The organism is Streptomyces sp. NPDC051976, assembly GCF_040680795.1.
Classification (GTDB): domain Bacteria; phylum Actinomycetota; class Actinomycetes; order Streptomycetales; family Streptomycetaceae; genus Actinacidiphila.
This window is the reverse complement of sequence record NZ_JBFAXL010000001.1, coordinates 1-450,928: the sequence shown is the minus strand read 5'-3', so window position 1 is coordinate 450,928 and position 450,928 is coordinate 1. Positions and strand designations below refer to the sequence as shown.

General features: G+C 72.0%; 425 protein-coding genes, 4 tRNA genes, 3 pseudogenes and 1 riboswitch (1 of these 433 cut by a window edge). Of the genes and pseudogenes, 257 read left to right on the top strand and 175 right to left on the bottom strand.

Annotated features, from left to right (window positions below):
• From egtC to egtA, 3 genes and pseudogenes are all read right to left on the bottom strand, one after another.
• Positions 1-510 (bottom strand): annotated as a pseudogene (gene egtC, locus AB0M29_RS02160) (ergothioneine biosynthesis protein EgtC); its annotated part reaches 216 nt to the left of the window's first position; the annotation flags it as partial.
• Complete coding sequence (gene egtB, locus AB0M29_RS02155; RefSeq protein ID WP_365377664.1) at positions 510-1,811, bottom strand: ergothioneine biosynthesis protein EgtB; 1,302 nt, start codon at positions 1,809-1,811, stop codon at positions 510-512. The pseudogene egtC and the gene egtB, both read right to left, overlap by 1 nt.
• 195 nt (positions 1,812-2,006) lie before the next feature.
• Complete coding sequence (gene egtA, locus AB0M29_RS02150) at positions 2,007-3,299, bottom strand: ergothioneine biosynthesis glutamate--cysteine ligase EgtA (RefSeq protein WP_365377563.1); 1,293 nt, start codon at positions 3,297-3,299, stop codon at positions 2,007-2,009.
• 418 nt (positions 3,300-3,717) lie between these two features.
• Between egtA and AB0M29_RS02145 the strand changes: the two genes are divergently transcribed.
• The 4 genes from AB0M29_RS02145 (at position 3,718) to AB0M29_RS02130 (ending at position 8,214) form a co-directional block, all read left to right on the top strand.
• Positions 3,718-4,746, top strand: coding sequence for a polyprenyl synthetase family protein (locus AB0M29_RS02145; protein ID WP_365377560.1), 1,029 nt, complete (start codon positions 3,718-3,720; stop codon positions 4,744-4,746).
• A 344-nt stretch (positions 4,747-5,090) separates the two neighbouring features.
• The gene (locus tag AB0M29_RS02140; protein WP_365377557.1) at positions 5,091-6,257 is read left to right on the top strand and encodes a DUF2092 domain-containing protein; all 1,167 of its coding nucleotides are present in this window, start codon (positions 5,091-5,093) and stop codon (positions 6,255-6,257) included.
• A 78-nt stretch (positions 6,258-6,335) separates the two neighbouring features.
• Positions 6,336-7,292 (top strand): ABC transporter ATP-binding protein, encoded by a 957-nt coding sequence (locus AB0M29_RS02135; RefSeq protein WP_365377554.1) that lies wholly within the window; start codon positions 6,336-6,338, stop codon positions 7,290-7,292.
• Positions 7,279-8,214 (top strand): ABC transporter permease, encoded by a 936-nt coding sequence (locus AB0M29_RS02130; protein ID WP_365377552.1) that lies wholly within the window; start codon positions 7,279-7,281, stop codon positions 8,212-8,214. Before AB0M29_RS02135 ends, AB0M29_RS02130 begins: the two co-directional genes overlap by 14 nt.
• Before the next feature lies 1 nt (position 8,215).
• On the opposite strand, the gene AB0M29_RS02125 is transcribed toward AB0M29_RS02130, so the two are convergent.
• From AB0M29_RS02125 to AB0M29_RS02115, 3 genes are all read right to left on the bottom strand, one after another.
• Positions 8,216-8,827 (bottom strand): NAD(P)H-dependent oxidoreductase, encoded by a 612-nt coding sequence (locus tag AB0M29_RS02125; protein WP_365377549.1) that lies wholly within the window; start codon positions 8,825-8,827, stop codon positions 8,216-8,218.
• A 32-nt stretch (positions 8,828-8,859) separates the two neighbouring features.
• Complete coding sequence (gene rarD, locus AB0M29_RS02120; RefSeq protein ID WP_365377547.1) at positions 8,860-9,810, bottom strand: EamA family transporter RarD; 951 nt, start codon at positions 9,808-9,810, stop codon at positions 8,860-8,862.
• 153 nt (positions 9,811-9,963) lie between these two features.
• Complete coding sequence (locus AB0M29_RS02115) at positions 9,964-10,824, bottom strand: NAD(P)H-binding protein (protein ID WP_365377544.1); 861 nt, start codon at positions 10,822-10,824, stop codon at positions 9,964-9,966.
• A gap of 113 nt (positions 10,825-10,937) precedes the next feature.
• On the opposite strand from AB0M29_RS02115, the gene AB0M29_RS02110 reads away from it, so the two are divergent.
• Complete coding sequence (locus AB0M29_RS02110; RefSeq protein WP_365377541.1) at positions 10,938-11,333, top strand: helix-turn-helix domain-containing protein; 396 nt, start codon at positions 10,938-10,940, stop codon at positions 11,331-11,333.
• Here the strand turns inward: AB0M29_RS02110 and AB0M29_RS02105 are convergent.
• The 4 genes from AB0M29_RS02105 to AB0M29_RS02090 all read right to left on the bottom strand — a co-directional run bounded on the left by AB0M29_RS02105 (position 11,297) and on the right by AB0M29_RS02090 (position 17,161).
• Positions 11,297-13,297, bottom strand: a complete 2,001-nt coding sequence (locus AB0M29_RS02105; RefSeq protein WP_365377539.1) for an APC family permease — start codon at positions 13,295-13,297, stop codon at positions 11,297-11,299. The genes AB0M29_RS02110 and AB0M29_RS02105 overlap by 37 nt on opposite strands.
• A gap of 83 nt (positions 13,298-13,380) precedes the next feature.
• Entirely contained in the window at positions 13,381-14,445 is a 1,065-nt protein-coding gene (locus AB0M29_RS02100; protein WP_365377536.1) for a 2-oxoacid:ferredoxin oxidoreductase subunit beta, read from the bottom strand.
• Positions 14,438-16,378 (bottom strand): 2-oxoacid:acceptor oxidoreductase subunit alpha, encoded by a 1,941-nt coding sequence (locus AB0M29_RS02095; RefSeq protein WP_365377533.1) that lies wholly within the window; start codon positions 16,376-16,378, stop codon positions 14,438-14,440. Before AB0M29_RS02095 ends, AB0M29_RS02100 begins: the two co-directional genes overlap by 8 nt.
• A 123-nt stretch (positions 16,379-16,501) precedes the next feature.
• Positions 16,502-17,161 (bottom strand): response regulator transcription factor, encoded by a 660-nt coding sequence (locus AB0M29_RS02090; protein ID WP_355340363.1) that lies wholly within the window; start codon positions 17,159-17,161, stop codon positions 16,502-16,504.
• 157 nt (positions 17,162-17,318) lie between these two features.
• Between AB0M29_RS02090 and AB0M29_RS02085 the strand changes: the two genes are divergently transcribed.
• Positions 17,319-18,278 carry a zinc-binding dehydrogenase gene (locus AB0M29_RS02085; protein ID WP_365377530.1) on the top strand — a complete coding sequence of 320 codons (960 nt, stop codon included), beginning with the start codon at positions 17,319-17,321 and terminating at the stop codon, positions 18,276-18,278.
• A gap of 31 nt (positions 18,279-18,309) precedes the next feature.
• On the opposite strand, the gene AB0M29_RS02080 is transcribed toward AB0M29_RS02085, so the two are convergent.
• Entirely contained in the window at positions 18,310-19,623 is a 1,314-nt protein-coding gene (locus tag AB0M29_RS02080; protein WP_365377528.1) for a sensor domain-containing protein, read from the bottom strand.
• A gap of 126 nt (positions 19,624-19,749) precedes the next feature.
• Positions 19,750-21,015 (bottom strand): sensor domain-containing protein, encoded by a 1,266-nt coding sequence (locus AB0M29_RS02075; protein ID WP_365377525.1) that lies wholly within the window; start codon positions 21,013-21,015, stop codon positions 19,750-19,752.
• Between the two features lie 196 nt (positions 21,016-21,211).
• On the opposite strand from AB0M29_RS02075, the gene AB0M29_RS02070 reads away from it, so the two are divergent.
• The 12 genes from AB0M29_RS02070 (at position 21,212) to AB0M29_RS02015 (ending at position 32,054) form a co-directional block, all read left to right on the top strand.
• On the top strand, positions 21,212-21,580 hold the full coding sequence (locus AB0M29_RS02070) for an NADH-quinone oxidoreductase subunit A (protein ID WP_365377522.1): 369 nt from the start codon (positions 21,212-21,214) through the stop codon (positions 21,578-21,580).
• Positions 21,571-22,236, top strand: a complete 666-nt coding sequence (locus AB0M29_RS02065) for an NADH-quinone oxidoreductase subunit B family protein (protein WP_365377519.1) — start codon at positions 21,571-21,573, stop codon at positions 22,234-22,236. Before AB0M29_RS02070 ends, AB0M29_RS02065 begins: the two co-directional genes overlap by 10 nt.
• On the top strand, positions 22,233-23,069 hold the full coding sequence (locus AB0M29_RS02060) for an NADH-quinone oxidoreductase subunit C (protein WP_365377516.1): 837 nt from the start codon (positions 22,233-22,235) through the stop codon (positions 23,067-23,069). The genes AB0M29_RS02065 and AB0M29_RS02060 overlap by 4 nt, the downstream gene beginning before the upstream one ends.
• The gene (locus tag AB0M29_RS02055) at positions 23,066-24,028 is read left to right on the top strand and encodes a complex I subunit 1 family protein (RefSeq protein ID WP_365377514.1); all 963 of its coding nucleotides are present in this window, start codon (positions 23,066-23,068) and stop codon (positions 24,026-24,028) included. The genes AB0M29_RS02060 and AB0M29_RS02055 overlap by 4 nt, the downstream gene beginning before the upstream one ends.
• A 3-nt stretch (positions 24,029-24,031) precedes the next feature.
• Positions 24,032-24,568, top strand: coding sequence for an NADH-quinone oxidoreductase subunit I (locus AB0M29_RS02050; RefSeq protein ID WP_365377512.1), 537 nt, complete (start codon positions 24,032-24,034; stop codon positions 24,566-24,568).
• Positions 24,565-25,140: an NADH-quinone oxidoreductase subunit J gene (locus AB0M29_RS02045; protein WP_365377509.1), complete on the top strand. Its 576-nt coding sequence runs from the start codon at positions 24,565-24,567 to the stop codon at positions 25,138-25,140. Before AB0M29_RS02050 ends, AB0M29_RS02045 begins: the two co-directional genes overlap by 4 nt.
• Positions 25,140-25,517, top strand: coding sequence for an NADH-quinone oxidoreductase subunit NuoK (gene nuoK / locus AB0M29_RS02040; RefSeq protein WP_365377507.1), 378 nt, complete (start codon positions 25,140-25,142; stop codon positions 25,515-25,517). The genes AB0M29_RS02045 and nuoK overlap by 1 nt, the downstream gene beginning before the upstream one ends.
• On the top strand, positions 25,514-27,529 hold the full coding sequence (locus tag AB0M29_RS02035) for an NADH-quinone oxidoreductase subunit L (protein ID WP_365377504.1): 2,016 nt from the start codon (positions 25,514-25,516) through the stop codon (positions 27,527-27,529). The genes nuoK and AB0M29_RS02035 overlap by 4 nt, the downstream gene beginning before the upstream one ends.
• Positions 27,530-27,535: 6 nt before the next feature.
• Positions 27,536-29,110, top strand: coding sequence for an NADH-quinone oxidoreductase subunit M (locus AB0M29_RS02030; protein WP_365377501.1), 1,575 nt, complete (start codon positions 27,536-27,538; stop codon positions 29,108-29,110).
• A complete protein-coding gene (locus AB0M29_RS02025; protein WP_365377498.1) occupies positions 29,110-30,666 on the top strand; it encodes an NADH-quinone oxidoreductase subunit N in 1,557 nt (518 codons plus the stop codon). Before AB0M29_RS02030 ends, AB0M29_RS02025 begins: the two co-directional genes overlap by 1 nt.
• Before the next feature lie 138 nt (positions 30,667-30,804).
• Positions 30,805-31,662: a zinc metalloprotease HtpX gene (gene htpX / locus AB0M29_RS02020; protein WP_365377496.1), complete on the top strand. Its 858-nt coding sequence runs from the start codon at positions 30,805-30,807 to the stop codon at positions 31,660-31,662.
• Positions 31,662-32,054: a YccF domain-containing protein gene (locus AB0M29_RS02015; protein WP_365377494.1), complete on the top strand. Its 393-nt coding sequence runs from the start codon at positions 31,662-31,664 to the stop codon at positions 32,052-32,054. Before htpX ends, AB0M29_RS02015 begins: the two co-directional genes overlap by 1 nt.
• A gap of 44 nt (positions 32,055-32,098) precedes the next feature.
• Here the strand turns inward: AB0M29_RS02015 and AB0M29_RS02010 are convergent, their stop codons facing one another.
• Positions 32,099-32,530 carry a hypothetical protein gene (locus tag AB0M29_RS02010; protein ID WP_365377491.1) on the bottom strand — a complete coding sequence of 144 codons (432 nt, stop codon included), beginning with the start codon at positions 32,528-32,530 and terminating at the stop codon, positions 32,099-32,101.
• A 107-nt stretch (positions 32,531-32,637) separates the two neighbouring features.
• Here AB0M29_RS02010 and AB0M29_RS02005 point away from each other — a divergent pair, with 107 nt between their 5' ends.
• From AB0M29_RS02005 to AB0M29_RS01995, 3 genes are all read left to right on the top strand, one after another.
• On the top strand, positions 32,638-33,540 hold the full coding sequence (locus AB0M29_RS02005; RefSeq protein ID WP_365377488.1) for a MarR family transcriptional regulator: 903 nt from the start codon (positions 32,638-32,640) through the stop codon (positions 33,538-33,540).
• Positions 33,541-33,673: 133 nt separating this feature from the next.
• Positions 33,674-34,132 (top strand): peroxiredoxin, encoded by a 459-nt coding sequence (locus AB0M29_RS02000; RefSeq protein ID WP_365377485.1) that lies wholly within the window; start codon positions 33,674-33,676, stop codon positions 34,130-34,132.
• A 143-nt stretch (positions 34,133-34,275) separates the two neighbouring features.
• Entirely contained in the window at positions 34,276-34,944 is a 669-nt protein-coding gene (locus tag AB0M29_RS01995; RefSeq protein WP_365377482.1) for a hemerythrin domain-containing protein, read from the top strand.
• A gap of 90 nt (positions 34,945-35,034) precedes the next feature.
• Here AB0M29_RS01995 and AB0M29_RS01990 read toward each other — a convergent pair whose 3' ends face one another.
• Positions 35,035-36,375, bottom strand: a complete 1,341-nt coding sequence (locus AB0M29_RS01990) for a helix-turn-helix domain-containing protein (protein WP_365377479.1) — start codon at positions 36,373-36,375, stop codon at positions 35,035-35,037.
• Between the two features lie 177 nt (positions 36,376-36,552).
• Here AB0M29_RS01990 and AB0M29_RS01985 point away from each other — a divergent pair, with 177 nt between their 5' ends.
• Positions 36,553-37,293, top strand: a complete 741-nt coding sequence (locus AB0M29_RS01985) for a hypothetical protein (protein WP_365377476.1) — start codon at positions 36,553-36,555, stop codon at positions 37,291-37,293.
• Positions 37,294-37,363: 70 nt separating this feature from the next.
• Here the strand turns inward: AB0M29_RS01985 and AB0M29_RS01980 are convergent, their stop codons facing one another.
• Positions 37,364-37,852: a YajQ family cyclic di-GMP-binding protein gene (locus tag AB0M29_RS01980; RefSeq protein WP_365377473.1), complete on the bottom strand. Its 489-nt coding sequence runs from the start codon at positions 37,850-37,852 to the stop codon at positions 37,364-37,366.
• A 201-nt stretch (positions 37,853-38,053) separates the two neighbouring features.
• Here AB0M29_RS01980 and AB0M29_RS01975 point away from each other — a divergent pair.
• Positions 38,054-38,135, top strand: a tRNA-Tyr gene (locus AB0M29_RS01975).
• 632 nt (positions 38,136-38,767) lie between these two features.
• On the opposite strand, the gene AB0M29_RS01970 is transcribed toward AB0M29_RS01975, so the two are convergent.
• From AB0M29_RS01970 to AB0M29_RS01960, 3 genes are read right to left on the bottom strand one after another with little or no spacing between them, the layout of a single operon-like run.
• Complete coding sequence (locus tag AB0M29_RS01970; protein WP_365377472.1) at positions 38,768-39,514, bottom strand: hypothetical protein; 747 nt, start codon at positions 39,512-39,514, stop codon at positions 38,768-38,770.
• Complete coding sequence (locus AB0M29_RS01965) at positions 39,511-40,212, bottom strand: sigma-70 family RNA polymerase sigma factor (protein ID WP_365377470.1); 702 nt, start codon at positions 40,210-40,212, stop codon at positions 39,511-39,513. Before AB0M29_RS01965 ends, AB0M29_RS01970 begins: the two co-directional genes overlap by 4 nt.
• Complete coding sequence (locus AB0M29_RS01960; RefSeq protein ID WP_365377467.1) at positions 40,209-40,391, bottom strand: hypothetical protein; 183 nt, start codon at positions 40,389-40,391, stop codon at positions 40,209-40,211. The genes AB0M29_RS01965 and AB0M29_RS01960 overlap by 4 nt, the downstream gene beginning before the upstream one ends.
• Before the next feature lie 340 nt (positions 40,392-40,731).
• Between AB0M29_RS01960 and AB0M29_RS01955 the strand changes: the two genes are divergently transcribed.
• Both AB0M29_RS01955 and AB0M29_RS01950 read left to right on the top strand, forming a co-directional pair.
• Positions 40,732-41,811 (top strand): sigma-70 family RNA polymerase sigma factor, encoded by a 1,080-nt coding sequence (locus AB0M29_RS01955; RefSeq protein ID WP_365377465.1) that lies wholly within the window; start codon positions 40,732-40,734, stop codon positions 41,809-41,811.
• Between the two features lie 87 nt (positions 41,812-41,898).
• Entirely contained in the window at positions 41,899-42,504 is a 606-nt protein-coding gene (locus tag AB0M29_RS01950) for a dihydrofolate reductase family protein (protein ID WP_365377463.1), read from the top strand.
• A gap of 28 nt (positions 42,505-42,532) precedes the next feature.
• Here AB0M29_RS01950 and AB0M29_RS01945 read toward each other — a convergent pair whose 3' ends face one another.
• Positions 42,533-43,192, bottom strand: coding sequence for an NAD(P)H-binding protein (locus tag AB0M29_RS01945; RefSeq protein ID WP_365377461.1), 660 nt, complete (start codon positions 43,190-43,192; stop codon positions 42,533-42,535).
• A gap of 9 nt (positions 43,193-43,201) precedes the next feature.
• The gene (locus AB0M29_RS01940) at positions 43,202-44,476 is read right to left on the bottom strand and encodes an amidohydrolase family protein (RefSeq protein ID WP_365377459.1); all 1,275 of its coding nucleotides are present in this window, start codon (positions 44,474-44,476) and stop codon (positions 43,202-43,204) included.
• Between the two features lie 285 nt (positions 44,477-44,761).
• Between AB0M29_RS01940 and AB0M29_RS01935 the strand changes: the two genes are divergently transcribed.
• The 8 genes from AB0M29_RS01935 (at position 44,762) to AB0M29_RS01900 (ending at position 49,976) form a co-directional block, all read left to right on the top strand.
• A tRNA-Thr gene (locus tag AB0M29_RS01935) sits at positions 44,762-44,834 on the top strand.
• Positions 44,835-44,879: 45 nt separating this feature from the next.
• Positions 44,880-44,952: transfer RNA gene (locus AB0M29_RS01930), tRNA-Met, on the top strand.
• 86 nt (positions 44,953-45,038) lie between these two features.
• Positions 45,039-45,203 carry a 50S ribosomal protein L33 gene (gene rpmG, locus AB0M29_RS01925; protein WP_004571794.1) on the top strand — a complete coding sequence of 55 codons (165 nt, stop codon included), beginning with the start codon at positions 45,039-45,041 and terminating at the stop codon, positions 45,201-45,203.
• A gap of 148 nt (positions 45,204-45,351) precedes the next feature.
• Positions 45,352-45,813 carry a MaoC family dehydratase N-terminal domain-containing protein gene (locus tag AB0M29_RS01920; RefSeq protein ID WP_365377457.1) on the top strand — a complete coding sequence of 154 codons (462 nt, stop codon included), beginning with the start codon at positions 45,352-45,354 and terminating at the stop codon, positions 45,811-45,813.
• Complete coding sequence (locus AB0M29_RS01915; RefSeq protein WP_365377455.1) at positions 45,813-46,241, top strand: MaoC family dehydratase; 429 nt, start codon at positions 45,813-45,815, stop codon at positions 46,239-46,241. The genes AB0M29_RS01920 and AB0M29_RS01915 overlap by 1 nt, the downstream gene beginning before the upstream one ends.
• A gap of 83 nt (positions 46,242-46,324) precedes the next feature.
• Positions 46,325-46,879, top strand: a complete 555-nt coding sequence (locus tag AB0M29_RS01910; protein ID WP_365377453.1) for a helix-turn-helix domain-containing protein — start codon at positions 46,325-46,327, stop codon at positions 46,877-46,879.
• A gap of 93 nt (positions 46,880-46,972) precedes the next feature.
• Positions 46,973-48,406 (top strand): MFS transporter, encoded by a 1,434-nt coding sequence (locus AB0M29_RS01905; RefSeq protein WP_365377451.1) that lies wholly within the window; start codon positions 46,973-46,975, stop codon positions 48,404-48,406.
• Between the two features lie 493 nt (positions 48,407-48,899).
• A complete protein-coding gene (locus AB0M29_RS01900) occupies positions 48,900-49,976 on the top strand; it encodes a UDP-N-acetylmuramate dehydrogenase (protein WP_365377448.1) in 1,077 nt (358 codons plus the stop codon).
• A gap of 34 nt (positions 49,977-50,010) precedes the next feature.
• Here AB0M29_RS01900 and AB0M29_RS01895 read toward each other — a convergent pair whose 3' ends face one another.
• The 3 genes from AB0M29_RS01895 to AB0M29_RS01885 form a co-directional block, all read right to left on the bottom strand.
• Positions 50,011-51,186 carry a low temperature requirement protein A gene (locus tag AB0M29_RS01895; RefSeq protein ID WP_365377445.1) on the bottom strand — a complete coding sequence of 392 codons (1,176 nt, stop codon included), beginning with the start codon at positions 51,184-51,186 and terminating at the stop codon, positions 50,011-50,013.
• Positions 51,174-52,202 carry an adenosine deaminase gene (locus AB0M29_RS01890; protein WP_365377443.1) on the bottom strand — a complete coding sequence of 343 codons (1,029 nt, stop codon included), beginning with the start codon at positions 52,200-52,202 and terminating at the stop codon, positions 51,174-51,176. The genes AB0M29_RS01895 and AB0M29_RS01890 overlap by 13 nt, the downstream gene beginning before the upstream one ends.
• Positions 52,203-52,303: 101 nt before the next feature.
• Complete coding sequence (locus AB0M29_RS01885; RefSeq protein ID WP_365377441.1) at positions 52,304-53,542, bottom strand: pyridoxal phosphate-dependent aminotransferase; 1,239 nt, start codon at positions 53,540-53,542, stop codon at positions 52,304-52,306.
• A gap of 218 nt (positions 53,543-53,760) precedes the next feature.
• Between AB0M29_RS01885 and AB0M29_RS01880 the strand changes: the two genes are divergently transcribed.
• The 14 genes from AB0M29_RS01880 (at position 53,761) to tuf (ending at position 71,231) form a co-directional block, all read left to right on the top strand.
• A tRNA-Trp gene (locus AB0M29_RS01880) sits at positions 53,761-53,833 on the top strand.
• 97 nt (positions 53,834-53,930) lie between these two features.
• Complete coding sequence (gene secE / locus AB0M29_RS01875) at positions 53,931-54,218, top strand: preprotein translocase subunit SecE (protein WP_365377438.1); 288 nt, start codon at positions 53,931-53,933, stop codon at positions 54,216-54,218.
• 71 nt (positions 54,219-54,289) lie between these two features.
• Positions 54,290-55,180: a transcription termination/antitermination protein NusG gene (gene nusG, locus AB0M29_RS01870; protein WP_365377436.1), complete on the top strand. Its 891-nt coding sequence runs from the start codon at positions 54,290-54,292 to the stop codon at positions 55,178-55,180.
• 161 nt (positions 55,181-55,341) lie between these two features.
• The gene (gene rplK / locus AB0M29_RS01865) at positions 55,342-55,776 is read left to right on the top strand and encodes a 50S ribosomal protein L11 (RefSeq protein ID WP_365377433.1); all 435 of its coding nucleotides are present in this window, start codon (positions 55,342-55,344) and stop codon (positions 55,774-55,776) included.
• Positions 55,777-55,854: 78 nt separating this feature from the next.
• Entirely contained in the window at positions 55,855-56,580 is a 726-nt protein-coding gene (gene rplA, locus AB0M29_RS01860) for a 50S ribosomal protein L1 (RefSeq protein ID WP_365377430.1), read from the top strand.
• 367 nt (positions 56,581-56,947) lie between these two features.
• Complete coding sequence (gene rplJ, locus AB0M29_RS01855; RefSeq protein ID WP_365377427.1) at positions 56,948-57,514, top strand: 50S ribosomal protein L10; 567 nt, start codon at positions 56,948-56,950, stop codon at positions 57,512-57,514.
• Between the two features lie 93 nt (positions 57,515-57,607).
• On the top strand, positions 57,608-57,991 hold the full coding sequence (rplL, locus tag AB0M29_RS01850) for a 50S ribosomal protein L7/L12 (protein ID WP_365377424.1): 384 nt from the start codon (positions 57,608-57,610) through the stop codon (positions 57,989-57,991).
• Between the two features lie 606 nt (positions 57,992-58,597).
• Complete coding sequence (gene rpoB / locus AB0M29_RS01845) at positions 58,598-62,083, top strand: DNA-directed RNA polymerase subunit beta (protein ID WP_365377422.1); 3,486 nt, start codon at positions 58,598-58,600, stop codon at positions 62,081-62,083.
• 97 nt (positions 62,084-62,180) lie between these two features.
• On the top strand, positions 62,181-66,080 hold the full coding sequence (locus AB0M29_RS01840; protein WP_365377419.1) for a DNA-directed RNA polymerase subunit beta': 3,900 nt from the start codon (positions 62,181-62,183) through the stop codon (positions 66,078-66,080).
• An 85-nt stretch (positions 66,081-66,165) separates the two neighbouring features.
• Positions 66,166-66,594, top strand: a complete 429-nt coding sequence (locus tag AB0M29_RS01835; RefSeq protein WP_365377416.1) for a DUF1707 and DUF4190 domain-containing protein — start codon at positions 66,166-66,168, stop codon at positions 66,592-66,594.
• 271 nt (positions 66,595-66,865) lie between these two features.
• Complete coding sequence (gene rpsL / locus AB0M29_RS01830; protein ID WP_014144289.1) at positions 66,866-67,237, top strand: 30S ribosomal protein S12; 372 nt, start codon at positions 66,866-66,868, stop codon at positions 67,235-67,237.
• Between the two features lie 2 nt (positions 67,238-67,239).
• Positions 67,240-67,710: a 30S ribosomal protein S7 gene (gene rpsG, locus AB0M29_RS01825; RefSeq protein ID WP_037912356.1), complete on the top strand. Its 471-nt coding sequence runs from the start codon at positions 67,240-67,242 to the stop codon at positions 67,708-67,710.
• Between the two features lie 38 nt (positions 67,711-67,748).
• Positions 67,749-69,878 carry an elongation factor G gene (fusA, locus tag AB0M29_RS01820; RefSeq protein ID WP_365377411.1) on the top strand — a complete coding sequence of 710 codons (2,130 nt, stop codon included), beginning with the start codon at positions 67,749-67,751 and terminating at the stop codon, positions 69,876-69,878.
• 159 nt (positions 69,879-70,037) lie between these two features.
• A complete protein-coding gene (gene tuf, locus AB0M29_RS01815; RefSeq protein ID WP_365377408.1) occupies positions 70,038-71,231 on the top strand; it encodes an elongation factor Tu in 1,194 nt (397 codons plus the stop codon).
• Between the two features lie 230 nt (positions 71,232-71,461).
• On the opposite strand, the gene AB0M29_RS01810 is transcribed toward tuf, so the two are convergent.
• From AB0M29_RS01810 to AB0M29_RS01800, 3 genes are all read right to left on the bottom strand, one after another.
• Entirely contained in the window at positions 71,462-73,279 is a 1,818-nt protein-coding gene (locus AB0M29_RS01810) for a PIG-L family deacetylase (protein ID WP_365377406.1), read from the bottom strand.
• Between the two features lie 216 nt (positions 73,280-73,495).
• A complete protein-coding gene (locus AB0M29_RS01805; protein ID WP_365377403.1) occupies positions 73,496-75,187 on the bottom strand; it encodes a hypothetical protein in 1,692 nt (563 codons plus the stop codon).
• Positions 75,184-75,888 (bottom strand): ABC transporter ATP-binding protein, encoded by a 705-nt coding sequence (locus AB0M29_RS01800; RefSeq protein ID WP_365377400.1) that lies wholly within the window; start codon positions 75,886-75,888, stop codon positions 75,184-75,186. The genes AB0M29_RS01805 and AB0M29_RS01800 overlap by 4 nt, the downstream gene beginning before the upstream one ends.
• 464 nt (positions 75,889-76,352) lie before the next feature.
• Here AB0M29_RS01800 and rpsJ point away from each other — a divergent pair, with 464 nt between their 5' ends.
• The 32 genes from rpsJ to truA all read left to right on the top strand — a co-directional run bounded on the left by rpsJ (position 76,353) and on the right by truA (position 94,506).
• On the top strand, positions 76,353-76,661 hold the full coding sequence (gene rpsJ, locus AB0M29_RS01795) for a 30S ribosomal protein S10 (RefSeq protein WP_014144312.1): 309 nt from the start codon (positions 76,353-76,355) through the stop codon (positions 76,659-76,661).
• A gap of 14 nt (positions 76,662-76,675) precedes the next feature.
• On the top strand, positions 76,676-77,320 hold the full coding sequence (gene rplC, locus AB0M29_RS01790; protein WP_365377397.1) for a 50S ribosomal protein L3: 645 nt from the start codon (positions 76,676-76,678) through the stop codon (positions 77,318-77,320).
• Positions 77,321-77,324: 4 nt separating this feature from the next.
• Positions 77,325-78,002 carry a 50S ribosomal protein L4 gene (rplD, locus tag AB0M29_RS01785; RefSeq protein ID WP_365377395.1) on the top strand — a complete coding sequence of 226 codons (678 nt, stop codon included), beginning with the start codon at positions 77,325-77,327 and terminating at the stop codon, positions 78,000-78,002.
• Positions 78,002-78,343: a 50S ribosomal protein L23 gene (rplW, locus tag AB0M29_RS01780; protein WP_365377393.1), complete on the top strand. Its 342-nt coding sequence runs from the start codon at positions 78,002-78,004 to the stop codon at positions 78,341-78,343. Before rplD ends, rplW begins: the two co-directional genes overlap by 1 nt.
• Positions 78,344-78,390: 47 nt before the next feature.
• Positions 78,391-79,227 (top strand): 50S ribosomal protein L2, encoded by an 837-nt coding sequence (gene rplB / locus AB0M29_RS01775; protein WP_365377390.1) that lies wholly within the window; start codon positions 78,391-78,393, stop codon positions 79,225-79,227.
• A 12-nt stretch (positions 79,228-79,239) separates the two neighbouring features.
• Positions 79,240-79,521 carry a 30S ribosomal protein S19 gene (rpsS, locus tag AB0M29_RS01770; protein WP_365377388.1) on the top strand — a complete coding sequence of 94 codons (282 nt, stop codon included), beginning with the start codon at positions 79,240-79,242 and terminating at the stop codon, positions 79,519-79,521.
• Between the two features lie 45 nt (positions 79,522-79,566).
• Positions 79,567-79,914 carry a 50S ribosomal protein L22 gene (rplV, locus tag AB0M29_RS01765; protein ID WP_266401786.1) on the top strand — a complete coding sequence of 116 codons (348 nt, stop codon included), beginning with the start codon at positions 79,567-79,569 and terminating at the stop codon, positions 79,912-79,914.
• Entirely contained in the window at positions 79,914-80,747 is an 834-nt protein-coding gene (gene rpsC, locus AB0M29_RS01760) for a 30S ribosomal protein S3 (RefSeq protein WP_365377385.1), read from the top strand. The genes rplV and rpsC overlap by 1 nt, the downstream gene beginning before the upstream one ends.
• A gap of 5 nt (positions 80,748-80,752) precedes the next feature.
• The gene (gene rplP, locus AB0M29_RS01755) at positions 80,753-81,172 is read left to right on the top strand and encodes a 50S ribosomal protein L16 (RefSeq protein WP_365377383.1); all 420 of its coding nucleotides are present in this window, start codon (positions 80,753-80,755) and stop codon (positions 81,170-81,172) included.
• A complete protein-coding gene (rpmC, locus tag AB0M29_RS01750) occupies positions 81,172-81,396 on the top strand; it encodes a 50S ribosomal protein L29 (protein ID WP_365377380.1) in 225 nt (74 codons plus the stop codon). Before rplP ends, rpmC begins: the two co-directional genes overlap by 1 nt.
• Entirely contained in the window at positions 81,396-81,683 is a 288-nt protein-coding gene (gene rpsQ / locus AB0M29_RS01745; RefSeq protein ID WP_033177803.1) for a 30S ribosomal protein S17, read from the top strand. Before rpmC ends, rpsQ begins: the two co-directional genes overlap by 1 nt.
• Positions 81,684-81,790: 107 nt before the next feature.
• On the top strand, positions 81,791-82,159 hold the full coding sequence (gene rplN, locus AB0M29_RS01740; RefSeq protein WP_031524788.1) for a 50S ribosomal protein L14: 369 nt from the start codon (positions 81,791-81,793) through the stop codon (positions 82,157-82,159).
• 3 nt (positions 82,160-82,162) lie between these two features.
• Positions 82,163-82,486 (top strand): 50S ribosomal protein L24, encoded by a 324-nt coding sequence (gene rplX / locus AB0M29_RS01735; protein ID WP_365377377.1) that lies wholly within the window; start codon positions 82,163-82,165, stop codon positions 82,484-82,486.
• Positions 82,486-83,043, top strand: a complete 558-nt coding sequence (rplE, locus tag AB0M29_RS01730; protein ID WP_365377374.1) for a 50S ribosomal protein L5 — start codon at positions 82,486-82,488, stop codon at positions 83,041-83,043. Before rplX ends, rplE begins: the two co-directional genes overlap by 1 nt.
• Before the next feature lie 3 nt (positions 83,044-83,046).
• Positions 83,047-83,232, top strand: coding sequence for a type Z 30S ribosomal protein S14 (locus AB0M29_RS01725; RefSeq protein WP_073492416.1), 186 nt, complete (start codon positions 83,047-83,049; stop codon positions 83,230-83,232).
• Between the two features lie 210 nt (positions 83,233-83,442).
• Entirely contained in the window at positions 83,443-83,841 is a 399-nt protein-coding gene (gene rpsH / locus AB0M29_RS01720) for a 30S ribosomal protein S8 (RefSeq protein ID WP_365377370.1), read from the top strand.
• 21 nt (positions 83,842-83,862) lie between these two features.
• Positions 83,863-84,402: a 50S ribosomal protein L6 gene (gene rplF, locus AB0M29_RS01715; RefSeq protein WP_365377367.1), complete on the top strand. Its 540-nt coding sequence runs from the start codon at positions 83,863-83,865 to the stop codon at positions 84,400-84,402.
• Between the two features lie 2 nt (positions 84,403-84,404).
• A complete protein-coding gene (rplR, locus tag AB0M29_RS01710; RefSeq protein WP_365377364.1) occupies positions 84,405-84,788 on the top strand; it encodes a 50S ribosomal protein L18 in 384 nt (127 codons plus the stop codon).
• 49 nt (positions 84,789-84,837) lie between these two features.
• Entirely contained in the window at positions 84,838-85,443 is a 606-nt protein-coding gene (gene rpsE, locus AB0M29_RS01705) for a 30S ribosomal protein S5 (RefSeq protein WP_093713222.1), read from the top strand.
• Positions 85,443-85,625, top strand: a complete 183-nt coding sequence (gene rpmD / locus AB0M29_RS01700) for a 50S ribosomal protein L30 (protein WP_030890715.1) — start codon at positions 85,443-85,445, stop codon at positions 85,623-85,625. Before rpsE ends, rpmD begins: the two co-directional genes overlap by 1 nt.
• Positions 85,626-85,627: 2 nt before the next feature.
• The gene (gene rplO, locus AB0M29_RS01695; protein WP_365377359.1) at positions 85,628-86,083 is read left to right on the top strand and encodes a 50S ribosomal protein L15; all 456 of its coding nucleotides are present in this window, start codon (positions 85,628-85,630) and stop codon (positions 86,081-86,083) included.
• 221 nt (positions 86,084-86,304) lie between these two features.
• On the top strand, positions 86,305-87,621 hold the full coding sequence (gene secY / locus AB0M29_RS01690; RefSeq protein ID WP_365377357.1) for a preprotein translocase subunit SecY: 1,317 nt from the start codon (positions 86,305-86,307) through the stop codon (positions 87,619-87,621).
• Complete coding sequence (locus AB0M29_RS01685) at positions 87,621-88,280, top strand: adenylate kinase (RefSeq protein ID WP_365377354.1); 660 nt, start codon at positions 87,621-87,623, stop codon at positions 88,278-88,280. Before secY ends, AB0M29_RS01685 begins: the two co-directional genes overlap by 1 nt.
• 144 nt (positions 88,281-88,424) lie before the next feature.
• Positions 88,425-89,261 (top strand): type I methionyl aminopeptidase, encoded by an 837-nt coding sequence (map, locus tag AB0M29_RS01680; RefSeq protein WP_365377351.1) that lies wholly within the window; start codon positions 88,425-88,427, stop codon positions 89,259-89,261.
• A gap of 447 nt (positions 89,262-89,708) precedes the next feature.
• The gene (infA, locus tag AB0M29_RS01675) at positions 89,709-89,930 is read left to right on the top strand and encodes a translation initiation factor IF-1 (protein WP_003956442.1); all 222 of its coding nucleotides are present in this window, start codon (positions 89,709-89,711) and stop codon (positions 89,928-89,930) included.
• 29 nt (positions 89,931-89,959) lie between these two features.
• Entirely contained in the window at positions 89,960-90,073 is a 114-nt protein-coding gene (rpmJ, locus tag AB0M29_RS01670; RefSeq protein WP_003956441.1) for a 50S ribosomal protein L36, read from the top strand.
• Between the two features lie 182 nt (positions 90,074-90,255).
• Positions 90,256-90,636 carry a 30S ribosomal protein S13 gene (gene rpsM / locus AB0M29_RS01665; RefSeq protein WP_365377348.1) on the top strand — a complete coding sequence of 127 codons (381 nt, stop codon included), beginning with the start codon at positions 90,256-90,258 and terminating at the stop codon, positions 90,634-90,636.
• A gap of 70 nt (positions 90,637-90,706) precedes the next feature.
• The gene (gene rpsK, locus AB0M29_RS01660) at positions 90,707-91,111 is read left to right on the top strand and encodes a 30S ribosomal protein S11 (protein ID WP_003956432.1); all 405 of its coding nucleotides are present in this window, start codon (positions 90,707-90,709) and stop codon (positions 91,109-91,111) included.
• A 25-nt stretch (positions 91,112-91,136) separates the two neighbouring features.
• Complete coding sequence (gene rpsD, locus AB0M29_RS01655; RefSeq protein WP_365377345.1) at positions 91,137-91,763, top strand: 30S ribosomal protein S4; 627 nt, start codon at positions 91,137-91,139, stop codon at positions 91,761-91,763.
• 129 nt (positions 91,764-91,892) lie between these two features.
• Positions 91,893-92,915 carry a DNA-directed RNA polymerase subunit alpha gene (locus tag AB0M29_RS01650; RefSeq protein WP_033177813.1) on the top strand — a complete coding sequence of 341 codons (1,023 nt, stop codon included), beginning with the start codon at positions 91,893-91,895 and terminating at the stop codon, positions 92,913-92,915.
• A 122-nt stretch (positions 92,916-93,037) separates the two neighbouring features.
• The gene (gene rplQ / locus AB0M29_RS01645) at positions 93,038-93,574 is read left to right on the top strand and encodes a 50S ribosomal protein L17 (RefSeq protein WP_365377343.1); all 537 of its coding nucleotides are present in this window, start codon (positions 93,038-93,040) and stop codon (positions 93,572-93,574) included.
• A gap of 83 nt (positions 93,575-93,657) precedes the next feature.
• Positions 93,658-94,506 (top strand): tRNA pseudouridine(38-40) synthase TruA, encoded by an 849-nt coding sequence (gene truA, locus AB0M29_RS01640; protein WP_365377341.1) that lies wholly within the window; start codon positions 93,658-93,660, stop codon positions 94,504-94,506.
• Between the two features lie 42 nt (positions 94,507-94,548).
• On the opposite strand, the gene AB0M29_RS01635 is transcribed toward truA, so the two are convergent.
• Positions 94,549-95,796 carry a hypothetical protein gene (locus AB0M29_RS01635; RefSeq protein WP_365377339.1) on the bottom strand — a complete coding sequence of 416 codons (1,248 nt, stop codon included), beginning with the start codon at positions 95,794-95,796 and terminating at the stop codon, positions 94,549-94,551.
• Positions 95,797-95,885: 89 nt separating this feature from the next.
• Between AB0M29_RS01635 and AB0M29_RS01630 the strand changes: the two genes are divergently transcribed.
• The 4 genes from AB0M29_RS01630 to glmM all read left to right on the top strand — a co-directional run bounded on the left by AB0M29_RS01630 (position 95,886) and on the right by glmM (position 100,287).
• Positions 95,886-97,508 carry an ATP-binding cassette domain-containing protein gene (locus AB0M29_RS01630; RefSeq protein WP_365377335.1) on the top strand — a complete coding sequence of 541 codons (1,623 nt, stop codon included), beginning with the start codon at positions 95,886-95,888 and terminating at the stop codon, positions 97,506-97,508.
• A 243-nt stretch (positions 97,509-97,751) separates the two neighbouring features.
• On the top strand, positions 97,752-98,195 hold the full coding sequence (rplM, locus tag AB0M29_RS01625) for a 50S ribosomal protein L13 (RefSeq protein ID WP_365377332.1): 444 nt from the start codon (positions 97,752-97,754) through the stop codon (positions 98,193-98,195).
• Between the two features lie 39 nt (positions 98,196-98,234).
• On the top strand, positions 98,235-98,750 hold the full coding sequence (gene rpsI, locus AB0M29_RS01620) for a 30S ribosomal protein S9 (RefSeq protein WP_365377329.1): 516 nt from the start codon (positions 98,235-98,237) through the stop codon (positions 98,748-98,750).
• 178 nt (positions 98,751-98,928) lie between these two features.
• On the top strand, positions 98,929-100,287 hold the full coding sequence (gene glmM, locus AB0M29_RS01615) for a phosphoglucosamine mutase (protein WP_365377326.1): 1,359 nt from the start codon (positions 98,929-98,931) through the stop codon (positions 100,285-100,287).
• A 72-nt stretch (positions 100,288-100,359) separates the two neighbouring features.
• Here glmM and AB0M29_RS01610 read toward each other — a convergent pair whose 3' ends face one another.
• Together AB0M29_RS01610 and coaA are read right to left on the bottom strand one after the other, a co-directional pair.
• On the bottom strand, positions 100,360-101,292 hold the full coding sequence (locus tag AB0M29_RS01610; protein ID WP_365377323.1) for a DUF389 domain-containing protein: 933 nt from the start codon (positions 101,290-101,292) through the stop codon (positions 100,360-100,362).
• A 41-nt stretch (positions 101,293-101,333) separates the two neighbouring features.
• A complete protein-coding gene (gene coaA, locus AB0M29_RS01605; protein WP_365377320.1) occupies positions 101,334-102,302 on the bottom strand; it encodes a type I pantothenate kinase in 969 nt (322 codons plus the stop codon).
• Between the two features lie 122 nt (positions 102,303-102,424).
• Here coaA and glmS point away from each other — a divergent pair, with 122 nt between their 5' ends.
• From glmS to AB0M29_RS01570, 7 genes are all read left to right on the top strand, one after another.
• A complete protein-coding gene (glmS, locus tag AB0M29_RS01600) occupies positions 102,425-104,272 on the top strand; it encodes a glutamine--fructose-6-phosphate transaminase (isomerizing) (RefSeq protein WP_365377317.1) in 1,848 nt (615 codons plus the stop codon).
• Entirely contained in the window at positions 104,269-104,637 is a 369-nt protein-coding gene (locus tag AB0M29_RS01595; protein WP_365377314.1) for a holo-ACP synthase, read from the top strand. Before glmS ends, AB0M29_RS01595 begins: the two co-directional genes overlap by 4 nt.
• Before the next feature lie 41 nt (positions 104,638-104,678).
• On the top strand, positions 104,679-106,133 hold the full coding sequence (locus tag AB0M29_RS01590) for an NAD(P)H-hydrate dehydratase (RefSeq protein WP_365377311.1): 1,455 nt from the start codon (positions 104,679-104,681) through the stop codon (positions 106,131-106,133).
• A 237-nt stretch (positions 106,134-106,370) separates the two neighbouring features.
• Positions 106,371-107,519, top strand: a complete 1,149-nt coding sequence (alr, locus tag AB0M29_RS01585) for an alanine racemase (RefSeq protein ID WP_365377308.1) — start codon at positions 106,371-106,373, stop codon at positions 107,517-107,519.
• A 5-nt stretch (positions 107,520-107,524) separates the two neighbouring features.
• A complete protein-coding gene (locus tag AB0M29_RS01580) occupies positions 107,525-108,712 on the top strand; it encodes an alpha/beta hydrolase (RefSeq protein WP_365377305.1) in 1,188 nt (395 codons plus the stop codon).
• Positions 108,713-108,807: 95 nt separating this feature from the next.
• Positions 108,808-109,323: a tRNA (adenosine(37)-N6)-threonylcarbamoyltransferase complex ATPase subunit type 1 TsaE gene (gene tsaE / locus AB0M29_RS01575; protein ID WP_365377660.1), complete on the top strand. Its 516-nt coding sequence runs from the start codon at positions 108,808-108,810 to the stop codon at positions 109,321-109,323.
• A gap of 112 nt (positions 109,324-109,435) precedes the next feature.
• On the top strand, positions 109,436-109,615 hold the full coding sequence (locus AB0M29_RS01570; RefSeq protein ID WP_365377302.1) for a hypothetical protein: 180 nt from the start codon (positions 109,436-109,438) through the stop codon (positions 109,613-109,615).
• A gap of 103 nt (positions 109,616-109,718) precedes the next feature.
• Here the strand turns inward: AB0M29_RS01570 and AB0M29_RS01565 are convergent, their stop codons facing one another.
• Positions 109,719-110,279 (bottom strand): L,D-transpeptidase, encoded by a 561-nt coding sequence (locus AB0M29_RS01565; protein WP_365377299.1) that lies wholly within the window; start codon positions 110,277-110,279, stop codon positions 109,719-109,721.
• A gap of 100 nt (positions 110,280-110,379) precedes the next feature.
• Here AB0M29_RS01565 and tsaB point away from each other — a divergent pair, with 100 nt between their 5' ends.
• The 5 genes from tsaB (at position 110,380) to AB0M29_RS01540 (ending at position 113,927) form a co-directional block, all read left to right on the top strand.
• Positions 110,380-111,045 carry a tRNA (adenosine(37)-N6)-threonylcarbamoyltransferase complex dimerization subunit type 1 TsaB gene (tsaB, locus tag AB0M29_RS01560; protein ID WP_365377296.1) on the top strand — a complete coding sequence of 222 codons (666 nt, stop codon included), beginning with the start codon at positions 110,380-110,382 and terminating at the stop codon, positions 111,043-111,045.
• Positions 111,042-111,551, top strand: coding sequence for a ribosomal protein S18-alanine N-acetyltransferase (gene rimI, locus AB0M29_RS01555; RefSeq protein ID WP_365377293.1), 510 nt, complete (start codon positions 111,042-111,044; stop codon positions 111,549-111,551). Before tsaB ends, rimI begins: the two co-directional genes overlap by 4 nt.
• The gene (tsaD, locus tag AB0M29_RS01550) at positions 111,544-112,683 is read left to right on the top strand and encodes a tRNA (adenosine(37)-N6)-threonylcarbamoyltransferase complex transferase subunit TsaD (RefSeq protein ID WP_365377290.1); all 1,140 of its coding nucleotides are present in this window, start codon (positions 111,544-111,546) and stop codon (positions 112,681-112,683) included. The genes rimI and tsaD overlap by 8 nt, the downstream gene beginning before the upstream one ends.
• The gene (locus AB0M29_RS01545) at positions 112,680-112,961 is read left to right on the top strand and encodes a hypothetical protein (protein ID WP_365377287.1); all 282 of its coding nucleotides are present in this window, start codon (positions 112,680-112,682) and stop codon (positions 112,959-112,961) included. Before tsaD ends, AB0M29_RS01545 begins: the two co-directional genes overlap by 4 nt.
• Positions 112,962-113,060: 99 nt before the next feature.
• On the top strand, positions 113,061-113,927 hold the full coding sequence (locus tag AB0M29_RS01540) for a polysaccharide deacetylase family protein (RefSeq protein WP_365377284.1): 867 nt from the start codon (positions 113,061-113,063) through the stop codon (positions 113,925-113,927).
• A 7-nt stretch (positions 113,928-113,934) separates the two neighbouring features.
• On the opposite strand, the gene AB0M29_RS01535 is transcribed toward AB0M29_RS01540, so the two are convergent.
• The gene (locus AB0M29_RS01535; protein WP_365377281.1) at positions 113,935-115,119 is read right to left on the bottom strand and encodes a class I SAM-dependent methyltransferase; all 1,185 of its coding nucleotides are present in this window, start codon (positions 115,117-115,119) and stop codon (positions 113,935-113,937) included.
• Between the two features lie 228 nt (positions 115,120-115,347).
• Between AB0M29_RS01535 and groES the strand changes: the two genes are divergently transcribed.
• Both groES and groL read left to right on the top strand, forming a co-directional pair.
• Positions 115,348-115,656 (top strand): co-chaperone GroES, encoded by a 309-nt coding sequence (gene groES, locus AB0M29_RS01530; protein WP_075017238.1) that lies wholly within the window; start codon positions 115,348-115,350, stop codon positions 115,654-115,656.
• A 124-nt stretch (positions 115,657-115,780) separates the two neighbouring features.
• Entirely contained in the window at positions 115,781-117,406 is a 1,626-nt protein-coding gene (groL, locus tag AB0M29_RS01525; RefSeq protein ID WP_365377278.1) for a chaperonin GroEL, read from the top strand.
• 77 nt (positions 117,407-117,483) lie between these two features.
• Here the strand turns inward: groL and AB0M29_RS01520 are convergent, their stop codons facing one another.
• The 5 genes from AB0M29_RS01520 to AB0M29_RS01500 form a co-directional block, all read right to left on the bottom strand.
• Positions 117,484-118,188 (bottom strand): ester cyclase, encoded by a 705-nt coding sequence (locus AB0M29_RS01520; RefSeq protein WP_365377275.1) that lies wholly within the window; start codon positions 118,186-118,188, stop codon positions 117,484-117,486.
• A 38-nt stretch (positions 118,189-118,226) separates the two neighbouring features.
• Positions 118,227-119,030: an SDR family oxidoreductase gene (locus AB0M29_RS01515; protein WP_365377272.1), complete on the bottom strand. Its 804-nt coding sequence runs from the start codon at positions 119,028-119,030 to the stop codon at positions 118,227-118,229.
• Between the two features lie 183 nt (positions 119,031-119,213).
• A complete protein-coding gene (locus tag AB0M29_RS01510; protein ID WP_365377270.1) occupies positions 119,214-119,867 on the bottom strand; it encodes an MOSC domain-containing protein in 654 nt (217 codons plus the stop codon).
• A gap of 45 nt (positions 119,868-119,912) precedes the next feature.
• Positions 119,913-120,701 carry a GNAT family N-acetyltransferase gene (locus tag AB0M29_RS01505; protein WP_365377268.1) on the bottom strand — a complete coding sequence of 263 codons (789 nt, stop codon included), beginning with the start codon at positions 120,699-120,701 and terminating at the stop codon, positions 119,913-119,915.
• Between the two features lie 49 nt (positions 120,702-120,750).
• Positions 120,751-121,827: an aminotransferase class V-fold PLP-dependent enzyme gene (locus AB0M29_RS01500; RefSeq protein ID WP_365377266.1), complete on the bottom strand. Its 1,077-nt coding sequence runs from the start codon at positions 121,825-121,827 to the stop codon at positions 120,751-120,753.
• A gap of 83 nt (positions 121,828-121,910) precedes the next feature.
• Between AB0M29_RS01500 and AB0M29_RS01495 the strand changes: the two genes are divergently transcribed.
• Complete coding sequence (locus AB0M29_RS01495; RefSeq protein ID WP_365377263.1) at positions 121,911-122,816, top strand: LysR family transcriptional regulator; 906 nt, start codon at positions 121,911-121,913, stop codon at positions 122,814-122,816.
• 64 nt (positions 122,817-122,880) lie between these two features.
• On the opposite strand, the gene AB0M29_RS01490 is transcribed toward AB0M29_RS01495, so the two are convergent.
• Positions 122,881-123,186: a WhiB family transcriptional regulator gene (locus tag AB0M29_RS01490; RefSeq protein WP_365377260.1), complete on the bottom strand. Its 306-nt coding sequence runs from the start codon at positions 123,184-123,186 to the stop codon at positions 122,881-122,883.
• A gap of 458 nt (positions 123,187-123,644) precedes the next feature.
• On the opposite strand from AB0M29_RS01490, the gene AB0M29_RS01485 reads away from it, so the two are divergent.
• The 4 genes from AB0M29_RS01485 (at position 123,645) to AB0M29_RS01470 (ending at position 128,136) form a co-directional block, all read left to right on the top strand.
• Positions 123,645-124,256, top strand: a complete 612-nt coding sequence (locus AB0M29_RS01485; protein WP_003948568.1) for a response regulator transcription factor — start codon at positions 123,645-123,647, stop codon at positions 124,254-124,256.
• 238 nt (positions 124,257-124,494) lie between these two features.
• Complete coding sequence (locus AB0M29_RS01480) at positions 124,495-125,115, top strand: sigma-70 family RNA polymerase sigma factor (RefSeq protein ID WP_365377258.1); 621 nt, start codon at positions 124,495-124,497, stop codon at positions 125,113-125,115.
• 145 nt (positions 125,116-125,260) lie between these two features.
• Positions 125,261-126,760, top strand: coding sequence for an IMP dehydrogenase (gene guaB / locus AB0M29_RS01475; protein ID WP_365377256.1), 1,500 nt, complete (start codon positions 125,261-125,263; stop codon positions 126,758-126,760).
• A 254-nt stretch (positions 126,761-127,014) separates the two neighbouring features.
• Positions 127,015-128,136 (top strand): GuaB3 family IMP dehydrogenase-related protein, encoded by a 1,122-nt coding sequence (locus tag AB0M29_RS01470; RefSeq protein ID WP_365377254.1) that lies wholly within the window; start codon positions 127,015-127,017, stop codon positions 128,134-128,136.
• A gap of 78 nt (positions 128,137-128,214) precedes the next feature.
• Here AB0M29_RS01470 and AB0M29_RS01465 read toward each other — a convergent pair whose 3' ends face one another.
• Together AB0M29_RS01465 and AB0M29_RS01460 are read right to left on the bottom strand one after the other, a co-directional pair.
• Positions 128,215-128,796, bottom strand: coding sequence for a hypothetical protein (locus AB0M29_RS01465; RefSeq protein WP_365377252.1), 582 nt, complete (start codon positions 128,794-128,796; stop codon positions 128,215-128,217).
• A 190-nt stretch (positions 128,797-128,986) separates the two neighbouring features.
• On the bottom strand, positions 128,987-130,273 hold the full coding sequence (locus AB0M29_RS01460; RefSeq protein WP_365377249.1) for a nucleotide sugar dehydrogenase: 1,287 nt from the start codon (positions 130,271-130,273) through the stop codon (positions 128,987-128,989).
• Between the two features lie 248 nt (positions 130,274-130,521).
• On the opposite strand from AB0M29_RS01460, the gene AB0M29_RS01455 reads away from it, so the two are divergent.
• The 7 genes from AB0M29_RS01455 (at position 130,522) to AB0M29_RS01425 (ending at position 143,372) form a co-directional block, all read left to right on the top strand.
• Entirely contained in the window at positions 130,522-132,228 is a 1,707-nt protein-coding gene (locus tag AB0M29_RS01455; protein ID WP_365377247.1) for a glycerol-3-phosphate dehydrogenase/oxidase, read from the top strand.
• Between the two features lie 58 nt (positions 132,229-132,286).
• Entirely contained in the window at positions 132,287-134,068 is a 1,782-nt protein-coding gene (locus tag AB0M29_RS01450) for a protein kinase (protein ID WP_365377244.1), read from the top strand.
• A gap of 72 nt (positions 134,069-134,140) precedes the next feature.
• Complete coding sequence (locus AB0M29_RS01445) at positions 134,141-136,009, top strand: protein kinase (protein WP_365377241.1); 1,869 nt, start codon at positions 134,141-134,143, stop codon at positions 136,007-136,009.
• Between the two features lie 108 nt (positions 136,010-136,117).
• Complete coding sequence (locus AB0M29_RS01440) at positions 136,118-138,121, top strand: protein tyrosine kinase (protein ID WP_365377239.1); 2,004 nt, start codon at positions 136,118-136,120, stop codon at positions 138,119-138,121.
• A gap of 69 nt (positions 138,122-138,190) precedes the next feature.
• Positions 138,191-139,762, top strand: a complete 1,572-nt coding sequence (locus AB0M29_RS01435; RefSeq protein WP_365377236.1) for a serine/threonine-protein kinase — start codon at positions 138,191-138,193, stop codon at positions 139,760-139,762.
• A 155-nt stretch (positions 139,763-139,917) separates the two neighbouring features.
• Positions 139,918-141,558, top strand: coding sequence for a succinic semialdehyde dehydrogenase (locus AB0M29_RS01430; RefSeq protein WP_365377233.1), 1,641 nt, complete (start codon positions 139,918-139,920; stop codon positions 141,556-141,558).
• A gap of 29 nt (positions 141,559-141,587) precedes the next feature.
• Positions 141,588-143,372 carry a GMC family oxidoreductase gene (locus AB0M29_RS01425; protein ID WP_365377230.1) on the top strand — a complete coding sequence of 595 codons (1,785 nt, stop codon included), beginning with the start codon at positions 141,588-141,590 and terminating at the stop codon, positions 143,370-143,372.
• A 303-nt stretch (positions 143,373-143,675) separates the two neighbouring features.
• Here AB0M29_RS01425 and AB0M29_RS01420 read toward each other — a convergent pair whose 3' ends face one another.
• Complete coding sequence (locus AB0M29_RS01420; protein ID WP_365377228.1) at positions 143,676-143,942, bottom strand: chorismate mutase; 267 nt, start codon at positions 143,940-143,942, stop codon at positions 143,676-143,678.
• Between the two features lie 300 nt (positions 143,943-144,242).
• Here AB0M29_RS01420 and guaA point away from each other — a divergent pair, with 300 nt between their 5' ends.
• Positions 144,243-145,823, top strand: coding sequence for a glutamine-hydrolyzing GMP synthase (gene guaA / locus AB0M29_RS01415; RefSeq protein ID WP_365377226.1), 1,581 nt, complete (start codon positions 144,243-144,245; stop codon positions 145,821-145,823).
• 15 nt (positions 145,824-145,838) lie between these two features.
• On the opposite strand, the gene AB0M29_RS01410 is transcribed toward guaA, so the two are convergent.
• Positions 145,839-146,198, bottom strand: a complete 360-nt coding sequence (locus AB0M29_RS01410; protein ID WP_365377224.1) for a hypothetical protein — start codon at positions 146,196-146,198, stop codon at positions 145,839-145,841.
• A 185-nt stretch (positions 146,199-146,383) separates the two neighbouring features.
• Between AB0M29_RS01410 and AB0M29_RS01405 the strand changes: the two genes are divergently transcribed.
• The gene (locus AB0M29_RS01405; protein WP_365377222.1) at positions 146,384-146,947 is read left to right on the top strand and encodes a DoxX family membrane protein; all 564 of its coding nucleotides are present in this window, start codon (positions 146,384-146,386) and stop codon (positions 146,945-146,947) included.
• On the opposite strand, the gene AB0M29_RS01400 is transcribed toward AB0M29_RS01405, so the two are convergent.
• Positions 146,889-147,113, bottom strand: a complete 225-nt coding sequence (locus AB0M29_RS01400; protein WP_365377220.1) for a hypothetical protein — start codon at positions 147,111-147,113, stop codon at positions 146,889-146,891. The two genes, AB0M29_RS01405 and AB0M29_RS01400, sit on opposite strands and share 59 nt — an antisense overlap.
• Positions 147,110-148,399 (bottom strand): PspC domain-containing protein, encoded by a 1,290-nt coding sequence (locus tag AB0M29_RS01395; RefSeq protein WP_365377217.1) that lies wholly within the window; start codon positions 148,397-148,399, stop codon positions 147,110-147,112. Before AB0M29_RS01395 ends, AB0M29_RS01400 begins: the two co-directional genes overlap by 4 nt.
• A gap of 135 nt (positions 148,400-148,534) precedes the next feature.
• On the opposite strand from AB0M29_RS01395, the gene AB0M29_RS01390 reads away from it, so the two are divergent.
• The 4 genes from AB0M29_RS01390 to AB0M29_RS01375 all read left to right on the top strand — a co-directional run bounded on the left by AB0M29_RS01390 (position 148,535) and on the right by AB0M29_RS01375 (position 152,895).
• On the top strand, positions 148,535-149,818 hold the full coding sequence (locus tag AB0M29_RS01390) for a PspC domain-containing protein (RefSeq protein WP_365377215.1): 1,284 nt from the start codon (positions 148,535-148,537) through the stop codon (positions 149,816-149,818).
• A complete protein-coding gene (locus AB0M29_RS01385) occupies positions 149,815-150,519 on the top strand; it encodes a response regulator transcription factor (protein ID WP_365377213.1) in 705 nt (234 codons plus the stop codon). The genes AB0M29_RS01390 and AB0M29_RS01385 overlap by 4 nt, the downstream gene beginning before the upstream one ends.
• Positions 150,520-150,822: 303 nt before the next feature.
• Positions 150,823-152,364 (top strand): carboxylesterase family protein, encoded by a 1,542-nt coding sequence (locus AB0M29_RS01380; RefSeq protein WP_365377211.1) that lies wholly within the window; start codon positions 150,823-150,825, stop codon positions 152,362-152,364.
• Positions 152,365-152,385: 21 nt separating this feature from the next.
• The gene (locus tag AB0M29_RS01375; protein ID WP_365377210.1) at positions 152,386-152,895 is read left to right on the top strand and encodes an NUDIX hydrolase; all 510 of its coding nucleotides are present in this window, start codon (positions 152,386-152,388) and stop codon (positions 152,893-152,895) included.
• Between the two features lie 12 nt (positions 152,896-152,907).
• On the opposite strand, the gene AB0M29_RS01370 is transcribed toward AB0M29_RS01375, so the two are convergent.
• Together AB0M29_RS01370 and AB0M29_RS01365 are read right to left on the bottom strand one after the other, a co-directional pair.
• Positions 152,908-153,441, bottom strand: a complete 534-nt coding sequence (locus AB0M29_RS01370) for a GNAT family N-acetyltransferase (protein WP_365377208.1) — start codon at positions 153,439-153,441, stop codon at positions 152,908-152,910.
• A 9-nt stretch (positions 153,442-153,450) separates the two neighbouring features.
• Positions 153,451-153,891 carry an ATP-binding protein gene (locus tag AB0M29_RS01365; protein ID WP_365377205.1) on the bottom strand — a complete coding sequence of 147 codons (441 nt, stop codon included), beginning with the start codon at positions 153,889-153,891 and terminating at the stop codon, positions 153,451-153,453.
• A 145-nt stretch (positions 153,892-154,036) separates the two neighbouring features.
• On the opposite strand from AB0M29_RS01365, the gene AB0M29_RS01360 reads away from it, so the two are divergent.
• The 5 genes from AB0M29_RS01360 (at position 154,037) to AB0M29_RS01340 (ending at position 160,194) form a co-directional block, all read left to right on the top strand.
• On the top strand, positions 154,037-154,849 hold the full coding sequence (locus tag AB0M29_RS01360) for a helix-turn-helix transcriptional regulator (protein ID WP_365377203.1): 813 nt from the start codon (positions 154,037-154,039) through the stop codon (positions 154,847-154,849).
• Positions 154,846-155,088 (top strand): DUF397 domain-containing protein, encoded by a 243-nt coding sequence (locus tag AB0M29_RS01355; protein WP_365377200.1) that lies wholly within the window; start codon positions 154,846-154,848, stop codon positions 155,086-155,088. The genes AB0M29_RS01360 and AB0M29_RS01355 overlap by 4 nt, the downstream gene beginning before the upstream one ends.
• A 41-nt stretch (positions 155,089-155,129) precedes the next feature.
• The gene (locus AB0M29_RS01350) at positions 155,130-156,497 is read left to right on the top strand and encodes a hypothetical protein (protein ID WP_365377197.1); all 1,368 of its coding nucleotides are present in this window, start codon (positions 155,130-155,132) and stop codon (positions 156,495-156,497) included.
• 500 nt (positions 156,498-156,997) lie between these two features.
• Positions 156,998-158,716: a VCBS repeat-containing protein gene (locus AB0M29_RS01345; RefSeq protein WP_365377195.1), complete on the top strand. Its 1,719-nt coding sequence runs from the start codon at positions 156,998-157,000 to the stop codon at positions 158,714-158,716.
• A 221-nt stretch (positions 158,717-158,937) separates the two neighbouring features.
• Positions 158,938-160,194: a ThuA domain-containing protein gene (locus tag AB0M29_RS01340; protein WP_365377192.1), complete on the top strand. Its 1,257-nt coding sequence runs from the start codon at positions 158,938-158,940 to the stop codon at positions 160,192-160,194.
• Between the two features lie 66 nt (positions 160,195-160,260).
• Here AB0M29_RS01340 and AB0M29_RS01335 read toward each other — a convergent pair whose 3' ends face one another.
• The 3 genes from AB0M29_RS01335 to AB0M29_RS01325 form a co-directional block, all read right to left on the bottom strand.
• Entirely contained in the window at positions 160,261-161,355 is a 1,095-nt protein-coding gene (locus tag AB0M29_RS01335; protein WP_365377189.1) for a C40 family peptidase, read from the bottom strand.
• A gap of 342 nt (positions 161,356-161,697) precedes the next feature.
• On the bottom strand, positions 161,698-162,738 hold the full coding sequence (locus AB0M29_RS01330) for an NlpC/P60 family protein (RefSeq protein WP_365377186.1): 1,041 nt from the start codon (positions 162,736-162,738) through the stop codon (positions 161,698-161,700).
• Positions 162,739-162,745: 7 nt separating this feature from the next.
• A riboswitch (cyclic di-AMP (ydaO/yuaA leader) is annotated at positions 162,746-162,900 on the bottom strand.
• Positions 162,901-163,074: 174 nt separating this feature from the next.
• Entirely contained in the window at positions 163,075-164,205 is a 1,131-nt protein-coding gene (locus AB0M29_RS01325) for an NlpC/P60 family protein (protein ID WP_365377183.1), read from the bottom strand.
• 245 nt (positions 164,206-164,450) lie between these two features.
• On the opposite strand from AB0M29_RS01325, the gene pcrA reads away from it, so the two are divergent.
• The gene (pcrA, locus tag AB0M29_RS01320) at positions 164,451-166,916 is read left to right on the top strand and encodes a DNA helicase PcrA (protein ID WP_365377181.1); all 2,466 of its coding nucleotides are present in this window, start codon (positions 164,451-164,453) and stop codon (positions 166,914-166,916) included.
• A gap of 113 nt (positions 166,917-167,029) precedes the next feature.
• Here the strand turns inward: pcrA and AB0M29_RS01315 are convergent, their stop codons facing one another.
• Together AB0M29_RS01315 and AB0M29_RS01310 are read right to left on the bottom strand one after the other, a co-directional pair.
• Positions 167,030-168,493 carry a M23 family metallopeptidase gene (locus AB0M29_RS01315; protein WP_365377179.1) on the bottom strand — a complete coding sequence of 488 codons (1,464 nt, stop codon included), beginning with the start codon at positions 168,491-168,493 and terminating at the stop codon, positions 167,030-167,032.
• Positions 168,494-168,632: 139 nt separating this feature from the next.
• The gene (locus AB0M29_RS01310; protein WP_365377177.1) at positions 168,633-169,529 is read right to left on the bottom strand and encodes an alpha/beta fold hydrolase; all 897 of its coding nucleotides are present in this window, start codon (positions 169,527-169,529) and stop codon (positions 168,633-168,635) included.
• A gap of 364 nt (positions 169,530-169,893) precedes the next feature.
• On the opposite strand from AB0M29_RS01310, the gene AB0M29_RS01305 reads away from it, so the two are divergent.
• Positions 169,894-170,307, top strand: coding sequence for a cobalamin B12-binding domain-containing protein (locus AB0M29_RS01305; protein ID WP_365377174.1), 414 nt, complete (start codon positions 169,894-169,896; stop codon positions 170,305-170,307).
• Between the two features lie 134 nt (positions 170,308-170,441).
• Here the strand turns inward: AB0M29_RS01305 and AB0M29_RS01300 are convergent, their stop codons facing one another.
• Together AB0M29_RS01300 and AB0M29_RS01295 are read right to left on the bottom strand one after the other, a co-directional pair.
• The gene (locus tag AB0M29_RS01300; RefSeq protein WP_365377171.1) at positions 170,442-172,136 is read right to left on the bottom strand and encodes a DUF5691 domain-containing protein; all 1,695 of its coding nucleotides are present in this window, start codon (positions 172,134-172,136) and stop codon (positions 170,442-170,444) included.
• Positions 172,137-172,452: 316 nt separating this feature from the next.
• The gene (locus AB0M29_RS01295; RefSeq protein WP_365377169.1) at positions 172,453-173,913 is read right to left on the bottom strand and encodes an SWIM zinc finger family protein; all 1,461 of its coding nucleotides are present in this window, start codon (positions 173,911-173,913) and stop codon (positions 172,453-172,455) included.
• A 139-nt stretch (positions 173,914-174,052) separates the two neighbouring features.
• On the opposite strand from AB0M29_RS01295, the gene AB0M29_RS01290 reads away from it, so the two are divergent.
• From AB0M29_RS01290 to sucD, 5 genes are all read left to right on the top strand, one after another.
• A complete protein-coding gene (locus AB0M29_RS01290; protein WP_365377167.1) occupies positions 174,053-175,165 on the top strand; it encodes an AAA family ATPase in 1,113 nt (370 codons plus the stop codon).
• Complete coding sequence (locus AB0M29_RS01285) at positions 175,162-177,987, top strand: DUF5682 family protein (RefSeq protein WP_365377164.1); 2,826 nt, start codon at positions 175,162-175,164, stop codon at positions 177,985-177,987. Before AB0M29_RS01290 ends, AB0M29_RS01285 begins: the two co-directional genes overlap by 4 nt.
• Positions 177,980-179,155 carry a VWA domain-containing protein gene (locus AB0M29_RS01280; RefSeq protein ID WP_365377162.1) on the top strand — a complete coding sequence of 392 codons (1,176 nt, stop codon included), beginning with the start codon at positions 177,980-177,982 and terminating at the stop codon, positions 179,153-179,155. The genes AB0M29_RS01285 and AB0M29_RS01280 overlap by 8 nt, the downstream gene beginning before the upstream one ends.
• Before the next feature lie 225 nt (positions 179,156-179,380).
• Positions 179,381-180,553 carry an ADP-forming succinate--CoA ligase subunit beta gene (sucC, locus tag AB0M29_RS01275; protein WP_365377159.1) on the top strand — a complete coding sequence of 391 codons (1,173 nt, stop codon included), beginning with the start codon at positions 179,381-179,383 and terminating at the stop codon, positions 180,551-180,553.
• A 21-nt stretch (positions 180,554-180,574) separates the two neighbouring features.
• Entirely contained in the window at positions 180,575-181,462 is an 888-nt protein-coding gene (gene sucD / locus AB0M29_RS01270; protein ID WP_365377156.1) for a succinate--CoA ligase subunit alpha, read from the top strand.
• A gap of 24 nt (positions 181,463-181,486) precedes the next feature.
• Here the strand turns inward: sucD and AB0M29_RS01265 are convergent, their stop codons facing one another.
• A complete protein-coding gene (locus AB0M29_RS01265; RefSeq protein WP_365377153.1) occupies positions 181,487-182,836 on the bottom strand; it encodes a DNA-directed RNA polymerase sigma-70 factor in 1,350 nt (449 codons plus the stop codon).
• 128 nt (positions 182,837-182,964) lie between these two features.
• On the opposite strand from AB0M29_RS01265, the gene AB0M29_RS01260 reads away from it, so the two are divergent.
• The 3 genes from AB0M29_RS01260 to AB0M29_RS01250 all read left to right on the top strand — a co-directional run bounded on the left by AB0M29_RS01260 (position 182,965) and on the right by AB0M29_RS01250 (position 188,816).
• Positions 182,965-185,100 carry a DUF6350 family protein gene (locus tag AB0M29_RS01260; protein WP_365377657.1) on the top strand — a complete coding sequence of 712 codons (2,136 nt, stop codon included), beginning with the start codon at positions 182,965-182,967 and terminating at the stop codon, positions 185,098-185,100.
• An 80-nt stretch (positions 185,101-185,180) separates the two neighbouring features.
• A complete protein-coding gene (locus tag AB0M29_RS01255; protein WP_365377151.1) occupies positions 185,181-185,510 on the top strand; it encodes a trypco2 family protein in 330 nt (109 codons plus the stop codon).
• 33 nt (positions 185,511-185,543) lie between these two features.
• Positions 185,544-188,816 (top strand): tetratricopeptide repeat-containing serine protease family protein, encoded by a 3,273-nt coding sequence (locus tag AB0M29_RS01250; RefSeq protein ID WP_365377149.1) that lies wholly within the window; start codon positions 185,544-185,546, stop codon positions 188,814-188,816.
• Between the two features lie 47 nt (positions 188,817-188,863).
• On the opposite strand, the gene AB0M29_RS01245 is transcribed toward AB0M29_RS01250, so the two are convergent.
• Entirely contained in the window at positions 188,864-189,673 is an 810-nt protein-coding gene (locus tag AB0M29_RS01245; RefSeq protein WP_365377147.1) for a hypothetical protein, read from the bottom strand.
• A gap of 325 nt (positions 189,674-189,998) precedes the next feature.
• Here AB0M29_RS01245 and purN point away from each other — a divergent pair, with 325 nt between their 5' ends.
• Positions 189,999-190,655 (top strand): phosphoribosylglycinamide formyltransferase, encoded by a 657-nt coding sequence (gene purN / locus AB0M29_RS01240; protein WP_365377145.1) that lies wholly within the window; start codon positions 189,999-190,001, stop codon positions 190,653-190,655.
• Entirely contained in the window at positions 190,642-192,198 is a 1,557-nt protein-coding gene (gene purH, locus AB0M29_RS01235) for a bifunctional phosphoribosylaminoimidazolecarboxamide formyltransferase/IMP cyclohydrolase (RefSeq protein WP_365377142.1), read from the top strand. Before purN ends, purH begins: the two co-directional genes overlap by 14 nt.
• A gap of 76 nt (positions 192,199-192,274) precedes the next feature.
• On the opposite strand, the gene AB0M29_RS01230 is transcribed toward purH, so the two are convergent.
• Positions 192,275-192,973: an RDD family protein gene (locus tag AB0M29_RS01230; protein ID WP_365377139.1), complete on the bottom strand. Its 699-nt coding sequence runs from the start codon at positions 192,971-192,973 to the stop codon at positions 192,275-192,277.
• A gap of 158 nt (positions 192,974-193,131) precedes the next feature.
• Between AB0M29_RS01230 and AB0M29_RS01225 the strand changes: the two genes are divergently transcribed.
• The 4 genes from AB0M29_RS01225 (at position 193,132) to AB0M29_RS01210 (ending at position 196,742) form a co-directional block, all read left to right on the top strand.
• Positions 193,132-194,010 (top strand): bifunctional methylenetetrahydrofolate dehydrogenase/methenyltetrahydrofolate cyclohydrolase, encoded by an 879-nt coding sequence (locus tag AB0M29_RS01225; RefSeq protein ID WP_365377136.1) that lies wholly within the window; start codon positions 193,132-193,134, stop codon positions 194,008-194,010.
• A 10-nt stretch (positions 194,011-194,020) separates the two neighbouring features.
• Complete coding sequence (locus AB0M29_RS01220) at positions 194,021-194,452, top strand: DUF3017 domain-containing protein (RefSeq protein ID WP_365377133.1); 432 nt, start codon at positions 194,021-194,023, stop codon at positions 194,450-194,452.
• A gap of 248 nt (positions 194,453-194,700) precedes the next feature.
• The gene (locus AB0M29_RS01215; protein WP_365377130.1) at positions 194,701-195,558 is read left to right on the top strand and encodes a helix-turn-helix transcriptional regulator; all 858 of its coding nucleotides are present in this window, start codon (positions 194,701-194,703) and stop codon (positions 195,556-195,558) included.
• 194 nt (positions 195,559-195,752) lie between these two features.
• A complete protein-coding gene (locus AB0M29_RS01210) occupies positions 195,753-196,742 on the top strand; it encodes a malate dehydrogenase (RefSeq protein ID WP_365377128.1) in 990 nt (329 codons plus the stop codon).
• Positions 196,743-196,802: 60 nt separating this feature from the next.
• Here AB0M29_RS01210 and AB0M29_RS01205 read toward each other — a convergent pair whose 3' ends face one another.
• Positions 196,803-198,299 carry a PLP-dependent aminotransferase family protein gene (locus tag AB0M29_RS01205; RefSeq protein WP_365377125.1) on the bottom strand — a complete coding sequence of 499 codons (1,497 nt, stop codon included), beginning with the start codon at positions 198,297-198,299 and terminating at the stop codon, positions 196,803-196,805.
• Between the two features lie 50 nt (positions 198,300-198,349).
• Between AB0M29_RS01205 and AB0M29_RS01200 the strand changes: the two genes are divergently transcribed.
• Positions 198,350-198,835 (top strand): carboxymuconolactone decarboxylase family protein, encoded by a 486-nt coding sequence (locus AB0M29_RS01200; protein WP_365377123.1) that lies wholly within the window; start codon positions 198,350-198,352, stop codon positions 198,833-198,835.
• Here the strand turns inward: AB0M29_RS01200 and AB0M29_RS01195 are convergent.
• Positions 198,801-199,682: a hypothetical protein gene (locus AB0M29_RS01195; protein ID WP_365377121.1), complete on the bottom strand. Its 882-nt coding sequence runs from the start codon at positions 199,680-199,682 to the stop codon at positions 198,801-198,803. The genes AB0M29_RS01200 and AB0M29_RS01195 overlap by 35 nt on opposite strands.
• Positions 199,683-199,802: 120 nt before the next feature.
• Complete coding sequence (gene rocD / locus AB0M29_RS01190; RefSeq protein WP_365377655.1) at positions 199,803-201,047, bottom strand: ornithine--oxo-acid transaminase; 1,245 nt, start codon at positions 201,045-201,047, stop codon at positions 199,803-199,805.
• Between the two features lie 189 nt (positions 201,048-201,236).
• Here rocD and trpS point away from each other — a divergent pair, with 189 nt between their 5' ends.
• Together trpS and AB0M29_RS01180 are read left to right on the top strand one after the other, a co-directional pair.
• Positions 201,237-202,250, top strand: a complete 1,014-nt coding sequence (trpS, locus tag AB0M29_RS01185) for a tryptophan--tRNA ligase (RefSeq protein WP_365377119.1) — start codon at positions 201,237-201,239, stop codon at positions 202,248-202,250.
• A gap of 182 nt (positions 202,251-202,432) precedes the next feature.
• Positions 202,433-203,011, top strand: a complete 579-nt coding sequence (locus tag AB0M29_RS01180) for a 2'-5' RNA ligase family protein (protein WP_365377652.1) — start codon at positions 202,433-202,435, stop codon at positions 203,009-203,011.
• A 22-nt stretch (positions 203,012-203,033) separates the two neighbouring features.
• Here the strand turns inward: AB0M29_RS01180 and AB0M29_RS01175 are convergent, their stop codons facing one another.
• Entirely contained in the window at positions 203,034-203,789 is a 756-nt protein-coding gene (locus AB0M29_RS01175; protein ID WP_365377116.1) for a decaprenylphospho-beta-D-erythro-pentofuranosid-2-ulose 2-reductase, read from the bottom strand.
• Between the two features lie 58 nt (positions 203,790-203,847).
• The gene (locus AB0M29_RS01170) at positions 203,848-205,218 is read right to left on the bottom strand and encodes an FAD-binding oxidoreductase (RefSeq protein ID WP_365377113.1); all 1,371 of its coding nucleotides are present in this window, start codon (positions 205,216-205,218) and stop codon (positions 203,848-203,850) included.
• Positions 205,219-205,445: 227 nt separating this feature from the next.
• On the opposite strand from AB0M29_RS01170, the gene AB0M29_RS01165 reads away from it, so the two are divergent.
• From AB0M29_RS01165 to AB0M29_RS01150, 4 genes are read left to right on the top strand one after another with little or no spacing between them, the layout of a single operon-like run.
• Positions 205,446-206,015, top strand: coding sequence for a phosphatase PAP2 family protein (locus tag AB0M29_RS01165; RefSeq protein ID WP_365377110.1), 570 nt, complete (start codon positions 205,446-205,448; stop codon positions 206,013-206,015).
• Complete coding sequence (locus tag AB0M29_RS01160; RefSeq protein ID WP_365377107.1) at positions 206,008-206,982, top strand: decaprenyl-phosphate phosphoribosyltransferase; 975 nt, start codon at positions 206,008-206,010, stop codon at positions 206,980-206,982. The genes AB0M29_RS01165 and AB0M29_RS01160 overlap by 8 nt, the downstream gene beginning before the upstream one ends.
• On the top strand, positions 206,979-207,434 hold the full coding sequence (locus tag AB0M29_RS01155; protein ID WP_365377105.1) for a GtrA family protein: 456 nt from the start codon (positions 206,979-206,981) through the stop codon (positions 207,432-207,434). Before AB0M29_RS01160 ends, AB0M29_RS01155 begins: the two co-directional genes overlap by 4 nt.
• Positions 207,435-207,443: 9 nt before the next feature.
• A complete protein-coding gene (locus AB0M29_RS01150) occupies positions 207,444-208,523 on the top strand; it encodes a YihY/virulence factor BrkB family protein (protein ID WP_365377103.1) in 1,080 nt (359 codons plus the stop codon).
• On the opposite strand, the gene AB0M29_RS01145 is transcribed toward AB0M29_RS01150, so the two are convergent.
• Complete coding sequence (locus AB0M29_RS01145; RefSeq protein WP_365377650.1) at positions 208,420-209,643, bottom strand: D-alanyl-D-alanine carboxypeptidase; 1,224 nt, start codon at positions 209,641-209,643, stop codon at positions 208,420-208,422. The genes AB0M29_RS01150 and AB0M29_RS01145 overlap by 104 nt on opposite strands.
• A gap of 544 nt (positions 209,644-210,187) precedes the next feature.
• Between AB0M29_RS01145 and AB0M29_RS01140 the strand changes: the two genes are divergently transcribed.
• The 8 genes from AB0M29_RS01140 (at position 210,188) to AB0M29_RS01105 (ending at position 216,320) form a co-directional block, all read left to right on the top strand.
• Positions 210,188-210,739 carry a hypothetical protein gene (locus AB0M29_RS01140; protein ID WP_365377100.1) on the top strand — a complete coding sequence of 184 codons (552 nt, stop codon included), beginning with the start codon at positions 210,188-210,190 and terminating at the stop codon, positions 210,737-210,739.
• The gene (locus AB0M29_RS01135) at positions 210,732-211,580 is read left to right on the top strand and encodes an AAA family ATPase (protein ID WP_365377097.1); all 849 of its coding nucleotides are present in this window, start codon (positions 210,732-210,734) and stop codon (positions 211,578-211,580) included. Before AB0M29_RS01140 ends, AB0M29_RS01135 begins: the two co-directional genes overlap by 8 nt.
• Positions 211,577-212,116 (top strand): hypothetical protein, encoded by a 540-nt coding sequence (locus AB0M29_RS01130; RefSeq protein WP_365377095.1) that lies wholly within the window; start codon positions 211,577-211,579, stop codon positions 212,114-212,116. The genes AB0M29_RS01135 and AB0M29_RS01130 overlap by 4 nt, the downstream gene beginning before the upstream one ends.
• Complete coding sequence (locus tag AB0M29_RS01125; RefSeq protein WP_365377092.1) at positions 212,113-212,433, top strand: hypothetical protein; 321 nt, start codon at positions 212,113-212,115, stop codon at positions 212,431-212,433. The genes AB0M29_RS01130 and AB0M29_RS01125 overlap by 4 nt, the downstream gene beginning before the upstream one ends.
• A complete protein-coding gene (locus AB0M29_RS01120; protein ID WP_365377090.1) occupies positions 212,426-214,336 on the top strand; it encodes a caspase family protein in 1,911 nt (636 codons plus the stop codon). The genes AB0M29_RS01125 and AB0M29_RS01120 overlap by 8 nt, the downstream gene beginning before the upstream one ends.
• Before the next feature lie 31 nt (positions 214,337-214,367).
• Positions 214,368-214,685 carry a hypothetical protein gene (locus AB0M29_RS01115; RefSeq protein WP_365377088.1) on the top strand — a complete coding sequence of 106 codons (318 nt, stop codon included), beginning with the start codon at positions 214,368-214,370 and terminating at the stop codon, positions 214,683-214,685.
• Between the two features lie 175 nt (positions 214,686-214,860).
• Positions 214,861-215,379 carry a hypothetical protein gene (locus AB0M29_RS01110; protein WP_365377086.1) on the top strand — a complete coding sequence of 173 codons (519 nt, stop codon included), beginning with the start codon at positions 214,861-214,863 and terminating at the stop codon, positions 215,377-215,379.
• A gap of 98 nt (positions 215,380-215,477) precedes the next feature.
• Entirely contained in the window at positions 215,478-216,320 is an 843-nt protein-coding gene (locus AB0M29_RS01105) for a DUF4097 family beta strand repeat-containing protein (protein ID WP_365377083.1), read from the top strand.
• Positions 216,321-216,463: 143 nt separating this feature from the next.
• Here AB0M29_RS01105 and AB0M29_RS01100 read toward each other — a convergent pair whose 3' ends face one another.
• The 5 genes from AB0M29_RS01100 to AB0M29_RS01080 all read right to left on the bottom strand — a co-directional run bounded on the left by AB0M29_RS01100 (position 216,464) and on the right by AB0M29_RS01080 (position 220,480).
• A complete protein-coding gene (locus AB0M29_RS01100) occupies positions 216,464-217,201 on the bottom strand; it encodes a TetR family transcriptional regulator (protein WP_365377647.1) in 738 nt (245 codons plus the stop codon).
• A gap of 177 nt (positions 217,202-217,378) precedes the next feature.
• Entirely contained in the window at positions 217,379-218,047 is a 669-nt protein-coding gene (locus AB0M29_RS01095; RefSeq protein WP_365377081.1) for a DCC1-like thiol-disulfide oxidoreductase family protein, read from the bottom strand.
• Position 218,048: 1 nt separating this feature from the next.
• Positions 218,049-218,465, bottom strand: coding sequence for a hypothetical protein (locus tag AB0M29_RS01090; protein WP_365377079.1), 417 nt, complete (start codon positions 218,463-218,465; stop codon positions 218,049-218,051).
• Positions 218,466-218,573: 108 nt separating this feature from the next.
• Positions 218,574-219,515 carry an MOSC N-terminal beta barrel domain-containing protein gene (locus AB0M29_RS01085; protein WP_365377076.1) on the bottom strand — a complete coding sequence of 314 codons (942 nt, stop codon included), beginning with the start codon at positions 219,513-219,515 and terminating at the stop codon, positions 218,574-218,576.
• Complete coding sequence (locus AB0M29_RS01080) at positions 219,512-220,480, bottom strand: oxidoreductase (RefSeq protein WP_365377074.1); 969 nt, start codon at positions 220,478-220,480, stop codon at positions 219,512-219,514. The genes AB0M29_RS01085 and AB0M29_RS01080 overlap by 4 nt, the downstream gene beginning before the upstream one ends.
• A 69-nt stretch (positions 220,481-220,549) precedes the next feature.
• Between AB0M29_RS01080 and AB0M29_RS01075 the strand changes: the two genes are divergently transcribed.
• Positions 220,550-221,542 (top strand): DUF5937 family protein, encoded by a 993-nt coding sequence (locus AB0M29_RS01075; RefSeq protein ID WP_365377071.1) that lies wholly within the window; start codon positions 220,550-220,552, stop codon positions 221,540-221,542.
• Positions 221,543-221,647: 105 nt separating this feature from the next.
• On the opposite strand, the gene AB0M29_RS01070 is transcribed toward AB0M29_RS01075, so the two are convergent.
• Complete coding sequence (locus AB0M29_RS01070) at positions 221,648-223,864, bottom strand: MMPL family transporter (RefSeq protein ID WP_365377068.1); 2,217 nt, start codon at positions 223,862-223,864, stop codon at positions 221,648-221,650.
• 159 nt (positions 223,865-224,023) lie between these two features.
• Here AB0M29_RS01070 and AB0M29_RS01065 point away from each other — a divergent pair, with 159 nt between their 5' ends.
• Positions 224,024-224,785, top strand: a complete 762-nt coding sequence (locus AB0M29_RS01065; protein ID WP_365377065.1) for a response regulator transcription factor — start codon at positions 224,024-224,026, stop codon at positions 224,783-224,785.
• Entirely contained in the window at positions 224,782-226,290 is a 1,509-nt protein-coding gene (locus AB0M29_RS01060; RefSeq protein WP_365377063.1) for a HAMP domain-containing sensor histidine kinase, read from the top strand. The genes AB0M29_RS01065 and AB0M29_RS01060 overlap by 4 nt, the downstream gene beginning before the upstream one ends.
• Before the next feature lie 45 nt (positions 226,291-226,335).
• On the opposite strand, the gene AB0M29_RS01055 is transcribed toward AB0M29_RS01060, so the two are convergent.
• Positions 226,336-227,616 (bottom strand): MFS transporter, encoded by a 1,281-nt coding sequence (locus tag AB0M29_RS01055; RefSeq protein ID WP_365377060.1) that lies wholly within the window; start codon positions 227,614-227,616, stop codon positions 226,336-226,338.
• 87 nt (positions 227,617-227,703) lie between these two features.
• Here AB0M29_RS01055 and AB0M29_RS01050 point away from each other — a divergent pair, with 87 nt between their 5' ends.
• Positions 227,704-228,213 carry a MarR family transcriptional regulator gene (locus AB0M29_RS01050; RefSeq protein WP_365377058.1) on the top strand — a complete coding sequence of 170 codons (510 nt, stop codon included), beginning with the start codon at positions 227,704-227,706 and terminating at the stop codon, positions 228,211-228,213.
• Positions 228,214-228,277: 64 nt separating this feature from the next.
• On the opposite strand, the gene AB0M29_RS01045 is transcribed toward AB0M29_RS01050, so the two are convergent.
• Positions 228,278-230,308: a DUF4132 domain-containing protein gene (locus AB0M29_RS01045; RefSeq protein ID WP_365377055.1), complete on the bottom strand. Its 2,031-nt coding sequence runs from the start codon at positions 230,306-230,308 to the stop codon at positions 228,278-228,280.
• 108 nt (positions 230,309-230,416) lie between these two features.
• On the opposite strand from AB0M29_RS01045, the gene AB0M29_RS01040 reads away from it, so the two are divergent.
• The 3 genes from AB0M29_RS01040 (at position 230,417) to AB0M29_RS01030 (ending at position 234,456) form a co-directional block, all read left to right on the top strand.
• Positions 230,417-231,247 (top strand): carboxymuconolactone decarboxylase family protein, encoded by an 831-nt coding sequence (locus AB0M29_RS01040; RefSeq protein ID WP_365377053.1) that lies wholly within the window; start codon positions 230,417-230,419, stop codon positions 231,245-231,247.
• 348 nt (positions 231,248-231,595) lie between these two features.
• A complete protein-coding gene (locus AB0M29_RS01035; protein WP_365377051.1) occupies positions 231,596-231,988 on the top strand; it encodes a hypothetical protein in 393 nt (130 codons plus the stop codon).
• Complete coding sequence (locus AB0M29_RS01030; RefSeq protein ID WP_365377049.1) at positions 231,988-234,456, top strand: DUF4132 domain-containing protein; 2,469 nt, start codon at positions 231,988-231,990, stop codon at positions 234,454-234,456. Before AB0M29_RS01035 ends, AB0M29_RS01030 begins: the two co-directional genes overlap by 1 nt.
• A 24-nt stretch (positions 234,457-234,480) precedes the next feature.
• Here the strand turns inward: AB0M29_RS01030 and AB0M29_RS01025 are convergent, their stop codons facing one another.
• From AB0M29_RS01025 to AB0M29_RS01000, 6 genes are all read right to left on the bottom strand, one after another.
• Entirely contained in the window at positions 234,481-235,254 is a 774-nt protein-coding gene (locus AB0M29_RS01025) for a succinate dehydrogenase iron-sulfur subunit (RefSeq protein WP_365377046.1), read from the bottom strand.
• The gene (gene sdhA / locus AB0M29_RS01020; RefSeq protein ID WP_365377043.1) at positions 235,254-237,008 is read right to left on the bottom strand and encodes a succinate dehydrogenase flavoprotein subunit; all 1,755 of its coding nucleotides are present in this window, start codon (positions 237,006-237,008) and stop codon (positions 235,254-235,256) included. Before sdhA ends, AB0M29_RS01025 begins: the two co-directional genes overlap by 1 nt.
• Positions 237,009-237,036: 28 nt before the next feature.
• Positions 237,037-237,519: a succinate dehydrogenase hydrophobic membrane anchor subunit gene (locus AB0M29_RS01015; protein WP_365377040.1), complete on the bottom strand. Its 483-nt coding sequence runs from the start codon at positions 237,517-237,519 to the stop codon at positions 237,037-237,039.
• Between the two features lie 5 nt (positions 237,520-237,524).
• Positions 237,525-237,905, bottom strand: a complete 381-nt coding sequence (gene sdhC, locus AB0M29_RS01010) for a succinate dehydrogenase, cytochrome b556 subunit (RefSeq protein WP_188279402.1) — start codon at positions 237,903-237,905, stop codon at positions 237,525-237,527.
• A gap of 154 nt (positions 237,906-238,059) precedes the next feature.
• Positions 238,060-238,521, bottom strand: a complete 462-nt coding sequence (locus AB0M29_RS01005; RefSeq protein WP_365377038.1) for a 2-oxo-4-hydroxy-4-carboxy-5-ureidoimidazoline decarboxylase — start codon at positions 238,519-238,521, stop codon at positions 238,060-238,062.
• A 231-nt stretch (positions 238,522-238,752) separates the two neighbouring features.
• Positions 238,753-239,553 (bottom strand): DUF4253 domain-containing protein, encoded by an 801-nt coding sequence (locus AB0M29_RS01000; RefSeq protein WP_365377035.1) that lies wholly within the window; start codon positions 239,551-239,553, stop codon positions 238,753-238,755.
• Positions 239,554-239,685: 132 nt separating this feature from the next.
• Here AB0M29_RS01000 and AB0M29_RS00995 point away from each other — a divergent pair, with 132 nt between their 5' ends.
• A complete protein-coding gene (locus tag AB0M29_RS00995) occupies positions 239,686-240,297 on the top strand; it encodes an RNA polymerase sigma factor (RefSeq protein WP_365377032.1) in 612 nt (203 codons plus the stop codon).
• A gap of 9 nt (positions 240,298-240,306) precedes the next feature.
• Positions 240,307-241,224 carry a hypothetical protein gene (locus AB0M29_RS00990; protein WP_365377029.1) on the top strand — a complete coding sequence of 306 codons (918 nt, stop codon included), beginning with the start codon at positions 240,307-240,309 and terminating at the stop codon, positions 241,222-241,224.
• 168 nt (positions 241,225-241,392) lie between these two features.
• On the opposite strand, the gene AB0M29_RS00985 is transcribed toward AB0M29_RS00990, so the two are convergent.
• Positions 241,393-242,292: a L,D-transpeptidase family protein gene (locus tag AB0M29_RS00985; RefSeq protein WP_365377027.1), complete on the bottom strand. Its 900-nt coding sequence runs from the start codon at positions 242,290-242,292 to the stop codon at positions 241,393-241,395.
• A gap of 236 nt (positions 242,293-242,528) precedes the next feature.
• Between AB0M29_RS00985 and AB0M29_RS00980 the strand changes: the two genes are divergently transcribed.
• Positions 242,529-244,109: a methylmalonyl-CoA mutase family protein gene (locus AB0M29_RS00980; protein WP_365377024.1), complete on the top strand. Its 1,581-nt coding sequence runs from the start codon at positions 242,529-242,531 to the stop codon at positions 244,107-244,109.
• 55 nt (positions 244,110-244,164) lie between these two features.
• On the opposite strand, the gene AB0M29_RS00975 is transcribed toward AB0M29_RS00980, so the two are convergent.
• From AB0M29_RS00975 to AB0M29_RS00965, 3 genes are all read right to left on the bottom strand, one after another.
• Positions 244,165-244,308, bottom strand: a complete 144-nt coding sequence (locus AB0M29_RS00975; protein WP_365377022.1) for an SCO1431 family membrane protein — start codon at positions 244,306-244,308, stop codon at positions 244,165-244,167.
• 122 nt (positions 244,309-244,430) lie between these two features.
• Positions 244,431-245,795, bottom strand: coding sequence for a polysialyltransferase family glycosyltransferase (locus AB0M29_RS00970; protein WP_365377019.1), 1,365 nt, complete (start codon positions 245,793-245,795; stop codon positions 244,431-244,433).
• The gene (locus AB0M29_RS00965) at positions 245,795-246,901 is read right to left on the bottom strand and encodes a glycosyltransferase family 2 protein (RefSeq protein WP_365377016.1); all 1,107 of its coding nucleotides are present in this window, start codon (positions 246,899-246,901) and stop codon (positions 245,795-245,797) included. The genes AB0M29_RS00970 and AB0M29_RS00965 overlap by 1 nt, the downstream gene beginning before the upstream one ends.
• Positions 246,902-247,132: 231 nt before the next feature.
• Between AB0M29_RS00965 and AB0M29_RS00960 the strand changes: the two genes are divergently transcribed.
• The 5 genes from AB0M29_RS00960 (at position 247,133) to AB0M29_RS00940 (ending at position 253,926) form a co-directional block, all read left to right on the top strand.
• Positions 247,133-248,431, top strand: coding sequence for a DUF6716 putative glycosyltransferase (locus tag AB0M29_RS00960; protein WP_365377014.1), 1,299 nt, complete (start codon positions 247,133-247,135; stop codon positions 248,429-248,431).
• 343 nt (positions 248,432-248,774) lie between these two features.
• Entirely contained in the window at positions 248,775-249,971 is a 1,197-nt protein-coding gene (locus AB0M29_RS00955; RefSeq protein WP_365377011.1) for an acylneuraminate cytidylyltransferase, read from the top strand.
• Between the two features lie 77 nt (positions 249,972-250,048).
• Positions 250,049-250,990: an N-acetylneuraminate synthase family protein gene (locus AB0M29_RS00950; RefSeq protein ID WP_365377009.1), complete on the top strand. Its 942-nt coding sequence runs from the start codon at positions 250,049-250,051 to the stop codon at positions 250,988-250,990.
• A gap of 108 nt (positions 250,991-251,098) precedes the next feature.
• Complete coding sequence (locus AB0M29_RS00945) at positions 251,099-252,253, top strand: hypothetical protein (RefSeq protein ID WP_365377006.1); 1,155 nt, start codon at positions 251,099-251,101, stop codon at positions 252,251-252,253.
• A gap of 200 nt (positions 252,254-252,453) precedes the next feature.
• Positions 252,454-253,926 carry a glycosyltransferase gene (locus AB0M29_RS00940; RefSeq protein ID WP_365377004.1) on the top strand — a complete coding sequence of 491 codons (1,473 nt, stop codon included), beginning with the start codon at positions 252,454-252,456 and terminating at the stop codon, positions 253,924-253,926.
• Here the strand turns inward: AB0M29_RS00940 and AB0M29_RS00935 are convergent.
• Positions 253,923-254,492, bottom strand: a complete 570-nt coding sequence (locus AB0M29_RS00935; protein ID WP_365377002.1) for a Uma2 family endonuclease — start codon at positions 254,490-254,492, stop codon at positions 253,923-253,925. The two genes, AB0M29_RS00940 and AB0M29_RS00935, sit on opposite strands and share 4 nt — an antisense overlap.
• 214 nt (positions 254,493-254,706) lie before the next feature.
• Between AB0M29_RS00935 and AB0M29_RS00930 the strand changes: the two genes are divergently transcribed.
• The 7 genes from AB0M29_RS00930 (at position 254,707) to AB0M29_RS00900 (ending at position 263,037) form a co-directional block, all read left to right on the top strand.
• Positions 254,707-255,930, top strand: coding sequence for an amidohydrolase (locus AB0M29_RS00930; protein WP_365377000.1), 1,224 nt, complete (start codon positions 254,707-254,709; stop codon positions 255,928-255,930).
• Positions 255,931-256,083: 153 nt separating this feature from the next.
• Complete coding sequence (locus AB0M29_RS00925) at positions 256,084-257,109, top strand: BMP family ABC transporter substrate-binding protein (RefSeq protein WP_365376997.1); 1,026 nt, start codon at positions 256,084-256,086, stop codon at positions 257,107-257,109.
• Positions 257,110-257,299: 190 nt separating this feature from the next.
• Positions 257,300-258,880, top strand: a complete 1,581-nt coding sequence (locus AB0M29_RS00920) for an ABC transporter ATP-binding protein (RefSeq protein ID WP_365377644.1) — start codon at positions 257,300-257,302, stop codon at positions 258,878-258,880.
• On the top strand, positions 258,877-260,022 hold the full coding sequence (locus AB0M29_RS00915) for an ABC transporter permease (protein WP_365376995.1): 1,146 nt from the start codon (positions 258,877-258,879) through the stop codon (positions 260,020-260,022). The genes AB0M29_RS00920 and AB0M29_RS00915 overlap by 4 nt, the downstream gene beginning before the upstream one ends.
• Positions 260,019-261,305 carry an ABC transporter permease gene (locus AB0M29_RS00910; RefSeq protein WP_365376992.1) on the top strand — a complete coding sequence of 429 codons (1,287 nt, stop codon included), beginning with the start codon at positions 260,019-260,021 and terminating at the stop codon, positions 261,303-261,305. The genes AB0M29_RS00915 and AB0M29_RS00910 overlap by 4 nt, the downstream gene beginning before the upstream one ends.
• A complete protein-coding gene (locus AB0M29_RS00905; RefSeq protein WP_365376989.1) occupies positions 261,302-261,709 on the top strand; it encodes a cytidine deaminase in 408 nt (135 codons plus the stop codon). The genes AB0M29_RS00910 and AB0M29_RS00905 overlap by 4 nt, the downstream gene beginning before the upstream one ends.
• Before the next feature lie 50 nt (positions 261,710-261,759).
• Complete coding sequence (locus AB0M29_RS00900; RefSeq protein ID WP_365376986.1) at positions 261,760-263,037, top strand: thymidine phosphorylase; 1,278 nt, start codon at positions 261,760-261,762, stop codon at positions 263,035-263,037.
• 314 nt (positions 263,038-263,351) lie between these two features.
• Here the strand turns inward: AB0M29_RS00900 and AB0M29_RS00895 are convergent, their stop codons facing one another.
• On the bottom strand, positions 263,352-265,037 hold the full coding sequence (locus AB0M29_RS00895) for an NAD-dependent malic enzyme (protein WP_365376983.1): 1,686 nt from the start codon (positions 265,035-265,037) through the stop codon (positions 263,352-263,354).
• 57 nt (positions 265,038-265,094) lie between these two features.
• A complete protein-coding gene (locus AB0M29_RS00890; RefSeq protein WP_365376980.1) occupies positions 265,095-266,366 on the bottom strand; it encodes an MFS transporter in 1,272 nt (423 codons plus the stop codon).
• Positions 266,367-266,455: 89 nt separating this feature from the next.
• Between AB0M29_RS00890 and AB0M29_RS00885 the strand changes: the two genes are divergently transcribed.
• A complete protein-coding gene (locus AB0M29_RS00885; protein ID WP_365376978.1) occupies positions 266,456-267,412 on the top strand; it encodes a LysR substrate-binding domain-containing protein in 957 nt (318 codons plus the stop codon).
• 275 nt (positions 267,413-267,687) lie between these two features.
• On the opposite strand, the gene AB0M29_RS00880 is transcribed toward AB0M29_RS00885, so the two are convergent.
• Positions 267,688-268,479: an alpha/beta hydrolase gene (locus tag AB0M29_RS00880; protein WP_365376976.1), complete on the bottom strand. Its 792-nt coding sequence runs from the start codon at positions 268,477-268,479 to the stop codon at positions 267,688-267,690.
• Positions 268,480-268,579: 100 nt separating this feature from the next.
• On the opposite strand from AB0M29_RS00880, the gene AB0M29_RS00875 reads away from it, so the two are divergent.
• Positions 268,580-269,749, top strand: coding sequence for an adenosine deaminase (locus AB0M29_RS00875; RefSeq protein ID WP_365376974.1), 1,170 nt, complete (start codon positions 268,580-268,582; stop codon positions 269,747-269,749).
• 101 nt (positions 269,750-269,850) lie between these two features.
• Positions 269,851-270,168 carry a hypothetical protein gene (locus AB0M29_RS00870; protein ID WP_365376971.1) on the top strand — a complete coding sequence of 106 codons (318 nt, stop codon included), beginning with the start codon at positions 269,851-269,853 and terminating at the stop codon, positions 270,166-270,168.
• An 80-nt stretch (positions 270,169-270,248) separates the two neighbouring features.
• On the opposite strand, the gene AB0M29_RS00865 is transcribed toward AB0M29_RS00870, so the two are convergent.
• The 5 genes from AB0M29_RS00865 to AB0M29_RS00845 form a co-directional block, all read right to left on the bottom strand.
• Complete coding sequence (locus AB0M29_RS00865) at positions 270,249-270,449, bottom strand: PspC domain-containing protein (protein ID WP_365376969.1); 201 nt, start codon at positions 270,447-270,449, stop codon at positions 270,249-270,251.
• Between the two features lie 75 nt (positions 270,450-270,524).
• Positions 270,525-271,037 (bottom strand): VanZ family protein, encoded by a 513-nt coding sequence (locus AB0M29_RS00860; RefSeq protein WP_365376966.1) that lies wholly within the window; start codon positions 271,035-271,037, stop codon positions 270,525-270,527.
• Between the two features lie 38 nt (positions 271,038-271,075).
• Positions 271,076-271,681, bottom strand: a complete 606-nt coding sequence (locus tag AB0M29_RS00855; RefSeq protein ID WP_365376964.1) for a hypothetical protein — start codon at positions 271,679-271,681, stop codon at positions 271,076-271,078.
• Positions 271,678-273,216, bottom strand: coding sequence for a HAMP domain-containing sensor histidine kinase (locus tag AB0M29_RS00850; protein ID WP_365376962.1), 1,539 nt, complete (start codon positions 273,214-273,216; stop codon positions 271,678-271,680). The genes AB0M29_RS00855 and AB0M29_RS00850 overlap by 4 nt, the downstream gene beginning before the upstream one ends.
• Positions 273,213-273,890 carry a response regulator transcription factor gene (locus tag AB0M29_RS00845; protein ID WP_365376959.1) on the bottom strand — a complete coding sequence of 226 codons (678 nt, stop codon included), beginning with the start codon at positions 273,888-273,890 and terminating at the stop codon, positions 273,213-273,215. Before AB0M29_RS00845 ends, AB0M29_RS00850 begins: the two co-directional genes overlap by 4 nt.
• A 238-nt stretch (positions 273,891-274,128) precedes the next feature.
• Between AB0M29_RS00845 and AB0M29_RS00840 the strand changes: the two genes are divergently transcribed.
• Positions 274,129-274,914 (top strand): SigE family RNA polymerase sigma factor, encoded by a 786-nt coding sequence (locus AB0M29_RS00840; protein WP_365376956.1) that lies wholly within the window; start codon positions 274,129-274,131, stop codon positions 274,912-274,914.
• Positions 274,915-275,063: 149 nt separating this feature from the next.
• Here the strand turns inward: AB0M29_RS00840 and AB0M29_RS00835 are convergent, their stop codons facing one another.
• Positions 275,064-275,684: an ATP-binding protein gene (locus AB0M29_RS00835; protein WP_365376953.1), complete on the bottom strand. Its 621-nt coding sequence runs from the start codon at positions 275,682-275,684 to the stop codon at positions 275,064-275,066.
• A gap of 153 nt (positions 275,685-275,837) precedes the next feature.
• Here AB0M29_RS00835 and AB0M29_RS00830 point away from each other — a divergent pair, with 153 nt between their 5' ends.
• Complete coding sequence (locus AB0M29_RS00830) at positions 275,838-276,206, top strand: hypothetical protein (RefSeq protein WP_365376951.1); 369 nt, start codon at positions 275,838-275,840, stop codon at positions 276,204-276,206.
• 12 nt (positions 276,207-276,218) lie between these two features.
• Here AB0M29_RS00830 and AB0M29_RS00825 read toward each other — a convergent pair whose 3' ends face one another.
• Genes AB0M29_RS00825 through deoC form a run of 3 tightly spaced genes read right to left on the bottom strand, consistent with a single transcriptional unit; the run spans position 276,219 to position 279,554 of the window.
• Positions 276,219-277,094, bottom strand: a complete 876-nt coding sequence (locus AB0M29_RS00825; protein ID WP_365376948.1) for an aldehyde dehydrogenase family protein — start codon at positions 277,092-277,094, stop codon at positions 276,219-276,221.
• On the bottom strand, positions 277,087-278,526 hold the full coding sequence (locus AB0M29_RS00820) for an aldehyde dehydrogenase family protein (RefSeq protein ID WP_365376945.1): 1,440 nt from the start codon (positions 278,524-278,526) through the stop codon (positions 277,087-277,089). The genes AB0M29_RS00825 and AB0M29_RS00820 overlap by 8 nt, the downstream gene beginning before the upstream one ends.
• A 5-nt stretch (positions 278,527-278,531) precedes the next feature.
• The gene (gene deoC, locus AB0M29_RS00815; protein WP_365377642.1) at positions 278,532-279,554 is read right to left on the bottom strand and encodes a deoxyribose-phosphate aldolase; all 1,023 of its coding nucleotides are present in this window, start codon (positions 279,552-279,554) and stop codon (positions 278,532-278,534) included.
• A 737-nt stretch (positions 279,555-280,291) separates the two neighbouring features.
• On the opposite strand from deoC, the gene AB0M29_RS00810 reads away from it, so the two are divergent.
• Positions 280,292-281,005: a PH domain-containing protein gene (locus AB0M29_RS00810; RefSeq protein WP_365376943.1), complete on the top strand. Its 714-nt coding sequence runs from the start codon at positions 280,292-280,294 to the stop codon at positions 281,003-281,005.
• 467 nt (positions 281,006-281,472) lie between these two features.
• Here AB0M29_RS00810 and AB0M29_RS00805 read toward each other — a convergent pair whose 3' ends face one another.
• Both AB0M29_RS00805 and AB0M29_RS00800 read right to left on the bottom strand, forming a co-directional pair.
• Positions 281,473-281,760 (bottom strand): DUF3817 domain-containing protein, encoded by a 288-nt coding sequence (locus AB0M29_RS00805; protein WP_365377639.1) that lies wholly within the window; start codon positions 281,758-281,760, stop codon positions 281,473-281,475.
• Positions 281,757-282,293, bottom strand: a complete 537-nt coding sequence (locus tag AB0M29_RS00800) for a hypothetical protein (protein WP_365376941.1) — start codon at positions 282,291-282,293, stop codon at positions 281,757-281,759. The genes AB0M29_RS00805 and AB0M29_RS00800 overlap by 4 nt, the downstream gene beginning before the upstream one ends.
• Before the next feature lie 245 nt (positions 282,294-282,538).
• On the opposite strand from AB0M29_RS00800, the gene AB0M29_RS00795 reads away from it, so the two are divergent.
• A complete protein-coding gene (locus AB0M29_RS00795; protein WP_365376937.1) occupies positions 282,539-283,477 on the top strand; it encodes a helix-turn-helix domain-containing protein in 939 nt (312 codons plus the stop codon).
• A 3-nt stretch (positions 283,478-283,480) separates the two neighbouring features.
• Here the strand turns inward: AB0M29_RS00795 and AB0M29_RS00790 are convergent, their stop codons facing one another.
• The 3 genes from AB0M29_RS00790 to AB0M29_RS00780 all read right to left on the bottom strand — a co-directional run bounded on the left by AB0M29_RS00790 (position 283,481) and on the right by AB0M29_RS00780 (position 287,023).
• Entirely contained in the window at positions 283,481-285,187 is a 1,707-nt protein-coding gene (locus AB0M29_RS00790; protein ID WP_365376934.1) for a phospho-sugar mutase, read from the bottom strand.
• Between the two features lie 117 nt (positions 285,188-285,304).
• Complete coding sequence (locus AB0M29_RS00785) at positions 285,305-286,114, bottom strand: purine-nucleoside phosphorylase (protein ID WP_365376932.1); 810 nt, start codon at positions 286,112-286,114, stop codon at positions 285,305-285,307.
• 471 nt (positions 286,115-286,585) lie between these two features.
• Complete coding sequence (locus AB0M29_RS00780; RefSeq protein ID WP_365376930.1) at positions 286,586-287,023, bottom strand: gamma-glutamylcyclotransferase; 438 nt, start codon at positions 287,021-287,023, stop codon at positions 286,586-286,588.
• A gap of 95 nt (positions 287,024-287,118) precedes the next feature.
• Here AB0M29_RS00780 and AB0M29_RS00775 point away from each other — a divergent pair, with 95 nt between their 5' ends.
• A complete protein-coding gene (locus AB0M29_RS00775) occupies positions 287,119-288,567 on the top strand; it encodes an NAD(P)H-quinone dehydrogenase (protein ID WP_365376927.1) in 1,449 nt (482 codons plus the stop codon).
• A 128-nt stretch (positions 288,568-288,695) separates the two neighbouring features.
• The gene (locus AB0M29_RS00770) at positions 288,696-289,628 is read left to right on the top strand and encodes a DeoR/GlpR family DNA-binding transcription regulator (RefSeq protein ID WP_365376924.1); all 933 of its coding nucleotides are present in this window, start codon (positions 288,696-288,698) and stop codon (positions 289,626-289,628) included.
• 136 nt (positions 289,629-289,764) lie between these two features.
• On the opposite strand, the gene AB0M29_RS00765 is transcribed toward AB0M29_RS00770, so the two are convergent.
• Positions 289,765-290,355 (bottom strand): TetR family transcriptional regulator, encoded by a 591-nt coding sequence (locus AB0M29_RS00765; RefSeq protein WP_365376922.1) that lies wholly within the window; start codon positions 290,353-290,355, stop codon positions 289,765-289,767.
• Positions 290,356-290,486: 131 nt separating this feature from the next.
• Between AB0M29_RS00765 and AB0M29_RS00760 the strand changes: the two genes are divergently transcribed.
• A complete protein-coding gene (locus AB0M29_RS00760; RefSeq protein WP_365376919.1) occupies positions 290,487-291,953 on the top strand; it encodes an MFS transporter in 1,467 nt (488 codons plus the stop codon).
• A gap of 93 nt (positions 291,954-292,046) precedes the next feature.
• Here AB0M29_RS00760 and AB0M29_RS00755 read toward each other — a convergent pair whose 3' ends face one another.
• Positions 292,047-293,804, bottom strand: coding sequence for a biotin carboxylase N-terminal domain-containing protein (locus tag AB0M29_RS00755; protein WP_365376917.1), 1,758 nt, complete (start codon positions 293,802-293,804; stop codon positions 292,047-292,049).
• 370 nt (positions 293,805-294,174) lie between these two features.
• Between AB0M29_RS00755 and AB0M29_RS00750 the strand changes: the two genes are divergently transcribed.
• A complete protein-coding gene (locus AB0M29_RS00750) occupies positions 294,175-294,660 on the top strand; it encodes a hypothetical protein (RefSeq protein ID WP_365376914.1) in 486 nt (161 codons plus the stop codon).
• 17 nt (positions 294,661-294,677) lie between these two features.
• Here the strand turns inward: AB0M29_RS00750 and AB0M29_RS00745 are convergent, their stop codons facing one another.
• The 4 genes from AB0M29_RS00745 to AB0M29_RS00730 all read right to left on the bottom strand — a co-directional run bounded on the left by AB0M29_RS00745 (position 294,678) and on the right by AB0M29_RS00730 (position 297,462).
• A complete protein-coding gene (locus AB0M29_RS00745; protein ID WP_365376912.1) occupies positions 294,678-295,340 on the bottom strand; it encodes a nucleoside triphosphate pyrophosphatase in 663 nt (220 codons plus the stop codon).
• 44 nt (positions 295,341-295,384) lie between these two features.
• The gene (locus AB0M29_RS00740; RefSeq protein ID WP_365376909.1) at positions 295,385-295,516 is read right to left on the bottom strand and encodes a hypothetical protein; all 132 of its coding nucleotides are present in this window, start codon (positions 295,514-295,516) and stop codon (positions 295,385-295,387) included.
• Positions 295,517-295,619: 103 nt separating this feature from the next.
• Positions 295,620-295,826 (bottom strand): acyl-CoA carboxylase subunit epsilon, encoded by a 207-nt coding sequence (locus AB0M29_RS00735; protein ID WP_365376906.1) that lies wholly within the window; start codon positions 295,824-295,826, stop codon positions 295,620-295,622.
• Between the two features lie 46 nt (positions 295,827-295,872).
• Positions 295,873-297,462 (bottom strand): acyl-CoA carboxylase subunit beta, encoded by a 1,590-nt coding sequence (locus AB0M29_RS00730; protein ID WP_365376904.1) that lies wholly within the window; start codon positions 297,460-297,462, stop codon positions 295,873-295,875.
• A 134-nt stretch (positions 297,463-297,596) separates the two neighbouring features.
• Here AB0M29_RS00730 and AB0M29_RS00725 point away from each other — a divergent pair, with 134 nt between their 5' ends.
• From AB0M29_RS00725 to AB0M29_RS00705, 5 genes are all read left to right on the top strand, one after another.
• Positions 297,597-298,460 carry a biotin--[acetyl-CoA-carboxylase] ligase gene (locus tag AB0M29_RS00725; protein WP_365376902.1) on the top strand — a complete coding sequence of 288 codons (864 nt, stop codon included), beginning with the start codon at positions 297,597-297,599 and terminating at the stop codon, positions 298,458-298,460.
• Positions 298,461-298,653: 193 nt separating this feature from the next.
• Entirely contained in the window at positions 298,654-299,829 is a 1,176-nt protein-coding gene (locus AB0M29_RS00720) for an adenylate/guanylate cyclase domain-containing protein (protein ID WP_365376899.1), read from the top strand.
• Positions 299,830-300,356: 527 nt separating this feature from the next.
• Entirely contained in the window at positions 300,357-301,154 is a 798-nt protein-coding gene (locus AB0M29_RS00715) for an enoyl-CoA hydratase-related protein (RefSeq protein ID WP_365376897.1), read from the top strand.
• Positions 301,155-301,230: 76 nt separating this feature from the next.
• Entirely contained in the window at positions 301,231-302,385 is a 1,155-nt protein-coding gene (locus AB0M29_RS00710) for a diguanylate cyclase (protein ID WP_365376894.1), read from the top strand.
• 61 nt (positions 302,386-302,446) lie between these two features.
• Positions 302,447-302,989, top strand: a complete 543-nt coding sequence (locus AB0M29_RS00705) for a hypothetical protein (protein WP_365376891.1) — start codon at positions 302,447-302,449, stop codon at positions 302,987-302,989.
• A 36-nt stretch (positions 302,990-303,025) separates the two neighbouring features.
• Here AB0M29_RS00705 and AB0M29_RS00700 read toward each other — a convergent pair whose 3' ends face one another.
• Positions 303,026-303,295, bottom strand: coding sequence for a hypothetical protein (locus AB0M29_RS00700; protein ID WP_365376889.1), 270 nt, complete (start codon positions 303,293-303,295; stop codon positions 303,026-303,028).
• A gap of 108 nt (positions 303,296-303,403) precedes the next feature.
• Here AB0M29_RS00700 and AB0M29_RS00695 point away from each other — a divergent pair, with 108 nt between their 5' ends.
• The 3 genes from AB0M29_RS00695 to hutH all read left to right on the top strand — a co-directional run bounded on the left by AB0M29_RS00695 (position 303,404) and on the right by hutH (position 307,858).
• On the top strand, positions 303,404-305,401 hold the full coding sequence (locus AB0M29_RS00695) for an alpha/beta hydrolase (RefSeq protein WP_365376887.1): 1,998 nt from the start codon (positions 303,404-303,406) through the stop codon (positions 305,399-305,401).
• Between the two features lie 25 nt (positions 305,402-305,426).
• Complete coding sequence (locus AB0M29_RS00690) at positions 305,427-306,122, top strand: hypothetical protein (protein ID WP_365376885.1); 696 nt, start codon at positions 305,427-305,429, stop codon at positions 306,120-306,122.
• Positions 306,123-306,295: 173 nt separating this feature from the next.
• The gene (hutH, locus tag AB0M29_RS00685) at positions 306,296-307,858 is read left to right on the top strand and encodes a histidine ammonia-lyase (RefSeq protein ID WP_365376883.1); all 1,563 of its coding nucleotides are present in this window, start codon (positions 306,296-306,298) and stop codon (positions 307,856-307,858) included.
• 78 nt (positions 307,859-307,936) lie between these two features.
• Here hutH and AB0M29_RS00680 read toward each other — a convergent pair whose 3' ends face one another.
• Complete coding sequence (locus tag AB0M29_RS00680) at positions 307,937-308,233, bottom strand: hypothetical protein (RefSeq protein WP_365376881.1); 297 nt, start codon at positions 308,231-308,233, stop codon at positions 307,937-307,939.
• A gap of 101 nt (positions 308,234-308,334) precedes the next feature.
• Between AB0M29_RS00680 and AB0M29_RS00675 the strand changes: the two genes are divergently transcribed.
• Both AB0M29_RS00675 and AB0M29_RS00670 read left to right on the top strand, forming a co-directional pair.
• Entirely contained in the window at positions 308,335-308,709 is a 375-nt protein-coding gene (locus AB0M29_RS00675; protein ID WP_365376879.1) for a hypothetical protein, read from the top strand.
• A 289-nt stretch (positions 308,710-308,998) separates the two neighbouring features.
• A complete protein-coding gene (locus AB0M29_RS00670) occupies positions 308,999-310,261 on the top strand; it encodes an Ig-like domain-containing protein (protein ID WP_365377637.1) in 1,263 nt (420 codons plus the stop codon).
• A 43-nt stretch (positions 310,262-310,304) separates the two neighbouring features.
• Here AB0M29_RS00670 and AB0M29_RS00665 read toward each other — a convergent pair whose 3' ends face one another.
• Positions 310,305-311,435, bottom strand: a complete 1,131-nt coding sequence (locus AB0M29_RS00665; RefSeq protein ID WP_365377635.1) for an ROK family transcriptional regulator — start codon at positions 311,433-311,435, stop codon at positions 310,305-310,307.
• A gap of 216 nt (positions 311,436-311,651) precedes the next feature.
• Complete coding sequence (gene xylB, locus AB0M29_RS00660) at positions 311,652-313,082, bottom strand: xylulokinase (RefSeq protein WP_365376876.1); 1,431 nt, start codon at positions 313,080-313,082, stop codon at positions 311,652-311,654.
• A 91-nt stretch (positions 313,083-313,173) separates the two neighbouring features.
• Between xylB and xylA the strand changes: the two genes are divergently transcribed.
• Entirely contained in the window at positions 313,174-314,388 is a 1,215-nt protein-coding gene (gene xylA, locus AB0M29_RS00655) for a xylose isomerase (protein WP_365376874.1), read from the top strand.
• A gap of 46 nt (positions 314,389-314,434) precedes the next feature.
• Here the strand turns inward: xylA and AB0M29_RS00650 are convergent, their stop codons facing one another.
• The 3 genes from AB0M29_RS00650 to AB0M29_RS00640 form a co-directional block, all read right to left on the bottom strand.
• Positions 314,435-315,178 carry a hypothetical protein gene (locus tag AB0M29_RS00650; protein WP_365376872.1) on the bottom strand — a complete coding sequence of 248 codons (744 nt, stop codon included), beginning with the start codon at positions 315,176-315,178 and terminating at the stop codon, positions 314,435-314,437.
• A gap of 148 nt (positions 315,179-315,326) precedes the next feature.
• On the bottom strand, positions 315,327-315,662 hold the full coding sequence (locus tag AB0M29_RS00645) for a hypothetical protein (protein ID WP_365376870.1): 336 nt from the start codon (positions 315,660-315,662) through the stop codon (positions 315,327-315,329).
• A 3-nt stretch (positions 315,663-315,665) separates the two neighbouring features.
• The gene (locus AB0M29_RS00640) at positions 315,666-316,130 is read right to left on the bottom strand and encodes a GNAT family N-acetyltransferase (RefSeq protein ID WP_365376867.1); all 465 of its coding nucleotides are present in this window, start codon (positions 316,128-316,130) and stop codon (positions 315,666-315,668) included.
• Between the two features lie 98 nt (positions 316,131-316,228).
• Here AB0M29_RS00640 and AB0M29_RS00635 point away from each other — a divergent pair, with 98 nt between their 5' ends.
• Positions 316,229-316,678, top strand: coding sequence for a GNAT family N-acetyltransferase (locus tag AB0M29_RS00635; protein ID WP_365376864.1), 450 nt, complete (start codon positions 316,229-316,231; stop codon positions 316,676-316,678).
• Positions 316,679-316,702: 24 nt separating this feature from the next.
• Here AB0M29_RS00635 and AB0M29_RS00630 read toward each other — a convergent pair whose 3' ends face one another.
• On the bottom strand, positions 316,703-317,329 hold the full coding sequence (locus AB0M29_RS00630) for an RraA family protein (protein ID WP_365376862.1): 627 nt from the start codon (positions 317,327-317,329) through the stop codon (positions 316,703-316,705).
• 119 nt (positions 317,330-317,448) lie between these two features.
• Between AB0M29_RS00630 and AB0M29_RS00625 the strand changes: the two genes are divergently transcribed.
• On the top strand, positions 317,449-318,381 hold the full coding sequence (locus AB0M29_RS00625) for an aminoglycoside phosphotransferase family protein (RefSeq protein WP_365376860.1): 933 nt from the start codon (positions 317,449-317,451) through the stop codon (positions 318,379-318,381).
• Positions 318,382-318,426: 45 nt separating this feature from the next.
• On the opposite strand, the gene AB0M29_RS00620 is transcribed toward AB0M29_RS00625, so the two are convergent.
• A complete protein-coding gene (locus tag AB0M29_RS00620) occupies positions 318,427-319,074 on the bottom strand; it encodes an LUD domain-containing protein (protein ID WP_365376857.1) in 648 nt (215 codons plus the stop codon).
• Between the two features lie 67 nt (positions 319,075-319,141).
• Positions 319,142-319,594, bottom strand: coding sequence for a nuclear transport factor 2 family protein (locus AB0M29_RS00615; RefSeq protein ID WP_365376854.1), 453 nt, complete (start codon positions 319,592-319,594; stop codon positions 319,142-319,144).
• A 140-nt stretch (positions 319,595-319,734) separates the two neighbouring features.
• Between AB0M29_RS00615 and sigJ the strand changes: the two genes are divergently transcribed.
• On the top strand, positions 319,735-320,661 hold the full coding sequence (gene sigJ / locus AB0M29_RS00610) for an RNA polymerase sigma factor SigJ (protein ID WP_365376851.1): 927 nt from the start codon (positions 319,735-319,737) through the stop codon (positions 320,659-320,661).
• A gap of 21 nt (positions 320,662-320,682) precedes the next feature.
• Here the strand turns inward: sigJ and AB0M29_RS00605 are convergent, their stop codons facing one another.
• A complete protein-coding gene (locus tag AB0M29_RS00605) occupies positions 320,683-321,366 on the bottom strand; it encodes a TetR/AcrR family transcriptional regulator (RefSeq protein WP_365376848.1) in 684 nt (227 codons plus the stop codon).
• Positions 321,367-321,427: 61 nt separating this feature from the next.
• On the opposite strand from AB0M29_RS00605, the gene AB0M29_RS00600 reads away from it, so the two are divergent.
• Complete coding sequence (locus AB0M29_RS00600) at positions 321,428-323,050, top strand: FAD-binding oxidoreductase (RefSeq protein WP_365376846.1); 1,623 nt, start codon at positions 321,428-321,430, stop codon at positions 323,048-323,050.
• 24 nt (positions 323,051-323,074) lie between these two features.
• On the opposite strand, the gene AB0M29_RS00595 is transcribed toward AB0M29_RS00600, so the two are convergent.
• The 5 genes from AB0M29_RS00595 to AB0M29_RS00575 all read right to left on the bottom strand — a co-directional run bounded on the left by AB0M29_RS00595 (position 323,075) and on the right by AB0M29_RS00575 (position 330,068).
• Positions 323,075-324,907 carry a glycoside hydrolase family 15 protein gene (locus AB0M29_RS00595; protein WP_365376844.1) on the bottom strand — a complete coding sequence of 611 codons (1,833 nt, stop codon included), beginning with the start codon at positions 324,905-324,907 and terminating at the stop codon, positions 323,075-323,077.
• Positions 324,908-324,986: 79 nt separating this feature from the next.
• Positions 324,987-326,414, bottom strand: coding sequence for an MFS transporter (locus tag AB0M29_RS00590; RefSeq protein ID WP_365376841.1), 1,428 nt, complete (start codon positions 326,412-326,414; stop codon positions 324,987-324,989).
• 118 nt (positions 326,415-326,532) lie between these two features.
• Positions 326,533-327,315, bottom strand: coding sequence for an SDR family NAD(P)-dependent oxidoreductase (locus AB0M29_RS00585; protein ID WP_365376838.1), 783 nt, complete (start codon positions 327,313-327,315; stop codon positions 326,533-326,535).
• Between the two features lie 40 nt (positions 327,316-327,355).
• Entirely contained in the window at positions 327,356-328,375 is a 1,020-nt protein-coding gene (locus AB0M29_RS00580; RefSeq protein WP_365376836.1) for a hypothetical protein, read from the bottom strand.
• 1 nt (position 328,376) lies between these two features.
• On the bottom strand, positions 328,377-330,068 hold the full coding sequence (locus tag AB0M29_RS00575; RefSeq protein WP_365376834.1) for a M48 family metallopeptidase: 1,692 nt from the start codon (positions 330,066-330,068) through the stop codon (positions 328,377-328,379).
• A gap of 180 nt (positions 330,069-330,248) precedes the next feature.
• Here AB0M29_RS00575 and AB0M29_RS00570 point away from each other — a divergent pair, with 180 nt between their 5' ends.
• Entirely contained in the window at positions 330,249-331,430 is a 1,182-nt protein-coding gene (locus AB0M29_RS00570) for a cystathionine gamma-synthase (protein WP_365376831.1), read from the top strand.
• A 143-nt stretch (positions 331,431-331,573) separates the two neighbouring features.
• On the opposite strand, the pseudogene AB0M29_RS00565 reads toward AB0M29_RS00570, so the two are convergent.
• Both AB0M29_RS00565 and AB0M29_RS00560 read right to left on the bottom strand, forming a co-directional pair.
• Positions 331,574-331,966: pseudogene (locus AB0M29_RS00565) on the bottom strand (sigma factor-like helix-turn-helix DNA-binding protein); the annotation flags it as partial.
• A gap of 50 nt (positions 331,967-332,016) precedes the next feature.
• Positions 332,017-332,586 carry a MarR family transcriptional regulator gene (locus tag AB0M29_RS00560; RefSeq protein ID WP_365376829.1) on the bottom strand — a complete coding sequence of 190 codons (570 nt, stop codon included), beginning with the start codon at positions 332,584-332,586 and terminating at the stop codon, positions 332,017-332,019.
• A 140-nt stretch (positions 332,587-332,726) separates the two neighbouring features.
• Here AB0M29_RS00560 and ilvA point away from each other — a divergent pair, with 140 nt between their 5' ends.
• The 3 genes from ilvA to AB0M29_RS00545 all read left to right on the top strand — a co-directional run bounded on the left by ilvA (position 332,727) and on the right by AB0M29_RS00545 (position 335,991).
• Positions 332,727-333,956: a threonine ammonia-lyase gene (gene ilvA / locus AB0M29_RS00555; RefSeq protein ID WP_365376826.1), complete on the top strand. Its 1,230-nt coding sequence runs from the start codon at positions 332,727-332,729 to the stop codon at positions 333,954-333,956.
• A 146-nt stretch (positions 333,957-334,102) separates the two neighbouring features.
• Positions 334,103-335,143 carry an ATP-binding cassette domain-containing protein gene (locus tag AB0M29_RS00550; RefSeq protein WP_365376823.1) on the top strand — a complete coding sequence of 347 codons (1,041 nt, stop codon included), beginning with the start codon at positions 334,103-334,105 and terminating at the stop codon, positions 335,141-335,143.
• Complete coding sequence (locus AB0M29_RS00545; protein ID WP_365376821.1) at positions 335,140-335,991, top strand: ABC transporter permease; 852 nt, start codon at positions 335,140-335,142, stop codon at positions 335,989-335,991. Before AB0M29_RS00550 ends, AB0M29_RS00545 begins: the two co-directional genes overlap by 4 nt.
• 94 nt (positions 335,992-336,085) lie before the next feature.
• Here the strand turns inward: AB0M29_RS00545 and greA are convergent, their stop codons facing one another.
• A complete protein-coding gene (gene greA / locus AB0M29_RS00540; protein ID WP_365376818.1) occupies positions 336,086-336,583 on the bottom strand; it encodes a transcription elongation factor GreA in 498 nt (165 codons plus the stop codon).
• Between the two features lie 261 nt (positions 336,584-336,844).
• On the bottom strand, positions 336,845-337,246 hold the full coding sequence (locus AB0M29_RS00535) for a DUF4307 domain-containing protein (protein WP_365376816.1): 402 nt from the start codon (positions 337,244-337,246) through the stop codon (positions 336,845-336,847).
• Positions 337,247-337,380: 134 nt separating this feature from the next.
• Here AB0M29_RS00535 and mca point away from each other — a divergent pair, with 134 nt between their 5' ends.
• Together mca and AB0M29_RS00525 are read left to right on the top strand one after the other, a co-directional pair.
• Entirely contained in the window at positions 337,381-338,253 is an 873-nt protein-coding gene (mca, locus tag AB0M29_RS00530) for a mycothiol conjugate amidase Mca (protein ID WP_365376814.1), read from the top strand.
• Positions 338,254-338,259: 6 nt separating this feature from the next.
• The gene (locus AB0M29_RS00525) at positions 338,260-338,505 is read left to right on the top strand and encodes a hypothetical protein (protein WP_365377633.1); all 246 of its coding nucleotides are present in this window, start codon (positions 338,260-338,262) and stop codon (positions 338,503-338,505) included.
• Between the two features lie 174 nt (positions 338,506-338,679).
• On the opposite strand, the gene AB0M29_RS00520 is transcribed toward AB0M29_RS00525, so the two are convergent.
• The 3 genes from AB0M29_RS00520 to AB0M29_RS00510 all read right to left on the bottom strand — a co-directional run bounded on the left by AB0M29_RS00520 (position 338,680) and on the right by AB0M29_RS00510 (position 343,908).
• Complete coding sequence (locus tag AB0M29_RS00520; RefSeq protein ID WP_365376811.1) at positions 338,680-341,904, bottom strand: tetratricopeptide repeat protein; 3,225 nt, start codon at positions 341,902-341,904, stop codon at positions 338,680-338,682.
• Between the two features lie 271 nt (positions 341,905-342,175).
• The gene (locus tag AB0M29_RS00515) at positions 342,176-343,426 is read right to left on the bottom strand and encodes an RNA polymerase sigma factor (RefSeq protein WP_365377631.1); all 1,251 of its coding nucleotides are present in this window, start codon (positions 343,424-343,426) and stop codon (positions 342,176-342,178) included.
• A gap of 128 nt (positions 343,427-343,554) precedes the next feature.
• Positions 343,555-343,908, bottom strand: a complete 354-nt coding sequence (locus tag AB0M29_RS00510; RefSeq protein WP_365376808.1) for a YciI family protein — start codon at positions 343,906-343,908, stop codon at positions 343,555-343,557.
• A gap of 248 nt (positions 343,909-344,156) precedes the next feature.
• Between AB0M29_RS00510 and AB0M29_RS00505 the strand changes: the two genes are divergently transcribed.
• Together AB0M29_RS00505 and AB0M29_RS00500 are read left to right on the top strand one after the other, a co-directional pair.
• Positions 344,157-345,584, top strand: a complete 1,428-nt coding sequence (locus AB0M29_RS00505; RefSeq protein ID WP_365376806.1) for a family 2B encapsulin nanocompartment shell protein — start codon at positions 344,157-344,159, stop codon at positions 345,582-345,584.
• A gap of 76 nt (positions 345,585-345,660) precedes the next feature.
• Positions 345,661-347,709, top strand: a complete 2,049-nt coding sequence (locus AB0M29_RS00500) for a thioredoxin domain-containing protein (protein ID WP_365376804.1) — start codon at positions 345,661-345,663, stop codon at positions 347,707-347,709.
• A 62-nt stretch (positions 347,710-347,771) separates the two neighbouring features.
• Here AB0M29_RS00500 and AB0M29_RS00495 read toward each other — a convergent pair whose 3' ends face one another.
• The 3 genes from AB0M29_RS00495 to AB0M29_RS00485 all read right to left on the bottom strand — a co-directional run bounded on the left by AB0M29_RS00495 (position 347,772) and on the right by AB0M29_RS00485 (position 350,875).
• A complete protein-coding gene (locus AB0M29_RS00495) occupies positions 347,772-348,386 on the bottom strand; it encodes a TetR/AcrR family transcriptional regulator (protein WP_365376802.1) in 615 nt (204 codons plus the stop codon).
• An 11-nt stretch (positions 348,387-348,397) separates the two neighbouring features.
• Positions 348,398-349,993, bottom strand: a complete 1,596-nt coding sequence (locus AB0M29_RS00490; protein WP_365376799.1) for an MFS transporter — start codon at positions 349,991-349,993, stop codon at positions 348,398-348,400.
• A 183-nt stretch (positions 349,994-350,176) separates the two neighbouring features.
• A complete protein-coding gene (locus tag AB0M29_RS00485; protein ID WP_365376797.1) occupies positions 350,177-350,875 on the bottom strand; it encodes a hemolysin III family protein in 699 nt (232 codons plus the stop codon).
• Positions 350,876-351,113: 238 nt separating this feature from the next.
• On the opposite strand from AB0M29_RS00485, the gene AB0M29_RS00480 reads away from it, so the two are divergent.
• Positions 351,114-352,943, top strand: coding sequence for a phosphoenolpyruvate carboxykinase (GTP) (locus AB0M29_RS00480; RefSeq protein WP_365376794.1), 1,830 nt, complete (start codon positions 351,114-351,116; stop codon positions 352,941-352,943).
• Between the two features lie 139 nt (positions 352,944-353,082).
• Here AB0M29_RS00480 and AB0M29_RS00475 read toward each other — a convergent pair whose 3' ends face one another.
• The 3 genes from AB0M29_RS00475 to AB0M29_RS00465 all read right to left on the bottom strand — a co-directional run bounded on the left by AB0M29_RS00475 (position 353,083) and on the right by AB0M29_RS00465 (position 357,600).
• Positions 353,083-354,294 carry a pyridoxal phosphate-dependent aminotransferase gene (locus AB0M29_RS00475; RefSeq protein ID WP_365377628.1) on the bottom strand — a complete coding sequence of 404 codons (1,212 nt, stop codon included), beginning with the start codon at positions 354,292-354,294 and terminating at the stop codon, positions 353,083-353,085.
• A 78-nt stretch (positions 354,295-354,372) separates the two neighbouring features.
• The gene (locus tag AB0M29_RS00470; protein ID WP_365376792.1) at positions 354,373-355,959 is read right to left on the bottom strand and encodes a D-aminoacylase; all 1,587 of its coding nucleotides are present in this window, start codon (positions 355,957-355,959) and stop codon (positions 354,373-354,375) included.
• Between the two features lie 363 nt (positions 355,960-356,322).
• Positions 356,323-357,600 (bottom strand): alanine racemase, encoded by a 1,278-nt coding sequence (locus AB0M29_RS00465; protein ID WP_365376790.1) that lies wholly within the window; start codon positions 357,598-357,600, stop codon positions 356,323-356,325.
• 115 nt (positions 357,601-357,715) lie between these two features.
• Here AB0M29_RS00465 and AB0M29_RS00460 point away from each other — a divergent pair, with 115 nt between their 5' ends.
• The 4 genes from AB0M29_RS00460 to AB0M29_RS00445 all read left to right on the top strand — a co-directional run bounded on the left by AB0M29_RS00460 (position 357,716) and on the right by AB0M29_RS00445 (position 361,564).
• A complete protein-coding gene (locus AB0M29_RS00460; protein WP_365376787.1) occupies positions 357,716-358,795 on the top strand; it encodes a sugar kinase in 1,080 nt (359 codons plus the stop codon).
• Positions 358,792-359,556 (top strand): IclR family transcriptional regulator, encoded by a 765-nt coding sequence (locus AB0M29_RS00455; RefSeq protein WP_365376785.1) that lies wholly within the window; start codon positions 358,792-358,794, stop codon positions 359,554-359,556. Before AB0M29_RS00460 ends, AB0M29_RS00455 begins: the two co-directional genes overlap by 4 nt.
• Positions 359,553-359,966, top strand: coding sequence for a RidA family protein (locus AB0M29_RS00450; protein ID WP_365376783.1), 414 nt, complete (start codon positions 359,553-359,555; stop codon positions 359,964-359,966). Before AB0M29_RS00455 ends, AB0M29_RS00450 begins: the two co-directional genes overlap by 4 nt.
• 128 nt (positions 359,967-360,094) lie before the next feature.
• Complete coding sequence (locus AB0M29_RS00445; RefSeq protein ID WP_365376780.1) at positions 360,095-361,564, top strand: gluconate:H+ symporter; 1,470 nt, start codon at positions 360,095-360,097, stop codon at positions 361,562-361,564.
• A 116-nt stretch (positions 361,565-361,680) separates the two neighbouring features.
• Here AB0M29_RS00445 and AB0M29_RS00440 read toward each other — a convergent pair whose 3' ends face one another.
• Positions 361,681-363,159: a glycosyl hydrolase family 18 protein gene (locus AB0M29_RS00440; RefSeq protein ID WP_365377625.1), complete on the bottom strand. Its 1,479-nt coding sequence runs from the start codon at positions 363,157-363,159 to the stop codon at positions 361,681-361,683.
• 329 nt (positions 363,160-363,488) lie between these two features.
• On the opposite strand from AB0M29_RS00440, the gene AB0M29_RS00435 reads away from it, so the two are divergent.
• From AB0M29_RS00435 to AB0M29_RS00380, 12 genes are all read left to right on the top strand, one after another.
• Positions 363,489-364,334, top strand: a complete 846-nt coding sequence (locus AB0M29_RS00435) for a hypothetical protein (protein WP_365376777.1) — start codon at positions 363,489-363,491, stop codon at positions 364,332-364,334.
• A gap of 12 nt (positions 364,335-364,346) precedes the next feature.
• Complete coding sequence (gene cpaB / locus AB0M29_RS00430; RefSeq protein ID WP_365376775.1) at positions 364,347-365,069, top strand: Flp pilus assembly protein CpaB; 723 nt, start codon at positions 364,347-364,349, stop codon at positions 365,067-365,069.
• Positions 365,066-366,637, top strand: coding sequence for a P-loop NTPase (locus AB0M29_RS00425; RefSeq protein ID WP_365376773.1), 1,572 nt, complete (start codon positions 365,066-365,068; stop codon positions 366,635-366,637). The genes cpaB and AB0M29_RS00425 overlap by 4 nt, the downstream gene beginning before the upstream one ends.
• Positions 366,634-367,209: a TadE/TadG family type IV pilus assembly protein gene (locus AB0M29_RS00420; RefSeq protein WP_365376771.1), complete on the top strand. Its 576-nt coding sequence runs from the start codon at positions 366,634-366,636 to the stop codon at positions 367,207-367,209. The genes AB0M29_RS00425 and AB0M29_RS00420 overlap by 4 nt, the downstream gene beginning before the upstream one ends.
• On the top strand, positions 367,206-368,540 hold the full coding sequence (locus AB0M29_RS00415) for a CpaF family protein (protein ID WP_365376768.1): 1,335 nt from the start codon (positions 367,206-367,208) through the stop codon (positions 368,538-368,540). The genes AB0M29_RS00420 and AB0M29_RS00415 overlap by 4 nt, the downstream gene beginning before the upstream one ends.
• Positions 368,541-368,659: 119 nt before the next feature.
• Complete coding sequence (locus AB0M29_RS00410; RefSeq protein ID WP_365377623.1) at positions 368,660-369,538, top strand: type II secretion system F family protein; 879 nt, start codon at positions 368,660-368,662, stop codon at positions 369,536-369,538.
• Between the two features lie 40 nt (positions 369,539-369,578).
• Positions 369,579-370,478 carry a DUF5936 domain-containing protein gene (locus AB0M29_RS00405; protein WP_365376766.1) on the top strand — a complete coding sequence of 300 codons (900 nt, stop codon included), beginning with the start codon at positions 369,579-369,581 and terminating at the stop codon, positions 370,476-370,478.
• 285 nt (positions 370,479-370,763) lie between these two features.
• Positions 370,764-370,976 carry a hypothetical protein gene (locus AB0M29_RS00400; RefSeq protein ID WP_365377620.1) on the top strand — a complete coding sequence of 71 codons (213 nt, stop codon included), beginning with the start codon at positions 370,764-370,766 and terminating at the stop codon, positions 370,974-370,976.
• Between the two features lie 44 nt (positions 370,977-371,020).
• Entirely contained in the window at positions 371,021-371,605 is a 585-nt protein-coding gene (locus AB0M29_RS00395; protein WP_365377618.1) for a pilus assembly protein TadG-related protein, read from the top strand.
• Between the two features lie 66 nt (positions 371,606-371,671).
• A complete protein-coding gene (locus AB0M29_RS00390) occupies positions 371,672-372,229 on the top strand; it encodes a hypothetical protein (protein ID WP_365376763.1) in 558 nt (185 codons plus the stop codon).
• Between the two features lie 7 nt (positions 372,230-372,236).
• Positions 372,237-372,950, top strand: a complete 714-nt coding sequence (locus tag AB0M29_RS00385) for an OmpA family protein (RefSeq protein ID WP_365376761.1) — start codon at positions 372,237-372,239, stop codon at positions 372,948-372,950.
• Between the two features lie 154 nt (positions 372,951-373,104).
• A complete protein-coding gene (locus AB0M29_RS00380; RefSeq protein WP_365376758.1) occupies positions 373,105-373,605 on the top strand; it encodes a hypothetical protein in 501 nt (166 codons plus the stop codon).
• Here AB0M29_RS00380 and AB0M29_RS00375 read toward each other — a convergent pair.
• The gene (locus AB0M29_RS00375) at positions 373,598-373,996 is read right to left on the bottom strand and encodes a DUF192 domain-containing protein (RefSeq protein WP_365376756.1); all 399 of its coding nucleotides are present in this window, start codon (positions 373,994-373,996) and stop codon (positions 373,598-373,600) included. The genes AB0M29_RS00380 and AB0M29_RS00375 overlap by 8 nt on opposite strands.
• A 56-nt stretch (positions 373,997-374,052) precedes the next feature.
• Between AB0M29_RS00375 and AB0M29_RS00370 the strand changes: the two genes are divergently transcribed.
• Entirely contained in the window at positions 374,053-374,778 is a 726-nt protein-coding gene (locus tag AB0M29_RS00370) for an A24 family peptidase (protein ID WP_365376753.1), read from the top strand.
• 79 nt (positions 374,779-374,857) lie between these two features.
• Here the strand turns inward: AB0M29_RS00370 and mgrA are convergent, their stop codons facing one another.
• Positions 374,858-375,901 carry an L-glyceraldehyde 3-phosphate reductase gene (mgrA, locus tag AB0M29_RS00365; RefSeq protein WP_365376750.1) on the bottom strand — a complete coding sequence of 348 codons (1,044 nt, stop codon included), beginning with the start codon at positions 375,899-375,901 and terminating at the stop codon, positions 374,858-374,860.
• Positions 375,902-376,011: 110 nt separating this feature from the next.
• Between mgrA and AB0M29_RS00360 the strand changes: the two genes are divergently transcribed.
• From AB0M29_RS00360 to AB0M29_RS00345, 4 genes are all read left to right on the top strand, one after another.
• On the top strand, positions 376,012-376,773 hold the full coding sequence (locus AB0M29_RS00360; RefSeq protein ID WP_365376748.1) for an isoprenyl transferase: 762 nt from the start codon (positions 376,012-376,014) through the stop codon (positions 376,771-376,773).
• Between the two features lie 238 nt (positions 376,774-377,011).
• Complete coding sequence (locus AB0M29_RS00355; protein ID WP_365376745.1) at positions 377,012-378,331, top strand: PhoH family protein; 1,320 nt, start codon at positions 377,012-377,014, stop codon at positions 378,329-378,331.
• A gap of 439 nt (positions 378,332-378,770) precedes the next feature.
• Positions 378,771-379,451 carry a transglycosylase SLT domain-containing protein gene (locus AB0M29_RS00350; RefSeq protein WP_365376743.1) on the top strand — a complete coding sequence of 227 codons (681 nt, stop codon included), beginning with the start codon at positions 378,771-378,773 and terminating at the stop codon, positions 379,449-379,451.
• 185 nt (positions 379,452-379,636) lie between these two features.
• A complete protein-coding gene (locus AB0M29_RS00345) occupies positions 379,637-381,187 on the top strand; it encodes an AI-2E family transporter (protein ID WP_365376741.1) in 1,551 nt (516 codons plus the stop codon).
• Here the strand turns inward: AB0M29_RS00345 and AB0M29_RS00340 are convergent.
• The 11 genes from AB0M29_RS00340 to AB0M29_RS00290 form a co-directional block, all read right to left on the bottom strand.
• Positions 381,167-381,751, bottom strand: a complete 585-nt coding sequence (locus AB0M29_RS00340) for a carboxymuconolactone decarboxylase family protein (protein WP_365376738.1) — start codon at positions 381,749-381,751, stop codon at positions 381,167-381,169. The genes AB0M29_RS00345 and AB0M29_RS00340 overlap by 21 nt on opposite strands.
• A gap of 140 nt (positions 381,752-381,891) precedes the next feature.
• Positions 381,892-384,294 (bottom strand): ABC transporter permease, encoded by a 2,403-nt coding sequence (locus tag AB0M29_RS00335; RefSeq protein ID WP_365376736.1) that lies wholly within the window; start codon positions 384,292-384,294, stop codon positions 381,892-381,894.
• The gene (locus AB0M29_RS00330; protein ID WP_365376733.1) at positions 384,291-384,992 is read right to left on the bottom strand and encodes an ABC transporter ATP-binding protein; all 702 of its coding nucleotides are present in this window, start codon (positions 384,990-384,992) and stop codon (positions 384,291-384,293) included. Before AB0M29_RS00330 ends, AB0M29_RS00335 begins: the two co-directional genes overlap by 4 nt.
• Entirely contained in the window at positions 384,989-385,513 is a 525-nt protein-coding gene (locus tag AB0M29_RS00325) for a PadR family transcriptional regulator (protein WP_365376730.1), read from the bottom strand. Before AB0M29_RS00325 ends, AB0M29_RS00330 begins: the two co-directional genes overlap by 4 nt.
• A gap of 67 nt (positions 385,514-385,580) precedes the next feature.
• Positions 385,581-385,820, bottom strand: a complete 240-nt coding sequence (locus tag AB0M29_RS00320; RefSeq protein WP_365376728.1) for a hypothetical protein — start codon at positions 385,818-385,820, stop codon at positions 385,581-385,583.
• A 41-nt stretch (positions 385,821-385,861) separates the two neighbouring features.
• Positions 385,862-386,824 carry an SPFH domain-containing protein gene (locus AB0M29_RS00315; RefSeq protein ID WP_365376725.1) on the bottom strand — a complete coding sequence of 321 codons (963 nt, stop codon included), beginning with the start codon at positions 386,822-386,824 and terminating at the stop codon, positions 385,862-385,864.
• A 302-nt stretch (positions 386,825-387,126) separates the two neighbouring features.
• Positions 387,127-389,313 carry a SpoIIE family protein phosphatase gene (locus AB0M29_RS00310; protein WP_365376722.1) on the bottom strand — a complete coding sequence of 729 codons (2,187 nt, stop codon included), beginning with the start codon at positions 389,311-389,313 and terminating at the stop codon, positions 387,127-387,129.
• A 56-nt stretch (positions 389,314-389,369) separates the two neighbouring features.
• A complete protein-coding gene (locus AB0M29_RS00305; protein WP_365376720.1) occupies positions 389,370-390,035 on the bottom strand; it encodes a class I SAM-dependent methyltransferase in 666 nt (221 codons plus the stop codon).
• Between the two features lie 172 nt (positions 390,036-390,207).
• A complete protein-coding gene (locus tag AB0M29_RS00300; RefSeq protein ID WP_365376718.1) occupies positions 390,208-390,882 on the bottom strand; it encodes a DUF402 domain-containing protein in 675 nt (224 codons plus the stop codon).
• Positions 390,883-390,905: 23 nt separating this feature from the next.
• Positions 390,906-392,291, bottom strand: a complete 1,386-nt coding sequence (locus tag AB0M29_RS00295) for a class II fumarate hydratase (protein ID WP_365376715.1) — start codon at positions 392,289-392,291, stop codon at positions 390,906-390,908.
• Positions 392,292-392,376: 85 nt separating this feature from the next.
• A complete protein-coding gene (locus tag AB0M29_RS00290) occupies positions 392,377-394,035 on the bottom strand; it encodes a fumarate hydratase (RefSeq protein ID WP_365376713.1) in 1,659 nt (552 codons plus the stop codon).
• Positions 394,036-394,246: 211 nt separating this feature from the next.
• Here AB0M29_RS00290 and AB0M29_RS00285 point away from each other — a divergent pair, with 211 nt between their 5' ends.
• Positions 394,247-394,927: a DUF1707 domain-containing protein gene (locus AB0M29_RS00285; RefSeq protein WP_365376711.1), complete on the top strand. Its 681-nt coding sequence runs from the start codon at positions 394,247-394,249 to the stop codon at positions 394,925-394,927.
• A gap of 271 nt (positions 394,928-395,198) precedes the next feature.
• On the top strand, positions 395,199-395,540 hold the full coding sequence (locus tag AB0M29_RS00280; protein ID WP_365377616.1) for a WhiB family transcriptional regulator: 342 nt from the start codon (positions 395,199-395,201) through the stop codon (positions 395,538-395,540).
• 165 nt (positions 395,541-395,705) lie between these two features.
• On the opposite strand, the gene glpX is transcribed toward AB0M29_RS00280, so the two are convergent.
• The gene (gene glpX / locus AB0M29_RS00275; protein ID WP_365376708.1) at positions 395,706-396,737 is read right to left on the bottom strand and encodes a class II fructose-bisphosphatase; all 1,032 of its coding nucleotides are present in this window, start codon (positions 396,735-396,737) and stop codon (positions 395,706-395,708) included.
• A 140-nt stretch (positions 396,738-396,877) separates the two neighbouring features.
• Between glpX and AB0M29_RS00270 the strand changes: the two genes are divergently transcribed.
• Entirely contained in the window at positions 396,878-397,426 is a 549-nt protein-coding gene (locus tag AB0M29_RS00270; RefSeq protein WP_365376705.1) for a DUF4245 domain-containing protein, read from the top strand.
• A gap of 39 nt (positions 397,427-397,465) precedes the next feature.
• Here AB0M29_RS00270 and AB0M29_RS00265 read toward each other — a convergent pair whose 3' ends face one another.
• From AB0M29_RS00265 to xseA, 4 genes and pseudogenes are all read right to left on the bottom strand, one after another.
• Positions 397,466-398,059, bottom strand: a complete 594-nt coding sequence (locus AB0M29_RS00265) for a malonic semialdehyde reductase (protein WP_365376702.1) — start codon at positions 398,057-398,059, stop codon at positions 397,466-397,468.
• Between the two features lie 295 nt (positions 398,060-398,354).
• Positions 398,355-398,489: pseudogene (locus tag AB0M29_RS00260) on the bottom strand (exodeoxyribonuclease VII small subunit); the annotation flags it as partial.
• 99 nt (positions 398,490-398,588) lie between these two features.
• Positions 398,589-398,888 (bottom strand): exodeoxyribonuclease VII small subunit, encoded by a 300-nt coding sequence (locus AB0M29_RS00255; protein ID WP_365376700.1) that lies wholly within the window; start codon positions 398,886-398,888, stop codon positions 398,589-398,591.
• 48 nt (positions 398,889-398,936) lie between these two features.
• The gene (gene xseA / locus AB0M29_RS00250; RefSeq protein WP_365376697.1) at positions 398,937-400,145 is read right to left on the bottom strand and encodes an exodeoxyribonuclease VII large subunit; all 1,209 of its coding nucleotides are present in this window, start codon (positions 400,143-400,145) and stop codon (positions 398,937-398,939) included.
• An 86-nt stretch (positions 400,146-400,231) separates the two neighbouring features.
• Between xseA and AB0M29_RS00245 the strand changes: the two genes are divergently transcribed.
• Positions 400,232-401,233, top strand: a complete 1,002-nt coding sequence (locus tag AB0M29_RS00245) for a 4-hydroxy-3-methylbut-2-enyl diphosphate reductase (protein ID WP_365376694.1) — start codon at positions 400,232-400,234, stop codon at positions 401,231-401,233.
• 30 nt (positions 401,234-401,263) lie between these two features.
• Entirely contained in the window at positions 401,264-402,001 is a 738-nt protein-coding gene (gene ppgK / locus AB0M29_RS00240; protein ID WP_365376691.1) for a polyphosphate--glucose phosphotransferase, read from the top strand.
• On the opposite strand, the gene AB0M29_RS00235 is transcribed toward ppgK, so the two are convergent.
• Positions 401,922-402,479, bottom strand: a complete 558-nt coding sequence (locus AB0M29_RS00235; protein ID WP_365376689.1) for a DUF6542 domain-containing protein — start codon at positions 402,477-402,479, stop codon at positions 401,922-401,924. The genes ppgK and AB0M29_RS00235 overlap by 80 nt on opposite strands.
• A gap of 165 nt (positions 402,480-402,644) precedes the next feature.
• On the opposite strand from AB0M29_RS00235, the gene ychF reads away from it, so the two are divergent.
• Positions 402,645-403,733 carry a redox-regulated ATPase YchF gene (gene ychF, locus AB0M29_RS00230; RefSeq protein WP_365376686.1) on the top strand — a complete coding sequence of 363 codons (1,089 nt, stop codon included), beginning with the start codon at positions 402,645-402,647 and terminating at the stop codon, positions 403,731-403,733.
• Between the two features lie 151 nt (positions 403,734-403,884).
• The gene (locus AB0M29_RS00225) at positions 403,885-404,487 is read left to right on the top strand and encodes a hypothetical protein (RefSeq protein WP_365376683.1); all 603 of its coding nucleotides are present in this window, start codon (positions 403,885-403,887) and stop codon (positions 404,485-404,487) included.
• 79 nt (positions 404,488-404,566) lie between these two features.
• Here AB0M29_RS00225 and AB0M29_RS00220 read toward each other — a convergent pair whose 3' ends face one another.
• Positions 404,567-405,097 (bottom strand): hypothetical protein, encoded by a 531-nt coding sequence (locus AB0M29_RS00220; protein WP_365376681.1) that lies wholly within the window; start codon positions 405,095-405,097, stop codon positions 404,567-404,569.
• A gap of 111 nt (positions 405,098-405,208) precedes the next feature.
• Between AB0M29_RS00220 and AB0M29_RS00215 the strand changes: the two genes are divergently transcribed.
• Positions 405,209-407,419: a DEAD/DEAH box helicase gene (locus tag AB0M29_RS00215; RefSeq protein WP_365376679.1), complete on the top strand. Its 2,211-nt coding sequence runs from the start codon at positions 405,209-405,211 to the stop codon at positions 407,417-407,419.
• A 27-nt stretch (positions 407,420-407,446) separates the two neighbouring features.
• Here AB0M29_RS00215 and AB0M29_RS00210 read toward each other — a convergent pair whose 3' ends face one another.
• Genes AB0M29_RS00210 through AB0M29_RS00200 form a run of 3 tightly spaced genes read right to left on the bottom strand, consistent with a single transcriptional unit; the run spans position 407,447 to position 409,042 of the window.
• Positions 407,447-408,124, bottom strand: a complete 678-nt coding sequence (locus AB0M29_RS00210; RefSeq protein WP_365376676.1) for a hypothetical protein — start codon at positions 408,122-408,124, stop codon at positions 407,447-407,449.
• A 44-nt stretch (positions 408,125-408,168) separates the two neighbouring features.
• Positions 408,169-408,780 (bottom strand): DUF6879 family protein, encoded by a 612-nt coding sequence (locus AB0M29_RS00205; protein ID WP_365376673.1) that lies wholly within the window; start codon positions 408,778-408,780, stop codon positions 408,169-408,171.
• Entirely contained in the window at positions 408,773-409,042 is a 270-nt protein-coding gene (locus AB0M29_RS00200) for a hypothetical protein (RefSeq protein WP_365376670.1), read from the bottom strand. Before AB0M29_RS00200 ends, AB0M29_RS00205 begins: the two co-directional genes overlap by 8 nt.
• A 245-nt stretch (positions 409,043-409,287) precedes the next feature.
• On the opposite strand from AB0M29_RS00200, the gene AB0M29_RS00195 reads away from it, so the two are divergent.
• A complete protein-coding gene (locus AB0M29_RS00195) occupies positions 409,288-409,704 on the top strand; it encodes a hypothetical protein (protein WP_365376668.1) in 417 nt (138 codons plus the stop codon).
• 56 nt (positions 409,705-409,760) lie between these two features.
• Complete coding sequence (locus tag AB0M29_RS00190; protein WP_365376665.1) at positions 409,761-411,911, top strand: tetratricopeptide repeat protein; 2,151 nt, start codon at positions 409,761-409,763, stop codon at positions 411,909-411,911.
• Here AB0M29_RS00190 and AB0M29_RS00185 read toward each other — a convergent pair.
• The 3 genes from AB0M29_RS00185 to AB0M29_RS00175 are packed head-to-tail and all read right to left on the bottom strand — an operon-like array spanning position 411,874 to position 413,146.
• Entirely contained in the window at positions 411,874-412,071 is a 198-nt protein-coding gene (locus AB0M29_RS00185; RefSeq protein ID WP_365376663.1) for a hypothetical protein, read from the bottom strand. The genes AB0M29_RS00190 and AB0M29_RS00185 overlap by 38 nt on opposite strands.
• A gap of 23 nt (positions 412,072-412,094) precedes the next feature.
• The gene (locus AB0M29_RS00180; protein ID WP_365376661.1) at positions 412,095-412,286 is read right to left on the bottom strand and encodes a hypothetical protein; all 192 of its coding nucleotides are present in this window, start codon (positions 412,284-412,286) and stop codon (positions 412,095-412,097) included.
• 11 nt (positions 412,287-412,297) lie between these two features.
• Positions 412,298-413,146 carry a helix-turn-helix transcriptional regulator gene (locus AB0M29_RS00175; RefSeq protein ID WP_365376658.1) on the bottom strand — a complete coding sequence of 283 codons (849 nt, stop codon included), beginning with the start codon at positions 413,144-413,146 and terminating at the stop codon, positions 412,298-412,300.
• 223 nt (positions 413,147-413,369) lie between these two features.
• Between AB0M29_RS00175 and AB0M29_RS00170 the strand changes: the two genes are divergently transcribed.
• Positions 413,370-413,792 carry an ATP-binding protein gene (locus tag AB0M29_RS00170; protein ID WP_365376655.1) on the top strand — a complete coding sequence of 141 codons (423 nt, stop codon included), beginning with the start codon at positions 413,370-413,372 and terminating at the stop codon, positions 413,790-413,792.
• On the opposite strand, the gene AB0M29_RS00165 is transcribed toward AB0M29_RS00170, so the two are convergent.
• Entirely contained in the window at positions 413,755-415,677 is a 1,923-nt protein-coding gene (locus AB0M29_RS00165) for a transglycosylase domain-containing protein (protein ID WP_365376652.1), read from the bottom strand. The genes AB0M29_RS00170 and AB0M29_RS00165 overlap by 38 nt on opposite strands.
• Before the next feature lie 352 nt (positions 415,678-416,029).
• On the opposite strand from AB0M29_RS00165, the gene AB0M29_RS00160 reads away from it, so the two are divergent.
• Positions 416,030-417,310 carry a hypothetical protein gene (locus AB0M29_RS00160; RefSeq protein ID WP_365376650.1) on the top strand — a complete coding sequence of 427 codons (1,281 nt, stop codon included), beginning with the start codon at positions 416,030-416,032 and terminating at the stop codon, positions 417,308-417,310.
• A 34-nt stretch (positions 417,311-417,344) separates the two neighbouring features.
• Here AB0M29_RS00160 and AB0M29_RS00155 read toward each other — a convergent pair whose 3' ends face one another.
• Entirely contained in the window at positions 417,345-418,175 is an 831-nt protein-coding gene (locus tag AB0M29_RS00155; protein WP_365376648.1) for a DUF3152 domain-containing protein, read from the bottom strand.
• A gap of 126 nt (positions 418,176-418,301) precedes the next feature.
• On the opposite strand from AB0M29_RS00155, the gene AB0M29_RS00150 reads away from it, so the two are divergent.
• Genes AB0M29_RS00150 through AB0M29_RS00130 form a run of 5 tightly spaced genes read left to right on the top strand, consistent with a single transcriptional unit; the run spans position 418,302 to position 422,030 of the window.
• Entirely contained in the window at positions 418,302-419,003 is a 702-nt protein-coding gene (locus AB0M29_RS00150) for a response regulator transcription factor (RefSeq protein WP_365376645.1), read from the top strand.
• A gap of 60 nt (positions 419,004-419,063) precedes the next feature.
• Entirely contained in the window at positions 419,064-420,548 is a 1,485-nt protein-coding gene (locus AB0M29_RS00145) for a HAMP domain-containing sensor histidine kinase (RefSeq protein WP_365376643.1), read from the top strand.
• Positions 420,545-421,156 carry a hypothetical protein gene (locus tag AB0M29_RS00140; protein WP_365376640.1) on the top strand — a complete coding sequence of 204 codons (612 nt, stop codon included), beginning with the start codon at positions 420,545-420,547 and terminating at the stop codon, positions 421,154-421,156. The genes AB0M29_RS00145 and AB0M29_RS00140 overlap by 4 nt, the downstream gene beginning before the upstream one ends.
• A 13-nt stretch (positions 421,157-421,169) precedes the next feature.
• The gene (locus AB0M29_RS00135) at positions 421,170-421,520 is read left to right on the top strand and encodes a hypothetical protein (RefSeq protein WP_365376638.1); all 351 of its coding nucleotides are present in this window, start codon (positions 421,170-421,172) and stop codon (positions 421,518-421,520) included.
• Positions 421,521-421,559: 39 nt separating this feature from the next.
• A complete protein-coding gene (locus tag AB0M29_RS00130; RefSeq protein WP_365376635.1) occupies positions 421,560-422,030 on the top strand; it encodes an ATP-binding protein in 471 nt (156 codons plus the stop codon).
• On the opposite strand, the gene AB0M29_RS00125 is transcribed toward AB0M29_RS00130, so the two are convergent.
• From AB0M29_RS00125 to AB0M29_RS00105, 5 genes are all read right to left on the bottom strand, one after another.
• On the bottom strand, positions 422,027-423,553 hold the full coding sequence (locus AB0M29_RS00125; RefSeq protein ID WP_365376632.1) for a sugar ABC transporter ATP-binding protein: 1,527 nt from the start codon (positions 423,551-423,553) through the stop codon (positions 422,027-422,029). The two genes, AB0M29_RS00130 and AB0M29_RS00125, sit on opposite strands and share 4 nt — an antisense overlap.
• Before the next feature lie 100 nt (positions 423,554-423,653).
• Positions 423,654-424,673, bottom strand: coding sequence for a sugar ABC transporter substrate-binding protein (locus tag AB0M29_RS00120; protein ID WP_365376630.1), 1,020 nt, complete (start codon positions 424,671-424,673; stop codon positions 423,654-423,656).
• Positions 424,674-424,712: 39 nt separating this feature from the next.
• Positions 424,713-425,732 carry an ABC transporter permease gene (locus AB0M29_RS00115; protein ID WP_365376627.1) on the bottom strand — a complete coding sequence of 340 codons (1,020 nt, stop codon included), beginning with the start codon at positions 425,730-425,732 and terminating at the stop codon, positions 424,713-424,715.
• Entirely contained in the window at positions 425,729-426,712 is a 984-nt protein-coding gene (locus AB0M29_RS00110) for a Gfo/Idh/MocA family oxidoreductase (protein ID WP_365376624.1), read from the bottom strand. Before AB0M29_RS00110 ends, AB0M29_RS00115 begins: the two co-directional genes overlap by 4 nt.
• Positions 426,709-427,698: a Gfo/Idh/MocA family oxidoreductase gene (locus tag AB0M29_RS00105; RefSeq protein ID WP_365376621.1), complete on the bottom strand. Its 990-nt coding sequence runs from the start codon at positions 427,696-427,698 to the stop codon at positions 426,709-426,711. The genes AB0M29_RS00110 and AB0M29_RS00105 overlap by 4 nt, the downstream gene beginning before the upstream one ends.
• A gap of 217 nt (positions 427,699-427,915) precedes the next feature.
• Between AB0M29_RS00105 and AB0M29_RS00100 the strand changes: the two genes are divergently transcribed.
• Positions 427,916-428,560 carry an HAD-IA family hydrolase gene (locus AB0M29_RS00100; RefSeq protein WP_365376618.1) on the top strand — a complete coding sequence of 215 codons (645 nt, stop codon included), beginning with the start codon at positions 427,916-427,918 and terminating at the stop codon, positions 428,558-428,560.
• Between the two features lie 6 nt (positions 428,561-428,566).
• On the opposite strand, the gene AB0M29_RS00095 is transcribed toward AB0M29_RS00100, so the two are convergent.
• Positions 428,567-429,298 carry a GntR family transcriptional regulator gene (locus AB0M29_RS00095; protein ID WP_365376616.1) on the bottom strand — a complete coding sequence of 244 codons (732 nt, stop codon included), beginning with the start codon at positions 429,296-429,298 and terminating at the stop codon, positions 428,567-428,569.
• Positions 429,299-429,516: 218 nt separating this feature from the next.
• On the opposite strand from AB0M29_RS00095, the gene AB0M29_RS00090 reads away from it, so the two are divergent.
• Entirely contained in the window at positions 429,517-430,746 is a 1,230-nt protein-coding gene (locus AB0M29_RS00090) for a PTS transporter subunit EIIC (RefSeq protein ID WP_365376613.1), read from the top strand.
• A gap of 20 nt (positions 430,747-430,766) precedes the next feature.
• Positions 430,767-431,759: a hypothetical protein gene (locus AB0M29_RS00085; protein ID WP_365376611.1), complete on the top strand. Its 993-nt coding sequence runs from the start codon at positions 430,767-430,769 to the stop codon at positions 431,757-431,759.
• Here the strand turns inward: AB0M29_RS00085 and AB0M29_RS00080 are convergent.
• The 4 genes from AB0M29_RS00080 to AB0M29_RS00065 all read right to left on the bottom strand — a co-directional run bounded on the left by AB0M29_RS00080 (position 431,698) and on the right by AB0M29_RS00065 (position 436,059).
• Positions 431,698-432,639 carry an RNA polymerase subunit sigma-70 gene (locus AB0M29_RS00080; RefSeq protein ID WP_365376609.1) on the bottom strand — a complete coding sequence of 314 codons (942 nt, stop codon included), beginning with the start codon at positions 432,637-432,639 and terminating at the stop codon, positions 431,698-431,700. The two genes, AB0M29_RS00085 and AB0M29_RS00080, sit on opposite strands and share 62 nt — an antisense overlap.
• Before the next feature lie 98 nt (positions 432,640-432,737).
• Positions 432,738-433,625, bottom strand: a complete 888-nt coding sequence (locus tag AB0M29_RS00075) for an alpha/beta hydrolase (protein WP_365376607.1) — start codon at positions 433,623-433,625, stop codon at positions 432,738-432,740.
• A gap of 200 nt (positions 433,626-433,825) precedes the next feature.
• Positions 433,826-435,004 (bottom strand): serine hydrolase domain-containing protein, encoded by a 1,179-nt coding sequence (locus AB0M29_RS00070; protein WP_365376605.1) that lies wholly within the window; start codon positions 435,002-435,004, stop codon positions 433,826-433,828.
• 146 nt (positions 435,005-435,150) lie between these two features.
• Complete coding sequence (locus tag AB0M29_RS00065; RefSeq protein ID WP_365376602.1) at positions 435,151-436,059, bottom strand: LysR substrate-binding domain-containing protein; 909 nt, start codon at positions 436,057-436,059, stop codon at positions 435,151-435,153.
• A 117-nt stretch (positions 436,060-436,176) separates the two neighbouring features.
• Between AB0M29_RS00065 and AB0M29_RS00060 the strand changes: the two genes are divergently transcribed.
• Positions 436,177-437,004, top strand: coding sequence for an oxidoreductase (locus AB0M29_RS00060; RefSeq protein ID WP_365376600.1), 828 nt, complete (start codon positions 436,177-436,179; stop codon positions 437,002-437,004).
• 89 nt (positions 437,005-437,093) lie between these two features.
• Here AB0M29_RS00060 and AB0M29_RS00055 read toward each other — a convergent pair whose 3' ends face one another.
• The 3 genes from AB0M29_RS00055 to AB0M29_RS00045 all read right to left on the bottom strand — a co-directional run bounded on the left by AB0M29_RS00055 (position 437,094) and on the right by AB0M29_RS00045 (position 440,146).
• Positions 437,094-438,458: a glycoside hydrolase family 18 protein gene (locus AB0M29_RS00055; protein WP_365376598.1), complete on the bottom strand. Its 1,365-nt coding sequence runs from the start codon at positions 438,456-438,458 to the stop codon at positions 437,094-437,096.
• Between the two features lie 90 nt (positions 438,459-438,548).
• Entirely contained in the window at positions 438,549-439,568 is a 1,020-nt protein-coding gene (locus AB0M29_RS00050) for a hypothetical protein (protein ID WP_365376595.1), read from the bottom strand.
• The gene (locus tag AB0M29_RS00045) at positions 439,565-440,146 is read right to left on the bottom strand and encodes an RNA polymerase sigma factor (protein ID WP_365376593.1); all 582 of its coding nucleotides are present in this window, start codon (positions 440,144-440,146) and stop codon (positions 439,565-439,567) included. The genes AB0M29_RS00050 and AB0M29_RS00045 overlap by 4 nt, the downstream gene beginning before the upstream one ends.
• Before the next feature lie 95 nt (positions 440,147-440,241).
• Here AB0M29_RS00045 and AB0M29_RS00040 point away from each other — a divergent pair, with 95 nt between their 5' ends.
• From AB0M29_RS00040 to AB0M29_RS00010, 7 genes are all read left to right on the top strand, one after another.
• Complete coding sequence (locus AB0M29_RS00040) at positions 440,242-441,180, top strand: DUF4190 domain-containing protein (RefSeq protein WP_365376591.1); 939 nt, start codon at positions 440,242-440,244, stop codon at positions 441,178-441,180.
• A gap of 77 nt (positions 441,181-441,257) precedes the next feature.
• Entirely contained in the window at positions 441,258-442,010 is a 753-nt protein-coding gene (locus AB0M29_RS00035; RefSeq protein WP_365376589.1) for a GntR family transcriptional regulator, read from the top strand.
• Positions 442,011-442,183: 173 nt separating this feature from the next.
• Positions 442,184-442,633 (top strand): RpiB/LacA/LacB family sugar-phosphate isomerase, encoded by a 450-nt coding sequence (locus tag AB0M29_RS00030; protein WP_365376586.1) that lies wholly within the window; start codon positions 442,184-442,186, stop codon positions 442,631-442,633.
• 6 nt (positions 442,634-442,639) lie between these two features.
• Positions 442,640-442,837: an SPOR domain-containing protein gene (locus AB0M29_RS00025; RefSeq protein ID WP_365376583.1), complete on the top strand. Its 198-nt coding sequence runs from the start codon at positions 442,640-442,642 to the stop codon at positions 442,835-442,837.
• Between the two features lie 72 nt (positions 442,838-442,909).
• On the top strand, positions 442,910-443,302 hold the full coding sequence (locus AB0M29_RS00020; RefSeq protein ID WP_365376580.1) for a (deoxy)nucleoside triphosphate pyrophosphohydrolase: 393 nt from the start codon (positions 442,910-442,912) through the stop codon (positions 443,300-443,302).
• Between the two features lie 138 nt (positions 443,303-443,440).
• The gene (locus AB0M29_RS00015) at positions 443,441-446,068 is read left to right on the top strand and encodes a SpoIIE family protein phosphatase (protein WP_365376578.1); all 2,628 of its coding nucleotides are present in this window, start codon (positions 443,441-443,443) and stop codon (positions 446,066-446,068) included.
• Between the two features lie 212 nt (positions 446,069-446,280).
• Positions 446,281-448,827: a SpoIIE family protein phosphatase gene (locus AB0M29_RS00010; protein WP_365377613.1), complete on the top strand. Its 2,547-nt coding sequence runs from the start codon at positions 446,281-446,283 to the stop codon at positions 448,825-448,827.
• 9 nt (positions 448,828-448,836) lie between these two features.
• On the opposite strand, the gene AB0M29_RS00005 is transcribed toward AB0M29_RS00010, so the two are convergent.
• On the bottom strand, positions 448,837-450,831 hold the full coding sequence (locus AB0M29_RS00005; protein ID WP_365376576.1) for a TPM domain-containing protein: 1,995 nt from the start codon (positions 450,829-450,831) through the stop codon (positions 448,837-448,839).
• Positions 450,832-450,928 lie beyond the last annotated feature (97 nt).

The following is a 450,928-nucleotide window of genomic DNA, read 5'->3' as shown; positions in this document are numbered from 1 at the left end:
CGACGCCATCGCCCCGCCGGGCGGCTGCCCCTGGCGCAGCCGGCGGGCGAGCATCGCCCACAGCAGGGCCGAGTCGCAGCGCGACTCCATGGCCAGCAGATCGGCCGCGGTCAGCCCCTCGGGGGCCAGCCGCGTCCAGTCCGGGACGGCGCCGTTGTGGCTGAAGAGCCAGCGGCCGTCGCGGTAGGGCGCCGCGGCCGACTCGTCCGGGCTGGTGCCCTCGGTGGCCGAGCGGACCGCGGCCAGTACGGCGCCGCTGCTGATCGTCCGGGCCAGCTCCGGCAGGTTGGGGTCGGCCCAGACCGGCACGGCCCGCCGGTAGCGGGCCGGGACCGCCCAGCCGTCGTCCTCCGCCGGCGGGTACCAGCCCACCCCGAAGCCGTCGGCGTTCACCACGCCGTGCGTCTGCAGCCGCGGCTGCCACGACTGCTCGTAGAGGCCGCGCGGCGGCCTCGTCAGGAGCTGGGCCAGCGTCACCGGCGGCCCCACGTACGCGAGATGGCGGCACATCAGCCAGCCCCACCGCCCTCGCCCGCGGCCGCGTCCCGCGCGGTGCGGAAGCCGGAGAAGATCTGCCGGCGGATCGGGTAGTCCCAGTTGCGGAAGGTGCCGCGGACGGCGACCTGGTCGCTGCCGAAGGACCCGCCGCGCAGCACCTTGTAGTCGGGCCCGAAGAAGACGTCCGAGTACTCCTTGTACGGGAACGCCTCGAAGCCCGGATACGGCGAGAAGTCGCTGGCCGTCCACTCCCAGACGTCGCCCAGGAGCTGCCGGGCGCCGCTGGGGGCGGCGCCGCGCGGGTAGCTGCCCGCGGCCGCCGGGCGCAGATGGCGCTGGCCGAGGTTGGCGTGCTCGGCGGTGGGCTCCTCGTCGCCCCACGGGTAGCGCCGGGAGGCACCGGTCGCCGGGTCGTGCCGGGCGGCCTTCTCCCACTCCGCCTCGGTCGGCAGCCGCCGCCCGGCCCAGCGGGCGTACGCGTCCGCCTCGTACCAGCACACGTGCACCACGGGCTCGTCCGCCGGTACGGCCTCGGTCCTGCCGAAGCGGCGGCGCGTCCAGCCGCCCGCCGCGTCGCGCTCCCAGAACAGCGGCGCCTCGAGCCCGGCGTCCTGGACGTGCCGCCAGCCGCCCTCGGTCCACCACCGCTCGTCGCGGTAGCCGCTGGCGGCGATGAACTCCTGGTAGGCGCCGTTGGTGACCGGCACGGTGTCCAGCCAGAAGGTGTCCACCTCCACCGGGTGGCTGGGCCGCTCGTTGTCCAGCGCCCAGGGCTCGGTGGTGGTGCCCATGGTGAACAGGCCGCCGGGGACCAGGACTTCGGCGGGCAGCGTCGCCGCGTCGGCGGGCGCCGCGGGCGGTTCGGGGGCCTCCAGGACGGCGTGGCCCCGGCGGAGCTGGTGGGTGGCGAGCATCGTCTCGTCGTGCTGCTGCTCGTGCTGGGCGAGCATCCCGAAGACGAAGGCGCCCGCCAGCAGCGGCTCGGCCTGCCCCGGCCCGGTGTCGACCGCGTCGAGGACGTCGAGGGTCTGCTCGCGGACGTCGGCGACGTACTGGCGGGCCTGCGCGGGGCCCAGCAGCGGCAGGGCCGGACGGTCCGCGCGCGGGTGCTGGAAGGCGTCGTACAGGGGGTCCAGGTCCGGCCGCAGCCCGGGGCGGCCGCCGGCCTCCCGGACCAGCCACAGCTCCTCCTGGTTGCCGATATGGGCGAGGTCCCAGACCAGGGGGGACATCAGCGGCGAGTGCTGGGCGGACAGGTCCGCGTCGTCGACGCAGTCGGTGAGGGCCAGCGTCCTGCGGCGCGCGGTCTCCAGGGCGGCCCGGGCCCGCGCCTTGAGGGCCGTGCCGGAAGCGGCTTCGGCGGCGGCTCCCGACGGGGAACCGGCAGTGACGGAAGTGGCAGGACTGTCAGAAGTTACGGAAGATGGAGAAGGTGCAGGTGAGGCACTGTTTTCGGCCGTGTTCCGGCTCGTGGTGCGAGGGTTTGTCACGACATGCCTTCCGGAGGGTCAGCCGCGCCGCAGCGCGTCCAACTGGTCGTGGGCGGGACATCGGCCGCGTTCGGGATAGCGCTCGGCGAAGTCGGCGACCGCCTCCCGCAGGGCCGCGGGAGCACCGGAGCGCACCAGCGCGCTCTCGGCCGCGGCGAAGCAGGCGCGGGCGGCCTTGCCGATCTCGGGGTCGGCCAGGCCGATCCGGGCGGCGCGGCGCCAGACGTCGTCGGGCGGGAGTGGTTCCCCGTCCGGGCAGAGCGGCTCGGTGGCCGCGTGGGCCGTGGCGGCGGCGACGGGATCGTCGAGCAGTGTCGCGGCCAGCACGGTCGGGACGACCCAGGCGTCGCCGTCCTGGGCGTCGGTCATCCTCAGCTCCAGCCAGCCGCGCGGTCTGACCGGGGGGAACAGCGTGCTGAGGTGGTAGTCCAGGTCCTCCCTGGTCGGCCGTCTCAGGCCGCGGGCGCCGCGCAGCCAGCCGCGGAAGGTCAGACCCGGGGGCGCGGACCAGTCGGGCGCCGCGGACCCGCCAGAGCCGTTCTCCGCGGCCTGGCCGTTCCCGGCGTCCTCCTCCTGGCGCACGCACAGAAGGCGCGCGTCGAGGGCGTACCGCGCCCATGCGGTGCGCGGCTCCTCGTGGTGCCGTGGATGACTGGTGCGGCCGGGGTCCATCCGGCTCCAGACCGCCTGCCGGGTGGAGAGCCAGCCGGTCGGTCTGCCGCCCTGCAAGGGCGAGTTGGCGAAGGCCGCGACCAGGACGGGTCCGATCCGGTGGGCCAGCTCCCAGCGGAACCGGTAGCCGGTGACACCTTCGGAGTCGTCGCCCGCGTCCAGGTTGACCTGGAGTGCGGCGGTGCGCCGCATCATCGTGCGGCCCCAGGGCCCCTCGCGGTCGAAGAAGCGTTCCATCGCCCGGTAGCGGGGATGGTCGAGCACCCGGGGAGGGTCGCGGTACGGGTCGAGCCCGCGGCCGACGAGGACCAGTCCGGCCTCGTCTGCGGCCTGCCGCAGCACCGCGGCGTCGGCGGCCATGGCCGCCACACACGCGGCGAGCGTGTCGGCGGGGGCTGAGCTGAGCTCCACCTGCCCGCCCGGTTCACGGGTGAGTCTGCTGCCGTGCGGCAGACCGCCCGGCGCCTCGACGGCCGCGAGCGCCTGGTCCAGCCGGTCGGCGGATATCAGTGATCGGGGGTCGGAGCGGTCCGTGACCAGCCACTCCAGCTCCACGCCCGTACGTGCGGGCGGACCGGTCTTGAAACAGACCCCGCGCACGTGCGCCTCCGCCTCGTCTTCACAGAGAACGGCTGCCATCGGTCCACCTCCTCTCTTTCCGTCGGGGGTCTTACCCCGAAGCGAGGACATGTCACATGTTGCTCGGGCGAGTGTAGTTGACCTTGTTGCGAGATGGTCTTACAGAACGATGAACGTTCATCGGACAGGTGTCCGAACAGGATTCCTTCCCGCTGGACAGGACTTATGCCAGGAAAACCAGCATTTCGGATCATAATCGGAGTGATCCCTTTCGGCCTGGCGTGGGGGGGTGCGCGGGGGCCGATTCAGGGTGATGCCCCGGCGGTGATCCACTCCCGACCGGCTACGCTGCCGGTGTAGGCGGTGCCGGACCCACCGGCTGCGCCGCACCCGCAGTACCGCAGGGTACGAGCCGTGCAGAGCCGTTCGGTGCCAGTCCAGACCGCCAGAAGCCAGATCAGCGACAGGAGTACCCCTCGTGACCGTCGTCGGGCCCTTCGGGCTGAGCGTGTGGGACGAGGCCCTTGAGGCCGATGTCCAAGCCGGTCTCGCGGCCGTCGAGGAGGGCCTGCTCGAGGCCACCAAGAGCGACGTGCCGTTCATCACCGAGGCGGCCCGGCATCTGGTGACGGCCGGAGGGAAGCGGTTCCGGCCACTCCTGGTGATGCTCGGGGCACAGTTCGGCGACCCGCACGCCCCTGGCGTGGTGCCCGCCGCCGTCGTCGTCGAGCTGACGCACCTGGCGACGCTCTACCACGACGACGTGATGGACGAGGCGGAGGTGCGCCGCGGCGTGCCCAGCGCCAACAGCCGCTGGAACAACTCGGTGGCCGTGCTCACCGGCGACTTCCTCTTCTCCCGCGCCTCCCACATGCTGGCCGACCTCGGCCCCGAGGCGGTCCGGGTGCAGGCCGAGTCCTTCGAGCGGCTGGTCACCGGGCAGATCATGGAGACCGTCGGGGTGGCCGACGGCCGCGACCCGATCGAGCACTACCTGGAGGTCCTGGCGGGCAAGACCAGCTCGCTGATCTCGGTCTCCTGCCGGTTCGGCGCCATGATGGCGGGCGCCGACGAGTCGGTGATCAGCACCCTCACCCAGTACGGGGAGCGGATCGGGATGGCCTTCCAGCTCGCTGACGACGTCCTCGACATCGCCAGCGACAGCCACGAGTCCGGCAAGACGCCCGGCACCGACCTGCGCGAGGGCATCGCGACCCTGCCGGTGCTCTATGTGCGCGGCCAGGTCGCCAGGACCGTGCAGGAGGGCGGGACGCCCTCGGCGGCCGACCGGCGGCTGTGCGACCTGCTCGACGGCGACCTCAGCGACGACGCCCGGCTCGCCGAGGCGCTGACGCTGCTGCGCGGCCACCCGGCGCTCGAACTCGCCCGCCGCGACACCGTGCGGTACGCCGACGAGGCGCGCGCCGCGCTCTCACCGCTGCCCGACTGCACCGCGAAGCTGGCGCTCGCCGGCCTGTGCGACGCGGTCGTCCACCGCGCGGGCTGACCTCCCCGCCGCTCTCCTCCGTCTCGGGGTTCACCCCTCATCTCCCGTGTACGGTCTCAGGGTTCGTCATCCCGGGGGCGTACACAGGGTTGCATCCGTCGGCTGATGTGCCGGCGTGGCCGATTTGGTCAGATGGAGACACCCACTTCACGGCGGACCGGGCGACAATGGCCTGGGGAGTGGACGAGTGCGAGGCAGCAACCGCCGCTGACGACGGAGGTAGAAACGCAATGGCACGGATCCAACCGGCACAGTTCCCGGAGCACCCGGAGACGGATGAGCCCGGCGGCGGGGGGCGGGGCCGCAAAGCCGTGCGATACGCCGTCCCGATCGCGGTGGCGGGTATGGCGGCAGCGACCATCAGCCTCGTCCCGGCGCTCGCGGACAGCGGCAGCCCCTCGCTGCCGTCGATCACGGCGGAGCAGCTTCTGACGAAGATGGCCGCCTCCGACACCCAGACCGTCTCGGGCACGGTGAAGGTCACCACGGACCTCGGCCTGCCCGACGTCCTCACCGGCGGCGCGACCTCCAGCCTCTTCGGCGGCGGTGGCCCCGGCGGCGGCAGGGGCCCGGGGAAGGCGGACAAGGGCGCCGCGGCGCCGCAGTCCCAGCTCACCCAGCTCCTCGCGGGCAGCCACACCCTGCATGTGGCCGCCGACGGTCCCGACCGGCAGAAGATCTCGGTGATCGAGACCGCCGCCGAGTACAGCATCATCCACAACGGCACCCAGGTGTGGGCGTACGACAGCGCGTCCAACTCCGTCTACCACGCGACGGCACCCAAGGAGCAGCGCGGCAAGGCCGACAGCGGCAAGCTGCCGGACGACGTCCCGACCACCCCGCAGGCCGCCGCCCAGCAGATACTCAAGGCGGCCGACGGCAAGTCGTCGATCAAGGTCGACGGCACCGCGCGGGTCGCGGGCCACTCCGCCTACGAGCTCACCGTCACCCCGCAGCACGCCGACTCCACCACGGTGGGCGTGATCCGGATCGCGGTGGACTCCAAGACCGGCGTCCCGCTGAAGTTCACGCTGACGCCCAGGGGCGGCGGCAAGGCGGTCTTCGACATCGCCTTCACCAAGGTGAGCTTCGGCAAGCCGTCCGCGAGCACCTTCGACTTCACGCCGCCGAAGGGCGCGAAGGTCACCGAGGACAGCGCGGCGGGCAAGGGCGCGGGCACCGGCCAGGACCACAGCCACAACGGCCGGGTCCACACCGACCCCAAGGGCACGGGCGGTTCCGGCGAGCACACCGTCATCGGGTCCGGCTGGGACTCGATCGCCGTCATCAAGGCGCCGGCCGGCCTGCCGTCGGGCGCCGAGAAGAACGGCAGGGGCAAGGCCGACTCGCTGCTCAACAGCTTCGGCACCAAGGTCAGCGGGCCCTTCGGCTCCGGCACCTACTTCCACACCCGCCTGGTCAACGCACTGCTGACGGACAACGGCACGCTGTACGTCGGCGCCGTGAACCAGTCCGCTCTGACCGCGGCGGCGAACAGCGCGGCCAAGTAGGCCACCGCGGCCGGGTGAGCGCCGCCCTGACAAGGCGGCACTCACCCGGACCGTACGGCTTCCAGCAGAGGGAGAGCGATGGCACAGCCGCCGGCCGAGGCCGACGTGGTGATCGAGACCCGCGGTCTCGCGAAGCACTACCGCGGCACGCTCGCGGTGGACGGTCTCGACCTGCGCGTGCCGCGCGGCAGCGTGTTCGGCTTCCTGGGGCCGAACGGCTCGGGCAAGACCACCACGATCCGCATGCTGATGGGCCTGATCGCGCCCACCGCGGGCACCGCCAGGGTGCTCGGCAGCCCCATGCCCGGCGCCTCCAGGACCGTACTGCCCCGGGTCGGCGCCCTGATCGAGGGACCGGCGCTCTACGGGTTCCTGTCCGGCCGCGACAATCTGCTGCGGTACGACGCGGCCGACCCCACGGCCGACCCGCGGACCCGGCAGGCGCGGGTCGCGGCGGCCCTCGACCGGGTCGGCCTCGCGGCGGCCGGGGCGAAGAAGGCCAAGGCGTACAGCCTCGGCATGAAGCAGCGGCTGGGCCTGGCCGCGGCGCTGCTCCAGCCGCGGGAGCTGCTGGTGCTGGACGAGCCGACCAACGGCCTCGACCCGCAGGGCATGCGGGAGATCCGTTCCCTGGTACGCGAGTTGGCCGCGGACGGCACCACGGTCTTCCTCTCCTCGCACCTCCTCGACGAGATCGAGCAGGTGTGCACGCACGCGGCCGTGATGGCCCGCGGGCGGCTGCTCACCCAGGGACCGGTCGCGGACCTCGCCGCCGGGACGCTGGGGCGGCTGTCGGTGACCACCCCGGACCTGGCGGAGGCTGCCGCCGTACTCAAGGAACACGGCGTGACCGATCTGGCCACTACGGAGCAGCGGGTCACCGGCGAACTGCCCGCCGATCCGCCGGACCTGGCCGAACTGAACGCGGCACTGGTCGCGGCCGGAGTGCGGGTGCGCGGCTTCGGACAGGAACGCGCCTCGCTGGAGGACGCGTTCGTGGCGCTCACGGGGGAGGGCTTCGATGTCGCGGGCTGACGCTGCGGCGGACACCGTACATGAACCGGCGCGGGACGGCGGCGGGGAGCCGGACTCCGGCACCGCGCCGCGCACACCGAATCCGCTGTGGTCGCTGGGGCTGTTCCGGTCCGAGCTGATCACCGTCTTCCGGCGCTGGCGCACCCTCGCGCTCTTCGCGGTCCTGGCGGGCGTCCCGCTGCTGGTGGGTATCGCGGTGCGGATCGAGACCAGGAACGGCGGCGGCACCGGCGGGCGCGGCGGCGACGGCGGCCCCGCGTTCATCGAACAGGTCAGCAACAACGGCCTGTTCCTGACCTTCGCCGCCCTCGCCGCGACCCTGCCGTTCTTCCTGCCGATGGCGATCGGCGTGGTCGCGGGTGACGCGGTCGCGGGCGAGGCCAGCACCGGCACCTTGCGCTATCTGCTGGTCGCCCCGGCGGGCAGGACCCGGCTGCTGCTCGCCAAGTACGCCTCGGTGCTCGCCTTCTGCCTGGCCGCGACGCTGGTGGTGGCGGTGTCGGCGCTCATCGTGGGCTTCGCGCTCTTCCCGGTGGGCGATGTGACGCTGCTGTCCGGCACGACCATCTCGCTCTCCGACGGGCTGCTGCGCGCGCTGCTGATCGCCGCGCTGGTGGCGGCCTCGCTGGTGGGGATGGCGGCGCTCGGCCTGTTCATCTCGACGCTCACCGACAGCGGTATCGGTGCGATGGCGGCCACCGTGGGCCTGCTGATCACCGTGCAGATCGTGGACCAGATCCCGCAGCTGCACGCGATACAGCCGTACCTCTTCCCGCACTACTGGCTGAGCTTCGCCGACATCCTGCGCGACCCCGTGACCTGGGACGGCATCGCCAAGAACCTGGGCCTGCAGGCGCTCTACGCGGCCGTGTTCGGCTCCGCGGCCTGGGCGCGCTTCACCACCCGCGACATCACGGCCTGAGCTACCCGGCGAAGAAGGTCTTGGCCCGGCGCAGCGCCGCCTCGTCGTGCAGCAGCTCGCCGGGGCGGTTGCCCTCGCCCAGCAGGACGCCGCCGAAGCGCATCCGCATGTAGCGGGCGGTCTTCTCCACCGTGCCGACCAGCGGGTCCGCGTCGCTGGGGTCCTCGCCCGCGAGCGCGGTGACGCCCCACAGGGTGCGGCCCGCCATCCGCGGCTTGAAGTCGACGCCGGGCACCCGCATCCAGCCCGACCAGTGGTCCAGGTAGAGCTTGGTGTGCGCGGAGACGGCGTACCAGTACAGCGGCGAGACCAGCACCACGTCGGTCGCGTCGAGGGTGGCGTCCAGCAGGGTACGGGCATGGCCGGTGGGCGGGGCGTACACGCCGTCGCCGGTGTGCCGGGAGTCGGTGAACTCGGGCAGCGGCAGATCGGTCAGCCGCAGCCACCGCTGCCCGGTGGCGGTGGGCAGCTGCTCGGCCGCGCGGCGGGCCAGCGCCTCGCTGTTGCCGTCGGCGCGGGTGCTGCCGAGCAGGAACAGGAAGCGGCGCCCGGCGGCGGTGGCGGCCTCGGCAGGGGTGGCGGCCGGGTCGGCCACCGGGGAAGTCTCATGCATGTGCAAATAGTGCGCGCGCATCGATGTCATGGTCAAGCCCCGCTCTCCGCGGTCGCCCCGGGCACGCCCGCGAGCCGCTCGGCCGCCGCCCGGGCGAGGTCCGCGCGGCCGCGCTGCGCGGTGCGCAGGGCGTCCCAGGTGAGCAGCGCAAGCGCGGCCCACACCAGCAGGAACCCGGCCCAGCGCTCGACCGGCATCGTCTCGTGGAAGTACAGCAGCCCGATCAGGAACTGGAAGGTCGGCGCCAGGTACTGCATGAGGCCGATGGTGGACAGCGGCAGCCTGGTCGCCGACATGCCGAAGCAGATCAGCGGCAGCGCGGTGACCAGCCCGCAGGCGGCCAGCAGCGAGGCGTGGCCGGGCCCGTGGTGGGTGAAGGTCGAGTGCCCTCGCTGGCCGAGCACGAGCAGGAAGACCAGCGCGGGCAGGAACTGCACCGAGGTCTCGGCGGCCAGCGACTCCAGGCCGCCCATCCCGATCTTCTTCTTCACCAGGCCGTAGGTGCCGAAGGAGAAGGCCAGGCAGAGCGCGATCCACGGCAGCCGCCCGTAGCCGATGGTGAGCACCACCACCGCGGCGGCGCCGATGCCGACCGCCGCCCACTGCGCGGGCCGCAGCCGCTCGTGCAGCACCAGTACGCCGAGCGCGATGGTGACCAGCGGGTTGATGAAGTAGCCGAGGGCGGTCTCCACCACATGGCCGGAGTTGACGCCCCAGATGTACATACCCCAGTTCACCGAGACGACGGTGGCCGCCACCGCGACCAGAGCCAGCCGCCTGGGCTGTCTGAGCAGCTCGGCTATCCAGGCCCAGCGCCGCAGCCCGAGCAGGATCAGCGCGACGACGGCCAGCGACCACACCATGCGGTGGGCGAGGATCTCCATCGCCCCCGCGGGCTCCAGCAGCGGCCAGAACAGCGGGAACAGGCCCCACATGCCGTATGCCGCGAAGCCGTAGACCAGTCCCGCGCGCTGCTCGCTCATCCGGTTCCTCCTGCCACGCCGCAGCCGTGCGCGGCCGCCGGTCCGACGGTAGCGGGACACGGCCCGGCCTGTCATGCCCGTTCCACTCCACGGTCATGACAGGCCGGGCCGGACGGGACGCGGCCGGGGCGCGAGGTGCCGGTGGGGCGGGGGTCAGCCCTTGAGCGCCGCGGTGACCGTCTCGCGCAGCGGGGTGGTGGGGCGGCCGATCAGCCGGGCCAGGTCGCCGCTGGTGTGCGCCAGGCGGCCGCGGGCGATCGCGTGGTCGACGTCGACCAGGATCGCGGCGAAGCCCTCCGGCAGCCCGGCGCCGACCAGGATCTCCTGGTGCTTCTCGGCCGGCACGTCGGCGTACCCGATCTCCTGGCCGCTGACCTCAGCGACCACACCCGCGTACTCGGTGAAGCTCCACGCGATGTCGCCGCTCAGCTCGTAGGCCCGGTTCTCGTGGCCCTCGCCGGTCAGTACGGCGGCGGCCGCGGCGGCGTAGTCGGCGCGGGCGGCCGAGGCCACCCGGCCGTCGCGGGCGTTGTTCACCACGGCGCCGTGCGCGAGGACGGGGGCGAGGTTGGCGGTGAAGATCTCGGTGTACCAGCCGTTGCGCAGGAAGACGTACGGCAGGCCCGAGGCGAGGATCAGCTCCTCGGTGACCTTGTGCTCGTCGGCCAGCGCGAAGTCGGCGTCGGGGCCGCCGAGTATGCCGGTGTACGCCAGCAGCGCCACGCCCGCCCCGGCCGCCGCGTCGACGACCGCGGTGTGCTGCGGCACCCGCCGCCCCACCTCGCTGCCCGAGATCAGCAGCACCCGGTCCCCGGCGTGGAAGGCGTCCTTCAGGCTCTCCGGCCGGTCGTAGTCGGCGACCCGCAGCTCGATGCCGCGCGCGGCCAGGTCGGCGGCCTTGTCCGCGTCGCGTACGACGGCGGCGATCTCCCCGGCGGCGACGCCCCGGCCGATCAGCTCGTCGATGACGAGGCGGCCGAGCTGTCCGGTGGCTCCGGTGACGACGATGCTCATGACGGTGTTCTCCCTCTTGGATACGGACTGCCGCGCTGCTTCCCGGCGACACCCTCCACGCTAGGGCGAACACTAACTTCTGGAAAGTACCCACTTTGAGGTAGGGTACTGACATGAAGGTAAGTGACGTGCAGACCCGGACCGACGTCTACGCCCCCGGCTGCCCCTCGCGCGGCGTCCTGGAGCACGTCACCAGCCGCTGGGCGGTCCTGGTGCTGGCCGCGCTGCTCGACGGCACGATGCGCTTCAGCGAGCTGCGCCGCCACATCGGCGGGGTCAGCGAGAAGATGCTCACCCAGACGCTGCGCACCCTGGAACGGGACGGCTTCGTCAGCCGCCGGGCCCACCCGGTCATCCCGCCGCACGTCGACTACGACCTCACCCCGCTCGGCGCCCAGGCCGCCCGCCAGGTGCGGGCGCTGGCCGACTGGACCGAGACGCACGTCCCCGACGTCCAGGCCGCCCGCCGGGACTACGACGCGTCCCGGCCCGGGTCCGCGGGTTCGTGACGCGCCCGCACCGCCCGCTCCTCGCGGATGGCGCGCTGCACGTCGAAGGGGAGGATCGTCACGGCCACGTGCCGTAGGTGGGTGACGGCCTTGGCGATGCCCTCGGCCGTGTCCCGGTGCAGCAGCCGCCCGATGAAGGGCGCGTAGGTGCGCCGCGGCAGCAGCAGCGTCAGCGCCGTCTCGCCGTCCTCGGTCTTCCGCGACGCCAGCTCGATCAGCGCGCGGTGCAGCCGCCGGTCGGGGCACTCCACCAGCTCCAGGCCGACCGTGGTGCTGGGCGCGTCCTGCCAGCGCCGCGCCAGATGGCGGCCGCGCTCCTCATCGACCATGACGTGCACCGCGTGCAGGTCGTCGGGGGAGAGGGTACGGGCGTACCGCAGCGCCCGCACGGTCGCGATGTCCAGGGCGTCCACCAGCACCAGCACCACATGGCGGCGGAACCGCGGCCGGGAGTCGTCGTCGGAGGACGCCGACAGCGCCGCCAGCGCCTCGGCCTCCGCCCGGTACTCCCGGCTGATCCGGATCAGCGCCCACACCCCCAGCGGGAAGATCACCACCACCAGCCAGGCGCCCTCGGTGAACTTGGTGACCGCGAAGATCAGCACCACCAGCGCCGACGCCACCGCGGCCGTGGCGTTGACCGCGATCTTCCACCACCTGCCCCGCTCCCGCCGCCGCGCGTGATACGCCGTCAGCCCGGCGCCCGCCATGGTGAAGGCGGTGAACACGCCGATCGCGTACAGCGCCACCAGTTCGTCGACGGAGGCGTCGGTCACCAGCAGCAGCGCCAGCGCGACCGCGGCCAGGCAGAGGATGCCGTTGGAGAACGCCAGCCGGTGGCCGCGCCGGGTGAGCTGCCGCGGCAGGAAGCGGTCCGCGGCCACGAAGCTGGCCAGGAACGGGAAGCCGGTGAAGGGCGTGTTGGCGCCGGTGTAGAGGATCAGGGCGGTCGCGAGCTGCACGAAGACCAGCCCGATCGTGCCCAGCCAGCCGCCGCCGAAGGCCAGATGGGCCTCCTGCGCGATCACCGTCGGGGTGCCGTCGGTGTACGGGATCGCGTGGGTGAGGTGCGCCATCGTGGAGACGCCCAGCACCAGGACGGCCAGCACACAGCTCATCGTGATCAGCGTCTTGCGGGCGTTGCGGCCCTGCGGCTCGTGGAACGCCTGGATGCCGTTGGAGATCGCCTCCAGACCGGTCAGCGACGAGCCGCCGTTGGCGAACGACCGCAGCACGATGAACAGCGAGGCGCCGTAGAACAGCCCGCTGCTCGACGTGCCGAGACTCACCGCGCCCGCCGCGTGCACGTTCGCCTTCGGCAGGTCGCCCGCGATCCACCGCACCCCGCCGACCAGCAGCATCAGGCCGCCCGCCGCCATGAACAGATAGGCGGGCAGCGCGAAGGTCCGCCCCGCCTCGCGCAGGCCGCGCAGGTTGCCGTACGCGAGCAGCACCACCACCGCCACCGACAGGGGGAGTTTGAGGTGGTCGAGGCCGGTGAAGCCGTTGCCCAGCAGGTGCGCCAGCGAGATGAGGGCGTCGGTCCCGGCCGCGGTCTGCACCGCCACCGTCACGATGTAGTCCACCAGCAGCGCCACCGCGGCGATCTGCGCGATGTCGGGGCCGAAGTTCTCACGCGCCACCACATAGGACCCGCCGGCCCGGGTGTAGACGCTGACCACGTCCGCGTAGCAGAGCGTCAGCAGCAGCAGGACCAGCAGGATCGCGCCGGTCACCGGCATCAGCAGGGTGAAGGCGGCGGTGCCGACCACCGGCACCAGGATGCGCAGCATCTCCTCCGAGCCGTACGCGGAGGAGCTGATGCAGTCCGACGCGAGCACCCCGAGCGCGATCGGGTTGCTGAGCTTCTCGCCCGCGATCCGCTCGGTGACCAACGGCGGCCCGAGCAGCCGCCGTTTGACGCGGTAGGCGAGGCGGTCGGGAGGCAGGGCGGTGTCGGTCATTCCCCTAGCAGACCGGATGCCCGGACCCGGGAGTGATCAGACTCCCCGGCCGGGCACCCGGATGGCCATACGGTGCCGCGGCGCTAGCCGACGACCGTCCAGGTGTCGTTGCCCGCCAGCAGCGTGGCCAGGTCGCCCTTGCCCTGCTGCACCACGGCCTGCTCCAACTGGTCGGACATGTCGGCGTCGTAGACCGGCCGCTTGACGTCGCGCAGCACACCGATCGGCGTGTGGTGCAGCGTGTCGGGGTCGGCCAGCCGGGACAGCGCGAAGGCGGTGGTCGGCGAGGCGGCGTGCGCGTCGTGGATCAACACCCCCTCAGCGCCGTCCACCGTCACGTCGATCACCTTGAGGTCGCCGGTGGCCGGGTCGCGGACGACGCCCTTGGCGCCCAGGCCGTCCTCCAGCGGCGCCCCGAAGCGGATCGGCTGCCCGTGCTCCAGCCGGATCAGCGCCTCCTGCGCGGTCTCCCGCTCCTTGAGCACATCGAAGGCACCGTCGTTGAAGATGTTGCAGTTCTGGTAGATCTCCACCAGCGCGGTGCCGGGGTGCTCGGCCGCCGCCCGCAGCACGCTTTGCAGGTGCTTGCGGTCGGAGTCGATGGTGCGGGCGACGAAGGACGCCTCCGCGCCGATCGCGAGCGACACCGGGTTGAAGGGCGCGTCCAGCGAGCCCATCGGCGTCGACTTGGTGATCTTGCCGACCTCCGAGGTGGGGCTGTACTGGCCCTTGGTCAGACCGTAGATCCGGTTGTTGAACAGCAGGATCTTCAGGTTGACGTTCCTGCGCAGCGCGTGGATCAGGTGGTTGCCGCCGATCGACAGCGCGTCGCCGTCACCGGTGACCACCCACACGCTCAGGTCGCGTCGCGAGGACGCCAGCCCGGTGGCGATCGCGGGGGCGCGGCCGTGGATGGAGTGCATGCCGTACGTGTTCATGTAGTACGGGAAGCGGGACGAGCAGCCGATGCCCGAGACGAAGACCACGTTCTCGCGGGCCAGGCCCAACTCCGGCATGAAGGACTGGACGGCCGCCAGGATCGCGTAGTCCCCGCAGCCGGGGCACCAGCGCACCTCCTGGTCGGACTTGAAGTCCTTCATGCTCTGCTTCGCCTCGGCCTTCGGCACGAGCGACAGCGCCTCAATCATTCGCGGTCTCCTCCACGATGGCCCTGGCGAGCTGCTCCGCCTTGAACGGCAGCCCGGTGACCTGCGTGTACGAACGGGCGTCGACCAGGTACTTCGCCCGCAGCAGATGGGCGAGCTGGCCGAGGTTCATCTCGGGTACGACGACGCTGTCGTAGGCCCGCAGCACTTCCCCGAGGTTGCGCGGGAAGGGGTTGAGATGGCGCAGATGCGCCTGTGCGACCGTGCCGCCCTCGGCGCGGATCCGGCGGACCGCCGCGGTGATCGGGCCGTAGGTCGAACCCCAGCCGAGCACGAGGGTCCTGGCCTCACCGCTGGGGTCGTCCACCACGACGTCCGGCACCGTGATGCCGTCGATCTTGGCCTGCCGGGTGCGGACCATGAAGTCGTGGTTGGCCGGGTCGTAGCTGATGTTGCCGGTGCCGTCCTGCTTCTCGATGCCGCCGATGCGGTGTTCGAGCCCGGGGGTGCCGGGGACCGCCCACGGGCGGGCCAGCGTCTCCGGGTCGCGCAGATACGGCCAGAAGGACTCGGTGCCGTCGGCGTCGGTGTGGTTGGGCCCCGTCGCGAACTGCACCCGCAGATCGGGCAGGTCCTGCGGGTCGGGGATCCGCCACGGCTCCGAGCCGTTGGCCAGATAGCCGTCGGAGAGCAGGAAGACCGGGGTGCGGTAGGTGACCGCGATCCTGGCCGCCTCGATGGCCGCGTCGAAGCAGTCGGCCGGGGTGGCCGGGGCCACGATCGGCACCGGCGCCTCGCCGTTGCGCCCGTACATCGCCTGCAGCAGATCGGACTGCTCGGTCTTGGTCGGCAGTCCGGTGGAAGGACCGCCGCGCTGGATGTCGATGATCAGCAGCGGCAGTTCGAGGCTGACGGCCAGACCGATGGTCTCCGACTTCAGCGCCACACCGGGCCCCGAGGTGGTGGTCAGCGCCAGCGCCCCGCCGAAGGACGCGCCGAGCGCGGCCCCGATGGCGGCGATCTCGTCCTCCGCCTGGAAGGTGCGCACACCGAAGTTCTTGTGGCGGCTCAGCTCGTGCAGGATGTCCGAGGCCGGGGTGATCGGGTACGAGCCCAGGAACAGCGGCAGGTCGGCCTGCTTGCCCGCGGCGATCAGGCCGTACGCCAGCGCCAGGTTCCCCGAGATGTTGCGGTAGGTGCCCGCGGGGAAGGCGCTGGACGCGGGCTGCACCTCGTAGTTGACCGCGAAGTCCTCGGTGGTCTCACCGAAGTTCCAGCCCGCCCGGAAGGCCGTGACGTTGGCCTCCGCGATGTCCGGCTTCTTCGCGAACTTCTTGCGCAGGAAGGACTCGGTGCCCTCGGTCGGCCGGTGGTACATCCATGACAGCAGGCCGAGCGCGAACATGTTCTTCGCGCGCTCCGCGTCCTTGCGGGCCAGACCGCTGTCCTTGAGCGCCTCGACCGTGAGGGTGGTCAGCGGTACCGGGTGGATCGCGTACGCCTCCAGCGAGCCGTCCTCCAGCGGGTTGGCCTCGTAACCGACCTTGGCCATCGCCCGCTTGGTGAACTCGTCGGTGTTGACGATGATCTCGGCGCCGCGCGGCAGATCGGCGATGTTCGCCTTGAGCGCGGCCGGGTTCATCGCCACCAGCACGTTCGGCGCGTCACCGGGGGTGAGGATGTCGTGGTCGGCGAAATGGAGCTGGAACGACGACACCCCCGGCAGGGTGCCTGCGGGGGCGCGGATCTCTGCCGGGAAGTTCGGCAGTGTCGAGAGATCGTTTCCGAAGGACGCGGTCTCCGAGGTGAAGCGATCCCCCGTGAGCTGCATCCCGTCACCTGAGTCACCGGCGAAACGGATGATCACGCGGTCGAGCCGCTTGGTCTCCTTCGCCGGACTGCGCTGTTCGCCGAGGACGTCACCGAGAGCAGGCGGCTGTACCGCGGTGGTGGGACTGCTGACCTGGCTGGTCACTGAAACGGACCTCCTTGAGGCGGCGGCTCACCGGTCATCGTACGTCGGTAAGGGTCGCCTTCCCCGTACGTCCCGGAATGTGGTACGACCCCCTCCGCTCCTTGTGAGACAGAGTGTCAGCAATCAGGAGTTCAGGTAGGTGAGAACCGCCAGGACACGGCGGTGATCCCCGTCACTGGGCGCCAGCCCCAGCTTCAGGAAGATGTTGCTGACGTGCTTCTCCACGGCGCCGTCGCTCACCACGAGCTGCTTGGCCACCGCGGAGTTCGTCCGGCCCTCCGCCATCAGGCCCAGCACCTCGCGCTCGCGCGGGGTCAGCCCGGCCAGCACGTCCTGCTTGCGGCTGCGGCCCAGCAGCTGCGCGACCACCTCGGGGTCCAGCGCGGTGCCGCCCTCGGCCACCCGCACCACCGCGTCCACGAACTCGCGGACCTCGGCCACCCGGTCCTTGAGCAGATAACCCACCCCGCGGCTGCTGCCCGCGAGCAGCTCGGTCGCGTACTGCTCCTCCACGTACTGCGACAGCACCAGCACACCCACGCCCGGGTGGTCGCGGCGCAGTTGCACCGCCGCCCGCACACCCTCGTCGGTGTGCGTCGGCGGCATCCGCACGTCCGCCACCACCACGTCCGGCGCCGCGCCCTCGTCGGCCAGCTCCCTGACCACCTTGATCAGCGCCTCGGCGTCGCCCACGCCCGCGACCACGTCATGGCCCCGGTCGGTCAGCAGCCGGGTCAGGCCCTCCCGAAGCAGTACCGAATCCTCGGCGATGACCACCCGCACGCTGTCCTCCACCCGTTCCAGCCCCCCACGTAAGACCTGTCTTCCCCAGCATCCCAGCATCGGCGCGGCAATGGGGAATACGGTGCCAGTGGGCAAGGTTGCGCCCGGGAAAGTCGGCGGCCGCCGCGACGCGGGGGCGCCCTGGAGAGGAGTGCGTGTGCGCGCGGTCGGATTCGACGTCAACGGCGGCCCCGAAGTCCTGCGGGCGGTGGAGCTGCCGGTTCCCGAACCCGGCCCGGGACAGGTGCTGATCCGCGTCGCGTACGCCGGCGTCAACTACGGCGAGGTCCAGCACCGGCTCGGCGACTTCGGCCCGCCGGACGGCACGGACGTGCCGGGACTCGAGGTGTCCGGCGAGATCGTGGCCCTCGGCCCCGGCGTCACCGGCCTCGCGCTGGGAGACCTGGTCGCCGCCTATCTGCCGGACGGCGGCGGCTACGCGGAGTACGCCGTCGCCCCCGCCGACTTCGCCTTCCCGCTCGACGGCATCTCCCCGCGTGACGGCGGCGGCGCCGCGCTCGTGCTCACCACCGCCTACGGCGTCCTCGCGGGCGCCGCCCGGCTGGTCCCCGGCGACTCCGTCCTCATCCACGCGGCCGCGGGCGGCGTCGGCTCGGCCGCCGCCCAGATCGCCCGCGCGCTCGGCGCCGCCTCGGTGCACGGCACGGTCGGCGGCTCCGGCAAGGCCGACTACGCCAAGCGGTTCGGCTACGACGCCGTCCACACCCGCGACACCTTCGCCGAGCGGCTGCGGGACATCGACATCGTCCTCGACCCCATCGGCGGCCCCACCCGGCTGGCCAGCCTCGACGTGCTGGCCCCCTTCGGCCGGCTCGCGGTCTACGGCGAGGCCGGCCGCCACCCCGACCTCACCCTGCCCGTCCTCCCGCTGTGGAAGAACAACCGCTCGCTGACCGGCTACAACATCGGCGACCTGGCCCGCCGCGCCCCCGCCTGCCTGCGGTCGCACGCGCTGGCCGCGCTCTCGCTGCTGGCCTCCGGCGCCATCCGCCTCGACATCACCACCGAACTGCCCCTCGACCGCGCCGCCGAGGCCCACCAGGCCCTGCAGTCCGGCACCAGCCGCGGCAAGACCCTCCTCGCGGTACGGCCCTGACGGCCGGTCGGCCGCCAGGGCGCGTCTCGCGTCAGGCCCGCCAGGGGAGTTCGGTGGTGATACGGGTCGGGCCGCCCGCGGGGGAGTCGACCGCCAGGATGCCGTCGACGGAGTCCAGGCGTTCGGCCAGGCCCGCCAGGCCCGAGCCGCGGCTGAGGTCGGCGCCGCCGCGGCCGTTGTCCGACACGTGCATCATCAGCCGGTCCTCGACGCGCCAGACGTCGACCGCGGCACGGGAGGCGCCGCTGTGCTTGCTGATGTTCTGCAGGAGTTCGGAGACCGTGAAGTAGGCGATGCCCTCGATCGCGGGCACCGGGCGGGCCGGGAGGTCGACGGTGACCGCCACCGGCACCGTGCAGCGCGCGGCCAGCGCGGACAGCGCCGGGCCGAGTCCGCGGTCGGTGAGGATCGCCGGGTGGATGCCGCGGGCCAGGTCCCGTAGCTCCTGCAGGGCGATCTTGACCTCGCCGTGCGCCTCCTCGACCATCACCGCCCCGGCCTTCGGGTCCTCCAGCAGCTTCTCCTTGGCCAGGCCCAGGTCCATGGCGAGCGCGACCAGCCGGGCCTGGGCGCCGTCGTGCAGATCCCGCTCGATCCGCCGCAGGTCGGCGGCGGCGTGGTCGACGACGACACCGCGGTCCGACTCCAGCTCGGTGACCCGGTGGGCCAGCCGGGAGGGGCCGAGCAGTCCGCTGACCAGCATCCGGTCGACATGGGCCATACCGCGGATCATCCAGGGCGAGCCGAGGACGAGACCGGCGCCGACGACGACGCACAGCGCCAGGTCCAGCGGGGTGTGCAGGTACCAGCTGCTGCTGCCGTTGTCGTAGATCTGCAGACCGGACTGGTGGGTGAAGGCAGGGAAGACCCACTGCCACAGCGGGTAGCTGAGCAGGCCCCAGCCGTAGACGGTGAAGACCACCGAGACGACGAAGGAGAAGATCCCCCACGGGAAGTGGATGAGGCAGTAGAGGACGTGCCGCCAGTTGACGCCGCTGCCGAGCTGGGCGCCCAGCCTGGCCAGCACGCCTCCCCGGCCCTTGACGGGCGCAGGGGCCGGCTCCTCGATGTCGAGCCGCAGCAGTGAGCGGGCCCGGGCCCGCTCGCTGTAGCCGATGGCCCGGCAGCCGCCCAGCGCCAGGACGAGCACCGGGACACCGATGAAGGTGACCAGCAGCCCGGCGCCGACCGACAGCATGGTGACGGTCCAGACGAAGCCGACGATCCCCATCGGCAGATTGATCAGCAGATAGGCGAACTCGCGCCAGGTCCGCGCCTCGAACGGCGCACGCAGCGCCGGCGGGAAGCGGTGCTCGCGCTCCTCGGGCGGGAAGCCGTAGGCCATGATCGGGTCCGTCCTCTCTGCGTTCCTCGTGATGTCTCCATGCTGGCCCGGCCGCCCGGTCAACCCCATGGTGCGGATCGGCGTCTTCGGGGTGGGGCTATCCCCACCCACCAGGCGCCGCCGCCGTCAGCGCCGCCCCGGCGCCCCGCTCCGGCCGCCACGGGGACCCGGGCCCGGGGCGCCCCCGGGGACGCCGCCCTGACCGCCCGGCGCCCGGCGGAACTCGCGGTCCCGCCACGGCAGTTCGGCGGTGACCATGGTCGGGCCGCCGACCGGTGAACTGACCACGAACAGCCCGTCGACCGAGCGCAGCCGCTCGCCGAGCCCCGCGAGACCCGAACCGCCCGAGACATCCGCGCCGCCGCGCCCGTCGTCCCGTACCTGGATCATCAGCCGGTCCTCCGCGCGCCACACGTCGACGCTCGCGCTACGGGCCTGGCTGTGCTTGCTCACGTTCTGCAGTAGTTCGGAGACCGTGAAGTAGGCGATGCCCTCGATGGCCTCCGCGGGCCGCGCCCGCAGGTCCACGGTGACGGCGACCGGCACCGTGCAGCGGGTGGCGACCGACGACAGCGCCGCGTCCAGGCCACGGTCGGTGAGGATCGCCGGATGGATGCCGCGGGCCAGGTCCCGCAGCTCCTGCAGCGCGACCTTCACCTCGCCGTGCGCCTCGCCGACCATCTTCGCGGCGGCCTCCGGGTCCTCCAGCAGCTTCTCCCTGGCCAGACCCAGGTCCATGGCGAGGGCCACCAGCCGGGCCTGGGCGCCGTCGTGCAGATCGCGCTCGATCCGCCGCAGGTCGGCGGCGGCGTGGTCGACGACGACCCCGCGGTCCGACTCCAGCTCGGCGATCCGCCGCTCCAGCTCGTCCGACGGCTGCAGCAGCCCGCGGACCATCGCCCGGTCCACGGTGGTCAGCCCCCGGGACAGGAACGGCAGCACCGGCCACAGCAGGAAGAACGACACCGCCATGAGGACGAAGGTCAGGATGCCCCAGGGCAGCCGGATCGCGAAGTACAGCGCGTGCCGCCAGGCCACCGGGTCCTTGAGCGTCGCCCACAGCCAGGGCAGGAAGCCGAAGGTGCGGGTGCGCAGCGGGCGCGGCTCGTCCACGGAGACGCCCAGCAGATCGCGGGCCCGGCCCCGCTCCAGCCGCCCCAGCGCCCGGCAGCCCACCAGGCCGAAGGCCAGCAGCGGCAGGCCCACCACGGTGACGGACAGCCCGAGACCGACGGAGATCATGACGACGACGTAGACGAAACCGACGATCGACGCCGGAAGGTTCAGCAGCAGGTACCCGATCTCCTTCCACGTCACGCCGTCGAGCGCGAACCGCGGAGGCGGCAGCGCGGCGGGCGCGGTGGATCGGCGGGCCTCGGACGTGGTGTTCATGCTCCCAGCCTGCCGGGGGAGGGGCGGGGAGCGCCATGGGGTGCGTGGGCCTCGCTCAGGTGGGGTTATCCCCAGGGGGCACTCAGGGGCGGACCTCTGTGAGGCCAGGGCCTAGACTCCCTCCGTATAGATCGTCTAAAGATCCACACGGATCGCTGGACACCACCGGTCAACGAGTGACGAGGGGCGGACGGACGTGGACTACTTCCACGGCTACTCGGTCGTCGGCCTGGTCGCGGTCGTCGGTGTGCTCTTCGTGGCCGTCGCCTTCGCGTCCGGCCGCCTGCTGCGGCCTGTCGTGCCGACGCGCGAGAAGATGCTCACCTACGAGTGCGGGGTCGACCCGGTCGGCGAGGGCTGGGCGCACACCCAGATCAAGTACTACGTGTACTCCTTCCTCTACGTCATCTTCGCCGTGGACGCGATCTTCCTGTTCCCGTGGGCGACGGTCTTCGCCGACCCGGGCTTCGGCGCCACCACGCTGGTGGAGATGTTCGTCTTCATCGGCTTCCTCGCCGTCGGCCTGCTCTACGCCTGGAAGAAGGGCGTCCTCGAATGGACGTGACACCTGGGGTTCCCGCGGTGCCCGCCGTGGCCGCGGTGACCACCCCGGAGCCGCTGCCGGAGCCGCGCCGCCTGGGCACGCTCGCCCGGCTGGCGCCCGAGCCGATGAAGGTGGTCCTGAACTGGGGCCGCCGCTACAGCCTGTGGGTGTTCAACTTCGGCCTGGCCTGCTGCGCCATCGAGTTCATCGCCGCCTCCATGTCCCGGCACGACTTCATCCGGCTCGGCGTCATCCCCTTCGCCCCCGGCCCCCGGCAGGCGGACCTGATGGTCGTCTCCGGCACCGTCACCGACAAGATGGCGCCCGCGGTCAAGCGGCTCTACGAGCAGATGCCGGAGCCCAAGTACGTCATCTCCTTCGGCGCCTGCTCCAACTGCGGCGGGCCCTACTGGGACTCGTACTCCGTCACCAAGGGTGTCGACCAGATCATCCCGGTCGACGTCTACGTGCCCGGCTGCCCGCCGCGGCCCGAGGCGCTGCTGCAGGGCATCCTCAAGCTCCAGGAGAAGATCGCCCGCGAGTCCCTCGGCGAGCGGTACGCCTCCGGCGGGGGTGACGGATCCGGCGCGGCCCGCGCCACCGGGCGCCCGTCCGCCGCGGCGCTGACCAGCGGCCTGGTCACCCCGCCCGCGGCCCCCGGGGCGGGGGAGCGATGAGCGGGTTCGAGCGGTTGCCCGAGGGGGCCGCGGAGGTCTTCGGGGAGGGGGCGTCCGCCGCGGAGGCGTACGACCTGCTGACCGTCGACGTGCCGCCGGACGCCTGGATCGGCGCGCTCACCACCGCCCGCGACGTATTGGGCTGCACCTTCTTCGACTGGCTCAGCGCGGTCGACGAGCCGGGCACCGGCTTCCAGGTCTGCGCCCACGTGGTCGCGCTGGACGGCGGGGTCCGGCGGCTGCTGGTCCGCACCACCGTGCCGTACGACGCCGCCGCCCTGCCGACCGCGACCGGCGTCTACCCGGGCGCGGGCTGGCACGAGCGCGAGACGCACGAGATGTTCGGCGTCGACTTCACCGGGCACCCGGGGCTCGCCCCGCTGCTGCTGCCCGAGGAGTTCGAGGGCCATCCGCTGCGCAAGGACTTCGTCCTGGCGTCGCGGGTCGTCAAGGCGTGGCCGGGCGCGAAGGAGCCGGGCGAGTCGCACGACGGCGGACCCAAGCGGCGCCAGATGCAGCCGCCGGGTGTGCCCGACCCGAACGACTGGGGCCCGCTCAAGGGCCAGCTCCCGCCGGCCCCGGCGCGCCCGGCCCGTGGGGCCCGCGCCGCCGCGGCCCCCGGCGACCGCCCGGCCCGCCGCACCCGCAGCGTCAGCGAGGGCTCCGCCAGCCAGGCGTCCCCGCCCGCCGCTCCGGCGCCCGCCACCCCGGACGCCCCCTGGCAGCAGCCCCGCGAGACCCCGCCCGCACGGCCCGAGCGCCCCGCGCCCGAGCCCCCCGCCGCGCCCGCCGCGCCCGAAGCGCCCCCGAAGGAAGAAGGTGACGCCGAGTGAGTGACACCCTCGACGTCCTCCTCCGCCTCGTCGGCGTACTCGTCGTGTTCCTGGTCTTCCCGCTGCTCGTCGGGCAGACCGAGCACAAGGTGATGGCCCATATGCAGGGCCGCCTGGGCCCGATGTACGCGGGCGGGTTCCACGGCTGGGCACAGCTCGTCGCCGACGGCGTGAAGTTCGCGCAGAAGGAGGACGTGGTCCCGGCCGACGCGGACCGCAGGATCTTCCAGCTCGCCCCCGCCGTGGCGCTGCTGCCGTATCTGGTGGTGCTGATCGCGATCCCGGTCGGTCCCGACGGGTTCGTGGGGCAGTCCATCGACGCGGGCCTGTTCTTCGTGCTCGCCGTGATGGGCGTCGGCGTCCTCGGCTCGCTGATGGCCGGCTGGGCGTCGGCGAACAAGTTCTCGCTGCTCGGCGGCCTGCGCACGGCCGCCCAGCTCATGGCGTACGAGCTGCCGATGCTGCTCACCGCCGCCTCGGTGGCGATGGCCGCCGGGACCCTGTCGCTGCCCGGCATCGTCGAGGCGTACCACTGGTGGTGGACGCCCTGGCAGATCGTCGGTGGCCTGGTCTTCTTCACCGCGGGCCTCGCCGAGCTGCAGCGCCCGCCGTTCGACATGCCGGTCGCCGACTCGGAGATCATCTTCGGCGCCTACACCGAGTACACCGGACTGCGCTTCGCCCTCTTCCTGCTCGCCGAGTACGCGGGCATCGTCGTGCTCTGCGCGCTGACCACCGTGCTGTTCCTCGGCGGCTGGCACGGCCCGTGGGCGGGCAGCGCCGGGTGGCTGTGGACGCTGGTCAAGACCGGGCTGCTGGCGTTCGTCGTGATCTGGCTGCGGGTGAGCTACCCGCGGCTGCGCGAGGACCAGCTCCAGAAGCTCGCCTGGACCGTGCTCATCCCGCTCGCCCTCGCCCAGATCGCCCTGACCGGCGTCGTCAAGGTGGTGATCTCGTAAGCCATGGGTATCCCCGGATCCGGTCTGGCCAAAGGCCTGGCCGTCACCCTGCGGACGATGACGCGGCGTTCCGTCACCGCCCAGTACCCCGAGGCGCAGCCGGAACTCCCGCCGCGCTCCCGCGGGGTGATCGCGCTGTTCGAGGAGAACTGCACGGTCTGCATGCTGTGCGCCCGCGAGTGCCCCGACTGGTGCATCTACATCGACTCCCACAAGGAGACGATGCCCGCCGCCGCGCCCGGCGGCCGGGAGCGCAGCCGTAACGTCCTGGACCGCTTCGCCATCGACTTCGCGCTCTGCATGTACTGCGGCATCTGCATCGAGGTCTGCCCGTTCGACGCGCTCTTCTGGTCGCCGGAGTTCGAGTACGCGGAGACCGACATCCTCGACCTCACCCATGAGCGCGACAAGCTGCGCGACTGGATGTGGACCGTGCCCGCGCCGCCCGCGCTGGATCCGGCGGCCGAGGAGCCCAAGGAGATCGCCGCCGCCCGCAAGGCCGCCGAGAAGGCCGCCGCGGCGGGGGAGGACGAGGCGTGAACCTCAACAACGCCCCCTCGGGCTTCCTGTCACCCACCGGTGTGGAGATCACCTTCGTACTCGTCGGCCTCGCCACCCTCGGCGCGGCCGTGCTGAGCGTCACCACCCGGCAGATCGTGCACGCCGCGCTGTGGCTGGTGGTCGCCCTCGGCGGCCTCGCCATCGAGTACCTGCTGCTCACCGCCGAGTTCATCGCCTGGGTCCAGGTGCTGATCTACGTCGGCTCGGTCGTGGTGCTGCTGCTCTTCGGACTGATGCTGACCCGGGCGCCGATCGGCCGCTCCCCGGACGCGGACTCCGAGAACCGCTGGGTCGCCCTGGCCGTCGCCGCAGCCGCCGCGGTCACCCTGGTCTGGGTGGTCGTGGACGCCTTCCGCTGCACCTGGATCAATCTGCACGGCGTGGTCCAGGGCTCGTCCCGGGCCACCGGCACCAGCCTCTTCCGGCACTGGGTGCTGCCCTTCGAGGCCCTGTCGGTGCTGCTGCTGGCCGCCCTCGTCGGCGCCATCGTCCTGTCCCGGCGCCATGACGACGCCACCCGCGCCATCAGCTCCGACGCCAAGGAGAACTGATGCACCTCGCCTATCCCGCCGTCCTCGCCATCCTGCTGTTCTGCGTCGGGGTCTACGGTGTGCTCGCCCGCCGCAACGCGATCCTCGTGCTGATGTCGGTCGAGCTGATGCTCAACGCGGTCAACCTCAACCTGGTCGCCTTCGACGTCTGGCTGCGCGACACCGTGCACTCCGGGCAGGCGCTCACCCTGTTCACCATCACCATCGCGGCGGCCGAGATCGGGCTCGGGCTGGCGATCGTGCTGCTGGTCTACCGCAACCGCGGCACCTCCGACATCGACCGGCTCACCGACCTGAAGGAACCGCGGCCCGGCGACCCCGAAGACGCCGCCCCCGGCACGGCGGCCGACGACGAGAAGGCAGAGGCCACCGCGTGACCCTGACCGCCCTTGCCGCGCTCGTCCCCCTCCTGCCCTTCCTGGGCGCGGCCGCCGGACTGCTGCTCGGCCGGCGCGCCCCCGGATTCGTCCGGCCGCTGGCCGTGCTGCCCACCGCGACCTCCTTCGTGCTCGCCGCGATCGTCGCCGCCCGCCAGGGCACCGGGGCGCCGACCGACGCCGCGCACCGGCTGGCCGCCACCGGCTCGGTGCCGATCGACCTCGCCCTGCACCTGGACGGCTTCTCGGTCCTGGTGGCCGTCCTCGTCGGCCTGGTCGCGACCTGTGTGCAGGTCTACTCGACCGCCTATCTGCGCGACGACGCGCGCTACCCGTCGTACGCCGCCCTGGTCTCGCTGTTCACCGCCGCCATGTTCCTGGTCGTCTACACCGGCGACCTGATGGTGCTGCTGGTCGGCTGGGAGATCATGGGCATCTGCTCGTACTTCCTGGTCGGGCACTACTGGGAGAGCGAGACCGCGCGGGCGGCGTCGATCAAGGCGTTCCTGGTCACCAAGCTGGGCGACGTCCCGTTCCTGATCGGGATCTTCGCGCTCGCCACCGACGCCCACACCTTCCGGATCAACGGCATCCTCACCGCGGCCACCCACGGCCAGCTGCACCACCCCACGGTCACCGCCCTGCTGCTGCTGGCCGGAGTGGCGGGCAAGTCCGCGCTGTTCCCGCTGCACACCTGGCTGCCGGACGCGATGGCCGGCCCGACCCCGGTGTCCGCGCTGATCCACGCCGCCACCATGGTCGCCGCCGGTATCTACCTGGTGGCCCGGCTGCTGCCGGTCTTCACCGCCTCCGCCGCGGCGCTCGCGGTGCTCGCCGTGATGGCCGCCCTCACCATGGTCGGCTCCGGCCTCGCCGCCCTGGCGCAGGACGACATCAAGCGCGTGCTGGCGTACTCCACCATCGGCCAGCTCGGCTACATGGCGGGCGCGCTGGCCGTCGGCGACCGCGACGCCGCCGTCTTCCACCTCCTGTCGCACGGCGCCTTCAAGGCGCTGCTCTTCCTCGGCGCGGGCGTGGTCATCCACGCGGCGGGCACCAACTCGCTCACCGCGATGTCCCGGATGGGCGACCTCGCCAAGCGCGTCCCCGACGCCATGTGGACGATGGGCCTCGCGCTCGCCGCCCTGGCCGCGCTGCCCCCGCTGTCCGGCTTCTTCTCCAAGGAGTCGGTGCTGCGGGCCGCCGAGCGCGCCTCGTCCGGCGACACCGCGCACGTGCCGGCGGCCGTCGGCTGGACGGTCCTGGTCGCGGGCTTCGCCGCCGCTCTGCTGACCGCCGGATACGCCGCCCGGCTGTTCCTGCTGGCCTTCCTGGGCAGCGGCCCCGCGGCGCCCGACCACGGCAGGCAGCCGGTGGTGATGACCGGCGTGCTGTGGGTGCTGGCCGTGCCCACCCTCGCCTTCGGCGCGCTCACCTACCGCTCGCTGCCCGACTGGTTCGACGGCACCCCGCTCGGCCCGACCCTCGTCACCTCCGTCCTGGGCACCGGACTCGCCCTCGTCGGCCTGCTCGTCACCTACGGCGCCTGGAAGGCGGCCACCGCCACCCGCCGTGCGGTCTCGCTGGACGCCGTGGTCGCCGACGCCGCCGCGGAGCCCGAGCCGATCACCGCCCCCGACGCGGAACCCGCGCTCGTCGAGGCCGAGGCCATCGACAGCCACGAGGCGGTCTACGGCGACATCGCGTCCGCCGACGACCCCGGCGATCCCGGCCGGCTGCTGCTCGGCCCGCTGCACCGGCACGCGGCGCACGGCTTCCACCTCGACGCCGTCTACTCGGTCCTCTTCGTCCGCCCGGTGCTGGCCGCCGCGAGCCTGGTGCGCTTCCTGGACCGCGACGTCGTCGAGACCTACGTCCGCGGCGCGGGCGGCACCCCCCGGCTGCTCGGCGCCGCCGTCCGCAGGGCGCAGACCGGAAACATCCAGACCTACCTCAGCGCGCTGCTGGCCGGTGCGGTCGTCCTCGCCGTCCTCGTCGCAGTCGGAGCGTGAGATCCCGTGAACGACACCGCACTCCAGTACGTCCTCGCGGCGACCGTCGTGCTGCCGCTGCTCGGCGCGGCCGGCGCCCTGCTCCCGGCCCCGCCGGGCTTGCGCGGACGCGGCCCCGACCAGGCGGTGCTGCGCCACGGCGTCACCGTGACCGGCGCCGTGCTGGTGCTCGCGATCGTCCTGGCGGCGGGCTTCGACCACGACCACCCGGGCACCATGCAGGGCACCACGGACCTCAACTGGATCCCGGCGCTGCGGATCCACCTCCACCTGGGCGTCGACGGCATCTCGCTCCCCCTCCTGGTGCTGACCGCCCTGCTGACCTTCCTCTGCGCGCTCTACAGCTACTTCAAGATGCCCGCGGGCCCCAGCCCGAAGGCTTTCGTCGCCCTGCTGCTGCTCCTCGAAGGCGGCACGCTGGCGACCTTCGCCGTACTCGACCTGATGCTGTTCTTCCTGGCCTTCGAGACCGTGCTGATCCCGATGTACTTCCTCGTCGCCCGCTGGGGCGGCGCGGACCGCGAGCGCTCCGCCATGCGCTTCATCGTCTACACCGTCCTCGGCTCCGTGATCATGCTGCTCGGCCTGCTCCTCATCGGGGTGAAGGCGGGCACTTTCGACATGGTGACACTGGCCTCCGACAGTGCCCACGGAGCGCGCCACCTCAGCCACTCCACCCAGTTGGTCGCCGCTCTCGCGATCGGCCTCGGCCTCGCGGTCAAGACCCCGATGTGGCCGCTGCACAGCTGGCTCCCCGACGCCCACACCGCCGCCCCGACCGTCGGCTCGGTGCTGCTGGCCGGTGTGCTGCTGAAGATGGGCACCTACGGTCTGGTACGGATCGCGCTGCCGATGACGCCCAGCGGCATGCACACCCTCGCGCCGTACCTGGCCGCCTTCGCCGTCGTCGGCATCGTCTACGGGTCGCTGGCCTGCCTGGCGCTGTCCCGGCAGGGCAACGGCGGCGACCTCAAACGGCTGATCGCGTACTCCTCGGTCGGCCACATGGGCTTCGTGCTGCTCGGCATCGCCTCGCTGACCACGACCGGCGTCAACGGCGCACTGTTCGCCAACATCGCCCACGGCCTGATCACCGGCCTGCTCTTCTTCCTCGTCGGCGCGGTCAAGGACCGCTACGGCTCCAGCGACCTCGACACCCTCGCCGGTCGCACCGGGGCCGCCCTCTACGGCCGGGCGCCGCGCCTCGGCGGCCTGCTGGCCTTCGCCGCCGTCGCCTCCCTCGGGCTGCCGGGCCTTGCCGGGTTCTGGGGCGAGATGCTCTCGATGTTCGGTGCGTTCGACCCCGCCGCCGGGCTCAGCCGCCCCGCGTACGTGACCTTCACCGCCGTCGCCGCCTTCGGCACCCTGCTGACCGCCGCCTATCTGCTGGCCGTGGTCCGCCGGGTCTGCATGGGCGACCGCGAGACCGCCGAGGCGACCCCCGTACTCGCCGACGTCCAGAGTTACGAGTTCGCCGCCTGGACACCGCTCGCCGCGCTCACCGTCCTCGCCGGACTGTGGCCCGCCGTCCTGCTCGGTCTCACGGAACCGGCCGTGCGCACCCTCCTCGGAGGCAACTGATGCCGTCCCTCGTGCAGTCCGTCGACTGGACGGCGCTCGCCCCGGCCGCGATCCCCGCGGCCGTCGCCCTGGTCGTCCTGGTGGCCGACCTCTTCCTGCCACGGGCACGCAAGCAGGTGCTCGCCTGGACCACCGTCGGCGGGCTCGCCCTCGCCGGGCTCACGCTGATCCCGCTGCGCGCGGGCAGGCACGCGACCTTCTGCGAGACCGGCGCCGGGGCCGGGAAGGGCGGCTGCTCCTACGCCGCCGACCACTTCACCCTCGTCATCCAGGTGCTGGTGCTCGGCGGGGCGCTGCTGACCGCGCTGCTGTCCGTGCACAGCACCGAGGACGAACTCCCGGCGGGGGAGTACTGGTTCCTGCTGCTGTCGTCCGCGGCCGGCGGGGCCCTGCTGCCCGCCTCCCGCGACCTGGCGACGCTGATCGTCGCGCTGGAGGTCACGACGCTGCCCGCGTTCGCCCTGGTGGGCCTGCGCCGCGGTGACCGGATGTCCAGCGAGGCCGCGCTGAAGTTCTTCCTGTCGTCGGTCACCGCGACCGCCGTCTCACTGCTGGGCATCAGCTTCGTCTACGCGGCCACCGGCACCCTCCATCTGGCCGCCGTCGCCGACGCCCTGACGCACACCCCCGGCCAGCTCGGCACCCTGGCGAAGGTCGGCGCGGCCCTCACCCTGGTGGGGTTCGCCTTCAAACTCGCCGCCGCCCCCTTCCACTTCTGGGTCCCCGACACCTACGCGGGCGCACCTCTGCCGGTCGCGGCGTATCTGTCGGTGGTCGGCAAGGCCGCCGGTTTCTCCGGGCTGATCCTGGTCGCGGTGATCGCCTTCCGGCCGTACGACGACGTGTGGGGCCCGGCCTTCGGCGTGCTGGCCGCGCTCACCATGACCGTCGGCAACGTCGGCGCGCTGCGGCAGCGCCCCGGCGTCGAGCGCGGCGCCGTCCGCCTGCTCGCCTGGTCCTCCATCGGCCAGGCCGGCTATCTGCTGGTGCCGCTGGCCGCCGCGGGCTCGTCCGGCGACCCGGCGCACGAGATCGGCACCACCGTCGCGTACGCGCTGATGTACGGGGTGGTGAACCTGGGCGCCTTCGCGGTGGCGGCCCTGGTGACGCGGACCGCCCCGGCGGGCCGGCTGGCCGACTACCGCGGCCTGTACGCGACCCGCCCGCTCGCCGCCCTGGCGCTCGCCTTCTTCCTGCTGTGCCTGGCCGGGCTGCCGCCGGGCGTCATCGGCCTGTTCGCCAAGGTCGCGGTCTTCTCCTCGGCGGTCGGCGCCCAGCACGGCTGGCTCGCGGTGATCATGGCGGTCAACGTGGCCATCGCCCTGGTCTACTACCTGCGCTGGACGGCGCTGCTCTTCGCCGGGCGCGCCGACGCCACGGGCGAGGTGACGGGAACGGCCCTCGGCGAGGGGGCCGCGGCCGGCGCCGGGCCGCTGTCCGTCGCCGCAGCGCCCGTCGGGCTGACCGCCGCGATCGCGCTGACCGCGGTGGCCGCGATCGTGCTGTCGGGCGCCCCGCAGATCGTCCTGAGGTACGCCCAGGGCACGCTGTTCTGACGCTTCGCGCGCGCCCCCCGGTGCGCCTCCGGGCGGCGCGCACAAGGGAACTAGCGTCGCCCGGGTGGCGTTGACCAGAGCAGGAGGTTCTCCTGAAGGGGGAGAGGTTCCCCCGACGCACACTTTGGAGGGCGCAGCGTGCACCGCCGGCACAACGGGCTGAAGACCGCCGTACTCCTCGGCGGTCTGTCCGCACTCATCCTGGTCATCGGCAGCTTCTTCGGCCGGACCGGTCTCATCATCGCCCTGGTGGTCGCGCTGGGCACCAACGCGTACGCGTACTGGAACAGCGACAAGATGGCTCTACGCGCGATGCGCGCCCGTCCGGTCAGCGAGTTCGAGGCCCCGGTGATCTACCGGATCGTGCGGGAGCTGTCGACGGCCGCCCGGCAGCCGATGCCGCGGCTGTACATCTCGCCCACCGAGGCGCCCAACGCCTTTGCCACCGGCCGCAATCCGCGCAACGCGGCGGTGTGCTGCACCGAGGGCATCCTCAACATCCTGGACGAGCGCGAGCTGCGCGGCGTCCTCGGGCACGAGCTGAGCCACGTCTACAACCGCGACATCCTCATCTCGTCGGTGGCGGGCGCCCTCGCCTCCGTCGTGATGTTCCTGGTGAACTTCGCCTGGCTGATCCCGATCGGCCGTTCGGACGACGACGAGGGGCCCGGCATCCTCGGCATGCTGCTGCTGATGATCCTCGGCCCGCTCGCCGCCTCCGTGATCCAGCTCGCGGTGTCCCGCTCGCGGGAGTACGAAGCGGATGCCTCGGGCGCCCGCCTCACCGGCGATCCGCTGGCCCTGGCCTCCGCGCTGCGCAAGCTGGACGCCGGGACCAAGCAGCTGCCGCTCCCTCCCGAGCCGCGCCTGGAGACAGCCAGTCATATGATGATCGCAAACCCTTTCCGTCCGGGTGACGCGTCCAAGCTGTTCTCGACCCATCCCCCGATGGCCGAGCGCATCGCCCGCCTCGAGGAGATGGCAGGCCACCGCTGATGAAGACGATTCTCAACATCATCTGGCTCATCCTGTGCGGTCTGTGGATGTGCCTGGGCTACTTCCTCGCCGGGCTGATCCTGTGCATCACGATCATCGGCATACCCTTCGGCATAGCCGCCTTCCGCATCGGCGTCTACGCGCTGTGGCCGTTCGGCTACACCACGGTCGAGCGCCGTGACGCGGGCGCCGGCTCGGCCGTCGGCAACGTGCTGTGGCTGATCCTGGCCGGCTGGTGGCTGGCGCTCGGCCACATCGTGACCGGCATCGCGCTGTTCATCACGATCATCGGCATCCCGTTCGCGCTGGCGAACTTCAAGCTGATCCCGCTGTCGCTGATGCCGCTGGGCAAGGAGATCGTCCCCTCGGACCGCCCCTTCGCCACCCGCTGAGCGGCGGCCCTCCGCGCCGGGTCACCCGGCCCGGCCGGCCTCCATCACCCAGTTGGACTCCCAGGTCCGGCCGCCGTCGTCCGAGTACTCCTGCTCCCAGCGCCAACCGTCCGCGGACATGTGCGACCAGATGAAGTGCGCCCGTACGGTGCGCCCCTCGTACTCGTCGTCGCCGTAGAAGTCCCCCGCCCGCCGCTGAACACACCCCGCATCGGCGGGTAGAGCCGCCCCGTGCTGCTGATCGACCAGTAGATGGACCACTCCTTGCGCTCCTGGTCGAACAGGCGCAGCGTCATGCCGATCTTGTCCAGCGTCGGGAAGGTGATCTCGTCGAGGTTGCCGACGCCGCCCAGGAGCTGCTGCGCCCGGCTGACAGCGGGGAACTCGTACCAGTCGTCGGCGCCGGAGAAGAGGGTGGCGAGCCGCCGGTTGCGTACGTCCCAGCGGCCGGTGAGAAAGTCGAAGTCGTTGCTCATGCCCTCACTCTGCGGCCCGTTCCCTGACAGCTTGTGTCAGTGAAGACCGGAAGATCGCCCAGAGTCGGCTGGTTACCCTCTGCTAACCTGACCTGCGGAGGTGCGGGGTGGAGGACGACTATGCGCTCAGCGTCGAGGCCACGGACGCGGAGCTGCCGCCCGCGCTCGCCGCATACGCCGCGCACCTGCTGCGGCGCGCGTACATCCGGTCCAACCTCCTCGCGCCGGAGTTCGGTCCCGGGTTCCACGGTGCTTCCGGTGCCCGCGACTTCCAGGTGCTGGACGCGCTGACCGCGCCCACCGCCTTCTCCCAGCAGGACCTCGGCGACCGGCTCGGCATCAACCGCACCACCATGGTGAAGCTGATCGACCGGCTGGAGGCCGCCGGCCAGGTCACCCGCGCCCGCAACCCCGGCGACCGGCGCTCGTACGTACTGGCGCTCACCGACGGCGGCCGGGCCGCCATCAAGGCGATGGAACCGGCGATGTCCGCCGGTGACGACCGGCTGACCGCGGCCCTCGCCCCCGCCGAGCGCGACCGCCTCGACGACCTGCTCAGCACCCTGCTCTCCCGTACCGACACCGACGGCGGGGTGCGGCGCACCGGCTCGCTGATCGCCCAGTCGCACCACTTCGTACGCCGCAGGATCGAGGACGCGCTCACCGATGTCGGCCTGCAGGCCCGGCACTTCGGCGCGCTCACCGTGCTCGCCGACGGCCCCTGCTCGCAGCAGCAGCTCGCCCGCCGGCTCGGCATCAGCGAGCAGGGGATCCTGCAGATCGTCGACGACCTGGAGAACGCCGGCCGGGTCGTCCGCGAGCGCGATCCGCAGGACCGCCGCCGATACGCCCTGCGGCTGACCGACGCCGGACAGCAGGCCCTCGGCACCGCGCGCCGGGTCGTGGAGACGGCCGAGGCGGAGATGGGCACCACGCTGGGGGCGGACGGCCGCGCCGAGCTGAAGGCGCTGCTCATCAAACTGGTGCGTACGGGCATCCGACGGCCCTGACAGCCCTGGTGGTCCCGGTGATCCTGGCGGTCCCGGTGGTCCTGGTGGGCTCCCGTCCGCGCCCGGCATACGCGAAGATGGGCCCACTACCGACCTACCGGTAGGTAACCCGCCCCTGGGTAAGGAGATCGCGATGAGCGGCCTGCAAGTCGGCGACAAGGCACCGGACTTCACCCTCCCCGACCAGTCCGGGAAGCCCGTGACGCTCAGCGGCGTCCTGGGCGAGAGGGTCGTGGTCCTCTACTTCTACCCGAAGGACAACACCCGCGGCTGCACCGCCGAGGCATGCAGCTTCCGCGACAGCTACGAGAGCTTCACCGAAGCGGGCGCCGAGGTCATCGGGGTCAGCTCCGACTCGGTCGCGTCGCACGAGAAGTTCTCCGGCCGCCACGAACTGCCTTTCGTCCTGCTGTCCGACCCGGGCAGGACCGTACGCAAGCAGTACGGCGCCACGACGATGGGCGTGGTGCCCGGCCGGATCACCTTCGTCATCGACAAGGAAGGCGTCATCCGGCACGCCTTCTCGTCCATGACCAACATCGGCGGCCACATCGACGACGCGCTGGCGGTGGTGAAGCAACTCCAGGGCTGAAGAGTGGCTGAAGGGTTCTGACGATTCAACTGCTAGATAGATATACAGATTGACGGTTTCGCAGGCTGACTATAGCCTCGGTTGCGGCGGTTCACCGGTGCGTGCACGCGCCGGTTCACTCTTGGCTGCAGGGGAGTTATGTGATGACCACTCCGCATGTGCCCGGCGAGACAGTCGACCTGACGATGATGTACGCGTTCCACGACGGACTGCGGCGCGACGTGGCGATCATCGCCAAGTCGGCCGCGGTCACGGGCGACGACCCGGCCCGGCTCACCGCCACCCACTTCGGGTGGGACCTCTTCAAGCGGTTCCTGACGATCCACCACGCGGCCGAGGACGAGATCCTCTGGCCCCGGCTGCTGGAACTGCTCGCCGACCGCCCCGACGACGTCGAGCTGCTCGACGCGATGGAGCGGGAGCACGGCCGTATCGACCCGCTGATCGCGGCGATCGACGCCGCCCTCGCGGACGAGCAGAACGGCTACGCGGGCCTGGGCGACGCCGCCGACGCCTTCGCCCACGAGCTGAACGCGCACCTGGTCCACGAGGAGGAGGAAGCCCTCCCCCTGATATCCAAGGAACTCCCCCCGGTGGACTGGGCCCGCTTCGCCGACTCCCAGCGCAACCAGATCGGCCTCGGCCTCGCCCCGCGCTACGTGCCCTGGCTCCTCGACGGCGCCACCCCCGAGCGGATCACCGAGGTCCTCGCGATCTTCCCGCCCCCGCTGGCGGCGCAGTACCACGCGAGCTGGCGCGCGCAGTACGCCGAGCTCAACCCGTGGAGCACCGAGCACCCGAAGGCGTCCTGACGGCGAGTCGTACGCCGGACGCGTCCACGCGTCCGCGCGACCCGGGCCGCGGCCTGGGCGACGGCCTGGGCACCGGCCACACCGTACGGACTACGGGGTGGCCGGTGCCCAGGCCGTTCCGTTGTAGAAGTACGCGGGGTCGCCCTTCAGCCCCGCCGTACGGAACGGCCTGCCATGGTCGTTGACCACGAGCTTGCCCTGGCGGTTGCCACAGCTCCACAGCAGGTCCAGCTCCCAGCGCACGTCCCGGCCCGCGGTGTGCGCGGCCACATCGAGGACCTGGGAGTCGGTGGACGACACCTGGAAGGGGAAGTTGGCCACAGGCGTCGGGTTCTCGCCCTCGTACCCCGGTACGGCCTTCGCCCTGGGCACCGCCGCGTCGAGGTCGACGGCGAACGACGCGGGGACGAGCCCGCCGCCGCAGCCCGACCCCGTGGTGTAGCCGAACCCCTTCGCGGCCGGGCGGCTGCTCACGATCCGCACATACAGCGCGTGCAGCACCACCGGCTGCCCCGGCACACCCTGCGCGGTGAGCTGCAGCCGCAGCTTCCCCGCCGGTATCCCGCCGAGGGCGCCGGCCCAGCCGTTCGTCTCCTGCAGCGACGGCGGTGGCGGGACCTCGGCGGGCGGCTTGTCCATCAGGAACCACTGGTCGCACTGGGTGTCCCAGTTGTCCGACAGCACGCTCACCTGGACCGGCGCGGGCCCGTTGTCGGCGGTCGGCGCCGCGGGCGAGGCGGGTACGGCGGGCGCCTTGGCGGACGGCGTCCTGTTGGCGGGCGTCGAGGGGCCGCCGGTCGCGGTGGGCGTTCCCGTCCCGCTGGTGGTGGCGGTGGAGGTGCGGGTGGGCGTGGCCGCGGTCGTACGGGTCGGGCCCGGGATGTCGCCGGACACGCTGGTGTCATGGGCGCCGAACCGGCTGTACAGCGCCAGCGGCAGTACGACGGCGATCACCGCGGCGGCGCCGAGTACGACCTTGGTCCGGCGGGCCCGCGGTGAGCGGGTGGCGGGGGAGTCGGAGCCCGGGGAGACGTCGGGGGTGGCGGCGGCCGTGGTCCGGGCGGATGGGACTTCGACGGCCGCGGCCTCGTCGACGGCCGGGATCTCCGTAGCCGGGATCTCCGTGACCGGGGGCGCCGGGTCCGTGGGTGCGGTCTCCGGGGCGGGCGCGCGCTCCGGCTCGCGGCGGCGGCTCGCGTCCGCCAGCAGCCAGCTCCGGTGCAGCGCGAGAAGCTCCTCCGGAGTGGCGCCGCACAGCCGGGCGAAGCGTTCCACCGGGGCGTAATCACCGGGTACCGCGGCGCCGTTGCAGTAGCGGTGCAGGGTGGAGGTGCTCAGGTGCAGCCGGGTGGCGAGCGTGCCGTAGCTGCGTCCCGACCGCTCCTTCAGCTCCCGCAGCCGCGTGGCGAAATCCTCGACCTCGGTGGTCATTCCATCCTCCCCCTCGTCCCGGACCGGCGTTCCAGGCGGACCCATCATCGCAGGTCAGGGAGGTGAAATCGTTCCAGCGTCCCTACTCGTAGCGAGACTGTGGCATGCGGGACACGACACGCGGCACGGTGAGGCCATCCACAGAAAACGACCACAGCGAAGGCCATCATCGTGTCCGTGAAATCCACGCTCTCGTCCGCAGCCGTCCTCCTGCTCGGCACCCTCGCCCTCACGGCGTGCCAGTCCGCTTCCGGCGACTCGGCCGACGGCGTGTCGCCGTCCCGGCAGCCCTCCGCCACCGCGGCCCCGACGGGCTCCACCGAGTCCGTCTCCGCACCGTCGGCCTCCCCCTCCACGGGCACCACCGGGAGCGGCGGCACCTCCGCGAAGGGCGCGTCGACCTCGACCCGCGCCCCGGGCGGCACCTCGGGCGGCGGCAACGACACGGACGCCTACGCCTTCAGGCACCCGTGCACCAGCCGCGAGGTGTCGGTGCACGTGACCGGGCGGGCCGGGGCGCCCAGCCAGCGGGTGATCGTGGTGCGCGGCCTCACCGGGCACGCCTGCGGCCTGAGCTACTACCCGCTCGTCAGCCTGGACAACTCCCGCGCCCCGGGCGGCAAGGTCGTGAAGCCGCTGATCCCCAGCGGTCTGGGCGGGCCGCCCGCGTACGTCCTGCACGCCGGCCGTACCGCCTACGCGGTCATCGACCTCGACCCCAGCGGCGCCACCGCCGGCACCGTACCCGGCATCGACGAGCTGAACGTCCTGGCCAACGGCGACCACATGCCCAACGCCGACACGCTCAACTTCCCGCTCGGCTCGGGCGCCCGGGTGCTCAAGCCGAAGCTCGGCCTGTACCGGACCACCATCGCGGACGCGGTGTCCTCCATGCGCGCGGCGGACTACCAGTCCTGACCGTCCCGCCCTCTCCGCGTCACTCCCGCCGGCCGCCCGGATACACGTATCCCGGCGGCCGGACCCCGTCCTAGCGGTAGTTGACGAACTGGAGGGCGAAGTCCAGGTCCTTGCCCTTGAGCAGGGCCTGCACGGCCTGCAGGTCGTCCCGGCTCTTCGAGCTGACCCGCAGCTCGTCGCCCTGGACCTGCGCCTTGACGCCCTTGGGGCCCTCGTCCCTGATGATCTTGGCGACCTTCTTGGCGTTCTCCTGGGAGATGCCCTCCTCGATCGTCGCGAAGATCTTGTACTCCTTGCCGGAGAGCTGCGGCTCACCCGCGTCCAGCGCCTTCAGCGAGATGCCCCGCTTGACCAGCTTGGTCTCGAAGACGTCCAGGATCGCCTTCACCCGCTCCTCGGAGTTGGCCTCCATCAGGATCTTCTCGCCGGACCACGCGATCGAGGCACCGACGTTCTTGAAGTCGTACCGCTGCGAGATCTCCTTCGCGGCCTGGTTGAGGGCGTTGTCGACCTCCTGCCGCTCGACCTTCGAGACGATGTCGAAACTGGAGTCGGCCATCTTCAGTGCGCTCCTTGACTGTGTTCTCGGCTTACTCTGCCTACCCGGCTCCCCGGGCCCCGTGCTTCCCCGCAAAGCCTAGCCATCACGCCGCACCGAAGTGCTGATCAATCCGGTGGCGGACCACCCCCGCGCATCGGGTATCGTTTACGTCGTCGCCACGGAGCACCGCACCACAGCGGATCCGGGGCTTCATCCCATGGCGGTATGCCCGAGTGGCCAATGGGAGCGGACTGTAAATCCGTCGGCTTAGCCTACCGTGGTTCGAATCCACGTGCCGCCACGCGCCTTGAGGGGCCTGTGACCAGCAGAAATGCTGATTGCAGGCCCCTCAGTCGTTCCATGTGTTCGACTGGTCGAAAGGACTGCCACTTGGGGCGCGCGGCCGAGTGCTTTGGCGGGATGCGGCGGCCGTACCGGACGGGGGATATCGGGGGGCGGGTTGATGGGTAAGTCGTTGCGGTGGCACGTGCTGTCGTCGTTGGTCCTCGGTGGGCTGGCGTGGTGGATTTCGTGGTTCTGGGGGGATCTGGGCGGGCGCAAGTCGGTGTGGCTTGCGCTGGGGCTGTTCGCGTCCCTGGTCGTGACCGGCCTTCTGTCGGACGTGTGCATCGCGTGGTACGACCGTCGCCGGGCGAGGCGGCACCCCGGGGATCGTCCAGCGGTACAACGCGGGCGTTCCGGTGAGTGACCTGGGGCCGGAGGTGCTCAAGCGCAGGTACGGGGCGGCGCGGACGCTGGTGTTGGAGGCGACACGCACTGGTTCGCGGGCTGCCAGGACGGCGACTGACCCCGGCAGGCCGATCGGCGTGCTTCGTGCGATGGTGGCATGACCCACCTGGGAGAACGGCCCCCTGGTCTGCGGGAACGCGGGCCAGGGGGCCGTTTGCCGAAGAGGCAGGGGGGTCGGGGGCGTCAGACGAGGGCGGTGATCTCCTCGATGCGTTCGGCGAAGCCGTCGTCGGGGAGGGGGAGGTCGAGGTCGTCGTCGACGAACTGCACCGCGTTGCGGACGTAGTCGAGCGCGGCGGTGGTCGCGTCGGTGAAGGCGCGGTGGCGTACGACGATGCGCAGGCAGGTGGTCCAGCCGAGGGCGAGGGCGTAGCGGTCGGCGCCCGCGGAGCGGAGTTCGGCGCCGAGCAGCGGGCTGACCTGGTCCTGCCACCAGTCGGCCTCCTCGGTCTCGCCGAGCGTCATGTGGTGGAGGTAGAGGCAGTACGAGGCGGCGACGTCGTCGGCGCCGGCGGCGTACTGCCACCAGAAGCGGGAGCTGTCCTCGCGGTCCGCGAGATGGAGCACGCAGGCCAGGACCCGGGCGCCGGACGGCTCCAGGACGCGGCCGCCGATGAAGGTGGACATCGCGTGCAGCGCCTCGGGCTGGCTGATCAGGACGTGGCACAGCCGCTGCAGGTCGGTGCGGGCGCGGCGGGCGCGGTCCTCGGGGGCGTCGGCGGCCGGTTCCTGGCAGGGGCCGGTGCGGGGGAGGCGGCGGCGCAGCCGGTGGTAGGTCGCGTCGTCGAAGCTGATCGCGCCGCTCACCAGCCGGCCCGCGGCCTTGGCCTCCAGGCGCGTCTCGGCGGCCGCCATCTCCTCCTCGGTGTAGTCGGGCGAGACCTGCCGGGCCTTGGCCAGCATCTCCTCGATCGACGTGGGCGCGGTCATCGGTGTGTCCTTCCGACAGGGCCGTCCGGGCCGTCCCGCCCGTCCGGGCCATCCGGGCTGTCCGAACCGTCCGGGCCGTCCGTACGGGGTCCGACCGGTCGTACGGATCCAGCCGATCCAGCCGGTCCACCCGCCCCGCCCGACCCCAGGTCCAGGCTCCGGGCCAGCCGCCGCCTGGCGTCGCGGACCGTCGAGCGCACGGTCGCCTCGCTGATGCCCAGCACCCCGGCCGTCCCCCGGGTGGTGTAGCCCAGGCAGCAGCGCAGGACGACCACGTCGTGCTGCCGTTCGGGCAGCTGGGAGATGGCCTGCTGGATGGCCAGGCTCGTCTCCAGCTCGCCGATGGGGTCGACGGTGCCGACCAGCGCGGCCGACTCGAAGGTGGCGACGTCCATCGCCACCGGCCGCCGCTTCCGGGCCCGTACCGCGTCGACGGTCCGGCTCTTGATCACCGTCCAGGCGTACGCGGACGGTACGGGCTGTGCCGTGACGACGGGCCACTTGGCGAGCAGCTCCAGCATGGCGTCGTCCACCGCTTCCTCCGCGTCGGCGCGTGAGCCGAGATGGAGCGCGGCCCACCGCACATAGGCGCCGCGGTGCTGGCGGTGGAAGTTGGTGAACTCCACGGGTTCGGTGTGCTCGATCACGCGCGTACGGGAGCGGCGGTGGCGGGCTCCGGGCAGGTCGCCGGCGCTCACCGGTCGCCCTCCCGGCGGCCGGACGTGCCCTGGGCGTGGCCGGACTGGGTCAGCTCCGACGCCCCGGTGCGGACTCCCGCCGCCAGGACGCGGCGTACGGCCTTGCGGACGTCGGGCCCGAAGGCCCGGGCGGCCGCCAGTCCGGCGAGTACGGTCTCCGTGGAATGAGGGGTGATCACGGACCTTGAGGTCCTCTCGCGTGTAGGTGGACGCGCAGCCCCGTATTGAGCGCTTCCAGGACCGCTTCGTTGCGGTCTTGCCTACATAGCGTTCGCCGATGCCCGTTCGTGCAGCGCTCCCATGCAGAAAATATGACTTCCGAGCTACTCAGGAGTCACTTCCGTAACGTGGTACGGGAGTTACCCGCGCACAGGTCTGGTCCACCCCACCTTCCTCACCAGGGCGTGCGCCCCTCCGCGCCCCGGGTCGTCCGCGCCAGGGCGCACCACCCGCGCACCACCCCCCGAAGCGGCTGTGAGGCATGCCACATACCCCACACCCGTGCGGGATGATGACGCGGTGGAATCCGTTGACGCCATGACCGAGCCGGAGTTGCTCGCCGCCGCCCGCACCGGCGACCCGGGAGCCTTCGACCGGCTCGTGGCCCCGTACCGCAGGGAACTCCTCGCGCACTGCTACCGGATGCTCGGCTCGGTGCAGGACGCCGAGGACGCGCTCCAGGAGTCGCTGCTGGGCGCCTGGCGGGGGATCGGCGGCTTCGAGGGCCGCAGTTCGCTGCGCGGCTGGCTCTACCGGGTGTGCACCAACGCCTGCCTGCGGCTGATCTCGCGCAGGCCCCGCAGGGTGCTGTCGCCCGACCACGGGCCCGCCCGGCAGGACACCGCGGAGCTGGGGGCGCCGGTGAGCGGCCCGATCTGGCTGGAGCCGTGGCCGGACGACATCTCCGCCGACACACCGCACGGCCGGTGGCCGGAGCCGATGGTGGACACCGACGACCCCGCCGCGCGCTATCTGCGCCGCGAGAGCGTGGAGTTGGCCTTCGTCGCGGCGCTGCAGTTCCTGCCCGGTACGCAGCGGGCCGTGCTGATCCTGCGGGAGGTGCTGGAGTTCTCCGCGGCCGAGACCGCCCGGATGCTCGACACCACACCGGCGTCGGTGAACAGCGCCCTGCAACGGGCCAGGAAGGCCGTCGGCGAGCGGACGCCCGGCCCTTCGCAGCGCGACGAGCTGGCGGCGCTCGGCGACGACGGGTGCCGGGCGCTGGTCGACGCCTTCGTGGCCGCGTGGGAGCGCGCCGACGTACCGGCGCTGCTCACCCTGCTCACCGAGGACGCTCGCTTCACGATGCCGCCGCTGCCCGCGTGGTTCGACGGCCGCGACAGTGTCGCCCGCTTCCTCGCCGAGCGGATCTTCGCCACCCCGTGGCGGCTGCTGCCCTTCGCCGCCAACGGCCAGCCCGGCTTCGCCTGCTACCTGCGTACCGCCGAGGGCGAGCCGTACCGCCTCGGCGCCGTGAACGTGCTGACCCTGCGCGACGGCCGGATCCGCGAGATCACCGGCTTCCTCGACCCCGAACTCCACCGCCACCTGGGCCTTCCCCTCGAACTTGCCGCGCCGGACGGGGGACCGGAAAAATAATCCGCGAGAAGCGATGAGTTCCCGGGCAGGCATGTCTCTCCACACCTGAAGGCGGCGACCACGCCGCCCCAGTGGAGGGAGAACGCCATGCGCAAGCTCGTCGTCACCAACATCGTGTCGCTCGACGGCTACTACGAGGGCCCCGGCGGGAACGTCATGGTGCTGCCGATGGACAACAGCTTCGACACGTACAACGTGGAGCGGCTGCGGGCGGCGGACACGCTGCTGCTGGGCGCGCGCTCGTACGGCATGTTCCGCGGCTTCTGGCCCGCGATGGCGGACAACCCGGAGGCGTCGCCGGTCAACCGGGAGCTGTCGAAGCTGGAGAACGCCATCGACAAGGTCGTCGTCTCCGACACGCTCACCGCCGACCAGACCGACCCGTGGCGCGACACGACCCGGATCGTCCGCCGCGCCGAGGCGCACGCGGCGATCGCGGAGCTGAAGCGCGGGCCCGGCCGGGAGATCCTGGTCTTCGCCAGCCGGACCCTGTGGAACGACCTGCTCGCCGCCGGTCTCGTCGACGAACTGCACCTGGTGGTCGGCGCCGTCGCCCTCGGCGGCGGCACCCCGGCGTTCACCACCCCGACCGCGGCGCCGCTGCGGCTGCTGGACGCCCGCCCGTTCGAGGGCTCGGACAACCTGCTGGTTACGTACGCCCCCACGGCTTCCGCGGCCGCGGAAGGGGCCTGACCCCGCCTCAGCCGCAGCCCGACAGAGGTCAGTTCCCCGCCACGTTCCGCACCGCCACCCCGACGGGGGTCTGACCCTCGATCAGATTGAGGGTCAGACCCGCAGTCGAGGGTGTGGTGAGGAGTTCGGCGAGGACGGCCGCCACGTCGTCGCGGGTGACCGAGCCGCGGCCGGTGGTCGCGGCGAGCAGCACGCGCCCGGTGCCGGGGTCGTCGGTGAGGGCGCCGGGCCGCAGGATCGTCCAGTCGAGCGCGGTACGGGCCCGGATGTCGTCGTCGGCCGCGCCCTTGGCCCGCAGATAGGCGTCGAACTCCGGATCGCCGCCGCTCGCCTGGGCGTTGGCGCCCATCGAGGAGACGACCAGATAGCGACGCACCCCGGCCCGCTCGGCCGCGTCGGCGAAGAGCACGGCGGCGGCCAGGTCCACGGTCTGCTTGCGCGCGCTGCCGCTGCCCGCCCCCGCGCCCGCCGCGAAGACGGCCGCGTCGGCGCCGGCCAGGGCGGCCGCCACCGCGTCCACGTCGGCCGACTCCAGGTCGAGTACGACGGGCTCCGCGCCCGCCGCCCGCAGGTCGTCGGCCTGGGCGGGATTGCGGATCAGCCCCGCCACACCGTCCCCGCGCGCGGCGAGCAACCGCTCCAGCCGCAGCGCGATCTGTCCATGTCCACCCGCGATCACAGTACGCATGCCGCGACGCTACGCCTGCCGGTGCGACTGGCGCGGGAGGTCGAGCGCCGCCTCGCTCTCCGAGTCGCAGTACTCGCGTACGGCGCTGGTCCGCGAGACCACCCGGCCGCGGTGCACCACGATCCGGCTGTAGGCCAGCGACAGCACGCCCTCGACGCGCTCGCCGCGGACCGCCAGCAGCTCGGCGGGGAATCCGGCCTCGACCCGTACCTCCGGCAGCCCGAGGACCGCGCGCGCCTGGCCGCTGACCGTCTCGTACGCCTCGACGGGGCCGCACTCGCCGTACGACGCGAGCAGGAAGGCCGCCTCCAGCGGGTCGCCGCGGCCGACCGGGTTGGCCAGGTCGCCCATCGCGCCGCTGCCCGCGGTGACCCGCACTCCCGCGGCGCGCAGCAGCCGCACCGGGGTGAGCAGGTCAGCGGCGCCGCGGCGGACCGACTCGACGCCGCCGCAACCGCCCTGCGGGAGGGCGACGACCGAGACACCGGCGGCGGCGAGCTGGTCGGCGGCGCGTCCGGCGGCGTCCTGCGGCAGTGAACCCAGGCCGTGGCAGGGGCCGATGGTGACCCCGGGCCGCAGCCCGCCCGCCATCGCGGCCAGCCGGGCCAGCCGGGCCGGGTCGCCCGCCGAGGTGTGCAGATCGACCGGCAGCCCGAACTCGCCCGCCAGGGTCAGCACGGCCTCGGCGTACCCGCTCGGGTCCGGATCGAGGTCGGGGCAGCCGCCGACCACCGAGGCGCCCATCTTCAGCGCGTCGCGCAGCATCGCCAGCCCGTCGGCGCCCGCCGCCCCGGTGAGCACCCGCGGCACCGCGACGGTGTGCAGCTCCACCAGCCCGCGCAGCGCCCGGCGGGCCTGGAGCACGGCCTCCAGCGCCCGCAGCCCCTGCACGTCACCGATCCGCACATGGCTGCGCACCGCGGTGGCGCCGTGGCCGAGTTGGAGCAGCGCGGCTTCCGTAGCGCGGCGCTGCACATCGGACGGCTCGGGCGAGGGCGGGCCGTCGGCGCCCGCGGTCAGCGCCAGGTCGAGGTGCGCGTGCGGCTCGGCGGGCGCGGGCAGCAGCAGATAGCCGCGCAGGTCGATACGGGCGCCGTCGCCGGGGCGGCCGCCGGGCGCGGTGAGGCTGCCCGCGGTGCCCACGGCCTCGATCCGGGGGCCGCTCAGCCGTACGTCGACGATCCGGCCGTCGGTCAGGCGGGCACCGCACAGCAGCAGCGTGGAGCTGTCCGCGGCCGTGGGGCGGCTGCTGTCGCGGGAACTGTCGCGAGGGCTGTCGGTCATCGCGCTCCTCCGGTGCGTGCGGGGGGCGGACGTCGCCGGGCATGAGTGCGGGCGTCGCCAGGCATGATCACGCTGAGCCGAGCCTAGGGGTCCGCGCGGCGCACACCCGGCAGGAGAGCATTAGTCGTACCGGTCAGGGTCGTGCCGCACCCCCGCCGCGCCCCGCCGCGCCGCCCCCGAAGTGCGGGCGCCAGACGCCCGATACGTCCCGCCGGGGTGCCCGTTGTGCCCGGCCGGATACGGATTTCACGTATCGCTGCGGACCGTGTAATGTCTTCCTCGCTCGCCCCAATAGCTCAGTCGGTAGAGCGTCTCCATGGTAAGGAGAAGGTCTACGGTTCGATTCCGTATTGGGGCTCTGATGGATCGGTTCCCCGCCACCCGGCGGGGGCCAGTTCGTCGCAGCGGCGTAGCTCAGTCGGTAGAGCAAGCGGCTCATAATCGCTGTGTCACCGGTTCAAGTCCGGTCGCCGCTACTCTCCGTAGCCGATTGTGGGATCGGTCCCTCAGTCGGCTACTATTCCTATGTTCAAATCACCCCCGTTCGTCAAGGAGCACTCACGTGGCCGCCACCGACGTCCGCCCGAAGATCACGCTGGCCTGCGTGGAGTGCAAGGAGCGGAACTACATCACCAAGAAGAACCGGCGTAACGACCCGGACCGTCTTGAGATGAAGAAGCACTGCCCGCGTTGCAACGCGCACACCGCGCACCGCGAAACGCGCTGACTCCAGGCCAAGAAGTACCACGAGGCCGCTCCCGTCACCGGGGGTGGCCTCGCGGCATTGCGCTCGGCAGGTAGTCCGCGGCGGGCAACAGTAGCCGCCCTTGATCACTTCCCGCATGGTTTCCCTAGTTCCCGCACCGGAGGTGCCGATGGCTCTGGACCAGTCCTTCGTGGGGCGGAGCTATCCGCCCACCGCCGCCTACGAGGTGGGCCGGGAGAAGATCCGCGAGTTCGCCGAGGCGATCGGCGACGCGAATCCGGCGTACACCGACCCCGAGGCCGCCAAGGCCCTCGGCCACCCCGATGTGATCGCGCCGCCGACCTTCGCGTTCTCGATCACCTTCAAGGCGGCCGGGCAGGTGATCGAGGACCCCGAACTGGGGCTCGACTACAGCCGCGTGGTGCACGGCGACCAGAAGTTCACCTATACGCGTCCGGTCCGGGCGGGCGACAGGTTGACGGTCACCTCCACCATCGAGGCCGTCAAGTCGCTGGCCGGCAACGACATTCTGGACATCCGGGGCGAGGTCCACGACGAGTCGGGCGAGCACGTGGTGACCGCCTGGACGAAGCTGGTCTCCCGCGCGGCGACCGAGGACGGGGGCGCGTGATGGCGACGGCGATCGGTTACGCGGATGTCGAGGTCGGCACCGAACTCCCCGCCCAGACCTTCCCGGTGAGCCGCGCCACGCTGGTGCGCTACGCGGGCGCGTCGGGCGACTTCAACCCGATCCACTGGAACGAGAAGTTCGCCCTCGAGGTCGGCCTGCCGGACGTGATCGCGCACGGCATGTTCACCATGGCGTCGGCGATCCGGGTCGTCACCGACTGGGCCGGCGACCCGGGCGCGGTGGTCGAGTACGGCGTACGTTTCACCAAGCCCGTCGTCGTGCCCAACGACGACCAAGGCGCCGTCATCGAGGTGACGGCCAAGGTCGCGGCCAAGCTCGACGACAACCAGGTCCGGGTGGACCTGGTCGCGATGTCCGCGGGCCAGAAGGTGCTCGGGATGTCCCGCGCGGTGGTCCGGCTCGGCTGAGCGCACGTAAGGGGTGCCCACCCGGAGTGGGCACCCCTTACGCATCGCTTGACAAGGTAGTGATTGGCCACTAACTTAGTCGCATGGTCAGGATGAGCGCAGACGAGAGGCGCGAGAGCGTCATCCGCGCGGCGATGAGCGAGTTCGCCCACGGTGGCTACGACGGCACGTCCACCGAGGCGATCGCCCGCCGGGTGGGTGTCTCCCAGCCGTATCTCTTCCGCCTCTTCCCGAACAAGGAGGCCATGTTCCTGGCCGCCTCCAAGCGCTGCATCGACTCGACCCGCCAGGCGTTCGCCGACGCGGCCGAGGGCCTGCCGCCCGAGGAGCGGCTGCCGGCCATGGCCCGCACCTACCAGCGGATGATCCACGAGGACCCCGAGCGCCTGCTGATGCAGATGCAGACCTACGTGGCCGTCGCCGCCGCCGAGGCGGCCGGAAACCCCGAGTTCGGCGCCGCCGTCCGCGAGGGCTGGCTGGAGCTGTGGGACACCGTCCACCTGGCACTCGGCGCGGACGTCGACGAGACGACGACGTTCCTCGCCTACGGCATGCTCGTCAACACCCTGGTGTCCCTGGGCTTCCCGGCGGGCCACCGCGTCTGGGAGGGCTTCTACGAGTCCGCCCGCCCCGAGTGAGCACGCGGGCGCCCACCCGCGCCCTTTCACGCCCTCAAAACTTAGTCATCACTAACTAACCAAGAACGAAGAGACTCACCTCCTGGGGGAGCAATGAACCAGCAAGCCGCCCGCCGTCCAGGCAGTGCCGCCTGGGCCCTGGTCATCACCAGCGTCGCCGGTTTCATGGCGGCCCTCGACAACCTCGTCGTCACCACCGCGCTCCCCTCCATCCGCAAGGACCTCGGCGGGGCGCTGTCCGACCTCGAATGGACGGTGAACGCCTACACGCTCACCTTCGCCGTCCTGCTGATGTTCGGCGCGGCCCTCGGCGACCGCTTCGGCCGCCGCAAGCTCTTCCTCACCGGCCTCACGATCTTCACCGGCGCCTCCGCGGCCGCGGCCCTCGCGCCCACCATCACCACCCTGATCGCCTTCCGCGCCGTCCAGGGCGTCGGCGCCGCGATCATGATGCCGCTCACCCTCACCCTGCTCACCGCGGCCGTACCCGCCGAGCGGCGCGGCATGGCCTTCGGCATCTGGGGCGCCGTCAACGGCCTCGCCATCGCCAGCGGCCCCCTCATCGGCGGCGGCCTGACCGAGCACATCTCCTGGCAGTGGATCTTCTGGCTGAACGTCCCCCTGGGCGTCGCCCTCATCCCGCTCGCCCGGCTGCGCCTCAACGAGTCCACCGCACCCAACGCCCGCCTCGACGCCCGCGGCACCGTACTGATCAGCCTCGGCCTCTTCGGCATCGTCTACGCCCTGGTCAACGCCACCAGCAAGGGCTGGACCAGCACGCCCGTCCTCAGCGGCCTCATCGGCGGCGTGATCCTCGTCGCCGCCTTCATACGGCACGGCGCCACCGCCGAGCACCCCATGCTGCCCATGCGGCTCTTCCGCAGCCGCGGCTTCTCCGCGATCAACGCGGCCAGCATGCTGATGTTCACCGGGATGTTCGGGTCGATCTTCCTGCTCAGCCAGTTCCTGCAGAACGTCGTCGGCTACGGGCCCACGGAAGCGGGGCTGCGCATGCTGCCGTGGACCGGTATGCCGATGATCGTCGCGCCCATCGCGGGCTACCTCTCCGACCGCATCGGCGGCCGGCCCGTCGTCGCCGCCGGTCTGGCCCTCCAAGCCATCGGGCTCGGCTGGTTCGCGCTGATCCTCTCGCCCGACGTCTCCTACCTCTCGCAGCTTCCCGCGCTCATCATCAGCGGCACCGGCATGGCGCTCTTCGTGGCCCCGGCCACCAACCTCGTCATGTCCAGCGTCCGCTCCTCCGAGCAGGGGATCGCCTCCGGCGCCAACAACGCGCTCCGCGAGGTCGGGGGTGCGCTCGGGGTCGCCGTCCTCGGCTCCATCTTCTCCGCGCAGGGCGGATACGAGTCCGCCACCTCCTTCGTCGACGGCCTCACCCCGGCTCTCTGGGTCGGCTCCGCCGTCCTCCTCGCCGCCACCGTCGCCGCCCTCCTCATCCCCCGCCGGGCGCACTCCGCGCAGGCACCCACCACCGACACCCCCCGCACCCTCCAGCCCACCGCCTAACCGGCGGCCCCCCCACCCCCGCGCCTACCGGCGCGGGGGTTTTTCCCACCCGCACCACCCGTGCGGGTGCGTTTTCGTCTGCCGGTCTTCTGGTGGGTGGGGTCGGGGCCCCGCCGGGGTATCTCCTCGGGCGCCAAACACTTGCCGGGCGAATCTGCTTCTGCGGGGGAAGTGTTCGGCGCCCTGCGGGGGCACCCCGCCACGTCCCCTCCCGGGCCGGATGGCGGCTGCCGGTCCACGGGGGTGATGGCGGGGCGGCCGGGTGGGTGTGGCACACGAACCCACCCCCCTCAGCGGGACCCCACCCACCCACGGAGGGCGCCCGGGTTTGTGAGCTGAGGGGGGCGGGGGTGGAGGGGGAGGGTTGCGAAATGCTGCCGGATATTTGTGGCGGGGGAGAGGGTGCGGGTAGGAGGTGCAGAAGCGCCGTAAATATCCGATTTCGAAGCCCTCCGCCGGAACCCCCGCCCCCCGACCCACATAACCTAGGGACGTGCACGCAACCCCGAACGCCCCGCTCGCCCCCCTCACCACCTTCCGCCTCGGCGGCCCGGCCACCCAGCTCCTCACGGCCACCACCGACGCCGACCTCGTCGAAGCGGTCCGCACCGCCGACGCCCACGGCGCCCCCCTCCTCCTCATCGGCGGCGGCAGCAACCTCCTCATCGGCGACCACGGCTTCGACGGCACCGCCCTCCGCATCGCCACCACCGGCCGCACCCTCACCCTCACCCGCACCCCCACCCGCGGCGCCACCCTCGAACTCGCGGCAGGCGAGACCTGGACCGACGCCGTCGCGGCAACCGTCACTGCCGGCCTCGCCGGGATCGAGTGCCTCGCCGGTATCCCCGGCTCGGCCGGAGCGACCCCGATCCAGAACGTCGGCGCGTACGGCCAGGAGGTGTCGAGCACGATCACGGAGGTCGTCGCGTACGACCGCCGCGCCAAGGAGACCGTCACCCTGCCCGCCACGGAGTGCGCCTTCTCGTACCGGAGCAGCCGCTTCAAGGAGGACCCGGACCGCTTCGTCGTGTTGCGCGTCCGCTTCGCGCTGGAGGACGCGGGCGGCCTGTCGGCGCCGATGAAGTACGCGGAGACGGCACGCGCGCTGGGCGTGGAACCGGGCGACCGGGTGCCGCTGGCGAAGGCGCGCGAGACGGTGCTGGCGCTGCGCGCGGGCAAGGGCATGGTGCTGGACGCGGCGGACCACGACACCTGGTCGGCGGGCTCCTTCTTCACGAACCCGATCCTGACCGCGGCCGAGCACGCCGCCTTCATGACGCGGGTCAAGGAGCGCCTGGGCCCCGATGTGACCCCGCCGAGCTACCCGGCCGCCGACGACCGTACGAAGACCTCGGCCGCGTGGCTGATCGACAAGGCGGGCTTCACCAAGGGCTACGGCACGGGCCAGGCCCGCATCTCCACGAAGCACACGCTGGCCCTCACCAACCGCGGCTCGGCCACCACCGAGGACCTGCTGACCCTCGCCCGCGAGGTCAGGGACGGCGTGCACAAGGCGTACGGCGTGACGCTGGTCAACGAGCCGGTACTGATCAACGCAATCCTCTGAGGACCCCCCGGCTCACCCCCCCACGCACCCTCACTCACCGCCCAGCGGCGCGAGCGACCCGCACCCACTCCACCACGTCCAGCACGACCACCACCCCCGCCAGCAGCGCCAGCGCCCACAGCGCCGTCATCCGCGAAGCGACCGGCACCGCGGCCACCACCACCCCCGCCGCGATGAGCCGCGTCGTCGACCAGAGCCGGAACATCCGCCAGCGGGTGTAGCCGAAGACGGCGAGGAAGAGCGCGCAGCCGCCGTACAGCAGCAGGGCGAGGGACGAGCCGAGCCGGTGGGACGGGTGGGCGACGGCCTCGTGCATGCCGACGGCGGCGGCGACGATGCCGCTGATGAAGCCGAGGTGGGCATAGGACAGGACGTGCCGGATCATGTCCATCTGCTGCCGTGCGGTGGCCACGGCGAACTGGATGGCGCTGGCGGCGAAGGCGAAGTACACCCACCACAGGGCGGCGGCCAGTGCGAACGCCGCGGCGACGGCGGCGAGTTCGTCGGCGGGCAGACGGTCGGCCGTCGTCGCGGGACCGCCGATGGAGACGATGGACTCGCCGAGGGCCACGATGAGGAAGAGCCCGAACCGCTCGGGCAGGTGCCCCGAGTGGAAGTGCGCGTGCGCGATACGCCGCCGGATGAGCTGCGGGATGAGCAGGTCGACGGTGGCGGCGACCGCCCAGACGGTGACCCGCGCGGACCCGTGCAGCAGCCCGCCGGCCAGCATCAGGGGGCCGGTGAGGAAGGCGCCCGCGGTGAAGGCGTTGAAGCGGAAGTCCTGCCAGCGCAGCACCAGCGCCTCCAGCAGCAGCCGGGCGGCCCAGTAGGAGGCGCCGAAGAGGACGCCGCGGTCTGAGTAGGCGTAGGGGATGGCGAGGCCCATGAAGAGGGCGCTGAGGCCGACGCCGAAGATGCCGATCCGGTCGACGGGCTTGTCGACGTCCTGCCGGTTGGAGTGCACGGAGGTGCCGACCCAGGCCCAGTAGGCGGGGACGAAGACGACCAGGGCGCGCCCGGCCCCCGCCCAGCCGTGGTCGGCCCGCAGCAGTGTGCTGACCTGGGTGACGGCGAAGGCGTAGACGAGGTCGAAGAACAGCTCGCCCCAGGTGACCCGCTTCTCGGGCTCCTCCCGGGGCGCGGTGACGAGATCGACCGCGGAGGGACCGGCGCCGTCCTCCGCGTCGGCGGCCTCGGCTATGCCAGCCACGTGTCGACCCCGCCGAGCAGCCGGTCCTTGACCTCCTTCGGGGCACGCGAGCCGCGCACCGACTGGCGGGCCAGCTCCGCCAGCTCCTCGTCGGTGAAGCCGTGCACATCGCGGGCGATGTCGTACTGGGCGGCCAGGCGGGAGCCGAAGAGCAGCGGGTCGTCGGCGCCGAGCGCCATCGGTACGCCGGCGTCGAAGAGGGTCCGCAGCGGTACGTCCTCGGCCTTGTCGTACACGCCCAGCGCCACGTTCGAGGCCGGGCAGACCTCGCAGGTGACGCCCTTGTCGGCGAGGCGGCGCAGCAGCCGGGGGTCCTCGGCGGCGCGGACGCCGTGGCCGACGCGCTCCGCGTGCAGGTCGTCCAGGCAGTCGCGGACGCTGGCGGGCCCGGCCAGCTCGCCGCCGTGCGGGGCGGCCAGCAGACCGCCGTCCCGGGCGATGGCGAAGGCGCGGTCGAAGTCCCTTGCCAGGCCCCGGCGTTCGTCGTTGGACAGGCCGAAGCCGACGACGCCGCGGTCGGCGTAGCGCACGGCGAGCCTGGCGAGGGTGCGGGCGTCCAGCGGGTGTTTCATGCGGTTCGCCGCGATGACCACCGCCATACCGACGCCGGTGTCCCGCGAGGCGGTGTGCACGGCGTCGAGGATGATCTCGATGGTGGGGATCAGCCCGCCGAGCCGGGGCGCGTACGAGGTCGGGTCGACCTGGATCTCCAGCCAGCCGGAGCCGTCCGCCGCGTCCTCCTCGGCGGCCTCGCGGACCAGCCGCTGGATGTCCTCGGGGGTGCGCAGGCAGGACCTGGCGATGTCGTAGAGCCGCTGGAAGCGGAACCAGCCGCGCTCGTCGGTGGCCCGCAGCTTGGGCGGTTCGCCGGAGGTGAGCGCCTCGGGCAGATGGACGCCGTGCTTGTCGGCCAGCTCCAGCAGGGTGCTGGGCCGCATGGAACCGGTGAAGTGCAGGTGCAGATGTGCCTTGGGCAGCCGCCCGATCTCGCGTGTCGTACGTACCTCGCGTGCCATTCCAAGATCCTGCTATACGACAGCCCCCGTCCGGTACCACTTTCTCCGAACGGGGGCTTGCCCGAAAGCACGAGCGGTGCGCGACGGCACCGGCGCCGGGTTCAGTCCTTGGCCTCGCCCAGGAGCTGCTGGAGCCGGGTGACGCCCTCGACGAGGTCCTCGTCGCCGAGCGCGTAGGACAGCCGCAGGTAGCCGGGGGTGCCGAAGGCCTCGCCCGGGACGACCGCGACCTCGGCCTCGTCGAGGATCAGCGCGGCCAGCTCGACCGAGGACGCCGGGCGCTTGCCGCGGATCTCCTTGCCGAGCAGCGCCTTCACCGACGGGTACGCGTAGAACGCGCCCTCGGGGGTCGGGCAGACGACGCCGTCGATCTCGTTGAGCATCTTCACGATCGTCTGGCGGCGGCGGTCGAAGGCGGCGCGCATCGCGGCGACCGCGTCGAGGTCGCCGGAGACGGCGGCCAGCGCGGCGACCTGGGCCACGTTGGAGACGTTCGAGGTGGCGTGCGACTGGAGGTTGGTCGCGGCCTTGACGATGTCCTTGGGGCCGACGATCCACCCCACGCGCCAGCCGGTCATCGCGTACGTCTTCGCGACGCCGTTGACCACGATGCACTTCTCGCGCAGCTCGGGCACGACGGTCGGCAGCGAGGTGAAGGCGGCGTCGCCGTAGACGAGGTGCTCGTAGATCTCGTCGGTGAGCACCCACAGGCCGTGCTCGACGGCCCAGCGGCCGATCGCCTCGGTCTCGGCGGGGCTGTAGACGGCGCCGGTCGGGTTCGACGGGGAGACGAACAGCACGACCTTGGTGCGCTCGGTGCGGGCCGCCTCGAGCTGCTCGACGGAGACCCGGTAGCCGGTGGTCTCGTCGGCGACCACGTCGACCGGAACGCCGCCCGCGAGCCGGATCGACTCGGGGTAGGTGGTCCAGTACGGGGCGGGCACGATGACCTCGTCCCCCGGGTCGAGGATGGCGGCGAAGGCCTCGTAGATGGCCTGCTTGCCACCGTTGGTGACCAGCACGTTGGCGGCCTCGACCTCGTAGCCGGAGTCGCGGAGCGTCTTGGCGGCGATGGCGGCCTTCAGCTCCGGCAGGCCGCCGGCCGGGGTGTAGCGGTGGTACTTCGGGTTGCGGCAGGCCTCGACTGCGGCCTCGACGATGTAGTCGGGGGTCGGGAAGTCGGGCTCACCCGCGCCGAAGCCGATGACCGGGCGCCCGGCGGCCTTGAGGGCCTTTGCCTTGGCGTCCACGGCCAGCGTCGCGGACTCGGAGATCGACCCGACGCGGGCCGACACCCGCCGGTCGGTGGCAGACGATACGGGGGGAGTAGCAGCGCTCATGAGTGCATGGTCCCACTCCTCGGAGACCGCCTGCACCCACGTTTCACGGGCTGATCCGCCGGGTCCGGGGCGGATCCGGGGCCTGTCCAGGGCACATCCGCGGCACGTCCGGCGCGGATCGGGGCGCAAGGCGTTCGACGGAGGGCTGTTGAACACGTACACTCATCCGTCGATGGCCTTCCCACCGGCACCACTGCGGTACGTTGGGGGAGTCGCAAAGGGTCGTAGCTCAATTGGTAGAGCACTGGTCTCCAAAACCAGCGGTTGGGGGTTCAAGTCCCTCCGGCCCTGCTCCACACGTCGCCCGACGGACGTGGGCAGGTAAAGCACTCGCCGTACCGCGCGACGGGCGCGGAACGGCCACGACCCGGAGTCAGGTGAGGACGCAGTGACTGAGATCACGGACTCCATCGAGGTCCCTGAGCCGGATGCGTCTCAGGACGACGAGACCAAGAAGCCCCGCCGCGGTGGCAAGCGCGGCAAGAAGGGCCCGCTGGGTCGGCTCGCGCTTTTCTACCGCCAGATCGTCGCGGAGCTTCGCAAGGTCGTCTGGCCGTCCCGCAATGACCTGATCACGTACACCACTGTGGTGATTGTGTTCGTTGTCGTCATCATCGGGCTCGTCAGCGTGATTGACTACGGATTCTCGAAGCTCGTCTCGTACGTCTTCGGATGATCCCGCGGAAGGCGCCGGTCAACAGGCGTCCCGCTCGTTCCACCCCTTGAAGTCAGGAAGAAGCAGTCACCGTGTCTGACCCGAACGTGTACGACGCCGACGAGTCCGTCGAGGGCGACGACACCGCGCTCGACATCGTCGAGGCGGCCGACGACGACATCGACCAGGCCGAGGCTGCCGACCTGAACGCCGGAGACGCCGCCGAGAGCGACGCCGTCCACGTCGAGGACGAAGACGCTTCCGACGAGACCGCCGACGAGGACTCCTCGGACGACGACTCCTCCGCCGAGGACGCTTCCGGCGAGGACGAGGACGAGGACGCCGCCGAGGCCCCCGTCGCCGAGCCGGTCGTCGACGCCGTCGCCGCCTTCCGCGAGGAACTCCGCACCCTGCCCGGCGAGTGGTACGTGATCCACACCTACGCCGGGTACGAGAACCGCGTGAAGTCCAACCTGGAGCAGCGCGCCGTCTCGCTGAACGTCGAGGACTACATCTACCAGGCCGAAGTGCCCCAGGAAGAAGTCGTCCAGATCAAGAACGGCGACCGCAAGACCATTCGCCAGAACAAGCTCCCCGGCTACGTGCTGGTGCGCATGGACCTGACGAACGAGTCGTGGGGCGTCGTCCGCAACACCCCCGGTGTCACCGGCTTCGTCGGCAACGCGTACGACCCCTACCCGCTGACCCTGGACGAGATCGTCAAGATGCTCGCCCCCGAGGTCGAGGCGGCGGCCGAGGCCGCGGCCATCGCGGAGGGCACCGCCCAGCCGCGCAAGGTCGAGGTCCAGGTGCTGGACTTCGAGGTCGGCGACTCGGTCACCGTCACCGACGGCCCCTTCGCGACGCTGCAGGCGACGATCAACGAGATCAACGCCGACTCGAAGAAGGTCAAGGGCCTCGTCGAGATCTTCGGCCGCGAGACCCCGGTCGAGCTGAGCTTCGACCAGATCCAGAAGAACTGACCCTCACGGGGTCGGATCCACAGACGTATCGACCAGGTCAGGCGGGCTGCTCGCAGTCTTCCTGACCTGCTCGGTTTCAGAGCACACCGCGATACCCGTTATCGTGGTGCGGTATGCCTGTTCTCAGGCAAGAAAACTCTCACTAGGACCCGGAGAGAGCAATGCCTCCCAAGAAGAAGAAGGTCACGGGGCTTATCAAGCTCCAGATCAACGCCGGCGCGGCCAACCCGGCGCCGCCGGTCGGCCCCGCGCTGGGCCAGCACGGCGTGAACATCATGGAGTTCTGCAAGGCGTACAACGCGGCCACCGAGTCGCAGCGCGGCATGGTGATCCCGGTGGAGATCACGGTCTACGAGGACCGTTCCTTCACCTTCATCACCAAGACGCCGCCGGCCGCCAAGCTGATCCTGAAGGCCGCGGGCGTGGACAAGGGCTCCGGCGAGCCGCACGTCAAGAAGGTCGCCAAGCTCAGCCGCGACCAGGTCCGGGAGATCGCCACCACCAAGCTCCCCGACCTCAACGCGAACGACCTGGACGCCGCCGAGAAGATCATCGCCGGCACCGCCCGTTCCATGGGCATCACGGTCGAGGGCTGACCGCACCCACCCGCGAAGTTCAGTGGCAGGGCCTGCTCGGCCCGCACCACGACTCCCTTTCACATTCAGGAGCAGTAAGTGAGCAAGCGCAGCAAGTCTCTCCGCGCTGCGGACGCCAAGATCGACCGGGAGCGTCTGTACGCCCCGCTCGAGGCCGTCCGTCTCGCCAAGGACACCGCGAACACCAAGTTCGACTCGACCGTCGAGATCGCCTTCCGCCTGGGTGTCGACCCGCGCAAGGCCGACCAGATGGTCCGTGGCACCGTGAACCTTCCGCACGGCACCGGCAAGACCGCCCGGGTCCTGGTCTTCGCGACCGGTGACCGTGCTGCGGCCGCGGAAGCCGCGGGAGCCGACATCGTCGGCTCCGACGAACTGATCGACGAGGTGGCGAAGGGCCGGCTGGACTTCGACGCCGTCGTCGCCACCCCGGACCTCATGGGCAAGGTCGGCCGCCTCGGCCGCGTGCTCGGCCCCCGTGGCCTCATGCCGAACCCGAAGACCGGCACGGTCACCCCGGACGTGGCGAAGGCTGTCACGGACATCAAGGGCGGCAAGATCGAGTTCCGCGTCGACAAGCACTCGAACCTGCACTTCATCATCGGCAAGGTCTCCTTCGACGAGACCAAGCTGGTGGAGAACTACGCGGCGGCCCTGGACGAGATCCTGCGTCTGAAGCCGTCCGCCGCCAAGGGCCGGTACGTCAAGAAGGCCGCCGTGTCCACCACCATGGGCCCCGGCATCCAGATCGACCCCAACCGCACGCGCAACCTCCTCGTCGAGGAAGACCCCGCGTCGGTCTGACGATCGCGCCTCACGCCCGCGTGAGCACGGCTCCGGCCCCCGCACCAGTCACGTACTGGGCGGGGGCCGGAGCCTTTTCCCCCGCTGACCGGAGCCGTTCCCGCCGATTTGGTTTTCCGCGACCGCGTCCCGTACTCTCGTGTCTGAAGCCAAAGACCGCTGGTCGTTGCCGTGCCCGATTCCGGGTGTGGTGGCCGAAGGATCCGCTAGCTGCGGACGACCCGCGCAGGTGACTGTGGATGAACTCCGGAAGTGTTTTTTCCGTTGAGTCACGCCCCGTGCGCCTGCGCCCGGGGCGTTCGTTTTTGCCAAGTCCCCTCCTTCAATTCCGTGCGGTCCGCAATCACCCGGAAGGAGGCCGAGACTCATGGCGAGGCCTGACAAGGCTGCCGCGGTTGCCGAGTTGACGGATCAGTTCCGCTCCTCGAACGCCGCTGTGCTGACCGAGTACCGCGGTCTCACCGTGGCGCAGCTCAAGACGCTGCGCCGTTCGCTCGGTGAGAACGTCACGTACGCCGTGGTGAAGAACACGCTGACCAGGATCGCGGCCAACGAGGCCGGGATCAGCACGCTCGACGACCTGTTCGCGGGTCCGTCGGCCGTCGCCTTCGTCGCCGGTGACCCGGTCGAAGCGGCGAAGGGTCTGCGCGACTTCGCCAAGGACAACCCCGCTCTCGTCATCAAGGGCGGTGTCCTTGACGGCAAGGCGCTGTCCGCCGACGAGATCAAGAAGCTCGCGGACCTCGAGTCCCGCGAGGTTCTGCTCGCCAAGCTGGCGGGCGCCATGAAGGGCAAGCAGTCGCAGGCTGCCTCGCTCTTCCAGGCGCTCCCGTCGAAGTTCGTCCGCACCGCGGAGGCGCTTCGTGCCAAGCGGGCCGAGCAGGGCGAGCAGGGCGGTGCCGGTACGCCGGCTCCCGCCGAGGCTGCCGAATAGCCGACCCGGCTCTCTCAGCAGTCCAGCGGGCCCCGAGTACGCCCGCCGACATGTACATCCGGCACCAGCCGAATTAGTGGAAGGACCGCCATCATGGCGAAGCTCAGCCAGGACGACCTGCTCGCGCAGTTCGAAGAGATGACCCTCATCGAGCTCTCCGAGTTCGTGAAGGCGTTCGAGGACAAGTTCGACGTCACCGCCGCCGCCGCGGTCGCCGTCGCCGGCCCCGCGGGCCCGGGTGCCCCGGTCGAGGCCGCTGAGGAGCAGGACGAGTTCGACGTCGTCCTCACCGCCGCCGGTGACAAGAAGATCCAGGTCATCAAGGTCGTGCGCGAGCTCACCTCGCTCGGCCTGAAGGAGGCCAAGGACCTCGTGGACGGCGCCCCGAAGCCCGTCCTCGAGAAGGTCGCCAAGGAGGCCGCGGACAAGGCTGCCGAGTCCCTCAAGGCCGCCGGCGCCTCCGTCGAGGTCAAGTAACACCTCGCGCCTTCCAGGCGCCCGCTGTCCGGCCCCTCGCGTCCCGCGCACAGGGCCGGACAGCCCCAGGGCGGTCACCCTTACGGGTGGCCGCCCTCGGTCGTTCCCGCGTCCTTGCCGGGCCACGGCCCCGCCCCCCGGGTAGGGTGATCGTTCCCGCACGGGACCTGCTCGGGAGGCACTCGCGACCCGCTCAGGACCCCCGGGGAGAGCAGGGCTGTGAGCATGTCTGCCAGGCCAGGGCCTTGACGAACGGCACGCAGCGCGCAATTCTCAGGACGCGTCGCCACTTCGGTCCGGGTCGGATGCATGGATCGGTGGAGATGCGGGAATGCATGGCGCAGGGCGCGGATCCGGTTCCGAGGGCGGGATCCGCAAGACGGCGAGGGGGCGATGATTCGGTACTCCGAATCTCAGCCTGGACATCAGTGTGCCGAGTGGCTACACTGACCCTTTGCGCTGCCTGTTAGCTGCTGCCTGGCCCGTCACCAGGAGCATGCCCACGTCTGAGCACTGCTGAAGAGGCCTCCATCAGGGCTTTCCTCGCACGCTCAGGGGCGGACCGGTACGCGCGTAGTGAGTCCGAGCCCTCGGAAGGACCCCCTCTTGGCCGCCTCGCGCAACGCCTCGACTGCCAATTCGAACAACGGCGCCAGCACCGCACCGCTGCGCATCTCTTTCGCGAAGATCCGTGAACCGCTCGAAGTTCCGAACCTCCTCGCGCTCCAGACCGAGAGCTTTGACTGGCTCCTCGGCAATGCCGCATGGAAGGCGCGCGTCGAGGCGGCCCTGGACAGTGGGCAGGATGTCCCCAGGAAGTCCGGTCTGGAGGAGATCTTCGAGGAGATCTCCCCGATCGAGGACTTCTCCGGGTCGATGTCGCTCACTTTCCGTGACCACCGGTTCGAGCCGCCGAAGAACTCGCTCGACGAGTGCAAGGAGCGCGACTTCACGTACGGCGCCCCGCTCTTCGTCACCGCCGAGTTCACCAACAACGAGACCGGTGAGATCAAGTCCCAGACGGTCTTCATGGGCGACTTCCCCCTGATGACCAACAAGGGCACGTTCTGCATCAACGGCACCGAGCGTGTCGTCGTGTCGCAGCTCGTGCGCTCGCCGGGTGTCTACTTCGACAGCCAGATCGACAAGACGTCCGACAAGGACATCTTCTCCGCCAAGATCATCCCGTCCCGGGGTGCCTGGCTGGAGATGGAGATCGACAAGCGCGACATGGTCGGTGTCCGCATCGACCGCAAGCGCAAGCAGTCGGTCACCGTCCTGCTCAAGGCGCTCGGCTGGAGCACCGAGCAGATCCTCGACGAGTTCGGCGACTACGAGTCGATGCGCGCCACCCTGGAGAAGGACCACACCCAGGGCCAGGACGACGCGCTGCTCGACATCTACCGCAAGCTGCGTCCGGGCGAGCCGCCGACCAAGGAGGCCGCCCAGACCCTGCTGGAGAACCTCTACTTCAACCCGAAGCGCTACGACCTCGCGAAGGTCGGCCGCTACAAGGTCAACAAGAAGCTCGGCAGCGACGCGCCGCTGGACGCCGGTGTGCTCACCACCGACGACATCATCGCCACCATCAAGTACCTGGTGAAGCTGCACGCGGGCGAGACCGAGACCACCGGTGACAACGGCACCACGATGGTGGTCGAGGTCGACGACATCGACCACTTCGGCAACCGTCGCCTGCGCAACGTCGGCGAGCTCATCCAGAACCAGGTCCGTACCGGCCTGGCCCGTATGGAGCGCGTCGTCCGCGAGCGGATGACCACCCAGGACGTCGAGGCGATCACGCCGCAGACCCTGATCAACATCCGGCCGGTCGTCGCCTCCATCAAGGAGTTCTTCGGCACCAGCCAGCTGTCCCAGTTCATGGACCAGACGAACCCGCTGTCCGGCCTGACCCACAAGCGCCGCCTGTCGGCGCTGGGCCCCGGCGGTCTGTCCCGTGAGCGGGCCGGCTTCGAGGTCCGTGACGTGCACCCGTCGCACTACGGCCGGATGTGCCCGATCGAGACCCCCGAAGGCCCGAACATCGGTCTGATCGGCTCGCTCGCCTCCTACGGCCGGGTCAACGCGTTCGGCTTCGTCGAGACCCCGTACCGCAAGGTCGTCGAGGGTGTCGTCACCGACGACGTGGACTACCTGACCGCCGACGAGGAGGACCGCTTCGTCATCGCGCAGGCCAACGCGCCGCTGACCGAGGACCTGCGGTTCGCCGAGTCCCGCGTGCTGGTCCGCCGCCGTGGCGGCGAGATCGACTACATCCCCGGTGACGACGTCGACTACATGGACGTCTCGCCGCGCCAGATGGTGTCGGTCGCGACCGCGATGATCCCGTTCCTCGAGCACGACGACGCCAACCGCGCGCTCATGGGCTCCAACATGATGCGCCAGGCCGTGCCGCTGATCCGTGCCGAGGCGCCGCTGGTCGGCACCGGCATGGAGTACCGCTGCGCGGTCGACGCCGGTGACGTCATCAAGGCCGAGAAGGACGGTGTGGTCCAGGAGGTCTCCGCGGACTACGTCACGGTCACCAACGACGACGGCACGTACACCACGTACCGGGTCGCCAAGTTCTCCCGCTCCAACCAGGGCACGTCCTTCAACCAGAAGGTCGTCGTGGACGAGGGCGCCCGTGTGGTGGCCGGCCAGGTGCTCGCCGACGGCCCGTCCACGGACGAGGGCGAGATGGCGCTCGGCAAGAACCTCCTCGTGGCGTTCATGCCGTGGGAGGGCCACAACTACGAAGACGCGATCATCCTCAGCCAGCGGCTGGTCCAGGACGACGTCCTCTCCTCGATCCACATCGAGGAGCACGAGGTCGACGCCCGTGACACCAAGCTGGGCCCCGAGGAGATCACCCGGGACATCCCGAACGTCTCCGAGGAGGTCCTCGCGGACCTCGACGAGCGCGGGATCATCCGGATCGGTGCCGATGTCGTCGCCGGCGACATCCTGGTCGGCAAGGTCACGCCCAAGGGCGAGACCGAGCTGACCCCGGAGGAGCGCCTGCTGCGCGCGATCTTCGGTGAGAAGGCGCGTGAGGTCCGTGACACCTCGCTGAAGGTGCCGCACGGCGAGACCGGCAAGGTCATCGGCGTCCGGGTCTTCGACCGCGAGGAGGGCGACGAGCTTCCCCCCGGTGTGAACCAGCTTGTGCGTGTGTACGTGGCGCAGAAGCGCAAGATCACCGACGGTGACAAGCTCGCCGGCCGCCACGGCAACAAGGGCGTCATCTCCAAGATCCTGCCGGTCGAGGACATGCCGTTCACCGAGGACGGCACCCCGGTCGACATCATCCTGAACCCGCTCGGCGTCCCGTCCCGGATGAACCCGGGACAGGTGCTGGAGATCCACCTCGGCTGGCTTGCCAAGCAGGGCTGGGACGTCTCCGGTATCGGCGAGGAGTGGGCCCGCCGCCTGCAGGCGATCGACGCCGACCAGGTGGCCCCGGGCACCAACGTCGCGACCCCGGTCTTCGACGGTGCCCGAGAGGACGAGATCCGTGGTCTCTTCGAGTCCACGATCCCGAACCGGGACGGCGACCGGATGGTGCTGCCGTCCGGCAAGGCGCGGCTGTTCGACGGCCGCTCCGGCGAGCCGTTCCCGGAGCCGATCTCGATCGGCTACATGTACATCCTCAAACTGCACCACCTGGTGGACGACAAGCTGCACGCGCGTTCCACCGGCCCGTACTCGATGATCACCCAGCAGCCTCTGGGTGGTAAGGCACAGTTCGGTGGACAGCGGTTCGGCGAGATGGAGGTGTGGGCGCTGGAGGCGTACGGCGCCGCATATGCCCTCCAGGAGCTGCTGACCATCAAGTCCGACGACGTGCTCGGTCGCGTGAAGGTCTACGAGGCCATCGTCAAGGGCGAGAACATCCCCGAGCCGGGCATCCCCGAGTCCTTCAAGGTGCTCATCAAGGAAATGCAGTCGCTCTGCCTCAACGTGGAGGTGCTGTCCTCGGACGGTATGTCCATCGAGATGCGTGACACCGACGAGGACGTCTTCCGCGCCGCGGAAGAACTCGGTATCGACCTGTCCCGGCGTGAGCCGAGCAGCGTCGAAGAGGTCTGACGGGCCGGTCGCCCGGCTCCACCCGAGCCGGGCGGCCTCTCCCAGGACCGTTCAGACCATGTTTGACACTCGACCCCGAAAGAGGGATTGACGACAAGTGCTCGACGTCAACTTCTTCGACGAGCTGCGGATCGGCCTTGCCACCGCGGACGACATTCGTACCTGGTCGCACGGCGAAGTGAAGAAGCCGGAGACCATCAACTACCGCACGCTCAAGCCGGAAAAGGACGGGCTCTTCTGCGAGAAGATCTTCGGTCCGACCCGGGACTGGGAGTGCTACTGCGGCAAGTACAAGCGTGTCCGGTTCAAGGGCATCATCTGTGAGCGCTGCGGCGTCGAGGTCACTCGCGCCAAGGTGCGCCGTGAGCGGATGGGCCACATCGAGCTTGCCGCGCCCGTCACGCACATCTGGTACTTCAAGGGCGTTCCGTCGCGCCTCGGCTACCTGCTCGACCTCGCCCCGAAGGACCTGGAGAAGGTCATCTACTTCGCGGCGTACATGATCACGTGGGTGGACGACGAGCGTCGTACCCGCGATCTGCCGTCGCTGGAGGCCCAGGTCTCCGTCGAGCGCCAGCAGGTCGAGCAGCGCCGTGACGCCGATGTCGAAGGCCGGCAGAAGAAGCTGGAAGCCGACCTGGCCGAGCTGGAGAACGAAGGCGCCAAGGCCGACGTCCGCCGCAAGGTCCGTGAGGGCGCCGAGCGCGAGATGAAGCAGCTGCGCGACCGTGCGCAGCGCGAGATCGACCGTCTCGACGAGGTGTGGGCGCGCTTCAAGAACCTCAAGGTCCAGGACCTCGAGGGCGACGAGCTGCTCTACCGCGAGCTGCGCGACCGCTTCGGCACGTACTTCCAGGGCTCGATGGGTGCCGCGGCGCTGCAGAAGCGCCTGGAGTCCTTCGACCTGGAGGAGGAGGCCGAGCGCCTCCGCGAGATCATCCGTACCGGCAAGGGCCAGAAGAAGACCCGGGCGCTCAAGCGCCTCAAGGTCGTCTCCGCGTTCCTGCAGACCACCAACAAGCCCAACGGCATGGTGCTGGACTGCGTCCCGGTGATCCCGCCGGACCTGCGTCCGATGGTGCAGCTGGACGGTGGCCGCTTCGCGACCTCCGACCTGAACGACCTGTACCGCCGTGTCATCAACCGCAACAACCGCCTGAAGCGGCTTCTCGACCTCGGCGCGCCCGAGATCATCGTGAACAACGAGAAGCGCATGCTCCAGGAGGCCGTCGACGCGCTCTTCGACAACGGCCGCCGCGGCCGCCCGGTCACGGGCCCCGGCAACCGTCCGCTGAAGTCGCTGTCCGACATGCTCAAGGGCAAGCAGGGCCGGTTCCGCCAGAACCTCCTCGGCAAGCGCGTCGACTACTCCGCCCGTTCGGTGATCGTCGTCGGCCCGCAGCTCAAGCTGCACCAGTGCGGTCTGCCCAAGGCCATGGCGCTGGAGCTCTTCAAGCCGTTCGTGATGAAGCGCCTGGTGGACCTGAACCACGCGCAGAACATCAAGTCGGCCAAGCGCATGGTCGAGCGCGGCCGCACGGTCGTGTACGACGTGCTGGAAGAGGTCATCGCCGAGCACCCGGTGCTGCTGAACCGCGCGCCGACCCTGCACCGCCTCGGTATCCAGGCGTTCGAGCCGCAGCTCGTCGAGGGCAAGGCCATCCAGATCCACCCGCTGGTCTGCACCGCGTTCAACGCGGACTTCGACGGTGACCAGATGGCCGTGCACCTCCCGCTGTCCGCGGAGGCGCAGGCCGAGGCCCGCATCCTGATGCTGTCCTCGAACAACATCCTCAAGCCGGCCGACGGCCGCCCGGTCACCATGCCGACCCAGGACATGGTGCTCGGCCTGTTCTTCCTGACCACGGACTCCGAGGAGCGCGAGGTCAAGGGTGAGGGCCGGGCGTTCGGCGCCACCGCCGAGGCGATCATGGCGTTCGACAACCGCGAGCTGTCGATGCAGGCCCCGGTCGACATCCGCTTCCCGGTGGGCACCGTCCCGCCGCGCGGCTGGACCCCGCCGGAGCCCACCGAGGGCGAGGAGCCGTACCAGCTCGGAGACACCTTCCGGCTGCGTACCACCCTGGGCCGCGCGCTCTTCAACGAGCTGCTGCCCGAGGACTACCCGTTCGTGGACTACGCGGTCGGCAAGAAGCAGCTCTCCGAGATCGTCAACGACCTCGCCGAGCGCTACCCCAAGGTGATCGTGGCGGCGACGCTCGACAACCTGAAGGCGGCGGGCTTCCACTGGGCGACCCGTTCCGGTGTCACGGTGGCCGTCACGGACATCGTCGTGCCGGAGGCCAAGAAGGCGATCATCGCCTCCTACGAGGCCCAGGACGAGAAGGTCCAGAAGCAGTACGAGCGTGGTCTGATCACCAAGGACGAGCGCACCCAGGAACTCATCGCGATCTGGACCAAGGCGACCAACGAGGTTGCCGTGGCGATGAACGCGAACTTCCCGAAGACCAACCCCATCTTCATGATGGTGGACTCCGGGGCCCGCGGAAACATGATGCAGATGCGTCAGATCGCGGGTATGCGAGGACTGGTGTCGAACGCCAAGAACGAGACCATCGCGCGTCCGATCAAGGCGTCCTTCCGTGAGGGCCTGTCCGTGCTGGAGTACTTCATCTCCACCCACGGTGCCCGTAAGGGTCTGGCCGACACCGCGCTGCGTACCGCCGACTCGGGTTACCTGACCCGTCGTCTGGTGGACGTCTCGCAGGACGTGATCATCCGCGAGGAGGACTGCGGCACCGAGCGCGGTCTGAAGCTGCGGATCGCCGAGCGCGGCGAGGACGGCTCGCTGCGCAAGACGGACGACGTCGAGACCAGCGTCTACGCCCGCATGCTCGCCGAGGACGTGGTGGTGGACGGCAAGGTCATCGCGCCTGCCAACGTCGACCTCGGTGACGTGCTGATCGACCAGCTGGTGCGGCACGGCGTCGAGGAGGTCAAGACCCGTTCGATCCTGACCTGCGAGTCGGCCGTCGGCACCTGCGCGTACTGCTACGGCCGTTCGCTGGCCACCGGCAAGCTCGTCGACATCGGCGAGGCCGTCGGCATCATCGCGGCCCAGTCGATCGGTGAGCCCGGCACCCAGCTGACGATGCGTACCTTCCACACCGGTGGTGTGGCCGGTGACGACATCACGCAGGGTCTGCCGCGTGTCGTCGAGCTCTTCGAGGCCCGTGTCCCCAAGGGTGTCGCCCCGATCTCCGAGGCGTCCGGCCGGGTCCGGATCGAGGAGACCGAGAAGACCAAGAAGCTCGTGGTCACGCCGGACGACGGTGCCGAGGAGATCGCCTACCCGATCTCCAAGCGCGCCAAGCTGCTGGTGGGCGAGGGCGACCAGGTCGCGGTCGGCCAGAAGCTGACCTTCGGTGCCACCAACCCGCACGACGTGCTGCGCATCCTCGGCCAGCGCCAGGTCCAGATCCACCTGGTCCAGGAAGTGCAGAAGGTCTACAACTCGCAGGGTGTGTCGATCCACGACAAGCACATCGAGATCATCATCCGGCAGATGCTGCGCCGGGTGACGATCATCGAGTCCGGCGACGCGGAGCTGCTGCCGGGCGAGCTGGTCGAGCGCGGCCGGTTCGAGACCGAGAACCGGCGTGTGGTCTCCGAGGGCGGTCACCCCGCCTCCGGTCGTCCGCAGCTCATGGGTATCACCAAGGCGTCGCTGGCGACCGAGTCCTGGCTGTCGGCGGCCTCCTTCCAGGAGACGACCCGGGTGCTGACCGACGCGGCGATCCACGCCAAGTCGGACTCGCTGCTGGGCCTGAAGGAGAACGTCATCATCGGCAAGCTGATCCCGGCCGGTACGGGCCTCGCCCGCTACCGCAACATCCGGGTGGAGCCGACCGAGGAGGCGAAGGCCGCGATGTACTCGGCCGTCGGCTACGACGACATCGACTACAGCCCCTTCGGCACCGGCTCCGGCCAGGCCGTACCGCTGGAGGACTACGACTACGGCCCGTACAACGGCTGATAGTTCACGGTCCGTCACGTAGCGGGCTTGTCACACAGGGCGGTCATCCCTCTCCGGGATGGCCGCCCTGCGGCATGATGGAGACATGCTTGCCGGGGATGCGGATCGGGAGCGCGCGGTGAACGTCCTCAAGGACGCCTTCACCGAGGGGCGGCTCACGCAGATCGAGTACGAGGACCGGATGGGGCGTGCCTACCAGGCGCGCACCTACGGTGAGTTGGACGTGCTGACCGGGGACATCCCGCGGCCCGTGCCGGTGCCGCCGACCTTCCGCCCGATGCCGCCGCCGGGCACCAACAGCAACGCCGTGGGCGCCATGGTGTGCGGGATCCTCGGCCCGATGACGCTGGGCGTGACCACGATCCCGGCGATAGTGCTGGGGCATGTGGCCCGCCACCAGATCCGCCGCACGGGCCAGAACGGCGACGGAATGGCCGTCGCGGGGCTGGTGCTGGGGTATCTCGTGGCGATCGGCGGAATGCTGCTCATCGTTCTGGGGGCGCTGGGGTCGTAGCGCGGCAGTTCCCGGGCACCGGCGTGTCCTGCACGTTTGCATTTGTTTTGACCGGAGCCGATGCGGTAGGTACGCTCTGACCTTGTGCCTGGGGTGTGCCCGGGTTCCTGCGCGTGCCATGCGACCGCGGAGGGGCACCGAGGCCGCGACACCCGAATATATGCACTTTCCGTTCACTGCGGATTCGTGCGGGGTTCGCGACACACCCGACCGCGTGGGTCGGGCCTCAGGTTAGATTTATCGAGATCGGCACACAGAAACCGGAGAAACGGTGCCTACGATCCAGCAGTTGGTCCGAAAGGGCCGGCAGGACAAGGTCGAGAAGAACAAGACGCCCGCGCTGAAGGGTTCCCCCCAGCGTCGCGGCGTTTGCACGCGTGTGTACACGACCACCCCGAAGAAGCCGAACTCGGCTCTCCGTAAGGTCGCGCGTGTGCGTCTGACCAGCGGTATCGAGGTCACGGCGTACATCCCGGGTGAGGGCCACAACCTGCAGGAGCACTCGATCGTGCTCGTCCGCGGTGGCCGTGTGAAGGACCTTCCGGGTGTTCGCTACAAGATCATCCGCGGTTCCCTCGACACGCAGGGCGTCAAGAACCGTAAGCAGGCTCGCAGCCGCTACGGCGCCAAGAAGGAGAAGTAAGAATGCCTCGTAAGGGCCCCGCCCCGAAGCGCCCGGTCATCATCGACCCGGTTTACGGCTCCCCTCTGGTGACGTCGCTCGTCAACAAGATCCTCCTGCACGGAAAGCGCTCCACCGCCGAGCGCATCGTGTACGGCGCCCTTGAGGGCCTCCGCGAGAAGTCGGGCAACGACCCGGTCATCGCGCTGAAGCGCGCCCTGGAGAACATCAAGCCGACCCTTGAGGTCAAGTCCCGCCGCGTCGGCGGTGCGACCTACCAGGTGCCGGTCGAGGTTCGTCCGGGCCGTCAGAACACGCTGGCGCTCCGCTGGCTCGTCGGTTACTCCCGCGCCCGTCGCGAGAAGACGATGACCGAGCGTCTGATGAACGAGATCCTCGACGCCAGCAATGGCCTGGGTGCTTCCGTGAAGCGCCGCGAGGACACGCACAAGATGGCTGAGTCCAACAAGGCCTTCGCGCACTACCGCTGGTAGTCACCACCCCCATCGAAACCGAGAGAAGACTGAGCCACATGGCCACCACTTCGCTTGACCTGGCCAGGGTCCGCAACATCGGGATCATGGCCCACATCGACGCGGGCAAGACGACGACCACCGAGCGGATCCTGTTCTACACCGGTGTTTCGTACAAGATCGGTGAGGTCCACGACGGCGCTGCCACCATGGACTGGATGGAGCAGGAGCAGGAGCGCGGCATCACCATCACGTCCGCCGCGACGACCTGTCACTGGCCGCTCGAGGATGTCGACCACACCATCAACATCATCGACACCCCCGGCCACGTCGACTTCACCGTCGAGGTGGAGCGCTCGCTGCGCGTCCTCGACGGTGCCGTCACGGTGTTCGACGGTGTCGCCGGTGTGGAGCCGCAGTCCGAGACGGTGTGGCGTCAGGCCGACCGCTACGGCGTGCCCCGCATCTGCTTCGTCAACAAGCTCGACCGCACCGGCGCGGAGTTCCACCGCTGCGTCGACATGATCGTGGACCGCCTCGGCGCGGTTCCGCTGGTCATGCAGCTCCCCATCGGTGCCGAGGCCGACTTCAAGGGTGTCGTCGACCTCGTCCAGATGAAGGCGCTGGTCTGGTCGCTCGAGGCGACCAAGGGCGAGATGTACGACGTCGTCGACATCCCGGACACGCACCGTGAGGCGGCCGACGAGTGGCACGGCAAGCTGCTCGAAGCCGTCGCCGAGCACGATGACGCGATGATGGAGCTGTACCTGGAGGGCCAGGAGCCCACCCAGGAGCAGCTCATCGCGGCGATCCGGCGGATCACGCTGGCCTCCAAGGGCAGCAAGGACTCCGTCACCGTCACCCCCGTGTTCTGCGGCACCGCGTTCAAGAACAAGGGCGTCCAGCCCCTGCTCGACGCGGTCGTGCGCTACCTCCCGTCGCCGCTGGACGTCGAGGCCATCGAGGGCCACGCCGTCGGCAACGCCGACGAGGTCATCAAGCGCCGCCCCTCGGACGACGAGCCGTTCTCCGGCCTCGCGTTCAAGATCATGAGCGACCCGCACCTGGGCAAGCTCACCTTCGTCCGGGTCTACTCGGGCCGCCTGGAGTCGGGTTCAGCCGTGCTGAACTCGGTCAAGGGCAAGAAGGAGCGCATCGGCAAGATCTACCGCATGCACGCGAACAAGCGTGAGGAGATCGAGTCGGTGGGCGCCGGCGACATCATCGCCGTCATGGGCCTGAAGCAGACCACCACCGGTGAGACGCTGTGCGACGACAAGAACCCGGTGATCCTGGAGTCCATGGACTTCCCGGCGCCGGTCATCCAGGTCGCGATCGAGCCCAAGTCCAAGGGCGACCAGGAGAAGCTGGGTGTCGCCATCCAGCGTCTCTCGGAGGAGGACCCCTCCTTCCAGGTCCACTCGGACGAGGAGACCGGCCAGACCATCATCGGCGGCATGGGCGAACTGCACCTCGAGGTGCTGGTGGACCGTATGCGGCGCGAGTTCCGGGTCGAGGCCAATGTCGGCAAGCCGCAGGTCGCGTACCGCGAGACCATCCGCAAGACGGTCGAGCGCATTGACTACACCCACAAGAAGCAGACCGGTGGTACCGGTCAGTTCGCCAAGGTGCAGATCATGCTCGAGCCGCTCGAGGGTGGCGACGCGACCTACGAGTTCGTCAACAAGGTCACCGGTGGCCGTATCCCCCGGGAGTACATCCCGTCGGTGGACGCGGGCGCGCAGGAGGCCATGAAGTTCGGCATCCTGGCCGGCTACGAGATGGTGGGCGTCCGCGTCACCCTGATCGACGGCGGCTACCACGAGGTCGACTCCTCCGAACTGGCATTCAAGATCGCCGGTTCGCAGGCGTTCAAGGAGGGTGCCCGCAAGGCGAGCCCCGTTCTCCTTGAGCCCATGATGGCCGTCGAGGTCACCACGCCCGAGGACTACATGGGCGATGTGATCGGCGACCTCAACTCCCGCCGTGGCCAGATCCAGGCCATGGAGGAGCGCAGCGGTGCCCGGGTCGTCAAGGGCCTGGTTCCGCTGTCGGAGATGTTCGGCTACGTCGGTGACCTGCGGTCCAAGACCTCGGGCCGGGCCAGCTACTCCATGCAGTTCGACTCCTACGCCGAGGTTCCGCGGAACGTCGCCGAGGAGATCATCGCGAAGGCCAAGGGCGAGTAGCACTCCGCTGCACAGCCCGTAGGCTTGACAGCAGGCTTCGGGGTATTCCGCCGCAATCCGGAAGGTGCGCGGCGGAGTCCCCCGGCAGTCCGCAATCCAGCAAAGATCACCTGGCGCCGATGAAGCAAGGCGTACAGATCCACTCCCAGGAGGACCCCAGTGGCGAAGGCGAAGTTCGAGCGGACTAAGCCGCACGTCAACATCGGCACCATCGGTCACATCGACCACGGTAAGACGACCCTTACCGCGGCGATCACCAAGGTGCTGCATGACGCGTACCCGGACCTGAACGAGGCCTCGGCCTTCGACCAGATCGACAAGGCTCCTGAGGAGCGCCAGCGCGGTATCACGATCTCCATCGCGCACGTCGAGTACCAGACCGAGTCGCGTCACTACGCCCACGTCGACTGCCCCGGTCACGCGGACTACATCAAGAACATGATCACGGGTGCGGCGCAGATGGACGGCGCCATCCTCGTGGTCGCCGCGACCGACGGCCCGATGCCGCAGACCAAGGAGCACGTGCTCCTGGCCCGCCAGGTCGGCGTTCCCTACATCGTTGTCGCCCTGAACAAGGCCGACATGGTGGACGACGAGGAGATCCTGGAGCTCGTCGAGCTCGAGGTCCGCGAGCTGCTCTCCGAGTACGAGTTCCCGGGCGACGACCTGCCGGTCGTGCGTGTCTCCGCGCTCAAGGCGCTCGAGGGCGACAAGGAGTGGGGCGAGAAGCTTCTCGGCCTCATGTCCGCCGTCGACGAGGCCATCCCCACCCCGGCCCGTGACGTCGAGAAGCCGTTCCTGATGCCGATCGAGGACGTCTTCACGATCACCGGTCGTGGCACCGTCGTCACCGGTCGTATCGAGCGCGGTGTGCTCAAGGTCAACGAGACCGTCGACATCATCGGCATCAAGACCGAGAAGACCACCACCACGGTCACCGGTATCGAGATGTTCCGCAAGCTGCTCGACGAGGGCCAGGCGGGCGAGAACGTCGGTCTGCTCCTCCGTGGCATCAAGCGCGAGGACGTCGAGCGCGGCCAGGTCATCATCAAGCCGGGCACGGTCACGCCGCACACCGAGTTCGAGGCCCAGGCCTACATCCTGTCGAAGGACGAGGGTGGCCGTCACACCCCCTTCTTCAACAACTACCGTCCGCAGTTCTACTTCCGGACGACCGACGTGACCGGCGTCGTGACCCTCCCCGAGGGCACCGAGATGGTCATGCCGGGCGACAACACCGCCATGAGCGTCGCGCTGATCCAGCCGATCGCCATGGAGGAGGGCCTGAAGTTCGCCATCCGCGAGGGTGGCCGGACCGTAGGCGCCGGCCAGGTCACGTCGATCACCAAGTGACGTGACGCTGCGCTGAGCTTTACCGAAAAGGTCCCGCACCGCCTTTGGGCAGTGCGGGACCTTTTCCGTTGCCCACGGAAGGGGGTTCGCCCCAAAGGGGCGCGGGGAACTGCGCGACCAGCCCTCGACGGGCTGCAGGTCACCACCGGCCCCAATGGGGCAGACGCGTGGTCTTCGGACCACCGGCCGGTGGGGGCGGGCCGCGCAGTTCCCCGCGCCCCTACGGGGCTTTACGTGGGCACCCGGACGCGGAGGGTGGTCGCGGAGGCGGGGTGGTGGTAGGTGAGGGTGAGGGTGCCGTTGGGGGAGAGGGTGGGGACGGGGGTGTCGGCGGGGCGGGGGAGGGTGGGGCGGGGGTCGAGGCGGACCGGGCCGCCGGGGGCGGACTGGGCCCAGTGGCGGACGGTGGTGTGGCTGGCGCCGAAGACGTGGACGCGGCCCGCGTGGTCGACGATGGTGGAGAGTCCCTCCTGGACCTCCGCGCCGCCCAGGTCGGTCCAGGGCGACCAGGCCGCCCCGCCGGGTCCCAGGACCCGCGCGCTGATCCCCTTGGCGGCGTTGCGCGCGAAGAGATGGACGCTGCCGTCCGCGGTGGCCACCGCGACCGGGGCGCCCACCCGGCGCCCCCGGTCCTCGTCGGCCTCGGGGTTGCCCAGTGAGGACCAGACGCCGTCGCGCCACAGGACGATGTCCCGGGCGTTCGGCCCGCCGTGCCCCTTCAGCGCGGCGAAGCGCAGCGCGAACAGCAGGGTGGCGCCGTCGGAGGCCCGTACACAGGACAGCGCCGGGGCCAGGGTGCCGCCGCCGAGGTCCTTCACCGGCCCCCACGCGTCGCTGCTCGCGGCGGTCTCCAGCTGCCGCACGGCCCGGTTGCCGAGCACCTGGTAGGCCGTACGCGGCCCGCCGCCGGGTGCCGGGACGATGACCCGGGCGGCCCCGGGATAGCGCGGGTGCGTGGAGCGTATCCAGCCCTTGGGGTTGCCCAGCGGCTCGTTCTCCCCCTGCGCGTAGTCGCCGCAGCCGGCCGCGTTGCCGCACGGCCAGGCGGGACTGCCGCCGTACTGCAGCATGAAGCGGGCCTTGAGGGCGACCGTGGCGGGCGGCAGGTTGTACGGCCAGTGGTGGTTGTAGTACCCGCGGTACGACGCGGTGCTGAACGCCGGGACCTCGCCGTCGCGGCGCGTCGCGGTCGCCACCCACTGGGCCATCGCCTTCCACGTGAACAGCGCGGTGGCTGTGTGGTCGCGGTGGTCGGAGTAGCCGGGCTGCTCGCTGGCGGTGCCGTGCCCGGGGGCGTAGACCTGGATGTCGGGGTCCGGGTCGAGCGTCCTGATCGTCGTCGGGCGGAAGCGGTCCATGAGAGAGGCGAGGACGTCCACCAGCTTCTGGTGGGTGTAGAGGCCGGGCGCGTTGGCGGGGGAGGGGGCGCCCTGCGCGACCACGTACGGCAGTACGGTGCCGGGCTGCTGCCACAGCATCGGCAGGCTCGCGCTGGCGCTCATCTCGTGCATCGACACCTGGAGGAAGACCAGCCGGGCGTAGCCCCCGCGGTTGCGCAGCGAGTCGATCTCGGCGTGCAGCCCGCCGCCGAGGTCGATGACCTCGGTCTGCCACTTGGTGAAGTGCGGCAGCCCCAGCATGGCCGCGTACGCCTGCCGCAGCCCCTGGTGACGCGAGGACGAGTACGCGGCCGGGTCGTGCCGGTGCCGCTTGCGCGGGCCGAACGGCAGCTTGTTCACGCCGGTGGACTCACCGGCCGTCACGTACACGGACACCACCGGCACCGCTTCCTGCAGCGAGTGCAGGGTGTCCGGGTTCATGAAGAACAGGTCGTCGTCGGGGTGCGCGAGGACCTGCATCACCAGCGCGTCGGTACGCGGCTGGTAGGGCTGGGTGGCCGTCGGGTCGGGCGGCGCGGCCAGCGCCCTGGCCTGCGCGGCCGCCGCGGTGCGGGTGGAGGTGCAGCCCGTCGCACCCAGAGCGCCGGCCGCGGCCATCCCTGTCAGCAGCCCCCGCCGCGACGGCCCGCTCGGTATGGAACCCCTCATAGCGGGTAGGAGGGGCCCCAAGGCGCCTGGGTTGCCTCCGGCCGGGCCCTGATCGCCCACGAGATGCGGAGCCGCGGATTCCGTCCCGCGAGCGGCAGCGATCCGACCGGACCGTAACCCGGGCCGCCGCATGCGCCGCCGCGCGCGCCAGCGCGCGATCCGGCACCGTGTCGGAGACGCCTGAAGGTGGTCCGGGGGTTCGCGGAGGCGCGGCTCTCAGTGGCGGATGAGTTTGTCCGCCGACCAGGTGGTCATCAGCAGTAGCGACGCCGTGAGCAGCGCCGCGACCAGTGCCGTCTGGGCCGCCGCGGCGGCCGTCATGCCGTGTGCCAGTGGGCCGTTGAGGGCCAGGGTGAGGCCGCCGACGGCGATCAGGGGGCCGGCGGCGTACCAGGCCAGGAAGATGAAGGGGCCCGGGCCGCCGACGGGGGAGCCGCCGCCGAGGAAGAGCAGTTGGGTACGGGCCGGGCCGCGGCAGGCGCCGAAGAGCGCCGCCCCGGTGAAGGGGAGCGCGCACAGCGGCATCAGCAGCAGCGGCCACGGCGAGCCCGCCACCGCGAACGGCACCGCGGCCAGCAGCCCGAGCAGCGCGCCCAGCACCGCGGGCACCACGCCGTGGTGCAGCATCAGGGTGCGGAAGCGGAACGGCGACCAGGCCGCCCGCCGCACGTCGTCCGTCTCCAGCCGGGCCGGTTCGGCGAGCACGCCGACCGCGAAGTAGCCGCACAGCAGCCCGACGACCAGGCCCACCACCCGCCGCTCACCGCCGAGGTCCACCCCGAGCCCGGCGATCGCGGCGGCGGCCGCCGCCCACACCGCGGCCCTGCCCAGCCGCCCCGGGGTGCGCAGCAGCGTCAGCAGGTCCCGCCAGACCACCACCAGGTAGCGGCCGAGCCTGCCGCGCGGCGGCGCCAGCCGGATCTTGCGGGTGGGCTGCCCGCCGCCCGCCTCCAGCATCGCCAGCTTCGCGGCGCGCAGCTCCATCGACCACATCACCGAGGAGACGGTGGTGGCGGTGGCCGCCCGGCCGCGCAGCTGGGCGCTCGGCACCAGGGCCGCGTCACGGTACGCCTGGACCAGGGCGGCGGCGGTGGCCGCCACCAGCAGCGCCACGGCCACCGGCCAGCCCGGCACCGAGCCGCCGGTGGCCCGTACCCAGGGCTGCGCGGCCCACCCCCACGGCCCCGACCACAGCTCGACCCACTCCAGCGGCCGGGCCCGGTGCCCGTTGGCGGCCAGTACGGTCTGGGCCACCAGCGCGCCCAGCACCAGCACGGCGGGAGCCGTCCAGCGCCGTACCGCACGCGTCAGCTCCGGCCGCCGCTCGACGGCCATGCCCAGGCAGACGGCCAGCAGCGGCAGGCACAGGGCCGCGGGCAGCGCGGCCAGCAGCGCCGCCCCGATCGAGGCGAGCCCGGTGACGCGCAGGACGACGGCGCCCGCGACGCCGAGCAGCAGGCCCGGCAGCAGCGACAGCCCGGCCGAGAGCCGGAACCAGGGCCGCAGCACCGCGCCGCGCCGCACGGGCTGCGCCAGAAGCCATCCCACCGTGGGCCCCGGGAGCACCACGGGCCCGCGCCACAGCGCGTCCCGCGCGGCGAGCACGGCCAGCGCGGCGGTCAGGGTGGTGAAGAGCGCGGGCAGGGCGAGGCGCAGATCGGCACCGAAGTGCCGGTAGTCCGCGCCGTTCTCCAGCTCGCGCAGGAAGTGCACGACCAGACCGCTGCCGTAGCCGATCCCGGCCAGCAGCACGCAATAGAGCAGCACGGCCAGGTCCCGCCCCTGCTGCCTGCGGTGCGCCCGCCGCTTCCGCCGCAACCACGCCAGCGTCTCAGCGGTCCGGTCGTCGTCCTCCTCGCTCCACAGCTCGTCGTCGAGCTCGATCTCGAACCCTTCCGGGGCCGTCATGGGCGCAGGCCGAGCTGGCGCAGGACGGTGGAGGGGGCGCCCTCGGCGATCACGCGGCCGTCCTCCAGGGCGATCATGCGGTCGGCGACGGCCTCGGCCAGTTCGACCTGGTGGGTGGCGAGGAGCACGGCGGTGCCGTCCTGCTTCTCGGCGACCAGGAGTTCCGCGAGGCGCTGCCGGGCGTCCGGGTCGAGCCGCTGCTCCGGCTCGTCGAGCACCAGCAGATCGCGCGGCCGCACCAGCGCCGCGGCCAGCAGCAGCGACTGCAGCTGGCCGGAGGAGAGCGAGCCGGGCAGGGCGTGGGCGTGGTCGGACAGCCGCCGGTCGGCCAGCACCTGGTCGATCCAGGCCGCCGCGTCGTCAACGGCGTGCGCCACCGTCACCAGTTCGAGGTGTTCACGGACGGTGAGGTCGGGGTAACAGGCGACGGTGTCGCCGACCACCGCGACCCGGGCCCGTACCTGGGGATCGTCCTCGGAGATCGTCCGCCCGGCGAACAGCGCCTGCCCGCTCGTCGGCGCGTCCCGGCCGGAGGCGATCCGCAGCAGCGTGGACTTCCCCGAGCCGTTGTGACCGAACAGCGCCGTGCAGCGGCCCCGCGCCAGGCTCAGGTCCAGCGGGAGCAGCGCCTTGCGCTCCCCGTACGTGCGGCTCACCTTGCGCAGTTGCAGGAGCGCGCCCGCACTCTTGGTCGCCTTCACGCGGGGGCCTCCATGCGTCGACTGGGTGTGCGCCGACCCTAGTACGGCCGTCCGAATCCCAACTCGCGGGCCGGGTGGGGGAGCCCGGGTTTGGGGCGCGGCCACGGAGGGGTATGCTGCCCGGCTCGATTGGCGCCGGGCGCGGCCGGTATGGCAGACTACTCAAGTTGCTCGGTCGAGCGCCGATGCTGCGCGCCTCCCGTCGGGAGGACCGGAAGCGAGTCCCACAGTACTCGTCGTCCTATCTGCCCTCTGGGCAGCGCTGGGACGGACGTACGGGAATCTTCCGGGAAGCGTCAGTGCGGCTCCGGCCAGGCATCCGGTGGGTGTCATCTCCCACGCAACCCCCTGATGAGGGATTTCCGCATGCGGAAATTTCACGGAAGGGGCGCGACACGCCCGACCGCGTGGGTCGGACGAGTGGATGCCAGAGCGTAAACAGAGACAAGGACTACGGAGTAGCCATGGCGGGACAGAAGATCCGCATCCGGCTCAAGGCCTACGACCACGAGGTCATCGACTCCTCGGCGAAGAAGATCGTCGAGACGGTGACGCGTACTGGTGCGCAGGTCGCGGGCCCGGTGCCGCTGCCCACTGAGAAGAACGTGTACTGCGTCATCAAGTCGCCGCACAAGTACAAGGACTCGCGCGAGCACTTCGAGATGCGCACGCACAAGCGCCTGATCGACATCCTCGACCCGACGCCCAAGACCGTTGACTCGCTGATGCGCCTGGACCTTCCGGCCGGCGTTGACATCGAGATCAAGCTCTGAGAGGCGCGGACAAGATGGCAAAGCAGATCAAGGGCATCCTGGGCGAGAAGCTCGGCATGACCCAGGTCTGGGACGAGAACAACCGTGTCGTCCCAGTGACCGTCGTCAAGGCCGGGCCGAACGTCGTGACCCAGGTCCGTACGAATGACGCCGACGGCTACGAGTCGGTCCAGCTCGCCTTCGGCGAGATCGACCCGCGCAAGGTGAACAAGCCCCTCAAGGGCCACTTCGCGAAGGCCGACGTCACCCCCCGCCGCCACCTGGTGGAGCTGCGTACCGCGGACGCCGCGGAGTACACGCTCGGCCAGGAGATCACCGCTGAGGTGTTCGAGGCCGGGATCAAGGTCGACGTGACCGGCAAGAGCAAGGGCAAGGGCTTCGCCGGTGTCATGAAGCGTCACAACTTCAAGGGCCTCGGCGCCGGTCACGGTGTCCAGCGCAAGCACCGCTCCCCCGGTTCCATCGGTGGCTGTGCCACCCCTGGGCGTGTCTTCAAGGGCATGCGCATGGCGGGCCGCATGGGCAACGAGCGGGTCACCACCCAGAACCTGACCGTCCACGCCGTTGACGCGGAGAAGGGACTGCTGCTCATCAAGGGCGCGATCCCCGGTCCGAACGGCGGCCTCGTCCTGGTCCGCACCGCGGCCAAGGGGGCTTGAGGATATGAGCACCATCGACATCCTGTCGCCCGCGGGCGACAAGACCGGCAGCCTTGAGCTCCCGGCCGAGATCTTCGACGCCAAGGTCAGCATCCCGCTGATCCACCAGGTCGTCGTCGCGCAGCTCGCCGCCGCCCGCCAGGGCACGCACAAGGTGAAGACGCGTGGCGAGGTCCGTGGTGGTGGCCGCAAGCCGTACCGCCAGAAGGGCACCGGCCGCGCCCGTCAGGGCTCGACCCGCGCGCCGCAGTTCGCCGGCGGTGGCGTCGTGCACGGTCCCGTGCCGCGTGACTACTCGCAGCGGACGCCGAAGAAGATGGTCAAGGCCGCTCTCCGTGGCGCCCTGACCGACCGCGCGCGTCACAACCGCATCCACGTCGTCTCCGGCGTCGTCGAGGGCACCGCCCCGTCGACGAAGGCCGCGAAGGGCCTGCTGGGCAAGATCAGCGAGCGCAAGAACGTGCTCCTGGTCGTCGAGCGCTCCGACGAGGCCGCGTGGCTGTCCGCCCGCAACCTGCCCCAGGTGCACATCCTGGAGGCCGGCCAGCTGAACACGTACGACGTGCTCGTCTCTGACGACGTGGTCTTCACGCAGGACGCCTTCGAGCGTTTCGTGGCCGGTCCCGTCGCGTCCGGCAAGGCTGTCGCCTCCGAGGATGAGCTCGAAGGGAGCGACATCTGATGAGCGACGCCACTACCACCGACGCGGTGGTCGTCACGAGCAAGACGTACACGGACCCGCGTGATCTTCTGATCAAGCCCGTGGTGTCCGAGAAGAGCTACGCGCTGCTCGACGAGAACAAGTACACGTTCATCGTCGACCCGCGTGCCAACAAGACCCAGATCAAGCAGGCCGTCGAGACGGTCTTCCAGGTCAAGGTCACCGGGGTCAACACGATCAACCGGCAGGGCAAGCGCAAGCGCACCCGCACCGGTTTCGGCAAGCGCGCGAACACCAAGCGCGCCATCGTGACCCTCGCCGAGGGCGACCGCATCGACATCTTCGGCGGCCCGGTCTCCTAACGGAGATCGGATCGTTCAGAAGTCCGGAATCATCCGAGGACTGAGAAATGGGTATCCGCAAGTACAAGCCGACGACCCCGGGCCGTCGTGGCTCCAGCGTCGCCGACTTTGTCGAGATCACGCGGTCCACGCCGGAGAAGTCGCTGGTCCGCCCCCTGCACAGCAAGGGCGGCCGTAACAACGCCGGTCGTGTGACCGTTCGCCACCAGGGTGGTGGCCACAAGCGCGCCTACCGCGTGATCGACTTCCGTCGTCACGACAAGGACGGCGTGCCGGCCAAGGTCGCGCACATCGAGTACGACCCCAACCGCACCGCCCGCATCGCGCTGCTGCACTACGCAGACGGCGAGAAGCGCTACATCCTCGCCCCGGCCAAGCTCTCCCAGGGCGACCGGGTCGAGAACGGCCCCGGCGCCGACATCAAGCCGGGCAACAACCTGCCGCTGCGCAACATCCCGGTGGGTACCACGATCCACGCGATCGAGCTGCGGCCCGGTGGCGGCGCGAAGATCTCCCGCTCCGCGGGCGCTTCCGTCCAGCTGCTGGCGAAGGAAGGCACCATGGCCACCCTTCGTATGCCGTCCGGTGAGGTCCGCATGGTCGACGTGCGCTGCCGCGCCACCATCGGTGAGGTCGGCAACGCCGAGCAGTCGAACATCAACTGGGGCAAGGCCGGCCGTATGCGGTGGAAGGGCGTTCGCCCGACCGTCCGCGGTGTCGCCATGAACCCGGTGGACCACCCGCACGGTGGTGGTGAGGGCAAGACCTCCGGTGGACGCCACCCGGTCTCCCCGTGGGGTCAGAAGGAGGGTCGTACTCGTTCTCCCAAGAAGGCGAGCAACAAGTACATCGTCCGCCGCCGCAAGACGAACAAGAAGCGCTAGGAGCGGGTTTAGATGCCGCGCAGTCTCAAGAAGGGGCCCTTCGTCGACGACCACCTGAGCAAGAAGGTGGACGTACAGAACGAGGCAGGCACCAAGAACGTCATCAAGACCTGGTCCCGCCGCTCGATGATCATCCCGGCGATGCTGGGCCACACGATCGCGGTGCACGACGGCCGTAAGCACGTCCCGGTGTTCGTCACTGAGTCGATGGTCGGCCACAAGCTCGGCGAGTTCGCACCGACCCGCACTTTCCGCGGGCACGAGAAGGACGACCGCAAGTCGCGGCGTCGCTGAGCGGGCTGAACCGTGACGACGAAGACAGACACTGAAGGGACAACCATGGAAGCCAGGGCCCAGGCGCGGTACATCCGCGTCACGCCCATGAAGGCCCGCCGCGTGGTGGACCTCATCCGTGGCATGGATGCCACGGAGGCTCAGGCGGTCCTGCGTTTCACCCCGCAGGCCGCGAGCGTGCCGGTGGGCAAGGTGCTGGACAGCGCCATTGCCAACGCCGCGCACAACTACGACCACACCGACGCCGACTCGCTGTTCATCAGCGAGGCGTATGTGGACGAGGGTCCGACCCTGAAGCGGTTCCGGCCGCGCGCCCAGGGCCGTGCCTACCGGATCCGCAAGCGGACCAGCCACATCACCGTGGTCGTCAGCAGCAAGGAAGGGACCCGGTAATGGGCCAGAAGGTTAACCCGTACGGGTTCCGGCTCGGCATCACCACGGACTTCAAGTCCCGTTGGTACGCCGACAAGCTGTACAAGGACTACGTCAAGGAAGACGTCGCCATCCGCAAGATGATGACGCAGGGCATGGAGCGCGCCGGTATCTCCAAGGTGGAGATCGAGCGCACCCGTGACCGCGTCCGCGTCGACATCCACACCGCCCGGCCGGGCATCGTCATCGGCCGTCGCGGCGCGGAGGCCGACCGCATCCGCGGCGACCTGGAGAAGCTGACCGGCAAGCAGGTCCAGCTGAACATCCTCGAGGTCAAGAACCCCGAGATGGACGCGCAGCTCGTGGCCCAGGCCGTCGCCGAGCAGCTCTCCTCCCGCGTCTCCTTCCGTCGTGCCATGCGCAAGAGCATGCAGGGCACCATGAAGGCCGGCGCCAAGGGCATCAAGATCCAGTGCGGTGGCCGCCTCGGCGGCGCCGAGATGTCCCGCTCCGAGTTCTACCGCGAGGGCCGGGTTCCCCTGCACACCCTGCGCGCCAACGTGGACTACGGCTTCTTCGAGGCCAAGACCACCTTCGGCCGCATCGGTGTGAAGGTCTGGATCTACAAGGGCGACGTCAAGAACATCGCCGAGGTCCGCGCCGACAACGCCGCCGCTCGCGCCGGCAACCGTCCGGCCCGCGGTGGTGCCAACGAGCGTCCGCAGCGCCGCGGTGGCGAGCGCGGTGGCCGTGGTGGCCGTCGTCCCCAGACGGAAGGCGCGTCGGCCCCCAAGGCCGAGGCTCCCGCCGCCGCTGAGGGTGCCGCCGCCGAGACCCCCGGAACGGAAGGCTAAGTACCATGCTGATCCCCCGTAGGGTCAAGCACCGCAAGCAGCACCACCCCGGTCGTGACGGCATGGCCAAGGGCGGCACGGAACTGGCGTTCGGCGAGTACGGCCTGCAGGCCGTCACGCCCGCCTACGTGACCAACCGGCAGATCGAGTCCGCTCGTATCTCCATCACCCGTCACATCAAGCGTGGCGGCAAGGTCTGGATCAACATCTACCCGGACCGCCCGCTGACGAAGAAGCCGGCCGAGACCCGCATGGGTTCCGGTAAGGGTTCGCCCGAGTGGTGGATCGCGAACGTCAAGCCCGGTCGGGTGATGTTCGAGCTGTCTTTCCCGAACGAGAAGGTTGCTCGTGAGGCGCTCACCCGCGCCGCTCACAAGCTCCCGATGAAGTGCCGCATCGTGCGGCGCGAGGCAGGTGAGGTCTGATGGCGGCCGGTACCAAGGCTTCCGAGCTGCGCCAGCTTGGTGACGAGGAACTCGTCAACAAGCTCCGCGAGGCCAAGGAAGAGCTGTTCAACCTCCGCTTCCAGGGCGCTACCGGGCAGCTTGAGAACAACAGCCGGCTCAAGGTTGTCCGCAAGGACATCGCCCGGATCTACACCCTGATGCACGAGCGCGAGCTGGGCATCGAGACGGTGGAGAACGCCTGATGAGCGAGAAGAATGTGACTGAGACCAGCACTGAGCAGCGCGGCTTCCGCAAGACCCGCGAGGGCCTCGTGGTCAGCGACAAGATGGACAAGACCGTTGTGGTCGCCGTCGAGGACCGTGTGAAGCACGCCCTGTACGGCAAGGTCATCCGCCGCACCAACAAGCTCAAGGCGCACGACGAGCAGAACGCCGCGGGCATCGGCGACCGTGTCCTCCTCATGGAGACCCGGCCGACCTCCGCGACGAAGCGCTGGCGCGTCGTCGAGATCCTTGAGAAGGCCAAGTAATCCCTGAGGGCACTCCCTCAGGACCGTTCCGTCAGGCTCGGCGGTGGGGTCGCGCACCTGTGGTGTGACCCCCCGCCGGGAACCGACGCGACAAACAGGAGATAGACGTGATCCAGCAGGAGTCGCGACTTCGTGTCGCCGACAACACTGGTGCCAAGGAGATCCTTTGCATCCGTGTTCTCGGTGGCTCGGGTCGCCGCTACGCGGGAATCGGTGACGTCATCGTCGCCACCGTCAAGGACGCGATCCCCGGTGGCAACGTGAAGAAGGGCGAGGTCGTCAAGGCGGTCATCGTCCGGACCGTCAAGGAGCGCCGTCGCGCTGACGGCTCGTACATCCGGTTCGACGAGAACGCCGCCGTCATCCTCAAGAACGACGGCGACCCCCGCGGCACCCGTATCTTCGGCCCCGTCGGCCGTGAGCTGCGCGAGAAGAAGTTCATGAAGATCGTTTCTCTCGCGCCGGAGGTGCTGTAACCGATGAAGATCAAGAAGGGCGACCTGGTCCAGGTCATCACCGGTAAGGACAAGGGCAAGCAGGGCAAGGTCATCGTGGCCTACCCCGCGCTCGACCGCGTCCTCGTCGAGGGTGTCAACCGGGTCAAGAAGCACACCAAGGCCGGGCAGACCGACCGCGGTTCGAAGACCGGCGGCATCATCACCACCGAGGCGCCGATCCACGTCAGCAACGTGCAGCTGGTTGTTGAGAAGGACGGCAAGAAGGTCGTGACCCGCGTCGGCTACCGCTTCGACGACGAGGGCAACAAGATCCGCGTTGCCAAGCGGACCGGTGAGGACATCTGATGACTGCCACCACCACGCCGCGTCTCAAGACGCGCTACCGCGAGGAGATCGCGGGCAAGATGCGTGACGAGTTCTCCTACGAGAACGTCATGCAGATCCCCGGTCTCACCAAGATCGTGGTCAACATGGGTGTGGGCGACGCCGCCCGCGACTCCAAGCTGATCGAGGGCGCCATTCGCGACCTCGCCACGATCACCGGCCAGAAGCCGCAGGTCACCAAGGCCCGGAAGTCCATCGCGCAGTTCAAGCTGCGTGAGGGTCAGCCGATCGGCGCCCACGTCACCCTCCGCGGTGACCGCATGTGGGAGTTCCTGGACCGGCTGCTGTCGCTGGCGCTTCCGCGTATCCGCGACTTCCGCGGCCTGTCGCCGAAGCAGTTCGACGGCCGTGGCAACTACACCTTCGGTCTCACCGAGCAGGTCATGTTCCACGAGATCGACCAGGACAAGATCGACCGCGTCCGGGGTATGGACATCACCGTGGTCACCACGGCGACCAACGACGACGAGGGCCGCGCCCTCCTTCGTCACCTCGGCTTCCCGTTCAAGGAGGCGTGAGCCGTGGCGAAGAAGGCTCTCATTGCCAAGGCCGCTCGTAAGCCGAAGTTCGCTGTCCGCGGCTACAACCGCTGCCAGCGCTGCGGCCGGCCGCACTCCGTCTACCGCAAGTTCGGCCTGTGCCGCGTGTGCCTTCGTGAGATGGCCCACCGTGGCGAGCTGCCGGGCGTGACCAAGAGCTCCTGGTAAATCCGGTTCTCCGGATCTCCAGGAACTCTCGGTAAGCATCTGGTCGGCGAGAGCCCACCCCTTCATCCCGTAAGGTAGAAGGGTTGGGCGCTCGCCGCCCGATTCGACTTACTACGCCGTAGGTCCCCGTGCCGCACCCGTCCCCACATCGCTGGGGGAGAGGGATGGCGCAGATAGGAAACCCCGGCGAGAGAGGCCTAGGGCCAACTCATGACCATGACCGACCCCATCGCAGACATGCTGACCCGTCTGCGTAACGCGAACTCGGCGTACCACGACGATGTCGAGATGCCGTTCAGCAAGATCAAGTCGCACATCGCGGAGATCCTCCAGCAGGAGGGTTACATCACCGGCTGGAAGGTCGAGGACGCGACTGTCGGCAAGAACCTCGTGCTGGAGCTGAAGTTCGGCCCCAACCGTGAGCGTTCGATCGCGGGCATCAAGCGCATCAGCAAGCCGGGCCTGCGGGTCTACGCAAAGTCCACCAACCTGCCGAGGGTCCTCGGTGGCCTGGGCGTGGCGATCATCTCCACGTCCCACGGTCTCCTGACCGGCCAGCAGGCGCAGAAGAAGGGCGTGGGTGGGGAAGTCCTCGCCTACGTCTGGTAACCGGGAAAGCGAGGTATAGCAATGTCGCGCATCGGCAAGCTGCCCATCTCGGTTCCCGCCGGAGTGGACGTCACCATCGACGGCCGCACGGTCGCGGTGAAGGGCCCCAAGGGTTCCCTCTCGCACACCGTCGCCGCGCCCATCGATATCGCTAAGGGCGAGGACGGCACGCTGCTGGTCACCCGCCCCAACGACGAGCGTGTCTCGAAGGCCCTGCACGGCCTGTCCCGCACGCTGGTGGCGAACATGATCACCGGCGTGACCGCGGGCTACAGCAAGGCGCTCGAGATCAGCGGTGTCGGCTACCGCGTCCAGGCGAAGGGCTCCAACCTGGAGTTCTCGCTGGGCTACAGCCACCCGATCCTGGTCGAGGCCCCCGAGGGCATCGCCTTCAAGGTCGAGTCCCCGACGAAGTTCTCCGTCGAGGGCATCGACAAGCAGAAGGTCGGCGAGGTCGCCGCCAACATCCGCAAGCTGCGGAAGCCCGACCCGTACAAGGCCAAGGGCGTCAAGTACGCGGGCGAAGTCATCCGCCGCAAGGTCGGAAAGGCTGGTAAGTAGCCATGGCATTCGGTGTAAAGATCGCCAAGGGCAAGGCCTACAAGGGCGCCGCTCTCAAGCGCCGTCACATCCGCGTCCGCAAGCGGATCTCGGGTACGGAGGAGCGTCCGCGCCTCGTCGTCACCCGTTCCAACCGCGGCATCGTGGCGCAGGTCATCGATGACCTGGCGGGCCACACGCTCGCGTCCGCGTCGACCCTCGACGCGTCCATCCGCGGCGGCGAAGGCGACAAGAGCGCCAAGGCGAAGCAGGTCGGCCAGCTCGTGGCCGAGCGTGCGAAGGCCAAGGGCGTCGAAGCTGTCGTCTTCGACCGTGGCGGCAACCAGTACGCGGGGCGCATCGCCGCCCTGGCGGACGCCGCCCGCGAAGCCGGACTGAAGTTCTAGCCGGTTCCGTAGCTAGCGGAAACGCTGAAAACAGGGAGAGGTAATTCCAATGGCTGGACCCCAGCGCCGCGGTAGCGGTGCCGGTGGCGGCGAGCGACGGGACCGTAAGGACCGGCGGGACGGCGGCCAGCAGGCCGAGAAGACCGCTTACGTCGAGCGTGTCGTCGCGATCAATCGCGTCGCCAAGGTTGTGAAGGGTGGTCGTCGCTTCAGCTTCACCGCGCTGGTCGTGGTGGGCGACGGTGACGGCACCGTGGGTGTCGGTTACGGCAAGGCCAAGGAGGTGCCGGCCGCCATCGCCAAGGGTGTGGAGGAGGCCAAGAAGCACTTCTTCAAGGTCCCCCGTATCCAGGGCACCATCCCGCACCCGATCCAGGGCGAGAAGGCCGCGGGCGTCGTCCTGCTCAAGCCGGCTTCCCCCGGTACCGGTGTGATCGCCGGTGGCCCGGTGCGCGCCGTCCTGGAGTGCGCCGGTATCCACGACGTGCTGTCCAAGAGCCTCGGCTCGGACAACGCGATCAACATCGTGCACGCCACGGTGGCGGCTCTGCAGGGGCTTCAGCGCCCCGAGGAGATCGCCGCCCGCCGCGGTCTGCCGATCGAGGACGTCGCGCCCGCCGCTCTGCTGCGTGCGCGTGCCGGGGTGGGTGCGTAATGGCTCGCCTCAAGGTCACCCAGACCAAGTCCTACATCGGCAGCAAGCAGAACCACCGTGACACCCTGCGTTCGCTCGGCCTCAAGCGGCTGAACGACGTGGTGGTCAAGGAGGACCGTCCGGAGATCCGGGGCATGGTCCAGACCGTCCGCCACCTCGTCACGGTTGAGGAGGTCGACTGATCATGGGTAACGACAACCCGATCAAGATCCACAACCTCCGTCCGGCCCCCGGCGCCAAGACCGCGAAGACCCGTGTGGGTCGCGGTGAGGCGTCGAAGGGTAAGACGGCCGGTCGTGGTACCAAGGGCACCAAGGCCCGCTACCAGGTTCCGGAGCGCTTCGAGGGTGGGCAGATGCCCATGCACATGCGTCTCCCGAAGCTCAAGGGCTTCAAGAACCCGTTCCGCACCGAGTTCCAGGTCGTCAACCTGGACAAGCTGGCCGAGCTCTACCCGCAGGGTGGCGAGGTCACGGTGGCCGATCTGGTCGCCAAGGGCGCGGTCCGCAAGAACCAGCTCGTCAAGGTGCTCGGCACCGGTGACGTGACCGTGGCGCTGCAGGTGACCGTTGACGCGGCCTCCGGCTCCGCCAAGGAGAAGATCGCCGCCGCCGGTGGCACCGTGACCGAGCTCATCTGAGTCCGATGTCACACCTGACCGGGGATGTCCAGCACATGGGCATCCCCGGTTGGTCGTTGGTTGGTCATTCCTTGACTGGCTCTCACGCCGGTAAGGTGGCTGACACTGTTATTCTCCGCAGAGTCTGTGCTCTTTCGCGGGTGTGACACTCGTAAGACGCCCTATTAGTCAGTTCCTCAGAAACCGTCCTTCCGCCGCGAGCGGGGGGTGCAGGAGGCACCGTGCTCACCGCGTTCGCCCAGGCGTTCAGGACGCCTGACCTGCGGAAGAAGCTGCTGTTCACGTTGAGCATCGTGGTGGTCTACCGCCTTGGCGCCCACGTTCCGGTACCGGGGATCGACTACACGGTCGTCAACCAGTGCATCAAGGACACGAAGGGCAATAACAGCCTCTTCGGCCTGGTGAACATGTTCAGCGGCGGCGCTCTGCTGCAGCTCACGATCTTCGCGCTCGGGATCATGCCGTACATCACGGCGAGCATCATCCTGCAGCTGCTGACCGTGGTCATTCCGCGTCTGGAAGCCCTCAAGAAGGAGGGCCAGGCCGGCACCACGAAGATCACCCAGTACACCCGCTACCTGACCGTGGCGCTCGCCGTCCTGCAGGGCACCGGCCTGGTGGCTACCGCCCGCTCCGGCAGTCTCTTCTCGAACTGCACGCAGGCCAACGCCATCGTCCCGAACCAGTCGATCTTCACCACGATCACCATGGTCGTCACCATGACCGCGGGCACCGTGATGATCATGTGGCTCGGTGAGCTGATCACCGACCGCGGCATCGGCAACGGCATGTCGATCCTGATGTTCGTGGCGATCGCCGCGGGCTTCCCCGGCTCGCTGTGGGCGATCAAGGTCTCCGGCAAGATCGCCGGCGGCTGGGTCGAGTTCATCGCCGTCATCCTGGTCGGCCTCGCGATGGTCGGCCTGGTGGTCTTCGTCGAGCAGGCGCAGCGCCGCATTCCGGTGCAGTACGCGAAGCGAATGATCGGCCGCCGGTCGTATGGTGGTACATCCACCTACATCCCGCTGAAGGTCAACCAGGCGGGTGTGATTCCCGTCATCTTCGCGTCCTCGCTGCTCTACATCCCGGCCCTGATCGTGCAGTTCTCCGGGTCCACGGCGGGCTGGGCGCAGTGGATCAGCCAGAACATGACCAAGGGCGACCACCCGATCTACATGGCCGCCTACTTCCTGCTGATCGTGTTCTTCGCCTTCTTCTACGTCGCTATCTCGTTTAACCCCGAGGAAGTGGCCGATAATATGAAGAAGTATGGTGGGTTCATCCCGGGCATCCGGGCTGGTCGTCCCACCGCGGAGTACCTCAGTTACGTGCTGAACCGCATCACGTGGCCGGGCGCGCTCTACCTGGGTCTCATCGCTCTCGTCCCGACGGTCGCCATCGCGATCTTCAACGGGAGCAACGGCAACTTCCCGTTGGGCGGCACGAGCATCCTCATCATCGTGGGTGTGGGTCTCGAGACCGTGAAGCAGATCGAGAGCCAGCTCCAGCAGCGTAACTACGAAGGGTTCCTCCGCTGATGCGAATCGTCCTGGTCGGGCCGCCCGGCGCCGGCAAGGGTACGCAGGCCGCGTTCCTCGCCAAGAACCTGTCGATCCCCCACATCTCCACGGGCGACCTGTTCCGCGCCAACATCAGCCAGGGCACGGAGCTTGGCCTCAGGGCCAAGGAGTACACGGACGCGGGACGGCTCGTACCCGACGAGATCACCATCGGGATGGCGATCGACCGCATGCAGCAGGCGGACGCCGAGAACGGCTTCCTGCTCGACGGCTTCCCGCGCAACGTGGGCCAGGCCGAGGCGCTGGACGCCTTCCTGGCCACCGCGAAGATCGCGCTGGACGCCGTGCTCGACCTCGAGGTCCCCGAGGAGGAGGTCGTCAAGCGGATCGCCGGTCGCCGGCTGTGCCGCAAGAACGACAAGCACCTCTTCCACGTCGACTACAGCCCGCCTGCCGTCGAGGGCGTCTGCGACGAGTGCGGTGGCGAGCTCTACCAGCGTTCCGACGACACCGCCGAGAAGGTGCGGGTCCGGCTGGAGGAGTACCACAGCAAGACCGAGCCGATCATCGACTACTACAAGCAGCAGGGCCTGGTGCAGACGATCTCCGCGCTCGGCAAGGTCGCCGATGTGACCGCGCGCGCGATGGAGGCGCTGCGGGCCGACGAGCGCCGGTAGCGGCCGCACCTCGGTCGCGTCCCCGACGCACACCCCGCACACGCTTGTGCCATAAGGCCGTGGTGCCCTGACGGGTGCCACGGCCTTATCGTTGAAACGGACATGTAGAGAAACGGCCTTCGGCCGAGGAAGGCGTCAGCCGCGATGGTGGAGATCAAGACCCCCGAGCAGATCGCCAAGATGCGTGCGGCCGGGCTGGTCGTCGCGGCGATCCACCAGGCGACCCGCGAGGCGGCGGTGCCCGGCACCACCACCAAGGACCTGGACGAGATCGCGGCGAAGGTGATCGCCGACCACGGCGCCAAGCCGAACTTCCTCGGATACGGCGGGTTCCCCGGCAACATCTGCACGTCGGTCAACGACGTGGTGGTGCACGGCATCCCCGATCGGGCCACGGTGCTCAAGGACGGCGACATCATCGCCATCGACGCGGGCGCGATCGTGGACGGCTGGCACGGCGACGCGGCGTTCACCTGCTTCGTGGGCTCCGGGCACTCCGCCGAGCTGGTCGAGCTGAGCCGGGTCACCGAGGAGTCCATGTGGGCGGGCATCGCCGCCTTCCGCAAGGGCAACCGGCTGGAGGACATCTCCAAGGCGATCGAGGGCTACATCCGCCGCCAGCCGCGCCCCGCCTCCGGCAAGTACGGCATCGTCGAGGACTACGGCGGCCACGGCATCGGCAGCCAGATGCACATGGACCCGCACCTGCTGAACTACGCCAGCCGCAAGCGCGGCCGCGGCATCAAGCTGATCCCGGGTGTGTGCCTGGCGATCGAGCCGATGGTCACCCTCGGCTCCCCGCACACCCACGTCCTCGAGGACGAGTGGACGGTCAAGTCCGACGACGGCTCCTGGTCCTCGCACTGGGAGCACTCCATCGCCCTCACCGAGGACGGCCCCCTCGTCCTGACCGCCGTCGACGGCGGCAAGGCCAAACTCGCCGAGTACGGCGTGACGACGGCACCCGATCCGCTGGCGTGACGGTGGTGGTTCGGCGGACGGAGTCCGGCGCAGCTGGTCGAAGCTTGTGAGGCGCCCCGGGCGCCGAGCCCGCGAGGGCGGCGTGAAGAGGATTCTCCGGCGGGAAGGCCAAACTCGCCGAGTACGGCGTGACGACGGCACCCGACCCGCTGGCGTGACGGTGGTGGTTCGGCGGACGGAGTCCGGCGCAGCCGGTCGAAGCTTGTGAGGCGCCCCGGGCGCCGAGCCCGCGAGGGCGGCGTGGAGAGGATTCTCCGGCGGGAAGGCCAAACTCGCCGAGTACGGCGTGACGACGGCTCCCGATCCCCTGGCTTAACGATCTTGGGGAGCGGGCATACACCCCTGATTCGTCTTTCCGGGTGGCGTGCCGTAGACTGACACGTCGGCTCTGGTCTGTCTTTTGGCATGTCTGGGGCCGACCAAGGTAGCCGATCCCGAAAGCAGGACATGGCCAAAAAGCAAGGCGCCATCGAAATCGAGGGCACCGTGATCGAGTCTCTGCCGAACGCGATGTTCAAGGTGGAGCTGCAGAACGGTCACAAGGTCCTCGCGCACATCAGCGGCAAGATGCGGATGCACTACATCCGTATCCTTCCGGATGACCGGGTCGTGGTGGAGCTGTCTCCCTACGACCTGACGCGCGGACGGATCGTCTACCGATACAAGTAGATCTCAAGACCCGGAGAACCTGACATCCCATGAAGGTCAAGCCGAGCGTCAAGAAGATCTGCGACAAGTGCAAGGTGATCCGCCGCCACGGCCGGGTCATGGTCATCTGCGACAACCTGCGCCACAAGCAGCGCCAGGGCTGACGCACGACCTCCTTCTGCACCCGCAGAACTTCGCGCGACGCACATATGTACATACGCAGTGCCCGTCCCCTGGTTCAAGGGGACGACACCCCCGGCGGAGGCCGGGGACCCGTCCGGTACCTGATACGGCCGCCGGGAACCGGCACTGCGGAAGACCTCCGAACCCATCAGGAGCCAAGAAAATGGCACGCCTTTCAGGCGTTGACCTCCCGCGTGAGAAGCGCGTGGAGATCGCCCTCACCTACGTCTTCGGCATCGGCCGCTCGCTCTCGAAGCAGGTCCTCGCCGAGACCGGTGTGAACCCCGACACCCGCGTGCGCGACCTTGCTGAGGAAGACCTCATCAAGCTCCGCGACTACGTGGACGCGAACTTCAAGACCGAGGGTGACCTCCGTCGCGAGATTCAGGCCGACATCCGCCGCAAGGTCGAGATCGGCTGCTACCAGGGTCTGCGTCACCGTCGTGGCCTGCCGGTCCACGGTCAGCGCACTCACACCAACGCCCGCACCCGCAAGGGCCCGCGTCGCGCCATCGCCGGTAAGAAGAAGCCGGGCAAGAAGTAGTCCTCAGCAGGGACGCTTACAAGCGGTCTTCGCTGTAGGACCGATCACCTCCACCGGGAGAAGTTGACACATGCCTCCTAAGGGCCGTCAGGGCGCAGCCAAGAAGGTGCGCCGCAAGGAAAAGAAGAACGTCGCTCACGGGCACGCCCACATCAAGAGCACGTTCAACAACACGATCGTCTCGATCACCGACCCCTCGGGCAACGTGATCTCCTGGGCCTCCGCCGGCCACGTCGGCTTCAAGGGCTCGCGCAAGTCCACCCCCTTCGCCGCGCAGATGGCCGCCGAGTCGGCCGCCCGCCGCGCGCAGGAGCACGGCATGCGCAAGGTTGACGTCTTCGTGAAGGGTCCCGGCTCCGGCCGCGAGACCGCGATCCGCTCGCTCCAGGCCACCGGCCTGGAGGTCGGCTCGATCCAGGACGTCACCCCGACCCCTCACAACGGCTGCCGCCCGCCCAAGCGCCGCCGCGTCTGACCCAGCGAAACAGGAGACACGAAAAATGGCGCGTTACACCGGGGCCGACTGCAAGCGTTGCCGTCGGGAGAAGCAGAAGCTCTTCCTCAAGGGGAGCAAGTGCGAGAGCGCGAAGTGCCCGATCGAGATCCGTCCTTACCCCCCGGGTGAGCACGGTCGCGGGCGCACCAAGGACAGCGAGTACCTGCTCCAGCTTCGTGAGAAGCAGAAGTGCGCGCGTATCTACGGTGTTCTCGAGAAGCAGTTCGTGAACTACTACAAGGAAGCGAACCAGAAGTCCGGCAAGACCGGTGAGAACCTTCTGCGCATCCTTGAGACCCGCCTCGACAACGTGGTGTACCGGGCCGGCTTCGCCAAGTCCCGCGACCACGCCCGTCAGCTGGTCCGTCACGGACACATCACCGTGAACGGCCGCAAGACCGACATCCCGTCGGCGCGCGTGGCCGTGAGCGACATCGTCGAGGTCCGCGAGCGGTCCCGTAACCTGACCCCGTTCGCGGTGGCCCAGGGCGAGGCCGGCGACAAGACCGTGCCCGCGTGGCTCGAGGCCAACGCCGGCAAGCTCCGGATCCTCGTGCACAGCCTGCCCGAGCGCCAGGTGATCGACACCCAGGTGCAGGAGCAGCTGATCGTTGAGCTCTACTCGAAGTAATTCGGGCCCGAGCTGATCGATACGGGCGGTACGGCAGCCGTTACCACGACGGTTTCGCCGTGCCGCCCGTACCCTCGTAGTACAGGGGGCGTCAAATAGCGGGCGCCCACGACTGAAGGACCGACACACATGCTGATCGCTCAGCGTCCCTCGTTGACCGAAGAGGTCGTCGACGAATTCCGCTCCCGGTTCGTGATCGAGCCGCTGGAGCCGGGCTTCGGCTACACCCTCGGAAACTCCCTCCGCCGTACGCTCCTCTCCTCGATCCCCGGTGCCGCTGTCACCAGCATCCGGGTCGACGGTGTCCTGCACGAGTTCACCACCGTGCCGGGCGTCAAGGAGGACGTGACCGACGTCATCCTCAACATCAAGCAGCTCGTCGTCTCCTCGGAGCACGACGAGCCGGTCGTGATGTACCTGCGCAAGCAGGGCCCGGGTGTCGTCACCGCCGCCGACATCGCGCCCCCGGCCGGTGTCGAGGTGCACAACCCCGACCTGGTCCTGGCGACGCTGAACGCCAAGGGCAAGCTGGAGATGGAGCTGACCGTCGAGCGCGGTCGCGGCTACGTCTCCGCGGTGCAGAACAAGCAGCAGGGCCAGGAGATCGGCCGTATCCCGGTCGACTCCATCTACAGCCCGGTGCTCAAGGTCACCTACAAGGTCGAGGCGACCCGTGTCGAGCAGCGCACCGACTTCGACAAGCTGATCGTCGACGTCGAGACCAAGCAGGCCATGCGGCCGCGTGACGCCATGGCGTCCGCGGGCAAGACCCTGGTCGAGCTGTTCGGCCTGGCCCGCGAGCTCAATGTCGACGCCGAGGGCATCGACATGGGCCCGTCCCCGACGGACGCGGCGCTGGCCGCGGACCTCGCGCTCCCGATCGAGGAGCTCGAGCTCACCGTCCGTTCGTACAACTGCCTCAAGCGTGAGGGCATCCACTCCGTGGGTGAGCTCGTGGCGCGCTCCGAGGCCGACCTGCTCGACATCCGCAACTTCGGTGCGAAGTCGATCGACGAGGTCAAGGCGAAGCTCGCCGGTATGGGCCTGGCCCTCAAGGACAGCCCCCCCGGATTCGACCCCACCGCCGCCGCGGACGCCTTCGGCGCCGACGACGACGTGGACGCGGGCTTCGTGGAGACCGAGCAGTACTGAGTGCCTCAGGCATTCACGTAAGACCTGTGCCCCGTTAGGGGCGCATTCCGGGCCTGCGTCCGCAGGTTTGGCACTGACATCGGTACCTGATACGGCCGGTGCAGCGAAGAAGGAGAAGGACCATGCCTCAGCCCGCCAAGGGTGCCCGTCTGGGCGGCAGCGCCGCGCACGAGAAGCTGCTCCTCGCGAACCTCGCGAAGTCGCTCTTCGAGCACGGCCGGATCAAGACCACCGAGGCCAAGGCGCGCCGTCTGCGTCCGGTCGCGGAGCGACTGATCACCAAGGCGAAGAAGGGCGACATGCACAACCGTCGCCAGGTGCTGCAGACGATCACGGACAAGGGCGTCGTCCACACGCTCTTCACCGAGATCGCCCCGCGGTACGAGAACCGCCCGGGTGGCTACACCCGTATCACCAAGGTCGGCAACCGCCGCGGCGACAACGCGCCGATGGCTGTCATCGAGCTGGTCGAGGCGCTGACCGTGGCCCAGGCCGCCACGGGCGAGGCCGAAGCGGCCACGAAGCGCGCGGTCAAGGAAGACACCCTCAAGAAGGACGCGGCGGCCGAGACCGCCCCGGCCGACGAGGTTGTCGAGGACGTCCAGGACGCCGCTCCCGCGGAGGAGACCGAGGACTCCGAGGAGTCCAAGGACGCCTGACGCACCCAGGTGCCGTCCACCATCGCCGGGCGGGCTCTTCGGAGCCCGTCCGGCGATTGCGTTATTCGAGAGGATCACATCGCGTGAGCGACGACGTGCTGCCCGGTCACGTACGGGTACGGCTGGACCTGGCCTACGACGGGGCCGAATTCTCCGGGTGGGCCAAGCAGCGCAGCCGCCGGACCGTACAGGGCGAGCTGGAATCGGCCATCGCCACGGTGCTGCGGCTGCCGGACCCGGTGGACCTGACCGTCGCCGGGCGCACCGACTCCGGGGTGCACGCCCGCGGCCAGGTGGCGCACGTGGACCTGCCGGAGGACGTCTGGGCGGCGGAGAGCGGCAAGCTGCGCCGGCGGCTGGCCGGGCGGCTGCCCTGGGACGTACGGGTCTTCCGGGTGTCGCAGGCGCCGGAGGGCTTCAACGCGCGGTTCTCGGCGGTGTGGCGCCGGTACGCCTACCGGGTCGGCGACCACCCCGGCGGGGTGGACCCGCTGCTGCGCGGCCATGTGCTCTGGCACGACCGCCCGGTCGACGTGGACCTGATGAACGCCGCCGCCGAGCGGCTGCTCGGTGAGCACGACTTCGCCGCGTACTGCAAGAAGCGCGAGGGCGCCACGACCATCCGCACCCTGCTCGACCTGCGCTGGGAGCGCACGGCCGACGGGCTGGCGGTGGCGACGGTGCGCGCCGACGCCTTCTGCCACAACATGGTGCGGGCGCTGGTGGGCGCGATGATCCTGGTCGGCGACGGGCACCGCCCGGTCGGCTTCCCCGGTGAGGTGCTCCAGGGCCGCGAGCGGCACTCGGCCGTCAACGTGGTGCGCCCGCACGGCCTCACCCTGGAGGAGGTCGGCTACCCGGCCGACGACCAGCTCGCGGCCCGCAGCCGCGAGGCGCGCAACAAGCGCACACTGCCGGGCTGTCTGGCGTAGGGACAGGCGGGGCGTGGGGGCCTGGGTGCGGCCCCCACGCGGTCAGCGCTTGGGGTCGGCCGCCGCGGCGTCGCGGCCGCGCTGGATGATCCGCTGGAAGGCGAAGTTCGAGGCGTCGTTGACGGCGTTCTTGGCGACGACGTCGCTCGCGGTGATCGTCTTGCCGTTCTTCAGGCCGGAGATGGCGAAGTAGGCGTAGCGGCCGACCGCGTTGGAGGTCATCCGGCAGGCCACGGCGTGGCAGAAGTCGTTGACGCCGCCGCCGGGGAGCGGGCCCAGGTACTGGGCGACCTTCTGCAGCTTCGCCGCGTGGGCCTTGTCGTCGAAGACGGCGATACCGACGGTGACCGCCACGGTGCCCTCGGTGTACGTGGCGCGGATCAGCTTGCGGCAGCCGTTGGCGCTGAGCGCCGCGGCCAGGGCGCCGTGGGCGCCCGAGGCGCACTGGGTGGTCTGCGCGGTGCCCGTCTTGACGTAGACGCGGCCGCTCATCAGGAACTGCTTGCCGGGGAAGAGCGAGCCCGGGGTGACCGGGGCCTTGTCCTTCGCGGCGGTCGACAGGTAGTCCAGCGGGTTCGCCGGGGGCGGCGGGGCGACCGAGGAGAACGACGGGGTGGGCGGCAGCGGCTGCTGGCTGGCGGTGGTGCTCGACGAGGGGCCCGCCACCGGCTTGTCGGAGCTCTTGCCGGACATCACCACGGCCGTGGCGACGCCGCCCGCGATCACGGCGACGGCCACGATGCCGCCGGTGAGCATCAGCATCCGGCGGCGGCGGGCACCGCTGGCCGCCTGCTGGTCGGCTATCGCGCCCCAGTCGGGGGTGCCGGGGCTGTCGGGGACGCCGCCCGGAGGGCCGCCCGCCGGGCCCTGCTGGCGCGGGAAGGGCGTGCGGTGGCTCCCCATGCCCGGAGCGCCCTGCGGGGCGCCCTGCGCGGCGCCCGGGCCCGCGGAGGGGCCGGTGGGCGCGGCGGGGCCGGGGGCCGCACCAGGGGAGCCCTGGGAGCCCTGCGGCGTCCAGGACGGGCCCTGGGCGCCCTGCTGACCGCTGCTCTGCGGCCCGCCGCCCTGCGGTCCCGACGGCCCCGGGGACGGCTGCTGACCGAACTGCTGCCGGGGGTCGTCGCCGTACCCGGCCTGCCGCGGGTGCGGCGCCTGCGGCTGCGGAGCCCGCGCGGCGTACGGCGGCTGGGGCCGGGAGGGGATGACGCGCCCCTCGAGGACCTCGCGCCCGCCGTCGGCGGCGCCAGGCCGGGGATCCTGTGGTGGCTGCTGCCCGGAGCCTTCAGTCATGTCGCGCATCATATTGCCGGTCCGGCCCGCTCCGTGTTCCGGCAAAAACGAGTTGGGGCCGATCGCGCCCCCCAGGGAGAATCCAGACCATGGGACATGTGGAAGCAGCGCACATCGAGTACTACCTGCCGGACGGGCGGGCGCTGCTGGGCGACGTCTCGTTCCGGGTCGGCGACGGCGCCGTGGTCGCCCTGGTGGGGGCGAACGGCGCGGGGAAGACCACCCTGCTCCGGCTGATCGCCGGGGAGATCAAGGCGCACGGCGGATCGGTGACGGTCAGCGGCGGCCTCGGCGTGATGCGCCAGTTCGTCGGCAGCGTGCGCGACGACAGGACCGTACGCGACCTGCTGGTGTCGGTGGCGCACCCGCGGATCCAGGCCGCCGCGAAGGCCGTCGACGCCGCCGAGCTGGCGATCATGGCGCAGGACGACGAACCGGCGCAGATGGCGTACGCCCACGCGCTCGGCGAGTGGGCCGACGCGCACGGCTACGAGGCAGAGACCCTCTGGGACAAGTGCACGGTCGCGGCGCTCGGCGTGCCGTACGACCGGGCGCAGTGGCGCGAGGTCAAGACGCTCTCGGGCGGCGAGCAGAAGCGGCTGGTGCTGGAGGCGCTGCTGCGTGGACCCGACGAGGTGCTGCTGCTCGACGAGCCGGACAACTATCTGGACGTCCCCGGCAAGCGCTGGCTGGAGGAGCAGCTCGCCCTCACCAAGAAGACGGTGCTCTTCGTCAGCCACGACCGGGAGTTGCTGGCCCGCAGCGCGCAGAAGATCGTCGCCGTCGAGACCGGGCCCGCCGGGTCCACGGTGTGGGTGCACGGCGGCGGCTTCTCCACCTTCCACGAGGCGCGCAAGGAGCGCTTCGCGCGCTTCGAGGAGCTGCGCCGCCGCTGGGACGAGGAGCACGCCAAGCTCAAGGCCATGGTGCTGCGGCTGCGGCAGCAGGCGGCGATCAGCCCGGACATGGCCTCGCGCTACCACGCGGCCCAGACGCGGCTGAAGCGGTTCGAGGACGCGGGCGCCCCGCAGGAGCCGCCGCGCGAGCAGGACATCACGATGCGGCTGCGCGGCGGCCGTACCGGGGTGCGGGCGGTGACCTGCGAGAAGCTGGAGCTGACCGGCCTGATGAAGCCGTTCGACCTGGAGGTCTTCTACGGCGAGCGGGTCGCGGTGCTGGGCTCCAACGGGTCGGGGAAGTCACATTTCCTGCGGCTGCTGGCCGGCGACCCGAGCGTCGCGCACACCGGCTCGTACAAGCTGGGCGCCCGGGTGGTGCCCGGGCACTTCGCCCAGACGCACGCGCACCCCGAGCTGATCGGCCGCCCGCTGGTGGACATCCTGTGGACCGAGCACGCCCGCGACCGCGGGCAGGCGATGTCGGTGCTGCGCCGCTACGAGCTGGAGCGGCAGGGCGACCAGCCCTTCGACAAGCTCTCCGGCGGCCAGCAGGCCCGCTTCCAGATCCTGCTGATGGAGCTGACCGGCACCACGGCACTGCTGCTCGACGAGCCCACCGACAACCTGGACCTGGAGAGCGCCGAGGCGCTGCAGGAGGGCCTGGAGTCGTACGACGGCACGGTGCTCGCCGTCACCCACGACCGCTGGTTCGCCCGCTCCTTCGACCGTTTCCTGGTCTTCGGCAGCGACGGTCTGGTCCGGGAGACCGCCGAGCCGGTCTGGGACGAGCGCCGGGTGGAGCGCAAGCGCTAGGACCCGTGTCAGGGGGCCGTACCACCCGCGTTTTGACCCGTACGGCCCCGCACGGGTATTCTGCGATGTCGTTATGCGTATTGGCTTGCTCTATCTCACGTGAGGGGCCCTTACGCCGGTTCACCGGGCCGATTGACCAGCGGCTGGCAGACGGGTTGCGTCCCCGTCGGCCGCCAAGGCTGTCGTGATCGTCCGGGTGGCCTTGTCAGGAACCCATTCACTGAAGAAGCGAAGGCTACGACCGTGCGTACGTTCAGCCCCAAGCCCGGCGATGTCACGCGCCAGTGGCACGTAATCGACGCGCAGGACGTTGTCCTGGGCCGTCTGGCCACTCAGGCCGCGACCCTCCTGCGGGGCAAGCACAAGCCCATCTACGCGCCGCACGTTGACACCGGTGACTTCGTCATCATCATCAACGCCGACAAGGTGCACCTGTCGGGGAACAAGAAGACCCAGAAGATGGCGTACCGCCACTCCGGCTACCCGGGCGGCCTGCGCTCCGTGCGCTACGACGAGCTGCTGGAGAAGAACCCCGAGAAGGCCGTCGAGAAGGCCATCAAGGGCATGCTCCCCAAGAACACTCTCGGCCGTCAGATGCTCTCGAAGCTGAAGGTCTACTCGGGCGACAAGCACCCGCACGCTGCCCAGCAGCCGGTGCCGTTCGAGATCACCCAGGTCGCGCAGTAGTCCCGGCCACCAGCTACCAGAAAGAATCTGAGGAGAATCGTGGCTGAGACCACTGCCGAGACCGTTCTCGAGGGCGAAGAGACCTTCGAGGAGATCACGACCTTCGAGTCCGAGACCCCCGAGTCGGAGTACACCTCCGAGTCGATGGCCTCCCGCTTCGGCGACCCGCAGCCGGCTGCCGGCACCGGCCGCCGCAAGCAGTCCATCGCCCGCGTCCGGATCGTTCCGGGCACCGGGAAGTGGAAGATCAACGGCCGCACCCTCGAGGGCTACTTCCCCAACAAGGTGCACCAGCAGGAAGTCAACGAGCCCTTCAAGGTGCTCGAGCTCGACAACCGGTACGACGTCATCGCCCGCATCAGCGGCGGCGGCATCTCCGGCCAGGCCGGCGCGCTGCGCCTGGGTGTCGCGCGTGCGCTCAACGAGGCGGACGTCGACAACAACCGCGGCCCGCTCAAGAAGGCCGGCTTCCTGACCCGTGACGACCGCGCGGTCGAGCGGAAGAAGGCCGGTCTGAAGAAGGCGCGCAAGGCGCCGCAGTTCAGCAAGCGCTAAATCGCCTCTGGCGCGGGAACCCATGCCGCGCCGGGCGCATCGAACGCCTCGGAGACACTCTTGTGCCTCCGAGGCGTTCGCATTACTGGCAATCGGCGTATATGTCTGTTGATACGACCGCGCGCACTGGATCGTTGAGCATGACCGCACGACCGCACGGATCATCGGAGGAAACACAGTGGGACGACTCTTCGGCACCGACGGGGTGCGGGGTATGGCCAACGCCGACCTCACCGCCGAGCTCGCTCTTGGCCTGTCGGTCGCGGCGGCTCATGTGCTCGCCGAGGCGGGCACCTTCGCGGGCCACCGGCCGGTGGCGGTCGTGGGGCGCGATCCGCGCGCCTCGGGCGAGTTCCTGGAGGCCGCCATCGTGGCGGGCCTCGCGAGCGCGGGCGTGGACGTCCTGCGAGTCGGTGTGCTGCCCACCCCCGCGGTGGCGTATCTCACCGGCGCGCTGGGCGCCGACCTCGGCGTGATGCTGTCCGCCAGCCACAACGCGATGCCGGACAACGGCATCAAGATCCTGGCCCGCGGCGGGCACAAGCTCGACGACGAGCTGGAGGAGCGGATCGAGGCGGTCTACGCGGAGCACCGCACCGGCGCGCCCTGGAACCGCCCCACCGGTGACGGCGTGGGCCGGGTCCGCGACTACGACGAGGGCTTCGACCAGTACGTCGCCCACCTCATCGGCGTGCTGCCCAACCGGCTCGACGGGCTGAAGGTCGTCCTCGACGAGGCGCACGGCGCCGCCTCCCACGTCTCGCCCGAGGCGTTCTCCCGGGCCGGGGCCGAGATCATCACCATCGGCGCGCAGCCCGACGGCCTCAACATCAACGACGGCTGCGGCTCCACCCACCTGGAGCTGCTGAAGGCCGCCGTCGTCGAGCACCAGGCCGACTTCGGCATCGCGCACGACGGCGACGCCGACCGCTGCCTCGCCGTGGACGCCACCGGCGAGGAGGTCGACGGCGACCAGATCCTGGCCATCCTCGCCCTCGCGCTGCGCGAGCGCGGCGCACTGCGGCAGAACACCGTCGTCGGCACCGTGATGTCCAACCTCGGCTTCAAGCTGGCGATGGAGCGCGAGGGCATCGAGCTGGTGCAGACCGCGGTCGGCGACCGCTATGTGCTGGAGTCGATGAAGGAGCACGGCTACGCGCTCGGCGGCGAGCAGTCCGGTCATGTCATCGCGCTCGACCACGCCACCACCGGCGACGGCACCCTGACCGGTCTGCTGCTGGCCGCCCGGGTCGCCGCCACCAAGCGGACCCTGGCCGACCTCGCCTCGGTGATGACGCGGCTGCCGCAGGTGCTCATCAACGTGCCGGACGTCGACAAGAGCCGGGTGGACACCACGCCCGAGCTGACCGTCGCCGTCGCCGAGGCCACCGCGGAGCTGGGCGCCACCGGGCGGGTGCTGCTGCGCCCCTCGGGCACCGAGCCGCTGGTGCGCGTCATGGTCGAGGCCGCCGACATCGACCACGCCCGGTCGGTCGCCGGACGCCTCGCGGACGTCGTCAAGTCCACCCTGGGCTGATCCCTCTCCGGGCCGATCCGCCGATCCGCCGATCAGCCGGGCCGTCAGGCCCGGTCGCTGGCCGCCCGGTTGTCAGACCGTCAGCCGACGCTGTCTCGCCCAGAGCCGCTTCTGGGCGAGCAGCGTCAGGGTGCCCGCCAGCGCGATGCCCCCCAGGTTGATGACCAGCTGCAGGACCGAGCCCCACACCTCGTGCCACTGGCCGTAGCTGAAGGCCAGTGCGGCGTTCGCCGCGGCGGGCACCGTCGTCACCGAGATCGCCACCCCCACCAGCGCGCCCGACTTGGACGAGGTGAGGGAGAGGATTCCGGCGATACCGGCCAGGAACGCCACCACGAACGAGTCCCACGACGGCTGCCAGATGAACTGCGTCGCCGGGTGCGGCGCGTCGAACCGCGCCTGGGTGAACAGCCCCAGCGAGTCCATCACGTCGCTGAAGACCCCGGCCAGCAGCATCGCGACCGGGAAGCCGACCGCCAGCGCGACCACCGAGCGCCCCAGCAGCCCGCGGTCATGGCGTACCAGTCCGGTGCAGACCCCGGCCAGCGGCCCGAACTCCGGGCCCACCACCATCGCGCCGACGATCAGGATCGAGCTGTCCAGCATCACCCCGTAGGCGGCGAGCATGGTGGCCACCGTCAGGAACGCCAGATACGTGACGGTGAGCGTCGACTCCTCGTGGGTCTCCTCGACCAGCTTCTCCCACACCACCGCGTCGGCGCCCTCGCCCGGTGCCTCCTGCCGGGCCTGCTCGGCGCTCCGCGACATCGACACGTCGATGTTCTCCACCGCGATCGACCCGGTGTCGGCCACCCCCAGCTCCCGCAGCCCGCTCAGCAGCCCGTCGGCCGACTCCCGCGCCACGTCGCAGGTCAGCACATCGCCGAGCGGGTCGTACGCGGCGCCCCTGACGACCGTCAGATGGGTGGCGCCCAACGTCGCCGACACCAGGGTGGCGACCTCCTCGGTGCGGTCGGACGGCACGATCATCCGCAGGTGCAGCACGCGGTGGCTCCCGTTCGGCGTGAGCGCGCGGGCGGGTGCGCTCAGAGTTTGCGCAGGGACAGACGCTGCACCTTGTGCGTGGGGCCCTTGCGGAGCACCAGCGTCGCCCGGCTGCGGGTCGGCAGCACATTCTGCTGCAGATTGGGCTGGTTGACGGTCCGCCACATCAGCCGGGCGTAGTCCAGTGCCTCGGCTTCCGACACCTGGGTGTACTTGCGGAAGTACGAGTACGGGTTCTGGAACGCCGTCTCGCGCAGCTTCCTGAACCGCCCCAGGTACCACTGCTCGATGTCCTCGGTGCGGGCGTCCACGTACACGCTGAAGTCGAAGTGGTCGGCCAGACCGATCCGGGTGCGGCCGTCCTTGCCCGGCAGCGCGGGCTGCAGGACGTTGAGGCCCTCCACGATGAGGATGTCGGGGCGGCGTACGGTCAGCCGCTCGCCGGGCACGATGTCGTAGATCAGATGCGAGTAGACGGGCGCGGTCACCTCGGCGCGGCCCGCCTTCACGTCCGCCACGAAACGGGTCAGCGCGCGCCGGTCGTACGACTCGGGGAAGCCCTTGCGGGACATCAGGCCGCGCCGGTGCAGCTCCGCGTTGGGCAGCAGGAAACCGTCGGTGGTCACCAGCTCCACCCGGGGGTGCTCGGGCCAGCGGGCCAGCAGCGCCTGGAGCAGCCGGGCGGTCGTCGACTTGCCGACCGCCACACTGCCCGCCACGCCGATCACGAACGGTGTACCCGGCTGCGCGCCCTGGCCGCCGCCCGCGTCGCCCAGGAAGGTGTTCAGCGCGCCGCGCAGACCGCTGTGCGCGCCGACGTACAGATTGAGCAGCCGGGACAGCGGCAGATAGACGTCCACCACCTCGTCCAGGTCGATGACGTCGCCGAGGCCGCGCAGCTTCTCCACCTCCGCGGCCGTCAGCGGCAGCGGGGTGCGCTCGCGCAGCGCGCTCCACTGCTCCCGGGTGAGGTCCACGTACGGGCTGGTCGCGGCGGGGGTCGTCGGCACGGGCCCATTGTCCAGCGGGCACGCGCGCGCCGCGCCCCGGGGGTCCCGGCGGCTGCCCGGAAGCGGGCAGGGGCGGGTGCGGCTCCCGGCCGGGGCGGGCGGCGGCACCTAAACTGGCGGCCATGTGCGGCATCGTGGGTTACGTCGGCGGGCAGGGCGCGCTCGACGTGGTGATGGCTGGTCTGGAACGGCTGGAGTACCGCGGTTACGACTCCGCCGGGGTCGCGGTGCTCGCCGACGGCGGCCTCGCCACGGCCAAGAAGGCGGGCAAGCTCGGCAACCTCCGCGAGGAGCTGGCCCGGCAGCCGCTGCCGACCGGCGGCACCGGCCTCGGCCACACCCGCTGGGCCACCCACGGCGCCCCCACCGACCGCAACGCCCACCCGCACCTGGACAACGCGGGCCGCGTCGCCGTCGTCCACAACGGCATCATCGAGAACTTCGCCCCGCTGCGCGCCGAACTCGCCGAACGCGGCCACACCCTCGGCTCCGAGACCGACACCGAGGTCGTCGGGCATCTGCTGGCCGAGGAGTTCGCCTCCAGCGGCGACCTGGCCGAGGCCATGCGCCAGGTGTGCGGGCGGCTCGACGGCGCCTTCACCCTCGTCGCCGTGCACGCCGACGCCCCCGGGGTCGTGGTCGGCGCCCGCCGCAACTCCCCGCTGGTCGTCGGCGTCGGCGACGGCGAGAACTTCCTCGCCTCCGACGTCGCCGCCTTCATCGCGCACACCCGCGAGGCGATCGAGCTGGGCCAGGACCAGGTCGTGGAACTGCGCGCGGACGGCGTCACCGTCACCGACTTCACCGGGAAACCGGCCGACGTCCGCCCGTATCACGTCAGTTGGGACGCGTCCGCCGCCGAGAAGGGCGGCTACGACTACTTCATGCTCAAGGAGATCGCCGAGCAGCCCAAGGCCGTCGCGGACACCCTGCTCGGCCGGATCGACGCCGACGGGCGGCTCACCCTCGACGAGGTGCGCATCCCCGGCCATGTGCTGCGCGAGGCCGACAAGATCGTGATCGTCGCCTGCGGCACCGCCTTCCACGCCGGGATGATCGCCAAGTACGCCATCGAGCACTGGACGCGGCTGCCCTGCGAGGTCGAGCTGGCCAGCGAGTTCCGCTACCGCGACCCGATCCTCGACAGCCGCACCCTGGTGGTCGCCGTGAGCCAGTCCGGCGAGACCATGGACACCCTGATGGCCCTGCGGCACGCCCGCGAGCAGGGCGCCCGGGTGCTGGCGATCTGCAACACCAACGGCTCCACCATCCCGCGCGAGTCCGACGCCGTCCTCTACACCCGGGCAGGGCCGGAGGTCGCCGTCGCCTCCACCAAGGCGTTCCTGACCCAGCTCGTCGCCTGCTACCTCGTCGCGCTCTATCTCGGGCAGACGCGCGGCACCAAGTGGGGCGACGAGATCCACGCCGTCATCCGCGAGCTGTCCGACATCTCCTGCAAGGTCGAGCAGGTGCTGCGGACCATGGAGCCGGTCCGCGAACTCGCCCGCTCCCTCAGCGACAAGAAGACCGTGCTCTTCCTCGGCAGGCACGTGGGCTACCCGGTCGCCCTGGAGGGCGCCCTCAAGCTCAAGGAGCTCGCCTACATGCACGCGGAGGGCTTCGCCGCGGGCGAGTTGAAGCACGGCCCGATCGCACTCGTCGAGGACGATCTGCCGGTCGTCGTCATCGTGCCCTCGCCGCGCGGCCGTTCGGTGCTGCACGACAAGATCGTCTCCAACATCCAGGAGATCAGGGCGCGCGGCGCCCGCACCATCGTGATCGCCGAGGAGGGCGACGAGACCGTCGTGCCGTACGCCGACCATCTCGTACGGGTGCCGCAGACGCCGGTACTGCTCCAACCCCTCGTGACCACCGTGCCGTTGCAGGTCTTCGCCTGCGAACTGGCCACCGCCCGCGGCAACGAGGTCGACCAGCCGCGCAACCTCGCCAAGTCGGTGACCGTCGAGTGATCATCGGAGTCGGTATCGACGTGGCCGAGATCGAACGCTTCGCCGCGGCCCTGGAACGCACCCCCGGCATGGCCGAACGCCTCTTCCTCCCCGACGAGTTGCTGCTTCCCTCCGGCGAGCGCCGCGGTGTCGCCTCGCTCGCCGCCCGCTTCGCCGCCAAGGAAGCCGTCGCCAAGTCCCTGGGCGCCCCGGCCGGCCTGCGCTGGCTCGACGCCGAGATCACCACCGAGCCGTCCGGGCGCCCCCGGCTCGGCGTCACCGGCACCGTGGCCGCCCGCGCCGCCGAACTCGGCGTCCGCCACTGGCACGTCTCGCTCAGCCACGACGCGGGCGTGGCGTCGGCGGTCGTCATCGCCGAGGGTTAGGGCGTGTCCTGGCCCGCACTGCAACCGGAGAGAGGCTGGCGATGAGGTACGCGCACACGGTGGAGACCGTACGGGCCGCGGAGGCCGCGCTGATGGCACGGCTGCCCGAGGGGGCGCTCATGCAGCGGGCCGCGGCCGGGCTCGCGGCGGCCTGCGCGGACGTGCTCGGCGGGCGCCGGGTCTACGGGGCGCGGATCGTCGTCCTGGCCGGCAGCGGCGCCAACGGCGGTGACGCGCTGTACGCCGCCGCCCGGCTGGCGCGGCGCGGGGCCGGGGTACGGGCGCTGCTCCTGACGCCCGAACGCGCCCATCCCGGCGGGCTCGCCGCCCTGCTGTCGGCGGGCGGGCGGGTCGCCGACGCCACCGAGGCGTTCGCCGTGCTCGGCCGGGCCGATCTCGTCCTCGACGGGATCACCGGCATCGGCGGCAAGGGCGGACTGCGGCCGGCCGCCGTACCGCTGGCCGAGGTCGCGCGCTCCTCGCGGGCGGCCGTCGTCGCCGTCGACCTGCCCAGCGGTGTCGACGCCGACACCGGCGAGGTGACGGGCGCCGCCGTGCACGCCGACGCGACCGTCACCTTCGGCACCTACAAGCCCGGACTGCTCGTCGACCCCGCCGCCGGCTACGCGGGCGCCCTGCGGCTGGTCGGTATCGGCCTCGACGACGATCTCGGGTCGCCGGAGCTGGCCGCCTTCCAGCACGCCGACGTCGCCGCGCTGCTGCCGCGGCCTTCCGGGGAGAGCGACAAGTACCGGCGCGGAGTGGTCGGTGTCGTCGCCGGGTCGCAGCGCTATCCCGGGGCCGCGGTGCTGGCCGTCTCCGGGGCGCTGCGGGGCGGCGCCGGTGCCGTGCGGTACGTCGGGCACGGCGGGGACGCGGTGCTCGCCGCGCACCCCGAGGCGCTGGTGACCACCGGGTCGCCGCATGACGCCGGGCGCGTCCAGGCATGGGTGGTCGGGCCGGGGCTCGGCGACGCCGCTGACGCGCGGGCGGCGGTTGCCTCGGTGCTCGCTTCCGATGTGCCGGTGCTGGTGGACGCGGACGGGTTGCGGCTGATGGAGGCGGCGGCGGTGCGGGGGCGCTCCGCGCCGACGGTGCTCACGCCGCATGCCGGGGAGGCGGCGGCGCTGCTCGGCTGGAGCCGGGAGGACGTCGAGGCACGGCGGCTCTCCGCGGTGCGTGCCCTCGTCCGGCTCTTCGGGGCCACCGTCCTCCTCAAGGGCTCGACCACTCTCGTCGCCGGTCCCGACCCCGCCCGGCCCGTCCACGTCAACCCCACCGGCACCGCCTGGCTCGCCACCGCCGGCAGCGGCGACGTCCTCTCCGGCCTCACCGGCTCCCTCCTCGCCACCGCCCTCCCCGCCCCCGAGGCCGCCGCCTGCGGTGCCTACCTCCACGGCCTCGCCGCCCGCCACCTCGCCGCCACCCACGGCACCCCCCTCACCGCCGCCGACCTCCCCCGCGCCCTCCCCACCGCCTGGTCCTCCCTCTCCTAGCCACCGCCCCGGCTGCAGCGGAGGAGGTGGGGGTGTCACACCCCCGTGGACCGGCAGCCGCCATCCGGCCTGGGAGGGGGCGTGGCGGGGTGTCCCCGCAGGGCGCCGAACACTCCCCCCGCAGAAGCCAGTACACCCGGCAAGTGTTTGGCGCCCGAGGAGATACCCCGGCAGGGCCCCGACCCCACCCACCACGGAGGCGCCATCAGGCGCGCGAGCCTGAGAGACTGACCGGTAATGGACGAGAAGGGAACGCGCGCCTGGGCGCGGATCGACCTGGGCGCGCTGCAAGCGAACGTCGTGGCGCTCAAGGCAAAAGCACCGACCGCCGCCTTCATGGCAGTCGTGAAAGCCGACGCGTACGGCCACGGCATGCTGCCGTGCGCCCAGGCCGCGGTCGAGGCCGGCGCGACCTGGCTCGGCGTGGCGACGCCGGACGAGGCCCTGGCCCTGCGCCGCGCAGGGGTGACGGCCCGCCTGCTGTGCTGGCTGTGGACCCCCGGAGGGCCCTGGCGGGAGTGCGTCGACGCGGACGTGGACGTGACGGTCAGCGCCCAGTGGGCGCTGACCGAGGTCATGGCGGCGGCCCGCGCGGCCGGCCGCCCGGCCAGGGTGCAGCTCAAGATCGACGCGGGGCTGGGCCGCAACGGCGCCCAGCCGGAACAGTGGCCGGAACTGACCGCCGCCGCCCGCGCGGCCGAGCGCGCGGGGCTGATCAGGGTGACGGGCGTATGGGCGCACTTCAGCTGCGCCGACGACCCCGGCCACCCCTCGATCGCCCGCGAACTGGCCGTCTTCAGGACCGCCCTGGAGCAGGCGGCGGACGCGGGCCTCGCCCCCGAGGTGCGGCACATGGCGAACTCCCCGGGGACGCTGACACTGCCGGAGTCCCACTTCGACCTGGTGCGCCCGGGCGTGGCGATGTACGGCATCTCGCCGGTGCCGGACGTCGGCGGCCCGGCCGACTTCGGGTTGCGCCCGGTGATGACGCTGGCGGCCCGGCTGGCGTCGGTGAAGCGGGTGCCGGGCGGCCACGGGGTGAGCTACGGGCACACGTACCTGACGCCCGGTGAGACCACGCTCGCCCTGGTCCCGCTGGGGTACGCCGACGGCGTACCGCGGCACGCGTCGAGCACGGGCCCGGTGCTGGTGGCGGGCAAGTGGCGGACGGTGGCGGGCCGGGTGGCCATGGACCAGTTCGTGGTGGACCTGGGCGGCGACACGGCGGAGGCGGGCGACGAGGCGGTGCTGTTCGGCCCCGGCGACGGCGGCGAGCCGACGGCGGAGGACTGGGCACGGGCGGCGGGCACCATCGCGTACGAGATCGTCACCCGGATCGGCGGCCGGGTGCCGCGGGTCTACACCGGTGGCCAGAGGAGCTGTTGAGCGCGATGGCCGAAGGCGTGAAGTGGGAGCGGGCCGGTCTGGTGGGCGCCGCGATCGGTGTGGTGGCGGCGGGCGCCGCGGCCGGGGTGGCGATCGAGCGGGCGACCGTCGGCCGCGGGATGCGCAGGAAGGCGCGGCTGGCGCTGGACGCGACGGGGCCGTACGGCAGCCTGCGCGGGCAGCCGGGCACCACCGTCGCCGAGGACGGCACGGAGCTGTATTTCGAGACGGAGGACGCCGACCCGCCCGAGGCCACCGGGGAGCGCCGCAGCCGCAAGTGGCTGCGCCGCCGCGCGGGCCTGCCGCGCCCGGTGACCGTGGTCTTCTCGCACGGCTACTGCCTGACCCAGGACTCCTGGCACTTCCAGCGGGCGGCGCTGCGCGGCAGCGTCCGGGCGGTGTACTGGGACCAGCGCAGCCACGGCCGCAGCGAGCGCGGTGTCGACCAGCTCGCGGGGGAGCCCGCCACGATCGACCAGCTCGGCCGTGATCTGAAGGCCGTGCTGGACGCCGCGGTGCCGGAGGGCCCGGTGGTGCTGGTCGGCCACTCGATGGGCGGTATGACGGTGATGGCGTTCGCCGACCAGTTCCCCGAGTACGTACGGGAGCGGGTGGTGGGTGTGGCGCTGCTGTCCACGTCGGCGGGGAAGCTGGCGGCGGTGACGCTGGGTCTGCCGGCCGCGGGCGCCCGGGCGTTCCGGGCGCTCGCCCCGGGCGTGCTGCGGCTGCTGGGCAGCCAGGTGGACCTGGTGGAGCGGACCCGGCGGGCCACCGCCGACCTGTTCGCGGGGCTGATCAAGCGCTATTCGTTCGGCGCGGAGGTGGACCCGGCGGTCGGGCGGTTCGCGGAGCGGCTGATCGAGGCGACGCCCATCGATGTGGTCGCCGAGTTCTACCCGGCCTTCACCGAGCACGAGAAGAGCGACGCGCTCGCCGTGCTCGACGGATTGCCCGGCCTGGTACTGGCGGGGGACAAGGACCTGCTGACGCCGGTCGCGCACAGCACGGAGATCGCCGAGCGGCTGCCGGACGCGGAGCTGATCGTGGTGGAGGGCGCCGGGCACCTGGTGATCATGGAGCGGCCCGAGCTGGTGAACGCCGCGCTCGCGGTGCTGATCGCGGAGGCCGCGGACTCGGTCCGGTCGCCGGTCCCGCAGGGGTTGCGGGACCTGGCCACGGTCGGTGACGCGTAGCATTCGGGTACATGGGTACACCGCACGACCCGCACTTGGCCGGGCCCGCACTGGACGCTCCCGTACTGCGGACCACGATCCGCACCCCCGACCGCATGCGCGAGCTGGGACGGCGGCTCGCCGCTGTGCTGGCCCCCGGTGACCTGGTGCTGCTCAGCGGCGAACTGGGCGCGGGGAAGACCACGCTGGCCCGCGGGCTGGGGGAGGGCCTGGGCGTACGCGGCGCCGTCACCTCGCCGACCTTCGTCATCGCCCGCGTCCACCCCTCGCTCACCGGCGGCCCCGCCCTCGTCCATGTGGACGCCTACCGGCTGGGCGGCGGGCTCGACGAGATGGAGGACCTGGACCTCGACGTGTCGCTGCCCGAGTCCGTGGTGGTCGTGGAGTGGGGCGACGGCAAGGTCGAGGAGCTGTCGGAGGCCCGTCTGCAGGTCGTCATCGGCCGCACCCTGGGCGGCGCGTACGCGGAAGCCGCTGGTGACGGCGGTGCCGACGCGGACGCGGGCGCGGGAGAGGACGCGGAAGGCGACGGGGACGACGTCCGCGAGGTGACCGTGACCGGCGTCGGTCCGCGGTGGCTCGGCCAGGACTTCTCGGGCCTGCTGGAATAGGAGGTTCCGACAGGCTGTCGGGAAGATGTTGCGCGGGGGCGGGCGGGCGTGGTCTGCTGGTCCCAGGCGCCTTTGTTAGGGCTGCCTAACTTCCGTCTGCCCGGAGGTGCGTATGTCGGCCCACGACACGCCGGACCAGCAGCTCAACACCCGTGACCGTACGGCCGCGGCCCCGTCGATGAGCGATCTGCTGGCCGCGGGCGCCGCCGCCCGCGCGCTGTGCACGCCTCCCGCGGACGCCCCGTCGCCCCTGCGGGAGAAGCCGGACCACGCGGACCGCGATGCCGCCTAGCCGCCGGCCGCCCCGCAACCGCGCTCTGGCACCTCTGTGCCGCGTCTGTGCGTACTCCGAACGGGTGAATTCGCCGAGTCGCGGCTACTGACTGACCTTCCGACTACCTGACGACCTCGACCGTGGCCCCGATCGTCGCCGTCTGCCAGAGCGCCAGGGCGTCGTCGCGGGACTCGCGGATCGCGGCCGTCTTCTTCCTGTCGCCGGGGGAGGACAGGGAGCCGCTGGCGGTGGCGCTGAAGCCGACGTTGGTGCCGCCGGCGGAGGCGAACAGGACGACGTACTCGACCTCGGCGCCGTCCCCGCCGGTGCCCTTGGCGCGGCGGGCGAAGACCCGGTGGGTGCCCTTGCCGGGGGCGATCTCACCGGGGACGACGGCGTAGCTGCGCAGCACCTCGTCGTCGTCGCCGACCAGCCAGACCCGCTTGCGCGCGACGCTGTAGACCACCCGCCGGCCGACGCCCGAGCGGTCGGGGAGCGGGTGGCGGGCGGCGGCGCTGCCGGGGGCCGGCGCGGCCGCGGCGGGGGACGCCGAGGCCGGGGCGCCCGCCCCGGTGGACCGGTCGGACGGTGAGCCCGCTGCCTGGACGGCGAGGACGAGGACCGCGCCGAGGGCCGCCGCGGTGAGTCCCGAGACAAGGGTGCCCGACTTGATCCTGGCCACGGCCGTCCTCCGCTGCATTCATGGCATTTGTCCGAGTTGACGGTAGCAGCCGCTCCGCCCGCGGCCCTGCCCCCGGGAACACGAGCCGTACCCTGGGGGCGTGCTGCTGCTTGCCTTCGATACCGCCACCCCCGCCGTCACCGCCGCGCTGCACGACGGGGAGCGGGTGCTCGCCGAGTCGACCGTCGTGGACGCGCGCCGCCACGGCGAACTCCTGGTGCCCACCGTGGACCGGGTGCTCGGATCGGCGGGCCGCGTGCTCGCCGACGTCAGCGGGATCGTGGTCGGCGTCGGCCCCGGCCCGTACACCGGGCTGCGCGTCGGCCTGGTGACCGCCGCGGCCTTCGGCGACGCGCTCGGCGTCCCCGTGCACGGCGTCTGCACGCTGGACGGGCTGGCCTGGGCCGCCGGGGAGGCCGGACTCGACGGCCCCTTCGTGGTGGCCACCGACGCCCGCCGCAAGGAGGTCTACTGGGCGCGGTACGACGGCCCCCGCCGCCGTACGACGGAGCCCGCCGTCGACCGCCCGGCCGAGATCGCCGACGCGGTGGCGGGACTGCCCTCGGTCGGCGCCGGAGCCGCGCTCTACCCGGACGTCTTCACCGACCGCCGCCCCGACCCCGACCACCAGTCCGCCGGCGCGCTCGCGGCGCTGGCCGCGCACCGGCTGGCCACCGGCGAGCCGTTCGCCCCCGCGCTCCCGCTCTACCTGCGGCGCCCCGACGCGCAGGTACCCGCCGGGTACAAGGCGGTACTGCCACGGTGAGCGAGGTGACGCTGCGGGAGATGCGGTGGTGGGACCTGGACGCCGTACTCGCTCTGGAGCACGACCTGTTCCCCGACGACGCCTGGTCGCGCGGCATGTTCTGGTCGGAGCTGTCGGACGCCCGGCACCCGGCCGCGACCCGCACCTACGTCCTCGCGCAGGAACCCGACGGGCGGACCGTCGGCTACGCCGGGCTCGCCGCGATCGCCGGCACCGGTGACGTACAGACCATCGGCGTGGCCCGCGACCACTGGGGCACCGGCCTCGGCGCCCGGCTGCTGGCCACCCTGCTGCAGGCCGCGACCGACGCCGAGTGCCACGAGGTGCTGCTGGAGGTACGGGTGGACAACTCCCGCGCCCAGCGCCTCTACGAACGCTTCGGCTTCGAGGCGATCGGCTTCCGCAAGGGCTACTACCAGCCGGGCAACGTGGACGCCCTCGTCATGCGGCTGGCCGACCCCGCTTCTTCCGTGACAGGCATCCGAGAAACTGAGATCCATGGCTGACGAACCCCTTGTCCTGGGCATCGAGACCTCGTGCGACGAGACCGGTGTCGGCATCGTGCGCGGGCACACCCTGCTGGCCGACGCGGTCGCGTCCAGCGTCGACGAACACGCCCGCTACGGCGGCGTGGTGCCGGAGGTCGCCAGCCGGGCGCACCTGGAGGCGATGGTTCCCACCATCCAGCGGGCGCTGAAGACGGCCGGGGTCAGCGCGCGCGACCTCGACGGCATCGCGGTGACGGCGGGCCCCGGGCTCGCGGGCGCGCTGCTGGTCGGGGTGTCGGCGGCCAAGGCGTACGCCTACGCACTGGGCAAGCCGCTGTACGGCGTCAACCACCTGGCCTCGCACATCTGCGTCGACCAGCTCGAACACGGCGCGCTGCCGGAGCCGACGATGGCGCTGCTGGTCTCCGGCGGGCACTCCTCGCTGCTGCTGGCGCCCGACATCACCGGCGACGTACGCCCGCTGGGCGCGACGATCGACGACGCGGCGGGGGAGGCGTTCGACAAGGTGGCCCGGGTGCTGGGGCTCGGCTTCCCCGGCGGCCCTGCCATCGACCGGCACGCCCGCGAGGGCGACCCGAAGGCCATCGCGTTCCCGCGCGGGCTGACCGGCGGCCGCGACCCGCTGTACGACTTCTCGTTCTCGGGGCTGAAGACCGCCGTCGCCCGCTGGGTGGAGGCCCGCCGCAGGGACGGCCAGGAGGTGCCGCTCGCCGACGTCGCCGCGTCCTTCCAGGAGGCGGTGGTGGACGTGCTCACCCGCAAGGCCATCCGCGCCTGCCGGGACAACGGCGTCGACCACCTGATGATCGGCGGCGGCGTCGCCGCCAACTCCCGGCTGCGCAGCCTCGCCCAGGAGCGCTGCGAGGACGCGGGCATCCTGCTGCGGGTGCCGCGCCCCGGGCTGTGCACCGACAACGGCGCGATGGTCGCCGCGCTCGGCGCCGAGATGGTCGCCAGGAACCGCCCCTCGTCCACCTTCGAACTGCCCGCCGACTCCTCGCTGCCGGTCACCGAGGTCTCGGTCCCCGGCCACACCCACGAGCACGGCCCCGAGGGCGCCCACGGCCACGGTCACGATCACGGCCACGATCATCTGCACGAGCTGAGCAAGGGCAACCTGTACGGATGACCGTCACGTTGATGTGGGAGGCCGCCGCCGCCGAGGGGCGCGGCCCCGAACTCCTCGCCTGGGCACGGGAACAGAGCAGGACCCTGCCCGGCACACCGCTGCGCCGTGAGTTCCTCACCGCGCCCGACGACCGGGTCCTGGTGCTGACCTGGTGGGACGTGCCCGCGGCCGACCGCGCCACCGGGCTGCCGGAACTGCCGGAGCCCGCCGCGGAGTTGGTCCGCCGCCCGGTGCACCGCTGGCGCTTCACGTCGGTCTCCGTGGAACCCGGGGCCTGAAACTCGCATCGTCCAGGGTGAGGGCGCGGCCGGAGGGTCGTGCTCGCCCTCGGCCGCGCTCCCGCAGGTGGTCCACAGCACCGACGTAGGGCCACTGACATGCGTATCAAGCGAATACTCCCGCTGCTGGCCGCGGCCGGCGTCCTGCTCACCGCGGGCTGCTCGTCCTCCGGTTCGTCACCGTCTCCCGCCGCGACCACCGCGTCCACCGGCGCCGCGGGGAAGTCCACCGGAGGCGGCGGGGACGACGGCAAGGGCGAGGGGAAGAACGGCGACGCGGCGCGGGCGGCGGCCTTCCGCAAATGGGGCGTCACCCCGCTGGCACCGCCGCCGGCGCCCCCCGCCGTGAAGCCGGTGCACACCGGCGGCGCCCAGATACCCGTGGTCAGCGACGTGCCCACCACCCAGAAGATCGTGTTCGTCACCTTCGACGACGGCGCCGAGAAGGACCCGAAGTTCGTCGCGATGATGCGGGACCTGAAGATCCCCTTCACGATGTTCCTGACCGACGCGATCATCAGGAACGACTACGGCTTCTTCAAGCCCCTCCAGGGGCTGGGCAACCACATCCAGAACCACACCCTGACGCACCCCAACCTGCGCACCGAGTCGCTGGCCCGGCAGAAGTCGGAGATATGCGGCCAGGAGACGAAGCTGACGCACGAGTACGGCACCGCGCCCGGCCTGTTCCGCCCGCCCTACGGCAACTACAACGCCGACACCCGCGCCGCCGTGAAGTCCTGCGGCACCCTGCGGGCGATCATCCTGTGGCGCGAGTCGATGCAGATCAAGAAGGTGCAGTGGCAGCGCCCCGACCACAAGTACCACCCGGGCGACATCATCCTGGCGCACTTCCGCGGCCCCAGCGAGCTCAAGGGCGAGTCGATGACCAAGATGGTCGCCTACATGCTCAACGAGATCTCCCGGCAGGGCTTCACCGTGGCCCGGCTGGACGACTACGTCTGAGCCGCGGTCATTCCGGCTCCGCCACGGACGCGGGCCCGCCCAGCAGCATCGACGGCGCCCCGGCCACCCGGGTCAGGAAGACGGTCGCCGCGTTCGGCCCCCGCGGCTTCACCCGGCGCCGCAACTCCTCGGGCTCCACCGCCGATCCGCGCTTCTTCACCGTCAGCACCCCCACTTCGCGCTCCCGCAGCAGCGCCTTGAGCCGCTTGAGGCCGAACGGCAGCACATCGGTGATCTCGTAGGCGGTGGCGTACGGCGTCGGCCGCGGTGCGTCGGTGGTGACGTAGGCGATGGTCGGGTCGATCAGGCCGCCGTCGAGCGCCCGCGCGACCTCGGCGACCAGATGCGCGCGGATGACCGCGCCGTCCGGCTCGTAGAGGTAGCGGCCGACCGGGCGCACCTCGGGGTCGGGCAGCGGGGCGGCGGTGCACAGCGAGGCGCCGTCCGGCAGCAGGGTGGCCCGTACCGCGCCGGGGGTGGTGCCGAACCACAGCGCCGCCTCCTTCACGTCGCCGCGGTCCGAGACCCACTCGGCCTCGGCCTGCGCGGGCACCGCCTCGTGCGGGATGCCGGGCGCGACCTTCACCGCCGCGAAGGGCACCGCGCGGGCCGCGCCGAGCGCCCACGACAGCGGCGGTGAGTACGCCTCCGGGTCGAAGGTCCGGCCGCGGCCCGTGCGGCGGGCCGGGTCGACGAAGACCGCGTCGTACCCGGAGGTGTCCACCTCGGCGACATCGGCGCAACGCACCTTGATCAGGTCGGCCAGGTCCAGCGCCTCGGCGTTGGCGCGGGCCACCGCGCAGGTCAGCGGGGAGCGGTCGACGGCCAGCACCTCGATCCCGGCGCGCGCCAGCGCGATCGCGTCACCGCCGATCCCGCCGCACAGGTCGGCCAGCCGCCGTACGCCCAACGCCTTGAACCGCGCGGCGCGGTGGGTGGCGACCGAGGTACGGGTCGCCTGCTCGACACCGTCCGGCGTGAAGTACATCCGGTACGCGTCGGCCGCGCCGAACTTCGCCACCGCCCGCTGCCGCAGCCGTGCCTGCCCGAGCGCGGCCGACACCAGGTCCGCGTCGTGGTCGCGGCGCAGCCGGGTCGCGGCGGCCAACTCGTCGGCCGGGTCGTGGTCGCGCAGCGACGCCAGCAGCGCCTGCCCTGCCGGGCTCAGCAGCCCGTCGATTCCCTCGCTCACCACTCCATTGTCCCCGGGCGCGGGGAGCTGCCGGGGACAATGCAAGCAGCGCGCCTGGCACTCCGCTTGACCGAGTGCTAAGAGCGTCCTAGTCTCGGTTCTGGCACTCGACACCGCTGAGTGCCAGCAGACAGCGACGGGCAGGTCCGGCACCCGCGACGACGGGCCTACCAGGTCGCCGACCCTGACGAACACTCCCGTGAGCCCTTTGAAGGGGGAGGTCGGATCGTGACGACCGCCAGCACCAAGGTTGCCATCAAGCCGCTTGAGGACCGCATCGTGGTCCAGCCGCTCGACGCCGAGCAGACCACGGCCTCCGGCCTGGTCATCCCGGACACCGCCAAGGAGAAGCCCCAGGAGGGCGTCGTCCTGGCCGTCGGTCCGGGCCGCTTCGAGGACGGCAACCGCCTGCCGCTCGACGTCGCCGTGGGCGACGTCGTGCTCTACAGCAAGTACGGCGGCACCGAGGTGAAGTACAACGGCGAGGAGTACCTCGTCCTCTCGGCTCGCGACGTCCTCGCGATCGTCGAGAAGTAAACCTGCTTCACCGCAGCTCTGATCCCGCCCCGGGTTTCCGAGTCCTCCGGACCGGGTCCCCGGGGCGGTTTCTTTGACCGTCCTTGACGATGACGATGACGAGTAGACGAGGTAGTGCACAGGCATGGCCAAGACCCTGAAGTTCGACGAGGACGCCCGTCGCGCCCTTGAGCGCGGCGTCAACAAGCTCGCCGACACGGTGAAGGTGACCATCGGCCCCAAGGGCCGCAATGTCGTCATCGACAAGAAGTTCGGCGCCCCCACCATCACCAACGACGGCGTGACCATCGCCCGTGAGGTGGAGCTGGAGGACCCGTACGAGAACCTGGGCGCGCAGCTGGTGAAGGAGGTGGCGACCAAGACCAACGACATCGCGGGTGACGGCACCACCACCGCCACCGTGCTGGCCCAGGCGCTGGTCCGCGAGGGCCTGCGCAACGTGGCCGCGGGCGCCTCCCCGGCCGCCCTGAAGAAGGGCATCGACGCGGCCGTCAAGGCCGTCTCCGAGGAACTGCTCGCGACCGCCCGCGCGATCGAGGGCAAGGAGGACATCGCCGCCGTCGCCGCGCTGTCCGCCCAGGACAAGCAGGTCGGCGACCTGATCGCCGAGGCGATGGACAAGGTCGGCAAGGACGGTGTCATCACCGTCGAGGAGTCCAACACCTTCGGTCTGGAGCTGGACTTCACCGAGGGCATGGCCTTCGACAAGGGCTACCTGTCGCCGTACTTCGTCACCGACCAGGAGCGGATGGAGGCCGTACTCGACGACCCGTACGTCCTCATCCACCAGGGCAAGATCGCCTCGATCCAGGACCTGCTGCCGCTGCTGGAGAAGGTCATCCAGGCCGGTGGCTCCAAGCCGCTGCTGATCATCGCCGAGGACGTCGAGGGCGAGGCCCTGTCCACGCTGGTCGTCAACAAGATCCGCGGCACGTTCAACGCCGTCGCGGTCAAGGCGCCCGGCTTCGGTGACCGCCGCAAGGCCATGCTCGGCGACATCGCCACCCTCACCGGTGCGACCGTCATCGCCGAGGAGGTCGGCCTCAAGCTCGACCAGGCCGGTCTGGACCTGCTGGGCACCGCCCGCCGCGTGACCATCACCAAGGACGAGACCACCATCGTCGACGGTGCGGGCGACAAGGCCGAGATCGAGGGCCGGGTCGGCCAGATCAAGGCCGAGATCGCCGGCACGGACTCCGACTGGGACCGCGAGAAGCTCCAGGAGCGCCTCGCGAAGCTGGCCGGCGGCGTCTGCGTGATCAAGGTCGGTGCGGCCACCGAGGTCGAGCTGAAGGAGAAGAAGCACCGTCTGGAGGACGCCATCTCCGCGACCCGCGCCGCGGTCGAGGAGGGCATCGTCTCCGGTGGTGGCTCCGCGCTCGTCCACGCCGTCAAGGTCCTCGAGGGCAACCTCGGCAAGACCGGCGACGAGGCCACCGGTGTCGCGGTCGTCCGCCGCGCCGCGGTCGAGCCGCTGCGCTGGATCGCCGAGAACGCGGGCCTGGAGGGCTACGTCATCACGGCGAAGGTCGCCGAGCTGGACAAGAACCACGGCTTCAACGCGGCCTCCGGCGAGTACGGCGACCTGGTGAAGGCCGGCGTCATCGACCCGGTCAAGGTCACCCGCTCCGCCCTGGAGAACGCGGCCTCCATCGCCTCCCTCCTCCTGACGACCGAGACCCTGGTCGTCGAGAAGAAGGAAGAGGAGCCCGCCGAGGCCGGTCACGGCGGCCACGGGCACTCGCACTGACGCGGTTCCCTTTCCGACGGGTGAGGCCCGGCGTCCCTTCGGGGATGCCGGGCCTCACCCGTTGATCGCGTCCGGTGTCAGCCGGGCATCTGGACGACGCCGAGCTGGCGCATCATGCCGAGCGCGTCCCAGTGCCACCAGCCCTCGACCATCTTGCCGCCGGAGAAGACGAACGTGGTGGTGCCGGTCATCCCGACCCGCTTGCCGGTGGGCGGCATGCCGAACGCCTCACCGGTGTTGGTGCCGCTCCAGCTCCAGCGGGTGACCACCCTGTTGCCCTCGGCGATCTGGTCCTCGATGGTGAACGTGAAGTCCGGGAAGCCGCGCCGGTAGGCGAGGGTCTTCTCCTGCGCCTCCTTCACGCTGTGGGTCACCTCGTCGGTGCCGACGTCATGCTCCGTGTAGCCCTCGGCGAACAGCTCGTGGAAGGGTGCCGGGTCCTCGCGCCCGCAGACCTCCAGCAGGAAACGGCGCACCGCCGCCTTGTTGAGCTGGTCGTCGCGGACGACCTCCAGATCGGTGAAGGTCGGCATCTCGTCGCAGAGCGCCACCATTTCCTGGAAGATCCGGTCGGTCTCCGGCAGGCCGGAGTTCTTCATCGCGTCCTCGTACGAGGGGAACTCGACGATCTCCACGTAGTGCCCGTCGCCGGAGCGGTCCTTCCCGACGACGGCATGGGTGGCGGTCCGCTTGCCCTGCGTCGCCTCGACCCATGAGTCCATGAGCCGGTTCATGTCGTCGTACTTGCTGGTCTTGCAGTCGATGAGCTGGACGAATGTCATGGCGCCTCCTTCGGATCCACGCCTGTCCTCGCTCCATTTTAGGCGTTTTTGTCCTGTTCACGCCCTGGCGCCTTGGGGTCGTAGCGGCGGCCCGCCTTGGTCGAGACGCCGCCGAAGAGGCGGGAGGGGACGTGGCGGGCCACGGCGACGGCGACCTTGTAGCGGGCGTCGGGCACGCTGATCCGCTTGCCCGCGCCGAGATCGCGCAGCGCGGCGGCCACCACCTTGTCGGCGTCGAGCCACGCCCAGTCCGGTACGTTCCCGGCGTTCATCCCCGCGCGGGCGTGGAACTCGGTACGGACGAAGCCGGGGCACAGCGCGAGGAAGCGGATGCCGCTGCCCGCCAGGTCCTGGGCGACGCCCTCGGTGAAGCGGACCACCCACGCCTTGCTCGCCGAGTACGTGCCGCGCGGCATGAAGGCGGCCACCGACGACACATTGATCACCGAGCCCCGGCCGCGCTCGCGCATGGGCCGCGCGGCGGCGCTGGTCAGCCGCAGTACGGCCTCGCAGTGCACGGTCAGCATGCGCAGCTCGTCGGCGAGCGGGGTGTCGAGGAAGGTGCCGCGGTTGCCGAACCCCGCGTTGTTGACCAGCACGTCCACCGGCCGCTCCCGGTCCGCCAGCCGCCGCTCCACGGCCGCGATGCCGTCGTCCGTGGCCAGGTCCGCCGCCAGCACCTCCACCTCGACGCCGTACCGTTCCCGCAGCTCAGCCGCGCTCCCTTCGAGCCGCTTCTCGTCCCGCGCGACCAGCACCAGCCCATGCCCGTCCGCCGCCAGCCGCCGCGCAAACGCGGCCCCGATGCCTGCTGTCGCACCCGTAATGAGGGAAGTCGTCATCCCCGCAGGTTAGGCGGTGCGCTTGCGTAAGACGGTGCCCCGTCTTTAGGGGCGCGGGGAACTGCGCGGCCCGCCCCCACCGGCCGGTGGTCCGAGAACAACCGATCTGCCCCTCTGGGGCCGGTGGTGACCTGCAGGAGCGCGACGGCTGGTCGCGCAGTTCCCCGCGCCCCTATCGGGGCACTACCGGGCGAGGCGGGTGCGGATGTGGGCGCGGTCTTCCGGAGGCAACGCCTCCAGCTCCGCGAGGAGGGGGAGGAGTTCGGGCCGGGTGGTGAAGGCGCGAAAGGCCAGGGCCACCGTCACTTCGTGGGCGGGGCGGTGAACCACCGCAAGGGCGTCGCCCGCCCGCAGTTCGCCGGGCGAGATCACCCGGAGATACGGCCCGGGAAGGGCCTGCTCGGTGAACCGCCGGATCCAGCGCCGCTCGTCGAGCCAGCCCGCGAAGGTCGCGCAGGGGATCCGCGGGGCGGAAACCTCCAGCACCGGCCCGTCGGCGCCGATCCGCCAGCGCTCGCCGATCAGCGAGGAGTTGACGTCGATACCGGCGGTCGTGAGGTTCTCGCCGAAGGCGCCGTTGTCCAGGGTGCGGCCCAGTTCCCGCTCCCAGTGGTCGAGGTCCTCGCGGGCGTACGCGTACACGGCTTGGTGCGTACCGCCGTGGTGCTTGACGTCGTAGACCCGGTCGCCGGCGAGGCCGACGTCGCCGTTGCCCTTGGGGCCGGGCGCGGTGACCGCGACCGGGCCGGTGACGGGCCGCTTGTCGATACCGGTGGCCTCCAGCCGCTTCCACGGATTGGGGCGGGGGCGGCCCACGTTGACACTCAGCAGCTCCATGCGGCGCACCGTACCTCCAGCGCCTGGGGCGGCGCAGCCGCGTTTTCAGGTCTCGAGCAGATACGGCGTGGTCACGCTCAACTGCGTGAAACCGAGCCGCTTGAGGATCGGGCGGCTGTCGTCGGAGGCGTCGACCTGGAGGAAGCGGTATCCCCGCGCGGCGGCGATCTCGGCCCGGTGGGCGACCAGGGCGCGGTAGATGCCGCGGCCGCGCCAGGCGGCGACGGTCCCGCCGCCCCACAGGCTGGCGAAGTCGGTGCCGGTGTGGAACTCCATCCGCGCCCCGCAGACCGGCACGTCACCGGCCATCGCCAGCACCATGCTCACGGTGTCCGGGCTGGTGGCGATCTGGTCCAGCATCCGCTGGCGCAGCCGGCCGGCGCTGGTGCCGAACGCCTGCTCGTGGACGTCCGCCAGGAGGTCCACCCCGGCGGCGTCCGTCACCGGCACGATCCGCACGCCCTCGGGCATCCGGGCGTCGGTGGCGAGCTCCGCGACCTCGGCGACCATCAGGGCTTCCGGCTCCTCGGGGGTGAACCCGGCCGCCAGCAGCCGCTCGCCGAGGTCCGCGGGCCGGTCGTGGGAGTAGAGCTTCCACTCGAACTCCCGCCCCGCGGCCTCCGGTGTGGACAGATACGCCAGCTGCTCGGCGATGGCCCGGTCGGCGGTGGATTCGTCGAGGTCCGACCAGATGACGCCGGTCCAGTCGTGGGTGGCGGCGCCGGTCTGCCGGACGACACCGCCGAGCCGCTCCACCCTGGTGCCGGAGGCGTCGGGCGGCGCGTCGCGGCGCATCTGGGCGTCGAACAGGGCGAGTACGTGTGAGGAGTCCATCCGGGCATTGGAACACCGGCCCCGCCGCGGCGCCACGGGATTTCCCTGGTCAGCCGCCGTGGGCGCGCAGGGTGTCCAGGACGTGGTCGACGTCGGCCGCCGTGTTGTGCAGATGCGTGGAGAACCGCAGATTGCCCGCGCGGGAGGAGAACCGCACTCCGGCGGCGGTGAGCGCGGCCGCGGCGGACTCCGGCAGGCCGGCGACCGCGACGATCGCGGACACACCGGGGACCGGGTGGTGGCCGAGGCCCGTGAGGCCGTCGCGCAGCCGGGCGGCGAGCGAGGTGGCGTGGGCGTGGATCGCGGGGACGCCGAGCTCCTCGACGAGGGCCAGCGACCGGGCGGCGCCGACGTACGGCAGATACGCGGGCCGGGCGTCGAACCCGCGGGCACCGGGCGCCAGCCGGGCGACGGGGCCGTAGCAGTCCGCCCACGGGTCCTCGGCGGCGTACCACCCGGCGAAGGCGGGCGACAGGGTGTGCTCGGCGTCCTCGCGGACGGTGAGGAAGCAGGCGCCGTGCGGGCTGACCAGCCACTTGTAGCCGTGGGTCACCACGTAGTCGTAGTCGTCGGCGCACAGCGGCAGCCAGCCGACGGCCTGGGTGCCGTCGATCAGGGTGCGGGCGCCGTGCGCGGCGGCGGCCGAGCGGATCGCGGGCAGGTCGGCGACCCGGCCGTCCGCGGACTGCGCGGCGCTGACCGCGACCAGCGCCGTCCCGGGGCGCACGGCGTCGGCGAGCGACTCCAGCGGCGCGATCCGCAGCTTCAGGTCGCCGCGGCCCGCGAAAGGCTGCACCACGGAGCTGAAGTCGCCGTCCGCGACCAGCACTTCGGCGCCGGGCGGCAGCTGTACGGCGATCAGCCCGACGCTCTCGGCCACGGTGCTCGCCAGCGCGACCCGTTCGGTGGCCACCCCGGTGATCCTGGCGTACGACGCGCGGGCCGCGGCGACGGCGTCCTCGTACCCGTCGACATCCGGCGTCCCGGCCGCCCACGCCTCGACGGCCTGCCGCAGCGCGTCGGTGGTCCGGGCCGGGGCCAGTCCGTGGGCGGCGGTGTTGAGGTAGACGGAGCCGGCGGTGTGGGCGGCGAACTCCGCGGCGAGTGTGGCGTGGAAGGCGTCCATGGAATGCAGCCTGGCCCTCGACAGCCTCAAAGTCTATTGCCGATATCTATCGGATAAACCTAAGCATCGCTTATGGTTGCCGGATGATCGAGGCTCGTCATCTGAGGGTGCTGCGCGCTGTGGCCCGTACCGGTTCGTTCTCCGCGGCGGCGCGCGACCTCGGCTGTACGCAGCCGGCCGTCAGCCAGCAGATGAAGGCGCTGGAGAACTCCGCGGGCACCCCGCTGCTGGTGCGCGGCAGCCGGGAGATGCGGCTGACCGAGGCGGGCGAGGCGCTGGTACGGCACGCCGCGGGCATCCTCGCCGGGCTGACCGCGGCCGAGGAGGAGGTCGCCGCGATCGCCGGGCTGCGCGCCGGCCGGGTGCGGCTGGCGTCGTTCCCCTCGGGAAGTTCCACGCTGGTGCCCGGCGCGGTCGCGGCCATGCGGGCTCAGTACCCGGGGACCAAGATCTCGCTGGAGGAGGCCGAGCCGCCGCGCTCGGTCGACATGCTCCGGGCAGGCGACTGCGACATCACGCTGGCGTTCCGTTACGTGGATCTGCCGACGCCCGCCGAGGAGTCCTGGGACGACCTGGTGGTACGCCCGCTGCTCACCGACCGGCTGGTCGGCGTGGTGCCCGACGGCCACCGGCTGGCCGACCGGGGCGGGCCCGCGGAGATCGCCGACCTCGCGGACGAGGAGTGGATCGCGGGCTGCCCGCGCTGCCGCCGTCATCTGGTGGAGGTGTGCGAGCGCGCCGGTTTCACCCCGCGGATCGACTTCGCCACCGACGACTACCCGGCCGTGGTGGGCCTGGTCGCCGCCGGTCTCGGCGTCGCGGTACTGCCGGAGCTGGCGCTGGAGTCGGTACGTCACAAGGGCGTGGCCGTGATCGAGGTGCGGCCGCGGGTCGAGCGCGAGGTGGTGGCGCTGACTCTGCCGGACCTGGCGCAGGTCCCGGCGGTCGACATGATGCTCGGCCGTCTCGCGCGGGCGGCCCTGCGCTAGGGCGGGTCGGACCCGGGGCCCATCGGCCCCGGGCGGCCGGGGGAGCCTTAGAAGAATCGATTCTTCACTGGTTCTGCGGGCTGAGTACCCGGTTGCGCGAACGGCCCATCATGGCCTCGCGCTCATCCTCGGTCAGGCCGCCCCAGACGCCGTAGGGCTCGCGCACGGTCAGGGCGTGCGTGGCGCACTCGGCGCGTACCGGGCAGCGCATGCACACCTCCTTGGCCGACGCCTCGCGCGCGCTGCGGGCGGCGCCCCGCTCGCCTTCGGGATGGAAGAACAACGAACTGTCGACGCCGCGGCAGGCCGCCACGAGTTGCCAGTCCCAGAGATCGGCGTTGGGGCCGGGAAGGCGGGAGAAGTCTGCCATTGCTCATCCCCTCGAAGGGTGCGTGAAGGTCGTGAGGCTTGACCTCTCGACCGTACATCCACAGTCGTAGTAGATGTAAATATGACTCATCGCCAATCTAGTGGCGAATAGCCCGCAAGACCCAAAAGAGCGTCCAAACAGTGCAAACTCCGGCATAACACCCGTTCGGCAGCATCCCGGTAGGGCCGCTCGGCCGCAGGCGAATCGTTCCGTCCCATTATTCGCCCCCCTCTCACCCGTCTGACCTGCGGCGTGGGCGATCCGTGCGTGCATGATCACGTAGAGTGCCGATCGCGACGACCAAACTTCGTAACTCTTTCGGGTGAGGGTCGTTGATTGAGGCGGAAGTGGTTGGCGGACAAGTGATTCGGGCAGTTGCCCGAGGCCGTCAGCCCCACGGTGACGATTCGCACAGCCTGGAGGCACAACGTGACGCGGTTCAGCTTCGGAGGGCGGTCATGACTTCCGTCCTCGTCTGCGACGACTCCCCGCTCGCCCGAGAGGCCCTCCGCCGTGCGGTGGCGACCGTGCCCGGCGTCGAGCGCGTAACCACCGCGGCCAACGGCGAGGAAGTCCTCCGCCGCTGGGGTGCCGACCGCTCGGACCTCATCCTCATGGACGTCCGGATGCCCGGCCTCGGCGGGGTGGAGACGGTGCGGCGGCTGCTGTCCGCCGACCCCGGCGCCCGCATCATCATGCTCACCGTCGCCGAGGACCTGGACGGCGTGGCCCTGGCCGTGGCCGCCGGTGCGCGCGGTTACCTGCACAAGGACGCCTCGCGCGCCGAGCTGCGGGCCACCGTGACGCAGGCCCTCGCCGACCCGACCTGGCGGCTCGCCCCGCGCCGGCTCCGCTCGGCCGAGATGGGCGCCGCGCCCACCCTCACCGCCCGCGAGATCCAGGTGCTGGAGGGCATGAGTCACGGCCGCTCCAACGCCGAGATCGGCCGCGAGCTGTTCCTCTCCGAGGACACCGTGAAGACGCACGCGCGGCGGCTGTTCAAGAAGCTCGGCGCATCGGACCGCGCGCACGCCGTGGCGCTCGGTTTCCGCTGGGGCCTGGTGCGCTGACCGCCTGGCCGTGACCCCTCATGCGCGCGTCCGGGAGGGCGGCGGCAGCGGCGAAGTCGCCCACGAGTCCTCGGTTTCCCGGGGGAGGACGCATGCTTGATGTATGGACTTCCTCGGGGATCGGCGGGGGCTTCACATGGCGGAGATGACAGCGTCGGCTTCGGCCGCCCATAACGCTTCGGTGCAGAAGTACGGCCGCGATGCGGCGGATCGTCCCGTGGCGAGGCACCATGGGGGGATGCGCGACGACGACACTCCGGCCATCGGTGCCCTAGTCCGGCGCGCAGTCGACGGCGACGAACAGGCCACGCACGACCTTCTCGCGCACGTCCACCCCCTGGCCGAGCGGTACTGCCGCACCCGGCTGTCCCGGCTGCCGGGTGACGCCCGGCACTTCGTGGACGACCTGGCGCAGGAGGTCTGCCTGGCGGTGCTCTGCGCGCTGCCGCGCTACCGCGACCTGGGGCGGCCGTTCGAGGCGTTCGTCGTCTCCATCGCCGCCCACAAGGTCGCTGACCTGCAACGGGCCGCCATGCGCGGCCCCGGCAGCACCGCGGTGCCGTCCGACGAGATGCCCGAGAAGCCGGACGACTCGCTCGGCCCCGAGGAGCGGGCGCTGCTCAGCAGCGACGCCGCCTGGGCCAGAAAACTCCTCGGCAACCTCCCCGAGCACCTGCGCGAGCTGGTGCTGCTGCGGGTCGCCGTGGGGCTGAGCGCCGAGGAGACCGGCCAGATGCTCGGCATGTCCCCCGGGGCCGTCCGGGTGGCGCAGCACCGCGCGCTCAGCCGGCTGCGGGCCCTCGCGGAGGAGACCGCGGGCGCCAGCACCGCGGGCGACCCGCGCGGCCTGACCGCGTAACCGCCGCGTCTCCCGGTACGCCGGGCCGGTGGCGGGTGCCCGTGACGGGCGTCCGTGGTCGGCGCCGATCGGCGGCGGCGGAGGAATACCGGCGAAGCCACTACCATTGAACAACTCGCCGGGCAAGACCATTCGGGAAGGTGTCATGACGCTGAACGCCGACGGAGTAGCTGAGAAGTTCGCCACACTCGGACTGACCTACGACGATGTGCTGCTCCTGCCGGGGGCGTCCGAGGTGCTGCCGAACCAGGTCGACACCTCGTCGCTCATCTCCCGCAACGTGAAGGTGAACATCCCGCTGCTGTCGGCGGCGATGGACAAGGTCACCGAGGCCCGGATGGCCATCGCGATGGCCCGCCAGGGCGGCGTCGGCGTGCTGCACCGCAACCTGTCGATCGAGGACCAGGTCAACCAGGTCGACCTGGTCAAGCGCTCCGAGTCCGGCATGGTCAGCGACCCGATCACCGTACGGCCGGACGCCACCCTCGGTGACGCGGACGCGCTCTGCGCGAAGTTCCGGATCAGTGGTGTGCCGGTCACCGACGAGTCGGGGCGGCTGCTGGGCATCGTCACCAACCGCGACATGGCCTTCGAGAGCGACCGCTCCCGCCAGGTCCGCGAGGTCATGACGCCGATGCCGCTGGTCACCGGCAAGGTCGGCATCTCCGGTGTGGACGCGATGGCGCTGCTGCGCCGCCACAAGATCGAGAAGCTGCCGCTGGTCGACGCCGACGGCAGGCTCAGCGGCCTGATCACCGTCAAGGACTTCGTCAAGGCCGAGCAGTACCCGAACGCGGCCAAGGACGCCGAGGGTCGGCTGCTGGTCGGCGCGGCGGTCGGGGCCAGCCCCGAGGCGCTGGAGCGGTCGCAGGCGCTGGTCGGCGCCGGGGTCGACTTCCTCATCGTGGACACCTCGCACGGCCACAACAGCAACGCGCTGAACTGGATGGCCAAGATCAAGTCCAGCGTCGGCGTGGACGTCATCGGCGGCAACGTGGCGACCCGCGACGGCGCCCGCGCGCTGCTCGACGCGGGCGTGGACGGCGTGAAGGTCGGCGTCGGCCCCGGCTCGATCTGCACGACCCGGGTGGTCGCGGGCATCGGCGTCCCGCAGGTCACCGCGATCTACGAGGCCGCGCTCGCCTGCCAGGACGCGGGTGTGCCGGTGATCGGCGACGGCGGCCTGCAGTACTCCGGCGACATCGGCAAGGCGCTGGCCGCGGGCGCGAGCAGCGTCATGCTCGGCAGCCTGCTCGCGGGCTGCGAGGAGTCGCCGGGTGAGCTGATGTTCATCAACGGCAAGCAGTTCAAGTCCTACCGGGGGATGGGGTCGCTCGGCGCGATGCAGTCTCGCGGGCAGGGCCGCTCGTACTCCAAGGACCGGTACTTCCAGGGCGAGGTCTCCTCCGACGACAAGCTCGTGCCCGAGGGGATCGAGGGGCAGGTGCCTTACCGCGGCCCGCTGGCCGCGGTACTCCACCAGCTTGTCGGTGGTCTTCGCCAGACCATGGGCTACGTCGGTGCCGCGCACATCTCCGAGATGGAGAGCAAGGGGCGCTTCGTCCGGATCACTGCCGCGGGGCTCAAGGAGAGTCACCCCCACGACATCCAGATGACCGTCGAGGCCCCCAACTACCACGGCTGACGCCGCAGTGCCCCGAAGGGGCGCGAGGAACTGCGCGACCAGCCGTCGCGTGGCTGCAGGTCACCACCGGCCCCAATGGGGCAGACGCGTTGTCTCCCGACCACCGGGCCGGTGGGGGCTGAGCGCGCAGTTCCCCGCGCCCCTGACGGGGCACGTCCTCCGCGCGAGCAGCGCAGTTCCCCGCGCCCCTATCGGGGCACTCCGGGGCGGACCGGGGATACTAGGGGCCGCAGGCCACAGAGAGAGGCACGGACGTGACAGAGATCGAGATCGGGCGGGGCAAGCGAGGCCGCAGGGCGTATGCCTTCGATGACATCGCCGTGGTGCCGAGCCGACGGACCCGGGACCCGAAAGAGGTCTCGATCGCGTGGCAGATCGACGCGTACCGCTTCGAGCTGCCGTTCCTGGCCGCCCCGATGGACTCGGTGGTGTCGCCGGAGACGGCGATCAGGATCGGCAACCTGGGCGGCCTCGGGGTGCTGAACCTCGAAGGGCTGTGGACCCGGTACGACGACCCCGAGCCGCTGCTCGCGGAGATCGCCGAGCTGGACGACAGCCAGGCCACCGCCCGGCTGCAGGAGATCTACGCGGCGCCGATCCGCGAGGAACTGATCGGGCAGCGCATCAAGGAGGTGCGGGACGCGGGCGTCGTGACGGCCGCGGCCCTGTCGCCGCAGCGCACCGCGCAGTTCTCGAAGGCCGTGGTGGACGCGGGCGTCGACCTCTTCGTGATCCGCGGCACCACTGTCTCCGCCGAGCACGTCTCCGGCTCGCACGAGCCGCTCAACCTCAAGCAGTTCATCTACGAGCTCGACGTACCGGTGATCGTCGGCGGCTGCGCCACGTACACCGCGGCGCTGCACCTGATGCGCACCGGCGCCGCGGGTGTGCTGGTCGGCTTCGGCGGCGGCGCCGCGCACACCACGCGCAACGTGCTGGGCATCCAGGTGCCGATGGCCACCGCGGTGGCCGATGTCGCCGCCGCCCGCCGCGACTACATGGACGAGTCCGGCGGCCGCTATGTGCACGTCATCGCCGACGGCGGCTTCGGCGCCAGCGGCGACCTGCCCAAGGCCGTGGCCTGCGGCGCGGACGCCGTGATGATGGGATCGCCGCTGGCCCGCGCCACGGACGCGCCCGGCCGCGGTTTCCACTGGGGCATGGAGGCGGTCAACACCGAACTGCCGCGCGGCAAGCGGATGAACCTGGGCACCGCCGGGACCACCGAGGAGATCCTGCTCGGCCCCTCGCACGCGCCCGACGGCTCGATGAACTTCTTCGGCGCCCTGCGCCGCTCGATGGCCACCACCGGCTACTCGGACCTGAAGGAGTTCCAGCGCGTCGAGGTGACGGTCTCCCCGACCCACCACCGCTGACGGCCTGACAGGAGCAGGGCCCGTACCGCGATCGCGGTACGGGCCCTGCGCTGTGTTGCTGTGCCTGCGGCTACGTGGTCAGCGACCCGCGCGGCGGGCCACCGCGAAGCCCTCGGCTCCGGCGATGGCGAGGAAGAAGAAGGACTTCACGTCGAAGTCGTGCTTCCACTGCTTGAACATGTCCCCGAAGTGGTCGGTGAAGACCTTGAACCAGGAGATGTCCGCGCCGCCCAGCGAGGCGTAGTGGCTGGCGATCATCGACAGACCGAGGATCTCGCCGAAGAACACGGCCAGCAGCGACAGCACGATGCCCGCGACGGGCAGCAGCGGGTTGCGGCCGCCGACCTTGCCGAGCGCGAAGCCGACGAGCAGGCCGACACCGATCGCGACATAGCCGACCTCGGTGTAGTGGCCGTCGTCCTTGGCCATCGCGCGCATGATGCCGGCGTAGGCGAACGCGGCGATGATCGCCGCGACGAAGCCGACGGCCAGGCCGAGGCCGACGTTGTCGCGGGCGGGCGCGACCGGCGCGGGCGGCGGGTAGCCGCCGGCACCGAACTGCGGCTGCGGCGCGCCGTAGGGCTGCTGGCCGTACTGCGGCGGCTGCTGGCCGTACGGGTTCTGGCCCGACTGCTGCGGCGGTGGGTAGTTGGCGCTCATGAGGATCCCCCGGGGACGGAAAAATTTCGGATTCGCGCGGGAAAAACGCGGCGCGCGAAGAGTAGACGCCGAAATCTAGCAGGGAGGGATGACTATCGGACAAGACGATTCATCTGGTCGTTACAGGACCCCTACACACGTCATGCGGCGAAGACAGTGCGCAGGGCCCCGCGACGGCTGTTCGCGGCCCCTAGAGGCGTGCCGCGGCGCCCGCCGGAGTGGCGCCGCGGGTGTCCAGAAGCAGTTGGGCCTTGACGGCCAACCCCTGGAGGTCGTAGGTGCGGTGATGCTGCAGCAGCACCGTCAGATCGGCCTCGGCCGCGGCCTCCCACAGCGAGTCGGCGCGCGGCACCGGGCGGTCGAGCACCCGCCACTGCGGCACATAGGGGTCGTGGTAGCAGAGTTGGGCGCCCAGCTCCATCAGCCGGGTGCCGATCTCGCGGGCGGGCGCGCCCTCCTGGTCGGCGAGATCGGCCTTGTAGGTGACGCCGAGCAGCAGCACACGGGCGCCGCGCAGCGACTTGCCGTGCTCGTTGAGCAGCGCGGCGGCGCGCTGCACCACATAGCGCGGCATCCGGGAGTTGACCTCCTGGGCGAGTTCGACCATCCGCAGCGGGTGGCCGAGCATCCTGGTCTGGCCCTGCCCCTGGGCGGGCATGGCGCCGAACAGCGGTACGGCGTTGGGGTCGAGCGCGGCCGCCGGTCCGCCGACGCCGGGGCCCGGCCGGAACGCCTGGAAGCCGAACGGCTTGGTCTCGGCGCAGCGGATCACGTCCCACAGGTCCACGCCGACCTCATGGCAGAAGACCGCCATCTCGTTGGCGAAGGCGATGTTCACATGCCGGTAGTTGGTCTCCAGCAGGTTGACCGCCTCGGCCTCGCGCGGCCCGCGGGCGCGCACGATCTTTTCGGTGAAGCGGCCGAAGAACGCGGCGGCGGCCTCGGTGCAGGCCGGGGTGCAACCCCCGATCACCTTGGGGGTGTTGGTCAGGTGGAAGTCGCGGTTGCCGGGGTCGAGGCGGCTGGGGGAGTAGGCGAGGTGGAAGTCCCGGCCCGCGGTCAGGCCGTGCGCTTCGAGCAGCGGGCGCAGCAGCCCCTCGGTGGTGCCGGGGTAGACCGCCGACTCCAGTACGACGGTGGTGTGCGGGCGCAGGTGCGCGGCGAGCGCGCGGGCGGCGGCGGAGACGGCCGTCAGATCCAGCGCGCGGTCCTCGCCCAGCGGGGTGGGGGCGCAGATCACGGCGGTCCTGACCCGGCCGAGCACGGTGGGGTCGGCGGTGGCACGGAAGCCGCACGCCAGCAGCCGGCGCAGGTCGGCGGTGGCGAGGGTGCCGGGCGGTACCCGGCCCGCGTTGATGTCGGCGGCGGCGGCCGGATCGGGGTCGTAGCCGATGACCCCGATGCCCGCGGCGGCGGCCGCCTGGGCGAGGGGAAGTCCGGTGCGGCCGAGTCCGAGCACCGCGAGGTCTGCGGGCATGGGGTCAGTCCTCTCCCTTGCGTCCGGTGCGTCTGCGTCCGGTGCGTCCCTTGCGATCACCACGGATGCCTCATGGATGGCGTTAAAACAGGCTAACCAGACAAATGACTGATATGACCACGCGGCGCGCCGGTCAAGGGTGGCCGCCCTCAGGCTGGGCAGTCACTATCGAGGAGGGGGCACCCACCGCGGTGGCAGGCGAGCGCGGTGCCGCACCGGCGAGCGCGGCGCCACAACGGGAGGTACGGATGCGTACGTCAACACTTGGACCCGCCGAGCGGGCCGGGGCACTGGCCCGGATGGCGGAGCACGAGCTGGACATCCTGGTGGTGGGGGGCGGGGTGGTCGGCGCGGGCACCGCGCTGGACGCGGCCACCCGGGGACTGTCGACCGGCCTGGTCGAGGCACGTGACTGGGCGTCGGGCACCTCCAGCCGGTCCAGCAAGCTCATCCACGGCGGGCTGCGCTATCTGGAGATGCTGGACTTCGCGCTGGTCCGCGAGGCGCTCAAGGAACGCGGCCTGCTGCTGGAGCGGCTCGCCCCGCACCTGGTGCGGCCGGTGCCCTTCCTCTACCCGTTGCAGCACAAGGGCTGGGAGCGGCTCTACGCCGGCTCCGGCGTGGCGCTGTACGACACCATGTCGGTCTCGTCCGCCCACGGCCGCGGCCTGCCCGTGCACCGCCATCTGACCCGTAAGCACGCCCTGCGGGTCGCCCCGGCGCTGCGCAGGGACGCCCTGGTGGGCGCGTTGCAGTACTACGACGCCCAGGTGGACGACGCGCGCTTCGTCACCACCCTGGTGCGCACCGCCGCGTCGTACGGGGCGCAGGTCGCCAACCGGGCGCGGGTGGTGGGCTTCCTCCGCGAGGGTGAACGCGTTGTCGGTGCCCGGGTGCAGGATGGCGAGGCAGGGGGCGAGTACGAGATCAAAGCCCGTCAGGTGGTCAACGCCACCGGGGTGTGGACCGACGACACGCAGGCACTCATCGGCGAGCGGGGGCAGTTCCATGTACGGGCGTCCAAGGGCATCCACCTGGTGGTGCCGAAGGACCGGATCCATTCCAGCAGCGGGCTCATCCTGCGCACCGAGAAGAGCGTGCTCTTCGTCATCCCGTGGGGCAGGCACTGGATCATCGGCACCACCGACACCGACTGGGACCTGGACAAGGCGCACCCGGCGGCCTCCAGCGCCGATATCGACTATCTGCTGGAGCATGTGAACTCGGTGCTGGCCACCCCGCTGACCAGGGACGACGTCCAGGGTGTGTACGCCGGGCTGCGGCCGCTGCTGGCGGGCGAGTCGGACGCCACCAGCAAGCTGTCGCGCGAGCACACCGTGGCGCACCCGGTGCCGGGCCTGGTGGTGGTCGCGGGCGGCAAGTACACCACCTACCGGGTGATGGCCAAGGACGCCGTCGACGAGGCCGTGCACGCCCTGGACCACCGGGTGGCCCAGTGCTGCACCGAGGACGTGCCGCTGGTCGGCGCGGAGGGCTACCACGCGCTGTGGAACGCCAGGGCGCGCACCGCCGCCCGCACCGGGCTGCACGTGGCACGCGTCGAGCATCTGCTGAACCGGTACGGCGGGATGGCCGAGGAGGTCCTCGACCTGATCGCCGCGGACCCGTCGCTGGGGGCGCCGCTGGCCGCCGCCGAGGACTACCTGCGGGCCGAGATCGTCTACGCGGCGGCGTTCGAAAGCGCCCGGCACCTCGACGACACGCTGTGCCGCAGGACCCGGATCTCCATCGAGACCTTCGACCGCGGCACCCTCAGCGCGCGGGAGACAGCGGAGTTGATGGCACCGGTGCTGGGCTGGGACAAGGACCAGATCGAGAAGGAGATCGCGCACTACGAGAAGCGGGTGGAGGCCGAGCGGGAGTCGCAGCGTCAGCCCGATGATCTGACCGCGGATGCGGCGCGGCTGGGCGCGCCGGATATCGTGCCCCTTTAGGCGCGACGCGCATCGGGGGATGGGACGCGCATCGGGGGAGCGGGCGGAAGGGCGCGAAATGACCGGACAGACCGACGAGGGGCGGTTGGTCGCGGGCAGGTACCGGCTGATGGAGCGGATCGGCCGGGGCGGCATGGGCACGGTCTGGCGTGCCGAGGACGAGCTGCTGGGCCGTCAGGTCGCCGTCAAGAAGCTGCATCCACCGCAACCGCACATGCTCGACGACGAGCTGGCCACCATGTTCGAGCGCACCCGCCGCGAGGCGCGCGCCGCGGCGCGCATCAGCCACCCCAACGTGGTCGTCGTGCACGACGTGGTCGACGACGCCGGACTGCCGTCCATCGTCATGGAGTACGTCCCGTCGGTGACCCTCGGCGAGCGGCTCAAGGAGAGCGGCCCGCTGCCGGTGGCGGAGGTCGCCAGGATCGGCCGCGGCATGGTCGCCGCGCTGCGCGCCGCGCACCGCGCCGGAGTGCTGCACCGCGACGTGAAGCCCGGCAACGTGCTGCTCGGCCGGGAGGGCGGCGGCGCGGACGACGAGGACGGGCGCTACGGCGACGGCCGGGTGGTGCTCACCGACTTCGGTATCGCCCAGGCGTCCGGCACCTCGACGCTGACCCGTACCGGTGAACTCATCGGCTCCATCGACTTCCTGTCGCCGGAACGGATCCGGGGCGCCGTGCCCGGACCCGAGGCGGACATGTGGGCGCTGGGGGCCACGCTCTACCAGGCGGTGCAGGGCGAGTCGCCGTTCCGCCGTCCGACCGCCATCGAGACGGCGTACGCCATCGCCGAGGAGCCGGTGATCCCGGCCGCCAACGCGGGCGCCCTCACCCGGGTCATCGCCGGACTGCTGGCCAAGGAACCGGCCGAGCGGCTCTCCGCCGAGGAGGTGGAGCGCATGCTGCGGATACCCGCGGCCGACCAGGACACCGCCCTGGTCGGCCAGGTGGGGTTCCAGCAGCCGCCCGCGGCGGAGCCCGACGCCGAACCGCCGACGACCCGCGTCCCGCGCGGGGCGGCCGCCGCGCAGCCCGCGGACGGCTCCACGCCGCCGACCTCGTACCCGGCGACCGCCGTCGTGCAGGGTCCGCCGCCCGGACCGGGGCCGTACGAGCAGCACGGTCACTCCGGGCAGCAGCCCCCGCAAGTCCCGTACAGCCAGGGGTCGTCGGGCCCCGGCCGCAAGCAACGCCGCCTGGCGCCGCTGCTGGCCTCCGTGCTGGCCGTCGCCGTGCTCGGCGGGGGCGCCTACTTCGGGGTGACGCATCTGCGCAACTCCGGCGCGAGCGACCACCGCACCGGGCCGAACACCCCGGTCAGCACCCAGCCGACAACGCTGTCCCCCACGCCGACCCCGACCGCCGCCACCCCCGCCCCGCCGCCGCTCCCCGCCGGCTACCACCAGTTCGACAAGCCCGACCGCGGCTACACCGTGCCCGTCCCCGACGGCTGGAAGAAGGACGTCAAGGACGGCGGCGACCAGGTCAACTTCGTCGACCCGAGCGGCAAGGTCGGCCTCAAGATCAGCGCGCTCGACTATGCCAGTGTCGACCCGTACGAGCACTGGGTCAGCATCGAGCCCGCGACCAGGTCGCAGGTCGACGACTACCACCGGGAGCGGATGGACCACACCACGAACGCGGTGGGCGAGCCCGCCGCGCTCTGGCAGTTCACCTTCCGGGGCACCGCCCGCGACTTCCGGGCCATCGACCTGGGGTTCGGCAAGAAGGGTGGACGTGAGTACGCGATCTACCTGTCGGCACCGAAGGCCCAATGGGACGACTACAAGGCCGTGTTCGACAATGCTGTGGCCGGTTTCCGGCAAACCACCCCATAGGCCGGGTTCGCTTCGGCGTCCCCGGTTCGGAGATGATGGACCCTTACCCGTCCAGCACTGCAGAGGAATCCCATGAGCGAGGTCGAAGGTACCGACGGACGCGTGCTCGCCGACCGGTACCGCCTCGGCGAGGTCCTCGGCAAGGGCGGCATGGGCACCGTGTGGCGCGCGGTCGACGAGACGCTGGGCCGCACGGTCGCCGTGAAGGAGCTGCGCTTCCCGGGCAACGTCGACGAGGACGAGAAGCAGCGCCTGATCACCAGAACCCTGCGCGAGGCCAAGGCCACCGCGCGGATCCGCAACACCGGCGCCATCACCGTCTTCGACGTCGTCCGTGAGGACGACCGGCCGTGGATCGTCATGGAGCTGGTCGAGGGCCGCTCGCTGTCCGACGCGATCCGCGAGGACGGCCCGCTGACGCCCAAGCGCGCCGCCGAGGTCGGCCTGGTCATCCTCGACGTGCTGAAGGCCGCCCACAGCGAGGGCATCCTGCACCGCGACGTGAAGCCGTCCAACGTCCTGATCGCCGACGACGGCCGTGTGGTGCTCAGCGACTTCGGCATCGCGCAGATCGACGGCGACCCGTCGGTGACCTCCACCGGCATGCTGGTCGGCGCGCCCTCGTACATCTCGCCGGAGCGCGCCCGCGGCCAGAAGCCGGGCCCGCCCGCCGACCTGTGGTCGCTGGGCGCGCTGCTGTACGCCTCGGTCGAGGGCCACCCGCCGTACGACAAGGGCTCGGCGATCGCCACGCTGACCGCGGTGATGACCGAGCCGGTCGGGCCGATGGCCAACGCCGGGCCGCTGGCCGAGGTCATCACGGGGCTGCTGGTCAAGGACCCCGGGCAGCGGCTCGACCAACCGGGCGCGACCGCGCTGCTGACCGCCGTCGCGCACGCCCCCGACCGCCCGGTGGCGCCGCCGCCCGGCGACGCCCGCACCGTCGTGCTGCCCGTCGACCCGCAGCCCACGCCCACCGACGCCCCGGCCGCCGCGGTGGCGGCCGCCGCCGACCAGGCCCGGGTGCGGGACGCGCTGCGCGCGGTGCGGAAGGCGGCGTCCGCGGTCAAGCCCGCGTCGGTCGCCAAGCCCGGTCCCAAGCAGCGCCCGGCCAAGCCGGCGCCGGAGCCGGGCACCCCGGAGGCCGGGCCGGAGCCCGCCCGCGCCTCGATCACCGACGTGGTGCCGCGCCGCACCCTGGTGATAGTGGTCGCCGCGCTGGTGATCGCCCTGCTGGGCACGGTGATAGGGGTCGCGCTCGCCAACTCCGGTGGGGGCGGCGGCAAGGGTGACGGCAAGACGGGCGGTGACGGCAAGAAGACCTCGGCGCCGCCGACCCCGGGCAAGAAGCCCTCGGGCGGCGCCAAGACGGCTTCGCCGTCGGCCGGTTCGGGTGACGACTCGCAGGACGGCTCCACGTCGGACGACGCGTCACCCGGCAGCGGGACGGCCACCCCCTCCGGCGGGAGCCAGGGCGGCGACCCGTACGCGGCCCCTGCGGGCTTCTACACGTACAAGGACAGCGAGGGCTTCTCGATCGCGCTGCCGAACGGCTGGACGCGGATCGGCGACGACGGCTACGGCGCCGGTTCGAAGTTCCGCGGCTCCGACGGCACCACGCTGCTCGTGGACTGGGTCCACACGCCCGGCAAGAGCGCGCTGGGCACCTGGCAGCACGACTCCGCGACCAACGGCCCCAGTATGCCCGGCTACCACCAGATCCGGGTGGAGAAGGCGGACTACCGCGGATACGACGCGGCGGACTGGGAGTACACCCGCACGGATTCGGGTAGGCCCGTACACATCCTGAACCGTGGCATGGTGACGGACGCTCACCACGGCTACGCGATCATGTTCACCACACCGGCAGACGCCTGGAGCAGCGCCACCAACACCAAGGCGCTGGCGACCTTCTTCACAACCTTCAAACCGGCCAAATGAGCGACTGGTAGCACGTATTGTGAGTAACCGTGGACTGTCCGCATCCGGAGGGAGTTCGGATCGGACCGGTTCACACAGCAGATCGACCGGGCCGGAGAGGGGGGCGCCGTGGACGAATACGCCGGACGCGTGCTCGCCGACCGCTACCGGCTGCCCCGGCCGCCCGCCGACGAGTTCGAGCTGGTCGAGACACGCGCCTTCGACACCTACAGCGGCCAGGAAGTCCTGGTCCACCAGGTGCTGTTGCCCGAGGTGGTGACGGCCGAGACCGCGGACACCGGGGAGACCCCGGAGTTCGGCGGCGGCTTCCGCGACCAGGGCCCCGGGCCCGGCGGCCGGGACACCATGAGCGACAGCGCGCGGCGCGCCCTGGAGGCGGCCCGCGCGGCGGCCGCGATACCCGACCACCCGCGCCTGGTACAGGTCTTCGACATCTTCGTCGAGGACGGCAGCCTGTGGATCGCGAGCGAACTGGTGTCCGCACGCCCGCTCGCCGCCTTACTGGCCGACCGCCCGCTGGACGCCTACCGCGCCGCCGAGGTCGCCTCCGACGTCCTCACCGCGCTGCGCGCCCTGCACGCCTACGGCTGGACCCACCGCAATGTGACGGCCAGTACGGTGCTGGTCTGCGACGACGGCAGGTCGATGCTCGCCGGGCTGGCCGCGGGCGCCGCGCAGGAGGCGCTGTGCGGCTACGACCCGGTGCCCGAGCAGGTGCTGGCCGGAGGACCCGAAACCCCGTGGCACGGACCGGAGTCCGCGCTCGAACAGGAGCGGGCACGGCAGAACCGCATCACCGTCGTCGGCGCCGTCACCGAGCGGTGGGCGCCGGAGCAGGCGCACGAAGTGCACGAGAACTGGCGGCTGTCACCGCCGGTCGGCCCGTCCGCCGACCTGTGGGCGCTGGGCTCGCTGCTGTTCCGCAGCGTCCAGGGGCATCCGCCGTTCCCCGAGGAGAGCGCGGCGGAACTGGTGCAGCTGGTCTGCGCCGAGCCGCCCGCGTACGCCGAGGAGTGCGGCGCGCTGCGGCCGATCGTCGAGTCGCTGCTGCGCCCCGACCCCGAGGAGCGGCCCGAGGCCGAGGAGTTGGGCGGCTGGCTGCGCTCCCTGATCCGGTCCGCGCCCGAGCCCGACCTCGGCATCGAGATGGTGCAGGTGCCGACCGACCCGGCCAGGCTGCCGATCGTGCGGCGCAAGGGCGAGCTGGTCCGCCGCCGCCGTAAAGCCGCTGCCGCCGCCGCCCCGGGGGCCACCCACCGCCGCCACGCCCGCGGCAAGCAGGCCCGGGTGACGAAGGCCAAGCGGGAGCGCGTGCAGCGCGGCGAGATGCGGCAGGAGCAGATCCACCGCGAGCAGGTGGTCTCCCGCAAGCCCGCGGGCGGCGGCGGGGCCGCGCCGCGCCGTCTGGGGGTGCGGCTGCTGGTCGCCGTCCTGGTCGTGCTCGCGGCCGTGGTGCTCTACGCGCTGCTGGTCATGCCCGGCCGCAACACCTCCGACAACGGGGCCAACGGCGACCGTTCGGTCCCGGCCGAGATGCCCGGCGGGCACGGCGGCGGGTCCAAGCCGTCGCCGACGAAGCCGAAACCGTCGGCGAAGCCCACCACGCAGGCGCCCACGACGCCCGCGAGCAAGCCGCCGGCCCACCCGTCCGCGCCGCCCGACCTGGGCACCGACTTCGCGATGCAGCAGGACCCGGCGGGCTTCACCGTCGCCGTCCACACCGGCTGGTCGCGCACCGGCAAGAACGGCCAGGACGAGGTCCGTTACGCGGGCAGCGACCTCCAGCTCACCGTGGTGCCCGGCCGCGACACCGTCTCGGCGCACGGCAACGACCCGCTGGCGTACCAGCTCGACGAGCCGGAGCTGGCCACCTTCCGCGCCTCCTCCTGGTCGGCCGCCTCGAACCTGCACACCCTCGACGTGCGCGGCAACAGCGCGGCGGAGGGCGAGTACAGCTACCGCGACGGAGCCGACAACCAGGTCTTCACCCTCAACCTCGCCGTGATCATCGACGGCCGCTACCACCTCGTCCTGGTCACCGGCCCCGACAGCCGCCGCGCCGACGTCCAGCGGGCCTTCGACAAGGCCGTGGAGACGTACACCACGTCCTAGGGCCTGCCCGGCGGAGCCCGTCCCCGGAGACGTACCCGACGCCCTCCGGCAGTGCGGCATGATGGCCGTATGGCAAGTGACGGGGGCCGGACAACTTCCGCATCGCCTTCACGGGATGTGATCGCGGGCCGCTACCGGATCACCGGGCGGCTGGGGCGCGGTGGGATGGGCACGGTGTGGCGTGCCGAGGACGAGCTGCTGCGCCGTGCCGTCGCCGTCAAGGAGCTGCACCTGCCGGACGTCGGGCTGACCGAGCGGGAGTCGAGTTCGCAGACCGAGCGGGCGCTGCGCGAGGCGCGCAGTGTGGCGCGCATCCGCCACCCGCACGTGGTCGTGGTCTACGACGTCCAGGAGCACGACGGCCGCCCGTGGATCGTGATGGAGCTGGTCGACGGCCGGTCGCTGGCGGACGTCCTGGCCGAGGACGGGCCGCTGGAGCCGCGGGAGGCGGCCAGGATCGGCGCGGCCGTGGCGGGCGCGCTCAGCGCGGCCCACGACCGCGAGGTCCAGCACCGGGACATCAAGCCCGCGAACGTGCTGATCGAGTCCGCGACCGGCCGGGTGGTGCTCACCGACTTCGGAATCGCCCGGGTCGCGGGCAGCGCGACCCTCAGCGAGACCGGCTCCTTCGTCGGCTCGCCCGAGTACACCGCCCCCGAGCGGATGTCGGGCAGCGCCGCGGGCCCGGCGTCCGACCTGTGGTCGCTGGGCGCGCTGCTGTGCGCGGCGGTGGACGGCGAGTCGCCGTTCCACCGCGAGTCGATCGGCGAGATCGTGCACGCGGTGGCGATCGACGACATCAGGCCGCCGGAGGCGGCGGCCCCGCTGCTGCCCGTGGTGCACGGCCTGCTGGAGCGCGACCCGGAGCGGCGGATGGCCGCGGCCGAGGTGGAGACGCTGCTCATGGCGTACGCGGAGACCGGCGATCCGCCGCCGCCGCGCGAGGTGGACACCGTCCCCACCGACATGCCGCTGCCACCGGAGGAGCCGAACCGGCGCGGCGGCGCCCGCAGGACGCTGGCCGCGGTCGCCGCCGTGACGCTGCTCGCGGTGGGCGCGGGCGCGCTGGCCGCGGTCCTGGTCGTCCGGCACGACGAGGGCGACAAGACGGCGGCGGGCACCCCGCCGACCACCGCGGTGACCACCCCGGCGAGGACGACCCCGCCGACCACGCCGGCGACGACCTCCGCCGTGCCGGACGGCTTCACCCGGTACAGGGACGCGAACGGCTTCTCGGTGGAGCTGCCCACCGGTTACACCCGCGAGTACGCGGCGCCGCGTACGTACTACTGGGCGCCGGACCGGACCATACGGTTCGGGGTGCGCCACCAGAGCCCCGATCCGCGTGGCCCCTACGCGGTGATGCGCGACCAGGACCTGGCGGGCGCGAAGCCGAAGTCGGCGTATCCGGGCTACCGGGACGGAGTGATCACGCAGACCACGCAGCACGGGCAGCCCGCCGCGCTGTGGGAGTTCACCTACGACGGGTTCGCGGACGGCAGCGGGCCGCGCCGCACCTTCGACCTGTGCTGGACGGAGCACGGCCGGATGTACGACATGTGGCTGTCGGCGCCCGTCGGCCAGGTCGAGGAGGCCCGGCGCGATTTCGACATCGCGCGTGCTTCGTTCCAGGGCCGCTGACCGGGGCCGACCGCCGCGGGAAGCCGTGTGCTGGGCGGATTCCGGGCCCCGCGGGCGCATTGCGCCACCGGATGCTGGCTTAGTTGTGAGGATCACCAGAAAAATGGCTACTGCCGGGTATCCAGGCGGTACCCCGCGGTCGTAACCTCACCCGCATGACGGATTCGCCGGAGCGCAGCGCGCCCCTCACGGACGGCAACCCCACCGACGTCACCACCGACGGCAACCCGGTCGCGCCCAGCACGGGCAGAGGTCCCGAGGATGTCGTCACCCCCGACCTGGTCGCCCGCCTCACCCGCGGGATCATCGGCAGCGGACGTACGGCGAACCACACCCCGCTGACCGGCCAGAAGCTGGCCGACCTCCCCGAGGCCACGCCCGACGAGGTGGCCGAGGCGTTCACCCGGGCCCGCGCCGCGCAGGCCGCCTGGGCCGCCACCCCCGCCCGGCAGCGGGCCGCGGTCCTGCTGCGCTTCCACGACCTGGTGCTGTCCCGGCAGGCCGAGGTGCTCGACCTGATCCAGGTGGAGACCGGCAAGACCCGGCTGCACGCGCACGAAGAGGTGCAGGTGGTCGCGATGGCGGCCCGGCACTACGGGCTCAAGGGCCCCGCCTACCTGCGGCCCAAGCGGCACACCGGAGCCATCCCCACGCTGACCAAGGCCGTGGAGCTGCGCCAGCCGCGCGGTGTCGTCGGCCAGATCGCGCCCTGGAACTACCCGTTCGAGCTGTCCGTCGGCGACGCGCTGCCCGCCTTCGCCGCGGGCAACGCGGTGGTGATGAAGCCGGACACCGAGACCGCGCTGACCGCGATGTGGGCGCGCGAGCAGTTCATCGAGGCCGGGCTGCCGCCCGAGGTGTGGCAGATCGTCCTCGGCGAGGGCCCGGTCGTCGGCCCCGCCGTCGTCGAGCACGCCGACTACGTCTCCTTCACCGGCTCCACCCGCACCGGCCGTGACGTGGCGCAGCGCGCCGCCGCCCGGCTGATCGGCGCCTCCCTCGAACTCGGCGGCAAGAACGCCATGCTGGTGCTGCGCGACGCCGACCTCGACAAGGCGGCCGAGGGCGCGGTCCGTGCCTGCTTCGCCTCCGCGGGCCAGCTCTGCATCTCCATCGAGCGGCTCTTCGTGGACGAGTCGGTCGCCGACGCGTTCCTGGCGAAGTTCGCCGCCAGGACCAAGGCGATCAAGCTCGGCACCGGTCTGGCGTACGGCGCGGGCATGGGATCGCTGGTCGGCGAGCGGCAGTTGGAGACCGTCACCCGGCATGTCGACGAGGCCAGGGAGAAGGGCGCCACCGTGGTCGCGGGCGGCCGCCCCCGCCCGGACGTCGGCCCGTACGTCTACGAGCCGACCATCCTGGACGGCGTCGAGGCCCCGATGTCGGTGTGCACCGAGGAGACCTTCGGCCCGGTCGTCTCGATCTACCGCTTCCGCGACGAGGAGGAGGCGATCGAGCGTGCCAACGCCACCGACTACGGCCTCAACTCCAGCGTCTGGACCAAGGACACCCGCCGCGGCGCCCGGATCGCCGCCCGGCTGCGCTCCGGCACGGTCAACGTCAACGAGGCGTACGCCTCCGCCTACGGCAGCGTCCACTCGCCGATGGGCGGCATGAAGGACTCCGGCCTCGGCCGCCGCCACGGCTCCGAGGGCATCCTCAAGTACACCGAGGCGCAGACCGTCGCCACCCAGCGGCTGCTGCCGATGGCCCCGTCGCTCGGCATGAACGACGAGAAGTACGCCGCATTCCTCAGCCGTTCGCTGCGGCTGATGAAGACCCTGCGGATGCGCTGAGCACCCCCCACCCCACAGCGGAGGATCACGTGTCACAGGTAGAGGGCTACGACTACGACGTCGTCGTCATCGGCTCCGGCTTCGGCGGTTCCGTCTCGGCGCTCCGGCTCACCGAGAAGGGCTACCGGGTCGGGGTGCTCGAAGCGGGCCGCAGGTTCGCCCGCGACGAGCTGCCCAAGAACTCCTGGGACCTGAAGAACTACCTGTGGGCCCCGGCCCTCGGGCTCTACGGCATCCAGCGCATCCATGTCCTCGGCAATGTGCTGGTGCTGGCGGGCGCGGGCGTCGGCGGCGGCTCGCTCAACTACGCCAACACCCTGTACGTGCCGCCGAAGGCGTTCTTCGACGACCAGCAGTGGGGCGCGATCACCGACTGGCAGGAGGAGCTGGCGCCCTACTACGACCAGGCGCAGCGGATGCTCGGCGTCCGGCTCAACCCGACGCTCACCCCGTCCGACGTCCATCTCAAGGCGGCCGCCGAGGAGATGGGCGTCGGCGACACCTTCCACATGGCGCCGGTCGGGGTGTTCTTCGGCGACGGCGAGGACGCCACGGGTACGGCGACCGCCGAGCCCGGCGGCGAGGTGCCCGACCCGTACTTCGGCGGCACCGGGCCGAGCCGGCGGGCGTGCACCGAGTGCGGCGAGTGCATGACCGGCTGCCGCCACGGCGCGAAGAACACGCTCAACGAGAACTACCTGCACCTGGCCGAGCGGGCGGGCGCCGTCATCCACCCGATGACCACGGTCGTCGACCTCGCCGAGGACCCGGAGGGCGGCTACCGCGTCACCAGCGTGCCCACCGACAAGCGCAGGAAGGGCGAGCGGCAGGTGCTGCGGGCCCGCCAGGTGGTGGTCGCGGCGGGCACCTACGGCACCCAGACCCTGCTGCACGCGATGCGGGACACCGGGCGGCTGCCCGGGATCTCCGCCAAGCTCGGCGAGCTGACCCGGACCAACTCCGAGGCGCTGGTGGGCGCGCAGACCAGCGCAGGGCGCTACCGCAAGCGCTACCCCGACCGCCCGCTGGACTTCACCCGCGGGGTGGCCATCACCTCGTCGGTGCACCCCAACGACCACACCCACATCGAGCCGGTCCGCTACGGCAAGGGCTCCAACGCGATGGGCTCGCTGTCGATCCTCGCGGCGCCGTACAACGGAAAGCTGCCGCGCTGGCTGGAGTTCGTCGGCAACAACGTCCGGCACCCCGTGCTGACGTTCCGCTCGCTGTCCAACTACCGCTGGTCGGAGCGGACCATCATCGGCCTGGTGATGCAGACCAGCGACAACTCGCTGACCACGTACCGCAAGACGAAGGGCCTGGGGAAGGGGCTGCTCACCGCCCGGCAGGGCCACGGCGCCCCCAACCCGACGCACATCCCGGAGGGCGCGGAGGCGGCCCGGCTGATCGCCACGGAGATCAACGGCTTCGCGGGCAGCAACGTCGGCGAGGCCACCGAACGCCCGATGACCGCGCACTTCCTGGGCGGCTGCCCGATCGGGGTGGACGCAGGAGACGGCGTCATCGACCCGTACCACCGGCTCTACGGCCACCCCGGCATCCATGTCGTGGACGGCTCGGCGGTCTCGGCGAACCTGGGCGTCAACCCGTCGCTGACGATCACCGCGCAGGCCGAGCGGGCGATGTCGCTGTGGCCCAACAAGGGCGGCGCGGACCCGCGCCCGCCCCAGGGTGCGGCCTACCGCAGGATCGCCGCGGTGGAGCCCGTCGCCCCGGTGGTGCCGGAGGACGCGTTCGGAGCGCTGCGGCTCCCGCTGCTGCCGGTCCCCGCGGTACCGCCCAAGTCCGAGTAGTGTGGCCCTCGCAGAGCGGCCGGTCCCGGGCGTCCCCGGAGCCGACCGCCTCTTTGAGTCGTGACCGGGCTGCTGTCCCCTGCCGTCCGGTCACTTTCACCGACACGAGGTCCCACGGCGGGCCGCACACCAGCGGCCGCCTCATCGCATCGGTCACACCCCGCCTAGCTGCGTCTAGGCGGTGTCCTGTTCCACGCGTGGTGTTGGGTTACCGCCCCTGGATGGCACGGACACCACCTCCAACGAAGCCGCTGCGGGCCGGTCACGTGCCGTACGGGTGATCCCCCTCGAAAGGGCGAAACGTCACACCCGCCCCCTGCACAGCTCCAGCAGCGTCATCGCCAGGGTCGTACCGGGCTTGCCGAGCGCGTCGCCGTACGTGCGCAGGATCTCCATCTCGCGCGCCAGGTGGACCCGGCGGCCGCCGGACCCGATGCGGGCCGCCTGGATCTCGCCCGAGACGGCCATCCGTTCCTGGACCAGGGCGATGATCCGGGCGTCGAGCGTGTCGATCCGGCCGCGGTGCGCGGTGATGAGGGTGCCGGTGTCGGCGGGAAGGGTGTCGGACATGGCGTCTGCTCCTGCTCCGGTAGGGCGGCGGCTGTGCGGACCCGGCCCCGCGGACGCGACAGGCGCCCCGGGCCGAGTGGCCCGGGGCGCCTGTGGAAGTCGCTTGTCAGTAGCTCAAGCAGCATCACCATGGCAGCCGGACCGACCGGTGCCATAGGTAAACGCGAAGGTGTGCTTGTGCATGGCGCCCAGTATGGACCACCGCGGGGGCCTGTGTGCAAGGCCCGGGCGCCGGGCGGCCGCCGCGGCGAAGGTAGACTCGGGTCCAGACCCCTCGCAGCAACCGCCGGAAGGCCGCCCGTGTCATCAGCGACCCCGCCCGCCCCCGACACCGTCCTGGTCGTCGACTTCGGTGCGCAGTACGCCCAGCTCATCGCCCGCCGGGTCCGCGAGGCCCGGGTGTACAGCGAGATCGTGCCGTCGACCATGCCGGTCGCCGAGATGCTCGCCAAGAACCCGCGGGCGATCATCCTGTCCGGTGGACCCTCCTCGGTCTACGCCGAGGGCGCGCCCTCCCTGGACCGGGCGCTCTTCGAGGCCGGGGTCCCGGTCTTCGGCATGTGCTACGGCTTCCAGCTGATGGCCACCACGCTCGGCGGCACCGTCGACAACACCGGCGCCCGCGAGTACGGCCGTACCGCGCTGGCCGTCTCCAAGCCCGGCTCGACGCTCTTCGAGGGCACCCCCGCCACCCAGTCGGTGTGGATGTCGCACGGCGACGCCTGCTCGGCGGCGCCCGAGGGCTTCACCGTCACCGCGTCCACCGACGTGGTCCCGGTCGCCGCCTTCGAGAACGACGAGAAGCGGCTGTACGGCGTCCAGTACCACCCCGAGGTGCTGCACTCCACGCACGGCCAGCAGATCCTGGAGCACTTCCTCTACCGCGGCGCGGGCATCAAGCCCGACTGGACGACCACCAACGTCGTCGAGGAGCAGATCGCGCTGATCCGCGCGCAGGTCGGCACCAAGCGGGCGATCTGCGGCCTGTCCGGCGGCGTGGACTCCGCGGTCGCCGCGGCCCTGGTGCAGAAGGCCGTCGGCTCCCAGCTGACCTGCGTCTACGTCGACCACGGCCTGATGCGCAAGGGCGAGACCGAGCAGGTCGAGAAGGACTTCGTCGCGGCCACCGGCGTCCAGCTCAAGGTCGTCGACGCCGCGGACCGCTTCCTGGCGGCGCTGGCCGGGGTCAGCGACCCCGAGGAGAAGCGCAAGATCATCGGCCGGGAGTTCATCCGGGTCTTCGAGCAGGCGCAAGCCGAGATCATCGCCGACGCGCCCGACGACCAGCCGGTGGAGTTCCTGGTCCAGGGCACCCTCTACCCGGACGTGGTGGAGTCCGGCGGCGGCACCGGCACCGCGAACATCAAGTCGCACCACAACGTCGGCGGCCTCCCCGAGGACCTGCAGTTCCAGCTCGTCGAGCCGCTGCGCAAGCTGTTCAAGGACGAGGTCCGGATGGTCGGCCAGGAGCTCGGCCTGCCCGAGGAGATCGTCCAGCGGCAGCCGTTCCCCGGCCCGGGCCTGGGCATCCGCATCGTCGGCGAGGTCACCAAGGACCGGCTCGACCTGCTGCGCGAGGCCGACGCGATCGCCCGCGAGGAGCTGACCGCCGCCGGTCTCGACCGTGAGATCTGGCAGTGCCCGGTGGTGCTGCTCGCCGACGTCCGCTCGGTCGGCGTCCAGGGCGACGGCCGCACCTACGGCCACCCCATCGTGCTGCGCCCGGTCTCCTCCGAGGACGCGATGACCGCCGACTGGTCCCGGCTGCCCTACGAGGTGCTGGCCAAGATCTCCACCCGCATCACCAACGAGGTCGCCGACGTCAACCGCGTCGTCCTGGACGTCACGAGCAAGCCGCCGGGCACCATCGAGTGGGAGTGACGCCCCGGCCGCGCCTCAGTGCGCGGCCAGGCAGTCCCGCGCCGCGCTGACGTACCGGGCCCTGGCCGCCTTGTACGCGTCCCAGGCGCTGTCCGCGACCTCCTCGGTCTCGTAGAACGCCCGGATGCAGCCCACCAGCGCCTTCGCCTCGGCGAGCGGCCCGCCGCCCTCGATGTCCAGCACATTGAGGGCGGCCTGCGTTCGGCCGTAGGCGGCCTCGGTACGGGCGAGGATGTCGGCCTTGTCGGTGTAGTCGCCGCGCCTGCGGTGCCACACCACGGACGCCTCCTCGTCGGTCGCGGTGAGGAAGTCGGCGTAGTCGTCGCGGTGGGCCAGGTAGATCGTGAGGTCGTACGGCAACGCGGTTACCTCCACCCGTCGGGTCCCTGCGGACCCCTGAGTATCGGCGGCGCGGGCAGGTACTTCCATAGACGTGCGCAGGTTTCCGGTTCAGCGTTGAACCACAGGGCCGGAGTGTACGTATGTCCCCGTGACTGCGTCGTACGGGCAGAATCGTTCCGGCCGGGAACACGCGTACGACGGGACAGGCAGGAGAGACCATGCTCGAGACCTGGCGGGCGACAGCCCGTCGCCATGCCCTGCTGCCGCTGCGGATCTTCCTCGGCGTCACCTTCCTCTACGCCGGGCTCGACAAGCTGACCAGCAACACCTTCTTCACCGACTCGGCGAACGGCTCGCTGGTGCAGATCCTGCACGGCGCCCACGACCAGGCGGCGATACCGGCGATGATCGATCTGGCGCTGAAGAACCCGCACGGATTCGGCTACGCCATCGCCCTGGGCGAGATCGCGGTCGGCCTCGGCACGCTCGCCGGGCTGTTCGGCCGGGTCGCCGCGGCGGGCGGCGCGGCGATCTCGCTGAGCCTGTGGCTGACGGTGAGCTGGTCGACCACCCCGTACTACTACGGCAACGACCTGGCCTATCTGATGGCCTGGCTGCCGCTGGTGCTGGCCGGCGCCCCCTATCTGTCGCTGGACGCGCTGCTCGCCCGGCGCCGCGAGGGCCATGGCGGGCACCGCTCCGGGGGCGCCTCCGGCGGTTCGGCTACGGCGTCGGCTGCCGCCGTGCCCGGCGCCCGCGTACGCTCCGGACCGCCTGCGTGACGATGCCGGTCGCGGCCGAGAGCAGCAGCCCGGCCGCGATCAGCGGCACCGCGTGGCGCGGCGGCAGGTGCACGGTGCCGGCCGCGTCCAGCGCGAAGGCCGTGGTCAGGCCCAGCAGGACCAGGCCGAACACCAGGCTCGCGGGTTCGAAGCGATGCCGCCTCACCGGACCACCTCCACCTTGATCTGACCCACGCTGACATCCACCCGCAGATTGATCGTGCCGGACGACAGGGTGCCCGGCGGTGGACCGATCGTCGTCGTCAGATGCTGGTGCTTCTGGATCCGCACACCGTCGTTGACCTTCCCCGGCAGCACCACTTCACCGATCCCCAGGTCGTAGCGGAGGTTGACCGTGGCGGCGGCGGGCAGCCGCACCTCGGCCCGGCCCGCGCCGACCTTCACCTGGGTGCTGACCGTCTTCCCGCCGAGCGGCAGCGCGGTCAGGTCGAGCAGGCCCCGCCCGGCGCCGCGGTCGTACGAGGTCTGCACCGCGCTCGTGCTGGTGGGCCGCCAGGCGGTGGCGCCCCAGCCGGTGCCGTGCTTGGGCAGCGAGGCGGCGCCGACCAGCGCGGCGATCGTCAGCAGCGAGAAGAAGACGGTGCCGCCGCGGGCCCGGCCCGCGAAGGACGCGATCACGAAGGCGACGCCGAAGACGAAGAGCGCCGACGCCAGGCCGACCTCCAGGCTGACGCTCAGCGGCTGGTAGTCCCAGGTGGAGCCGGTGCCGATGGCCGCGGCGCAGATGACGGACAGGAAGACCCCGAGGCCGAACGGCCACGACCGGTCCTGCCTGCGGGCCGCCGCCTTCCGCTCCCGCCACGCCTTCTTGTCCGCCGCCTCGTACGGCCCGTCGTCCGGACCCCACAGATACGTGGGCGCGTCCTTGGTGAGCGGGTCGCGCCACCACGAGGCGGAGCCCGGTTCGGGCGGCGCCTGCACCGCGGGCGGCGCGTCCGCGACCGCGCTGGCGGCCACCGACGAGGCCGTTTCGCCCGCGAGCTGCCCGCTCCTGCGCTGGTACGACCAGTAGACGGCGCCCGCGGTGGCGGTCAGCAGCAGCAGCGAGAACCCCTGGTTCGTGCCGTTGTCCAGCATCGAGGCGTAGAGGCCGCAGCCCACCAGGGCCATCAGCACCGCGGTCAGCGGCGCCCCCTCGATCCGTCCCGACAGCAGCCGGTGCGCCTCGCTCTGCCGCTCGCCCTCCTGCGGGATGACCAGCCAGCCCATGCCGTAGATGATCAGCCCGATGCCGCCGGTCAGCGACAGCACCGCGAGCACCACCCGGAAGATCACCGGGTCGATGTCGAAGTAGCGGCCCGCGCCGTCGCACACACCGGCCAGCACCTTGTGGTCGCGGCCGCGGGTCAGCCGCCGCTTGGGCGGCGTGCCGTCAGCGGTGTCCGCGGCAGCGGGCACGTCGTCGGGGGGCTCGGTGGGCTCGTCCGTCATACGACCATGGTGACCGCTCCCCGCGGCCCTGGGCACCCACGGCAACCCTGGTCCGTCCCTGATCCGACCCCTGGGGGCATCCCCAAGGGGACAACCCTGATGCCCTGCCGGGGCCGGACGTGTGACGATCGGGGTATGTCAGCGAGCAGCCAACCCACCGGGGCCTCCTTCCTGTCCCCGCCGGACCCCGGCGAGGCCGGTGTGCGCAAGCTCTACCGCAGCTCCGAGGGGCGGATGGTGGGCGGCGTCGCCCGCGGCCTCGCCGGCCACCTCGGGCTGCCCGTGCTGTGGGTGCGGGTGCTCTTCGTCGTGCTGGCCTGCTTCGACGGCATCGGCCTGCTGCTCTACGCGGTCTTCTGGTTCTTCGTGCCGCTGGGCGTCGGCGGCGTCGCCATGGCGAAGGAGCCCCGTGACGCCCGCTCGTGGCTGGCGGGCAAGCGCCCCGACAAGGGCCAGATCTTCGCGCTGATCGCACTCGCGGTCGGCACCGGCATCCTGGTCGACCAGTTCAATCTGGGCGCCGCCAACCGCGCGGTGTGGCCGCTGCTCGTCATCAGCCTCGGCGTCGCCCTGGTGTGGCGGCAGGCCGACAACGCCCGCAAGGCCCGCTGGGTCGAGATGAGCCACGGCAAGCGGTTCTGGCCGCTGGCCAGGGCCGCCGCCGGTGTGGTGCTGGTCGTGGCGGGCGTCACCGGCTTCATCGTGGTGCGCGGCTCCGGCAGCCACCTCGGCGGCATCCTCCAGGCGGCCATCGCCGTACTCGTCGGCGTCGCCCTGATCGCGGGCCCGTACCTGGTGCGGATGACGCAGGACCTGTCCGCCGAGCGCCTGATGCGTATCCGCGCCCAGGAGCGTGCCGAGGTCGCCGCCCATGTGCACGACTCGGTGCTGCACACCCTCACCCTCATCCAGCGGCACGCGGAGGACTCCCGCGAGGTGACGCGGCTGGCCCGCGCCCAGGAACGCGAGCTGCGCCGCTGGCTGTACCGCCCCGAGGGCACCGGCAAGGAGGACGAGCCGACGACGCTCGCCGACGCGGTACGGGCCGCCGCCGCCGAGGTGGAGGACGCGCACGGCGTGCCGGTGGAGGTCGTCTGCGTCGGCGACTGCCCCCTCGACGAGAGGCTCGTGGCGCAGATGCAGGCCGCGCGGGAGGCAATGGTGAACGCGGCCAAGTACGGTGGCAGCGCAACAGGGGAAGCGGTTCAGGTCTACGCGGAAGTGGAGCCGACCAAGGTGTTCGTCTCCGTACGCGACCGCGGACCGGGATTCGACCTCGACTCCGTCCCCGACGACCGGATGGGTGTCCGGGAGTCGATCATCGGGCGCATGCGGCGCAACGGCGGCGAGGCGCGGCTGCGCTCCGCGCCCGGTGGCGGGACCGAAGTCGAACTGGAGATGGAGAGGGTGGCGGCATGACGGCGTCCACAGATGCGGCGGGCACGCCCGCGGCGCAGGAGCGGCGGGTACGGGTGGTGCTCGTCGACGACCACCGGATGTTCCGTACCGGGGTACAGGCCGAGATCGGCGCGACCGACGAGACGGGCGTGGAGGTCGTCGGCGAGGCCGCCGATGTCGACCAGGCCGTCACCGTGGTCACCGCGACCCGCCCCGAGGTGGTCCTGCTCGACGTCCATCTGCCCGGTGGCGGCGGCGTCGAAGTGCTGCGCCGCTGCGCGCCGTTGATGGGCGACCCGGACAACCCCGTGCGCTTCCTCGCGCTGTCGGTCTCCGACGCCGCCGAGGACGTCATCGGCGTCATCCGCGGCGGCGCCCGCGGCTATGTCACCAAGACCATCACCGGGCCCGACCTGGTCAACTCCATCTTCCGCGTGCGCGACGGCGACGCCGTCTTCTCCCCCCGCCTCGCCGGTTTCGTCCTCGACGCCTTCGCCTCCACCGACGCCCCGCCCGTCGACGAGGACCTCGACCGGCTCACCCAGCGCGAACGCGAGGTCCTGCGCCTGATCGCCCGCGGCTACGCCTACAAGGAGATCGCCAAGCAGCTCTTCATCTCGGTGAAGACCGTGGAATCCCACGTCTCGGCCGTCCTGCGCAAGCTGCAGCTCTCCAACCGCCACGAACTCACCCGCTGGGCGACGGCCCGCCGCCTGGTCTGAGGGCGCCCCTGCGGGGCGGCTCGGCGGGTCGGCCCGCGCGGGCCGGAGACGCGGGGGCAGCCCGCGCGGGCTGGCGGGCCCCGGCTTGGGCCTGCGGCGCGCCTGCCTGCGGCGGCGGTTTTGCAGGTTGGCCCGCGTGGGCCCCGGCCTGGGCCTGCGGCGCGTCCGCTGGCGCGGCGGCCTGCGGCGGCCGTCCGCCGCGCGGGGAAATTCGTTCGCCCTGGTCCGGGGGTGGTGGGACTATCCGCGGGGGTGCGCCGGCGGGCGCCCCTTCGTCCCCTCGGCCCTCGGAGAGGTTGCTTCATGGTGGTGCGGGTGTCCGGTGGCCTGGTGGGTGGCGGCCGGGAAGCGGGGGTGGCGGTGTTTCGGGGGATTCCGTTCGCTCAACCGCCGGTGGGGGAGCTGCGGTTCGCCGTGCCGCGCCCGGTGCGCGGCTGGGACGGGGTACGGGACGCGACCGCGTTCGGGCCTCCGCCGCCGCAGGCCGGGGTGTTCGGGATGGACGCGCTGGCCGGGCAGACACCCGGGGACGACTGGCTGACGGTCAATGTGTGGTCGCCCGACCCCGGGCCGGGCGCGGGCCTGCCGGTGATGGTCTGGATCCACGGCGGCGCCTTCGTCTTCGGCATGTCGGGGCTGCCCGAGTACGACGGTGGCCGGCTGGCGCGCGAGGGCGGCGTCGTGGTGGTGACGTTCAACTACCGCGTCGGCTTCGAGGGTTTCGGCCAGATCAGCGGCGCCCCCGCCAACCGCGGCCTGCTCGACCAGGTCGCCGCGCTGGAGTGGGTGCGCGACAACATCCGCGCCTTCGGCGGCGACCCGGACCGCGTCACCGTCTTCGGCCAGTCCGCGGGCGCCGGTTCCGTCGCCTCGCTGCTCGCGATGGACCGCGCCCACGGCCTCTTCCGGCGGGCCGTCGCCATGAGCGCGCAGGGCACCTACTTCGCGCCGGAGCTGGCCGCCGACATCGCCGCCGCTTGCGCCGCCGAGCTGGGCCTGCCGCCCACGGCGGACGCGCTGTCCGCCGTCGCCCCGGCCCGGCTGTCGGCAGCCGCCGACGCCCTCACCGCCAAGCTGGCCGATTTCACCGGGCGTTGGGGCCGACCCGCGCACCGCTCGATCCCGTTCTCACCCGTCGTGGACGGCGACATCCTGCCCCGTACCCCCTGGCAGGCCCTCGCCGACGGCCACGCCCTGGACGTCGACCTCCTCGTCGGCCACACCCGCGACGAGCACCGCCTCTTCGGCCTTCTCGACGGCACCCTCGGCCAGATCACCGCCGACCAGGCGGCGACCGCCCTGCGCCACTTCGCCCCCGCCCCCGACGGCCCGCACCGCTACCGCCGGGCGTTCCCGGCCGCCGACCCGAACGAGCTGTACGAACGCGTCCACGCCGACTGGCTCTTCCGCATGCCGTCCCTCCACCTCGCCGAGGCCCAGGCCGCCGCGGGCGGCCGCGCCCACCTCAGCGAACTGACCTGGCCCGCCCCCGGCATGGGCGGCATCCTCGGCGCCTGCCACGGCCTCGACGTCCCCCTCGTCTTCGGCAACCTCGACCGCGGCCAGCCCGCCGCCCTCCTCGGCGACGCCATCCCGCAGGCCGAAGCGGTCTCGGCCCAACTCCGCACCGCCTGGACCGCCTTCGCCACCCACGGCGACCCGGGCTGGCCCGCGTACGACCCCCACGAGCGCCTGACCCGCCTCTTCGACACCCCGCCGAGCGTCGTCCCGTACCCCGAGGAAGCCTCCCGCCTGCTGTGGCAGGACCACGCCTTCCCGGTGCTGCGGCCGGTGGGGGACCAGGGCCTGTCCGCAGCGGCGAGCGATGTCGGTGGTGGTCTATAGCCTGTCGAGATGATCCGTAGCGTGTTTGAGCAGCGTCCGCTCGATGCCGCTGTCGCTGACGCCGAGAGCGCGACGCTGGAGTTCGACCGGGCCAGGGACTGGCTGCGCTCCGCGCTGCTCGGGGTCGTGGAGCCGTTCGGCGCCGATGTGTGGGTCCTGGATCCGGCCCTGGAGCGGATCGTGCTGGTCAGCCATCCGTGGCGCGGGATGGTCCCGCCAGGTGGCGAGGTCGAGCCCGGCGAGTGCCCGCGTGAGGGCGCGGCCCGGGAGCTGGCCGAGGAGACCGGGCTGCGGCCACGGTTGTTGGAGCGGCCCGCCGCGGTGACGGTGCGGTCGTTCGGCCCGGGCCTGCCGGAGACGCTGTCCTTCTCCTACGCCGCGATCGGCGACCCGGAACAGCCGCTGACCCCGGAGGACGGACAGCCCGCGGCCTGGATGCGGCTGGACCAGGGCTGGGACAGCTGCTTCCCCGATGACGTGCTGCGCATCCGGCAGTACGTGAAGCTGCTGAGATCGGGTTCCGCCGCCTGATGAGCGCGGGGCCTAGAAGGCGGCAGGGGGCCGGATGCCGAGCCACTGCTCGGCGTCCCATGCCTCGAACCGCTCCAGCTCGGTGAAGCCGAGCTTCGCCGCCAAGCGCATCGAGGCGGCGTTGGCGCTCTGGGTGGTGAGCACCACCGGCTCGCCGGGAAGGACGCCGTCGAGCCAGCCGAGCGCCGCCGCGCACGCCTCGGCGGCGTAGCCGCATCCCCATGCCCGGGGCAGAAACAGATAGCCGAGGTCGGCCTTCCCCGCGGCGGCCGGGCGACGGTGCCCGGTCGCCCTCCGGAGCAGGATCTGGCCGATCATCGCCCCGTCGAGCTCCACGACGAAACTCCCGGGCCACCGCTCCGGCACCTCGGGCGTCTCGCGCTCCACCTCGTCGCGGGGGCGCGGACCGCCGAGGTACGCGTTCACCTCCGGTGAGGTGAGGAGGGCGACGAACGCCGCCCGGTCCCGCGCTTCCGGCTCCCGCAGCACCAGCCGCTCGGTTCGAATCGGTGCGGGCGGCCACTCGGCGATCTCCAGTTCTTCCATCGCCGCACGCTAACAGCCCCCGGGCAGCGGCAGTTCGCACCAGACCGTCTTTCCGATCCCGTACGGCCTCGGCTCGGCGTCCCACGCCGACGCGAGCGCCGCCACCAGCGCCAGCCCGCGCCCCGACTCGTCGTCGGACCCCGCCTCGCGTACCACTGGCAGCGCGTTGCACGCGTCGGAGACCTCCACCCGGAGGGTCTTCGCGTCGACGACCCGGCACCGCGCCTCCACCTCCCGCCCCGCCACCCTGCCGTGCCACACGGCGTTCGTCATCAGCTCGCTCAGTAACAGCGCCGCCGTCTCGACGGTCTCCCCGGGAAGCCGTAACTCCTCGGCCCAGGACCGGAAGAGGGCACGCGCGCGGCCTACGCTCCGTGCGTGGCGGGGGAGCAGCCATGCGATGTCCGTCGCGGGATCGGCGGCTGCCGTGGGCTGGGTCGGTGGAGTCATGACGGGTCCTCAACGCGCTGTCGGCACTACGGATTTCGTAGTTCGCCGATCACAGAGTGTGCGCACCGCGCTAGCCTCGGGAGTCACCACCCGGGTACGGAGCGTTCCCGTACCTACGCCGCACCACGAGGGGGGACCACCGCCGATGACGTCGGAGAACTCCGAGCCGCCCATGGCTTGGCGCTACTGCGGCAACCAATGCAAGCTGTGGCGCGAGCGCGCTGGCGTCACCCGAGATCAGTTGGCCAAGGAGGCCAACTACGAGTACGACTCCGTCAAGTCCATGGAGTTGGGGCGCCGCAAGCCGACGCCGAGGCTATTGCAGGTCGCGGACGCGATGTGCGGGGCGCAGGGGATGTTGGTCGCTGCGCTGGCTTTTCTGAAGCCGGAGCCATTTCCGAGCTATTCGCAGGACTTCATGCGATACGAGGCAGAGGCCGTATCGCTCAGTTCCTACGAGTCGTTGCTCATCCCCGGTCTGCTCCAGTGCGAGGCGTACGCGCGGTCGCTGATCAACGGGCACTGGCCGCCGCTGGACGACGAAACGGTGGAGGAACGCGTCAAAGGCCGGATGGAACGCCAAGCGCTTCTGCAGAAGCAGACCAAGGCGTTCAGCTTCGTGATCGAGGAGGGAGTGCTCCGCCGAGTCATCGGCACGATCGACGAACACCGGCAGCAGCTTGCCCACCTCGTGAAAGCCGGGGTTCCGCGTCACGTAACCGTGCAAGTGATGCCGACCTCCGAGGGCTACCACCCTGGACTGCGTGGGCCGTTCGTTCTGCTGGAGACGCCGGATCACGAGCACCTCGCTTACGAGGAGGGCCAGACGCTGGGCGTCCTCTACGCCGAGCCCGCAAAGGTGAGCACTGTGTCGCAACGCCATGCGATGATCCTTCGGAGGGCCCTCACGCCCGAGGCGTCCTCGGACTTCATCGGCAAGTTGGCGGAGGAACTATGAGCACCGAGCTGTCGTGGTTCAAGTCCAGCTACAGCAACGACGAAGGCGGCAACTGCATCGAGGTCGCCACCTCGTGGCACAAGTCGTCGCACAGCGACACCGAAGGCGGGAACTGCGTCGAGGTCGCCACCTGCCCGAGCACCGTGCACGTGCGCGACAGCAAGGACGCGGAAGGCCCGCAACTGGCCTTCACGCCCGCCGCGTGGGCGGCCTTCGTGGAGTTCGCCGCGCAGCGATAGCCTGACGGCCAGTTGATCAAGCCAACTGGTCGGGGGACGGCATGGGACGGGCGAAGCTCGCGGCAGCAGCCGCGCTGGCGGCGATGGCACTCACCGCGTGCAGCGGGGGAGACGGGGGCGGGGGCGGCAAGCCCACCTCGGGCCACCCGGCCCAACCCCAGGGCGGGAAGCCCTCCGCACCGTTGACGAAGCTGGCCGTGCCGAACGGGTTCGACGTCAGCAAGGGCTGGGAGCAGACGCTGGCGTGGATGCCGGAGGACGCCCGGACCACGCCGGTCGCGGACGCGCCCCGCTCGGAGGCCGTCGCGTATCTGGACTCGTCGGAGGACGGGTACGTGCCGACGCTGCGGGATGTGCGGACGGGCGCGGTGCGGTGGCGCGGAGCGCCGTGGCAGCCGCCGGAGGCGATCGAGGACCCGGCCGGGAAGGGCGTGGAGATCCCGGATGTGGTCGTGGCCGGTCAGGGCGGCCGGGAGTACGTGGTGGCGTGGGCGCACGGGAAGAGCGGTGGGGACGGCTTCACCAAGGGCCGCGAGGTGGTCGAGGCCGTGGTCTATCCGGCCGACGCGCACGGCAGTGCGGTGGAGCCCACCCGCAAGGTGACGTTGCTGCTGTCGGACAGCGGTACCGCGCCGCGTAGCGATGTCGAGGTCAGGGACGGCGGCGGCGCGGGCCTGCTCGTGACGTGGGACAAGGGCGCGCAGGGCGCCTCCGTGGACCTGGTGAGCGGACATGTCCGCTCCCTCCCCTCCACGGGGAAGACGAAGACCGGCTGCGTGGACACCTGCATGCCCGGCAGCGCGTACGCGGCCGTCACCACGGCGGGAGCGGTGATCGCCAACGACAGCGGGGGCTTCGGGATCGACGGCGGGTGGTACAGCCGGGACGTACGGCCGTCGGGGGTGCCCGCCACGCACGACTTCGCGCAGAACGGCGTGGTCGAGGGCGGCACCGGGGGCGAACTCGTGGCGCGGTGGCATCCCGTGGCGAAGGGTTCGGACGGCGACCCGGTGTGGGCCGTGCACGACGCGGCCACGGGCAAGGTGCGCGCGACCGTCTCCTGCGGCACCGCGATACCCGACGAGGACGCCGGCGCCCGCCTCTCGCCCGACGGCCGCTACCTCGTCTTCGACACCGTGGCCTTCGACCTGACGACCGGCAAGGGCCGCTGCTTCGCCGAGACCCCCACCCACCACGCCGTCCGCTTCGTCTCCGTAGCCGCCGACGGCACCGCCTACGGCACCACCCCCGACGGCACCCCCGTCCTCGTCTCCCTCCCCACCGGCTCCGCCGTCCCCCAACCCCACGGCCTCCAACTCCCCCTCACCCTCTACCCCGACCGCGCCATCTTCGCCACCGCCGACCCCTCCGGCCCCCACCACCTGATCATCTACCCCCGCACCCACTAACCCCCCACCACCGAACCCCACCCCCGCACCCCACCCCGTACCGGGCGAGCCCGCACCCAGCGCGAGTGCCCACGATCTCTCGCGCCGCGCGCCTGCACGGCAGCGCGTCGCCCCCCCCGCGCAGTGCGCCTGCCCGCAGTGCCCTCGCACGGCTGTGCACACCGCCCTCGCGCCCCCGTACCGCGTGAGCCCGCACGCAGTGCGCCCGCACGGCAGTGCACCCCGCACCCCACCCCGTACCGCGTGAGCCCGCACGCAGTGCGCCCGCACGGCGGTGCGCACCTCTTGCGTACCGCAGGTAAAAGAGTTCCCCAGATATTTCGGCCACTTTCTCCGGGCCGGAGATAGACTCACCGGGCCTGAGTCGGAACGCCTGGTCGGGCCGCGGCAGGATGCCGCATTTCCGCGCGATCTGCGCCGATTCGGCCCCATATTTTCGTGATGCACCATTCACATTCCTTGGGGGGATTGTGTTCTCAGCTCAACCGGCGGGCACTGCCATGCGCCGCCGCAGGCGGCTTGTCGCCGCCTGCACCACAGGAGTGCTGTCGCTCGGCGCGCTCGCGCTGGGCCCGGCCGCCGTCGCGCACGCCGACAGTGCCGGGGCGCGGCCCGGTGGCACGGTGGGCACCCACAAGCCGGCCGCGCCGCGGCCGACGCTGAACGTGCCGCACAGCAAGAAGCGCGCGATGTCGACCTCGGCCGCCGCGCTCACCACGCCGCGCTACGACATCGACGGCGACGGCTACGCGGACTTCCTGACGCAGGAGGGCAACGGCCACGTCCTGCAGCAGTCCAGCAGCACCAACAGCTGGGCCGACCTGGGCACCAACGGGGTCCAGTACAAGGACATCCTCACCCCGGGCGACATCGACACGACCCAGGCCGGTCCCGAGGTGCTCTCCCTGACCACCACCGGCCACCTGTCGATGTGGTCCAACGGCGCCTTCCCGTCGGGCGGCCCGAGCTGGACCGGCAACGGCTGGCAGATCTACAACAAGGTGACCGCCGTCGGCGACATCACCGGTGACGGCCACCCCGACCTGCTGGCGCGGGACTTCGCGGGCGACCTGTGGCTCTACCAGGGCACCGGCAGTGAGACGTCGCCGTTCGGGGCCCGGGTCAAGGCCGGTTTCGGCTTCGGCAGCTACGACCAGCTCCTGGGCGCCGGCGACCTCACCGGCAGCGGCCTGGAGACCCTGGTCGCCCGTGACCTGGACGGCAACCTGTGGCTGTACAAGGCGACCGGTAACGCTTCCGCCCCGCTCGCGGGCCGTATCAAGATCGGCACCGGCTGGAACGTCTACAACCAGATCCTGGGCATCGGCGACGAGATCGACAAGACCGGCGGCATCTACGGCCGCACGCTCCCCGGCGAGCTGTACTTCTACCAGGGCGACGGCTCGGGCACCGGGACGCTCACCTCCAGCGTGCACGTCGGCAGCCAGTGGAACGACGCGCTGATCGCCGGTCAGGGCGCCAACACCCTCTGGGGCAAGAACAACCTGTTCGCGCTGACCTCCAGCGGCAACCTGTATTACTACTACGGGATGAAGACCGGCCTGATCAGCGCCCGTCAGCTGATCCCCAACGCCGGTGACTGGAAGGGCGCCCGGCTCATCGCGCCGGTCTCCCTGACCCAGGCCGACGAGCAGCCGCTGCTGGAGATCATCGACGGCACGCTCTACAGCGACATCGACGGCAGCGTCGTCGCCGGCGGCTGGGGCAGCTACAACCTGACCGTGGGCCCCGGCGACCTCAGCGGCGACGGCAACAGCGACATCCTGGCCCGCGACAGCAGCGGTGTGCTGTGGGACTACACCGGACGCGGCAACGGCCTGCTGAACAGCCGGATCAAGGTCGGCGGCGGCTGGAACGGCTACAACGCCATCATCGGCGCGGGCGACGTCGACGGTGACGGCAAGGCCGACATCATCGCCCGCGACGGCGGCAGCGGCCACCTCTACATCTACAAGGGCACCGGCGTGGCCTCCGCGCCGTTCAAGGCCCGGGTGGACATCGGCGGCGGCTGGAACGGCTACATCCGGCTGGCCGCCCCCGGCGACCTCGACGGTGACGGCCGCGCCGACATCGTGGGCGTCAACTCCGCCGGTGAGCTGTACCGCTACAGCGGCTCCGGCCACAACACCACCGCCACCTTCAAGCCCCGCGTGAAGATCGGCACCGCCGGCTGGAACGGCTACTCCTCGGTCCTCTGAGCCTCGGCGACCGCCAGGCGCACCGGCCAACGGCCCGGCCCCGTACCGCGATTGACGCGGTGCGGGGCCGGGCCGCGTTTGTGTGGGAGGTATTGACGGGGCCATGCCTCGTCGGTTAAATCGCATCCTGAACTAAGTCGTGAACAAAGTGTCACCGCCCCGCGCGCTCCGGCTCCCCACGATCCCCCCACTGCCTCGTCGGTCCCTGGAGGTACCTCCCCATGTCGAGAACCCGCACGGCACTTCCCCTGCCACGCCTGCTGCTACGGCTCCTCGCGCTGTGCGCGGTCCTGCTCGGCTTCACCGCCGTGCCGGGCGCCGGACGCGCGCACGCCGCCCCCGCGTTCAAGGTGCTCGCCTTCTACGACGGCACCTACGACGCGGCGCACATCAGCTTCGTCCACGAGGCCAACCAGTGGCTCCCGCAGGCCGCCGCGCAGAACGGCTTCTCGTACACCGCGACCAACGACTGGAACCAGCTCAACACCGCGAACCTGGCCAACTACCAGGTGGTCCTCTTCCTGGACAACTACCCGCAGACGGCCGCCCAGCGCAGCGCGTTCCAGACGTACATGAACAACGGCGGCGGCTGGATGGGCTTCCACGTCTCCGCGTACAACGACCAGACGCCCAGCGACTGGTCCTGGTACCACGAGACCTTCCTCGGCACCGGCACCTTCCAGAGCAACAGCTGGGGGCCGACCTCCGAGACGCTGAAGATCGAGGACCGCAACCACCCGTCGATGGCCGGGCTGCCCGCGACCATCACGTCGTCGGTCAGTGAGTGGTACAGCTGGCACAACGACCTGCGCCAGAACCCCGACATCGACATCCTGGCCTCGATCGACCCGTCCAGCTTCCCGGTCGGCACCGACCCCAACCAGACCTGGTACAGCGGCTACTACCCGATCATCTGGACGAACAAGAACTACAAGATGCTGTACGCGAACTTCGGCCACAACGCGATGAACTACGACACCAACACCGCGCTGTCGTCCACCTTCGCCAGCGCCCAGCAGAACCAGTTCCTGATCCAGGGACTCAAGTGGCTCGGCGGCGCCGGCTCCACCACCCCGCCCGGCGGCGGCAACCCGCCCACCGGCGCCATCACCGGCTACGGCGGCAAGTGCGTCGACGTCGCGGGCGCCAACTCCGCCAACGGCACCGCCGTCCAGCTCTACGACTGCAACGGCACCTCCGCCCAGTCCTGGACGGTCGGCACCGACGGCACGATCCAGTCCCTGGGCAAGTGCCTCGACGTGGCCGCCGCGGGCACCGCGAACGGCACCAAGACCCAGCTCTACGACTGCAACGGCACCAACGCCCAGAAGTGGACCGCGGGCGCCAACAGCACCCTGGTCAACACCGGTTCGGGCAAGTGCCTCGACGCCACGGGCCCCAGCTCCGCCAACGGCACCCGCCTGCAGATCTGGTCCTGCTCCGGCGGCGCCAACCAGCAGTGGCACCTGCCGTCCTGATCCCGCGTCAGCCGAGCCCGGCCCCGTACGTCCAGGGGCCGGGCTCGTCGGCGTGTGCGTCCCGCGTCAGGACGGGCGGGTCGCGCCCGCGAAGGGCATCTCCGAGATGGGGGCGATACGGACCGGGGCGCCCGGGTGCGGGGCGTGGATCATCTGGCCGTTGCCGATGTAGAGGCCGACATGGGAGATGCCGGAGTAGAAGAAGACCAGGTCGCCCGGCTGGAGGGCGGACTCGGGAACCCGGGTGCCCGCGTTGATCTGCGTGTACGTGGTGCGGGGGAGCGAGACGCCCGCAGCCCTCCAGGCGGCCTGGGTCAGCCCCGAGCAGTCGTAGGCGTTCGGGCCGGTGGCGCCCCAGACGTACGGCAGGCCCAGCGCGCGGTAGGCGAAGGCGACGGCCTGCGCGGCGCGGGCGGAGGGGGCCGCGGGGATGCCCGACCGGCCGGGGTCGGGGGAGAGCGGGGTGCGGGTGGCGGCGCGGGTGGTGGGCGCCGAGGAGCCGTCGGAGGCGTCGACTGCGGCGCGTTCGGGGGCGGAGAGCCGGTCGAGCAGGGCCTGCGCCTGCGCCAGCTTCGTCTGCACCTCGTGCTTGCGGGCCGCCAGCCGCTCCTGCGCCGACCGCAGCGCGGCGAGCTTCGCGTCGGCCGCGTCATGGGTGCGCGCCACATCCTGCCGCTGGGCGGCGAGTTGGGCCAGCGCGGCGGTCTGCCTGCTGCTCAACTTGTCGAGCAGGCCCGCCCGTTCCAGATACGCGTCCGGCGAGGAGCTGAGCACCAGCTGCACGGTCGGGTCGATGCCGCCCGTACGGTACTGCGCCGCCGCCAGCGAACCGATGGTGTCCCGCGTCTCGTTGAACAGCGCGGTCTTGCGGGCCAGTTCGTCCTGGAGCGCGTCGACGGCGTGCCGGGCGGTGTCCGCCTGCTCCTTCGCGCCGTCGTAGCTCTCGGTGGCCGCCTCCGCCTGCTGGTAGAGGGCGTCGACCTCCGCCTTGACCTCGCCGGGGGTGGCGGGCCGCGGCTGCGCGTTGCCGGTCTCCGCGAAGAGGGTGACCGACGCGGCGGAGGCGAGCGCGAGGGTGACGGCCGTACGGGCCGAGGTGCGGGCGGTGAAGGCACGCGCCGCCGTGGGTCTGCGGTGCGAGCGGGGACTGTGGGAGGCCATGCGGCCGTCATCCCTTCCGGGGCCAGGGGACGGTCCGGCGGCGCCCGCCACGGGGGGAGCAGGCGACCGCCGGACCTTCGGCGGGGGCGGTCGTGCCGTCCGGCTTCTGACGGCAATGGGGATCGACCACCTGGGGAGTGACGCTAAACCTGCCGGGGGGAGGGGGCGGGCAAGGAGACCGGGACTGGTCGTATTCGATCGGCCCGCGACCGTAACCGACCGGCGGGCGGGGCGGCCGCGGCGTAATGCGTCCACCACATGACCGAAGAGCCGGTCGGGGACTCCCCGACCGGCTCTCGTGTGCTACGGAATGCGGTGTTGCGGTGCTTCGGCCCTGCGGTGTCAGGCCAGGCGGACGGCGCCCGCGAACGGCATCCAGCTCAACTGCCCGATCTCCACGACCGCGCCGGTGTGCGGGGCGTGCACGATCTGGCCGTTGCCGAGGTAGATGGCCACGTGGCTGATGCCGGAGTAGAAGAAGACCAGGTCGCCGGGGCGCAGGTCCGACTCCGAGACCCGCGTGCCGTCCTTGATCTGGTCCCAGGTGGTGCGGCCGATGTCGATGCCCGCGGCGTGGTAGGCGGCCTGCGTCAGACCCGAGCAGTCGTACGAGCCCGGGCCGGTGGCGCCCCGCTCGTACGGCTTGCCGCGCTGCGCGAGGGCGAACGCGATGGCCTGGGCGGCGCGGCCGGAGGCGGGGCCGTTGTACGTGTAGTGCGTGGGCGTCGACGAGGTGCTGTGGTGGTCGAGCGCGGCGAGCTGGGTGCGCTGGTCCTTGGTGAGGCTGTTGAGCAGCTTCTGCGCGGCGGCCAGCTTGGTGTCGACGTTCTTCTTCTCGGCGGCCAGCTTGCTCTGCGCGGCGGTCAGCTCGTTGAGGCTCGAAGTGGCCTGCGCGCGCTGGATGTTGGCCTGCTCCTGCTGGACCTTGAAGGTCTCCAGCGCCTGCTCCTGCGTGGTGGAGAGCCGGTCCAGCATGTGCGTCTGGGCCAGGAAGCCCGCCGGGTCCTCGGAGAGCAGCAGCTGCGTGGTCTCGTCGATGCCGCCGTCGCGGTACTGCGCGGTGGCGAACTGGCCCAGGATGCGCCGCGTCTCGTTCATCTTCTGGGTCTTCTGCGCGACCTGCGCCAGGAGCTGGTTCGCCGTCGCGCGCTGCTTGGTCGTCTTCTCCTGCGCGGCGTCGTACTGCTGCGTGGCGACCTCGGCCTGCTGGTTCAGTTCCTCGATCTGCGCCTTCACCTCGGCGATCGAGGGCTTGGCGGGCGCCGCGTTCGCGCTCTCGCTCAGCAGGGTGACCGAGGCCAGCGCCGCGGTGGTGATACCGACGGCGGCCCGCGGGCCCGCCGTTGACAGTATTCGGGTACGCGGCTTGCGATGCGACGCCAAGAGAGGCAAATCCTTCCGTGTGCCGCCTACCGGGTTAGCTGACGGGTTCGGGCTGAAGGTCGCCCTACGGTCGGGACACCTTGCGGTGTCTCTACCGATTCACCCCACGTGCTGGGTGGGTCCCCGGCTCCGGTCCAGGACCGGATTGAGCGGAGGTGGTGCGCTGTCGACTCCGGAGCCGACGGGGGAGCACGCCACCTAGCGGGCTACCGTAGTCAACTTCTTCGAGTCTTGGGAAGTTTGGATTGCAATGTGACCGAAATCGCTTTGTGATCTTACTGTTTGTGCACGCCCCCTTATTCGGACAAGTCCGAATACAGAGGGTCAATCCCTCGGTCAAGCCGGGCGGACGGCACCGTAGATGGGCATCTCCGTGATCGGCGCGATCTTCACCACGGTGCCGGTGTGCGGCGCGTGGATCATCATGCCGTCGCCTATGTAGAGCCCGACGTGGCTGATGTCGCTGTAGAAGAAGATCAGGTCGCCCGGCTGGAGGTCGGACGTCGACACCCGGGTGCCCACCTTCACCTGGTCCCAGGTGGTCCGCGGCAGGTCGATCCCGGCCGCCCGCCACGCCGCCTGCGTCAGACCCGAGCAGTCGTACGACGACGGTCCCGTCGCGCCCCACACGTACGGCTTGCCGATCTGCTGGCGCGCGAACGCGATCGCCGTCGCGGCCTTCGACGAGGAGGACGAGCCCGGCGCGGTCGGGGTGGTGCCCCCGGCCTTCTTCGCCGCCGCCTCGCGCGCCGCCTTCTCCTTGGCCGCCAGCGCCGCCGCCCTCTTCTTGGCCTCGGCCTCCTGCTTGGCCGCCAGCGCCGCGAGCCGCGCCTTCTCCTGCGCGGTCAGGCTGTTGAGCAGCTTCTGCGCCTCGCTCAGCTTGGTCTGCACCGTCGCCTTGGCGGTCCGCAGCTGGGCCTGCTGGGTGGTGAGGGTGGCCAGGCTCTTCGCCGCCTCGATGCGCTGCTGCGTCGCCGCCGCCTGCTGCACCCGGTACGACTCGACGGCCGACTTCTGGCGCTGGCTCATCACGTCCGACAGGTGCGCCTGGTCCAGCAGCGCCTGCGCGTCGGGCGACAGCAGGTAGCGGCTGGTCGAGTCGTCGCCGCCGGAGCGGTACTGCGCGGCCGCGTACTGCCCGAGCACCCGCCGCGAGGCGTTCAACTGCTCGGTCTTCTGGGCCGCCTGCGCCAGCAGCTTGTTGACCTTGGTGTTCTGCTGGTCGGTCAGCTCCTTGGTGCCGTTGTAGTGCTCGGTGGCCACTTCGGCCTGGTGCATCAGCGCGTCGACCTTCGCCTTCACCTCGGCGATCGACGGCTGCGCGGGCTTGGCCGGCTGGGCGGGCGCCGCACTCGCGCTCTCACCCAGCAGGGTCACGGTCGCCAGAGCCGCGGTGGTGATCCCCACGGCCGCTCGCGGACCGGGGGCGCTGAGTAGCGCGGTTCTGGCCTTACGGTGTGTCGCCATGGCGGGCGGACTCCTTCCGGACGCCGGACGCTGCCTGGTTGGCGGAGACCGTAGCCAAAGCGTGGCGCCGCTGTGAAGGCCGGTGTCCGATAGGCCCGATACCTTTTCGTAATCTTTTGCGGTTCGCATGCACGGCAGCGCTTTCCGTCACACAGCGTGGCATCGGCACTACGTCGGAGGCGGATTCGGCACTACACCGGAAGCGGCGGTGGGCTGTCGGTGCCGGGCTCTAGACTCGGGAGGCGATGAGCAGCCTCTTTGACGACAACTTCCTGCGCGGTCTCACACCGTTCGACGCCTCCGCCGAAGGCTCGGTCCCGCCGCCTCCGGAGCCGGAGGACGGACCGGGCGGCGAGGACGTGCCCGACGACCTCTTCGGCGGCCGGTTCGACGGCCCGCCGCCCGAGCGGGACACGCACTACCGCGACGGCGCCCCGCGCCCCGCCACCGACCCCGCACAGCTTTTGGAGGGTCTCAACGAGCAGCAGCGCGCCGCCGTCGAGCACTCCGGCGGCCCCCTGCTCATCGTCGCGGGCGCCGGATCCGGCAAGACCCGGGTGCTCACCCACCGCATCGCGCACCTGCTCGGCGCACGTCATGTCCACCCCGGCTCGATCCTCGCGATCACCTTCACCAACAAGGCCGCGGGCGAGATGAAGGAGCGCGTCCAGGAGCTCGTCGGCCCGCGCGCCAACGTGATGTGGGTGTCCACTTTCCACAGTGCGTGCGTCCGCATCCTGCGCCGCGAGTCGAAGGTGCTCGGCTTCACGTCGTCCTTCTCGATCTACGACGCCGCCGACTCCAAGCGGCTGATGGCGCTGGTCTGCCGGGACCTCGACCTGGACCCGAAGCAGTACCCACCGAAGTCCTTCAGCGCCAAGATCTCCAACCTGAAGAACGAACTGATCGACGAGGAGACCTTCGCCGGGCAGGCGGAGAACACGTTCGAGAAGAAGCTCGCCGAGGCGTACGCGCTCTACCAGTCGCGGCTGCGCGACGCCAACGCGCTGGACTTCGACGACATCATCATGACCACGGTCAACCTGCTGCAGGCGTTCCCCGACGTCGCCGACCACTACCGGCGGCGCTTCCGGCACGTCCTCGTCGACGAGTACCAGGACACCAACCACGCCCAGTACACCCTGGTCCGCGAGCTGGTCGGGACCGGCGAGGAAACAGCGGAGCTGTGCGTGGTCGGTGACGCCGACCAGTCCATCTACGCCTTCCGCGGCGCCACCATCCGCAACATCCTCCAGTTCGAGGAGGACTACCCGCAGGCCCGCACCATCCTGCTGGAGCAGAACTACCGCTCCACCCAGACGATCCTGTCCGCCGCCAACGCCGTCATCGAGCGCAACGCGGGGCGGCGCGCCAAGAACCTGTGGACCGAGTCCGGCGACGGCCCCGTCATCACCGGCTACGCGGCCGACCAGGAGCACGACGAGGCCCAGTACGTGGCCGACGAGATCGACCGGCTCACCGACGCGGGCGACGCCCGCCCCGGCGACGTCGCGGTCTTCTACCGCACCAACGCGCAGTCCCGTGTCTTCGAAGAGGTCTTCATCCGCGTCGGGCTGCCGTACAAGGTCGTCGGCGGCGTCCGCTTCTACGAGCGCCGCGAGGTCCGCGACGTCCTGGCGTATCTGCGGGTGCTGTCCAACCCCGAGGACACCGTGCCGCTGCGCCGCATCCTCAACGTGCCCAAGCGCGGCATCGGCGACCGCGCCGAGGCGATGATCGACGCCCTCGCGCTGCGCGAGCGGATCTCCTTCCCGCAGGCGCTGCGCCGCGTCGACGAGGCGTACGGCATGGCGGCGCGCTCGGCGAACGCGGTCAAGCGCTTCAACACGCTGATGGAGGAGCTGCGCACCATCGTGGACTCCGGCGCGGGCCCCGCCGTCGTCCTGGAGGCCGTACTCGAACGCACCGGCTATCTCGCCGAGTTGCAGGCGTCCACCGACCCGCAGGACGAGACCCGCGTCGAGAACCTCCAGGAACTCGCCGCCGTCGCCCTGGAGTTCGAGCAGGAGCGCGGCGAGGACGAGCCCGGCACCCTGTCCGACTTCCTGGAGCGGGTGGCCCTCGTCGCCGACTCCGACCAGATCCCCGACGACGACACCGACAACGGCGGCGTCATCACCCTCATGACGCTGCACACCGCCAAGGGCCTGGAGTTCCCGGTGGTGTTCCTCACCGGCATGGAGGACGGCGTCTTCCCGCACATGCGGGCGCTCGGCCAGGTCAAGGAGCTGGAGGAGGAGCGGCGGCTCGCCTACGTGGGCATCACCCGGGCCCGCGAGCGGCTCTACCTGACGCGCTCGATGATGCGCAGCGCCTGGGGCCAGCCCGCGTACAACCCGCCGTCGCGCTTCCTGGAGGAGATCCCCGAGACGCTCATCGAGTGGAAGCGGACCGGCGGTGTGCCCGGCGGGTCCTCGGGCCCGGCCGTCTCCAAGGCCGCGGCCTCGCTCTCCTCCTCGATGGCCGCCCGCTCCGCCCGCGGCAGCACCGGCTTCGCCACCCGCCGCGCCGCGGGGGACCGCCCGGTCATCTCCCTCAAGGTCGGCGACCGCGTCACCCACGACCAGTTCGGCCTCGGCACCGTCATCTCCGTCACCGGCCAGCCGGGCGACGAGAAGGCGACGATCGACTTCGGGGATGAGCGCCCCAAGCAGCTTTTGTTGCGGTACGCGCCGGTCGAAAAGCTTTAGCCTTGCCGGCTTGGCTTGTGCGGTTTCCCCGCGGGCGGCCTCTTGCGGTCGGCTGCGGGCCACCTGCCGGTGGTCGGTTGCTCGCGCAGTTCCTCGCGCCCCTTCGGGGCGTGTCAGCGCGGGTCGAGGCCGTGGGCGAGGAGCCAGGGGAGGGGGTCGATGGGGGAGCCGCCGTGGGGGCGGACTTCGAGGTGGAGGTGGGGGCCGGTGGTGTTGCCGGTGTTGCCGGAGTAGGCGATCACCGTGCCGGCCTTGACGGAACCACTGCGGATCTTGGTGCTGCTGAGGTGGCAGTACCAGGTCTCGGTGCCGTCGGGGGCGGTGACTATGGCCATGTTGCCGTAGGAGTTGTTCCACTGGGTGCGGACGGTGCCGTCGGTCACGGCCATCACGGGGGTACCCGGCTGCACGGGGAAGTCGATCCCGGTGTGCAGCGCCATCCAGTTGACGCCCGCCTGCCCGAAGTACGCGCTCAGGCCCTTCTGCTTCACCGGCAGGAAGAACTTCGGCCGCAGCGCCTCCTTGCGGGCCGCCGCTTCCTCCTTGGCCTTCTTCGCCGCGTCCTGCCGGTCCTTGAGGTCCAGCCGCTCCTGCGTCCGGCTGGCGCGGGTCGCGAAGTCGTCGGCGTCGGCGCTCACTCCGGTGATCTGCCGGTCGAACTGCGTCGTCGGCGCGTTCTTGGCTGCCGCCGCGTCCACCCCGTCGGACTGTCCCTCCGCCGACTTCGGCATCCCGACCCCGGCGACCGCCGCCGCGCCGACCGCCGCCACACCCATCACCGCGACCGATGGCACCGCCACGGTCAGCAGCACCGACCGCTTCGCGGGCTTGCGCCGCCTGCTGCGCGCCGCGGGCTCGAAGTCCGGCCCCGGCTCGGGTTCCGCGTAGTCGTGCCGCTCCTCGACCTCGTCCTGGGCGAACTCCGCCTCCTCGGCGACGAGTTCGGGCTCCGGCTCGGGCGGGGGAGCGGGTGCGGGCGCCGGCTCGGGCGCCATCGGCATCTGCTCGTACAGCCCGGTGTCTCCGCCGGCGTCGTACCCGTATCCGTACCCGTACGTGGGGTACGACCCGGAGTCCCACTCCTGCTGCTGCGGGATGACCGCGGTGTGCCCCTGGTTCAGGTAACCGGTCTGGTGGTCCGCCTGGTAGAAGGCGGTGCTGTCGTACGTGCCGGTGTCGTAGTACGTCGCCTGCGGGAAGGCGCTGGTGTCGTACGCACCAGTGGCGTACGTGGTGCCGGTGGCGTAGGTGCCGGTGTCGTATGTGCCCGTGTCGTACGTCCCGGCGCCGTACCCGTAGTCGTATCCGTACCCGTTGGTGTCTTGGGCGGGAGCGGGGGCAGGAGCTGCTTGCGGCTGGTCGTAGCCGTAACCGTTGTGGTCGTAGCTGTAGCCGTGGCCGTACTGCGGGGTCTGCGGGACGTACGCGTAGCTGCCGGTCGCGTCGGGGGACGGGCCGAAGAGCGGGTCCGCGTCAGCGAAGGCGGTGCCGACGGTCTGGTACGCGCCGGTGGAATACGCGTCGTACCCATAGGCGTCGTAGTCAGGGGCGTACCCCGACGAGGGCCGTTCGTTCACCGCCAACTTCTCTTTCGCCTCGGCAGCAGGAGAATTAGCGGTGACTGTAGCTGCCCTCACCCGACGCCGACAATCTCCGACGGGTACCTGGCGTCCGCCTTGCCCGGCGTTCGGTTGATATTCGACCGTTATGTGTCCGTTATGCCACGTCGCTCGCGGGGGCCAGCGGCTCGTCCGCGGCCAGTTCCCGGCGTATCTCCGCAGCTACCGCGCCGTGCACGGTCAGGGCGAGATGTCCGATACCGCGCACCTTGATGTTTTTCACCAGAAGGTCCGGGTGTTCGAGGCGCGCGGTCTCCACCGGCAGCATGAGCTGGTCGAGGTCTCCCCAGAACGCCACGAAGCGTGTGCGGCACCCCGGCGCTGGGGTCGCCAGCTCCTCCAGCAGCTCCGATCCGGGCCGCATCTGCCGGACCATCGGGTGCGGCGTCAGCAGAGAAATCGCCCGCGTACCGCCATGTGGGGTACCTAGTGTGACCAGGGTCCGCACCCGGGCGTCCCCGCCCAGCCGCTGCACGTAGTAGCGGGCGATCAGCCCACCGAGGCTGTGCCCCACCAGATCCACCTGGCGGTGCCCGGATTCCTGGCAGGTCTGCTCCACATGGCGGGCGAGCAGCTCGGCCGCCGTCCGTATATCACAGATCAACGGAGAGTGATTGATCGCCTGCACCCGCGTCCACCCGTGCCGCAGCAGGGAGCGGCGCAGCAGCGTGAACGCCGACCGGTTGTCCACCAGGCCGTGGAGCAGCAGCACCGGGGGGTGGGCCCTGCCCTCGGTGGGCAGCCGGGACGGGCCGCGCGGGCCGACGGGAGCGGCGGCCGGGCCGTCCTCCTCGGGCATGTGTTCGATCTCGGGATCCGGGGCGGACCCACGCTCGGGAAGGATTCCGGTGGGGTAGAGCAGCAGGTGCCCGGCCAGAATGGCCAGGTCAAGGGCTGTGGCGCGGACAAGCGCGGTGCCGTGGGCGAACTGGCTCTCCGCCTCCGCGTCCGGCTCTGTGCCCGGTCCCGCGGCTTCCGACGAATCGGCGGCCATGGCGCACCTCCCGTCTGGCATGCCAGGGGTTCTTCCCTGGCCCCCCTGATGCCATGGTGAGCAGTCGGAGCGGAGGCCGCATCACCACACCCTGCGGCTGCGAGTGTGGAGATGCGGCTTCCTGGCAGCGGCTCCTCTGGGACACCGGGCCCCGCGGGCCGCTCCGGGGGTCCAGTCCGGGCGGGCTCCGATGCGGGCCGTCACCTGTGGTGAAGGTGTCCTGCTGTGTGATTTCCCCCTCCCTGGGACCCGCGAAACAGACGGGCACGGGATGTGGGCGATAACGTTCGTTCACGCTGTGGCCCGACGTCCGCGACCGCAGTCCCGAACCATCGGCCGGTGAGCCGTACGCATGGAGGCAGTGATGGGAGTGTCCGGTCCGATCCGCGTGGTGGTGGCCAAGCCGGGTCTCGACGGCCACGATCGCGGGGCGAAGGTCATCGCGCGCGCACTGCGTGACGCCGGTATGGAGGTCATCTACACCGGCCTCCACCAGACGCCCGAGCAGGTCGTCGACACCGCCATCCAGGAGGACGCCGACGCGATCGGCCTGTCCATCCTGTCCGGCGCGCACATGACCCTCTTCGCGAAGGTGCTGGAGCTGCTCAAGGAGCGGGACGCCGAGGACATCAAGGTCTTCGGCGGCGGCATCATCCCCGAGGCCGACATCGCCCCGCTCAAGGAACTCGGCGTCGCCGAGATCTTCACCCCGGGCACCCCGACCACCGCCGCGGTGGACTGGGTCCGGGCGAACGTCCGGCAGGCCGCCGGGGCCTGATCGCGGCTCGCCGCAACGGCAACGACGACCGGGCTCACAGCGGCGGCCCGCCACGAACGGCCGACCGCAACCGGCCACCGGGACCGGCCCCGCGACCGGCTCACGGCACCCGATGACCGGCTCGCGGCCGCCGATCAACCGCCTTCGGCTATCCGGCCGGGCAGGTCGGACGCGTCGGGCCGGGGTCCCTCGGGCGCAGGGTCACGACCGTCGAGCTCGGCCAGCATCACCGCCCGCAGCCGCAGCGTGCCCGTCAGCCGCTGGAACGCCTCCGACCAGTAAGCTCCCGCCCCCGGCGAGCTGTTCGGGGGCTCCTCCGCCGCGGCGCTGAGGATGGCCACCTGCTCGGCCACCGCCGGGTCGAGGCAGCGCTCCGCCAGCCCCATCACCCCGCTGAAACTCCACGGGTAACTGCCCGCTTCCCGCGCGATGTCCAACGCGTCCACCACCGCCCGCGCCAGCCGCCCGCGCCACGGCACCTCGCACACCCCGAGCATCTGGAACGCCTCCGACAGCCCGTGCGTCGCTATGAAGTCCGCGACCCACTGCGCCCGCTCCTCCGGCGGCAGGATCGACAGCAGCTTCGCCGGGTCCCCGACCACCACGACCGGCGAGGTGGGCGTGACCGGTGGCGCCGGCGGCGGGGGCGCCTCGTCCCACGCCACGGGCTTCGGCGGCGGGCCCAGCAGCGCCCGCGCCCACCCGGCGTCCCGCTGCCGTACCGCCGCCCGGCACCAGGCGGAGTGCAGATCGCGCTGCCAGTCGTCGAGCACCGGCAGGGCCACGATCTCCTGCTCGCTACGGTCGCCGAACCGCGCCCGCCACGTCGACAGCGGCGCCGCCTCCACCAACTGGCCCAGCCACCACGCCCGTTCACCCCGGCCGTTCGGCGGCTTCGCGGCCACCCCGTCCCGCTCCATCGCCGGATCGCACTCGTACGGCGCCTCCACCACGATGCCGTCCGGGCCCAGCGAGACACAGCTCCTGGCCCGCGCCGCCATCCGCGCCGCCAGCGCGGACATCGGCAGCGCCGAGAGCAACTCGGCCGCCGTCGACCGCACATTACGGCTCCGGTCGGACAGCGCCTGCTCCAGGAACGGCTCGTCCCCCTCGGACAGCCCCACCCGCAGCGAGTCCAGGAACATCAGCCGGTCCTCGGCCCGCTCCCCGCTCCACGACCCGGCGAGCAGCGCGAGCGCCCCCGCCGGGTCGGCCAGCCGCAGCCGGGTGAGCAGCGCGATCCGCTCCGCGAACAGCCCCTCCTCCCACAGCCGCTGCGACTCCGGACCCCCCTCCTGGCCCGCCGAGACCGCCTGGTGCCCGGCCCGCAGCGCGAACTTCCAGTCCGGGTTCAGCCCCGCCAGCCACAGCCCGCGCGGCCCGGCCAGCGCCAGCGCGTCCGCCCGCAGATCGGTACGGGCCCTGGCCGCGTCCAGCAGCGCGGGAAGCAACGCCGGCGGCGGCGCGAAGCCCTTCCGCTGGGCCACCGCCAGCCACTGCGGCAACAGCTCGGCCAAATTCGGCGCCGCCCCCCGCCGCCCGCCCGACCCACTCGCCGTCCGGTCCGCCAGCAGCATCCCCAGCCGCCGCCGCGCCGCCCCCGGCAACGGCTCCCTCCCATCGTGCGGCGCCACCGCGGGCCGCTCCCGCGCCACCCCGGGCCGCACCCCACCCCGCCGCCGCACCACCCCCACCGCCGCGGCATCCAACAACCCCGCCGCCGCCTCGTCCGCACCCCCCGCCACCACCGCACCCCGCCGCCGCTCGGTCCCCAACAAGGCAGCCCCGACCAGATCGTCCCAACTGACGCCCACCACTTCCCCCTTCATCTGAACTGGTCCTTCCCATGAGTCGGAGCCTCGGCCGAACGTGCCGCCCCGAGGCACCCACCTCGGGCACCGCCAGGGGAACTCACCCGGCCCACCAGCGGAGTCGTGACCGCAACTCCCCTCGGCCGAAGGGGACGGGCAGGGGTGTCCCCGCAGGGTGGCGAACAAGGAGGACCTGGCATTAACCAGTGCCCGCACGTTCGCCACCCGAGGAGATACCCGTGACCGGCGCCGCCCCCGACCACGAACAGCGACCCGGGCGCGCCTCCACCCCCCTCCGGTGGAGCCACACCGCCGCCGCCCGCCGCCCGCAGGGCTAAAGCGCCACCGGCCCACCCCCCTCCGCAGCCGCCCCCTCCTCCGCCCACACCGCCAAAGCCCGCACCCCCGCCGCCCCCAACTCCCCGAAAACCGTCACCGGCCGCCCCCCTGACACCGCCGCGAGCCGCCAGAGCCCCGCAGCACTCGGCGCAACCACCGGCACCGCGTCCGCCCCACCCCCATCAGCCAGCTGCCAGCGCTCCGCACCGGGTATGGGCACCACCCCCGACAGCACGACAGGCCAGGCGTCGAGCCACGGATCGTCCGCGAGCGCGGTGCCGTACGAAGCGAGAGCGGCCCCCACCGGCACCCCGACAGGGGCGCCCCCCGCCGACGCCGACGTGCCGTGCCGCGTGCCGAGCGCGGCACGCAGCGGAAGAGCGGCCGGGTGATAGGCGATCTCCGCGTCGAGGACCACCCCCACCGGCAGGGCCAACTCCGGCGCCCGCCCCGCGGCCCCGAAGGACAGCACCAACGCGAACCGCCCCGCGCGGGCGCCGCCGCTGCCACCCCCACCGACTCCGCCGCCTCCCGCGGCACCCGCACCCGCGCCGCCCGCACCCGCGCCGCCCGCACCCGCGCCGCCCCCACCCGCGTCGTACAACCAGACCCGCCGCGTCGTCAGCCGCTCGTCCGCGGTGTCGTACTGCGCGAGCACCTGCCAAGCGGCCCGTATCGTCGGCCCCGCCAGCAACTCCGCGGTGTCGACGGTGAATCCGACCCGGGCCCGCACGGTGTCGGCGAGCGGACCCGGCAGATCCTGACGCCCGAGGAACCCGCGGGCGAGCAGATGCAGCAGCGCCGTCTCCTCCAGCATCCGCGACGGCCAGTCGCCCCCCGCGGCGGCCACCGCCCCCAACTCCCGCACGCGCGTGGCGAGCCCGGGCGCCTGCGCGTCGACCATGCGGGCGGCGATCTCGTCCCACTGCTGGTATCCGGCGCGGTCCGCCCCCGCCAGCCCGCCGCGCAGCAGATCGGTGAGCCGCTGCTCCAACTCGGCCGCGCCCCCCTCCACCCGCACCGCCCGCCGGTCGGCCCGCCGCTTGGCCGCCTCCGCGTCGGCGGGCCCGGCGGCGGCCCGCGTCACGGCCGACTCGGCGGCGCTCGCCGCCTTCTGCCGCCGCGCGCTGATCCACTGCTCGGCCCACTCCGGCGGCTCCCCCGCCGCCACCGGCCCGCCGTCCCCCTCGGCCCAGACCAGCAGCAGCCCCAGCGCGTGCTTGCAGGGGAACTTCCGGCTCGGGCAACTGCAGCGGTACGCGGGCCCGTGGACGTCGACGACGGTCTGATAGGGCTTGCTGCCGCTGCCCGCGCACAGCCCCCACACCGCCGAACCCGACGCCCCCGCACCCGACCACGGCGCGGGCGTCGCGAGCCGCGCGCCCGCCTTGCGTGATGCGGCGTCAGGCGCGAGCGCCAGGACCTGATCCGCTGTCCACCGTGCTTCGGTCTCCATGCCAACGACCGTAGAACCCCCCACTGACAATCGCCCTGACCTGCCGTTATCGCGCGGTGTGACCGATTGTCAGTGGTCGGGTGCAAGGTGGGGAACAGCACGGACCGAGGGGGTCCGACCGATGGAGCGGGGGAGATCCATGACCGGAACGACGGGTGTGACAGCGGGCGCGGAAGAGGCGCTGCGGCCGCACGCCGAGCAGGCCTTCGCGGCCGAACTGTTGGCGCTCGCCGCGGCGGACGACCGGCCGCGCCCGGCCCGGTGGAACATGTCGCCGTGGGCGGTGGCCACGTATCTGCTCGGCGGCACGCTGCCGGACGGCACGGTGATCACACCGAAGTACGTAGGCCCGCGGCGGATCGTCGAAGTGGCCGTCACCACGCTGGCCACCGACCGGGCGCTGCTGCTGCTCGGCGTGCCGGGCACCGCGAAGACCTGGGTGTCCGAACATCTCGCGGCCGCGATCAGCGGCGACTCGACGCTGCTGGTCCAGGGCACCGCGGGCACACCGGAAGAGGCCATCCGCTACGGGTGGAACTACGCGCAGCTCCTCACCAACGGCCCCAGCCGCGCGGCGCTCGTGCACAGCCCGGTGATGCGGGCGATGGCCGAGGGCCGGATCGCGCGGGTCGAGGAGCTGACCCGTATCCCGGCCGACGTGCAGGACACGCTCATCACGATCCTGTCCGAGAAGACGCTGCCGATACCGGAGTTGGGCACCGAGACGCAGGCGGTCCGCGGCTTCAACCTCATCGCGACCGCCAACGACCGCGATCGCGGGGTCAACGACCTGTCCAGCGCGCTGCGCCGCCGCTTCAACACGGTCGTGCTGCCGCTGCCCGCCTCCGCGGAGGACGAGGTGGACATCGTCTCCCGCCGTGTCGACCAGCTCGGCCGCGGCCTCGACCTGCCCGCCGCGCCGGACGGCGCCGCGGAGATCCGCCGGGTCGTCACCGTCTTCCGCGAGCTGCGCGGCGGTGTCACCGAGGACGGCCGGACGAAGGTCAAGTCCCCGTCCGGCACGCTCTCCACGGCCGAGGCGATCTCCGTGGTCACCAACGGCCTGGCGCTGGCCGCCCACTTCGGCGACGGCGTGCTGCGCGCCGGGGACGTGGCCGCGGGCATCCAGGGCGCGGTGGTCCGCGACCCGGCCGCCGACCGGCTGATCTGGCAGGAGTATCTGGAGACCGTGGTCAGGGAGCGCGACGGCTGGAAGGACTTCTACCGTGCCTGCCGTGAGGTGTCGGTATGACGGACAGCACCGCCACCACACCGCCGCCGCCCGCCGGGCCGGCGCCGGGCACGGGGGTCGGGGACACCGCGGACGGGCGGGCGGCGGGGCACATCGCCCTGCTCGGGATCCGGCACCACGGCCCGGGTTCGGCCCGCGCCGTGCGCGCCGCCCTCGACGCCTACCGGCCGCAGGCCGTCCTCATCGAGGGGCCGCCGGAGGCCGACGCGCTGACCGCGCTCGCCGCCGACCCCGCGATGCGGCCGCCCGTCGCGCTGCTCGCCCATGTCGTGGACGACCCGGCGCGGGCCGGGTTCTGGCCCTTCGCGGAGTTCTCGCCGGAGTGGGTGGCCATCCAGTGGGCGGCGAAGGCGGGCGCCGAGATCCGCTTCATCGACCTCCCCGCCGCACACACCCTCGCCCTGCGGGCCGTGGAGGAAGCGCTCCCTGACCCGACCGAGGCACCCGGACCGGACGGCGACTCGGCTGAAGCGCTCCTCACTTCGGGCGCCCAGGGAACTCCGGGCGCGGCCGAGCCCGGGGCCGGAGCCAGTGAGGAGGAGGAGGCCGCCGCTGCCGCGGAGTTGTCCGCCGCGGTCCGGATCGACCCGCTGGCGGTCCTGGCCGAGAGCGCGGGGTACGACGACCCCGAGCGCTGGTGGGAGGACGCCGTCGAACACCGCGGTACCGAGCGGGAAGGTGACGCGCTCGCCCCGTTCGAGGCGCTGGCCGAGGCGATGACGGCCATCCGCGAGACGTACGGCGACGGCGGATTCCCGCAGGACCCGCTGCGGGAGGCCCACATGCGGCTGCGGGTCCGCGAGGCGCGACGTATATACGACAGGACCGCGGTGGTGTGCGGGGCATGGCATGTGCCCGCGCTCGCCCAGCGGACCACGGCCACCGCCGACCGCGCGCTGCTCAAGGGCCTGCCCAAGGCGAAGGTCGAGACGACCTGGGTGCCGTGGACCCACCGGCGGTTGTCCCGGGCGAGCGGATACGGCGCGGGCATCGACTCGCCGGGCTGGTACCGGCATCTGTTCACGGCGCAGGACCGCCCCGTCACCCGGTGGATGACGAAGGTGGCGGGGCTGCTGCGGGAGGAGGACCTGCCCGTCTCGTCCGCCCATGTGATCGAGGCGGTCCGGCTCGCCGACACCCTCGCGGCGATGCGGGGACGGCCGCTGGCCGGGCTCGGTGAGACCACCGACGCGATCCAGGCGGTGATGTGCGACGGCTCCGATGTGCCGCTGGCCCTGATCAGGGACCGGCTGGTGGTCGGTGACGTGCTCGGCGAGGTGCCGCCGGACGCGCCGGCGGTGCCGCTCGCCCGCGACCTGGCCCGCGAGCAGCGCAGGCTGCGGCTCAAGCCGGAGGCGCTGGAGCGGGAGTTGGAGCTGGACCTGCGCAAGGACATCGACGCGGGCCGCAGCCAGCTTCTCCACCGGCTGGCCCTGCTGGGCGTCGGCTGGGGCGAACCGGCCGCGGCCCGGCACGGCAAGGGCACCTTCCGGGAGACCTGGCGGCTGCGCTGGGAGCCGGAGTTGGCGGTACGGATCGCCGAGGCCGGGATATGGGGTACCACCGTGCACGCGGCGGCGTCCGCCCAGGCAGAGGAGTTGGCGGCGCACGCGGGCACGCTCGCCGAGGTCACCTCCGTCGCCGAGCGGTGCCTGCTGGCCGGGCTCTCCGACGCCCTGCCGGTGGTCATGGGTGTGCTCGCCGACCGGGCCGCGCTCGACGCCGACGTGGCCCATCTCGCCGCCGCCCTCCCGGCCCTCGTCCGCGCCGTCCGCTACGGCGACGTGCGCGGTACGGACTCCGCCGCCCTCGCCCAGGTCGCCCACGCCCTCGCCACCCGTATCTGCGTCGGCCTCCCCCCGGCCTGCGTCGCCCTGGACGCGGACGGCTCCGCCGAGATGCGTACGCATGTGGACGCCGTCCACCGCGCGATAGCGCTGCTCCCCGGACCGCCCGAATCTGCCGCACCCGGCGCGCCCGTGCCCCCGCGGCCGGACGCGCCGCCGACACCCGGCGCGCCCGGCGGGGGAGGGTCGCACGCCAACGCGGCGCCGGACCCCTCGCATCCCGAAGCGGCACTGCCGCAGCCCGGCCAGGCGTCTGCCGACGTGCCCCCGGCACCACACCCCGGGGCTGCCGCGCCCGGCGAGGTCACCCCTTCCGGGGACGACCTCCGGGAGCGGTGGGCGGGCACGCTGCGGAGGGTCGCCGAGCGGGATCGGGGGATATCCGGGCTGCTGCGGGGGACGGCGGCGCGGTTGCTGATGGACGACGGGCGGATCAGCGCGGAGCAGGCGGCGCGGCTGATGGGGCTGGCGCTGTCGGCGGGGACCGGCCCGGCGGAGGCCGCCGCGTGGATCGAGGGGTTCCTGGCGGGCGGCGGCATGCTGCTGGTCCATGACGACCGGCTGCTGGCGCTGGTCGACGGGTGGCTGGCGAGCGTGTCGCGGGAGGCGTTCACGGATGTACTGCCGCTGCTGCGGCGGACGTTCGCGGACTTCGAGCCCGGGGTGCGCCGCACGCTGGGCGAGCAGGTGCGGCGGGGCCCGGCGGTGGCCCGCCGTCCCGCCACCACGGCCGAGGTCGGCCTGTCGGGTTTCGGCGCCGACCTCGACACGGCCCGCGCGGATGCCGTGGTGCCCACCGTCCGGCTGCTGCTCGGCACCGCGGGCACCGGCGCACCCGTCCCCGTACCCACGGCGACGCCCACGCCCACGCCCGCACAAGCACCGGCACCGGCACCCACGACGCCAAGCGCGTCAACCGCGACACCGGCGACAACCGACCTGGGGGAACAGGCAGATGACAGGCCACATGACTGAGCACACGACGGACGCCGACGAGCGGCTGCGCCGCTGGCGGCTCGTGCTCGGCGGCGGGCCGGGCGACGGCACCGGGCACCCGCTGTCCGGGCGGGACGCCGCCATGGACCGCACTCTCACCGCGCTCTACGGCGGCCGCGGCACCGGGACAGGCCCGGCGGGCGGCGGGACGGGCGGGGACCGGTCGGCCGGCCTCGGCGGGTCCGCGCCCCAGGTGGCGCGCTGGCTCGGCGACATCCGTACGTACTTCCCCAGTTCCGTCGTCCAGGTCATGCAGCGGGACGCCATCGACCGGCTCGGCCTTTCGGCCCTGCTGCTGGAGCCGGAGATGCTGGAGGCCGTCGAGGCCGACGTCCACCTGGTCGGCACGCTGCTGTCGCTCAACAAGGCGATGCCCGAGACGACCAAGGAGACCGCGCGGGCGGTGGTCCGCAAGGTGGTCGAGGACCTGGAGAAGAAGCTGGCGACCAGGACGAGGGCGACGCTGACCGGCGCGCTCGACCGTTCCGCGAAGGTCAACCGCCCGCGGCACCGCGACATCGACTGGGACCGCACCATCCGGGCCAACCTCCGGCACTACCTGCCCGAGCACGGCACGATCGTGCCCGAGCGGCTGATCGGCTACGGCCGCGCCGACCAGGCGGTGAAGAAGGACGTGGTGCTCTGCATCGACCAGTCCGGTTCGATGGCGGCCTCGGTCGTCTACGCCTCCGTCTTCGGCGCCGTCCTCGCCTCGATGCGCTCGATCGACACCAAGCTCGTCGTCTTCGACACCGCCGTGGTCGACCTCACCGACCAGCTCGACGACCCGGTGGACGTACTGTTCGGCACCCAGCTCGGCGGCGGCACCGACATCAACCGGGCGCTGGCGTACTGCCAGACGCTGATCACCCGTCCGGCGGAGACCGTCGTCGTCCTGATCAGCGACCTCTACGAGGGCGGTATCAGGGACGAGATGCTGAAGCGGGTGGCGGCGATGAAGGCGGCCGGAACGCAGTTCGTGGCGCTGCTCGCGCTCTCCGACGAGGGCGCGCCGGCCTTCGACCGGGAGCACGCCGCCGCCCTCGCGGCACTCGGCGCCCCCGCCTTCGCCTGCACGCCCGACCTGTTCCCCGACGTGATGGCGGCGGCGATCGAAAAGCGTCCGCTTCCCATACCGGAAGGGTGAGCGGGTGATCTGTGACCGTTCTCACCGCGCACATGTGATCTGCGATTTAGGCCCCCACGGCCCTCGGCGATAACCTGCAAGACGGACATGCCGCGTACTCGGTCACCGTGTGCGCTTCCCTTGTGACAGTGCAGTCGCCCTGCCCGTAGCGGCACGCCCAGGCAGATCAGCCAGATCAGGCAGATAACCAGACGCTGATTCCAGGGAAAAGGGAGACGGACGCGCGTGGACCTGTTCGAGTACCAGGCGAGGGACCTCTTCGCCAAGCACGGTGTACCGGTGCTGGCCGGTGAAGTCATCGACACGCCTGAGGCGGCGCGCGAGGTGGCGGAGCGACTGGGCGGCCGTGCGGTCGTCAAGGCGCAGGTCAAGGTGGGTGGACGCGGCAAGGCGGGCGGTGTGAAGCTGGCCTCCGACCCGGCCGACGCCGTCGCCAAGGCCGACGCGATCCTGGGCATGGACATCAAGGGCCACACGGTCCACAAGGTCATGCTCGCCGAGACCGCGGACATCAAGGAGGAGTACTACGTCTCCTTCCTGCTGGACCGCACCAACCGCACCTTCCTGGCCATGGCCTCCGTCGAGGGCGGTGTCGAGATCGAGGTCGTCGCCGAGAAGAACCCCGAGGCGCTCGCCAAGATCGCGGTGGACGCGCTGGAGGGTGTGACCGCGGAGAAGGCCGCCGAGATCGTCGCCGCCGCGAAGTTCCCGGCCGACATCGCCGACCAGGTCGCCTCCGTGCTGCAGCAGCTCTGGACCGTCTTCATCAAGGAAGACGCCCTGCTGGTCGAGGTCAACCCGCTGGTCAAGACCGGCGACGGCAAGATCATCGCGCTCGACGGCAAGGTCTCGCTCGACGAGAACGCCGCCTTCCGCCAGCCCGACCACGAGGCGCTGGAGGACAAGGCCGCGGCCAACCCGCTGGAGGCGAAGGCCAAGGCCAAGGGCCTCAACTACGTCAAGCTCGACGGCGAGGTCGGCATCATCGGCAACGGCGCGGGTCTCGTCATGAGCACCCTCGACGTCGTCGCGTACGCCGGTGAGGCGCACGGCGGCGTGAAGCCCGCCAACTTCCTCGACATCGGTGGCGGCGCGTCCGCCGAGGTGATGGCGAACGGCCTGGAGATCATCCTGGGCGACCCGGACGTCAAGTCCGTCTTCGTCAACGTCTTCGGCGGCATCACCGCCTGCGACGAGGTCGCCAACGGCATCGTGCAGGCCCTGGCGCTCCTGAAGTCCAAGGGCGAGGACGTCAACAAGCCGCTGGTCGTCCGCCTGGACGGCAACAACGCGGAGCTGGGTCGCAAGATCCTCTCCGACGCCAACCACCCCCTGGTGCAGCGGGTGGACACCATGGACGGTGCGGCCGACAAGGCCGCCGAGCTGGCCGCGAAGTAAGGAAGAGGACAGAAGAACACCATGGCTATCTTCCTGACCAAGGACAGCAAGGTCATCGTCCAGGGCATGACCGGCGCCACCGGCATGAAGCACACCACCCTGATGCTCGGCGACGGCACCAACGTCGTCGGCGGCGTGAACCCGCGCAAGGCGGGCACCACCGTCTCCTTCCCCGGCGACCGCGAGGTACCGGTCTTCGGCACCGTGAAGGAGGCCATGGAGGCCACCGGCGCGGACGTGACGGTCATCTTCGTCCCGGAGAAGTTCACCAAGGACGCGGTCGTCGAGGCCATCGAGGCCGAGATCCCGCTCGCCGTGGTGATCACCGAGGGCGTCGCGGTGCACGACTCCGCCGCGTTCTGGGCGCTCGCCCAGGCCAAGGGCAACAAGACCCGGATCATCGGCCCGAACTGCCCCGGCCTGATCACCCCCGGCCAGTCGAACGCGGGCATCATCCCCGGCGACATCACCAAGCCGGGCCGGATCGGCCTGGTGTCGAAGTCCGGCACGCTGACGTACCAGATGATGTACGAGCTGCGCGACATCGGCTTCTCGTCGGCCGTCGGCATCGGCGGTGACCCGATCATCGGCACCACGCATATCGACGCGCTCGCCGCGTTCGAGGCCGACCCCGACACCGACCTGATCGTGATGATCGGCGAGATCGGCGGCGACGCCGAGGAGCGGGCCGCGGCCTTCATCGAGAAGAACGTGACGAAGCCGGTCGTCGGCTACGTCGCCGGTTTCACCGCCCCCGAGGGCAAGACGATGGGCCACGCGGGCGCCATCGTCTCCGGTTCGTCGGGCACCGCCCAGGCGAAGAAGGAGGCCCTGGAGGCCGCGGGCGTCAAGGTCGGCAAGACGCCGTCCGAGACTGCGCGCCTCGCGCGGGCCATCCTCGCGGGCTGACGCCAGGTCACCGGTTCACCCAGCTCACCGTGTGGGCCCGTTCCCCGAAAGGGGGGCGGGCCCTCGCCATGTGACGGCCCGGTGACGGGTCGCCGGCGCGGCCGGGTCCTTCCGTGTCGTCGGCGTCATGGGGGCCGTTCGCGGCCGGGCCGCCTTCCGTACGGGACGGGGCCGCACGGCGTTCCGTATCGGCAGCGACCGTACGATCCCCCGTAGCTGTTCCGGCCGCGGACCCAGCGGGGCCGCCCCGCCCTCCGCGGGCAGCAGGGGTACGGCGACACCGGGGGCCCCCGGGTTGCCGGGGTTGCCGGGTGCGTCCGTGCCCGGTCCCTTGTCCGGCGCCGGCCGATCCGCTCCCCGTACCGGCGCGACCAGCAGGGCGATGACGGTGGCCGCGGCGATCAGCGCGGTCATCGCGATGGCGCCGACGGTGCGCTGCCGCACGCCGTGCTCACTCGCGTCCCGGACGCCCGCCGCGGCCGACGGCGGGGCGACGTCCCGCGCCGCGTCGGCGAGCAGCGCGGTCAGCGGGCCGGAGATGTCCCCGGCAGCCGCCTCCGGTACGGCCTCGGCCAGTGCCTCGCGCGCCGACACGATCCGTCCGGCCGTCGCCGCGGTGCTGGACTCGCTCTCCGCGGCGGTCTCCACGACGTCGAGGCCGAGCCCGTCGTGGAGCAGCACCGCACGCCGGTGCTCCGGCGGCAGCTCCAGCAGGGCGGCTTCCAGCGCGCACTCGGGCGGACGTATGCCCTCCCGGTTGCCCGGCACCCAGCGCTGCCACGGCCCGAGCGCCCACCCGTACGCCACCGCCCGTACCCACCCCACCGGATCGGGGTCGCGCGCCACCTCCGGCCAGCTCTGCCACGCCAGATCGAACGCCCGCCCGACCGCCCGCCCCGCCAGCCGCGGCTGACCGGTCAGCACTTCCACCTGCCGCACCAGCCCGCGTGCGTGCCGTACGTAGAGATCGTCGAACGCGGCCTCGGGGGCGGTGCGTTCGGCGGGCTCGGCTCGCTCCGTGCGGGCCGCGCCGGCCTTGGCCGGGGATGTTTCCGTCCGGTCGGCCAGGGCGGCCGTACGGGAGGTGCGGGTGCGCCTGGTGCGGGTCGCCGCGGTCGTGGGCTTGGTCGGTTCGGGTCCCGTCGAACCCTTGGCCCGCGCTTCCGGTTTGGGGGAGGTGGGCGGCTTCGGAGGGTTCGGCGGGGTGGGCCGCGGGCCCGGTCTCGGGGGCGGGGCGGGCTTGGGGCGGGTCGGCGTGGGAGGCGGCGCGGGTTCCGGTTCCGGGGTCGCGGGAGCCTTTCGCCCCGGCGCCGGGGGAGGGGCCGAGGCCCGCTTCGGGGCGCTGCCCCGCGGCGACCTCCTGCGCGCGCTCACCGTGTACTCCGCACATCTGATGGTCCGTAAAAATGACGCATAACGCCCATCGTGTGCGACACGACGAACAATCACCTGTTGCATGGGCGAAACGGGTGCCCTTGGCACCATGGAACGCTGTGAGCCATATGACCGACCGCCTCGCGGCGGAAGCGGAAGCGGACGCCCAAGGTCACACGGCGGCGGACGCCGGAATCACCACGCAGGCGGCGCCCGGAGGAGGCGCCCACCGCCTCGCGACCCGTGCCTCCGCCTTCGGCGGGGGAGTGGCCGCCGCCGGACTCGGGCTCGGCGCGCTCGCCGCCGCCGTCCTGCTGCTCTGGATCGCCTCGCCCTTCCCCGACAGCGGACTCGACGGCGCGCTGCACGTCAGCGCCGCGATGTGGCTGCTCGCGCAGGGCGCCGACCTGGTCCGTACGCAGACGCTGTCCGGCGCCCCCGCGCCGATCGGGGTGACGCCGCTGCTGCTCAGCGCCCTGCCCGCCTGGCTGCTCTACCGCGGCGCCGCGTCGGCGGCCGCGCCGCACACGGACGACGACGGCGATGACGGCGATGACGGCGACGACGCCGTCGGCGGGGACGGGGAGGTGGACGTGGACGTGGACCTGCGGGCCGTCGCCGTGGCGGCGGGGTGGCTGCTCTGCGGGTATCTGACCGTCGTCGCGGTCGTTGTGACGTACGCGTCGCACGGCCTCGTACACGTCGACGCCGGGAGCGCGGCGCTCTACGTGCCGGTCTTCGCGGTGCTCGCCGTCGCCGCGGGCACCTGGACGGGCGCCGGGCGGCCCGGACTCGGCGACCGCCTCCCGTACGGCGCCGACGCCGCCGTCGCGCTGCGGGCCGCCGGGATCGCGGTCGGTGTCCTCGTCGGTGGCGGTGCGCTGCTCGGCGGCGCGTCGATCGCCTGGCACTCCGACGCGGTCGGACGCACTTTCGTGCAGCTCAGCGGGCCGATGGCGGGTCGGATCGCGGTGCTGGCCGTCGCCCTCGCCCTGCTGCCGAACATGGCCGTCTGGGCGGTGTCGTACGCGCTCGGGCCCGGATTCGCCGTCGGCGTCGGCAGCGTGGTGGCTCCCGCCGGGGTCTCCGCCCACCCCGCGCTGCCCGGATTCCCCCTCCTGGCCGCACTGCCCTCGACGGGCGGCCCGAGCACGGCGGGATGGGCGACGCTCGCCCTCCCCGCGCTGGCCGGAGCCTTCGCCGGCTGGTCGGTCGGCCGCGCCTGCTCCACCTGGACGATCCGCCGCACCGCCCTGACCTCCCTCGCCACCGCCCTCACCTGCGCCACCGCCCTCGCCGCCCTCGCCGCCTGGGCCGGCGGCCCCCTCGGCACCGCGACCCTCGCCCACTTCGGCCCCACCCCCTGGACCACCGGCGCCGCCGCCCTCTCCTGGTTCATCCTCACCACCCCACCCACCGCCCTCCTTCTCCACCACCTCCGCCACCACCTCCCTCCCCACTCCCGCCGCAGCGCCCGAAGGGCCTGGGCGGCCCTGTCCGCCCTGCGTCCGGCGGACGGCCCGGGCGCGGCGCGCGGCGGCCCGGGCCCCGCGGACGCCCTCGCGTTGGCCAACGCGGTGGGCGTGGTGGGCGGCGCCGACCCGACGCGCGCCTCCGGCGCGGAAATCCCGAAGCCGGGCGACGCCCGAGACCCCGCCGCACCCCCGCAACCCGCCGAGCCCCGCGCGGCTGCGGACGCCCCGAACCCTGGAGCCGACCGGGAGGCCCCGGACGCCCCGGCGGGTGCGGATGCCGACGCGTCTCCGGGCGCGGAGGCGGCCGGGGGGCCGCGGGTGGCGAAGCCCGCGGCAGGCGCGGAGGTCCCGGAGCGGGCGGATGGCCGGGAGGCCGCTGTCCCCAAGCCTGTGGATGCCCGTGAGGCCACGGAGGGTGCGGAGGCGGACGGGGGGCCCGGAGCGGCGAAGTCCGCGGCAGGCGCGGAGGTGGCGGAGCCTGTGGAGGGACGGGAGGTCACGGGGTTCCCGGGGTCCGTAGCGGGGGCCGAGGTGCCGGGGTCGGCTGAAGCGTCGGACGTGGTGCCTGATACCGAGTCAACGGCCGACGGTCGGCTGGGCCGCTGGCTGCCGGATCATCCCCCCGCCGCCCCGGACGACGGCCTCGGCATCAATCCGCCCGACTTCGACCCCCTCCCCTGGCCGACCCCACCCGTGCCGCCCCCCATGCCGCTCACTCCGCCGCCCCCGCCGATCTCCCCGCCCCCTCCGGAGTCCGAGCCGTCACCCCCTGCGCCGCCGTCGCTGTAGATGGGCGAACTCGGCGCCCCGCGTCACCATCTCCTCTACGGTGAGTAGCCCGAAGTGGGCGTTACGGGTGGGCGGGGATCGTGGAGATCGAGTTGGCGGACGCGGTGGCGGCGGTGCGCGACGAGCTGCTGGAGGCGGCGGCGCGGGGGGTTGGTCAGGGGGTCGAGTTCAGGGTCGGGCCGGTGGAGCTGGAGTTCGCGGTGGAGTTGCGGGCGGATACCAAGGCGAAGGCCGGCTTCAAGGCGTGGGTCGTCACCGGGGAGGTGGAGGCGGGGGTGGCGCACAGCCGTACGCATCGGGTGAAGGTGGCGCTGACGCCGCAACTGCCGGGTGGCGGGGACCTGCTGGTCCATGGCGATTCGGGACGTCCGCAGGGGCCGGGGGACGTCTCGGGGCACATCGAGGACTGAGCGGAGGGCGGGGCCGGGGGATCAGGCGACGGCATGGTGCATCCTGCGCGGGTGGTCGCGGTGGAGGGGGCCGTCGGCCCGGGATCGGGGTATGTCGTCGCGCCGCGGCTGGTGCTGACGTCGGCTCATGTGGTGCCGGAGCGGGGCGGGCGTGTGTCGTTGTTCCGGCCGGGCCTGGCGGACCGCTGGCAGGGGGCGGTGGTGTGGCGCGGCGCTCCCGGGGGTCGTGACGACGCCGCCCTCGTCCGTATCGACACTCCTACCTGGGCGCCGCCACCTGGGGCCGCGGTGCGATGGGGGCGCCTGGTCACCCACCGTCCGGGCACCGCGTGTGAGGCGTGGGGCGTACCGGAGTTGGTGCAGCGACCGGGTCGGGCGACCGACACCTTGCAGCCCTCGGGCACCCTCAACCCGGGCGACCGTCACGTCGGCAACCGGTACGTGATGAACATCGCCGAGCACCCGCCGGAGCCCGGCCCCCACGGGGTCTCGCCCTGGGGCGGGATGTCGGGGGCGGCGCTGTTCTGCGGCGACCTGCTCGCGGGTGTCATCGCCTCCGACCCGGCCGGACGGGCTCACGCCCACCTCGAAGCCGTCCCGGTCCACGTCCTGATGCGCGACGCCGGTTTCCGTGCCGCGCTGGGTGAACACGCGCCCGAAGCGGGCGTCGTCCTGGAGCCGGTCGAATGGCAGAACCTGGCCGAGGCGGCCGACCCCGCGCCGGTCAGCGGCCCGCTGGGCCCTCCGGCCGCGCTGCTGCGGGCCCGCCGCCAGGTCGTCCCCTTCCGCGGCCGCACCGCCGTGCTCGACGAGTTCCGCGCTTGGACCGGGGAGCCGGGCTTCGCGGCCCGCCTGCTGTACGGGCCCGGCGGGCAGGGCAAGACGCGGTTGGCGCAGCACCTCGCCGACACCCTTGCCACCAGCCGCTGGACCGCGCTGTGGCTGCGCCCGGACGCCCCGGCCGAGGCCCTGGCCGTTCTCGCGGACGCCGCGGTGCCGCTGCTGGTCGTCGTCGACTACGCCGAGACCCGCACCCCGCAGCTGGCCGCCGTGCTGGAAGCGGCAGCCCGGCACGGGGGCGGCAGCGCGTTCAAACTGCTGATGCTGGCGCGTGCCACCGGCGACTGGTGGTCCGGGCTGCAGGCCGCCAGCCCGACCGCCGAGGCCCTGCTGGACGGCGCGGCCGTCGTCGCACTGCCCGCGCTGGAACCCGAACCCGGCGCCTCCCGCACCGAGGCGTACCGGCAGGCCGTCGACGGCTACGCGGCGCACCTGCCGCAGGTACGGGGCTGGGCGGATCACGACTGGCCCGCACTGGCCGCCCGGCTCGGGAGGGACTCGGTCCTCGACCGGCCCGGCCTGGAAACCGCGCTGACCCTGCACATGACGGCCCTCGCCGACCTGCTGGACTCAGCCGACCGGAGCCTGGCGGCGCCCGCTGCGGCCAGCGGGGTCGAGGACCGGCTCCTGGTCCACGAACAGCGCTACTGGACGGCCGCCGCCACCGCCCGCGGACTGCTCCCCGCCCTCACCCTGGCGACGCTCACCGACGCCCTGACCGCCGCGTTCCTCCTCGGCGCCCAGGACCGCGACGAGGCCGACGCCCTGCTGCGCCGCGTCCCCGGACTCGCCGACCAGCCCCGCGACCGCCGCGCCGCCGTACGCGACTGGATCGCCACCCTCTACCCACCGCCCGCCCCCACCCGCCCCTGGGACACCCTCCAGCCGGACCGCCTGACCGAACGCTTCATCGGCCGCCGCATGACGGAAGACCCCGGCCTCGCCGACCACCTCGTCCTGGGCGCCACCGACACCCAGGCCGTCCACCTCCTCACCGTCTACACCCGGGCGGCCGCCCACCCCGTCTTCCGGCACGCGCTCGACGAGCCCCTCACCACGCTGTGCGTGCGCCACCCGGCCGCCCTCGCCGGGCCGGCGATCGACGTCGCCACCCAGACGGTGGCCCCCCACCCCCTGCTCGACGCCCTCCAGCGGATCACCGACGCTCCCGACGTACCGCCGGCCGACCTGGAACAGCTCGCCGACCGGCTGCCCCAAGCCAGTCACAACCTCGCCCCGTGGGCCGCTCACCTCGTCCAACTCATCACCGGCCACCACCGCTCGCGCGCCCAGGGTGACCCCGGCCAACTGCCGAAAATCGCCATGAGTCTGAACAACCTCTCCGTCCGGCTGGGGGACCTCGGTCGGCGGTGGGAGGCGCTGGAGGCGGTCAGAGAGGCGGTCGGCGCCTACGGAATATTGACGGAGGCGAGGCCCGAGCTCTACCTGCCGCACCTGGCCGCGAGTTTGAACAACCTGTCCAACGGACTGGCGGAGGTGGGGCGGTGGGAGGACGGGCTGGGGGCGATCACCATGGTGGTCAAGGCGTACCGGGAGTTGGCCCGGGCGAGCCCCGATCGCTTTCTGCCCGACCTCGCGGGAAGTCTGAACAACCGTGCCCTGCGGCTCGGGGCGTTGGGCCGGCGGGAGGAGGCGCTGGAGGCGATCACCGAAGCGGTGACCGTCTACCGGAAGCTGGCCCAGGCGAAGCCCGACGCTCTGCCCGAACTGGCCGCGAGTCTGAACAATCTCTCCGTCCGGCGCTGGGATCTGGGGCGGCGGGAGGAGGCGCTGCGGGCGATCACCGAAGCGGTGACCGTCTACCGGAAGCTCGCGGGGGACCGTTCTGACGCCTACCTCTCCCCCCTGGCCACCAGCCTGAACAACCTCTCCGCCGACCTGTCCGCCCTGGGGCGGCACGCGGAGGCGCTGGAGGCCGTCACCGAGGCGGTGGGCATCCGCCGGGAGCTGGCGCGGGGCAGGCCCGATGTCGCGCTGCCCGACCTCGCCACGAGTGTGAACAACCTCGGCGTGCAGTTGGGGGAGGTGGGGCGGCACGCGGAGGCGCTGGAGGCGATCACCGAGGCGGTGGCCATGCGCCGGGAGCTGGCGCGGGGCAGGCCCGATGTCGCACTGCCCGACCTCGCCGCCAGCCTCAACAACCTCGCACTCCAGTTGGGCGCGCTGGACCGGCGCGAGGAGGCGCTGGAGGCGATCACCGAGGCGGTGGACGTCTACCGGGGGCTGGTCGGCGTCCGGCGCGATGCCTTCCTGCCCCACTTCGCGGCGGCGACGAACAACCTCGCCGTCCGGCTGACAGCGCTGGGGCGGCGCGAGGAGGCGCTGGAGGCGATCACCGAGGCGGTGGCCATGCGCCGGGAGCTGGCCCGGGCCAGGCCCGACGCCCACCGCCGCGAGCTCGATCAGTCGCTGAGAGTGCTGTCCATACTGCGGAACGGTCGGTGAGGACGGCCGGGGGCGGCAGGCCGGGGCGCCCCGCCGCCCCGGTGGGCCTACCTGAGGCCCGGGAAGTCTCGGAGGGGGCTCGGGAGGAGTTTTTGGCAGGAGTGGGAGGAGGGGATGGTGAGGGCGTCGCTCTTGCAGGTGAAGTAGTCGTTGTAGGCGAACTGGAAGGCGTAGGTGGTGGCGACCAGGGCCAGGGTGAGGGCGCTGGTGATGATGCCGCTCCAGGCCGCCGTGGTGAAGGAGCGCTGGGAGTCGGGGCCGGGGGCGGGGGGAGCCGGACGGGGGGACTGGGTGGCGTCGGCGAGGGCCGAGGCCGCCTCGGCGCGGGCCGCCGCGCGGGTCTCCGGCGGCATACGGAGGGCGCTGATCCCCCAGTAGAGGGCCAGGGAGCCGAGCAGCAGGCCCACCGCGGTCCAGCCGATGAGGGTGAAGATCAGGCCCCATCCGCCGCATACCAGCGCGTAGCGCGAGCGCCGCTGGGCCGGGTCGGTGGGGTCGAAACGGGGGCCGTTGCCGGCGGGGCCGGTCGGGCCGTTCTCCGGGCGGCGGCCCCACCCGTCGGGCCGCCCCGACTGCGGCTGCTGCCCGCTCCACTGGTGGCCCCAGGCCCGCGGCGCCCCGTCCGGCGGCGGGGTGCGCCGCCCCGGGTCGTCGCCGGACGAGCCCTCGGAGTCCGGCTTGTCAGAACCCGACCCGGACCCCGAACCCTCCGGCTCCCGCGGCTGCCACGGCCGGTCCGGCGCCCCCTCGGGCGGTGGCGCGAACGGGTTGTCCTTCTGGTCGTGCTGGTCCTGATCGCCCTCGGGCGCGCGCAGCGCGAGACGAATACGGCCGCTGCTCATGATGTGATGCGCCATCCCCTTGGGCTCGACTCCTCTTGCTGACTCCGGGAGAGCCACGACTCTTACGACTCGACCGTACGACGATGTGCCATCCGTGTCAGATGCGTCACTTCCGCCCGCGCGCGGGACGCGCGTAGTGCCGCTCTCCCGGCAGACGCTACCGTCCGCGCGCTCCCCCGTCCCGGTGGGGGACGCCGGGAGTGCCGGTATCGTTGCTGACGGTCGGCGGCCTCGTAGGGTTCCCCGGAATTCGAGCGGCCCCCGCCTCGTACGAACCTCCAAGCCCGTAACGGACCCGCACACCCCAGCAGCACGGTCCCGCGAGAGAGAGCCCCCGACAGTGGCCGCCCACACTCCCGCCCCCCTTTCCGACCAGCCCGCCCGTACCCCCGCCCGCCTGGTCGTCCTGGTCTCCGGCTCGGGCACCAACCTCCAGGCGCTGCTCGACGCCATCGAGGCCGACCCCGGCTACGGCGCCCGGATCGTGGCCGTCGGCGCCGATCGCCACGGCATCGCGGGCCTGGAACGGGCCGAGCGCGCGGGCCTGCCCACCTTCGTCGTCCGGGTCCAGGACTACGAGGACCGCGCGGCGTGGGACGCGGCGCTCACCGAGGCGACCGCGGCGTACGCGCCGGACCTGGTGGTGTCCGCGGGATTCATGAAGATCGTCGGCAAGGCGTTCCTCGCCGGGTTCGGGGGGCGGTTCGTGAACACGCACCCCGCGCTGCTGCCGAGTTTCCCCGGCGCCCACGGCGTACGCGACGCGCTCGCGTACGGCGCGAAGGTGACCGGGTGCACCGTCCACTTCGTCGACGACGGCGTCGACACCGGCCCGGTCATCGCCCAGGGCGTGGTCGAGGTCCGGCCGGACGACACGGAGGACGCGCTCCACGAGCGCATCAAGGAAGTCGAGCGACGACTGCTCGTCGAGGTCGTGGGGCGTATGGCCCGCCACGGCTACCGCATTGAGGGACGAAAGGTTCATGTCGGTGAATAAGCCCATCCGTCGCGCGCTGGTAAGTGTCTACGACAAGACGGGTCTCGAGGACCTCGCCCGCGGCCTGCACGAGGCCGGTGTGGAGCTGGTGTCGACCGGCTCCACCGCCGGGCGGATCGCCGCGGCGGGCGTCCCCGTCACCAAGGTCGAGGAGCTGACCGGCTTCCCCGAGTGCCTGGACGGCCGGGTCAAGACGCTGCACCCCCGGGTGCACGCGGGGATCCTCGCCGACCTGCGGCTGGACGACCACCGGCAGCAGCTCGCCGAGCTGGGCGTCGAGCCGTTCGAGCTGGTGGTGGTCAACCTCTACCCGTTCAAGGAGACCGTCGCCTCCGGCGCCAGCGACGACGAGTGCGTCGAGCAGATCGACATCGGCGGTCCCTCGATGGTGCGCGCCGCCGCCAAGAACCACCCGTCGGTCGCGGTGGTCGTCAGCCCCGAGCGGTACGCGGACGTGCTCGCCGCCGTCCGCGACGGCGGCTTCGACCTGGCCACCCGCAAGCGGCTGGCGGCCGAGGCGTTCCAGCACACCGCCGCGTACGACGTGGCCGTGGCCTCCTGGTTCGCCGAGGGCTACGCGGCCGACGACACCAGCGACTTCCCCGACTTCACCGGGACGACCTTCACCCGGCAGAACACCCTGCGCTACGGCGAGAACCCGCACCAGGCCGCCGCCCTCTACACCGACGGCAGCGGCAAGGGCCTGGCGGGCGCGGAGCAGCTGCACGGCAAGGAGATGTCGTACAACAACTTCGTGGACACCGAGGCCGCCCGCCGGGCCGCCTACGACCACGACGGGCCGTGCGTGGCGATCATCAAGCACGCCAACCCGTGCGGCATCGCGGTCGCCGCGGACGTCGCCGAGGCGCACCGCAAGGCGCACGCCTGCGACCCGGTGTCGGCGTACGGCGGCGTGATCGCCGTCAACCGCCCGGTGTCGGTGGCGATGGCCGAGCAGGTAGCGGAGATCTTCACCGAGGTGATCGTCGCGCCGGCCTACGAGGACGGCGCCGTCGAGGTGTTGGCCCGCAAGAAGAACATCCGGGTGCTGCGCTGCGCGGACGCGCCCGACGCGGTCGGCGAGTACAAGCCGATCGAGGGCGGCGTCCTCGTCCAGGCCAAGGACCGGCTCCAGGCGGACGGCGACGACCCGGCCAACTGGACGCTCGCCACCGGCGAGCCGCTGTCCGCCGCCGAACTCGACGACCTCGCCTTCGCCTGGCGCGCCTGCCGGGCCGTCAAGTCCAACGCGATCCTGCTGGCCAAGGACGGCGCGACCGTCGGCGTCGGCATGGGCCAGGTCAACCGGGTCGACTCCGCCAAGCTCGCCGTCGAGCGCGCGGGCGCCGAGCGGGCGGCCGGTTCGTACGCCGCCTCCGACGCGTTCTTCCCGTTCCCCGACGGCCTGGAGGTGCTGACCGGCGCCGGCGTCAGGGCGGTCGCCCAGCCCGGCGGCTCGATCCGCGACGAGGCGGTCGTGGAGGCGGCGAAGAAGGCCGGCGTGACCATGTACTTCACGGGGACGCGGCACTTCTTCCACTGAGTCCGTACACGGCGGAGGCCGGGCTCCCCTCGGGGAGTCCGGCCTCCGGCGCGTCAGGGTGCGGCGGGCCCGTCCTTTACTGCTCGTCGCGGATCACGACCGTGTGGACGAGTTTGTCCGCGAAGGTCTGCTTCTTCTCGTCCCACAGCGGCCACAGGTAGCCCAGGAGGCAGAAGGAGTCGAGGACGTGCAGCAGGCGGCGGCCGAAGGCGAGTCCGAAGCCCAGCGCCGAACCGTCCTGCTCGCGCAGCAGGCGGATACCGACGATCTTCTTGCCGGGGGTCTGGCCGGTGGAGCCCTCGCGGAAGCAGAGGAAGATGAAGGCGGCGAGGCTGAGCAGGCTGCCCAGCGCGATCAGCGTCACCGTACCGCCGGACATGGTGGGCGTGGGGCAGTGCGACACCGCGATGCCGGCGTCCCGGCACGGCTTCTGGGCGTCGACGACCTTCTTCCCGAACGAGATGTACCCGGCCGTCGTCAGGCCCGTCGGCACCAGCATCAGCATCAGGCCGTCGAGCAGCGTCGCACCCAGCCTGGCCCCCCAGCTCGCCAGCGGCGGCATACCGGGCGGCAGGTTGCTCGGCGGGTAGCCGTACTGCTGCGCCGCCGGGTAGCCCTGCTGCGGATAGCCCGGGTACCCGCCAGGCTGCCCGTACGGCTGCTGCTGGGGGATACCGCCCGGGGCACCCTGGGCGCCCTCGGCATAGGGGTTCTGGCCGTACGGCTGCTGCGGCTGGTCGCCGTAGGGGTTGGGCGGGCCGGGGGGTTGACTCACGAGCGGCATCCTTCGAGCGGGAAGGGGAAAAGCTTCGGGGACGACGCCACATCGTGGGGCCGGTGTGCCCCGGTGCGCAAGGCGCGCGCGTGGTGTGGGGGAGGTATGGCGGGGGGTGGATTCGTCGGGCGCCGGGGCGATCCGGGAGTATGGGGGGCATGACCGCCCAGATTCTCGATGGCAAGGCCACCGCCGCCGCGATCAAGTCCGAACTCTCCGCCCGCGTCCAGGCGCTCAAGGCCCGCGGGGTGACCCCTGGCCTCGGCACGCTGCTGGTCGGCGACGACCCGGGCAGCAAGTGGTACGTCGCGGGCAAGCACCGCGACTGCGCGGAGGTGGGCATCGGCTCCATCCAGCGCGAACTCCCGGACACCGCCACCCAGGAGGAGATCGAGGCGGTCGTCCGCGAGCTGAACGAGAACCCCGAGTGCACCGGCTACATCGTGCAGCTTCCGCTCCCCAAGGGCATCGACACCAACCGCGTCCTCGAGCTGATGGACCCGGCGAAGGACGCCGACGGTCTGCACCCGATGAACCTCGGGCGCCTCGTCCTGAACGAGACCGGGCCGCTGCCCTGCACCCCGAACGGCATCGTCGAGCTGCTGCGCCGGCACGGCGTCGAGATCAACGGGGCCCATGTCGTCGTCGTCGGCCGGGGTATCACCGTCGGCCGCTCGATCGGCCTGCTGCTCACCCGTAAGTCGGAGAACGCCACCGTCACCCTCTGCCACACCGGCACCCGTGACCTGTCCGCGCAGCTCCGGCAGGCGGACATCGTGGTGGCCGCGGCGGGCGTGCGGCACATCGTCAAGCCGGAGGACGTGAAGCCGGGGGCGGCCGTGCTCGACGTCGGCGTCAGCCGGGACGAGCACGGCAAGATCGCCGGTGACGTCCACCCCGGTGTGGCCGAGGTGGCCGCCTGGCTGTCGCCGAACCCCGGTGGTGTCGGGCCGATGACGCGGGCGCTGCTGCTGCAGAACGTGGTGGAGGCGGCGGAGCGGGCTGCCGCGGACCGGGCTGAGGACCATGTCGGCTGAGGAGCCGGCTGTGCCGGCGGAGTTCGCGGCGCACCGCGAGTCGGGGCACGGGCGTGGGCCGAGTCGGCGGTTTCCGACCGTCACGCGGACCACGGCGCGGCCTGAGGGGGGTGGGCGGGCAGCCGGGGGCGATGCTCCCGCGCCGGCGCGGCAGTGGCCCATTCTGCTGGTCATCGCCGGGACGGTGGTGGGGCTGATCGTCACCGCCACGGGGGCGTTCCGGCCGGGCACGATCATTGTGGGCGTCTCGCTGCTGGTCGGGGCCGTGCTGCGGTGGGCGGTCACCACGGTCGGGATGCTTGCCGTGCGGAGCCGGTTCACCGACGTACTGACGTACGGCGTTCTCGGGCTGGGCATCGTGTTGCTGGCGCTCATGGCTCAGCCCGATCCGTTGATCCGCATTCCGTTCCTCGAGGACATCATTCACTTCTCGGTGCGCTGAGCGCCGGGGGGCGGGCGATCAGTCGCCGATGGTGGGTGTGGTCCACGGGGAGACCGTCAGACGAAGTCGATGCCGCACGGGTGGTGCGGGTGGGAAACACCGCGCCGTAGGCGCGGTGGGGGCCCGGCCCGGAGGGTTATAGCAGGGGGCGCCCCTTTGCGCAGGGGGTGTGGGGAAAACCCCTCGGGAGGAGTACTGGCGTTCTACGGTGGCCTGCGGCGTGTCGGTCGAGTGGCAGGGGGCGCACCATGGCGCAGTGGGAGCCGTTGGCGGACCGTATCCCCGTGGACGTGCGCCGCCTGGCGACGCAGTTGCGCCGGATGAAGGACCGCAGCGGCCTGACGGTGCCGGCGCTGGCGGCGCGGACGTCGCAGCCGGCGGAGGCGTGGGAACGCTATCTGAACGGCAGGCACTTACCGCCGCTCGACGCGGTCGAGGTGCTGGCGCAGGCGAGCGGGGCGGACTACGAGCGGCTGGGCGCACTGTGGAAGCTGGCGGAGAAGGCGAGCCAGGGCAGTGGTGACCGGGGGCGGGGGAAGCCGGTGCCGTATCCGGATCCGCTGGACCCGCTGGGCGCGCAGGAGGGTCTGCCGGGGCACCGGCGGCGGAATCTGCTGCTCCTCACGTGTGGGGTGCTGGCCGTGGGGGCGCTGCTCGCCGTGCTCCTGGCGGCGGTTCCCAGCAACGGCCGGGCGCCGGAGCGGGACGCGGGGGCGACGCCGACTCCGCGGGTGGCCACCTCGATGCCGTCCGGTACGACGCCGGGGTCACGGGGCGGTGCCGGGGGAACGGGCACTGATCATCGGGGTGCCGATCCGGCGAAGGGGCCCACGGGGAGCGGCGCCACTCCCGGGACTCCCGTGCCCGACGGGCACACCAGCCCGCTGCCCGACCCCTCGCCGTCCGCCTCGCGGCCGGGGCCCCGCGGTACCACGGCGCCGGGGCCGGGCGCTCCGACGATTCCGGGGTCGAGCTCGCCGACGTCCAGCAGTGGTGGGGGGAGCGGAAACGTTCCGCCACCCTCTTCCTCCGCGAGCCCGACCTCGAACGGCATCTGCCTGAGTGTGCTCATCCTCGGCGTGTGCATCGGCGGCGCCCACCACTGACCGGAAACGGTGGTGTGCGGCCGTTCGGTGACGGGAGCCACACCACCTCGGGTCTACGGCCCGCCCGGCGCGCGATAGCCTGACGGATGGCTCTCTTGACGACGAGAGAACGACGAGCGAGCCACGTTCCGGGGCCGCTCGGGCCACTGCCGGGGCGACACAGGTTTCCCGCAGGAAAAGGCCAGGAGAAGGCAATGACTCGCACTCCCGTCAACGTCACCGTCACCGGAGCGGCAGGCCAGATCGGCTACGCCCTCCTCTTCCGTATCGCCTCGGGCCACCTGCTCGGCGCGGATGTGCCGGTGAAGCTCCGCCTCCTGGAGATCCCCCAGGGCCTCAAGGCCGCCGAGGGCACCGCCATGGAGCTGGACGACGCCGCCTTCCCGCTGCTGCAGGGCATCGACATCACCGACGACCCGAACGTCGCCTTCGACGGCGCGAACGTCGCGCTGCTGGTCGGCGCCCGCCCCCGCACCGCCGGTATGGAGCGCGGTGACCTGCTCTCCGCCAACGGCGGCATCTTCAAGCCGCAGGGCAAGGCCATCAACGACCACGCCGCGGACGACATCAAGGTGCTGGTGGTCGGCAACCCGGCGAACACCAATGCGCTCATCGCGCAGTCCGCCGCCCCCGACGTACCGGCCGAGCGGTTCACCGCGATGACCCGCCTGGACCACAACCGCGCCATCGCGCAGCTCTCCAAGAAGACCGGCGTGCCGGTGTCGGAGATCCGCAAGGTCACCATCTGGGGCAACCACTCGGCGACGCAGTACCCCGACATCTTCCACGCCGAGGTCGCGGGCAAGAACGCCGCCGAGGTCGTCAACGACGAGAAGTGGCTGGCCGAGTCCTTCATTCCGACCGTCGCCAAGCGCGGCGCCGCGATCATCGAGGCCCGTGGCGCGTCCTCGGCCGCGTCCGCCGCCTCCGCCGCCATCGACCACGTCCACACCTGGGTCAACGGCACCAGCGACGGCAACTGGACCTCCATGGGCATCGTCTCCGACGGCTCCTACGGTGTCCCGGCCGGTCTCATCTCCTCCTTCCCGGTCACCACCAAGGACGGGCAGTTCGGGATCGTCCAGGGCCTGGAGATCAACGAGTTCTCCCGTGCGCGGATCGACGCCTCGGTGAAGGAGCTCGAGGAGGAGCGCGCCGCGGTGCGCGAGCTCGGCCTCATCTGACGCACAGACGCTTTGGGTAAGGGGTCCCGCCCTGGTGCGGGGCCCCTTACGTGTGTTCTCTTACGCCGTCGTATCGGTCAGTACCTCGCACAGCAGGTCCAGGGCGGCGCCGAAGCCGCTCTCTGGTGGGGTGCCGTAGCCGATGACCAGGGCGGCGGGGGCGTCGGGCGGGCCGCCGTAGACCGGGTGCGGGCTCAGGGCGAGGCCGCGGCTGCGGGCGCGGGCCACCACGGTGTCCAGTGGGCCCGCCTCCGGGGGGAGTTCGAGGACCGCGTGCAGGCCGGCGGCGATGCCGGAGACCCGGACGCGGGGGGCGCGTTCGGCCAGGGCGGCGACCAGGCGGTCCCGGCGGCGCCGGTAGCGCAGCCGCATCCGCCGTACGTGGCGGTCGTAGTCGCCCGAGACGAGGAACTCCGCGAGCGTCAACTGGTCGAGCACCGGCGAGTGGTGATCGGCCATCCGCTTCTGCTTCACCACCTCGGCCATGAGGTGCGGGGGCAGCGCGAGCCAGGCCAGCCGCAGCCCCGGAGCCAGGCTCTTGCTCGCGGTGCCCGCGTAGACGACGTGGTCGGGTGCCAGGCCCTGGAGGGCGCCGACCGGCTGCCGGTCGTAGCGGAACTCGCCGTCGTAGTCGTCCTCGACGATCAGTCCGCCGGTGGCCCGCGCCCAGGCGGTCACGGCGGTACGGCGCCCGGGGGACAGCCGTACGCCGTTGGGGAACTGGTGGGCGGGCGTCAGCAGTACCGCCGAGGTGCCGCGTCCCTGCGGGCCGCCGTCCAGCAGCTCCACGCGCGCGCCGTCCTCGTCCACCGGCAGCGGCACCGTCTCGAGCCCCGCGGTCCGCAGCAGGGTGCGGGTGTCGGGGAAGCCCACCTCCTCGACGGCGATCCGGCGGGCGCCGCGGCCGTACAGCACGCGGGCGAGCAGGCCCGTCGCCTGGACGAACCCCGTGCAGATCAGCAGGTGTTCGGGGTCGGTGCGGACGCCGCGCACCCGGGCCAGGTAGGCGGCGAGGGCCGCCCGCAGCTCGGGCCGTCCCCGGGGGTCGGTGTACCCGAAGGCCGAGTTCGGCGCGGCGGCGAGCGCGCGGCGGGCGGCGGCGCCCCAGGCGGCCCGGGGGAAGGAGGCCAGGTCGGGGGAGCCGGGCCAGAGCGTGTACGGCAGTCCGGCGGTCTCGTCGGGCACCAGTTCGGCGGAGGCGGCGGGGCCGGGTGCGGTGGACGGCGTACGGCGGCGGGGGCGCGGCGGGGGTGCGGCGGCGTCCGGGCGGGGTGCCACGGTGGTGCCGGAGCCCTGGCGGGCGGTGAGCCAGCCCTCGGCGACGAGTTGGGCGTACGCGTCGGCCACGGTGTTGCGGGCCAGGCCGAGGTCGCCGGCCAGGACACGGCTGGACGGCAGCCGGGTGCCGGGCGGGAGGCGGCCGTCGCGCACCGCCTCGCGCAGCGCGTGTTCAAGGCCCGAGCGGGCCCCGCCACCCGCGGCGAGGCGGGCCGCGGGCAGATCGAGCAGCAGGTCGTAGTCCGCGGTCCGCTGCCCGCGATTGGCCCAGTCGTTCATGGCCCAAGTGGACCACGGGGGCAGTGCCACTTCGCCCCTACGGTGGGCGTATGACGACGATCGACGACACCACCGTTGCGGCGCCCGAGCGCCGGATCGACCTCAACGACAAGGCACCCGACTTCTACCAGGCGATGTTCGCCCTCGACCGGGCCGCGGCCAGCGGCCTCGACCCCGTCGTACGCGAGCTGGTCCGCGTCCGAGTCTCCCAGCTCAACGGCTGTGCCTTCTGCACCGACAAGCACAGCGCCGAGGGGCGGAAGGCCGGGCTGTCCGAGCAGCAGCTCTACGCGCTCACGGTGTGGGCCGAGACGCCGTTCTTCACCGCCAGGCAGCGGGCGGCGCTCGCGCTGGCGGAGGCGGTCACCCTGCTCGGCGGGCACGGGACGCACGGGGTGCCGGACGAGGTCTACGACGAGGCCGCGCGGGTCTTCGGCGAGGACGAGCTGCCGCGGCTGATCGCGATGTGCGTGACGATGAACGCGTGGACCCGGATCGGGGTCACGTGCCGGATGTCGCCCGCGACGCGGCCGTAGCGTCGGCCGCCTCCTGCTCCTGCGGCGCGCCGCCTTCCCCGAAGCGGGCCAGGGCGAGCGCGCCCAGCACCGCCAGGACGAAGCCGGCGATGGCGACGGGGGCCCAGCCGGGGCGGGTGCGGTCGCCGAGGGCGAGGACGCCGACGAGGGCGGGGCCGACGGTCTCGCCGATCACCATCCCCGCGGTGGCGGCGGTCACCGAGCCGCGCTGGAGTGCGGAGGTCAGCAGCAGGAAGGCGGTGCCGCCGCCGAGGAGGAGGCCGTAGACGGCCGGGTTGGTGAGCAGGGCCGACGGTGTCATGCCGTCGATGAGGCGGACGGCGACCTCGACCACGCCGAAGCCGAAACCGGCGAAGAGGCCGAGGACGGCGGCCCGGGAGCGTTCCGGGAGCCGGCCCGCGACGGCGCCCGCGGCGAACACCAGCGCGGCGGTGACGAGGGTGCCCCAGCGCAGGGCGGTGCTGCCGTGGTCGTCGCCCGCGCCCTCGCTGCCCGCGGCCAGGCCGAGCAGCGCGAGGCCGCCGCAGACGGCTGCCACGGCGGCCCACTCGCGGCCCGACAGCCGCGCTCCCAGCAGCCGGGCCGCGGTCACCGCCGTCACCGCCAGGCTGGCGGCCAGCGCCGCGCCCACCGCGTAGATCGGCAGTGACCGCAGCGCCACCAGCTCCAGCAGGAAGCCGACGCCGTCCAGGCCCAGGCCCGCCACGTACCGCCACTGCCGCAGCGCCCGCATCAGCAGCCGCGCGTCGACGCCCGACCCGCTGCCAGGCTCCGCCGCCCTCGCCGCCATCGCCTGCAGCACCGACGCGACCCCGAAGCACACGGCGGACCCGAGCGCACACACCATTCCCCAAAGCACCCCCCAACCCTAGGCCCGCGCACCCCTTGCCGCCGCGACGGCGGGAGTGAGGGTGCCCCGGGTCGGGGGGTGACACGCGGTGGAAGACAGGGGGCCGCCGGGGAGCGGTCAGGTGTTCAGGACCTCGCGGAGTTGGGTGAGGGACCAGTCGAGGTCTTCCTTGGTGATGGTGAGGGGTGGGGCGATGCGGATGGTGCTGCCGTGGGTGTCCTTGACGAGGACGCGGCGGGCGAGGAGGGCCTCGGAGACCTGGCGGCCGGTGCCGAGGGCGGGGTCGATGTCGACGCCCGCCCACAGACCGCGGCCGCGGACGGCGGTGACCTGGCCGGTGCCGGTCAGGAGATGGAGCTCGCGGTGGAGATGGTCGCCCAGCTCCGCCGCCCGCTGCTGGTACTCGCCGGTGCGCAGCATCGCGATCACCTCGAGGCCCACCGCGCAGGCCAGCGGGTTCCCGCCGAAGGTGGACCCGTGCTCGCCGGGCCGGAAGACGCCGAGGATCTCGCGGGAGGACACCACCGCGGACACCGGCACCACACCGCCGCCGAGCGCCTTCCCGAGGATGTAGACGTCCGGCACGACCCCTTCGTGCTCGCAGGCGAAGGTCCGGCCCGTACGGCCGAGCCCGGACTGGATCTCGTCGGCCATGAAGAGCACACCGCGCTCGGCGGTGAGCCGCCGCACCCCCGCCAGATAGCCCGGCGGCGGCACCAGCACCCCCGCCTCGCCCTGGATCGGCTCGATCAGCACGGCCACCGTCTCGTCGTCGACCGCCGCCTCCATCGCGGCCAGGTCGCCGTACGGCACGATCGTGAAACCGGGGGTGTACGGCCCGAAGTCGGCCCGCGCCTCGGGGTCCGTCGAGAAGCTGACGATCGTCGTCGTACGCCCGTGGAAGTTGTCGGCCGCGACGACGATCTTCGCCCGCCCGTCCGGCACGCCCTTGACCCGGTACCCCCACTTGCGGGCCGTCTTGACGGCCGTCTCCACCGCCTCCGCCCCGGTGTTCATGGGCAGCACCATCTCCATGCCGCACAGCGCGGCCAGCTCCGCGCAGAACCGCGCGAAGCGGTCGTGGTGGAAGGCCCGCGAGGTCAGTGTCACCCGGTCGAGCTGGGCCTTGGCCGCCGCGATCAGCCGCGGGTTGGCGTGCCCGAAGTTCAGTGCCGAGTACCCGGCGAGCATGTCGAGGTAGCGGCGCCCCTCGACATCCGTCATCCACGCGCCCTCGGCCGTCGCCACGACGACCGGCAGCGGGTGGTAGTTGTGCGCGCTGTACGACTCCGCCGCCGCGATCTCGCGGGCGGTCGAGTCACCGCTGCTGCTGGAATCCGTGGTTCCGGGGTTTCCGGAAATGGTGGTCACGTACGTTCTCCGTTCGTCGTGCGTCGGAGGTCCGGGGTGGATCAGGGGCGGGGGTGGTGCCCCCTTCTATCGTCGCTCTCCCGGACCGCCGTGAAACCTTGGGCGGAACACCGGGTGCGGGCCCGAAGGGGGCCCGGGAGGGGTATGGGAGCGCGGCCGGGACCTGAGAGAATGTGGGGCATGGCCACTGACCGTCCCCGCGCCCTGTCCGGTATCCAGCCCACGGCGGGCTCCTTCCACCTGGGGAACTACCTGGGTGCGATCCGCCAGTACGTGGCGCTGCAGGAGTCGCACGACGCGTTCTACATGGTCGTCGACCTGCACGCGATCACCGTGCCGCAGGACCCGGCGGAGCTGCGTGCGAACACCCGGCTCGCCGCCGCCCAGCTGCTGGCGGCCGGGCTCGACCCGGACCGCTGCACCCTGTTCATCCAGAGCCATGTGCCCGAGCACGCGCAGCTCGGCTGGGTGATGAACTGCCTGACCGGCTTCGGCGAGGCGTCCCGGATGACGCAGTTCAAGGACAAGTCGGCCAAGCAGGGCGCCGACCGCGCGACCGTCGGCCTGTTCACGTACCCGATCCTCCAGGTCGCCGACATCCTGCTGTACCAGGCCGACGCGGTGCCGGTCGGCGAGGACCAGCGGCAGCACATCGAGCTGACCCGCGACCTCGCGGAGCGGTTCAACGGCCGCTTCGGCCAGACCTTCACCATCCCCGCGCCGCACATCGTGCGCGAGGTCGCCAAGATCTACGACCTCCAGGACCCGACGGCCAAGATGAGCAAGTCGGCGGCCTCGCCGAAGGGCCTGGTCAACCTGCTCGACGAGCCGAAGGTGTCGGCGAAGAAGTTCAAGAGCGCCGTCACCGACACCGACACGGTCATCCGGTACGACGAAACGGACAAGCCGGGCATCAGCAATCTGCTCACCATTCACTCCGCCCTCACCGGTACCGGAATCGCGGAACTCGAGGAACGGTACGAGGGCAAGGGCTACGGTGCGCTGAAGACCGACCTCGCGGAGATTTTCGTGGAGTGGGTCACACCGTTCCGTGAGCGCACGCAGGAATATCTTGGTGATCCGGAGACGTTGGACTCGGTTCTGGCGAAGGGTGCGGAGAAGGCTCGCGCCGTCGCCGCCGAGACGCTGGCCAGCGCATATGACCGGATCGGGCTGCTGCCCGCCAAGCACTGAGCCGGGCATCGAGAGCACGCTTCACGGGGCATGAGCCCCGGACGATCATGGCCTGCGGCGCTTCCGGCCCACCGGGCACGCGCGCGACACTGAGATCGGACGACACAGGAAGCACACACGGGGACCACACACGGGGCCACGGGGACGACGGGGACCACGGAATGGGGAAAGGGGTGAACGCAGTGGGGACCACCACGATCGGCGTGTCCATCGCGGTCCCGGAGCCGTACGGGCGCCTGCTCCAGGAGCGGCGTGCCGGGTTCGGCGATCCGGTCGCGTATGCCATCCCCACCCATGTCACCCTGCTGCCCCCCACCGAGGTCGACCCGTCGGACCTGCCCGCGCTGCGGCGGCACCTCGCGGAGGTCGCCGCGGAGGGACGGCCGTTCGTGATGCGGCTGCAGGGCACGGACACCTTCCGGCCGCTGTCGCCGGTGGTGTACGTACGGCTCGCCGAGGGCGGCGGCGCCTGCGCGCAGCTCCAGGAGCAGGTGCGCTCCGGGCCGGTCGCCCGGGAGCTGCAGTTCCCGTACCACCCGCATGTGACGGTCGCGCACGGCATCGCCGAGGCGGCGATGGACCGCGCGCAGCGCGAGCTGGCGGACTTCAGCGCCGCGTGGACGGCGTGCGGGTTCGCCCTGTACGAGCAGGGCGGCGACGGCGTCTGGCGCAAGATGCGCGAGTATCCGTTCGGCACCGAGGGCCGCCCCTCCGTCCCGCACCAGCACACCGCCACCACCCGCACCCCCACGCCCCTGTAGGGCTCCTCCCGGCCCGGCGCCCTCAGAGGGTCAGCTGGCGGAAGATCGCGCGGGGCACGTGCCGCAGCAGGGACATCAGGGGGCGGAGCGGGGCCGGGGCCCAGACGGTGTGGGCGCCGCGGCGCAGACCGGACTCGATGGCGGCGGCGACCGCGGCGGGCGTGGTGGCGAACGGCGCCTCGGGCAGGCCCGCCGTCATCTTCGTACGGACGAACCCGGGCCGTACGACCATGACGTGCACGCCGTCCTCGTACACCGCGTCCCCGAGCCCCTGGGCGAAGGCGTCGAGCCCCGCCTTGCTGCTGCCGTAGACGAAGTTGGCCCGCCGGGCACGTTCGCCCGCGACCGAGGACATGACGACCAGCGAGCCGTGCCCCTGCCGCACCAGGGCGGTGGCGCAGACGAGCGAGGCGGAGATCGCCCCGATGTAGTTGACCTGCGCCACGTGGACTGCGGCCAGCGGCTCGCGTTCGTCCCGCGCCTGGTCGCCGAGCACACCGAAGGCCAGCAGCACCATGTCGACGTCGCCCTCGGCGAACACCTTGCCGAGGACCTCCTCGTGGGTCCCGGGGTCGAGCGCGTCGAACCCGACCACGTGCACCTCGGCCCCCAGCGCCCGCAACTGCTCGGCGGCGGCGTCCAGCTCGGGGGACAGCCGCCCCGCGAGGTGCACGGTACGGGTACGGCGGGCGATCAGCCGCCGGGCGGTGGCCAGGCCGATGTCCGACGTACCGCCGAGGACCAGCAGGGACTGGGGTGCGCCGAAGGCGTCCTTCATGGGAGCTCCTGGGGACTCATCAGAGGGCTGGGTCAAGGGAAGGGGGTTCAGCGGGCGGTCAGAGGGCGAGGCGGCGGGCGAGGTCCGAGGTGATCGCGCCCCGCGGGTCGTACGCGGCGCGCAGGGCGCGGAACTCGTCCAGCCGCGGGTACATCCGGGCGACCAGCTCGGGCCGCAGCCGGGCGTCCTTGGCGAGGTAGACCCGGCCGCCCGCGCAGGCCACCACGTCGTCCAGCTCGTCGAGGAAGCGGCCTAGGCCCGGCATCGAGGCGGGGATGTCCAGGGCCAGCGTCCAGCCCGCCATCGGGAAGGACAGCCACCCCGGGTCGCCCTCGCCGAAGCGCTTGAGCACGGCGAGGAAGGACGGGCAGCCGCGGGTGCTCAGCCGCCGCACGATCTGCCGCAGCGTCTCCTCCTGGCCGCGGCCGACGACGAACTGGTACTGCACGAAGCCGCTGCGGCCGTAGATCCGGTTCCAGTGCGGCAGGCCGTCCAGCGGGTGGAAGAAGGCGGAGAGCCGCTGCAGCTCGCCGCGGCGCATGCGGGGCGCCCTGCGGTACCAGAACTCGTTGAAGAGCCCGACGCTGGTGCGCCCGAGCAGTCCGTCGGGGACGAAGCGGGGGGCGGCGGGCAGCCGCAGCGGGCGGAAGGCGAGCGGCGCGGTACGGGCCCGGGAGCGGGCCGGGAGCGCGTCCAGCGGGGCGTGGTCGCCGCGGGTGAGCACCGCGCGGCCGGTCCTCGCGCCGCGCGCCAGCAGGTCGATCCAGGCGACCGAGTAGCGGTAGTGGTCGTCGTCCGCGGTCAGCCGGGCCATCAGGTCGTCCAGGTCGGCGGCGCGCTCGGTGTCCACCGACATCAGCGAGGTCTGCACCGGCAGCAGCTGGAGCGTGGCGGCCAGGATCACCCCGGTCAGCCCCATGCCGCCCGCGGTGGCCCAGAACAGCTCCGGCTCGTCCTCCGGCGTCACCAGCCGGGTCTCGCCGTCGCCGGTCAGCAGCTCGACGGCGCGGACATGGCGGGAGAACGCCCCCGAGACATGGTGGTTCTTGCCGTGGATGTCGGCGCCGATCGCGCCGCCGACCGTCACATAGCGGGTCCCGGGCGTGACGGGCACGAACCAGCCGAGCGGCAGCAGCACCTCCATCAGGCGGTGCAGCGAGACGCCCGCGTCACACACCACCAGGCCGTTCACCGCGTCGATCTCGTGGATACGGTCCAGGGCCGTCATGTCCAGGACCGCGCCGCCCGCGTTCTGCGCCGCGTCGCCGTAGGCCCGGCCGAGGCCGCGGGCGATCGCACCGCGCCCACCGGCCTCGCGGACCGCCGCCGCGGCCTCCTCGTACGACGTCGGGCGCAGCAGCCGGGCGGTCGTGGGGGCGGTGCGGCCCCAGCCGGAGACGGAGATTGTCGGGGCGGAGGGTACAGGCATACGCGCGACGGTATCGCCTGAGATGTACCGAATGGTTGTTATGCGGCGTTCTTCACCACAACGGGCGAGCGGTAACGAATGACGGTCTTTTCCGCACGGTAAACACACCACGCCGGACAACCGGCGAAAACCAGCGGAAAGCACGAACGCGAGAGCGGCGGCGAGAGCCCGGCAACGGTCGCGACGCACGAGAGCGAGTGACCGGGCGAACGCGCGAGGAGAGGGAGGTGAGGCCGGTGACGCCGGTGCGCTACCCCGGATCCGCGGCGGCCCGTGCGGACCGCCGCCTCCTCGCCGCGCTGCGCCGCTGCGGCGCCGACCCGTATGTCGCGGGCGCCGCGAAGGGCCTGTCCTGGTCGGGCGAGCACGCCGCGGTGTGGCTGGCCGCCGGGCTGGCGGGCGCCGCCGCGGACCCGGCCCGGCGTGTCGCGTGGCTGCGCGCCACGGCGCTGGTCGGCGCGGCGCACGCCGCGAGCATGGCGGTCAAGCGGGTGGTACGCCGCCCCCGGCCGCTGCTGCCCGGCGCCTCGCCCCTGGTCCGCACCGCGGGCGCGCACAGCTTCCCCAGCTCCCACGCCAGCTCCGCGGCGGCCGCCGCGATCGCCTTCGGCGCCCTCCTCCCGCGCGCCCCCCTCCCGTCGCTGGCCGTCGCGATGTGCCTCTCCCGGCTCGTCGCCGGCGTCCACTACCCCACCGACGTCGCCTTCGGCGCCCTCCTCGGCGCCGCGACCGCGCACCTGGGCCGCCCCTGGACCCTCCGCGCGCTCCCCCTGCCCACCGGAGGCCGCCATGGCTGAGCCCTCTGCCGCACTCGTCGACGAGGCCGCCCGACCCGGGGCGGCCGGAGTGGCGGCGCTGGCCGCCTCGGTGTCGGTGCGCGGGCTGGCCGGGGGGCTGCTGCGGACGGCCCGCCCGCGGCAGTGGGTGAAGAACGTCCTGGTGCTGGCGGCGCCGGTGGCGGCCGGACGGCTGCTGTCGGCCCGGGCGGTGGGGCAGCTCGTCGTGGTCTTCGTGCTGTTCACCGCGTGCGCGTCGGCGGTGTACCTGATCAACGACGCGCGCGACGCCGAGGCGGACCGGGCGCACCCGGTGAAGTGCGCGCGCCCGGTGGCGTGCGGCCAGGTGCCGGTGGCCGTGGCGTACGGCGCCGGATGCGCCCTCGCGGTGCTCGCGCCCGCCGCCGCGGCGGTGCTGTGCACCCCGGACACGGCCGCGCTGCTGCTCGGCTACGTCCTCATACAGCTCGCCTACTGCCTCTGGCTCAAGCACATGCTCGTCATCGACCTGGCCGTGGTCACCACCGGCTTCCTGATGCGCGCGATGGCGGGCGGCCTGACCCTGCACATCGACCTGTCCCGCTGGTTCCTGATCACCTCGGGCTTCGGCGCCCTGTTCATGGTCGCCGCCAAGCGCTACTCCGAACTCGTCCTGATGTCCGCGCAGGACGGCGAGATCGGCGCCTCCCGGGCGCTGCTGGGCGAGTACACCACCGGCTATCTGCGGTTCGTGTGGCAGCTCGCGGCGGGCGTCGCGGTCCTCGCGTACTGCCTGTGGGCGATGGAGACCGGCGCCTCCCCGGCGGGCTGGCTGCCCTGGCGCCAGCTCTCCATGATCCCGTTCATCCTCTCGGTGCTGCGCTACGCCGTCTTCGCCGACGCGGGCACCGCCGGCGAGCCCGAGGACGTCGTGCTGCGCGACCGTACGCTCGTGCTGATCGGCCTGGTCTGGGGCGCGCTGTACGTCCTCGCCGTGGTCAACACGTGATCGCGCGCCGCGCGCCCGCCGCGGGCCCCGGCGCGCTGCTCCCCGAACTCCTCGGCTTCGCGCTGGCGGGCGGCGCCGCCTACGCCGCCGACCTGGCGTTCTTCGTCTGGCTGCGCGGCCCCGGCGGCTTCGGCCCGCTCACCGCGAAGTCGCTGTCCTTCGTCGCGGGCTGCACCGTCGCCTACCTCGGCAACGCGCTGGGCACCTACCGCGGCCGCGCCCCCGCCGTCAGCCGCGCCCGGCAGTACGGCGTCTTCTTCGTGTTCAACCTCGCGGGCGCCCTGGTCCAGCTGCTCTGCCTGGCCGTCTCGCACTACGGGCTGGGCCTCACCGCGCCGCGCGACGACATCGTGTCCGGCGCGGGCGTCGGCATGGCGCTGGCCACGGCGCTGCGCTTCTGGGGCACCCGGACCTTCGTCTTCCGCCGGACTGCATCGGCCGGGGAAGGGTAACCGCCCGTTATGGACTGGTTGGCCCGGCTGCCGTGGATCGGTCCGCGGGTCAAGCCGTGGATCGACCGCACCTTGCGCACGCACGCCTGGCGGGCCTTCGCCCATCTGCTGTCCGTGCACTGGACGCGGCTGGCGGCCGCGATGACCTTCACCAGCTTCCTGGCGCTCTTCCCGCTGATCACCCTCGGCGCCGCGATCGGCGCAGCCCTGCTGTCGAAGGACCAGCTGAACACCCTGGAACGCAAGATCTCCGAGCAGATCCCCGGGATCGCCGACCAGATCCACATCAGCGGACTGGTCGCCAACGCCGGCACCATCGGCCTCATCGCCGGCCTCCTGCTGCTGGTCACCGGCATCGGCTGGGTCGGTTCGCTCCGGGACTGCCTGCGCGCGGTGTGGGCCAAGGACAACGAGGAGCGCAACCCGTTCCTGGGCAAGCTCGCCGACGCGGGAGTGCTGGTCGGGCTCGGCTTCGCCGTCCTGGTGTCGCTCGGCGCCTCCGCCTTCGCCACCGCCGCCGTCACCTGGGCCGGCGACCACCTCGACATCAACCGGCACGGCGCGGGCCGGGTGGGCCTCACCATCGTCGGCTACGCCCTCGCCGTCATCGCCGACTTCCTCATCCTCACCTATCTGCTGACGCTGCTGCCCGGCGTCGAACCGCCGCGCCGCGCGGTCATGCAGGCCGCGCTCATCGGCGCGGTCGGCTTCGAACTGCTCAAGGTGCTGCTCGCCAGCTATCTGCAGGGCGTGGCGGGCCGCAACATCTACGGCGCCTTCGGCACGCCCGTCGCCCTGCTGCTCTGGTTCAACTTCATGGCGAAGCTGCTGCTGTACTGCGCCGCCTGGACGGCGACACCACGGCACGCCCCGCCGCCCGAGGACGACGAGGCGGCGCCGGACAAAAGCCCGGACGAGGTCACGGACAGGGCCGCCGGCGAGTCCGCGGACGGGGCCGCCGCGGAGAACGGGCGGGGCGGCGGTGCTACGGGAGGCGCATCCGGCGCGAACGGCCACGGCCCCGGCCCCGCCCCCGGCCGCCGGACGGTGATCCGCCCGGAAGCGGGCGGCGCCGCCGGACGACCATGACGACCAGGCCCAGCAGCAGCACGGTCCCGGCGGCGATCCCCGCCGCCGTCAGCAGCCCGCCGGACGACGAGCCGCCGGACGTCGCGGAAGCCTGGTCCTTGCCGCCCGGCCCCTGCGCCGCGGTGGGCTTCGTGTGCGGCACCTTGCTCAGCGGCGGCACCAGGGTGCCCACCGGCTTGACCGACGGGGCGGCCTTGAAGCCCCAGTCGAGCAGCGAGGCGGCCTCGCGGTAGACGAGGTTGTGCTGGGGCGCCGGGGTCATGACGGTGACCAGCAGCGTCCGTCCGCCGCGCTGCGCGACACCGGTGTACGTGGCGCCCGCGTTCGTCGTGTTGCCGTTCTTGACACCCGCGATGCCCGGGTACCTGGACAGGTCGTAGTCGCCGCTCAGCAGGCGGTCGGTGTTCTGGATGCCGAAGGTGTCGCGGGCCTTGGTGGGCTTGCCGGTCTTCTTGTCCTTCTTCCAGTCCCCGGGGAACTGCGCGCTCACGGTGGAGCAGTACTGCCGGAAGTCCGGGTTCTGCAGGCCCTCGCGGGCGAAGAGGGTCAGGTCGTACGCGCTGCTGACCTGCCCCGGCTCGTCGTACCCGTCGGGCGTGACGACATGGGTGTCGTTCGCCTGCAACTCGTGGGCCTGCGCGTTCATGTCGGTGACGGTCTTGGGCACGCCGCCGTTCATCGCGGCCAGCACGTGCACGGCGTCGTTGCCCGAGCGCAGGAAGACGCCGAGCCACAGGTCCTTGACGCTGTAGGTCAGGTTCTCCTTGATGCCGACCAGGCTGCTGCCCTCGCCCATGCCCTGGAGGTCGCGCGGCGCCACCTTGTGCACGGTCGTCCTGGGGAACTTCGGCAGCACGGTGTCGGCGAACAGCATCTTCAGGGTGCTGGCGGGCGGGAGCTGCCAGTGCGCGTTGTGCGCGGCCAGGATGGCGCCGGTCTCGGCGTCCGCGACGATCCAGGACTTCGCCGTGAGCTTCGCGGGCAGCGCGGGCGCGCCCGGCGTCAGCTCCACCTGCGTCCCCGGCACACCCAGCCGGTCACCGCCCACCGTCGACATCCGGGCGGGCGGTCTCGGCGCCTTCGTGTCCCCGGGGGCGACCGCACCGGCGGTGCCCGCCAGTACGGTGCCGCCGAGCAGAGCGACTGCGGCGGTGACGGCCAGGGCGGAACGGTACGGCGCGCGGCGGCGCACAGTGGGCTGAGGCAGGGGCACCCCGAGAAAGTACAGGGCCCACCTGTACACCGGTGGCACCGGGGGCAACCACGTCGCAGTGACGAACCGCACACCGCGTGGAGGGAACCAGCACCCCCGCTTTTCCCGTCCGCCCCATGGGCCTCCGTACTACGATCGCCGTACGATCAGTTGACGCCCCATCATGACCGTTTCCACGGTGGGGAGTTATGGAACGCCCGCCCCGGGTACCACCCGGACAAGTGACCACGCGTCATCCGGGAAAAGGACTAGAAAATCTACGCAATGGCCTTGGATCAGGCCAAAAGTGGTTGCGGACACCCAGGTGGCCGGGAGACTTGAAAGCCAGTACCCGCCGCTTGCTCGTGCCGCGCGTCTCGCCGCCTTCCGTGGAGATCGGGTTCCCATGACCAAAGAAGAGGTAGTCCTGGCTGCGCTGCCGCCTTTCACGCGGAGCCTGACAGACGGGTTCGTGGACCAGCACAGAGAGACCGTCAGCATCACCGAGCTACAGGATCGGGTGGTCACCTTGGTCGCCTTTCCCGAGCAGAGCCCGGACGTGATCAGGACGCGCCACGCGGTGAGGTTCCTGATCCGCTATCTGGCCCGCTCGCAGGACAGGTACTTCTTCATCGAGGCGGACCGCCTGCACCACATCGCGCCGACGCCCGCCGACGACGGGGTGACCCGGCGGGTGATCGTCGAGTTCAGCCATGACGTGGACCGCCGTATCCGCGGGGAGTACGCGGAGCCCAGGACCCAGCCCGAGCACGGGACCCACGGGGAGCACCGGGACCGGGGCGCGGGACGGGGCCGGGGTGACGGGCGGGAGCGGGGCGAGGGCCGCGGCCGCCCGACCAGCCGGGGCCACGGCTGGTCGGGCAACCGCCGAAGGCCCGGCGAGGCCGGGCGTCCGCCGGAACCGCCCGCTCCGCAGGCGCTCGACGACTTCTTCGCGGACTTCGAGCAAGAGATCAGGGGCGCTCGCCTCGGAAGAGAAGGGGACACACCGGGGGATGAATGAAATCCTGCTGCTGCCGCGATTCCACGAGCAGATCAGGCTGCACCTCGTAGCGAATTTCCTCGAAATCCCCGTCCGGCCGATCGTGCTGGGGATCTTCGGCCGCAGTGGTGACGGGAAGTCCGCGCAGCTCGCCGCGGCGCTCGAGGCGTTCCATGTCGACCCGTACCGGATCAGCGCGGGCGACCTGGAGAGCGGAATGGCCGGTGAGCCCGGCAAGCTGGTCGCCAGGACGTACTCCGCCGCCTCGCTGGCGATCCAGAAGGAGTCCCCGGCGGCGCTGGTCATCGAGGACATCGACACCACCGTGGGGGAGTGGGAGCTCAACACCGGCACGGTCAACCACCAGCAGGTCATCGCGGAGCTGATGCACCTCGCCGACCGGCCCATCGACACCTTGCGCAACTGCCCCTGCCGGGTGCCGGTCTTCGTCACCGGCAACAACCTCTCGCGGCTGTACCCGCCGCTGCGCCGGCACGGCCGGATGCATGTGATGCCCTGGCGGCCGAACGCGGCGGAGCTGCGTACCGTCGTCGTCGGCCTCTTCCGCGGAATCGCCACGGAGCAGGCGTGCGAGGTGCTGGCGGGAGAGTTCGCCGAGCAGCCGCTGGCCTTCTTCGCCCAGGTGCGCCAGGCGGTGCTCGAAGCGGGGATCGGACGTCAGCTCAGCTCGGTCGATCCCGACATGCGGGTTCTGCTGCAGCGGCGGCACGGCAGGCACCACGCCTTCTCGCAGCCCCGGATCACCGACCACGACCTGCTGCGCCTGGCCCGGAAGACACGTGACGACCTCGACACCGGGCTTCAGAACTTCCTGGCCGAGCCCTCCGGAGAGCTGCGATGAGCCCTCAAACCTTCACGTACACCTGGACCCAGACCCGGCTGGAGACGGTCCAGGACCAGTTCCACAGCCTGATGCTCTACGCCGGGATCAAGCAGTCCAGCATCGACCACGTCCTGGCCGCCGTGGGCTGCAAGGAGATCGACGCGCTCGGGATATTCGGCACCGACGACTCGAAGCTGCGCGTCGCAGAGATCGAGCTGCGGGTCGACTGGTCCATCAGCGGCCGCCTCACCCTGACCGTGCCCAACATCTCCGGCGGTCTGCCGGGCTGGCGCGAGAAGGAGGCGCCCGAGGTGCGGGTCGCCGGGCGGCGGTTCGCCGAGGTGGCGAAGTCGATGTCGCTGACGACGAGCTACTGGGTGAACTTCATCCCGACCATCAGGGCGGACGCCGACCGGCACCGCGCCCTGTGCGAGAAGTACGGGCTCGCCTACAAGTCCTCGATCCCGTCGTGGAAGTCCACGCCGGAGGAGCGCAGCGAGACGCTGCTCGACCTGCCCGAGGCCAACATCGCCATCAGGAGGGCCGGGGGATGACGTCCAGCGTCGAGATCAGCGTGTCCGATCCGGGCGAGGCGCGCTCGCTCCGGGAGTGGCTCTCGGACGCACCCGGGGTGAGCGTGGAGACCCGGCCGGGGGTGCCGGGCCCCGGTGAGCAGGGCGTCCTGGACAGCCTGCTGATGGCCGGAAGCGGCGGCGCGCTGGTCGCCGCCCTCAAGGTGGTGCCCGACTTCATCCGCTCCCGCAGGTCCAACGTGTCCATCACCGCCACCGTGAACGGGCAGCCGTTCACGTTGGACGCGGAGAACGTGGAAGACGTCATGGAGATCCTGGAGCGGCTGCTCGATGAGTGAGTTCCCACCACTGCACGACTACTCGCGCTCCCGGGCCGTGGTCATGGGGACGTGGGACTACCAGTCCAAGGGACTGCTCTCGCTGCCCGCCGCCCAGCACAGCCTGGACCGCATGGTCGGGCTGCTCACCGGGCCGCTGTGCGGCTGGCCCGAGGACCGGGTGACGGTGCTGCGCAACCGCGCGAAGCCCGGCAACATCCACGACGAGCTCATTACGCACTTCAGCGACGTCAAGGACGTGGCGCTCTTCTACTTCGTCGGGCACGGACAGATCGACCCGGAGGACCAGCTGTGCCTGGGGCTGACGGAGACGGTCACCGTTCCGGCGCGCCGGGCCAGTACCAGCCTGGAGTTCGGCGACGTGCGCAAAGCGCTGGGCGGCAGTAGCGCGGCCACCAAGATCGTCATCCTCGATTGCTGCTTCGCCGGGCTGGCGACCCGCCGGGACAACACCCTGGCGGCGCTCACCGTCGACGTCATGGATATGGCGGGCGCGACCGGCGCGTACACGATGGCGGCCACTGGGCAGTTCACCACCGCGCTCTTCGAGACGGACACGCCGAAGCCGCAGACGTACTTCACCAAGTACCTGGTCGACACCGTCGAGGCGGGCATCCCGACCGAACAGAGCGGACTGCGGCTGCACTCCCTCTACGGCGAGGTGCGGGAGGCACTGGCACGCGACAAGCGGCCGACGCCGCAGCGCCGGATCATCGACAACGCCCGGGACTTCGTCTTCGCCCACAACGTCAACCCCGTGCCCGCGCCGACGCCCGCCGTGGACGAGGACGACGAACGGGACTACCTGCGGCGGCGGCTGGACGAGCTCGCGGAGACGATCAAGACGATCGCCGACGCGGTGACGGTCAGGCCGCCGACCGAACCGGTGGCCGCGGAGCCGGCGCCGGAACCGGTGGCACCGAAGTCACCGGTCGTGCTGGTGCGGGCGGCTCCGGTGGCGCCGGAACCGGTCGCGTCGACGGCGGCGGCCGATGCCGCCGCCGAGCAGGAGCGCGACCAGCTGCGGGTGCGGATCAGCCAGCTCGAAAAGGCCGTGCTGACCCTCAAGCAGGCGGTGCCGGAGGAGCGGCCCGAGGTGGCCGCCGCGGCGGAGGCGACGGTTCCTCCGGAGGCGCATCCGACCGTGACGACGCCGCCGGCGGCGGAGCCGGAGGCTCGGGAGGCGCGGGAGACCGTCCCGCCGGTGACCGAGCCGCCCGTGGCGGAGGCGCCGAAGTCCGCCGTGCCGAAGCCCGCTCCGCCCAAGGCCGCTGCCACGAAGGCCGCTCAGCCGACTCCGACTCCGTCCAAGAGGGTTCCGCCGCCGACCTCGCCGACGAAGACCGCCGCCGGCCGGACTGCGACCGCGGGTCCGCAGCCGGTGAAGGCCGCCGCGGGGCAGACCGGTACGGGTGGGACGCCGCTCTCGCGCCCGAAGCCGGTGAAGGCGGCGGCGCATCGGAAGCCGCAGGCCAAGCAGAAGCAGCCGAAGAAGACCGCCACCAGTCCGGGCCAGGCGCATCCGCCGAGCCAGCCCCAGCCCCAGCCTCAACCTCAGACCCAGGCCCAGGCCCACACCCAGGCTCCGGCCGCGGCTCCCATGCCCGGCCCCCGGGCGGCACCGGCCACCACGGTCGGGCAGAAGCCCCTGGCGGACTTCTTCGCGGACTTCGCCGACGAGGTGGCGGCGGCGTCCGTCGACCCCGGTCCCGAGTCCGACCCCGGGTCCGCGTCCACGTCCGGGTCCGGAGCCGGGACCAGGACCGAGGAGCAGGCCACCACGACGAGCGGCACGCGTACGGACCGGGCGGACCGTACACAGCCGAGCGATCTCGACAAGTTCTTCGAGCTCTTCACGGAGGAGATCTCCCGCCGCCGCCTCGGCACCACCCCCGACGACTGACGCCGCGCCCCATCCGCACATACTGGGACGTATGAAGCTCTCCCGTCGGGTGTCCTGGTTCCTCCTCGCCTTCGGCGTCTGGTCCTGGATCGTTTGGACCACCTTCGTCAAGAACCTGTGGAAGGACACCAGCGGGCTGGCCTTCCACCACGGCGACCACTCGTCGCCGACCGCCTACTTCTGGATCCACCTCACCCTCGCCATCACCTCCGCCGCCCTCGGCACCGCGATCGGCGTCCTGGGGCTGCGGGGCCTGCGCGCCCTGCGCCGCGAGGCGGCTCCCGCCCAGGAAGTGGTGCCCGCCCCGGAGTCGGCCCCCGAGCCGGAAGCGGTGGCCGACCGGGCCTAGGTGTCGGCCCGTCCCGGTGCCACCCGCGTGGCGCCGGATGGTGTCGCATGGTGTCAACCTGACTCAGGTTGGCACCATTGCGTTTTCCCAGGTCAAGCAGGTGGCTCCTGGCCCATGGCGCTTGTGATGCCATTCGGGGTTGCGTGTAGCGCCAATGTGGTGCCACTATGACGTCATGGACCTGACCCCGTATGTCGACAACCTCCGCCGTGAGCTCGCGGTGGCCGCAGAGGCGGGCGGTGACGACGCCCGCGAGCTGGCCGAGCGGCTGACCGCTCCGCTGGAGTCGGCGACCCGGCTGGCGATGCTCAACGTGCTCTCCGCCGCCATGGACGAGATCACCCGCGAGCTGGCCCCCGGTTCCGTCGACGTACGGCTGCGCGGGCTCGACCCCGACTTCGTGGTGACGCCGCCGCCCTCGTACGGCGGGGCCGCGGAGGAGGACGAGGTGCCCGCCGAACCGTTCAGGGCGCAGCCGCCCGCCGACGGCGACGAGGGCGGCACCGCCCGGGTCAACCTCCGGCTGCCCGCCCACCTCAAGACGCGCGCCGAGGAGGCCGCGAGCCACGAGGGCCTGTCGGTCAACGCCTGGCTGGTGCGAGCCGTGTCGGCCGCGGTCGACGGCGGCGCGCGGCCCCGTACGGCGAAGAAGAGCCCCACCATCGGACAGAGCTTCACGGGCTGGGTGCGCTAGCCGCACCCCGGCCCTCGCGCCACCGCTCCCCGACCACTTCACCCACACCGCGTCCCACCTGCGGGGACGGTTCGACGACTCACGAGGACGGTACAGCCATGCCTTCTTTCGACACTCCGGAACCGATCTCGGTCACCGCCCTCGTGGGCGCCGGCTCCCTGCGGCTCACCGCCGCCGACCGCACCGACACGGTGGTCGAGGTGCGGCCGATGGACCCGGAGAAGGACAAGGACGTGCGGACCGCCGAGCAGACCGAGGTCGTGTACACGGCCGGTGTGCTCACGGTCAGGACGAAGCAGCGCTATCTGATCGGTCCCGTCGGCGCGGTCGAGGTGACGATCGATCTGCCGACCGGCTCGCGGGCCGATCTCACCAGTGCCTTCACCCAGGTGGTCACCGAGGGGCGGCTCGGCGAGGTCCAGGTGAAGAACTCCGCCGGTGCCGTCCACCTCGACACCACGGGACCGCTGAAGGTGAACGCGTCGCACGGCCAGGTCGTCGTGGAGCGGGTCGAGGGCGCGGCCGAGATCACCAGCAGCACCGGCACCGTACGCGTCGGCACGGTCGACGGCCCCGCCGTCCTGAAGAACTCGCACGGCGCCACGACGGTGGGCACCGTGACCGGCGACCTGCGGGTCAGGAGCGCCAACGGCGGCATCGACATCGCGCGCGCCGAGGCGTCGGTCACCGGCGCCGCGACCAACGGCCACCTGCGGGTCGCCGAGGTCTCCGGCGGCGAGATCCGGTTGGAGACGTCCAACGGCCCGATCGAGGTCGGCATCCGGGAGGGCGTCGCCGCCTGGCTCGACGTCAGCTCCCACCGCGGGCAGGTACGCAACGCGATCGCCGCGTCCGAGGCCCCGGACCGTACCGAGGACACCGTCGCGGTGCACGCCCGCAGCGGCTGGGGCAACATCGACATCCGCCGCGCCCGGCCCTGAGCACGCGGCCCGGTCCTGCGTGACCCCGGTCCTGAGCGCGCGGCCCGGTCCTGAGCGCCCGCCGACCGCCCGCAGTGCCAAGGAATCACGGCCTCCAGCCGGAGGGCTCCATGATGTCTTCTGTCATGCTCATGCTTATGGCACTACCTGGCCCCGGGCGGGGTGGCGGTGCGGCCTATCGTCGGCAGGATGAAGTCCTGGATGAGGCCCTTGGCGTCGCGGACGACCGGCCGGAAGACGCGGTAGCGGGACATGGTGATCAGCCGGGCCACCAGCGGGGTGGAGCGGCGGACGAACTCCCGGGTGCGCTCGGTGTCCGGGGTGCGGTCGAAGACCCAGTAGAGGACGACGACCATCAGGTGCAGCCAGAGCAGCTCCGGCAGCAGTTCCGCCAGCTCCGCGTCCAGCTTGGGCGCCAGGTCGCTGCCGGACAGGACCTCGCGGAACAGCTCCACCGCGGTCGCGCGGGCCGGGTGCGACTCGTTCGAGAACGGGCTCAGTGAACTGCCGGGGTCGGCCGCCGTACGGAAGAACTGCGCCGCGAACTCGTGGTACGGGGCGGCGGTGTCGAGCCAGGAGCCGAGCGTGAGCTCCAGCCGCTCGGCGAAGTCCCGGGTGCCGTGCATCCGCAACGTCGCGTCGGCCGCGTGGTCGTGCGTCATCTGGTCGTAGAACCCCTGGATCAGGAATTCCTTGGACTCGAAGTAGTAGTACGCGTTCCCGACCGAGACCCCGGCCTCCTGGGCGATGGCGCGCATCGTCGTCTTGTCGTAGCCGCGCTCCTGGAACAGCCGCATGGCCGTCTCCAGGATCACCGCCCGGGTCTGCTCGCTCTTGCCGGTCTTGGGGCGGGCCCGGCCGCCGGGCAGCTCGTCGGCCAGGCCGAGACCCGGCTCTGTCGCCGTCGTGCCGGTGCCCTTGCCGTCGTCGCCGGGGCCGGTCGTGCGGGTGCTGTCGTTGGCGTGGTCCACCCGGGTGAGCCTAGGGCCTGTCCGGCGGCTCACGTGCCCACCCCGTCGGGGCGGTGCGGCGGCGCGTGGGCGGCCGGACGGGCACCGTCAGCGGGTCGGCGGGCAGCCATCGGCGCACCCGGCGTCGTCACCGGCGGCGGCGCTCTGCCGCCATCCGCCGGCCTTGTCGTAGACCCAGCCGGAGGGGGCCCGGTACGGCAGCCGGTCGCCCGGGCGGGCGGCGGCGGGCCCCCAGCGGGCGGCGCTCTTCTCCCGGTACTTGGACGCCGTCAGCACCGCCGCGCGGGCCAGCTTGCGGCCGGTGGGGGAGGCCAGGGTGTGTGCGAGCGGGCGGTGGTCGGCCAGTGCCCACAGGCACACCAGCCACGCCGAGTCGCCGCGGTAGAGCTGGCCCGCGTCCCCGACCACCGTGATCTCGCGCTCGGTGGCGGCGTGGTCGAGGTCGGGGAAGCGGCGCCGCGCCTCAGGCGACCCGACCGGGACCATCTCCAGCCGTACGAGCTGCCGCTGCCGCACCAGCCAGTCCCGTACGAACGCGCACAGGCGGCACGCGGGGTCGTAGAGGACGGTCAGCCGCCGTACGGGGACGCGGTGGGCGCGCGGGGCGGCGGTGCGGGTCGCGGCGCGGGCGGGCCGGGGGGCCGCCGCGGCCGTGGGGCGCGCGTCCTCCGGCCGCGGTGCGGGCTTGGCGGGCTGGGGAGCGGGCCACCACTGCGCGCCGCGTGCGGTGCGCACGTCCTGCGTGAGGCGTGCCATGTCAGGCTCCCGCGGGTGCGGCGCCGGTGCCGGTCCAGCCGTCGCTGTCGACCGGCGGGTACAGCTCGCGCTCCATCAGCCCGCGGCGGCGGATCTTGTTGAGGATGAAGACATTGCCCAGGTGCATGAAGCCGAGCACCAGCAGGACGACGCCGAGCTTCACCGACAGCGCCTCGAAGAGGCCGCGCGCGTTCGCCACGGCGTGCGCCGACTTCAGGTAGAGGGCGACGAAGCCGAGGTTGACGAGGTAGAAGCCGACCACCAGCAGGTGGTTGACCGCGTCGGCGAGCTTCTCGTCGCCGCCGAGCACGTCGGCGAGGAAGATCCGCCCGTTCGTGCTGAGGGTGCGGGCCACCCAGACGGTGAGCCCGATGCTGATGGCCAGGTAGATCACGTAGGCGAGGACGGTGAGGTCCATAGCGGGTACCACCCCTTGTTGAACGTGTTCAAACTTGATGACGCCATGACTCTAGACCCCTTTTTGAACACGTTCAAGCAAGGGGGTGGAGTGGTGGATCACAGCGGCTCAGAGGTGGACGCTGACGGTGTCCCCCTCACGGACCGGGCCGCCGCGCAGCACCTGGGCGTAGACCCCGGCGCAGGGGTGCGGATCCCCTCCGGCCTGCGCGGGGACCCGGTGGTGCGCGGCGAGCACTTTCAGCGCCTCGGTGTCACAGGGCAGCCGGCCGTGGGCGAGCGTCGGCACCGCGCACCGTGGTGTGCCGCAGATCACGCGCAGGAGGAGCCGCTCGCCGATCCGCAGCTCCGCCCCGATCCACCCCTGCTCCACGAATCCGGCGTCTCCTGGACCGGCTCCTGGACCGGCTCCCGATTCGGCCGCGCCCGTCTCGCCCACCGCGCCCGTCTCGCCCACCGCGCCCGTGGTGTCGATCACGAGGTTGGGCCGGTACCGCTCCGCCTCGACGGCGCCCCGCGGGCTCAGCGCGGCGATCCGCTCCAGCGTCGCGGTGGTGACCAGATGGACCGGCGCGTAGTCGAAGAAGGTGCCCTCGGGGGAGCCCGAGCCGAACCGGACGACGTCGGCCGCCACCTCCGCGTCCAGCCCCGCCCGCAATACCTGCTCGGGCCGGGACCGGTCGAGGGTGGCGTCCGGCGGCGGAGTGCCGGTGAGCGTGACGCCCCGGCCGGTGATCGCGGACAGCGCCTCGTCGATCCCGGGGTCCGTGCTCCACCGCACCCGGCCGTCGGGCCCGGTGATCCGTGTGCCGCCGCCGTCCTCGTCCAGCGCCGCGCCGCAGGTGAGCAGCGACCGCCACAGCCGCGGGGTCTTGGCGCTGGCGACCTTCCCCGTCGCGCGGTCGACGAGCGCCAGCCGCCGGTCACCGTCGAGACCGCGGTCGGTCACCTCGACCGCGGGCACCCGCTCGCCGAGCATCGACTTGACCGGGTAGCGCCACAGCGCCCCGACCGTCCCCACCACGTGCCCGTCCGGCGCCGCGCCGTTCACGCCGCGCCCGTGTGCAGCGCGTCCAGTACGGCCAGTTCGTCCGCGGACAGCCGCAGGGCGCCCGCGGCCACGTTCGCCTCCAGATGGGCGGGGTCGCCGGTGCCGGGAATGGCCAGTACGTGCGGGCCGCGGCTCAGTGTCCAGGCGATCCGTACCTGCGCCGGGCTCGCGCCGTGCGCCCGTGCCACGGCGAGCACCTCGTCGCTCTCCGCGCCGCTCGCGCCCGCGGTCCTGCCCGCCCCCGCGATCGCGTAGAACGGCACGAAGGCGACGCCCTGTTCGCCGCACTCGCGCAGGAAGTCGTCGTGCTCGGGCAGCGTGCCGATGCCGTACTGGTTCTGCACGCACACCACCGGCGCGATGGCCCGTGCCTCGGCGAGGTGGGCCGGCTGGACGTTGGAGATGCCGAGGTGGCGGATGAGCCCGGCGTCGCGCAGTTCCGCCAGCGCGCCGAACCGGTCGGCGATCGAACCGTCGCCGACGATCCGCAGGTTGACCACGTCGAGGTGGTCGCGGCCGAGCTGCCGCAGGTTCTCCTCGACCTGGCCGCGCAGCTCGCGCGGACCGGCGTGCGACACCCAGCCGCCGGACGGCCCGCGGCCCGGACCGACCTTGGTGGTGATGACCAGGTCCTCGGGGTAGGGGGCGAGCGCCCGGTTGATGAGTTCGTTGGCGGAGCGCAGCCGGGAGAAGTAGAACGCGGCGGTGTCGATGTGGTTCACGCCGAGTTCCACCGCGCGGCGCAGCACGCCGATCGCCTGGCCGCGGTCGCGCGGCACGGCGTCCGGCGCGAACGCCTCGCCGCGCTGGGGCAGCCGCATCGCGCCGAAGCCGATCCGGTTGACCACCCGGTCGCCGAGTGTCCAAGTGCCCGACGCCGCCGCCGTGACGACCCCGCCGGAGCCGGTGAATTCACCGGACCGAGGAGCGTGTCCGGTGTCTGGGGAGGAGAGGTCCGAAGTCATGGCGGCATGATCTCCGCCCGGTAGGGTGCCCGCCATTGGTTAAGGAATACGTGAATCCTGGGGGGTGCCGTGCTGGCGGAACTGGCGTTCTCCGCGAGCGATCTGGCGCACACGCGGTTCACCGTCTCGCCGATGTGGGAGGTCGGGACCAGCTTCCGACTGCTGCGGTCGGGCGCCGCCCACCCCGTCCACGGGCCGTGGGCCGAGCAGGTACGGCCGAGGGTGGCGGCGGCCGGGCTCGACCGCGGCTGGCTCGCCGAGCTGATCGCGCCCGACGGCTACGTCCCCGACTTCATCAACCCGGCGCCCGCGGGCCCCGCCCCCACCCTGGCGGGGGAACTGGCCGAGGTGCGGGCCGTCCCCGCCGACCGGGTGCGCCGCGACCTCGACCGGCTGGCGGACGAACCCGGCGGGCTCGGCCCCCGGCTGCGGAGCCTGTATGCGGACCCCGCGGCCCGGATGGGCCGGCTGGTCGAGGAGATCGAGACGTACTGGGAGCTGGCGCTCGCGCCGTACTGGGCGCGGATCCGGGCGGTGCTCGACGCCGATGTCCGCTACCGCGCCCGGCAGGTGGCCGAGCACGGCGCCGCCCATCTCTTCAACGACCTGCACGCGTCGGTGAGCTGGGACGACAACGGGCTGCGGGTGGTCCGCAGGCACGGGACGCTGTCCCGGCCGACCGCCGGGACGGGACTGCTGCTGGTGCCGTCCGCCTTCACCTGGCCGGGTCTGTTCACCCGGGTCGCGTTCCCCGAACCGCCGCAGCTCGCCTATCCGGCGCGCGGGGTCGGCACCCTGTGGGAGCCGCGGCCGGTCACCGGGACCGCCGCGCTGGCCGCCGTACTCGGGCGCTCGCGGACCCTGCTGCTGGCCGAGCTGGAGGCCCCGGCCTCCACCACGGAACTGGCCTCCCGCACAGGGCTGTCGGCCGCCGGGGTGTCGCAGTATCTGACCGCCCTGCGCGCCGCGGGCCTGGTCAGCGCCCACCGGGCGGGCCGTTCCGTGCTCTACGCCCGTACGGCAGCCGCCGAGACGCTGCTCGCCGCCGCGGCGTCCGCCTGAGGCACAGGGCTGACGCCGGACGGTGACCGTTGACACGCTCTCGACCTCAACCCAGGGCCCGGCCCCCGGGCAGCGCTCGGGGGCCAGGCCCTGGTGCGGACGGGTTCAGTCCTTGGAGTAGCTGAACTCCCGGTCCACGCCGTCGGCGTCCGTTCCCGCCGTGCCCAGCGGCAGCGCGCCCTCGGCGGGTTCGACCGCGAGGTGCGGCAGCCGCCTGTCGAGCCAGTCGGGCAGCCACCAGTTGGAGGCGCCGAACATGTGCATCAGCGACGGCACCAGGACCGTACGCAGGATGAACGCGTCGAGCGCCACCGCGCCCGCCAGGCCGATACCGAACATCGCCAGCACCCTGATGCCGCTCAGCGCGAACGCGCCGAAGACACAGATCATGATGACGGCCGCGGAGTTGATCACCCGGCTGGTCTCGGCGAGCCCGACCCGTACCGCCCGCGCGCTGTCGCGGGTGTGCACCCACTCCTCGTGCATCCGGCTGACCAGGAAGACCTGGTAGTCCATCGACAGGCCGAAGAGCAGCGAGAGCATGATGACCGGCAGATACGCGTCGATCGGCCCGTCGCGGCCCGCGCCCAGGACGGTGCCGCCCCAGCCCCACTGGAAGCAGGCCACCAGCACGCCGAAGGAGGCGGCGGCCGCGACCAGGTTCATCGCCGCCGCGGTCAGTGGCACCACCAGGCTGCGGAAGGCGATCAGCAGCAGCACGAAGCCGAGGGCGATGATCACCGCGATGAACAGCGGGAGCTTACCGAAGAGCACGGACGCGAAGTCCTTGAAGATCGCCGTCTGGCCGCCGACGTAGGCCCGCATGGTGGTGCCCTGCTCGGCCGCGGGCACGACGTCGTCGCGCAGGTGGTCGATCAGGTCGGTGGTGGCCTTGTCCTGCGGCGAGGTGGTCGGGATCGCCTCGATCAGCGCGACGCCCGAGCCCGCCTTCACCGGCACCTCGGCGGCGTACTGGATGCCGTCGGTCGTGCGCAGGGTGGTCACCAGCCGGTCCACCGCCGCCTTGTCCCGCGCGCCGGGCACCTCGGCCAGGATGGTCAGCGGCCCGTTGAAGCCGGGGCCGAAACCGGCGGCCAGCATGTCGTACGCCTTGCGGGTGCTGGCGCTCTTCGGGTTGTTGCCCTGGTCGGAGGAGCCCAGGCGCAGCGAGAGGGTGGGGATGGCGAGGACGGCCATCACGCCGACGGCGACCACCGCCAGCGCCCGCGGATGCCGCTCGACGAAGGACGACCAGCGCACCGCGGGGCCGTTCGGCGGCGTCGTGCTCGGGCCGTCGGCGGCCAGCCTGCGGCGCTGGCGGCGGCTGAGCACCCGGGCACCGAGCACGCCCAGCATCGCCGGGAGCAGGGTGACGGCGGCGGCGACCGTGACGACCACGGTCATCGCGGCGGAGATCGCCACGCCGTAGAGGAAGCCGAGCCGCATCGTGAACATGCCCAGCAGCGCGATACAGACCGTGGCGCCCGCGAACAGCACCGCCCGGCCCGAGGTGTTGACGGCGGTGACCGCCGCCTCCTCCGGTGTCCTGCCGCGCAGGATGCCTCGTCGGTGCCGGGTCACGATGAACAGCGCGTAGTCGATGCCGACACCGAGGCCGACCAGCATCGAGAGCTGCCCGGAGACGTCCGGGACGCTCATCGCGTGGCTGAGGACGAGGATCGCCGACGACGAGATGCCGATGCCGAACAGCGCGGTGACGATCGGCAGCAGCATGCCGTAGAGCGAGCCGAAGGCCAGGAAGAGCACCACCGCGGCGGCGCCGATGCCGACGTACTCGCTCAGCCCGGCGGGCGGCGTCTCGGACTGGGCGACGGCGTCACCGCCGACCTCGATGCGCAGCCCGTCGGTCCTGCCGCTGTGGGCGGTGTCGACCAGCTCGTGCATCTGGGACTTGGACAGCGCGTCGCCGACCTTGGTGTATGTGACGGTGGCGTAGGCGGTGGTGCCGTCCTTGCTGATCTGCGCGGCGCCCGCCGGGTCGTAGGGGCTGACGACCGTGCCGACGTCCTGCTGTTTCGCGATCTTCTCGAGGACCGGCGCGATACGCGCCCTGACCGAGGCGTCCCGTACGGAACCCGATTCCACATGCCACACCACCGAGTCGGATTCGCCCGACTGCTGCGGCACGGCCTTGTCCATCAGGTCCAGGACCTTGGTGGATTCCGTGCCAGGTAACGAGAACACATTCGTGTAGTCACTGCCCAGGGAATTCCCCGCGGCGCCGACGCCGACCAGCGCCGCCAGCCACAGCAAGATCACCATCCACTTGTGCCGGAAGCACCAACGCGCCAATGCGGCCACGGCCCCAGCCCCCTTTGTTTATATGGAACTCGTAGATGTTCTGACCGTCACCACCATCCGCCCCGCTCTTCCCACGCATCAAGCCGAACCGTCTTCTCTCACGAAACTCCAAGGTTCGCGGCGGGAGAGACGGTTGCGCGGATACGGATACTGGTGGCCATGGAGAACAGCGACCACCTGGACACCGCGGCACCCGCAGTCAACGCGACGGTGCTCATCGTCGAGGACGAACCCGGAATCGCCGACATCCTCCGCATCACCCTGAAATACAACGGTTTCACCGTGCACAGCGCCGCGACCGGGCGTGAGGCGATAGCCGCCGCCCGGGAACATCGCCCGGACCTGGTGCTGCTGGACGTGATGCTGCCGGACGGCAACGGCTGGGAGGTCTGCCGCACCCTGCGCGCCGAGCGCGCCGCGAGCCAGGAGCCGGACGACCTGGCCGTCATCTTCGTCACGGCCAGGGACGCGCCGCGCGATGTCGTCGCCGGTCTCGCGCTGGGCGGCGACGACTACATCACCAAGCCGTTCGGCGTCGACGAGGTGGTGGCCCGGGTGCACGCGGTGCTGCGCCGCACCAGGCGCCGGGAGACCGGCGCCGACCGCGTACTGCGCCACGGTGACCTGGAGATGGACGAGGCCACGTACACCGTCCGCCGCGCCGGGCAGCACGTCGAGCTGACGCCCACCGAGTACAACCTGCTGCGGCACCTGCTGCGCAACGCCGGGCGCATCCTCACCAAGGAGCAGCTGCTCCAGCACGTCTGGCAGTACGAGAGCGCCGTGTCGTCCACCGTCGTGGAGACCTACATATCGTATCTGCGCCGCAAGCTCGACCGCTTCGGGCCGCCGCTGATCGAGACGCGCCGGGGGATCGGGTACGGACTGCGGGCCGTGGCGGACGGCGGGGTCGCGGGGTGAGTCGCCGTTTCTGGGCCCGGCCGAAGACGCTGCGCGGGCGCTTCACGATCGCCAACGTCTCCTTCCTGGCCGCGGGCCTGATCCTGACCGCCACCGCCAGCATCATGGCCACGTACATGGTGCTCGGCGGCGAGATCGACGACACGCTCAAGAAGTCGCAGGCGTCGCTGGCCGGGACACCGGTCACCGCCGACGGGCTGGAGCGGTTGTGCACGCTGGCCCGGCTCCTCCAGCAGGGCAAGGGCGGCTCGTCCTTCGCCAAGGCGTTCGAGCAGGACCTCTTCATCGTCCTCGACTCCAAGGGCACGCCCGCGGCGGTCTGCGAGGACAGCGGCGGGTCCGTCAGCGAGGAGCGGCTCGACCTGGCCGCGGCGATCCCGGACCCGGCCGGACTGGCCCGCACCGGGGACGCCGCCACCGTGCACGCGGGCGGCACCGAGTACCGCGTGGTGGTGACCCGGCTGGACGACGGCAGCATGGTCGTCCAGGGCATGCGGCTCAACGGGCTCGAACAGGCCGTGCACGACCTGCTCATCGTGGAGTCCGTGGTCGGCCTGGTGCTGCTCGCGCTGCTGGCCGCCGGTTCGCTGACCGCCTCCCGGCGCAGACTCAGCCCGCTGGAGGACATCGTGGACACCGCCTCCGCGATCTCCGAGGGCGACCTCTCGCGGCGGATCGCGCCCGCCCGCTACGGGTCAAGCGAGGTCGAGCAGCTCAGCACCGCGCTCAACGCGATGCTCCAGCAGATCGAGACCGCCATGACCGAGAGCGAGCGCGCCACCGCCCAGCTCCGGCAGTTCCTGGCCGACGCCTCGCACGAACTGCGCACCCCGCTGGCCTCGGTACGCGGCTACCTCCAGCTCTACGAGAAGGGCATGCTCGACCACGACGAGAAGGAACGCGCGCTCGGCCGGGTCTCCGCGGAGGCGCTGCGGATGAGCCGCCTGGTCGACGAACTCCTCGCGCTGGCCCGGCTCGACGACCGGCCCACGCTCACCTACGGTCCCGTCGACCTGTCCCGGCTGGTCCGCGACGCCGCCGCCGACCTCGCCGCCCAGCAGCCGGAGCGCCCGCTCACCGTGCTGCTGCCGGACGGTCCCGGCGCGGCGGCGGACACCCTGGAGGTGCTCGGCGACGAGGCGGGGCTGCGCCAGGTCGTCGGCAACCTGCTGAGCAACGTACGGGTCCACACGCCCGCCGACTCGCCGCTGGTCATCGAGGTCACCGCGCACGGCGAGGAGCGCGAGCGGGTGCTGCTGCGGATCAGCGACGCCGGTCCCGGGCTGAGCGAGGAGGACGCCGCGCGCGCCTTCGACCGCTTCTACCGGGCCGCCCCGGACCGCGCCCGCGACACCGGCGGCGCGGGCCTGGGCATGTCGATCGTCCAGGCCGTCGTCCAGGCCCACCACGGCGAGGTCGCGCTGGACACCGCACCCGGACGCGGCCTGACCGTCCGGGTGACGCTGCCCGCGGCGAGTTCGGCGGTGGAGAAGGTGGACGCGTAGCGGCCGGGCCACCGCCACCGCCACCGCCGTCGCCCCGGTCGTCGGTCAGGCGTCGACCGGGGCGGCGGGGCGGGCGTCCTGCGGCGCGGCCGGTACCGCGTTGCGCACGCCGGGGACGGCGGCGGTCCCCAGGCACGCCGCGCCCACCAGCGCCGCGGACGCATAGAGCGGTACGGCGGGGCCGAAGGCGTGGGCGGCCAGCGGCGCGAGGGCGTACCCCAGCGGCATCGCGGCCAGCGACAGCAGCCAGTCGTACGAGGTCACACGGGCCAGCACCCCGGCGGGGACGGACGCGTAGACGTAGGTCTCCCACACCGGGGTGAGGAAGCCGAGCGCGCAGAGCGCCAGGGCGTAGGAGCTGATCAGCAGCGGCGCGGGCGCGCCGGCGCCGAGCAGGAGCAGCGGCAGCGCGTAGGTGGCCAGGCCCAGGTTGGCGGTGAGGATCGGGCGGCGGAGCCGGGCCCGGGAGGCGAGCAGCGAACCGAGCAGCAGCCCGACGGAACCCGCCTGCAGCACCCACACCCACAGGCCGGCGCCGCCCTGTCGATCGTGCACGGCGATCGGGCCGAGGGTGGCGAGGACGGCGGCGGCGCCGTTCCACGCCGAGTGCGCGATCAGGCTGGTCCAGTACCAGTCGCGCGAGCGCACCTCGCTCCAGCCCCTGACCAGGTCGGCGCCGATCGAGCGACGCGGGATCAGGGTGCGCCGCACCTGGATGACGGTCAGGAGGGCGGCGCTCGCGGCGAAGGACGCGGCGTCCAGGACGAAGGCCCAGCCGGGGCCCGCGGTGAAGATCAGCGCGCCCGCGACGGCGGGGCCGGCGAGGCGGGTGGCGCTGTTGGCCGACGCCATCAGCGAGTTGGCGCGCAGCAGGCCGTCCGGCTCGACGGTGCCCGCGACCAGCGGCGCAGCGGTCGGCATCGCGAAGGCGGAGGCGACACCGCCGACCGCCTCGGCGAGCGCGATGTGCAGCAGCCGGAAATCACCGCCGATCAGCTCCAGGGCGACGAAGAGCTGCGCGGCGCAGCGGACGAGGTCGGTGCCGAGCGCGACCTTGCGGGCGTCGAACCGGTCGGCGATCACCCCTCCCAGCGGCAGCAGCACCAGGCGCGGCAGCATCGCGCAGGCCAGCACCACGGCCAGCGCGGACGCCGAGTCCGTGGCGTCGCTGATCGCGATGGCCAGCGCGGCCGGGACCACGGCGTCGCCCAGCGAGGACAGGGTGCGGCCGGTGAAGAGCAGGCGGAAGGGGCGGTGCCGCAGCGGGTGCGGGGTGGGGTGGGGGCTCGGGGCGGTGTCCTGCGGCGAGTGCGGCGAGTGGGTCACGGCAGCACAGTATTTCGGCACCGAATGATTCGTCAACGAATAATTCGTTACCGACACATCGTCGGCAAGGCGGCATAGGATCGGTGCATGGAGACCCCGCAGCCCCTGCAGACCGCGCGCGACTGGACCGACGGTCATGTCGAGCGCTGGCTGCCCGTACTGCCCGACCTCGATCCGGACATCGAGGGCGCGGTCACCCGCGCCAAGGTCCTCACCGACCACCTCCGCAAGGTCTCCGCGCGCTCGCTGGCCCAATTCGACCTGCACAAGCACGAGTACGACACCCTGCACTCGCTCGCCGGGCGCGGCGGCCACGCCGTCCCCTCCGAACTCGCCGCCGACCTCAAGATGGCGCCCGCCTCGATCACCGGCCGCCTCGACGCCCTGGAACGCCGCGGCTATGTCCGCCGCACTCCCTCCGCCGAGGACCGCCGCCGCGTCGACGTCGAACTCACCGAGGAAGGCCGCGCCACCTGGCTCGGCGCCATGGGCGTCGTCGGCCACGAGGAGTACCGCCTCCTCGGCACCCTCACGGCGGCCGAGCGCCACACCCTGTCCGACCTGCTGCGCCGCGTCCTCGTCGTCGCCGAGGAATGAGGGCGGCGCGGGCCAGTCGCCGGGGTGGGACCGGTGCCAGGCGGGGGCCGGGCAACGCCCTTCGCTACCGCAGCAGTTGGTGCGTGATCGACGGATCCTTCAGCGACAGGTCGTCGGCCAGCAGGAACGCCTTGGCCAGGATCACCGACAGCATCCCGCCGTCCTCCTCGAACGGCAGGAACACCGGCTCGGCCGCGGCGGTCACCCCGCGGTCCGCGACGATGCACAGATAACTGTCGTCCGGATCCATCAGCACATGCCCCGAGCCCAGATGGACGCGGTAGCTCCGCAGGTCGCCGCGGACCCGCAGGAAGCGGCCGTCCAGCTCCGTACGCCCGGCTATGCGGGTGTGCGGCAGCAGCCGGGCCAGCGCCTCCGCGCGCACCTGCCCCGACGCGGTCAGCTCGCCGAACGCCGCCCGCCGCCAGTACGCCCCGTGCCCGTCGGCGCCGCCGTCCTGCCACAGCGGGTCCGCGGCTATCGAGGCCGCCGCCACGACCAGGCCGACCTCGCGGAACGCCTCCGACAGCGCCAGGGCGGGCACTTCCGCCGGCGCGGCGGGGGACCAGGCTCCCCGCGCCCCGCTCCGCCGCTCGAACCGCACCCGGTCGGTGGCGCACAGCGCCACGTCGAGACCGTCCTGCTCCCGCTCCACCAGCCGGTACGAGAGCCGCGCCCGCCAGGCGTAGGCGTCACGGGCCGCCAGCTCACGCACCGCCTCGCCCTCCGCGCCGCCGTCCCAGTACCCCAACTGCCCGGCCGACCAGCCGCGCGCCGCCATCAGCGCACGGGCCTGCGGGAAGCGCAGGATGTGCGCCGCGAACCGGTCCGAGGACGAGACGGCGGTCCGCTCGGCCGGGGCGAGCGGATAGATCTCACGGAAGACCTGCTGGAACGGCTGGCGCAGCTCACGCGCCGTCAACTCGGTGCGCCACGCCCCGACGTCCTCCGCGTCCGCGCGCAGTGGGTGCCAGAGCCTGACCTGGTCGGACGCTCCGACCGGCGCGGCCGTGCCGTCAGGACCGGCCAGGCACCACCCCGCGCCGTCACGCTCGGGCAGCCCCGCGCACCAGACGTCCGAACCCGCCTCGCGCACCTCCCACAGCAGCGCGCCCGCGACGGCCCCGGTCACCGGGTGGTCGGCGTACAGCCGCTGCCATTGCGCCCCCGTCCACTCGGTGCCCGCGGTCAGCCGCTCCTCCAGCCGGGCCCGCTCGGCCGACAGCAGTGCCCGCAGCTCCCTCAACTCGGCCCGCACCCCGGCCATTTCCCCGGGCGGCAGGTCGAACGGCGCCTCCTGCCCGGCCTCCACCGCGACACCGGCCGCGGTCCGCAGTGTCAGGGACGCCGCCGCGGTGTCGTCCACGGTCAGCACCGCGGTGTACCCGCCGGGCAGCGGCACCTCGCGTATCCGGCGCGCGTCCAGACCGGCGTCGGGCACCGCACGCTCCCGCAGCTGAGCGGGGGTCAGACCCGCCCGCCGGGCGATCTCCTGCCGGGCCCGTGCGGCGCCCTTCAGCACGGTGCGGTCGCCCACCTGAGCCTGGAGGGCGGCCAGGCAGCGCACTGCGGCCTCGCCGCGGGCACCGCCGAAGGTCGCCAGGACCGCGACCGCCGTGGTGGCCACGGTGGCGCTGCGCGCCAGGCCGCCCGAGCCGCCCCGGCCCGTCCCCGCATGGCGTGCGCACGCGCCGATCAGCGGCACCACCCACTCCGCGTCGATCCCCGCCGCCGCCCACAGCAGGCCGCGTACCAGACGGGTGTTGAGGCCGCCGGTCAGACCGCGCTCGCGGGTCACCTCGCCGTAGCTCCAGCGGACCGTCACCACGCTCTCCGGCTGCCCCGCGAAGCCGTCGAGCAGCAGCCGCGCCACGTCGGCGCCGTCCGGCGCGGCGGCCAGCAGGCGGGCGGCCTCGGCGCGCCAACGCCCCGTCGGCCGGGGCGTGTCGAGGGCGGCGCAGTGGGCCAGCAGCGCGGGGACGCCCTCGGCGGCGAGGATCCGCGCGTGTGCGGCGCGCATCCGCGGCCCGTAGCCGTCGTCGTCGTCCAGGACGGCGTGCTGAAGCCGCGTCTCCAGCGGTGCGGTGATGGTCATCGGACGCCTCCCTCGTTCTCCACCGAGGCTAGGACCCACCACTGACAATCCGTCCGGCGCGGGGTGGGACTTGCGTTCGAGTCAACTCCAAGTCCTACCGTCTGAGACATGACGCACGCACACGCCGCCTCCGCCGCTTCCGCCGCCACCTCCGACGACCGCTACGCCCGTGGGCTCGCCGCCCTGCGGCTGGTGACCGGGACCGAGCACCCGACCGTGCTCGACTCGCTGGCGGAGATCGCCCCCGATCTGGCCCGCTACACCATCGAGTTCGGCTACGGCGACATCTGGACCCGCCCCGGGCTCACCCCGCGGCAGCGGCAGATCGCGACGATCGCGGCGCTGTCCGCCATGGGCAACGCGGCCCCGCAGCTCCGCTTCCACATCGACGGTGCGCTCAACGTGGGCTGCACGCGGCGGGAGATCGTCGAAACGTTCATCCACACCTCGGTCTACGCCGGGTTCCCGGCCGCCCTCAACGCGCTCAGCGCCGCCCGCGAGGTCTTCGCGGCCCGCCCGCAGGACGAGGAGGCGGACGACGCCGCTCCCGCAGTCGCGGACGCCCGCGACCGCTACACCCGCGGTGTCGACGTCCTCCAGGCGGTCGACGGGCCCGAGGGCGTCCAGGTCGTCGCCTCCCTCGACGACATCGCCCCCGACCTCGGCCGCTACCTCATCGAGTACGTCTTCGGCGACGTCTACGCCCGCCCCGGCCTCGACCTCCACACCCGCGAACTCGCCTCCGTCGCCATGTGCACCGCCCTCGGCACCGCCGCCCCCCAACTCCGCGTCCACCTCCGCGCCTTCCTCAACGTCGGCGGCACCCGCGAGGAAATCGTCGAAACCCTCACCCAAATGGCCGGCTACGCCGGCTTCCCCGCCGCCCTCAACGCCCTCACCGCAGCCAAGGAAATCCTCGCGGAGCGCGAAGCGAACTGACCTGCGGTCGGCCAGGGGGGTGCCAGGCGCGCCCGGGGGCGCGGGGGACCGGTCGGCTCGCGCTTGTCGCTGCGCGACGGGCAACTGGCCTGCGGCCCCGTCGCCACCGCCCGACCGGCGGTCGGCCTGCGGCGTTGACCGTGACCGCGTGGTCGCGACTGGCCTGCGGCTGTGACCGCGCCACGGTCCCATCGCCCGACCGCCGCTCGGCCTGCGGCCATGACCGCGTGACCGCGACCGGCCTGCGGCCCCGCCGCCGCCAACGCCCGACCGGCGGTCGGTCTCTCGCCCGGTCGGAGGGCCGGGGGCGTGACGTGTTGTCGGTGGGCGGCTCTACGCTCTGCGGGCATGGGAATGGTGACCTTCGTCGACGAGACGACATCGGGGGAGCGCCGTGACTCCTGGGGGCTGGAGATCGCGGAGGAGCGGTTGGCGTTGAGGGAGGTGATTCGGCGGCGGGTGTTTCAGGAGGTGGCGGAGTACCACGCGAGTGGGGACGAGGTGTTCCGGGGGCTGGTGCAGCCGACGGACGCGGAGCGGCTGCTCAATGGGTACCGAATGCGGACGCCGCGGCGGATAGACGCCGAGCGGCAGTGCGGGCTGGCGCTGGCGGCGTTCGAGCGGAACGGGTTCGTGGTGCTGGTGGGGGACCGGCAGGTCGAGGAGCTGGACGACGAGGTGGATCTGCCGCTGGGGACCGAAGTGGTGTTCCTGAAGCTCGTGCCGCTGGTGGGTGGCTGATGGCGGCGCCCGACTACGCGGCGGTGTGCGGCCAGCTCCGGAAGGCGGTCGCCGCGGGGGACGTGGAGGCGCTGGCGACCGAGCTGCGGTGGGTCGCGGAGGCGAACGGGCAGGACTGGACGGGCGGGGCCCGGGCAGTGATCGACCTGCTGCGGACCCTGCCCGACGGCGAGCGCGCCGTGCTGGCCGAGACGGTGGCCCGGCAGTATCTGGACTACCCTGCCATGTCGGTCCACCGGGGCAAGGTCCCCGCCCTGCCGGGGCTGATCGCCGAAGGGCTCCCCGCGCAGACCGTCGGCGCGGTGCGGGCCGCGACGCTGGCGGCGCTCGGACGGCAGTTCACCGGATGGTCGGCCGGACTGGCGAGCGTCGCCGAGGAGGAGCTCGCCGCGGGGCGCACCCTCACGCCCGAGGTCACCGCCCACTTCCGCCGCGCCGCCTGCGAGAGCTACCGGGCCGCCGGCATCGGCGAGCTGGCGAAGAAGCTCACCGAGCCCGTCCTCAACGTGGGCGAGGAGTGGGCGGACACCGCCCTCGCGGAGGCGGCCCTGCTCGGCGAGCCCTGGGGGCGGTTGCTGCGGCTGGCGCTCACCGCCACCTCGGCCAGGCCGTCCGCGAAGTGGGACAAGGACGCCCGCGCGCTGATCGAGGCCATCGGCGCCGACACCGTACGCCGGTCCGTCCTGCCGTGGCTGGCCCGTGTCGGGCGGCCCCGCACCCTGCCGCTGGAGCGCGGCGAGTTCGAACCGGACGTCAACAACCTGTACGACTCTTACAACGCGAACGCGCTACGCGGCCTGGCCTGGCTGCTGGCGCTGCTGCCACCGCACCCCGACACCGCCCGCGCCCTGGGCGCGCTGGTGGAGACGTCGCTGCGGAAGGTCGCCGGGACCGGTCCGCGCAACCCGAAGGTGGCCAACGCGGCGGTGCTGGCGCTGTCCCGCGGCGAGGGAGAGGCCGCGCTCGCCGAGCTGGCACGGCTCGCCTCCCGCGTCACCTACAAGGGCACGCTGAAACTGCTCGACGCCGCCCTGCAGGCGCGGGCCGAGGCACTCGGCCTCACCCGGGAGGAGATCGACGAGCTGGCCGTGCCCGCGTACGGCCTCACCGAGGTCGGCCACCGCCCGCACGCCCACGGCGAGTTGGCGATCCACGCCGGCAAGGCGGTGCTGACCTGGCGCAACGCGGCGGGCAAGGCCGTCAAGGGCATCCCCGCCGCCGTCCGGCGCGACCACGCCGAGGACGTCGCCGAACTGAAGGCCGCCGCCAAGGACATCGACAGGATGCTCAGCCCGCAGAGCGAGCGGCTCGACCGGCAGTTCCTGGCCCGCCGCACCTGGGCGTACACGCCCTGGCGGGAGCGCTACCTCGACCACCCCCTGACCGGCACCCTCGCCCGCCGACTGCTGTGGACGCTCGACGGCAGGACCTGCGGCTACGCGGACGGCGCGCTGCGCGACCTCACCGACGATCCGGTGGCCGTCACCGCGGACGGCGGGACCGTCGAGCTGTGGCATCCGGTGGGCCGCGACCCCGCCGAGGTCGTCGCCTGGCGCGACTGGCTGGAGCGGCACGAGATCACCCAGCCCTTCAAGCAGGCCCACCGCGAGGTGTATCTGCTCACCGACGCCGAACGCGCCACGGCCACGTACTCCAACCGCTTCGCCGCACACATCCTGCGCCAGCACCAGTTCCACTCGCTGGCCGCCGCCCGCGGCTGGACCAACAAGCTGCGGCTGATGGTCGACGACAGCTATCCGCCCGCCACCCGCGAGCTGCCGCAGTGGGGGCTGCGCGCGGAGTTCTGGATCGAGGGCGTGGGTGACGGCTACGGCGCCGACACCACGGAGTCCGGCAGCTATCTGCGGGTCGCCACCGACCAGGTCCGCTTCTATCCCCTCGACGCGCCGGTCAACCACGCCCACGCCGGCGGCGGCGGATACGGCCAGGGCTGGGGCGGCCGCGGCGGCCCCGCCGACGCCCTGCCGCTCGACGCGATACCCGCCCTCGTGCTCAGCGAGGTGCTCCGCGACGTCGACCTGTTCGTCGGCGTCGGCAGCGTAGGCAACGACCCGACGTGGCAGGACGGCGGACCCGAGGGCAGGTTCCGCGACTACTGGCACTCCTACGGCTTCGGCGAGCTCTCCCAGGGCGCCGAGACCCGCCGCGACCTGCTCACCCGCCTCGTCCCCCGGCTGGCGATCGCGGACCGCTGCACCATCGAGGGCCGTTTCCTGCACGTCAGGGGCGAGCTGCACACGTACAAGATCCACCTCGGTTCGGGCAACATCCTGATGACGCCCAACGACGCGTATCTGTGCATCGTCCCCAAGAGCGGCGACCCGTCGGCCGACGCGGGCTATCTCCCCTACGAGGGTGACCGCACGCTCGCGGTCATCCTGAGCAAGGCGATGCTCCTGGCCCGTGACACCGAGATCACGGACAGGAGCATCGTCAGCCAGCTGTGAGGGACCAGCACGATCCCCGGGAGGTCAGAAGCGGCGCGTGATCAGCGCCCGCTTCACCTCCTGGATCGCCTTGGTGACCTCGATACCGCGCGGGCAGGCGTCCGTGCAGTTGAAGGTGGTGCGGCAGCGCCAGACCCCGTCCTTGTCGTTGAGGATCTCCAGGCGCTGCTCACCGCCCTCGTCACGCGAGTCGAAGATGAAGCGGTGCGCGTTGACGATGGCGGCCGGGCCGAAGTACTGCCCGTCGTTCCAGAACACCGGGCAGGACGAGGTGCACGCGGCGCACAGGATGCACTTGGTGGTGTCGTCGAAGCGCTCGCGGTCCGCAGCGGACTGCAGCCGCTCCCGGGTCGGCTCGTTGCCCTTGGTGATGAGGAAGGGCATCACGTCGCGGTACGCCTGGAAGAACGGGTCCATGTCGACCACGAGGTCCTTGAGCACGGTCAGGCCCTTGATGGGCTCGACGGTGATCGGCTTCTCGGGGTTGATGTCCTTGATCAGCGTCTTGCACGCCAGCCGGTTCTTGCCGTTGATCCGGACCGCGTCACTGCCGCACACACCGTGCGCGCAGGACCGGCGGAAGGTCAGCGAACCGTCGATCTCCCACTTGACCTTGTGGAGGGCGTCGAGGACACGCTCCTTGGGGTCGATGGCGAGCTGGTAGTCGACCCACTCGGCCTCGGCCGCGACCTCCGGGTTGAACCGGCGGATCCGCAGCGTGACGGTGATCAGGTGCGAGGCGGTGTTCTCGGCGGCGTCCAGGGCCGCCGAGTGCTTGTCGAGCGTCGGGCTGCTCATCAGTACTTACGCTCCATCGGCTGGTAGCGGGTCTGCACGACCGGCTTGTAGTCGAGGCGGATCGACTCGACGCCGGTCGAGTCCACCTCGCGGTAGGCCATTGTGTGCCGCATGAAGTTGACGTCGTCGCGGTTGGGGAAGTCCTCGCGGTAGTGACCGCCGCGGGACTCCTTGCGGGCCAGGGCGGACACGGCCATCACCTCGGCCAGGTCGAGCAGGTTGCCCAGCTCGACGGCCTCCAGCAGGTCGGTGTTGAACCGCTTGCCCTTGTCCTGGATCGAGACGTTCTTGTAGCGGTCGCGCAGCTCGCCGATCTTCTCGACGGCGGTCTTGATGGTCTGCTCGGTGCGGAACACCATCACGTTGGCGTCCATCGTCTCCTGCAGCTCGCGGCGGATGTCCGCGACCCGCTCGGTGCCGGTGGAGGAGCGCAGCCGCTCGACCTGCTCGACGACCAGCGCCGCCGGGTCCTCCGGTAGCGTCACGTAGTCGTTGGCCTCCGCGTACTCGGCGGCGGCGATGCCGGAGCGGCGGCCGAAGACGTTGATGTCCAGCAGCGAGTTGGTGCCGAGCCGGTTCGCGCCGTGCACGGACACGCAGGCGACCTCGCCGGCCGCGTACAGACCGGGCACCACGGTGGTGTTGTCGCGCAGCACCTCGCCCTGCACGTTGGTCGGGATACCGCCCATCGCGTAGTGCGCCGTCGGCTGGATCGGGATCGGGTCGGTGTACGGCTCGATGCCCAGGTAGGTGCGGGCGAACTCGGTGATGTCCGGCAGCTTCGCGTCGAGCTGCTCCGGCGGCAGGTGGGTCAGGTCGAGGTAGACGTGGTCGCCCTCGGGACCGCAGCCGCGGCCCTCGCGGATCTCGGTGTAGATCGCCCGGGAGACGACGTCACGCGAGGCGAGGTCCTTCATGACCGGCGCGTACTTCTCCATGAAGCGCTCGCCGTCCTTGTTGCGGAGGATGCCGCCCTCACCACGGGCGCCCTCCGTCAGCAGGATGCCCATCCGCCAGATGCCCGTCGGGTGGAACTGGAAGAACTCCATGTCCTCCAGCGGCAGCCCGCGCCGGTACACGGCGGCCTGGCCGTCACCGGTCAGGGTGTGCGCGTTGGAGGTCACCTTGAAGAACTTGCCGGTGCCGCCGGACGCGTAGATCACGGCCTTCGCCTGGAAGACGTGGATCTCGCCGGTGGCCAGCTCGTACGCGACGACGCCGGCGGACCGCTGCACGCCGTCGACCTCGGTCAGGAGCTGGTCGAGGACGTAGAACTCGTTGAAGAACTCCACGCCCTCCTTCACGCAGTTCTGGTACAGCGTCTGGAGGATCATGTGACCGGTGCGGTCCGCGGCGTAGCAGGCGCGGCGCACGGCGGCCTCGCCGTGGTTGCGGGTGTGACCGCCGAACCGGCGCTGGTCGATCCGGCCCTCGGGCGTCCGGTTGAACGGCAGGCCCATCTTCTCCAGGTCGAGGACCGCGTCGATGGCCTCCTTCGCCAGGATCTCGGCGGCGTCCTGGTCGACCAGGTAGTCACCGCCCTTGATCGTGTCGAAGGTGTGCCACTCCCAGTTGTCCTCCTCGACGTTCGCGAGGGCGGCGGCCATGCCGCCCTGCGCGGCGCCGGTGTGGGAGCGGGTCGGGTAGAGCTTCGTCAGGACCGCGGTGCGGCTGCGCTTGGTGGCCTCGATGGCCGCGCGCATACCGGCGCCGCCCGCGCCGACGATGACGGTGTCGTACTTGTGGATCTGCATTGGGGTCGCTTCCCTGTCCAGCCCTGGCTTAGCGGATGTTCGGGTCGAAGGTGAAGATCACCAGCGAACCGAGCACGATGGTGAACGCCGTCGCGGTGAAGAGCAGCGTCTTGAGCCAGAGCCGGGTGTTCGCCTGCTCGGCGTAGTCGTTGATGACGGTCCGCAGGCCGTTGCCGCCGTGCAGCATGGCCAGCCACAGCATCACCAGGTCCCAGCCCTGCCAGAACGGCGAGGCCCAGCGGCCCGCGACGAACGCGAAGCCGACCTTGGTGACACCGCCGTCCAGGACGAGCTGGATCAGCAGGTGGCCGAGGACCAGGACGACGAGCACGACACCGGACAGCCGCATGAACAGCCAGCCGTACAGTTCGAAGTTGGTGCGGGTGCTGCGCGGGGTGCGCTTGGTGCGGGCGCGCGGCGGCTCGATGACAGGAGCCGGGTTCGCCGGGCTGTACGTCACGCTGGAGCCGGTCATCTCCACGGCGTCCATGGGCGTCACATCGGTGGACATATCGCTCAGCTCCCGAACAGGACTCGTGCGGCGTGGCCGAGGACCGGGTAGATCGCGCCGACCATCAGCAGGGCCCAGAGGCCGAGCACGGTCCAGAGCATCTGCTTCTGGTAGCGCGGGCCCTTGGTCCAGTAGTCGACGGCGATGATCCGCAGGCCGTTCAGCGCGTGGAAGAGGATCGCGGCGACGAGGCCGTACTCCAGCAGGCTGACGATGGGGGTCTTGTAGGTCGCGACGACCTTGTCGTAGTCCTCGGGGGAGACACGCACGAGGGCGGTGTCGAGGACGTGCACGAACAGGAAGAAGAAAATGAGGACACCGGTGACTCGATGAGCCACCCAGGACCACATGCCTTCCCGGCCGCGGTACAGCGTTCCAGCCGGCACGGAAAAAACCCTCCGGGAGCGGGGCGAGGGCTGCCGGCTTCTCTGTCGGTCACGCCCGGCCGGGTACGGTCCACCGGCCCTGGCCATCGTAGCGACGCGATGTCGGCTCGGTACCACGGGGTGGGCCAGGTGTGATCGATCCCGCACGGTCGGGTTAACCGGCCGGGGACATTCCCGGGGCGGGCGCGGCCGGCCGGGCGCCGGCGGTCGCCAGCCGCAGCAGCCGCGTACGGCAGATCCGGCGCAGCTGCTCCGCCGTGGCCACCGCTTCCTCGTCCTCGTCGTGGCCGAGCCGCTCGCGCAGGCTCTCCAGGGTGTGGTCCAGCATCGCGGCGGGGTCCGCCGGGCCGTCGCCCTCCAGCGCGATGACGAAGGCGTGGCCGAACCTCGCTTCGTACGCGGCGTGGGCGGCGCGCAGCGCGGTGTGGACGGCCAGGCCGCCGCGGTCCGGCAGCGGGGTGGTCGCCTCACCGGCCAGCGCCTCGGCGAGATCACCGGAGGTCAGGTCGTACGCCGCCTCGTCGGCCGCGGCGAGCAGCGCCTCCACCGTCGGGTACGGCCGGTGCGCGGCCACCCGGCGGGCCCACCGGTGGCTGCCGCAGCAGGCGCGCAGCATCTCCTCCGCGGCGAGGGACGACGCCTGGTTGAGCCGGTACAGCCCCTCGGACGGGGTGTCGCTGGACAGCGGCGGGCTCCTGGTGGGTCAACGGAGAGGGACAGCGGCAATGGTCAACAGATGGTCATCGGCGGGGGATGACACCACTGTAGGGGCCGCCGACACCGCGTCATCCGACGGGTGGCTGAACTTCACTCGTACGGGAGGGGCGGCGGGGGCCGTTGTTGACGGTCAGTCCCACCAGAAGGACCAGAGCCGCTCGCCGCGCAGCGCCTCGGCGTAGTCGGGGAACGGGAAGGTGCCGTCGTTGAGGTTCGACGCGCCGGTCAGGACGTGCTCCAGGGCGACGTGCGCGGCGTGCGCCGAGCTGAGCGGCGGGGAGGCCACCGAGACGAAGACCGACGAGCCCTCGATACCGACGACCCGGGCGCCGAAACGGTCCTCCCAGGTGCGCAGCAGCGCCGAGAACTCCAGCGCGGGCGCGTCCGACTCCCAGCCCGCGAGCGCCGGGAGATCGGCGGTGCGGTCGGCCCGCACCAGCGCGATGTGCGCGATGAAACGCGTGGTGAAGTAGTGCAGCATCTGGCCGACGGCGGCCCGCGCGACCGCGTCGGGCGACGGGCCCGGGTGCGGCGGGGAGGGCGCGGCCAGCCCCGGCCAGCGGGTGAACGGCGGCCCCGGGTCGGCGGCCAGCAGCGGCGCGACCTCGTTCGGCCAGATCTCGTCGATCGCCGGGTGCGGCGGGCGCAGCGAACGCGTCTCCTGGTACGAGGCCCACGAGTCGCGCAGGGACGATTCGGCGTCCACCGCGTCGATCTCCGCCACGTCGTGGCCCTCGCCGGTGGCGCACGGCCAGGCCATCAGCAGCGGCAGCCAGCCGGTCTGCCTCTGCTGCGCCTGGTAGCGGGCCCACAACCGGCCGGGGGCGACGACCGGTTCGTCGCTCAGCCACAGGCCGGGGGAGGACCCGGGGACGAGTCTGCCCGGTGGGAGGCCGTCGGGGAGCCCGCCGTGGAGACGGTCCAGAATCATCGGAAGGCTCCTCGGCGGGCTCATGTCGACTAACGACGGCCGGGGGCCGCCTCCCCCCACAGGAGCGTCCCCGGCCGCCGTCTTGTACGGCGTATCCCAGTCCAAAAGTGTCACAGCCGCATTTGAGGCAGGATGGGGCGAGTGTGCGAGGGGGTGGCGCCAGAGGTGGATCTGGATACCGCGGTGAGCGCGGCGCAACGGGGTGACGAGACCGCGTTCCGCGTCGTGTACCGCGCTGTGCAACCGCAGTTGCTGCAGTACGTCCGCAGCCTGGTCGGTCCGGTCGACGCCGAGGACGTCGCCTCCGAGGCCTGGCTGCAGATCGCCCGCGACCTGCCCAACTTCCGCGGCCCCGGTGAGTCGATCCGCGGCTGGGCGGCCCGGATAGCCCGCAACCGGGCGCTCGACCACATCCGCGCCCGCAGCAGACGGCCCGTCTCGGGCGCGGGGGTGGACGAACTCGTCCAGCTTCCCGACCGGTCCGACACCGCGGGCGAGGCGCTCGACGCGGTCGCCACCGACCGCGCCCTGGCCGCCATCGCCTCGCTGCCGCGCGAGCAGGCCGAGGCGGTGCTGCTGCGGGTCGTGATGGGCCTGGACTCCACGAGCGCCGCGCTCGTCCTCGGCAAACGCCCGGGTTCCGTCCGAATGGCCACCCACCGGGGGCTGCGGCGCCTCGCGGAACTTCTGGAAAACGACGGACAACGATCAGATGTGACGTTTTCCGTGTCGAAGGCGCTTTGAGGAATTGAGATGAGGCACACCCGACGACACGAGCCCGCCCCCGACCCCGCCCCCGGTCCCGGCGGCGACCCCGCGCGGGCAACCCGCGGCACCGGGGCGGACAGCGGTGACCGGCAGGGGTGGCTGGACGAGGCGGCCGCGGAAGTGCTGCTGGACGGCGGGGTCGTGGTGCCCGCCGACGCGTGGGACGCGGTGAACGCGGCGCGGCTGGCGCAACTGCTCGCGGCGGCGGCCTCGGTGACGGTACGGCGCCCGCCGGGCGCGGCGCTGCGCGAGGACGCGGCGGTCATGGCCTTCCGGGCGGCGCGGGTCTCGGCGCCCGGCCGGACCCTGCGGACGGCCGTGCCCGACGAGGCGCCGCCGGCCGCCGCCTCGCGCGGGTTCTTCCGGTGGAGCCGGGCGGCGCGGCCGTCCGGCGGCCCGAGGCCGTCGCGGGTGCGCGCCCTGCGGGTGTCGGCCGCGGCCGCGGTGTCGGTGCTCGCGGTCGGCGGCATGGCGGTCGCCGTGGCCGGAGGACGGTACGTACTGCCCGGGGACGGCGCCGGGTCGGGGCCGGTCAGCAGGCCGCCCGCGGCCGTGGCACCGGACGGGGCCACCGCGGGCCCGGCGACCACGCCGCCCGTGACGCGCGCGGTCCCGCAGCCGCCGCGGACCCCGGCGCCCCAGAGCCCGTCGGCCTCGCCGACCCCCTCGGCGCCCGCGGACCCGTCGGACGCCTCGCACCCGGCAGAAGCCGCGCCCAAGGCGCCCCGCACCCCCGTACCCGCGCTGCCCGCCACCTCCTGCGGCGCGCAGCACAAGGACGGGTCGGCGTCCTGCCACCGGCCGTCGCACCACAGGCACCACGGGGGTCACCGGCGGCACGACCCCACACCTGCGCCGACGCACGGAAAGCACGCCAAGAGCGGGCCGCGCGGCGGCCGCTGACCGGCGGGTGACGTTTCCGGGAGCCCGTGCGCTTTAGGAAGTGGACCGACTGGTCATCGGTCCTGGACCCCGGTTCTCCCCGTACCGGGGTCCTCGCACAGAGCGCGGCCGGGCGCATTCCCCCTGCCCGGCCGCGCTTGTGTGCGTCAACGCCTCACCACCGGCACCTCACCAGTAGACGACGACCTTGTCACCGACCCTCACCTGGTCGAAGAGCGAGGCGATCGCCGCCTTGTCGCGGACGTTGACGCAGCCGTGGGACGCACCCGCGTAGCCGCGGGCCGCGAAGTCGGACGAGTAGTGCACCGCCTGGCCGCCGCTGAAGAACATCGCGTACGGCATGGCCGTGTGGTAGATCGTCGAGACGTGGTCGCGGCTCTTGGAGTTGACGTGGAAGAGGCCCTCGCGCGTCGGCGTGTACTGCGAGCCGAACCGTACGTCCATGGTCGCCAGCACCTTGCCGTTGACCACCCAGGACAGTGTGCGCGTGGTCTTGCTCACACAGATCGCGCGGCCGGTCATGCAGCGCGCGTCCAGCTTGCCCGCGGGCTTGTTGGTGACGACCGGGTACAGCTCCTTGTGGGTGGGCACCCGGGTCAGCGAGCCGAGCTTGGTCCAGGTGGCCTGGGTGACGTGCCCGGTCGAGGGCAGTCCGTGCCGCTCCTGGAAGTCGCTCACCGCGTGCTCGGTGACGGTGCCGTAGAAGCCGGTCACCGCCTGGCTGAACAGGTGCAGCTGCGCCAGCCTGGCCTGCAGCTCGCGGACCTTCTCACTGGTCGAGCCGTTGGCGATGACGGAGGCCGGGGCGACGGGCGGCTTGGTCGTGGCCGACGGTGCCGGGGCCGCGGCCGTGGTGTGCGTCGCCGACGGGTCCGAACCCGCGGTCGACGGGTCGGTGGCGGCCGGTGCGCCGGTGGTCGCGGACGTCGAGGGGGCCGCAGTGGTCGGCTGCGACGTGCCCCCCTTGTCCGCCGTGCTGCCGGTCGGCCCGCAGCCCACGAGCACGGCCGCGGTCAGCGCCGCTGACACGGCCGCGACGGCCACGGATATCGGCGATCTCCTGCCCATTCCCATCCCCTCATCCCCCTGAAAGCGCTCTTGTCCTCCCCTAGACACCGATTCCCGGCCGCGCGGTTGCGGGAACTCGGGGGAAGACTGTGAGGAAGGTCCCAGCCGGGTTGTCCCCACGGCACGCACGCCCGCCACTACAGTCCGTGCCGGGGACACACGGCTACTCGCGGGTAAGAACGAGTCAGCGGCATACCGTCCAGCACCAACCCATCCAGCACTGCGGAGGCGTGAGCATGACGCGCGAGTCGGAATCCGGGCTGCCGATCGAGCCGGTCTACGGTCCGGACGCACTCGGGGACTGGGATCCCGCCGAGAGGCTGGGTGAGCCCGGTGGTTACCCGTTCACCCGTGGTGTCTACCCGTCGATGTACACCGGGCGCCCCTGGACGATGCGGCAGTACGCGGGCTTCGGCACCGCCTCGGAGTCCAACGCGCGCTACCAGCAGCTCATCGCCAACGGCACCATGGGCCTGTCGGTCGCCTTCGACCTGCCCACCCAGATGGGCCACGACTCGGACGCCGCCATCTCGCACGGCGAGGTCGGCAAGGTCGGGGTGGCCATCGACTCCGTCGAGGACATGAAGGTGCTCTTCGCCGGCATCCCGCTGGACAAGGTGTCCACCTCGATGACGATCAACGCGCCCGCCGCGCTGCTGCTGCTGCTCTACCAGCTCGTCGGCGAGGAGCAGGGCGTGAGCGCGGGCGCGCTCACCGGCACCATCCAGAACGACGTGCTCAAGGAGTACATCGCCCGCGGCACGTACATCTTCCCGCCCAAGCCCAGCCTGCGGCTGATCGCCGACATCTTCCAGTACTGCAGGGCCGAGATCCCCAAGTGGAACACCATCTCGATCTCCGGCTACCACATGGCCGAGGCCGGGGCGTCGCCCGCGCAGGAGATCGCCTTCACGCTGGCCGACGGCATCGAGTACGTGCGCACCGCGGTCGCCGCCGGGATGGACGTGGACGACTTCGCCCCGAGGCTGTCGTTCTTCTTCGTCTCGCGGACCACGATCTTGGAGGAGGTCGCGAAGTTCCGCGCCGCCCGCCGGATCTGGGCCAAGGTGATGCGCGAGGAGTTCGGCGCCAAGAACCCCAAGTCGCAGATGCTGCGCTTCCACACCCAGACCGCCGGCGTGCAGCTCACCGCGCAGCAGCCCGAGGTCAACCTGGTGCGTGTCGCGGTCCAGGGCCTGGCGGCGGTACTCGGCGGCACCCAGTCGCTGCACACCAACTCCTTCGACGAGGCCATCGCGCTGCCCACCGACAAGTCGGCCCGGCTGGCGCTGCGCACCCAGCAGGTGCTGGCCTACGAGACCGACGTCACCGCGACCGTCGACCCGTTCGCGGGCAGCTACGTGGTGGAGAAGCTCACCGACGACGTCGAGGCCGCCGCGCTGGAACTGATGGCGAAGGTCGAGGACATGGGCGGCGCGGTCGCCGCGATCGAGCGCGGCTTCCAGAAGTCGCAGATCGAGACCAGCGCCTACCGGATCGCCCTGGAGACCGACTCCGGCGAGCGGGTCGTGGTCGGCGTCAACCGCTACAAGCTCGACGAGGAAGAGCCCTACGAGCCGCTGCGGGTCGACCCCGCGATCGAGGCCCAGCAGGCACAACGGCTGGCCGAGCTGCGCGCCCGCCGCGACCAGAAGGCCGTCGACACCGCACTGGCCGAACTCCGCAAGGCCGCAGAAGGCACCGACAACGTCCTCTACCCGATGAAGGAAGCACTGCGCGCCCGGGCCACCGTCGGCGAGGTCTGCAACGCACTGCGCGAGGTCTGGGGCACCTACGTCCCCACCGACGCCTTCTGATCCGGTCGGCGGGGCTCCTCAGCGCTGCTCAGTGCTCCTCGGCGCGGAGCCCCGCTCACATCAGGTGGATCTGGGTGAGCAGCATCGCCACCAGCACGGTGAGCGTCCAGCCCGCGATCTGCTCGACGAGGTGCCGTCGGTCCTTCGGGCCACCGGTGCCGGTGGTGGGCTCGGTGCGGGGTGCGGCGATCTCGCTCATGGCGTCGGTCCTCATCGTGCGGAAACGTCACGGCCCCCCGGAGCCCTCCACGATGCGTGTTCCGCCACCGCCCGGTAAAGGGGCAGTGACGGAACTCACCGGGGTGAAGCGGCTCAAAACGGTCAGCCCAGCGCCGCCTTCTTGAACGCGCGGGCCCGCCGGGCGACCCTGCGCACGGTCCGGTTGCGCGGCACGAACGCCAGCCGGGCCGGGACCGCGCCGGGCAGCCCCAGCGAGGTGAGCCGCCGCCGCTTGAAGTACGGCCAGGTCGCCGGGGTCAGCTGGGTCGCCAGATACTCCGTGGCCTCGGCCCGCAGCCGCGGGTGCGCCTTGGGCTGCATGCAGAAGCCCACCGCCCGCAGCAGCGGGGTGAGGTCCGCGGCCACCTGCTCGGGCGACGGCGGCGACCAGGACCGTACGGCCGCGGCGTCGGCCAGGTCGGGCAGCAGCGCGTGCACGATTGTCACCGGCACCCGGTTGCTGTTCTGGTACGGCGACAGCCGCTCCAGCAGCAGGCCGGTTCCGGTACGGGCGACCGGGATGCCGTAGAGCACCGACGCGGTCAGCAGCGCGGTGGAGAAGCAGCCGACGACCAGGGCGGGCCGGGACCGCTGGTAGACGACCTCGGCCAGCAGCGGGGTGTTGAGCACGGTGAGCCGCACCTTGAGCCGCTCGGCCTCGCGCTCCAGCGGCTCCGTCCAGTGCGCGGGCGCCACCGGGTGCGGCTTGAAGACGATCTCGGTGTGCCCGAGCTTCGCGGCGCCGCGCACCATCGACAGGTGCAGCTCCTCCTCCTCGGCCGCGGTGAGGATGCCCAGCGCCGACAGGTACTGGCCGAGCAGCAGCGCCGCGCCCTCGGGCACGTTCGCCAGGCTCTCCTCGGCGGTGTCCGCCGACGCCTCGGCCAGCTCGCAGAGCACCTTCGCGAAGCCCTCGGACGGGATGACCCGCGGCTCCACCCCGTGCTCGGTGAGCAGCAGCGGGCGCAGTCCGGGGACGACGTCGAGGTGCAGCAGCCGGTCGATCCTGGTGTCCACCAGCGGACCGATCTTGTTACGGGTCGGGCCGTACGACATCAGGCCGTCCGCGTAGACGGTGATCGGCGCGCCCATGAAGCAGTTCGCCACCGCCAGCGCGGGCTCGACCTGGATCGACTCCACGACCAGGGACAGCTCGTCGGTGCCCAGGTCCCACAGCATCCGCAGATGCCGCTCCCACAGCGGGGTGTCGTCGGCCCGCGGCGACCAGCCGCCCGGGTGCAGCGGGTGGATCGCCTCGTTCCACGACAGGACGCGGTCGAAACGGGCGGCGAGCGCCTCGAAGCCGGGAGCCTCGCGGACGTCCGGGGTGGTCTCGGGTACCGCGGCGTTGTTGCTGACCACCAGCAGCCTGCGGTCGGCGTCGGGCAGCGAGCCGGTGTCCAGGGCGGCCGCGAGCGTGGCGACGCCGTAGAGGGTGGAGGCGAGGAAGATCTGAGTACGTGCCATCACGCGACCGCCGATCCTTCGTTGTCGCGGGCATCGGGATCGTCGTCGAGGTCCGGGTCACCGCCCGGGGCGCCGCCGCCGGGCGCGGCCGGGGCGGCCGGGGGAGCGGAGCCGGGGTGGGACCGGGAGTCCAGGTCGTCGGTGCGCACCGGCACCCGCCAGCGCAGCCGGCGGATCTTCACGCTGCGCTCCAGGTCCATCGAGTCCAGCGCCTCGGTCAGCACGTCCTGCGGGAGCGCCTTGAGGGCCGCCGCGCTCATCGCCCGCAGCTTGCGCGCGATGGCCGGCTCGAACCGCTCGATGTTGCCCAGGTGGTGGGCGATGATCGCGCAGTAGGTGCGTACCGCCTTGGGCAGGAACAGCTCCGCGTCCCGGTCCGCGGTGATGTCGGCGATCACCTGGTCGAAGGAGCGGATGAAGTCGAGCTGCCGCACGTCGCCGATCTGGGTCAGCGAGGTGGCGACACCGCGGCGGTAGAAGACGCCCATCAGGCCGACCACCGCGAAGGACTCGGCCTCCCGGTGCAGCCGCCAGATCCACGGGCGGTCCTCCGCGGTACGCAGCCCGTCGGGGAAGTGCAGCAGTCCGGCGTCCACCAGCCGGCGGTGGTAGATCCCGGCCCAGGCGAACGGGTAGTCCACCGAGGTGGACCGGTCCGCGGGCAGGATCGCCTCGCGCGGGGTGAGCGCCACCCCGCGGCGGCCGTGCGGCACCCGGATGATGTTGCGCGCCCGGCCGGTGCACTGCACATGGTCGGTGCGGACGAAGTCGGTGCCCAACCCCTCGATGGCGCCGAGCAGTTGCTCCAGGTAGCCGGGGCCGTACCAGTCGTCGCCGTCGAGGAACGTCAGGTACTCGCCACGGGCGTTGTCGATGCCCGTGTTACGGGCGGTGGCGAGACCGCCGTTGCGCTCGTGCCGTACCAGGCGGGCGCCGGGGAGGCTGTCGACCGCCTGTTCCAGCAGGCGCGGTGTCTGGTCGGTCGACCTGTCGTCCACCAGGACGAATTCGAAATCCGGGCGGGCATTGGCCCGGAGGCTGCGCAGCGCGTCGGGTACGTATTGCTGCACATTGAAAAAGGGCACGATGACGGAGAGCTTGACCACCCGCCGTACATTAGGCCGCCGCCCGGCATTTAACTTTGCGTCCGGCGTACATCTGCGTAAACGGCCGATGACGGGACGGTGGACCGGCCTCCCCGTTGGGCCCCGCTCGGGGGGACCCGACGCGCGTATAGCGGACAGCTTTTGATCAACTGCCAAGTCGCGGCATTTTGTTTACCTTCCGTTGGTCGGCAATTGGCGAGTTGAACTCAACCGCTTCCTAGCGTCTGCGTCGTGCCAAAACGTAAGCCCGGACCCCTGCGGGTCACTGTGATCGCCGACTCGGACACCAGGTGGAAATGGGGTGCGCTGACCGCGCGCCGGATCGACCCGGATGCCCGTCTCGACGCCCGCCTGCTGCGGGGCCGGGCCACTCCCACCGCGCGTCAGCTCGCCGAACTCGGCATCCCCGCCGACTCGATGACCGAGTCGACCGCCGCGGAGATCCTCGCCGCCACCGACGAGGACTCCTGCGACGTGGTCGTGCTGGCCTGCGTCGGCGGCACCGTCCAGGCGCTGCTGCACGGCTTCGCCCGCGCCTGGCAGGACCGCCCGCGGCGGCCGTTGGTGATCACCGGATACGTCGGCGTGGTCTACGAGAAGCTCGCCGACGGCCTGCTGCTGCGCGCCGGGGCCGATGTCGTACTGGCCAACAGCGCCGACGACGCGCGCCGCTTCCGCCACGTCTACGAGGGCGTCGGACACCCCACCGGCGCGATCGTGGAGACCGCGCTGCCCTTCCTCGGCGGCGAGCCCTACCAGGCAGACGCCACACGGCCGTTCACCGTCACCTTCGCCGTCCAGCCCTCCGCGCCGGAAGGCCGGGCGGACCGGATCCACCTGCTGCGCCGGGCCGTCTCCCACGCCCGCGGGCACGCCGACCGCGAAGTGCTGGTGAAGCTGCGCAGCAAGCCGGGCGAGCACACCACGCACATCGAGGAGCACCCGTACCAGCGGCTGGTCGCCGCCCTCGATCCGCCGGACAACCTGCGGCTGGTCTACGGGAACATGGCCGAGGTCCTGGACCGTACCGACCTGCTCGTCACCGTCAGCTCCACCGCGGCGCTCGAAGCGCTGCACCGGGGCGTGCCGACCGCGATCCTCACCGATCTCGGCATCCGCGAGTCGCTCGGCAACCACCACTTCCTCGGCTCGGGCTGCTACGCCTCCTGGGACGAACTCGACGAGGGGCGCGTGCCGCGGGCCGACCCCGAGTGGACCGCCGCGCACGGCGTGGCCGCCCAGGCGCCCTTCGCCGCGCTGCGCGCCCGCGTCGAGGCGCTGCTCGCCGAGCCCGAACTGCCCGCGCTCGCCCCGTACTACACGCTCCGCACCGCCCCCGGTTACCTCCCCGGCGTCCTGGCCCGGCACGGCCTCGACCCCAAGGGCGAGCCCGCGGCGGGCCTCGCGCCCCGCGACCCCGGCCCCGTCCGCCGCGCCGTCCGCGACCTCGTCCGCAACTCCGCCCGCACCGCCTACCGCCAGGGCGTCCAGCGCGTAGCCCCCGCCATCCGCCGCTGGGGCCAGCTATGAAGCGCGCTGCGCTTGCGGAGTACCAGGCACCGGAGTGCCCCGTTAGGGGCGCGGGGAACTGCGCGACCAGCCCGCGACGGGCTGCAGGTCACCACCGGCCCCAATGGGGCAGACGCGTTGTTTCCCGACCACCGGCCCGGTGGGGCCTGGCCGCGCAGTTCCCCGCGCCCCTACGGGGCACGTCCTCCGCGCGAGCAGCGCAGTTCCCCGCGCCCCTGAAAAACAGGCCCTCCGCAGGCGCAGCCCGCGTCCCCGCGCCCCTTCGGGGCACGGCCTTCCGCAAGCCCGCCGCGCAGCGGCGAACCGCATCGGGCGGGGCCCGAGAGAAGACAGGAGCCACCTCATGACCGACTCGTCCAGCAACCCGGCCGGAGGCCAGGTGCTCGCGGTGATCCCCGCACGCGGCGGCTCCAAGGGCGTGCCCGGGAAGAACCTCGCGCCGGTGGGCGGCATCCCGCTGGTGGCCCGGGCGATCCGGGCGTGCACGGGCGCGCACAGGGTGAGCGCCGTGGTGGTGTCGACGGACGACCCGGCGATCGCCGAGGTCGCCAGATCCGCCGGCGCCGAGGTCGTACTGCGGCCCGTGGCCATCGCGGGGGACACCGCGACCAGCGAGGCCGCGGTGCTGCACGCCATGGACGCGCACGCCGCGATGACCGGCACGGGCGCGGACGTGGTGCTGCTCGTACAGTGCACCAGCCCGTTCCTGACCGCCGCCGAGATCGACGACGTGGTCGCCGCGGTCACCGAGGGCGGCGCCGACACCGCGCACACCGTCACCCCCTTCCACGGCTTCGTCTGGCGCGACGAGGACTCCGGCTACGGCGTCAACCACGACAAGGCCACCCGCCCGCGCCGCCAGGACCGCCCGCAGGACCTGCTGGAGACCGGCGCCGCGTACGCGATGCGCGCCGACGGCTTCCGCGCCGCCGGGCACCGCTTCTTCGGCAGGACCGCGCTGGTCCGCACCGACCCCGCCCGGGTGCTGGAGATCGACGACCCGGCCGACCTGGCCAGGGCCCGCGCGCTCGCCCCGCTGCTGGACTCCGCCGCCACCACCCCGACCCGCGACGACGTCGACGCGGTCGTCCTCGACTTCGACGGCACCCAGACCGACGACCGGGTGCTGATCGACTCCGACGGGCACGAGGCCGTCACCGTGCACCGCGGTGACGGGCTCGGCATCGCGGCACTGCGCCGCGCCGGACTGCCCGTCCTGATCCTGTCCACCGAGACCAACCCGGTCGTCGCCGCCCGGGCCCGCAAGCTCCAGGTCCCCGTCCTGCACGGCATCGACCGCAAGGACATCGCGCTCAAGCAGTGGTGCGAGGAGAACGGCATCGCACCCGAGCGCGTGCTCTACGCGGGCAACGACGTCAACGACCTGCCGTGCTTCGGCCTGGTCGGCTGGCCCGTCGCCGTCGCCGGCGCCCATGACGTGGTGCGTGCCGCGGCCCGCGCCGTCACCACCACGCACGGCGGCCACGGCGCGATCCGCGAGATCGCCGCCTGGCTGCTGGGCCCGACCCTCTCCCGCTGACCCCAGCTCCCTCCTCCCGTTCTGTCCCGTCCCGGACCGACACACCCCCGTAGTCCCGAACCGTAAGGAACACCCTCGTGACCACTTCTGTCCCCGCGAACCTGCGCAGCGTCGGCTCCCGCCACATCGGCAACGGGCAGCCCGTCTACGTCACCGGCGAGATCGGCATCAACCACAACGGCGACCTGGAGAACGCGTTCGCCCTGATCGACGCGGCCGTCGCGGCGGGCTGCGACGCGGTCAAGTTCCAGAAGCGCACCCCGGAGATCTGCACCCCGCGCGACCAGTGGGAGATCGAGCGCGACACCCCCTGGGGCCGTATGACGTACATCGACTACCGGCACCGCGTCGAGTTCGACGAGGACGGCTACCGGGCGATCGACGAGTACTGCCGCAAGCGCGGTATCGACTGGTTCGCCTCCCCGTGGGACGTCGAGTCCGTCGCCTTCCTGGAGAAGTTCGACGTGCCCGCCCACAAGGTGGCCTCCGCCTGCCTGACCGACGACGACCTGCTGCGCGCGCTGCGCGCCACCGGCCGCACCGTGATCCTGTCCACCGGCATGTCGACGCCGCGGCAGATCCGGCACGCGGTCGAGGTGCTCGGCAGCGACAACATCGTGCTGTGCCACGCCACGTCGACGTACCCGGCCAAGCACGAAGAGCTGAACCTGCGCATGATCAACACCCTGCAGTCCGAGTACCCGAACGTGCCCGTCGGCTACTCCGGCCACGAGGTCGGCCTGCAGACCACGCTCGCCGCGGTCGCCCTCGGCGCCGTCTTCGTCGAGCGCCACATCACCCTCGACCGCGCCATGTGGGGCTCCGACCAGGCCGCCTCGGTCGAGTCGCAGGGTCTGGAGCGCCTGGTGCGCGACATCCGGATCATCGAGACCTCCCTCGGTGACGGCGTCAAGAAGGTCTACGAGGGCGAGCTCGGCCCGATGAAGAAGCTGCGCAGGGTCGCGGGCGTCGTCGCCGAGGCCGAGGCCGAGGGCGCGGACGCCCCCGCCGCGGTCTGACACCTGTGCGCGGTACCGAACAGCGGTTCCACCAGGGCGGGTTAGCCCCCGCTTCCCCCCGGACGCCTCCGCGCCAGCGGATACGGAAACGGAAACGAGGATCGGGAAATGGCCGGTAGGCCCGCGTCAGTGGCCTGGCAGGCGCCCCCCGCGGGCACCGGGGTCGTGGCGCTCGTCGAGTCACCCGTGCAACTCCTCAACGTCCTGGAATGGGCGCACGTCCATCCGCCCGCGGCGCCCGCCGGGCCGCCCGTGACGGACGAGGACCGGGCCGCCGGGGACACCGTCCCCGCGGCCCGGCCGCTCACCGTCGTGGTGCTCTCGCCGGTGGACCCCACCAGCCGGGGCCAGTTGCGGCGGATGGCCGAACTCGCCCGCGACGAGGGCGCGGCCGTCCGCTGGTTCGAGGCCCGGGGCCGCCGCGGCGGTCTGCTGCGTACGGCGCTGACCCTCGCGCCGATGCTGATGCGGGTACGCCACCTCGTCATCGGCGACCCGTTCTCCCGGCTGGTGCAGGTGCTGCTGCCGCTGTGCCGGGCGCGGGAGTTGACGGTGGTCGACGACGGCACGGCCACCATGGAGTTCACCGAGATCCTCTCCGAGGGCGGGCGGCTGGTGCGCTGGCACCGCCGGGGCCGCCGCCGCTCCCCGCTGGACGCCGCCTTCGGCGTCTTCTCGTCCGCCGCCCGCCGCCGCCTCACGCCCGGCGGGCGCCGCAAGGTCGAGCTGTTCAGCGCGATGCCGGCCACGCCGCCGCCGGGGATGGCGCTTCGTACCAACCGGTTCGCCTGGACCCGCAGCCGCTTCGGGCCGCCGCGCACCCTCCCGGGCACCGATCTGATCGGCACCTCCCTGGTCGAGACGGGCGTGGTCGACCCCGAGCGCTATCTCGCCGTCGTCGCCTCGCTCGCCAAACGGCACGGCGCCCGACGGTACTTCGCGCACCGCCGCGAGGCCCCCGACAAGCTGCACCGGCTCGCCGCCGAGACCGGCCTGGAGATCGTCCGGCCCGACCTGCCGCTCGAACTGGTCGCCCGCCGCGGCCCGATCGGCCAGTCCGTCCTCTCCTTCCCCTCCACGGTCGTCCACACCCTCCCCCTCGCCCTCGCGGGCACCGGCGTCCGCATCGTCGTCTGCGACATCGACCAGGAATGGCTCACCGCCGCCGCCTCCCCCCGCGCCCACACCTTCCTCTCCGGCATCACCCACACCGCCCGCGACCTCCACGGCCTCAACGCCACCGAATCCCCCAGCCCGGCCTAGCACCAGCGCCCCAAAGGGGCGCGAGGAACTGCGCGATCAGCCCACGCGGGCGCGCGGCCCGGAGCGAACCGCAAACCACCCCTCCGGAACCGCCCCTCCCCGCCGCCGCGTTCGCTCCGCGTCCAGCCCCCCGTAACCAATTGATCATCTCCGTAGGGTTCAGTGCGGGAATGACGGAGGGTTTACGGGGACCAGCCCGCGTGGCGGTCCTCTCGGGCAGCGGCCTCGACGGCGACTCGCGCGCCCTGAGAGTCGCGGACGCCGCCCGCGCGGCGGGCTACCGGGTCACACTGATCGGCCTCGCACCGGCGACCGTGGCGCCACCCGGCGTGGACGTACGCCAGGTGACGGTCCGCGGCGTGCTCGGCGGCCACCGGGTGCGGCGGCCCCGCCCCGGCCTGCGCTGGCCGCTCGCCTACCGCAGCGCCGCCGCGTACGAACAGCGCACCACCCTCGCGGCCGCCGGCCGCGCCCTCCTCGCCACCAGAGGTGCCGAACTCGCCCTGGTGCACCGCCCGTTGCCGCTGCGCGCCATCGCCCGCTGCGGCTACGCCCTCGCCTGGCTGCGGCACGGCGTCCGGGTCGGCTGGACCCGGGTGCGGGCCGCCCAGTACCTGGCCGCCGTCCGCCGCCGGAAAAGCCCCGACGCCCGCCTGGACAACCTCGTCACCGAGCTGGCCCGGCTGCTGCTCGGCCGCCGCGCTTGGCGCCGCCTCGACCCCGGCCTGCTCGACGAGGAGGTCGCCTTCGGGCCGGTGCTGGACGCCGTACGCCCGCACCTCATCCACGCGCTCGGCCACCGCGCACTGGGCGTGGCGATCCGCGCCGCACTGCGCGCCGAGGGCTCGGGGCACCGGATCGAGGTCGTCTGGGACGTGCCGCCGCGCACCGCGGCGCCGTCCCGCCGCGCCACCGTCGCCGGGGACGCCCACGAGCGGGTCTTCGCACCGGAGGCGGACGGCGTCGTCACCGTCGGCGAGGGCCTCGCCAGGGAACTGCGCGCCCGCCACCGGCTGTCCGCCACCCCGGCGGTGGTCCGCAACGCCCCGCCGCTGGTCAGCAACCCGCCCCCGCACCCCAACGGCATCCGCGCCCGCTGCCGCCTGGCCCCCGACGTCCCGCTGCTCGTCCACACCGGCCCGGTCACCCCCGAGCGCGGCCCGGCCACCGTCGTCGAGGCGCTGCCCAAGCTCTACGACCTGCACGCCGCCTTCGTCGTCCCCGACCCCGGCCACCCGCACCTGCGCGAACTACGCGACCGCGCCGCCCAACTCGGCGTCCACGCCCGCCTCCACGTCGTCCCCTACGTCCCCGTCGACGAGATCCCGGCCTTCCTGGCCTCCGCCGACATCGGCGTCCTCCCCGTCCACCAACTCCCGTACCACCAGACGGTGCTGTCCACCCGCTACTTCGAGTACGCCCACGCCCGGCTCCCCGTCGTCGTCAGCGACGTCCGCGCCATGGCCGCCGCCACCCTCGAACTCGGCAACGGCGAAGTCTTCCGCGCCCGCGACACCGCCGACTTCGTCCGCGCCGTCGGAGCCGTCCTCACCAACCCCCACCGCTACCGCAAGGCCTACGACCGCACCGACATCCTCCGCCAATGGTCCTGGCAAACCGAGTCCGCCCCCCTCCTCGACCTCTACACCCGCCTCCTCGGCCCCCGCCCCTAGGGCGTGAGCTTGTCGAGATCGAGGTCGACCGGGAACGGAGCGGGCAGCCGCAAGGAGCGCCGGAAGATCCCGGCGGGCGCGTACGCCCCGGTAGGGCGGTCCAGCTCGTAGGCGTGCACGACGGGCGAGCCGTCCTCCTCCTCGACGCACCAGTAGTGCGCGATACCCGCCTCGGCGTACTTCCTCAGCTTGACCGTGCGGTCGCGGTGCGCGGACTCGGGGGAGACGACCTCGACGACGAGGAGGACGTCCTCCGGTGCATACCAGGTCCGGTCCGCCACGTAGGGAACGGTGGTGACCAGAAGATCGGGCTCGGGTCGGTTGCGGGCGTCCAGGCGGATGGTCATTTCCCGGTCGACCTCGTAGGCGTCCGGGGCCTGGTCCATGAGCGCGACCGTGAGAGCGGTGACGAGGCGTCCATGCCATGACCGCTGCGGGGACATCATGAATACGAGCGCTCCATCGATCAGCTCGGTGTGACGGGGCGCCTCGGGCAGGCGATCCAGGTCGTCGGCATACCAGCCCTCCAGACGGGGAGGGCGCATCCAATCCGGCAGTTCCGTCATGGCTGAAGTCTAGCGATTTCGCGGCCTCGCCCACCCCGCCAGGAGGATCGTTGCCTCGCGCCCCGTCGCTCGTTGAGCGACGATGAGGGGTGACAGGCCCGCGACCCCAAAAGGGTGGGCTTACCCTTGAGGATGATCCGGTATGCGCCGATCGGGCGACTTCTTCTCCTCCGGTAGCAACAAATTTTTCCCGATCACCCAAGAGGAACCGTTCATGGGCCCTACGCTGACTGAGGTGAACGACTCACCCGCGGTGCCGTCCGGCGCGCTTTCCGAGGCGGTACTGACTCCGGCGCTGCGCGCGGAACTCGTCGAGTTCCGGCGCGATCTGCACCGCCACCCCGAACTGGGGCGGCAGGAGTTCCGGACCACGGAGAAGATCAAGGCGCGGCTGGAAGCCGCCGGGCTGGAGCCGCGTGTGCTGCCCGCGGGCACCGGGGTTGTGTGCGACATCGGGGCGGCGGACCCGCTGCGGCCGCGGCTGGCGCTGCGGGCGGACATCGACGCGCTGCCGGTGCCGGACACGAAGACGGTGGAGTACCGGTCGACGGTGGACGGCCGGGCGCACGCCTGCGGGCACGACGTGCACATGGCGGTCACGCTGGGTGCGGGGCTGGTACTGGCCGGGCTGGCCAGGAAGGGCGCACTGCCGCGCCCGGTGCGGCTGGTGTTCCAGGCCGCGGAGGAGCTGATGCCCGGCGGCGCGCTGGACGCGATCAAGGCGGGCGTCCTGGACGGCGTCGACCGGATCCTCGCGGTGCACTGCGACCCGAAGGTCGAGGTCGGCAGGATCGGTCTACGGCAGGGGGCGATCACGTCGGCCGCCGACCGGCTCACTCTCGCCTTGGAGGGACCGGGCGGGCACAGCGCCCGCCCGCATCTGACCACCGACCTGGTGATGGCGACCGCGAAGCTCGCCACCGAGCTGCCGGCCGTACTGACCCGGCGGGTCGACCCCCGGTCCGGGCTGAGCATCGTGTGGGGCCGGATCTCGGCCGGGCACGCGGCCAACGTGATCCCGCAGCGCGCCGAGCTGGAGGGCACCGTCCGCTGCCTGGACCTGACCGCCTGGCACGAGGCGCCCGACCTGGTGCACGAGGTCATCGACCAGGTGGCCGCGATGTACCGGGCCAAGTGCGAGATCACGTACCAGCGCGGTGTGCCGCCGGTGGTCAACGAGGGCCTGTCGGTGGAACTGCTGCGGGACGCCATGACGGCGCGCTACGGTGCGCACGCCGTGGAGGACACCGAGCAGAGCCTGGGCGGCGAGGACTTCTCCTGGTACCTGGAGCATGTGCCGGGCGCCCTCGCCCGATTGGGTGTGCGACCGGTCGGCGACACGACGAAGCGCGATCTGCATCAGGGTGATTTCGACGTCGACGAGGGGGCGATCGAGGTCGGCGTGGACCTTTTCACGGCGGCTGCGCTGCTGTCCTGACACCCGGTGAACCCCTGGCTACGAGTCGGCTACCTGGCTGAAATGCGTCGATCCGATAACGGGCCGTCATTCGGTCTTTACCTGACATCTACGCGCGTTAAGCTCCCGCTTAGCCAGCGCCGGACGGGGCGCTTCAGACTGAAGGGGACCCTCTTGCGCCGGGTAACCAAGATCATCGCCGCGGGCGTGGCGTCCGCGGCTCTGGGACTGACCGCGACCGCGTGCGGCAGCAGCTCGTCGAGCAGCAGCTCCAACAAGGGCGTCGGTATGGCTTACGACGTCGGCGGTCGTGGCGACCACTCCTTCAACGACTCCGCCGCGCGCGGCCTGGACAAGGCCGACAAGGAGTTCAACCTCGGCTCCAAGGAGCAGACGGCCAGCAACGGCGAGACCGAGTCGGACCGCGAGCAGCGCCTCGACCTCCTCGCGGGCGGCGGCTACAACCCCGTCATCGCGGTCGGGTTCACGTACGGCGACGCGGTCAAGAAGATCGCCGCCAAGTACCCCAAGACCACCTTCGGCATCGTCGACTCCGTGGTCGACGCCCCGAACGTCGACAGCATGGTCTTCGCGACCGAACAGAGCTCGTACCTCGCGGGTGTCGCGGCGGCGCTGAAGTCCAAGAGCGGCAAGGTCGGCTTCATCGGCGGTGTGCACAACACCCTGATCGGCACCTTCCAGGCCGGCTTCGACCAGGGCGTCAAGGACACCAAGTCCTCCGTCAAGGTCACCGACCAGTACCTGTACGAGACGGACACCAAGGGCTTCAACGACCCGACGTCGGCGCACGGCAAGGCGCAGGGCATGCTCGACAGCGGCATCGACGTCATCTACACCGCGGCCGGCCTGTCCGGCGACGGCTCGATCCAGGCGGTGGCGGGCAAGCCCGGCGCCTGGGCGATCGGTGTCGACTCCGACCAGTACAACGACCCGGCCCTGGCCAAGTACAAGAACAGCATCCTCACCTCGGCGATCAAGAACGTCGACGTGGCGGTCTTCGACCTGATCAAGTCGGTCAAGGACGGCAAGCCGAAGACCGGCACCAACACGTACAACCTCGCCAACAACGGTGTGGGTCTGGCGACGTCGGGCGGCTTCATCAACGACATCCTGCCGCAGATCAACGCTGCCAAGCAGAAGATCATCTCGGGTCAGATCAAGGTGAGCTCCACGCCGTGACCTTCGGCGACTGAACCGGCCCGACCATGAGGCTCGGCGGGGGATGCTCAGGCTCCCCCGCCGGGCCTCGCTCACTGTGCGGATCTTGTGATCCACGCTGTGGAATGAGCAGCACTACGCGCGTAGAGTTCCGTTCCCGCGATACGTTCACCACCACCGCCCCGAGCCTTTCCCCCGAGGAGAGTGCGCCATCAACGCGTCCACGAGTAAACCCGCCGCCGCGTCCTCCGCAACGCCCGCGGTCGAACTGCGGGGAATCACCAAGCGGTTCCCCGGCGTCGTCGCCAACCACGACATCGACATCACCGTACGCAGCGGCACCGTGCACGCCCTCGTGGGCGAGAACGGCGCCGGCAAGTCCACGCTGATGAAGATCCTCTACGGCATGCAGAAGCCGGACGAGGGCACCATCGCCATCGACGGTGAACTGGTCACCTTCGGCGACCCCGGCGACGCCATCGCGCGCGGAATCGGCATGGTGCACCAGCACTTCATGCTCGCCGACAACCTCACCGTGCTCGAGAACACCGTCCTCGGCAGCGAGAAGCTGTACGGGATCGGCGCCAAGGCCCGCGCGAAGATCAAGGAGATCTCCGACGCGTACGGCCTCGGCATCCGCCCCGACCTGCTCATCGAGGACCTCGGCGTCGCCGACCGGCAGCGGGTGGAGATCCTCAAGGTCCTCTACCGCGGCGCCCGTACGCTGATCCTCGACGAGCCGACCGCGGTCCTGGTCCCCCAGGAGGTCGACGCGCTCTTCGAGAACCTGCGGGGGCTGAAGGCCGAGGGCCTGACCGTCATCTTCATCTCCCACAAGCTCGGCGAAGTGCTGTCGGTGGCCGACGAGATCACCGTCATCCGCCGCGGCACCACGGTGGGCAACGCGGACCCCAAGAACACCACCACCAAGCAGCTCGCCGAACTGATGGTCGGCAGCGAGCTGCCGTCGCCCGAGACCCGCGAGTCCACCGTCACCACCGAGCCGATGCTCACCGTGGAGGGCCTGCGGCTGGCCGAGGTCGACCTCGACGGCGTCGAGCGCATCGTGCTCGACGACATCGGCTTCACCATCCACAAGGGCGAGGTCCTCGGCATCGCGGGCGTCGAGGGCAACGGCCAGGCCGAACTCGTCGAAGCCATCATGGGCATGCAGGCGCTCGACGCGGGCACCCTGGTGCTGGACGGCGACGACATCGCCCAGGCGCCGACCCGCAAGCGCCGCGAGGACGGCATCGGCTACATCCCCGAGGACCGGCACCGGCACGGCCTGCTGCTGGAAGCGCCGCTGTGGGAGAACCGCATCCTCGGCCATGTCACCGAGCGGCCCAACAGCCGCGGCTTCCTCATCGACTCCGGCGCCGCCCGCCGCGACACCGAGCGGATCGTCAAGGAGTTCGACGTCCGCACCCCCGGAATCGAGGTCACCGCGGCCTCGCTGTCCGGCGGCAACCAGCAGAAGCTGATCGTCGGACGCGAGATGAGCCATCTGCCCAAGCTGCTGATCGCCTCGCACCCCACCCGCGGTGTGGACGTCGGCGCACAGGCGCAGATCTGGGACCAGATCCGCGCCGCCCGCCGCGAGGGCCTGGCCGTACTGCTGATCTCCGCAGACCTGGACGAGCTGATCGGCCTGTCCGACACCCTGCGTGTCATGTACCGCGGGCGGCTCGTCGCCGACGCCGACCCCGCCACCATCACCCCGGAAGAGCTGGGCTCCGCCATGACCGGCGCTGCCTCCGGCCACCTGGAGCACGGGGGAGAGGACGAATGAAGAAGTTCGACAAGGACCGGCTGATCCTGGCGATCGCCGCACCCGTACTGGCCGTGGTCGGCGCGCTGGTGGTCACCGCCCTGGTGCTGCTGGCCACCGGCAAGGAGCCGTTCCACGCGTTCAACGTGATGGTGACGTACGGCAGCCACTCCGACAGCCAGGTCTACATCCTCAACAAGGCCACCACCTACTACCTCGCGGGTCTCGCGGTGGCGGTCGGCTTCCGGATGAACCTGTTCAACATCGGTGTGGACGGCCAGTACCGGCTCGCGGCCTTCTTCGCCGCCGCCGTCGGCGGCGCGATGTCCATCCCCGGCATCATCCAGATCCCGATCATCATCCTCACCGCGATGGTCGTCGGCGCCCTGTGGGCCGCGATCGCCGGTGTCCTGAAGGTCACCCGCGGCGTCAGCGAGGTGATCTCCACGATCATGCTGAACTCGCTCGCGGGCATCGTGATCGGCTACTTCCTGCAGGACGGCAGGCTCGGCGTCACCGACAAGAGCGCCAACATGGTCTCCACCAAGCCGCTGCCGTCCTCCAGCCACCTGTTCAACTTCACCACCTCCACCGACCCGATCGTCGGCTTCATCGTCTTCGCGGCGCTGGCCGGCGTCATCTACTGGTTCCTGCTCTCCCGCACCCGCTTCGGCTTCGACCTGCGCGCCGTCGGCCGCTCCGAGCCCGCCGCCGAGGCCAGCGGCGTCAGCGTCAAGAAGATGGTCATGAGCAGCATGCTCATCTCCGGCGCCATGGCGGGTCTGGTCGGCATGCCGACCCTGCTCAACCAGTCCTACGAGTACGGCACCGACTTCCCCGTCGGCATCGGCTTCACCGGCATCGCGGTCGCCCTGCTCGGCCGCAACAACCCGGTCGGCATCGCCGTGGGCGCCGTGCTCTGGGCCTTCCTGGAGCGCGCCTCCAACGGCCTGGAGTTCGAGGGCTACGACAAGGAGATCGTCGGCGTCATCCAGGGCGTCATCGTCCTGGCCGTCGTCATCGCCTACGAACTCGTCCGCCGCTACGGCCTCGTCCGGCAGCAGCGCCAGGTCGGCGAGGAACTCGCCGCCGCCGCGGGTCCTCCCGGCGGCGGTAACAACGGCTCCGACGGCCCCGACGACAAGCAGGAGGTGAAGGCGTGACCGCCACCGCAACCCAGACCCCGCCCCCGGCCGCGCCCCGCGTGAGCGGTGGCAAGAGCGGACGCTTCCGGCTGACCTTCCCGGTCATCCTGCTGATCGTCTCCGCCGGGCTGATCATCGTCTCCGCCGTGCGCGCCATCACCAGCGCGAACGACATCACCTCCTCGGGACAGATCGCCGGCGCCCTGGCCGGCGCCGTACCCATCGGCCTGGCCGGCCTCGGCGGCCTGTGGGCCGAGCGCTCCGGCGTGGTCAACATCGGCCTCGAGGGCATGATGATCCTCGGCACCTTCTTCGGTGCCTGGGCCGGCTGGCAGACCAACCCGTGGCTCGGTGTGCTCGCCGGTGTCCTCGGCGGCGCGGCCGGCGGCCTGCTGCACGCGATCGTCACCGTCACCTTCGGCGTCGACCACATCATCTCCGGTGTCGCGATCAACATCCTCGCCGCCGGTGTCACGGCCTATCTCGCCAAGCGCTGGTTCAACGTCGGCAAGGCCGCGCAGCTCGGCGGCAGCCCCAAGCAGTCACCGCCGATGGGCGACATCAAGTCCTTCACCGTGCCGGGCCTGTCGAACTGGCTGATCTCGGTCGAGAAGCACCACTGGTTCCTGGTCTCCGACATCGCGGGCATCATCGCCGGCCTCGTCACCGACATCTCGGCGCTCACGCTGCTCGCCATCGTGCTGTTCATCGCCACGTTCTTCGTGCTGTGGCGTACGTCCTTCGGTCTGCGGCTGCGCTCCTGCGGCGAGAACCCGATCGCCGCCGAGTCGCTGGGCGTCAACGTCTACCTGTACAAGTACATCGCCGTCACCGTCTCCGGCGCCCTCGCCGGCCTCGGCGGTGTCTTCCTCGCCATCGGTACGCACTTCTACCTGGCCGGACAGACCGGCGGCCGCGGCTACATCGGTCTCGCCGCCATGATCTTCGGCAACTGGCGGCCCGGCGGACTCGCCATGGGCGCGGGCCTGTTCGGTTACGCCGACAGCCTCCAGCTCCGCAACGGCAGCGACTCGGTGCACGCGCTCCTTCTGCTGCTCGCGCTGCTGCTGCTGGGCATGGCCGTGTGGAAGTTCCTCCGCAAGGCGTACGTGGCCGCCGCCATCGCGATGACCTTCGCCGTACTGCTCGCGCTCTGGTACCTGCTCACCGACACCGTGCCCGACGAGGTCGTCCAGGCCACGCCGTACGTCGCCACGCTGCTGGTGATGGGCCTGTCCGCGCAGCGGCTGCGGATGCCCAAGGCCGACGGAATCCCGTACCGGAAGGGACAGGGCGGGTGACCTCGTCGAACGCTGACAGCATCGACTGGCAGGCGCTGCGCCGCGCCGCCCGGGACGCCATGGAGCGGGCCTACGCGCCCTACTCCGGCTTCCCGGTCGGCGCGGCGGCGCTCGCCGACGACGGCCGGGTCGTCGTCGGCTGCAACGTGGAGAACGCGGCCTACGGGGTCGCCCTGTGCGCCGAGTGCGGCCTCGTCTCGGCGCTGCACGCCTCGGGCGGCGGGCGGCTGGTCGCCTTCACCTGCTCCGACCTGCGCGGCAACATCCTGATGCCCTGCGGGCGCTGCCGCCAGCTCCTGTGGGAGGCGGGCGGCCCCGAACTGCTGGTGGACACCGTGCGCGGGATCCGGCCGATGAGTGAGGTCCTGCCGGATGCCTTCGGGCCGGAGGACCTGGGGCGTTGAGCGGCCGTGGCGGCGGTGCCCGCCGCCACGTATGAGGAAGATGTGGGGAAATGGACGTAATTTCAGTCATTCGCGCCAAGCGTGACCACGGCCGCCTGAGCGACGAGCAGATCGACTGGGTCATCGACGCGTACACGCGCGGCGCGGTCGCCGACGAACAGATGTCGGCGCTCGCCATGGCGATCCTGCTCAACGGCATGGACCGGGCGGAGATCGCCCGCTGGACCGCGGCGATGATCAACTCCGGTGAGCGGATGGACTTCTCGGCGCTGGCCAGGCCCACCGCCGACAAGCACTCCACCGGCGGCGTCGGCGACAAGATCACGCTGCCGCTGGCCCCCGTGGTCGCCGCCTGCGGCGCGGCCGTGCCGCAGCTGTCCGGGCGCGGCCTCGGCCACACCGGCGGCACCCTCGACAAGCTGGAGTCCATCCCCGGGTGGCGGGCCGCCTTGTCCAATGAGGAGATGCTGTCGGTTCTCGATGGCGTCGGCGCTGTCATCTGCGCCGCGGGCGACGGGCTGGCGCCGGCCGACAAGAAGCTGTACGCGCTGCGCGACGTGACCGGGACCGTCGAGGCGATCCCGCTCATCGCCTCCTCGATCATGTCCAAGAAGATCGCCGAGGGCACCGGGTCGCTCGTGCTCGACGTCAAGGTCGGGTCCGGCGCCTTCATGAAGTCGCTCGACGACGCGCGGGAGCTGGCCGCCACCATGGTCGGCCTCGGCACCGACCACGGCGTGCGGACCGTCGCGCTCCTCACCGACATGTCGGTGCCGCTCGGCCTGACGGCCGGCAACGCGCTCGAAGTGCGCGAGTCGGTCGAGGTGCTGGCCGGTGGCGGGCCTTCCGACGTCGTCGATCTGACGGTCGCGCTGGCGCGCGAGATGCTGGACGCCGCCGGGCTGCCGGACGCGGATCCGGCGAAGGCGCTGGCGGACGGGTCGGCGATGGATGTGTGGCGGCGGATGATTCGGGCGCAGGGCGGGGATCCTGGGGCGGAGCTGCCCGTGGCGCGGGAGCGGCATGTGGTGGTGGCGCCGGCTTCTGGCGTGCTCACTCGGCTGGACGCGTATGGGGTGGGTGTCGCGGCGTGGCGGCTCGGGGCCGGGCGGGCGCGCAAGGAGGACGTGGTGCAGGCGGGGGCCGGTGTGGAGTGGCATGCGCGGCCGGGGGACGAGGTGGTGGCGGGGGAGCCGTTGCTGACGCTGCACACGGATACGCCGGAGAAGTTCGCTTACGCGGAGCAGGCGTTGGAGGGGGCGTTCACCGTGTCGCCGGCGGGGACGGCTTTTGCGGCGCCGCCGATCGTCCTGGACCGCATCGCGTAGTTCGTGGTGGGTCGGGGGGCGGGGGCTCCGGGGGAGGGGTGGGGAATCGGATATTTACGGCGCTTCTGGCACCTCGTTTGCGGCAGCCTCTTCCGCGCCACAAATATCCGGCAGCATTCCCCACCCCTCCCCCTGCGCCCCCGCCCCCCTCGGGTCACTGATGGGTGGATGGGGGCGCGGTGGGTTGTGACGCGCGGACGCCGATGGTGGGAAGCGTCCACTGGGGGACCGGCACCTGCCCACCCACCCGCACGGGTGGTGCGGGTGGGAAACACCGCGCCGTAGGCGCGGGTTTGGGTGGCCCCGGTCCGGGGTTAGAGGGCGTGGATGGGGCGGTAGTGGGGGTGCCAGGTGGCGGTGGTGAGGGCCTGGGGGATGTCGGGGGCGGGGAGGGGGGAGAGGGCGACGCCGTCGTGGAGGGCGGCGAGGGCGACGGCGAGGGCGACCGCGTGGGAGGTGGCGGCGAGGTCGGAGACCGGGGGCAGGAGGGCGTCGGCGGGCGCCCGGGAGGCGACGGCTTCGGCGGCGGCGGTGATCATGCGGTCGGTGATGCGGGAGGCGCGGACGACGATGGCGCCGAGGCCGAGGCCGGGGAAGATGAGGGCGTTGTTGGCCTGGCCGATGGGGTGGGTGACCCCGGAGCGGGTGACCGGGGGGAAGGGGCTGCCGGTGGCGACGAGGGCGCGGCCGTCGGTCCAGTCGAGGAGGTCGGCGGGGACGGCCTCGGCGAGGGGTGTGGGGTTGGACATGGGAAGGATGATCGGCCGCGGCACGGCGGCGGCCATGGCGCGTACGAGGGACTCGGTGAAGGCCCCGGCCTGGCCCGAGGTGCCGATGAGGACGGTCGGCCGGGCGTGGGCGACGGTCTGGGCGAGGGTGGTGGCGGGCCACTCCGCGACCTCGGCGGCGGGGCGGGCGTAGGGCGACTGGAAGTCGCGGAGGTCGTCCATGGCGTCGGTGAGCAGCCCGTGGCGGTCGACGCACCAGAAGCGGCGGGTGGCCTCGTCGCGGGAGAGCCCGGCGGCGACCATCGCGTCACGGAGCTGGTCGGCGATGCCGATCCCGGCGGTGCCCGCGCCGAAGACGACCACGCGGTGGTCCCGTAGCGGGGTGCCGCTGACCCGGACCCCGGCCAGGACGGCGGCGAGATTGACCGCGCCGGTGCCCTGGATGTCGTCGTTGAAAGTGAGCACCTGGTCGCGGTAACGCCCCAGGATCCGGCGGGCGTTGGCGGGCCCGAAGTCCTCCCAGTGCAGCAGCGCGCCGGGGAAGAGGGTGGTGGCCGCGTCCACGTAGGCGTCGATGAAGGCGTCGTACGTCGGCTGGTCGACACGCGGGTGACGGGTGCCCAGATAGAGCGGGTCGTCGAGGAGTTCGCGGCGGTTGGTGCCCACGTCCAGCATGACGGGGAGGGTACGGGCCGGGTCCACGCCGGCGGCCGCGGTGTAGACCGCCAGCTTGCCGACGGCGATCTCCACGCCGCCCACACCCCAGTCCCCGATCCCGAGGATCGCCTCGGCGTCGGTCGCCACGATCAGGTCCACCTCGTCGCCGGTCAGCCCGGTGGCGCGCAGCGAGCGCGCGATGTCGCCGGGCGCGTCGACGTTGAGGTACACCCCGCGCGGGCGGCGGTACTCATGGCTGAAGCGCTGGATCGCCGTGCCGACCGTGGGCGTGTAGATGATCGGCAGCATCTCGGCGAGGTGGTCGCCGACGAGCCGGTAGAACAGCACCTCGTTGCGGTCGTGCAGGGCCCGCAGATAGACGTTCCTGGCCAGGTCGTTGGGCTGCAGCCCGTACTGCGCGTAGGCGCGGGCCGTCTGCTGCTCCAGGGTGAGCACCTGCGGCGGCACCAGGCCGATCAGGTCGAGCGCGTCGCGCTCGCGCGCGGTGAAGGCGGTGCCGCGGTTCAGCCGCGGGTCGGCCAGCACCGCCCGCCCCCGCGCTCTGGTCTCCCAGCATTCTTCGGCGGCGTTCCACCGGGTGGTCTCGGTGCTCACGTGAGTGCTCTTCTCGTGGGGGGCGGTGCTGAATACGGGGTAGCAGACGCGGGGCGGTCAGCGGTGGATCGCCGCACGGCGGGTGGCGTAGAGGGTGATGCCCGTGACCCCGGCGACCGCCGCGAGCCCGAGGCCGACCGTGCCGGGCCAGCCCGCGCCGTGGTAGGCGGTGGCGCCGAGGGTGCCGCCCAGGCTGTTGCCGACGTAGTACGCGGTCAGGTAGAGCGCGGACGCCTGGGCGCGGCCGGCGGTGGCGGTGCGGCTGACCTCGCCGGAGGCGACGGAGTGGCCGGTGAAGAAGCCCGCGGTGATCAGGACCAGCCCGAGGAGGATCGCGGTGAGGCCGCCCGCGAGGGTGAGCAGCAGACCGCCGCCGGTGAGCGTGACGGCGACGTAGAGAGCGCCGCGGCGGCCGGTGCGGGCCAGCAGCGTGCCGGAGAGCGCGGAGGCGAGCGTGCCGACCAGGTAGACCAGGAACACCGCGCCCACGGCCGTCTGGGAGAGGTGGTACGGGGCCGCGGTGAGCCGGTAGCCGAGGACCGTGTAGACCGCGCCGAAGACGGCCATGAACAGCAGGCCGATCGCGTACAGCCGCCGCAGCAGCGGGTTGCCGAGGTGGGCGGTGACCGTGCGCCACAGGGCCGCCGGATGGACGGGGCCCGGGGTGAAGTGCCGGGCGGGCGGCACCAGGAGGCGGAAGGCGACCGCGCAGGCCAGCGCCGACAGGCCGACGACGAGCAGGGCCGCACGCCAGCCGAACGCCTCGGACAGCACGCCGCCCGCGACCCGCGAACTCATGCCGCCGATGGAGTTGCCCGCCACGTACAGGCCGATCGCGGACGGCACCGCCGAGGGGTGGACCTCCTCGGCGAGGTACGCCATCGCGGTGGCGGGCAGCCCGGCCAGCGCCACGCCCTGGACGGCGCGCAGCACGACCAGGGTGGTGAGGTTCGGCGCGAAGGGGACGGCGAGGGCGAGCAGGGAGGCGGAGAAGACCGAGGCCGTCATCACCCGCGTGCGGCCGTACTTCTCGCTGAGCGCGCTGACCGGCAGCAGTGCCACGGCCAGTGCGGCGGTGGTCGCCGAGACGGTGAGGCTGGCCTGCGCCGGGCTGAGCGACAGGCCCGTGGACAGGGCCGGGAGCAGCGCCTGGGTGGAGTAGAGGAGGGCGAAGGTGGCCAGGCCCGCGGCGAAGAGCGCGAGGTTGGCGCGGCGGTAGCCGGAGCTGCCGGGGCGCAGGCGCTCGTCGGCGGCGGGAGCGGAAGCGGGGGCGGGGGCGGCGGCCGGGCGCGGCGGGGCGGCCACCGCCCTGGTATCGGCGGGAGACATGGCTCGACCGTAGGACGACGGTTCTGATGCGTCCAATGCATAGGATGGACGTGATTGATGCACAGGCGCATAAGAGGAGGTGGGGCGGTATGTCGGTGGGCGGTGAAGAGGCCGAATCCGTTGTGGCGGCCGAGCTGGACGCGGAGTCGTGGGCGGCCGTACTCGCCCCGCGGCTCGCGCAGTTCACCGCGGTGGCCCGCCACCAGCACGTGACCCGGGCCGCCCAGCAGCTCGGGATGCAGCAGTCCACGCTGAGCCGGGCGATGGCCCGGCTGGAGGCCGATCTCGGGGTGACGCTCTTCGCCCGGCACGGCCGCGCGGTCCGGCTCACCCGCGCCGGGGTCACCTTCCTCGCCTCCGCGGAGCGCGCGCTCGCCGAGGTCGAGCGGTCCGCGGAGTCCGTACGGCTGGAGGCCGATCCCGGCGGCGGCCGGGTCGCGTTCGGCTTCCTGCACACCCTCGGGCCCGAGACCGTACCTGCCCTGCTGCGCGCCTTCCGCGCCGACCACCCGCGGATCCGCTTCCAGCTCGTGCAGACGTACGGCGAGGCCATGCTGGAGCGGCTGCGCGCTGGTGAGCTCGATCTCTGCCTGACCTCACCGCCGCCGGACGAGACCGGCCTGGTGGTACGGAAGCTCGACGAGCAGCGGCTGCGGCTCGTCGTCCCGTCCGGTCACCGCCTCGCCGCCCGCAAACGGGTGCGGCTCGTGGAGGCCGCCGCCGAACTCTTCGTCACCCTCGAACCCGGGTACGGCCTGCGCCGGATCACCGACGCGCTGTGCGCCGAGGCCGGGTTCACCCCGCGGGTCGCCTTCGAGGGCGAGGAGGCCGAGACCCTCCGCGGCCTCGTCGCCGCCGGTCTCGGCGTCGCCCTCCTCCCACCCCCCGCCGTCCCCCGGCCCGGCGTCGTCGAGCTCGACCTCACCGGCCCCCGCGCCGTCCGCGAGATCGGTCTCGCCTGGCTCGAGGGCGCCCCCTCCCCACCCCCGGTCACCGCCTTCCGCACCTTCCTCCTAGCCCGCCGCGGCGCCCTCCTCCCCGCCTAAACGCTGCGCTTGCGGAGGGCCTGTTTTTTGAGGGGCGCGGTCGCGCTCCCGGCTGCACCGGAGTGCCCCGAAGGGGCGCGGGGAAGCGCGCTGCGCTTGCGGTGGGCCTGTTTTTCAGGGGCGCGGGGAACTGCGCGCTCAGCCCCCACCGGCCGGTGGTCGGGAAGCAACGCGTCTGCCCCATTGGGGCCGGTGGTGACCTGCAGGAGCGCGACGGCTGGTCGCGCAGTTCCCCGCGCCCCTACGGGGCGAGGTCTTCCGCAGGGGGTCCGGGCTTAGGCCCGGAGGGATTTGCCGAAGCCCGCGGCCAGCGGCATCTTCAGACCCAAGGGCGGCGGAGCCGCCAGCGCGTCGGCGACGGGCCGGGCGTAGGGCCGGTCGAGGAGGGAGCCGAGAACGAAATCGGCGGTGAGGGCGAAGACTTCGGGCCGGTGCTGATGGAGGCCGTGCCCGTCGGAGTGGACTTCGAACCGGCACACCTCCCGATTGACCTTCTTGGCCCGCTCGGCCAGCTCGTAGGAGACCTCGGGATCGGTGGTGTCGTCATCGGTGCCGTGTACCACCAGCACCCGGCGTCCTATGAGCTGCTTCACGGGCTCCTGTTCGGTGCCGCCGGGCAGCCAGGGGGCCAGCGCGACGACAGCGGTGACCGCGGGGTGGCCGGCGGCGTGCAGCGCGGCCCGCGCGCCCATGTCGAGGCCGACCAGGCACACCGGCACGTCGCCGTAGCGCCGTACCGCCTCGCCGACCGCCCACTCGGCGTCCTCCGCGGGGTGGGCGTGGCCGCCGTTCCAGCCGCGGAAGCGGTAGTGGACGACATGGGCGGCGACACCGTCGGCCGCGCCCTCGCGCACGAGGTGGCGGGCGAGCGGCCACATCATGGCGGCGGCGACGGGCGAGCGGCGCCGGGTGCTGAGCGCGTCACCTCCGGGCAGCGCGAGGACTACGGCGCGCACCGTCGCGGCCGTATCGTCGTACCGTTCGCGTTGGCGCGGCCCGGGTACCCGCCCGGACGTCACCGGGCGGCCCAGCCGCGCCCCACGCGCCGGTAAAGCTTGTGAAGCCATGGCGCAACGATGGCAGACAAGGGGGTGTGCAAAGTATGGCCGGGCGGAAAATAGTTACCGCTTGCGCGCGGTCTACGCGCGTAGGGACTATTCTTCGGGCATGCAGAACCCGAAACCGAGCATCCCGACCCCGGAACAGATCCGCCGCGCGCCCAAGGCCCTGCTCCACGACCACCTCGACGGCGGGCTGCGCCCCGGCACGATCGTGGAACTGGCCCGCGCGATCGGCTACGACGCGCTGCCCGAAACCGATCCGGACAAGCTCGGCGTCTGGTTCCGCGAAGCGGCCGACTCCGGTTCCCTGGAGCGGTACCTGGAGACCTTCGCGCACACCTGCGCGGTGATGCAGACCCGCGACGCCCTGGTGCGGGTCGCCGCGGAGTGCGCCGAGGACCTGGCCGCGGACGGCGTCGTCTACGCCGAGATCCGCTACGCGCCCGAACAGCACCTGGAGTCCGGCCTCACCCTGGAGCAGGTCGTCGAGGCGGTCAACGACGGCTTCAGGGAAGGCGAGCGGCGCGCCCGCGAGGACGGCAACCGGATCAGGGTCGGCGCGCTGCTGACCGCGATGCGGCACGCCGCCCGCTCGCAGGAGATCGCCGAACTCGCCAACCGCTACCGCGACCTGGGCGTCGTCGGCTTCGACATCGCGGGCGCCGAGGCCGGTTACCCTCCCACCCGCCACCTCGACGCGTTCGAGTACCTCAAGCGGGAGAACAACCACTTCACCATCCACGCCGGTGAGGCGTTCGGCCTGCCGTCGATCTGGCAGGCGCTGCAGTGGTGCGGTGCCGACCGGCTCGGCCACGGCGTGCGGATCATCGACGACGTGCACCCCGGCAAGGAGGGCGGCCCCGTCAAGCTCGGCCGCCTGGCCTCGTACGTCCGCGACAAGCGGGTGCCGCTGGAGATGTGCCCGACGTCGAACCTGCAGACGGGCGCGGCCGAGTCGTACGCCACGCATCCGATCGGCCTGCTGCGGCGACTGCACTTCCGGGTCACCGTGAACACCGACAACCGCCTGATGTCCGGCACCAGCATGAGCCGGGAGTTCGAGCACCTGGTCGAGGCGTTCGACTACACGCTCGACGACATGCAGTGGTTTACCGTCAATGCGATGAAATCAGCGTTCATCCCTTTCGACGAACGTCTCGCCATGATCAACGAGGTGATCAAGCCGGGATACGCCGAGCTGAAGGCCGAGTGGCTCTTCCAGCAGTCGGCGTCCGCACCGACGCTGGCCAGCGATTCCGCGGCCGACGAGGGCTGAGAAACGGCCTGCGGGGCGCGGCGGTGACCCGGTGTCAGCCAGGTTACGGCCGCGCCACGCCGTTTGCACGGCCGGTCGGCGAATGACTACGTTCCGGAGTCATGACCCGAACCAAGAAGACCCTCGCGACCACCGCGCTCGGCCTCGTCTTTGCCGCGGCCGCGGCAGGCACCGCCTCCGCCACCACGCTCCCGGCCCTGCCGGGGACCGGCCAGGCCGGGTCCCCCAACGTCCTCGACGGTCTGCCCGTCGGCTCGGCCACCAAGCTGGTGCCCGGGGCCGCTGACAGCACGTCCAGCACTCAGCAGGCGCTCGGCGACAGCACCTCCGCGATCCCCGGCAACCCCGCCAAGCTGCTGCCCACCGGCAACCAGATCGGCCCCGGCGGCCTGCTCGGCGGCCTGCCGATCGGCGGCTGAACCGGACACCGCACCGCACACGACGGGCCGCGCCCCCTCCGAGTTGCTCTCGGCCGGGGGCGCGGCCCGTTTCCCGTCGGTCACCAGGCCGCCGCGCCCCGCTTCTCACCGGGGAATATCGCCCACAGCGCCAGATAGACCAGGAACTGCGGGCCGGGCAGCAGGCAGGAGACGACGAAGATGATCCGCATCGTGGTGGCGGAGGTGCCGAACCGCTGGGCGAGCGCGGCGCACACACCGCCGATCATGCGGCCTTCGCGGGGGCGTACCAGGGCGCTCATCTCGGAACTCCTTCGTGAGGTCGGTCATCTCGACACCACTCACGCTAGGGGGACGAACCCCCTCGGATCATCGCTCTACGGGGCGATCCCGACCCTGGTCGCTCTCGGGGTCGGACCCTGAGACCCCCGCTCGGCCCCCTCGGGGACCGGCCCGGCGGCCTCGCGGCGGCGCAGCGCCCCGCGGACCGAGGGCACCACCAGCAGATGCAGCAGCGCCACACCCGTGGTGTTGAGCAGCAGCGCGTCCACGTCGAAGAGCTGGCCCGGTACCAGGGTCTGGGTGAACTCCACCGACAGGGAGACCATCAGCCCCGCGAAGACCGTCCTCGCGAAGGAGGTCAACCCCGAGGTGTGGATCCGGCCCCCCGTCATGGGCAGCAGCACCCCGAGCGGTGCCAGCAGCGCCAGACCGGCGAGGATCCGGCGGGCCGCCTCCAGGCCGCCCATCGCCAGGTCCTCCCGGATCGTGCCGAACGGCCGCAGGTTCGGTGACGGTACCCACGCCACGTAGTGCGGCCGCAGCAGCATCCACCCGATGAACGCGAGGTACGCCGCGGTGAGCAGCAGCCCCGCCGCGCGCACCCTCAAGACGAAGCCTTCGTGCCGCACGACGTCGAAGACGCCGCTCAGCCGACGACGGTTCCGGCGCCGTCCGCCGCATCCGGGCGGGTGCGCAGGTCGGAGGTACAGGTGTAGCTCCTGATCTTGCCGTTGGAGCCGATGCCGCCGAGCAGCACGGTGTGCGTGGGGGAGACCACCGGATCGGCCGCGAGGGTGCAGACGATCTGGGCCAGCGCGAAGGACGGCAGTTCGTCCACCGGCTGGCTCAGTCGCAGCGCCGGCGCGGGATCGCCCTTGAACGGCCCGAAGACCACCAGGCTGCCCGGCACCGCCGTGGAGAAGCCCGCCTTCGCCTCGGCCGTCAGCGGACTGCGCTGCACCTGGGCGAGCAACTCCCTGACCTGGTCGATCCGGTCGATCTTGCCCTGTCGTACGGGCACCGCACGGGACAGCGGCGCGGTCTGCATGCCGCACACCAGATACACCTGGCGCACCACCGTGTCCGTGGCCGGTGAGGCCGTCGCGCCCGGCACCGCGCAGGACACCCGCGACGGCGCGGGCCCGGCGTCCACCGGCACCGTCGTCGTACGGATTCCGCAGCCGCCCAGCAGCGGCAGCGCGCCCAGCAGGACGACGGCCGCCGTGGCCGTACCGCTCCGCCCGCGTCTCATCGCACCTCACCCGAACCGGGGAAGGCGCCGCCGTCGGTGCCGTTGCCGCTGTCGTCCGCGTCCTCGGAGCGCGGCCTGACCGGCAGCCGCAGGGTGAAGACGGCGCCGCCGCCGGGGGCGTTGGCCGCGGTGATGTCGCCGCCGTGGATGTGCGCGTTCTCCATCGCGATGGACAGGCCGAGACCGCTGCCCTCGGAGCGGGCCCGGGAGGCGTCCGCCTTGTAGAACCGGTCGAAGACGTGCGGGAGCACGTCCTCGGGGATGCCGGGGCCGTGGTCGGAGACCTCGATGACGATCTCGCCGTCCGCGCCGCCCTCGGCGCGCAGCGCGACCTTGACCGGCGAGCCGCCGTGCTTGAGCGCGTTCCCGATCAGATTCGCCATGATCACATCCAGCCGTCGCGGGTCGAGAGTGGCCAGGATGCCGCGGGGCGCGTCGAGTTCCACCGAGTCCAGCCAGGCCCGCGCGTCCATGCAGGCCATCACCATGTCCGCGACATCCACCTCGTCGACCCGCAGTTTCGCGGTTCCCGCGTCGAACCGGGTGACCTCCATCAGCGTCTCCACCAGTTCGTTCAGCCGCCGTGTCTCGCTGACCACCAGCCGTACCGCCGGGGCGATCATCGGGTCCAACGCCTCGGCCTCGTCCTCGAGTACGTCCGTGACCGCGGTGATCGCGGTCAGCGGGGTGCGCAGTTCGTGCGACATGTCGGCGACGAACCGCCGGCTGGCCGCCTCCCGCGCGCTCAGCTCCTCGACGCGGGTCTCCAGCGCCTCCGCCGCGTTGTTGAACGTCCGCGACATCTCGGCGAGTTCGTCCGTCCCCGACACCTTCAGCCGGGTGTCCAGATGCCCCTCGCCGAGCCGCTGCGCAGCCTCGCCGAGCCGCCGTACCGGACGCAGCACCGTCGATCCCGCCGCCTGCGCCAGCAGCGCGGAGCCGACCAGCGCGAGCAGCGTCGCGATCCCCAGCGACCAGGCAAGGGAGTTGAGGTCCTTGCGCTCGGCGTCCAGCGACTTGAGCATGTAGCCGGTCGGGCCGTCGCCGTTGATCCGCGCGCCCGCCACCAGATACGGGTGCCCCTGCAGCGAGATCCGCTCCCAGTGCAGGTGGTACTTGTTGTCGTCCTTCGCGTGCCGGGTGTTGACCGCGCGCTGCAGCGACTGCGGCACGTCGTCCAGGGTGAACGCGTCACGGTTCGACGGCGCCGCGCACGGCGCGTTGTCGGGCGTGGTGTCGATCAGCACCACCTGGTACGTGTCGGGCCCGCCGATCCGCGTCGCCGCGTTGTTCAGCGACTCGCAGGTGGGTATCAGCGGCAGTGACGCCGCGTCACGCTGCAGTGCGTCACGGAAGTCGTTGAGCGCGCTGTTCTGCGCCCGGGTCAGCACCGCGTCGCGGTTGAGCCAGTACGCGATCCCCGACACCGAGACGGCGGCGGTGAGCGCGACGGCGGCGAAGACCGCGACCAGGCGCAACCGCAGGCTGGTCCAGCGCAGCAGCCCCGATCCCAGGCCGCCGAAAGCACGTGTCACTGCGGCGTGTCCAGGCGGTATCCGACGCCCCTGACCGTACGGATCAAGGTCGGCGACGACGGCACTTCCTCGATCTTGGCGCGCAGCCGCTGCACGCACGCGTCGACGAGCCGCGAGTCACCGAGGTAGTCGTGCTCCCACACCAGCCGCAGCAGCTGCTGCCGGGACAGCGCCTGCCCCGGCCTGCGGCTCAGCTCCAGCAGCAGCCGCAGCTCGGTCGGGGTGAGCTGCAGGTCCTCGCCGTCCTTGGTCACCGTCATCGCACTGCGGTCGATGACGATCGGGCCGAACGCGGCGGAGTCCGTGCTGTCCCGCTCGCCGCGCCGCAGCACCGCGCGGATCCTGGCGTCGAGCACCCGCGGCTGCACCGGCTTGATCACATAGTCGTCGGCCCCCGACTCCAGGCCCACCACGACGTCGATGTCGTCACTGCGCGCGGTCAGCAGGATGATCGGGAGCTGGTCGGTGCGCCGGATCCTGCGGCACACCTCGAAGCCGTCGATCCCCGGCAGCATCACGTCCAGCACGATCAGGTCAGGGCGCTGCTCCTTGAGCAGCCTGAGGCCGTCCTCGCCCGTCGCCGCGGCCACCACACGGTGGCCCTGGCGGGACAGGCCGAGTTCGAGACCCGTACGGATGGCGTCGTCATCCTCGATTAGCAACAGGAAAGGCACGCCGGACATTGTTGCGTACCGCAAGCTCCGGAATGAAGCGCGGGGAGGTCACGGGAAGTCACCACGCCTTCGTGACCTTGGTTTCCGACCGGCCCGGCGAGCTCTGTTGCGCGGCTGTGACACTCGGCGGACAGCGCCATGAAACTGGCCCGGCAGTCTGATGGACATCGGAAGAGCGCACTCCTCACCGGATGCGACGCCGAAGACCACGCTGAAGGTTCCATCGACGGGGGCGGACATGAACACACTGCACATGACCACCAGCACCGCAGTTCATGCACCGCATGCACACGCTGTCACTCGCACCACCGAGAAGGCGGGTGCCGCGGGTGCACGGGGGTACGCACGCGGCGCGGCGCGCACCACTCACCCGGTGGCCGCGCACCCGACGGTGGTACGCCAGCGCTCGCCGTTCATCGCGGCGGTCGACGGCGCCGAGCCGGCCGGCCGGGACGAGCAGTCGCTCGACGAGCGGGCGGCGGCCCGGGCGAAGGCGGCGGAGGCCGAGGCGGCCTTCACCGCGTACGTCCAGGAGCGCCGCGCCTCGCTCTACGCGACGGCCTACCACCTGACCGGCGACCGGTTCGCGGCCGAGGACCTGCTGCAGAGCGCGCTGTTCTCCACCTACCGGGCCTGGGACCGGATCAGCGACAAGGCGGCCGTCGGCGGCTACCTGCGGCGCACCATGACCAACCTGCACATCAGCGCCTGGCGGCGGCGCAAGCTCAACGAGTACCCGACCGAGGAGCTGCCCGAGACGGTCGGCGACACGGACGAGATGGGCGGCACCGAGCTGCGCGCGGTGCTGTGGCAGGCGCTGGCCCGGCTGCCCGAACAGCAGCGGACCATGCTGGTGCTGCGCTACTACGAGGGCCGCACCGACCCGGAGATCGCCGACATCCTCGGCATCAGCGTCGGCACCGTCAAGAGCAGCATCTGGCGCTCGCTGCGCCGTATGCGCGACGACCAGGCGCTGAACTTCGGCAAGGACGAAGAGGACGCCTTCGGCGAGCTGGTCGCCTGACCGCACGCCGCACGGACACCGGCGGGGGAGCCGGTCGGGGGGACGCACGGGGGAGTGGGGGAAACGGGGGGACGGGGGAGCGGGACCGGACGGCCAGGGGAATGCCGTCCGGTCCCGTCGTCTTTTCCGTCGTTCTGTGACAGACGCGGTCAGGCGTCGGCGGTCACCGGGGCCGGGTGGGTCACCGTGTCGATCCGGGCCATCGCCTCGGTGTGGCCGCAGGGGTGGCAGCCGAGGGTCGTCTGGCGGGCCACGATGCCGCGTTCTGCACGCATCAGGTGCCAGCCGCGCCTGACCAGGAAGCGCACCGATTTCCGGCCCTCGCGCAGGTCCCGTACGAAACGGCGGCGCGCGGTCGTCGACGGGCGGCCGCGCAGGCAGAGGGCGTCCGCGAGCAGCCCGAGGTCTCGGCAGCGTCCGGCGATCTCGGCGGCGAAGATGCCCTCGGCGAGGAAGACCGGGGCGCCGCCCAGGTCGAGCCGGGTGTGGCCGGTCACCGCGCTGGCGGCGAGCGAGTACACCGGCGTGTCGACGGCGCCCTCCGCACACAGCCGCGCGATGGCCGCGACCGCGGCGTCCGCGTTCCAGGAGTCCGGCGCGTCCCAGTCGGTGGCGGTGGTGCCGGGCAGCAGGGGCAGCGACGGGTCGTCGCCCTCCTTGTAGAAGTCGTCGAGCGGCAGCACCGGCAGTCCGGTGCGCGCGGCGAGCGAGGACTTCCCCGACCCCGAGGGGCCGGTCAGCAGAATCACGCGGGCGGTCTGAGAACTCACGGGACACCATTGTCCCGGATCCCCGGGCCGGGGACGACCCGCTGTACGGTAACTACCGTGTGCGCCCGCACCATTACACTCCGAGAGCGGGCTTCGGTAACGGATCCGGAGCCGCACTCGCCCCCGACCCGCTCCGAGAGGGACCAGGTGTCCATGCCCTCGCTCCGTACCGCGCTCGTCCTCACCCTCACCGCGGCCGCCGCCGCGCTCGCCCCGGCGGGTGTCGCCGCCGCGGACGGCCTTTCCGGCACGACCGGCGCCCTGCCCGCGCAGGGCGTCGCCGACGCGCTGCCCACGCAGGCCGTCACCGACGCCACGGGCGCCGGTCTCGGCCCGGTGAAGAACCTCACCCTGGACCCGCTGTCCAACACCGGCGTCGACCCGCTGGACAACGCGGTGGCGCCGCAGGTCGCCGACTTCAAGCCGGTGTCGACCGCGGCCGCCACGGGTCCGCTGACCCGTGGCGGCTCGCTGTCGGAACTGCCGGTGGTGGGCCCGGCAGCCGGCCTGCTGCCGGGCTGAGACGCCGGGGTGTCAGACCCCGATCGGGTGCCACACCGTCTTGGTCTCCAGCCAGTGGGTGAGGCGCCCGGTGCCGGGGTCGGCGGTCCAGTCCTCGGCCGCCGGCCGGCGTACCCGCTTGAGGTTGTCGGCCGCGGCCGTCTCCAGCTCGCGGGCGAGCTCCGCCGACGCGCCGGTCAGGTCGATGCCGTTGACGTCCTGGTGCGCGGCGAGCGGCGCGGCGATCTCCGCGGTGCGGCCGGACAGGATGTTGACGACGCCACCGGGCACGTCCGAGGTGGCGAGCACCTCACCCAGCGACAGCGCGGGCAGCGGCGCCCGCTCCGAGGCGACCACCACTGCCGCGTTGCCGGTGGCGATCACCGGGGCGACCACCGAGACCAGGCCGAGGAACGACGACTCCTGCGGCGCCAGTACGGCCACCACGCCCGTCTGCTCCGGCGTCGACAGGTTGAAGTAAGGACCCGCCACCTGGTTGGCGCCCCCTACCAACTGCGCGATCTTGTCGGTCCAGCCCGCGTACCAGACCCAGCGGTCCACCGCCGCGTCCACCACGGCCGCGGACTTGGACTTCGACAGCCCCTCCGCCTCGGCCACCACGCGGACGAACTGCTCGCGGCGGCCCTCCAGCATCTCGGCCACCCGGTAGAGCACCTGCCCGCGGTTGTACGCGGTCGCGCCCGACCAGCCCGCGACCGCCTTGCGGGCCGCGACCACCGCGTCCCGCGCGTCCTTGCGGGACGCCAGCGGCGCGTTCGCCAGCCAGGCGGCACCCTTGGAGTCCGTCACCTCGTACACCCGGCCGCTCTCACTGCGGGGGAACTTCCCGCCGACGTACAGCTTGTAGGTCTTGAACACGCTCAGCCGCGTGTCACGCGCCTCAGACATCGAGATACCCCTCCAGGCCGTGACGCCCGCCTTCCCGGCCGTAGCCGGACTCCTTGTAACCGCCGAACGGCGAGGTCGGGTCGAACTTGTTGAACGTGTTGGCCCACACCACACCGGCCCGGAGCTTGCTCGCGATCGACAGGATGCGCGAGCCCTTCTCCGTCCACACGCCCGCGGACAGCCCGTACGGCGTGTTGTTGGCCTTCTCGACCGCCTCGGCCGGGGTACGGAAGGTGAGCACCGACAGCACCGGGCCGAAGATCTCCTCGCGGGCGATCCGGTGCGCCTGGGTGACGCCGGTGAACAGCGTCGGCGCGAACCAGTAACCCGACTCCGGCAGCTCGCAGGCCGGGGCCCAGCGCTCCGCGCCCTCGTCCTCGCCCGCCGTGGCCAGCGCGGTGATCCGGGCCAGCTGCTCGGCGGAGTTGATCGCGCCGATGTCGGTGTTCTTGTCCAGCGGGTCGCCGACCCGCAGGGTGCTCATCCGGCGCTTGAGCGCGTCCAGCACCTCGTCCTGCACCGACTCCTGCACCAGCAGCCGGGAGCCCGCGCAGCAGACATGGCCCTGGTTGAAGAAGATGCCGTTGACGATGCCCTCGACGGCCTGGTCGATCGGCGCGTCGTCGAAGACGATGTTCGCCGCCTTGCCGCCCAGCTCCAGCGTCACCTTCTTGTGCGTGCCGGCCACCGTACGGGCGATGGCCTTCCCGACCTCGGTCGAGCCGGTGAAGGCGACCTTGTCCACACCCTCGTGCGCCACCAGGGCCGCGCCCGCGTCCCCGTAGCCGGTCAGGATGTTGACCACGCCGCGCGGCAGCCCGGCCTGGCGGCAGACGTCGGCGAAGAACAGCGCCGACAGCGGGGTGGTCTCGGCGGGCTTGAGCACCACGGTGTTGCCCGCGGCCAGCGCCGGGGCGATCTTCCAGGCCAGCATCAGCAGCGGGAAGTTCCACGGGATGACCTGGCCGGCCACGCCCAGCGGGCGCGGGTCCGGCCCGTAACCGGCGTAGGCGAGCTTGTCGGCCCAGCCGGCGTAGTAGAAGAAGTGCGCGGCGACCAGCGGCAGGTCGACGTCGCGGGTCTCGCGGATCGGCTTGCCGTTGTCCAGCGACTCCAGCACGGCCAGCTCGCGCGAGCGCTCCTGGAGGATGCGGGCGATCCGGAAGAGGTACTTGCCGCGCTCGGCGCCCGGCAGCGCGGACCACTTCTCGAACGCCTTGCGAGCGGCCTTCACCGCGCGGTCCACGTCCTGCTCACCGGCGCGCGCCACCTCGGCGAGCACCTCCTCGCTGGACGGCGAGACGGTCTTGAAGACGGTGCCGTCCGCTGCCTCGGTGAACTCGCCGTCGATGAACAGGCCGTACGAGGGGGCCAGGTCGACGATCGCGCGGGACTCGGGCGCGGGGGCGTATGCGAATTTCTGGTCAGCCATGACTATCAGTCCACCGTGACGTAATCGGGACCGGAGTACCGGCCGGTGCTGAGCTTCTGACGTTGCATCAGCAGATCGTTGAGCAGGCTGGAGGCGCCGAAGCGGAACCAGTCGGGGGTCAGCCAGTCGTCGCCGACCGTCTCGTTGACCATCACCAGGTACTTGATGGCGTCCTTCGACGTACGGATGCCGCCGGCCGGCTTGACGCCGACCTGCACACCGACGGTCTCGCGGAAGTCGCGCACCGCCTCCAGCATCAGCAGCGTGTTCGGCGGGGTGGCGTTGACCGCGACCTTGCCGGTCGAGGTCTTGATGAAGTCCGCTCCCGCGAGCATCGCCAGCCAGGAGCAGCGGCGGATGTTGTCGTACGTCGACAGCTCGCCGTTCTCGAAGATCACCTTGAGGTGGGCGGCCGTCCCTCCCCCAGAGCCTTCGGCCTGGGAGGTACCCCCAGTCCTGACGCAGGCCTCCTTGACGGCCTTGATCTCCTCGAAGACCTCCAGATACCGGCCGGACAGGAACGCGCCGCGGTCGATCACCATGTCGATCTCGTCGGCGCCCGCGGCCACCGCGTCCCTGGTGTCCGCCAGCTTCACCGGCAGCGCCACCCGGCCCGCCGGGAAGGCGGTGGCCACGGAGGCGACATGGATCCCGGAGGCGCCCAGCGCCTCCTTGGCCACGGCCACCATGTCCGGATACACGCAGATCGCCGCGACCTGCGGCGTCGTACGGTCCGTCGGGTCCGGGCGTACGCCCTTGGCACACAGCGCCCGGACCTTGCCTGGCGTGTCGGAGCCTTCGAGCGTGGTCAGGTCGATCATGGATATGGCGAGGTCGATGGCGTACGCCTTCGCCGTCGTCTTGATCGAACGGGTGCCGAGGGTCGCGGCGCGGGCTTCTAGCCCGACCGCGTCGACACCCGGCAGTCCGTGCAGGAAGCGGCGGAGGGCGGCGTCGGACGCCGTCACATCCGCCAGGGCCGCCAGGCGGCCCACGGCGTCGGGGGCGAAAGCGGGTACAGAGGGCATGGTCACCACATCAGCATATCTACGCGCGTAGCAGCATGTCACTACCACCCCCCTATGATCCCCCCTCGCCGGGGAGGCGATACCCGACAACGGTGCTCGCCCCATCCGGACCGGTCCCCGGGCGCCGGGGGCGAAGCCGTCCCGCCGCCGCGGTGGCGTGCCCGATCTCACGTGCGGCGGCGACGCCTGTGCGGGGGCGCCCTGTGCGGCCCGCAGGATTTTCCGCCGCCGCGGCGGCGGGCAACCGCGACGGACGGGTACGGCGGTGGCGGCCGGGCCGCGGGCCGGCGGCTGGGCGCGGAGGTCCCTGGGCTGGCTGGGCTGTCCGCCGCGGCGGCGGAATGAGTCGCCGTGTGGCGGCGCCTCGGGCTGGCGGCCCGGGTGCCTCCGGTGTGGCCCGAAGCATTTTCCGCCGCTGCGGCGGGCAACCGCGACGGGCTGGTTCGGCGGTGGCGGCCGGGCCGCAGGGTTTGCGGTCCGGCGGGCACCGCCGGGTAGGCGCGATGGGGTTCGCCGCCGCTGCGGCGGATTGAGTTGTCGTGTGCCGCGCGGCGCTTGGGGCGGCGGGCCCGGGTGCCTCCGGGGTGTGGCCCGAAACGGCTTGCCCGCCGCGGCGGCGGGGAGCCGCATCGCACCTTTCGGCGGTGCCGGCCGGGGCGCGGGGTCGGGGGACTGATGCGGGAACGCAATCTCGTGGGGGCGGGGTGCGCTGCGGGCGTCAGGCAGAATCGGGGGTTATGACGAGCTCCAAGGATCGCCCGACGTCTTCGGCCACCGCCGGGGACGAGGGGCCGAAGTACGCCGACCGCGTCTACCGGTCGATGGCCGGCGTGATCAGCGGTATCGCGCTGATCGTGCTGGTGGCGTGGCTGGGCGGGGACGCGGTGGTGCGGGGCAGCGGCCACGCGCCGTGGCTGGCGCTGGCCGGGCTGCTGTTCGCGCTGCCGCTGGTGGCGGCCTTCACCGTGCGCCCGGCGATCTTCGCGAGCGACACGCGGATTCGGGTGCGGAACCCGTTCCGTACGATCACCGTGCCGTGGGCCGGGGTCGACGCGATCCGCGCCTCGTACTCCATGGAGATGCTGGCGGGCGGCAAGAAGTACCAGCTCTGGGCCATCCCGGTGTCGTTGCGCGCCCGCAAGCGCGCGTCCCGGCAGACGTCCCGCGCCCAGGCCGCGGGCGACGACCCGTTCGCCATCCCCGGCGGCCGTCCGGGCAGCCGCCCCGGCATGCGGCCCGGCGCCCGCCGCGGTGTCCCCGGCGACGACGGCACCATCCGCGCCCCCTCCGACCAGGCCCTCCTGGAGCTGCGCGAATTCGTCGAGCTGCACGCCGCGCCGGACGACGCCGCTTCCCGTCCTCAGCCGGAGATTCGCTGGGCCTACGAAGTGATCGCTCCCGCGCTGGCCGGTGCGATCGTGCTCGCCGTCCTCCTGGGCATCGGCGGCTGAACCGGGAGCGGCGGGGGTCGGGGGGCGGGGGCTCCGGGGCAGGGGTGGGGAATCGGATATTTACGGCGCTTCTGGCGGCTCGTTTGCGGTGCCGTCTTCCCCGCCACAAATATCCGGCAGCATTCCCCACCCCTCCCCCTGCGCCCCCGCCCCCCTCCGGTCGGTGAGGGGGGCTCACGTTTGCCACGGGCGGCAACGGGGTGGTGAGGTCTTCCCCCGCTGCGGTGTGAAGGGCGTGCCTATTGCGTTCGCCGGTCGGCGATGGTGCCTTACTGCCCGCGGCAGGCGGTCGAGCTGCCTGTTCGGCTATGGAGCTGAGGGGAGCGGGGTCGTAGGCGGAGGGGTGGGGAATGCTGCCGGATATTTGTGGCTGGGGAGAGGGTGCCGAGTAGGGGGTGGCAGAAGCGCCGTAAATATCCGATTCCCCACCCCTCCGCCGGAGGGCCCGCGTACCGGCCCGCTGCGGACTACGGGACTTGGGTGCCGGTGACTTCGGTGGTGCCGTCGGGCCCGAGGTGGCGGAGGGCGAGGAGGCCGCCGATGCCGGGGAGGAAGGCGAGGGCCTTGGCGGTGGGGGTGGCCTCCGGGAGGCGCCAGGTGGCGATGACGGTGAAGAGGTAGGCGCAGCCGTGGGTGGGGCCCATCAGGGCGGAGATGGGCTTGAGGTGGGCGGTGAAGAGGTTGCCCAGCAGGATGATCAGGGAGATGAGTTCGGCGCGGGCCGCGATGCGCAGCGGGCGAAGGTGCACGGTCAGGCTCCTGTGGTCGAGCCGGGGCGGATGATCATGAGTACGGTGACGGTCGCCCACAGCAGGTTGAAGACGCCGGTGAGCATGGCCAGTTGGGCGGCCGCTTGGGGGCCGGGTACGGGGAGGGGTACGGCGACGGGTGCGGCCTCGGGCCGCGCGTCGGGGTTCGCCTCGGCTGCCGCCGCAGGCTCGAGCGCCCGCGTCACGGCGGTGAGTACCGCGTCCTGGGCCGGGAGGATGAGCAGGGCCAGGTTGGCGGCCGCGATGCCGGTCAGGACGATGGCGGTGATCAGCCAGGGGCTGCGGAGGACGCCGAGGCTGCTGGCCGTGGCGAAGCCGAAGACGGGGACCGCGAGGCCGATGGTGGCGTAGACGCGGCAGATGCGGTGCAGCGTGCGCAAGGTCGACAGCGCGTCGGGGTCGCCGGGCTCGGCGTGGACGCGGCGCAGGGTTCTGGGGAACATGCTCGCGGCGACGGTGACCGGTCCGACGGTCAGTACGGCTGCCAGGACGTGCAGGGAGAGCAGGAACTTCGTCATCGTCAGTGCTGTGCTTCCTCACGATGTGCGGGGTACGGGGTGCGGGGTTCTCACGGAGGGGCCGCCGCACGGTGGCCGGCGGTGCGCCGGACGTCCTCGACGCTAGGTGGGTTCCGGGGTGCCTCCCAGTGGCGTGAGTGCCACCTTTCAACGGAAAAGTGCCAACGGGCCTGGGAGGGCTCTGACCTGGGAGAATATGGCGGTGGCCAGATGGCGCGGTGCCGGTGGGGCGTTACGCTTTGGCCATGCACACCATTGCCGTGCTCGCGCTGGACCAGGTGATCCCGTTCGATCTGACGACCCCGATCGAGGTCTTCAGCCGCACCCGGCTGCCGGACGGGCGGGCCGGGTACCAGATCCGGGTGTGCGCCGAGCGCGAGGAGATCGACGCGGGCGCGTTCACCCTGAAGGCTCCGTGGGGGCTGGAGGGGCTGAAGGGCGCGGACACGATCATCGTGCCGGGGACGAACACGCCCGCGGCCCCGCTGCCGCCCGCCGTGGGGGACGCGCTGCGGGCGGCCGCGGGGGACGGTACGCGGATCGCGTCCATCTGTGTGGGGACGTTCCTGCTGGCGGCGGCCGGGCTGCTCGACGGGCTGCGGGCGACGACCCACTGGGTCGCGGCCGACACCCTGGCCGCGGCGTATCCGGAGATCGAGGTCGACGCGGATGTGCTCTATGTCGACAACGGCCAGATCCTGACGTCGGCGGGGGCCGCCGCGGGACTGGACCTGTGCCTGCACATGATCCGGCGTGACTACGGCTCCGCGGTGGCCGCCGACGCCGCCCGGTTGTCGGTGATGCCGCTGGAACGCGAGGGCGGGCAGGCGCAGTTCATCGTCCACCCGCACCCGCCCACCCCGCAGGGGTCGACGCTGGAGCCGCTGCTGCTCTGGCTGCAGGGCAATCTGGGCAGGGAGTTGACCCTTGCCGACATCGCGGACCGGGCGGGCACCAGCACCCGGACCCTGATACGCCACTTCAGGGAGCAGACCGGCACCACTCCGCTGCAGTGGCTGCACCGGGCCCGTATCCGCCAGGCCCAGCACCTGCTGGAGACCACCCACCACTCCGTCGAACGCATCGGCGCCCAGGTCGGGTTCGGCTCACCCACCGCGTTCCGCGACCGGTTCAAGCGGACCACCGGGGTGAGCCCGTACTCGTACCGGCGCAGCTTCAGCTGAGGTTCAGATCCCGGCGGCCGCCGCGAGGTCCGTCTTGAGGGCGGACAGGACGCGGGAGGCGGTGGTGCGGGCCGGGGGGAGGTCGGCGGGGGCCGGGGCCGGGACGACGACCTCCAGGTAGCACTTGAGCTTGGGCTCGGTGCCGCTGGGGCGGGCGATGACGCGGGCCGAGGTCACGCCCGAGGTCGCGGTGCCGGTGAGGTGGTAGCGCAGGCCGTCGGTGGGCGGGAGGTCGCCGGAACCCTCGGCGAGGTCCTCCGCGGAGGTGACGGGGAGACCGGCGAGGACCGTCGGGGGGTGGGCGCGCAGCCGGGCCATCGCGTCGGCGATCAGCGAGAGGTCGGCGACCCGGGCCGAGAGCTGGTCGGTGGCGTGCAGACCGTGGTCCAGGGCGAGGTCGTCGAGCAGGTCGGTGAGGGTGCGCGACTCCCGCTTGAGGGACGCGGCGAGCTCCGCGACCAGCAGCGCCGCGGTGATGCCGTCCTTGTCGCGTACGCCGCCGGGGTCTACGCAGTAGCCGAGCGCCTCCTCGTAGCCGTAGCGCAGGCCCTCGACACGGGCGATCCACTTGAAGCCGGTCAGCGTGTCCTCATAGCCCAGCCCGGCGCGGGCGGCGATCTTCGACAGCAGCGAGGACGACACGATGCTGGCCGCGAAGACGTCCTGGCCGCGCTTGGCGGAGCCGCCGCGCACCAGGTGGACGGCGAGCAGCGCGCCCAGTTCGTCGCCGCGCAGCATCCGCCAGCCGGTGGGGGCGGTGCGGTCCGGTACGGCGACGGCGCAGCGGTCGGCGTCGGGGTCGTTGGCGATGACGATGTCGGGGTTGGCCGACTGGGCCCACTTGAAGGCCAGGTCCATCGCCCCGGGCTCCTCCGGGTTGGGGAAGGCCACGGTCGGGAACTCCGGGTCCGGCTCGGCCTGTTCGGCCACCGCGGTCGGGGCGGGGAAACCGGCCCGCGCGAAGGCGGCCATCGCCGTACCGAGGCCGACGCCGTGCATCGGCGTGTAGACGATCGAGATGTCACGGGGACCGCCGGGCGTCACCACCGAGGCCGCGCGGGCCAGATACGCCTCCAGCACCTCGTCACCGAGCACCTGCCAGCCGCTGTCGGGCCGGGGCACGTCGGCGAGGGAGCCGACGGCGGCGATCTCGGCGGCGATCTCCGCGTCGGCGGGCGGCACGATCTGCGAGCCGTCGCCGAGGTAGACCTTGTAGCCGTTGTCCTGCGGCGGGTTGTGGCTGGCGGTGACCATCACACCGGCCGCGGCGCCCAGATGCCGTATGGCGTAGGCGAGCACGGGCGTGGGCAGCGGGCTCGGCAGCAGGGCGGCGCGCAGGCCCGCGCCGGTCATCACCGCGGCGGTGTCGCGGGCGAAGTCGTACGACTTGTGTCGGGCGTCGTAGCCGATGACCACCAGGCCGTCCCGGGCGCCCTGCGCCTTCAGATACGCGGCCAGGCCCGCGGCGGCCCGGATCACCACGACCCGGTTCATCCGCATCGACCCGGCGCCCAGCTCGCCGCGCAGTCCGGCGGTACCGAACTGCAGCGTGCCGTCGAAGCGGTCGCCCAGCTCGGCCAGCGCGTCGGCGCCGCCGCCGTCCGCGGCGTCCAGCAGCGCGGCCAGCTCGTCACGCGTCCCGGGATCCGGGTCCTCCGCCAGCCACCCGCGCGCGTGCGCCAGCAGTTCCGCGGCCGTCATCTTCGCCATCCCCGTACCCTCCACCTTCGAGCCACGTACCGTCACGTCGTCACGCCGAGCATGGGCAGCCCTGTACGGCGGCGGGGCGGCACGAACGCCTGCCCGCCGACTGAGGGCCTCTACCCGTTACAGCCGCCCGAGCACCCGGCCCAGCAGCGAGCCCATCCGGGTGGCGGACTCGCGGCCCGCCTCCAGGACCTCCTCGTGGTTGAGCGGCTCGCCCGTCATGCCCGCGGCCAGGTTGGTGACCAGCGAGATGCCGAGCACCTCGGCGCCCGCCTCGCGGGCGGCGATCGCCTCCAGCGTGGTGGACATGCCGACCAGGTCGCCGCCGATCGCCCGGACCATGCCGATCTCGGCGGGCGTCTCGTAGTGCGGGCCGGGGAGCTGCACGTAGACGCCCTCCTCCAGGGAGGGGTCGACCTCCTTGCATAGGCTGCGCAGCCGCGGCGAGTAGAGGTCGGTGAGGTCGACGAAGTTGGCGCCGACGATCGGCGAGGTCGCCGTCATGTTGATGTGGTCGCTGATCAGCACGGGCTGGCCGGGACGGTAACCCGGGCGCAGGCCGCCGCAGCCGTTGGTCAGCACGACCGTCTTGCAGCCCGCCGCGACCGCGGTACGCACTCCGTGCACGACGCTCGCGACGCCCCGGCCCTCGTAGAGGTGGGTACGGCCGAGGAAGATCAGGGCGCGCACGCCGCCGATTCGCACCGAGCGGACCTTGCCGGAGTGGCCGGCCACGGCGGGGGCCGGGAAACCGGGCAGATCGGTGATCGGGATCTCGATGTCGGCGGTGCCGAGCTCGTCGGCGGCGGGTACCCAGCCCGAGCCCATCACAAGGGCCACGTCGTGGGTCTCGGCGCCGGTCAGCTCGCGCAGGCGGGCGGCGGCGGCGTCGGCCGCGGCATAGGGATCGGGGTTCACGGAAGCGTTCACGCGCACGAGGGTAACCCCTCTCGGCCTACGCGCGTAGACGTCCCATCCGCAACACCCCGAGAAATCGGACGATCCAACAATTGACGCCCTCCGGGCAGGACCTCCACCAAACCTCCCCGGGCGGGAGGACGACCGCCCCGCAGGGGCGCGGGGAAGCGCGCTGCGGTTGCGGTGGACCAGGCACCGGTAGTGCCCCGTAGGGGCGCGGGGAAGGTGCGTTCGCGCTGCGTCGCCGGTCACACCGGAGTGCCCCGTACGGGCGCGGGGAAGCGCGCTGCGCTTGCGGTGGACCAGGCACCGGAGGTGCCCCGAAGGGGCGCGGGGAACTGCGCGACCAGCCACCGCGGTGGCGCGCGTCACCACCGGCCCCAATGGGGCAGACGCGTTGTTTCCCGACCACCGGCCCGGTGGGGGCGGGCCGCGCAGTTCCCCGCGCCCCTGACGGGGCACGTCCTTCGTCCGGGGAAGGCGTCAGCAGGGACGTTTGCGCAGGCCCATGACGTAATCGTGAGGCGCCCCCGCCGACTCCGCGGCGTCGGCGAGCTCGCCGAGGTAGCGGGCGGAGGGGAGGCCGCCCTCGTAGTCGTTGAGGACGTAGAGCCAGGCGGCGGCGTCGCCGTCGAGGGTGTGGACGCGGACGGTGACGCGGCGGTAGATGCCGAGGGGCACACCCTCCCAGCGGTCCATCGACTCCTCGTCGACCGGCGCGATGTCGTAGAGCCCGACGAAGACCTGGCTGAGCGGGTCCTCGACGAGGGTCGCCAGCGCGCCCTCCCACCCCATCTGCTCGCCGCCGAACGTCAGCCGCCAGCCGTCCAGCCAGCCCGTGCCGCGCAGCGGCGAGTGCGGGGCGCGGCGCGTCATGAGCCGCGCGTCGAGGTTGCCGGCGTAGGCGGCGTAGAGCGACATGACCACGAGGGTACGGGAGCGGCCTGGCCACGCGGCGACCCCGCCGCGGGGACATGGGTGCCCCGTGGCAGTGATCTCTTGGCGCGTGCGGGACAATGGGGTACGTGACTCGGATCGTGATCATTGGTGGCGGACCCGGCGGATACGAAGCTGCGCTGGTGGCAGCGCAGCTCGGCGCGGAGGTGACCGTCGTCGACTGCGACGGCCTGGGCGGTGCGTCGGTGCTGACCGACTGCGTACCGTCCAAGACGCTCATCGCCACCGCCGAGGTGATGACCACCTTCGACTCCTCGTACGAGGAACTGGGCATCATCGTGGCCGACGACACACCGCCGCTGGAGCGGTCCGCGCGTGTCGTGGGCGTCGACCTCGGCAAGGTCAACCGCCGGGTCAAGCGCCTCGCGCTCGCCCAGTCGCACGACATCACTGCCGCGGTCACCCGGGCCGGGGCGCGGGTGATGCGCGGCCGCGGGCGGCTGGAGGGCTGCCAGACCGCGGACGGCACCCGCTGCGTGGTCGTGGAGGCCGCCGACGGTACGAGCGAGCGGCTGAGCGCCGACGCCGTCCTGGTGGCGACCGGCGCCCGCCCGCGTGAGCTGGAGGATGCGCTCCCCGACGGCGAGCGGATCCTGAACTGGACGCAGGTCTACGACCTGGACGAGCTGCCGGAAGAGCTGATCGTGGTCGGCTCCGGTGTGACCGGCGCGGAGTTCGCCGGCGCGTACCAGGCGCTGGGCTCGACGGTGACCCTGGTGTCGTCCCGCGACCGCGTGCTGCCGGGTGAGGACCCGGACGCCGCCGCCGTCCTGGAGGACGTCTTCCGGCGCCGCGGCATGAACGTGATGGCCCGCTCGCGCGCCCAGTCCGTCAAACGGGTCGGCGACCGGGTCGAGGTGGCGCTGGCCGACGGCCGGGTGATCACCGGCACGCACTGCCTGATGGCGGTCGGCGCGATCCCCAACACCTCCGGCATGGGTCTGGAGGAGTCCGGCGTCAAACTCACCGAATCGGGCCACATCTGGACCGACAAGGTGTCCCGTACCAGCGCGCCGGGCGTGTACGCGGCCGGTGACGTCACCGGCATCTTCGCCCTCGCCTCGGTCGCGGCCATGCAGGGCCGGATCGCGATGTACCACTTCCTGGGCGACGCGGTGGCCCCGCTGAACCTCAAGACGGTCTCGTCGAACGTCTTCACCGACCCCGAGATCGCCACCGTCGGCTACACCCAGGCCGACGTGGACGGCGGCCGGATCGCCGCCAACGTCGTCAAGCTGCCGCTGCTGCGCAATCCGCGGGCCAAGATGCAGGGCATCAGGGACGGCTTCGTGAAGCTGTTCTGCCGTCCCGGCACCGGCATCGTGGTGGGGGGCGTGGTCGTGGCGCCGAAGGCGAGCGAGCTGATCCACCCGATCTCGATCGCGGTGGACAACAACCTGACGGTGGAGCAGATCGCCAACGCCTTCACCGTCTACCCGTCGCTGTCCGGCTCCGTGGCCGAGGTGGCCCGCCAGCTCCACACCCGCAAGACGGCCGCGCGGGAGTAGCCGCGCCTCGGCCGGGGTACTGAACTCAAGTGCGCCCCATAGCACTTGAAGGTCTGTTTCGGGCGGATATTCCATCATCTGGTGCAAAGTGCTGAAAGTCGACGGCGGTTGGCGTTACTGTCGGTTCTGTGTTCGCTGCAGAACGTCGCCAATTGATCCTCGAAATGGTGCGGGCCAACGGGGCGGTCTCGCTCCGTGAACTCGCCCGCGTCGTCCAGACCTCGGAAGTGACCGTCCGCCGCGATGTGCGGGCACTGGAGGCCGAAGGACTGCTCGACCGCCGGCACGGCGGTGCGGTACTACCGGGCGGCTTCACCCGAGAGTCCGGTTTCCCGCAGAAATCCCATCTAGCGACCGCGGAGAAGACGGCGATCGCCGAAGTCGCCGCCGATCTCGTCGACGAGGGCGAGGCCATCGTCGTCGGTGCCGGGACCACCACCCAGGAGCTGGCCCGCCGGCTCGCCCGGGTGCCGGGGCTGACCGTGGTCACCAACTCCCTGCTGGTCGCCCAGGCCCTCGCGCACGCCAACCGGGTCGAGGTGGTGATGACCGGCGGCACCCTGCGCGGGTCCAACTACGGCCTGGTGGGCAGCGGAGCCGAGCAGTCCCTCCAGGGGCTGCGGGTGTCGCGGGCCTTCCTGTCCGGCGCGGGACTGACCGCCGAGCGGGGTCTGTCCACGTCCAACATGCTCTCCGCGAGCGTGGACCGGGCGCTGGTGCAGTCCGCCGCGGAGGTCGTCGTCCTCGCCGACCACACCAAGCTCGGCGCCGACACCATGTTCCAGACCGTGCCCACCGACCTCATCACCCACCTGGTGACCGACGAGCCGCCACCCGGCGACGAGCGCGCCGGGACCGAGCTCCAGGCGCTCGCCGACCGCGGGGTGCAGATCGCCGTCGCGCCGCTGTGCGGCGCGGACGCCATCGCCGCCGGACGTCCGCGCCGTGAGACCCCTCTTCCCGGCCCCCGGCGGCACCAGCCCCTGCGCAGCGCCCAGCCGCTGGCCGCGGGTGCGGAACAGACCCCGCGCCTGGCGGACGTCCGCCGTGCGGGACGCTAGCCGCTGGGCGATATGCGCCCGTGGTCGCGCGTGGCCGGCCGCCGCCGACGGCTGTGACCGCCGACGGCTGTAACCGTCGCCGTCGTCAGCCGTGACGGTCGCCTGCTGGTGCCGCCGGCTGCGGCCTTCGTCGCCGCTACGGCGTGGTGGCGGCGCCGGTGGCCGCCGCGACAGGGTCCGCCCCCTCCGGGCGGGTGCGCAGGCCGTCCATGACCAGGTTCATGAGGCGGCCGAACAGGGCCCGGTCCTCCCGGTCGCCCTCGGCCGCCGTGACCAGGACGCTGGTCAGCTTGAGCAGGTCGCCGATGGAGGCGTCCAGCCGGATCTCACCGGCCTCCTGGGCCCGGATGAGCAGGTCGGCGCCCGCCGAGCGCAGCAGGAGCTTGCAGGCGGGCATCTTCGCGTCGGGCGCCGTCATGATCGCCGCCGAGAGGCCGCGGTAGTAGGCGGAGTGCACAGCCACCGCCTTGAGCCACTTCAGCAGCGCCTCGGTGGGGTCCTCGGCCGTCAGCAGCCCGCGCGCCTGCTCGATGAGCTTGTCCAGCTCCTGCTCGAAGACGGCGTTCATCAGCGAGTAGCGGTCGGGGAAGTGCCGGTAGAGGGTGCCGATGCCGACTCCGGCGTGCCGGGCGATGTCCTCCAGGGCCACTTCGGTCCCATGGACGATGAACGCCTGTCGTGCCTCTTCCAGCAACCGGTCGTAGTTGCGCTGCGCGTCTGCCCGCATGCTTCTTCCTGCCTCCTGGGGGACCGGTCCCGAGCCGGTCTCCAAAAGCGATTGTAGAACCGGAGGTCGTCTCCGTATAGTTATCGGAGGCGCCCTCCGTTTCTTGCTTCTCCGCTGGAGGCTTACTCAGCATGTCCATACCCTCGGTGCGCGACTCGTCGACCACCGCCACCCGCTCCACCACAGCCTCATCCGTCACCGCTCTGCCCACCACCAGCGGGCCGTCCCCCGCCCGCTGGCAGTCGTACCTCGCCCTCGCGGCCATCGTCGGCACCCAGCTCATGCTGCTGCTCGACGCCACCGTGGTGAACGTCGCCCTGCCGGGGATCGGTACCCACCTCGGCTTCTCGCCCACCGGCATGTCCTGGGTGCTCAACGTCTACACGCTCGCCTTCGGCGGCCTGCTGCTGCTCGGCAGCCGGATGGGCGACCTGATCGGCCGCCGCCGGGCCCTGGTCTGGGGCGTCACCGCCTTCACCCTGGCCTCCGTCGCGGGCGGCCTCGCCAATGACGCGACCACCCTGCTGATCGCCCGCGGGTTCCAGGGCGCCGCCGCCGCGCTCGCCGCGCCCAGCACGCTGGCGCTGATCGCGACCTCCTTCACCGAGGGCACCGAACGCAACCGCGCGCTGAGCGTCTTCTCCGCCATCTCCGGCGCGGGCTCCGCGGTCGGCCTCACCGTCGGCGGCATGCTCACCGACTGGGGCTCCTGGCGCTGGGTGTTCTTCGTCAACATCCCCGTCGGCCTCGCCATCGTGCTGCTCGCCCCGCGCTTCATCAAGGAGACCGAGCGCCACCCGGGCGGCCGCTTCGACGTGGCGGGCGCGCTCACCGGCACCCTGGGCATGGCCTCGCTCGTCTACTCCTTCATCCGCGTCGGCGAGAGCAGCTGGACCGACCCGCGGGCACTGACCACCTTCGCCATCGCCGCCGCGCTGCTGGCGTCGTTCCTGGTCAACGAGACCCGCGTCGAGCGTCCCCTGGTGGTGCTGCGGCTCTTCCTCAACCGCAACCGCGCGCTGGCGTACGGCGTGATGCTGCTGGTGCCCGCCGGGATGTTCGGCGTGTTCTACTTCTCCACCCAGTACCTGCAGACGTATCTGCACTACAGCCCGCTGCGTACCGGCTTCGCCTTCCTGCCGCTGGCCGGCCCGCTCTTCGTGGCCGCCCGGATCGCCCCCCGCGCCCTGGCCCGCTTCGGCGCCAAGCAGGTCGCCGCCACCGGCGGTCTGCTCAATGTCGCCGGTACGGTCTGGCTGGCCACGCTCAAGGCGTCCGACGGCTACGCGGCCGGTGTGCTCGCCCCGCTGATCCTGATCGGTGTCGGCGTCGGCTTCACCATGATGCCGCTGAACACCTTCATCCTGTCCGGCGTCGGGCCGAAGGACGCGGGCTCGGCGTCCGGGCTGCTGCAGACCATGCAGCAGATCGGCGGCAGCCTCGGACTGTCCATCCTGGTGACGGTGTTCGGCACGGTCTCGCGCCACGCCCACACCTCGCCGTTCATCCACGGCGCGACCGCCGCGTTCAGTACGGCCGCGGTCTTCACCTCCTGCGCGCTCGTCCTGGTGCTCGCGCTGAAGCAGCCCAGGAACTGACACCGCGCCCGTCACCGGGCCGGGCGCGCAGACGCCGGCGGGGCCGCACTCCCCTGGAGGAGTACGGCCCCGCCGGCGTTCGGTGTGCGAGGGTCAGTCCTTGATCTCGCAGATCACGGCGCCGGAGGAGACCGAGGAGCCGACCTCCGCCTTGAGGCCGAGCACCGTGCCCGCGCGGTGCGCGTTGAGCGGCTGCTCCATCTTCATCGCCTCCAGGACCACGATCAGATCGCCCTCGGCGACCTGCTGGCCCTCCTCGACGGCGACCTTCACGATGGTGCCCTGCATCGGCGAGGCCAGCGAGTCGCCGGACGCCGCCGTGCTCGCCTTGCTGGCGGCCCGCCGCTTGGGCTTGGCCCCGCCCGCGGCGGCGGTACGCGCCAGGGTCATGCCCAGCGAGGCGGGCAGCGAGACTTCCAGGCGCTTGCCGCCGACCTCGACGACGACGGTCTCCCGGCCGGGCGCCTCGTCCTCGTCCACCGGCGCCCCGACGAACGGCGTGATGGTGTTGACGAACTCGGTCTCGATCCACCGGGTGTGGACGGAGAACGGTCCGGACTCGGGGGCGAAGGCCGGGTCGACCACGACCGCGCGGTGGAAGGGGATGGCGGTGGCCATGCCCTCGACGTTGAACTCCTCCAGCGCACGGGCGGCGCGCTGCAGCGCCTGCTGCCGGGTGGCGCCGGTGACGACCAGCTTGGCTAGCAGCGAGTCCCAGGCCGGGCCGATGACCGAGCCGGCCTCGACGCCGGCGTCCAGCCGCACGCCCGGACCGGACGGCGCGTCGAACTTGGTGACGGTGCCGGGCGCGGGCAGGAAGTTGCGGCCCGGGTCCTCGCCGTTGATACGGAACTCGAACGAGTGACCCCGCAGCGGCGGGTCGTCGTATCCGAGGGCCTCACCGTCGGCGATCCGGAACATCTCGCGGACCAGGTCGATCCCCGAGACCTCCTCGGTGACCGGGTGCTCGACCTGGAGCCGGGTGTTGACCTCCAGGAACGAGATCGTGCCGTCCTGGCCGACCAGGAACTCGCAGGTGCCCGCGCCGACATAGCCCGCCTCGCGGAGGATGGCCTTGGACGCCGCGTAGAGCTGCGCGTTCTGCTCCTCGCTCAGGTAGGGCGCGGGCGCCTCCTCGACGAGCTTCTGGTGGCGGCGCTGGAGCGAGCAGTCACGGGTGGAGACCACCACGACGTTGCCGTGGGTGTCGGCCAGGCACTGGGTCTCGACGTGCCGGGGGCGGTCGAGGTAACGCTCGACGAAGCACTCGCCGCGGCCGAACGCGGCCACCGCCTCGCGTACCGCCGAGTCGTACAGCTCGGGCACCTCTTCGAGGGTGCGGGCGACCTTCAGGCCGCGTCCGCCACCACCGAAGGCGGCCTTGATGGCGATGGGCAGGCCGTGTTCCTGGGCGAACGCGACGACCTCGTCGGAACCGGAGACCGGGTCCGGGGTGCCGGCGACCAGCGGCGCGCCGGCGCGCTGCGCGATGTGACGGGCCGCCACCTTGTCGCCGAGGTCGCGGATGGCCTGCGGCGGCGGTCCGATCCAGGTCAGACCGGCGTCGAGCACCGCCTGGGCGAACTCCGCGTTCTCCGACAGGAAGCCGTAGCCCGGGTGCACGGCGTCGGCCCCCGACTCGGCGGCCGCGGACAGCACCTTGGCGAAGTCGAGATAGCTGGTAGCGGGCGTGTCGCCGCCCAGCGCGTATGCCTCGTCGGCCGCGCGGACATGCAGCGCGTCCCGGTCCGGGTCGGCGTAGACGGCTACGCTGGCGATCCCGGCATCCCGGCAGGCACGGGCGACGCGGACTGCGATTTCACCGCGGTTGGCGATGAGCACCTTGCGCACGATGGCTCCCTCCTTGAAACAAGCCGAGTTTAGGTACTGGCCACACTTCATGCCGAGGCACCCCTGCACGTGAGCTTCCCCACACGGAGGGTGATCCATGGGCCCGGAGAACCCGTGAACGCCTGCTCATGCCACGGTACGGCCCCGCTCGGGTGGATGTCCCGCACTCCCCGGTGTGGGGCAGATCTCGCGTCAACTCTTCGAACAGACCTGACGTTCTTTTGTAGAAACCCCACGAATAGACGGCGGAATCTTTGCCGCTCGGCATTCCGGCGCGAGTGGATGAGCCGGAACCCTTGCCGCCGCATGTACCCGTGAGTAGCCTGCGACCCGCAGGGTACCGGTGGTAACGACGGCCAAAGGGGACAGTGTGCGCAGAGGTATAGCCGTCGGTACGGCGGTGGTGCTCGTTCTCGAAGCCCTCGCCATCGCCTTCGTGAACTGGATCCTCGGCCTGGTCGTACGGCATCAGTCGATGTCCCTCGCAGGGATGAACTCCGACGCGATGGCCGTGGGTTCGTGGGTGATGGGCGCGCTGTTCGCGCTCTTCCTGGTCTTCTGCGCCGTGCTGGTGGCACGAATAGCGAAGCAGGACCGGATGACCGGGCGTGTCGCCCGGATCGTGCTCATCGTCTGCGCGGTGGTGCACGGCGTCGTGGGCGCACTGGTGGTGGGACTGGTCGGCTGGCTGGCTTTCGTCACGATGATGGTGATTTTGGCAGGGCTGGTCGGCACTCTGCTCATGTACGCGCCGGAGGACGAGTCCCTGACGGACCGTCCGGACCCGTCGGAGCGCCCCGGAAAGCCGAACGGCGGCGAGGCGCCGCCGTCCGCGGCGCCCCCGGCGACCGCGTAACGGGCCCGGCTGCGGCCTCAGACCCACAGGTCGGTGATCCTGACCCCCAGGTCGGCCAGCAGTCGCCTGAGCAGCGGCAGGGACAGTCCGATCACGTTGCCCGAGTCGCCCTCGATGCCCTCGACGAAGGGCGCCGAGCGGCCGTCCAGGGTGAACGCGCCCGCCACGTACAGCGGTTCGCCGCTGGCCACGTAGGCGGCGATCTCCTCGTCGTCCGGCGTCCCGAACCACACGGTGGTCGAGGCGGTCGCCGAGACCTGCTTGCCGGTCGCGGTGTCGATCACGCAGTGCCCGGTGCGCAGCACGCCGCTGCGGCCGCGCATCGCCTTCCAGCGTGCCACCGCCTCGGTGGCGTCCGCGGGCTTGCCCAGCGCCTCGCCGTCGAGTTCGAGCACGGAGTCGCAGCCGATCACCAGCTCGCCGCCGCGCAGTGCGCCGCCGTCCGCGCCCGCCTCGCTCCCGCCGCTCCCGTCACGTCCCTCGCGGCCTTCGCGTGCGACGACGGCGGCGGCCTTGGCCTCGGCGAGCACCCGGGCCAGCTCCCCGGGCGTGTCGGCGCTGATGGCCCGCTCGTCCACCCCGCTGACCACGACGCGCGGATCGAGCCCGGCCTGTCGGAGCAGCCCGAGCCGGGCGGGTGAGGCGGAGGCGAGTACGACGTCCCGGCGGTTCGAGTTCACCCCGACATCGTAGGGATCCCGAAGAGCGGGTCACACCCGGGTGGTCAGGCGCGCCAGGCGGCGATCGCCATGACGACGGCCGCGGCCAGCGCGATGACGACCATCGCGCGGCGCAGCATCGCCTGCACGAGGCGCATGTCCTCGGGAGGCTCGTCCCGCGGGTCCGACCAGAGCATGACCCCAGGGTTGCGCCACGGTGAAGTCCCGCGCCTGAGTACGGGTACTCAGCTCGCCCGTCCCACCCGTCACTGCCGCCCCGGGGTCACGGTCCCGGTCGGCTCAGGCGGGCCAGACCGACATGCGCCAGGCGTACGGTCCCGGCCGCGGGACACGGCGCGGCACCGTACGGGCCGGGTCGGCCCAGGCGTCCGCGGGGCGCGGGCCGTCGGCGGCGGACTCCAGCGCCGCGGCCCGCGCCTGGACCAGGGCCACGACGGCCGCCAGCTCCTCCGGGGTCGGCCTGCCCCGCTCCACCTTGATCACCACGGCGCTGCTCCTCACTCTGCGGTCGTCGGCTGCCTCTGGGCCCTGCTTACAGCGGGATGTTGCCGTGCTTCTTGGGCGGCAGGGACTCGCGCTTGTTGCGCAGGGTGCGCAGCGCCTTCACCAGGTGCGCGCGGGTCTGGGACGGCGCGATCACCGCGTCCATGTAGCCGCGCTCGGCGGCGATGTACGGGTTGAGGAGGGTGTCCTCGTAGTCGGTGATCAGCTGCTGGCGCAGCTCCTCGGCCTCCTGCGGGCTGCCCGCCTCGGCGATCGTGCGGCGGTGCAGGATGTTGACGGCGCCCTGCGCGCCCATCACCGCGATCTGCGCGGTCGGCCAGGCGAGGTTGAGGTCGGCGCCCAGGTGCTTGGACCCCATGACGTCGTACGCGCCGCCGTACGCCTTCCGGGTGATGATCGTGATCAGCGGAACCGTGGCCTCGGCGTAGGCGTAGATCAGTTTGGCGCCACGCCGGATGATGCCGTCCCACTCCTGGCTGGTGCCGGGCAGGAAGCCGGGGACGTCGACGAAAGTGACCACGGGGATGTTGAAGCTGTCGCAGGTCCGCACGAAACGCGCCGCCTTCTCGGAGGCGTCGATGTCCAGGCAGCCCGCGAACTGCAGCGGCTGGTTGGCCACGATGCCCACCGGACGGCCCTCGATACGGCCGAGACCGGTGAGGATGTTCGGTGCGAAGAGATCCTGCGTCTCCAGGAACTCGCCGTCGTCCAGGACGTGTTCGATCACCCGGTGCATGTCGTAGGGCTGGTTGGCCGAGTCCGGGATCAGCGAGTCGAGTTCCAGGTCCTCGTCGGTCACCGCCAGGTCCGCCTCCGCGGGGAACGACGGCGCCTCCTCCAGGTTGTTGGACGGCAGGTACGACAGCAGCGCCTTGACGTACTCGAAGGCGTCCTTCTCGTCACCGGCCAGGTGATGGGCGTTGCCCGAGGTGGTGTTGTGGGTGCGCGCGCCGCCCAGCTCCTCCATGCCGACGTCCTCGCCGGTCACGGTCTTGATGACGTCGGGCCCGGTGATGAACATGTGCGAGGTCTGGTCGACCATCACCACGAAGTCGGTGATCGCCGGGGAGTAGACCGCGCCGCCCGCGCACGGGCCCATGATCAGGCTGATCTGCGGGATCACCCCGGAGGCATGGGTGTTGCGGCGGAAGATCTCGCCGTACATCCCCAGGCTGGTCACGCCCTCCTGGATGCGGGCGCCACCGGAGTCGTTGATGCCGATGACCGGGCAGCCGGTCTTCAGCGCGAAGTCCATCACCTTGACGATCTTCTCGCCGTAGACCTCGCCCAGCGCGCCGCCGAACACCGTGAAGTCCTGGGAGAAGACGGCCACCGGGCGGCCCTCGACCGTGCCGTAACCGGTGACCACACCGTCGCCGTAGGGGCGGTTCTTCTCCAGGCCGAAGTTGGTCGACCGGTGCCGGGCCAGCTCGTCCAGCTCGGTGAACGACCCCTCGTCCAGCAGGAGTTCGATCCGCTCCCGGGCGGTCAGCTTGCCCTTGGCGTGCTGCTTCTCCACCGCGCGCCCGGAACCCGCGTGCGTCGCCTCCTCGATACGGCGGCGCAGGTCCGCGAGCTTCCCCGCGGTCGTGTGGATGTCGTGCTGCGGCTCGGCCATGGAGGCGGCTCTCCTGCTCTCGGCGGGTCTTTGTTGACTGACGAGTAACGCTGTTCCGTAGCGTAACGGCGACTCTGGGGTACGGGCAGTGCGGCGTTGGACACACTCGGGTGCCCCGCTCGTAGGGTGGGTGCATGACGCACAGCCGCTGGTCCGACCTGGAACGACCGCCGCTCAACGCCACCGCCCTGCGGCGTGCGGTGGTCACCCCCGAGAGCGTGTGGACCGCGCTGGACGTGGTGGACTCCACCGGCTCCACCAACAGCGACCTGGCCGCGCGGGCCGCGGGCGGCGCCGCCGAGGGGGCGGTGCTGGTCGCCGAGGAGCAGACCGCGGGCCGCGGGCGCCTCGACCGGCGCTGGACCGCGCCCGCCCGCTCCGGGCTGTTCTTCTCCGTCCTGCTGCGCCCCGGCGCCGCGACGGCCGACGGCCGCGGCCCGGTGCCCGTCCACCGCTGGGGCTGGCTGCCGCTGCTGGCCGGGGTCGCCACCGCGACCGCGCTGTCCAGGACCGCCGGGGTCGACACGGCACTCAAATGGCCCAACGACCTGCTGGTCACCGTGGACGGCGAGGAACGCAAGGCGGGTGGCATCCTCGCCGAGCGCCAGGGCGCCGACGCGGTGATCATCGGCCTCGGCGTCAACGTGTCGCTGCACGCCGACGAACTGCCCGTCCCCACCGCCACCTCGCTCGCCCTCGCCGGCGCGCCCGGCACGGACCGCGACCCGCTGCTGCGGGCCGTGCTGCGCTCGCTCGCCGACTGGTACGGCGCCTGGCGCGCGGCGGACGGCGATCCGGCCGCCTCCCGCCTCCAGCAGACCTACGCGGCGGGCTGCGCCACGCTCGGCCGGGAGGTGCGCGCGGAGCTGCCGGGCGGCGGCGAGATCGCCGGGCGGGCGGTCAACGTCGACGGCGACGGCAGGCTCGTCATCGCCACACCGGAGGGCGAGCAGCCGGTCGGCGCGGGGGACGTGGTCCATCTGAGGCCCGCTCCCTGATCCGGCGCGGGCCGCGCGGGCGCCGGGCCCGGGGCGCTGTTCGGCCGCTGCCGACTGGCCGGTGCCGGCCGGTCCCGTACCCCGGGTGCTCCGGGTGAGAGTGAGCTGCGGCACACCTGCCGTATCGTTTGTTGGGCTGCGACGTCTCGATGATCGGAAGGGTTGTGCGCAGGGACTCCTCAGGGGACGGGCGGTGAGCGTGGACAACGCGAGCACCCCGCCAGACGAGCCGTTCGACACGGATCCGGGTGCCGACCCGGACCCGGACGGTGTCGATCCCGCGGAGGCCGGAGATCCCGGGGATCCGGGCGATCCCGGTGACCTCGGGGACCCCGCGGACGCGGGGGAGTCCGGGGAGCACCCGCTCGCGCTCCGGCTCGAACAGCTCATCCTCGGCGCCCCCCGCCGCTACACCCCCTTCCAGGCCGCCCGCACCGCGGGCGTCTCCATGGACCTCGCCTCCCGCTTCTGGCGCGCCATGGGCTTCGCCGACATCGGCCAGGCCCGGGCGCTCACCGAGGCCGACGTCCTGGCCCTGCGGCGGCTCGCCGGTCTCGTCGAGGCGGGCCTGCTGAGCGAGTCGATGGCCATCCAGGTGGCCCGCTCCACCGGCCAGACCACCGCCCGGCTGGCCGACTGGCAGACCGACTCCTTCCTCGAAGGGCTCACCGAGCCGCCCGAGCCGGGCATGACCCGCGCGGAAGTCGCCTATCCGCTGGTCGAACTGCTCCTCCCCGAACTGGAGGAGTTCCTCATCTACGTCTGGCGCCGCCAGGTGGCCGCCGCCACCAGCCGTGTCGTCCAGTCCGACGACGAAGAGGCCGTCGACCGCCGCCTCGCCGTCGGCTTCGCCGACCTCGTCGGCTTCACCCGGCTCACCCGGCGCCTGGAGGAGGAGGAACTCGGCGAGCTGGTCGAGGCGTTCGAGACCACCGCCGCCGACCAGGTCGCCGCGTACGGCGGACGCCTCATCAAGACGCTCGGCGACGAGGTGCTGTTCGTCGCCGACGACCCCGGGACGGCCGCCGAGATCGGCATGCGGCTGGTCGAGACGATGACCGGCGACGAGACCATGCCCGCCCTCCGGGTCGGTATGGCCTTCGGCACCGTCACCACCCGCATGGGCGACGTCTTCGGCACCACCGTCAACCTCGCCTCCCGCCTCACCTCAATAGCGCCCCGCGACGCCGTCCTCGTCGACGGCGACTTCGCCGAGGCCCTCGCCGAGGCGGGCGACGCCCCCCTCTCCGAGGCCGACGTCGACGCCACCGACACCGAGAAGTACCGCTTCGCTCTCCAGCCGATGTGGCGCCGCCCCGTCCGCGGCCTCGGCGTCGTCGAGCCCTGGCTCCTCACCCGCCGCGACTAGCCCTCCGGGCGGGTTCTGGGGCTTCTGGCGGTGCGCTTCATGTCCTCAATCGCCGGACGGCCGATTCCTCTTGACGCCGGGCTCGCACCGCCCGGCCCCGGGGGGCCGTTCGGGCTTCGCCCGGCTGCGCCGGACTCCGTCCGTCGGACAGTGGCCGAGGTGGTCGAGCGGCTCCCCGGGCGGGCCAGAAGCAACAAAGACGGGCTTGATTTTGCTTCTGCCGGGCCGCTTCGTGTCCTCAATCGCCGGACGGGCTGATTCAGTGCCTCTGGCCGGCTTTCCTTCGGACGGCCCGGGCGCACAAATCCAGCCCGTCCGGAGCTTGAGGGCACGCGTCGGCCGACAGACTGCCGTCAGCTCCACCGACGGACGGAGTCCGGCGCAGCCGGGCGAAGCCCGAACAGCCCGCCAGGGCTGGGCGGTGCGAGCTCGGCGTCAAGAGGATTCGTCCGTCCGGCGCTTGAGGACAAAGGGCGGGCGGGTGGGATGATGGTCAGGTTCACGGTCGTTAACCCGGAGGGTGGGTCATGGTGGAGCAGCGGTTCGGGCAGTGGGTCGAGGTCAGGCCGCACGCGCGGCGCGTCGCCGAGCTGGTGCTGGACCGGCCGAAGGCGATGAACGCGGTGTCGTCGGAGATGGCCGCGTCGATCACGGCCGCCTGCGCGGCCCTGGCCGCGGACCCCGAGATCAGCGTGACGGTGCTGACGTCGTCGAACGACAAGGCGTTCTGCGTGGGCGCGGACCTCAAGGAGCGGAACTCGCTGTCGGACGCGGAGCTGGGCCGTCAGCGCCCGCACGCGAGGGCGGCGTACACCTCGGTGCTGGATCTGCCGATGCCGACGCTGGCGGCGGTGCACGGGTACGCGCTGGGCGGCGGCTTCGAGCTGGCGCTGGCGTGTGACGTGATCGTGGCGGACGAGACGGCGGTCGTGGGCCTGCCGGAGGTGTCGGTGGGCGTGATCCCGGGCGGGGGCGGGACGCAGCTGCTGCCGCGCCGGGTGGGCGCGGCGCGGGCGGCGGAACTGATCTTCAGCGCGCGCCGGGTCCCGGCGGTGGAGGCGCTGGGTCTGGGCCTGGTGGACGAGGTCGCCACGGGGGACGGCGCCCGGGAGGCGGCGCTGGCGATGGCGGACCGGATGGCGGGGAACTCCCCGGTGGGCCTGCGGGCGGCCAAGCGGGCGCTGCGGCTGGGACACGGGATGGACCTGAAGGCGGGCCTGGAGGTGGAGGACGCGGCGTGGCGCACGGTGGCGTTCTCCGGCGACCGGGCGGAGGGCGTGGCGGCGTTCAACGAGAAGCGCACGCCGGACTGGCCGGGCCAGTAGCGCCCACGGGGTGTTGTTCGAGCGTGTTCGGCGCAACCAGCGCTCAAACCGTGACAAACATCCTTAGCCTGGAAGGATGGTTGACGGGACGGCCGATCTACGGCTTCGCGCGGTCGTCGAGCTCGCGCAGGCACTGGCGACCGCGCAGACGCCGCTGGACGCCGTACGGGCGGGCGCGCGGCGGGCGCGGGTCGCGATGGACGGTTCCTTCGCGGCGCTCTCCGCGTGGGAACGGGAGACCGGCAGGCTCCGGGTGCTGGTGAACGAAGGGGAGCTGGCGCCCGGAGAGGAGCCGGAGCCGGCCGACGAGTCGTACTCGGTGCACGACTTCCCGGAGATCGTGGAGTTCCTGCACGGCAAGTGGGCGGGCGGCGGCGAGCCGCACGCGTGGGTGGAGACCGCGGAGGGCACGGGCGCGTCCCCCGGCGGCAGCAGTTGGGGCCGGGCCGCGGCGCTGCGGCGGCGCGGACGCGGGTCCTGCGTGGTCGCCCCGATCGTGCTGCACGGGCGGGCGTGGGGCGAGCTGTACGTGGCCCGGGGGGTGGGGGCGCCCGGGTTCGGGCGCCGCGACGCGGACTTCGCCACGGTGCTGGCCGCCGTCATCGCGGCCGGTATCGCCCAGACCGAACGCCTCGCCGAGGTCCAGCAACTCGCCTTCACCGACCCGCTCACCGGGCTGGGCAACCGCCGGGCCGTCGATGTACGCCTCGACGAGGCACTGGAGCGGCACCGGGAGGAGGGCGTGGTGGTGAGCCTGGTCGTCTGCGACCTCAACGGCCTCAAGGCGGTCAACGACCGGCTCGGCCACGCCGTCGGCGACGGTCTGCTGGAACGATTCGGCTCGCTGCTCTCCCTCTGCGGCGCGATGCTCCCGGGCAGCCTGGCCGCCCGGCTGGGCGGTGACGAGTTCTGCATCGTCGCGGTCGGCCAGAAGTCCGACGAAGTGGTGGCCGCCGCCGACGAACTGTGCCGCCGGGCCGCAGAACTGGAGGTGGGCGAGGGCGTGGCCTGCGGCGTCGCCTCCACCGACGACCCCATCGGCCCGGTCCGCTCCGCCCGCCGCCTCTTCCGCCTCGCCGACGCCGCCCAGTACCGCGCCAAGGCCGAACGCGCCGTCCACCCCGTCGTCGCCGGCCGCGAGGGCCCCGACGACCCCGTCGTCCGCCTCGCCGACTCCCCACCCCCCGTCGACGACAGCGAACGCCGCCGCATCCGCGGCCACCACCCGTAGCGCCCCCGTCCCCCGGCTACGCTCAGCTCCGACCGACTCGTGCGACGAAGGGGCGTTCCTGATGGGCAGGGTCCGGACGGTGACGGTGGCCGGCGCGCTGCTGCTGGTCACGGGGTGCGGCGTCCTCCACCACGGCGGGGACAAGGCGCCGCCCGGCCCGGCACCGAAGCCGGCCGAGGTGATCGACGCGATGCGGGCGGACGTGGTGGCGGCGGTGCGGGCGGCGATGCCCGGCCAGGAACTGAGCGAGCCCTCCTACGACCACTTCGGCTGCAAGAGTTCGATGTGGCGTGACACCTCGGGTTCGAGCAAGGTCGTCCAGTCGGAATCGGCGGGTGCGGTCGGTACGGTCACGGACAAGCGGTCCGCCGACGAGCTGATCGAGGCGATGGTGAAGTCGCTGACGTCCCGTGGCTGGACGGCCAGTGACGGCGCATCGGCGGCGGCCCGGCCGGGGAAGAAGATGGCGAAGCACGGGATCGCGGGGACGGTCCAACTCGGCGCCTCACGCTTCACGTTGTCCTCGGGCAAGACGGTCCCGATGCTGAACGCCGTGATGTCCAGCGACTGCCTGCCCAATCCGGACACCGCGTCAAAGAGCTGACCCGCCCGGCCGGATGGGCCCCCGTCGGGCCGCCCGTCACTTGTCGGGCTTGGCGTCCGCCGTCGTGGCGTCCCGACCTCGTTGGTTGGCCGCGGTGTCGAGGTCATCCGCGAAGGTGAGCAACTTGCGCTTCCAGACGGACAGTTCGCCCCGCACCCGCTCGGCCTGAGGGCCGGACCAGCGGTTGGCGTCGGCCTTCTGGTCCTCCGCGACCGTGATGGTCGCGTCGAGCAGGCTTCGTACCTCACCGGCCAGGTCACGCAAGCCCGACTGCTCGCCGCGCAGCTTGTCGCCCTCAGTGCTCATGGTCCGACCCTCGCTGGTTCGGTCACGGACGCGCTCGGTCAGCGCAGGACAGCACTTGTACGTCGGCCCCATCGTTCCGGGACCGGGATGTCACTAGCATAAGTCGGCATGGGGTTACTGGTGGTGGACCCGGCGATGCTGGACAGCTTGGCCGCGTCCTGCGAGGGGGTGGCCAACGACGACATTCCCCGGGCGCAGACGCGGGCGGCCGAACTGTCGTCGAGCGACAGCGTTTCCGGCCTGAAGCCGCTGCAGACCTATCTCAGGGACACCGCGCGCGACCTGCGGGCGAAGGCGTACGGCCTGCGCAACCCGAGCGGCGACCCCTTCACGTCACTGACGACCTTCGGTCTGCCGACCGGCTTCGACGTCAACTCGCCTGCCGTCGCTGAGCTCAAGACCGCCCTGACGAACGTCCTCGCCACGCACAAGGACGACGCCCCAGCCGTGAGGGCGCAGGCGGTGAAGGACTACTTCGCCACCCTCACCCCCTTGCAGCAGGCCGAGTTGGCCGACGCCGAGCCGGATGTGGTCGGCAATACCGACGGTGTTCCTCCCACCGTCCGTTTCGCCGCGAACCGGATCAGTATCCAGAACGAGTACGTCCGGGAACTCGCCTACTACAAGACGCTGAAACCCGACGACCCGGCGTACAAGCGGACGGGCGACCGGGTGGACACATTGCGCGGATTCCTCAATCCGCGCGAGCAGAAGTTCGTCGACCCGGACACGGGGAAGATCACCACGCATGAGGTGCCCCGGCAGTTCCTCGTCTTCGACGCGGAGTTCGGGTCCGTGGCGGACGCGAAGGCCACACCGTACCCGGACGGACGGGTGGCGGAAGTCGTCGGCGATCTGACGACCGCATCGAATGTCGCCTTCCGGATTCCCGGCATCACCAACCGCCTCGACAATTTCAACAGCTTCGGCAACGGCGGCTACAACCTGATGGCCGACCCGAACAGCGGCGCCGAGCGTTCGGACACGGCCGTGGTGAACTGGCTCGGCTACGACACCCCGGAGATCGGCGACTCCGTCGACCCGGCGAAATCCCTGGCCGGGGGACAGTCGCTGGCGGACTTCCGGGCGGGAATCGCCGTCGACATCAAAGCGGGCGCCACCACGGACGTCTTCGCGCACAGCTACGGCACGCTGGTGACCAGCAAGGCGCTCCAGGACGGCATGCACGTGGCGAACGTGGTGTTCATGGGCAGCCCAGGGCTCGGGCCCAACATCAACTCCGTCGCCGACTTCCATATGCCCGACACGCACTTCTACGCGATGCGGGCGCCGCAGGACCTCGTCTCGTACACACAGGGACTCGGCAACGACCCCGCCGATTTCAAGGACATCACCCGGCTGGGCACCACGGGTTCGACCGGTCATTCGCAGTACTACGACCCGGGTACCGAGTCGCTGGCCAACCTCCAGCACATCCTCTTCGACGGGGCGAAGGACCTCACCTTCACCCACACCTCACTCGACGACGAGATGACCGGCGCCGCCGAAGTACGGGAGCTCGTCGCGTTTCTGCATGCGAAGGTGCCGCCGGATGTGGTGGCGCGGATGGGGGGTGACCTTGATCCGATCGTGGAGGATCTGCTGGCGGGCCGTATCTCGTACGTGAAGGCGCTCGGGCCGATCAATGACGTGCTGAACAGATACAACGTGCTGGACAGGGTGACTCCCGGCGAGCTGCGGGACGAACTGGTCGGTCTGGGTGGGGACATCGTCTACAAGCAGACGTACAAGAAGGCCGTGGACGACGGTGTGGCGCCGTTCCTGGCGAAGGTGACGGCCAACGGGGCGAAGTCCGCGGCGGAGGAGCTGGCGGATGTGGTGTCGTTCCCCGTGGTCAAGGCGCTGGACATCGACCGGTTGCAGAACAACGTCACGCAGCTCTTCGACGGGGTCGGTCACGACGGGGAGCGGATATGGGACGACGGGGGCGACGCGTGGGACGACGCGACGTCGGGGGACTTCACCGGGGTGGTGCTCGACGCGGGGGACGCGCTCGACGCGGCGGGGGACGCGGGGAAGACTGTGATCAGCAAGGGTGTGGACGTCCTGGAGTCCGCCGGGGACTTCCTGAATCCGTGGAACTGACCGGACGTGTGGGCGAGGGAGCGGCGTGAGCGCCGAGAGGGACAGTGCGCGGTTCGTGGCGAAGGTGACGGCGTGCGTCACCGCGGCGATGCCCGGTGCCGTATGCGTCGAGCTGGATTCCGTCGTCGAGGACGCGGTGTCGCTGGCGGGCTACGACGAGGCCGACAAGCGGTCCGCCGAGGAGGTCACCGCCGCGCTGGAGGAGGCGGTGCGGGCCGACGGGTGGGAGGCCGTGCGGTCCGTGCGGGACGGGATGACGATGCTGAAGATCGCCAGGGAGGGGCTCGGCGGCGGGGTGTTCAGTGTTCAGGAGTCGGCGATCGCCTTCACCGGCATCCCCGGCTACGGCAACGCCCGGCCCGAGGCCGCCCCCAGCCCCAGCCCTGACCCCGCCTCGCCCGGCGCCCCCCGGCGGGCCGTCTCGGCGGAGATGCGGGGGGCGATCAGGGCCGCCGCGCCGCGGGCCGTGCATCCGCGGGACGAGTTCGAGGACGACGGCGGGGTGCGGGTCGCCGGGTGGGATCCGCAGGAGCGGCAGTCGAACGAGGAGCTGCTGGCGAAGGCGGACGGCTATCTCACGGCTCACGGCTGGCAGGTGTCTCCCGACATGTGGGAGGACAGTGAGGACAGGTCGGCCGTGGTGCGGAAGGCGGGCGTGGCGTCGGGCTGGCTGCACGCCGCCAACGGCGGGCTGACGTTCGTCGGCCGCCTCGCGGACTGAGCGGGGAGCCAGGCTCTGAAGCAGGCCGCGCACCGCGGCGGCTCCGCCATGCCCGGACGCCCGTACGGCCCGCGCGTCCGCCCGCCTCCGCGTCCCGCGAACCCCGTCGCCGGCGCACTCCGCACCCGTCCCGGGAGTGACAGGGACGGATTCAGTGCTTAGGGTGCGTGAATATGAATATGCATAACGTGGTCATCGGGGCCCACGGCGCCGACGCGGACGACGTACTCGCTGTGGCCCGCGGGGACGTCCGGGTGGAGTTGTCGGGTGAGGCGCTGGCCGGGATCGCGCGGTCGCGAGGCGTGATCGAGGCGCTCGCGGCCAAGCCGGAGCCGGTGTACGGGGTGTCGACCGGGTTCGGCGCGCTCGCCGTGCGGCACATCAGCCCCGAGCTGCGCGCGCAGCTCCAGCGCTCGCTGGTGCGCTCGCACGCCGCGGGCATGGGCGCGCCCGTGGAGCGCGAGGTGGTCCGCGCGCTGATGTTCCTGCGGCTGAAGACGCTCGCGTCGGGCCGTACCGGTGTGCGGCCGGTCGTCGCGGAGACGATGGCGGCGCTGCTCAACGCCGGGATCACCCCGGTCGTCCACGAGTACGGCTCGCTCGGCTGCTCCGGCGACCTCGCGCCGCTCGCGCACTGCGCGCAGGTGCTGATGGGCGAGGGCGAGGCCGCGGGCCCCGACGGTACGGTGCGCCCCGCCGCGGAGCTGCTCGCGGAGGCCGGCATCGAGCCGGTGGTGCTGCGCGAGAAGGAGGGCCTGGCCCTCATCAACGGCACCGACGGCATGCTCGGCATGCTGGTGATGGCCTGCGCCGACCTGGCGCGGCTGTTCACCGCGGCCGACATCACCGCCGCCCTGACGCTGGAAGCGCTCCTGGGCACCGAGAAGGTCCTCGCACCCGAGCTGCACGCGATCCGCCCGCACCCCGGGCAGGCCGCGAGCGCCGAGAACATGCGGCGGGTGCTGGAGGGATCCGGGCTGACCGGGCACCACCAGGACGACGCGCCGCGCGTGCAGGACGCGTACTCGATCCGCTGCGCGCCGCAGGTGGCGGGCGCGGGCCGCGACACCCTCGCGCACGCCCGGCTGGTCGCCGAGCGCGAGTTGGCCTCGGCCGTGGACAACCCGGTGGTCCTGGAGGACGGCCGGGTCGAGTCGAACGGCAACTTCCACGGCGCGCCCGTGGCGTACGTGCTGGACTTCCTGGCGATCGCCGCCGCCGACCTCGGGTCGATCGCGGAGCGCCGTACCGACCGGCTGCTGGACAAGAACCGCTCGCACGGCCTGCCGCCGTTCCTGGCCGACGACCCGGGCCTGGACTCCGGCCTGATGATCGCGCAGTACACGCAGGCGGCGCTGGTCAGCGAGATGAAGCGGCTCGCGGTGCCCGCGTCGGTGGACTCGATCCCGTCGTCCGCGATGCAGGAGGACCATGTCTCGATGGGCTGGTCCGCGGCGCGCAAGCTCCGTACCACCGTCGACAACCTGACCCGGATCATCGCGGTCGAGATGTACGCGGCCACCCGCGCGCTGGAGATCAGGGCCGCGGAGCACAAGGGCGAGGACCGCCACCCCGCCCCCGCGACGGCGGCGGTGCTGGCCGCGGTGCGCGAGGCGGGCGTGCTGGGCGCGGGCCCCGACCGCTTCCTGTCGCCCGACCTGGAGGCGGCCTACGCCTTCGTACGGGCCGGGAAGCTGGCGCGGGCGGCCGAGTCCGTCACCGGGCCGCTGGCCTGACCGAGATCAGGACCGGGCCGCGGGCCGGACGCTCCGGGCCGCGGCCGGACGGTCGCGGTCCGGCCGCGGTCGGACGGTTCAGACCGCGGCCTGGCGGGCGCGGCGGCCCGCGTTGAGGATCAGCCCCGCGCCCGCCACCAGGAACGAGGCACCGCCGATGACATACGGCTTGGTGTCGATGGCGCCGGTGTCGGCGAGGACGACCTTCGCCGTGGCGTGGTGCTCCACCGTCAGCGTGTTGTTCGTCTTCGTGCTCGTGCTCGTCGTCTTCGCCGTGGAGTCGTGACCCGGGCTCGCGGTCGCGGACGGTACGAAGAAGACCGCGGCGAGAACGGCGGCGGCCGCGGCGGCGACATAGGGACGGGGCGAGGTCAACGGATCCCCCAGTAGGTGCGGTGACTTGACCGTAGGGGCCGATGCTAGTGACTTGGTGTGGCTCGTGGGAAGCCGCGCCCCCTGCCCTTACGCTCCGTGGCATGAGCACTACTGAGATCCCGCGCGGCGAGAGCGGTCCGCGCTACGTACGGCTCCAGGTGGAACTGGTCCTGGAGGTCACGTCCCCCGAGGATCTGCGGGGTGCGGCCCTGGACCACATCCGCGCCGACGCGTTCATGCCGCAGCAGGAGCGGGGCCACGCCGAGGCGGCCGTGGGCAAGGACGAGTCCGAGGCACTGGCCTATCTGGTCGACCCCGCCGAGCTGGTGTTGTCCGTCCCCGGCACCGAGCTGGTCCAGGCGTCCTGGTCCTGCGCGCACACCGAGTACGACCCCGACGCCGACGACTGGGGCCTCGACGAGGACGACGACGGCGACGACAGCGCTGCGGAGGAGGACGACGACAGTCCGTCATAAAGACCCCTCCCACCTGCGGGAACGCGGAGCCCTCGGCCTCTTCCGGCCGGGGGCTCACTGCGTGGGGAACCCCACAATTCCGGCGGAAACGGACCACAAACCCACCTCGGCCTGTTTCCATGCATATGGACGAAGGTCGCGATTCGCCCGCGAGTCGGCCGCACCGATGGGAAGCCATTGGGACCCCAAGCCATTGGAGAGATGCGTGACGCCGCACCACACCGGAAAAGCCCCTGCCAAGCGCTCAGTGATCACCCGCCGCAGCACACTCGCGGCGATAGCCGTGCTCATGGGCGGGACTGTCGCGCTCACCGCGTGCAACAGCGGCGGCAGCGGGCACGCCTCCGGTGCGGACGGCAAGGCGACCAGCGTGGCGCCCTCGGCCACGGCCTCGGCCTCCGCCTCCGCCCCGGCCCCGAAGGGGACGCAGGCCAAGGAGGACGCGGCCGCGGAGAAGGCCACCTCCGACGCGCACATCACCATCTCGCCGCACACCGGCAGCACCGGCGCCAGCATCCACAGCGCCAAGGTCACGGTCACCGGCGGCACCCTGACGTCCGTCACCATGCGGGCGAAGGCCACCGGCGCCGCGGTCGCGGGCACGATATCCGCCGACGGCAAGAGCTGGACGCCCGACTCCGCGCTGGCCCGCGGCACGCAGTACGCGGTCGCGGCCGCCGCCACCGACGCGCAGGGCCGCCCCGCCGCCACGAACTCCACCTTCGCGACCACCTCCGCCTACGACACCTTCATCGGCTACTTCACCCCCGAGGACGGCTCCACCGTCGGCGTGGGCATGCCGGTCTCGATCAACTTCGACAAGCCGATCACCAGCGCCCACCGCGCCGCCGTGGAGCGGGCGATCACCGTCACCTCCAGCAGCGGCCAGGTGGTGGCGGGCCACTGGTTCAGCGCCACCCGGCTGGACTTCCGGCCGCAGCAGTACTGGCAGGCCGGTTCGCATGTCTCGCTGGCGCTGCACCTCGACGGCGTCAAGGGCGCCCCGGGCGTCTACGGCGTCCAGCACAAGACGGTGAACTTCACCGTCGGCCGCTCCCAGGTCTCCACCGTCGACACCAAGACGCACATGATGACGGTCGTCCGCGACGGCCAGGTGATCAAGACGATCCCGATCTCCGCGGGCGCGCCGGACCACACCACGTACGACGGCCAGATGGTCATCGCCGAGAAGTTCCAGACCACCCGCATGAACGGCGCCACGGTCGGCTTCACGCAGGACGACGGCAAGGGCGAGTACGACATCAAGGACGTCCCGCACGCCATGCGGCTGAGCAACTCGGGCACCTTCATCCACGGCAACTACTGGGGCTCGAAGGCGATCTTCGGCCACACCAACACCAGCCACGGGTGCATCGGCATCAGCGACACCAAGGGCGGCAAGGACGCCACCACCCCGGCCGCCTGGTTCTTCGCGAACTCGCTGGTCGGTGACGTGGTGATCGTCAAGAACTCGCCGGACAAGACGATCCAGCCGGACAACGGCCTCAACGGCTGGAACATGTCCTGGGCGGCGTGGACGGCCCCGCAGTAGGCCGTCCCGAGCGATCCCGTCATCCCGTCATTCCGTACGACGGCTACGCGCCGTGCTTGAGCACCCAGTCCGCCGGGTTGTCGAGCACGGCGCGTGCCGCGCTGTAGGCGGCGCCGAGGAGTACGCCGTCGCGGCCCAGGCGTGAGGTGACCACGTCCTCGGCGCGCCACTGCCGGTCGGTGACGCGGTCGGCCAGCTCGCGGCGTACGCCCGGCAGCAGCCAGGGTGTGAGTGCGGCCAGCGGGCCGCCGACCACCACCGCCTGCGGGTCGAGCAGGTTCACCGCGCCGCTGAGCGCGATGCCGAGGGCGGCGCCCGCCTCCTCCAGCGCCCGCAGCGCCGCCGGGTCGCCCGCCTCGGCCGCCGCGCGCAGCGCGGGGCCGCCACCCGCGCCGATCCCGGCCGCCCGCAGCAGCGCCTCCTCGCCCGCGTAGGTCTCCAGGCAGCCGTGCGCGCCGCACGAGCACAGGGGGCCGTCGGGCCGTACGGGTACGTGGCCCAGCTCGCCCGCGAAGCCGCGCGCGCCGCGGAACAGCCGGCCCTCGACGACGAGGGCGGCGCCGATGCCGATCTCCGCGGAGACATGCACGAAGTCGGCGAGCCGGGGGTGGCCGCCGAGCCACAGCTCGGCGAGGGCGCCGAGGTTCGCCTCGTTCTCGACGACGGTCTCCTGGCCGAGGGCCGCCGCGACGGCGACGTCCTCCCAGCCGAGGTTGGGGGCCCGCAGTACGGTGCCGCGGTCGCGGCCGACCAGGCCGGGGACGGCGACCGTCGTGCCGACCGGGAGCAGGCCGCGGTCGCGGGCCTCCCGCGTGACCTGGGCGGTCAGGCCGGCCAGTTCCGCGAGTACCTCGGGGGCGGGGCGGCCGCGGTTGGCCGCCGGAACCTGTGTGCGGCAGCGGACCTTGCCGCGCAGGTCCACCACGCACGCCGCGAGGTGGTCGACGCCCACCTCTGCGCCGACGCCCGCCGGGCCGTTCCCGCTCAACGCCAGCGCCGTACCCGGGCGGCCCACCGTCCCCGGGCGCTGCGCGCCGCGCTCCTCCAGCAGGCCGCTCGCCAGCAGCTCGTCCACCAGCGTCGACACGGTCGCCCGCGTCAGCCCGACCTCCGCCGCGACCGCCGCCCGCGTCACACTCGCGCCCGCGGCGAGCGACCGCATCACGAGCGCCATGTTCCGCCGCCGCAAGCCGGCTTGGGCGCCGGTGCCCTTCCCCACGTGAACCTCCATCCCTCGGCCCCCAGTATCTTTCCCACCCACCCACCCCACCCGTGCGGGTCGGATCCCGTCTACCGGTCCTCCCGCAGCCGCCGGCGGCGGGTGCGCCCCCACTGTTGTGACCCGCAGCCGAAGCCGATGCCGCACGGGTGGCTGCGGGTGGGAAAACCCTTACGTACGCGCCGCGGAGGCAAGCGGCATGGCCGCCGCCAGCCGGGCGAGGGCGGCGTCGTCGCGGGGCACCGCTGGGTGGAGGGCCCCGGCGGCGGTGTTCCAGCGGTGCGCGATGGCGGTGGGGGACTCGCCCGTGAGGAGAGCCGCGGCCTGGGCGGCGGCGCCGAGGGCGACGAGCTCGCGCGCCGCGGGCACCTGGACGGGCCGCCCGGACAGGCGGCGGACCGTGGAGAGCCAGGCCGCCCCCCGCGCACCCCCGCCGATCAGCAGGAGCGGCTCGTCCGTCGAGGAGCCGCCGTCCACGGCGAGAACCTGGCCGAGCGCCCCGAGCAGCGCGTAGACGGCCCCGTCGTACGCCGCCTGCAGCACCTGACCGGAGGTCGTGTCGTGGCGCAGCCCGGTGAGCAGCCCGGACGCGTAGGGAAGGTTCGGGGTGCGCTCGCCGTCGAGGAAGGGCAGGAAGGCGACGGACCCGCCGTCCTCCACATCCTCGCGGTCCCGCCCGAGCAGCGCGGCGACCTTGTCGACGGCGAGCGTGCAGTTGAGGGTGCAGGCCAGCGGCAGCCAGCCGCCGTCGGCCGCCGCGAACCCGGCGACCGTACCGGAGGTGTCCGTGGGCCGCCGCCGCGCCACGGTGTAGACCGTGCCGGACGTGCCGAGGCTGAGCACCGCCCGCCCGGGGGTGAGGCCGAGCCCGAGCGCGGCGGCCGCGTTGTCGCCGGTGCCCGCGCCGACCAGGGCCCCGGACCGCAGCGGCGGCACGTCCCGTACGGTGCCGGCCCGCTCGCCGGGCCCGAGCACGGCCGGCAGCAGCGCGGGATCGAGCCCGACGGAGTCCAGCAGCGCGGTGTCGTACGTCTCGCTGTCGGTGGCCCACCACCCCGTCCCGGAGACGTCGCCACGGTCGGTGACCGCGGCCCCGCTCAGCCGCTCGGTGAGGAAGTCGTGCGGCAGGCGTACGGCCGCGGCCGCCGCGGCGGCCTTCGGCTCGTGCTCGGCGAGCCACGCCCACTTCGCCACGGTGAAGCTCGCCCCGGGCACCGACCCGAACCGCTCGGCCCACCACGCCGCCCCGTACCGCTCCACCAGCGCGTCGGCCTGCGGCGCGGACCGCACGTCGTTCCAGAGCAGCGCGGGCCGCAGTGCCCGCCCCGCGTCGTCGAGCACCACGAGCCCGTGCTGCTGCCCGCCGACCGAGATCGCCTCGGCGCGCGCCGCGTACTCACCGAGCTGCCCGAGCGCGTCGAGCAGCGCGTCCCACCACACCTCCGGGTCGGTCTCGCGCGCCGCGCCGCCGCTGACGGTGTGCGGGGCCTGCCCCGAGGCCAGCACGGCGCCGGTGGCGACGTCCACGGCCAGCACTTTCGTGGACTGGGTGGAGCTGTCCACCCCGAGTACGACCTGCGCGTTCGGCACCTGTGACGCCATGTGATGTCGACCCCTTCCCGGGTTCCCACTTCCCATCATGGGTCTCGCATACTAATTTGTTCAACAGTCTGACGAATAGGAGCCAGCCGCAATGACTTCCGAGACGCACCTCACTCCGGGCACCACCGGTGCCACCCCGAGCCTCACCCCGGGCCCCGAGCACAAGTTCACCTTCGGGCTGTGGACCGTCGGCTGGCAGGGCCGCGACCCGTTCGGCGACGCGACCCGCGCGCCCCTCGACCCGGTCGAGAGCGTGCACCGGCTCGCCGAGCTGGGCGCGTACGGCGTGACCTTCCACGACGACGACCTGATCCCCTTCGGCTCCTCCGACGCCGACCGCGACGCGCACGTCAAGCGCTTCCGCACCGCGCTGGACAGCACCGGCCTCACCGTGCCGATGGCGACCACCAACCTCTTCACGCACCCCGTCTTCAAGGACGGCGCCTTCACCGCCAACGACCGCGATGTCCGCCGCTTCGCGCTCCGCAAGACGATGCGCAACATCGACCTCGCCGCGGAGCTGGGCGCCCGGATCTACGTCGCCTGGGGCGGCCGCGAGGGCGCCGAGTCCGGTGCCGCCAAGGACGTGCGGGTCGCGCTCGACCGGCTGAAGGAGGCGTTCGACCTGCTCGGCGAGTACGTCGTCGAGCAGGGGTACGACCTGCGGTTCGCCGTCGAGCCCAAGCCGAACGAGCCGCGCGGCGACATCCTGCTGCCGACCGTCGGCCACGCGCTGGCCTTCATCAACGCCCTGGAGCGGCCCGACATGGTCGGCGTCAACCCGGAGGTCGGCCACGAGCAGATGGCCGGGCTCAACTTCCCGCACGGCATCGCCCAGGCCCTGTGGCACGGCAAGCTCTTCCACATCGACCTCAACGGCCAGACCGGTATCAAGTACGACCAGGACCTCCGCTTCGGCGCCGGCGACCTGCGTTCCGCCTTCTGGCTGGTCGACCTGCTGGAGTCGGCGGGCTACGAAGGGCCGCGGCACTTCGACTTCAAGCCGCCGCGTACCGAGGACTACGACGGCGTCTGGGCGTCGGCCGCGGGCTGCATGCGCAACTACCTGCTGCTCAAGGAGCGCAGCGCCGCCTTCCGCGCCGACCCGGCGGTCCAGGCCGCCCTGCGCGCCTCCCGCCTCGACGAACTCGCCGTCCCCACCCTGGCCGAGGGCGAGACCCTCGGCGCGCTGCTCGCGGACCGCGGCGCCTACGAGGACTTCGACGCCGAGGCGGCGGCGCAGCGCGGCATGGCCTTCGAGCACCTGGACCAGCTCGCCATGGAGCACCTCCTCGGCGCGCGCTGAGCGCCGCGCGAGCGCCGGGCTCCCCGCCCCCGCCGTCAGGCCGCGGTCAGCTCACGCCCGTGCCGCAGTCGGTGCGGATCTCGGGGCTCGCGGCGGTGGAGTCGGCCAGCGCGGGGAGACCGGCGATCTCGACGGCGACACCGAGCCGGTAGTGGTAGGTGCCGACGCGGCCCTGGGGGCAGATGGCGGTGACCGGTCCGCCCGGCTGGTCCTGGGCGCCGGTCCAGGCGGTGCGGGCGCGGGAGCTGTACGGGCGCCAGCCCGACCAGCTGTCGCGCTGCACCTCGTAGTGCTGCCGCAGCCGGGCCGTCCGGCCCGCACAGTGGGTGCGGAAGCCCGCCGACCGCAGATGCGCCCGGGGGGCCGCGCCGCCGACCACGATCTCGCCGCTCTCGGTGACCGGCGACACGGTGGTGGTGCACCACCAGCCGTGCACGGTCACGATCCGCACCTCCTGGCAGGCGCTCGCGCTGCCCGGGGCGCGGTAGTCGGCGACCCGTACCGCGTCCGCCGCCTTCGGGGCGGCGTCGATGTCGCCCACCGTCATCCGGGTCGACCCGTCGCCCATCGTCTCCGACCGCCAGGCCAGCTTCGTCTGCAGTGGCGAGGGATCGGGGGAGGGCCGCGGGCTCATGTCCGCGCACGGCTGCTCGGTCTGCGGCGGCTGCCCCGCCCGGTGCGCGGCGGGCTGCCCGCCGGGGCGGCATCCGGCGGTGGCGGCGAGGACGGTCACGCCGAGCACGGCGGCCAGGACCGTACCGGCCGGGGCGGATCGGGCGGGTCGGACCATGGGGCGCTCCCTCGGGGACGGCGGACGCGCGGCCGTCAAATGCTGTGCGCCGGCTGTCCGTTGTGGCGAGTGGTGCCTTCTGTGACTCACCCCGCCCCGGTGGCGGTTCCCCCCGCTGCCGTGCCCGCTCCCGCCGGGCCCCGTCCATTCAGCAGCCGCAGCCTCGCTCGATCAGTGCGTGGAAGCCGAACGGCAGGCCCAGCACGAACAGCCGGATCACCGAGACCGCGATCCCGGCCCGTACGGTCCTGGGGTCGTGCCGCGGGCCCACCACGGCCCACCAGGTGCCGCACAGCGACCCGACCAGCAGGATCACATAGACGGCGACGGCGGGCGGTCGCATCAGGTTCCCGGGGTCGTCGGCCACGCGGTGGCCCAGCCGCACCACCGCCCGCGCCACGGACAGGGTCACCGCCAGGTCCAGCAGCATGACGCCCAGCCACACCCGCGCCGGACCGAACCTCCGGGTCCTCGTGTCGGCCATCCCTCAGCCCACCGGGGCGCCGGGCCGCCGGACCATGAAGACGTCCACCGGGTCCTGGGACTCCATGACGAATCCGTGCCGCTCGTAGAGCCGACGGGCGGGGCTGCCCTGGAGGACGTTCAGGCTCACGGCCACCCCCCGCGCGTCGGTGCGCGCCAGCAGGGTGCGCAGCACGGCCGAGCCGAGTCCGCGGCCCTGGTGGCGGGGGTCGAGATAGAAGTGCTCCAGCCACTGCCTGTCCTCGGCGGGGCGGAGCGCGACACAGCCCGCCAGTTCGCCGTCGACCACGATCACCGAGGTGTGCTCGGCGCGGAAGGCGTCCCGCAGCCGCTGCCGCACCCGGTGCTCGTCGTAGCGGCCCAGGCGCTCCAGGTCCGGCCGCATCACCGCGGCCCGCAGTTCGGCGAGCGGTTCGATGTCCGCCGTCGCCGCGTCCCGCAGCTCCCAGCCCCCGTCATCCGCAGTCATGGCCGGAGTATCGCAGTCCGTGACTGTCACAGACCGGCCGGGTGGAGCCGGGTGAAACCGGGTTGACGGGCCGTTCGCGCACGCGATTGCCTGGGGCGGTGTCCGACATACGCATCACCCAGGTGGACGGCGAGGCCGCGCTCCTCGACTGGCAGTTCGTCCACAACCTGATCATCCCCACCGCCCCGCTCTCCCTCGACGAGGTACGCGAGCGCGCGGGGCGCAACCGGCTCGATGTGGCGTACCGCGGGGACGTGCTGGTCGGCTGCATGACGGTGCGGCCGCCCGCCGACGAGCCGGCGACCGCGACGGTGATCGCCCGGGTGCTGCCCGAGCACCGCGGGCAGGGAATCGGCGCGCGGCTCTACGCCCGGGGGCTGGAGTCGGCGCGCGCACTCGGTGCGACCGTCATCGAGACGGTGGTGCTCGCCTCCAACCCGGAAGGGCTGCGGTTCGCCCTGGCACAGGGCTTCGTGGAGTTCGACCGGTACGTGCTGCCGGGCGACACCATCGCCTTCGTCGACCTGCGGCTGGCGCCCCGCGACTGAGGCCGGTGGCGGCGCCGTCGTGTGTCAGCCCGTGAAGCCCTGCTCCCGCAGGATCGTGTCGATACGGGACCGGTGCGCCGCCTCCCACGCGTCGAGCGACTCCCCGGCCTCCTTGGCCAGCTTCGCCCGCGCCGCGGCCAGCACCTCGTCGCGGCGGTCGGCGGGCGTCACCACGACACCCTCCTCGTCGGCCACCACGATGTCCCCCGCGGCCACGCGCACCCCGCCGCACCGCACCGGCGCGTTGAGCGGCCCGGCGACCTTCTTGGCGCCGGGAATCGGGATGACCCCGCGGGCGAACACGGGGAATCCGCTCTCGCGTACCTCGGCGAGGTCCCGGATCACCCCGTCCACCACGAAGCCCGCGATGCCGCGCCGCTGGGCGACCGCGCACACGTTCCCCCCGGCCACTGCGTAGTCCACGTCCCCGGCCTCGACCACGATGACCGACCCGGGCTCCGCACGGTGGATCGCCGCGTGCAGCATCAGGTTGTCGCCCGGAGGACACCGCACGGTGAACGCGGGACCGGCCAGCCGCGGCATCGGCCCCCACAGCGGCCGTACCCCGATGTCCATGACCTGCTCCCGCCCGAGCACATCCGCGAGCGTGGTCGGCGGAATGTCCCTGAACCCGGTGACGTCGTCGTTCATCTGCGTCCTTCGTCGCTGCGGCACCGCCGTTCGCGGGCCGTTGCCCAGGCTAACCGCGGCCGCATGGCAGGGTGGAGACCGGCCGACCGGCCGGGACGACTGGGGGAGGGGTACCGCCGATGGGGACCGCTGACGCTGCCGGGACCGTGGAGATCGACGAGGACCTGGTACGGGGCCTGCTGAAGGACCAGCACCCCGATCTCGCCGGGCTGGACCTGCGGTTGGTGGACGGGGGCTGGGACAACCAGGTCTGGCGGCTCGGCGAGGAGCTGGCCGTGCGGCTGCCGCGTACGGAACGGGCCCCGGGGCTGCTGGGGAAGGAGGCGCGCTGGCTGCCCGTGCTGGCGCCGCGGCTTCCGCTTCCGGTGCCCGTCGCCGTACGCAGCGGTGCGCCGTCCGCGCGCTTCCCGCGGCCGTGGACCGTCGCGGCCTGGGTGCCCGGCGCGCCGGGGGACCTCGCGCCCATCAGCCGGGCGGACGACGGGGCGCTCCGGCTGGCCGCGTTCCTGCGCGCGCTGCACCGCGACGCGCCCGCCGACGCGCCGGGCAGCGCCGACCGGGGCGGGCCGCTGGGGCCGCGTACCGACGGGGTCCTGTGGCAGCTCGACCAGGTGGCGACGGACGGCGTCGTCGGCGGCCACCCCGTCCGGGCGCTGCGGGACGTGTGGGACGACGCCGTCGCGGCTCCCGGCTGGACGGGTGCGCCGCAGTGGCTGCACGGCGACCTGCACCCGGCGAACATCGTCACGTCCGGCGGCACGCTCTGCGGGGTGATCGACTTCGGCGACATGTGCACCGGCGACCCGGCGACGGACCTCGCCGCCGCCTGGGTCCTGCTGCCCGCGGGCGCCGCACCCCGGTTCCTCGCGGCGTACGCCCACCCCCACGCGGCCCCCGACCCCGCCATGATCCGCCGGGCCCGGGGCTGGGCGGTCCTGCGCGCTCTCGCCCTGATCGGGATCGGCCAGGCCGGGGACCGGGGACTGCCCGGCGGCAAGCCGACCTGGGGCCGCGCCGGGTTGGCCGCGCTCGACCGGGTGCTGGGTTCCTGACGGCACTCGCCCCAGGCCGCCGTAGGCCGCCCCCGGTCGCCGCCCTCAGAAGCCGATGGCCTCGCGGAGCAGCAGGACGGTGCCGCGTCCGGGGAAGGGCTCGGCGTTGAGGACGAGCAGGCGGTTGACGGCGCTGGGGACACCGTAGGCGGCCTGCGCGCGGGCCGATTCCAGCGGGAGGGCGTGCTCCTCGACGCGGCGCAGCGCGGCACCGAGGTCGGGGACCAGCTTCTGGGCGCCGACGATCCAGATCGCCCGGGACCCGCCGGAGTAGGCGGGGAGCTGGCTGCCGCTCGCCGACGCCACGACCAGCGAACCGGTCTCGGTGACGGCGGCGACGCTGCCGAGCACGAGGTCCGGGCTCGCGAGCATCCGCCGGATCTCGTCCCCTTGCGTGGCGCGGTCCATGGCGAGGGCACGCGGCCTGACGGCGTCGTACCGCCCGCTGGCGTTGATGTCCTCCTCGATGCCGGACAGGCGCAGCGTCTCGCTGGCCCCGGTGAACACCGTCGTCCCCTCGGGGATCAGCTCCCTGACACGGGCGCGCGCCGCCGCGGCGTCGTCGAGCACTTCGACGGTGAAGCCGTTCGCCGCCAGCGCGTCGGCGGCCCGCTCCAGGCGCCGCGCGTCGGCGGGTTCGCTGAATTCGGTGGTCGGTGCGGGGGTCGTCGAAGCGGTCGTCGGGGTGGTCATGGTGTGGCTCCTGTGCGGGTGGTCGTGGGTGGGCCGACGGGGTCGGCGGCGGGGGCCGGGCGCCGGCTCAGCGGCTGTTCCAGGCCGTGTGCGGCGAGCCCGGCAGCGGCGTGGTGTCGAGGTAGCGGATCTCGTAGACCCGCTCGGTGAACTTCCAGCCGTCCTCGGTACGCCGGTAGTGGTCGTGGTAGATCGCGTAGTTCACGAAGGACCGGCCGTCGCGGGTGCGCCCCAGCTCCTGGAGGTACGCGCGCCCGGAGGCCGTGTCGCCGAACAGCAGGACCGAGCCCGGGTGCGTGGTCTGCACGAGGTAGTCGACGTGCCGCGGCACCTGTTCGAGCCAGGCGCGGATCTCGTCGCGGCCGGACAGATCGGCGGGGACGTCGGGCATCCGCAGCGTGCCGTCCTCGGTGAACAGCGACGCCATGCGGTCGTAGTCGCGCATCATCCCCGCGTCGCTGTACTCGCCGCGCAGCGCCTCGATCTCGACGCGGTCGGCGATCGCCTGAAAGTCGTTCATGGTCTTCTCCTCCACAGCGCTCTCAGTGGTACGACGACACCGCGACGCGGAATGTGAGGTGGGGCGCCCGCCTCACATTCCGGCGGGCTGTCCCGTCGTACGGGTGAGGGGCAGAAGCGAACGAGGGAGCCGTCGACACCATGACCAGCCGACCCGGGCACGAGGACCTGCGCGCGATCATGGGCGAGCGCCGCCACCTCATCAATCTCGCCTACCGCCTGCTGGGCTCACTGGCCGAGGCGGAGGACGCCGTCCAGGAGACGTACGCCCGCTGGTACGCCATGCCGCGCGAGAAGCAGCAGGCCGTCGAGGTGCCGGGCGCCTGGCTGACGACGGTCGCGAGCCGGATCTGCCTGGACCTGCTCGGCTCCGCGCGGGCCAGGCGGGAGCGCTACGTCGGCGAGTGGCTCCCGGAGCCGGTGCCGGAGCCGGGGGAGTGGCTCACCGGGCGGCCGGGCGACACCACGGCCGACCCCGCCGACCGGATCACCCTCGACGAGTCGGTGAACATGGCCTTCCTCGTCGTCCTGGAGGCGATGACCCCGGCCGAGCGCGTCGCGTTCATCCTGCACGACGTCTTCCGGTACGCCTTCGCCGAGATCGCCGAGATCACCGGCCGTACGCCCGCCGCCTGCCGCCAGCTGGCGTCCTCCGCGCGCCGCCGTGTCCGCGTCGGGCAGGACCGGGCGCCGGCCGCGCCCACCGCACAACAGGCGGGAATCGTGCGGGACTTCAAGCAGGCGTGGGAGGCCAAGGACATCGACGCGCTGGTCGGCCTGCTCGACCCCGGCGCCGTCTTCACCGCCGACGGCGGCGGTCTCGCCCAGACCGTGCTGCTGCCCATCGAGGGCGGCGAGCAGGTCGCGCGGGCCTACCTGGAGATCGCCCGTGTGCGGCCGCCGGGTGTGGCGATCCTGGAGCGTACGGTCAACGGCCAGCCCGGGCTGATCGTCCAGCAGGACGGCGTCACGGTCACGGTGTTCGCCTTCGAGATCACCGGCGGCCGGATCACGCACATCTGGGCCGTACGCAACCCCGAGAAGCTCCGCCCCTGGACGGCGGGCTGACCCCGGCCCGCCCCGGGGGCGTCAGAGGTCGCCGCCCGCCGTGAGGCTCGCGCGCAGGGCCGCGAAGAGGCGGGCGCAGCGTGCGGCCATGGCGTCGGGGGACTGGTCGGGATGCTGGATCCACCAGCGGACCAGGGCCGTGACCAGGCCCCGCCAGGCGTACTTGAGCGCGTCGGCGTCCAGCGGGTCGGTGCCGAGCGGAGCGGTGCCGAGCGGGTCGCCGTCGATTCCGCCGCCGGATCCGGCGGCGCGGAGCAGGTCCGCGGTGCCGGTGGCCGCGAGGGTGTCGATGGCGGCGCGGTAGTGCGCGGCGCGGGCCGCGGCCTCGCCGCCCTCGGGGAGTGACGGGTCGTAGAGCACGAACCACGCCTCGCGCCGCCCCTCCAGGGCGGTGAACACCGCGTGCAGCACCAGGAGCGGGGTGCGCGGGGCGGTGATCTCGCCCGGCCCCATCGCGTCCCGGATCGCGCCGAGCAGCCGGTCGCCCACCGGTTCCAGGCAGGCCAGGTAGAGGTCCTGCTTGGAGCCGAAGTACTGGTGCAGCAGCGTCTTGGTGACACCGACGCGCGCCGCGACGGCGGTCAGCGAGGTCGTCTCGTAGCCGTGGCGGCCGAACTCGGCGGTGGCCGCGGCCAGGATCTGCTGTTCGCGGACGGCCCGGGGGATGCCCTTGGTTCCGGCTCGGGGGCGGGGGGAGGTTGCCATGCCCACGATATTACCCTACGGTAATTTACCCGGTGGTTAATTCGTGCAGAACGGAACCCTCATGCCCGACGCGACGCCCGCCCCCGCCCCCCGTCCCGCCGCCGCCCGCGCCGCCCGTACCCGTTCCTGGTGGGGCTGGGGCTGGGCCGACGCGCACCCCGACGACGCCGAGTGCGCGGCGATGGGGGCGCTGCTGCCGGGGACGCTCGCCCGCCCGCTGCCGGTGCCGCGGATCGCCGACCTGGGCATCGGCGGCCCCGCCGTCGAGCCGCCCGGCAGCCTCGCGCACCTGGTCACCGCCGACCCCGAGGCGCGCGCCGCCCACGCGATGGGCAAGGCGTACCGCGACGTGATGCGCGCCCTGCGCGGCCGTCCCGGCCGGATACCCGACCTGGTCGCGCACCCCGCGGACGACCAGGACGTGGCCGACCTCCTGGAGTGGGCGGGCGGGCGCGGCGTGGCCGTGATCCCTTACGGCGGCGGCTCGTCGGTCACCGGGGGCGTGGAGTACCGCGGCGACGCGCACCGGGCCGTGCTGTCGCTCGATCTGACCGCGATGGACCAGGTCCTGGAGGTCGACACCGAGAGCCGGGCCGCCCGGATCCGGGCGGGCGCCTTCGGGCCCGCGCTGGAGGACCGGCTCAGGCCGCACGGGCTGACGCTGCGGCACTTCCCGCAGAGCTTCGAGTTCTCCACCCTCGGCGGCTGGCTGGCCACCCGCGCGGGCGGCCACTACGCCACCGTCCACACGCACATCGACGACTTCGTCCAGTCCCTGCGGGTGGTCACCCCCGCGGGCACCGGCACCTCGTGGCGGCTGCCCGCCTCCGGCGCCGGGCCGTCGCCCGACCGGCTGTTCCTCGGCTCGGAGGGCGCGCTCGGCGTCATCACCGAGGCATGGATGCGGCTGCGGGAGCGCCCCGTCCACAAGGCGTCCGCGCCGGTCACCTTCGCCGAGTTCCCCGCGGCGCTGCGCGCGGTCCGCGCCATCGCCCAGTCCGGCCTCGCCCCCGCCAACTGCCGCCTCCTCGACCCCGGTGAGGCCGCCCTGTCCGGCGCGGCGCGCGACGGTTCCTCCGTGCTCGTGCTCGGCTTCGAGTCCGCGGTGCTGCCCGTCGACACCGACCTCGCCCACGCCCTGGACCTGGCCCGCGCGCACGGCGGCACACCGGCCCCCGAGTCCGGCCGCGGGTCCTCCTCCGGTGACGCGGTCGGCGCCTGGCGCTCCGCCTTCCTGCGCATGCCGTACCTGCGGGACGGCCTGGCCCGGATGGGAGCCGTGGTGGAGACCTTCGAGACGGCCACCACCTGGGACCGGCTGCCCGCGCTGATCGACGCCGTCCGCACCGAGGTCGGCGCCGCCGCCCGCGAGGCCACCGGCCACCCCGCCACCCTCAACTGCCGCCTCACGCACGTCTATCCCGACGGCGCGGCGCCGTACTTCACCGTCCTGGCCGCCGGTCGCCCCGGTGACGAGACCGCCGTCTGGGACCACCTCAAGGACGTCGCCTCCGACGTGCTCCACCGCCACCGGGCCACCGTCACCCACCACCACGCCGTGGGCCGCGACCACCGCCCCGGCTACGACCGCCAGCGCCCGGCCCCCTTCGCGCTGGCGCTGGACGCCGTCAAGTCCGCCCTCGACCCGCACGGCATCCTCAACCCCGGGGTGCTCGTCGGCTGACCCCGGCACGCCTGTGAGGGGTCGTCACCCCTCGGCGCGGTCCAGCTGCTCGTCGAGGGCGAGCGCGGCCGCGATGAGCGCGAGGTGCGTGAACGCCTGCGGGAAGTTGCCCAGTTGCTCGCCGGAGGGGCCGATCTCCTCGGCGAACAGGCCGACATGGTTGGCGTAGGTGAGCATCTTGTCGAAGGCGTAACGGGCCTGGGTGAGCCGCCCGGCCCTGGCGAGGGCCTCGACGTAGTGGAAGCTGCACAGGTTGAAGGTGCCCTCGGAGCCGCGCAGCCCGTCCGGGGAGGCGGAGGGGTTGTAGCGGTAGACGAGGCTGTCGCTGACGAGTTCGTCGTCCATGGCGTCGAGGGTGGTCAGCCAGTCGGGGTCCTTCGGGGCGATGAACCCCATCCGCGGCATCAGCAGCAGGGAGGCGTCCAGCACGTCGGAGCCGAAGTGCTGGACGAAGGCCCGGCGTTCGGCGTTCCAGCCGCGGTCGACGATCTGCCGGAAGGCGGCGTCCCGCGCCTCGGTCCAGCGGGCGATGTCGGCCGGACGGGAGCCGGCGGTGGCGAACCTGATGCCGCGGTCGAAGGCCACCCAGGTCATCAGGCGGCTGTACGTGAAGTCCTTGCGGCCGCCGCGGGTCTCCCAGATCCCCTCGTCGGGGCGGTCCCAGTGGTCGGCGAGCCAGTCGAGGAGACCGGAGAAGGCCCGCCAGCCGCGCAGGTCGCCGAGGTTCTTGGCCTGGGAGAGCGCGTCGGCGGCCTCGCCGTAGATGTCGAGCTGGATCTGGTCGGCCGCGGCGTTGCCCGCCCGGACCGGGGCCGACTTCCGGTAGCCCTCCAGATGGTCCAGGGTCTCCTCGGTCAGATGCGGGTCGCCGTCGATCCGGTACATGATCTGCAGCGGCTCGCCGGAGGTGGTGCCGCCCGCGTCGACCCGGTCCCGCATCCAGATGCGGAAGGCGCGGGCCTCGTCCTCGAAGCCGAGGTCGGACAGCGCGCGCACCGACAGCGAGGCGTCGCGGACCCAGGTGTAGCGGTAGTCCCAGTTGCGCTCGCCGCCGACCTGCTCGGGAAGTCCCATGGTGGCGGCGGCGATCGGGGCGCCGGTCGGGGCGTACGTGAGCAGCTTGAGGGTGATGGCGGAGCGGTTGACCGCCTGGTGCCAGCGGCCGCGGTAGCGGGATGTGCGCAGCCAGCCGTGCCAGAAGGCGCGGCAGCCGTCGAAGGCCCGCTGGATGTCCTCGCGCCGCAGCCGGTCGTCGGGCGGCCGGTCACCGGAGTGGCCGGTCAGCACGACGGCGGCCATCTCCCCTGCGGTCAGGGTGAATCGGGCCGTGAGGTCGTCGTCCTCGGGGCGCAGCTCGATGCCCTCGGTCGCCTCGACGCACAGGTCCGTCCCCGGCCCGTGGAAGACCGCCCTGCCGTCGCCCTCCTCGGTGAGGGTGTGCCCGGCGCGTCCGTAGTCGAAGCGGGGCCGGCAGGCGAGCACGTACGACAGGCTGCCGCGTACGGTCCTGGCGACCCGGAACAGCCGGTGCCGGTCGGACGCGGTCCGGGAGTCGTCCGGCGTCATGAAGTCGATGACCTCGCCGACCCCGCTGGGCGCCATGAAGCGCGTCACGAGGATCGCGGTGTCCGGCAGGTACAGCTGCCTGATCCCCGTCTCGGCCTCGCCCGACAGATCGGCGGCCAGCCGGCAGTGGCCGCCGCGGTCGCTGTCGAGGAGGGAGGCGAACACGCTGGGGGAGTCGAAGCGCGGGGTGCACCACCAGTCGATGGTGCCGTCGGCCGACACCAGGGCGGCGGTCTGCAGATCTCCGATGAAGCCGTGGTCCGCGATCTTCGGGTACGCCGACGCCGTCATACGAGCCTCCCGTCCACCGGCGGGGGTGACGGGAAGTCCCGGGAATCGGGCGTCGCAATCCGCCGGATTTCGTTCGATTTCAGACTAGCGCCGGGTCGTCGGCCTCGCCTGCCCGGTGCGAGGAGCGGGGCAGCAGCAGCGCGGCCGCCAGCCCGACGAGGCCGAGCAGGGCCAGGACGACCATCGCGGTGGCGTAGGCGTTGCGGCTCAGCCCGATGACGAGGATGGTCCCGGCGACGGCCGTGCCCAGCGACGACCCGAGGTTCGACACACTGCGCGACAGCCCGGAGATCTCGCCCTGCTGGTCCTCGCCGAAGCTCGACTGCACCACGTTGACCGACGGGGTCAGCATCACCCCGAGGCCCAGGCCGATCAGCAGCAGCCCGGGGGTGAAGGCCCAGGGGCTCGGGGAGCCCGCCGCCAGCCCGATCAGGACGCCGATCCCGGCGATGGTCAGGACGAAGCCCGCGACGATCAGGGTGCGCTGCGGCCACTTCTTCGCCAGCCGCTCGGCGGCCAGCGACGACGCCAGCAGGCCGAGGGTGGCCGCCGTGAAGATCAGGCCGGTCCGGATCGCGTCGTAGCCGCGGACCACCTGCAGGAAGGCGGCCACGGTGAACGACGAGCCCATGAGCATCAGCCACTGGACGTTCTGCGTGATCATGCCGAGGTTGGACGTGCGGTTGCGGAACAGGCCGGTCGACAGCAGCGGCTCCCGGCCCGCCCGCTCCTCCCGGCGCACCCAGCCGAAGAAGGCGGCCAGGACGACGGCGCCGGCGACGAGCAGGCCGACGGTCAGCCAGATGTTCCGGTCGGCCGCGAGGATCCCCATGACCAGCAGCACCAGACCGACCGCCGACAGCACGGCCCCGACGATGTCGAAGGGGCGGGTGGGGTCGGGCGGCACCGGGTCCTCGACCGACCGGCTCAGCGCCAGGATCGCGACGATCACCAGCGCCTGGAAGACGAAGGCGGCCCGCCAGCTGATCGCCGAGGTGATCAGCCCGCCGATCAGCGGCCCGGCCGCCGCGCCGATGCCGCCCAGCGCCATCACCGTCCCGAACGCCCGGGCCCGCGAGGTCAGATCGGGGAACAGCATCGTGGTGAGGATGTAGACCGGCGGGATGAGCAGCGCGGTGCCGACGCCCTCCAGGATCGAGTTGCCCACGATGAGCACCCCGAGGCCGGGGGCCGCCGCGCTCAGCACCGCGCCGACCCCGTAGACGACAAGACCGGCCAGGAAGCAGCGCTTGCGACCGTAACGGTCCGTCAGTTTCCCGCCGGGGATCATCAGCGCGGCCATCACCAGCAGGAACACGGTGATCGCGATCTGCACGCCCTCCACCGTGGTGTCCAGGTCGTGGCTGATGTCGTTGATCATCACGTTCATGTTCGAGCCGGCGAAGCTGCAGATGAACTGGGCCAGCGCCAGCGGTGCCAGCACCCGCCGCGCGCCCGACGGCGCTCCGCCGGCGCCGGCTTCGGTCTCCGCCCCGCCTGCGCTCACGGCAGCCCTCCGCACTCGTCCCGGCCGCCGGGACCGGCCCGGCCGACGCCCGCCACGGTCCCACGGGCCCCGCGCCCGCCCGCCGCGGCGCGCTGCCGCCCGCGCCGGAATCCCCCCGTCAGTCCACCGGGCCGCCCGCGACATAGATGACCTGGCCCGAGACGAAGCCCGCGTGAGGGCTGGTCAGATAGGAGGCGGTATGGGCGATGTCCTCCGGCTGCCCCACGCGGCCGACGGCGATGGAGGCCGCCGCCTGCCGCTGGAAGTCGTCGAAGTCCAGGCCCAGGCGGCGGGCCGAGAGCCGGGTCATGTCGCTGACGACGAAGCCGGGGGCGATGGCGTTGGCGGTGATGCCGTGCCGGCCGAGCTGCAGCGCGAGGGACTTGGTGAAGCCGATGAGGCCCGCCTTGGCGCTGCCGTAGTCGACCCGGGCGGCGTCGCCGGTGGCGGAGATGCTGGACATGGTGACGATCCGGCCCCATCCCGCGTCGATCATGTACGGGGCGACGGCACGGGTGACGAGGAAGGGGCCGCGCAGGTTGACGCCCAGGACGGTGTCCCACTGCTCGGTGGTCATGTCCACCAGTTCGGCGCGCGGGCCGATGCCCGCGTTGTTGACCAGCACCGTCGGCGGCCCGAGCTCCGCGGCCACCCGGGCGACGGCGGCGCCGACCGCGGCCTCGTCGGCGATGTCCGCCGCGACCGCCAGCGCCGTACCGCCCGCGGCGGTGATCGCCTCGACGGTGCCTGCGCAGTCCGCCTCGTCCAGGTCGACGACGGCCACCGCCAGCCCGTCCCGCGCCAGTTGACGTGCGACGGCGGCGCCGATGCCGCGGGCCGCGCCGGTCACGAGCGCGGTACGGGGGGAGGCGGAGGACCCGGTGGGGGGTGTCTGTGTCATGGGGGAGAGCCCATCCCACCCGGGCCACCGGGTCAATCGGTTAAGCGGCGCCCCCCTGGGCGCGGTACGCGGTGTCGCGCAGCAGTGTGTACATCCGGGCCGGGCGCGGGGCGTAGACCCAGGGCAGCGCGCCGATGTGGCCGTCCACGGCGCGGAACTGGTCGAGCGCCTCGGTGTAGCGGGCCTGGCGGTAGAGGTAGTACGCCAGGACGTGCCGCAGCGCGCGGAGCTGGGCGGAGTCCTCGGTGGCCGCCGCCGCGTCGGCGAGGGCCGCGTCGACCAGGGCCGTCAGGGCGGGCGAGCTGTCGTCGGGGGCGGGCACCAGGTAGTCGTGGTGCTCGAACCAACTGATGAGCGGGAAGCGGGAGAAGAGCAGTCCCGGCGGGGCGGCCGCGGCGGCGGCCTGGGCGAACTGGAACGCGAGGTCCGCGGAGCCGTGCCACTTCTCGCACCAGAACTGCATCGCGCTGCCGTGCGCCGACTGGTGGTACGGGGCGCGCTCGACGACCTCGGCGAACAGCTCGCGGAAGTCGTCGTGGGAGTAGCCGAGGCCGAGGCCGACGGACAGCTCGACCGCGTACGGCGTCGGGTCCGTGGGCGTGGTCAGCTCGGCGGCGCGGTGGCAGGCGTCGCGGGCCCGGCCCAGGACGCGGGTGAAGGCGTCGAACTGCTCGCGGCCGGTGTGCTGGGCCTGCTTGCCGCCGCGCATCCGCCAGGCCAGCCGGACCAGGCCGTCGGCCTCGACCACGGCCGCGTCCGGGTCCCCCGGGCGGGCCTCCTGCCACGCGTACAGCCAGTCGTCCTCCTCGGCCGCCGCCTCACCCAGCACGGCCACCACCGCCGACCGCCGGTCCCAGTCCTTCCCCGCCTCCGCCAGCAGCTCCGCCCCCGGCTCCCAACGCCCTTCCCTGGCCGCGGCGGCAGCCCCCTGGCACCCCGCATCCGCGGGATACGCCGCCCGCACGTCCTGCCCTTCCTCCGCCAGCATCCCCGGCGGCGTCGCCCCGGCCTCCCCCTCCGCCGCCGCCCCCACCCGCGCCTGCTTCTTGAACCAGCTCATGTCACTTCTCTCCTGCGAGCGCCTCGGCGGCCGCCTGATCGGGTACGGGCGCCGGGTCGGCGGTGTGCGCCGGGCGTGCGGTTGCCTGGGCGGCGGTTTGCGGCGCGGGCGCGGGCGTCGCTGCCAGGAGTTCCCGGAGCGGGCCGGTGTTGGGGCGGTCGGCGACGGCGGCGTCCAGCGCGGCGGCGAGCGCCACCGCGTAACCGTCGGGCAGATTCGCCACCTCCGGGAGGACGAAGCTCACTGCCCCCGGGCCGGACCAGTCGACCTCCCAGTGGGCGCGGCCGGTGTCGGCGAGGCCGAGGTGGGTGAGGGCGGTGAGGGCGGAGCGGAGGGAGGGGCGGAGGAATTCGCGGGCGGCGCGGCCGGTGGCGCGGGCGGCCTGTTCGGACTTGGGGAGGTGGGCGGCGACGGAGGTCCACAGCTGGCCCGCGTCGATGGCGGCGAGGACGCCGGTGAGGTTGGCGGGGCGGCCGGCGGTGCCGAAACCGGCGTCCGCGGCGGCGCGTTGCAGGGGCAGCGCGGTCTGGATGAGGGCGGTACGGGCGACGGTGTGCGCCAGCTCCCCCCAGCTGTCGAGGTGCCGCCTCTCGGCGCCGGGGGTGGACGGGGCGGCGAGCGTGGCGCCCTCCAGCGCGGCCAGCACGGTGACGCGGTCACGCAGCAGGGAGAGCGCGGGCGGCGCGTCCGGGTCGTCGGGCCGGTCGTCCGCGGGCAGTGCGGCGATCAGCCGGATCCGGTCGGTGAGCGGCGGGTGGGAGTCGTACGGCGACAGCTCCTCCTCCGGCAGCTCGGCCCGCAGCGCGGCCAGTTCCTCCGCGCGCCCCGGCTCGGCGAGCAGCCGGCCGAAGCCGCCGTAGAACTCCCCGGCGGGCGGCAGCAGCGACGCCTTCCAGCCGAGCGTCGCGTACTCGCTGACGTAGTGCAGGAAGGTGCTGTCCAGGACGCGGACCTCGCGCAGCGCCGCCGCGGTGGTGTCGCGGCCCGCGACGCGCACCGCGTCCCGGTCGGCGGCGAGCTCCTGGCCGCGGCTGACGGACTGCGAGACCCGCAGGTACATCCGGGTGTAGCGGACGTAGATGTTGCCGATGAGCGCCTGCGTGCGGCTGCCCTCCTGGGCGCCCTCACGGAAGGCGTCGGCGGTGCGCAGCACGGACTCACGGCCGCGCATGGTGATCCCGGCGAGCCGGGTGTCGTGGTTGCCGTAGTGGCCGAACTCGTGGGCCAGGACGGCGCGCAGCCGCGGCAGGGTCAGCCCGGACAGCAGCGGTACGCCGAGATAGAGGCTGCGGCGGCCGCGGATCAGGCCGAGCAGATGGGCGCGCTCACTGACGGCCGCGTTGACGACACCGGTGAGCACCACCACCTGCGGCGGCCGGGTGCCGGACAGCCGGGCCGACTCCTCGATCTCGGCCCACAGCTCCGGCTGCTCCTGCCGAGTGACCCGCACCCCCGCCGGACCGTCGTCCTTCTTCGGGCGCCGGAAGGCGAACATGCCCTCCAGGATCGGCAGCGTCGCCGCCAGCGACACCAGCAGCAGCTTCACCAGCAGGAAGACCGCGTGGCCGCCCTCGATGAACGCCCAGACGATGGCGATGTCGACGCCGACGAGAAGCGCGAGCATCCCGACGCCGAGCAGATAGAAACCGGACAGGAGCAAAAGGGCGCGCAGAGCACGCAGCGACGCAGCCATCGGGCGCGGTCCCCCCACAGGACTCAACAACACAGACACGAGACAGGCACGACAAGGCGTGCCGGACGCCGACGGTTTCCGGACACGCATTCGAGAATTCGAAATGAGAAGCGGATCATACGGCTCGTCCGCCGTACTCGGCGAGCCCGATCCGGTGCCCGTGCGACTACGCTCGGCGGCATGACGGATCAGCACAACGATCAGCGCAACGACGCGCACATCGGGCACCAGAACTTCGAGACCCTCGCGATCCACGCCGGTCAGCCGGCGGACGCGCAGACCGGGGCCGTGGTGACGCCGATCTACCAGGTGTCGACGTACAAGCAGGACGGCGTCGGCGGGCTGCGCGGCGGATACGAGTACAGCCGGTCGGCGAACCCGACCAGGACCGCGCTCGAGGAGAACCTCGCGGCGCTGGAGGGCGGCAGCCGGGGCCTCGCCTTCGCCTCGGGCCTCGCCGCCGAGGACTGCCTGCTGCGGACGCTGCTGTCGCCGGGCGACCACGTGGTGATCCCGAACGACGCCTACGGGGGCACCTTCCGGCTCTTCGCGAAGGTCGTGGAGCGCTGGGGCGTGAAGTGGTCGGTCGCCGACACCTCGGACGTGCAGGCGGTACGGGACGCCGTCCGCCCGGAGACCAAGCTGATCTGGGTCGAGACGCCGTCGAACCCGCTGCTGGGCATCACCGACATCGCGGCGCTGGCCGGGGTCGCGCGGCACGCCGGGGTGCGGCTCGTCGTGGACAACACCTTCGCCAGCCCCTACCTCCAGCAGCCGCTGGCCCTCGGCGCCGACGTCGTCGTGCACTCCACCACGAAGTACATGGGCGGCCACTCCGACGTCGTCGGCGGCGCCCTGATCACCTCGGACGCCGCCCTCGGCGAGGAACTGGCCTACCACCAGAACGCGATGGGCGCGGTGGCGGGACCGTTCGACGCGTGGCTGGTGATGCGCGGCATCAAGACGCTCGCGGTGCGGATGGACCGGCACAGCGCGAACGCGGCCCGGGTCGCGGAGATGCTCTCGGCGCACCCCAAGGTGACGCAGGTGTACTACCCGGGTCTGGCCGGGCACGCCGGGCACGAGGTGGCCGCCAAGCAGATGCGGGCCTTCGGCGGGATGGTGTCCTTCCGGGTGGCCGGCGGCGAGGAGGCGGCGGTCGCGGTCTGCGACCGGGCGCGGCTGTTCACGCTGGGCGAGTCGCTGGGCGGCGTGGAGTCGCTGATCGAGCACCCGGGCCGGATGACGCACGCCTCGGTGGCCGGTTCCGCGCTGGAGGTCCCGGCCGACCTGGTCCGCCTGTCGGTCGGCATCGAGGCCGTCGACGACCTGCTGGCCGACCTCTCCCAGGCCCTCGCCTGACGTTCGCACGCCGTCGCGGCGCCGTGGCCCTTCCCGGCCCCGCGCTTCCCGTCCGGCCCGCCCTTCTCGTCCGCTCCGCGGCCGTCCGTCCCGGCCTCCCGCGCCGGGTGCGGCTCGCGCTCATGACCGTACGGCCTGCTGCGCAGGGTCGCGGTGCCGCGCGCGCAGATCGCCCTGACCCGGTCGACGGGGAGGCCGAGCTGGGCGGCGGCCTGCTCCTCCGCGACGCCCTCGAAGAGCCGCAGCACGACGACGAGGCGTTCCTGGGCGCTCAACCGGTCGAGGGTGCCGCCGTGCGGGCGCCGCCACCAGGGGCGGTAGGCGAAGCGGCGGACCAGCTCGGTCCTGGCCTGCTCGTACGGATCCTCCGCGCGCATCCGGAACCAGTTGGCGTATACATGGGCCAGGACGAGCGCCAGCAGCCGGTCGGCGGAGTCCGGGTCGCCGGTGAGCAGAGTGGCGGCATGGAGCAGTCGTCCTGCCGCTCCCGCGGTGAACGCCTCGAACTCGGCGTCCCGTCGGAGTTCCGCTGCCATCCGGCGCTTCTTCCCCACTTGGCCATGGGACGGCAACCGGACGTTCCAGGTCAAGCCCCTTGCGTGTCCCCCTCCACGGCCCCGGCGCCCGAGCCGGTGCCGACGGCCCCGGGCTCGCTGTCCTCCGGCCGCTCTTCCTCCTCCTCGCGCTGGCCGAGCCCGGCGTGCCACTCGGAGAGCGAGGCGTTGAACCGTACGAGAAGGTCGGTGAAGACCACCCGCTCCTCGGCCGACCACTCGTCGGTGACCTGGGCCATCAGACGGCGGCGGGAGTCGCGCACCTCGTCGAGGCGGGCACGGCCGCGCGGCGACAGGGCGAGGACGACGGCGCGGCCGTCCTCGGGGTGCGAGGTGCGCTTGACCAGGCCGGTGTCGACCAGCGGGGCGACCTGGCGGGTGACCGTGGACGAGTCGATGCCCATGGCCTCGGCGAGCGCCTTGACACCCATCGGGCCCTCCCGGTCGAGCCGGTTGAGCAGCAGATAGGCGGCACGGTCCATGGAGTTGCGTGCCCTGCCGACTCCGCCGAGCCGGGTCTGCTCCGCGCGGCGCGCGAAGAGGGCGACCTGGTGCTGGAGGCGCTCGAGGAGTTCGGTCGAGGTCTCCGATGGGTTGGACATGACCTTGAAGCTCGCGTTCTGTCGGTCCTGCGAAGGGGGAGCGGAAAGGCGGGAAGTTGGGAGAAGAGTACGCGGACCGGATGGCCCCGTGACCCTTCGCGCACAAAGAGGAAGCACGGCGGAACTGGGAGACTGGGCCCATGGACAGACGGTCGCCCGCGACACCTCACCTGATCACCCTCGATGACGTGCGCGGCGCGCACAAAATGCTCTCCGGAGTGGCCCGGATGACCGCGATGGAGGGCAGCCGGCACCTGTCGTCCCTGGTCGGGGCACCTGTGCACCTCAAGTGCGAGAACCTCCAGCGCACTGGTTCCTTCAAGATCCGCGGCGCGTACGTGCGCATCTCCGGGCTCAGGCCCGAGGAGCGCGCGGCCGGTGTGGTCGCGGCGAGCGCGGGCAACCACGCGCAGGGCGTCGCCCTGGCCGCCTCGCTGCTCGGAGTGCGCTCGACCGTGTTCATGCCGGTCGGCGCGCCGCTGCCGAAGGTCGCCGCGACGCGCGAGTACGGCGCGCAGGTACGGCTGCACGGCACGGTGGTGGACGAGACGCTGCACGCGGCGGTGGAGTACGCCGAGCGGACCGGCGCCGTGTTCATCCACCCCTTCGACCACCAGGACATCATCGCCGGGCAGGGCACCGTCGGGCTGGAGATCCTGGAGCAGTGCCCCGAGGTGCGCACCATCGTGGTCGGCATCGGCGGCGGCGGGCTGGCGGCCGGGATCGCCGTCGCGGTGAAGTCGCTGCGGCCCGATGTGCGGCTGGTCGGGGTGCAGGCGGCGGGCGCCGCCGCGTACCCGCCGTCGCTGGCGGCCGGGCGCCCGGTGGCGGTCGGCTCCGTGGCGACGATGGCCGACGGCATCATGGTCGGCCGCCCCGGCGATATACCGTTCGCCATCGTCCGTGATCTGGTGGACGATGTCGTCACTGTGACCGAGGACCAGCTCTCGTCCGCCCTGCTGCTGTGCCTGGAGCGGGCCAAGCTCGTGGTGGAACCCGCCGGGGCCAGTTCGGTGGCGGCGCTGCTCGCGGCGCCCCGGTCGATCGAGGGCCCGGTGGTGGCGGTGCTGTCCGGCGGCAACGTGGACCCGCTGCTGCTCCAGCGCATCCTGCGGCACGGCATGTCGGCGGCCGGACGCTACCTCTCGCTGCGGCTGCGGCTGACCGACCGGCCGGGGGCGCTGGCGACACTCCTGGGCGTGTTGTCAGTGGTGGACGCTAACGTCCTCGACGTCAGTCATGTGCGGACCGATCCACGCCTCGGACTGACCGAGGCGGAGGTCGAACTGCACCTGGAGACCAAGGGCCCCGAGCACTGCGCCGAGGTCGGCGCGGCGCTGGAGGACGCCGGATACACGGTGATCGCCTGACGTGACCCGGAGGGTTGACGCGATATATCGCGTCTGGCATTCTCGCGTTGTATCGCGGGAGTGCGGCTCTCCGTCCGCGCCCGGCGACAGCAGCGAAGCAGCACGCAAGCGCAGCGGGAAACGCAGCAACGGACGGGAGTGAACACATGCCGGGCGCCATCTACGCCGAAGGTCTCGTGAAGACCTTCGGTGATGTCAGGGCATTGGGGGGAGTGGATCTCGATGTGCCGGAAGGCACCGTCCTCGGCCTGCTCGGGCCGAACGGCGCGGGGAAGACCACCGCCGTACGGGTCCTGACCACACTGCTCCAACCCGACAGCGGCAAGGCCGTCGTCGCGGGCATCGACGTACTGAAGCACCCCAACGAGGTGCGGCGGCACATCGGCCTGTCCGGCCAGTTCGCCGCCGTCGACGAGTACCTGACCGGCCGCGAGAACATCCAGATGGTCGGCCAGCTCTACCAGCTCAGCGCCAAGGCGGCCAGGAAACGGGCCGACGAGCTGCTGGAGCGGTTCAATCTGACCGAGGCGGCGAACCGCCCCTCCAAGACGTACTCCGGCGGTATGCGCCGCAGGCTCGACCTCGCCGCCGCGCTGGTCGTCAGCCCGCCGGTGATGTTCATGGACGAGCCGACCACCGGCCTCGACCCGCGCAACCGCCAGCAGCTCTGGGAGGTCATCCAGGAACTGGTCGCGGGCGGCACCACACTGCTGCTCACCACCCAGTACCTGGAGGAGGCCGACCACCTGGCGCACGACATCTGCGTCATCGACCAGGGCACCGTCATCGCCCGCGGCACCTCCGACCAGCTCAAGGCCCAGACCGGCGGCGAGCGCGTCGAGGTCGTGGTGCACGAGCGGGACCGCATCGAGGACGCCGCCCGCGCGCTGGCCGGTTACGGCAAGGGCGAGGCCAAGGTCGAGCAGCACACCCGCCAGATCACCATCCCGGTGACCGGCGGCGCCAAGCTGCTCGCCGAGGTGATCCGCGAACTCGACGGCCAGGGCATCGAGATCGACGACATCGGTCTGCGCCGCCCCACCCTCGACGACGTCTTCATGTCGCTCACCGGCCACCACGCCGAGCAGGACGCGGGCAACGGGGACGACCCGGAGGCCACCGACCCCGCCGCCGCGCAGCAGTCCGGCAAGGCAGCCAAGAAGCCCGCGAAGGAGGCCGTGAAATGACGGTCGTCACCGAGACCATCAGCACCTCGGCGCCCAAGGGCGCCGGAGGCGTGGTCCAGTCCGCGCGCGACTCCCTGGTGGTCGCCAAGCGCAACCTGATCAGGATGCTGCGCATCCCGGAGATCGTGGTCTTCGGCCTGGTCCAGCCGATCATGTTCGTGGTGCTCTTCAGCTTCGTCTTCGGCGGTTCGGTGGCCGTGGGCAGCTCCCTGAGCGCCTCCGACTACCGCAACTTCCTGATGGCGGGCATCTTCGCGCAGACCGTCACCTTCGCCACCGCCGGCGCGGGCGCCGGTATCGCCGACGACATGAACAAGGGCCTGATCGACCGGTTCCGGTCGCTGCCGATGTCCCGCGGCGCGGTGCTCACCGGCCGCACCCTGGCGGACCTGGTGCAGACCGCGCTCACCCTCGTCGTCCTGGCCATCGTCGGCGTGCTCGTCGGCTGGCGGGTGCACAACGGCATCCCGAAGATGTTCGGCGCCTTCGCGCTGCTGCTCCTGCTCGGGTACGCCTTCTCCTGGATCGGCGCGCTCATCGGCCTGTCGGTGAGCACCCCGGAGGCGGCCACCTCGGGCGGGCTGATCTGGCTCTTCCCGGTGACGTTCATCTCGAACGCCTTCGTGGACTCCTCCAACATGCCGGGCTGGCTGCAGCCGATCGCGGACTGGAACCCGTTCAGCGCCACCGTCCAGGCCTGCCGGGTGCTCTTCGGCAACCCCGGCGTGGTGCACTCCGGCGCCTGGCCGATGCAGCACCCCGTGTGGGCCTCGCTGATCTGGTCCGTGGTGATCGTCGTCGCCTTCCGCACCTGGGCGGTCCGCAAGTACCGCTCGGCGACCGCCTAGCGCGTACGGGATCCCGTAGATCCGCGGGACCGCATGACAGAGCCCCGGCCGTCGTCCGCGACGGCCGGGGCTGCTCAGTGCTCCGGGCCGGTGCTCAGCCCTGGTACGGCTTCACGTCGAGGATCTTCACCGACGCGCTCTTGCCGTTCGGCAGCTCGTACGTGGCGTCGTCACCCCGCTTCCTGCCCGCCACGCCGCGGCCGAGCGGCGACTGCGGCGAGTAGGTGTCCAGGTCGCTGGAGATGCCCTCGCGCGAGCCCAGCAGGAAGGTCATGGTGTCGTCCGGGTCGCCGTCGAAGGCGATGGTGACCACCATGCCCGGGGCCACCACACCGTCGTCCGCCGGGGCCTCGCCCACCTTGGCGGACTCCAGGATCTGGTTGAGCTGGCGGATGCGCAGCTCGAGCTTGCCCTGGTCCTCGCGCGCCGCGTGGTATCCGGCGTTCTCCTTGAGATCGCCTTCCTGGCGGGCTTCCTCGATCTTTGCGACGATCTCGGCGCGCGCCGGACCAGACAGATGCTCCAGCTCGGCCTTGAGCTGGTCATACGCCGCCTGGGTCAGCCAGGTGACGTTCTCGCTGGTCTGGGTCACAGGTGCTCCTCGTCGGTACTGTCTCTTGCCGGTGCCTGTCCTGCGGACTCTCCGCGGACCGGGTGCGCCGCCGCGCCTTCGGGCGGCGGCGGTCCGTCCCTACGGCCGGTGTGCCGGGGCACACGCCCCGATGAACAAGTACGAACATGTCCATTGCCATCGGTCGCCAGGACGAAACCACGAGCCTAACAATTACTCGCCTCCCGATGGAGCGAGTAACGACGCTCGCGGCCGTCAGGTTCCCGTACGGATCCGGAGGAATCAGCCGCGCGGCGCGGTCTGGCAGCCGACCAGCTCACCGGTCTCGCCCCGCGCGGTGGTGCGCAGCGTCACCAGGGTGTCGATCTCCTTGGCGTGCTGGGTGAGGCGGACGTCCTTGCGGCCGACCTCGTTGTGGTCGGCGTCCACCGAGCGCAGGGTGCAGACCACGGCCGTGCCCGCGCCCTTGTGGACCTCCAGATGGATCTCCACGGACTGGTCGGAGACCGCCTTGAAGGCCACGACCTGCGCGCTGACCTCGTTACCCGTGAGGGTCCGGTAGCCGTACCAGCCGACTCCCACGGCGACGAGGGCGCCCAGGACGACGGCGACGATCTTCAGTTTGCGGTCGGCTCGGGCGTCGGCGGACGGGCCGTACCGGCCGGCGGGCACCTCGGCCGTCATGATCGTTCCTCCCGTTCGGGGACCGCGGAATTAATCGCCCCCTCACTCGGTCACTATAGGAGGCGGCCTCTTCGCCGACGGAAGGGGCCCGGACCGGTGCGTACCGGATGACTTGATGACTTGAGGACCCAGCCTTGACTGAGCAGCTTCGACTGATGGCCGTTCACGCTCACCCCGACGACGAGTCGAGCAAGGGCGCGGCCACGATGGCCAAGTACGTGTCCGAGGGGGTGGACGTACTGGTCGCGACCTGCACCGGAGGGGAACGGGGCTCGGTGCTCAACCCCAAACTGCAGGGTGACACCTACATCGAGGAGCACATCCACGAGGTACGGGCGAAGGAGATGGACGAGGCCCGCGAGATCCTGGGCGTGCGCCAGTCCTGGCTCGGGTACGTCGACTCGGGGCTGCCCGAGGGCGACCCGCTGCCGCCGCTGCCCGAGGGCTGTTTCGCCCTCCAGGACGTGGACGTGGCCGCGGGCACCCTGGTGAAGCTGATCCGCGAGTTCCGGCCGCACGTGATCACCACGTACGACGAGAACGGCGGCTATCCGCACCCCGACCACATCATGACCCACAAGATCTCCATGGTGGCCTTCGACGCCGCCGGCGACCCGGAGCGCTACCCCGAGGCCGGGGAGCCGTGGAAGCCGCTGAAGCTCTACTACAACCAGGGCTTCAACAAGCCGCGCACCGTCGCGCTGCACGAGGCGCTGCTCGCCCGCGGCCTGGAGTCGCCGTACGAGGAGTGGCTCAAGCGCTGGGACGAGTTCGCCCGCCCCGAGCGGAACATCTCCACCCACGTGCCGTGCGGGGAGTTCTTCGAGATCCGCGACAAGGCGCTGCTCGCGCACGCCACGCAGATCGACCCGGACGGCGGCTGGTTCCGCATCCCGATGGAGCTCCAGCGGGAGATCTGGCCGACCGAGGACTACGAGCTGGCGAAGACTCTGGTGGACACCTCGCTGCCCGAGGACGACCTCTTTGCGGGTATCAGGACGGCCTAGGTGACAATGGGTGGCGTGAACGCCTCCCAAGCACTCAACCATCACCTGGTACCGCTCGCCCAAGAGCTGAACCAGGACAAGGTGACGCCGGGGCTCCTCGGTTTCGTGATCTTCGCCTGTATCGCGGGCGGGCTCTGGTGGCTCATGCGGAACATGGGCAAGCAGATGTCGAAGATCAACTTCTCCGAAGAGCCCCAGCGCCCTCCGGCCGCACCCGACCACGACTCGGACCCGTCCGAACCTCGTCTCTAGGGGCGCGGCGTCCGCGGAAGACCTGTGCCCCGTAGGGGCGCGGGGAACTGCGCGACCAGCCCCCACCGGGCCGATGGCCCGAAAACAAGCGCGTACGCCCCGCTGGGGCCGGTTCTTTAGCCGCGCCAACGCGACGGCTGGTCGCGCAGTTCCCCGCGCCCCTTTGGGGCGCCCCTACGGGGCGAGGGACATCACCATGCGGGCCGCACGGCCGGGCGTCATGGCGAGGCGCCAGGCGTCCCAGGGGGCGCCCGGGGTGAGGGTGCCGCGTTCGAGGAGGAGGGTGTAGGCCTCGGCGTACTCCTGGAGGTCGGGGTCGCGGCCCGGGGAGGGGGCGCCCAGGAGGGCGCGGAGGGTGTCGCGGGCCTGCTGGGCACCGTCGGGGGAGAGCAGCGGCCAGAGCGTGGCCCGCAGGAAGTCCGACCACTCGCGCCCGCGCCTGTCACCGAGCCCGGTGAAGAGCTCGGCGGCCTCGTCGAGAAGGGTGAGGGCCTCCACCAGCCGCCCGTTGCCCGCGTCGATCACGGCCAGCTCCACGCACGACCACGCCTCACCGTGCTCCACGCCGATCCGCCGGAAGTCCTGCCGGGCGTCCTGCAGCAGCTGCCGGGCGAAACCGCTGTTGCGCAGATTCCCGGTACGGGCCGCCCGCTGGTCGCGGGTGACGCGGGCCGAGTGGTGCCGGGCGCAGGCCAGCCCGTACACGTCCCGCATCCGCGAGAACATGCTGCGCGAGCGCTCCAGGGTGCGCAGCGCCGCGTCGGTGTCGCCGCACTCCTCCAGCGCCTGCCCGAGGTAGTAGAGCGTCCACGCCTCGCCGCGCGCGTCCTCGCAGCCGCGGTGCCGCTGCACCGCCTCGTCGAGGTCGCGGGCGGCATCCTGGGCCTCGCCGCGCAGCAGCAGCACCCGGGCGAGCTGGGTCGCCGTCCAGGCGCCGCCGCGCGGGTCGCGGGCCATCGCGTACGCCTGCCCGGCCGCCCGCAGCTCCGCCTCGCCGGTGTCGAGCCGCCCGAGCCGCAGGTACACCTGGCCGAGCTGCAGATGCGCCCACGCCTCGCCCTGCACGCTCTCGTTCTCGCGGTGCAGCGCCAGTGACTCCTCCAGCAGTTCCAGGGCCGTGCCGAGCTGCCCCATGTCCCGCAGCACGGCGGCCAGCGCGTGCAGCGTCCACGCCCGGTCCTCGTCCAGCTCGGGGGTGCTCTGGATCTCCAGCGCCTCGCGCAGCTTGCGTTCCGCCTCCCGCAGGTTGCCCTGGTGGTGCAGCGTGATCCCGAGGCTGTCCAGCGCGCGGGCGGCGCCCGCCGGATGCTGGGCCTCGAAGTACAGGTCCACCACCGACGTCAGGGTGGAGCGCGCCTTGTCCAGCTCGCCGAGCTGCCGGGCGGCGATCCCGGTCCGCCACTGCACCGAGCGCACCAGCACCGAGCGGTCCTCGTCCGGCCCGGCCTTCTGCGGGCCCGAGTTCCGCGCCTGCGCCATCTCGCTGATCTCGCCCAGCCGGTACAGGTCGCCGCGCAGCAGGCAGTAGTCGCACAGCGCGCCCAGCAGCGCCTGCACGGCCGCCCGGTCCACACCCTCGGTGTCGCGCAGCGCGGCCGTGATGAAGCTCGACTCCTCGTCCAGCCAGCGCAGCGCCAGCTCCAGGGAGGCGAAGCCGTGCTGCCCGAACCGCCCGGCCCGGGTGGAGGTCTTCCCCTCCACCAGCCGGATCACGGTGTTCGCCAGGTCCGCGTACGAACGGATCAGCCGCTCGTGCGCGGCGCCGCGCTCCACCGGGTCCTCCTCGTCGAGCAGCCGCTCGGCGGCGAAGGCGCGTACCAGGTCGTGCGGCCGGTAGCGGCTGCCGCGGACGTTCTCGATCAGGCCCGCGGCGGCGAGTTCCGCCAGCCGCCTGGCCGCCTCCTGCTCGTCGGTGGCCAGCAGCGCCGCCGCGGCGGCCGCGCCGTAGCTGGCCCGGCCGGTGAGCGCGAGCCTGCGCAGCAGCCGCCGGTTGGGCTCCGGCTGGTCGTGGTAGCGCAGCGCCAGCACCCGGTCGACCGGGTCGCGCGGGCCGAACACCTCGATGTCCGCGGCCAGTTGCGCGGCGTTGTGGTGGTCGGTCAGCGCCGCCCCGGCGATCCGCAGCGCTATCGGCAGGCCCGCGCACAGCTCACGCAGCCGGTCCGCCTCCTCCGGGCGCGGGGTGGACGCCTCCGCCGCGTCGGCCAGCTCGCCCAGCAGCTCGAAGGTGTCGTCGAGGTCCAGCGGCCCCACCTCCAGGCTGTGCACCGCGGCGCCCGGCAGGTCCAGGTCCAGCGGCTCGCGGGCCGTGACCAGCAGCAGCGACTCCGAGCGCTCGGGCACCAGCGCCCGCACCTGCGCGGCGTCGGTGGCGTCGTCCAGCACGATCACCACCGGCACCCCGGTCAGATGCTGCTGGTACTGCTCGCCCAGCCGCCGCAGATGCTGCTCCTGGTTCTGCCGCTCACGGAAGAGCAGCTGGTCGCGGGGAGCGCCGAGCCGGTTCAGCAGATGCAGCAGCGCGTCGCGTACGGGCAGTGGCCCGCGGCCGTCGCCCGCGCCCCGCAGGTCGACCACGCACGCGCCGCGGAACTGGTCCTTCAACTGCCGTGCCGCACGCAGCGCCAGCGTCGTACGCCCGCTGCCCGGCGCGCCGTGCAGGACGACGACGGTCGGCCGTACGCCGGTCGACGCGCGGGCCTGGTGCACCCATTGGGCGATCCGCGCGACATGGGCTCGCCGCCCGGCGAACGGTCCCGCGGCGTCCGGCAGATAGGCGAAGGAGTGGTCGAGTACGGCCCTGGTGCGGGCCGCCGCGCTGCGGTCGCTGCCGCCCGGCCGCCGCGAGGACGCCGGTGCGGCCTGCCCGGGTACCTTCGGCTTCGCCTTGCGCGGTGGGGCGGCGACCACCGCTCGCTGGCCGTCGACGAACTGCCGCACGCCGCGGCGCTCCACCGCGGCCAGCCAGAGCAGCCGCAACTGGTCGGCGCCGCCCGGCAGGGCGCCGCGCCCTGACGTCCGGCCGCGGGCCGCCACCGTGCCCAGGGCCACCGCCCCGGCCGCGCCCACCGCGGCTCCGGTCACCAGCGACGCGCCCACGGACAGGCCCTGCCCGAGGTCCACGCCGAAGGCCACCGCGGCGGTGATTCCGGCGACGAGTGCCTGCGCGGCGCGCGAGGGTGGGCGCACGGCGGGTGCGGTCGATTCCGCGTCCAGGGCTCGTAGGTACGCCGTGTACTCCTCGGCGGCCGCGTCCGCTATCTCGTCCAGCCGCTCCCGGGCCCGTGCCAGCAGCGCCTTCGCGTCCACGTCCGCCCCCTGGTCGGCGACCGCCCGCACGAGCAGGCGGTCGACCTCCCCCCGATGCGGTGCGCGCAGCGCGATACGTGACTCCGGCACATGTCCTCCCGTTCACTGTCCACAATCTGTCGGACGTAGTTCGTGCCCGCCCTGACCCCGCGTCAAGCCCAAGGAATGGTGCGGATTGCGTGGTGGATCGGGGGGGCGGGGGCTCCCTCCGATTGGTGACTTGCACTCGCCGTCGAATCTGCACGGGTGGCGACGCGGGCGGGCGGTCGCCGACGGCGGGTGTGCCCCGCAGGGGGACCGTCAGACGAAGTCAATCCCGCACGGGTGGTGCGGGTGGTAATAACCGCGCCGTAGGCGCGGGTCAGTGGTGTGCCCCGGAGGGGCGGGCGGCGCGGGCAAGGAGGAGGGCGCGTTCGGCGCCGTTGCGGGTGAGGGCGGCGGCGCGGGCGAATTCGTCGCGGGCCTCGGCGTCACGGCCGAGCCGGGTGAGGAGGTCGCCGCGGACGCTGGGGAGGAGGTGGTAGCCGTCGAGGGCGCCGGTGGCGGCGAGGGCGTCGACGAGGACGAGCCCGGCGGCCGGCCCGTCGGCCATGGAGACGGCGACGGCACGGTTGAGTTCGACGACGGGCGAGCCCGTACGGGCGGCGAGGGCCCCGTACAGCTCGGCGATCCCCGCCCAGTCCGTCTCGTCGGCGGTGAGCGCCCGCGCGTGGCAGGCCGCGATCGCGCCCTGCAGTGCGTACGGCCCCGGCGCGGCCCCGGAAGGGGTGAGCGCCTCCGCCCGGGCCAGCGCCGCGAAGCCGCGGCGGATCAGCAGATGGTCCCAGCGCGACCTGTCCTGGTCGAGCAGCAGCACCGGCGCCCCCGCGGCGTCCGTGCGGGCGGCTGCCCGCGACGCCTGGATCTCCAGCAGCGCCGCCAGCCCGTGCACCTCGGGCTCCCGCGGCATCAGCCCGGCCAGCACCCGGGCGAGCCGCAGCGCGTCCTCGCACAGCCCGGGCCGCATCCAGTCGTCGCCGGCGGTGGCGGAGTAGCCCTCGTTGAAGACCAGGTAGACCACTTCGAGTACGGAGGCGAGCCGGGCGGCCAGTTCAGGGCCGGACGGGACCTCGTAGGGGATGCGCTCCTTGGCGATGGTGCGCTTGGCGCGGACGATGCGCTGCGCCACCGTCGGCTCCGGCACCAGGAAGGCGCGGGCGATCTCGTCCGTGGTCAGCCCGCCGATCAGCCGCAGCGTGAGCGCCACCCGGGCCTCGCGGGACAGCACCGGGTGGCAGGCGGTGAACACCAGCCGCAGCAGGTCGTCCTCGATGTCCTCACCGGTCGGCTGGTCCGGTTGCGGGGTGATCTCCAGTTCGTGGCCGAGGAGTTGCAGTTTGCGCGCGAAGGTCTCGTTGCGCCGGATCAGGTCGATCGCCCGCCGCTTGGCGGTGGTCATCAGCCAGGCGCCCGGGTTGCGGGGGACGCCGTCCTTCGGCCACTGCTCCAGCGCGGCCACCAGCGCGTCCTGCGCCAGCTCCTCGGCGACCCCGATGTCGTGGACGAGCCGGGTCAGTCCGGCGATCAGCCGCGGCGACTCGATCCGCCACACCGCGTCCACCGTCCGGTCCACCGCGGCCGGGCGCGGCGGCGGTACGTCGTCGGGGGAGACTGCCGGGTCGGTGGAGTCCGTCACGACGACCCATCAGAGCAGCCGCCGGGCGTCCGCGCAAAGCGGGACGCCCGGCGCGGCGCGGCGGGTCAGCCCGCCTCCTCCACCTGCCGGATCTCCGTCTCCATCTCCCACGCGTCGCCGTGGATGGCCAGGAAGCGCGAGGACCACTCGACGGCCTCCTCCTTCGACTTCGCCTGGATGAGGGCGTAGCCGCCGATGACCTCCTTGGCCTCGGCGAAGGGGCCGTCCAGCACCGTCTGCTTGCCGCCGGAGAGGGAGATCCTGGTGCTCTCGTCCAGCGGACGCAGGCCGCCGGTGTCCAGCAGCACGCCCGCGCGGGTCATCTCCTCGATGAGCTTGCCCATCTCCTCCATCAGCTCGTCGCTGGGGCCCTGCGGGTTCTTGGTGGGGTCGACCTTGATCAGCATCATGAATCGCATCGCGCTGTCCTCTCACGCTCTCGGGTCGCGGGCTTCTTCCCGCTCCCACCCTGGCGTCGATCGGGCGGGACCCGAATCGACACGCGGCCGGAAATTCTTTTTAAACGGCGTCGGCGGGTCTCGTTCCGCTGAATCCGATGTACGCGGCGGTGGCGCGGTGCGCCCGTGCGCGCGCAAGCGCCGTTGTCGCTCGGTGGCCGTTCCGATTTGATTGATCACAGGGAGTGACGATCGGGAGGGTGCGGGACATGAGCAGTCCGACGGCTACGGATCAGGCGGACGGCAGCGGGGAGCAGGGCGAGGCGGTGCGGCTCAGTCTCAGTACGGAGGCGGCCCGCACCCTGGCCACCACCACCAAGAGCGCGCCGCAGATGCAGGCGATCAGCTCGCGGTGGCTGCTGCGCAAACTGCCGTGGGTGGAGGTCGCGGCCGGTACGTACCGGGTGAACCGCCGGCTGACGCACGCGGTGGGGCAGGGGCGGGTCGCGTTCGTACGGACCGGGTCGCGGACCGAGGTGGTGCCGGCCACGCTGGGCGAGCTGCCCGCGCTGCGCGGCCTGGACGACGAGGCGCTGCTGGGTGAGCTGGCCTCGCGGTTCGCTCAGCGGGAGTTCACGGCCGGCGAGGTGCTGGCCACGGCCGGGGCACCGGTGGAGGAGGTGCTGCTGATCGCCCACGGCAAGGTCGAGCGGCGTGGTGTCGGTGACTACGGTGAGGTGGTCGAACTGGGTGTGCACGCGGACGGCAGCCACCTCGGCGACGAGGCGCTGGCCCGGCCGGGCGCCACCTGGCAGGGCACCCTGTGCGCGGCCACCGCCGGGACCCTGCTGGCGCTGCCCCGTACGGCCTTCGAGGAGCTGACCGGACGCTCCCAGGCGCTGCGCGACCAGCTCGCCTGGCACCTCGTGACGGGCGCGCGGCCGGTGAACCGCACCGGAGAGGCCGCCGTCGACCTCGCGTCGGGGCACCGCGGCGAGTTCGCCCTGCCGGGCACCTATGTGGACTACGAACTGACGCCGCGCGAGTACGAGTTGAGCGTCGCCCAGACCGTACTGCGGGTGCACACCCGGGTCACCGACCTCTACAACTGCCCGATGAACCAGTGGGAGGAGCAACTCAAGCTCACCATCGAGGCGCTGCGTGAGCGGCAGGAGCACGAGCTGGTCAACAACGCGGAGTTCGGGCTGCTGCCCAACGCCGACCACGGGCAGCGGATCAGCACCCACTCCGGCCCGCCCACCCCCGACGACCTGGACGAGCTGCTGAGCATGCGGCGCGACACCACGGTCCTGATGGCCCATCCGAAGGCGATCGCCGCCTTCGGCCGCGAGTGCAGCAAGCGCGGCATCTACCCGGACGCCGTCGACGTCAACGGCCACAAGCTGCCTGGCTGGCGCGGTGTGCCGCTCTACCCGTGCGGCAAGATCCCGGTCGACGGCGGCCACATGTCCTCGATCATGGCCATGCGGACGGGGGAGCACAACCAGGGCGTGGTCGGTCTGTTCAGGACGGGTCTGCCGGAGGAGTACGAGCCGGGGCTCAACGTCCGCTTCATGGGCGTCGACCGGAAGGCCGTCTCGTCCTACCTGGTCAGCGCGTACTACTCGGCGGCCGTGCTGGTGCCCGACGCGCTCGGTGTGCTGGAGAACGTCCTGGTCACCCGCACCCCGCACTGACCGGCGGGCGCCCTCCGCCCGCGACACCCGCCGCCGCGGGTCACCGCCCGCGGCGCCGACATGAGAAAGTGACGGGGTGAACCGACTCGGTGACGCGACCTCGCCCTATCTGCTGCAGCATGCCGAGAATCCGGTCGACTGGTGGCCCTGGGGTGAGGACGCCTTCGAGGAGGCCCGCAAGCGCGGGGTGCCGGTGCTGCTGAGCGTCGGGTACAGCGCCTGCCACTGGTGCCATGTGATGGCCCATGAGTCGTTCGAGGACGAGACGACCGCGGCGTATCTCAACGAGCACTTCGTCTCGGTGAAGGTGGACCGGGAGGAGCGGCCGGACGTCGACGCCGTCTACATGGAGGCGGTGCAGGCGGCCACCGGCCAGGGCGGGTGGCCGATGACGGTCTTCCTCACCCCCGACGGGGAGCCGTTCTACTTCGGCACCTACTTCCCGCCGACCGGACGGCAGGGGCTGCCCGGCTTCATGGACGTGCTCCAGGGTGTGGTCGCCGCGTGGCGGGACCGGCGCGAGGAGGTCGGCGAGGTCGCGGCGCGGATCGTGCGGGACCTGGGGGAGCGGGCCGGGATCTACGCGGCGGCCGTCCACCCGGGCGAGGGCGAGCTGGCGGCGGCGCTGCTGGCGCTGACCAAGGAGTACGACCCGAAGCGCGGCGGATTCGGCGGGGCGCCGAAGTTCCCGCCGTCCATGACGCTGGAGTTCCTGCTGCGGCACCACGCGCGGACCGGCGCGGAGGGCGCGCTGCAGATGGTCCGCGACACCTGCGAGGCGATGGCCCGCGGCGGGATCTACGACCAGCTCGGCGGCGGCTTCGCGCGCTACTCGGTGGACCGCGACTGGACCGTGCCGCACTTCGAGAAGATGCTGTACGACAACGCGCTGCTCACCCGGGTCTTCGCCCATCTGTGGCGGGCCACCGGCTCCGACCTGGCGCGGCGGGTCGCGCTGGAGACGGCCGACTTCCTGATCGGCGAGCTGGAGACGACCGAGGGCGGTTTCGCCTCCGCGCTGGACGCCGACAGCGACGACGGCACCGGCAAGCATGTCGAGGGCGCCTTCTACGTGTGGACGCCCGCGCAGCTCACCGAGGTGCTGGGCGCGGCGGACGGGGAGTTCGCCGCCGGGTACTTCGGGGTGACCGAGGAGGGCACCTTCGAGGCGGGCGCCTCGGTGCTGCAACTCCCGCAGGGCAACGGGGTGGTGGACGCCGACCGGGTCGCCTCCGTACGTGAGCGGCTGCACACCGCCCGCGGTGAACGGCCGCGCCCCGGCCGGGACGACAAGGTGGTCGCCGCCTGGAACGGCCTGGCGATCGCGGCACTCGCCGAGACCGGCGCCTTCTTCGACCGCCCCGACCTCGTCCAGGCCGCCGTCGACGCCGCCGACCTGCTGGTACGGGTGCACATGGACGACCGCGGGCGGCTGGCGCGGACCTCGCGGGACGGCGTCGTCGGCCCCAACGACGGGGTGCTGGAGGACTACGCGGACGTCGCCGAGGGCTTCCTCGCGCTGGCGTCGGTGACCGGTGAGGGTGTCTGGCTCGACTTCGCCGGACTGCTGCTGGACTCCGTCCTGCACCACTTCACCGCCGACGACGGCACCCTCTACGACACCGCCGACGACGCCCAGACCCTGATCCGCCGCCCGCAGGACCCCACGGACAACGCGACCCCGTCCGGCTGGACGGCGGCGGCCGGGGCGCTGCTGTCGTACGCCGCGCACACCGGCTCCGAGGCGCACCGCGTCGCGGCCGAGCGGGCGTTGGGCGTGGTCGGCACCCTCGCGCCGCGCGCCCCGCGCTTCATCGGCTGGGGCCTGGCCGTCGCCGAGGCGGCCCTCGACGGGCCCCGCGAGGTCGCCGTGGTCGGCGCGGTCGGCGACCCCCTCACCGACGAACTCCACCGCACCGCCCTGCTCGGCGCCGCACCCGGCGTCGTCGTCGCCGTCGGCGAGGAGGGCAGCACCGAGTTCCCCCTCCTCCACCAGCGCCCCACCCGCGCCGGCCGCGCCGCCGCCTACGTCTGCCGCAACTTCGTCTGCGACGCCCCCACCTCCGACCCCCGCACCCTCCGCTCCCAACTCCGCTCCGAACCCTGGTCGGGCCCGCGCCGCTAGCCCCTCCGGTGCCCCGGCCTCCTCCGCGCCGTACGGCGGATGCGCGCCGTCAGGCGGGTGGCTCAGAGGTGGAGGCCGTCGGACAGGACGTCGAAGGCGCGGTTGAGGAGGGGGACGAGGGCGTCGTTGGCGAGGCCGTTCTCGGCCCAGTACATGGTGGTCTCGTGGAGGGAGCCGAAGACGGCGGCGATGAAGACGCGGATCTCCAGGTCGTCGGGGGAGCGGCCGGTGCGGTCGGCGACCACGGCGCCGAGGAGGCGGCCGGTGGCGGTCATGGTTTCGAGGGAGCGGCCGCGGATGGCGGGGACGTCGCGGACCAGGAGCTGGCGCTGGACCAGTTCGGCGCACTCGTCCGGGTCGGCGAGGACCATGGTGAGCGTCTCGTGCATGACCGCGCGCAGCGCGTCCAGCGGGGGCTCGCCCGCCGGACGGTTGCGCAGGGCGTCCAGCATGCCGTCGTCGTACTCGTCCGTGAGGACGATGTCCTCCTTGGTCGGGAAGTACCGGAAGACGGTGCTCGGCGAGACGTCAGCCTCGGCGGCGATCCGGTCGACGGGCGTGGCGTCGTAGCCGTCTTCGGCGAACAGCCGGTACGCGGCCTTGCGGATCGCCTGGCGGGTCTGGACCTTCTTGCGTTCCCGCAGGCCGGGCCGGCCGGCAGTGGCACGTGGACACATGCTGGTCATTGTCAGGCATCCGCGGGCAGCTCGGCCACGGGGCTGTCGGCCCGGTCGGCGTCCGCGGGCCCGTCCGCCGCGTCAGGGCGCGGGCGCGGGTTCGGCAGGAAGGCGGCGACGAGCGCGGCCGTGACCAGGGCGGCGGCGCCGCAGACCACCAGCACCAGGCTCATGCCGTGCAGATACGCGCTGTTCGCGGACTCGGCGAGCGCCCGGTCGCCGAGCCGGGCGGCCACCTCGTGGGCGCCGATCACGGACTCGCGGGCGCCGTGCGCGGCGGCCGGGCGCAGCCCGTCGGTGTCGAGCCGCCCGGTGTACCCGGCGGCGAGCACGCTGCCCAGGATGGCCACGCCGATCGCCGCGCCGGTCTGCCGCAGCGTCTGGAGCAGTCCGGTGCCGCTGCCCGCCCGCGCGGCCGGCAGTTCGCCCAGTGCGCTGTCCATCGCGGGCACGATGGCGAAACCGAAGCCGAGGCCCACCAGCGGCAGCCACAGCGCGACGATCCCGTAGCCGTCGGCGAGTGAGCCGGTGCTGCCGAGGAACGCGGCGGCGGCCAGCACCAGCAGCCCCGCGGTGATCACCGGCCGCGGACCGTAGCGCCGTACCAGCGGCCCGCTGCCGCGTGAGGCGACCATCAGGCCGCCGACCATCGGCAGCAGCCGCAGGCCGGTGCCGAGCGCGTCGTTGCCCAGGACGGTCTGCAGATACGACGGCAGCACGAAGAGCAGGCCCATGAGGAGGAAGCTGACCAGGGTGGCGGCGAGCGAGTTCCACAGGAAGCCGCGCTGCCGCAGCAGGGTGAGGTCGAGCATCGGGCGCTCCACCCCGCGCTCCCGCAGGACGAGTCCGGCGATCAGCGCGACCGAGGTGAAGAGGGTGACGAGGACCAGCGGGTCGGCCCAGCCGCGGTCGGGCGCCTTGATGATGCCGAAGACCAGCGCGCCGAGACCGGCGGCGGCGAAGAGCGCGCTGAGCGCGTCGACACGCGGCGCGGCCGGGTCGCGGGTCTCCGGCAGCAGGGTGACGCAGGCGGCGATACCGAGGGCGACCAGCGGGATGTTGACCAGGAAGACCGAGCCCCACCAGAAGTGTTGGAGCAGCGCGCCGCCGGCGATCGGGCCGAGTGGCATGCCGAGCGCCATCGCGGTGGTGACCGCGGCGACCGCCTTCGAGCGCTCGGCCGGGCCGAACAGCGACGGCACCACGGACAGCGCGAGCGGCATGACGAAGGCCCCGCCGACGCCCATCACCGTACGGGCGGTGATGACCGTCCCCGGGCTGCTCGCCAGCGCGCCGATCATCGACCCGGCCAGGAACACGGCCAGGCCGGCGACCAGCATCCGGCGGCGGCCGAAGCGGTCGCCGATCAGCCCGGCGGGCAGCATCGCGGCGGCGAAGACGACCGTGTACGAGTCGACGATCCACTGCATGTCACCGGTGGTGGCGTGGATCTGCGCGGCCATCGTCGGCAGCGCCACGTTGAGGATCGTCGTGTCGACGGCGAGCACCAGCATGCTCGCGACGAGGGCGCCCAGCGCCCACCAGCGGCGGGGGTCGGCGTACGGGTCCGCCTGCGGCGGCGGGCGGAGGCTGGAGGTGACGGACATGGGAGGCTCCATGAGAGTTGGCGTCAGATGACAGTGACTCTCAAAAAAGAGTAGCTCGCATATTGAGTGAGGGGAACCCCGGTGCGCGAAGGCGGTGCGGGCGCGGCGCGGCGCCGCGCGGGCACGCGAAAGAGCCCGCCCCCTCGCGGGGGTGCGGGCTCCTGGGTTGGCGGGTGCTGCGGGTCAGCTGTGCTGGTAGGCCACCAGGGAGATGCCGACGTAGTGGACGATGAAGGCGGCCAGCGTGAACGAGTGGAAGACCTCGTGGAAGCCGAACCAGCGCGGCGACGGATTGGGCCGCTTGAAGCCGTAGATCGCCGCGCCCGCGCTGTAGAGCAGGCCGCCGACGACCACGCAGACCATCACCGCGACCCCGCCGGTGCGCAGGAAGTCCGGCAGGAAGAAGACGGCGACCCAGCCGAGCGCGATGTAGCACGGCGTGTAGAGCCAGCGCGGGGCGCCGACCCAGAAGACCCGGAAGGCGATACCGGCCAGGGCGCCCGCCCAGACCACCCACAGCAGCACCCGGGAGGTGCCGCCGGGCAGCAGCAGAATCGCCAGCGGGGTGTAGGTGCCGGCGATGATCAGGAAGATGTTCGCATGGTCAAGTCGTCGCAAAATCGCTGAGCCCCGCGGGCCCCACTCGCCCCGGTGGTAGAGCGCGCTCACACCGAACAGCGCGCACGCCGTCACAGTGAACACCGCGCAGGCGATCCTGCCCCTGGTGCTCTCCGCGAACGCCGTCAGCACGACGCCGGAGATCAGCACTGCGGGGAACATCCCCGCGTGCAACCACCCTCTGAGCTTGGGTTTTATCGGATCCAACAAGTCGGGGCCACCGACGGCAGGGGACACGTCTGAAGTTTCCTCGACCGGCGCCATGCCGTCAATCCTACCTACGGCGGCGTAAGTTACTTATAAGTAGTTGTAGGCCACCAGGAGTGGTGATGCTCACCCCCCGTCCCCTGGACAGAATCATTTGAAGAGGCTCACACTCATATGAGTGCGGTCGGCACCGGATGAGCACACCCACGCATCCGGGCCGCAGCCCCCAAGGGGCCGAACCCAACCCTCAATTTGTGACGCCGGTTCTGTGCGGACCCGGCGGGACGGAGCGATCGTGGCGCGCGGCATTGCGGCTCCCACCAGCCATCAGGAACTGATCAACTGGGTCGGCGAGATCGCCGAGCTGACCCAGCCCGACGAGATCGTGTGGTGCGACGGCTCCGAGGCGGAGTACCACCGCCTGGCCGAGGAACTCGTCGCCAAGGGCACCTTCACCAAGCTCGATCCGACCCTGCGCCCCAACTCCTACTACGCGGCCTCCGACCCCACGGACGTGGCCCGCGTCGAGGACCGGACCTTCATCTGCTCCGAGCGCGAGGCCGACGCCGGCCCGACCAACCACTGGAAGGACCCCGCCGAGATGCGGGAGGTCTTCAGCGGCACCGGCGGCGAGGGCGGTCTGTTCCGCGGTTCCATGCGCGGCCGCACGATGTACGTCGTCCCGTTCTGCATGGGCCCGGTGGGCTCGCCGCTGTCCGCGATGGGCGTGGAGATCACCGACTCCGCCTACGTCGCCGTCTCGATGCGCACCATGACCCGGATGGGACAGGCCGTCCTCGACGAGCTGGGCACCGACGGCGCGTTCGTGAAGGCCGTCCACACCCTGGGCGCGCCGCTGGCCGAGGGCGAGGCCGACGTGCCGTGGCCCTGCAACTCGACCAAGTACATCTCGCACTTCCCCGAGGCCCGGGAGATCTGGTCCTACGGTTCCGGCTACGGCGGCAACGCCCTGCTCGGCAAGAAGTGCTACGCGCTGCGGATCGCCTCCGTGATGGCCCGTGACGAGGGCTGGCTCGCCGAGCACATGCTGATCCTGAAGCTGACGCCGCCCACCGGCGGCCCCGAGGCGGTCAAGTACATCGCCGCCGCGTTCCCGTCCGCCTGTGGCAAGACCAACCTGGCGATGCTGGAGCCCACCATCGCCGGCTGGACCGTCGAGACCGTCGGCGACGACATCGCCTGGATGCGCTTCGGCGAGGACGGCCGCCTGTACGCGATCAACCCGGAGAACGGATTCTTCGGCGTCGCGCCCGGCACCGGCGAGAAGACCAACGCCAACGCGATGAAGACCCTGTGGGGCAACTCCGTCTTCACCAACGTGGCGCTCACCGACAACGGCGACGTGTGGTGGGAGGGCATGACCGAGGAGGCGCCCGCGCACCTCACGGACTGGAAGGGCAACGACTGGACGCCCGAGTCCGGCACCCCCGCGTCGCACCCCAACGCCCGCTTCACCACGCCCGCCGCGCAGTGCCCGACGATCGCGTCCGAGTGGGAGGACCCCAAGGGCGTGCCGATCTCGGCGATCCTCTTCGGCGGCCGCCGCGCCTCCGCCGTCCCGCTGGTCACCGAGTCCTTCGACTGGCAGCACGGTGTCTTCCTCGGCGCGAACGTCGCTTCCGAGAAGACCGCCGCCGCCGAGGGCAAGGTCGGCGAGCTGCGCCGCGACCCGTTCGCCATGCTGCCGTTCTGCGGCTACAACATGGGCGACTACTTCGGCCACTGGGTCGGCCTCGGCAAGAAGCACGACGCCGAGAAGCTGCCGAAGATCTACTACGTGAACTGGTTCCGCAAGGACGCCGACGGCCGCTTCGTGTGGCCGGGCTTCGGTGAGAACAGCCGGGTCCTGAAGTGGATCGTCGACCGGCTCAACGGCGAGGCGAAGGGCGTCGAGACGCCGATCGGCATCCTCCCGGCCGCCGACGACCTCGACACCGACGGCCTGGACATCGCGCAGGCCGACCTCGACCTGCTGCTCTCGGTCGACCCCGAGGTCTGGCGCGAGGAGGCCGCCCTGATCCCGGCCCACCTGGAGACCTTCGGCGACCACACCCCGAAGGAACTCTGGGACGAGTACCGCGCCCTGGTCGCGCGGCTCGGCTGACACCCGCGGCCGAACTCCCCCGGACCGGCGTCCGGGGGAGCTTCAGGGCATGCCCGCGGGGCAGGCCCCTGGCCGCCCAGGAACTGGCCGCACGGCAGGCACCCCCGACCAAGAGACTGCCTGCCGTGCGGCTGACTGATTACGGCTGGCTGTAGCCGTCCAGGAAGTTGCCGATCCTGGTGATCGCGTCCGTCAGATCCTCCGCGCGAGGCAGGGTGACGATGCGGAAGTGGTCCGGCTCCATCCAGTTGAACCCGGTGCCGTGCACGATCATGATCTTCTCGGTACGCAGCAGGTCGAGCACCATCTGCCGGTCGTCCTTGATCTTGTAGACCTGCGGGTCGAGCCGGGGGAAGGCGTACAGCGCGCCCTTCGGCTTCACGCAGGTCACACCGGGGATCGCCGTGAGCGCCTTGTACGTGGCGTCGCGCTGGGCCAGCAGCCGGCCGCCGGGCAGCACCAGGGACTTGATCGACTGGTGGCCGCCGAGCGCGGTGGCGATCGCGTGCTGGGCCGGCATGTTGGCGCACAGCCGCATGTTCGCCAGGATCGTCAGGCCCTCGATGTAGCTGGCCGCGTGGTGCTTCGGGCCGCAGACCGCCATCCAGCCGCTGCGGTACCCCGCCACCCGGTACGCCTTGGACAGGCCGTTGAAGGTCAGCGTCAGCAGGTCGGGCGCGATGGCCGAGGTCGGGGTGTGGGTGGTGTCGTCGTAGAGGATCTTGTCGTAGATCTCGTCCGAGCAGACGATGAGCTGGTGCCGCCGCGCGATGTCGGTCAGCCCGCGCAGCATCTCGTCGTCGTAGACGGCGCCCGTGGGGTTGTTCGGGTTGATGATCACGATCGCCTTGGTCCGATCGGTCACCTTGCGCTCGATGTCCGCCAGATCGGGCATCCAGTCGGACTGCTCGTCGCAGCGGTAGTGCACCGCGGTGCCGCCCGCCAGCGACACCGAGGCCGTCCACAGGGGGTAGTCGGGCGCCGGGACCAGCACCTCGTCGCCGTCGTCGAGCAGCGCCTGCATCGACATCTGGATCAGCTCGGACACGCCGTTGCCGAGGTAGATGTCCTCGACGTCGAGCGGGATGCCCTTGGTCTGGTAGTGCTGCATCACCGCGCGGCGCGCCGAGAGCAGGCCCTTGGCGTCCCCGTAGCCATGCGCGTCACCGAGGGTGCGCAGCATGTCCTCGAGGATCTCGGGCGGGCACTCGAAGCCGAAGGGCGCCGGGTTGCCGGTGTTCAGCTTGAGGATGCGGTGCCCGGCCGCCTCCAGCCGCATCGCCTCCTCAAGAACCGGACCCCGGATCTCGTAGCAGACGTTGGAGAGCTTCGTGGACTGGATCACCTGCATGCCGGTCACCTTACGGGCACGTCCGGCCACCCGCTCGGTGTTTTCCGCCACGTGAGACGCGCTCCCGGGTGGCCGTCGTCACGTCACCGGGGCCCGGCGCACCGAGCGCCCGGCCAGCTCCCCGGTGCGTCGGCCGTCCTCGATCACGAAGCGGCCGTCGATCAGGACGTACGGGATGCCGGTCGGAAGGGCGCGCGGGCGGTCGTAGGTGGCGCCTGAGGCGACGGTGTCCGGGTCGAAGAGCACCAGGTCGGCCCGGTAGCCCTCGCGGACCAGGCCGCGGTCGGGCAGCCGCAGCCGGGCCGCCGGGCGGCCGGTGAGATGCGCCACGCATTCGGCCAGGGTGAGGACGCCCAGCTCACGGACGTAGCGGCCCAGGTACTCGGGGAAGGTCCCGTAGGCGCGGGGGTGCGGTTTGGCACCCCGCAGGATGCCGTCGGAGCCGCCGGTGTGCACCCGGTGGCGCATGATCGCCCGGACGTTCTCCTCGTGGCCGACGTGCTGCAGGATCGAGGTGCCCAGCCGGTCGTCGAGCAGCAGGCGGCGGGCGGTGGCGAAGTCCGGTACGCGGCGGCCGACATGGGCCGACAGCGCCGGGTCGCGGACCCCGGAGATCTCGATGGCGGACCAGTCGACCGGCACCCCGTGGCTGCCGTCCGCCCCGTCGACCTCCATCTCCCGCCGGATCCTGGCCGCCGCCGCGTCGTCGCGCAGCCTGGCCAGCGTCGCGTCGGGGCCGCCCTCGGTGGCCCAGCTCGGCAGCATCGCCACCAAGGTGGTGGCGCCCGCCAGGTACGGATAGGTGTCCAGGGTGATGTCGGCGCCCGCGTCGAGCGCCTTGTCCAGCAGGGCCAGCAGTTCGGGGGCGCGGCCCTCGTTCACCCCGAAGTTCATCGTGGCGTGCGCCAGGTGCAGCGCGCAGCCCGCCTCCCGGGTGAGCGCGACCATCTCCTCGTACGCCTGGAGCGCGCCCTTCCCGTACGACCTGTGGTGCGGGCAGTAGTAGCCGCCGTACGCCGCCACCACCCGGCACAGCTCGGTCAGTTCGGCGTCCGAGGCGTACATCCCCGGCGTGTAGGTCAGCCCGGACGACATGCCGACCGCGCCCTGCCGCAGGCCCTCGGCGACCAGCTCCTTCATCCGGTCCAGCTCGGCGGCGGTCGCCGGGCGGTCCTCCCAGCCGACGGCCGTCATCCGCACGGTGCCCTGCGGGACGAGATACGCGGCGTTGACCGCGACGCCGCGGTCGAGCCGGTCGAGGTAGCCGCCGACGTCGCGCCAGTCGAAGTCGACGCCGTCCCCGTCGCCGTTCCACCCCGAGATCTGGGTACGGACCTCGGCGAGCGACCTGTCGTCCACCGGGGCGTACGACAGGCCGTCCTGGCCCAGCACCTCCAGGGTGACGCCCTGGGCGGCCTTCGCCTCGTGCGACGCGTCGGTGAGCAGGGCGAGGTCGCTGTGCGCGTGCATGTCGATGAAGCCGGGGGCCAGGGCGAGGCCGTCGGCGGCGAGCATCCGGCGCCCGGTCAGCCGCCGGTCCCCGAACCTCACCCCGGCCTCCGGCCGGACCTCCGCGATCCGGCCGCCGTCCACGCCCACGTCCGCCCGGAACGGCGGGGCGCCGGAGCCGTCGACGACGAGCGCGTCCCGCATCACCAGGTCCATACGTAAGCCTCCCGCTCGGTGCGTTTTCTTCCCCACCCGCCCGCCCTTTTTGTCCTCAAGCGCCGGACAGGCTGAACTGATGCTTCTGCCGGGCCGCTTCGTGTCCTCAAACGCCGGACGGGCGAATCCTCTTGACGCCGGGCTCGCACCGCCCGGCCCCGGGGGGCCGATCGGGCTTCGCCCGGCTGCGCCGGACTCCGTCCGTCGGACAGTGGCCGAGGTGGTCGAGCGGCTCCCCGGGCGGGCCAGAAGCAACAAATCAGCCCGTCCGGCGTTTGAGGACGAAGCCCGAGCGTGCGGACGTGCCAGAAGCGGATATGCAGCCTGTCCGGCGATTGAGGACAGAAGGGCGGGTGGGTGGGGTCAGAAGAAGGTGTGGATGTAGTCCGTGACGGTGCCGTCTTGGCTGGTCAGGGGGATGAGGCGCCATTTGTCGAAGGTGGTGCAGGGGTGGGAGAGGCCGAGGGCGACCCAGTCGCCGGGGGCGAGGGGGTCGTCGGGGGAGACCCGCAGCCAGGTGTGCTGGTCGGAGAGCGCGGTGACCGCGAGGTCATGCGCGGGACGAGTGGAGCCGTCGGGGGAGCGGACGGTGTGGGGCGCGGGCAGACCGAGATCGTAGGGCGCGTCGCGCTTGCCCGCGTTGAGGAAGGCCTGGTCCGGCGCGGGCCGGGAGATGACCTGGGCCCAGAGCAGGAAAGCGGGCTGCAGGGCGCCCTCCTGGGGGACCCGGTTGAACGGGGTGCGCTCGCGGTAGTGCAGGTCGTCGTGGGTGACGTACGCGCCGGACCGCAGCAGCCGCAGCACCGGCCGGGACAGGCCGGGAATCTCCGCGAAGACGTCGGCGACCGCGTCGAACCACGCGGACCCCCCGGCGCTGATGACGATCTCCTCGGCCGTACCGAAGCGCCCGGCCTTGTCGAAGTCGGCGGCCAGCGCCACAAGGCGCCGCAGCCACGCCCGTACCCGCTCGCCGTCGGCGTCGGGCACCTCGCCCTCGTACCCCGCGACACCGGCCAGCCGCAGCGTGGTCGTCGCGGCGACCGCGTCGGCGACGGCCGCGCATCCGTCCTCGGTGCGGACACCGGTCCGCGCCCCCTCCCCGGCGCCGAGTTCGACCACGACGTCGAGCCGCCGCCGCGTCCCGGCCGCGCGCAGGGCGGCGTCCATCAGCTCCACGCCGCGCACGGAGTCGACGTAGCAGAGGAAGGAGAAGCCGGGGTCGGTGTCGAGTTCCGCGCCGATCCAGGCGAGCGCGGCGGCGTCGAGGAGCTCGTTGGCGAGGAAGATCCGGGGGACGCCGAAGGCCCGGCAGACCCGGACCTGGGCCGGGACGGCGACGGTGATCCCCCAGGCGCCGCGGTCGAGTTGGCGGGCGAAGAGCTGCGGGGCCATCGACGTCTTGCCGTGCGGCGCGAAGGACAGGCCGTGGGCGGCGCTGTAGTGCTGGAGGAGGTCGAGGTTGTGCTCCAGCGCCTCGTCGGAGAGGGCGAGTACGGGGGTGGTGAAGCCGCCGTCGAAGAGGTTGCGCCGCTGGTCAGCCAGTTCACCCAGCGTCAGGCCCTCGGCGTCCGGCGGCAGCGCCTTGAAACGGTGGTCGACCCGTTCGGCGCGCAGCGCGGCCATCCGCTCGTTCCCGTCCATCGAACCTCCCGCGTTGCAACATGTGCAACGGCCATTGCGTGTGGTGTTTCGAGCTGTCTAACATCCCCGCCAGCACCGGGTCAACGGTGCACGAGCGACAGGAGCGCGAGCGATCGTGACCGCAACGCCGCAGCACAGCGTCGACGTCGTATGCCTGGGCGAGTCCATGGTCACCTTCCTACCGGCGGAAGGCGGCCGCCTCGCCGACGTGCCGACCTTCCACCGCGCCATCGGCGGCGCCGAGTCCAACGTGGCCTGCACCCTGGCGCGCGCCGGGCACAGCGCCCGCTGGATCAGCCGGGTCGGCGCCGACGGCTTCGGCGAGCACCTGGTCGACGCGATCGCCGCGGCCGGTGTCGACGTCAGCGCCGTCCAGCGCGACCCGCACCGCCCGACCGGCATCTACTTCCGCACCGCGGGCGAGCGCGCCACCGGCCCGGACGCCGCGCCCGGACGGGGTGAGGTCGTCTACTACCGGGCGGGCTCCGCCGCCTCCGCGCTCTCTCCCGCGCTGGTACGGCGCCACGACGCGTGGAGCGGCCGGGTGCTGCACCTGACCGGCATCACCGGGGCGCTCTCCGCCACCTGCCAGGCGCTGATGCGCCGCCTCACCCACCGCGAACCCGGCCGCCCGCTGGTCTCCTTCGACGTCAACCACCGGCCCGCGCTCTGGCACGGCGCCGACCCCTGGCTGCTCACCGAACTCGCCCGCGGCTGCGACCTGGTCTTCGTCGGCGAGGACGAGGCGGAGGCCGCCTGGGGGGTGAGCGGCGCCGCCGCGATCCGCCGCGCACTGCCCGAACCGCACACCCTGGTCGTGAAGCAGGGCGCCGCGGGGGCCACCGTCTTCACCCGCGGCGGCCCCGGCGTCGTGCCCGGCACTGACAGCGAGAGCGTTTTCGTGCCCGCCCTCGGCGTCGACGTCGTCGCGCACGTCGGCGCGGGCGACGCCTTCGCCGCCGGGTTCCTCTCCGCGACGCTGCGCGGCCTGCCGCTGCGCGACCGGTTGCGGCACGGCCATGTCATGGCCGCCGCCGCTCTCACCGTCCCCGGCGACCTCGGTACGCCACCGGCCCGCGCACACGCCGACGCGCTCGTCGCCCTGGACGACGACGCATGGGGGAGACTGCGGCTGGGCCCCGGGTGGACGGCGGCCGGACGGACCGACGCAGAACCGAGGGTGAGTCAGACGTGAGCCAGACAGTCGACCGCGCGCTGAGCATCCTGCCGCTGCTCGCCGAGGGACCGGCCGGACTCGAACAGGTCGCCGCCCGCCTGGAGGTGCACAAGTCCACCGCCCTGCGGCTGCTGCGCACCCTGCACGAACACGGCCTGGTCTACCGCCAGGAGGACGGCCGCTACCGGCTCGGCGCCCGGCTGTTCGCCCTCGCCCAGCAGGCCATGGAGACCCTCGACATCCGCGAGATCGCCCACCCGCACCTGGTGGCGCTGAACGAGAAGACCGGCCACACCGTGCACTTGGCGGTGTACGAGCAGGGTGAGGTCGTCTACATCGACAAGGTCGACAGCCGCTACCCGGTACGGATGTACTCGCGGATCGGCAAGCCCGTCGCCATCACCGTCGCCGCCGTCGCCAAACTGCTCCTCGCCGACCTGCCGGAGCCCGAGCGCCGTACCGTCGCCGAACGCCTCGAATACCCGCGCTACACCGCGAAGTCCACGCCCGACGCCGCCGCGTTCCTCACCGAACTCGCCACCGTGCGCGAGCAGGGCTGGGCCACCGACCTCGGCGGGCACGAGGAGTCCATCAACTGTGTCGGCGCACCCCTGCGCGGCGCCGACGGCCGGGTCTGCGCGGCCATGTCCGTCTCCGCCCCCAACGTCGTCGTCTCCGCCGACGAACTGCTGCACCTGCGCCCGCTGATCCTCCGTACCGCGGCGGCTGTCAGCCGGGACCTGTCCGGAACCGCCCCTACGAAGGAGCAGAGCCCATGAGCGAACAGCACCCCAAGACGGCCGTCACCCCGGCCACCCACACCGCGCCGCCCGCGAAGTTCTCGCACGGCGTCCGCAAGGGCAACATCCTCCAGGTCGCCGGTCAGGTCGGCTTCCTGCCCGCCGTCGAGGGCCGGCCGCCGACCCCGGCCGGGCCGACGCTGCGCGAGCAGGCCCTCCAGACGCTCGCCAATGTGCGGTCCGTGCTGGAGGCGGGCGGCGCGAGCTGGGAGGACGTCGTCATGACCCGCGTCTACCTCACCGACACCGCGCACTTCGCCGAATTCAACGAGATCTACAACGAGTTCTTCGCCGGCCTCAAGGAAGCGCCCTCCGCGCGCACGACGGTGTACGTCGGCCTGCCCGCCGGGCTGCTGATCGAGATCGACGCGCTCGCCGTCCTCGGCTGAGCCACCGCACCACCTCCCTCTCCCCTTTCTTCCGCGCACGGCGCGGCACCTGGATTCCCCACCGGGTGCCGTGCCGCGATCCCCCCTGCCCGAAAGCGCCCCCACCACCTGAGACAACGGAGTCCCCCATGCTGCTCGCCGCCGACACCCCACCCGTCGTCCCCCACACGGGCGGCCTCATGGCCCTGATCCACGGCACCGCAGGACTGCTGACCGTGGCCGCGCTGGGCATCGCGCTGCTGCTCGTGCTGATCATCAAGGCGCGCCTGCAGCCGTTCGTCGCGCTGCTCACCGTCTCCATAGCCGTCGGCCTGGCCGCGGGCCTGTCGGTCACCGAACTGTTCGGCACCGTGCAGCGGTCGTCGGCCACCTCGCTCATCGAGACCGGCATGGGCGGCACCCTCGGCCACATCTCGATCATCATCGCGCTGGGCACGATGCTCGGCGCGATCCTGGAGATATCCGGCGGCGCCGAGGTGCTCTCCGGCAGACTCCTGGGCGCCTTCGGGGAGAGGCGGGCACCCCTGGCGATGGGCCTGACCGGCCTGATCTTCGGTATCCCGGTCTTCTTCGACGTCGGCATCTTCGTACTCGCGCCGATCGTCTACGCGGCCACGAAGCGCGGCGGCAAGTCCATCGTGCTCTACGCGATGCCGCTGCTGGCGGGCCTGTCCATGACGCACGCCTTCCTGCCGCCGCACCCCGGCCCGGTGGCCGCCGCGGGACTGCTGCACGTCCAGCTCGGCTGGGTGATCCTGATGGGCGCCCTGGTCGGCCTGCCCTCGGTGGTGGCGGCCTGGGTCTACGCGGCCTGGATCGGCAACCGGCTCTTCGTCCCCGTACCGCAGGACATGGTCGAGGCCGCGGCCGAGGCCAAGGAGGCGGTCGTGGCGGGGCAGCGCGCCTCGGGCGTGGAGCCGGCCGAGACCCCGGTGTCGCTCGGCGTGGTGCTGGCCATCATCGGTACGCCGCTGGTGCTCATCCTGTGCGCGACGTTCTCGTCCATCGCCTTCGACCCGAGCACCGGCCGCTCCGTCATCGAGTTCTTCGGCCACCCTTTCGTGGCGCTGACCATCGCGCTCTTCCTCGCGTACTACCTGCTCGGCATCCGCCGCGGCTGGTCGCGGGCCTCGCTGGAGGCGGTCTCCACCGCCTCGCTCAAGCCGGTCGGCAACATCCTGCTCGTGGTCGGCGCGGGCGGGGTCTTCGGCGCGGTGCTCAAGGCCAGCGGCGTCGCCCAGGCGCTCGCTGACGCCTTCCACAGCGTGGGCCTGCCGGTGGTCGTGCTCTCCTACCTGATCTCCCTGGTGCTGCGGGTCGCCCAGGGCTCGGCGACCGTCGCCATCGTGACCACCGCCGGGATCGTCGCCCCGGTGCTGGCCTCCGGCGACTTCTCCCAGGCCCATCTCGCGCTGGTCATCATGGCGATCTCCGCCGGTTCCATCTTCGCCTCGCACGTCAACGACGGCGGCTTCTGGATGGTCTCCAAGTACTTCGGCATCAGCGAGCGCGACACCCTCAAGTCCTGGACGGTCCTGGAGTCCGTCCTGTCGGTGGCGGGCTTCGGCGTGGCGGCCCTGCTGAGCACGGTGATCTAGCGGCCCGCCCCAAAGGGGCGCGGGGAACTGCGCGCCCAGCCCCCTGCGGCCGGTGATCGGAAACCGGCCGCAGGGGGCTGGGCCTGCGCGTCTTTCGAGCGCTGCGCCGCAGGCGCTTACGCCATGCCGTGCACGTGCGCGCCCACCGCGTTGGACCAGGCGTTGCCGTTCTTCGCGTCCCAGTTGGTCGACCAGGTCATCGCGCCCCGGATCGTGGGCCACTTGGCGCTGGGGTGGAAGGTGCCGCAGCCGGTGCCCTTGGCGAGGCAGTCGAGCGCGTTGTCGACCACGGACGGGTCGACGTAGCCGGAGCCCGCCGCGCTGGTGGACGCCGGGGTGCCGATGCCGACCTGCGAGGGGTCGAGACCGGCCTGGATCGCCGTGCAGGCCAGGGTGGTGATGAAGTCGACCGTGCCCTGGCTGTAGACGCCGCCGTCGCAGCCGTTCATCGAACCGCTGTTGTAGTACTGGGTGTTGACGACGGTCAGGATGTCCTTGATCTTGAGCGCGGTGGCGAGGTAGTCACTGCCCGAGGAGAGCATGTCGATGGTCTGCGGAGCCATCGTGATGATCAGCCCCGAGCCCGCCTTGGCGCTCAGCGCGCGCAGCGCCTGCGGCATGTACGTGGTGTCGATGCCGTTCTCCAGGTCGATGTCGACACCGTTGAAGCCGTAGGTCTGCATCAGCGAGTAGACGCTGTTGGCGAAGTTGGTCGCCGAGGCGGAGTCACGGATGGAGATCGTGCCGTTCTGGCCGCCGACGGAGATGATCACCTTCTTGCCCGCCGCCTGCTTGGCCGCGATGTCCGCCTTGAACTGCGCGACGCTGTAGTTCAGCGACGGGTCCAGGGTGAACGACACCGCGCCCGGTGTGGTGGTGGCGTCCGCGAAGGCCACGGCGATGATGTCGTACGCGCTCTGCACCTGCGCGATGGTCTGGACGGTCGCGCCGTTGTTGAAGTTCTGCCAGTAGCCGGTGACCGCGTGCTTGGGCAGGTTGCCGCTGGGCGGAGGCGAGGTCGGCGGCGTGGTGGGAGGCGTCGTCGGGGGAGTGGTCGGCGGCGTCGTGGGAGGCGTCGTCGGCGGGGTGGTGGGGGGAGTGGTCGGCGGGGTGGTCTGCGTGCCGCCCGGGCCCGACAGCGTGACGTCGTCGGCGAAGTAGGCGGGCTGCGCGTACCAGCCGTGGGTGTAGATGGTCACCGAGTGGGTGCTGGCGCCCGTGGTGAAGTTGACGCTCAGCTGCTGGTACGAGGTGGCCGACGGGGTCCAGGTCGACGGGTCGGTGCCGCCGGTGCCGGTGGCGCCGATGTAGACGTAACTGCCCTGCACCCACGCGCTCAGCGTGTACTGGGAGTTGGGCTGCACACTGATGACCTGGGTGCACTGCCCGGTGTCGCTGCTGGAGGGGGTGGCCTTGAGCGCGGAGGAGCCGGAGTGCACGGGGCTGCTGGCGTTCGCGCCGCTGCCCGCCGTACAACTCCAGTTCGACAGCCCGCTCTCGAAGCCGGGGTTGGCGACCAGGTTGGTGGTCGCGGCGCCGGCGCTGCCCATGTCGACCAGGGCGACGCCCGCGCCGATCACGGCGGCGGCGCTCAGCCCGGCGATGCTCCGGCGGACGAGAGGGGATCTGTGCTTGGCATGGCTCGCTTGATTCGCGTGCGATGCACGTTCCACGACTGCCTCCTGGGGGCAAGGAGTTGGGGGGTGGTGGGAGTGCGGGTGACCATATGACCGTGGACACGCAAAAGAGGTACTGGGAGAAAGCTGGTCCAGACCAATCAGGTTGTCAAGACCTCTGGCGTACACGCGCCGTTCACCGGTGCCGATACGCAACTTTCCGCACCCGAACCGCTACACATCGATAAGCTGACGAGCGCGAAACGCCAGGTACCGGCCACGCCGGCGGCAGAAGGGGGAGGTTCCGGTTGTCCAGCGTCATCACCGCCACCTCGGACGATCTCGCCCTGTCCCTGGAGGAGCAGGTAGCCCGCACCTCGGCCCAGTTGGACGCGTACGGCCATCTCGTCGCGCTCGCCGCCGACAACCCCGCGGACCCCGCCCGCCGCAGGCTGCACACCGTACGGTCCGCGCTGGAGGCCGACCGGATCGCGATCGTGCCGGTGACGCTCCCGCCGCTGGCCAGCACCCTGCTCGCCGAACAACTGCGCCAGCTCACCGGCACCGACCTCGGCCCCGGCGTCCTCGCGGGCGCCGCCCGGCTGCTCTCCTACTACCTGCACTCCGGCGCGCTGCTCGGCTCGGTCGCCAAGCTCGACCGGGTGCCGGTCGGCGTCGGCGCGCACGTCAAGTCGCTCGTCCCCGGGCGGCACTTCGCCGTCGTCGCGCACCCCGAGCCGTATCTCGCCGAGGCCGAGCCCGGCAACACCCCGCCGGGGCCCGGCTACCAGACGCAGCTCGCCGTCGCGGGCAAGGGCCTCGACCCCGGCTGGATCACCGGCCCGCTCGCCACCGCCTGGCGCACCCAGCACACCCGCGAGGTGCCGCTGCCCGTCGACTCCGCCCGCTGGTGGGGCACGTCACGGCTGGTCGAGTTCACCGCCTACATCGCCGACGTCGGGATGCTCTACCAACTCGTCACCTCCGTACGGCGCGACACCTGCACCTGGTGCGGACTCGAGGTCATCGGCGACCAGTGCTTGTTCTGCGCCACACGGCTGGGGGATCGTACGGCTCCGGCGAAACACGCCGCCCGGCAGGAGCGGGCGGTGGAGAGCCCGCGCCGCCCCCAAATCGAACCCCACAAGCGATAGGTCCGCCCGCACATGAACTCACGTCAGCGCCGTGGTGTCGTCCTCCTGGTGGTCTCCGTGCTGTGCGCGGCCGCCGCGTTCGCCGGGGTGGTCGCCGTCGTCAGCGACGCGCGCTCGCAGGTCGGCAGCAAGGTGACCGCGTACGAACTGTCCGCGGACGTCCCCGCGTACACCGCGCTGAACGCCTCCCAGGTGCACCGCATATCGATGCCGGAACGCTGGCTGCCCGACACCGCGGTCCGCGATCTCGGCGCGCTCCAGGGGAAGATCGCCGCCGTACCGCTCAAGAAGGGCTCGCTGCTGCAGTCCGACATGGTGGCCGACAAACCCGAGCTCAAGGCCGGGCAGATGGAGATCGCCATCATGATCGACGCGGAGACGGGCGTCGCGGGCAAGATCACCCCCGGCGCCCGGGTCAACATCTTCGCCACCTTCGCGCCCCGCAAGGACACCGACCCCGATATCTCGAAGATCATCGTGGCGGGCGCACAGGTCATGGACGTCGGCGAGATCAAGGCGTTCGACAAGAGCGAGGACGCCCAGCGGCTCTCCACCCAGGGCGTGCCCATCACCTTCGCCCTCGACGCCGCGGACGCCCAACGGGTGGCGTTCGCCGAGTCGTTCGCCCGCCATGTGCGCCTCGCGCTCGTCGCCCCCGGCGACACCGCGGCCCCGCCGCAGAGCGACCGCACGTACACCCTGGCAGGGGACGCCGCGACAGGAGGCAAGCCGTGAGCGTACGGATTCTCGCCGGTACCACGGACCCCGACGCCGCGCGGGCGCTGCTCGGACTGCTCCACCAACTGCCCGGCGCCGAACCGGCCCCCGCGCTCACCGACTCCACCGCGCTGCTCGACACCCTCGCGCGCGCCGCCGAGGCCGGTGTCGACGAACTGCCCGAGGTCGTCGTCGTGCACGACTCCATCGTGCCGATGCCCGCCCTCGACCTCATCCGCGAAGTCGCCCTGCGCTTCCCGGCGGTGGGCGTGGTGCTGCTCACCGCCGACCCCAGCCCCGCGGTGCTCGCCGCCGCGATGGACTCCGGCGCGCGCGGCGTCATCGGGCTGCCGCTGGCCTACGACGACCTCGGCGCACGCGTCGAGGCCGCCGCGGCCTGGGCGGTCGGCGTACGCCGCCATCTCGGGCCCGGGCGCGCCGCGCTGCCCGCGGTGTCGGGCGGCACCCTGATCGCGGTGGCCGGGGCCAAGGGCGGTGTCGGCACCACCGTCACCGCCGTCCATCTCGCCCTCGCCGCCCACGCGTCGGGCCGCTCCACCGCCCTGGTCGACCTCGACCTCCAGGGCGGCGACATCGCCTCCTACCTCGACGTGCAGTTCCGGCGGTCCGTCGCCGACCTCGCCGACATCGCCGACGTGTCCTCCCGCGTCCTGCACGACGCGATGTACGTCCACGAGTCCGGCCCCGCCCTGCTGCTCGCCCCCGCCGACGGCGAACGCGGCGAGGACGTCACCGACCGCTCGGTCCGCCTGGTCCTGGCCGCGCTCCGGCAGCGCTACGAAGTCGTCATCGTCGACTGCGGCACCCAGATGACCAGTGCGAACGCCGTCGCCGTGGAGACCGCGGACGCCGCCGTACTGGTCACCACCCCCGATGTCATCGCGGTGCGCGCGGCCAAGCGGATGGCCCGGATGTGGGACCGCCTCCAGATCCGCAAGCCGCAGGACACCACCGCGGTGGTCAACCGCTACACCCGCGCCAGCGAGATCCAGCCCACCCTCATCGGCCGGATCACCGGTACGAAGATGGCCTCGTCCGTCATCCCCGCCGCCTTCCGCGAGCTCCAGGCGGTCATCGACGCCGGCCGCCTCCAGGACCTCGACGCGCGCTCCACCGTCAAGGCCGGGATCTGGTCCCTGGCAGGCGAGTTGGGCCTGGTCACCGGTGCGATGCTGCCCGCGGCCCGCACCAAGAAGTCCCGCCGCGGCGGGGACCGCGGGCAGGTCACCCTGGAGACGCTCGGCATGACGCCGATCATCCTGGTCACCCTGATCCTCGTCTGGCAGGCCGTCCTCGCGGGCTACACCTTCACCCTCGCGGGCAACGCCGCCGACAAAGCCGCTCGCGCGGCGGCGGTCGGTCAACCCGCGGATGCGGCGGCCCGCGGCGCCGTCCCCGGTGCCTGGGGGGACGACCTCTCCACCGACGTCGCCAAGAACGCCACCGACGGCACCGTCGAAGTCACCGTCACCCTCAAGGTCCCCGTCCTCTTCCCCGGCGCCGTCACCTTCCCCCTCCACGTCCAGGGCCACGCCTCGGCCATAGACGAAGGCGCCCAGCGATGACGCCCCCGGCCGCCCCGGTAGTGCCCCGAAGGGGCGCGGGGAACTGCGCGAGCAACCAGCCACCGGCCGGTGGTCCGGGAACCCACCGAACTGCCCCTTCGGGACGGTGGAGGAGTGCGGCGCCATCGCGGCTGGCCGCGCAGTTCCCCGCGCCCCTTCGGGGCACGACCGGCGTACCGTTCGCGCGCGGAGCGCGCGCCGCCCGGGGCGCGACCGGGCGCGACCGGGGGGTCGCTTCGCTCGAATACCTCGGCATGCTGCCGTTCCTGCTGCTGATCGCCCTCGCGGGAATCCAACTCGGGATCGTCGCCTACTGCGGCTCACAGGCGGGGACGGCGGCGCGGACGGCCGCGCGGGTGGAGGCGATGCGGTCGCCGCATGCGGACGCGCGGCAGGCCGGGCGGGACGCCGTGAGCGGGTGGGTGAACCCGGACATCTCGTTCCCGACGGACGACGACAGCAGCGTACGGGCGCAGGCGACCGTGAAGATCCCCTCGGTGATCCCCGGAGTGCGCTTCTTCGACCCGGTCACCCGGTACGCGACGATGCCGAAGGAGGACACGACACCATGAGCCTCCGTGCCCGTCTCGCCGTCGAGGAGGCAGCGCCGCAGACGCAGGAGAGCCACCTGGTGGCGGTCTACCGGGCGAAGCTGCTGCAGGAGATCGACCTCGCCGAGATGTCCGCGCTCGCCGCGGCCGAGCGCAGGGCCCGGCTGGAGCGCGTGCTCGGCCACATCATCAGCCGCGAGGGCCCGGTGCTGTCCACCACCGAGCGCGCGGCGCTGATCCGCCGCGTCGTGGACGAGGCCCTGGGCCTGGGCATCCTCGAACCGCTCCTGGAGGACCCCACCGTCACCGAGATCATGGTCAACGGCCCGGACCGGATCTATGTCGAGCGCGGCGGCCGCGTCGAACAGGTCGCGGCCCGCTTCTCCTCCGCGGAGCAGCTGCTGCAGACCATCGAGCGCATCGTGTCGACCGTCAACCGCCGTGTGGACGAGTCGAATCCGATGGTCGACGCCCGCCTGCCCTCCGGCGAGCGCGTCAACGTCATCATCCCGCCGCTGTCGCTGACCGGCCCCACGCTCACCATCCGCCGCTTCCCCCGGGCGTACACCCTCCAGGAACTCATCGCGCTCGGCACCCTGGACGAGCACATGCTGCTGCTGCTCTCCTCCTTCGTCCGGGCGAAGTGCAACATCATCGTCAGCGGCGGTACCGGCTCGGGGAAGACCACCCTGCTCAACGCGCTGTCCGGGCTCATCCCCGACGGCGAGCGGATCATCACCGTCGAGGACGCCGCCGAACTCCAGCTCCAGCAGGAGCACGTGATCCGGCTGGAGTCCCGGCCGCCCAACGTCGAGGGCGAGGGCCGGATCACCATCCGCGACCTGGTCCGCAACTCCCTGCGGATGCGCCCCGACCGCATCATCGTCGGCGAGGTCCGCGGCGGCGAGACACTCGACATGCTGCAGGCCATGTCCACCGGCCACGACGGCTCGCTGGCCACCGTGCACGCCAACTCCGCGGAGGACGCGGTGCTCAGGCTCCAGACGCTGGCGTCGATGAGCGAGGTCAAGATCCCCTTCGAGGCGCTGCGCGACCAGATCAACAGCGCCGTCGACGTCATCGTCCAGCTCCACCGCCACGTCGACGGCACCCGCCGCGTCGCCGAGATCGCCGTGCTCTCCTCCCGTGGCCGCGACGTCTTCCGCCTCTCCTCCGCCACCCGCTTCCGCGCCGAACCCCTCGGCGTGGACCGCATCGTGCGCGGCTGGTACGAACACCGCCCGGTGCCACGGGAGATCGGCGAGCGGCTGTACCTGGCGGGCGAACACGTACCGGCCGCCTTCGGCGTCGGCGGCAGCGAACTCGAACTCGACAGCCGGGAGGCGAAGTGACGTCCGCGCACGCCGGGACCGGTGTCCTGGCCGCCGCTGAAGGCACCGGGAACGGCCTCGACACGGCCCCCTTCGCCGCGCTCGTCCTCGGCGTCACCGTCGTCGCCCTCGTCCTCGGGGTGTGGGGCGTGCACGCCTGGCGCGGCGGCCGGGCCGACCGCGCCGCCCTCGTCGAGCGGCTGGCGGGGGAGTCGGGCGGCGGCGCGGCGCGGCAGGCCGCCTTCGCCGGACTCGACCGCCGGGTACGCCGCTACCCCTGGGGCAAGCGGCTCGCCGGGCGCCTCGCCGCCACCGGCACCAACCTCACGCCGGGGCAGTTCACCGCCGCCGCGATCGGCCTGGTCACCGCCGCCTGGGTGGCGGCCGCCGCCGTACTCGCCCCGTTCTTCGGCCCGATCGCCGCCCTGCTGGCGGGCTGGACGGCCTTCTCCTTCCTGGAGTGGCGGCGGCGGGTCCGCAACGAGCGCTTCATCGCCCAACTCCCCGACCTCGCCCGCGTCCTGGCCAACGCCACCCAGGCCGGACTCGCCCTGCGTACCGCCGTCTCCATGGCCGCGGAGGAGCTGGACGCGCCCGCGGGCGAGGAACTCAAGCAGGTCGCCGACGCCATGGCCGTCGGCCACTCCGTCGAGGACGCCCTCGGCGAACTCCAGCAGCGGTTGCCCAGCCGGGAGTTGATCGTCCTGGTCTCCACCCTGGTGCTCTCCAGCCGGGCGGGCGGCTCGGTCGTCGAGTCGCTGCGCAATCTGACGGTCACCCTGGAGGAGCGCAAGGAGACCCGGCGCGAGATCCGCACCCAGATGTCCCAGGTCACCATCACCGCCTACGCGGTCCCGGTGATCGGCCTCGGCTCGCTGCTGCTGCTCAACCGGATCATGCCGGGCTCGCTCAGCGCGATGACCGGCTCCGGCATCGGCCGGATCTGCGTGCTGATCTCCCTCGGCCTCTACGTGGTCGGCTTCGCGCTGATCCGCCGCATGTCCCGGATCGACGTATGAGGCCCGCCATGAACTACCGGACGTACGGGGGGACTTCGCGATGACCCTGATCGGACTCGCCCTCGCCGCGGTGGTCGCCGTCGCCGCCGTCGGCGTCGTGTACGCGATCGGCCTGCTGCGGGCCGACGTCAAACTCCCCGACGACCTGGCCCTCGCCCTCGACGTCGGCCGCACCCGGACGACCCGTACCGGCAACGCCATCGACCGGCTCGGCATCCGCTGGGCGCCGATGGTGATGCGCCTGATGGGCCCGGCGCGGGTCACCAGGATGCGGGCGAGGATCGACCACGCCGGCCACCCGCACGGCCTGACCGTCGAACGCTACGCCGCCCGCCGCGCCGTCTACGGCGCCCTCGGCGGCTTCGCCGCGCTGGTGGTGCTGGCCAAGGGCCACTGGTTCCTGGCCCTGCTGCTGGTCGCCTACGCCTGGTGGTGGGCCGACCTCGGCATCTGGCTCGCGATCCGCCGCCGCCGCGACGACATCGAGCGCACCCTGCCCGACTTCCTCGACGTCCTGGCCGTCGTCGTCAGCGCCGGACTCGGCTTCCGCCAGGCGCTGGAGCGCGTCAACGCCGTCTACACCGGCCCCTGGTCGGACGAGATCCGCGTCGCGCTACGGCAGATGGACGTCGGCGTCAGCCGCCGTGACGCCTTCGACCAGCTCCGCAAGCGCAACCGCAGCGACCAGGTCGGCCAGTTCGTCACCGCCCTCCAGCAGGGCGAGGAACTCGGCGCCCCGATCGCCCGCACCCTCCTCCAGATCGCCACCGACATGCGCCGCACCGAAGCCCAGAACGCCCGCCGCCGCGCCGCCCGCATGGTGCCCCGCGCGACCGGCGTCATCACCACCCTCCTGGTCCCGGCCACGATGATCCTGCTGATCACCGGCACCGTCATCGGCTCCCAGATCCACTTCGGCGACGTCTTCGGAAACGGGTGAGGACCGGTGACGGGAGGGCACAAGGCGACTACGGTAATTCCGCTGCCACGCAGCGTGATCAACCGCCATGCTGAAAAGGCCAATTGGAGCGCGACGGGCTGTGGATGCGCGAGGTTCGGGTGTACCTTTGCATTCGCAACCATATTTGCACCTGCAATCCCAACCGAACCGCTGCGGACGACCACACGACCAGCGAGAGGCGGTGCGCCGTGGACACCTACCCCGACAGGCAGCACACGGCCGCCGAACGCATACGTCAGGTGACAAAGAATGGGGCGAACGAACATGAACCGGTGGGCAGTCGAGCACTACCTCAAGGCCGCGACCAGACTCACGCACCGCCGCACACACGGCGACCGGGGCCAGACCTCCTTCGAGTACCTCGGGATCGCGGTGGTGATCGCGGTGATCATCGGGGTGCTGGCGACCACGGGCATCGGCGACGCCATCCAGAGCGCGATCCTCGACGCGATCGGCAAGATCTCCGGCGGCAAGTAGCAGCGGTCAGCCTCGTCGCTCGCGCCCGCGTCGCACGCGCCCGCATCGCCGCGGGTGCCGACGACGGCCAGACGATAGGGCTGTACGTGGTGGCAATGTCGGCGCTGTTCTTCCTGGCCTTCGCGTACTTCGCGGTGGGCCAGGCCGCCGTGGTCCGCAACACCGCCCAGACCGCCGCGGACTCCGCGGCGCTGGCCGCGGCGCGCGCGGACCGGGACGCCGTGCACGACCCCTTCCTCGCCGCCCTCGCCGCCGGTGACCTGCACCAACTGGACATTCTTCTGCAGCACTTGAGTACCCACAGCGACCAGGCCTGCGGGGCGGCGGAGACCTACGCGGCTGACAACGACGCCCAGGTGACCGGCTGCGAGACGGTCGACGGCCCCGTGGGGCACAAGGTCGACGCGCGGTCCCTCGGTACGGTCGGCAAGTCCGTGGTCAAGGGCACCGACGACATCCATATGTCGGCGGAGGCGACAGCGGTGGTGAAACCGCGCTGCGCCACCAACGGCAAGGACGGCGATCTCGTCAGGTTCCTGTGCAACGGTGACGAGATCACGGTCGACCCGAAGGCTGACGGGTTCACGCTGGACCTGTCGACCTTCTACACGGTCCAGCTGAGCGAGTGAGGGCCGAGGCGAGTGGCGGGAGAACGGGGAGCAATGAGAAACGGGCGCAGGGCAACGCTTCTGACGGTGTGTGTGGCGAGCGCCGCGCTGCTGCTGGCGGGCTGCGGCGGGGGATCGAAGAAGGGGGACGACAAACCGTCGTCCTCGTCGAGCGCGTCCGCCGCGAAGGGCTCGAAGGGCGGGGGTTCGACGGGCGGCGCCGACACGCCGAGCGCGAGTGCCACCCAGGTCCTCGCCCAGATCAAGGGCGAGAAGGACATCGAGGTGACCGTCAACTCCGCCACCCGTGACCCGGGTGGCTTCGTCACGGTCTCCGGCACACTGACCAACAACGGCGACGCGGTCTTCAACGCCGTCACATGGCGGGGCCCGGAGACGGCGCTGATCCCGTCCGGGCCGTCGGTCGCGGGCGCGGTCCTCGTCGACGAGGCGGGCAAGAAGCGGTACTACGTGCTGCGCGACACCGAGGGCAAGTGCCTGTGCACGATGGGGCTGACGCTCATCCAACCCAAGGAGACCCGCCCCTTCTTCGCCCAGTTCCCCGCCCCGCCCACCGCCACCACCGAGGTGGAGTTCGAGCTGCCGACGATGCCGCCGGCAAAGATCACGCTGTCGGAGGGGTGAGCCCCGGATGAAGCCCCGCAACGCCGCCACGGCGGCACCGCACCCCCGCGCCGCCGCCACCCGCGCCACCGCCCCCGCCTCGGTCGCGGCCTCCGCGGCCTTCGTCCTCGTCATGGCGCTGGCCGTCGGCGCCGGTACGGGGACGGCCGCGGTGGCGGACACCAATCCGCCGCCGACGGCCGGGGACGTGGCGCCGAGCGCGCCGGTGAAGGTCGATCCGACGGCGCCCGGGCTGAAGCTGCCGGAGGGCTCGACGCTGGCGCCGCCGAAGGTGCTGGACATCGTCTCGGTGACGGACCAGTCGTCGACGAAGGCGAGCCAGCCGGAGCAGCGGCAGGAGCAGTCCAACTCGACGGTGACCTACGCGCTGCAGAGCGAGGTGCTGTTCCAGCGGGACAGCGCGGTGCTGTCGCCGACCGCGGCCTCGCGGATCAAGGCGATCGCGAACGACATCAACGCGAAGCACGTCACCTCACCCATCCGTGTCTTCGGATTCACGGACAATCTCGGCAGCAGCGAGCACGGCGACGTGCTGTCGAAACAGCGTGCCAACGCCGTGTACCAGGTCCTGGCCACAGCCCTGGCCGCGGCCGGTGACGCATCCCACACGTTCCAGGTCCGCGGCTACGGCGAGGACTACCCGATTGCGGACAATTCCACCGAATCAGGGCGCAGTCAGAACCGCCGGGTGGAGATCACTTTCACACCACCTGCCGCGTAAGGCACTGAGCGGATCCTCGGACGCGGTACGGTGTAACTCCCCCCCTCGGGCCGGTTCGCTCTCCCCCCCTGCGAACCGGCCCGTTTTTTCATGCCCGCGGCGCGGGGCCACGCCTATCAGCGGGAGCGGGGCTGCCGCATCGTAGATTGCCCACATGTGGAGCAAAATTCAGCAAAACGGGCAAATCATCTTTACGGTCACTGCGGCGACCACAGCCGCCCTCGCCCTCGCCGGCTGTGCGGCCGGACAGGGCGCGCCCGAGGGCTGGCGCTATCTCAAGGCCGGTGAAGTGGCCGTCGCGCACCCCAAGAACTGGCACGAGGTGCGGTCGGGGGCGGAACTGCGCGGGCCCGCCGGGCGGATCGACGCCGGACTGACCGTCAGCGCGCGGGCGGGCTCGGCCGGCAGCCCGGCGCGCGCGGACGCCGTACCCGCCTCCGCCCGCAGCGAGACGCTGGACTTCGACGGCCGTGCGGGCCGCGTCTTCAGCTTCGCCCAGCCGGAGCCCGGCCCCACCGGCCGCCCGGCCAGCCATGTCGAGGTCAGGTTCCGCGACACCCGCGACCGTACGGTCATCGTCCGCGCCTGGGCCGCCGACGGCGCCGCGGACCCGCTGGTGCTGCGGGAGATCGTGAACAGCATCGAGTTCAGCTAGCGCCGCGCGGGTCATCACGACCCGCCTCGCCGTCCAGCACCGCCTCCAGGCGGGTGCCGCGGCGCACCCCCCAGGCGGCCAGCGCGCCCGCCTCCGCCTCCAGGACATGGCGTGCGCGCAGCCGGGGGCGGCCGACGCGGCCGGGCGGCATGGTGCGGACGGCGAGTACGCGCAGCCGCCGGTCGAGATAGGCGACGTCGATGGCGAACCGCATCCGCACGGTGTGCACGCTGGACGCGGGCGTCAGCAGCAGCGCGCCGGTCAGGCCGTCCTGGCCGAGCAGGCCGCGGGTCCTGGCCCGGTAGGAGGCGGCGACCCGCAGCGGCACCTCGGCGGCGGGCGCGCGCAGTGTGCCGTCGCCGTCTCGCCAGCGCCGTCGCCAGCGGGCCATGACCCCTCCCCGGGTGCGGAAGTACCGGGCGCACGGCTCGCGTGTACGGTCGCCCGGTGCATGTCTATCTGATCGTGGCCCCCGCCGTCTGGGGAATAGCGAGCGGGCTCGTCCTGCCGCGTGCCGCCTACCGGCTGGCCGTCCCGGCGGACGAGCCCCGGGCCACCGCCTGCCCCGCGGCGCACCCGCTGCCCGCCGGGCCGCTCGGCTGGCTGGGCACCGCCCGGTGCGGGGAGTGCGACGAGCCGTACGGCACGGTGTACGGCGCCGCCCTCGCGTCGGGGACGGCCTGCGCCGCGCTCGGCTACACCGTCGGCGGCCACCCCGAACTCGTGGTCTGGCTGCTGCTGGTCCCGCTCGGACTGCTGCTCGGCATCGTCGACCTGCGGGTCTTCCGGCTGCCCGACATCCTGACGCTGCCCGCGCTCGGCGGCACCGCCGCGCTGCTCGGGGCCGCGGCGCTGCTGCCGGACCACGACGGTTCCTGGGTCCGGGCGCTGATCGCCGCCGCCGTCCTCGGCGTCGTCTATCTGGTGCTGTTCTTCATCAACCCGGCGGGCATGGGCTTCGGCGACGTCAAACTCGCCCCCACCCTCGGCCTGGTCCTCGGCTGGTACGGCTGGCCCACCGTCTTCACCGGCACCTTCGCGGGCTTCGCGCTCGGCGCCCTCGCGGGCATGGTGCTGCTCGCCACCCGCCGTGCCAACCGCAAGACCCCGATCCCCTTCGGCCCCTTCATGCTGCTGGGCACCCTGACCGCGGTCCTGCTGGCGACGGCCTGACGCAGGCCGTCCCCGAGCGCTGCGGGCCGGCGGAGACAGCCCCGCCGGCCCGCAGCGCTCGGAGATCAGCCGTAAACGCTTACGCCTCGCTGCTCACCGACCAGAGGTTCACGCCCTCCGGCTCCACCGCGTGCCGGTCGATCTCGGCGAGCTCCTCCGCGGTCAGCGGCGCCGCGCCCACCGCGGCCACGTTGGCCTCCAGCTGGGCGACCGAGGAGGCGCCGATCAGGGCGGAGGTGACGCGGGGGTCGCGCAGCACCCAGGTCAGGGCGAGCTGGGCCAGCGACTGGCCGCGGGCGGCGGCCACGTCGTTGAGGGCGCGCAGCCGGGCGATCGTCTCGTCGTTGACCAGGCCCGGGTCGAGCGACTTGCCCTGGGCCGCGCGCGACCCCTCGGGCACCCCGTGGAGATAGCGGTCGGTCAGCAGCCCCTGGGCCAGCGGCACGAAGCCGATGCAGCCCATGCCCTCCTCGTCGAGGACGTCGAGCAGACCGTCGTCCTCGATCCAGCGGTTGATCATTGAGTACGACGGCTGGTGGATGAGCGCGGGCACGCCCATCTCCCGCAGGATGCGGGCCGCCTCACGGGTGCGGTCGGGGCCGTAGGAGGAGATGCCCACGTAGAGCGCCTTGCCCTGCCGGACGGCGGACGCCAGCGCGCCCATCGTCTCCTCCAGCGGCGTCTCGGGGTCGAAACGGTGCGAGTAGAAGATGTCGACGTAGTCGAGCCCCATCCGGGTAAGCGACTGGTCGAGCGAGGAGAGCAGGTACTTGCGCGAGCCCCACTCGCCGTACGGGCCGGGCCACATGTCGTAGCCCGCCTTGGTGGAGATGACCAGCTCGTCCCGGTAAGGGCGGAAGTCCTGGGCGAAGAGGGTGCCGAAGTTGGCCTCCGCGGCCCCGTAGGGCGGGCCGTAGTTGTTCGCGAGGTCGAAGTGGGTGACGCCGAGGTCGAACGCGCGGCGCAGGATCGCCCGCTGCGAGTCGAGGGTCCGGTCGTCACCGAAGTTGTGCCAGAGACCGAGGGAGACGGCCGGGAGCTTGAGCCCGCTGCGGCCGGTGCGGCGGTACTCCATGCTGTCGTAGCGCTCGTCGGCGGCGCGGTAAAGGGTACGAATATTCACGCTCTCTACTTATCACGCGGGGGTGTCGGCCCCGCCTCCCCGGTTCGTCCGGGAACCCCGCCGCGCAGTAGTGTGGCGGGCGGCGACAACGCAGGAGGGGCTGGTACGCGATGAATCTGCGCGACCTGGTGTACGGGCTGTACTCCCGCAGGGTGGAACGCCGACTCGATACCGCGCAGGGCCCCAAGCACATCGGGGTGATCCTGGACGGGAACCGCCGCTGGGCGAAGGCGTCGGGCGGCAGCCCCGAGGAGGGCCACCGCGCGGGCGCCGACAAGATCGCCGAGATGCTGGGCTGGTGCGAGGAGACCGGCGTCGAGGTCGTCACGCTGTGGCTGCTGTCCACGGACAACCTGGACCGCCCGGCCGACCAGCTCGTCCCGCTGCTCGGCATCATCGAGGACGCCGTCACCGAACTCGCCGCCACCGGCCGCTGGCGGGTGCACCATGTGGGCACGATGGACCTGCTGCCCTCGCACACCCAGTCGGTGCTCAAGGAGGCCGAGCAGGCCACCGACGGCATCGGCGGCATCCTGGTGAACGTGGCGGTCGGCTACGGCGGCCGCCAGGAGATCGCCGACGCCGTACGCTCCCTGCTGCACGAGCACGCCGGGCGCGGCACCTCCATCGAGGACCTCGCCGAGATCCTGGACGTGGAGCACATCTCCGAGCACCTCTACACCCGCGGCCAGCCCGACCCGGACCTGGTGATCCGGACCTCGGGCGAGCAGCGGCTGTCGGGATTCATGCTCTGGCAGAGCGCCCACTCGGAGTACTACTTCTGCGAGGTCTTCTGGCCCGCGTTCCGGAAGATCGACTTCCTGCGCGCGCTGCGCGACTACGCCGCCCGGCACCGGCGCTACGGCGCCTGAGAACCCGCCCCGGGCCGCCCGCGCAAGGGGCACGGCCCGGTTTCGGCCAGGGGGCCGCGGCCCGATTGTGCCGCCCAATGGCTGGTGAGCGGTCAGTGTCCGGCCGATGACCGTCGGATGACTGTCATATGCACTCGCATGGGTTCGGGATTTCCAGGGCATACCACTGGCAGACCGGCATCCAGCCCATGGTTGCCGGTACCGCAGTTCGACCTCTCCCGAGGGGGTTCGTCCACACGTGGTGACCAGCAAGAATCGCCGTGATCACGACCGGCGCACGTACGTACTCGACACCAGCGTGCTGCTCGCAGACCCCAATGCCCTCACCCGGTTCGACGAGCACGAAGTGGTGCTGCCGGTCGTCGTGGTGACGGAGTTGGAGGCCAAGCGCCACCATCCGGAACTCGGCTACTTCGCCCGCCAGGCGTTGCGGCTGCTCGACGAGTTCCGGATCCGCTACGGCCGCCTCGACGCACCGATCCCGATCGGCGACGTCGGCGGCACGCTCCGGGTCGAACTCAACCACTCGGACCCCGGGGTGCTCCCCGCGGGCTTCCGGCTCGGTGACAACGACTCGCGCATCCTGGCGGTCGCCCGCAACCTGCAGGCCGAGGGGTACGACGTCACCGTCGTCTCCAAGGACCTGCCGCTGCGGGTGAAGGCGTCCTCGGTCGGCCTGCTGGCCGAGGAGTACCGGGCCGAGCTGGCGATCACCTCGGGCTGGACGGGAATGGAGGAACTGCTGGTGAGCGCGGAGGAGGTGGACGCGCTCTTCGCCCAGGAGACCGTGGACCTCCCCGAGGCCGCCGACCTGCCGGTCCACACCGGGCTGGTGCTCCAGTCGGAGCGCGGCAAGGCGCTCGGCCGGGTCACCCCGGACGGCCGGGTCCGCCTGGTGCGCGGCGACCGCGAGGCGTTCGGCATCCACGGCCGCAGCGCCGAGCAGCGGATCGCGCTCGACCTGCTGCTCGACCCCGAGGTCGGCATCGTCTCGATGGGCGGCCGCGCGGGCACGGGCAAGTCGGCCCTGGCGCTCTGCGCGGGCCTGGAGGCGGTCCTGGAGCGCCGCCAGCACCGCAAGGTGATGGTCTTCCGGCCGCTGTACGCGGTCGGCGGGCAGGAGCTGGGCTATCTGCCGGGCAGCGAGGCGGAGAAGATGAGCCCGTGGGCTCAGGCCGTCTTCGACACGCTGTCGGCGGTGACGACCAAGGAGGTCATCGAGGAGGTCGTGGCCCGCGGCATGCTCGAGGTGCTGCCGCTGACCCACATCAGGGGCCGTTCGCTGCACGACGCCTTCGTGATCGTCGACGAGGCGCAGTCGCTGGAGCGCAATGTGCTGCTGACCGTGCTGTCGCGGATCGGCGCCGGCTCACGCGTGGTGCTCACCCACGACGTGGCCCAGCGCGACAACCTGCGCGTGGGGCGGTACGACGGCGTGGTGGCGGTCGTGGAGAAGCTGAAGGGCCATCCGCTCTTCGCCCATGTGACGCTCAACCGTTCCGAGCGTTCACCGATCGCCGCTCTGGTCACCGAGATGCTGGAGGACAACGGGGCGTGACCGCGGCGGGTGCCGCTGGTCAGATGTCCCGATTTGCCGAACAATAGCGTGAGTTGAGGCTGCTGCGTCCCGCTCGAAGGGCGCAGCAGCCTAGCGTTTCCCGGGGGTTGGCGCGCGGATTTGTGGCTCTCCGCAGCATGTGAGCTTTGCCACTCAGGAGGAAATTGCCGCGCGGCGTCCGCGTACGGCAGGGTGTGAGGCTGTCAGGCCCCGCTCATGGCACGCCTACACCCCCGGGTGTGGGTTCAGCACGACCGCAAACTCCACATCGACCGCCATGAGCCGCCCGAGCACCACGCGGAACCCTTACGGGAGTTCGCACCGGGCCAGTACCCCCGTGACCGACCGGCCCGTACGGCGGACCGGATGAGGGGGACCGCGCCAGGGGCACGATTTCGTCCGTGAGGTCACCAAGCGGGCGATGCTGGAAGGAAACCGTGTGAGCCGGATCTCGGTCCGGGGACTCGCGGTGGCTTCGGCCACTGCGGTCACCACTGTGGGCGCCGTCGTAGGCGTCGCGTCGGGCGCCGACCAGGGCTCTTCCGAGCCTGTCGAAGCCGCGGGCACGACGACCCTCCTCGCGGACATTCCCGCCGGACAGCAAGCGCAGCAGGCTTCGCTGACCGAGCAGGTGCAGGCGCAGTCGGACGCCGCTGACGCGACGGCCAGGCAGACCGCCGAGCAGACCGCGCGCGTCCAGGCGGCCAAGGACGCCGCCGCCAAGAAGAAGGCGGCGGACGACGCGGCGGCCAAGGCCAAGAAGCTGCGCGACGAGGCCACCGCGAGCCGCGGTGACACACGGGCGACCTTCCCCGTGCAGAGCCACTACACCATCGCCCAGGTCCAGGCGATGGCGAAGCAGATCGTGGGCAGCAGCCAGTTCGCCTGCTTCTCCAACATCGTGACCCGCGAGAGCGGCTGGGACTACACGGCGACGAACCCCTCCTCGGGCGCGTACGGCCTGGTGCAGTCCAACCCCGGGGACAAGATGGCGTCGGTCGCCTCCGACTGGCGGACCAATCCGGCCACGCAGATAAAGTGGGGCCTGAACTACATGAACAACCGCTACGGCAGCCCGTGCGGTGCGTGGGACTACTGGCAGGTCCACCACAACTACTAGGCCGTCGCCGCGCGGATCCCCGCGCGCACCCAGCCTTTCGAGAACCCCCGAGCCCCGCTGGGCCGGGGGTTCTCGCGTGCCCGTCGACGGATGATGTACCGGAAGATGCGGGAGGCAACCTTCCTCCCAGGTAACGTCGTCATCCTCAGCAGGTCCACCGACGGCCGACGGGTCAGGGGAGAGCAATGCCGGAAAAGCGCCATTGGAGCGCCGCGCTGGCCGCCGGGCTGGCCGATCTGGCCGGGCGGCTGGACGAGCGGCAGGCCACCGTGAACGCCAGCCGGGGTACCGGCGCGGCGGTGGAGACCCCTGCCCCCGAGCCCGCGGCGGACTCCCCGGCCCCTGCTGCCACCCCCGCACCCGTCATCGATCTGCCGCCCGCCTCTCCCGTAGCCGTACCCGCGCCCGCCGCCGCGGTGGCCGAGGCGGCGGTCCCGGTGTCCCTGCCCGCGCAGCGTACGGTCGGGCCGCAGCCGGACCCGGTCGCCGTCGTGCCGTGGAGCATGCGGGTCGGCGCCGAGATCGGCTGGCGGCTGCTGGTGCTGGCCGGCACCGTCTGGGTGCTGATGCGGGTGATCGGCGCCGTCCAGCTCGTGGTGCTCGCCTTCGTGGCGGCGCTGCTGATCACCGCGCTGCTGCAGCCCTTCGTCGCCCGGCTGAAGCGGATGGGGGTGCCGCGCGGTTTCGCCACCGCGCTGGTCTTCATCGGCGGCTTCATCCTCATCGGGCTGGTCGGCTGGTTCGTCGTCTGGCAGGTGATGGACAACATCGACAACCTGTCCAGCAGCCTCCAGGACGGTGTGAACGAGGGCAAGAAGTGGCTGCTGAACAGCCCCTTCCATGTCACCGACGACCAGATCAACCAGGTCGCCAAGAACCTCCAGGACGCCATCGGCTCCAACACCAAGGCGCTGACCGACGCCGGGCTCCAGGGTGTCACCGTCATCGTCGAGCTGCTGACCGGCATGCTGCTGGCGATGTTCAGCACGCTCTTCCTGCTCTACGACGGCCCCAACATCTGGAACTGGGTGCTGAAGCTCTTCCCCGAGGCGGCCAGGGACGGCCTCGCGGGCGCCGGTCCGCGCGCCTGGCGGACCCTCACCCTCTATGTGCGGGGCACCGTCATAGTGGCCCTCATCGACGCCATCTTCATCGGCGTCGGCATCTTCTTCCTCGGCGTCCCGATGGCCGTGCCGCTGGCCGTGGTGATCTTCCTGTCGTCCTTCGTGCCGCTGGTCGGCGCGGTCACCTCGGGCTTCATCGCGGTGGTGGTCGCGCTGGTCACCCAGGGGCCGTTCACCGCGCTGATGGTGCTGGTCGTGGTGCTCGCGGTGCAGCAGATCGAGGGCCACATCCTGCAGCCGTTCATCCTCGGCCGTGCGGTACGGGTGCACCCGCTGGCCGTGGTGCTCTCCGTCGCCGCGGGCTCGATGATCGCCGGGATCGGCGGCGCGGTCACCGCCGTGCCGCTGGTGGCGGTCGGCAACACCGTCGTCGGCTATCTGCGGTCCCACGCCAAGGAGACCGCCGCCGCCCGGGAGGCCGCGGCGGTCGCCGCGGCCGTACCGCTCGTCCCGGCCGCCGTGGCGCCGTCGCCGCCGGACCACGCCGCCGCCGGCTCCACGGATGCCGCCGGCTCCACGGATGCCGCCGGTTCCACCGATGCGGCGGACTCCCCGGACGAGCCCAGCGCCCAGCTCAGCGCGCCCTTGTCGTCAGGGAGCCTGAAGCCCTGAGTGCGCGGCGTCCTCGGGCCCGTCCGGCGCCGCCTCCGTCAGCACCGCCTCGGCGTCCAGGGTGGCTGCCGCCGCCTGGACGACGGCCGCGACCCGGAACGCCTCCTGGATCGTCTCCGCGGGTACCCCCGAGGTGCGCAGGACGGTCTCGTGGGCGTCCAGGCAGGCGCCGCAGGCGTTGATCGCGGAGACGGCGACGCACCAGAGCTCGTGGTCGGTCTTCGGGACGCCGGGGTCGCCGAGGACGTTCATCCGCAGCCCGGTACGGAGGGTGCCGTAGCAGGGTTCCGACAGCAGGTGGCGGGTGCGGAAGAAGACGTTGTTGAGCGCCATCGTGGCCGCCGTGCTCCTGGCCGCGGTGTAGGCCGCGGGGGACAGCCGCGCGCGGGCCTCGGGGGCCAGTTCGGCCAGCACTCGCGAGGAACGGGAGGCGATCGCGGTGACCAGCAGGGTGCCCCAGAGCTGCTGCTCGGACAGGCGCGAGGTGGTGGCCACCGCGGCGAGATTGAGGCGCAGGTCCTTCGCGTACTCCGGCAGCGCGGACGTCAGGCTGTCGAGGGACATCGGTGGCTCACTCTCCTGCGCTCGCTGGGCCCGGTGCCGACGCCGTTCACCCTGCCACAGGGGGTACCGGTCGCGGAATCGGGGCACCCGCCCGACCTCCGGGCGGAGGGCGGGCGGGCGTCCGATTCCGCCACCACGTGTCACTCGGTCCGCAGGCCGTCCGGCCGCATCAGCCGCCACAGTGGCGGCAGGCTGAGCAGCGTCACTGCGAAGACCACCGCGGCGCCGATGCCGCACATCCCGGCGACCACCGTCCAGTCGGGCCGCAGGCCGCGGCCGACCATGGCGAGCAGCGCCGCCCCGAGGCCCACCCCGCCCACGGCGGCGATGCACAGGCCGAGGACCACCGGGATCGCGGTCTGCCACAGCACCGACCAGGCCAGCGCGGTACGGCGGGTGCCGAACGCCACCAGCACCGCGAGCAGCTTCTTGCGGTCGCGCAACTGCTCCAGCATCGACACCAGCAGGCTCGCGCCGATCAGCCCCATCGTGAGGGCCGCCCCCGCGAACAAGCCGCGGCGGATCTGCGTGTACCGGGTGGCGGTGCGGAAGTCGTCGACGGTGTGGGTCCCGGCGAACGGGCTGATCGACGCGGCCGTGTTGCGGACGTACTCCAGCGCCTCCGGCTGCTTCGGGTCGACGCTCACGAAGACGGTCGCCGTCGGCGCGTTCAGCAGCCCGGCGTCCACCGCCTCCGGCGTGATGAAGACGCCGAACTCGTGGTCGCCCATCGGGTCGGTCCGCGGGGTGACGGTGCGCGCGTTCGCCGGGACGGTCCAGAGCCGGGGCCTGCCGGTGTACGCGTCGCCGTTGGGCGGGTTGAGGTCGAGCTGGTGGCCCGGTCTGGCGTACGTGGAGATGTCGGCGTCGAAGCCCTCGCCGTTGCCTGACGGGACGATGAAGACGCTGCCCGGCGAGCAGGCGGAGATCCGGGCCAGCTGCCGCAGGGTGGCGCAGTCGCCCACGGTCAGCGGGATGTAGGCGAGGTTCGCGTCGCTCTTGAGGGTGCTCGCGTTCGGCTGGGTGGCGCGGGAGCCGACGTAGCCGAGCGCCTGCGTCACCCCCCGCGTCGCCTTCAGCCGGGCCACGTACCGCGGTGTCTGGCGGGCGTCGCTCACGTCCGCGGTGACGGTCGCCTGGGCGCGGGTGGAGTCGGCGCCGGTGGACTTCACGAAGTCGCCGTTGACGCCCGCGAAGAGCATCTGCAGGGCGATCGCACCGGCCACCGCGACGGTGACGCCGCTGACCATCCGTGCGGACGCGCTGCTGTTCAACTGGAGCCTGCGGGTGGCGAGCTGCCAGGAGACCGGCCCGCCGCGCATCCGCCCGACGACGGACTCCACGATCCACGGCAGCACCGCGGTGACGCCGATCAGCAGCAGCACCGCGCCGGCGGCGATCTGGTACGGGTTCACCCGCGCGTCGCCGCGCACCGTCCCGAACAGCGGTGCCAGCAGGGCGAGTCCGACGACCGGGATGGCCAGCCGCCACCACAGGCGGCGCCTGCGGCCGATGCCCTGGCGGACCACGCCGAGCGGTTCGATGGCGGTGCCGCGCAGGCTGATCATCGTCACCCCGACCGCCGCCAGCGGCACGGCCGCCACGATCAGCGCGGCCAGCGCCAGGTTGGGCGTCATGTCGGACGGGAAGGCGCTGATGTCGCGGATGGTGACCTGGGAGGCGAGCTGGCGGCCGAGGAAGAAGAACACCCCGCCCAGCGCGAGCCCCAGCAGCGAGCCGAGCAGCGCCTCGCCCGCCGCGATCCTGCGGGTCATCCGGATGTCGGCGCCGACCAGCCGCAGCGCCGCCAGCCGCCGGTCGCGCCGCTCACCGCCGAGCCGTACCGCGGTGCCGATGAACACCGCGACCGGCAGCAGCAGCACCACCAGCATGATGATCAGCAGCAGGTCCAGGACCGGGCCCATCACATCGGAGTTGCTCTTGTGGCCCCAGCCGGCCACCCGGTCGGCGTTGCCGTGGGCGTAACTCTGGTCGCGGGCCGTCAGATGGCCGCTGCCCGCGTAGTACACCAGCTCGGCCGGGCCCATCAGCCCGGCCTGGCCGATGGTGCCGGTGTCCTTGTACGGGAGGCGTTCGCGCAGCAGCGGCGAGGAGCGCAGCAGCTTGCGCAGCGCGGGGGAGACCACCATGTCGCCGTCGCCCGGCAGATGTGCCACCCCGGGCGGCGGCTGGGACGCGGGGCCCTCGCCGTGCAGCAACGTGCCGCTGACGGCCTTGGAGTGGTAGATGGTGCTCGCGTCGGCCATCAGCAGGGTGCTCGCCGTGGGCTTGGCGAGATAGCCCGTCGAGATGGTGTCGCGGGCCACCCGCTTCTGGTCCCGTACGGTCATCATCTCCGGGACGGCGGCGGCCAGCAGCAGCAGCGCCACCCCGAGCCTGACGCCGACGGCGGTGAGGATCGTACGGGTCCAGCCCTCGCGTCCGCCGCCCGCCGCGAACCGCGCCCCCAGGGCCAGATCGCGTGCCCAGGTGCGCAGGTCCGCGCCGGGTTCGGTGCTACGGCCGGGTGCGTGGCCGCTCACGCGACCCGCTCCATGTCGCGCGACTTCCCGTCCCGCACGACGACCTCCCGGTCGGAGTAGGCGGCCACCCGCGGCTCGTGGGTGACCAGGACGACGGCGGCGCCGGTGTCGCGTGCCGCGTCGGTCAGCAGCCGCATCACCCGCTCGCCGTTGAGCGAGTCGAGCGCGCCGGTCGGCTCGTCGGCGAAGATCACCCGGGGGCCGCCGACCAGGGCGCGGGCCACCGCGACGCGCTGGCCCTGGCCGCCGGAGACCTCGCCCGGCCGCTTGCCCGCGCTGTCGCCGACCTCCAGCCGCTCCAGCCACTCGGCTGCCTGCGCCTCGGCGGCCCGGCGTCTGGCACCGGCCAGCCGCATCGGCATCGCCACGTTCTCCAGACAGGTCAACTCGGGTACGAGCTGGCCGAACTGGAAGACGAAACCGAAGTCGGTACGGCGCAGCGCGCTACGCTCCGCGTCGGACATCCGGCTCAACTCGTGTCCCCGGTAGCGGACTTCACCGGAGTCGGCCCGCACGATGCCCGCCAGGCAGTGCAGCAGCGTCGACTTGCCCGAGCCGGAGGGGCCCATGACCGCGACCACCTCGCCGGAGCGGATGGTGAAGTCGGCGCCGTCGAGCGCCGGGGTCGGGCCGTACGCCTTGCGCAGCGCGGTCGCCACGAGCAGCGGCTCGGGACGGCTGTCGGGGGTCGCGGTCATGCGGTCACCTCCGCGGCGAGCTGGTCGAGCCGGGCCGCGGTCAGCTCCAGCCAGCGCAGGTCCGCCTCCAGGTGGAAGAGCGCGTGGTCGCAGATGAGCTGGTCGGCGAGGTCGCCCGACGCCTTGCGGCGGGTGAGGTCGCGCATCAGCCGCAGGTGCTCGGCGCGCTGGGTGTCCAGCAGATCGGCCGCGGGGCGGCCGGTGAGCAGCGCGAGGACGACCTTGGTGTAGAGGGTCGTCTGCAGATACGGCTCGGGCTTCTCCGGCTGCGCGAGCCAGGTCTCGACGTCGGTGATGCCCGCGTCGGTGATGGCGTACCGCTTCCGCTCGGGGCCGCCGCCGGGTTCTATGCCGTCGACCTCGACCAGGCCGTTCTTCAGCAGCCTGGCCATCGTCGAGTAGACCTGCCCGTACGCGAGAGGCCGGTCGTGTCCGAAGCGTTCGTCGAAGGCGCGCTTGAGGTCGTAGCCGTGGCGCGGGCCGGACTCCAGAAGTCCGAGCAGGGTGTGGCCGATTGACATGCCGTGCACAGTACACCATGGGTATACATCACGTGTATACCCATGGTGAATATTGCATCGCCGCAGGTCAGGCGGGCTCTTCGGGCGGCTCGGCCGACGCGTCCGCCTTCTGGGGGCGGCCGCGGCGCGGGATCGGGCGCGCCGCGGCGGGCAGCCGGCCCGCCTCGGACAGCGCCCGCCGCAGCAGGAACTCGATCTGCGCGTTGGTGCTGCGCAGCTCGCCCGCCGCCCACGCCGCGAGGGCGTCGTGGACGGCGGGGTCGAGCCGCAGCAGCACCTGCTTGCGCGGGGGGCGCGACTGTGTCACGTCAGCGGCTCCGTCGCTGGAGGTCCGTCACTGGTGGTCCGTCACTGGTAAAGGGTGCCCGTGTTCAGTACCGGCTGGGCGGCCCGGTCGCCGCAGAGCACCACGAGAAGGTTGCTCACCATGGACGCCTTGCGCTCCTCGTCCAGCTCGACGATGCCCTGCTCGGCGATCCGCGAGAGCGCCGACTCGACCATGCCGACCGCGCCGTCCACGATGGTCTGCCGGGCCGCCACGATCGCGCCCGCCTGCTGCCGCTGGAGCATCGCCGAGGCGATCTCGGCCGCGTAGGCGAGGTGGGTGAAGCGCGACTCGATGACCGTCACCCCGGCCGACTCGACCCGCGCGGAGATCTCCGAGGACAGCCGCTCGGTGATCTCCTCGGAGTTCCCGCGCAGCGACAGCGCCTCGCCGTCATGGGCGTCGTACGGGTAGTTGGTCGCGATGTGGCGGACGGCGGTGTCGGTCTGGATCGCGATGAACTGCACGAAGTCGTCCACCTCGAAGACCGCCTGCGCGGTGTCCCTGACCTGCCAGACGACCACGGCCGCCAGCTCGATCGGGTTGCCGTAGGCGTCATTGACCTTCAGCACGGCCGTCTCGTGGTTCCGCAGCCGGGTGGAGATCTTGCGGCGGCTGGTGAAGGGGTTCACCCAGCGCAGGCCGTCCTGCCGGATGGTGCCCTGGTAGCGGCCGAAGAGCTGGCAGACCCGGGCCTCGCCGGGGGCGACCTGGGTGAGGCCGAACAGGGTGATGAGCGCGCCGACCACGATGAACGCCCCGGCCACGATCATCACCGCGCTCGCGGCGCCGTGGTGGTCCTTGGCCCGCACACCGCCCGCCACCGCGAGCGCCACGCCGCCGAGCACCACCACCAGGGCGATCAGCAGGAAGGGCAGGCCCGGCATGCCGAGCGCGCGCCGCTCCTGCACGCGCGGCGCGGGCATCTCGGGCAGGTCGGCCAACGGGCCGGGCTCCGGGGCGGATGTGTGGTGGCTGTCGCTCATGACGGCTCCCCCGTTCGTGATGTGCTGTCCCGCAGGAGCGGGCGTCTATCAAAGTGATAGCACATTAATCCGACGGGTGCACAGGGCCGTGTCGCGCGCGATCGTGGACAGAACCGGAACCGGAACCGGAAGCAGCATCCGCGGCGGAACGCGATGCAGCCCCGGGGCACGGGAGATGATCACGTGCTCCGGGGCTGCGCTCTGCGTACGCCGCCGCTTCCGTCAGGTCGCGGCGGGTCCGTTCCGCCGCGTTCCCACAGTCGCACCGAACGTGCCCCTCGGCACGCCGAGCGACCGTACGGTCACGCTATCGGCAGCTCGAACCAGACCACCTTGCCCGCGCCCAGCCGGGTCGCGCCCCAGCGCTGCGCCATCCGGTTGACGAGGTACAGGCCGCGCCCGCCCTCCTCCTCGGGGGCCGCGTGGCGCATCCGGGGCAGCAGCGGGGCGTCGTCGCCGACCTCGCAGCGCAGCACGTCGGTACGGAGCAGCCGCAGGGTGATCGGCCGTTCCGCGTACCGCACCGCGTTGGTGACGATCTCGCTGACCAGCAGCTCGGCCGCCTCCAGCTGGTCCTCCAGGTCCCAGCGGCGCAGCGCCTGGCGGACCAGCCGCCGGGCCCGGCCCGGGGTCTGGGGCTGCGGTTCCAGGAACCAGTAGGCGACGTCGCTCGGCGCGATCCCGTCGAAGCGGGCGGCCAGCAGCGCGATGTCGTCGTCCCGGTCGCCGGGGCCGAGTATCTCCAGCACCTCGTCGCACAGCGGTTCCAGCGGCGGCGGCGACACCACGGTCGCCGCGTCGTGCAGCCGCTCACGCAGCAGCTCGATGCCGCCCCACACGTCCCGGCTGCGGGACTCCACCAGGCCGTCGGTGTACAGCAGCAGCGTCGCCCCGGCGGGAGCGGGCAGCTCCACCGCCTCGAACGGCACCCCGCCGACGCCGATCGGCGCGCCCGGCGGCACCCGCAGCACCTCGGCGAGGCCGTCGGCGTGCAGCAGGATGGGCGGCGGATGGCCCGCGTTCGCCACCACCAGGCGGTGCGCGATCGGGTCGTAGACGGCGTAGACGCAGGTCGCCATCCGGTCCTGGCCGAGCCGCTGGGCCTGCTCGTCCAGGTGGTAGAGCACTTCCTGCGGCGCCAGGTCGAGTCCGGCCAGCGTCTGGACGGTGGTACGGAGCTGGCCCATGATCGCCGCCGAGGTCATCGAGTGGCCCATGACGTCGCCGACCACCAGCGCCACCCGGCTGCCCGGCAGCGGGATCGCGTCGTACCAGTCGCCGCCGACCCGGGCGGACTCCGCCGCGGGCAGATAGCGGCTGGCGAGCTGCACACCGGTGGGCTGCGGCAGCGAGTCGGGCAGCATCTCGCGCTGCAGCGCGTCGGCGATGTACGCCTCGCGCCCGTACAGCACGGCCTTGTCGACGCCGAGCGCGGTGTGGGTGGCGAGCTGGGCGGCCACCAGCAGGTCGTCCGGCTCGAACGGCGGCCGGTCGGCGCGCCGCAGCAGCACCGCGGCGCCGATCACCCGGCGGCGGCCGCGCAGCGGGGCCAGCAGCGCCCGCCGTCCGGTCGGCAGGCCGGGCAGCGGCTCGTCCTGGCCGCCGGGCTGGCCCAGCAGCTCCGCCAGCGCGTCGGCGGCCCGCGGCGAGTCCGCGAAGACCGGCCGCACCCCGCGCAGCACCTCGGCGAGCGGCCCGTCCAGCAGGACGCCGATGGTGTCTCCGGCGCCGCCGTACGCCGACTCCAGGGCGGGCAGCAGCAGCCCCGAGCCGACCGGGTCGGTGGCCGACGGGTCGGCCGGGCCCTCCAGGCTGCCGTCCGAGCGGCGCAGCCGCAGCCGCAGCGGCCCCGAGGGGCGCTCGTCGCCCACCGGCAGCGGGTCGCGCAGATAGACCAGGATGGCGTCGGCGAAGGCGGGCACCGCCGAGCGGCACAGGCCCAGCAGGATCTCGTCCAGGTCGAGGCCGCGGGCGATCCGCCGGGTGGCGGCCCCGACGTAGCGCAGCCGGTCGGCCTCGGGCCCGGTCTGTACGGGCATCGGGATCCGCATCCCCACCGAGTCCTCGTCACCGGGGTGCCCGGCGGCCTCCAGCGGAGTCCCGCGCGGCGGTGTGCTCACGAACGACGTCAACGACTCACCCTCACCACTGCCCGCCGGTGTCCACCCGGACCCGTGCGAGGGAATCGGCGGCAGCGGCGGCACCTGTGCCTCCGCCGGCGGCTCGCTCTCGCTCTCGTCGTGCGGCCGGGCGCCACCGGGGCGCGGCGGGGTGCCCGCGGCGGCGGCGGCGCCGCTGCGCGCGGACAGACCGGCGCGGCCGGACTCGCGGCCGGACTCGAAGTCGCGGGCCGAGCGGGGCAGCTCCTGGGCGGCGGCCGGGCCGTCCTGGCGCCGCTCGGGCAGGCCGTCGGGCACGCCGAAGGCACCGCGCGGGTCCGGTGGCGGCGCGGCGGGGGTCCTGGGTGGGCGGGGCGGGTCCGTGGTCACGCGAGTCGTTCCATCCGTCTGTGCGCCACGCGCTGGCCGCGGCGGGTCGGGCCTGGTCAGGCGCGTCGGCAGGAGAGGAAGATCTGCTCCTCCGGCGGCACATCTATGCTCGCCGGGGCGTAGGCGTACGAATCCTCCTTGATCACCTCGAAGCCCGCGTCCCTGACGACTTGGAGCAGTTCGTCCCGTAGATAACCGGATACCCGGATCGTGTGACCGAGGAACGGAATCGACATGTCATCCACGTCGGCTTCCACCATCGACAGGGTGAGCAACCCGCCGGGCTCCAGCAGGTCACCGATGGCCCGTAGAGCGTACGGGATCTCCGGCCGCGGCAGCATCAGGAGTGAGAAGAAGGCGGCGACGGCCTGGAAGCTCCCGGTGGCCAGCGGACCGCCCTCGATCAGGTCGCCGATGTCGGCGCGGACGAAGGCGGCGCCCGGCACGTTGGCCCGGGCCTGGGCGAGCATGCCGGCGGAGAGGTCGACGCCGGTCACCTGGAGTCCCGCGTCGGTGAGCTGCAACGCGGTCGGCAGTCCCGTACCGCAGCCGAGGTCGAGCACCCTGGCACCCGCAGGCAGCGACTCGATGAGCCACGCGCCCGCCGCGATCTGGCCTTCCTTGTGCGGGAACGCCTCGTCGTACCGGTCGCCGATCGCGTCGAACGCCTCGGCCTGACCGGTGCGATCGCGCTCTATGTGCTCGTAGCCGCCGGTTCCCACTGCTCCGGGCCTCCCTGGACTGCTTCGGGTCGGGACGCCGACGGGATCCGGCGTCTGCTGTGACGTGGCGTCAAACTCTAGGCCGCGATTGGCAATTGTGCAGTGCTGCGGAGCACGATCCTACGGTTGACGGTCGGCGGCGCAACAAGCGGCTCGGCGGATCACTCCTCCGTCACCGAGCCGGGCGATCCCAGTCCGCCGGGAGCGCGGGCACCGGCCAGGCCGGATCGGGCCGCCAGTCCTGCCAGTGGTCGCGGAACGGTGGTCCCCAGGTGCGGATCACCCCCGCCGCGCGCTGACCGGCCTGCCGGACCCGTGCGGCCAGGTCCCGGGACATCAGTCCATCGGCCTGCGCCTGGGCGAACTCGTCCTCGTCGAGCCAACGCCAGGAGCGGTCCGGATGGACGGTGATGTCCAGGAAGTGGTCCTCCGAGTCCACCCCGCCCGACCAGCGGCGCTGAGGCTCCTCCAGGTTCACATACCAGCTCTTGAACCGCCAGCCCTGCTCCCAGAAGAGCCACACCGACCACGGCTCTCCCGGCCGTACCAGTTTCAGCACGCCCGTCCCCCGCCAGGGCACCACCTCGGTGGCCCTCGGATTGACGTATCTGCTGGTCAGCGGGGTGTGGTGGATCGGCGTGCCGTCCGCCATCACCGGCCGCACACACTCCGTGCCGGGCGCCATCCACACCGCGAGCAGCTCCGCGTCGTCCCGCACCACGGTCACCGGACGGCAGATGTGCACCGCGTCCGTACCGTTGCCGCGGTACCGCCACAGCAGCTGGTCGCCCGGCGCCCAGTAGCGGTCCTGCCTGTCACGGATCGAGAGGTCGGCTTCGGCTGTCATGAAGGGAGCCTACGGACCGGGTGTTACGGATGTGTCATCCGCAGCACGTCGAGCGCGGCGTCGAGCTGCGTTTCGGACAGCACCCCGCGCTCCACGTAACCGCCCTCGACGACCACCTGGCGGATGGTCTTGCGCTCGGCCAGCGCGCGCTTGGCGACCTTCGCGGCCTCCTCGTAGCCGAGGTACTTGTTCAGCGGGGTGACCACGGACGGTGACGACTCGGCGTACTCGCGGGCCCGCTCGGCGTGGGCGGTGATCCCGTCGACGGTACGGTCCGCGAGCAGCCGGGTGACGTTGGCCAGCAGCCGGACCGACTCCAGGATGTTGCGGCCGATCACCGGCAGCATCACGTTCAGCTCGAAGTTGCCCGCGGCGCCCGCCACCGCGACCGCGGTGTCGTTCCCCGTCACCTGCGCGGCCACCATCAGCACCGCCTCGGGGATGACCGGATTCACCTTCCCCGGCATGATCGACGAGCCGGGCTGCAGGTCGGGCAGGCTGATCTCGGCGAGCCCGGTGCGCGGGCCCGACGACATCCAGCGCAGGTCGTTGGCGATCTTCGTCAGCCCGACCGCGATCGTACGGAGCTGACCCGAGGTCTCCACGACGGCGTCGCGGGCGCCCTGCGCCTCGAAGTGGTTGCGCGCCTCGGTCAGCGGCAGCCCGGTGGTCCTGGCCACTTCGGCGATCACCGCGGCGGGGAAGCCGAGCGGGGTGTTGATGCCGGTGCCGACCGCGGTGCCGCCCAGCGGCAGCTCCGCCAGCCGCGGCAGCGACGCCCGCAGCCGCTCGACGCCGTACCGCACCTGCGCCGCGTACCCGCTGAACTCCTGGCCCAGGGTGACCGGTGTGGCGTCCATCAGATGGGTGCGCCCGGCCTTCACCACGGTCGAGAACTCCGCGGCCTTGCGCTCCAGCGACTCCGCCAGATGGGTGAGCGCCGGGATCAGGTCGCCGGTGACCGCCGCGGTGGCCGCGATGTGGATGGAAGAGGGGAAGACGTCGTTGGACGACTGCGAGGCGTTCACATGGTCGTTGGGGTGCACCTCGCGGCCGAGCCGCTCGGTGGCCAGGGTGGCGATCACCTCGTTGGCGTTCATGTTGGACGAGGTGCCCGAGCCGGTCTGGAAGACGTCGATGGGGAAGTGCGCGTCCCAGCGGCCGTCGGCGACCTCGGCGGCGGCCTCCTGGATCGCCTCGGCCATGTCCTTGTCCACCACGCCCAGCTCGGCATTGACCTTCGCCGCGGCGGCCTTGATCCGCGCCAGGGCGGCGATGTGCGCCCGCTCGATGCGCTGCCCGGAGATGGGGAAGTTCTCCACCGCCCGCTGCGTCTGCGCCCGCCACTTCGCGTCGGCGGGCACCTTCACCTCGCCCATCGAGTCGTGCTCGATCCGGTACTCGTCCATACCTCCTACAGTGCCCCGCCCGGGAGGTTTGTTCCCTCCGGGCGGGGCACTGCGGGGGCACGGCAGGCCGGGTGCCGCGACCGGGTCAGGCCCCCGGGCGCAGCGGGATGCTGGTGAAGGTGGGGGCCGGGGCCGGGTCGGTGAAGAAGTCGTTGCCCTTGTCGTCCACGACGACGAACGCCGGGAAGTCCTCGACCTCGATCTTCCAGACCGCCTCCATGCCCAGCTCCGCGTACTCCAGGACGTCGACCTTCTTGATGCAGTCCTGCGCGAGCCGGGCCGCGGGGCCGCCGATCGAGCCGAGGTAGAAGCCGCCGTGCGCCCGGCAGGCGTCGGTGACCTGCTGGGAGCGGTTGCCCTTGGCGAGCATCACGAACGAGCCGCCCGCCGCCTGGAACTGCTCCACGTACGCGTCCATCCGGCCCGCGGTGGTGGGGCCGAAGGAGCCGGAGGCGTATCCCTCGGGGGTCTTCGCCGGGCCCGCGTAGTAGACGGCGTGGTCGCGCAGGTACTGCGGCATGCCCTCGCCCGCGTCCAGCCGCTCCTTGATCTTGGCGTGCGCGATGTCGCGGGCCACCACCAGCGGCCCCGACAGCGACAGCCGGGTCTTGACCGGGTACTTCGACAGCTCGGCGCGGATCTCGTCCATCGGCCGGTTCAGGTCGACCCTGACCACGTCGTCGTCGGCGAGGTGCTCGTCGGTGGTCTCGGGCAGGAAGCGCGCCGGGTCGGTCTCCAGCTGCTCCAGGAAGACGCCCTCGGGGGTGATCTTCGCCAGCGCCTGCCGGTCGGCCGAGCAGGACACCGCGATCGCCACCGGGCAGGACGCGCCGTGCCGGGGCAGCCGGACCACCCGCACGTCGTGGCAGAAGTACTTGCCGCCGAACTGCGCGCCGATGCCGATCCGCTGGGTCAGCTCGAAGACCTTCTGCTCCAGGTCCTTGTCGCGGAAGCCGTGCCCGGCGGCCGAGCCCTCGGCGGGCAGCTCGTCCAGGTAGTGCGCGGAGGCGTACTTGGCGGTCTTCAGCGCGTACTCGGCGCTGGTGCCGCCGACCACGATGGCCAGGTGGTACGGCGGGCAGGCGGCCGTACCGAGCGAGCGGATCTTCTGCTCCAGGAACGTCATCATCGACGCCTCGTTCAGCACCGCCTTCGTCTCCTGGTAGAGGAAGGACTTGTTGGCGCTGCCGCCGCCCTTGGCCATGAAGAGGAACTTGTACGCGCCGCCGTCGGTCGCGTACAGCTCGATCTGGGCGGGCAGGTTGGAGCCGGTGTTCTTCTCGTCCCACATGGTCAGCGGGGCCATCTGCGAGTAGCGCAGGTTGAGCTTGGTGTAGGCGTCGTAGATGCCGCGCGAGAGCGCCGCCTCGTCGCCGCCGGAGGTCAGCACCTGCTGGCCGCGCTTGCCCATCACGATCGCGGTGCCGGTGTCCTGGCACATCGGCAGCACGCCGGCCGCGGCGATGTTGGCGTTCTTCAGCAGGTCGAGCGCCACGAAGCGGTCGTTGGGGCTGGCCTGCGGGTCGTCGAGGATCCGGCGCAGCTGCGCGAGGTGGGCCGGGCGCAGGTAGTGCGAGATGTCGTGCATCGCCTCGGCGGCGAGCAGCCGCAGCGCCTCGGGCTCGACCTTGAGGAAGGTGCGGCCGTCGGCCTCGAAGGTGCTCACGCCCTCCGAGGTGATCTTGCGGTACGGGGTGGTGTCCTCGCCGAGGGGAAGCAGATCCGTATAGACAAACTCGGGCATAAGTGGCATTCCTCACTCGGCTGCGTCGTCGCTGAAGCGCATCAAGCGTAGAACGTCCGGCGCCCCGCCATGGTGTGAGGTCCGGCTCACCCCACCCCTTCCTCTCATGCCTCCTCTCCGTGCCGGGGTGGCCGGTTCTCCGTCCCCTAGGGGCCGACCCGGTCGGATTCCGGGGTAGTCGCGATCTATCGCGTTTGTGTACGGTGGGCGGGTGGACGAATCGCAGCTCCAGAAGCGCGCGCAGCAGCCGGTGGATTCGGGCAAACCGACCGCCGAGGCGGACCTGCGGGCGTCGGACGCAGACCGGGACCGTATCTCCGACATCCTCCGCGAGGCACTCGCCGAGGGGCGGCTCGACGCCGCCGAGCACTCCGAGCGGCTCGACCGGGTCTACGCGGCCAAGACCCTCGGTGAACTGGAGCCGCTGGTACGGGATCTGCCGGTCGGCCGGCCCCCCGGTGTCACCGTCCCCGCCCCGGCCCCGCGCGGCTACGCCGCCGACCTCACCGGCGAGAACCCCAACCTGGTCGGCATCCTCGGCGGCGCCGAGCGCAAGGGCCGCTGGCGCGTCGGCAGCCGGATCACCGCGGTCGCCATCATGGGCGGCGTCGAGATCGACCTCACCGAAGCCACCTTCACCGCACCGGAGTTGGTCATCCACTGCACCGCCATCATGGGCGGCGTCAGCATCCGGCTGCCGGAGAACGTGACGCTGCGCGGCGGCGGTGTCGTCGGGATCATGGGCGGCTCCGACGTCAAGGCGTTCGAGGCGCCCGACTCCGGCGCGCCCGTCGTCCGCGTCGACGGACTGGCCTTCTGGGGCGGTGTCGAGGCCAAGGCCAAGCGCGGGAAAAAGGTCAAGGACTGGACGAAGAAGCAGCTCGAGGACTGACCTCCGCAAGACTGAACGCGGGCCAGTATTGGGGCTGATGGTGCGTGAGTGCGCCACGCATCGTGCGTGTTTGCGCCATCCGCAGGTCAGAGCGTTTTCGGGGTTTGCCGGGTGACGAACACGGTGCGCATGAAGTCGCGTACAGCGGGTAGGGGTTCGAACACGCCGCCGTGCCCCCGCCGCTGAAGTCTGCCCCCGACGGGGAGCAGTCGGCGACGGGCAAGGGTGGCAATCGCCGAGCCGTCGTCAGGAGTATCCCGTGCTTCAACCGATCGAGCCCGTCACGGACCCCGCGTACCCTCCCGGTCACCCCCGGGACCTGGCGGGCCCATGGCACTCGGAGGCCGCCTGCCGGAGCGACGAGGCAGGACTCTTCTTCGCGCCTTCGAAGGAACCGACCGCGGCACGGCTGTCCCGGGAGGAAGCGGCGAAGCGCGTGTGCGCCCGCTGCCCTGTGATGCTCGAATGCCGTGAACACGCCTTGCTCCAGCCCGAGCCGTACGGCGTCTGGGGCGGGATGACCGCCGCCGAGCGCCGGGTGGTGCTGGCCCGCCGCCGCCGTCGCGAGGTCGAACTCCAGCGCCCTGCCGCCCAGATCGCCGCGGCGGGCTGACGGCCGCCGCGCGGGATCCACGGGAAGCCGTACACCCGCCCACCGCACCGCCTGCCGCGCCGCGCCCGGGAAGACGGGGCCCGAGCGCGCCGCGACAGGCGGCGGGGCGGAACCGGCGAGGGGTGAGGGCCTGTCGTGACAGGCCCACGCCGGGACCGGAGTGCCTCAGTGCGCCCGGTCGAAGTTGATCGCGCTGTACGCCCGCAGCTTGGAGAGCCGGTGGGTGGAGTCGATCTGCCGGATCGTGCCGGACTTGGAGCGCATCACCAGGGACTGGGTGGTGGCCGTCTCGGCGCGGTACCGCACGCCGCGCAGCAGTTCGCCGTCCGTGATGCCGGTGGCGACGAAGAACACGTTGTCACCGCTGACCAGGTCCTTGGTGTGCAGGATCCGGTCCAGGTCGTGACCGGCGTCCAGCGCCCGCTGCCGCTCGGCGTCGTCCTTGGGCCACAGCCGCCCCTGGATCGTGCCGCCCAGGCAGGTGATCGCGCAGGCCGCGATGATGCCCTCCGGCGTACCGCCGATGCCCAGCAGCATGTCGACACCGGTGCCCTCGCGCACCGCCATGATCGCGCCCGCGACATCGCCGTCGGCGATGAACTTGATCCGCGCGCCGGTCTCCCGGATCTCCCGGACGATGCCGTCGTGCCGCGGCCGGTCGAGCACCACGACCGTGACGTCCTCGGGCGCGCTGCCCTTGGCCTTGGCCACCCGGCGGACGTTCACCGCGGGCGGCGCGCTGATGTCGACGTACTCGGCGGCCTCGGGGCCCACCACGAGCTTGTCCATGTAGAAGACGGCCGACGGGTCGAACATGGTGCCGCGGTCGGCGACCGCCAGCACCGAGACGGCGTTCGGCATGCCCTTGGCGGTCAGCGTCGTGCCGTCCACCGGGTCCACGGCGACGTCGCACTCCGCACCGGTGCCGTCGCCGATCCGCTCGCCGTTGTAGAGCATCGGCGCCTCGTCCTTCTCACCCTCGCCGATGACGACGACGCCGTTCATCGAGACGGTGTGGACGAGGGTCCGCATCGCGTTCACCGCGGCCCCGTCGGCACCGTTCTTGTCGCCGCGGCCCACCCAGCGGCCGGCGGCCATGGCGGCGGCCTCGGTGACCCGGACGAGTTCGAGGGCGAGGTTGCGGTCGGGAGCCTCCGGGCTCACTTCGAGCTGGGGCGGCAAATGCTGTTCGGTCATCACAGCGCACCTTTCTGTACGAGGACGGCCGGATAGAGGGTGCTTGTGACCCTATCGGGTCAACGCCACTATGAGCAGGGTGCACGTCACATGAGCGCCCATACCCCCACCTGTCCGGCCGACTCCCGGCATGGGGGACGATGGTGGGCGTGGCAGCAGACAAGCGTGGCAACAAGACGGTGCGTGACCTCGTACTGTCCCTGGTGATCATCGGCGCCGTCGTCGGTCTCATCTACATCTTCATCCCGCACGACTCCAAGGCCGATCCCACCGTCCCGGTCAGCTTCTCCGTCGAGCTGGGCCAGGCGCGCCGCGACGCGCCGTACGCGGTCGCGGGACCCGAGGGCCTGAGTGCGGGCTGGCGTGCCACCTCCGTGCAGTACGACGCCTCGGACTCCACCAATGTGACCTGGCACATCGGCTTCCTCGACCCCGAGAAGCAGTACATCGCGGTCGAGCAGAGCAATGCCACAGCCGACCCGTACATCTCCTCCGTCACCTTCGGCGCGGTCCGCGACGGGAACCGGACGGTCACCGCGGGCGGCCTGGTCTGGGACAGCTACAAGGGCTCCAAGTACAACGCGCTCGTCCGCAAGGAGAAGGGCGTCACCACGATCGTGCTCGGCACCGGCACGGAGGGCCAGCTCACGCAGATGGCCGCCGCGCTGCGGGAGCGCGGCGGCCACTGAACCCCTGCGGGGCGGGGCTTTCGGGGGTGCTGCCGGGGGTCAGACGGTGGTGACGACCTCGTCGTACGCCAGCCGCGGGCTGCGCGGGAACCAGGCGTCGTCGCCGGGCTTGCCGATGTTCACCACGGCCAGCACCGAGTGCTCGCCGTCGGTGAAGAACTCCTTGTTGATCCCCTCGGCGTCGAAGCCGGTCATCGGGCCCGCGGCGAGGCCGGCCGCGCGGACGCCGATGATGAAGTAGCCGACCTGGAGGCTGGCGTTCAGCGCGGCGGAGCGCTCGCGCACCGGGCGCTCGGCGAAGAAGACGTCCTTGGCCTGCGGGAAGTGCGGGAACTGCGTGGGCAGCTCCTCGTGGAACTCGTTGTCGGCGGCCAGGATCGCCACCAGCGGCGCGGCCGAGGTCTTCGGCTGGTTCCCCTCCGCCATGTGCCGCACCAGGCGCTCCCGGCCCTCGTCCGACCGGACCAGCACCACACGCAGCGGCTGCTGGTTGAACGCGGTGGGCGCGTACTTCACCAGGTCGTAGATCGCCTGGACCTGCTCGTCGGTCACCGGCTCGTCGGTGAACGTGTTGGCGGTCCGGGCCTCACGGAACAGCAGGTCCTGGGCGGTGGGGTCGAGTACCAGGGTCATCGGAACACTCATTTCCTACGGGGGTGGTGCTGCGTGCCGTCACCAGCACAAGCGGAACATCACCTTCCAACATAGGTGAATGTTCAACCATTCCCCGCCCATGAGGTGACCCGCCTCACGCCGTGCAGGCGGGTCTACTCCGCGGTGTCCTCGTCCTCCGCCGCGGAGGCGCCGTCTTCTGCCGCCAGTGCCGCGGCGGATCCTTTGTCTGCCGTGCTCGCGCGGCTCGGCCCTGGGGGCCTCTCCGGCTTCGTCCGGCTGGCCGGACTCCGTCCGGCGGTGGGTGCGGGGGGTGTCAGTCGGCCGAGGGGTTGTCGTCGTCTGCGTCGCCCGCCGCGGAGGCGCCGTCCTCTGCTGCCAGTGCGGCGTCCAGGCGGGCGCGGGCGCCCTCCAGCCAGTGGCGGCAGACCTTGGCCAGCTCTTCGCCGCGCGGAATCCTCTTTTTGTCGTGCTCGCGCGGCTCGGCCCTGGGGCCTCCCCGGCTTCGTGCGGCTGGCCGGACTCCGTCCGGCGGTGGGTGCGGGGGGTGTCAGTCGGCCGAGGGGTTGTCGTCGTCTGCGTCGCCCGCCGCGGAGGCGTCGTCCTCTGCTGCCAGGGCGGCGTCCAGGCGGGCGCGGGCGCCCTCCAGCCAGTGGCGGCAGACCTTGGCCAGCTCTTCTCCGCGCTCCCAGAGGGCGAGGGATTCCTCGAGGGTGGCGCCGCCCGCTTCGAGGCGGCGGACGACGTCGACCAGCTCGTCCCGGGCCTGCTCGTAGCCGAGGGTCGAGCCGGAGTCCTGCTCGGGTGCCGTGTCCTGCTTCGCCGCCGCGCGGGCGCCTGCTTCAGCCATGGGCACCAGACTAGGGGCGGGGTGCGACACGGAGGGCGACGCGCTGCCTCACTCGGTGACGCGGACCGTGAAATCGCCGTCCGCGACGCGGGCGCGCAGCGGCTCGTCGGGCGCGAGGCCGTCGGGGGTGCGGACCACGGAGCCGTCCTCGCGCTGGAGGACCGCGTACCCGCGGCGCAGCGTCGCGGCGGGGGAGAGGGCGACGACCCGGGCCAGGGTGTGGGAGAGGTCCGCGTCGGCCCGGTCGAGCAGATGGCGCAGGGTGCGCCGGGCCCGGTCCACCCGGTCGTCGATCTCGGCCGCCCGCTCGGTCACCATCCGGTGCGGCGCCGCCATCGAGGGGCGGCTCAGTGCCGCCTCCAGGCCGCGCTCCTCCCGGTCCAGCAGCCCGCGCACCACCCGCAGCGCCCGCTGCCGCACCTGATCGACCCGCGCCAGCTCCTCCCGTACGTCCGGCACGATCCGCTTCGCCGCGTCCGTCGGCGTCGACGCCCGCAGGTCGGCCACCAGGTCCAGCAGGGGCGAGTCCGGCTCGTGCCCGATCGCCGAGACCACCGGCGTACGGCACTCCGCGACCGCCCGCACCAGCCGCTCGTCGGAGAACGGCAGCAGGTCCTCCACACTGCCGCCGCCGCGCGCCACCACGATCACGTCCACCTCGGGGTGCGCGTCCAGCGCCCGTACCGCCTCGATCACCCGCGGCACCGCGCTCGCGCCCTGCACGGGGACATTGCGCACCTCGAAGCGGACCGCGGGCCACCGCAGCCGGGCGTTCTCCCGTACGTCCCGCTCGGCCGCCGAGGCGCGGCCCGTCACCAGCCCGATGAGCTGCGGCAGAAACGGTATCGGCCGCTTGCGGTCCAGCGCGAAGAGCCCTTCCGCCGCCAGCGTCCGCTTCAACTGCTCCAGCCGCGCCAGCAGTTCGCCGACGCCCACCGGCCGGATCTCCACCGCCCGCAGCGAGAGCTGCCCGCGCGGCCCGTACCACTCCGGCTTCGCGTGCATCACCACCCGCGCGCCCTCGCCGACCACGTCCGCCACCTGCTCGAACACCCCGCGGAAGCAGGTCACGGTGATCGACACGTCATGCGCCGGATCGCGCAGGGTCAGGAAGACCACGCCCGCCCCCGGCCGCCGCGAGAGCTGGGTGATCTGCCCCTCCACCCACACCGCCCCGAGCCGGTCGATCCACCCGCCGATCAGCCGCGACACCTCACTGACGGGGATCGGCGCTTCCGCCGAGGTGCTCAGAGCCATGCCCGCAGCGTAGTGCGCACCACCGACACCGCCGCGCCCCCGGCGCCCCGGCACGCCCCCGCGAACGCCCGCGCCCTCCCCGTACGATGGATCTCATGACTGCCGCGACCCCTGCCTCCCGCCGCGTCCTCCTCGCCGCCCCCCGCGGGTACTGCGCGGGTGTGGACCGAGCCGTGATCACCGTCGAGAAGGCGCTGGAGCAGTACGGCGCCCCGGTCTACGTGCGCAAGCAGATCGTGCACAACAAATACGTGGTCCAGACCCTGGAGAAGAAGGGCGCGATCTTCGTCGACGAGACCGACGAGGTGCCCGAGAACGCCATCGTCATCTTCTCCGCGCACGGCGTGGCGCCCGTCGTCCACGAGGAGGCCGCCGAGCGCCGCCTGGCCTCGATCGACGCCACCTGCCCGCTGGTCACCAAGGTCCACAAGGAAGCCGTCCGCTTCGCGAACGAGGACTACGACATCCTCCTCATCGGCCACGAGGGCCACGAGGAGGTCGTCGGCACCATGGGCGAGGCCCCCGAGCGGATGCACCTGGTCGACGGCCCGGCCGACGCCGCGAACGTCACCGTCCGCGACGAGTCGAAGGTCGTCTGGCTCTCCCAGACCACCCTGTCCGTCGACGAGACGATGGAGACGGTCGACGCCCTCAAGGACCGCTTCCCGCAGCTCGTCAGCCCGCCCAGCGACGACATCTGCTACGCCACCCAGAACCGCCAGGTCGCGGTCAAGCAGATCGCCGCCGACGCCGACCTGGTGATCGTCGTCGGCTCCCGCAACTCCTCCAACTCCATCCGGCTGGTCGAGGTCGCCCTGCAGAGCGGTGCCTCCGCCTCGTACCTGGTCGACTTCGCCGACGAGTGCGAGGACGGCTGGCTGGACGGCGTCACCACCGTCGGCGTCACCTCGGGCGCCTCGGTCCCGGAGATCCTCGTCGAGGGCGTCCTGGACTGGCTGGCCGCCCGCGGCTACGCCGATGTCGAGGTGGTCCGCTCCGCCGAGGAGTCCATCCAGTTCTCGCTGCCCAAGGAACTGCGCCGTGATCTGCGTGCGGAGGCCGCAGCCGGGGAATCCGCCAAGAGGTGAGTTTTCCCGCTCCCCTCTAACGTGGAGGCCATGAACGTGTTCGGTGTGGACATCGGCGGTACCGGCATCAAGGGCGCTCCGGTCGACCTCGACGAGGGCAAGCTCTCGGACGAGCGGCACAAGATCGCGACGCCGCACCCGGCCACCCCCGACTCCGTGGTCGACGGCGTGGCCGAGGTGATCGGCCACTTCGGCTGGACCGGCCCGGTAGGCGTCACCTTCCCCGGTGTGGTCGTGGACGGCACCACGCGCACGGCCGCCAACGTCGACAAGGGCTGGATCGGCACCGACGCCCGCGGCCTGCTGAGGGACAAGCTCGGCGTCCCGGTCGTGGTCATGAACGACGCGGACGCCGCCGGGATGGCCGAGGTGACGTACGGCGCCGGCCGCGGCCACGGCGGCACCATCATCATGCTGACGCTCGGCACCGGCATCGGCAGCGCCCTGTTCGTGGACGGCCGCCTGGTGCCCAACACCGAGCTGGGCCATCTGGAGCTGCACGGCCACGACGCGGAGAAGCGCGCCTCGGTGAAGGCCCGCGAGGACGAGGACCTGAGCTGGGAACACTGGGCGCACCGGCTGAAGAAGTACCTCGCCCATGTCGAGATGCTCTTCTCGCCCGACCTGTTCGTGATCGGCGGCGGCGTCAGCCGCAAGGCGGACAAGTTCCTGCCGCTCATCACGGGGATCAGCGCCGAGATCGTCCCCGCGGAGCTTCAGAACAACGCGGGGATCGTCGGCGCCGCGATGGCAGCCGCAAAGCTCTGACCGACACGATCAGCGCGGCCAGCACGGTCCCGGTGAACAGCCAGCCGGTCAGCAGCGCCAGCCCGGTGAACATGCCGAGCACATGCCCGACCAGACTGCCGTCACCGCTGTCGGCGGTCAGCGCGATGCCCACGGCGAAGGCGATCGGCGCCGACACCGGGGCCGCCACCAGGTCGTACGGGCGTACGTAGAGGGCCGCGGCGACGCTGACCCCGATGAAGACGATGCCGAAGAACGCGCCGGGGCCGTCGAACAGCAGCGAGTCGACGGCGCCGCCCGCGACCGTCACGGACACGGTCAGCAGACCGGTGCCGAGGCCGGTCAGCCGCGGTTTGGGCCGCTGGGCGGCGCGCAGCCGCCGGACCGCGGTGGCCAGCAGACTCGGGCGCGGGGCGCGGTAGACCCCGGCGGCGGCCTCGCCGCCCGGCCCGGGGGCAGGTGTCGGGCCGGGGCCCGGGTGCGCACTGTGTTGCTCCACCTACCCAACGTAGGTGCCCGAACAGGGTGAAAAGGGTCCGGGACACGCCCTTTCCCCCTCATGGCACTCTGTTCGAGAGCGCGGGACGGCGCTGCCGCCCGCGCCCGTAGACTGGAGAGCCAACTCTCCAGGTCTCCACACATCCTCATCACGGGAAGTCGCCACGTGTCGCTCTCCATCGGAATCGTCGGTCTGCCGAATGTCGGCAAGTCGACGCTCTTCAACGCCCTGACCAAGAACGACGTGCTGGCGGCCAACTACCCGTTCGCCACCATCGAGCCCAACGTCGGCGTCGTGGGCGTCCCCGACGCCCGCCTCACCACCCTCGCGGAGATCTTCAGCTCGCAGAAGATCCTCCCGGCGACGGTGGACTTCGTCGACATCGCGGGCATCGTGCGCGGCGCGAGCGAGGGCGAGGGCCTGGGCAACAAGTTCCTGGCGAACATCCGCGAATCCGACGCGATCTGCCAGGTCATCCGGGCCTTCAAGGACGAGAACGTGGTCCACGTCGACGGCAAGGTCTCGCCCAAGGACGACATCGAGACGATCAACACCGAGCTGATCCTCGCCGACCTCCAGTCGGTCGAGAAGGCCATCCCGCGGCTCACCAAGGAGGCCCGCCTCCAGAAGGAGAAGGCCGCCGTCCTGGCCGCCGCCGAGGCCGCCCAGAAGATCCTCGAAGCCGGTGACACCCTCTTCTCCGCGGGCATCACCAAGGGCACCGAGCAGGGCACCCTCCTGCACGAGCTGCACCTGCTCACCACCAAGCCCTTCCTCTACGTCTTCAACGTCGACGAGGACGAGCTGACCGACGAGGACTTCAAGAACGAGCAGCGCGCGCTGGTCGCCCCCGCCGAGGCGATCTTCCTCAACGCCAAGCTCGAGTCCGACCTCGCCGAACTCGACGACGAGGAGGCCCTCGAACTCCTCCAGTCCGTCGGCCAGCAGGAACCCGGCCTCGCCACCCTCGCCCGCGTCGGCTTCGAGACCCTCGGCCTGCAGACCTACCTCACGGCCGGCCCCAAGGAATCCCGCGCCTGGACCATCAAGCGCGGCGCCACCGCCCCCGAGGCCGCCGGTGTCATCCACACCGACTTCCAGAAGGGCTTCATCAAGGCCGAGGTCATCTCCTTCACCGACCTCGTCGCCACCGGCTCCGTAGCCGAGGCCCGCGCCAAGGGCAAGGCCCGCATGGAGGGCAAGGAATACGTGATGCAGGACGGCGACGTGGTGGAGTTCCGCTTCAACGTCTGACGGCGCCGAGTCACCGCATCGCTGATCCAGCGAGTCCGGAAGATTCCCGGCGGGGGGAGATGTCCGGAAGGCGGTACAACCGTTCGACAAAGGTGTTTTCCGGTGGGCAGGGTGCGTTTGCTCGCATATCCAGCCTCAAGGAGGACATCGGATGAAGCGCAATCACCGCAACTTCGCCGCACTGTTCGGGACCGCCGTACTGGCGACGGCCGGTCTGGCCGCTGTGGGGTCGCCGGCCGCCGTGGCCGCGCCGGCCTCAGGGGCGGCGCGGGTCGGCGCGGACGCGTCGGTCACCGCAGGGCTCAAGGAGGCGCTGCGGGAGCAGCAGGCCGCGCACCCCAATGCCAGTGGGCGGCACATCTGTTACGCGGCGCATGTGCAGAACATCGGGTGGCAGAACGCGGTGTGCGACGGTGCGATCGCCGGGACGACCGGGCAGAGCCTGCGGATGGAGGCGCTGGACATCGCGGTGTCCGGGGTGAGCGGGGTCTGTGCGGAGGCGCATGTGCAGAACGTCGGGTGGCAGGGGTGGCGGTGCGGGGGTGACGGCGTCGATGTGTACGTCGGCACCACCGGGCAGTCCCTGCGGATGGAGGCTCTCGGGGTGCGGGTCGGGACCGGCTCGGTGTGCGCTGACGCGCATGTGCAGAACATCGGTTGGCAGGGCTGGGCGTGCTCGCCCTCCGGCGGGTCCGTGTTCGTCGGCACCACCGGGCAGTCGTTGCGGATGGAAGCGATCAGCATGACCGTGTGACACCACCGTGGTGAGCGGCCCCGGTCGGCATGCGTGTCGGCCGGGGCCGACTTCTGGGCGGGTGGGGTTGGGACAGGCCCTACGCCAACAGCAGGCCGTACGGCAGGTGTTCGTCGTCCGGGACGCGCGGGATGTAGTCCGGGGCGGTGCGGGCGGCGGCGGCCAGGAGGCGCGTGGCGGCGTCGGCTTCCGTGGTGCGGGGGAGGCCGAGGGCGTCGAGGAGCTGGTCGCGCTCGGTGGCGAAGTCCGGCTCCTCGGCGCGGAATTCGGCTCCCGCCTCGTCGATCGAGCCGCCGCCCGCCAGGTCCTGCCAGAAGGGCAGCACCACCAGGAGCGTGACGGCCTCCACGAGGTCGGCGCCGATGAGCGTGGCCTGTCCCTCGGAGTCGGCGTAGAGCACAGGACGCGGCCCCGAACCGGCCTCCCCGCACAGGAAGTACGTGCCGCCCGCACCGCAGCCCGCTATCGGCTCCAGCGGCATCCCGGTGGGAAGGACGACGTCCTCCACGGGATCGCGTCGTGCGATGTCGAACTCGGCCGGCCACACGAGCGCGGCGGCCAGCGAGGGGTCCTGCGCGATGCGCCGAAGCAGATCATCCGAAGCGGTCATGCGCGCAACGTAACAGCGCCCTCTGACAATCGCCCCGGCAACCGCGATCGTCGGCCGGACCCCGCCCGGGCGGTGGGAGGATGCGGGGAGGCCGGGAGAGGGGCGGGAAGCGTGGGGCGGGGTGAGCGGGAGGCGGTCGCGGGGGGAGCGCGGCTGTACGAGGCGGCGCGGGCGGTGGTCGGTGACCACGCGGCCGCGGTGGAGGCGGTACGGACGGCCCTGCGGCCGATCCACGACGCGGCGGTACGGCGGGAGCTCGACGCCATCCCCGTCGCGCGGCTCCAGGACGTCACCGAGGGGCGGCTGCGGCTCGGCAGCGTCGAGAAGAGCGGGCTGCGCACGCTGGGCAGCGTCCTGGACGCGGGCCCGTACCGGCTGCGGCAGATTCCCGGGGTCGGGCAGCGCACCGTCGACCAGATGCTCGCCGCCGCGCGGCGGCTGTCCGCGGCCGTGCACGAGACCGTCGCCGTCCATATCGACGTGGACCGGCCGGACCCGGACACCACCGCGCTCGTCGCGGCCCTGCACGTACTGGTGGAGGCCGGTCCCGAGGCGCGGCGCGCGGTGGACCGGGCCACGGCGCTGTCGGTACGGCTCGACCCGCTGCTGACCGAGGCCAGGCCCGCGACCGGGCGGATCCGGATGCTTCTGGCGGGCCAGGAGAAGAAGGCCCGCGCGCGGGCGGCGGTCGACGCGATCAGGTCGCTGGTGGAGGAGGCGGAGCGGGCGGAGCTGCCCGAACTGCTCGCCCAGGTGTCGGTGGACCTGCTGCGGGGGCCGGCCTCCGACATGGCGGCCTGGGTCGACTTCGAGCTGCGCTCCGCCGAGTACTACAGCCTGCTCGCCGAGGTCTCCGGACGGCTGCCCGACACGGCCGTCGCCGAGGGCTTCCTGCCGGACGAGATCGCCGAGCGGGTACGGAACCAGTACCTCGACGACACCCACCGGCGGGTCTCCCTGCGCGGTTACCAGGCGTTCGGCGCGCAGTTCGTCCTCGCCCAGCGCCGGGTGATACTCGGCGACGAGATGGGCCTGGGCAAGACGATCCAGGCCATCGCCGTACTGGCACACCTGGCGGCCGAGGGGCAGAGCCACTTCATGGTCGTCTGCCCGGCGAGTGTCCTGGTCAACTGGACACGGGAGATCGAGGCCCGCAGCGCCCTGCGCGTCATGGTGCTGCACGGTCCCGACCGGCACGACGCGTTCGCCGACTGGAAGGGCCGCGGCGGCATCGGGGTGACCACCTTCGACGCGCTGCGCGGATTCCCCGCACCGGGCGGCGGCGAGGTCGGGTTGCTCGTCGTCGACGAGGCGCACTTCGTGAAGAACCCGAAGGCCAAGCGGTCCCAGGCGGTCGCCCTGTGGGCCGAGCGCTGCGCGCGCACCCTCTTCATGACCGGAACCCCCATGGAGAACAGGGTCGCCGAGTTCCGCGACCTCGTCCGGATGCTCGACGGCGAGGTCGCCGACTCCCTGGGCGAGCGGGACGCGCTGGCCGGCTCCGTCGCCTTCCGCAAGGCCGTCGCGCCGGTCTACCTGCGGCGCAACCAGGAGGACGTGCTCACCGAGCTCCCGAGCCTCCAGCAGACCGACGAATGGGTGGAGTTGAGCGCGTCGGACGAGGAGGCGTACCGGGACGCCGTACTCGCGGGCAACTTCATGGCGATGCGCAGGGCCGCGTACATGCGCCCGGAGAAGTCGGCCAAGCTGGACCGGCTGCGGGAGATCGTCCGGGAGGCCGGTGAGAACGGGCTGAAGACGGTGGTCTTCACCCACTTCAAGGACGTCCTGGCCGTGCTGGAACGGGAACTCGCCCCGGGCGGCGAGGGGGACGCCGGAGGCGCCGGGAACGCCCCGGTGTTCGGCCCGCTCACCGGCGGCGTTCCGGCCGCGCGGCGGCAGCAGGTCGTGGACGACTTCGCCGCCGCCCCGGGCCCGGCGGTGCTGCTGGCGCAGATCCAGGCGGCGGGCGTCGGCCTCAACATGCAGGCCGCGTCGGTCGCCGTCATCTGCGAACCCCAGGTCAAGCCGACCATCGAACACCAGGCGGTGGCCCGCCTCCACCGGATGGGCCAGGTCAGACAGGTCCGCGTGCACCGCCTCCTCGCCACCGTGGGCGCCGACGAGCGCCTGGTGAAGCTGCTGGAGGACAAGACGCGGCTGTTCGACGCATACGCCCGCCGCAGTGCCGTCGCCGAGGCCACGCCCGACGCGGTCGACGTGTCGGACACCGACCTGGCCCGCCGCATCGTCGAGGAGGAACAGGCCCGCCTCGGCGCATCGGACCCGGAGGACCTCGTACGGGCGTGGCAGGCCCGGTAGCCGCCGGGGCGGTCCGCGCGGGGCGGATCAGCCGACCGCGGGCCGCTGTTGGGGCGCGGGGGCGGGGCCGCCGGTCAGGGGGCCGGCGCAGAGGAGGGCCAGGGCGCTGCCGGCGGCGGCGAAGGCCCACAGGAGGGGGGCCGGGGTCTGGTCGGGCGCACCCGGTCGCGGGCCGAGGTGGGGCGGGGCCTGGCCGCGCGGGTCGCGGGTCACCGTCACGGGAGTGCCGACCGGGGGTTGCGCGCCCTTGATGGACAGGCGGGTGCCGTCGGCCAGTCGTACGTCGATGCCGGACTTGCTGGCCGGCAGGGCGTCGGTCGTCCAGTGGCCGGTGACGACGGCGCTCATCGCGACACCGCGATCGTGCATGATCTGCTGGTTGACCTCCCCGCTCTGTATCCCCAGCGCGATCCCCCAGCAGACGAAGCTCCCCAGGCCCAGCACCAGAGCGACCACCGCGGTCGCCCCCCGGGCCCCCGCGCGCCCGCCGACGACGATGCCCGCCCCCAGCGCGACCACCAGCCGCACGAGCGAACCGATGAGCACCACGACGTACCACCACGCCTTGTGACCGCTGGTCCGCAGCGCGAACGCGGGCCATGCCAGCAGCAGCCCACTCCCGACGGTGACACCCCACGCGACCACGAGCCTGCCCAGCCACACGGCTCCGCCCCGCGCGCCGGCACCCCGTTCGTCACCACCCATGAACTCAGCATGGCCGCCCACGAGTTGACCCGACAAGGCGGCTGTCAGCCGTCGTTCGCAGGCGGTGGGAGCGGGGCGATCTCGCGCTCGAAGAACGCGACGAACGACTCGCCGTCCGCGTAGAGCGCCTCGAAACCGGCCCTGGTCTCGGCGATCAGAGCGGGATCGACATACCGCCTGGCCCCGTCCGCGTTCCCCTCGGCGTCGTACTGCACCTCGTACATCACCGCGTCACCGAGGATCACGACCTCGGGCACGGTGCGCTTCCGCTCGATGTCCGTGATCGTGCGCGCGTCCAGGATTCTGATCCGGTCGCCCACTTCCACGCGAAGGCGCAGCACATGCAATTCCCACTGCACATACGGTGTCACCGGGAATTCGACCACCCGCAGTCGCCGCTGGACGACGCCCAGGCCCTGCGCTTCGGCGAATTGGCGGGCGTAGAGCGGGCGCTTTTCCTCGATGAGCGCGAGTGCCTCGTCCCACCTCCCGGCGGCGAACGCCTCCCAGCTCGCGAATCCCCGCTCGCGGAAATGCTGGCCGCGCTCCAGTTTGTCCTGGCTCCCGACGCCGCTTTTCAGTATCCGGTAGAAGTCCTCGTGATAGGCGGGGCGGGCCAGACGTGTGAAGACGCCGTCGGGAAAGGAGTCAAACACTGGGAATGTCCGGCTTCGCCGCGATCAACATGTTCCTGGGAATGACGACGAGCCGCTCGTCGGATCCGACCGATACCCCGGCGGGCAGCTTCTGCCCGAGAGAAGCCGTCAGATCCCGGCCGATGACGGCGATGTCGCCGTTCTCCAACTCCCAGATGTCGGGGCAGTCCGGGCTGTCGGTCGTGTTCCCGAGTTCTTGGGGTGATTTACCGAGCCGCCGTAAGAATGTGGTTTTATGATCTGCTTCCCATGGCCTGTCCATGTCGAGTGTCCCCCAGTATCAGCTGCCACAGATGCATCGCGTGCGGATCGTACCCGCACCCGCATCGCCGTACACGGAGAGTACCCGAGAACCAGCCGTCTGGCATATGCCGCTCGGATACCGTGACTTCGCATGCTTGTGGCACCTCGAACCCCCGATCCATTATTGACCATGGTGAGGGCGACGAAGCCCTTATGCGGGACCCATGGTCAATATGATCTGATTATCGAAAGGCAGGGGAAGCTGTGGATCCGGAACTCGCGTCCCTCACTCAGAGCGCCGGCACCACAGTGGTCACTCTGATGGCGACCGAAGCCTGGCAGGCCGCCCGCGACGGCGTCCTTGAGCTGTGGCGGCGCGTCCAGCCCGGACGGGCGGAAGCGGCGGCGGCTCAACTCGACGCCTCCCGCGAGGACGCCCTCGCGGCCGGGGTGTCCGAGGACCAGCAGACGTTGAGCGAGCTGCGGACGCAGTGGGCAGGACTCTTCCGGCGACTGCTCGTCGCCCACCCGGAGGCCGCCGCGGAACTCCGCGCCCTGCTCGACGAACTCCAGCCGCCAGGGGACGACCCGCAGCCGCGGCCCACCGTCCAGCACGCGACCGCCTCCGGGCACGCCCGCATCTACCAGGCCGGACGCGACCAGCACATCACCGAGTCGTGAGCGGCACGGGCGGCACGGGCGGGACAGGCAGCGCAGGCGGTACGCACGGCGGAGGCATGGACGGCCGTGCCCAGGACGACGGCCGTGTCTACCAGGCGTCCGGCGACCAGCACATCAGCGAGCACCACCACTACGGCGGCAGCCCGGCGGCGCCCGCTGGACCCGACTCCGTGCGCCGACCCACCGTCGGCCGCACGCCCGTGGTCCTGCGGGACCGGACCGAGGTCCTGGAACGATTACGGACGACCGTCGCCGCGGGCCACGGGGACGAGATCTACGTGCTGTACGGGATGGGCGGCTGCGGCAAGACCGCCGTCGCCCACGCCTTCTTCCGGACGGCCACCGCGGAATGCGGACGCGTGGGCCTGTGGGTGAACGCCGCCGACCGCGCGAGCCTGCGCTCCGGGATGCTCGCGGTGGCCGCGGACCGGGGCGCGAACGACGGCGAACTGCTCGCCGCCCGCCACGGTTACCGCCCCGCGGCCGATCTCGTGTGGCAGTACCTCGACCGCTCCGCCGACCCCTGGCTGCTGGTGCTCGACAACGCGGACGACCCCGCCATACTCGCCGACGGCAGCTGGCTGCGCACCAGTCCCCGGGGCACCGTCCTGGTGACGACCCGCCGTGCCGCACCCCGCTGGTGGCCCGGTGCCGAACTCCAGCACATCGGGGTGCTGCCACGTGAGGACGCGGCGCGCGTCCTGCACGACCTCGCTCCGCACACCGGCACACTCGCCCAGGCCGCCGAGATCGCCGACCGGCTGGGGCGGCTGCCGCTCGCGCTCACCCTGGCGGGCGGATTCCTCTCCCACCAGGTCATCGACCCCTGGACGATGGACGTGTACGGACGCCATCTCGAGGAAGAACAACGTGTCCAGCTGATCGACCGAGGAGCCGATGACTTGAGTGACGCGGACCCCCGCCATCTGGTGGGGCAGACCTGGCAGTTGACGCTCGACGCCTTCGCGGCGCGCGGACTGCCCGAAGCGGTCGATCTGCTGCGGCTCATCGCGCGGCTGGCCCCCGAGCCGCTTCCGCTGGCCGTCCTGAACGACGACCGCATCAGCGCGGTACTGCCCCGCGGGCGGGTCGAGTCCGCGCTGCGGGCCCTGCTCGACCACTCGCTCACCGAACTGGTCGACGTCGGCGACGGCGCGGGCCCGCGCTGCGTCCGCAGCCACGGCGTGCTGCTCGACAGCGTCGTCGCCGCCACCCCCACGGCACAGGTCGCGCTGCTCGACGCCACCGCCGGGCGCCTGCTCGGCGCCGCGTTGCCCGACGTCCCCGACGCGGGGCCGTACAATCCGCGGTTACGGTTGCTGGCGCCGCACGTGCTCGCGCTGCTGCGACGGACGACCGATCCGGCCGCCGTGGCGCGGGTGCTGGAGGTCGCCACCCGGCTGGCCACCGCGCTGCACCGTACCGGTGACTACCCGTCGGCACTGGAGGCCGTCAGCACCGCGGCGGACGTCGCGGCGCCGAGCCTGGGCGAGGAGCACCGGGCCGTACTTGCCGCCCGCTCACGCACCGGGCGCGCGCTCTTCCGGCTGGGCCGCTACGCCGACGCCGAGGACTCCTTACGCCGCACCCTCGCCGCACAGCGGCAGCACTTCGGCGCCGACGACCCGGACAGCCTGGACACCGCCCATGGACTCCAACTCGTCCTGCGGAACCTCGGCCACGCCGAGGAGTCACTCGCCCTCCTGCGCGCGGTCGTCGCCGGCCGCCAGTCCGCCCTGGGCCCTTGGCATCCGCTGACCCTGCGGTCCCGCTCCAGCCTTCTCGCCGCGCTCAGCGCCGCGGAACTCACCGCGGAGGACGAGCGCACGCGCCTGCTCGCGCTGCCGCAGCAGTGCGCCGAGCACCTCGGCGCCGACCACACCGTCTCGGTGGGAGCCCGCCACAACCACGCGTGGGCGCTCTACCAGTTGGGCCGCTTCGAGGCGGCCGACACCGAGATCCGCGAGGTCACCGAGACCTACCAACAGCGGTTCGGGCCCGACTACCCCATCGCCCTCGCCGCCCGCCAACTCCAGGCTCGCACCCGCGCCGCCCTCGGCCACACCGACGAGCGCATCGCCCTCATGACCGACGTCGTCACCCGCCGCACCGCCGCCCTCGGCCAGGACCACCCCTTCACCACGGCAAGCCGCGACCTCCTCACCTCGCTCAGCGGTACAGCAGGTGATCGGCCTTCCCGGCCTTGATGTCGGCGATGAGGGTGCGGAGGGCGGCCACGGAGTCCGTGAGGTAACGGTCCTCCTGGCCTGCGACGGCTATGTAGCCGTTGCCTTCGGCGTCGGTGCCGAGGCGGAAGCAGGAGTTGCCTTCGGCGCAGAAGGGGGCTTCCCAGGTGATGTCAGGCATGGACTCTCCTTGTGGGTTGGGCGCTACAGCAGGTGGTCTGCCTTCCCCGCCTTGATGTCGGCGATGAGGGTGCGGAGGGCGGCCACGGAGTCTGTGAGGTATCGGTCCTCCTGGCCTGCGATGGCTATGTAGCCGTTGCCTTCGGGGTCGGTGCCGAGGCGGAAGCAGGAGTTGCCTTCCCCGCAGAAGGGGGCTTCCCACGTGATGTCGGCCATCGGGTCTCTCCTCACAGTTGGCGTGCGATCTCGCGGATGAAGTCGCGTGACTTCTCCTGCGGCAGGGCCAACTCTTCCAACCAGTCGAACTGGGCCCGGTATTTCGCGAGCTGGGCCTCGGTGTGCAGGAAGGCGGGTCCGTGCAGGTTGTCCACCTGCACCGTATCGAGTTGTGCCACACGGCCCTCGGCGTAGAGGGCGTTCTGTCCCGCGCCGGGGAAGGCTCCCTGATCGAAGGGGAGGGCCAGTACGGTCACGTTGTCCCGCTCGGAGAGATCCAGGAGGTAGTGCAGCTGCGCGCGAGCTGCGTCGCGGCCACCGAACTGCATCCGGAGTGCGGCCTCGTGGATGATCGCGACGTACGGGATGGCCCTGTCGCCGGTGATCACCTGCTGGCGCTCGGAGCGAAGGGCCAGCCGAAGAGCCACCTCGTGCTGCGGGAGCCTGGGGACGACCACCCGGAAGACAGCCGTCGCGTGCTCCGCGGTCTGGAGCACTCCGGGGATGTGGACGGTGTTCGCGCCGCGCATGCGGGTGGAGAACGCCTCCAACTCGGCGATGTCGAGCATGCCTTGGGGCAGGCTGCCCCTGTACCGCTCCCACCAGCCGCTCTCGGGTTCGGCCATCTCCACGAGGGCTTCTACGTAGGCGTCGTCGCCGCAGACGTAGTTGCTGGCCAGCGTCCGCACGCGCTCCGCGTTGATGGTCCGGATGCCGGACTCCATGTTGGCGATGCGGGTGCGGTCCATGCCCAGCAGCCCGGCCGCGAAGTCGGTGGGGAGGTCAGCGGCGATGCGGAGCTTGCGCAGTTCGGCACCCAGACGCCTCTGGCGCTCGGTGGGTGTGCGTCGCGTTGACATGCGATCCCTTCGGCTGGCAGGAGGCCAAGTCTGCCCCTTCGGTAGATAGCCAGTCCACCTCATCAGGGGGTAATTGCCTTCGATCGGCAGACATTTGCCCATTGCTCGGATAGCGTTACGTCACGCGCAAGCTACACACCGCAACGCCGGAAACGCACCGCGCGAGCGTGCCCGCGGCAGGCCACCGGCGGCTCAAACCCTCATCGTGGAGACGGAGTTCGCCATGCCCGAAATCCCGCAGATCCCCTCGCTCTGGCGCTTCGCGGCGCATCCCGCGTCCGTGGGGAGGGCGCGGCGGGCCGTCGCGGAGGCGCTGCCGCGCGGGGTGGCGCGGGGGGTTGGGGACGATCTGGGGCTGCTGACCTCGGAGTTGGTGACGAACGCCGTCCGTTACGGGGCGAGGGCCCGGGAGGAGGAAGTCGTGGAGGTCGTGCTGTGGTGCGCCGACTCGTACTGCTGGGTGGCCGTTTCCGATCCGGGGAGCGGGGGGCGGAAGCCCGCTGTCGGGTGTCTGGGGGTGGACGCGGAGGGTGGGCGGGGGCTGGTGCTGGTCGACCGGGTCGCGGGCGCGTGGGTGGTGCGGGAGCGGCAGGGCCGCGGCACGTCCGTCATCGCGGGTGTGGCGTTGCCGCGGGGTGGGGGGTGAGGGCCTTGGTGTAGGCCGTCCAGATCGCCAGCGGGAAGGTGCTGCCCGTCTGGGCCGCGGCGGGCTGGGTGCCCGTGGTGTGGGTGAGGGGGAGGAGCTGCTGGGTCTTGGGGTCGATACGGAAGAGGGAGACGTCGGTGACGAGGGAGTGGGCGTAGCCGAGGTAGGACGCGGCGGTGTCGTCGGGCGTGGTGCCGGGGTAGCCCGCGGCGTCCGGTGTGCCGGGGCGGGCGGGGCCTTCGGTGGCGGCCGCGTGGAGGGCGGAGTCCACGGCATGGGCGACGACAGGGGTGAAGGGGTGGGTGACGGCGGGGGGTTGGAGGTCGACGGAGGCGCCGCCGTGGGTGACGCGGAGGACGGAGTAGGGGGCGGTGTGGGTGCCGGAGGCGGCGAAGGTGGTGTACGCGCTGGCCAGCCGGATGGGGCTGGGGGTGGTGCCGACACCGAAGGAGAAGGCCGGGTTCTGCTCGCCGAAGGTGCCGTCGGGCAGCAGGCCCGCGTCGATCGACGCCTGCCGGACCCTGTTGAGGCCGACGTCCAGGCCGAGTTGGGCGACGGGGCCGTTGACGGCGTGCGCCACCGCCTCGTGCAGGCTGATCGGGCCCCACGAACGGCCGCCCGCGTTGACGGACTTGACGATCTTGCCGTCGCGGTTCCAGTACGGCCCCTCGGGCGTCCGTAACGGCACCTTGTCGCCGCCGTCGTAGCGCGTCCCGGGGGTGACGGGCGTACGGGACGCGCCGCGCGAGAGCTGGACGCCGTCGCGGAGCGCCGCCGCGTAGACGAAGGGGACGTACGCCGTACCGGCCGGGACGATCGCGATGTCGGCGTCGTCGAAGCCCTGTTTGACGTAGTCGGGGCCGCCGTAGAGGGCGACGATACGGCCGTTGGTGGCGACCGACGCGGCGCCGACGCGGACGTCGCGGTCCGCGGGGCGGGTGGCGGGGCGCAGGCCGGCGGTCCGCTGCTTCACCGCGGCGGCCAGCGCCTGGACCTTCGGCCGCTCGAAGGTCGTGTAGATCTGGTAGCCGCCGAGGTCGAACCGCTCGTCGGAGATACCGCTGTGGGCGGAGACGTAAGCCCGCGCGGTGTCGACCAGATAGCCGGTCTGCCCGCTCAGGCCCGCCGGTTTGGGCGGCGCCTTGGGCTCGGGGAAGGCGGTGTACGTGGCGCGTTGGGCGGCCGACAGCTTGCCCGTCTTGACCATCCGGTCCAGCACCCACTTCCAGCGCTCCACCGCCCGCTTGTGGTTGGCCGCGCTGACCGAAGGGTCGTACAAACCAGCACCCTTGAGGAGGGTGGCGAGGAACGCGCCCTCGCTGGCGTTCAGTTGTGAGGCGTCCTTGCCGTAGTACGCCTTCGCCGCGCGCTGGACGCCGTACGCGCCACGGCCGAACCAGCTCGTGTTGAGGTAGCCGTCGAGGATCTGGTCCTTGCTCAGCTTGTTGTCGAGCTTGATCGCGATGAACATCTCGGTGACCTTGCGGGTCAGCGTCTGGCGCTGGTTGAGATAGACGTTCTTGACGTACTGCTGGGTGATGGTGGAGCCGCCCTGCACGTCACCGCCGGTGCCCATCGCGTACAGCGCCCGGCCGAGGCCCGTCGGCGAGACGCCGTGGTCGCTGTAGAACGACGCGTTCTCCGCCGCCAGCACCGCCCACCGCACACCCGGGGCGATCCGGTCCAGTGGCATCGCCTGCCGGTCGACCGGCCCGACGCGGGCCATCTCGGTGCCGTCGGCCCAGTAGTAGACGTTGTCCTGCTGCGTGGCGAAGGCGTTGAGGTCGGTCGGGATACGGGTGTGCTCGTACGCGTAGCCGACCAGCGCGGTGAGGGTGAGCGCCACCCACACGCACAGCAGCAGCGACTGCCGCAGCGACGGCACCCAGCGCCGCCACCCGCGCCGCCCCGGCCGCGGATAGCGCGGCCGCAGAGGCCGCAGAGGCCGCGGAAGTCGCGGAAGTCGCGGAGTCCGCAGAAGCCGCGTCCGTCGACTCCACCGTGCACGCCACCCCATCCCACCGCACCCCGCAGGCACTCGACAAGGACTCCCGCCCTGGACGGCTCACCGTAGGAAGCGATTGGGAGGGGCCCGGGATGAACGTGCGACAGCTCTGTAACAGCCGGGGCCGGGGGACTTGACCGGCGAGGGCGGACACGGGCCGGAGTGCGCCGGTTACGGTCTCGTGACCGTTCGGTCCAGCGGCCATCACCTGGGGATCCCAGCCTGGGCGCCCATGCGCCCTCCACGGAACCGAACCCTGCCGCGCCGCCCGGACCCCGTGCTGTGCGGACTGCTCGCCCTCGGCGTACTCGCCGCGGCGACCGCCTGCACGGACGGGGGAAAAGCCCGTACGACCGTGTCGACCGCCGCGCCCAGAGCGGGCGAACAGCCCGCGAGCCACGCGCCGACCGCCACCGCCACACCGTCGTGGGACGGCAAGGACAAGGTGATCGGCGACGGCTCCACCGCGTACACCGGGCCGCAGCCGCACCAGTTGAAGCCGGAGAAGCTCAAGCCGGGCGAGAAGCCCCCGCAGTTCGTGGTCTTCTCCTGGGACGGGGCGCTGGAGAACGACGACCACCTGTTCTCGCGCTTCCGTGAGGTGGCCAAGGAGAACAACGCCCACATGACCTTCTTCCTCAGCGGCCTCTACCTGCTGCCGAAGGCCAAGCGCACCCTCTACCACCCGCCGCGGCACGCGCCCGGCGCCTCCGCGATCGACTTCCCGACCGACGCGCACATCAAGTCGACGCTGGAACAGCTCCGGTTGGCGTGGGAGAACGGCGACGAGATCGGTACGCACTTCAACGGGCACTTCTGCAAGCCCGATCCGGGGGCCGGCGCGGGCTGGACCACCAAGGAGTGGGAGAGCGAGATCACCCAGGCGTACGCCTTCGTGCAGCACTGGAAGACGAACACCGGCTTCAAGGACATCCCGCCGCTGCCCTTCGACTACGCCAGGGAGTTGGCGGGCGGCCGCGCCCCCTGCCTGGAGGGGCAGAAGAACCTGCTGCCCGCCGCCAAGGCGTCCGGCTGGCGCTACGACGCGAGTTCGCCCGGCGACTTCCAGATCTGGCCCGCGAAGAAGGACGGTGTCTGGAACTTCCCGCTGGAGCTGATGCCGTACCCGGGCAAGAACTTCCAGGTGCTGTCGATGGACTTCAACTTCCTCTACAACCAGTCCGGCGGCGACGTCACCCAGGGCGACCCCGCCAAGTACCCCGCGTGGGAGAAGCAGACCCGCGACGGCTATCTCAACGGCTTCGAGCGCGTCTACAACGGCAGCCGCGCACCGCTCTTCGTCGGCAACCACTTCGAGACCTGGAACGGCGGCATCTACATGCAGGCCGTCGAGGACGTGGTGAAGGACGTGTGCAGGCGGAAGGGCGTGCGCTGCGTGTCGTTCAAGGAACTGTGCGACTGGCTGGACGCGCAGGACCCGGCGGTGCTGGCCAAGCTCAGGAACCTCGACCCGGGGGAGTCGCCCGACTGGTCGACGTTCCTGAAGAAGTAGCGGCCCGCTGCCGGCGAGTCGGGATCACACGGGATCACACGGGCGGGCCGGTGAGGTAGCGGCCCGCCCGGTCGTACGGCCAGACGTTCGGCGCGCAGCCGTGCATGCCCTTGATCTGCTGCATCATCACCGGCGCCGGCTTGCCCTTGCCGGGGCACCCGACGTGGCCGTGGCCGAGGAAGTGCCCGACCTCGTGGTTGATGATCAGGGCGCGGTACGAGGCCACGTCGTGGGCGTAGACCGGTGTCGCCAGCAGCCAGCGCTTGAGGTTGACCATCACGTCCTTGCCCACACTGCAGTTGACCTCGCCGCCGGTGTCCAGGCCGTAGCGGCCGCAGATGGCGTCCACCGTGCCGGGGGTGGCGAGGCGGACGACGAAGTCGGGTGTGCCGTGGGAGATCCGCTGGAAGGCGGAGTGGCCGTTGGCCGTCCAGCCGCGCGGGTCGGCGAGGATGCGCTGCACCTGGGCGGCGACGTCGGCGGGCGACTCGGCCAGGCCCTTCTCGACGTCGACCTCGTAGCGCAGGACGCGGCCGTGGCCCACGGAACCGGTCTGGCCCTGGGCGGTGGTGAAGGTGCCGGGGCCGGTCCTGGGGATGTCCGCGGACTTGCCCGTGCCACCGTCCAGGTGGGCGCCGTCGAGGGACGCGTCGCTCTTCTGGTCGGCCGAGTCCGTGGACACCGCCGAGCCGGACCGCTGCCAGGCCACGGCCGCCGTCCCGGCCAGGACGACGACGGCCAGCGCGGTGAGGAACCACCGCAGGGGTCTGCGACGGCCTCGCCCGCCGCCGGAGCGGCGGCCGGACGCGCCGCGGGGCGCGCGGCGGGATCGGGAGGGCTGCGGTGTGCCGTGTTGCGCGGTCATAGCACTCACACTGCCGCCGCCATGTGATCAGCTCTGGCCCGGACCGTACCGAAACCGCAACACTCGCTATGTGATCGTCCCGTAACAAAATCCGGGCCCGCGGCCCGGCGTACGGATACTGAACGCATGCCACGTGTCCTGCTGATCGAAGACGACCGCGCTGTCCGCGAGGGCGTCCAGCTCGCCCTGCGCCGCCAGGGCCATGAGGTCGCGGCGGCGGAGACGGGGGAGGAGGGGCTGCGGCTGCTGCGGTCGTTCCGGCCGGACGTGGTGGTGCTCGACCTGATGCTGCCGGGCATGACGGGACTCGAGGTGTGCCGGCGGATCCGGGTCGACGACCAGGTGCCGATCATCATGGCGACCGCGCGTGGGGACGACGTGGACATCGTGGTCGGCCTGGAGACGGGCGCCGACGACTACGTGGTCAAGCCCGTGCAGGCGCGGGTGCTGGAGGCCAGGATCCGCGCCGTGCTGCGCCGGGTCGGCGTCCCGGCCGGCGACGGCGGCGGCGCCCCGCGGCCCGAGCTTCACGGTGAGCTGACCATCGACCGGGCCGGGCTGACTGTGTCCCGGCACGGCGTACCGGTCCCGCTCGCCCCCTCCGAACTGCGGCTGCTGCTGCTCCTGTCCGCGTCCCCCGGCCAGGTCTTCACCCGGCAGCAACTGCTGGAGGCGGTCTGGGAGCACAACTACCACGGTGACGCCCGGCTGGTGGACGCCTGCGTCAAGCGGCTGCGCACCAAGATGGGCGAGCCGCCCGGCCACCCGCGCTACATCCAGACCGTGCGCGGCTTCGGCTACCAGTTCAAGCACGTCAGCGCCCGATGAGAGGCGTTCGACGATGTGCTCGACGATGTGCTCGACGGGGCGCTCGATGAGAGGCGTTCGATGAGAGCCCCGCGGCTGCCACGCGTCGGCCTGCGCGTACGGCTCGTGGTGGCCTTCACGCTGGTCGCCGCCGTCGCCACCCTGACCACGGGCGCGCTGACCTTCCGCGAGGCGCGCACCGGAGTGCTGCAGCAGAGCCAGGACTCGGTGATCGAGCAGTTCAGGGAGCATGTCGACACCCTGGCGCCGTCGGTGAGCTATCCGCCCGCGCAGCGCGACCTGGAGGCGTTCGCCACCGGCCTGGGCAACGCCGAACGCACGCAGAACTGGCGGGTGCTGGCCACCTACCGCGGCCTGAGCGCCACCTCCGAGCCGGGCGACCCCTTCTACGAGCTGACGCCCGACATGCGCGACGCCGTACGCACCCGGACGGCCACCGTCTTCCAGCGGGTCCGCACCGACCGCGGCCCGGCGCTCGTCGTCGGCCTGCCCGTCACCTTCGGCCCGCCCAACGCCAGCGCCTGGCTGCCGTCGGGGCTGGCCGTCTTCCTGACGGTGCCTCAGCACAACGAACAGGGTTACGTGGACGCGCTGGTGGCCGCCGTCGAGCGGGCCACGATACCCGCGCTGGCCGTGGCCGTACTGCTCGCGCTGCTGGCCGCCCGCGGTGTGCTGCGGCCGGTACGCGCCCTGCGCCGCGCCACCCGCAGGATCGCCGAGGGCCGCCTGGACACCCGGCTCGCCGTCAACGGCTCCGACGAACTCGCCGACCTGTCCCACACGTTCAACGAGACCGCGGCGGCGCTGGAGGAGTCGGTGGCGGAACTGCGCCGGATGGAGGCCCGCGCGCGGCGCTTCGCCGCCGATGTATCGCACGAACTGCGGACCCCGCTGGCCGCGATGTCGGCCGTCACCGACGTCCTCGACGAGGAGGCGGCGCACCTCGACCCCGACACCGCCACCGCGGTCCGGCTGATCAGCCAGGAGACCGTCAAACTGACCCGCCTGGTCGACGACTTGATGGAGATGTCCCGCTTCGACGCGGGCGCGGCCGATCTGCACCTGGACGAGATCGACCTCGCCGAATCCGCCCGGCGCACCCTCGCCGCCCGCGCCTGGCTGGCCACCGTCGACACCGAACTCCCGCCCCCCGACACGGTCCGCGGCCGGGTCGACCCGCGCCGCCTCGACGTCATCGTCGCCAACCTGGTCGGCAACGCGCTGAGCCACGGCGCCCCTCCCGTACGGCTGCAGCTGTACGCCCGCGACCGCGCGGACGGCCGTGACGCCCCCTACGGCCTGGGCGAGGCCGTCATCGAGGTCACCGACAGCGGGCCCGGCATCCCCGACCACGTGCTGCCCCATGTCTTCGACCGCTTCTACAAGTCCGACACCGCCAGGAGCAGAAGCGAGGGCAGCGGCCTCGGCCTGGCGATCACCACCGAGAACGTCCATCTGCACGGCGGCACCATCACCGCCGCCAACGGCCCTGACGGCGGCGCGGTGTTCACCGTCGTACTGCCGCTGCGGAAGGACGAGCGATGAGGCGGACCCGGCGAACGGCGAGGACGCTCATGGGCCTGGCCGCGGCGGCGCTCCTGCTGGCGGGCTGCGGCATTCCGACGACCGGCGTGGTCGAGGCGGGTGCGCCCGCGGCCGGTCTCCAGCCCACCACCCTGCTCTACTTCGTCCGCGGCGGCGTGCTGTTCCCCGTCGCGCGCCCGGTCCCCGGCCCGCTCGGGGCCGAGTCCGCCGTGGTGCTGCTCTACAAGGGCCCGGGCCCCCGCGACCGCTTCCTCGGCGTCGTCTCCGCCCTCCCGCAGCCCACCGGGGCCCTCCCGACCGTCCGCACCTCCGGCTCCGACGTGACCATCACGCTGCCGGCGGACGCCCGCGCGCTCCCCAGGATCGCCCTCGACCAGCTGATCTGCACCGCCGCCGCGGCCCACGCCGCCACCATCCCCGAGACCGCCCTCCCCACCCACGTCACCGTCACCGCCCCCGACGGCTCCCGCGCCGAAGGCTCCGCGGACACCTGCCCCAGCCTTTCCGCCGACACCCCGGGCCTCCCCGAACCCCTCGGCGGCTACGGTCAGAGCACACAACGGCACACCACCGGTACCGACAACACGGATGTGCCCAAGGGACATTGAGAGCGGGGGAGTCATGGCGACGCGCTGGGGACTGATCGTCCAGGAGATGGAAGGGGTGTACAACGCCAGCTACTCGGCGGAAGTGCTGGAGGAGTTCACCGGCACCCGCGAGGAGGCCCTGGCCCGGCTGGAGGTCCGCGCACGGTCCTACACCGCCCGCCATCCGCTGAACCCCGTCAAGACCCAGCTCTACCGCACCGACGACGGCTTCCTGCTGATCAGCCACGCCGGCCTGCGCGGCTACGGCGCCCGCTTCTCCCTCGGCGAGCTGCTGCACGACAGCGCCGAGGAGAAGGAAGCGGCCAAGCGGCGCCGCGCGGAGCAGAAGGCGGCCGAGCGGGCGGCGAAGCGGGAGAGGCGTTGACAGAGGGGGACAAAAGGCGCAGAGTGGTTATAACCAGTTATGACCAGCGAGGTCGCCATGAATGCCGCGCTCACTTCTCCCCGTAGTCGTACCGACGCTGTCGGCGCACGCTTCGCCTGCGGGCTGCCGCAGGGTCCGGAAGGTGTCGGGGTGGTGCGGCGGCGGGTGCGCGGGGTGCTGGCGGAGTGGGGGGTGCCCGCGGCGGCCGCCGACGACGCCCTCCTGGTGGTCTGTGAACTCGTCACCAACGCCGTCGTGCACGCGTTGCCCCCGGCCGAACTCCGGATGTGGTGGACGGCCGGGCGCGGCACCCTGGACATCGAGGTGACCGACGCGGGGCCGAGGCGGGAGTCCTCCCGGCGGCCGGCGGCGGACGGCTCGGCCGGCACGGGGGAGCACGGGCGCGGGCTCGGCATCGTCGAGGCGCTGTCCGCCTGGTACGGGGCCCTGGAGGACGCTCGCGGCACCACGTGCTGGGCTTGCGTCGCTTCCGTGGCCGGCGGGTGCTAGGAGCCGTCCGGCACGGTGCCCGCGGAGATCAGCTCCACGAGCTGCTCACGGGTCACGTCGGCTGCGGTCCCCTGCCAGATGAGTCGGCCCTGACGCATCACATGGAACCGGTCGCCCAGCGCGTACAGCTCGTCGATGTCGTCCGAGACGACCATGAGGGCCACACCGGAGTCCGCGCGTTCCCGTAGCAGCCGGTGGATCTGCGCCTTGGTGCCGACGTCCACGCCCGCCGTGGGCTGGTCGATGATCAGGACGTCGGGTTCCGAGGCGAGCGCCTTGCCGAGGACGACCTTCTGCTGGTTCCCGCCGCTCAAGGTGCCCGCGTGGGCGTCGATGTCGGGGGGTGAGACCTCCAGTTCGCGGACCAGCCGAGTGCTCAGCCGCCGTACGGCCCTGCGCGTCACCACACCGCCGCGCCCCAGCCGCCGCTGGAGTGCCATCAAGGTGAGATTCTCGGTCAGCGGACTCGACATGCTCAGGCCCTGGTGCTTGCGGTCCTCGGGGATGAGGGCGATGCCCTGGGAGATCGCGTGGCGCGGGCCGGCCAGGGCCAGCTTCCTGCCGCGCAGCCGCAGGGATCCGCCGGTCGCCGGGTCGGCGCCGCCGAGGACCCGGCACAGCCGGGTGCGGCCCGAGCCGACCAGCCCGGCCACGGCCATGATCTCCCCGGACCGCAGGGCGATGCTGACCTCGCGCAGCCGCTCCCCCGAACTGACCGCGTCCGCCTCCAGCACGACGGGGTGTGCGTCGTCGGCGCGGCCGGCGGCCCGCTCGTGGTCGAGCACCTGCCGCAGCTCCTCGCCGAGCATCAGCGCGGCCATCCGCCCCACCGACAGGGACTTCGAGGGCTCGCAGGCGACGGCTCGGCCGTTGCGCAGCACGGTGAGCCGGTCGGTCACCTCCCGGACCTCCTCCAGGAAATGCGAGATGAAGACCATCCCCACGCCGCGGTCGGACAGTTCGCGGACGACCCGGAAGAGCGATCGGCGCTCGGCCTCGGACAGCCGGGCGGTCGGCTCGTCCATGACCAGCACCCTGACGTCCTCGGCCAGTGCCTTCACGATCTCGATACGCTGCCGGATCGCCGGGCTCAGGCCGCCGACCGGCGCGTCGACGCTCTCGCCGATCTCGATGCCGACCTCGTCGACCAGAGCGGCGGCCCGGCGGCGGAGCGCCGTACGGCTGTGGCGCCAGGACCCGGGCTCGCGGCCGAGAAGCAGATTCTCCGCGACAGTCATCTCCGAGACCAGGCTGAACTCCTGGTGGATGACGGCGATCCCCTCCGCGCGCGACGCACGCGGGGTGCGCAGGGTCGCGCGGGCGCCGTCCACCTCGATCAGGCCGCCGTGGTCCGGGTAGAGCCCGGCCAGCGTCTTGACGAGGGTGGACTTGCCGGCGCCGTTCTGGCCGATCAGTCCGTGGACCTCGCCCGCGCGCACTTGGAGGTCGACGTGGTCGAGTACCACGGTCAGGCCGAACTGCTTGGTCACGCCGGTCAGTTGAAGGCTGATGTCACTGGGCATGGGTGCTCATTCCTGTGTCTCCTGAAGAGGGCGGTGCGGCGGTACGCGGCCCGCCCGCCAGGTCCGGGCCGCGGAGCCTGGCGGGCGCGGACGGCCGGGCTCAGCCGCTCCACTCCGCGGGGTTCGCGTCCACGTTGTCCTTGGTGATCAGCGGCAGCGGGATGTACGCGTTCGGCTGCGGCACCGCCTTCTTGTTGCCCGTCAGCCAGTCGTGGGCGTACTGCGCGGCCAGCCTGCCCTCCAGCGCCGGGCTCTGGTTGACGGTGCCGAACAGGGCGCCGGACTTGATGGCTGCCTCGACCTGCTGGGAGTAGTCACCGGCGATGAACTTGATGTCGGTGCGGCCGGCCTTCTGCGCGTACTGCGCGCCGACGTACATCTCCGGGCCCTCGGCCACGACGACGTCCAGTGAGCCCTTGGGGTACTTGCTCAGCAGGTCCTGCGTCACCTTCAGGTTCTCGCTGTTCTTGAAGTCGTCCACCGGCGTGGCCACGATCTTGATCTCCGGGTGGCCGTTGAGCGCGTCCTTGATGCCCTTGAGCCGCTCCACCTGCGGGGTGTCGCCGAGCGGGCCCAGCTCGATGGCGATCTTCCCGCCGTGCGGCAGCGCCTTGAGGATCAGACTGCCCTCGCCCTTGCCGTACGCGAAGTCCGAGTCACCGACGTAGGTGACCAGCTTCGGCCCGGCGCCGAGCTGGGCGTTGAGCGCGATGACCGGGATCCCGGCCGCGTTTGCCTGCCGGATCGCGGGAAGCACGGCGGCCGGGCTCGACGAGCACACGATGATCAGGCTGACCCGCTTGGCGATCAGGTTCTGCACGTTCGCCGCCTGGGTGGCGTTGTCGAGGTTGCCGTTGAGGATGGTCGTCTTCATGCCCAGCCGGGTCGCCTCCGCCTGGAGGGCGGAGTCCATCGAGGCGAGGAAGGGGATGGTGGTGTCCGCGGTGGTGACACCGAGGGTGAAGGTTTTGGACTTCCCGCCGTCGGCCGACGAGTGGGCGCTTCCCGCGCAGCCCGCGGCGAGTGCGGTGAGCGCGGTGGCGGCCGTGGCCGCGAGGACGGCCCTGCCTGCTCTGCTACGGGACCTGCGGGACTTGCGGGACGAGGTGTGTGCGGACATGACGGCTCCGTTCGTGATGTTGCGCAAGGTTTCGGGCTGTTACGGGGTGTGGGTGGGTGTGGCGAGGGGAACCGGCGGGGCCGGGGCGGGGGAGGGCGCCCGGCTGCCCCGCCGGCCGCTGTGGTGGCCGCGGTTGTACTGGTCGAGTACGACGGCGACGAGGATGACCAGGCCGGTGACGGTCGGCTGCCAGTACGGCGAGACATCGAGCTGGTTGAGGCCGTTGGAGATCACACCGAGCAGCAGGTTGGCGGCGAGCACGTCCTCGATACGGCCGACGCCGCCGGTCAGGGCGACACCGCCGACCACGCAGATCGCGATCGCCTTCAACGGCCAGTCCGCCGCGGCGGACGGCTGGCCGACGTCGGTCTGGCCGAGCAGCAGCAGTCCCGCGCCGGCCGCGAGCAGCCCGCCGACGGCGAAGGCGAAGATCTGCACGCGCTGTACGGGGACGCCGGACAGATGGCTGGCCTCCGGGTTGCCGCCCACGCTGTAGACGTAGTGGCCGTACCGGGTACGGGTCAGCAGGAACCACACGGCGAGCAGGCAGCCGACGAAGACCAGGAAGATGACCGGGAGGCTGCCGACGCGGGCGGTGGCGGCGCGTTCCAGGAAGGGTGTGACGCCCTCCTTGGACTCGGCGCCGGTCGAGACGAACAGCAGCCCGGAGATGATGCTCGCCATGGCGAAGGTGGCGACGAACGCGTTGATCCGCACCTTGGCGATCAGGAACCCGTTGGCCACGCCGATCGCCAGCCCGCCGGCCAGGCCGACGGCGATGGTGAGCAGCGCGCCGTGGTGCCCCGACACCTGCGCGCCGAGGACCGAGGCAGTGGCGCCGATCGCGCCGACGGACAGGTCGAAGCCGCCGGAGATCATCATCACGGCCATGCCGCAGGCGACGATGCCGAGGATCGCGTTCTGTTCGAGGACGTTCTCCAGGTTCACCGGCGTGCGGAACGTCGGGGAGATGACGAGCAGCACCGCGGTGACGAGGGCGAAGACCAGCCAGAGGCCGAAGCGTCGCAGGACGCCGCCGCGCAGGATGTCGAGGTTCATGTGAGGTCCGCCTTCGCGGGGTTGAGGGGGATGACCCGGCCCTCGTCCGCCGACCGCAGCGCGGCGAGCGCCACCTGGGTCGCCTTCCAGCCGTCCGCGCCCGGTACCGGCGGCGGTGCGCCGCACTCGATCGCGCGTAGCCAGTCGTCGAGGAGCTCGGCGTCCATGCCCCGCCCGTAAGGGAGTTCGGCGACGGAGCCGTCGGCTCGCGCGAGAGACGCGTGCCGGGCGAAGGCGTCGACGGACAGCTGACCGTGCTCGAACCAGAGGGTCATGAGCAGGTCGTTAGCCCCGGGCATGCCCGCCGGGCGCGACCAGCTGGGGTCGATGGTCGCCCAGGCGCCGCCGGTGGTGGTGACCGTGACCTGCCCGGCGTCCTCCACGTCGCCGACCCCGGCGAACCGTCCGGCCTCGGCGTACACCGCCCGGTACTCGCAGCCGGTGAGCCAGCGCAGCGCGTCGGCGACATGGACGACGTGGTCGATGAGGGCCCCGCCGCCCGCCGCTGCCCGGCTGCCGAAGAAACCGCCGGGGAAGGACCCGTGGTTGGTGCCGCTCATGGCCAGCAGCCGTCCGAGTCCGCCGCGCTCGATCTCGGCCTTGGCCTGCCGTACGGGATGGGCGTACCGCACGGGGAAGGCGACCGACAGCCAGGCGCCGGAGTCCTGGATCGTGGCGGCGGCCTCGGCGGACACCCCGAGCGGCTTCTCGCAGAGCACCGGGACCCCGGCGGCGGCCGCCGTGGTCACCAGCCCGGCATAGGCGGTGTGCTCACTGGTGACGATGACGGCGTCGACCAGCGAGCAGAGGTGTTCCGCGCTCTGCGCGACCGACAGTTCGTCCGCGGCGGCGAAGGCGGTGGCGCGGGCACGGTCGTGGTCGAAGACCGCCGTGGCCCGGCCGCGCGGGGAGACGCGCAACTCGTCGCGGTATACGGCCGCGTGGACATGGGCGCAGCCGAGGAATCCGACCCTGATCATGACGCGACCTCCGTGCAGGCGACCGGGCGGCCGCTGTCGATGCTGCGCTGCGCCGCCTCGATCACCGCGAGCGCGTCGCAGGCGTCGGCGACGGTCGCCCGTGGCGGGGGTCCGCCGCGGAACCAGTCGATCGCCGCGCTCAACTCCAGGACGTAGGGGTCGTCGTGGGTCGGCGCGTCGGCCCTCGGCGGCAGGTACGAGGCGGCGGCGCGGGTGACGGACGCGAAGCCCGCGCTGCCCGAGGCGCCCGCGCGGTAGAGGCCCTCGGTGCCGGCTATCTCCAGCCGGGTGCTGAAGGCGTCGTCGCGCCAACTGGCGTCGATGTACGTGACGGAGCCCGACTCATGGCGGAGTGTCAGGGCGACCACCTGGCCCTCGTCGTCTTCGGAAGCCACCGCGTACACACGGCGGACCGGGCCGAAGGTCCACAGGGACCAGTCGACGTCGTGGATCGCCATGTCCAGTAGCACGCCGCCGCTGCGCGCGGTGTCGCCGTACCAGGAACCCGCCCCGCCCGGCGCGGAGTTCAGCCGTGCCAGGCGGGCCATCGACGGCCTTCCCACACCGCCGTCGCGCACCAGGTCGTGAGCGGCGGCGTACTCGGGGAAATAGCGCACGACGTGGCCGACGGCCACCTTGGCCTCGCGGGCGGCCGCCCGGTCACGGATCGCCCGGGCCTCGGCGGACGTCCGCGCGAGGGGCTTCTCGCAGAACACCGCCAGTCCCGCGTCGATCGCGCGGACCGCGTAGTCGGCGTGGGTGTCGGTCGGCGTGGCGATGATGACGGCGTCGAGACACTCGGGGTCGAAGATGTCCGCCACGTCCAGCGCGGCGGCCCGCGCCGACCGCATGGCCGCCAGGGCGCCGTCGGAGAAGTGGTCGGCGGCGACGGCCGAGAACCGGCAGTCCGGCACCGCCGCGAGGTTCTCCGCGTGCAGGGCGCCCAGGGCGCCGGCACCGATGAGTCCAACTCGCAATGTGCGCACGGGTACTTCCTCAGATCGTTCACTGCGCTTCCAGGGGACGGGGCGGGCGGCGGTGACTTCCACGCCGACACCCCGAGGTCAACTGGTACTGTCTGGTCATGACCAGTTCTCCAGCAGGATGCGGCGCGATCAGCGCGATGTCAACCGGTCCTGGGCGCGCCGCGGCGGTCGGCCCGTGAACGCCGGTGCCGACGGGGTGGGGAGGGGGGTGCGGGCGGTGCTGCTCGATCTCGACGGCACGCTGGTGCTGAGCGAGGGTGTGCATCGCCGCTGCTGGCAGCACTTCTTCGACCACTGGGGCGTCACCGTCGACGAACGGGAGTACCGGCGCGGCTACATGGGCCGCAGGCCCGCGGACGTCATCCGCGAGGTCGCCGGGCCGTGGGCCGGATCCGATGCCCAGGCGGCGGTCCGGGTCATGACCGGGGTCGCGCTGGGGCTCGTCGCCGAGGTCGGCATCGTGCCCGGCGCGGTCGACCTCGTCCGGCTCTTCGGCGACCTCGGGGTGCGGACGGCGGTGGTCACCAGTGCCGGGCGCGACTGGGCCGAGCGTGTTCTCGCGGACACGCTCGGCATACGGGAGCTGGTCGACGTCGTGGTCAGCGCGGGCGACGTCGCGCTCGGCAAACCGTCCCCCGAGGGCTACCTGACGGCGTGCGCCGCGCTCGGGGTGCGGCCGGTGGACTGCCTGGCCTTCGAGGACTCGTCATCGGGCGTGCGCGCCCTGGTGGGCGCCGGGGTGCGGAACATCGTCGGGGTGGCCACCACCGCGCCCCCCGGCGAACTCACCGCCCGGGGCGCCCGCTGGACCGTCCCCGACCTCCACCCCGGCCGGGTGGCCGCGGTGGTGTCCGGGAACTGACCCGGATCAGGCCCTGCCCGTCAGGGTCATGTGCAGCCGGTAGCGGTCGGCGCGGAACCAGGTGTACGTGTGCTCCACCGGCCGCTTCCCGCTGTACGACCGGCGGTCGAAGGTCAGCACCGAGCCCTTCTTGGGCATGCCCAGGAGCGTGGACACCTCGCTGGTGGCCTCCCCGGCGCCCACGGTCTGCTCGGCGCGGTCCACCGGATGCCCGTACCGGGTGGCCAGGGTGTCGTAGATCGACGCCGTGAGGTCGGTGGAGTCCAGGCCGGGGAAGAGGTCCGCGCTGTACCAGGCGTCGTCGACGGAGATCGGGGAGCCGTCGGCGAGCCGGAGGCGCCGGACGTGCCAGGCGTCCTGCCCGGCGCCCAGCTCCAGCACCTCGGCCGTGTCGGCCGGGGGCTTGGTCCGCTTGACCGAGAGCACCACGGTGCCCGGTTCGAGGCCCAGCCTGCGCATGTCCTCGTGGAACGACGCCAGCCGCAGCTCCGACTGGTAGGTCCGCTCGGCGACGAAGGTGCCCCGCCCCCGCACCCGTACCACCAGCCCCTCGGACACCAGCTGGCCGATGGCCTCGCGTACCGTCACCCGGCTGACGCCGTGCTCCACGCAGAGCTGCCGCTCGCTCGGCAGCGCGTCGCCCGGGGAGAGCTGCTGGGTGCACAGGCGTACGAGGATGTCGTGGAGCTGCTCGTGCTTGGGCACCTGCCCGGCGACGATCGGCTGCGCGGTGCTCATGGGCGTTCCCCTGCGGTGGTCGGGCCCGGCGCGACCGGGACGGCGGTGACCCCTCCATTGTGCCTCAGCGGTCATGACCAGCGGATACCAGCGGATCGTCGGCGGCGCCGGTCCCGTCCGGGTGCGGCGGGACTATTGATAGGGCAACTGGTAATGACCAGACAGTACCGGTGCGCTAGGGTGTGGCCACACCAGCTGCACACCCCTCAGAGGTCGCCATGACGACAAGCGCACCCGCCCCCTCGGGGGGCCGTCCCGGACTGGCCGGTCTGCAGAGACTCGGCCGCAGTCTGATGCTGCCGATCGCGGTGCTCCCCGCCGCGGGACTGCTCCTGCGGGTCGGCCAGAACGACGTACTCGGCCGCTTCGGTCCGCTCAGGGAGAGCGCCGGGGTGATCTCCGCCGCGGGCGGCGCCCTGTTCACCCATCTCCCGCTGATCTTCGCCGTGGGCATCGCGATCGGCTTCGCCAAGAAGTCCGACGGCTCGACCGCACTGGCGGCCGTCGTCGGCTACCTGGTCCTCGACGGGGTCTTCACCGCGATGTCACCGATCGTCCTGCGAGGGAGGACGGACACCACCGGAGCCCAGGCGGTGGTCAACTTCGGGGTGTTCGGCGGAATCGTCATCGGGCTGCTCACCGCCGCGCTGTGGCAGCGGTTCCACCGCACGAAACTCCCGCCCTACCTGGGCTTCTTCAGCGGCCGTCGGCTCGTGCCGATCATCAGCGCGGTCACCGCGCTGCTCGTCGGCGTCGCCATGAGCTTCGCGTACCCGCTCTTCAACCGCGGCCTGACCGCGGTGGGCAGCGCGGTGGCCGACAACAGCGTCGTGGGCGGCGGGATCTACGGCGCCGCCAACCGACTGCTGATACCGCTCGGCCTGCACCACATCCTCAACTCCGTGGTGTGGTTCATCATCGGCGACTACAAGGGCACCCACGGCGACATCAACCGCTTCTTCGCCGGCGACCCCCAGGCCGGGATCTTCATGACCGGCTTCTTCCCGATCATGATGTTCGCCCTTCCGGCGGCGGCGCTCGCGATCTGGCACGAGGCACGCCCCGAGAAGCGCAAGGCGGTCGGCGGCCTGATGCTCTCGGCGGCGCTCACCAGTTTCGTCACCGGGATCACCGAACCGCTCGAGTTCGCCTTCATGTTCGTCGCCTGGCCGCTCTACCTCATCCACGCGATCCTCACGGGGACGTCACTCGCACTGGTCAACGCCCTCGGTATCCATGACGGCTTCACCTTCTCCGCGAGCTTCATCGACTACGTCGTCAACTACGGCAAGGCGACCGAGCCGCTCCTTCTCCTTCCCATAGGGCTCGGCTACGCGGTCGTCTACTACGTGGTGTTCCGCTTCGTCATACGGCGTTGGAACCTGCGCACTCTCGGCCGCGAAGAGGACGTCGGCGCCGTACCGCACGACGAAACGACCCCTCACTAGGCTCCGGAAGGCAGCGACACATGCCCGTCTTCGGCCGCGGAAGAGCCACCCTCCCACGCCTGGTCCCCGAACTCGACGACACCGCTCTGGCGCGGGTCCGCCGCCAGTTGGACTCGCTGTGGGCCCTCGGTCAGCAGGACATCGCCGTCTCCCTCGTCGAGTCGCTGATCCGGGACGCGGGGCAGGACTGGGACCGCAAGGGCCATCGGCTGAAGGTGCTGGCCCACACCGCCGGGGACGCCCTGCCCGACTTCTGGCGCAGGCACCGGCCGCAGCGACAGGACGCCCTGCTGCTCCAGGCGTGGGCCGACATCGCCAGAGCCTCACAGCAGAGCGCGGCGCCCGACCTCCGCGAGACCCAGCGGCTCTGCCTGCGCGCCGCCGACCTGCTGCCCGAGGACCCCACCCCGTGGACACTGCTCCTCGCCGCCCAGCGGCGCGAACGTCGCCCCCTGCGCGAAGTCGGCGCGGTGTGGCGGGAGATCAAGAGCCGGGACGCGTGGCACCGCGAGGCGCACCTGGAGGTTCTCGCCTATCTGTCACCCGACGAGTGCGGCTCCGCCACGCAGGTGAGGGAACTGGTCGACGGGGCGTGCGCGGTCATGCCGCGCGGCGCCCCGACGGCCGCGCTGGAACTGACCGCCTTCGTACGGGCCTACCAGCGCGACGCCGCCGCCGGTGGCCTGGTGTCCGTCAGCGCCCACAAGCACTGGTCCCGGCCGGACGCTGCCCGGGCCCTGGACCGGGCCGTCGCGCAGTGGCCGACCCCGGGCTTCCTCACCCACGCGGCGGCCCTGGCCGACCTCAACGTCCTCGCGTACGCCCTGATCAAGGCGGTCAGGATGGACGAGGCCGGTACGGCGCTACGGGCCATCGGTGGCGTCGCCACCGCGTGGCCCTGGAGCGAGGAAGGCGACCCGCTGCGCCGGTTCGCCTACTGGTACGACGGGCTCACGGCAGGCGCAGGGGGAGGTCGAAGGCCGGGAGGAGGGCGGGGTCGGGGAAGGGGGTGAGGCGGGTGATCGCGGTGGCGGTGGTGGTGAGGACCAGGATGCCGATGCCGTGGTGGGTGGTGTCGGGGGCGCGGAGGTAGGCGGCCGCGGCGTGTTGGCCGTTGGCGGAGGTGGGGAGCAGCCGCCAGTCACCCTCGCCCGGCTCGGGGAGGCCGGTGAACCAGGGGGAGGACGGCGGCAGCAGGCGCTGGAGGGCGTCCGCGTCGCGGGTCTCGACGGCCGCGACGAACTGGTCGAGAAGGGCGCGGCCCCGCGGTCGCGGGGGCGGCTCGTTCTCCCATCCGGGCGCCGCCGCGTGGAGGTTGGCGCGGGCGCGTTGCAGGGCGCTCTTCGCCGCCGGGACGCTGATGCCGAGGATCGCGGCGGCCTCGGTGGCCGGGAAGTCGAGCACGTCGCGCAGCAGCAGCACCGCCCGCTGCCGGCCGGGCAGCCGCTGCAGGCCGGTGACCAGCGCCAGCCGCAGGCTCCGCGCGGGCACGGCCATCGCCTCGGGATCGCCGGACGCGGTGACCACCAGGATGTCGGGGATCGGCTGCGGCACTCCGCCCGCGGAACCCGCGCGACCCGAGGGGAGCCGCCGCCGGGAGCCGTGCCGGAGGGCGTCAAGGCAGGCGCGGGTCGCGATCCGGTAGAGCCAACCACGGATCGACGGCCGGCCCTGGAATCCGTCGTACGAGCGCCACGCCCGCAGATATGTCTCCTGGACCAGGTCCTGGGCGTCGTCGACCGAGCCGAGCAGACGGTAGCAGTGCGCGAGCAGCTCCCGCCGGTACGGCCCGGTCAGCGCCGCGAACCCGGGACCGGCGGGTCCGTACGGGCCGAGCCCCGCGTAACCGCCACCGCCCGCGCCGCCCGGCCTCGCCACCGTCTGCTGCGGCATGTCCTCCCCCTCACCTCGTCCCGGGTCCGCGACCCGGTTCATTCCCTACTTGTCGCCGCGGCGGCCGGGCGTTCGCGGGCGGCCCGGACCGGCCGCGCCTACAGCCCCAGCAGCGGCCGTACCCACGCGGCGAACCGGCCGATGGCGTCGTCCGCCTCGGGGGCGCGGCCCGCCATCATCTGGAAGGTGTGCTGCTGCTCGGGGAAGACGTCCAGCAGGACCTCGACCCCCGCCTTCTCGGCGTGTTCCGCCAGCCGGCGGCTGTCGTCGAGCAGCACTTCGGCCCCGCCGACCTGGAGATGGAGCGGGCCGAAGCCGGTGAGGTCGGCGTGGAGCGGGCTGGCCAGCGGGTCGCGCGGGTCGGCGCCGCCCAGGAAGCCCTGCGCCAGCTCGCGCACCCCCTGCTGGGTGAACAGCGCCTCGGCCGAGCTGTTCGACCGCATCGTCGCGCCGGTCACCTCCATGTCCACCCACGCCGAGATCAGCAGCGCCGCCGCGGGCAGCGGCAGCCCCCACTCGCGGGCCCGCAGCTGCGCGGTGACGGCCAGGCCGCCGCCGGCCGAGTCGCCGACGAAGGCGACATGACCGGCCTCGACGCCCTGGCCGAGCAGCCAGCGGTAGGAGGCGGCCACCTGGTCCACCGGCGCCGGGTGCACGCCCTGCGGGAGCAGGGGATAGCTCACGAGCAGTGCCCGGGTACCCGCCGCTTTCGCGAGGTGGCCGAACATCTTGCGGTGGGTGTGTACCGACCCGCCGATGAAGCCGCCGCCGTGGACGCACAGCAGCACCCGGTCGGCGGCGCAGCCGTGCGGGACGGCCCACAGGACGGTGGACCCGTCGGCGTCGGTCTCCAGGTAGTCCACCGCGCCCGGCTCCGCGGTCAGTACGTCCCACTGCCGGTTGTCGAAGATCGGGTCGTCAGGGGCGGGGTCGGCCCGCCACTGCCGGTACAGGTTGGCGACGGCGCCCGACTGTGTGCTCGCCATGGTGTGCGGCCTCCCGTCCCGGCTCAGATCCGGCCTCGTCCGATGGGGAACCAGACGAGCCGGGGGTTCATCGCGTCGGTCATGTTCTGCCTCTCGTTGTGGTCGGGCGGCCCGCGGGAGGCGGGCCGTCGAGAGGTAGACCGGACGGGTACGCGAAAGGAGTCGGGTACGGGAGATCGGGCACGGGAGAGGGGATTCGGCTACCGCAGCAGCTGGCAGACGAAGTCCTCCTGGGTGGCCCGGAGTTGGGCCAGGAGGGCCGGGGTGAGGGTCTTGTTGACCTGGGTGGTGATCGAGAAGGTGAGCGACCTGGTGCCGTCGGCGGTGGCCGCCATCAGCTGGGTGTAGCCGGGGAAGTTGCCGGTGTGGCCGTAGACCGTCCCGCAGCGGGTGGTGTAGCGGAAGAGCGCGAGACCCACCGCGTTGGTGCCGGGGCCGGCGGGCTCCGAGGCACCGGGGACGAAGGTGTACTGCTGCCGCCGGGTCGGCGCGCTGATCAGGGCCGGGCCCGCGTAGCCGCGGATGAAGGCGGTGAGGTCCTTCGGGGTGGACACGATGCCGCCCGAGGCCCAGACCCCCGAGGCGCTCAGCACGGTGCTGACGTCCTCGGGCGGGTTCGGCGGGTCGAAGGCGTAGCCGTGCAGATACGGTTCAGGGAGGGTGTAGCCCTGCGGGAGGCTGGTCTGCGTCAGGCCGAGCGGGCGGTAGACCAGGGTCCGCAGCAGCTCCTCGTAGGGGCGGCCGGTCGCGGCCTCGGCCATCAGCGCGACGGCGATGTTGTCGGAGTTGGAGTACTGGTACCGCGAGCCGGGACGGAACAGCAGCGGCTCGTTCCTGACGTAGTCCAGCAGCTTGCGCGAGTCGAAGTGGTGGCGCGGGTCCGCGGTCAGGATCGCGAGGAAGGCCGGGGCCGCGCTGTAGTCCGGCAGGCCGCTGGTGTGCTGCAGCAACTGCCGCAGCGTCACCTGGGCCCAGGCCCGCGGGAGTGAGGGCAGCCGCCTGCCGATCGTGTCGTCGAGGCAGAGCTTGCCGCGGTCGACCAGGGAGAGTGCGACGGCGCCGCTGAACGCCTTGGCCGTGCTGGCGATCCGCATGTGGTCGGTGGTCCGCGGCGCCCTGCCGGTGCCCAGCTCGGAGACCCCAGCCCGGTAGACCTGGGTACGGTCGCCGCGCCGCATCACCGCGATGGCGCCGGGCGGTCCGCCCGCCGCGTCGACCAGCGCCTGGAGTTGGGCCTGCAGCCCGCCGGGCCCGGGGTCCCGGACCTCCGCCCGGGCGGGTACGGCCACCAGCGCGGCGAGTGCGGCGGCCGCCGCGAGGGCCGCGGCGGCCAGTCGTACGGATCGCGCACGGGCGCGCGGACGCGGGGATGACGCCACGGTCGTACCTCCGGTACGGGGACGGGAGCGGGCCGGCCGAGGCCGGGCAGCCACCAGCCTCGGCCGGTCCGCCGCGACCCGCACCCGTGGTGGTCCATCCGGCCGAAGGCGCCGCACCGCGCCGGGTGACGGCGGCGGACCCCTGCTCAGCCCCCGCTGGGGCCCGCCGCGCGTTCGCAGGCGTGCGCGTAGGCCCGGACCAGGGGGCGGGTGTCGTCCTTGCGCCAGGCCAGGGCGAAGCGGCTGGGGGTGATGCCGTGGACGGGGCGGGTGGTGACGCCGCCGAGGGTGATGAGAGGTGCGTTCCCCGCCGCGATCAGGACCACGCCCAGGCCCCCGACCAGCGCCTCGTACGTCTCCTCCGTGCTGGCGATCTCGGCGCCGACGCGGGCCGGGCGGCCGCCGCGGGAGTCGGTGGCGAGCCAGTAGTCGCGCAGTGGCCCGGCCGACGCGGGCAGGGCGAGGAACGGCTCGTCCAGGAGGTCGGCGAAGTCGACGGCGGCACGGGAGGCCAGCGGGTGGGTGTCGGGGAGCGCGACCAGCCGCGGCTCCTCGGCGACCACCGTGAAGGCGTAGCGCTCCTGGTCGGGCAGCGGCAGCCAGACGAAGGCCACGTCGCTGTCGCCGTCGGCGAGTCCTGCGGTCGGATCCTCCCAACTGACCTGCCGCAGCCGCACGGTGGCCTGCGGGTGCGCGGCCGTGAAACGGGAGCGGACGGCGGGGAGCAGACCGCCGCGGCCCGGACTCGTACTCATGCCCACCACCAGGGTGGCGCGCTGGGCGGCCTTGGCCTCCTCGACCGCCGACCACGCCTCGTCCCAGGCGGCCAGCGTCCGGCGGGCGTACGGCAGCAGCGCCTCGCCCGCCGCGGTGAGGGCCACGCCCTGCCGGTCGCGGGTGAACAGCGGGGCGCCGAGCTGCCGCTCCAGCGCCCGGATCTGCTTGCTCAGCGCGGGCTGCGAGACGAACAGTCGCTCGGCGGCCCGCGTGAAGTGCAGCTCCTCGGCCACCGCGACGAAGTACCGCAGGTCCCGGCCGTGTACGTCCATAGCCATAACCATCAGCTATCACGACAGATCTTGGACGGGCAACGGGCCACGACCGCAGGCTTGTCACAGGGGAGATCGCGGGAAGATCCCGCCGATCGAGAACGACAGTCAACGGGAGAGACGATGAACAAGGTCTGGCTGGTCACCGGCGCGAACAGCGGCTTCGGCCGGGCGATCACCGAGGCGGCCGTCGCCGCCGGGGACGTGGTGGTGGGCGCGGCCCGCCGCACCGAGGCTCTGGACGACCTGGTCGCCGCCCACCCCGACCAGGTGGAGGCACTCCGGCTCGACGTGACCGACACGGCCGCGATCGGCGCCGCCGTCCGCGACGTGGTCGAGCGGCACGGCCGGATCGACGTCCTGGTCAACAACGCGGGCCGCACCCACATCGGTGCCTTCGAGGAGACCACCGACGAGGAGCTGCGCAGCCTCTTCGACGTTCATGTCTTCGGTCCGGCGGCGCTGGTACGGGCGGTGCTGCCGGGCATGCGGGCCCGCCGCTCGGGCGCGATCGTGCAGATGAGCAGCATGGGCGGCCAGATGTCCTTCGCGGGCTTCTCCGCCTACAGCGGTACGAAGTTCGCCCTGGAGGGGATGACCGAGGCGCTGCTCGACGAGGTCCGCCCGCTCGGCATCAAGGCGCTGATCGTCGAACCCGGCGCCTTCCGCACCTCGTTGATGGCCAACCGCGGCGTGAGCGCCGAACTCCCCGACTACGAGGCGACGGTGGGCGGCACCCGCAAGATGGCCGCGGACGCCGACGGCGCGCAGCCGGGCGACCCGGCGAAGGCCGCCGCCCTGATCATCGAGGCGCTGGCGGCCGAGGACACCCCGCTGCACCTGCCGCTGGGCGACGACGGCGTCACCGCGGTGCTCGGCCACCTCGACCAGGTGCGGGCGCAGATCACCCCGTGGGAGTCCCGCGCCCGGGCCACCGCCTTCGACGCGTAGCGCACCGGCACGACAGCGGCGCCCGGTCCTCCCCCGGCAGGGTGGGGGAGGACCGGGCGCCGCCGGTGTGCTCGCGGACCGGGCTCGGGTCAGTGGTGCGAGGCCAGACCGTTGTGGACGGCGCTGATCAGCTCACCGTTCGAGGTGTCGCCGTCCAGCGACCACATCATCGCGCCGCCCAGGTGGGCGTTGCGGATGAACGCGGTCTTGGCGGTGAGGACCTGCGGGTCGTCGTAGGTCCAGAAGTTGGTGCCGTCGTAGAGCCAGGCGAAGCCGTTCCTGGTGTCGCGGTGGACGGTGTAGGTGCCGGACTGCGCCAGGGCCTTGAGGGCGTGGTAGTCCTCGTTGCCCGGTCCCCACGTGGCGGGAGCGGGGCCGGTGGAGGTCTGGAAGAGACCGGCCTTGCCGCCGTCGGGGACGCCCGTCCAGCCCTGGCCGTAGAACGGCAGGCCGAGCACGAGCTGGCGGGCCGGGGCGCCGCGCTTGAGCCAGTCGCCGATGGCCTGGGTGTCGCTGAAGTCGTTGGCCACCGGGGTGTCGCGCGGGGCGCGCAGCGCCGACTGCTGGTTGGTGGTCGACTCGTACGGGCCGTGGAAGTCGTAGCCCTGGACGGTGCCGAAGTCGAGGTACTTGAAGATCTTCCTGGCCTCGAAGCCCGCGTCCATCTTGGCCGGGGCGGCGGGCAGGAACGCGCTCAGGTCGTAGTGCTTGTGCGTGGTGCGGCCGTAGGCGTCGAGCTGCTTGCGGAACTCGGCGGCCAGCGCGGTGAAGTCCTGCTTGTCCTGCGGCCGGTAGACGGTGCCGGTGTTGGCCGCGGAGCCGGGCCACTCCCAGTCGATGTCGACGCCGTCGAAGAGCCCGGCGGCCGAACCGGGGCCGCCCTTGCCGTCCAGCAGCGGCAGGTTGCCCTTGATGAAGATGTCGAGGCAGGACGCCACGAGCGCCTGGCGGGACGCGGGGGTCAGGGCCGCGTCGGAGAAGTTGGTCGACCAGCCCCAGCCGCCGATCGAGATCAGCACCTTCAACTTGGGGTTGGCGGCCTTCAGTTCGCGCAGCTGGTTGAAGTTGCCCGCCAGCGGCTGCTCGGCGGTGTCGGCGGTGCCGTCGACGGAACCCGCCGCGTCGACCGGGTGCTGGTAGTCGGCCCACGCGTCGCCCTGGCCGGGCGCGTTGGCCTCGAAGCACTTGCCGTCGGCGCCGATGTTGGCGAACGCGTAGTTGAGATGGGTGAGTTTGGCGGCGGTGCCGGACGTCTGGACGTTCTTCACCTGGTAGTTGCGGCCGTAGATACCCCACTGGGTGAAGTAGCCGACACTCTTGTACGAGGACGAGTGGCTGTCGTGCCCGTCGTGGGCCTGCGCGGTGCCGGCGCCGGTGACGGCGGGCAGGACGGCGACCAGGGACAGGGTGGCAGCGGTGGCGGCCATACGGCCGAGAACTCTTCTTCGACGCATGGCGCGAAGGTATTGGTCTGGACCAATGGGGGTCAAGGGGAACGGCGGAACCGGTTCCGGACAACCGGCTCCGCCGCTGCTGTCACGCCGTCAGTGCCCCACCTTCCAGGAGGGTCCGGCGCCGGTGAACGTCCGCGACGAGAGGCGGCTGCCGAAAGGCGGGTTGCCGGGGAGGCTGTTGCCCTCCTCGAGGAGGGTGGCGGTGCGGGGTTCGATCAGCATGTACGACGACAGCCCGAAGCCCCGGTCGATGCTGATCTGTGTGCCGGAGCGCCCCAGACGGTCCTTGCTCGTGCCGTTCAGCCGGACTCCGGGGACCTGGGCGAGGACCCGGAAGAGCGCGGCCCGCAGCTTCGAGCTGATCGGTGCGGTGCCCAGCAACTGCTGGATGTCGAACCACTCGTCTCCGGCCAGCTTGTCCGTGAACAGCACGGCCCGCAGAGCCGCCGTGTCGGTCGGCAGCTTGTCCAGTCCGCTGACCCGGACCTTCGTCCTGCCGACGAGCCAGTAGAGCGGCTCCGGCCTGGACGGCCCCAGCCCCATTCCCTGGCCGAGGACGGAGCCGATCTTCACGAAGTGCACGTTGTCGGCCCTCGACAGCCACTCGGCACCCTTCGTGCTCGCGGTGGTGGTGGCATCGTCGTAGCTCACCTTCCAGTACGGCGCGCCGTGGAACCGCCCGATCGCCGTCGCGTCGCCGTGCCCGTGCCGGACCGCCGCGTCCGTCTCGTCCGCCATGCCGTTGAGGAATGTCGCCGCGCTCGCGCTCGCCGGGGGCTTGCTGCCGCCGATGCCCACCGTGGGCAGCACCGCGATGCCGGTGGCCGCCGCGGCCACCACCGCGGCCGACGCGATCCAGCGGCGGCGGAAGAGGCGGCGGCGCACCGGGACGGCGGCGCCCGGGGCGTCCTCCAGACCCGCCGTGTGCCGCGCCTCGCGCTCCATCGCGGCGCGTACGACGGCCTGCGCGCGGGCCACGACCTCCGGGGTGGGCGGGGTCACCGTGCGGGCGGCGACGAGCCGGTCCATGCCGGGGAGCGCGAGATCGGCGGGGGTGAGGGTGGCGTCCTGTTCGGTGGCGGCCTCGCGGCCGCCGCTGCTGCGGGTCATGTCAGGTCTCCTGTCATCCGGTGGGCCGGGGCGTAGGCGCCCCCGGGCGGGGTGAGCGCGTCCCGCAGCCGGGAGCGGGCGCGGTGCAGCCGGGAGCGGGCGGTGCCCTGCGGTATGCCGACGACGGCCGCCGCCTCTGCGGGCGTCAGCTCCTCCCAGATCACCAGCAGCAGCAACTCGCGTTCCACAGCAGGGAGTTCACGCATGATGCGGCGGATCAGCGGAGCCACCGCCTGTGCGTCGAGCCGCTGGTCGACCGCGTGCCAGGGGTCGACCGGGGCGGTCTCCCCGACGGCTGGGACCGGCGCTCCGAGCGTGCGCCAGTGCTCCGCCAGCACATGCCGGGCGACCCCGTAGAGCCACGCCCTGGCGGTGCCGCGCGCCGCGTCGAAGCTTGCCCGGCCCGCGAACGCCCGCAGCCACACCTCCGCCAGCAGGTCGTCCGCCGCGTGCGGGGCCCGCCGGTCCAGATAGGCGTGCAGGACGCCGGAGTGCCGGGCGACCAGTGCCTCGAAGGCCGCGGGATCGTCGGCCGCGCGGGTCAGCGCCGCGTCGTCGGCGGCGCCGTCGTGTGTCATGAGCTCCTCCTCGCCGGGCCGGTCCTTCATCGCCGGCCGCACCCCTACTTCCGTCCGCGCGCGGCGAGCGTTCGCGCGGACCGTAGGATCCCCGCGTGGAGATACCGCCCCCGCCCCCGCCGTCGCCCGAGGACGTCCCGCCGCCCGGGTCGTACCCCGGCATGCCGCCGCCCGCCCCCGCCCCTCCGCCGTACGACGGCCTGCCGCCGTATCCGCAGGCGCCCTACGCCCAGCAGGGACCGTACGGCCAGCAGCCGCCGTACGCCGGGCAGTCGCCCTACGGGGCCGGGGCGCAGGGACCCGGGGCGCCGGGGCAGTATCCGCCGCCGTACGCCGGACCGGCTCCCTACGGGCCGCAGCCGTACGGCGGTTACCCGCAGGGCGGCTGGTACGCGCCGCAGCTCACCACCAACGGGATGGCCATCGCCTCGCTGGTGACCGCCTTCAGCTGTGTGCCGCTGCTCGGCGCGATCCTCGGCTTCTTCTCGCTGCGGCAGATCAAGCGGAACCCGCAGAAGGGCAAGGGCCTGGCGATCGCCGGGATGACCCTGTCGGGCATCGGCACCGCGCTGTTCGCCCTCATCGTCACCCTCGGAGTGATGGGCGTCTTCGACGAGGGCAACACCCGGGTGGAGAACCTCAGGCCCGGCCAGTGCTTCAACACCGTGGGCAAGACGCTGTCCGACTACGGCGGCGGCGACGGCGCCCGGTCCACCACCGTGGACGTGGTCGGCTGCGAGAAGCGCCATGACGCGGAGGCGTTCGCGGTCTTCGCGCTGGACGCCGCGAGCGGTGGCGACTACCCCGGGGTGGACTCGATATCGGCCATAGCGGAGACGAAGTGCGCCGCATATGCCAGTGACTACACCGGCGACACCCCGCTTCCCGGCAGCATGGACATCTACTACTACATGCCTCCGCCGGACGGCTGGTCGCGCGGCGACCACTCGGTGACCTGCTTCTTCGGCGGCACCACGGGCAAGGTGTCCGGTTCCGTCAAGGACGGCGCCAAGGGGTCCGGCGTCGGAGTGTGAAGCTCAGGGGAAGGCTTGCGGACGGGTACCGACGGTTGCCAAGCTGTCGCACACAGTCAACCCCTTGGGAGGGCCACGTGTCATTCGGTGAGCAACCCGCCTACCTTCGCGTCGCGGACGACCTGCGGCGCAAGATCCTCGACGGCACGCTCCCACCGCACGCGCGGCTGCCCTCCCAGGCCCGGATCCGTACCGAGTACGGCGTCTCCGACACGGTCGCGCTGGAGGCGCGGAAGGTCCTGATGGCCGAGGGCTTCGTGGAGGGCCGGTCGGGCTCCGGCACCTATGTACGGGAGCGGCCCCGGCCGCGGAAGATCGTCCGCAGCGGCTTCCGGCCGGCGGGCACCGCGAGCCCGTTCCGGCAGGAGCAGGGCGACGAGGGCTGCAAGGGCACCTGGGAGTCGCGCAGCATCCAGGACGTGGCGTCGGTGGCCATCGCCGAGCGGCTGAGCATCGAGCCCGGCGACCGGGTGATGCGCACCCACTACCTCTTCCGTACCGAGGGCGAGCCCTCGATGCTCTCCACCTCCTGGGAGCCGCTTTCGCTGACCGGCCGCACCCCGGTGCTGCTGCCCGAGGAGGGGCCGGTCGGCGGGCAGGGTGTGGTGCAGCGGATGGCCGCGATCGACCTGGTCGTCGACCATATGGCCGAAGAGGTGGGCGCGCGCCCGGGGCTCGCGGAGGAGACCGCCGCGCTCGGTGGTGTGCCCGGGCACATCGTGATCGAGATCCGGCGCACGTACTTCGTGTCCGGGCAGCCGGTGGAGACCGCGGACGTCGTGATCCCCGCGGAGAAGTACCGGGCGGTGTACCACCTTCCGGTGAGGTGACGGCCGGGCGCCGCCCCGCGTGAACCCTCCGCGGGGCCGCCGCTCGCCCCGGCCGGTCCCACGCGTCCGGCAGGTGACCGGACGTCAACTTCTGGTCGAACGCCTGGCCGGATCGGTACCTCTTCGTGTCAATGCGTACCCGCCCCGTGAACCTCGGGCGTAGGCTCGGGCATATGCGCATCGCCGTTTCCTCGGACATGGATGAACCGGTGGCCCGGCAGGTGGTCGAAGAGCTGCGGCATCGCGGCCACACCGTGCTGGCCTATGGCGCACTGCGCCCCGGTGACCGCAAGGACTGGGCGTGGAGTGCGGAGGCCGCGGCGCGCGCGGTCGCAGACGGAGCCGCTGACCAGGCTGTCGTCTGCTGTTGGACGGGCACGGGCGCGTCCATCGCCGCCAACAAGATCCCGGGAGTACGGGCGGCGCTGTGCGCCGACGCGTACACGGCGCGCGGCGCGCGCACCTGGAACGACGCGAACGCGCTGGCGCTCAGCCTGCGCGTGGTCTCCGGCGCGGTGCTCGGGGAGATCCTCGACGCCTGGTTCGACGCCGTGGCCAGCGACGCCTCCGACGACCGGGAGAACGTGGCGCACCTCGCCGAGCTGGACCTTGAGGGGGAATGAAAGCCGATGACGTTAGACCTCGTGTGGGTCCTCATACGTCAGGACGACAGCGGCAACCGCTACCGCGTGGGACGGTACGCGACCCGCGCCGAGGCCGAACGGGTGGCGGACGCCCTCGCCGGACCGCAGCTGGAAAGGGAACGGGAACGGGGACGGCACTACGTCATAGAACGGGTCGCCCCCCGGGCGGCGCAGTCGTCGTAGCGGCGCCGGGAGCGCCGTAGGTGCCATGGGTGCGGGCGGGGACGGGTGCGACGTCCCCGTAAGGTGCGGTCCATGACCGATCGGGTGGTGGTGGGCGGAGCGTTGCTCGACGCCGGGCGGCTGCTGGCCGCCCGCAGGACCGCGCCGGCGGCGCTCGCCGGACGCTGGGAGCTGCCGGGCGGCAAGGTGGAGCCGGGCGAGACGCCGCAGGACGCCCTCGTGCGCGAGCTGCGCGAGGAACTCGGCGTCACCGTCGCGCCGCTGGAGCGTGTCCCCGGCGCCTGGCCGCTGTCCGGCGGGCTGACCCTGCACGTGTGGACCGCGCGTCTGGTGGAGGGCACGCCCCGCCCGCTCCAGGACCACGACGTCCTGCGCTGGCTGCTGCCCTCCGAGACCGGCGAGGTGGACTGGCTCGACCAGGACCGCCCGGCGGTGGAGTGGGCTGCCCGGACGCTGGCCCGCTGACCGCGTCGCACCGACGGTCTTTCCGGCTCCCCGAGCCCTGCGCATTCGTGGTCTTTGGGGGAATATCGGGTAAGAGGGGGTAAATCCCTGTAGGAGGCCGGGTGCGACACCGGCCCGACCCGGTCGGGGGTGCGAGGCATGAGCGCCAGCGGCGACGATCCGGAGGCGTCGCCGAGACGCGTCCGGCGGCCGGGCGGTCTGCAGCCAGGACCCGACCCCGCCGAGTTGGCCCGCCGGGAACACCAGGAGCGCCTGGAGCGCGAGGAGCGCGAGGGGCAGGGCGAGAGCACCGGCACGCTCCTCGACACCCTGCGGGTCGCCGTCGTCATGCTCGACACCAGCGGCCGGGTGCTGCTCTGGAGTCCGCTCGCCGAGGAAGTCCTCGGCTGGGCGGGGGAGCACATCGTGGGCCGCCGGGTGGGCGGTCTCTTCGGTGCCTCCGACGACGCCCCCGACCAGGGCGACCCGGAGCACGCGGAACAGGTCCTCAGCGAGGTCCTGCGCGACGGCCGCTGGAGCGGCATCCTCTCGCTGCGCCACCGCGACGGCCACGCCGTCCAGGTGGAGACCAGAGCCTCGCTGCTGGTGGACGGCGACGGCCGCCCCTTCGTCCTGGCGTCGATGGTCGAGACGTCCAGGCTGCGCACCCTGGAACACGACCTGGGCGCCCTCGACTCGCTCTTCGACGCCTCCCCGCTGGGCGTGGCCATCTTCGACCGCGAGCTGCGCTACATACGGGTCAACGAGGCGCTGGCCGCCATGAACGGCCTGCCGGTCGCCGACCACATCGGCCGCACGGTCGCCGAGATCCTCGACGAGCAGACCGCCGCCGACCTCACCGCGCTGCAACGCGACGTGCTGGCCACCGGCCGTCCGGTGATCGACCTGGTGTCGCTGGCCCCGCGCGGCCGCGGCCACCGGTCGCTGTCGTACCACCGGCTGACCGACCGCGCCGGGCGGGTGCTGGGGATCAGCGCCACCGTGATCGACGTGACCGAGCGGGTGGAGGCCGCCGCCAAGGTGGAGCGGGCCAGACGGCGGCTCGCGCTGCTCAACGACGTCAGCTCGCGGATCGCGGGCGAGCTGGACGTACGCCGCAGCGCCGAGGAACTGGCCCGCGCGCTGGTGCCGACCTTCAGCGACTACTCGGGGGTGATCCTGCACGCCGAGGTGGCCGACGGCGGCGACCTGCCCAGCGTGCCGTACAGCGACAGCACCCCGATGCGGCAGCTCGGCGCGCACGCGGTGCGCTGGGGGCCCGAGGTGCACGAGATGATCCGGCAGGGGCAGCCGATCTCCTTCACCCGCAAGTCGATCTTCGGCACCGTGCTGACCAGCGGGCAGCCCCGGCTGGTCAGCTCCGAGCGGGAGCTGCTGGCGACCACCTTCCCCGGCGACCCCAAGGTGCAGGCCGCGATGGCGCTCGGCATCCACTCGCTGCTGGTGCTGCCGCTGCGGGCCCGCGGGGTGGTGCTCGGGCTGCTGGTGGTCAGCCGCGCCCGCGGCCGGGAGCCGTTCGACCACGACGACCTGGCGCTGGCCATGGACCTGGCCAACCGGGCGGGCGCGGCCCTGGACAACGCCCGGCTCTACGTCCGCGAGCGCGAGGGCGCCCTGATGCTCCAGCGCACCCTGCTGCCGCAGTCGGTGCCCGAGCCGCCGGGCGTCGGCGTCGCCTTCCGGTACGTGCCGGGCAGCAGCGGCGCGGAGGTCGGCGGCGACTGGTTCGACGTCATCCCGCTGGCGGGCGGCCGGGTCGCCTTCGTCGTCGGCGACGTGATGGGACACGGCCTGGGCGCCGCCGCGACCATGGGGCGGCTGCGTACCGCGGTACGGACGCTGGCCGGGCTCGACATGCCGCCCGACGAGCTGCTGCGCCGGGTCAACGACCTCGGCGACGACCTCGCCCGCGGCCAGGCCGAGGGCTGGATGGCCACCGCCGTCTACGCGGTGTACGACCCGTCCACCCGGCGCTGCGCCATCGCCCAGGCGGGCCATCTGCCGCCGATCCTGGTGCAGCCGGAGCAGGGCGCGGACGGAGGGGACGGCGAGGACGGCGACGGCTGCCCGGACCCGCTGCCGGGGGACGGCGGCGAGCGCTGGGAGGCCCGGCTGATCGACCTGCCCGCCGGGGTGCCGCTGGGCGTGGGCGGGGTGCGCTTCGAGACCACCGAGCTGGAGGTGCCGGACGGCACCGTGCTCGTGCTCTACACCGACGGACTGGTCGAGTCCCGCCGCCATGACATCGGCGACGGCCTGGACCGGCTGCGCAAGACGCTCTGCCGCCCGATGGACTCGCTGGAGGAGGTCTGTGACGACGTGCTGAACACCATGGAACCCGGCCGCGAGCCGGACGACGTCGCGCTGCTGATGGCCAGGCTCGGCGGGCTGCCCGCCGGTTCCACGGCCTCCTGGACCTTCCCCGCGGAGCCCAGCGCCGTCCGGCTGGCCCGCCGCCGGGTCCGGGACACCCTGGTGGAATGGGGCCTGCCGACGCTCGCCGACGTCACCGTACTCCTGGTCAGCGAGCTGGTGACCAACTCGCTGCGGTACGCGCACGGCCCGATCGGGGTACGGATGGTACGCGGCTCCTCACTGCTGGTGGAGGTCTCCGACCCGCTCCCCGACCCACCGATGGAGCGGGAGGCCACCGCCGAGGACGAGGGCGGCCGAGGCCTTCAGCTGGTGGCCCGGGCCTCACGGCGGTGGGGGACGCGGCACGGGCCGCTGGGCAAGACGGTCTGGTTCGAGCTGGCCCTGCCGTGACTGCGGCGATGGTTCACGAGTGTGGTTCCGGGTATGCCGAAGACGCGGGAGCGAGGAACGCATTCGTGGTGTCACGGGGACCGACCCCGTCCGCCACGAGCCGAGATGATGCTGTGATCGACAAGACCGTGTGCTGGACGGTCGTCATGCTGAATACTCGGCTCCAACCGGTCCATGTGTGCTGAGCTGGAGGGGTCGGGCGAGTGAGCGACATGCCAGCGAGGGCGGTTCCGCCCCGAGACGACACGGACGCGGTCACCGCGGTCTGGCAGTCGAGCCCGCCCGGTTCGATCTACGACTACATACGCGTGGCGTCCTTCTCGCTGGACCGCGACGGCAAGATCGACCAGTGGAGCGAGCGCGCCGCCGAGTTCTTCGGGGTCCCCGCCGAGCAGGCACTCGGCCGCGACCCGGTCGCCGCCTTCGCGCCGCGCGACGTCCAACCCCGCGCGCGCGAACGCCTCTCGGAGATCCTGGACGGCCGCGAGTGGACCGGCCTGGTGCCGTACGAGGACGCGTCCGGCGCGCGCGGGCTGGCCGAGGTCTATGTGATGCCCGCCGACCGCGGCGCGCTGTGCATCGCGGTGGACGTGGCCACACTCCGTCAGATCGAGACCGATGTCGCCGCCTCCCAGGCGGTGTTCGGCCAGTCCCCGATGGGCTTCGTGCTGTTCGACACCCATCTGCGGCTGATCCGGGTCAACGACCGCTTCGCCACCGTCTTCGGCCGCCCCGCCGACGAGCACCGCGGGCGCGGCCCGCACGACTTCCTGTCCCGGGTGGAGGCCGACCGGCTCTCCGCCGCGCTGCGGCAGGTGCTGGAGACCGGCGAGCCGGTGCTGGACATGCCGCTGGTCGGCACCGTGCCCGGCGACCCCGCCAGGCGGCGCTGGTCGATGTCGCTCTACCGGCTGCACAGCGGCTCCGGACGGCCGATCGGCGTCGCCGGACTGGCGATGGACGTCACCGGACGACAGCGCGCCGAGCGCGAAGCCGCGCACGCCCGCCGCAACCTCGCGCTGCTCAACGAGGCGGGCGCCAGGATCGGCACCTCGCTCGACCTGGAGACCACCGCACGCGAACTCCTGGACGTGGCCGTCCCGCACTTCTGCGACCTCGCGTCCGTCGACCTCTACCAGGCGCTGCTGTCCGGCGCCGAGGACCTGGCGGGCACCACCGACGGCAGCGGCGAGGTACGGCGGGTGGCGTTCGCCAGCGCCGTGTCGGACGCGCCGGTCGCGATGGCCGGGGACGACGACGACATGTCCGAGGAAGGTCCGGTCTCGGTCGGCGCGGTGCACCGCTACCGGTTCAGCTCCGCCAGCGCCCGCGCGCTGCGCACCGCCCAGCCGCAGGTGATCGACGGCGACGGCGGCCCGGACCTGGGCGGCACCCTGGTGCAGTCCACGCTGGTGGTCCCGATGGTCGCCCGCGACACCGTACTCGGCCTGGTGCAGTTCTCCCGGGCCAAGGGCAGCGAGCCGTTCGTGGAGCGCGACCGGATGCTCGCCGAGGAACTCGCGGGCCGCGCCGCGGTGTTCATCGACAACGCCCGGCTCTACCGGCGCGAGCACGAACGCGCGCTGATCCTGCAGCGCAGCCTGCTGCCCCCGGACGACCCCGAGGCCGCCGGACTCGACATCGCCTGCCGCTATCTGCCGGGCAGCATGGAGACCGAGGTCGGCGGCGACTGGTTCGACGTCATCGAACTGCCGGGCCACCGCACCGCGCTGGTCGTCGGCGACGTGATGGGCCGCGGGCTGCGGGCCGCCGTCGCGATGGGCGAACTGCGCACCGCCGTACGCACCCTGGCCATGCTCGACCTCGAACCGGCCGATGTGCTCACCGCGTTGGACGAGGTCGCCCGCGGCCTCGGCGCCCCCGCGCAGGGCCGCACCCGGCGCGCCAAGGACCGCGGCGGCGCCGACCTGTCCGAGGTGTACCTGGCCACCTGCGTCTACGTGGTCTACGACGCGGTCACCCGGAGGTGTTCGATCGCCAACGCGGGTCATCTGCCGCCCGCGGTGGTCGAGCCGGGCGAATCGCCGCTGCTGCTCGAAGTGCCCAAGGGCGTGCCGCTGGGGGTCGGCGGCGAGCCCTTCGAGGAGATCGAGGTCGAGCTGCCCGAGGGCACGCTGCTCACCCTCTACACCGACGGCCTGGTGGAGTCCCGCAACCACCCGCTGGACGAGGGCCTGGACGCCTTCCGCGCCTCGCTCGCCGGACCGCCGCGGCCCCTCGAGGACATCTGCGACCACGTCCTGGCGACGCTGGACACCGCGCACGGCGAGGACGACATCGCCCTGCTGATGGCCCGCATCCGCGGACTGCCCGCCGAGCAGGTCGGCGACTGGACGCTGGAGCCGCGCCCCACCTCGGTCGCCCGCGCCCGCGAGCTGGCCCGCGGACAGCTCCAGACCTGGGGCCTGGACGAGCTCGCCGACACCACGGAACTGCTCGTCAGCGAACTGGTCACCAACGCCCTGCGGCACGGCTACGGCGACATCCGGCTCCGCCTGCTGCTCGACCGCACCCTGGTCTGCGAGGTCTGGGACAGCGCCCTCGTCCAGCCCCGCCGCCGCCGCGCCCGCGACACCGACGAGGGCGGCCGCGGCCTTCAGCTCGTCACGATGCTCAGCGAGAGCTGGGGCAGCCGCCGCACCCACCGCGGCAAGACCGTCTGGTTCGAACTCGCCCTCCCCGGCGAGGGCTCCCCGGCGGCGGGCCCCTCGGTGGAGGACCTGCTCAGCATGTTCTGACGGCTCGCCTCAGAAGCCCGTTGCCGCCAGGCGGGTGCGGGTGGCTTCGCCGCCGAAGGTGGCCGGGGTGGTGCTGTTGGGGGGCTTGCCCAGCAGGATGCCGCCGAGGAGGGCGGGCGTGCGGGCGTCGGCAGGCTGGGGGAAGGCGTCGATGTCCCTGCGGGCCTGGGACTGTGCCTCGCGGGCGAGCCGGTCGGCCGCCTGGGCGTGGGGGAGCGCGTCGGCGGGGTCGTCGGTCGCCAGGGTGTCGGCCAGCCGGAGCCGCCGTTCGGCCTCGGTGAGCCGGGTACGGGCCTGACTGCCGATCGCGCCGCGGTGGGTGGTGACCAGGTCCCGGGCCGCGCCGACCTCCGCGCGGGCCGTCAGCAGCGCGCTGTCCAGCACACCACGCGCCCGCCCCGGCGCCTCGCGACCCGCCTCGTCCTCCGCCTCGTCCCGCGTCTCGCCGGGCGCGGGCTTCCGTGTCGCGTCCCGCGTCTCGCCGGGCCCCGGCTTCCCCGTCTCGTCGCGCACCGCGGTCGCCTCCGTCACCCGCCGCAGCGCGGCGATCGGATCGTGCCGCCCGGCCGCCAGCTCCTCCCGTACGGCGTGCGCCGCCGGCTCGTCGGAGGCGGAGGCGGAGGCGAGGGCGTCCCGAAGCGCGTTGTCCGCCTCCCGCAGGTCCCGCGCCCGGCGGATGACGGCGTCGGCGAGCACCGCGGCCTGGGCCAGCGCGCCCTCGGCGGCCCGGAGGAAGGCCGCCGCCCGGCTGCGGTCGATGCCGAGCGCGGGCCGCGCCTGGTCGAGCCCGGTGTGCGCGAACTCCAGCAGGTCCCTGGCCCGCGCCGGATGCCCGGCGACCGGTGCCAGCGCGGAGTCGGCGTACGCCTGCGCCGCCGGGGCCAGCGCCGCCTCCGCGGCGGCGATCCGGCCCGGCAGCGCCGTCGCCCGCGCCTCGGCCCGCTCCAGCGTCTCCGGCGCCTGCGCCTCCAGGGCCCGCAGCCGGTCGAACGCCTCCGACTCCGCGTCCAGCCGCCGGTCGGCCTGAGTGCAGCGGGACAGGATCTCGTCGAGCATCTGGCGCCGCGTGGCGTCGTCGTCGGCCGGATAGCCGTCGTCGAGCCGCTGCCGCAGCCGGAAGGCGGCCGCCAGCTCGCTCCTGGCGTAGTCGACGGCCTCGACGAACGGCTTCACCGCCTCGTCGCCGACCTGCGCCGCCGCCAGGCCCACGTCCTCGTCGCTGGTGCGCACCGCGTCGTCGGTCGCCACCAGCACCTGCCTGGCCTGGTCGTCCAGCTCCGGCAGCGGGGTCGGCCGCGGCGCGCCCCAGCCGCGCTCGCCCGGCCGCGGCCGCCGCCCGCCGGGGCGGGTCGAGGGGATGATCTCCGGGCCGTCCCTGCCGCGCCGCCTGCGGACCGCGAACACCATCAGCGTGCCGAGCACCCCGACGGCCACCACCGGCACCCACAGGTCACCGGCGCCGTTGGACGAGGCCGCGCTGCCACCCGGGTCCACGGCGCCCGGGGTGATCGCGGGCGCGGTCACCGGCCGCCCGCCCAGCACCGCGTCGTAGCCGTACGCGGCCCCCGTCGCGGCGCCCGCCCAGTCGCTCTGCCGCAGCGCCGGCTCCACCGCGGCGCCGCTCACCTCGCTGAGCTGGGCCGGGGTCAGCCCCGAGTCCTGGTCGGCGGAGATGGCGTAGCGCCGGTCGTGGGTGGCCACGGCGAGCAGGATGTCCCGCCGGCCGAGGCCGTTGCTGGTGGCGGTGGCGTTCGCCCAGTCCTGCGGGGTGCGGCCGGAGAAGCCGTTCACGTAGACCACGAAGAGCTGGATGCCGCGGTCGTCGTAGAGCTGGTCGAGTGCGGCCGTCACCTGTGCGGTGCGGCCGCCCAGCGCCGCGACCCGGTCGGTGACGGCACCCGTGCGCGACAGCGTCACCGGATCGTCGGCCCGCGCCGCGCCGACCACCCCGGGCACCAGCCACAGGGCGCCGAGCGCCGCAACGATCCCCGCGACCCGTCGCATCCGCACCGCGCCTTTCGCCCCGCCACGGCTCCACCGCGTGGCTCCTTTTCGGAGGCTAAGCGCGCACCGCCCGTGCCGCGACCGGAGATCGGTCGCG

What these genes read in the sequence shown, in the direction of transcription:
- egtA (WP_365377563.1), bottom strand. Translation starts at nt 3,299, where the DNA reads ATGGCAGCCGTTCTCTGTGAAGACGAGGCGGAGGCGCACGTGCGCGGG.
- AB0M29_RS02140 (WP_365377557.1), top strand. Translation starts at nt 5,091, where the DNA reads ATGGCGGCAGCGACCATCAGCCTCGTCCCGGCGCTCGCGGACAGCGGC.
- AB0M29_RS02135 (WP_365377554.1), top strand. Translation starts at nt 6,336, where the DNA reads ATGGCACAGCCGCCGGCCGAGGCCGACGTGGTGATCGAGACCCGCGGT.
- AB0M29_RS02130 (WP_365377552.1), top strand. Translation starts at nt 7,279, where the DNA reads ATGTCGCGGGCTGACGCTGCGGCGGACACCGTACATGAACCGGCGCGG.
- AB0M29_RS02125 (WP_365377549.1), bottom strand. Translation starts at nt 8,827, where the DNA reads ATGCATGAGACTTCCCCGGTGGCCGACCCGGCCGCCACCCCTGCCGAG.
- rarD (WP_365377547.1), bottom strand. Translation starts at nt 9,810, where the DNA reads ATGAGCGAGCAGCGCGCGGGACTGGTCTACGGCTTCGCGGCATACGGC.
- AB0M29_RS02115 (WP_365377544.1), bottom strand. Translation starts at nt 10,824, where the DNA reads ATGAGCATCGTCGTCACCGGAGCCACCGGACAGCTCGGCCGCCTCGTC.
- AB0M29_RS02110 (WP_365377541.1), top strand. Translation starts at nt 10,938, where the DNA reads ATGAAGGTAAGTGACGTGCAGACCCGGACCGACGTCTACGCCCCCGGC.
- AB0M29_RS02105 (WP_365377539.1), bottom strand. Translation starts at nt 13,297, where the DNA reads ATGACCGACACCGCCCTGCCTCCCGACCGCCTCGCCTACCGCGTCAAA.
- AB0M29_RS02100 (WP_365377536.1), bottom strand. Translation starts at nt 14,445, where the DNA reads ATGATTGAGGCGCTGTCGCTCGTGCCGAAGGCCGAGGCGAAGCAGAGC.
- AB0M29_RS02080 (WP_365377528.1), bottom strand. Translation starts at nt 19,623, where the DNA reads ATGGCCTACGGCTTCCCGCCCGAGGAGCGCGAGCACCGCTTCCCGCCG.
- AB0M29_RS02075 (WP_365377525.1), bottom strand. Translation starts at nt 21,015, where the DNA reads ATGAACACCACGTCCGAGGCCCGCCGATCCACCGCGCCCGCCGCGCTG.
- AB0M29_RS02065 (WP_365377519.1), top strand. Translation starts at nt 21,571, where the DNA reads ATGGACGTGACACCTGGGGTTCCCGCGGTGCCCGCCGTGGCCGCGGTG.
- AB0M29_RS02060 (WP_365377516.1), top strand. Translation starts at nt 22,233, where the DNA reads ATGAGCGGGTTCGAGCGGTTGCCCGAGGGGGCCGCGGAGGTCTTCGGG.
- AB0M29_RS02050 (WP_365377512.1), top strand. Translation starts at nt 24,032, where the DNA reads ATGGGTATCCCCGGATCCGGTCTGGCCAAAGGCCTGGCCGTCACCCTG.
- nuoK (WP_365377507.1), top strand. Translation starts at nt 25,140, where the DNA reads ATGCACCTCGCCTATCCCGCCGTCCTCGCCATCCTGCTGTTCTGCGTC.
- AB0M29_RS02025 (WP_365377498.1), top strand. Translation starts at nt 29,110, where the DNA reads ATGCCGTCCCTCGTGCAGTCCGTCGACTGGACGGCGCTCGCCCCGGCC.
- AB0M29_RS02015 (WP_365377494.1), top strand. Translation starts at nt 31,662, where the DNA reads ATGAAGACGATTCTCAACATCATCTGGCTCATCCTGTGCGGTCTGTGG.
- AB0M29_RS02010 (WP_365377491.1), bottom strand. Translation starts at nt 32,530, where the DNA reads ATGAGCAACGACTTCGACTTTCTCACCGGCCGCTGGGACGTACGCAAC.
- AB0M29_RS02000 (WP_365377485.1), top strand. Translation starts at nt 33,674, where the DNA reads ATGAGCGGCCTGCAAGTCGGCGACAAGGCACCGGACTTCACCCTCCCC.
- AB0M29_RS01995 (WP_365377482.1), top strand. Translation starts at nt 34,276, where the DNA reads ATGACCACTCCGCATGTGCCCGGCGAGACAGTCGACCTGACGATGATG.
- AB0M29_RS01990 (WP_365377479.1), bottom strand. Translation starts at nt 36,375, where the DNA reads ATGACCACCGAGGTCGAGGATTTCGCCACGCGGCTGCGGGAGCTGAAG.
- AB0M29_RS01980 (WP_365377473.1), bottom strand. Translation starts at nt 37,852, where the DNA reads ATGGCCGACTCCAGTTTCGACATCGTCTCGAAGGTCGAGCGGCAGGAG.
- AB0M29_RS01970 (WP_365377472.1), bottom strand. Translation starts at nt 39,514, where the DNA reads ATGACCGCGCCCACGTCGATCGAGGAGATGCTGGCCAAGGCCCGGCAG.
- AB0M29_RS01950 (WP_365377463.1), top strand. Translation starts at nt 41,899, where the DNA reads ATGCGCAAGCTCGTCGTCACCAACATCGTGTCGCTCGACGGCTACTAC.
- AB0M29_RS01945 (WP_365377461.1), bottom strand. Translation starts at nt 43,192, where the DNA reads ATGCGTACTGTGATCGCGGGTGGACATGGACAGATCGCGCTGCGGCTG.
- AB0M29_RS01940 (WP_365377459.1), bottom strand. Translation starts at nt 44,476, where the DNA reads ATGACCGACAGCCCTCGCGACAGTTCCCGCGACAGCAGCCGCCCCACG.
- AB0M29_RS01920 (WP_365377457.1), top strand. Translation starts at nt 45,352, where the DNA reads ATGGCTCTGGACCAGTCCTTCGTGGGGCGGAGCTATCCGCCCACCGCC.
- AB0M29_RS01915 (WP_365377455.1), top strand. Translation starts at nt 45,813, where the DNA reads ATGGCGACGGCGATCGGTTACGCGGATGTCGAGGTCGGCACCGAACTC.
- AB0M29_RS01910 (WP_365377453.1), top strand. Translation starts at nt 46,325, where the DNA reads ATGGTCAGGATGAGCGCAGACGAGAGGCGCGAGAGCGTCATCCGCGCG.
- AB0M29_RS01905 (WP_365377451.1), top strand. Translation starts at nt 46,973, where the DNA reads ATGAACCAGCAAGCCGCCCGCCGTCCAGGCAGTGCCGCCTGGGCCCTG.
- AB0M29_RS01890 (WP_365377443.1), bottom strand. Translation starts at nt 52,202, where the DNA reads ATGGCACGCGAGGTACGTACGACACGCGAGATCGGGCGGCTGCCCAAG.
- AB0M29_RS01885 (WP_365377441.1), bottom strand. Translation starts at nt 53,542, where the DNA reads ATGAGCGCTGCTACTCCCCCCGTATCGTCTGCCACCGACCGGCGGGTG.
- rplK (WP_365377433.1), top strand. Translation starts at nt 55,342, where the DNA reads ATGCCTCCCAAGAAGAAGAAGGTCACGGGGCTTATCAAGCTCCAGATC.
- rplJ (WP_365377427.1), top strand. Translation starts at nt 56,948, where the DNA reads ATGGCGAGGCCTGACAAGGCTGCCGCGGTTGCCGAGTTGACGGATCAG.
- rplL (WP_365377424.1), top strand. Translation starts at nt 57,608, where the DNA reads ATGGCGAAGCTCAGCCAGGACGACCTGCTCGCGCAGTTCGAAGAGATG.
- AB0M29_RS01835 (WP_365377416.1), top strand. Translation starts at nt 66,166, where the DNA reads ATGCTTGCCGGGGATGCGGATCGGGAGCGCGCGGTGAACGTCCTCAAG.
- rpsG (WP_037912356.1), top strand. Translation starts at nt 67,240, where the DNA reads ATGCCTCGTAAGGGCCCCGCCCCGAAGCGCCCGGTCATCATCGACCCG.
- fusA (WP_365377411.1), top strand. Translation starts at nt 67,749, where the DNA reads ATGGCCACCACTTCGCTTGACCTGGCCAGGGTCCGCAACATCGGGATC.
- AB0M29_RS01810 (WP_365377406.1), bottom strand. Translation starts at nt 73,279, where the DNA reads ATGAGGGGTTCCATACCGAGCGGGCCGTCGCGGCGGGGGCTGCTGACA.
- AB0M29_RS01805 (WP_365377403.1), bottom strand. Translation starts at nt 75,187, where the DNA reads ATGACGGCCCCGGAAGGGTTCGAGATCGAGCTCGACGACGAGCTGTGG.
- rpsJ (WP_014144312.1), top strand. Translation starts at nt 76,353, where the DNA reads ATGGCGGGACAGAAGATCCGCATCCGGCTCAAGGCCTACGACCACGAG.
- rplC (WP_365377397.1), top strand. Translation starts at nt 76,676, where the DNA reads ATGGCAAAGCAGATCAAGGGCATCCTGGGCGAGAAGCTCGGCATGACC.
- rplD (WP_365377395.1), top strand. Translation starts at nt 77,325, where the DNA reads ATGAGCACCATCGACATCCTGTCGCCCGCGGGCGACAAGACCGGCAGC.
- rplW (WP_365377393.1), top strand. Translation starts at nt 78,002, where the DNA reads ATGAGCGACGCCACTACCACCGACGCGGTGGTCGTCACGAGCAAGACG.
- rplB (WP_365377390.1), top strand. Translation starts at nt 78,391, where the DNA reads ATGGGTATCCGCAAGTACAAGCCGACGACCCCGGGCCGTCGTGGCTCC.
- rpsS (WP_365377388.1), top strand. Translation starts at nt 79,240, where the DNA reads ATGCCGCGCAGTCTCAAGAAGGGGCCCTTCGTCGACGACCACCTGAGC.
- rplV (WP_266401786.1), top strand. Translation starts at nt 79,567, where the DNA reads ATGGAAGCCAGGGCCCAGGCGCGGTACATCCGCGTCACGCCCATGAAG.
- rpsC (WP_365377385.1), top strand. Translation starts at nt 79,914, where the DNA reads ATGGGCCAGAAGGTTAACCCGTACGGGTTCCGGCTCGGCATCACCACG.
- rplP (WP_365377383.1), top strand. Translation starts at nt 80,753, where the DNA reads ATGCTGATCCCCCGTAGGGTCAAGCACCGCAAGCAGCACCACCCCGGT.
- rpmC (WP_365377380.1), top strand. Translation starts at nt 81,172, where the DNA reads ATGGCGGCCGGTACCAAGGCTTCCGAGCTGCGCCAGCTTGGTGACGAG.
- rpsQ (WP_033177803.1), top strand. Translation starts at nt 81,396, where the DNA reads ATGAGCGAGAAGAATGTGACTGAGACCAGCACTGAGCAGCGCGGCTTC.
- rplX (WP_365377377.1), top strand. Translation starts at nt 82,163, where the DNA reads ATGAAGATCAAGAAGGGCGACCTGGTCCAGGTCATCACCGGTAAGGAC.
- rplE (WP_365377374.1), top strand. Translation starts at nt 82,486, where the DNA reads ATGACTGCCACCACCACGCCGCGTCTCAAGACGCGCTACCGCGAGGAG.
- rpsH (WP_365377370.1), top strand. Translation starts at nt 83,443, where the DNA reads ATGACCATGACCGACCCCATCGCAGACATGCTGACCCGTCTGCGTAAC.
- rplF (WP_365377367.1), top strand. Translation starts at nt 83,863, where the DNA reads ATGTCGCGCATCGGCAAGCTGCCCATCTCGGTTCCCGCCGGAGTGGAC.
- rplR (WP_365377364.1), top strand. Translation starts at nt 84,405, where the DNA reads ATGGCATTCGGTGTAAAGATCGCCAAGGGCAAGGCCTACAAGGGCGCC.
- rpsE (WP_093713222.1), top strand. Translation starts at nt 84,838, where the DNA reads ATGGCTGGACCCCAGCGCCGCGGTAGCGGTGCCGGTGGCGGCGAGCGA.
- rpmD (WP_030890715.1), top strand. Translation starts at nt 85,443, where the DNA reads ATGGCTCGCCTCAAGGTCACCCAGACCAAGTCCTACATCGGCAGCAAG.
- rplO (WP_365377359.1), top strand. Translation starts at nt 85,628, where the DNA reads ATGGGTAACGACAACCCGATCAAGATCCACAACCTCCGTCCGGCCCCC.
- AB0M29_RS01685 (WP_365377354.1), top strand. Translation starts at nt 87,621, where the DNA reads ATGCGAATCGTCCTGGTCGGGCCGCCCGGCGCCGGCAAGGGTACGCAG.
- map (WP_365377351.1), top strand. Translation starts at nt 88,425, where the DNA reads ATGGTGGAGATCAAGACCCCCGAGCAGATCGCCAAGATGCGTGCGGCC.
- infA (WP_003956442.1), top strand. Translation starts at nt 89,709, where the DNA reads ATGGCCAAAAAGCAAGGCGCCATCGAAATCGAGGGCACCGTGATCGAG.
- rpmJ (WP_003956441.1), top strand. Translation starts at nt 89,960, where the DNA reads ATGAAGGTCAAGCCGAGCGTCAAGAAGATCTGCGACAAGTGCAAGGTG.
- rpsM (WP_365377348.1), top strand. Translation starts at nt 90,256, where the DNA reads ATGGCACGCCTTTCAGGCGTTGACCTCCCGCGTGAGAAGCGCGTGGAG.
- rpsK (WP_003956432.1), top strand. Translation starts at nt 90,707, where the DNA reads ATGCCTCCTAAGGGCCGTCAGGGCGCAGCCAAGAAGGTGCGCCGCAAG.
- rpsD (WP_365377345.1), top strand. Translation starts at nt 91,137, where the DNA reads ATGGCGCGTTACACCGGGGCCGACTGCAAGCGTTGCCGTCGGGAGAAG.
- AB0M29_RS01650 (WP_033177813.1), top strand. Translation starts at nt 91,893, where the DNA reads ATGCTGATCGCTCAGCGTCCCTCGTTGACCGAAGAGGTCGTCGACGAA.
- rplQ (WP_365377343.1), top strand. Translation starts at nt 93,038, where the DNA reads ATGCCTCAGCCCGCCAAGGGTGCCCGTCTGGGCGGCAGCGCCGCGCAC.
- AB0M29_RS01635 (WP_365377339.1), bottom strand. Translation starts at nt 95,796, where the DNA reads ATGACTGAAGGCTCCGGGCAGCAGCCACCACAGGATCCCCGGCCTGGC.
- AB0M29_RS01630 (WP_365377335.1), top strand. Translation starts at nt 95,886, where the DNA reads ATGGGACATGTGGAAGCAGCGCACATCGAGTACTACCTGCCGGACGGG.
- glmS (WP_365377317.1), top strand. Translation starts at nt 102,425, where the DNA reads ATGTGCGGCATCGTGGGTTACGTCGGCGGGCAGGGCGCGCTCGACGTG.
- AB0M29_RS01590 (WP_365377311.1), top strand. Translation starts at nt 104,679, where the DNA reads ATGAGGTACGCGCACACGGTGGAGACCGTACGGGCCGCGGAGGCCGCG.
- alr (WP_365377308.1), top strand. Translation starts at nt 106,371, where the DNA reads ATGGACGAGAAGGGAACGCGCGCCTGGGCGCGGATCGACCTGGGCGCG.
- AB0M29_RS01580 (WP_365377305.1), top strand. Translation starts at nt 107,525, where the DNA reads ATGGCCGAAGGCGTGAAGTGGGAGCGGGCCGGTCTGGTGGGCGCCGCG.
- tsaE (WP_365377660.1), top strand. Translation starts at nt 108,808, where the DNA reads ATGCGCGAGCTGGGACGGCGGCTCGCCGCTGTGCTGGCCCCCGGTGAC.
- AB0M29_RS01570 (WP_365377302.1), top strand. Translation starts at nt 109,436, where the DNA reads ATGTCGGCCCACGACACGCCGGACCAGCAGCTCAACACCCGTGACCGT.
- tsaD (WP_365377290.1), top strand. Translation starts at nt 111,544, where the DNA reads ATGGCTGACGAACCCCTTGTCCTGGGCATCGAGACCTCGTGCGACGAG.
- AB0M29_RS01545 (WP_365377287.1), top strand. Translation starts at nt 112,680, where the DNA reads ATGACCGTCACGTTGATGTGGGAGGCCGCCGCCGCCGAGGGGCGCGGC.
- AB0M29_RS01540 (WP_365377284.1), top strand. Translation starts at nt 113,061, where the DNA reads ATGCGTATCAAGCGAATACTCCCGCTGCTGGCCGCGGCCGGCGTCCTG.
- groL (WP_365377278.1), top strand. Translation starts at nt 115,781, where the DNA reads ATGGCCAAGACCCTGAAGTTCGACGAGGACGCCCGTCGCGCCCTTGAG.
- AB0M29_RS01520 (WP_365377275.1), bottom strand. Translation starts at nt 118,188, where the DNA reads ATGACATTCGTCCAGCTCATCGACTGCAAGACCAGCAAGTACGACGAC.
- AB0M29_RS01515 (WP_365377272.1), bottom strand. Translation starts at nt 119,030, where the DNA reads ATGACGACTTCCCTCATTACGGGTGCGACAGCAGGCATCGGGGCCGCG.
- AB0M29_RS01510 (WP_365377270.1), bottom strand. Translation starts at nt 119,867, where the DNA reads ATGGAGCTGCTGAGTGTCAACGTGGGCCGCCCCCGCCCCAATCCGTGG.
- AB0M29_RS01505 (WP_365377268.1), bottom strand. Translation starts at nt 120,701, where the DNA reads ATGGACTCCTCACACGTACTCGCCCTGTTCGACGCCCAGATGCGCCGC.
- AB0M29_RS01500 (WP_365377266.1), bottom strand. Translation starts at nt 121,827, where the DNA reads ATGGACGCCTTCCACGCCACACTCGCCGCGGAGTTCGCCGCCCACACC.
- AB0M29_RS01495 (WP_365377263.1), top strand. Translation starts at nt 121,911, where the DNA reads ATGATCGAGGCTCGTCATCTGAGGGTGCTGCGCGCTGTGGCCCGTACC.
- AB0M29_RS01490 (WP_365377260.1), bottom strand. Translation starts at nt 123,186, where the DNA reads ATGGCAGACTTCTCCCGCCTTCCCGGCCCCAACGCCGATCTCTGGGAC.
- AB0M29_RS01485 (WP_003948568.1), top strand. Translation starts at nt 123,645, where the DNA reads ATGACTTCCGTCCTCGTCTGCGACGACTCCCCGCTCGCCCGAGAGGCC.
- AB0M29_RS01480 (WP_365377258.1), top strand. Translation starts at nt 124,495, where the DNA reads ATGCGCGACGACGACACTCCGGCCATCGGTGCCCTAGTCCGGCGCGCA.
- guaB (WP_365377256.1), top strand. Translation starts at nt 125,261, where the DNA reads ATGACGCTGAACGCCGACGGAGTAGCTGAGAAGTTCGCCACACTCGGA.
- AB0M29_RS01465 (WP_365377252.1), bottom strand. Translation starts at nt 128,796, where the DNA reads ATGAGCGCCAACTACCCACCGCCGCAGCAGTCGGGCCAGAACCCGTAC.
- AB0M29_RS01460 (WP_365377249.1), bottom strand. Translation starts at nt 130,273, where the DNA reads ATGCCCGCAGACCTCGCGGTGCTCGGACTCGGCCGCACCGGACTTCCC.
- AB0M29_RS01455 (WP_365377247.1), top strand. Translation starts at nt 130,522, where the DNA reads ATGCGTACGTCAACACTTGGACCCGCCGAGCGGGCCGGGGCACTGGCC.
- AB0M29_RS01450 (WP_365377244.1), top strand. Translation starts at nt 132,287, where the DNA reads ATGACCGGACAGACCGACGAGGGGCGGTTGGTCGCGGGCAGGTACCGG.
- AB0M29_RS01445 (WP_365377241.1), top strand. Translation starts at nt 134,141, where the DNA reads ATGAGCGAGGTCGAAGGTACCGACGGACGCGTGCTCGCCGACCGGTAC.
- AB0M29_RS01435 (WP_365377236.1), top strand. Translation starts at nt 138,191, where the DNA reads ATGGCAAGTGACGGGGGCCGGACAACTTCCGCATCGCCTTCACGGGAT.
- AB0M29_RS01430 (WP_365377233.1), top strand. Translation starts at nt 139,918, where the DNA reads ATGACGGATTCGCCGGAGCGCAGCGCGCCCCTCACGGACGGCAACCCC.
- AB0M29_RS01420 (WP_365377228.1), bottom strand. Translation starts at nt 143,942, where the DNA reads ATGTCCGACACCCTTCCCGCCGACACCGGCACCCTCATCACCGCGCAC.
- AB0M29_RS01405 (WP_365377222.1), top strand. Translation starts at nt 146,384, where the DNA reads ATGCTCGAGACCTGGCGGGCGACAGCCCGTCGCCATGCCCTGCTGCCG.
- AB0M29_RS01395 (WP_365377217.1), bottom strand. Translation starts at nt 148,399, where the DNA reads ATGACGGACGAGCCCACCGAGCCCCCCGACGACGTGCCCGCTGCCGCG.
- AB0M29_RS01390 (WP_365377215.1), top strand. Translation starts at nt 148,535, where the DNA reads ATGTCAGCGAGCAGCCAACCCACCGGGGCCTCCTTCCTGTCCCCGCCG.
- AB0M29_RS01385 (WP_365377213.1), top strand. Translation starts at nt 149,815, where the DNA reads ATGACGGCGTCCACAGATGCGGCGGGCACGCCCGCGGCGCAGGAGCGG.
- AB0M29_RS01380 (WP_365377211.1), top strand. Translation starts at nt 150,823, where the DNA reads ATGGTGGTGCGGGTGTCCGGTGGCCTGGTGGGTGGCGGCCGGGAAGCG.
- AB0M29_RS01370 (WP_365377208.1), bottom strand. Translation starts at nt 153,441, where the DNA reads ATGGAAGAACTGGAGATCGCCGAGTGGCCGCCCGCACCGATTCGAACC.
- AB0M29_RS01365 (WP_365377205.1), bottom strand. Translation starts at nt 153,891, where the DNA reads ATGACTCCACCGACCCAGCCCACGGCAGCCGCCGATCCCGCGACGGAC.
- AB0M29_RS01360 (WP_365377203.1), top strand. Translation starts at nt 154,037, where the DNA reads ATGACGTCGGAGAACTCCGAGCCGCCCATGGCTTGGCGCTACTGCGGC.
- AB0M29_RS01355 (WP_365377200.1), top strand. Translation starts at nt 154,846, where the DNA reads ATGAGCACCGAGCTGTCGTGGTTCAAGTCCAGCTACAGCAACGACGAA.
- AB0M29_RS01350 (WP_365377197.1), top strand. Translation starts at nt 155,130, where the DNA reads ATGGGACGGGCGAAGCTCGCGGCAGCAGCCGCGCTGGCGGCGATGGCA.
- AB0M29_RS01345 (WP_365377195.1), top strand. Translation starts at nt 156,998, where the DNA reads ATGCGCCGCCGCAGGCGGCTTGTCGCCGCCTGCACCACAGGAGTGCTG.
- AB0M29_RS01340 (WP_365377192.1), top strand. Translation starts at nt 158,938, where the DNA reads ATGTCGAGAACCCGCACGGCACTTCCCCTGCCACGCCTGCTGCTACGG.
- AB0M29_RS01335 (WP_365377189.1), bottom strand. Translation starts at nt 161,355, where the DNA reads ATGGCCTCCCACAGTCCCCGCTCGCACCGCAGACCCACGGCGGCGCGT.
- AB0M29_RS01325 (WP_365377183.1), bottom strand. Translation starts at nt 164,205, where the DNA reads ATGGCGACACACCGTAAGGCCAGAACCGCGCTACTCAGCGCCCCCGGT.
- pcrA (WP_365377181.1), top strand. Translation starts at nt 164,451, where the DNA reads ATGAGCAGCCTCTTTGACGACAACTTCCTGCGCGGTCTCACACCGTTC.
- AB0M29_RS01310 (WP_365377177.1), bottom strand. Translation starts at nt 169,529, where the DNA reads ATGGCCGCCGATTCGTCGGAAGCCGCGGGACCGGGCACAGAGCCGGAC.
- AB0M29_RS01305 (WP_365377174.1), top strand. Translation starts at nt 169,894, where the DNA reads ATGGGAGTGTCCGGTCCGATCCGCGTGGTGGTGGCCAAGCCGGGTCTC.
- AB0M29_RS01300 (WP_365377171.1), bottom strand. Translation starts at nt 172,136, where the DNA reads ATGAAGGGGGAAGTGGTGGGCGTCAGTTGGGACGATCTGGTCGGGGCT.
- AB0M29_RS01295 (WP_365377169.1), bottom strand. Translation starts at nt 173,913, where the DNA reads ATGGAGACCGAAGCACGGTGGACAGCGGATCAGGTCCTGGCGCTCGCG.
- AB0M29_RS01290 (WP_365377167.1), top strand. Translation starts at nt 174,053, where the DNA reads ATGACCGGAACGACGGGTGTGACAGCGGGCGCGGAAGAGGCGCTGCGG.
- AB0M29_RS01285 (WP_365377164.1), top strand. Translation starts at nt 175,162, where the DNA reads ATGACGGACAGCACCGCCACCACACCGCCGCCGCCCGCCGGGCCGGCG.
- AB0M29_RS01280 (WP_365377162.1), top strand. Translation starts at nt 177,980, where the DNA reads ATGACTGAGCACACGACGGACGCCGACGAGCGGCTGCGCCGCTGGCGG.
- sucD (WP_365377156.1), top strand. Translation starts at nt 180,575, where the DNA reads ATGGCTATCTTCCTGACCAAGGACAGCAAGGTCATCGTCCAGGGCATG.
- AB0M29_RS01260 (WP_365377657.1), top strand. Translation starts at nt 182,965, where the DNA reads ATGACCGACCGCCTCGCGGCGGAAGCGGAAGCGGACGCCCAAGGTCAC.
- AB0M29_RS01250 (WP_365377149.1), top strand. Translation starts at nt 185,544, where the DNA reads ATGGTGCATCCTGCGCGGGTGGTCGCGGTGGAGGGGGCCGTCGGCCCG.
- AB0M29_RS01245 (WP_365377147.1), bottom strand. Translation starts at nt 189,673, where the DNA reads ATGGCGCATCACATCATGAGCAGCGGCCGTATTCGTCTCGCGCTGCGC.
- purH (WP_365377142.1), top strand. Translation starts at nt 190,642, where the DNA reads ATGTCGGTGAATAAGCCCATCCGTCGCGCGCTGGTAAGTGTCTACGAC.
- AB0M29_RS01225 (WP_365377136.1), top strand. Translation starts at nt 193,132, where the DNA reads ATGACCGCCCAGATTCTCGATGGCAAGGCCACCGCCGCCGCGATCAAG.
- AB0M29_RS01215 (WP_365377130.1), top strand. Translation starts at nt 194,701, where the DNA reads ATGGCGCAGTGGGAGCCGTTGGCGGACCGTATCCCCGTGGACGTGCGC.
- AB0M29_RS01210 (WP_365377128.1), top strand. Translation starts at nt 195,753, where the DNA reads ATGACTCGCACTCCCGTCAACGTCACCGTCACCGGAGCGGCAGGCCAG.
- AB0M29_RS01205 (WP_365377125.1), bottom strand. Translation starts at nt 198,299, where the DNA reads ATGAACGACTGGGCCAATCGCGGGCAGCGGACCGCGGACTACGACCTG.
- AB0M29_RS01200 (WP_365377123.1), top strand. Translation starts at nt 198,350, where the DNA reads ATGACGACGATCGACGACACCACCGTTGCGGCGCCCGAGCGCCGGATC.
- AB0M29_RS01195 (WP_365377121.1), bottom strand. Translation starts at nt 199,682, where the DNA reads ATGGTGTGTGCGCTCGGGTCCGCCGTGTGCTTCGGGGTCGCGTCGGTG.
- trpS (WP_365377119.1), top strand. Translation starts at nt 201,237, where the DNA reads ATGGCCACTGACCGTCCCCGCGCCCTGTCCGGTATCCAGCCCACGGCG.
- AB0M29_RS01175 (WP_365377116.1), bottom strand. Translation starts at nt 203,789, where the DNA reads ATGAAGGACGCCTTCGGCGCACCCCAGTCCCTGCTGGTCCTCGGCGGT.
- AB0M29_RS01170 (WP_365377113.1), bottom strand. Translation starts at nt 205,218, where the DNA reads ATGCCTGTACCCTCCGCCCCGACAATCTCCGTCTCCGGCTGGGGCCGC.
- AB0M29_RS01160 (WP_365377107.1), top strand. Translation starts at nt 206,008, where the DNA reads ATGGCTGAGCCCTCTGCCGCACTCGTCGACGAGGCCGCCCGACCCGGG.
- AB0M29_RS01150 (WP_365377103.1), top strand. Translation starts at nt 207,444, where the DNA reads ATGGACTGGTTGGCCCGGCTGCCGTGGATCGGTCCGCGGGTCAAGCCG.
- AB0M29_RS01135 (WP_365377097.1), top strand. Translation starts at nt 210,732, where the DNA reads ATGAATGAAATCCTGCTGCTGCCGCGATTCCACGAGCAGATCAGGCTG.
- AB0M29_RS01130 (WP_365377095.1), top strand. Translation starts at nt 211,577, where the DNA reads ATGAGCCCTCAAACCTTCACGTACACCTGGACCCAGACCCGGCTGGAG.
- AB0M29_RS01125 (WP_365377092.1), top strand. Translation starts at nt 212,113, where the DNA reads ATGACGTCCAGCGTCGAGATCAGCGTGTCCGATCCGGGCGAGGCGCGC.
- AB0M29_RS01120 (WP_365377090.1), top strand. Translation starts at nt 212,426, where the DNA reads ATGAGTGAGTTCCCACCACTGCACGACTACTCGCGCTCCCGGGCCGTG.
- AB0M29_RS01115 (WP_365377088.1), top strand. Translation starts at nt 214,368, where the DNA reads ATGAAGCTCTCCCGTCGGGTGTCCTGGTTCCTCCTCGCCTTCGGCGTC.
- AB0M29_RS01110 (WP_365377086.1), top strand. Translation starts at nt 214,861, where the DNA reads ATGGACCTGACCCCGTATGTCGACAACCTCCGCCGTGAGCTCGCGGTG.
- AB0M29_RS01105 (WP_365377083.1), top strand. Translation starts at nt 215,478, where the DNA reads ATGCCTTCTTTCGACACTCCGGAACCGATCTCGGTCACCGCCCTCGTG.
- AB0M29_RS01095 (WP_365377081.1), bottom strand. Translation starts at nt 218,047, where the DNA reads ATGGCACGCCTCACGCAGGACGTGCGCACCGCACGCGGCGCGCAGTGG.
- AB0M29_RS01090 (WP_365377079.1), bottom strand. Translation starts at nt 218,465, where the DNA reads ATGGACCTCACCGTCCTCGCCTACGTGATCTACCTGGCCATCAGCATC.
- AB0M29_RS01080 (WP_365377074.1), bottom strand. Translation starts at nt 220,480, where the DNA reads ATGACTTCGGACCTCTCCTCCCCAGACACCGGACACGCTCCTCGGTCC.
- AB0M29_RS01065 (WP_365377065.1), top strand. Translation starts at nt 224,024, where the DNA reads ATGGAGAACAGCGACCACCTGGACACCGCGGCACCCGCAGTCAACGCG.
- AB0M29_RS01050 (WP_365377058.1), top strand. Translation starts at nt 227,704, where the DNA reads ATGGAGACCCCGCAGCCCCTGCAGACCGCGCGCGACTGGACCGACGGT.
- AB0M29_RS01045 (WP_365377055.1), bottom strand. Translation starts at nt 230,308, where the DNA reads ATGACCATCACCGCACCGCTGGAGACGCGGCTTCAGCACGCCGTCCTG.
- AB0M29_RS01040 (WP_365377053.1), top strand. Translation starts at nt 230,417, where the DNA reads ATGACGCACGCACACGCCGCCTCCGCCGCTTCCGCCGCCACCTCCGAC.
- AB0M29_RS01035 (WP_365377051.1), top strand. Translation starts at nt 231,596, where the DNA reads ATGGGAATGGTGACCTTCGTCGACGAGACGACATCGGGGGAGCGCCGT.
- AB0M29_RS01030 (WP_365377049.1), top strand. Translation starts at nt 231,988, where the DNA reads ATGGCGGCGCCCGACTACGCGGCGGTGTGCGGCCAGCTCCGGAAGGCG.
- AB0M29_RS01025 (WP_365377046.1), bottom strand. Translation starts at nt 235,254, where the DNA reads ATGAGCAGCCCGACGCTCGACAAGCACTCGGCGGCCCTGGACGCCGCC.
- sdhA (WP_365377043.1), bottom strand. Translation starts at nt 237,008, where the DNA reads ATGCAGATCCACAAGTACGACACCGTCATCGTCGGCGCGGGCGGCGCC.
- AB0M29_RS01015 (WP_365377040.1), bottom strand. Translation starts at nt 237,519, where the DNA reads ATGTCCACCGATGTGACGCCCATGGACGCCGTGGAGATGACCGGCTCC.
- AB0M29_RS01005 (WP_365377038.1), bottom strand. Translation starts at nt 238,521, where the DNA reads ATGCTGCGCGCCTGCTGCGGCAGCCACCGGTGGGCCCGCCGGGTGGCC.
- AB0M29_RS01000 (WP_365377035.1), bottom strand. Translation starts at nt 239,553, where the DNA reads ATGATTCTGGACCGTCTCCACGGCGGGCTCCCCGACGGCCTCCCACCG.
- AB0M29_RS00995 (WP_365377032.1), top strand. Translation starts at nt 239,686, where the DNA reads ATGGGGCGAGTGTGCGAGGGGGTGGCGCCAGAGGTGGATCTGGATACC.
- AB0M29_RS00990 (WP_365377029.1), top strand. Translation starts at nt 240,307, where the DNA reads ATGAGGCACACCCGACGACACGAGCCCGCCCCCGACCCCGCCCCCGGT.
- AB0M29_RS00985 (WP_365377027.1), bottom strand. Translation starts at nt 242,292, where the DNA reads ATGGGCAGGAGATCGCCGATATCCGTGGCCGTCGCGGCCGTGTCAGCG.
- AB0M29_RS00980 (WP_365377024.1), top strand. Translation starts at nt 242,529, where the DNA reads ATGACGCGCGAGTCGGAATCCGGGCTGCCGATCGAGCCGGTCTACGGT.
- AB0M29_RS00975 (WP_365377022.1), bottom strand. Translation starts at nt 244,308, where the DNA reads ATGAGCGAGATCGCCGCACCCCGCACCGAGCCCACCACCGGCACCGGT.
- AB0M29_RS00970 (WP_365377019.1), bottom strand. Translation starts at nt 245,795, where the DNA reads ATGGCACGTACTCAGATCTTCCTCGCCTCCACCCTCTACGGCGTCGCC.
- AB0M29_RS00955 (WP_365377011.1), top strand. Translation starts at nt 248,775, where the DNA reads ATGACCGACTCGTCCAGCAACCCGGCCGGAGGCCAGGTGCTCGCGGTG.
- AB0M29_RS00945 (WP_365377006.1), top strand. Translation starts at nt 251,099, where the DNA reads ATGGCCGGTAGGCCCGCGTCAGTGGCCTGGCAGGCGCCCCCCGCGGGC.
- AB0M29_RS00935 (WP_365377002.1), bottom strand. Translation starts at nt 254,492, where the DNA reads ATGACGGAACTGCCGGATTGGATGCGCCCTCCCCGTCTGGAGGGCTGG.
- AB0M29_RS00930 (WP_365377000.1), top strand. Translation starts at nt 254,707, where the DNA reads ATGGGCCCTACGCTGACTGAGGTGAACGACTCACCCGCGGTGCCGTCC.
- AB0M29_RS00915 (WP_365376995.1), top strand. Translation starts at nt 258,877, where the DNA reads ATGAAGAAGTTCGACAAGGACCGGCTGATCCTGGCGATCGCCGCACCC.
- AB0M29_RS00900 (WP_365376986.1), top strand. Translation starts at nt 261,760, where the DNA reads ATGGACGTAATTTCAGTCATTCGCGCCAAGCGTGACCACGGCCGCCTG.
- AB0M29_RS00890 (WP_365376980.1), bottom strand. Translation starts at nt 266,366, where the DNA reads ATGTCTCCCGCCGATACCAGGGCGGTGGCCGCCCCGCCGCGCCCGGCC.
- AB0M29_RS00885 (WP_365376978.1), top strand. Translation starts at nt 266,456, where the DNA reads ATGTCGGTGGGCGGTGAAGAGGCCGAATCCGTTGTGGCGGCCGAGCTG.
- AB0M29_RS00880 (WP_365376976.1), bottom strand. Translation starts at nt 268,479, where the DNA reads ATGGCTTCACAAGCTTTACCGGCGCGTGGGGCGCGGCTGGGCCGCCCG.
- AB0M29_RS00875 (WP_365376974.1), top strand. Translation starts at nt 268,580, where the DNA reads ATGCAGAACCCGAAACCGAGCATCCCGACCCCGGAACAGATCCGCCGC.
- AB0M29_RS00870 (WP_365376971.1), top strand. Translation starts at nt 269,851, where the DNA reads ATGACCCGAACCAAGAAGACCCTCGCGACCACCGCGCTCGGCCTCGTC.
- AB0M29_RS00865 (WP_365376969.1), bottom strand. Translation starts at nt 270,449, where the DNA reads ATGAGCGCCCTGGTACGCCCCCGCGAAGGCCGCATGATCGGCGGTGTG.
- AB0M29_RS00855 (WP_365376964.1), bottom strand. Translation starts at nt 271,681, where the DNA reads ATGAGACGCGGGCGGAGCGGTACGGCCACGGCGGCCGTCGTCCTGCTG.
- AB0M29_RS00840 (WP_365376956.1), top strand. Translation starts at nt 274,129, where the DNA reads ATGAACACACTGCACATGACCACCAGCACCGCAGTTCATGCACCGCAT.
- AB0M29_RS00830 (WP_365376951.1), top strand. Translation starts at nt 275,838, where the DNA reads ATGCCCTCGCTCCGTACCGCGCTCGTCCTCACCCTCACCGCGGCCGCC.
- AB0M29_RS00825 (WP_365376948.1), bottom strand. Translation starts at nt 277,094, where the DNA reads ATGTCTGAGGCGCGTGACACGCGGCTGAGCGTGTTCAAGACCTACAAG.
- AB0M29_RS00820 (WP_365376945.1), bottom strand. Translation starts at nt 278,526, where the DNA reads ATGGCTGACCAGAAATTCGCATACGCCCCCGCGCCCGAGTCCCGCGCG.
- deoC (WP_365377642.1), bottom strand. Translation starts at nt 279,554, where the DNA reads ATGCCCTCTGTACCCGCTTTCGCCCCCGACGCCGTGGGCCGCCTGGCG.
- AB0M29_RS00810 (WP_365376943.1), top strand. Translation starts at nt 280,292, where the DNA reads ATGACGAGCTCCAAGGATCGCCCGACGTCTTCGGCCACCGCCGGGGAC.
- AB0M29_RS00800 (WP_365376941.1), bottom strand. Translation starts at nt 282,293, where the DNA reads ATGACGAAGTTCCTGCTCTCCCTGCACGTCCTGGCAGCCGTACTGACC.
- AB0M29_RS00795 (WP_365376937.1), top strand. Translation starts at nt 282,539, where the DNA reads ATGCACACCATTGCCGTGCTCGCGCTGGACCAGGTGATCCCGTTCGAT.
- AB0M29_RS00790 (WP_365376934.1), bottom strand. Translation starts at nt 285,187, where the DNA reads ATGGCGAAGATGACGGCCGCGGAACTGCTGGCGCACGCGCGCGGGTGG.
- AB0M29_RS00780 (WP_365376930.1), bottom strand. Translation starts at nt 287,023, where the DNA reads ATGTCGCTCTACGCCGCCTACGCCGGCAACCTCGACGCGCGGCTCATG.
- AB0M29_RS00775 (WP_365376927.1), top strand. Translation starts at nt 287,119, where the DNA reads ATGGGGTACGTGACTCGGATCGTGATCATTGGTGGCGGACCCGGCGGA.
- AB0M29_RS00765 (WP_365376922.1), bottom strand. Translation starts at nt 290,355, where the DNA reads ATGCGGGCAGACGCGCAGCGCAACTACGACCGGTTGCTGGAAGAGGCA.
- AB0M29_RS00760 (WP_365376919.1), top strand. Translation starts at nt 290,487, where the DNA reads ATGTCCATACCCTCGGTGCGCGACTCGTCGACCACCGCCACCCGCTCC.
- AB0M29_RS00740 (WP_365376909.1), bottom strand. Translation starts at nt 295,516, where the DNA reads ATGCTCTGGTCGGACCCGCGGGACGAGCCTCCCGAGGACATGCGCCTC.
- AB0M29_RS00730 (WP_365376904.1), bottom strand. Translation starts at nt 297,462, where the DNA reads ATGGCCGAGCCGCAGCACGACATCCACACGACCGCGGGGAAGCTCGCG.
- AB0M29_RS00725 (WP_365376902.1), top strand. Translation starts at nt 297,597, where the DNA reads ATGACGCACAGCCGCTGGTCCGACCTGGAACGACCGCCGCTCAACGCC.
- AB0M29_RS00715 (WP_365376897.1), top strand. Translation starts at nt 300,357, where the DNA reads ATGGTGGAGCAGCGGTTCGGGCAGTGGGTCGAGGTCAGGCCGCACGCG.
- AB0M29_RS00710 (WP_365376894.1), top strand. Translation starts at nt 301,231, where the DNA reads ATGGTTGACGGGACGGCCGATCTACGGCTTCGCGCGGTCGTCGAGCTC.
- AB0M29_RS00705 (WP_365376891.1), top strand. Translation starts at nt 302,447, where the DNA reads ATGGGCAGGGTCCGGACGGTGACGGTGGCCGGCGCGCTGCTGCTGGTC.
- AB0M29_RS00700 (WP_365376889.1), bottom strand. Translation starts at nt 303,295, where the DNA reads ATGAGCACTGAGGGCGACAAGCTGCGCGGCGAGCAGTCGGGCTTGCGT.
- AB0M29_RS00695 (WP_365376887.1), top strand. Translation starts at nt 303,404, where the DNA reads ATGGGGTTACTGGTGGTGGACCCGGCGATGCTGGACAGCTTGGCCGCG.
- hutH (WP_365376883.1), top strand. Translation starts at nt 306,296, where the DNA reads ATGAATATGCATAACGTGGTCATCGGGGCCCACGGCGCCGACGCGGAC.
- AB0M29_RS00675 (WP_365376879.1), top strand. Translation starts at nt 308,335, where the DNA reads ATGAGCACTACTGAGATCCCGCGCGGCGAGAGCGGTCCGCGCTACGTA.
- AB0M29_RS00670 (WP_365377637.1), top strand. Translation starts at nt 308,999, where the DNA reads ATGGGCGGGACTGTCGCGCTCACCGCGTGCAACAGCGGCGGCAGCGGG.
- AB0M29_RS00665 (WP_365377635.1), bottom strand. Translation starts at nt 311,435, where the DNA reads ATGGCGCTCGTGATGCGGTCGCTCGCCGCGGGCGCGAGTGTGACGCGG.
- xylB (WP_365376876.1), bottom strand. Translation starts at nt 313,082, where the DNA reads ATGGCGTCACAGGTGCCGAACGCGCAGGTCGTACTCGGGGTGGACAGC.
- xylA (WP_365376874.1), top strand. Translation starts at nt 313,174, where the DNA reads ATGACTTCCGAGACGCACCTCACTCCGGGCACCACCGGTGCCACCCCG.
- AB0M29_RS00650 (WP_365376872.1), bottom strand. Translation starts at nt 315,178, where the DNA reads ATGGTCCGACCCGCCCGATCCGCCCCGGCCGGTACGGTCCTGGCCGCC.
- AB0M29_RS00645 (WP_365376870.1), bottom strand. Translation starts at nt 315,662, where the DNA reads ATGGCCGACACGAGGACCCGGAGGTTCGGTCCGGCGCGGGTGTGGCTG.
- AB0M29_RS00640 (WP_365376867.1), bottom strand. Translation starts at nt 316,130, where the DNA reads ATGACTGCGGATGACGGGGGCTGGGAGCTGCGGGACGCGGCGACGGCG.
- AB0M29_RS00630 (WP_365376862.1), bottom strand. Translation starts at nt 317,329, where the DNA reads ATGAACGACGACGTCACCGGGTTCAGGGACATTCCGCCGACCACGCTC.
- AB0M29_RS00625 (WP_365376860.1), top strand. Translation starts at nt 317,449, where the DNA reads ATGGGGACCGCTGACGCTGCCGGGACCGTGGAGATCGACGAGGACCTG.
- AB0M29_RS00620 (WP_365376857.1), bottom strand. Translation starts at nt 319,074, where the DNA reads ATGACCACCCCGACGACCGCTTCGACGACCCCCGCACCGACCACCGAA.
- AB0M29_RS00615 (WP_365376854.1), bottom strand. Translation starts at nt 319,594, where the DNA reads ATGAACGACTTTCAGGCGATCGCCGACCGCGTCGAGATCGAGGCGCTG.
- sigJ (WP_365376851.1), top strand. Translation starts at nt 319,735, where the DNA reads ATGACCAGCCGACCCGGGCACGAGGACCTGCGCGCGATCATGGGCGAG.
- AB0M29_RS00605 (WP_365376848.1), bottom strand. Translation starts at nt 321,366, where the DNA reads ATGGCAACCTCCCCCCGCCCCCGAGCCGGAACCAAGGGCATCCCCCGG.
- AB0M29_RS00600 (WP_365376846.1), top strand. Translation starts at nt 321,428, where the DNA reads ATGCCCGACGCGACGCCCGCCCCCGCCCCCCGTCCCGCCGCCGCCCGC.
- AB0M29_RS00595 (WP_365376844.1), bottom strand. Translation starts at nt 324,907, where the DNA reads ATGACGGCGTCGGCGTACCCGAAGATCGCGGACCACGGCTTCATCGGA.
- AB0M29_RS00585 (WP_365376838.1), bottom strand. Translation starts at nt 327,315, where the DNA reads ATGACACAGACACCCCCCACCGGGTCCTCCGCCTCCCCCCGTACCGCG.
- AB0M29_RS00580 (WP_365376836.1), bottom strand. Translation starts at nt 328,375, where the DNA reads ATGAGCTGGTTCAAGAAGCAGGCGCGGGTGGGGGCGGCGGCGGAGGGG.
- AB0M29_RS00575 (WP_365376834.1), bottom strand. Translation starts at nt 330,068, where the DNA reads ATGGCTGCGTCGCTGCGTGCTCTGCGCGCCCTTTTGCTCCTGTCCGGT.
- AB0M29_RS00570 (WP_365376831.1), top strand. Translation starts at nt 330,249, where the DNA reads ATGACGGATCAGCACAACGATCAGCGCAACGACGCGCACATCGGGCAC.
- AB0M29_RS00560 (WP_365376829.1), bottom strand. Translation starts at nt 332,586, where the DNA reads ATGTCCAACCCATCGGAGACCTCGACCGAACTCCTCGAGCGCCTCCAG.
- ilvA (WP_365376826.1), top strand. Translation starts at nt 332,727, where the DNA reads ATGGACAGACGGTCGCCCGCGACACCTCACCTGATCACCCTCGATGAC.
- AB0M29_RS00550 (WP_365376823.1), top strand. Translation starts at nt 334,103, where the DNA reads ATGCCGGGCGCCATCTACGCCGAAGGTCTCGTGAAGACCTTCGGTGAT.
- AB0M29_RS00545 (WP_365376821.1), top strand. Translation starts at nt 335,140, where the DNA reads ATGACGGTCGTCACCGAGACCATCAGCACCTCGGCGCCCAAGGGCGCC.
- AB0M29_RS00535 (WP_365376816.1), bottom strand. Translation starts at nt 337,246, where the DNA reads ATGACGGCCGAGGTGCCCGCCGGCCGGTACGGCCCGTCCGCCGACGCC.
- AB0M29_RS00525 (WP_365377633.1), top strand. Translation starts at nt 338,260, where the DNA reads ATGGGTGGCGTGAACGCCTCCCAAGCACTCAACCATCACCTGGTACCG.
- AB0M29_RS00510 (WP_365376808.1), bottom strand. Translation starts at nt 343,908, where the DNA reads ATGCGATTCATGATGCTGATCAAGGTCGACCCCACCAAGAACCCGCAG.
- AB0M29_RS00505 (WP_365376806.1), top strand. Translation starts at nt 344,157, where the DNA reads ATGAGCAGTCCGACGGCTACGGATCAGGCGGACGGCAGCGGGGAGCAG.
- AB0M29_RS00495 (WP_365376802.1), bottom strand. Translation starts at nt 348,386, where the DNA reads ATGTGTCCACGTGCCACTGCCGGCCGGCCCGGCCTGCGGGAACGCAAG.
- AB0M29_RS00490 (WP_365376799.1), bottom strand. Translation starts at nt 349,993, where the DNA reads ATGTCCGTCACCTCCAGCCTCCGCCCGCCGCCGCAGGCGGACCCGTAC.
- AB0M29_RS00485 (WP_365376797.1), bottom strand. Translation starts at nt 350,875, where the DNA reads ATGGCGCCGGTCGAGGAAACTTCAGACGTGTCCCCTGCCGTCGGTGGC.
- AB0M29_RS00475 (WP_365377628.1), bottom strand. Translation starts at nt 354,294, where the DNA reads ATGCAGGTGATCCAGTCCACGAAGCTCTCCAACGTCTGCTACGAGATC.
- AB0M29_RS00470 (WP_365376792.1), bottom strand. Translation starts at nt 355,959, where the DNA reads ATGGACCTGGTGATGCGGGACGCGCTCGTCGTCGACGGCTCCGGCGCC.
- AB0M29_RS00465 (WP_365376790.1), bottom strand. Translation starts at nt 357,600, where the DNA reads ATGGACGGGAACGAGCGGATGGCCGCGCTGCGCGCCGAACGGGTCGAC.
- AB0M29_RS00450 (WP_365376783.1), top strand. Translation starts at nt 359,553, where the DNA reads ATGAGCGAACAGCACCCCAAGACGGCCGTCACCCCGGCCACCCACACC.
- AB0M29_RS00445 (WP_365376780.1), top strand. Translation starts at nt 360,095, where the DNA reads ATGCTGCTCGCCGCCGACACCCCACCCGTCGTCCCCCACACGGGCGGC.
- cpaB (WP_365376775.1), top strand. Translation starts at nt 364,347, where the DNA reads ATGAACTCACGTCAGCGCCGTGGTGTCGTCCTCCTGGTGGTCTCCGTG.
- AB0M29_RS00420 (WP_365376771.1), top strand. Translation starts at nt 366,634, where the DNA reads ATGACGCCCCCGGCCGCCCCGGTAGTGCCCCGAAGGGGCGCGGGGAAC.
- AB0M29_RS00415 (WP_365376768.1), top strand. Translation starts at nt 367,206, where the DNA reads ATGAGCCTCCGTGCCCGTCTCGCCGTCGAGGAGGCAGCGCCGCAGACG.
- AB0M29_RS00405 (WP_365376766.1), top strand. Translation starts at nt 369,579, where the DNA reads ATGACCCTGATCGGACTCGCCCTCGCCGCGGTGGTCGCCGTCGCCGCC.
- AB0M29_RS00400 (WP_365377620.1), top strand. Translation starts at nt 370,764, where the DNA reads ATGAACCGGTGGGCAGTCGAGCACTACCTCAAGGCCGCGACCAGACTC.
- AB0M29_RS00385 (WP_365376761.1), top strand. Translation starts at nt 372,237, where the DNA reads ATGAAGCCCCGCAACGCCGCCACGGCGGCACCGCACCCCCGCGCCGCC.
- AB0M29_RS00380 (WP_365376758.1), top strand. Translation starts at nt 373,105, where the DNA reads ATGTGGAGCAAAATTCAGCAAAACGGGCAAATCATCTTTACGGTCACT.
- AB0M29_RS00375 (WP_365376756.1), bottom strand. Translation starts at nt 373,996, where the DNA reads ATGGCCCGCTGGCGACGGCGCTGGCGAGACGGCGACGGCACACTGCGC.
- AB0M29_RS00360 (WP_365376748.1), top strand. Translation starts at nt 376,012, where the DNA reads ATGAATCTGCGCGACCTGGTGTACGGGCTGTACTCCCGCAGGGTGGAA.
- AB0M29_RS00345 (WP_365376741.1), top strand. Translation starts at nt 379,637, where the DNA reads ATGCCGGAAAAGCGCCATTGGAGCGCCGCGCTGGCCGCCGGGCTGGCC.
- AB0M29_RS00340 (WP_365376738.1), bottom strand. Translation starts at nt 381,751, where the DNA reads ATGTCCCTCGACAGCCTGACGTCCGCGCTGCCGGAGTACGCGAAGGAC.
- AB0M29_RS00330 (WP_365376733.1), bottom strand. Translation starts at nt 384,992, where the DNA reads ATGACCGCGACCCCCGACAGCCGTCCCGAGCCGCTGCTCGTGGCGACC.
- AB0M29_RS00325 (WP_365376730.1), bottom strand. Translation starts at nt 385,513, where the DNA reads ATGTCAATCGGCCACACCCTGCTCGGACTTCTGGAGTCCGGCCCGCGC.
- AB0M29_RS00315 (WP_365376725.1), bottom strand. Translation starts at nt 386,824, where the DNA reads ATGAGCGACAGCCACCACACATCCGCCCCGGAGCCCGGCCCGTTGGCC.
- AB0M29_RS00300 (WP_365376718.1), bottom strand. Translation starts at nt 390,882, where the DNA reads ATGACAGCCGAAGCCGACCTCTCGATCCGTGACAGGCAGGACCGCTAC.
- AB0M29_RS00295 (WP_365376715.1), bottom strand. Translation starts at nt 392,291, where the DNA reads ATGGACGAGTACCGGATCGAGCACGACTCGATGGGCGAGGTGAAGGTG.
- AB0M29_RS00290 (WP_365376713.1), bottom strand. Translation starts at nt 394,035, where the DNA reads ATGCCCGAGTTTGTCTATACGGATCTGCTTCCCCTCGGCGAGGACACC.
- glpX (WP_365376708.1), bottom strand. Translation starts at nt 396,737, where the DNA reads ATGACCGAACAGCATTTGCCGCCCCAGCTCGAAGTGAGCCCGGAGGCT.
- AB0M29_RS00270 (WP_365376705.1), top strand. Translation starts at nt 396,878, where the DNA reads ATGGTGGGCGTGGCAGCAGACAAGCGTGGCAACAAGACGGTGCGTGAC.
- AB0M29_RS00265 (WP_365376702.1), bottom strand. Translation starts at nt 398,059, where the DNA reads ATGACCCTGGTACTCGACCCCACCGCCCAGGACCTGCTGTTCCGTGAG.
- AB0M29_RS00255 (WP_365376700.1), bottom strand. Translation starts at nt 398,888, where the DNA reads ATGGCTGAAGCAGGCGCCCGCGCGGCGGCGAAGCAGGACACGGCACCC.
- xseA (WP_365376697.1), bottom strand. Translation starts at nt 400,145, where the DNA reads ATGGCTCTGAGCACCTCGGCGGAAGCGCCGATCCCCGTCAGTGAGGTG.
- AB0M29_RS00245 (WP_365376694.1), top strand. Translation starts at nt 400,232, where the DNA reads ATGGATCTCATGACTGCCGCGACCCCTGCCTCCCGCCGCGTCCTCCTC.
- ppgK (WP_365376691.1), top strand. Translation starts at nt 401,264, where the DNA reads ATGAACGTGTTCGGTGTGGACATCGGCGGTACCGGCATCAAGGGCGCT.
- AB0M29_RS00225 (WP_365376683.1), top strand. Translation starts at nt 403,885, where the DNA reads ATGAAGCGCAATCACCGCAACTTCGCCGCACTGTTCGGGACCGCCGTA.
- AB0M29_RS00220 (WP_365376681.1), bottom strand. Translation starts at nt 405,097, where the DNA reads ATGACCGCTTCGGATGATCTGCTTCGGCGCATCGCGCAGGACCCCTCG.
- AB0M29_RS00210 (WP_365376676.1), bottom strand. Translation starts at nt 408,124, where the DNA reads ATGGGTGGTGACGAACGGGGTGCCGGCGCGCGGGGCGGAGCCGTGTGG.
- AB0M29_RS00200 (WP_365376670.1), bottom strand. Translation starts at nt 409,042, where the DNA reads ATGGACAGGCCATGGGAAGCAGATCATAAAACCACATTCTTACGGCGG.
- AB0M29_RS00190 (WP_365376665.1), top strand. Translation starts at nt 409,761, where the DNA reads ATGGACGGCCGTGCCCAGGACGACGGCCGTGTCTACCAGGCGTCCGGC.
- AB0M29_RS00185 (WP_365376663.1), bottom strand. Translation starts at nt 412,071, where the DNA reads ATGCCTGACATCACCTGGGAAGCCCCCTTCTGCGCCGAAGGCAACTCC.
- AB0M29_RS00180 (WP_365376661.1), bottom strand. Translation starts at nt 412,286, where the DNA reads ATGGCCGACATCACGTGGGAAGCCCCCTTCTGCGGGGAAGGCAACTCC.
- AB0M29_RS00175 (WP_365376658.1), bottom strand. Translation starts at nt 413,146, where the DNA reads ATGTCAACGCGACGCACACCCACCGAGCGCCAGAGGCGTCTGGGTGCC.
- AB0M29_RS00170 (WP_365376655.1), top strand. Translation starts at nt 413,370, where the DNA reads ATGCCCGAAATCCCGCAGATCCCCTCGCTCTGGCGCTTCGCGGCGCAT.
- AB0M29_RS00160 (WP_365376650.1), top strand. Translation starts at nt 416,030, where the DNA reads ATGCGCCCTCCACGGAACCGAACCCTGCCGCGCCGCCCGGACCCCGTG.
- AB0M29_RS00155 (WP_365376648.1), bottom strand. Translation starts at nt 418,175, where the DNA reads ATGACCGCGCAACACGGCACACCGCAGCCCTCCCGATCCCGCCGCGCG.
- AB0M29_RS00150 (WP_365376645.1), top strand. Translation starts at nt 418,302, where the DNA reads ATGCCACGTGTCCTGCTGATCGAAGACGACCGCGCTGTCCGCGAGGGC.
- AB0M29_RS00145 (WP_365376643.1), top strand. Translation starts at nt 419,064, where the DNA reads ATGAGAGCCCCGCGGCTGCCACGCGTCGGCCTGCGCGTACGGCTCGTG.
- AB0M29_RS00140 (WP_365376640.1), top strand. Translation starts at nt 420,545, where the DNA reads ATGAGGCGGACCCGGCGAACGGCGAGGACGCTCATGGGCCTGGCCGCG.
- AB0M29_RS00135 (WP_365376638.1), top strand. Translation starts at nt 421,170, where the DNA reads ATGGCGACGCGCTGGGGACTGATCGTCCAGGAGATGGAAGGGGTGTAC.
- AB0M29_RS00130 (WP_365376635.1), top strand. Translation starts at nt 421,560, where the DNA reads ATGACCAGCGAGGTCGCCATGAATGCCGCGCTCACTTCTCCCCGTAGT.
- AB0M29_RS00125 (WP_365376632.1), bottom strand. Translation starts at nt 423,553, where the DNA reads ATGCCCAGTGACATCAGCCTTCAACTGACCGGCGTGACCAAGCAGTTC.
- AB0M29_RS00120 (WP_365376630.1), bottom strand. Translation starts at nt 424,673, where the DNA reads ATGTCCGCACACACCTCGTCCCGCAAGTCCCGCAGGTCCCGTAGCAGA.
- AB0M29_RS00115 (WP_365376627.1), bottom strand. Translation starts at nt 425,732, where the DNA reads ATGAACCTCGACATCCTGCGCGGCGGCGTCCTGCGACGCTTCGGCCTC.
- AB0M29_RS00110 (WP_365376624.1), bottom strand. Translation starts at nt 426,712, where the DNA reads ATGATCAGGGTCGGATTCCTCGGCTGCGCCCATGTCCACGCGGCCGTA.
- AB0M29_RS00095 (WP_365376616.1), bottom strand. Translation starts at nt 429,298, where the DNA reads ATGAGCACCGCGCAGCCGATCGTCGCCGGGCAGGTGCCCAAGCACGAG.
- AB0M29_RS00090 (WP_365376613.1), top strand. Translation starts at nt 429,517, where the DNA reads ATGACGACAAGCGCACCCGCCCCCTCGGGGGGCCGTCCCGGACTGGCC.
- AB0M29_RS00085 (WP_365376611.1), top strand. Translation starts at nt 430,767, where the DNA reads ATGCCCGTCTTCGGCCGCGGAAGAGCCACCCTCCCACGCCTGGTCCCC.
- AB0M29_RS00080 (WP_365376609.1), bottom strand. Translation starts at nt 432,639, where the DNA reads ATGCCGCAGCAGACGGTGGCGAGGCCGGGCGGCGCGGGCGGTGGCGGT.
- AB0M29_RS00075 (WP_365376607.1), bottom strand. Translation starts at nt 433,625, where the DNA reads ATGGCGAGCACACAGTCGGGCGCCGTCGCCAACCTGTACCGGCAGTGG.
- AB0M29_RS00065 (WP_365376602.1), bottom strand. Translation starts at nt 436,059, where the DNA reads ATGGCTATGGACGTACACGGCCGGGACCTGCGGTACTTCGTCGCGGTG.
- AB0M29_RS00060 (WP_365376600.1), top strand. Translation starts at nt 436,177, where the DNA reads ATGAACAAGGTCTGGCTGGTCACCGGCGCGAACAGCGGCTTCGGCCGG.
- AB0M29_RS00055 (WP_365376598.1), bottom strand. Translation starts at nt 438,458, where the DNA reads ATGCGTCGAAGAAGAGTTCTCGGCCGTATGGCCGCCACCGCTGCCACC.
- AB0M29_RS00050 (WP_365376595.1), bottom strand. Translation starts at nt 439,568, where the DNA reads ATGACCCGCAGCAGCGGCGGCCGCGAGGCCGCCACCGAACAGGACGCC.
- AB0M29_RS00045 (WP_365376593.1), bottom strand. Translation starts at nt 440,146, where the DNA reads ATGACACACGACGGCGCCGCCGACGACGCGGCGCTGACCCGCGCGGCC.
- AB0M29_RS00030 (WP_365376586.1), top strand. Translation starts at nt 442,184, where the DNA reads ATGCGCATCGCCGTTTCCTCGGACATGGATGAACCGGTGGCCCGGCAG.
- AB0M29_RS00025 (WP_365376583.1), top strand. Translation starts at nt 442,640, where the DNA reads ATGACGTTAGACCTCGTGTGGGTCCTCATACGTCAGGACGACAGCGGC.
- AB0M29_RS00020 (WP_365376580.1), top strand. Translation starts at nt 442,910, where the DNA reads ATGACCGATCGGGTGGTGGTGGGCGGAGCGTTGCTCGACGCCGGGCGG.
- AB0M29_RS00015 (WP_365376578.1), top strand. Translation starts at nt 443,441, where the DNA reads ATGAGCGCCAGCGGCGACGATCCGGAGGCGTCGCCGAGACGCGTCCGG.
- AB0M29_RS00010 (WP_365377613.1), top strand. Translation starts at nt 446,281, where the DNA reads ATGCCAGCGAGGGCGGTTCCGCCCCGAGACGACACGGACGCGGTCACC.
- AB0M29_RS00005 (WP_365376576.1), bottom strand. Translation starts at nt 450,831, where the DNA reads ATGCGACGGGTCGCGGGGATCGTTGCGGCGCTCGGCGCCCTGTGGCTG.